Here is a 461,373-nt window from a genome sequence, read left to right on the forward strand (position 1 = left end):
GGGCATGGCACACGGCACCTCGGCGGGAAAAAGCCCGGCCAAGGTGTAACCCATGTCCTGGCACACCTGTTACCTATGTCCTGGGTCCATACACGTACGCCGGAATGACGGTGAGGGGGGATTTGAAGGTGCGGTAATTACCTCGCCTTCAACCGCGCCACCAACGCCTTCAACGTCGTCTGCGTTTCCTCGGCGAAGAAGTCGTTGACGAAATCGTCAATGGGCAGGCTGGCCGGGTCCGCATAAGCCGCGGCCAGATCCGCACGCGCCAGCGCACGCGTACGCAGCATGGCATGGCGCGGCAGCGCCAACAGCTCGCGCAGCCAGACCATCGAGCGCGTGACGACCTGCTCCAGTCCGACCAGTTCGTCGACCAGGCCGAGGGCCAGCGCCTGCTCGGCATCGACCATGGTGCCCGACGTCAGGAGGCGTTCCGCGCGATACGCGCCGACGGTGCGGCGCATGATCAGCTGGATCGGCTCCGGTACCGAAAGACCGACCTGTACCTCGTTCAGACCGATCTTGTACGGCCCGTGCGCCATGACGCGATAGTCCGCGAACAGCGCGATAACCGCACCGCCCGCCGGACTATGGCCCGTTACCGCCGCCACGATGGGAACCGGCGAATTCGCCAGTGCGCCGCACATCAGGAAGAACTCGCGCCAGTATTCGCGTACGCCCTCGCGGTCCTTTGCGATCAGCGAGGGTACGTCGACGCCAGCGGAGAACATGCCCTGCGCGCCGGAGATCACGATCCCCTGCGCACCGTTGGCCGGTGCGTTGGCGACGGCTTCGCGCAGCGCGCGGACCAGGGTGACATCCAGTGCATTGACCGGCGCGCGCGCCAGGCGGATTTCGTGGATGCCGTCGTCTTGCGGAAGTATGTCGAGCATGAGGGTTCCGGTCGTGTCGGGTTAGCGTGCGCCGCGCGGCATGTCGTCGGCGGCCCACTGGTAGCGCACAGCGTAATCGAGCGTGGCGCTGCCGTTGGCGGGTACGTCGACCTTGAACTCTAGCGTATCGGGCGTCTGCTTCGACGCCTTGGTCGTCGAGGAAACGAGTTTCCAGCCACGCCAGCGATTCGGATGCTCGCGTACCGTGACCACGCGCGCCGTATCGCTGGCGTTGGTGAGCTTGATGCGGAACGCTTCGTCGAGGCGATGGCCGGGATTGTCCAGCGTGAACGCCGTCTGTTCGCGCGTGGCTTTCAGATCGAACGCGGTGCCGAGCACGATCGTGGCATCGCTGCCTTTCGCGGTGTCCTCGATGCGACCCTCGCCGAGCAGTTCAGCGTTCCCGTCGCGATCGGCGGTCAGTACGCGCGCGTAACCGCCGGGCAGGCTGTCGAATGCCTTCAGGCGCACGGTCGTGACGATCGGCGACTCCTGCTGGCCGTTGCCATTGCGCGAGGTGTTTGGCGACTGCGGAAACCACACACCGCCGTTCTCGTAGAGCGCCGTCCGTTCGCAGTCGATCTCGCGAGTCGTATACAGCGGCGTCTGCGTAACGCTGCCGTCGGGCAGGTCGATCGGTGTGGGGAGCGTGAAGGTGCGCAGGTCGGCGAGCGTCGCCTGCTCGGGCATGCCGGCGCTGTCGGCCATGGGAGCCGCCGCCATCGCAACCTTGTTGTAACGGGCCTGAACCGGCGGAGCCTTCGCGCGGTTCGCGTCGCCGGCCACGAGCTTCAGCGTCGTGTCGTTCCAGTCGCGACCGCTGCGGTTGGCGATGCTTGCCCAGGAATCGAACGTCATGCGGCAGGTAGCGCCCGGAGCAAGCATGGCTGTATACGCCGCGCGCCAGCCGAGACCGGACGTGGGATAGCTCAGCGTGGCGGTGGACGAGCCGCCGCTGGCAGCATCGACGCGAACCTGCAGCGTGGAGCCGCGGGAGAAGTTGCTGTTGTCCGCGGCACGTAAGGCGGCGTATTCGCGGATGAGCGTCGACTGCCCGTTCGCTTCCTTCACCACCAGCGTATCGCCGCCACGCAGCAAGGTGCCGCTGGCGATCGGCTGTCCCGAGGTTCCGATGACGACGATGTTCTTTCCGACAAGACCGGCGACCGCGCCGCCGAAGCCCTGCCCGAGCAGCAGGCGCTGCGAGACCACGCTGGTGCCCTTGCCGGGGAAGCGAAGCGAAAGCGCTTCGCTGTCGAGTGCGGCGGGCAGGCCGCCGATGGAGATGTCCTGCGTGCCGCTGCGCAGATCGAACGTGCGACGCTCGTGCACGACCGCGTAACCGTCGCTGGAGAACGTTTCCCCATTCGTCTGGAACAGGGAGTCGCCGTCCGCCCGGTAAAGTGTGAGGCTCGCGGGCGATTCCGTGGCAACGGCGGGCAGGGCGATGGCGCAGGCAACGCCAAGGGCGATCAGACGACGGGACATGGCACTCTCCATGGGGATGTGCCCGGGATCATACGCAAGTTCGTACGGGTGAAATGTGCGATCTCACCCGAGATAACGCTGCCCGTTCAGGATCGCCGCGCCCCTGTGGGAGCGCGCCTGCGCGCGATGTGTACTGGTGCTAGCCGGTTCGCCGGGCGCTCAGGCGGGCTGGGTTATCGCCTCGCGCACCGTATCCGGCAACGGCACGGGGCGTCCCGTTTTCGGATTGACCCATACCACCGTGACGTTGCCGTCGCAGTGAATGCGTGTCGCGTCGTCGTGGGCGACCATGCGGTGGCCGATCGTCATGGAGCTGGTGCCCACGCGTTCGCAGAAAAGCTCCACGTCGATCTCGGCCGGCCATTCGATCGGCAGGCGGTAATTGAGCTGGCTGGCTGCCATGACCGGCGCGCTTTCGGGTGTGTACCACTTGCCCGGAATCGTCAGCAGCCATTGCAACCGGGCTTCTTCGAGATACGTGAGGTAGTTCGAATTGTTGACGTGGTTGTACGTGTCCAGGTCGCGCCAGCGCACGGTGATCGGTGCGATGAGCAGCGGTGTCGGCGAGGGCGTCTTGCTTGCTTCGGTCGTCATGCAGTTTTCTTTTTCTTTGCGGCCACCGGCTTCGCGGCGGCCTTGGATTTTGTCTGGGGTGCTTTTGTCGTCACCGCTTTCGCGGCGGACTTCGTCGCCACGGTTTTCGTGACGGCCTTGGCCGGTGCTTTCACGGACTTCAGATGGGGGGCGAGGAACCGGCCGGTATGCGAGTCTTTCGTCGCGGCGATCTTCTCCGGCGTGCCGCTGACCAGGATGCGACCGCCGCCTGCGCCGCCTTCGGGGCCCAGGTCGACGAGCCAGTCGGCCGTCTTGATCACATCGAGGTTGTGCTCGATGACGACGACCGTATTGCCGTGCTCGACCAGTCGATGCAGCACGTCCAGCAATTGCTCGATATCGTGGAAGTGCAGGCCGGTGGTCGGCTCGTCCAGAATGTAGAGCGTGCTGCCGGTGTCGCGCTTGGAGAGTTCCTTCGACAGCTTCACGCGCTGCGCTTCGCCGCCCGAAAGCGTCGTGGCGCTCTGGCCGAGCTTGACGTAGTCGAGGCCGACCGCGCGCAACGTTTCCAGTTTGCGGGCGATGACCGGCACCGGCTCGAACAACCGGTACGCATCTTCCACCGTCATGTTGAGAACGTCGGCAATGGTGTGGCCCTTGTACAGGACTTCCAGCGTCTCGCGGTTGTAGCGCTTGCCGTGGCAGACGTCGCAGGGCACATACACGTCGGGGAGGAAGTGCATCTCCACCTTGATCATGCCGTCGCCTTCGCAGGCTTCGCAGCGGCCACCGCGTACGTTGAAACTGAAACGGCCCGGCGTATAGCCGCGCTGCCGCGCTTCTGGCACCTGCGAGAACAACTCGCGCAGCGGCGTGAACAGGCCCGTATACGTGGCCGGGTTCGAGCGCGGCGTGCGACCGATCGGCGACTGGTCGATGTCCACGACCTTGTCGAACAGCTCCAGGCCTTCGACCGATTCATAGGCCGCCGGCTGCTCGCTGGAACCATTGAGTTCGGCGGCGGCCAGACGATAAAGCGTGTCGTTGATCAGCGTCGACTTGCCCGAGCCGGACACGCCCGTGACACACGTGAACACGCCGACCGGAACCGACAGGTCGACGTCTTTCAGGTTATTGCCCGACGCGCCCTTCAGTTCGATCCACTGGCCGTCCTTCGCTTCGCGCCGCTTCGTCGGCACGGCGATGCCACGTTCGCCGGTAAGGTATTTCGCGGTGATCGAGCGCGGCGATTTCAGCACCTGTTCCAGCGTGCCCGCGCCGACGATCTCGCCGCCATGCACGCCCGCACCCGGACCGATGTCCAGCACGTAGTCGGCGGCACGAATCGCGTCTTCGTCGTGTTCGACGACGATCACGGTGTTGCCCAGATCGCGCAGGCGCGTGAGCGTGCCGAGCAGTCGTTCGTTGTCGCGCTGATGCAGGCCGATCGACGGTTCGTCGAGCACGTACATCACGCCCACGAGGCCGGCACCGATCTGGCTGGCCAGACGGATGCGCTGGGCTTCGCCGCCGGAAAGCGAATCGGCCTGGCGATCCAGTGTCAGATAGTTGAGGCCGACGTCGTTGAGGAAGGTCAGGCGCTCGCGGATTTCCTTCACGATCTTCACGGCGATCTCGCCGCGCCAGCCGGGCAGGCTGAGCGAGTCGAAGAAGCCGAGTGCGTCGTCGATCGCCAGCGATGTCAGCGACGGGATCGCGCGATCCGCCACGAACACGTTGCGGGCGGACGGGTTCAGGCGCTGGCCGTTGCAGTCGGGGCAGGGATGGTCGGCGATGTACTTCGACAGTTCCTCGCGCACGGCCGCCGATTCGGTTTCGCGATAACGACGTTCCAGATTCGGCAGGATGCCTTCGAAACGATGTTCGCGGGTGACCTTGCCACCGCGCTCGGTGATATAGCGGAACGGAATGACGTCCTTGCCGGAGCCGCGCAATACCGCGTTCTGCACCGACTTCGGCAGTTCGCGCCAGGCCGTGTCGGCGTCGAAGCCGTAATGCTTCGCCAGCGACATGATCATCTGGAAGTAATAGGCGTTGCGGCGATCCCAGCCACGGATGGCGCCACCGGCGAGGCTGAGCTCGGGATGGCCGACCACGCGCGCGGGATCGAACACCTGGGTCACGCCCAGGCCGTCGCAGGTCGGGCATGCGCCGACGGGCGAGTTGAACGAGAACAGACGCGGTTCCAGTTCCGGCAGCGAGTAGTCGCACATCGGGCAGGAATAGCGCGAGGAGAACAGTTGCTCGGGTGCCTTCGCGTTGTCCATGTCGACCAGCACGACGATACCTTCGCCCAGCCGCAGTGCGGTCTCGAACGATTCGGCGAGGCGCTGCTTGATGTCGTCGCGCGGACGGAAACGGTCGATGACCGCTTCGATGGTGTGCTTCTGGCGCAGCGTCAGCGGCGGCACGGCATCGAGGTCGTAGACGACGCCGTCGACGCGCGCACGCACGAAGCCCTGTGCGCGCAGCTGGTCGAAAATCTGCACGTGCTCGCCCTTGCGCTCGCGCACGACCGGCGCCAGCAGCATCCAGCGCTTTTCGGCATCCAGCGCCAGCGCGTGATCCACCATCTGGCTGATCGTCTGCGCTTCGAGCGGAATGGCGTGGGTCGGGCAGCGCGGCGTACCGACGCGTGCGTAAAGCAGGCGCAGGTAGTCGTACACCTCGGTAATCGTGCCCACGGTGGAGCGCGGATTGTGCGAGGTCGATTTCTGCTCGATCGAGATGGCCGGCGACAGACCCTCGATGTGATCGACGTCGGGTTTTTCCATGATCGACAGGAACTGTCGCGCATACGCCGAGAGCGACTCGACATAGCGACGCTGGCCTTCGGCGTAGATCGTGTCGAAAGCCAGCGAGGATTTACCCGAGCCGGACAGTCCCGTAATCACGATCAGACGATCGCGGGGCAGGTCCAGGTCGATATTCTTGAGGTTGTGCGTGCGAGCGCCGCGGATGCGAATAGTGTCCATGTACGCAGCGAAATGGGGGAAGTCACCGACTATAGCAAGAGGTCGTGGATGGCTTGTGGATGCCTCGAATCTCTGCTGTCACTTCATGTCAGGAGCGATGCCTTTCAGCGGCGAACTCAGCGTTACCTGTGCCGTTGCCCAGTCCGGGTTCCACGGCACGATGGCAATGCCCTGATGGTCCGCGGCGAAGGTTTTCGGGCCGCCCGGGGTATCGACGGTCGCCGTTTGTCCGGCGGCGGGGAAAATCAGGCGGATGCCGCGGACCTTCGGCGCGAAGAACCGGAAGACCCCCGCCTGGAGGCGGATGGCCTCCTGCATCACGGGCACCGATTCGGCCAGCTTGGCGTAGGACATCTGCGTCCCCGGCGGTACGCGGGCGGGGAACACCATGCCGAAGTTCACCCGGGCCTTTGGGTAATTTATCCGCACGACGGACTCGGGCCGGCCGGGTACGTCGCAGCGGGGGTCGAAGCTGTGATTGGTGTCCAGGGCGACCGGTTCGGTGCGACCGGATGGTTCGCGCAGCTCGAGCTTCAGGTCGGCGGGCAGGGTCCCCGCCCTGGGTTTGGCCACCAGCATCACCTGAATGATGCCCTCCGGGTCGGCGGGCCTGGACTTGGCGATGCCGGCGCAGATGGGGGCCATGGCCATATCGCGGGATTCGGCGGCTATGGCCGGGGCGACGGCCAGGGAGCACGCAAGGGGCAGGAAGCGGACGGGCGTCATAAGCGGTTTCCGTGGAGTCCTGCGAGGGATGGAGCCTGATGGCCTCTGCCGATGCCCGGACGGGCCGGGTTTCCTGAGGCTGCGCATTCGTGGCTAATATGCAGCGCCACCCCGTCAGGGGTGCGTCAATCATCGAAGAGGAGCTATGCGATGCGTAAGTGGACAGGGATTGCCGCCGGCCTGGTGCTGGCGGGATGTACGGGCCAGGCGCTGGCGGCGCAGCCCAGCGAGCAGCAGGTGCGGCAGTTGATGGAAGCCGTGGGCATGGGTCGCATGCTGAGCACCATGAACAGCCAGATGGCTGGCGTGATGCAGAGCGCGCTCCCTTGCGTACCGGCCAGTTATTGGCAGGGCTTCGTCGATGCCAATGCCACCAGCCAGTTGATCGGCCGTATGGTCCCGGTATACCAGAAGCATTTCACGGCCGAGGATATCGACGGCCTGCTCAAGTTCTACAAATCGCCGCTGGGCCAGAAGGTCATCACCCAGATGCCCGCTACCATGGCCGAAGGCATGCAGGTCGGCAAGCAGTGGGGTAACGAGCGCGGCCAGCAGATGATCGCCCAGTTGCAGACCCAGGGCACGCTGAACGCCCAGGGCCAGTGCCCGGCAACGGCGGCAGGCACCCAGCCCGCCAAGCCCGCTCCGGCCGCCCAACCCGCGCCTGCGAAGAAAAAATAGTCGGAGTGCCCGGCGCACTCCCACGCAGCGAACCTGTGGGAGTGCGCCAGTACGCGAAAAGCCTACGAGGCGGCGTGGTCTAACTTATTGACGAGTCAGCTTTTTGACCCGCTGCGGCCCCCATTGCGGCTACGGCCAGCCCATCCGCCCCGCCGAGACCTCTTTCGCGCCCCAACCCCCTGTTTGACCTGGGCTTTCCCGGGTCGCTATAATTCGCGATTCGCAGTACCCCCAAGAAGAACTACAGAAGGGATAATCCCATGAGTTACGCAGTCATCAAGACTGGCGGTAAGCAGTACCGCGTCATGCAGGGCGAAGTCCTGCGCGTCGAACTGCTGAACGCCGAAGTCGATTCCACTTTCCAGTTCGACCAGGTCCTCCTGGTTGGCTCCGGCGAGTCGATCACCGTCGGCGCCCCGCTGGTCGAAGGTGCTACCGTCAGTGCGAAGATTCGCGCCCACGGTCGCGCGGATAAGATCCGCATCATCAAGTTCCGCCGCCGCAAGCACCACAAGAAGCAGCAGGGACATCGTCAGCACTACACCGAAATCGAGATCACGGGCATCACTGCCTGATCTGCTGGAGAATGAGTCATGGCACATAAAAAAGGCGTAGGTTCCAGCCGCAACGGTCGCGATTCGAACCCGAAGTATCTCGGTGTGAAGATCTACGGTGGCCAGGCTGTCGAAGCCGGTAACATCATCGTGCGTCAGCGCGGTACCAAGTTCCATGCGGGCGTTGGCGTCGGTCTCGGCCGCGACCACACCCTGTTCGCGCTCGTTGACGGCACGGTTGCCTTCAAGGTCCGCGGCGAAAAGGGTCGCAAGTTCGTCGACGTCGTTACGGCCTAAGGGTCTTTCGCGACGCGACAACAAAGGCCCCGCTCAGGCGGGGCTTTTTGTTTATATGCGGCAATGGTTTTGGGCATCGGCTTACAATGTAGGCCGGGCCCCTTCAAGGTCAGGCAATACCAATGAAATTCGTTGACGAAGCTACCATCAGAGTCATGGCCGGAGACGGCGGCAGCGGCTGTGTCAGTTTCCGTCGCGAGAAATTCATCCCGTTCGGTGGCCCCGATGGCGGCGACGGCGGCAATGGCGGCTCGGTCTGGCTCGTCGCCGACGAGGGCCTGAATACGCTGATCGACTTCCGTCACCAGCGCGCCTTCAAGGCGCCGCGGGGGCAGGGCGGCATGGGTAGCCAGATGTACGGCAAGGGCGGCGACGATATCGAAGTGCGCGTCCCGGTCGGCACCATGGTGACCAACGTCGACACCGATGAGGTTATCGGCGATCTCACGGCCAACGGCATGCGCATGAAGGTCGCGCAGGGTGGCCGTGGCGGCCTGGGCAATATCCATTTCAAGAGCTCGGTCAATCGCGCTCCGCGCAAGATGACGCCGGGTACGCCGGGCGAAGTGCGCGAGCTGAAGCTCGAGCTACGCTTGCTGGCCGATGTCGGTCTGTTGGGTTTCCCGAACGCGGGCAAGTCCACCTTTATCCGTGCGGTGTCGGCGGCTACGCCGCGCGTGGCGGATTATCCGTTCACGACGCTGCATCCAAATCTGGGCGTCGTGCGCATCGGTATCGACCAGAGCTTCGTGATTGCCGACATTCCGGGAATCATCGAAGGCGCCGCCGAGGGCGCGGGTCTGGGTATCCAGTTCCTGCGTCATGTCTCGCGCACCAGCCTGTTGCTGCACATGGTGGATATCGCGCCGATGGACGGGTCCGATCCGGTCGAGCAGGTGCGTGCCATCGAGCAGGAGCTTGAGAAGTTCGACGAAGAATTGATGTCGCGTCCTCGTTGGCTCGTCATCAACAAGTCCGACGTTTACTCGGATCAGGATGAGCTGCACGAAGTCGCCAACAGTATCGTCGCGCGACTGGGCTGGACGCAGCCATGGTTCCTGGTATCCGCCGCGGGCGGCGAGGGTACGCGCGAAGTTTGCATACAGATCCAGCAGTTCTTCGATGTCGAAAAGGCTGAAGCGCGCGAGCGTGCGGAAGCGATGGACGACGTGCGGATGCGCGGCGAGTAAGTCTTTTTGGTTGCTCTTTGCGCCATGGTTTAACCGGTTTTCGCCGGAAGAACGTCGCGGTGTGTTGTGGTGTTGGGGGAACCAGCCGGCCCCCTCCGGACGGTGGGGAATCGTGGTGGCGAGCGAAGCGCAACGCCTGTATTCCCTTGCATCATCTCCCCCTCATCGTCATTCCTGCGCAGGCAGGAATCTAGTGCGGTGCGCGGAATTATCGCGACCGCGCCAGTTCAGCTCTTCCTGCGTCCGGGTGTCTATTGCGCCTTGTCGGCCAGCCCCAGTTCGCTGGCAAAGAACGTCATGCTCAAGACCGTGTCTCCGACGCGCTGACTGAATGGCGCACCCGCACCGTGCCCGGCGTTCATGCGCGTCAACAGCAGAGTCGGTCGACGCGACGCGGGCGGCAGGGTCAGGGCCGCGGCTTGTAGCGCGGCGGCAAATTTGCGCGATTGCCATGGTCCGACATGACTGTCATTGGCTCCGGTGCTGAGCAGCACCGCGGGATACGCGACGTTGGGTTTTACGTGTTGTAGCGGCGAATAGGCCAGTGTGGCCCGGGCCTGGGCAGGGTCGCTCATGCTGCCGTATTCGTTGCGGTTGTAGCGGCCGTTGGCCGTCAATACTTCATGCCGCGGTATGTCGTAAAGGCCCACTCGCGCCACCACGGCACGATAGTCCTGCGGGTGTTGCACCAGGGATGCTCCCATCAGCAATCCGCCGTCGCTGATACCGAAAATGCCCAGATGCGCACGATCGGTCCACCCGCTGTCGAGCAGGGCGAGCGATGCGGCGTGAAAGTCGTCTATCACGTTCTGCTTGTGCAGCTTCTGTCCTTGCGCGTGCCACGTCTCGCCGAATTCATTGCCGCCACGTGTGTTCGCATAGGCCAGTACGCCGCCACGTTCCAGCCACGCCAGTTCGGCGCCGACAAACCCGGGTCGCACCGGTGAGCCGAAGCCGCCGTAGCCTTCCAGAATCGTCGGGTTGGAACCAGTGGGCCGCACGCCTTTCATGGCCAGGATGGTCACCGGAATTTTGGTGCCGTCCTTCGATACGCCGTCGATACGATGCACCTCGATGGCCGAGTAATCGGCCGTCGGCTTCACTTCGAATACGGTCTTGATGTCGCCCGTTGCGCCGTCGTATTCCACCCATCGGCGTGGCGTTACCCATCCCCGGTAGCTGATCAGTGCCTTGTCCTGGCCGGACCCGGCGGCGATGGCATCGATCGCGATGCCCTGCTCGGGCAGTGGCAGGCGGCGCACCAGGGATGCTTTGGCATCGTAGTGTTCCATCCACCAGTCGGGACCCCAGCTGCGTACCACCAGGAATCCCTTGCCTAGCGGAGCGACCTGCTGGATCGCACCTTCGCGCTGTTCGAGTACGGTGGTCGCGCGCCCCTTTCCGTCGATCGCCACGACTTTTCCGCGTGGAGCGTCCTTGAATGCAGTGACATAGAGGCGGTCGGACACCCATACGGCTTTGCGTACGTCGGCGTCTCGACCGAGTACTCGACGGAATGTCCCGCCCTGGCGCACGAATACCTCCGCCGGTCCGCCGTCCCCCTCGTAGGCAAGGATCGCGGTCTGCGGCTGGACGTCGTTCGAGCTGATCAGCTCGTACTCGGCAACCGGCGAGTAGTGCTCGCCAAACACGATGCGATCCGCTGTGGCGGGTGCCCCCAGTGCGTGGTGGACTACCGAGGCATTGAAGAGCTGGACGCTCGCGCCGGGCTGCGGCGGCACGTAGCGCACGTAAAGAAAGCCTTTGCCGTCGGCATCCCAGGCCAGTCCCGGCGGAGTGGGGCCGCCGCCTGCCCACGGCAGGGTGTCGGTCAGGGCTTTTCCGCTCTTTACATCGAGCACGTGGAGGGTGGTGAGCTCGTCGCCCCCTTCCTCGGTTCCGTAGGCGAGGTAGCGGCCATCCGGCGAAGGCCAGTAGCCGGCCATGGATGCGTTGTCGTTGGCATTCGGATCGAGCACGGGCTGGGCGGCTCCCGCCGGCCATGTCTGGCCGATCAGTACCGGCTGCGATTGCGGTGGTACTTGTTGCAGGTAAAACAGCGTGCCACCCACCAGCATGGGCGTGGATCGGGTGGTCGCACTGATGGCCAGCTGTTTGATACGCGCGGTAAGCGCGTCGCCGGCGGAGATCGCGCCCAATACCGCTTCGGTGTGCGCATTCTGTTCGACGATCCATCGCTGGACCGCTGGATCGTCGGCGCGCTCCAGCCATTGATGGGGATCGGCGGCATCGCCTCCCTGTGGGTTGCCTTGCGTGCCGGGTGGCGGTACGGAGGGGTGACCGGCATCGTGGGCGTGGGCGCTAACGGCAATAGTCAGCGCAAGGGCGAGGAGGCGGCGGGCGTGCGGATGCATAAGAACTCCCGGTAGAGGGGGCATACGATCTGTCGCGCGAAACTAGCCTGCCCGGCTGCGGGGTCGCAATAGGCCTTTCAGCTATCAATGAGGCCGTGGGGCGGTATGAAGCAAAAAGATCTTCACACCTTTTCGAGGGGCGGCTCGGCTTTGCCATCGCTTTCGCGCTGTGACGTTTCGGGAGAGCCGTCGGCCACCACCCTCGACGCTCCGGCTTCACCGTCGCTCGGGGAAGGAGAGCCGCTGCGCGGCTTTTGTTCTATGGCTGGCGCCCCGTCGCGCCCGCGCTGCGGGCGGGGGTTTTTGATTCGGCATCCCTGCCTCAGCAAAAACGGCGGACCATCCAGGTCCGCCCCCTGCGGGCCTTTTCCGCCCGCAGCGCTCGGTTGCGCAAGTCGCGTCGAGGGTGGTGGCCGACGGCTCTTCCGGATGTTGCGGTCACGTGGGGGAAAGCATGGCGTCGACGCATGGGTATAGCTGACCCCATGCCTGCGCACGCCTGCCCATGTGCTCGGCTCGTGCTCTGCCCACAGCCAACCGCAGTCGACGGTGCCGTGGCCGGGTTGGCCCTTGGGGCCGCCTTAGCCGAGGGCCGCGATGCCTAGTGACGGAGCGAAGCGGCGCTACGGCCCGCTCCCGAAGGGACGGCGCCGAAGGCCCCAAGGGCCAACCCGGTCGCGGCTTCCCCGAGGCACGAGCGTGAGCCGACGAAGCCGCTGCCAACACGAGCCGCCCAGCGGCTGTCCTAACCCAAACAGCAACCAGAAGCGCGAGATCGCCTCCGTAGTGCGTGAAGAGCCAAAAAAAAGCCGGCTTTCGCCGGCTTCTTCGTGAACGCAGTCGCGCAGGCTTATGCCAGGTCGCGGATCTTGGCGTTCAGGCGGCTCTTGTGACGGGCAGCCTTGTTCTTGTGGATCAGGCCGCGAGCGGCGTAACGATCCATGACAGGCACGGCAACGGCGTAAGCGGACGTTGCGCCAGCCTTATCCTTGGCGTCGATCGCCTTGACGACCTTCTTAAGTGCGGAACGCACCATGGAACGCGCGCTGACGTTGCGCAGACGGCGCTGCTCCGACTGACGCGCACGCTTCTTCGCGGACTTGATGTTGGCCAAGGGAAAACTCCAGAGTTCGGTTGGACTTGAAAAAGACGCCCAGTATGCGGTCAATGCGCCGCTACGTCAACAGCTTAGGCCGTTCACGGGCGTGTCGTGGGGGTGTCGGGGCACGGTGCCCGTAAAAGCGCCGAATAGCTACTGTCTTCCTGCCGGCCGCCGCTGTCAAACTACCGCGCTTCCCTATCGCGGCCAAGGCACCTGTTCCAAGGATGAAAACCCCCAGTCTTCTGCGCGGCATGCTGTCTTTCAGCGGCATGACCATGGTGTCCCGTGTGCTCGGTCTGGTGCGCGACATGGCGATCAACGCCTCGTTCGGCGCGAACGCCGCTACCGACGCCTTCTGGGTCGCGTTCCGCATTCCCAACTTCATGCGTCGGCTGTTCGCGGAGGGTTCGTTCTCCACTGCCTTCGTTCCGGTGTTCACCGAGGTCAAGGAGACCCGGCCGCATGCGGAGCTGAAGTCCCTGATGGCGCGTACGTCGGGCACGCTCGGCGGGGTATTGCTGGTCGTGACGGCGGTGGGAATTATTTTCGCGCCGCAGGTGACCGCGCTGTTTTCGCCCGGTGCCGTGGACACGCCGGAGAAATTCGAACTGACCGTCAACCTGCTGCGTCTGACGTTTCCGTTCCTGCTTTTTGTTTCGTTGACGGCTCTGTCGGGCGGGGCGCTCAACAGCTTCCATCGCTTCGGACTGCCGGCGCTGACACCGGTGATCCTCAATCTGTGCATGATCGCCGGTGCCCTGTGGCTGGCGCCCCGGCTGCATACGCCGATCATGGCGATGGGTTGGGCGATCCTTGTCGCGGGCATTCTGCAACTGGCTTTCCAGCTACCCGCCCTGAAGGGCCTCGACCTGCTGGCGCTGCCGCGCTGGGGTTGGAGTTCGCCGGATGTGCGCCGGATCATGAAGCTGATGGTGCCGACGTTGTTTGGCTCGTCGGTGGCGCAGATCAATTTGCTGCTCGATACCGTGATTGCTTCGTTGCTGATTGCCGGTTCGCAGAGCTGGCTTTCGCAGGCGGATCGTTTTCTCGAATTGCCGCTGGGTGTCTTCGGCGTGGCGCTGGGTACCGTGATCCTGCCGTCGCTGTCGCGCCATCATGTGGCGACCGATCGCGAGGGCTTTTCGCGTGCCCTGGACTGGGGTCTGCGCACGACGCTGCTGATTGCCGTGCCGGCGATGTTCGCGCTGATGCTGCTCTCCGAGCCGCTGGTGGCGACGATTTTCCAGCATGGACGCTTCACGCCGTTCGACACGCACATGGCGTCGCTGTCGATCTCCGCGCTCAGCTTCGGCCTGCCGGCGTTCGCGCTCGTGAAGGTGCTGCTGCCGGCTTTTTATGCTCGCAAGGACACTCGCACGCCCGTGCGCGCCGGCGTCGCGTCGCTGGTCGCGAACATGGTTTTCAACGTGCTGTTCCTGACGCTGCTGTTCTCGCTGTGGGCGTCCCCGGCGCAGAAGGCGGGCTCGTGGATGGAGTCCCTGTCGCAGATCCCCGGGCTGCATATGGCCCTGGGAATGGCCAGTGCCCTGGCCAGCTATCTCAACCTCGCGCTGCTGTGGCACTGGCTGAAGAAGTCGGGTGTCTATCAGCTCCAGCCGGGCTGGGGTCGCCATCTCGCACGACTGGCCCTGGCCTGCGGCGCCATGATCGTTGTGCTGCTCGGCGGCCTGTGGCTGTGGCCGGACTGGACGGACGCGGAGAAATGGACCCGCGTCATCCGGCTTGCCGTGCTGGTATGCGCGGGTGGCGGCGCCTATCTGGTGGCCCTGTTCGGCGCCGGTTTCCGCCTGAGCGAGCTTCGCGGCCGATGACCCCGGCGGCGTCGCATTGTGCAGCGCAATGCTGCGGCTATACTGGCCCGATGGCTTTTATTCCGCTTCGCCCACGCTGCCTCGCTTGCGCCCCGATGGGGAGCGTTCGTCCATGACGCTCAACCTTCATCGCGACGTCGACGGGCCGTGCCTCGTCCCCGAGGGAAGCGTGCTGGCTATCGGCGCGTTCGATGGCCTGCATCGCGGCCACCAGGCGCTGCTGGCCGAAGTGCGCCAGCGTGCCGCCGCGCGTGGGCTGGTGCCCGCCGTGGTGACATTCGAGCCGCTGCCGCGTGCTTTCTTTTCCCCGACGCCGGTGCCGCGCCTGACGAGTCTTCGCGAGAAGGTCGAGGGCATGACGGCGGCCGGTATCCGCGATCTGCTTTCCCTGCGCTTCGACACCGCGCTGACCCAGATGTCCGCCGAGGACTTCGTTCGTCGCGTGCTGGTCGAGCGCATGTCGGCACGGGAAGTCTGGGTCGGGTCGGATTTCCGCTTCGGTCACCGGCGTACCGGCGATTTCGCGTTGCTGGAATCGATGGGCGCGGAACTCGGTTTCACGGCGCATGCCGTCGAGCCGGTGCTGATCGACGGCGAGCGTGTTTCGGCGTCGCGCGTGCGCACGTTGCTGGCCGAAGGCCGTTTCGCCGAAGCCACGCCGTTGCTGGGGCGGCCGTTCGTCATCGACGGTCACGTCGAGTACGGCAATCAGTTGGGCCGCACACTTGGTTATCCCACCGCCAACATCCATCTTGGAGATCGCATCAGTCCGATCCAGGGCATTTTCGCGGTGCGGATCGGCGTGGGCGAGGGACCGTGCAGCTGGCCGGGCGTGGCGAGCCTCGGCACGCGACCCACGGTGAACGAAGTGCGCGAGCCTTTGCTCGAGGCGCACCTGTTCGATTTCAGCGGCGATCTCTACGGCCGCCGCATCGCCGTGGAATTCGTCGCGAAGTTGCGCGACGAAGAAAAATTCGATGACCTCGACGCCCTGACCGTACAGATGCGCCAGGACGAAAAGGCCGCCCGGCAAGCCCTTGGAATGAACCCCATACTTGTCGATGCATGAACGACGGACGCCATGAGGCGCCCCGAACAGATAACCAGCGGTTGCGAGCAATGACCCAGGATTACAAGAGCACGATCAATCTGCCGCAGACGGATTTCCCGATGCGCGGCGACCTTCCCAAGCGCGAGCCGACCTGGCTCGAGACGTGGGAGCGTGTCGGCCGCTATGCGCAGATTCAGGAAAAAGCCGCGAATCGCGACAAGGTTTTCGTGCTGCACGATGGCCCGCCTTACGCCAATGGCGTCATTCACCTGGGCCACTCGGTCAATAAGGTGCTGAAGGACGTCACGGTCAAGTCGAAGCTGCTGGCCGGTTACCGCGCGCCGTACGTACCTGGCTGGGACTGCCACGGACTGCCGATCGAAATCGCCATCGAGAAGAAATTCGGCAAGGCGGGCGACAAGCTCACCGCCGCCGAATTCCGCCAGAAGTGCCGCGAATACGCGATGGCGCAGATCGATCTGCAGCGCGTCGACTTCAAGCGCCTGGGCATCCTCGGCGACTGGGAACGTCCGTACCGCACGCTCGATTTCACCTACGAAGCCGACATGATCCGCGCGCTTGCGCGTATCGTCGAGAACGGCCACGTCGTGCGCGGCGCCAAGCCGGTCTACTGGTGCTTCGACTGCGGTTCGGCGCTTGCCGAAGCCGAGATCGAATACGCCGACAAGGTTTCGCCGGCCGTCGACGTGGCCTACGACGCGGTCGATCCGGTGTCGTTCGGCGCGCTGTTCGGCGTCGCCTCGGGTGACGCGATCATTGCCGTGCCCATCTGGACGACGACGCCCTGGACCCTCCCGTCCAGCCAGGCGGTATCGCTGGGTGGCGAACTCGAATACGTGCTGGTCGAAGGTCCCGCGCGCGACGGCCGTCGCCTGCTGCTGGTGATCGCCGAACCGCTGGCGGAAAAGGCCCTCGCGCGCTACGGCGTGGATACCGTGACCATCCTCGGTCGCGTGCAGGGCGCGGTGCTGGAAAACCAGTCGCTGCACCATCCGTTCTACAGCCGTCACGTTCCGCTCGTCCTCGGCGACCACGTGTCGTCCGAAGACGGTACCGGTGCGGTGCATACCGCGCCCGACCATGGCGCGGACGACTTCGTCGTCGGCCGGAACTACGGCATCGGCACGCTGAACCTCGTCGACGGTCGCGGCGTTTATCGCAGCGACACGCCGCTGGCGGGCGATGTGGAACTGGGCGGCCAGCACATCTGGAAGGCCAACGACATCATCGTCGAGCTGCTGCGTTCGCGTGGCGTGCTGCTTGCCGCGTCGAAGCTTTCGCACAGCTATCCGCATTGCTGGCGCCACAAGACGCCGGTCATCTTCCGCGCCACGCCGCAGTGGTTCATCAGCATGGAGCAGGCCGACCTGCGCCGCACCGCGCTGTCGTCGGTCAAGAACGTGCGCTGGGTGCCGGGCTGGGGCGAGGAGCGCATCGCGGGCATGGTTGAAGGCCGTCCCGACTGGTGTATCTCGCGTCAGCGCACCTGGGGCGTGCCTATCGCCCTGTTCGTGGACAAGGCGACGCACGAGCCGCACCCGGATAGCGTCCAGCTGCTGGAAAAAGTGGCGGACCGCGTGGCCAAAGAAGGCATCGATACCTGGTTCACGCTCGACGCGCGCGATTTCCTGGGAGACGACGCCGACCAGTACGAAAAAGTCACCGACGTCCTCGACGTCTGGTTCGATTCCGGCGTCAGCCATTACGCGGTCATCGGCGCGCGTCCCGAGCTGCAGGCGGGCGATGCCACCGAATACAAAGTCATGTATCTCGAAGGCTCCGACCAGCATCGCGGCTGGTTCCAGTCGTCGCTGCTGACTTCCGCGGCCATCAATGGCCGTGCACCTTACGACCACGTGCTGACCCACGGCTTCACCGTGGACGCGCAGGGACGCAAGATGTCGAAGTCGCTGGGCAACGGTATCGAGCCGCAGGACATCATGAAGGCCCTTGGTGCGGACATCCTGCGCCTGTGGATATGCTCCACCGACTACCGCAACGAGATGTCGCTGTCGGACGAGATCCTGAAGCGCGTGGCGGATACATATCGCCGCGTGCGCAACACCGCGCGCTTCCTGCTCGGCAACCTCGACGGCTTCGATCCGGACAAGCACCTGCTGAGCGTGGATGCATGCGTCGATCTCGATCGCTGGGCCGTGCAGCAGGCGCACGAAACGCAGACGGCGATCATTGCGGCGTACGAGCGTTACGACTTTCCCGAAATCGTCCAGCGCGTGCAGAATTTCTGCACGAACGAACTGGGTGCGCTCTACCTCGACATCACGAAGGATCGCCTCTACACGATGCCGACCGACAGTCGCGGCCGTCGCAGTGCGCAGAGTGCGATGTACCGCATCCTCGAGGCGTTGGTGCGCTGGCTGGCGCCGATGACGACGTTCACGGCCGAGGAAGTCTGGGCGCACATGCCCGGTTCGCGCGGTGAATCGGTGTTGTTCGAAACCTGGTACGACGGTCTGGATGGCAAGCGTTTCGATGCGGATGCCCGCGCGTCGTGGTCTCAGCTTCTCGCGATCCGCGACACTGCCTCGCGCGTGCTGGAAGGCATGCGCAGGGACGGGTTGATCGGCGCATCGCTGGACGCGACGCTGACCGTTTATGCGGATGGCGCGCTGCGCAATCGCCTTGCGGAATCGGGCGATGAGCTGCGCTTCTTCTTCATCACGTCCGACGTGTCGCTGGCGGCGCCGGAAGACCGCCCGGCGGATGCCGTGCGCGTCGATATCGAAGGTGTCGAGGCATGGGTTTCGGCCGGCGTCAGCGACGCGGCGAAGTGCATCCGCTGCTGGCACCATCGCAAGGACGTCGGCGTCGACCCCGCGCATCCGGAAATCTGCGGACGTTGCGTCGAGAACATCACGGGGCAGGGCGAAGACCGTCGCTGGTTCTGATCGTCCACTGTTCCGACGCCGCGCCGCACGTTAAGTGCGGCGCGGTCGCCCTCCACGTAAAACGGCGCCTTCCATGACGACTCGCATCAAACCGAACGCCCTGACCTGGCTCTGGCTCGCCGCCGCCGTGATCGTGCTCGACCAGCTGACCAAGTGGTGGGCTCTCACCGCGTTGCAGCCGGCCGAAACGCCGCATCCGGTGATTCCCGGCGTCCTCAATTGGATGCTGACCTTCAATACCGGCGCCGCGTTCAGTTTTCTCGCGGACAGCGCCGGCTGGCAGCGCTGGTTCTTCGTCCTGCTGGCGCTGGGCATCAGCGGGACGTTGAGCGTCTGGCTGAGTCGCACACCCCGGCGCGACTGGCGCACGGCTTTGCCGCTGGCCCTGATCGTCGGCGGTGCGGTGGGTAATGTCATAGATCGCTTCCACGCGGCCAAAGTCACCGATTTCATCCAGGTTTTCATTGGCGACTACCCGTTTCCGGTCTTCAACGTCGCCGATTCGGCAATCAGCGTGGGGGCCGTCGCCCTGATCGTATTCGGCCTGTTTTCAGCGAAGCCCGCAGCCGACGTGCGATAATTCCGGGGTCGGCGCTACCCTTTCGGGCATCGCCATTCCCCTCGTCGAGGTTCGCTTGGATATCCTTCTCGCCAATCCCCGTGGTTTCTGCGCCGGCGTGGACCGCGCCATCGCCATCGTCGAGCGCGCGCTGGAATCCTACGGCGCGCCCATCTACGTGCGCCACGAAGTCGTCCACAACCGCTTCGTCGTCGAGCGTCTGCGCGCCGATGGCGCGGTGTTCGTGGAAGAGCTGGACGACGTGCCGGACGGCGCCACGGTGATCTTCAGCGCTCATGGCGTACCGAAGGCCGTGCGCGAAGAAGCCGACCGTCGCCGCCTGAACGTCTTCGACGCCACGTGCCCGCTGGTCACCAAGGTCCATATGGAGGTCGCGCGCCTCGGCCGCGCGGGCCACGACGTCGTGCTGATCGGCCATGCCGGTCATCCGGAGGTCGAGGGCACCATGGGGCAGTGGAATCCGAACAACGCGGGCAGCATCTACCTCATCGAATCCGTCGACGACGTGCAGATGCTGGTACCCGCCCAGCCCGACACGCTGGCCTTCGTCACGCAGACCACGCTCTCGGTGGACGACACCATCGCGATCATCGCCGCGCTGCGCGCCCGTTTCCCGGGCATCGAAGGTCCGCGCAAGGATGACATCTGCTACGCCACACAGAACCGCCAGGACGCCGTGCGCCGCCTCGCCGACGCCGTCGACCTCGTGCTGGTGGTGGGCTCGGTCAACAGCTCCAACTCCAACCGCCTGAAGGAACTGGCCGAAAAGCAGGGCGTCCCGTCGTATCTCATCGACGGCGCCGAGCACATCGACCGCGCCTGGCTGGACGGGAAAACTCGCATCGGCGTGACCGCAGGCGCTTCGGCCCCGGAAAAGCTGGTCCGGGAAGTCATCGCCCGCCTGCAATCCTGGGGCGCCGGTACGGTCCGTGAACTCGACGGCGAGGCCGAGAACATCACGTTCGCGCTGCCCAAGGAGCTTCGTCTCGCAAGCTGACGCTTGCGCACGAAGGCAAGGATCTTTAGAATTCCGCGTCTCGCCGGAATAGCTCAGTTGGTAGAGCGCGTCATTCGTAATGATGAGGTCGTAGGTTCGATTCCTATTTCCGGCACCAGCAAAATGAGAAGCCCGCGAAAGCGGGCTTTTTTGTGTGCGGCGATCTGGCTACTCCTCCCGGACAATCTGCGTACACTTTCCCTATGTCCGCGAAGCATCCCATGGTTACCGATCGGTATATCGCCCCGAAGCGTCGCACGCGCTGGCCGGGCAGTATCCTTGCGCGGAAATTCTTCCATCGCGATCCGCGCGAAGTCGCTCCCGAACTTCTGAACAAAGTGCTCGCCTGCGCGGACGGCCGCGCGGGTCGCATCGTCGAAGTGGAAGCGTATTGCGGTGCCATCGATCCGGCGGCGCATAGTTATCGCGGCAAGACCGCGCGCAACGCCGTCATGTTCGGTCCGCCCGGTCACATGTATGTCTACTTCACCTATGGCATGCACTGGTGCTGCAATACCGTTTGCGGCGACGAGGGGGAGGGCGCCGGTGTGCTTATCCGTGCGCTGGAACCGATCGCCGGCATCGAGTCGATGCGTGCCGTGCGACCGCATGCCGCGCGCGATCGCGACCTCTGCAGCGGTCCGGCCAGACTGACCCAGGCCATGGGCATTACCGGCGAGCAGAATGGTATCGACCTGGTAAAGGCGCGTCAGGGTTACACGGTGCTGGACGATGGCATGCCCGCGCCGGAGAACGTGCCGGGTTCCGCCCGTATCGGTATTCGCGAGGGCACGGATCTTCTATGGCGCTGGTATGTGGCGGGCAATCCGAATGTCTCGAAACCCTGATGCCGATCCGCTTCCCGATACCGGACCGTGCTCTGTCTGCGGAGGCTCCGGCGAGGTGACCTGTATCGACGAAGATGTGGGTTGCCACATCGTCGTTCCGTGCTGGCGTTGCCAGCCCTTGCCCCCACCCGTAGTCGACGAGACCGGCTGATCCGCGACCTGCCGCACACGGCCGCTTAATGCGACAGGTGCAGAATAGGCGCCGGGGGAATACGGGATGCGCCGTCGACGGAGGTTCGATTGAGCACACCGATGCCTGTACATCTGCGGATCTACGTCATGCATCCACCCGAGCCGGGTGCGGAGTGGGCTGTCCGCGTGGCCGACCACCGGCCTGTTCGTTTTCGTCACGAGCGCGATGCGCTTACTTATGCGCTGAGCCAGGCACGCATCAACGATGCTGCCGGGATGGAAGTGGAGTTGCGTGTCGAAGACGACCACGGCCACTGGCGCGCGGTCGCTTTGTAGAGGCGCCGGTTCGCTCAGGCGGCGGCGAGTCTTGCCATTGCGGCCGAGGTCGGAGGGCCCAGATGCCCGAGCGGTGCATCCGGCAGGAATCGCCAGCGATCGATACGCGCGGGTACGCGCGCTTCGGAATACATATCGCGTATGGCGCCGGCCGCGTGCACCGGTTCGTCGAACCGGCCAACCTCGACTTCGTCGAGCAGGGCGCGCCAGCGATGGCCATGGCGGATGATGCGGAACAGTCCTGATGTCGACTGGTAAACGTATTGTGCCAGCACGGTCGAACTCCTTCTGATTACCCGTGCAACTGTAACGGTCCGCCCGTGACCATCCTGTTATCGAAATGCGGCAATTCGAGGGCATACCGCCCGCTGCGTTCAGTCGGCGATGCCCTGGTCCGGCGTTTTCGCAGAAATAAACGGCGATATCGAGTCGTTTGCGGGATGGGGCGCGGGGAACAAGCAGGGCCGTTCGTCGGATATTGCTGACCGCCGGTCGGCATATGCGCTTCCTCTTCGTTTGTTTAGCCTACAGTTAGGTTGTCGGTATTGGTTTAGGGGAGCCAACGTGGCCCAGGGTCTGTCGCTTCGCGTCCAGCGGGGCGTATCGCTTATCGAAGTCTTGATGGCCGTGCTGATTTTCTGCATCGGTCTCATTGGTCTTGCCGGTCTTCTGGTCATGGCGACCAAGTCGAACCATTCGGCGTATATCCGCACGCAGGTCACGTTCCTTGCGAACAGCATGGCCGATCGCATGCGGGCCAACCCGGTGGGACTGTGGACACTTGCCTACAACGACACCGCTTATCCGGTCAGCGGCACGCCGGACGCCTGCGATGCCACGACGGGCTGCAATCCTGCAAAGGTAGCGCTGCGCGACAAGATCATCTGGAGCCAGCAGCTCACCCAGTCCCTTCCCGGCGTGGGTCCCACGTCCATTAAATGCGTGAGTCCCACCACAGGTTCCGTTCCGGCCGCCCCCTATGCGACGCGGCCTCCTTACGGTGGCAGCTGCACCATGACGATCCAATGGGCCGAACGTGGCATCACCGGCGCCGACGACAAGATCGCCACGGGCAGCCTGCAGTCCTTCACCTGGGTGTTCCAGCCATGAGCCTTACCCACGTATTTTCGCGCGGCCAGCGCGGTGTAACGCTCGTCGAACTGATGATCGCGATGGTCCTCGGTCTTCTCGTCGCTGGCGGCATCGTCAGCGTCTTCCTTTCGACGTCGTCCAGCAACCGCGTCCAGACCCAGATGGCGCGCTTGCAGGAAGAAGGTAGATTCGCCGTGGACCGTATCAGCGGCGATCTGAAGATGGCCGGCTCGCAGTACTGCAGCAGCACGGGCGGCATCGCCAATACGATGGGTGCCGGCGTGGCCCTCGACGCTTTGCGCACACCGAAGATACTGTCGTCGACGATTACGTTTCCGCAGAACACCACGGCATGGGGCACTCCTTATCCGGTGAAACCGACCGTGGCCTATCCCATGCCGTCGTTCCTTTTCATGCGCGGCTACGACTGCACGAAAACCAAGTGCGGTCCGGCCGATCCTTCCGCACCGACGGACGGCGTGCCAAAGATGGGAACGGCGCTCGACCAGCGGGTCGTCGGAGCGTCCGTACTGACCTTGCGTTACGTCGATTCGTCGCGTGGCTGGGCCATTGGTGGTTCCAGCGTGGTGGTCGCCAAGAACAACGGCGACCTCGATCACGTCACCATCGTGCCGAAGACCGGCGAACCGTCCCTAGCCGGCTTCGCGGACGGCGAACAGGCCATGCTCGCGGATTGCTCGACGGCGCAGATTTTCTCCGTCAACGGCAGTCCCGATTTCAAGCCGGATACCACCAATTTTTCTCAGCCACGTGCGCTGCAACCTCAGTCCGCTCCGCGCTTTTTCCGGTTGAAGACCGATCTGCGCACGGTGACTTATTACCTGCAGGTCAAAACGGACGACGGTACGGCGACCGGTAACAAAACCGGTGCGCTGATGCGCTGCGATAGCGGGACCACGGGACCCTGTGCCGAGCTCGTGCGCGGCGTCGAACGTCTGGACTTCCGTTACGGCGTCGAAGATTCCGACGGACTCACGCATTTCCTGAGCGCGGCGGAAGTCGATTCGAACAACACGGGTAAGATCGCCTGTCCGCCGAATGCCCCCGATGCGCTCACGCCGGACACGGGTTGCCTGTGGCGTGCGGTCAAGAGCATCGAGATGCACCTGTTGATGGACGGACAAGTTCCGCTGTTCTCGCTGACGGCACCTGAAATCGCCTTTACCTATCAGCCCGATGCCATCACGACGCCCGCGGCCCCGAACGCGCGTGGCACCAATGGCATCGCTCCCTCCGACCAGGGTTTCGACGATCACATGATCCGTCGCGAATTCTCCACCCTGGTGATGATGCGCAACTACAACCCATGAACACCGCTTCCAAGGATCGCGCCATGAACGTCGACGCCCGCATGCGTCAGCCAGCCGCTCCGCGCAGGGAGCGCGGCGTCGTGCTGGTGGTCGCACTGATCTTCCTTCTGCTGATCACGCTATTGGCGATCAGCTCGTCCGGTTCGTCGCTTTTGCAGGAAAAACTGGTCGGCGGCCTGCGTAACTCGCAACTGGCGGAGTGGAGTGCGGAGACCGCCCTGCGCGGCGCCGAATGGCGTCTGTGGACAGCCAGCGGCGACCCTTCCACGCGCATGAAATGCGGTGCGTTTGCGCTGACCGACTGTTACGAATACAGCCCGGATCCCGTCACCAACGTAACGACGTTCCGTACATCGGATGGCTGGGTGACGACCGGCGCTACGAAGTACGACGCGGTGGATTTCACGGCAGCCAGCAAGGACGCGACGTTCCATCTCTACAGCGATCCGTACTACATCATCGAAGATCTTGGCATGGAGCTCCCGCCCAACGCGGGCTTGCAGCACGAATCAGGTTCCACGGGCACGGGCGGCACGGGCTATACGAGTACGAATCGCCATATCTATCGGATCACGGCGCGCGGCGTCGGCAACAACCAGAACGCGATCCGCGTCCTGGAAACCACGTTCGCAGCGAAGAGCGACTGACGCCATGACCTCCCTGTCCAGCAAATTCCATCTGTTGCGCAACGTGGCCCTGGGTCTGGGCCTGTGCGTATTCGGCGGTTATTCGGGTGTGTCGGTCTCGCAGACCACGACCACCTACTACACCACCGACCTCAGCACGACGCCGCCCGATCTGACGGTGGGTGTCGCGCCGAATATCGCGGTGACCTTCGACGATTCGGGCTCGATGGGTTCGACGAATTTGCCCGATACGTTGGATGGTACCCAGAGCAAGAAGTACTACTACTCATCGAAGACGAATTCGCAGTACTACAACCCCGCCATTACCTATTCGGCGCCGCTCACGGCGGATGGCGTGACGCCATTTGCTTTAGCCGTCTACGGGGACAAAAAAGGAGGCGGGGCATGGCGCGACGGCATCTGTGCGAATACGACGAAATTTGCTGTAACAAGCAATGGCACCATAGATACCAATACACCTTGCACGGCGACGGTCAATCTGAGCAACAACTTCAGGAGTGGTTTCGGTAACAACACCACTTCGGGCAGACAGGCCTACCAGAGTGGCGTCAGCGACATCGACAGGACGTTGGCCGGTGGGCAGGATGGCGGCTTTTATTACACCTGCCCTACGGTATTGTCGGAGGCGGGCTGCGTCATCACTACGCTGAGCAGTGGAACGGATGCGGACAGGCAGAATTTTGCCAATTGGTATTCCTACTACCGCACTCGTAATTTGATGACGCGCAGCGCGATATCGGACGTTTTCGCGGGTCTTGGTAGCACCATTCGCGTTGTTTTCCAGAATCTCAACAACAGCAACTACGTTCTTACCGGAGGCACGACTACGTTCGATGCTTTCGCGGACACGTCGACAGGCGTCGGTCCACGCACCACCTTTTTCAAGTGGTTGTATGCCGTAAACGCCAGCGGCGGCACACCGACCCGCATAGCGATCAAGAAAGCCGGCGACATTTTCATGACCGGCAACAACAATACGATCAGAAAAACGAACAAGAATCCTTACTTCGAACCGAATATCGGCACGGACGGCACGGGTCTGGAGCTGTCCTGCCGCCTCAACTACAGCCTGCTGGTAACCGATGGTTACTGGAACGGCGGCGATCCTGGCATTCCCGCGAATACGGTGCAGGCCAGCACGATCACCCTGCCGGACGGAAACGTTTACCAGGGGGGCAGTTCGGGTAACGCCGAGGCGAAGATATTCTGGAACGTGCCTGCTACTACAACTTATTCGACACTTTCGGATATCGCGTTCAATTATTGGGTGACCAATCTGCGGCCGGACTTCAAGAACGCCGATGGCACGCCGAAGCTGGGTGTTCCGCCATCTTTTACGGATTACTCCGATGCGAGCGGCAACGCCGTCGCATGGAACGGTACGGGTACCGTGCCTGCTGCGATCTACTTCAACCCGAAGAACGATCCGGCGACCTGGCCGCATCTCGTTCAGTTCATGATTACGCTGGGTATCGACGGCACGCTGGCATACGACGGCGACTATGCGGCACTTCGTAAAGGCACGAAGAGCTGGCCGACCCCGACGGGTACGGGCAACGGCGACGCTACCGACATCGACGACACATGGCATGCAGCGGTCAACAGTCGAGGTCAGTACTTTAGCGCGCGCGATCCGGCTGCGTTGACAAAGGCACTGTCTCAATTGCTCGCCCGCATTATTGCCCGCACATCGTCGTCGGTTGCCGGTGTACTCAATACCGCCGTGCTGAGCACGTCGAGCGTCACGTATACGACCGGCTACGACAGCGCGAGCTGGGTCGGATCGCTTCTTGCCAAGTCGGTCGACTCGACTGGCGCGATAGGGTCGACGTTATGGGACGGCTCTGCTCTGCTTACCACGCGTAACAAGGCGGGCGATTCGCGCGTCATCCTGACGAGTACGGCTTCGGGAAGCGGCAATGGTGCCGCGTTCCAGTGGGCGTCGGTCCAGGCGGCCCTGACCGCCGTCGATTCTACGTTCAATACGGGTAGCACGGGTTCGGACAGGCTCAAGTACCTGCGTGGCGACACGACGAAGGAAGGCACCAGCTTCCGCACCCGCGTATCGGCACTCGGGGCGATCATCAACTCCCAGCCTGTCTATGTGGCCTATCCTGCCAGCGGGTATCGCGACAGCTTCCCCAATGTCGGCAAAAATACGGCGCCCGAAATGGCCGTCGACACCTCGGGTGCGTTGAAATACAGCTACGAGCAGTTCGTCGCCGATCATCAGAAGCGGGCGCCCACGCTGTACGTCGGCGCCAACGACGGCATGCTTCATGCGTTCGACGCGACGACGAGCAGCACCAAAGCAGCCGATGTCGACGTCACGCCGGACCCCGGCAAGGAGCGCTGGGCATATGTTCCGTTTACGGTGTATGGCAGTCTGAACAGCCTTACGCCCAAGTCGGGCTTCAACTTCGTGCCTACCGTCGATGCGACGCCTGTCGCACGGGATGTTTTCTTCAGCGGTACCGGAAAGGTGGGCTGGCATACCATCCTCATCGGCGGTCTGCGCCTCGGTGGTCGCGGCATCTACGCGCTGGATATCACGAATGCCAGTGCTTCGGAGTCCTCGCCGAACAGCACGGTACTCTGGGAATTCAATAGCGACAGCGTCGATTCCACCGGAACCAACGTTGGCGCGAATCTCGGCTATACGTTCGGTAAACCGAACGTAGGTCGCCTGGCCAATGGCAAGTGGGTCGTCCTTGTTCCGAGCGGCTATTTCCCAACCGGTAGCAAGGTTGCCGCAGCTTCCAATACAACCAGTTCGCTCTTTGTCCTCGATGCAGAGACCGGCGCGGTGATCAAGGAACTGAAGACACCGACCTCGATAGGCGGCATCAGCAACATCGTGAGCTACGGTCTTTCGTCGGCCGTCCTCGGGGATTACAACAACGATCAGGTCGACGACGTGGCATTTGCCGGCGACCTGCAGGGCAACCTGTGGCGCTTCGATCTCGCCGATCCGTCGCCAGACAAGTGGGCCGTCACGCTGGCTTTCCGGCCGAAGACTCCGGGCGATAGACCGATCACGGTCATGCCGCGTCTGTTCTCCGATCCCACGTCTTCTTATTTTATGGTGGTCTTTGGTACGGGCAAATACCTCGGCGCCACCGACAACACGGTGTCCGACGCGAACAGCAAGGTCCAGGGCATATACGGCATCCGCGATCGCGGTCCGTCCAACACGGCTCCCGTCGTCGAGGGTACGAGTACGCTCGTCGAACAGAAGATGGCCGAGGTAAGCAATGTTCGCGGTCTCACGACCAATGCCGTTCCCGCGACCCTGTCCGATGGCACGGTAGTCTACGGCTGGTTCATCAACCTCACCGTGGGCACTCCCCAGACGAACAAGGGCGAGCGCGTGGTCGTCGATGCCACGGCGCTGTTCGACAGCGGTCGCGCGATTATCACCACGCTCATTCCGGGCAGTACCGATCCCTGCGACCCGGTTCGCCTGGGTGCTGTCCTGGTGATCGACGCGGCAACCGGCGGTGCATCCAGCGGCGTGAGCGCGGGTAGCGTGTCGATGACCACCGGCTATACAGTCGCCGGTGCTCGCGTGAAGAACGTCCCGGCGGGCGGCGGATTACCCGCAGCGACGGTTATCGGCGGCGGTAAGATCGTCCTGCCAGGTATTTCGCTGCTGTCCGATGGCACACCGCTCGGCATTGGCGATGCGATCTGGCGTCGTCGCTCGTGGCGGGCGTTGAACAATGGCAACTGAGTCCGGGGGAAGGTCGATGAAGCGTATGCAGGAACCGCTGCGAGTGGGTGGTTTTACTTTGATGGAGCTGATGATCGTCGTCATCATCATCAGCATCCTGGCGGTGATCGCGGTGCCCTCGTATAACCGGTACGCCTACCGGGCACGGCGCGCGGAAGGGCAGGGCATGCTGATGAAGGTCGCGGTGGCGCAGGAGCGTTACTACGCGACCTACAATAACTACGCTGGATCCGTGACGACGGACCTGAAGTTCGCAACGGACACGACGGATAACGGGTACTACAAGATAAGCATCGGGAAAGTCGGCACCTCCGACTACACGACGGCCTATATAGCAACGGCAACGGTGCAGTTGGGGCAGACGAAAGATGCCTGCGGAAATCTGACAATCGATTCGCGCGGCACGAAGTCGCAGACCGGGCAGACCAACGTCAACGGCACGTGCTGGTAAGCCGGCAGGGGACAGGGGAATGATCGTGGTGAACATCCGTACGAAGAACGCCGGCTTCTCGATCGTCGAACTGATGATCACCATCATGGTGCTGGCGATTCTCCTTGCCATCGCCGTCCCCAGCTTCCGCAGCACCATGCGGCGCTCCAATGTCAGCAACGTCGCCAACAACCTGATGGGCGACCTGCAATACGCGCGCGGCGAAGCCGCCACGCGACACAAGTTCGTTTCGATCTGTCGCAGTCTCGATGGCGCCACGTGCACGACGGACAACAAGGATTACGACCTTGGCTGGCTGGTATACACGTATGACGCAGGTACCAAGGGTGCGAACCAGACCTATGATTCGTCCAATGCCAGTCATCAGCTCCTGCGCGTCGGCACACCGCAGACGCGCGTCTCGATTCAGGCAACCGATGGCGCTGTCCTGACCTTCGGTCTGAGCGGTCCCGTCGTCGCGAATAGCACGCGGACCACGGACACGTTTCTACTGTGCTCGCGAAAGAATGGCGTGGACACGGGCGTGGGTGAGAACAACAGCGAAGTGGCCGGCTCGCAGATCGTGGTTTCGATCTCAGGTTCCGTGGCATCGAGCAAGCTGGCAGCCGGGGCCGCCTGTACGCCGTGATCGTTCACGTCACGCATGGCACATCGGCAGCCGGGAGGTTGGGCTTCGGACACAAAGTGTGCAGCTTTGCCGCTCCGTAGGCTTTCGCGCGCAGGCGCGCTCCCACAGAAAGCGACGTTCGCCGGAATCGAGATGGTGGGCGGTACAAGGATCGAACTTGTGACACCTGCCGTGTGACGGTTCGTTGCTACACGCACGCTCGCAGAAGCGCCTGGCTAAACGAAGAAATCCCGGCGCAAGGCCGGGATTTCGGTATTCGGATGGTGGGCGGTACAAGGATCGAACTTGTGACACCTGCCGTGTGAAGGCAGTGCTCTACCGCTGAGCTAACCGCCCATCGCGAGGGCGGAATTCTACGGGGCGGCGGGTCCGGGGTCAATCGCCTGAACGAAAGCACCTGCTTCGACGGGTTCTCAGCATCGCGTAAGACCGGTGGCGACGCCTGAACGGTACAATGCGCTCGATTTTCGACCGCCCCGGACACGACATCATGCATGAAGCCCTCGCCGACCTCCACCTCCTGACCCTGACGCCATGGAAGATCATCGGCCTGCTGGGCACGCTGCTGTTCACGGCCCGCTGGTTCGTGCAGTTCTACGCGACCAAGAAGCAGAAGAAGGTCGTGGTACCGATGTCCTTCTGGTACCTGTCCGTCGTCGGCAGCGTGCTGACGCTGGCTTACTTCATCTGGGGCAAGAACGACTCCGTGGGCATCATCCAGACGGCCTTCCCGATGCTGGTGTCGTTCTACAACGTGTTCGCCCACCTGCGCTCCCGCAACCACGAGGAAACGGTGCGCCCGGGCGGCCCCGAAGAGACTTAATCGGGGTCGTAGTCGAGATAGGGGGCCAGCCAGCGCTCGGCTTCCGTCCGGTCCCAGCCCTTGCGCTTCGCATAGTCGTCGACCTGCTCGCGGGTCAGGCGACCCACGACGAAGTACTGGCTCTCGGGATGGGAGAAGTACCACCCGGAAACCGCCGCGGTGGGATACATCGCGTAGCCTTCGGTCAGTTCGATCGTCGTGTTCGCGGGAGCATCCAGCAGTTCGAACAGCGTGCCTTTCTCGGTATGCTCGGGGCAGGCGGGATAGCCGGGGGCGGGGCGGATGCCGCGGTATTTCTCGGCGATAAGGCTGTCGTTATCCAGCGACTCTTCCGGCTCGTAGCCCCAGAATTCCTTGCGCACCCGTTCGTGCAGGCGTTCGGCGAACGCCTCGGCGAGGCGATCGGCCAGGGCCTTGAGCATGATGGACGAGTAGTCGTCGTGTTCCGCTTCGAAACGCGCGACATGCTCGTCGATGCCGATACCGGCGGTGACCGCGAAGCCGCCAACCCAGTCCTGCACGCCACTGTCCTTCGGCGCCACGAAATCGGCGAGGCAGAAGTCGGGGCGTTCTACCGGCTTGTCGACCTGCTGCCGGAGATGACGCAACGTGGCGATGGGCTTGCGCTTGCCCGTGCCCGTGCCCGTGCCCGGCTCGGCATAAACCTCGATATCGTCGCCGTGATGCGCAGCGGGCCAGAAGCCGATGACGCCCTTCGCGGTCAGCCACTTTTCGGCAATCAACTTGTCGAGCATGCGCTGGGCGTCGTTGTATAGCTCGGTCGCCTGTACGCCGACGACTTCGTCGGTGAGGATGGCCGGAAACTTGCCCGCCAGTTCCCATGCGTTGAAGAACGGCAGCCAGTCGATATACCGGCGAAGTTCCGCCAGATCGTAGTCGGCGAAAACCGTGATTCCCGGCGCTTTTGGCGTGGGTGGTTCATACGCTGCCCAATCGCACGTCCAACGCTGGGCGCGGGCCTTGGACAGCGGAACGAGGCTCTTGCCCGGCCCACGATTGCGGTGACGCTCGCGTACCTCGGCGTAGTCGGCGCGGACCTTGGCAATGAAGTCTTCCACCAGGTCCTTGCTGACCAGCGACTGCGCCACGCCCACGGCGCGAGAGGCGTCTTTCACCCAGACCGTCGGCGCCTTGTAATGCGGCTCGATGCGCAGCGCGGTATGCGCGCGCGAGGTCGTTGCGCCACCGATCATCAGTGGCACGTGGAAGTCCTGGCGCTGCATTTCCCGCGCGACCTGGCTCATTTCTTCCAGCGACGGCGTAATCAGGCCGGAGAGGCCGATGATGTCCGCATTCTCGGCACGCGCGATATCGAGAATCTTCTGCGTGGGCACCATTACACCGAGATCGATCACTTCGAAGTTATTGCATCGAAGCACCACGCCGACGATGTTCTTGCCGATGTCGTGCACGTCGCCCTTGACGGTGGCGAGCACGATCTTGCCGTTGTTCTTGCCGGCATCGCCCGTGCGCAGCTTCTCTTCCTCGATGAAGGGAATGAGATGGGCCACGGCCTTCTTCATGACGCGCGCGGACTTGACCACCTGCGGCAGGAACATCTTGCCGGCGCCGAACAGGTCGCCGACATGGTTCATGCCCGTCATCAGCGGACCTTCGATCACGTCGAGCGGGCGCGACGAAAGCTGGCGCGCTTCTTCGGTGTCTTCCACGACGTACTGATCGATGCCGTGCACCAGCGCGTGACTGAGTCGCTCGCGCACCGGCTTCTCTCGCCATGCCTGGGTTTCGACAACGACCGTTTCCTTGCCGCCGCGATATTTGTCGGCGATTTCGAGAAGTCGCTCGGTGCCATCGGGACGACGATTGAGGACGACGTCCTCGACGCGTTCGCGAAGTTCTTCGGGCAGGTCGTCGTAGATGGCCAGCGCGCCGGCGTTGACGATGCCCATATCCATACCGGCGCCGATGGCGTGATACAGGAAAACCGAATGGATCGCTTCGCGAACGGGATTGTTACCGCGGAACGAAAAGGACACATTGGAAACGCCGCCGGAAATATGCGATGCGGGAAAACGCTTCTTCAGTTCGCGCGTGGCTTCGATGAAGTCGACAGCGTAGTTATTGTGTTCCTCGATGCCCGTCGCCACGGCGAAGATGTTCGGGTCGAAGATGATGTCTTCGGGCGGGAAATCGAGTTCGCCGGTCAGCAGCTCGTACGCACGCGAGCAGATTTCCACCTTGCGTTCGCAGGTGTCGGCCTGGCCGGCCTCGTCGAAGGCCATCACGACCACGGCCGCGCCGTACTGACGAACCTTGCGGGCGTATTCGAGGAACAGCGCTTCGCCTTCCTTCATCGAAATGGAATTGACGATGCCCTTGCCCTGCATACAGCGCAGGCCGGCCTCGATCACGCTCCATTTCGACGAGTCGACCATGATCGGCACGCGCGCGATGTCGGGCTCGGAGGAGATCAGGTTCACGTAGCGCGTCATCGCCGCTTCGGAATCGATCAAGCCTTCGTCCATGTTGACGTCGATGATTTGCGCGCCGCTTTCGACCTGCTGGCGTGCGACGTCGACCGCTTCTTCGTAGCGGCCTTCCTTGATGAGTTTGCGGAACTGCGCCGAGCCGGTGACGTTCGTGCGTTCGCCGACGTTGATGAAGTTCAGGTCCGGCGTAAGGATCAGGGGTTCCAGACCGGAAAGGCGCGTATAGCGGATCGTGTTCATGCGGCTGATGCGGTGTCCTTCGACCATGCACGCGGTGCATATGGCTGCACGGCGTTGGCGATGGCTTCGATATGGGCGGGCGTGGTGCCACAACAACCGCCGACGATATTCAGCAGGCCGTCGCGTGCGAACCCGGCGATGACGTCGGCCATCTGTTCGGGTGTCTCGTCGTATTCGCCGAAGGCGTTCGGCAGGCCGGCGTTCGGGTGCGTGCTGACGAAACTGTCGGCGACGTTTGCCAGGGTCTGCACGTGGGGGCGCAGGTCTGCAGCGCCGAGGGCGCAATTCAGTCCTACGGACAGCGGGCGGATATGCGAAACCGAGTAATAGAACGCCTCGGCCGTCTGTCCCGAAAGCGTGCGGCCCGAGCGGTCGGTAATCGTGCCGGAGATCATCACCGGCACGCGCCCGCCCAGCACGAAGAAGAGCTGGTCCAGCGCGAAGAGTGCGGCCTTGGCGTTCAGTGTGTCGAAGATCGTTTCCACCATGATCGTGTCGGCGCCGCCTTCGATCAGCGCACGTGCCGCCTCGGTGTAATTGGCGGCGAGTTCTTCGAAGCTGACATTGCGGAAGCCCGGGTCGTTCACGTCGGGCGAGATGGACGCCGTGCGACTGGTCGGGCCGAGTACGCCGATCACGAAGCGCGGGCGGTCCGGCGTCAGCGCCGTCATGGCGTCACAGGCTTCGCGCGCGATACGTGCGCCTTCGCGATTCAGTTCGGGTACCAGGTGTTCCAGGTGGTAATCCGCCTGGCTGACGCGCGTGGCGTTGAACGTATTCGTTTCGATGAAGTCGGCGCCCGCGCGCAGATAGGCTTCGTGCACGCCGCGAATAATCTCCGGCTGCGACAGCAGCAGCAGGTCGTTATTGCCTTTCAGGTCGCACTCGCCCGGATGGTCGTGCTCGTGATGGCTGTCGTGACCGGCGGAGAAACGATCGCCGCGGTAGCCGGACTCGTCCAGCTGGTGGCCCTGCAGCATCGTGCCCATGCCGCCGTCCAGAATCATGATGCGCTCGCGCAGGCCCTTTTCGAGCAGGGCGACACGATCGGGGTGGAGCCAGGGCAGGGTACTCATGCGTTCGACCTCGCGGGGCGGCGGGCAAGCAGGCTGATGACTTCGAAATGCGGTGCGCGACGCTCGCGGCTGAGGCGCTCGCAACTGATGACCTCCAGGCCGGCATCGACCGCCATCGCCCGGAGGCCCGTACAGCTGAAGCCGAGATTGCGATGGTCGAAGGGCTCGACGACCGCGCGGTGATCGTGTTCGCCAAGGGTCGCGGCAAGGACGCGGCCACCGGGTTTCAGCACGTGCGCGACCTGCTCGAAGACCTTCGCCGGCTGTTCGGAATAAGTGAGGGCGTGCAGCAGCAGGACAAGGTCGAAGCGGTCGGCGCCCAGGTCCAGCGCATGCATATCGCCCTGGCGAACTTCGACGTTCTTGTACGACGAGAGGCGGGTGCGCGCGGCTTCCACCACGCGGTCGCTGCTGTCGATGCAGACGATCGAGCGCGCGTGCGGCGCCAGCAGTTCGGCGGTCACGCCGTCGCCGGAAGCGATGTCCAGCACGTCGCCGGTCTCCAGCAACTGGAGCAGCGAGCGGGCGACGGTCTCCCAGGTACGTCCCGGGGAATAGTGACGTTCCATATCGCCGGCGACCGTATCGGCCCAGCCTTCGGCGCGCGCGCGCTGGGCCAGGACGGAGGGCAGGCGTTCGGCGTCCTCGCGGATCAGGGCGTCGTTGATCGTGTCGCGCAGCGAAGTGACCAGCGTGTGCAGGGTCGGATCGGCCTCGCCGTTGAAACGGTAATAGGCGGACACGCCGGCCCGGCGATCGCGGACCAGCTCGGCTTCCTTGAGTTTTGCCAGGTGCGTGGACACCCGGGGTTGGGCCAGGTGCAGTACCGCGGCCAGTTCGGCCACGGTCAGTTCCTCGCGCTCAAGCAGCGCCAGCAGGCGCACGCGGGTCGGATCGGCCAGCAGGCGCAGCACCGTGGACGCTGTCGACAAGTCCATGCCGCATCCTTTTATCGCGATAAAGAGATGCATAAGGCTAGGCCCCGTCGACCGGCCCGTCAAGCGCTCGTGTTGCAGCGCACAGGGGATCGGGCTCGAACGCCCGTTAGAATAGCGGGCTTTCCAGTCCCATTACTTAGCCGCCCGCGTGTACGGCACGGAGTTGTTCCATGGATTTCCGCTTTACCGACGACCAGCTGTCGATTCAATCCATCGCGCGCGATTTCGCGCAGAAACGCATTGTGCCGGTCGCCGCCGAATTCGATGCCAGGGGCGAATTCCCGCTCGATAACATCCGCGAGATGGGCCAGCTCGGCCTGATGGGCATCGAAGTGCCCGAAGAATACGGCGGCGCGGGCATGGACCCGGTGGCCTACGTGCTGGCCATGGTCGAGATCGCCGCGGCCGACGCCGCGACGTCCACCATCATGTCGGTGAACAATTCGCTGTTCTGCAACGGCATCCTGAAGAACGGCAACGAAGAACAGAAGCAGACCTACGTCCGCGCGATCGCCTCGGGCGAAGCCATCGGCGCCTACGCGCTGACCGAGCCGCAGTCGGGCTCCGACGCCTCGAACATGCACACTCGCGCCGTGAAGAACGAGAACGGCGACTGGGTCATCAACGGCAAGAAGAGCTGGATCACCTCCGGCCCCGTCGCCGGTTACATCGTGCTGTTCGCCGTCACCACGCCGGGCATCGGCGCGCGTGGCGTCTCGGCCTTCATCATCGACACCAAGCTGCCGGGCTTCCATGCAGGCAAGACCGAGCCGAAGCTCGGCATCCGCGCCTCCGCCACGTGCGAAATCGAATTCAACGAATACGTCTGCCCGAAAGCAAACCTGCTGGGCGAAGAGGGCAAGGGCTTCTCCATCGCCATGGGCGTGTTGGACGCCGGCCGCATCGGTATCGCATCGCAGGCCGTCGGCATTGCACGCGCGGCGTACGAAGCGACGCTGACCTGGTCGCGCGATCGCAAAGCCTTCGGTCATCCCATCGGCACGTTCCAGATGACCCAGTCCAAAATCGCCGACATGAAGTGCAAGCTCGACTCGGCTCTGCTGCTGACCCTGCGCGCCGCGTGGACGAAGGCCCAGACGGACAAGAACGGCGGTCGCTTCGGCACCGAGGCATCGATGGCCAAGCTCGTCGCTTCCGAAGCGGCCATGTGGATCACCCACCAGGCCGTGCAGATCCACGGCGGCATGGGCTATTCGAAGGAAATGCCGCTGGAGCGTTACTTCCGCGATGCGAAGATCACGGAAATCTACGAAGGCACCAGCGAGATCCAGCGTCTGGTCATTGCGCGTGCGGAGACGGGGCTGCGCTAAGCAGGGCCGTTCCGAAAAAAAGCCCGGCGAAAGCCGGGCTTTTTTATGCGCACGACACGCGAAGGGATACCGGCAGAAGATGCCTGCCTCCCAGCGAATCGCCTAAGCACTAGTCCGTGTTGCGAGAAGCGCATTGCCAACAATGGCTCGCACGATGGCTTCGTATAACGCGGGCGGCAGATCGTGCCCCATCCCTTCGAAAACCAGCAATGTCGCATCGCCGATATTGGCCGCGGTGTCCTCGCCTGCTTCCACGGGCATCAACGGATCGCTCGCTCCGTGTATGACAAGGGTGGGGATAGCGATGCTGTTAAGCCGTGATCGACGGTCGCCAGCCACAGCGATGGCGGCGATCTGCCGGCCGAATCCGGCGGGGTTGTACGCTCGTTTTACTTCAGCCAGGGACTGAGCGCGCTGGGCGGCTTCGTCGAACGGATAGCCAGGACCAGCGATCACTCGGGAGAACGCGACGCTGTGTGCCAGGAAACCTTCTTCATCTTCCGATGGATCCGGCGCGCGCCGGGTCAGCACCGCCATCGCTTCGGGCGTAGCTGGCGGCAAGCCAGGATTACCGGTGCCGGACATGATGGAGGTCAGTGACAGCGCGCGATGAGGATGCTCACTGGCAATCACTTGGGCAATCATTCCACCCATCGATCTACCAACGATGTGCGCCCGCTCGATCTCGAGCGCGTCGAGGAGCCCGATCGCATCATCGGCCATGTCATAGAGGGTATAGGGCACATCCGGTTGCTCGCCACGCCCCAGGGCGAGCGCCACGGTCGTGAAGTCGGGCACCGGGGAGTCGTTGAAGTGAGTCGAAAGACCGACATCGCGATTGTCGAAACGAATCACCCGGTAACCATGCGATGCCAGGAGTTCGCAGAATGCGACAGTCCATCGAATCATCTGCACGCCAAGGCCCGAGACCAGCAGAATGGGCTCGGCATCGCTCGCGCCGAAGCTTTCGTATTCGATAGCGATACCGTTGGCTTCGAGCTTGGGCATGGTGCGTTTTTCCTTTTGGGAAGGCGTTCGATCGCGGCGGGAATGCAGAATGACGAGGGGCTATTTATATCCGGGTAAAAGTTAGCTTGTCAATATTACCCGTATAATATTTTAAGCGGGTAAGTGCCCCGGCCGTCAGGTTTCAGGCAATCCCAGGGTTCGGCGAGCGACTTGATGCGAGGAATCGAAGCGTGGGCTTCCCCTCACGGCGTCATCTCCCTCGCCGTCACCCCGGCGTCTGCAGCGACCACACCGGGCAAGACCGAACGCTGAGGTTTCAGCTTGAAAACGACCATTGCCGTCGCGACAACCGGTCGCCTCGCCGCGGGTTCCGGCGTGCGCCGGAACGACGGTGAGGGCGCGTGGATGCTTTCGACCTACTCCGAAAAACGCGTGCAATTTATTGAGAGCACGAAACTGCGGCTCTTCGCCACAACACGCCCCACTATCCGGCAGGCTCTGTGCCGTGCGTACCGATGTACGACGCTGCGGCGAAGAGCTGATCGAGCGTGATCGCGACAACCGCATGCACCGCACTGGGTCCCTGCCTGCGCAGGGACGACGGTGAGGGGTATGTGTGGTGGTTGAGGGTGGCGGCTGGCTTCGGGTTTTGCCAGCGCCCACAAAAAAAAGCCCGGCTTTCGCCGGGCTCTTTCATTACGTCCGATTCTGTCCCCGTCTAGGGTCGGAATCGAAGGCGGTCATGTCGCCTACGTTGGTGGCGTGCGGCTGGTTCGGGCCGCCGGGGCCGTTACCGTTCGGACCGCTACCTTGCGGGCCATGGCCGGTCGGGCCGCCGTCGTGGTCGTCGCCGCCGTGATGCGGCATCTTCTTCGACACCTCATCCAGCTTGTCGCCAAGCAGGCGACGTACACTGACGTAGAACACCGGAATCAGCAGCAGGCCAAGGAACGTGGCGAACAGCATGCCGCCGATGACGCCGGTACCGATGGCGTGACGCGAATTCGCGCCGGCGCCGGTCGAGATGGCGAGTGGGAACACGCCGAGGATAAAGGCCAGCGACGTCATCAGGATGGGACGAAGACGCAGACGAGCCGCCTCGATCACACCTTCGCGCAGCGTCTTGCCTCCTGCCTGCTGCTCCACCGCGAACTCCACGATCAGAATCGCGTTCTTCGCCGCCAGACCGATAACGGTGATCATGCCGATCTTGAAGTAGATATCGTTCGGCAGGCCACGCAGCATCGAGAATACGACCGTACCCAGAATGCCCAGCGGCACGACCAGCAGCACGGACACCGGAATCGACCAGCTCTCGTAAAGCGCCGCCAGACAGAGGAAGACGATCACGATCGACAAGGCCATCAGCATCGTCGACGAATTGCCCGACAGGATTTCCTGGTAGGACTGACCCGTCCAGTCATAACCGAAACCCTTCGGCAGACCGTTGTTGACGATGCCTTCCACGACCGCCATCGCCTGACCGGTGGAATAACCCGGTGCTTCGTTACCGACGATTTCCACGGCCGAGTAACCGTTGTAGCGGTTCAGCGTCGGCGCGGCCATCGTCCACTGCGAATTGACCACGGTCGACAGCGGAATCATGTTGCTGTTGGTCGACGACGTCGTGGTGGACGACGCGATCGTGCTTGGCGTGAAGATGTGCTGGAACGCATCGTTGCCCATGCGGTACGGCGCATCCGCCTGCAGCATGACGCGCTTCACGCGGCCTTCGTACGAGAAGTCGTTGATGTATACCGGCGCCAGCGTCAGCTGGATGGCGGTATAGATATCGCTGACCGAAAGGCCCATCGTCTGCGCCTGCGTGCGATCCACATGCAACTGCAGCAACGGCGCGTCTTCCAGCGTGTTGGGACGAACGCCCATCAGCGCCTTGTTCTGTGCCGCCTGACCGAGAAGCATGTTGCGCGCCTGGGTCAGCTCGTCACGCGTCTGGCCGGCACGGGCCTGCAGATACATGTCGATACCGCCGAACTGGCTCAGGCCGCGGATGGTCGGCAGGTTGACCACGAAGATCGTGGCATCCCTGACCGCCTGCATCTTGCCGTTCGCCTGCTGGATGAACTGGGTAGCCGTCAGGTCGCGCTCGCCCCAGTCCTTCAGGCGGATGAACGCCATGCCCACGTTTTCGCCCTGGCCCACGAAGCTGAAGCCGGAGATCTGGAACACACCGTCGACCGCCGGATCCTTCTTCAGGATACCCAGGATGTCACCCATGGCCTTTTCGGTACGGGTGATGCTGGAACCCGGCGGCAACTGCACGATCGCCAGTGCGTAGCCCTGGTCCTCGTCGGGCACGAAGCTCGTCGGCAGGCGGGTGAACAGGAAGCCGCAAAGCACGGCCACCAGCACGAACACGATCATCCAGCGCGGAGCGTGACGCACGGCGCCGCCGATGTGGCCGGCATACATGTGCGTGACGCGGTCGAACACCTTATTGAAGCCGCGATAGATGAAGTTCTTCTTCTCGTTGTGTTCGGCGCGAAGAATGGTCGCGCAGAGTGCGGGCGTGAAGGACAGGGCGAGGAAGGCCGAGAAGCCCATCGACACGGCGATGGTCAGCGCGAACTGCTTGTAGATGATGCCCGAGGCGCCCGGCTGCAGCGCGGACGGAATGAACACCGCCGCCAGCACCACGGTGATCGCCACGACGGCGCCGGTGATCTGACCCATCGCCTTGCGCGTCGCTTCCTTCGGAGACAGACCCTCCTCGGACATGATGCGTTCGACGTTCTCGATCACGACGATCGCGTCATCGACCACGATACCGATGGCCAGCACCATGCCGAACAGGGTGAGCTGGTTGACGGTGAAGCCGAGCGGCGAAAGACCGAGGAACGTACCGAGCAGCGCGACCGGGATAACCAGGGTCGGGATGATCGTGGCGCGGAAGTTCTGCAGGAACAGCAGCATCACCAGGAAGACGAGGATGATCGCTTCGATGAGGGTGTGAACCACTTCCTCGATGGAGATCGTCACGAACTTCGTGGTGTCGTACGGGGCGAACCAGGTCACGCCGTCCGGAAAGCTCCTGGACAGTTCGTCCATCTTCGCGCGCACGGCGTTCGCAACGTCCAGCGCGTTCGCGCCGGGCAGCAGCTGCACACCGAACGAGCCGGTCGAAATGCCGTTCCACGTCGCGTTGAAGCCGTAGTTCTGCGGCCCCAGTTCGACGCGTGCGACGTCCTTCAGATGAACGATCGTACCGTCGTTGTTCGCGCGCAGGATGATGTCGCCGAACTGCTCGGGGTTGGTGAAGCGACCCTCGGCGGACACGGTGGCGCTGAAGCCCTGACCGTCGACGGCCGGATCGGTGCCGAGCGAGCCGGCGGCGAACTGGACGTTCTGCGTGCTGAGCGCGGTACGCAGGTCGGTGGCCGAGAGGCCGTAACCCTGCAGCTTGTCCGGGTTGAGCCAGACGCGCATCGCGTATTCGGCACCGAGCTGACGCGTGCTGCCCACGCCCGGGATACGGGCGATCTGGTCCAGCACCTGCGACGACACGATGTCGGTGAGGCGGTTGCCGTCGATCGCGGGGTTGTTGGAGGTCAGCGCGACGAACATCAGGAAGTCGGGATTGGCCTTCGCCACCACGACGCCCTGCTGGGTCACTTCACTCGGCAGTCGCGGTGTCGCCAGCGATACCTTGTTCTGCACCTGCACCTGGGCGATGTCCGGATCGGTACCCGTTTCGAACGTCAGGGTAACCGTCGCCGTACCGCTGGAGCTGGAAGCGGAGCTGAAGTACAGCAGGTGATCGATACCGGTCAGCTGCTGCTCGATGACCTGGGTGACGGTCTTTTCGGTCGTGTCCGCGCTCGCACCCGGATAGGTCGCCGAAACGGTGACCTGCGGAGGCGCGATATTCGGATACGACTCGATACCCATGTTCAGCAGTGCGATGGTTCCGCACAGGCTGATCAGGATCGCCACCACCCAGGCAAAGATGGGGCGGTCGATAAAGAAACTCGGCATGGTGGTGCTCCCTTACTGCTTGCCGGCAGCGGCAGCCGAGGACGAAGCCTTGGCCGGTTCGTTGCCGTTATGCGGTTCGCCACCGGCGGCCGGCGCGTTCTGCGCAGGCGCTACCGACATGGGCGAAGGCTTCACCGGAGCGTTTTCCCTGGCCTTGGGCAGACCCTGCACGATGATCTGATCGCCGGCCTTGAGGCCACCGGTAATCAGCCAGTTCGTGCCGCTGATCCGGTTGGCATCGACGTCGCGGCGTACCGCGGCGGTCGGGATCGTCGTTTCCTGGCCCGTCTTCGGGTCTTTCATCTTGCCCTGGCCCACGACCATGACATACGCATGCTTCGGATCGCGCAGCACGGCGGCCTGCGGTACGAGGAACACGTTATGCAGTTCGCCCAGCGTGGCCTTGACGGTCACGAACTGACCGGGCAGCAGGCGGAGCTGTTCGTTGGGCAGCTTGGCGCGCAGGTTCACCGTGCCGGTCGTCGGATTGACGGTGGCGGACGAGAAGTCGAGCAGGCCCTGATCGGTGTAATCCGAGCCATCCGGCAGCGTAATGCGCACGGCGGACTGGTCCGTGGCGGACAGCGTGGCGCTGCCCGAGGCCGCGGCGCGGCGCATCTGGTCGAGATCGGTGACCGACATGCTGAAGTTGACGTACAGCTTGTCGATCTCGTCGACCGTGGTCAGCAGGGTTGTATCGCTCTGACCCACCAGGGCACCTTCGGTGACCTGCTGCTGGCCGGCGCGACCGGCGATCGGCGCGGTGACGTCGGTGAAACCGAGGTTGATGCGTGCGGTCTGCACGGTCGCCTCGGCCTGTTTCACGGCTGCGGCGGACGTGCGTTCGGCGGCTTCGGCACTGTCGAGGTCGGCGCGCGACACGTAGTTCTTGCCGATCAGGCCGCGGGCGCGGTCAGCGGCCACTTTGTTGTTGGCTGCCGTTGCGCGGGCCGAGGCCAGCAGCGCCAGCTGCGCGTCGAGTTCGGCCTTCAGCGGAGCAGGGTCGATCTTGAAGAGGGTCTGGCCGGCTTTGACGTCGGTGCCTTCGTCGTAGACGCGCTTGAGCAGGATGCCGGGAACGCGGGCGCGTACGTCGGCGCTGCGAAGCGCGGACAGGCGGCCGACCTGGTCCTGGACCAGCGGTACCGTCTGCGGCTGGACGGTCAATACGCCCACTTCCGGCGGCGGTGGTTGCTGTTGTTGTTGATCTTTGCCCTTGCCGCAGCCGGATACGGCAGCAACGAGGCCAAGGCACAGCAGGGATGTGCGCAGGGGAAGGGGCTTCATGAGAACTCCGTTCTTTTTCCAGGTTTCGTGTTCTTTCGCGGCCGCTCATCGGGTTCGATGTCGTACGCGTGCATAAATACAGTTACCGCATGCCGGGCCCAGTCATTCTGTGCCTTCAGGCCTCTGCCACGCATGCCAAAGAGACGACGGTCTCCTTCCAGCCCGTGCAGCATCGACATGAACAACTCCGCGGCCACGTCGGGATCGTCCTGCCGCATCTGATCGCGTTCCATCGCTTCTTTCATTCGCAGAGCGAGCCGTTCTGTCAGGCTATCGACGGCTGTACGGAAAAAAGTCTTTGCAGCAGCCGGGAAACGCGGCGCTTCTGAAATCAGCATCCTGGCCAGCGCAACGGTCGTGCGGTCCATGACATGCTGCTGATGAGCCACCGCAAGGGCTTCGAGCGTGGCTGCCAGGGTACGGCGCTCGGGCTCGAGACTCGCATGCAGGGGCAAAACCAGCTGTTCGATGGCAGCGTAGAACAAACTGTCCTTATTTTCGTAGTGCGCGTAGACCGTTTGCTTCGATACCCCCGCCTCGCGAGCCACCGCGCCCATACTGACCCGGTAACCGTCGCGCAAGAATAGTGAACAGGCCGCCTGGAGTACCCGCTGCTGATGATCGGACGCGGGTCTTGGATCCGGGCGTGACATGAGGATACCAGCTGGACTATACCGTCCAGTTTAGAATCTCCGGATAAGGAACGTCAACGTCTTTCGAAACCATGCGCACGCGAATTGTTGCGATGCGGCGGCATGCTTTATGCATCGGGAGGCGATCCGTTCGCAGTTACGCATATAAGCATCGCGGGAAATGCCGCGATGCGGTGTACGGCACATTACCGAAACGCATTTCACGGGTGGATACGCGCATGAGGGGGAGCTATGCTTTTGCGGATTTCTTACCTTCCCCACATCGATATCCGCCATGAATGCTATTCGTGCTGCCGAAGACGGCCAGTTCACCGCTGTCGTGTTCGAAGAAATGAAGAAAAGCAACTTTCCCGCGGAGCGTCTCAATGAGGCGCGCTTTTTTATCGGCGCATTCTTCGAGCGCATGGCGCCCGGCGATTACGCCCTGCATGCCCCCGACCGCTGGGCTGCCCTGATCGCCGATCTGCTCGACTTCGCGCGTGAGCGCACGCCGGGCAACGCAAAGGTTCGCGTCTTCAATCCGGGTGTGTCCGGGACGCGCGCCGTCATTGAAATCGTCACCGACGACATGCCCTTCCTCGTCGACACCGTTTCGATGGTCGCCGCCGCGCATGCCGAAATCCACGCCATCATCCATCCGGTCATGCACGTGCGCCGTTCGGCCGTGGGCGTCCTCGAGGCACTCGGCGAGGGCGACGGTTCCGAGTCGATGATGCGTTTCGAGATCGACCGCATCGACGATACGGAACTCGAGGTTCTGAAGGCGAATGTCGAACTCGCGCTGGTCGACGTGCGCGAAACGGTCGCCGACTGGCCGCAGATGCGCGACAAAATGCTCGCGATCGCCGATTCGCTGGGGCAGCGTGCCATGCCGCTGTCCGCCGACGAAGTGCGCGAAGCTTCCGAGTTCCTGCGCTGGACGACGCAGGATCATTTCACCTTCATGGGTTATCGCGAGTACGAAGTCGCGCCGGTCGACGGCGACGAAGTACTGCGCGCCGTGGACCATTCCGGCCTCGGCATCCTGCGCGGCGGCGAACGCTCCGTGGCACCGCGCTCCCTGCGCAGCCTCGTCGCCAGCGAACTGCCGCAGTCCGGTTCCACCGACGCGATCATCCTCACCAAGACCAACGCGCGTTCGCCCATTCACCGGGCGGGCTACATGGATTACATCGGCGTGCTGAAGTTCGACGCCAGTGGCCGTCCGGTCGCGGAAGAGCGCTTCCTCGGCCTGTTCTCGTCGAACGCGTACATGGCCCGTCCGCAGCACGTTCCGCTGGTGCGCGAAAAGTGCGATGCCGTCATGGATCGTTCGGGCCTGAAGCGCGATTCGTATTCGGGCAAGTCGCTTCGCCACATCCTCGATACGTTGCCGCGCGAAGAACTGTTCCAGTGCAATGCCGACGAACTGTACGCGCTGTCCTCGGGCATCCTCGAACTGCAGCAGCGTACTCGTACGCGCCTGTTCATCCGCCGCGACAGCTACGGCCGCTTCTTCTCGTGCCTGGTATTCGTGCCGCGCGACCGCTTCAATACGACGGTGCGCGAGCGCATCGAGAACCTGCTGCGCGATGCTTTCCACGGCGAACATGTGGATTCGTCGGTGCTGATGGGCGAATCGGCGCTGGTGCGCCTGCACGTCGTCGTTCGTCCGCGTATCGGCGACCGTCCCGCCTATGACGCCGCATCGCTCGAATCGTCCATCGCGTCCATCGCGCGCAACTGGTACGACGACCTGCGCGAAGGCCTGATCGCCGCCAAGGGCGAACAGCAGGGCATCATCCTCGCCAACCGTTACGGCAAGGCATTGCCGGCCGGTTACGTCGACGAAGTGTCGCCGAAGATCGCCGCCGCCGACGTCGCCGCGCTGGCGGGCCTCGCCGGTCCCGACGCCATCAGCATGTCGTTCTACCACCCGCCGCACCGGCCGGAAGAACTGCGCTTCAAGGTTTACCGCAGCGGCTCGGACATCGCGCTTTCCGAAGTGCTGCCGCAGCTGGAAAACCTCGGTCTGCGCGTGCTTACCGAGCACATGTACGAGGTGAAGCTGGGTGACGGCGCGCTCTTCATCCAGGACTTCGAAGTGCAGCCCGTCGGCCGTCTGGCGTTCGACGTCGAGCAAGTCGGCAACATCTTCGAAGACGCGTTCGAGCAGATCTGGCGCGGCAACGCCGAGAACGACGGCTTCAACCGTCTCGTGCTCGGCGCCAAGCTGGGCTGGCGTCAGGTCGCCGTGCTGCGCAGCTACTGCAAGTACCTGCTGCAGACCGGCGTCGCGTTCTCCCAGGCCTATATGGAAGACGCGCTCAACCGTTACCCGGCCATCGCCGGCCTGCTGGTCGAGCTGTTCAACGCCCGGTTCGATCCACGTCGCGAAAATCTCGACGCCGCCGAACGTCAGCGCGCCGAGCAACTGCTGGCGAGTGAAATGCGTGCGCTGATGGACCCCGAGGTTCTTTCCGCGCAGCCGACGCTGGTCGGCAATCTGATCGCGTCGCTGGCGCTGCCGCGTGCGGAACAGACGAAGGCGATCGAGGAAGCGATCAACGCGTTGCTGGAAAATGTCACCAGCCTCGACGAAGACCGCATCCTGCGCAGCTTCATCTCGCTGGTGCATGCCACGCTGCGCACGAGCTTCTTCCAGGAATGGGATGGTGCGGCGCGTCCGTACATCAGCTTCAAGTTCGATTCGCACAGCGTGCCGGACCTGGCCAAGCCAGTACCGTTCCGCGAAATCTTCGTCTACGCGCCGCGTGTGGAAGGCATCCACCTGCGCTTCGGTTCGGTCGCGCGTGGCGGTCTGCGCTGGTCCGATCGCCGCGAAGACTTCCGCACGGAAGTGCTGGGTCTGGTGAAGGCGCAGATGGTGAAGAACACCGTCATCGTGCCGGTCGGTTCGAAGGGAGGCTTCTTCGTGAAGCGTCCGCCCGCCGGTGCCGATCGCGATGCGCAGCTGGCCGAGGGCATTGCGTGCTACCGCATGTTCATCAACGGTCTGCTCGATATCACCGACAACCTTGTCGAAGGCAAGATCGTCGCGCCGCATTCGGTGGTCCGCCACGATAACGACGATCCGTATCTGGTCGTCGCCGCCGACAAGGGCACCGCGACGTTCTCCGATATCGCCAATGCGATCTCGGCCGAGCACGGTTTCTGGCTCGACGATGCGTTCGCTTCGGGCGGCTCGAACGGTTACGACCACAAGGGCATGGGCATCACGGCCAAGGGTGCGTGGGAGTCGGTACGCCGGCATTTCCGTGCGCTGGGGCGCGACTGCCAGACGGAAGATTTCACCGTAACGGGCGTGGGCGACATGTCCGGCGACGTCTTCGGCAACGGCATGCTGTTGTCCGAACACATCTGCCTGCTGGCCGCGTTCGACCATCGTCACATCTTCCTCGATCCGAACCCGGACGCGGCACGCTCCTTCAAGGAACGCGAGCGCTTGTTCGCGCTGCCGCGTTCGTCGTGGGACGACTACGACAAATCGCTCATCTCGGCCGGTGGCGGCGTGTATCCGCGTACCGCGAAGTCGGTGCCCGTCTCTCCCGAAGTGCGCGCCGCGCTCGGCATCCGTGCCGAAGTGACGCACATGGCGCCATCCGACCTGCTCAGCGCCATTCTTAAGGCGCCGGTCGACCTGCTGTGGAACGGCGGCATCGGTACCTACGTGAAAGCCACGTCCGAGACGCATGCCGAAGTCGGCGATCGCGCCAACAACGCGTTGCGCGTCAACGGCAACGAACTGCGCTGCAAGGTGGTGGGCGAGGGTGGCAACCTGGGCATGACCCAGAAGGGCCGCATCGAAGCCGCGACCGCCGGCGTGCTGCTCAATACCGACTTCATCGACAACTCGGCCGGCGTGGACACCTCCGATCACGAGGTGAACATCAAGATCCTGTTGAACGATGCCGTGCAGCGCGGCGAACTGACGTTTGAGGCGCGCAACCGCCAGCTGGCGGAGATGACCGACGAAGTCGGCCGTCTGGTGCTGTGGGACAACTATCGCCAGAACCAGGCCATTACGGTCATGGAGCACCAGTCGGTGCGTCGCCTGGGTTCGATGGCTCACTTCATCCGCATCCTTGAAAGCGAGGGTTTGCTGGATCGCCAGGTCGAATCGCTGCCCAGCGAAACCGAACTTGCCGAGCGCAAGGCGCGTGGCCTTGGCCTGACGCGTCCGGAACTGTCGGTGCTGCTGTCCTACGACAAGATCCGCCTGTTCCAGCAGTTGCTGGAATCGGACGTGCCGGAAGATCCGTACCTGTCGCGCGAGCTGGTTCGCTATTTCCCGGTACCGCTCCACGAGAAGTATGCCGAGCACATGCAGCGTCACCGTCTGAAGCGCGAAATCATTGCCACGGCCGTGACCAATTCGACGATCAACCGCATGGGCGCCACCTTCATGATGCGCATGCAGGAGGATACGGGGCAGGGTCCGGCCGCGATCGCCAAGGCGTATACGGCGGCTCGCGAGATTCTCGGCGCTCGCGAACTCTGGGCGGAAATCGAAGAGCTGGACGGCAAGGCGGCGGAGAACACGCAGATCGATGCGATCCTCCAGATATGGTCGTTGCTGCGTCATCTCACCCGCTGGTTGCTCAACCGTCCGGGCGGCACGCTCGATATCGCCGCCAACGTCGAGCGCTACAGTGCGGAAGTCACCGCACTGCGCAAGGCGCTTCCGGATGCACTGACCAACACGGGCCGCGGCGATTTCTCGTCCAGCCAGGAAAAGTGGGAAGGTCTCGGCTGCCCCGAAACGCTGGCGGTCCGTCTTGCACGCGTGCCGGTACTGCGCGCGGCGCTGGACATGGTCGAAGTGTCCAAGCAAAGCGGTTACGCCATCGAGAAGGTCGCGGCCGTGTTCTACGAACTGGGTGAAGCCCTCGACCTCGAGTGGCTGCGCGACCAGATCGAGGCGTTGCCTGTCGAAGGCGCATGGCATGCGCAGGCACGCGGTTCGCTGCTGGACGAACTCAACGCCCAGCAGCGTGCGCTGGCCTTGCAGGTGCTGAGCGTGGCGGGCGACCGCACCGACATCAGCCCCGTGCAGGCATGGTTGGAACGCGACGACCCGACGCTGAAGTACACGCGCGCCATGCTTGCGGAGATCCTCACGCAGAACGCGGACTACCCGATCGCTTCGGTCGCGGTTCGCCGACTGGCCCAGCTGGCGCAGATTCCGCTCGGTTGATCGGTATGACGTGCCTCCGTCCGATGGCGGGCGGAGGCATGGTGTTCCTTCACGCTATGAAACGCACCCATTAAGGCTCTAAGCTCGGCCCTGGTTCCTCCTTCGGCGTCCATCCATGCGTCTAGCTTTCGTCGCCAGCGAAACCGATGTCGCCCAGCAGGCTCGCGACGCGCTCGTGAAGCACTACGGGAACGTCGATCCATCCGAGGCGGAAATCGTCGTCTCGCTGGGTGGCGACGGTTTCATGCTACGTACGCTGCATACCTATCGATCGCTCGGCTTGCCGTTCTATGGCATGAAGCTTGGACGCCTTGGCTTCCTGATGAACCAGCATGCGGTCGAGGGTCTCGTCGAACGTATCGAGCGGGCGCATCCGGCGGTGCTGCATCCGCTGGAAATGCATGTCACCTGCCACGACGGCAGCGAGCAGCGCGCGCTGGCCTTCAACGAAGTCGCGCTACTTCGACAGAGCAACCAGGCAGCTCATCTTCGGGTACGCCTGAACGATGCCGTGAAGCTGGAGGAGCTGGTTTGCGATGGCATCCTCGTGTCCACGCCCGCCGGTTCGACCGCGTATAACCTTTCCGCGCACGGCCCTATCCTGCCACTGGACGCCAACGTGCTGGCGCTGACACCGATCAGCCCCTTTCGTCCGCGACGCTGGCGTGGCGCCATCCTGCCGCACGCGACCCGTGTCGGTTTCGAGACGAAAGACCCCAACAAGCGCCCGATCAGCGCCACGGCGGACTTTCATGAAGTGCGCGACGTCCGGTCGGTGGAAATCCGCCAGGCGAGGCGCCATGCCGTTCGTCTGCTGTTCGATCCGGAACATAACCTGCAGCAACGCATCCTGGACGAGCAGTTCGCGCTCTCCTGACGGGCTTGCATTACGATGGCGCTATCGAATGCAAGGTCGGATGCCAGCATGAACGCTCCCATTGAAACCAATGCGCACGACGATCGGTCGGCTGGCGACAACCGTCTGGTCGTCGCCATTTCCTCGCGCGCCCTGTTCGATATGGGCGACAGCCACGATCTGTTCGAGCGCGACGGGCTCGACGCCTATCGGCAGTTCCAGATCGAACACGAGAACGATCTGCTGCAACCGGGCGTGGCGTTTCCGCTGGTGCAGAAGCTGCTGGGGCTCAATTCGCTTTCGGCCGATCTTCCGCCTGTCGAAGTGATCCTGCTGTCGCGCAATTCGGGCGATACGGGCCTGCGGATTTTCAACGCCATCCAGCATTACGGACTCAATATCTCGCGTGCCGCGTTCACCAGCGGTGCGCCCACGTCCGATTACATCGCACCGTTCCGCGCCGATCTGTTCCTGTCGGCGAACGCGGAAGATGTGGGTCGCGCGCTGCGTGCAGGCGTCGCTGCGGCGACCATCCTGCCATCGACGGCGCCGCATCGTTCCAGCGAACAGCTGCGCATCGCGTTCGACGGAGACGCCGTGATCTTCGGCGACGAAGGCGAGCGGGTGTCGAAAGAGCAGGGCCTCGACGCGTTCCATCGGAGCGAAAGCGAGCTATGGGCCGAACCGTTGTCGGGTGGACCGTTCCGCGGTTTTCTGGCGGCGTTGCATCGCCTTCAGGCGGCGTTCCCCGCGGAAACCTCGCCTATCCGCACGGCACTGGTCACGGCGCGTTCGGCGCCGGCGCACAAACGCGTCATCCTGACGCTGCGCCGCTGGGGAGTGCGTATCGACGAAGCGCTGTTCCTGGGTGGTCGCGACAAGGGGCCTTTCCTCGATGCCTTCGGCGCGGACATTTTCTTCGACGATTCCCCGGCCAATGTGGAATCGGCCCGCCGCCACGTGGCAACGGGCCATGTTCCGCACGGCGTAAGCAACCCCTGAATCGCATCGCTTAACTTTCTTCGACAGGTGGCTCGTCGTCGACAAACGTTTCGATGTATAGCCGCATGATGGGTGTGGGACTCAGGAACAGGTTGTTGCTTCCGGACAGATTGGGATCGAAGGCAAGCGAAGCCGAGTTGGTGCGGCCTTGTGCCCGGTACATATGGCCGCCGACGATCGTCCATGTCTGCTCCGCTTTACCGCTGGCGCAGACTTCGAAACGAACATTCTGATAAGTGTCGTTGGACGTCAGGCACCGCCCGAGAGTGTCGACGACGGGGCCGGTTTCCCGGTCGCCGGGAATGGTGACGAAAATGGTGTTGCGCAGGTTGCCAGCTGCCGGAAAGCGGCCGCCGTCGAACGGCCAGTCGTATTCTTCCGCCCCCGTTTTGTCCGGATTGCGCATCGGGGCGATCCAGCGCACGGAGCTCCTTTCGAAGGCGTAGTAGATGCTCTTGCCCGCTCTCTGGTCGACCAGAAGCAACGGACCGTACATGCGGTTGGCTGCCGTGGCAGTGGAAGCCGCCATGCAAAGGCCGGCGAGGGTGGCTAGCGCGTACGCGCCGCGACGGGTGTAGTTCATCGTTGACTCCTGTCGTCCGGCCGGGATGGCCGGTGAGACATGTTGAGTCGGGGGCCTGCGTCGCGAAGTCGGGCATGTACTGCCGTTGGGGCATGATCGTTGCCCCTCGCTTCGTCGGTATCGCGCTCAGGCCCGCTCCTGCGGGAGACGGCTCTTTGTAGGAGCGCGCTTGAGCGCGATGTCCTAAGGGTCAGGCCGACCCGGCGCCGCCGACCACCTTCGTCCGCCGCCACCAGTTCGTCTTTTTCTCTTCGCGAACGAAGGTGAAAAGACCCGCGCCAAGAATCAACGCGATGCCTATCAACATCGGCCAGTCCAGCGTGTCGTTGAAAAGGAAATACCCGAACACGATCGCCCACAGCATCTGGCTGTATTGCGTGGGCGCGATGCGGTTCGCCGGTGCATTCTGCGTGGCGAGCATCAACAACACGGCGCCCGCGGCGGCCAGCAGGCCGTAACCCAGCAGCAGGAACCACTGGTGAGCGTCCGGCCAGACGAATGCGGGAAGCATCAGGACGGCGCCCGCGATCATCGGGCCGATGACGCCGGCACCGTAGAGGGTGATGCGCTTCTCGTGCGGCCCGGCCATGCGCAGGGCGATGATGGAAAGCGCTCCGGCGATGCCGCAGACGATCGCCGCCGCATGCCCCGGACCCAGCTGACGGAAGCCGGGCCGAAGCACGACCAGCACGCCGAGGAATCCGACGATAACGGCCGACCAGCGACGCCACCCCACGTGTTCCTTGAGGAAAATGACCGAGAGAATCGTGACGAAGATCGGCAGCAGGAAGATCAGCGCGAAGGCTTCGGCCATGGGCAGTGCCGTGAACGCCATCACGGCGGATACGTTGCCGATGGCCCCGGCGAGTGCACGCAGCAGCCAGAGACCCGGTCGTTTCGATACGACGACTTCGCGCCAGCGATCGCCGGACTTCTTGAGGAACGGCAGGGCGGCCAGGGCCAGCACGGCGCCGAAGAAGACCGCCTCGTACGCAGGCAGCGAGCCTTCCAGGAGCTTCACGAAGGCGTCGCTGCACGCGTAGGCCGCATAGCAGGCGAAGCCCAGCAGGACACCTTTGATCACGTGCGCATTCCCGGGGGTCAAGGCAGCCCGATTATGGCAGCTTGCCGCGTACGAAGCGCCGTAACGCGGCTGACCGGTTCGTTTTGTAGGAGCCCACCTGTGGGCGAAAGCCAACGGAGCGGCGATGCCATGCGTGACATCCGCAGCCCGTAGATCGAGCTCGCGGATGCGAGCATCCGTCTTTCTCGCCCTGTTGGCTTTCGCCCGCAAGCGGGCTCCTGCCAAGGGCGGGCACTACGGCTGCAGCAGCTCGACAGCTATCCGCACGATCGGCGAGTGAAAGACCGAAGCCCCGGGCTCGTCCGTTGTTTCGGGTGCATAGCCGAGTGTGGCGGGCAAACCCGCGGTACTCAGCAGGTAGCCGTCCTTCAGCATCGTCCAGGCCTGGGTCGCCCTGCCGTTGCAAGCCGTCCATTTCACCTGCATGCCTCCGCGTTCGAGGCAATAGCCCGCGCCATCGGAAACCGTGCCGGAATGGCCTTCGGCCGGGGTTTCGACGTATTGCACGCCGGGCTGCTCCAGCAGGCGGGCGATGTCCTGCCTGCGCCAGGCGAAGGCTTCCGCGCCGGTTCTGTCGGGGTCCGCGACGGGCAGGACGGCCGAACCTCCGTCGGTACGGAAGGCGTAAATGGTGTCGACCCTGTCGCTACGCTCGTCGACGAGAACGAGTGGCCCGGTCAGGCGATCGGCGAATGCGGGGGATGCCGCGGGACAAAACCCGGCGAAAATGGCAGCGACGCCGCTGGCATGGCGGAGGTATTTCATTTGCATTCCTTGCATGGGGGACCCGGCGCTGCCGGGCCGCACATGCTCGTGGAATCGCCCGGGCGGGGCTATCGCCCGATTCCCGAAGAATGCGTACGGTCCGGGAGGGGCGGCGCGTAGCGAATCATGTTGCGCTCCGGCATGACCGCCGCCCGGACGCTGGCTACAATCGGATGTTTCTTCCTTAAGCTTTCCGGGAATGCGCATGGCTCACCGTCTCGACCCGCTCGACCTCTACGACGTCCGCTCGCTCCTCACCGACGAAGAGCGCATGGTGCAGGACACCGTCGGCCGGTTCGTCGACGAAAAGGTGCTGCCGATCATTGGCGACTGCTTCGACCAGGCCCGTTTTCCCGCCGAGCTGATTCCCGAGATCGCGTCGCTGGGCCTGTTGGGCGCGACGATCCCCGAAGAGTACGGCGGCGCCGGCATGAATGCCGTCAGCTACGGTCTGATCTGCCAGGAGCTGGAGCGAGGCGACTCGGGCCTGCGCAGCTTCGCTTCCGTGCAGAGTTCGCTGTGCATGTATCCCATTTACGCGTACGGCAACGAAGAACAGAAGCACGCCTACCTTCCGCGCATGGCCGCGGGCGAAGTCATCGGCTGCTTTGGCCTGACCGAACCGCACGGCGGTTCCGACCCGGCCAATATGAAGACCGTCGCGCGCCGCGATGGCGGCGACTGGGTCATCAACGGCGCGAAGATGTGGATCACCAACGGCAACCTCGCGCACATCGCCATCGTATGGGCGCAGACCGACGACGGCATCCAGGGCTTTATCGTTCCCACCGAAACGACGGGTTTCGCGGCGCAGGTCGTGCACAAGAAGATGAGCCTGCGCGCGTCGGTTACCTCGGCGCTGTTTTTCGACGGCGTGCGCGTGCCCGATAGCGCGCGGTTGCCGAACGTGGTGGGCCTGAAGGGACCGCTGGGTTGTCTCAACCAGGCCCGTTACGGCATAACGTGGGGACCGATCGGCGCGGCGCAGGCCTGTCTGCGCGAAGTACTCGATTACACGGCCGAGCGCGTGCTGTTCGGACGCCCGCTGGCGGCCAATCAGACGGTGCAGGTAAAAATGGCCGACATGGCCCGCCGCATCACGAGTGCGCAACTGCTTTCGTTGCAGTTGGGGCGTCTGAAGGATGCGGGCAAACTGCATCCGACGCAGGTGTCGCTCGCCAAATGGAACAACGTGCGTATGGCGATCGATATCGCGCGCGAATGCCGCGACATCCTCGGCGGCGCGGGCATCACCACCGAACACGGTGCGATCCGCCATGCGCTGAACCTCGAATCGGTGATTACCTACGAGGGTACCGAGACCGTGCATCAGTTGGTCGTCGGTCGCGAACTGACTGGCATCAACGCATTCTGAAGGACGGATCATGAGCACGGTACGCATCGAAACAGACCGGCTCATCCTTCGTCCCACGGCGGCGGAGGATTTCGACGCGTGGGCCGCCTTCATGGCGGACGATGTCGCGGCGCGCTTCCTTGGGGGCGCGCAACCGCGGTCGATCGCGTGGCGATACTTCCTGATGATGGCGGGCGCCTGGCAGATCCAGGGATACGGCATGTTCTCCGTGATCGAACGATCCAGCGGTCGCTGGGTCGGACGGCTTGGCCCCTGGTTCCCCGATGGCTGGCCTGGCCCGGAAGTGGGTTGGGGTATTGCACGCGAGGCCTGGGGCCGGGGCTATGCGACCGAAGGCGCGGCCGCGGCCATCGACTGGGCATTCGATCAACTCGGCTGGACCGACGTGATCCATTCCATTGCGCCCGAGAACGAAGCGTCGCGCGCGGTGGCCGTCAAGCTGGGCGCGACCGATCGCGGTCCGGGGCAGCTGCCTCCGCCTCTCGACAATGAACCCGTGAATCTCTGGGGTCAGACGCGCGAGCAGTGGTTCGCCCGCCGTGGCAGGTAGCCGGTCGTGATCGACGATACGCGACAGCGTGTGTTGGCTTCGCTGCGTCTCGTGGATGAGGCGCTGGCGTCGACGGACGTCGTCGCGGTGATCGTCATCGGAAGCGCGGCCGCCTGCGTTGCCGGTGCCGATGTCGATGTGGCGGATATCGACCTGCTGACGTCGTCCGATGTCGCCGGCGAGCTGGAACATCGGTGGACCGATCGGCGCGTCGCGTCCTATGCACCGGCCGACGGGCACCTGTTTCGCTCGCGTTTCGCGCGCTATGCGTTTTCAGACATGCCGGTCGAAGTGATGGGTGGCCTTGAAGTCGCTATCGACGGGCAATGGCGCGCCGTCGATGTGCGCGACACGCTGCCCGTGAGCGGATTGCGGCGCGTGCGCGTGGCATCCGTCGACGACCAGCAGCGACTGCTCGCGTTGTTCGGCCGGCCCAAGGACGTGCTTCGCGCGCAAGCATTACGTATGACCGGAGCCGGTCGTTTGGCCGGCCATTCCTGATTCTCATTGTTAGGTCTTTCGAGTCCATCATGTCCATTCCGCACGTCATCGCAGCCCGTCATAAGGGCTTTAACCGCGCCGAGATCGTCGATCAGAACTTCCTGGAGTTCGTGCAGTTGTGGGAAGGCGACGTGCGCACCGCGCCGCGCGACGGCGAGCCTGTCCTTCCCGGCAGCGCGCTCGATGCGCGCGGCTTTCGCGAACTGCTCGAATCGCAGCTGATCAGTCGCCATCTCGATCTGATGGCGCGCGTCCTGCGCGTACAGAACAAGGTGTTCTACACCATCGGTTCGTCGGGCCACGAAGGCAATGCCATGGTGGCGCGTATCGCTCGGCATACCGACCCCGCTTTCCTGCATTACCGCAGTGGTGCGTTCATGGCCGAGCGTTTCCGCAAGCTGCCGGATATGGATCCGATCATGGACTCCGCATTGTCCTTCGCGGCCAGCAAGGACGATCCCGCGTCGGGTGGCCGGCATAAGGTGTGGGGTAGCAAGCCGTTGTGGGTGCTGCCGCAGACCTCGACGATCGCCTCGCACCTGCCCAAGGCGCTGGGTACCGCCATCGCTATCGAACAGGCGGCACGCATCGGCCATACGCTGCCCATTCCGCAGGACTCCATCGCGATCTGTTCGTTCGGCGATGCGTCGTCGAACCATGCCACGGCGCAGACGGCGTTCAATACCGCGGCATGGACGGCATACCAGAAGCTGCCGGCACCGGTGCTTTTTGTCTGCGAAGACAATGGCATCGGCATCTCGGTCAAGACGCCGAGCGGCTGGGTCGCGAGCAATTTCCAGCAGCGCGCCAATCTCGATTATTTCTATGCCGACGGTCTCGACCTCGCCGGCGGCTACGGCGCGGTGGAACGCGCGGTAGCGCATTGCCGGAACACCCGGCGTCCGACGTTCCTGCATCTGAATACCGCGCGGATGATGGGGCACGCGGGTACCGATTTCGAAATCGAGTGGCGGTCGGTGGAGGAACTGGTCGCGCTTGAAGCGACCGATCCGTTGTTGCGTTCGGCGACGATCGCGCTGGCCTCCGGTTTGTACGACAAGCAGACATTGCTTGGGTTGTACGAAAGCACCCGTCGCCGCTGTTTCGAAGCCGCCGAAGAGGCGGATCGTCGTCCTCGCCTGTCTTCGCTGGCCGACGTGATGGCGCCACTCGCGCCATACACGCCCGATGCCGTGCGCACGGAAGCAGAGCGTTGCGACTATGCCGACGCGCGCATACGCGCATTCGGCGGTGCGGAGAAGCTGCCCGAATCGCAACCGCCGCGTCATCTGGCGATCCAGATCAATCAGGCGCTGCACGACCTGATGGCGAAGTATCCGGAAACGCTGCTGTTCGGCGAGGACGTCGCGCAGAAGGGCGGCGTCTATACCGTGACGAAGGGGCTGCACAAGGCGTTCCGCAATGCACGCGTCTTCAATACGTTGCTCGACGAGACCATGATTCTCGGTCTGGCGCAGGGCTACGCGAACATGGGTATGCTGCCCATTCCCGAAATTCAATACCTCGCGTACTTCCATAACGCCTGCGACCAGATTCGCGGCGAAGCGGCGTCGTTGCAGTTCTTCTCCAACGATCAGTATCGCAATCCCATGCTCGTGCGCATTGCGTCGCTGGGATATCAGCGTGGATTCGGCGGCCATTTCCATAACGACAACTCGATTACCGCGCTTCGCGATATTCCCGGGCTGGTCGTAGGCTGTCCCAGCCGTGGCGACGACGCCGCGGCGATGTTGCGTACGCTGGCCGCACTGGCGAAGATCGATGGACGGGTCTGTGCGTTTCTCGAACCTATCGCGCTGTACATGACGAAGGATCTGTACGAACCTGGCGATGGTGCGTGGCAGTTCGGCTATCCGGCACCGGGTGAAGCGCTGACGCTTGGCGAAGGCCGTGTTTATGGCGACGACGCCGACGATCTCGTCGTATTCACCTTTGGCAATGGCGTACCGATGAGCTTGCGTGCGGCACGGCGTATCGAAGCCGCGCACGGCTGGAAAGTGCGCGTGATCGATCTGCGCTGGCTGGTACCGTTGAACGACGCTTTCATTGCTGCGCAGGCAAAGTCCGCGAAACGTATCCTCGTGGTGGACGAGGGACGCAAGAGCGCGGGTGTGGGCGAGGGCGTCATCACCGCGATCGTCGAAGCTGGATTGGGCGCGACGCCGCTGCGTCGCGTAGTCGGCGCCGATACGTTCACGCCACTTGCGGGGGCTGCGTTCCTCGTATTGCCCGGCGACGACGATATCGTGGCGGCGGCGGGGGAGTTGGCCTGAGTCGCGAAAGAGTGCTTGCGGTAGGGCGTCATGCCCCCTCACGCCGTCCCTGCGCAGGCAGGGGCCCAGAGCGATAGCGTCCGGACGTGCCCAGGCGCGCACGACTCCGCTTTCAGAGCATGAGTGTGCGTTGTCGCAAAAACCGTTCGCATCGCACTGGGTTCCTGCCTGCGCAGAAACGACGGACATGGCGGGGGCTTCACACCGACGGATTCGCCTTCGCCTCATTCTTTCGCACTAACACCGGCGTCGGCGGTGCCGCGCTCATCACGCGATTGCGTCCGGCGAGCTTGGCGGCGTACATCGCCGTATCGGCGCGTTCGACAAGCGAATCCACCGTGTCGTTCGCATGGCGCATCGCCATGCCGATAGACACGGTAAGCAGTGCGCCGTTCGGGCCAACCTCCAGATCGAGCCGATGCACTCGCCGGCACAGGCGCGTCGCGACCTGCATCGCGTTCTCGCGATCGACGCCTTGCAACAGGGCGACGAATTCCTCTCCGCCGTAACGAGCCAGCAGATCGCTGGGGCGCAGTTCCATCCGCAAGGCGGCGGCTACGGCTACCAACGCGCGGTCGCCCGCGGCATGTCCCTGGCAGTCGTTCAGTTCCTTGAAACGATCCAGGTCGAAGAACAGCAGCGCCGCCGGGCGAGACGTGCCCGAGCCAAGTATCTCCGTCGCCACTTCGGTGAAAGCGCGGCGATTGAGTACACCGGTCAGCGCGTCGCTATCGGCCAGTACCCGCGCCCGATCGCGGTCGCGACGAATCGTCAGTGCGCGATCGGCCAGACCGATGGACAACACAATCGCCTCGAAGGCGCCGGCTGCCAGCGCCGCATCGGGCAGCCACGATACATCGGTCAGCACGCCATTCATCTGCGCGCTGCACAGGGCGGTCAGGATCAACAACGGTGTCCAGCCGGCGAGGAAGAACCATGCGTGGCGCGAACCGCGTACGGCCGCGATCGCCGATGCCACCAGGAGCAATAGCGCGCCGAGTATGAGCAGAGGATTGATCAGCGTCTGCGCCACCTGCACGAGCGCGTCGATACCGCTTACGCGCAACAGCACGACCACCGGCATGCCGATGGCAAAACCCAGGACGGGCATGCGCAAGAGCGGTGCGAACTCGGACAGCACGGCGAAGCGGGTCATGAACAGCGCCGCAAAAGATACCGACATCGCGACGGCCGCTACGCCCAGCGTGGCGCTGGTTCCCGCCAGCGCCTTCAGTTCCAGCGGATGAAAAAGAAAGCCGGTCTGGTAACCCTGGATCAGCGAGTAGCAAAGCAGATAGCCCGCGTACCACGCGAACGTCATGTCGCGCAGCATCAGCGCGAAACACAGCGCCATGGCAGCCATCGCCAACATCACGGCGAAGCACGCCGCCGCGAATGCCAGCCATTGCGCGTCCGAGCGCAGATAGTCGGGCCACGTGTCGATGCGGAACGTCACGGGCGCGGAAAGCGTCGACGAAGGTTCGAATTTCACCAATAGCGGAGAGGATGCGGGTAGGGAGGCGGGAATATCGAATACCAGCCGGCCATGCCCGTGAACCGCGGGACCGAAATCGTCGAGCGCCATACCGATGGTGCCGCCACGCCCGTCGTACAACGTGACGCGCCCCATGCCGGGAGACCGGATGCTGAGCACGCGCTCACCCGAGACCCACGGCGGCAGCGGACGAAGGACGACCCAGGCACCTTCGCCGTGCGTGGGAAACACCTGCATCCGCCCGGGATCGAATACCGGAAGACGTCCGTTGCGCGCTTCGTCCAGCACCTGCTCGGGCCGGTCGCCTTTGCGCGCTTCGCGCCATTGTCCCGTCATGTCGTCGGCATGCACGTGCATCGCGGCGATAAGGCACAAGGATGCCGTCGCCTGCAGGAGGCGTCGAATGAAGCGTCGCTGCGCGTTCTGCCAAACCATTTCGTCGGCCTTGCCGCTGATCGACGACTGGATACGGATGCCCCTTGGCACGCCACCCGTCTCCCCCGGAACTGCGCTGGCATTGTGACGCAGAACCAGCGGTCCGAATGTAGGCCTGGTTTGCCCCGGGTAAAATGAAGGGGGTTGTGCGATCCAGGGAATCACCCGCGCGGAAACCTTCCCGTAGGAGCGCGCTCCTACACAAAAGCCGCTGTCAGACTGGAATCAAGCGACGACGCCAAGCAAGCTCTTCGGTTCGAGATATGCCTCCAGGCCAAACACGCCGAACTCGCGACCGATACCCGATTGCTTGAATCCGCCGAACGGCGCATTCGGTTCGTGCAGGATGCCGTTGACCAGAACGCGGCCGGCATCGAGGCGTTCGGCGACGGCACGCGCGCGTTTCTTATCCTTCCCGATGACGATGGCTTGCAGGCCGTACACCGTGTCGTTCGCGATGGCGATCGCGTCTTCCTCGTTGTCGTACCCGATCAGGCACAGCACCGGCCCGAAGATTTCTTCCTGCGCGATGCGCATGTCGTTACGGACGTTCGCAAAGACGGTGGGACGAACGAAGAAGCCCGCATCCAGGTGCGCGGGAAGACCTTCGCCGCCGACGATGACACTGGCGCCTTCTTCCCGGCCGAGGCGGATATAGTCCTGCACGCGCTGCCATTGCTTGCGGCTGACCATCGGGCCGATCTGCGTCGCGACATCGTTCGGGTTGCCGACTTTCACGCCGGCGACAATCGACTTCGCCAGTTCGATCGCTTCGTCCATGCGCTGTTTCGGGATGAGGATGCGCGTGCCCGCAAGACAGGCCTGTCCGCTGTTGACGAAGCCCGCGTTCACGGCAATCGCCATGGCTGAGGGAAGATCCGCATCGTCGAGAATGACGGTCGGGGATTTTCCGCCGAGTTCGAGCGTCACGCGTTTCAGCGTATCGGTGCCGGTGCGCAGGATCGATTTGCCGACCGCCGTCGATCCGGTGAAGGATATTTTCGAGACATCGCGATGGGCGCTGAACTCGGCGCCTACGGTATCGCCACGGCCGTTCACCAGGTTGAACACGCCGGGCGGGATGCCGGCTTCATGCAATGCTTCCAGCACGACCTGCGTCTGGAGCGCACTCATTTCACTGGGCTTGATCACCGCCGTGCAGCCCGCTGCGATGGCGGTGGCGAGCTTGCCGCAGATAAAGCCGACGTTGCTGTTCCACGGCGTAATCATCGCGGCGACGCCAACGGGCGTCATGACGACTTCCGCCGTGCCGATACGGCGGCTGAAATCGTAGCCTTCCAGCGTGTCGGCCATGCGCCCGAACGATTCGGCGGAATACCGCATCGCCCAGCCGGCCCACGTCACGGGCGCACCGTATTCTTCGACCATGGCCGCTTCGAGCTCGTCGACGCGCGCGGCGACGGCGACCTCGATGCGGCGGAGCAGGGCGATACGCTCCGCCTTGCTGGTTCGCGAGAAAGCGGGGAAGGCGGCCTTGGCGGCGGCAACGGCGCGTCGTGCGTCCTCCGCATCGCCCAGGGTGACCTGGCCGATGACGGCTTCTGTCGCGGGGTTGATCAGGTCGAATCGTTCCTGACCGTGCGACGCGACGAAGGCGCCGCCGATGTAGTGCTGTTCGATGCTACGCATGGTGATCGCTCCGAATGGGCCGGATTGTCCCGGTTCAAAGATCAGTGTGGGCGCCGTCTATTGTTTTGATAAGCTGGCCCAACCTGCATGGGTCATTTCGGAAATCGGGACAATGCATCGCTCTGGACTGATCGAACTGGAAGCCGTCCTGGCCGTCGCCCGCCGGGGCAGCTTTCGCGCCGCGGCGGCGGAACTGGGTATGTCGACCTCGGCGATAAGCAATGCCATCGCCGCGCTCGAAACGCGGCTGCGCACGCGCCTGTTCAATCGGACGACGCGCAGCGTTGCGCTGACGGAGGCCGGTCAGCAATTCGTTGTGCGGATATCGCCGGCGCTGGGTGAAATCAACGGCGCGATGGACGAAGTCAACAGCCAGCGACAAACGCCGACGGGAACACTGCGGATCAATTCCTCGGTGGGCGCGGCGCGGATGATCTTCGCGCCCCTCGTGCTCGAGTTCCTGCGGCGTCATTCCGATATGAAAGTCGACATCGTCACCGAAGCCCGGCTGGTCGATATCGTGGCGGACGGTTTCGATGCCGGCATCCGCCTCGAGGAATCGGTGCCGCGCGACATGATCGCGGTGCCCATCGGCCCCGACCTGCGCATGGTGGCGGTGGCCTCACCCGGCTATTTCGCGCAACATGCGAAGCCGCTCGTTCCCGGCGACCTGATGGCGCACGACTGCATCCGCATGCGGCTTTCGCATGGCGGCATTTATCGCTGGGAACTGGAGCGTCACGGCGAAGCGCTGGAACTGGACGTCCAGGGGCCGCTGATTCTCGACGAAGCCACGATGATGGTGGACGCCGCACGGGAAGGATTCGGTATCGCCTTTGTATCGGAGTGGAACGCGGCGGACGACCTCGCCACGGGACGTCTCATCCGCGTGCTGGAAGACTGGTCGCCTTATTTCCCGGGACTGCGGCTGTACTACCCGGGGCATCGTCACGTGCCACCCGGCTTGCGCGCCTTCGTCGACCTGATTCGCGAGGTCAACGAAGCGCGCGTGTCGAAAGGTCAGGACGGAAGCGCTATCGGCCCGCAGAACTTTTCGAGCAACTGAGCCTGTACGTCGCGCGAAGGCTGACCGGACGACGGTTGGGTGAGCACATAGCTTCCGTCCGAATGCATGTTCCAGGCTGACACGTTGTCGGTGAGATACAGATCCAGCTCTTTCTTCACACGCTGCTGGAGCTTCTTGCCCTCGATCGGGAAGCAGGTTTCCACGCGGCGTTCCAGGTTGCGCTCCATCAGGTCCGCGCTGGCCAGGAACAGTTTTGGCTCATCGTCGTTCTGGAACCAATAAGCGCGGCTATGTTCCAGGAAGCGACCGACGATGGAGCGTACGCGGATATTGTGCGACACCCCCGGCACGCCGGGCCGCAGGCAGCACATGCCGCGCACGATCAGATCGATTTTCACGCCGGCCTGGCTGGCGCGGTAAAGCGCGCGGATGATTTTCGGATCGGTGATCGCATTGACCTTGCAGATGATCTGCGCGGGTTTTCCCGCCGCCGCGTTGGTCGCTTCGCGCGCGATGAATTCGAGGAAGGTTTTTTTCAGCGTGAAGGGCGCATGCAACATGCGCTTCATCTTCAGCACCTTACCCATGCCGGTCAGCAGACGGAAGAGGCGATGCACGTCGTCGCACAGCGCTTCGTCCGAGGTGAGCAGGCTGTAATCGGTATAAAGACGCGCATTGCCGGAATGGTAATTGCCCGTGCCCAGATGCGCGTAGCTTACGAGCTTGCCGTTCTCGCGACGCTGCACGAGCATCAGCTTGGCGTGTGTTTTGACGCCGACCACGCCGTAGATCACTACCGCACCGGCCTGTTGCAGGCGCGAGGCAAGGGTCAGGTTCGACTCTTCGTCGAAACGCGCGCGCAGTTCGACCACCGCGGTCACTTCCTTGCCCGCGCGCGCGGCTTCCACCAGCGCGTCGACGATTTCGGAATTGGCGCCGCTACGGTAAAGCGTCTGTTTGATCGTCAGGACCTGCGGATCTTTCGCCGCCTGGCGAAGCAGGTCGACGACCGGCGAGAACGACTCGTAGGGATGCAGCAGAAGGATGTCCTGCTTGCCGATGACCTGGAACATATCGTCGGCATCGCCGAGCGCCTTGGGCAACGATGGCACGAACGGCGGGTATTGCAGGTGTGCGTAGTCGGGCTTCAGCGTGATCGCGAACAGACGCGCCAGATTGACCGGTCCATTCACTTCGTACAGCGAATCCACTTCCAGCGAGTACTGCTTCAGCAGGTAATCGACCAGCGGTTTGGGGCAGTTGTCCGCGACCTCCAGACGCACGGCATCGCCGTAACGTCGCGAGAACAGTTCGCCGCGCAACGTGCGCGCCAGGTCTTCGACGTCTTCCGGATCGATCGTCAGATCGGCGTTGCGGGTAAGGCGGAACTGATACGAACCAAGCACGCGCATGCCCGGAAAGAGATCGTCGGCGTGCGCGTGAATAATGGAAGAGAGCAGCACATAGTTATCGCCGCCATCGCACACTTCGTCCGGAATACGCATGATGCGCGGCAGGACGCGCGGCGCGGGCACGATTGCCAGGCCGGAGTCGCGGCCGAACGCATCGGTGCCTTCCAGTTGCACGATGAAGTTCAGGCTCTTGTTCACCAGACGCGGGAAGGGATGCGTGGGATCGAGTCCGATCGGCGTCATCAGGGGCGCGACTTCCTGGCGGAAGTAGCGACGCACCCAGAGCTTCTGTTTGTGCGTCCACTGGTTGCGGCGCACGATACGGATGCCGTGGGTTTCGAGCTCGGGCAGGATCTTTTCGTTGAGGATCGCGTACTGGCGTTCGATCTGCCGGTGCGCGATCTCGCCGATCTCGGCCAGTGCGCGCTTCGGCGACACGCCATCGGCGCCAATGACTTCGTGGTCGAACGCGATCTGCTGTTTCAGGCCCGCGACGCGGATCTCGAAGAACTCGTCGAGGTTGTTCGAGAAGATCAGCAGGAACTTCAGCCGCTCGATCAGCGGCTTGGATTCGTCGAGCGCCTGGTCCAGTACGCGGATGTTGAACTGCAACTGCGACAGTTCGCGATTGACGTAGAGGCTGGCGTCCGAAAGATCGATCGGAGAGGCGTCGACGCCAGCGGCGCTTGCCTTGGCGGCAACCGAATGACGTGTGGCGCTCGGGGCGTCGGTAGAAGTGGTCATCGTGTCCAGGATCGGCGCTCCGGTAGGTGGCATGCGGCGCGTGCCAGGTACAGGTGCTTGGACCATGGTACGCCGGTACGGCGTCGACATGCCGTTAGCGTTCGTAAGGTATGACGAGGTTCTTGCAATGCTGTGACACACGCCGTGGCATCTGTCCTGTAGGAGCCCGCTTGCGGGCGAAAGCCAACAGGGCGAGGAAGACGGATGCTCACCTTCGCGAGCCCGGTCTATGGGCTGCGGATGTAACGCACATCGTCTCCGCTACGTTGTCTTTCGCCCGCAAGCGGGCTCCTACAGAAAATAGCGGCTTGGGGGTGCGCCCAGGATTTTCTTGAATGCCGCGGTGAACGCGCTCGAGCTGGCGTAGCCCAGATCGGCCGCGACGCGAGTGACCGACTCGCCCTGGCCCAGCCGCGTCAGCGCGGTCATCAGGCTGGCCTGCTGGCGCCATGCGGTGAAGCTCATGCCGGTTTCGCTGCGGAACAGGCGGGTGAAATGTCGCCGGCTCATGCCGATGCGCGAGGCCATCGTATCCAGGTCGTCTTCGCGCTGCGGATGTTCGAGCAGGGTGCGACACAGGCGCGCAAGTCGCGCATCCACGGGCAGCGGTGCATTGAGTGGAAGCGCAGGCATGGTCGCGACTTCCGAAAGCAGCAGGCGCATGATCTGGCCGCCACGTCCGTCGAGGTCGTAGCAGGCTGGCAGGTCCACCGCTTCCGTCAGCAAGGCATGCAGCAGGGGCGAGACGGCGATGACCCGGCAATGTGCCGGCAGACCCGCCGCGGTCGCCGCGTCGTCGCGCACATAGGCGCTACGGGTCGAGACATCGCCGTTCATCCGCACTTCGTGCTGTACGCCCGCGGGAATCCACAGGGCGCGGCGAGGAGGCACCAGCCAGCTACCCTGCTGCGTGAAGACCGCGACCACGCCGTTCGATGCGTACAGTAACTGGCCGCGCCGATGGCTGTGCGGGGGAAGGGAGCCACCGTCGGGATACTCGTTTCCAGTCGCCACCACGTCGCGCGGGGTGTCTTCGTATAAATCGACCCGCGTATTGCGCATGGGATGGCCCGAATTCGACAAAAATTGACCCGAAAGCGAATGCGGGCCGTCTCAGGCCACTTTATGGTGTCGATACCCGGCGTACAACCCCCTCGCTGCGCCGGTATCCCTTGTCGAGGAAGCCCATGTCCGCGCGTATCGAAGCCATCCCTGTCGATGTCGATTCCAGCAGTCCGGCGATAGTTTCCGCTGTCGAAAGTCCGGCGTTCGGCATCATCGGGGCGATCAGCCTTTCGCATTTCCTCAACGACATGATCCAGTCGTTGATCCTTGCGATCTATCCGATTCTGAAGAGCGGGTTCCATCTGAGCTTCGGGCAGGTCGGCCTGATTACGTTGACCTATCAGGTCACGGCATCGCTGCTGCAACCCGTGGTCGGCATGTTTGCCGATCGCCGTCCGATGCCTTACTCGTTACCCGTGGGTATGGGTTTTACCTTGTTCGGTCTGTTGCTGCTGTCCCGGGCGCAGACCTTCGACATGTTGCTGGTGGCCGCCGCGCTGGTCGGCACCGGATCGTCGATATTCCATCCCGAATCGTCGCGCGTCGCGCGCATGGCGTCGGGTGGACGTCACGGCCTGGCGCAGTCGTTGTTCCAGTTGGGCGGTAACGCGGGATCGTCCCTGGGGCCGCTGCTCGCAGCGTGGGTGATCGTGCCCCACGGGCAGGGAAGCATCGCGTGGTTCTCGCTGGCGGCGCTGCTGGCGATCGCGGTATTACTGCAAGTCAGCCGCTGGTATGCGCTGAATCATGCGGCGCATAGCGTGTCGCGTCGGCAGCATGTGCCGGGTGTACGGCTGTCGAAGTCCACGGTCGGCTTTTCGCTTGCCGTACTCGGCGTGCTGGTTTTTTCGAAGTATTTCTATCTCGCCAGCCTGAGCAGCTATTACACGTTCTATCTGATCCACCGTTTCGGCGTATCCGTGCAGAACGCGCAGACCCATCTTTTCGTTTTTCTTTTCGCGGTCGCGGCGGGCTCGGTCATCGGCGGTCCGGTCGGCGACCGGATCGGACGCAAGTACGTCATCTGGGCGTCCATTCTCGGCGTCGCGCCGTTCACCCTGCTGCTGCCCTACGCGAATCTTTTCTGGACCGGCGCGTTGAGCGTGATCATCGGCGTGGTGCTGGCCTCCGCGTTCTCGGCCATCCTGGTTTATGCGCAGGAACTGGTACCGGGTCGCGTCGGTATGGTGTCGGGCATGTTCTTCGGCTTCGCGTTCGGCATGGGCGGTATCGGTGCGGCGGTGCTCGGTCGTCTGGCGGATAGCCATGGCATCGAATACGTCTACCACCTGTGCGCGTATCTGCCGTTGATCGGCGCGCTGGCGCTGTTCCTTCCTAATGTCGAGCGTGTGCGGTCGCGCTAGCGTGGCATTTCGAAATTAATATGCGCGCTTCGATTGACGATCTGGGGGGGGGGCGGCTCGGCTTCGCCATCGCTTTCGCGCTCGGACGTTTCGGGGAGAGCCGTCGGCCACCACCCTCGACGCTCCGGCTTCACCGTCGCTCGGGAAGGGAGAGCCGCTTTGCGGCTTTTGTCTGATGGCTGCGCCCCGTCGCGCCCGCGCTGCGGGCGGGGGTTTTCGATTCGGCATCCCTGCCTCAGCGAAAACGGCGGACCGTCCAGGTCCGCCCCCTGCGGGCCTTTTCCGCCCGCCGCGCTCGGTTGCGCAAGTCGCGTCGAGGGTGGTGGCCGACGGCTCTTCCGGATGTTGCGGTCACGTAGGGGAAGGCATTGCGTCGACGCACGAGCGTGAGGCGGCTGTCCTTAAAGATCAGACGACCAGCGGCTCCGGTTCCAGACGCACACCAAAGCGGGCTTCCACGCCCGCCATGACCTTGCGAGCGAACGCCAGCAATTCCGGTCCGGTGGCCTTGCCGTAATTGACCAGCACCAGCGCGTGACGGTTCGAGATGCCGGCGTCGCCGTCGCGCTGGCCTTTGAAGCCCGCGCTTTCGATGAGCCATGCGGCCGACAGCTTCGCCGTACCGCCGACGTGCGGCCAGACGGGCAGGCCGGGGTGTGCCAGCGCGAGGGCGTCGGCTTGTGTGGCGCCGACGATCGGGTTCTTGAAGAAACTGCCCGCGTTGCCGATGACGGCGGGGTCGGGCAGTTTGCGGCTGCGCAGACGTACCACGGCTTCGGCGACATGGAACGGCGCGGCTTTCGTCACGCCCATTTTTTCGAGTTCGTCGCCGATGCCCGCATAGTCGAGACTGAGCGGACGTTCGCGCGGCAGGGCGAAGGTGACGGCGGTGATGATCCAGCGGCCGGCCTGTTGCTTGAAGCTCGAATGGCGGTACGAGAACGCGCAGGCGGCGCGATCCAGTATGACGAATGCATTCGCATGCGTGTCCCACGCCTCGACGCTGTCGACGAATTCGGCGACTTCCACGCCGTAGGCACCGATGTTCTGGATGGGAGCGGCGCCCACGGTGCCGGGAATCAGGATGAGGTTTTCGAGTCCCGCGAAACCCTGGCCGAGCGACCAGCGGACGAAGTCGTCCCACCGCTCGCCGGCGGCGACGCGCAGCAAGACGCGATCCTCGCGTTCGATGGTTTCCACGCCGCGCGTGGCCATGACGATGACCGTGCCGTCGAAGTCGCCGGCCATCAGCACGTTGCTGCCTTCGCCGAGAACGAGGACCTTGCCGCCCTGTACCGCCGGATAGGCGAGCAGTTCGGGCAGCTTGGTCGGATCGTTTACTTCGGCGAGCAGTTTCGCGCGCGCATTGACGCGCAAGGTGTTGCGCGCGCCGAGGGGCGCGTCGCTGGAGAGCGAAAAGCCGCCCATGTCGACCGTCTGGTTCATGCGTCCGCCTGCTGCTGGCGACGGATTTCCTCGACCGCTTCGGCGATCAGTTTCGGTCCGCGATACACCAGTCCGGAATACAGCTGGACGAGCGAAGCGCCCGCCGCGATCTTCGTGGCGGCGCCATCGCCATCGAGAATGCCGCCCACGCCGACGATGCCGATCTTGCCGGCGAGACGACGCGACATGCCGCGCAGGACGTCCGTCGATCGTTCGAACAGCGGACGTCCGGACAGGCCACCGGTTTCGCCCGCATACGGATCGCCGGCGACGGCGTCGCGCGCGATGGTCGTATTGGTGCAGATGACGCCATCCACGCCAGCCGAAAGAAGCACTTCGGCGATGGCATCGAGTTCGGTTTCGGAGAGATCGGGCGCGATCTTCAGCAGCATGGGCTTGCGCGCGCCGTGCTGGCTGGCGAGCCGTTCCTGCGCATCGCGCAGCGTACCGATGAAGCGGCGCAGCGTTTCCTCTTCCTGCAGATCGCGCAGGCCCTGCGTGTTCGGCGAGGAAATATTCACCGTGACGTAGCTGGCCAGCGGATACACGCGTTCCAGGCAATGCAGATAATCGTCGACGGCACGTTCGTTGGGCGTGTCTTTGTTCTTGCCGATATTGATGCCGAGTACACCGCCGAACGACGCGCGCTGCACGTTGCGCACCAGTGCGTCGACACCGGCGTTGTTGAAGCCGAGGCGATTGATGACGGCTTCGTGCGCGGGCAGGCGGAACATGCGTGGCTTGTCGTTGCCGGTCTGTGGACGCGGCGTGACGGTGCCTACCTCCACGAAACCGAAACCGAGCGCGGCCAGTCCATCGAGATGATCGGCGTTCTTGTCCAGACCGGCGGCCAGTCCGACCGGATTCGGGAAGTCGATGCCGAAGACGTGCACGGGCAGCGCGGCGGGCGGTTTCGCGATCAGGCCGGACAGGCCGCTGCGTTGCGCGACATCGCTGGCATAGAGCGTGAGGCCATGCGCCGTTTCGGCGTCCAGCGCGAACAGCAGCGGTCGGATCAGTTCATACATCGTGGAGGCAATCCGTCAGGACGTGGCAGGGTGCACGGAGCCCGCGAAGATGCGGGTGTCGTAGTCGAAGTCGACACGGCCATCGCTGGCGCAGGCGTCGTACAGGGCGCGCAGTTCGTACAGCATCGGTTCGTAATTGATGTGCCCGGGCTTCGGCGCGTAGGAGGACGATAACAGACGTCCCTTCAGTGCATCGAAGTCGAGCTTCTGTGTATGCGGGAACGAGGCCATGCCGCGATATCCGTCGCCGAAATAGCGGGCCATGTCGTCGTCCGTGGCATAGCGTTCGGCGACACCCACATAATCGTTGCCGTACTCGTGCAGCAGACGCTCGTAGCCTTCCAGGAACGGTGTGCCGACGAGGCGCCGCGAATTCCAGAACACCGCGACCAGACCGCCCGGCCGGAGAATGCGCGCGAACTCGCGACGCGTCGCTTCCTCGTCGAACCAGTGGAAAGCCTGGCCCGCGGCAACGAGGTCGACGCTGTCCTCCGAGAGTCCCGTGGCTTCCGCCGTGCCGTCGATCGTACGAAAGCGCCGGTCGCCGCCCAGCCAGTGGTCGGACGCTTCGCGCATCGCGGCATTTGGCTCCACGCCGATCACGTCATGGCCGACATCCAGAAACATCCGGCTGGAAATGCCCGTGCCCGAACCGATGTCGGCGACGACCCAGTCCTCGCCGACTCCCAGATCGCGCAGCCACTCGATCAGCGCGGGAGGATAGTCCGGGCGATAGCGGACATAGTCCTCGACGCGGTCGGAGAATCGTTCGGTGGAGCGCAGGTCGTTCATGGCACAACCCTCTCAGGTAAGGATCTGACCGCCGTCGACCGACAATGTCTGCCCGGTTACCCAGGCGGCCAGGGGAGAGCACAGGAACAGCGCGGCGTTGGCGATGTCTTCCGGCCGGCCGAAACGACCGAAGGGAATCGTTGCCAGCGTCCGCTGGTAGAGCTCCGGGTCTTCCGTCCGGCGACGGTCCCACAGACCGTCCTCGAAGTCGACCGAACCCGGCGCGATGGCGTTGACGCGAATACCTTCGGGCGCCAGTTCCAGCGCCTGCGACATCGCGTAATGCGATACGGCCGCCTTGATCGCGGCATAGGGTGCACTGCGCGGACTGGCATAGAACGCGGAAATCGACACCGTATGCAGGATGCACGCGCCCGTACCCTTGCGCAGCCATGGCAAGGCGGCACGCGATGTGCGCACCGCACCCATCAGATCGACGCCGATGCTTTTCGCCCAGCCGTCCTCGTCGTTGGTCATGCCGTAGCCGGTGGCGTTGTTCACCAGCACGTCGATACCGCCGAGCGCTTCCGCGGCCGATGCGACATAGGCATCGATGGCCGTGGCATCGCCGAGGTCGCAGCTGCCCGAGTGCGCGCGGACGCCGAGCGCGGCGATCCGTTCGCGAACGTCGGCCAGCGCCGCTTCGCCACGCGCGCAAATCGACACGTCCGCGCCGGCCGCCGCGAAGGCGAGGGCCATGGCACGCCCGATGCCCTTGCTGCCGCCGGCGACGACGACGCGCTTGCCTGCGAGGCCGAGCGTCGGTGTGTCGACGCCCGGCGTTGCCGTTACGGTCATGCTCAGAACTCGAACTTGATGCCCTGCGCCAGCGGCAGTGCGTCGGAGTAGTTGATGGTGTTGGTCTGGCGGCGCATGTAGACCTTCCATGCGTCCGATCCGGACTCGCGACCGCCGCCGGTTTCCTTCTCCCCACCGAACGCGCCGCCGATCTCGGCGCCCGACGTGCCGATGTTGACGTTGGCGATGCCGCAATCCGAACCGGCTGCCGACAGATAGGCTTCGGCGGCTTTCAGGTCCTGCGTGAAGATCGACGACGAGAGGCCCTGCGGTACCGCGTTCTGCATGTCGATGGCATCGTCGAGCGTCTTGAACGGCATGACGTAGAGGATCGGTGCGAAGGTTTCCGTCTGCACGACGTCGCTGGCGTTATCCAGACCCGTGACGATCGTCGGCAGGACGAAGTTGCCCTTGCGATCGTCGAGTGCCTTGCCGCCGGTGCGTACCGTGCCGCCCGCGGCTTTCGCCTTTTCGATGGCGGTCAGGAATGCCTGCACGGCTTCGGGACTGTTGAGCGGACCCATCAGCGTGCTCGCCTGCGTGGGATCGCCGATCTTCTTCTCTACCTGGCCGTAAGCCTTCACCAGCGTATCGACGACGTTGTCGTAGATCGATTCGTGGACGAGCAGACGGCGCGTGGACGTGCAGCGCTGGCCGCAGGTGCCGACGGCGCCGAAGACGATCGCGGGAATGGCCAGCTTCATATCGGCCGTGCGGTCGAGGACGATGGCGTTGTTGCCGCCCAGTTCCAGCAGGCTGCGACCCATGCGCTTCGCGACGCGCTCGCCGACCATGCGGCCGACCTTGGTGGAACCGGTGAAGCTGATGAGCGGAATGCGTTTGTCGTCGACGAACGTCTGGGCCAGTTCGGTACCGGCATCGTTGAACAGGAAGAACAGGTCCGGGAAGCCGGCTTCGGCCAGCGCCGCGTTGCAGATTTTCATCGTCGCGATGGCGGACAGCGGCGTCTTCGGCGACGGCTTCCAGATGCAGATGTCGCCACAGATGGCGGCAAGGAACGCATTCCAGGCCCATACGGCCACCGGGAAGTTGAAGGCGCTGACGATGCCGACCAGACCGACCGGATGCCACTGCTCGTACATGCGATGGCCGGGACGCTCCGAATGCATGGTGTAGCCGTAGAGCATGCGGCTCTGACCGACCGCGAAGTCCGCGATGTCGATCATCTCCTGCACTTCGCCGTCGCCTTCGGGCTTGATCTTGCCCATTTCCAGGGCGACCAGGGAGCCGAGGGCGTCTTTGTGCTTGCGTAGCGCATCGCCGCACAGACGCACGGCCTCGCCACGGCGGGGCGCCGGGGTGGTGCGCCATACCGCGAAGGCTTCCTGCGCGCGCCGGACGATGGTCTCGTAATCGGCCGGGCTGGTGGCATGCACGGTCGCAATCGTCTCGCCCGTGGCCGGGTTGACCGGGCCGATCGTGCCGGCATCGCGGGTGGACGACCATTCGCCCCGGCCGAGGTACGTACCGGATTCGGTAGCGGAAAGGCCGAGCGACTCGAGAATCTTTGCGGACATGACGGCTCCTGTAGGGGCACGGAAGGAGGCCTCCGCGCCTTGGTAAAACGCCGATTCTAGCAAACGGGCGGTAAGAGGCCGTTGTGCGCCGCGGTGTGCACGAATGTCGTCGTGACGTCGTAACCCGCCCGCCGTGGCGTTACCGGCCCATGACAGTCGCAGGTTCATGCTGGACCCTGACTCTGTGAACAGGGATAACCATGCAGACGGTCGTTTTCGAAGTTCCTTACCGCCCCAATGAGAACCTGGCCTGGGATGTCCGGCGGGACGATCGCCTCGTGGGCCAGTTTCCTTCGCGCGTGGATGCGCTGCGATACGCCGTGCACGAGGCTGTCCACGCCGGGAACGAGGCGCTTACGGCGTTGGTGACGGTCGAAGGCGCGGACGGTGTGCGGCGCTTGTTTGGCGGCGACGTGAAGCGGCCGCTCGAGGAGCTGCCGTTCGGTGCAAGGCCTCACTGATAGCGGTGGTGCGCCCGTTCCACGAATAAGGGCGCCGAAGCGCCCTTATCCTTATCGGTCGGCGGTTTCGCGGGGCATCAACTGCCTGAAGCCACCTTCGCCATCTTCGCGAGTGCGTCGTCTAGTGTGAACGTGGCCTCTTTCTGCCACCGCGAAACTATGGATGACGCCACGCGGGCCGAACGTTTTCTTGAAGTTCGGCGAATCCGGATAGTCGATGTCTTCGGGATCTTTCTCGGCGTTCAGGTGATAAAGGTTGCCGAAGAACTCGTCGAATCCGTGCGCGGTAGGCAGGTATTTATTAAGGTCGCCAAGATGGTTCTTGCCGAACTGTCCGGTCGCGTAACCCAATGGTTTGAGCAGTTCCGCGATCGTCGGATCTTCTGCCTGCAAACCGACCTCCGAGCCGGGAATGCCCACCTTGGTCAAGCCGGTGCGGTAGCCCTTTGCCTGGTAATGAACGAAGCGCGTCCGGTGGTGCACGACTGCTCGACGCCAGAACTATTGCGCGCGGGCATAGTTCTTCGGTAGCGCATATTTACTTGGGCGATACGCGTGAATTTGCTAGGTACATCCCGGTCGGGCAGGGAGCGTGTCGCGGCTTATTCCGGGCAAACCGGCATGCCCGCGATGTTTCGGCTGGCGGAAGCGGCGGCCGATCCTGCGTAAGTAAATTCCCGGAACCCGGCCCCGTGGTTTCGTCCCGGGCCCGTCCCCGCTATCCTTCGCACCTTGGCCCCGTAGCTCAGCTGGATAGAGCGACGCCCTCCTAAGGCGTAGGTCGCCCGTTCGAATCGGGCCGGGGTCACCATTCGTCGGGCTTTATGGCCTTCTGGCTCCTGGCTTTTTGTGGGAGCGCGCCTGCGCGCGAAAGCCAACGGAGCGAGGAAGCTGGGTGCTCACATTCGCGAGCCCGATCTCCTGGCTGCGGATGTCGCGTACGGCATCTACGCTCCGTTGGCTTTCGCGCGCAGGCGCGCTCCCACAGGTCCACAGGTCCACAGGTCCACAGGTTATATGTCGGCGCCGTCGACTGGGTTCTGGAAACTTTCCGGCGTCAGGTTCGACGTGAAGCGGAACACGCCTTCCTTCACGCGGCGCGCCAGTACGACATCGACTACCGTCGTTTCGTGCGGACCGATCGCATCGAACAGATCGGTCGTTGTAGCCGTTGCGGCCACCAGATGATGAACCAGTCCGTCGATATCCTTCGGCTCCGCGCGTGCGCCATAGGGGCGATGGGCCCCTATCGCCTTCCGCAGAACCTTTCGCTGATCGCGCGGATCCATCACCGGACCGTCGCCAGCAAGAACGCCGTGATTGAGAAACAACGTCACCACGCCCGTACTGCGCGAATTGGCCTGCCGGTCGATCATGAAACCCTGTGGCAGTTCGTTGCTGCTGCCATCCGACCCGGCGGTCAGCTGGAATTGCGTATCGGATAACGACTCGCCGCGATCGTCGGCCAGACGCACGATGAGCATGCTGCGCGGATCGTGGATATGGACGCGCGGAGAAAAGAGGCCGGCCGGTTCGAGTTCGACCTTGTCGGCGTCGCGCTGCGCGTTCTCGATGGAGAACGCGGCGCAAAGGGCGGCATAGGAGGCCGGCGAGGAGACGGCGAGGCAGCGCATCACTGTGTCGACGGTAAGCGGTGGGGTCGGATCGCCGGCCATGATGCCGCGATCGCCCGTATGCGCCAGGCCGGCCAGCAGTTTGAACGCCGTGCGCGGTGCGCGCGTGATAGTTGCGATAAGACGGTTCGTCAGCGGGTCCTGCGAAAGCACCGCATGGGTCGCGTTGAGATTGGCGGCGGCCAGTCGCACGACGCCGTCCGATCCATCCTCGCCGGTATAGGAGTTGATGTAATCGTAGAGTTTGCGGTCGGGCCGGTCGCCGATCAGCACGAACAGATACGTGCCCGACGCGGCGAAGTCCGCGCTGTGGATGAGGTCGACATTCTGCGCAAGCGATTCGGGACTGCCCAGTTCCAGCCAGTCCAGTATCCGTTGCCCCGGCTCCACGCCGCCGAACCATGCTTTCAGACGTCCGAGGGTACCTTTGCCCAGCTGGGCAAGGGCGGACCCGAAGTTCGCCGGCGCAAGCATCACCAGATGACGCAGCGCCAGCGGCGCGTAGCCGGCCGGGCGGTCGCGTTGCGCACGCAGCCAGGCATGGACGATCGGGCCGCCGGTCGAATGCGCGATGCAGTCGAACTGGCCGTCCGGTAGTGCCAGTCCGCGCAGGGCGCGATCGAACGCACGGACGATATCGTCCAGCGTGACCGTGTCGACGAAGGTGACGTATTCGGACAGATGGATGTCGACGACGGTCAGCGAACCGCCGGCCTGCGCTACGCGATCGCGTAGCGCGGCCGGCAACTGGCCGTAACTCGATGTGTCGGTGACGCTCCAGCCGTGCAGGAAAACGAGCGTAGCCATGATCGGTTCCGAATGCTTTTACGGACCCAAGCGTAACGTCCGTCGGTCTCAGGTTCTGCGTCAGACGTCCCGAATCACCATCAGCCGGATGTCGCTCATGTCGTCGATCGCGTAACGCACGCCTTCGCGCCCGAGTCCCGAGGATTTCGACCCGCCGTAAGGCATGTTGTCCACGCGGAAGCTCGGTACGTCGTTGACGATGACGCCACCCTGATCCAGTTCGTCCCAGGCGCGCATCGCATGCCGCAGGTCGTTGGTGAATACGCCCGCCTGCAGGCCGAAGTCCGAGTCGTTGGCAACGGCCAGTGCTTCGTCGAAGCTGCGCACGCGCTGGAGGAGGGCGACGGGACCGAATACTTCCTGTCGCTGCACCTTCGCATCGTGCGGCACGTTCTCGAGTACGGTGGCTTCCAGCATCGCGCCCTTGCGACCGCCGCCGCAAAGAATGGTCGCACCGCTGTCACGCGCTTCCGCGACCCACGCTTCCAGCCGCATCGCGGCTTTCTCGTCGATCATCGGGCCGAGGAAGGTGTCCTTGTCTTTCGGGTCGCCGGCTTTCAATGTCTTGACCGCTGCGACGAAGCGTTGTTTCAGTTCGTCGTAGATATCGTCGTGGGCAAGGATGCGCTGCACGCTGATGCAGCTCTGGCCGGATTGATAGAACGCACCGAAGACCAGTCGCTCCACGACTTTGTCGAGGCGGTCGCGCTGGTCGGCGTCCACGATGCATGCCGCGTTGCCGCCCAGCTCCAGCGTCACTTTCTTGTGTCCTGCCTGCGCCCTCAGGTCCCAGCCGATCAGTCCGCCCGTGAACGAAAGCATTTTCAGGCGAGGATCGGTGACCAGCGGCGAAGCCGATTTGCCTTCCAGTGGCAGAATAGAAAACGCGCCTTCGGGAAGGTCGGTCTCGGCGAGAATCTGTCCGATGATCAGCGCGCCAAGCGGCGTGCGTTCGGCAGGTTTCAGCACGAAGGGGCAGCCCGCGGCGATGGCTGGCGCGACCTTGTGCGCGACGAGGTTCAACGGAAAATTGAAAGGTGTGATGAAGGCGACGGGGCCGAGCGGGACGCGTCGCGTATAGCCGTGATAGCCGGCCGTACGCGCGGAAATTTCCAGGTTCAGCGTCTCGCCGTTGATACGGACGGCTTCTTCCGCAGCGATCTTGAACGTCTCGATCAGGCGGGTGACTTCGCCGATGGAATCGTTGATCGGCTTGCCCGCTTCGACGCATAGCGCATAGGCCAGTTCGTCCTTGCGTTCGCGGAAGCGCTGCACGCAGTGTTCGAGTACGGCCTGTCGCTGGTAGGGTTTGAACGCCTTCATCGGAGCCGCGGCAGCCTGCGCCGCGGCGATAGCTTTTTCGATGGCCGCGGCGTCGGGCATGGCTACGTACGTCGCGATGTCGCCCGAATACTTGTCGGTGACCGCGAGATCGGTATTGGGAGCGTATGGCTTGTTAGCCACGTAATAGGGATAGCTTTTGTCGAGCATGTCTGCCTCGCGGGAACGGGACTCGGGATGCGCGAATGATCGGGGAGCGATCGTTCAGCCAGTGTGACAGGCTAATCCTTGCGGACCACCTTGATCTGCCCTTCGCCCAGCATGACCCGCAGCGATTCGCCCGGGGCGACATCCGCCTCGCGGCGAACCACGCGTTCGTTTTCGTCGAGCACGATGGCGTAACCGCGCTCCAGCGTAGCCAGCGGGCTCACCGCATGGAGCGTGCGTGCCTGCTGCGCCAGACGCAGCCGATCGCGTTCGAGCCGGCGCTCGATGGCGGATTGCATGCGCTGGCGCAGTTCGACGATGCGGCGTTGCCAGGGCGTGAGTTTCTGCCGGGGATGCTGTGCGATCAGGCGACCGTGCAGCCGGTCCAGTCGCGCGGAGCGCAGCGCGTTGGCCTGGCGCAAGGATATGAGCAGACGCTGCCGCAATGCTTCCAGTCGCTGACCGTCGCGAGCCAGACGCGCCTGCGGACGTTGTGCGTTCAGTCGTGCCCGCAGGTGATCGGCGCGTTGCGCCTGCGCCTGCAACCGGCGCGATATGAGTGTGGCCATGCGCTGGCGCAGCCGATCCAGTCGACGGAACAGATCGTCCGCGTCGGGCACCAGGAGTTCGGCGGCGGCGGACGGCGTGGCGGCGCGCAGGTCGGCGACGAAGTCGGCGATGGTGAAGTCGACTTCGTGTCCTACGGCGGATACGACAGGCACGGCGCTGGCATGGATGGCGCGCGCCACCGCTTCGTCGTTGAACGCCCAGAGATCTTCCAGCGAGCCGCCGCCACGGGTGAGCAGCAATACGTCGTAGCGGCCGCTGGCCGATGCGCGTCGCAGCATCGTGGCAATAGCGGGCGGCGCTTCGCGACCCTGTACCGGCACGGGCAGCACATCGACTTCGGCGATGGGAAGACGACGTCCGAGAACACTGAGGACATCGCGAACGGCGGCACCGGAGGCCGAGGTGATCACGCCGATACGTCGGGGAAAGGCGGGCAGGGGGCGTTTGCGTTCGGGATCGAACAGGCCTTCGGCACCAAGGCGCGCTTTGAGCTGTTCGAATTCGCGTTGCAGGGCACCTTCGCCGGCCGGCTCCATATGCTCCGCGACCAGCTGGAATTCGCCGCGAGCTTCGTACAGTCCGACCTTCGCGCGGATCAGTACGTGCATGCCATCCGTCGGCCGAAAACGCAGACGAGATGCGGCCGTGCGGAACATCGCGCAACGGACCTGCGCACTGGCATCTTTCAGTGTGAAGTAGACATGTCCGGAGGCGGGACGCGCCACGTTGGACAGCTCGCCTTCGATCCACACCATCGGCAGCGCGTCTTCCAGCAGATCGCGCACCAGCCGGTTCAGACCGGACGGTGTGAGGATGGGCGGGGCCGTGCGGTCGTCGTACTCGGACATGGGTCGCCGAGGTTAGCACGGCGACAAGGAATGTCGATGGGGCAGTGACTTAGCGGTCGCACCTAATGCGATGTCTCGCCTGTTTTCGTGCGCCTACATACGAAACACGCCGAACCTGCCCTGTTCGATCGGGGCATTCAGGGACGCCGAAATCGCCAGGCCCAGTACGCGGCGGGTGTCGGCCGGGTCGATGATGCCGTCGTCCCACAGGCGTGCGCTGGCGTAGTACGGGTGGCCCTGGTGTTCGTACTGTTCGCGGATGGGGGCCTTGAACGCTTCTTCGTCTTCGGCGCTCCACTGGCCGCCGCCGGCTTCGATGCCGTCGCGGCGGACGGTGGCCAGCACGGAAGCGGCCTGTTCGCCGCCCATGACGCTGATGCGGGCGTTGGGCCACATCCACAGGAACCGAGCGCCATACGCGCGACCGCACATGGCATAGTTGCCCGCGCCGAAGCTGCCGCCGATGACGACGGTGAACTTGGGCACGTGCGAACAGGCGACGGCGGTGACCATCTTCGCGCCGTCCTTCGCGATGCCGCCGTTCTCGTACTTGCGGCCCACCATGAAACCCGTGATGTTCTGCAGGAAAACGAGGGGCACATTGCGCTGGTTGCACAGTTCGATGAAGTGCGCGCCTTTCTGTGCGGACTCGCCGAACAGAATGCCGTTGTTGGCGACGATACCCACCGGATAGCCGTGGATGTGCGCGAATCCGGTCACCAGCGTCTTGCCGTAGCGGGCCTTGAATTCGTGGAATTCGGAGTCGTCGACGATGCGGGCGATGATCTCGCGGATATCGAACGGACGGCGGGTGTCTTCGGGAATCACGCCGTAAAGCTCGTCGGCCGCGTAACGCGGCGCGATGACCGGACGGACGGCAAGCGGTACATGTTTGACGCGATTCAGACTGCCGACGATGTCGCGCGCGATGGACAGCGCGTGCGTGTCGTTCTCGGCGAAATGATCGGCCACACCCGATATGGAGGTATGCACATCCGCGCCACCCAGTGCTTCGGCATCGACGATTTCGCCGGTAGCGGCTTTCACCAGCGGCGGACCGCCCAGGAAGATCGTGCCCTGCTCGCGGACGATGATGGTTTCGTCGCTCATGGCGGGCACATAGGCGCCGCCGGCGGTGCAGGAACCCATGACGACGGCGATCTGCGCGATGCCCTGCGCACTCATGCGCGCCTGGTTATAGAAGATGCGGCCGAAGTGCTCGCGGTCGGGGAATACTTCGTCCTGCAGCGGCAGGAACGCGCCGCCCGAATCGACCAGATACACGCAGGGCAGACGGTTTTCCATCGCCACTTCCTGCGCGCGCAGGTGTTTTTTCACCGTCATCGGGAAGTACGTGCCGCCCTTGACCGTGGCGTCGTTCGCAAGCACCACCACTTCCTGTCCCATGACCCGGCCGATCCCCGCGATGAGACCGGCGGCCGGCGCGGCACCGTCGTACATGCCGTGCGCGGCGAGCGGTGCGATTTCAAGGAACGGCGAGCCCGGGTCGAGCAGGGCTCGGATACGTTCGCGCGGAAGCAATTTCCCGCGGGCCTCGTGCTTTTCGCGAGCTTTTGCTCCACCTCCCTCCGCGGTCTTTCGCAGCGTTTCGCGAAGATCGTCGGTCAGCGAGCGCAGGCGCAGGCTGGCGGACTGGAAATCGGGCGAACGGGGATCGAGCGCTGACGTAAGGATAGGCATGGTCGGTCGCGATGGGGCTAAACGGCCATGATAGCGGGGTGGGGGAACGGACTAACGCTGCGGTTGCACAACCCGATGCGGCGATGGCTCTCTGTGGGAGCGAGCCTGCTCGCGAAAGCAATCTTGCGTGGAGCATCGGCTGTGCGATGTCGCGATCGGGTTTTCGCGAGCAGGCTCGCTCCTACAGAAAGCAGACGGCACAAAAAAACCGGCCGCCCAAGGGCGGCCGGTTTCAATACAGCAAGAACGGAGGCGGAAGCCTTAGTTCTTCTTGGCGTCGTCCGCAGCCTTCTTGGCGGCGTCGGCAGCGTTCGAAGCAGCGTCCTTCGCCTGATCCGCAGCCTTACCGGCGGCGTCTGCAGCGTTGGAAGCGGCGTCCTTCGCCTGGTCGACGGCAGCGCCGGCCGTGGAAGCGGCACCGGCAGCAGCGGCCTGAGCCTGGCCAGCAGCGTCCTTGGCCTGGTCGGCAGCGCCCTGGGCCTGCGAAGCAGCCTGGGTCGTTGCCTGGTTCGTTGCCGAGTCAGCCGCCTGCTGAGCCTTGTCAGCCTGCTGCTGAGCATCAGCAGCCTGCTTCTGGGCGTCCTGCGCGGAATCCTGCGCGCCGTTGCTGCAAGCTGCCAGAAGCGCGACGAGCGCAGAGGCGAGAAGGGTACGCGTCAAATTCATTTTTATTTCTCCTTAGCCGTGGAATGCCATTAGGCGGGCGTATTAATAGCGCAGTCGTTCATACTTCGCCACTTATTTACCGTGGTCGCTTCAGGGGGCATTAAAGCCCGCTACCCAACGCGCTTTGTTTAAACTCTGGCGTGCACTATTTATCGCAAAGCCGAACTTAATCGGCCCCCTGTTTACAGACGCTCGATAGCGATGGCTGTCGCCTCGCCACCGCCTATGCAAAGGGCTGCGACGCCCCTTTTTGCCCCACGGGCTGTCAACGCATTGAGAAGGGTCACCACGATACGGGCGCCACTGGCACCGATCGGATGGCCAAGCGCGCATGCACCGCCGTTGACGTTGATCTTCTCGTGGGGGATGCCGATTTCGCGCATAACCGCCATCGGAACCACGGCAAAAGCCTCGTTGATCTCGAAAAGATCCACGTCGTCGGCGGTCCAGCCTGCCTTGGCCAGCAGCTTCTGGATCGCACCGACAGGCGCCGTGGTGAACCATTCCGGTTCCTGCGAATGGGTGGCATGGGCGACGATGCGGGCCAGCGGTTCGATACCGCGTGCCTTCGCATCGCCGGCTTCGAGCAGCACCAGCGCGGCCGCGCCATCGGAAATGCTGGAGGAGCTGGCAGCGGTGATCGTGCCGTTTTCCTTGCGGAAGGCAGCTTTCAGCGTGGAGATTTTTGCGATATCGGAACGGCTGGGCTGTTCGTCTTCCACGAAATCCTGGCTACCTTTGCGACCCTGCACGGTGACCGGGACGATTTCGGAAGCGAACGCGCCCGACTGCTGAGCGGCCTGTGCGCGCCTTACGGATTCGATGGCGTAGGCATCCTGCTCTTCGCGGGTGAAGTGGTACTTGTCCGCGCAACCTTCGCCGAACACGCCCATGGCTTTGCCATCGTACGGATTGGTGAGGCCGTCCCATGCCATGTGGTCCACGAGCTGACCGTCGCCGTAGCGGATGCCGGTGCGTGCATTGACCATGTGCGGGGCGTTGGTCATCGACTCCATGCCGCCCGCGACCACCACCGTGGCGGAGCCCGCCTTGATCAGATCGTGACCGAGCATCAGGGCCTTCATGCCCGAACCGCATACCTTATTAATGGTGGTGCAGCCGGCGGCGGTCGGCAGGCCTGCTTCCAGGGACGCCTGACGGGCAGGCGCCTGGCCAAGGTTGGCGGGCAGCACGCAGCCCATGATGACTTCGCTGACGTCCTTGCCGTCGATACCGGACTGTTCCAGCGCGGCGCGAATGGCAATGGCGCCGAGCTTCGGCGTGGGAACGCCGGTGAACTGGCCGAGGAAGGAACCGATGGCGGTGCGCTTGGCACCCGCGATGACAACGCTGGCGTCGGACATGGGGACTCCGTGGGACTCGGGTGGCCGCGCTTTTTCACGCGGGTAACTTTGCGAGTATCGCAGCGGGGGAAGGGTCCGGGCAAACGGTGGAAGGAAGTCCGGACGTCAGGCTGCCGATTCTTCGACATTTCTCCCCCTCGCCCTGTGGCAACATCCGAGCAGGGGCGCGGGCGCGGAGGTGATGCCAGCGCAGGACATTGATGTCGAACTGGGGAAACACTAGTGAACGTAGTGATTGCACCGCGCCGCCGCGAATTGACGCTGGCGATCTGTGTCGCTTTCGGTGTAACGGCGTGCGGCGGAGGTGGTAGCGGCGCTACCAGGCCGGTCGGGCTGCCTTCGACACCCTCCACGCCCGCGCCGCCGACCAACCCGACGCCGCCTCCCGTCCAGCCGCCCCTGGATGCGCAACTCCGGCTGACCAACACCACCGCGGCTCACGCCGCTGGCTTTACGGGTCAGGGCGTGACCATCGGTATCGTGGACAGCGGCGTGACGCGGACGCATCCCTCGCTGGTGGGACGGGTTATTTCCAACCTCAACTACGTCGACCCGTCGACCAATAACCTCGGTGTCGACGATGTGGTCGGTCATGGTACCGCCGTCGCGCAGATCGCGGCAGGCCGGCCGTTCGGTCAGTTTCCCGGCGGCATCGCCCCGGACGCGCAGATCATTTCCGCGCGCATCGTCAGCGACAAAGCGCCGACGGACGACGGTTCGGGTCAGGGCACCAAGGTGACGTCCGCCGACCCGTTGCAGACGGTGAACGTCAATCTGTACAACGCCGGCGTGCGGGCCATGAATAACTCGTGGGGTGGGCTCTACTGGGATGCCACGGATGCGGCGACGACGAAAAGTTTCCACGACGCGTATGCGCTCTTCGTAAGCAAGGGGCTTGTCGTGTTCGCCGCCGGAAACGACGGCAAGCCCAATCCTTCGGATGTCGCCGCGCTTCCTTCGCGCGCGCCGGACCTGGCGACCGGCTGGCTTACCGTCGTCGCCCTCGACAGCAACAATCCGACCCAACTGGCGTCGTACTCGAATCGCTGCGGGATCGCGATGAGTTATTGCCTCGCCGCTCCCGGCTCGGTCATCACGACAGGCACCAAAGACACCTCCGCTAACCCGTCGTATGCGATCTGGACAGGGACCTCCCTGGCCGCGCCGCAGGTGACGGGCGCCGTCGCCGTGGTCTGGAGCGCGTTCCCGTCCTTTTCCAATGACGCGGTCAGGCAGATCATCCTCGGTACGGCCGACGATCTGGGTGCCGCGGGTCCCGATGCCGTGTTCGGCTATGGCTCGTTGGATGTGGGACGCGCCGTCCGCGGCCCCGCGAAACTGGACTGGGGCACGTTCAACGCCGACATGGGTGGCCGCAATGCCGAGTTTGCCAACGATATTTCCGGTGCAGGCAAGCTCAGCGTCAATGGTCCCGGCACGCTGACGCTCTCGGGGCAGAACACCTATCTGGGCGGCACGGCAGTCACGGGCGGTGCCATCCTCGATGCCCGCAAGGCGCTGCCCGGCGTCCTCGGCATTCTGGGATCGACGGCGATCGCCCGTGGCGATATCGGTGGCAGCGTGACGAATTCGGGCACGCTGCAAACCGACAATGTCGCCGTGCATGTCGGTGGCGATTACACGCAGGGTGCCGCCGGTCGGTTATCGCAGAAACTGGGTGCGCCGCTTCTGGTCGGCGGTGCCGCGACGCTCAACGGCGACTTTCAGGTGGCCGGTGCGGTACCCGGATACGTCGTGACGTCGCACCAGTCCGTGCTTACCGCAGGCAAGGGCGTGCAGGGGAAATTCGCTTCGACGAGCCTTGCGCAAGGCGTTTTCCTGAGCAGTACGCTCAATTATCTGCCGACCGAAGTCTGGGTCGACACGACGTCGCTCAGCGTGACGCAAGTGGCGACGCAGAGCATGTCCGCCTCGCCGGTCGCGCTCGCATCCGCGCAGCGTCTGGACGGCGCGTTCCAGCAGATCAACCAGAACCTCGCCGGTTCGTCCGCCAGCACGGCGTCGCTGGACCAGAAACTGTTGCTCGCCGCTGGCAGCATCCAGCAGTCGCCGACGACGCGGGTAGCGCAGGCCTCGCTGGAATCGTTGTCCGGGCAGCTCCATGCCGCGAGTACCGCGGTGACGTTCGCGGGCATCGACGCCAGCAACGATGCGTTGATGGCGCATTTCGACCAGATGTCCGGTGGCGGCGCGTGGATGCAGTCGCTCGGTCATCAGGGCAGCCTGAGCCGCGGCGGTTTCGGAAACGTGGGTTTTGCCCTCGACGGCGGACTCGTAGGCAGCGACATCCGCCTTGGCAATTCCGGTTTCGCGGGCATGGCCATCGGGCAGAGCAGCAGCATCGGTCAGCTTGCCGATAGTGCCGATCGCAGCCGCAGCCGCGGTACCGAAGGCATGTTCTACGCGGGTACGCGTGGCAGTCATTGGTATGGCGTTGGCCGCGTCGGTTTCGGCAGCTACCGGGAAAACATGCAACGCATGCTGCAACTCGGCGAGCAGGCCGCGTTCGTGGGCAGCGATGCGACCGGTCGCTACAACGTCGCCTATGGCGAATTCGGTTATCGCGCCGACACGAATGCATTCGCGTTCATGCCGTTCATGAATCTGCAGTACGCCAGCATCCGTCGCTCGGCGTTTCAGGAATCGGGCGGCGACGGCTTCGGTCTGAGCGCCAACGCGCAGACGACGTCGCGCTGGCAAGCCGGCATCGGCGTTCGCGGTGGGCGTTCGTGGCTGACGTCGTGGGGCACGATTCGTCTGGATGCGCGACTGGGGTGGCAGAACGCATTCGCGACGCGCGGGGAAGTGTTCTCGGCGCGTTATACGGGTATCGCCCAATGGGCACCCGTCGAAGGCATCGGCCTGTCGCGCCGCGCGGGAACGGCGGGCGTCACGTTGGGTTGGCAGATGAGCCCGCGCACGCAATTCGGTTTCAACGTCGATCAGCGACTGGCCGATCGGGATAATTCGCGTTCGGCCAGTGCTACGTTCCGGATGGTTTGGTAGCGACATTGGCGTTGCGCTCCGCACGGAGCGCAACGCCAACGATCACGATTTCCCGTGAAACAACTCGCGCCCGATCAGCATGCGGCGAATCTCGTTCGTACCGGCGCCGATTTCATAGAGCTTGGCATCGCGCAAGATGCGTCCCGCCGGAAACTCATTGATGTACCCATTCCCACCCAGCGCCTGAATGGCTTCGAGAGCCACCTTGACCGCATTGGTCGAGGCATTGAGCAGACATGCCGCAGGATCGATACGCGACTTGATGCCCGTGTCGAACTGCTGCGCGACCATATAAGCGAAACCGCGCGAGGACTGCAGCGCCGTATACATATCGGCGACCTTCGCCTGCATCATGCCGAACGTTCCGATCGGCGCGTTGAACTGCTTGCGCTCGCGTATATACGGAAGCGTGAGATCCAGGGCCGCCTGCATCAGTCCGATGGGACCGCCGGAAAGCACCAGCCGCTCGGTGTCCAGACCGCCCATGAGAACGCGCACGCCTTCGTTGACCTCGCCGACGATGTTCTCCGCCGGAATCTCGCAGTTTTCGAACACCAGTTCGCAGGTGTTGGAACCGCGCATGCCGAGTTTGTCGAGTTTCTGCGCCGTCGAGAAACCCTTCATGCCCTTTTCGACGATGAAGGCCGTCATGCAGCGGCTGCCCGCGGCGCGCGGCGCGGTGCGCATATAGACGAGGAGTACGTTCGCATCGGGACCATTCGTGATCCACATCTTGGAACCGTTGGCCACCCATACGTCGCCGACGAGTTCCGCACGGCAGCTCATGGAACCGACTACGTCGGAACCGGCGCCCGGCTCGCTCATCGCCAGCGCGCCGATCCATTCGCCGCTGGACAGTTTCGGCAGGTACTTCCGGCGCTGGGCGTCGTTGCCATTGTGATAAATGTTCTGCACACACAGATTCGAATGCGCGCCATAGGAAAGACCTACCGAGCCCGAGGCGCGCGAGATCTCTTCCATCGCGACCATGTGTGCGAGAAAACCGAGGTCGCTGCCGCCGTATTCGCCGGGAATGGTGATGCCAAGGAGGCCCATGTCGCCGAACTTGGCCCAGAGGTCTTCGGGGAAGAGGTTGTCGCGGTCGATCCGGTCCGCGCGCGGCGCGATTTCTTTTTCGGCGAAGGCATGGACGCTTTCACGCAGGGTGTCGAGGTCGTCGCCGAGGGGGAACGGACGCATGGAAGAACTCCGGAAGGAAGAAAAAAGCTACCCATCGTAACGCGGCGGCGGTGGCAATCCTTGGCGCAACGCACAACGCATTCAGGCTACATCTCGGCCAGAAGGGCCGCGAAACGGTCGCCGTCCCGCGCCAGCAGCAGGCATTGCTGGGTAATCAGGCGTTCCGTCCCCGACCGGCGTTCCGCGCGCAATTCGAGTTCCGCCATCCATGCCGACTGGGTCAGTGGCTGTGGCGGCGTGCGCGTCCGTGCCGACATGGCCAGCGTACCGAACGCGGCCGCGAGCCGTTCCGCGTCGGCGAGCGTCGACTCTGCCTCAGCCCCCGGGGTCAACGCCTCGCGATGCGCGCCCAGCGTCGACAGATGCGCGAGCGTGGTTTGCGACTCCGTTACCAGCCGCAGGACGACCTCGCTCCGCTCGCGCGAATGCACCGGCTCGGCGAGCATTTCGGTCACCGACCCCGCAAGCGCGGCATGGGCGTTATGGGCATCGCGACGGGCGACACGGTAGGGCAGGTCGTCGACCTTGCCGCCGACGTACTGGTTGGCGATATGGCGCAGGTAGGCCCCGTCCGCATCGATCACATCGGCCAGCAGGTCTTCGAGCTGGCGTGCGCGCCAGTCGGGCAGCACGAAATGAAGCGCCGCCGCGGCAATGACCGAGCCGAGCACGGTGTCGAGGAGGCGTGGGCCGATGGCGTCGTATCCCGCGCCGATCTGGTCGAAACACAGCACGACGAAAAGAGTGATCGTGGCGGTGGCGACGGTATAGCGCTTGTGACGGAAGGCAAAAAACGCAGCGCCGGAAACGATCGTGACGGGAAGCCGCCAGTCGCCTCCCGGTAACAGGCGAAGAAATGCCCAGCCGGCGATCAGCCCGAGCATCGTTCCGCCAATGCGCTGGCCCAGCCGGCGCCGCGTGGCGCCGTAGCCAGGCTGGCATACGAAAAGCGTCGTCAGCAGGATCCAGTAGCCGTGCCTGGGATGCACGGCCAGCAGCAGCGCATAGCCTGCAAGCATGCCTGCGGCGAGGCGCACCGCATGCCGGAAACGCATCGACCGGCGCGTGGTCTGTACGCGGATGCGCGCGACCGCCTCGCGCCATGTCGGCGGGTCGTAATTGCGCAGGCCGAAATCGGTATCCCGCAGACCTTCGCTCTCGGTTTCGAGCGACGACTGAAGCCGTTCGACATTGCGTAGCAGACCGGCAAGGGCTTCGTCGATGCGCGGTTCGCGAGGCTGGCCGTGAGCGAGCGCGGCACGGACATCGTCCAGCGCGCCATGCGGCAGTGCCAGCGAGCCGGGCGGCAAGGTGCGGCGTACTTCGTCCGCGCGGGTATGGCAGGCCTGCGCCTGCAACCTCAATAGCCGGCCGAAGCGGAACATGATGTCGCTGTGAAAAAGCGCATCCACCAGCGCTTCGTAGGGATAGTGGGTGGAGCTGATGCGCTCGTGTATATCCTGCGCGGTGAAGTAAAGACGCAACCGCTGCGCCGTCCGGCCGCGCGGCTGGCGTCGGCCCATGCGATCGAGCAGGGCGCCGTGCGCTTCGTTCATGGCGTCGACCGTGCGGCCGTTGCGATGGGCGAGCTCGATTTCCAGCGCGTGACGGTCCAGGTCGTGAACAGGCTCGAACAGAGCGGCCTTCGTTTCCATCTGCGCGGCCAGCGCCTCGAATACGCGGGCGAGGGCCAGCCGTACGGCGCGTTGCGGCGCGAATACGCTCCACAGGAGCGACAGCGCGCCATACCACGCGGCGCCGGCGAGAATATGGACCGTGCCGACCCAGTTGCCACCCGTGGGGCCGGCGGCGTCCGCATCGATCATCGTATAAACCGAGAGGATGAGCGTCGCGGCCACGATGGTGGCGTAACGGCCGCTGGCGGCTCCGAGCATGACCAGCGCGAACGTTCCGACCGGCAACGCCAGCGCGAAAAGCCACGGCCATGCGATCAGCCAGCGCACGGTGGCCGCGGCGATCGCGAAACAACAGAGTGTCACGACGAGTCCGCGAAGGCGCCCGCGCCAGGCATCGTCCGTTTCGGCCAGCGCGCAGGCGATGACGCCGAGCAGCGCGGGAATCGCGGCCGAGCGGGGACCATGCAGCACGCACCACGCCAGCACGCCGGACAGCGCCAGCAATACGCGCACGACATCCGCGAGCCGATCGGATTCGGCGATCGAAGAAATCCGCTGTCGCAACTTGAATGGCATGCCCCAGCTTACCGTGTAGGAGCGCTCTGGAGCGCTCCTGCAAACGAAGCGAAAGTTTCAGCACAGTCCGCCGTTGACCGCCAGGACCTGCCGGGTGACGTACCCCGCATCCGGACCGACGAGAAACTGCACCGCCGCGGCGACTTCTTCCGGCGTACCCATGCGTTGCATCGGGATCATCGCCAGGATTTCCTCCAGCGGAAGTTCGCCGTCGACCATGTCGGTGTCGATCAGTCCCGGGGCGACGCAGTTCACGGTGATCTTCCGCTTGGCGAGTTCGACGGCGAGTGCTTTCGCCGCGCCGATGACACCGGCTTTCGACGCGCTGTAATTCACCTGGCCGCGATTGCCGATGATGCCGGACACCGATGTGATGCATACGATGCGACCCGGTGCGCGGCGACGGATCATCGGCATGATCAGCGGGTGCAGCACATTGTAGAAACCGTCCAGGTTGGTCCGCAGTACCTGGTCCCAGTCGTCGCCGGTCAGCGCGGGGAACGCGCCGTCACGGGTCAGGCCGGCGTTGCAGACCACGCCGTAATAAGCGCCATGCTCCGCGACATCGGCCTCCAGCGCGGCCGCGCATGCCGCGCGGTCGGAAATGTCGAACTGGAGGATGCGAGCCTGGCGACCCAGCGCGACGATGTCCGCCAGTACGGTTTCGGCTTCGTCGCGACGCGAGCGGCAGTGCAGGACGATGTCGTATCCGGCGGTGGCCAGTCGCAAAGCGATAGCGCGTCCGATACCGCGGCTCGAACCGGTGACGAGGATGGTATCTGCCATGGCGGGATTCCTGTGTGGCGGGAAGTGTAAAGCAGAAGGGCCGCCGGATCGCTCCGACGGCCCTTCGTCAGCTACTTTACTTTCCGCTTACTGACCGCGCATGCGGCCCTGGAAGCGCGGCGCACCGTTGCCCATGTGCGGCAGACGGATCTTGCCGATGGCGGAGATACGTTCTTCGGCCATGCGGTCCGCGGCCTTGTAGGTCGGGATGTTGTCGCGGGCCGAGATTTCGAAGATGCGACCGACGTTGTAGTAGATCGTGCGCATCATGCGCATCGCGCGCTCGCGGTTGTAGCCGTCGATTTCCAGCGAGACGTTCATCACGCCGCCGGCGTTGACGGCGTAGTCCGGAGCGTAAATCACGCCACGGCGGGCCAGTTCGTCGCCGATGGCGTCCGTGGCCAGCTGGTTGTTCGCCGCGCCGCAGACGATCTTCGCCTTGATGCGGTCGATGGTCTGCTCGTTGAGCGTGCCGCCCAGTGCACACGGGCTGTAGACGTCGGCGTCGACGTCGTAGATTTCGTCCAGGCCCACGGCTTCGCAGCCCAGTTCGTCGACGCAACGCTGCACGGCATCCTTGTTGATGTCCGTGACGAATACCTTCGCGCCCTGTTCGCGCAGCAGCTTGATGAACTCGCTGCCGACGTGGCCGCAACCCTGCACGGCGTAGCTGTACTTGCCGACGTCTTCGTTGCCGTGCTTGAACTGCAGCGCGGCCATCAGGCCCTGCAGCGTGCCGAACGCGGTGAACGGCGACGGATCGCCCGAGCCGCCGTGGACCTGGTGCACGCCAGTGACGTACTCGGTTTCACGGAACACGTATTCCATGTCGTTGACGTCGATGCCGACGTCTTCGGCCGTGATGTAGCGACCGTTGAGCGAGTTGACGAAGCGGCCGAACGCGCGGAACAGCGCTTCGGACTTGTCCTTCGAGGGATCGCCGATGATGACGGCCTTGCCACCGCCGAGATTCAGGCCGGCCACGGCGTTCTTGTAGGTCATGCCGCGGGACAGACGCAGCACGTCGTTGACCGCGTCCTGCTCGGTCTTGTACGGCCACATGCGCAGACCGCCCAGCGAGGGGCCGAGCACCGTATTGTGGATCGCGATGATGGCCTTCAGGCCCGCGTCTTTGTTATGGCAAAAGACGACTTCTTCGTGACCCGTATTGGCGATGGTTTCGAAAATCATCGAACGCAGACTCCAGTAAACATTCGGCGGCGTTGCATAAGGCCGCTGGCAGGTGAAAACCGGTGGTGGGGACCGCCGGCAAAGATGGACCGCTCAAAAAAACTCGCCCCAGCAAGGGCCGGGGCGAGGTGTTCAGCTGCGTAGTTTAGTACCTGAAGGCGCGTCGTGTAGGTGCGCCGCAACAACCCGGGGTTAGCGGCGCCCGCGCCACTGCGGATCGCGGTCCCAGCGCTCGCGCTCGTAACGCCATGCGTGGCCGTACGGACGATACACGGGCGGGCGATAGATATAGCCCGGACGCGAGCCGTACCACCGTCCGCCGATCCAGATATAGCGCCCGCCCGCCCAGTTCCAGTATCCGGGTGCCCAGACATAACCCGAACGCGGGGGCGGCCTGCGTTCATAACGCGGCGGCGGTGGACGGGTGCCGACAGTCACCGACACATAACCTTGCGCCGCGGCGGGCGGCACATAGGCGGTCGCGCCGACCGCGAGGCCAAGGCCCGCCAGAAGGGCCAGTTTCCGGGTCAACGTGGTCATTGCGAATCGCTCCTCGTTACGTCCGCGAATGCGGAGTCAGGATCGAAAACGGCGGCGGCCGCTACCCGTTGACGATACGCCCGGCGCTTCGTTCATGTTTGTGACGGTCGTGCGGCACCGCTGTATCGCACCACGTCCTGCCCCCACAATGCTTGGCATATGACTCCGATCCCGTCCCCGAAAACGAAACCCGCACCGCGCTTCCGGCTTCGCGACATCGCGACCCTGCTCGGGCTGCGAGCCGCCTACCGTATCGGCAGTGTTGTCGCGCCCGAACGCACGGTCGCGCATGCGGCACGGTTGTTCCAGACGCCGTTGCCCAGCAGCAGGGCCCGCGCCGCCGCCGCGCCCGACGTGCCCGATATGCGTCGCGAGACGATCGCGGTGAACGGCGAATCGATCGCGACCTACGTCTGGGGCGATCCCGCGACACAGCCCTATGCCTTGCTGGTGCACGGCTGGTCCAGTTTCGGACTTCGCTTCGAAAAATGGGCCGCGCTGCTGTCCGCCATGGGCTGGGCCGTCGTGGCGTTCGACCAGCCCGCCCATGGACACAGCGGCGGTTCGCTGTGCACGTTGCCGGACTTTGCCCGCACCGTGCGCGAGGTGGGACGCCACTATGGCGATGCCGCGGCCGTGATCGGCCATTCCCTGGGCGGAGCGGCCGTCACGCTGGCGCTGGACGATGGCTGGACCGCGGAAAAGGTCGTGTTGATCGCTCCCGCCGCCGATCCCCAGGCCGCGACGCGCCGGTTCTCGCGTTTCGTGCGCCTTGCCGAACGGCTGCGACCCGCGCTGCACAAGGCTTTGTCGGACCGGACACAGGTTCCCATCGAAGCGCTGCATATCGAACGCCACGCGCCGCATCGCCGGCAGAAAGTGCTGATATTCCACGATGCGAAGGATCGCGACGTCCCGGTGGCCGAAGGCGAGCTGTACGCGAAGCTGTGGCCGGGCGCGCGGCTGATCCGGACCGATGGTCTGGGGCATCGAAAAATTGTCGACGATGTCGATGTCGTCAACGTCGCGATGCCGTTCCTGTTCGGGACCGCGTAACGATTACGCTGCACTGCGCAAAAGCGCGGGGAAACCCGCGCGGTACAATCAGCCGGTTCCCCGCATCGGTAGTCCCGGAGTCGCCATGAGTTCGCAGCCCAAGCACGTCCCCGCCAGCAGCACGCAGACGGAGGCGACACCATTGCGCTTCGTAACCGCGGCGAGTCTGTTCGACGGCCACGACGCCGCCATCAACATCATGCGACGCATCATCCAGAGCCAGGGTGCCGAGGTGATCCACCTCGGGCATAACCGCTCGGTGGAAGACGTCGTGCGCGCGGCGTTGCAGGAAGACGCCGATGCGATCGCGCTGTCGTCGTATCAGGGCGGCCACGTCGAGTACTTCAAGTACATGGTCGACATGCTGAAAGAGCGCGGAGCGGGTCATGTCCGCGTGTTCGGCGGCGGTGGCGGCACGATTACGCCGGAAGAAATCCGCGAACTGCAGGCCTATGGCGTCGAGCGCATCTATCATCCGAACGACGGCATGAAGCTCGGCCTCGTCGAAATGATCGAAGACGTGATGTCGCGCACCCGCGCCGCCGTGGATCGCCGCGCGCAGAACGCGCCGCCCGCGCCCGTCACGGCGAACATCGACGACGAGATTTCCGTGGGCGCGATGCTTTCGGCTATCGAAGAAGACGCGTTGCCGGAAGCCGAGCTTGCGCGCTTGCGCAAGGAATGGGCGCTTGCCGGCGGCAAAACGCCGGTGCTCGGCCTGACCGGTACGGGCGGCGCGGGCAAGTCCAGCGTTGTCGACGAACTGCTGCTGCGCTTCCTGCACGCTTTCCCGAACATCCGTATCGCCGTACTCGCCGTCGATCCGACGCGCCGCCGCAGCGGCGGCGCATTGCTCGGCGACCGCATCCGCATGAACTCGCTGCGCAGCCCGCGCGTCTACATGCGTTCTATGGCGACGCGTCGCCAGCACGCCGCGACCAGCATCGTGCTGCACGACTGCATCGATTTCCTGAAGAGCCAGGCCTATGACCTGGTTATCGTCGAGACGGCCGGCATCGGCCAGAGCGATTCCGAAATCGTCGACCTCGTCGATTTCCCGGTCTATGTCATGACCAGCGAATACGGCGCTGCGAGTCAGCTCGAGAAGATCGACATGCTCGACTTCGCCGAACTCGTGGTGCTCAACAAATTCGACAAGCGCGGCGCGGAAGATGCGCTGCGCGACGTGCGCAAGCAGTGGAAGCGCAACCGCACCGCCTTCCAGATGGCCGACGAAAACGTGCCGGTCTATCCCACGATCGCCAGTCAGTTCAACGACCCGGGCGTGACCTGGATGTTCGCCAACCTCTGCCGCCTGATGCGCGACAAGCTGCACCTGCCGGTCGAAAACTGGTCGCCCGATGTCGACACAACGCTGCGCGAGCCCCGCGCGACCGTGCTTATTCCGGGTAACCGCGTGCGCTACCTCGCGGAAATCGCCGAGCAGGGTAGGGGCGTCAACGGCGGTATCGCGAAGCAGGCCGAAGCGGCCAGCAAGGCGCAGCATTATTACGAATCGCTGAAGGACATCGGGGACGAAGGCGTTCCGCGCGCACTGGATCTTTACGACCACGCATCGCTGAACGTCGAAGGCGACCGTTCGTTGTCGACGCTGCGCCAGCGCTACAACGAAGCGGTTCGCGAACTTACCAGCGAAGCGATTTCGCTGCTGCGCGAATGGCCGGCTCGCTTCGAGGCCGTCACCGCCGAGTTCAACGAATACCAGGTGCGCGACAAGGTCATCCGCGTCGAAAACTATCGCACGTCGCTCAGCCACCAGAAAATCGCGAAGGTCTCGCCGCCGAAGACGAAGGACTGGGGCGAACTGCTCTCGTTCCTGATGCGCGAGAACCTGCCGGGCCACTACCCATATACGGGCGGCGTATTCCCGTATCGCCGCGCCGGTGAAGATCCGACCCGCATGTTCGCGGGCGAAGGCACGCCGGAACGTACGAACCGCCGGTTCCATTACCTGTCGCTGGGCGGCGCCGCGGCGCGTCTGTCCACGGCATTCGATTCGGTCACGCTGTACGGCGAAGACCCGGCGCCGCGTCCTGACATTTACGGCAAGATCGGCAACTCCGGTGTTTCCATCGCTACGCTGGACGACATGAAGAAGCTGTACTCCGGCTTCGACCTGTCCGCGCCGTCGACCTCGGTGTCCATGACCATCAATGGTCCCGCGCCGATCATCCTCGCGATGTTCATGAACACCGCGATCGACCAGAACGTCGAGAAATACCTCAACGAAGAGCCCGCGCGCTGGGAAGCCGCGAACGCGCACATCGCTGCACTTTATCCGGATGGCGACCGCCCGCGTTATCACGGCGGTCTGCCGGAAGGTAACAACGGTCTGGGCCTCGGCCTGCTGGGTGTTTCCGGCGAAGAAGTCGTCGACGCCGAAACCTATGCCCGCATCAAGACCTATACACTGGCCACGGTACGCGGCACGGTGCAGGCGGACATCCTGAAAGAAGACCAGGCGCAGAACACGTGCATCTTCAGCACCGAGTTCGCGCTGCGCATGATGGGCGACATCCAGCAGTACTTCGTCGACCACAAAGTACGCAACTTCTATTCGGTATCGATCTCCGGTTACCACATCGCCGAAGCCGGTGCGAACCCGATCAGCCAGCTGGCCTTCACGCTGTCGAACGGTTTCACCATCGTCGAGTACTACCTCGCACGCGGTATGAAGATCGACGACTTCGCGCCCAACCTGTCGTTCTTCTTCTCCAATGGCATGGACCCGGAATACACGGTCATCGGTCGCGTCGCGCGACGCATCTGGGCCCGCGCCATGCGCGAACGCTATGGTGCCAGCGCGCGCAGCCAGATGCTGAAGTACCACATCCAGACATCCGGCCGTTCGCTGCACGCGCAGGAAATCCAGTTCAACGACATTCGTACGACGTTGCAGGCGCTATATGCGTTGTTCGACAACTGCAACAGTCTGCATACGAATGCCTATGACGAAGCCATCACCACGCCGACGGAAGAGAGCGTGCGCCGCGCGGTCGCAATTCAGCTGATTATCAATCGTGAACTGGGCCTCAACTTCAACGAGAACCCGTGGCAGGGCAGCTACGTTGTCGACGAGCTGACCGATCTGGTCGAAGAAGCTGTCTATAAGGAATTCGAAGCCATCAGTGAGCGCGGCGGTGTGCTGGGCGCCATGGATACGATGTATCAGCGCGGAAAGATTCAGGAAGAATCGATGTATTACGAGCATAAGAAACACGATGGCTCGTTGCCGCTTATTGGTGTGAACACCTTCCTGCCGAAGGATCATGGTGGCGAAATTTCCACGGAGATCGAGTTGATTCGTTCTACCGAGGAAGAGAAGGGACAGCAGATCGATAACGTGTTGCTTTATGGTCGTGCCCGTAACTCGCTTGCCCCGGAGAGCCTGAAGCGGTTGCAGAGTACTGCGCGCGATCGGCGGAATGTGTTCGAGCAGTTGATGGATGCCGTTAAGAACAACTCGCTTGGGCAGATTAGTCATGCTTTGTATGACGTGGGTGGGGAGTATCGGCGCAACATGTAAGCCGCGTGCGCTTTTGCGCCGTGTTTGACCAGTTATTCGCTTGAAGAGCGTCGTCATTCTGGGCGTCGTCGCATGGAACCAGCCGTCCCCCTCGCCGGGCCCACGTCGGGCGGTCGCTGCGCGACGCGGGTGGACTGGCGGGGCTTCGTGAGCGGGCTTCCTGCCCGCACACGAAGGAAGGGGCGTCCTGCCCCTTCCCCCCTTCGGGGCCTACCCGCCCGACCAGCCTCGCCCTCCTACCGGGCCCGGCGAGGGGGCGGCTGGTTCCGCCGGGCGCTGAGGCGATGGGCATGCAGAGCTAACGAGCAAAGCGAACCGCTGACAATGCCTCGCGCCACCTCACCCCTCACCGTCATTCCGGCGCACGCCGGAATCCGCGGCGAGGTGGTCGGTGGTCGCGAGGGCGATGGCCGCTTTTAAGCGAAAACCTCAGCGTTGGATCTTGCCCCACGTGGTCGCTGCGGACCTCGGCGTACGCCGGGGTGACGGTGAGGAAGACGACGTCGTGAGGTGGTCGTCGGCATCACGCGCGCAAACGGCTCATAACCCCAGGATTTTCCCACCGATCGGAAGGAAGCCGGGGCCGCGACATGGGTGGCCACGGCTTCCTTTGCCTCATCGCCGCACGTTGCGATGCTTTCCCTCACGACAGAAGCGCCGAAATCCACGCCCCGTAGAGACCGCGCCCGAGAGCGCTCCTACAAGGACAGTGAGGCGCGGGACTAATCGCACAGTGAAGCGCGTGGCTAATCGCGGCCTATAAAGTCGATCTTCCCCATACCGTGCGCCTTCGCATCGGTAAGTACGCGGGCAACGGTCTCGTACGCGACGCTGTCGGTGGCGTCGATCTGCAATGCAGGTTGTTCCGCTTGTGCCGCGGCGATGGTGAGCTGCGTGTCCAGTTGGGCCTCGCTGATAGGCGTGTCGTTCCAGTAGAGAACGCCGTCGCCTTCGATTGCCAGATGGATGGGTTCGACGGTCGGTAGCTTCGCCTGCTGCGATGCTTGCGGCAGGTCGACCGTCGCCTTGTGGGCGATGACCGGTGCGGAAATCATGAAGATGATCAGCAGCACGAGCAGCACGTCGACGAGCGGCGTGACGTTGATGCCTGAGATAGGAGCGTTGTCGACACGAGCAGAGAAAGCCATGGTTCTTCCTCCTGGACGAGCTTGCGATGTGGGATTGCCGGACCGGTGGGGACGGTCGGCGAGTTCAGACTAATACGATTTCAGGACGGAATGCGAGGGGGCATGAGGGTGGTGTTACATGCCCTTGGCCGCTATGGTTGGCGTTCTTGTGCGTTTGACGTTGCGGAACCATTGGCGTTACGCCCAGTCAGAGCAAGGTTGCTAGTCGCAAAGCAGGTTAAGTGGAATGAATAAGCAGTCGTCAGGTGTTGCGCGTGTTCTTTGGGTTGTCGTCGTGCTGGCCGCCATCGGCGCCGGGTTCGTGGTCTGGCAGAAAGAGAAAGCGGCTAAGCCTCAGGAAGCCGCCGTTGCATTGCCTTCCGCCGCTTCGACGTCGATACCTTCTTCCGCATCCGCGGTCCAGCATCCGCTGGGCGCGGCTCCCGCAGGCGCATCGACCGCGGCGCTGCCTGCGCTCGGCGACAGCGATAGCGCCGTGATTCAGTCGCTGATGGCGCTGGGCGGCGATGGTGCGTTGAAGGCGCTGCTTGTTCCCGAGCACGTCATTCCCCGGATCGTTGCCACGATCGATGCCTTACCGAAACAGAGCGTGGGTCTGAACGTGTTGCCGTTGCGCACGCCGACCGGCTCGTTTGTCGTAGGGCACGACGGAAACGGACAGATGGTGACATCGGGCAAGAATGCCGATCGTTACGCGACGTATATGTATGTCGCGGAGAAGATCGATACCGGTGCGCTGGTCGGGTGGTACAAGCGGTATTACCCGCTGTTTCAGCAGTCGTATCGCGATCTCGGTTATCCGGATGGCTATTTCAACGACCGGCTCGTTGCGGTGATCGATCATCTGCTGGCGGCGCCCGAGCCGAAGGGGCCCGTCGTCCTGGTGCAGCCGAAGCTGCGCTACGAGTTCGCCGATCCGTCGTTGCAGGCGTTGTCGGCCGGGCAGAAGTTCATGCTTCGCCTGGGGCCGGATGACGAGGCACGGTTGAAGGCCAAGCTACGCGCGATCCGGGCAGGTGTGGTGGAATCCGGAAAGTAACGGATACGACGGTTCCTGCCGCCGCCGGTTGAAGCGCGGCATGCAAAGTCGCGCCCGTACACATTCCTGAAGTAAGCTCGCCCGGAACAGGGGAGGGGCAGGGATGATTGACGTCGTCGAGGCTTCGGCGCGAGACGGATGGTGGCGGTTGCCGGTCTGGATCGATAGATCCGGCCGTGTATTTCGTTGGCTGCTGGTGGTCGCGACGCTCGTCGGCGGTGGCACGCTCTGCTTCTTTGCGCTCGGCATACCGGCCCTGGGGCCATTCGGTGCCACCGTTCTGCTGGCGATCGTGTGGCAGCTGTCGCGCGTCATCTATCTTGCCGGTACTTATATGGCGGCGCGCCGCGCAGGCATGGTCGTAACGTTCGTGCGCGCGGGATCGGTCGATCTGCTGCCGCAGAAAGGTTTCTGGAAGATCCGCTGGAAGCGCTATGCAAAGCGCATACCCGCCGTCGTGAACGCGGTGTACGACCCGGCCAGGCCGGTCGCGCCGCAAATGATCCGGCAGATACTCGGTGGGCCGCTGACGCTCCTCACCGCGGCACTCGTATGCGCGGTTCTTGCATCGATATTTCTCCCAGGCCGCGCGGGCTTCCTCTTTTGCGCGATGGCGGTGGTCAATGGCGGCATCGGAGTCATCAGCCTGCTTCCTGTTGCGGGGGCCGTGGAAAGCGCCGGCACCGCTGCGTACCGATGGCGCTGGAAAACGCCGGATATTTCGGCGCCGCGATTTGTTTATGCGCGCTTCCTGGCCCATTCCGTTTTTGGCCGGGCGACTGACGAATGGTCCCTCGCCGATCTGGACCTATTGTCCCGGCAGCCGATGCCGATGCCGTTCATCGCCCTGTGGTGTCGACTGAAGTCTTTACAGCATGCGGGACAGTGGGCCGATGCGGCTCATCGTGTCGATGAACTGAGTGCGCTGCTGGACACGGAAGATGCGAAGAACGCGTGGTGGAGCGATCTCGTAGCACAGCTTGTGGCGGAAATTGCCTTCTCGACTGCGATGGCGACCGGAGATGCATCGGGCCTGACAGATGATTTGCTTACACGCGGTGCGGGATGGTCTTTCCCGGCGTTGTGGCCGCGTTGCCTGGCGTTGCGGGCGGCGCTGATCGGCGATGTCGAGCAGTGTCGCCATTGGCTGGATGTTGCACGACGACGCGCTGAGGTTTCCGTGAGCAGGTCGATGCCGGAAAGCGAAGCTATCCTTGCCCGTAGTGTGCTGAGTGTTCTGAAACTGAAGTCGACAGAGGAAAGTTGATGTCCGAAGAAGCTGCAATCTGGTACTACGCGGATCGCAATGGCAGTCAGGCCGGGCCGGTGACGGTCGAGCAGATGTTCTCGCTGCATGATTCGGGCGAGATCGGCGACGAGACGCTCGTATGGTCCGCTGGCATGGCCGACTGGTCGCCTTACCGCACGATGCTGAACGCATCGCGGACCGGAGTTTCCCTGGTCGATACGCCGGATGAGGAATCCGTCTTCTCGCGTCCGTTGCCTACTGGGGCACTTTCGCATCCATGGCGCCGGTACTTTGCCAAGAGCCTCGACATTTCCACGTCCGGGTTCCTTGGCGTTTTTGTAATTTTCATCGTGATCGCCATCGTGGCGCCCGATTCGGTCGATATGGCGGTCAAGGCGACAAGCACGCCCCTGGTCGGCTCGATTCTGGTGCTGCTGGTGTGGTTTCCGATCGAGGCGTTTTGCCTGGCGGCCTTCGGCTCGACGCCCGCTCGCTGGCTATTCAAGATCAGGGTGCGAACCGTCGATGGCCGCCGACTCGATTTCCGGCAAGCATTCGGGCGAACCATCCGGATGAGCCTGCAAGGTCTTGGCGCCGGCATTCCGCTGATTTCGCTCGTCTGCTCGATCGTGTCGTACCAGCGGCTGACGAGAACAGGTACGACGGCATGGGACGAATCCCAGGGCCTTGTGGTCACGCACGGCGAGTGGAGCGGCGCACGCGCGGCCGTGGCGACGATCGTGACGATCGTCGCGTTAATCGTGATGTCCGTGCTTGCTTTGGTGGGCGAGTAACGAAGCCTCGTGTCGAGTCGTCGCCCGGTTCTCGCCGGGCGACGACTCCACGATTAGGGCGCTTTTTTCGTCGGGTCGCGCACCGGGATCGAGATATTGCAGATATCGATCTTTCCGGCCGGTAGCGTGTAGAAGTCGTCCTTGCGATTGCGCTTGGCGTCGATCACAGCGGTGAACGTCTTGCTGTCGGTGCGCAGGACCTGGATCGGCGTGCGTTCGGCTTCCGGAACATCGGCCGCGAGACGGACGGTTTTGATCGTGACGCGCTGTTCGGGTTTGTCGTAGAAGCCCATCGGCTCGCCGCCGCGCGGATAGGCGGACAGGATGGGCATACCCTGAATCACGCGGCCGGCGACGGCCAGATTGCGATCCAGGTTGCGCGGCGCCTGGCCGATGATGGCGTACAGCGAACTGCCGTTGCCGGTTTCCGCGCCTACGTCGCGTGCGACGCCAACCGCTCCGTAGCAATGCGTCAGCCACGCCTGCCCGTGCGCGGTGTCGCGCGCGGCGGGGAAGCCATCGGAGAACCCGACTTCGGGCGCGTATACGTCGCCGTCCGGCAGCTTCGCGAACGGAATGGACTTGTCGAGCTTGCGTGTGAATTCCGGCGGAAGCGTCTGCTTTGCCGTACCCAGGCTTTTCGCCTTGGCCTTGTCGTCGCCATCGGGATCGCCCCACTGCGTGACGAAATTGTCCTGCACGCGGATGACGGCCGTGCCGTCGAAATAATGCTCGCGGATCAGCGTGCGTATATTCGCCGCGTGTTCGGGCGACCAGTCCTGTGCCAGTTCGATGATGACCCGGCCCTGCGGCAGGTCCATGTAGACCAGGTTCTGCGGATCGGGCGTGCGCCATTCGACGGGGCTGGCCTTCGCGAGCAGTTCTTTCGCGGTCGGCGTATGGGCTTTCTTTGCCTCGTCGGCGAGCGTGGGCAGGGCGAGCGTGGCGAGTGCGATGGCGAGGCAGGTGCGGTGCAGCATGGTATCCCCTGAGCGATTGGCGGCTGCAAGAAAGTAGCAGAGTCGAGGGCATTCGCGCGGTATAGGCCACCAGTCATGCGTAACCTTTTACGGATGCGCCGCATCCTTCTACGGATTCCATCGACGGCGCATCCATGTTTCGCTTCGCTTTTGCCCTTGCACTCTGTTTTCTCGCTACTGTCGCGAACGCCGTCGAAATCGATGGAAAGATCGACCCCGGCGAATGGGCGGGGGCGCGGCACATCACGGATTTCCGCGATACGCAGCCGCTGACCGGCAAACCCGGGAGCATGCCGACCGAGGCGTGGGTGATGTCCACGCCCAAGGGGCTGGCCATCGCCATTCGCGTCACCCAGCCGGCCTCGATGCCCCGCACGCGGCAGAAGACCCGGCGTGACGAATCCGCACTGGTGGACCGGATCAACGTCATGGTCGATTTCGATGCGGACGGACGCACAGGCTACGACTTCGAAGTGACGTCGATGGGCGGTGTCGCGGACGAGGTGATCACCAGCGAATCGAATTTCAGTTACGACTGGGACGGCCACTGGGAGCATGCGGTTTCCGAGGACGCCGACGGATGGTCGGTGGAAGTGCTGATCCCGTGGTACATCGCGCCCATGCGCGCCGCTACGGGCGATACGCGCACCATTGGCCTGTACATCGACCGCGTCGTCGGCACCACGGGCGAGCGCATGTCCTGGCCTGCGGCGAGCTTCAATCGTCCGCGCTTCCTGTCCGATTTCGAACATGTGGAATTGCCGGCCTATTCGCAAGCTTTGCTGGCCGTGACGCCGTACGTGGTGGCGCGAGCCGACCGGGCCCATGGCGGCACGAGCTTTCAGGAGGGCGCGGACATTGTCTGGAAGCCGAATGGACAAACCCAGCTGACGGCGACCATCAATCCCGACTTCGGTCAGGTGGAAAGCGACGACCTGGTAATCAACTTCACTCCCGAGGAAACCTTCTTCACCGACAAGCGGCCGTTCTTCACGGAAAACCAGGGCATCTTCGATTTCAGCCTGCTCGAAGACTATACGCAGCTGGTCTATACACGGCGCGTGGGCGGCGCGGCGGACGACAGCAACGATGCGGCGGATATCGCGGGCGCCATGAAGCTCAACGGCAGCGTGGGCGACATGAGCTACGGCGTGCTCGCGGCGCAGGAGAAAGGCGACGCCGGTCGCACGTTCGGGGCGTTGCGCCTGAGCGAGAATTTCGGAACGCAGAGCCTGGGTATGCTTGCCACGCATGTCAGTCACCCGTATCTCGATCGCGATGCGAACGTGCTGGGCATCGATCATCGCTGGAAGCCGAATGCGAAGTTCACCATTACCAGCAACATCGTCGGTAGCAAGATCGACCAGCCGAACAATCGCTCGACCGGTTTCGGCGCGACGACGATAGCCGAATACGAAATGACGCCGGTATGGAGCCAGCAATGGCTGGGCATGCATTTCGGCGACACACTGCAGGTCAACGATTTTGGCTATCTGCCGCGCAACGATTTCGACTACGCCCATTGGGAAGTCCGCCAGCGTCTGACCGCGCTTCCCGATGATTCCGCGTATTCGTCGCATCTGTGGCGATATCGGATCATTGGCGTCAACAATACCGAAGGGCTGCGGCTGGAGCGGCAGTTCCGCATCATCCGCGACAGTCAGCGTCGCGACGGCGGCGAGGAATTCTGGAAGATCAATGTCGATAGCGCGGCATACGACGACTTGCTGACCCGCGGAGGCAATCCGCTGCACACGCCACCGAACCTGACATTGATCTACGAGCGCGTGCGGCCGCGCATCGGGCATTGGTCGTGGAAGGCGGATGCCGAGATCAAGGGCAATCAGCTGACGGGTCTTCATCGCGTCGGTTATATGGTCAAGTTCGTTCCCACGTATTTCTTCAGCGACGAGTTGAGTATTTTCACCGGAGCCAGTTACGAGACAACGCCGAACTGGATGATCTGGCAGCACGATAACCTGGTGGGAGCGTTCGACGGTCGTACGATCGGTATCGACATGGGCATGAACTGGAACATTGGCAACCGGCAGGAAGTGCGCGTGAAAGTGCAGGCGCTGGGTGTCGGCGCGCGGCTGCGTCAGGCCTATGTGATCGATCGCGACGGGCGTGCAGTGGAAAGCAATGAACCTGTCAAGGATTTCGGTGTAGCGAATCTGGGCTTCCAGATTCGCTATCGCTATGAGATCGCGCCGTTGTCCAATCTGTATATCGTTTATAACCGTGGCGGGTATGAGACCGAGGACGGTGTAAGTGACGCTAACGAGCAGTTTCGGCACAGCCTTGGTTTGCGTGACACCAATGAGGCGCTGGTAAAGGTGGCTTACCGGTTGGAGTTTTGAGGTGGGGTTGTCGGCGGTGGGGTAAGTCTCACTGCATCGCTGCGGATTCCGGCGTGCGCCGGAATGACGGTGAGGGGGTAGCGTGTCTGCAAGTCACATCGTGGCCCCATGGAGCGCATCAGGATGATGGACGCGTATCTGCAACCCTCTTCGTCATCCCGGCGCACGCCGGGATCCGCAGCGACCACGTATGGCCAGCGACATCCCGTCTTTCAGCCTTCCCACGTACGCGCAGCTTCGATCGCAAAATCGCGATACGAACGCGGCGCATGACCCAGCAAGGCAGTCATCTTTGCCACCGCCTCCTTCGTCGCCACCATGCCGTCCAACTGAAAGCGGCTGGTCATGAGTCGTATGTCGCGTGCCGTCCAGGACGGAAAGCCGAATGAGACCAGCTTCGCTTCAAATGCATCCGCATCGGGCTTCGGCGCGACGATGGGCTTACCCAGGATGTCGGACCATATCTTCGCCACACCGGTAGCGGTAACCGGTTCGGGCCCGACGAGTTCGATGACCTGTCGCGGCAAGCGTGCCGGGGCGTTCTCGCGGCGAAGCAGCTCGGCGATGGCGACCTCCGCGATGTCCCTGACGTCCACCATCGAAAGACCGATTTCGCCGATGGGCATCGGATACAGCGCGTTGCCGAGCAGCATGTCTTTCTGGCTCAGGTCGTTCTGCATGAAATAGTTCGGCCGGAGAATCGTTGCCGGCAAGTCGAGCTGTTCGATCATGCGTTCGGCTGTGTACTTGCCAGTGAAATGCGGCACATCGACGTAGGTGTCCGCATGGAAGACAGAGAAGTACACGATGCGTTCGATGCCAGCGTCGCGCGCGAGGCTGAGGGCGATGATGGCCTGGGTGACTTCGTCGGCCGTGACGGCGTTCAGCAGGAAGAGTGTGTCGACGCCTTCCATGGCGGCACGTAACGAGGAAACGTCGGTCATATCGCCTTTCACGGTCGAGACGCCGGCGGGGAAGGTGGCCTTCGCCGGATCGCGTGCAAGAGCGCGAACGCGGGCTCCCTTCGCGGCCAGGCCGTTGACGACGAGAGAGCCGATGGTTCCGGTGCTGCCTGTGACGAGGATGGTCATGTCGTGTCTCCATGGATTAGGTGTATCCATGGTGCGCGTTCCAATATCGGTACGATAGACGTAGTATTGAGACAACTCGTCCCGTATATGGAACACATGTCATGGACCTTCACGCGCTGGCCGACTTCAACGCAGTGGTCGCCCATGGCGGCTTCGGGAAGGCCAGCCGCGCGACGGGGCGTCCCAAGGCGAGTCTCTCCCGGCGGATCATGCAACTGGAGCAGGAGCTCGGCGTTCGCCTGTTCGAGCGCGGTTCGCGAATACTGGTGCTTACCGAAGAAGGCATGGCGCTGCGCGAGACCACCATGCGGCAGCTCGATGAACTCGAAGCCGCGACGCATGCGATCAGTACACGGTCGCAGCGGCCGACCGGCAGGCTGCGGGTCAGTGCTCCCTCTGCGGTGGCCTATGAAGCATTGGGCGAACTGGCCGCGACATACATCGCGCGATATCCCGAAGTCCGCCTTGAGGTGATTGCCGAAGATCGCTTCGTCGATCTGATCGCCGAGGACTTCGACATCGTTATCCGCGCCAACCCGGCACCCGATACCGATCTGGCAGGGCGCTGCTTCTTTCGCGATACATTCGTGGTGGTGGCCGCGCCGGCTGTGGGGATGCTTTATCCCGAACCTGCGCGTCGGGAAGGGCATCCCGTTCCCGCCGTCATGCTGCCCGGTGGCGGGAACAGCGCGTGGCGTCTTGCGAACGATCGCATCGTGAACGTCACGCCGGTCGTTCGCCTGTCGTCCATCTCGATGATCCACGACGCGGCGCTGGCGGGCGCGGGCGCCGCGGTGTTGCCTTACTCGCGCGCCCAGGCGGACATTGCCGCCGGGCGCCTCGAAAACTGGGGCGCGCTGGAGGGCCGGGGTGTCGAAGCCTGGGCGTTATACGCCACGCGCCGCTTGCTGAGTCGCAAGATCAGCGCGTTTATCGATCTTCTGGTCGAATCGTACGAAGGGAAAACGAGCGATTACCAATCCGTCGGACGGTAGTCCTTGAGGAACTGGCCCCAGACGTGTTCGCCGGAATTGATGCCATGGATGATGGGATCGACGATGCGCGCCGCGCCGTCGACGATATCCAGCGGTGGATGGAAACGTTCCTCCAGCACCTTCTTCGCCGCGAGTTCCGCCGGATCTTCATCGGTTACCCAGCCGGTGTCCACGCTGTTCATGTGGATACCGTCGTTCTGGTAATCGGTGGCGGACGTGCGCGTCATCATGTTGAGCGCGGCTTTCGCCATATTGGTATGCGGATGACGCGTGGTCTTGAAGCTGCGGTAGAACTGGCCTTCCATCGCCGATACGTTGACGATGTGCTTGTCGCGTTCCGGCGTACGCAGCATCAACGGTTTGAGGCGGGCATTGATGAGGAACGGCGCGATGGCATTGACCAGCTGCACTTCCAGCAGCTCCACGGACGGCACCTCGGCCATCAGCAGGCGCCACGAATTGCGCTCGCGCAGATCGATCTGCTGCAGGTCCTGATCCAGCCGGCCCTCGGGGAACAGGTGTTGTTGCGCGAGAAGCTCCTCGGGAAGCAGGGGCACCTGCGACAGTTCGGCGGCGCGTGTCAGACCGGGTACGGCCGAACCGTGACCGGCAAGCGCAACCGGCGAAGCTTTCGTGTCGGACAGGATGTTGGAACCACGCATGCCTTCGTAGTCGCCGACCAGCGCACGCACATGCTCCGGCAGGTCATGCAATGCGGCGGTCTCGCCTTCCATCATGTGCGCGTAGAAATCGGGCGGACGGCGTACCGTCTGGCACGCGTTGTTGATGATGAAATCCAGTCGCGGACGGGTTGCGATGAGTTCCTGACAGAACGCTTCCACGCTCGGCGTATGACGCAGGTCCAGACCGTAGATCTGCAGACGGTCTTTCCAGTCGGCGAAGTCGGGTTCTTCCGCGTAGCGTGCCGCCGAGTCGCGCGGGAAGCGCGTGGTAACGATCAGCTCCGCACCGGCGCGCAATAACTTCAGGCCCGCCTGATAGCCGATCTTCACGCGGCCGCCGGTCAGCAGCGCTACGCGTCCGCGCAGATCGGTAGTCTCCGTGCGCTTCGTATAGTTGAAGGCCGCGCACGTGGGGCACAGCTGGTCGTAGAAGAAGTGAATGGTCGTGTATCGCGTCTTGCACACGTAGCAGTGCTGCGGCAGCGTGGATTCGCGCGGCTTGCTGGCATCCACATCGGGATGCACGTCAAGCGGCTCGAAACCTTCCGGTGCGAAGACGTTCGGCGTACTGAATACCGGTTTGCGGCGCAATGCACGAATACCCGTGTTATCCAGAACCGCATCGTCGGCCTGAATTTTCGACGCGTAGTGCGCTTTCTCCGCCGCCTTCAACTTCACCCGGCGTGCGACGGGATCGGGATGGTAAACGCTGGCTACCGCCTGATGCAGGCGTCCACGTTCCTGGCCGGATACCGCTTCCAGCAACTGCGGATCGACAGCGATCGACTCGAGCAGCTCGGTCGCGGCGCGCAGGCGAGCAAGGAGGGAAAGGTCCCCGTCATCCTGCACGGGCAGGGCGGTGGTGTCGGTATTCACTGGGTTCGATCCGTATCGGCGTGTAGGGAGAGCGGGGCCAGTAGGGGGTCATGGCCGCTGCAAGCCCGCTATTTTGCCTGAATTTTACAAGGGGTGAGGCCGGGCGCGCTGACCCGTATGACGTTCGCACTAGATTACCGCCGGGATTATGGGGTTCCGAAAGGCTGCAACAAGTGATAGTTAGGCACCGTAGTCATCCAGGAGACTTATGACCACAACCCCTATAACTAAAATGAAAAGACCAGAAGATGCGCCAGGTGCATTCCAGGCCGCCTGGAACGCTCACGACATGACTGCTCTCGGCGGCCTGTTCGATGAAGACGCGACGTTCGTAAATCGCTTTGGGCACTATGTCCAGGGCATCGATGAGATCGTGGCGCTCCACGCTCCCATTCACGAAACAATCTATCGCGACTCTACGCTGGAAAATGAGCTGATCGATGTCGTTCACATTGCCGACGGAGCGGTGGTCATCCATTTCTGGAGCCGCCTGGCGGCCGGTGCCGCTCACCCGGCCGGGCCACATGAGGTGGATACGCTGATCCTCGCGGTACTGACGAGGCAGAACGATATCTGGCGCATTCGGGCGCTCGAGAATGTAACCCTTGCAAACCCGCGGACCGGGGAGCCAATCTTGCGCGGTTAGTGCAGCGTTGCGACGTAGATACATGCATGCGAGAGGAAAATCATGAGCAAAGTATTCGTCAACATTGGACTTAGCCTCGATGGCTACATGGCACCGGAAGGAATGACCATGGGCAAGCCCGAGTACAAGAACTGGGGCGCCAAGTGGGGTGCGATGATGGCCTGGATCCTCAATCAACAGTACTTCCGCGAGAACATGCTCAAGCTCGGACCGGGGGGAGAGACCGGCCCGGTCAATGACCTGCTTCGCAGCACTACCGAACGCATCGGCGCCAACATTATGGGCAAGCGAATGTTCGACCAGGGCGAGAGCACGTGGCCAGATGAGGCTCCGTTTCACACACCGGTATACGTTCTTACCCATGAGAAGCGCGAACCCTGGGTGCGCCCCGGTGGGACGACGTTTTACTTCGTCAATGAGGGGCCCGAGCGTGCCCTTGAGCTGGCCCGGGAATCCGCGGGCAGTCGCGATATTCGTATCTCGGGCGGAGCGGATGCGATCCAGCAGTACCTGAACCTGGGTGTCGTCGACGAGCTGGAAATCGCCTTGGCACCCGTGTTGTTCGGCGGCGGGCGGCGTCTCTTCGAGAACCTACGCGAGCCCGGACCGCAGTTTCGCATTGACAGGGTTCTCGATGGTCCAACTGCCACACACTTGCGCTATGTGCGTCAGTGAGGGCGGACTGACCACCGGTCAGCCAGCCGAGGGCGCCGTTACCGCAACAGGGGCGTGGCTGGCGGCGAGCGTCGTCGCCACGGTTGCGTGCGACGTGAGCATGGCACCCAGGGTCAGGAAGCAGACCAGCAGGCCGGCGGCGAAAAAGCTCTGCAGCATCAGGGTTTCGAATTTCATGGTGGTTCTCCGCGAGTGATTGGATGAGGTCTTCGAGAGGTATATGGCAAGGGCCGTGCCAACGGTCCAAATCTTCGCCAGGCCGCATTCCTTCGCCATTTCGCTGGAAGCCTCGCAGCGAGGGAGACTGTCCGCGGACGATGTCGGGGCTGTCCGGACAGCCCATGACTTCAAGCACACGCAGTAGTGTTAACTTCGTACTAGATTGATCTCCAACCTAGCGGTCCGGGGAGGGGATATGGACGACATCGCTGCCTATCTGAAGAAATTCCAGAAGGAGCTTTCGGCCGGCACCGTTTCCCTGGTGCTGCTGGCGGTGCTGGGGCAGGCCTCCGAGCCGATGTACGGCTATCAGATCGCCAAGCGGCTGGAAGGGGCCGGCGAAAGCGTGCTGGCCGGAAAGCAGAGTGCGCTCTATCCCGTGCTGCGCAATCTCGAAGGCAACGGATTGCTCGCCAGCGAGATGGAGCCGTCCATCAGCGGACCGCCCCGTCGTTATTACCAGATCACCTCTCTGGGCCGCGCCGTTCTCGCCGAATGGACTTCGGCCTGGCACGCCACGCGCGCTTCCGTCGACACCGTTTTGCAAGGAGGTATCTCATGAACACGCCGCGCACCATCGCCGAATATCTCGAACAGCTGCGCGACGCATTGCGTGGCCAGGACCGGGCGCTGATCCAGGACGCGTTGTACGACGCCGAGGAGCATCTGCGCGCCGAACTTGCAGAGCAACCGGATCGCAGCGAAGCGGACATGCTGGCGCATGTGGTCAACAGCTATGGCAATCCGGAAGAGGTCGCCGAGATCTACCGTGGCCGGGAGATTACGGTGCAACGCGCGCTACGCCCGCCGCCGCCACCCGCCAAAAAGTCGGTCCTCGGTGGCTTCTTCGGCGTGGCGCTCGACTCGCGTACGTACGGCAGCCTTTTCTACATGCTGCTGGCGCAAGCGACGGGCACCCTCTACTTCACCTGGGTGGTGGTGGGCATCAGCCTGTCGCTGGGCCTTTCGATTCTGATTATCGGCATTCCGTTCGCCATTCTGTTCATCGGCACCGTACGCGCCTTGTCGTTGTTCGAAGGGCGGATCGTCGAGTCGATGCTCGGTGTGCGCATGCCGCGCCGTCCGCCGTATCCGGAGCGCGAAGGCGGCATGATGGCGCGCATCGGCGCGATGTTCACGGATGCGCGGACCTGGGGCACGCTGTTTTACATGCTGGCGATGTTGCCGTTGGGTATCGTGTATTTCACCGTGACGGTGACGTTGCTGGCGGTGTCGCTGGCGTTTGCGCTTGCGCCCTTCGCACGTGCCATCGTCGGTGCGGGCTGGTTCGGCCTGGACATAAACGATATCCACGTGGGCGCGAACTGGTGGGAATGCATCCTGCTCGGCATCCTCGGGGTCATCCTACTGTTCGCCACGCTGCATCTGGTCCGCGGCATAGGCTACGTCCACGGCCAGATCGCGAAGCACTTCCTGGTGAAAATCTGAACGAGGCCGGGTACGAAACAGGTCGTCATTCATAGCTTCTCGTAAGCCCCGGCCCTGTTGCGAGAATAGCGAGTGCCGCATGGGTCACCATACGAGTTCCGACAATCCTTCGGAATGCTGATCGACGAAGGTTTCGCGTTCTCCCATGCGTCGCCCAGGGTTTCAATGGACCCACTGCGTGCTATACGAACAAGGACATAGAGGATTTTTGTCTGACGATCCCGGAGTTCATGTATTCGGTATTTATTCGTATATTGATAGCGTGCGGCGGGCTGCTTTTCACCCTTGACCACGGGGAGGTCAACCGTCGAATTGTCGAGGATCGTACTACCCAAAGTGCTATAGGCAGGGTCGGCCTCGTTGATGCAATGGGTAAAGGCGGCGGAGAATTTCGCATCACCTACATTGAACACGGTGTAGCCGGTAGGCGATGGCGGCGGCATATGGTTCATGCCGAGAGCTCTTGCCGCGTCGCTTGTTGCTGGCGACTCAGGGTAGGATTTCCCTACGGGTTCTTCGCGAAGAATCTGAATGCACGATTCGATAGCGGCGGTAACCGCATCCTGTGCCGAAGGAACACAGCTTTGCTGCGCATGGGTCTGCGCGCCGAGGCACACCGCGACGATGGCTGCCGAGGCGAATGTCGTTAGTGGGAGGCGCGATATTTTTCCGACGCTGACCATTGCCATATCTCCTGTGCGCACATGACCGATGAAGACGCTGCTGGCGAGTCGCCGTGAGTGACGCCAACAGAGTGTTCTCGCGGTGGATTGTGTGCTTCGGATACGGAGTGCGAAATATGGCGTTGGTTGTAGTCCTGCTCTTGTCTTCGGAGCCGATGGGAAGACCTAGACGAGGCCGAGGTCGCGTGGCGAGGAACCCGGAAATACCTTCTGCAGATCGCCGCTGGATAGTCCCCAGCCACGCTTCAGCATGCCGCCGATCACGTCGCGGTAATTGTTGAGCACGGGATAGTCGCGATTCTGCAGGAGGTTGGCGGCGTTGATAGCCACTTGCTGGCCGGCGATGCGACCGCCGTTGACCTTGCCGCCAAGCACCCAGTACGTCGTGCCGTGACCGTGGTCGGTGCCTTTGTTTCCGTTTTCGCGGAACGTGCGGCCGAACTCCGATACCACGACCACGACGGTGTTGTTCCATTCGTCGCCGAGCGCATCGGCGTATGCCGCCAGGCCCTGGCTCAGGTTGTCGAGATTGTTTGCCAGCTGGCCGGTTGCGCCGCCCTGGTTGACGTGGGTGTCCCAGCCGCCGACATCGACGAAGCCGAGGCGGAAACGATCGCGCATCAGTGTGGCGATGCGCTGTGTCTGCAAGGCGAAGTTTTTCGCGCTGACCGCGCCGCGGCTGGCGGCCGCCATTTCGGTCTCGAGGTCCTTGGCCACCTGCTGGCGAAGTTCCAGTCCGTCGCTGGCGGCCGCATGCAGCGACGTGCCTGCATACATGCCGCTGAGGATGGCCGATTGCCGGTCGTCGAATACGGCTTTGCCGACACCCTTCAGAGAGATATTCGGCACATCGCCCGCGCCACGGAAACTGAGCGGAAGCGCGTCGGTGAATGCGATGGGAGGCGCGCCGCGCAATACGGTGGAAAGGCGCGCCATGAAGCCCGAGCTGTAATCGCTGCGTGCCGCGGCGGACTGACCGGACTCGATGCTGTCCTGCGTTTCGAAGTGGCTGCGCGACATATCGTCGGTGCCGGCGAAAGGTACGAAGGCCAGCTGGCGCTTGTCCCATAACGGCCCCATGGACGTCGCAACGACGGGCGCCATGCCCCAGTGGGCATCGAGCATGCGCGCGCTATTGGGATTGCCGGCGTCGGGTTTCGCCAGCGCGATGGTCGGCCGCGATTCGTAATAGAAGTCGCTGGAGTAGGGCACGAGAAGATTATTGGCGTCGTAGCCACCGCGCAGGAAAACCAGCAGGAAACGCGGCGTGGAAGCGGGCGCGGCGAACACCTGGCCGGCGAACGTCAGAGCAGGCACCGTGGCTGCGGCGGCGAGAAGGAACTGGCGACGATTCATCATGATGCGCCCCGGGGTCAGTGGTAGTTGAAGTCGGGCGAGGACAGCAGGAACGTATTCCATTCCTGTTGCGACGTGGCTTGCGCCAGCGCGTCTCTCGTCTTCTGGGAAAGGAACGGATCGATCGTGTCGTAGTACGTACGCGTCGTCAGTTGCGGAAAGCCGCCCGTGTGGCGCTTGCCTTCGTCGTCCAGGTCGAACAGCCGGTTGGTGCCGCTGCCGATGGATCGCGCGATTTCGAAACGACGGGCGAGCTGGCCCGAGCTTGACCACTCCGAATCCGCCGAAGGCCAGCCGTCGGGCGTGATGCGGCCGAACGGGGCCTGTCCAAGCGCGTTGATCCAGTTCACCAGCGGCTTCGGATTGGGCACCGCGATGCCGTCGTAAGCCAGGCGCATGGTCGATGCAAGGAATTGCGTCGGGTCTTTGTAACGTTTTCCGAGCGACGCGGTGAATTCCTTCGAGGTCAGCATGGTCCGGACCACTTCGGCGATGTCGCCGTCGGTATGCCGGAACGTTTTCGCCATGCGTTCGATCAGCGCGGGCGGCGGTGTATCCGACACGAAATACTTCGCGAGCTTCGTCGATACGAAGGTGGCGCACGCCGGTTGCTTCACGATGAGATCGACGGCTTTCTGCACTTCGTCGAAGCCGCCGCCGTGGATGGTCTGACCAAGAAAGGTTTTGTCGCCGAAGTCGTGCCGGGCCGGATTGAATTCGAACACGCCCTCGTGCACGTACAGCCGCTGCCATTCAGGGCGGAACTTGCGCGGCGTGCTGTCGAAATTGACTCCTACGCCGGTAAGAATGCGCGCGAGCTGCTGCACGTCTTCCTGCGTGTAGCCGCTGCCGACACCCAGCGTATGCAGTTCCATCAGTTCGCGTGCGTAGTTCTCGTTGATCTTGTCGTGGGCATTCTGCGCGTTGTCGAGGTATTCGAGCATGGCGGGACTTTTCAGCGTGGCCATGACCAGGTCGCGGAACTTGCCGAGGGCATGCGGCCGTATGGTGTTCTGTGCGTAGTCGGCGACCAGCCAGCGCACGCGGCCCTTCTGCTGGAAGACGCTGAAATGATTCAGCCAGAACCACACCAGCTGTTCGCGTAGCTGGTGTTCGTCGTAAACGACTTGCAGCATTTCGGCGGACTGGGCTTGCTGGGCATAATCGTTGCCCTGCTTTTGCAGGGCTTTCTTCGCCTGCTCCTGCGCGTCGCCTTCGGGCAGGTCCTTGATCTGCTTGTACTGGCCGCGCACGCTGTCCATCAAGGTGGTAACGGGCTGGCGAACCGCATCGAAGCCGTCGATCTGCGCGCGCACGTCTTTCGGCAGGCCATCGCCGCGAGGGTCCAGCTGTTCGTCCAGGAAGCGTCGTCTGCCGATGTCGCGATAGCGCGCCACCGTGGCCGTGTCGGCTCCGAAGGTGACCCGGTTGAGCCAGGCGACGTCTTCCCGGGTCAGGGCCTCGTCGCGAGCCATGACCGGGGTGGTCGCCAGCAGGAGCAGTGCAGAGACGACGACGGCGTTACGCATGCGGACTCCGTGTAGGGCGTCCCATGCGGACGCGGCTCAAACCCTAAACGATTCCGCGATGCGAACGTTTACGTTATACGTTAAGGCCAGTAACCGCGTTTATCCTGCAGCCATGCGCAGATTCTTGCGGTTCATGCGTCCTCGTCTTCCCGGCCGAACATTTCGTCGTCGTCGGGTCCGAGGAATTCGAGAGCGGCTTCCATGTTCATCGCGGTGGCTTCCGCGGTAATGCGTACCTGTTCGAGCCTGTTTTTCGGCGCCTGTATTTCAGCGACGTAAGTCGTCGATCCGGCGGTGTCGTCGGACATCTCGCTGGAGCTGGAATCGTCCCTCATTTCGTTCATCAGGTCGTCGATCTCCTCGACCCGATCGACCTGGTCGACTCCCTCGATGGCGCTCAGGACGGTGTCGAATGCGTCGCGGGTTCCGGTGACGCGCAGGTGGATGGTGGGCATGGGGGCTCCTTAGGCCTCGAAAGGATGATCCGATGCTGCGATGTGCCATGTATGCCCGAGGTGTATGGCGTTTACCGTTAACATCGCGTCATGGCAAAGACATATGACCAGGCTTATTTCGACAAGTGGTACCGGCATCCGGATCACTCCGTTCGTTCCCCGGCCGAACTCAGGCGCAAGGTCTCCATGGTATTGGGACAGGCCGAGTTCTATCTGGGACGATCCGTGCGCAACGTCCTCGATATCGGTTGCGGCGAGGCGCCATGGCGCAGCGTGCTCCGGGCGCTGCGTCCGGGTATCGACTACCGCGGCCTGGATGCCAGCGAGTACGTGGTGTCGCGTTACGGACGTTCGCGCCATATCGGCCTGGCAAGCTTCGGCCAGCTGGCGGAATTGCGCTTCGACACCCGCTTCGACCTGATCGTCTGCACCGACGTCCTGCATTACCTTAAGCCGGCGGAGATTCGCGCCGGGCTGACCGGCGTCGGCGAGATGCTGGAAGGACTAGCCTTCCTGGAGGCCTATACCCGCGACGACGACGTGGGCGGCGATCGCGACGGTTTTATTTCCCGCGCCCCCGATTGGTACCTGCGGGAATTCTCCGCGGCCGGTTTGTTGCCCTGCGGTTCGCAGTGCTATCTCGGGCCCCGTCTGGAGCGTCACGTCGCAGCGCTGGAGCGGGCTCGCCTGCCGGTCAGTTAGCCGCAACGAACCAGGCGACCGACGCGAGCGCGTTGTTCATGGCGTGCGCGGCGAAGGACGGCCAGATCGATCCGGTGCGCACGCGCAGCCATGCGCACGCCACGCCGATCAGCGTGAGGTTGGGTACGGCATACCATGCCCAGTCCAGGTCGGGCAGGTGGACGGCACCGAAGACCAGCGCACTGGCGGCGATCGACGTCGCCACGCTGAAGCGCCCACGCAGCGAGGAAAGCAGGGCGCCCCGGAACAGCGCCTCTTCGACCAGTGGCCCCACCATGACCACGATGGGCAGCAGCAAGACGCGCATGCCGACGGATGCGCCGTCTGCCAGCTCGCTGACCGCCTGCGTGACCTCGTGCTTGCCCGCGAGGAACTGGGTGAGTGCGCCGCCGACGAAGGGGAGCACGATGCCGGCGAGCAGACCCATCGCGAGAAAACGCAATTCGGGCCGGTTGAAGCCGAGGCCCGCGGATGCTCCCGACGTCAGCCATGGACGCCACCGCCACACGATCAGCCCCAGGGTGACGGCGCTGGCCGCCAGCAACGTGCAGACGACCATGCCGAGAAGGATGTCCGGCGCCCGGACGGCCTGCCCGACGGCATGGGCGTCGTCCAGGTTCAGGCCAAGGAGCATCCGGGCGACCGCCGCGAATATCTGGCCGAACACCAGTTGCATCAGGAAATAGAAGACGATGACCGCCGCGGCACCGAGCAGGCCGGTCGCGGGACGCAGGGGTGGCGGGGCCAGGGGCGACGAAGCGGTTGCGGGAAGAATCAGGGGCGTGGAATCGTGAGTCATGGACCACCCTAGCCGACGGCCGGACACCCCCGCAATGGTGTCTTCCGGCACAGCCCATCGACACGACACCTGTATAGTGTCGCGTCTTATCTGGAGGAACCCTGGCGCTTAAGGCGTCGACCCATGTTCGCTTTCGACTGGCTTGCCGATCCTTCCGCCTGGGCGGGTCTCCTTACGTTGATCGTGCTGGAGATCGTGCTCGGTATCGACAACCTCGTGTTTGTCGCGATCCTCGCCGACAAGCTGCCCGCCCGTCAGCGCGATCACGCGCGGTTGCTGGGCCTGGGGCTGGCACTCGTCATGCGGCTGTGCCTGCTGGCGGCGATGACCTGGCTGGTCACGCTGACCACGCCGTTGTTCAACTGGAACGGTTTCGGGCTCTCATGGCGCGACCTGATCCTCGTCATCGGCGGCGCATTCCTCCTGTTCAAGGCCACGCTCGAACTGCACGAGCGGCTGGAAGCCCCCGACGACCACGACGGCAAGGGCGCGCGTCGCGCGAGCTTCTGGCTGGTGGTCGCGCAGATCGTCATCCTGGATGCGGTGTTCTCGCTGGACTCGGTCATCACAGCCGTGGGCATGGTCGATCATCTCAGCATCATGATGATCGGCGTGGTCGTCGCGATGGCGTTGATGATCGGCGCCAGCAAGCCGCTGACGACCTTCGTGAATGCGCGGCCGACGATCGTCATCCTGTGCCTGAGCTTCCTGTTGATGATCGGTTTCAGCCTGATCGCGGAAGGCTTCGGCTTCCATATTCCGAAGGGCTACCTGTACGCCGCGATCGGCTTCTCGATCATGATCGAAGCCTTCAACCAGACCATGCGCCGGAATCGCCGGCGTTCGTTGCTGGTCGGCGGCCGCATCATGCGCGACCGGACCGCGAAAGCCGTATTGCGCCTGCTTGGCGGTACCGCCGAGGACGAACCGGAAAACGGCAAGCACACAGCAACGACGGAAACGGCGGAGATGGCCGTCTTCGGCAAGGACGAACTGGAAATGGTGCAGGGCGTTCTCGATCTGTCGCAGCGTCCGGTGCGTTCGATCATGACGCCGCGTACGGAAATCTTCTGGATCGATCCGGACGACTCGCCCGAAACGCTGTTGCGCGAATCGCGCGAATCGACCCACCACTGGATGCCGCTGGCCCGTGGGGATCTCGACCAGTTGATCGGCGTGGCGTCCTCGCGCGATCTTCTCGCCAGCCTCAACGATCACGGCCGCATCGACGTCAAGGCGATCGTCCGCAAGCCGATCACCGTGCTCGAATCCTTAAGCGTGCTTCGTCTGATCGACGAGTTCCGCCGGGCCTCGTTGCAGATGGCGCTGGTGGTCGACGAATACGGCAGCATCCTGGGTCTGGTCACCCCGGCCGACGTGCTGGAAGTCATCGCCGGCGAGTTCCCGGACGACGACCGCGAGGGCGACCCCTCGGCCGTCAGCGAGGGGGACGGCGCCTGGCTGCTGGACGCCAGCCTCGACGTGCGCCGTGTCGAACACCTGCTGGGCCATCGCCTGCCGGGCGACGGCAATTTCTCGACGCTGGCGGGCTTCGTCCTGCAGCGCCTCGGGCGGCTTCCGGTTCCGGGCGATCGCTTCGAAAGCGACGGTATGGAGTTCGAGGTCACCGCCATGGACGGAGCGCGCATCCAGCGGGTGCGCGTGCTCGCGACGGCGAGCGACGAGGACTGACGCGCCGCTCAGGGTGCGTTGTTTTCCATGATGGCCAGGCCGATACCGCCGGCCGCCATCAGCATCAGCGCCGCCCAGGCCGCCAGCGAAAGCAGGAAGGCCGGACCGCGACGCGCGGCGTCGCGCGAATAGGCCAGGGCGTACCAGATGCGGGCCGCAAGCCAGATCAGGCCAGCGATGCCGGCCCAGAGCGGATCGGCGTATTGTGCAGCGAGCCAGAGCGCCGGAATGAACATGACGGCGCTTTCCAGCGTATTCATCTGCACGCGCCAGACGCGTTCGAAGGCGGGATCGCCGCTGATGGCGGGAGCCTTGATACCGTAACGCGAGCGGGCGCGGCCTACCATCGTCAGGGTGGCGAAAAGCAGGAGCAGCGTCAGCACGGTGACGAGCGCGGGTAACTGACTGGTCATGGAACGTCCTGTACGGGGAAGGGGACAGCCGCGTACTTTAACGGGAAAGGTCCCGTACCATCAGCCGGCCCGGCCCAGAACGGTGCCCCGGATCACCAAAGGAGAGGCCCATGCTTTGGCAGAAAGGTCGTAGAAGCGACAACGTGGTCGATGGCGGAACCGGTTCCGATTCCGGCGGCGGCGGTGGAGGCGGTGGCTTCGGCGGGCGGGGGCTGGGTCTGGGTGGCATGGTGATCCTGGCCATCCTCGGACTGGTGTTCTTCAAGGACCCCACGGCATTGCTGGGGCAGGGCGAGCCGGGTGCGCCATCGGCGCAGGTGCAGCAGCAACAGCAGCCGAGCAAGCCGCTCGATACCAGTGATCCGCAGGTGGATTTCGTGCGTGCGATCCTCGGCGAGACCGAGGACACGTGGACCGCCATCTTCGCCGAGCGCGGCCAGACGTACGAAAAGCCGAAGTTGAGCCTTTTCCGTAACGGCGTACGCACGGCGTGCGGGTCCGCATCGTCAGCCGTCGGACCGTTCTATTGCCCTGCCGACCACAAGGTCTATCTCGACCTCGGCTTCTTCCAGCAAATGCAGTCGCAATTCCATGAATCGGGCGATTTCGCGCGCGCCTATGTCATCGCGCACGAAGTGGGTCATCACGTACAGAACCTGATCGGCGTCTTCGACAAGGTGGGCGAGGCGCGCAAACGCGGTGCGTCGCTGGAAGGTGCGACGGGCCTGTCCGTGCGTCAGGAGCTGCAAGCCGACTGCTTCGCCGGCGTATGGGCCAATAAATCGCAGCAACGCAAGCAGTGGATGCAGCCGGGCGACGTGGAGTCGGCGATCAACGCCGCCACGGCCATCGGCGACGATTCGCTGCAGGAGCAGTCGCGCGGGCGCGTGGTGCCAGACTCGTTCACTCATGGCACGTCGGCGCAGCGTGTCAAATGGTTCAAGGCGGGCCTGGAAAGCGGCGACATGGGCAAGTGCAACACTTTCGCAGGTAACCTCTGACGTTTAGCAGGAGCGCGTTCAAGCGCGCTCCTGTGTTGCCGCAAACGCCGTAATATCCGCGCATGACCCATCCCTGCCTGTCCTGCGGTGCCTGCTGCGCGCATTTTCGTGTCGCCTTCCACTGGATGGAGTCCGATACCGATGCGGGCGGCATCGTGCCGCCCGAGTTCACCGTGAAGCTCGATAAACATCGGGTCGCCATGCACGGCACGGATCAGGCGAAACCGCGTTGCCTGTCGCTGGTGGGCGAGGTCGGTCGTGCCGCGCACTGCGGCATCTACGCGCAACGCCCGTCGCCATGCCACGACCTGCAACCGGCGTGGGAAAACGGCGAGGCCAGCCCGCAATGCGATCGCGCGCGCATCGCGCATGGCATGGAGCCGCTCACACCCGCAAGCTTTGGCTTGTTGTAAGAGAGCATAAAAAAGGGTCTTCACGCATTGTCGGGGAGGGCTCGGCTTTGCCATCGCGTTCGCGCTCGGGCGCTTCGGGGAGAGCCGTCGGCCACCACCCTCGACGCTCCGGCTTCACCGTCGCTCGGGGAAGGAGAGCCGCTGCGCGGCTTGTGTCTGATGGCTGCGCCCCGTCGCGCCCGCGCTGCGGGCGGGGGTTTTTGATTCGGCATCCTTGCCTCAGCAAAAACGGCGGACCGTCCAGGTCCGCCCCCTGCGGGCCTGATCCGCCCGCCGCGCTCGGTTGCGCAAGTCGCGTCGAGGGTGGTGGCCGACGGCTCTGCCGAACGCTGCGGTCACGTGGGGGGAAAGCATGGCGTCGACGCATGGGTATAGCTGATCCCATTACGTGCGCAGGCTCGTGCTCTCCCCACAGCCAACCGCAACCGACGGTGCCGTGGCCGGGTTGGCCCTTGGGGCCGCCTTAGCCGAGGGCCGCGATACCCAGTTGGAGCGAAAGCGGGACTACGGCCCGCTCCCGAAGGGACGGCGCCGAAGGCTCCAAGGGCCAACCCGGTCGCGGCTTCCACGACGCACGAGCGTGAGCGGCCAGGCCGCTGATAACACGAGGCGCGCCAGTGCGCAAAGAACCAAAAAAAGCCCCGGCGTTAAGCCGGGGCTGCGGTCCACTCCGGACCCACGGGATTTTACGGCGCTGTAAAGCTGGCCGAGATCGTGAGCTTGGTGAAGTCCTTCACGCCGAACACGCGTATGTACCAGATGCCGGCAGCGGGTGACGTCTGCACGACCGACTCGCTATTGCCCGGCTTGACCGAACGGAACTGCGCATCCGAACCGTCGGCTGCCGGGACCGTGTCGCGCTTCACGTATAGCGAGACGTCTCCGGTGCCGCCGTACGTGCGCAGGTTCAATCCCTTCGCGCCCGCCGGTACCTCGATGGCGAACAGAAGCGAGTCGCCCACGTAGCCCGAAATACCGCTGACAGCGACCCCGTTGGACAGCTGGGTGGCGGTGGGGTCGGGTGAGCCGGTATTCGGGTCGATGGCTTTCGTTACGGCCGCATAGGCGTCCAGAATGCCGCCGCCGATGCTCTGATCGGGCTTGGACGGGAAGACACGGGCCGAGCCGATAAGCACGCTGCGCATCTGCGCCGGCGTCAGCGCGGGAAGCCCGGCTGTGCGGCGTGCCTGCACGATCAGCGCGACGGTGCCTGCCACATGCGGCGTCGCCTGCGAGGTGCCGGCCATGCCGATGTAGTTCTCGGTGGTGGGTTCGTGTTCGCCTGCGTTACCGGTCGACCAGATGAAACCGGCATCCACCACGCTGCCACTGCTCGCATCGTTCGGGTAAACGCCGCCGCCCGGCGCGGAAAGGCTGACGTTCGGCCCGAAGTTGGAATAGAACGCACGCTTGCCGGCGATGCCGTTGGCCGCCACCGTGATGGCGCCCGGGCAACTGGCGGGCGAGAAGTTCGCCGCGTTCGAATTGCTGTTGCCCGCAGCGACCACGACGGTCACGCCACGCGAAATCGCACCCGCGATGGCCGCACCGGTGACGTCGTCGGCCGTGCATGCGCCGCTGCCCCCGAGACTCATGCTGACGACATCGACGGGCGTCGTGTTGTCGGGCACGCCGTCGACATGGCCGCCCGATGCCCAGACGATGCCGTCGGCGATGTCGGAGGTGTAACCGCCGCAATGGCCGAGTACACGAACGGGAAGCACGCGGGCTTTGTTGGCGACGCCGGCCATGCCGACGCCATTGTTGGTCAGCTCCGCGATCGTGCCGGACACATGCGTGCCGTGCCAGCTGCTTGCTTCGGCCTGCGAGGGGTCGACGCATCCGGTAACGGGATCGGTATAGGTCGGGTCGTTCGTCCAGTCGCCGGTGTCCCAGCCACCGGAAATGCGGCCTGCGGTCGCGCGACCGGAGACGAGCGGGTCGCTGGTGAAATCGTAGCCCGCGTCGGCGAGGCTGAGGTCGATATCCGAATGATGGGTAATGCCGGTGTCGAGTACCGCGACGGTCACGCCGGCGCCGTCCGCGATGTTCCATGCGCGTGCGACATTGGCGCCGCCGAGGTTCGCGAACGAGGTTGTGTCGCGGCCGATCGTTTCATAGGTGCCGTCGCCGCCACGCATGTGCCACTGGTATTTGACGTAGTTCGGATCGTTGGGCACGAACGGTGCGTCCGCGACGGGATGCATCAGCACATCGGGCTGTACGTGCAGCACGGCGGGGTCCGCCGCGATCTGGGTCATCAGTGCATTGGCTTCGGTTTGCGAGAGACGGCGGCTGGTGCGAACCAGCGTGGCACCCGTGCCGAGCTTTCGCTGGTAGCTGACGGCCGGTGCGATCGAGCGGCCGTTCGTTGCGGTCGTGACGCCACTGCGCGTCATGGCGGCGGACACGCTTTGCACGGCGGCGGACGGATTCGCGCGCTGCGTGCTTCCGTCGCGGTATGTGACGATAAAACGGTCGGTGCGCGCGTTCGCGGAAAGCGCGGTGAGATTCGCCCGTGTAGCGGCCGAAACGACCGCATCGGCGGCGTGAGCCGCCGGCAGCGCCAGGATCAGCGCGGCGGCCAGCGAGAGGCGCCGGGTAAGGCAAGCGTGAGACATGGTCGATCCCCGTAGTAAGAAAGTTTGAAGAAAAACTCTGAAGAACAGGAAGCGGCGAATGCGCATCTGGCGCATCCGCCGCGATGGGTCGCTACCAGCCGAAGCTGACGCCGACCGTGCCGCTGGACTCACCGCCCCCCGCGATGCTTCCACCGACCAACACACTGCCGGTCTCCGACACGCGGCTCGAATAGCCCACGGCAAGAGCACCCTGTCCGCGATAGCCGCCGACCGCCGCGCTGACGCGGTGATCGGTACCCGGCGCGCTGGCTATCGCGCCCGCCATGCCTGCCATGGCCGTGCCCATCGCACCCACGCGATCGAGGCGGGTATTCACGGTATGGAACTGATCGCTGACCTGGTTTCGGTACGAGTTGAAGTCCGTGCTGGAAACGCTGCTGGAGATCTTCGTATCGGTGTAAGCCTTCGCGTCGCTGAGCGTCTTCTGGTCGCCGGCATCCGCATAGGATTTGGCGGTGGTCAACGCCTGGTCGACCTGGGCGACATTGGCGGCATCGGTGGGCGCCGTGCCGGCCGCGACATTGACGATCTGCCGTTCGCCGCCCACCTTGCCGACCGAGACGGTGTTGGCTCGATCCGCGACGGAATTCGCGCCCAGTGCGACGCTGTTGGCGGCGGATGCCTGCGCGCCCTGACCGATGGCCGACGCGGAGGCCGCCGTGACCGTCGTGTCGGCACCGATAGCGACGGCGTTGGTTGCCGCCGCGCTGATGTTGGCGTTGTTGCCATAGGCCGTGCTGCCATCCGCGCCGACAAAAGCGTTGTGGCCCACGGCGGTATCGCGACCGTCGGTGGCTACGCTGCCCGTTCCGAGGGCCAACCCGTTACCGGTGCCCGGGCCCGCTTGCGCACTTCCCTGGCTGACGTTGTTTCCGACCTGGGTCTTCAGGCTCGACAGGTCGGTCAGCGCGCCGGTGAGGGCTCCGTCCAGTGCGCCGAAGGCATCGCTCATGTTCGTGTAATGCGTGCCCTGCACCGCGAACGTGGGCCCGACCAGACCGCCGCTGCCGAGCGACATGCCACCGCCCAGTGCCTGCGACACGGCATGGCCCATGTCGTAAAGCTGGCTCCCGTTCACCACTTCGCTGCTGTCCGCCGCAATGCGGCCGGCGGCTACGCCGGCGAGCGTGGTTCCGCCCTGACCCGAGAACGTGACGCGTCCCTGATCCAGGTTGTCGTAGCCGACCGCGTTGACCGCCTGTCCTGTGCTGACGAGATTGTGCACCGTGGCGTCGAGCTGCCCCTTGTTCACCGCGTCGGTGCTTTCGGTGCCTGCGCCGACGTTCGTGATCTGGCGCGTCTGCGCGGCATGGACGTTGCCGGCGGCGTCGGTCCATTCGGCGGAGGCGCCGACGGAGACGCTGTTCGCACGGTCCGCGAGCGATTCCGCGCCGAGGGCGACGCTGTTGGTTGCACTCTTCGTAGTCCACGCGTTGGAGCCGAGCACGCTGGAGTTGGTCGCCTGTGCATAGCTGTTGTAGCCAACGACGGTCGCGCCGTCTTCGGTCGCCCAGGCTTCGCTACCGAGGGCGGTCGTGTTGTCCGCGTGGGTGAGGCTCGACGTGTCGGCACCGGCCAGTGCGTTCGTGCCGAGCGACGTGGCGGACATGCCCGTGGCTGCCGAGCCGGCACCGATCGCCGTGCTGTAGTCGCCCGATGCATTCGCGCCGCCACCGAAGAATCCGCCCACACTACCGATCGCGGTGCTCGCTGCGCCGGACGCGCTGGATTCGGCGCCTAGTGCGGTCGAATAGCCTCCTCCTGCGTAGGCCGCCGTACCGATGGCGGTGCTCTCCCATGCGGCGGCATAAGAGCCCATACCGAACGCGCTGGACTGCCAGGCGTCGGCAAGCGAGAAACTGCCTACCGCCGTGGAGAACGGCCCGTTCGTCTGCGCGCCCGCACCGATCGCCACACTGAGTGCGCCGTTGGCCTGTGCGCTGTTGCCCATGGCGACACCGCTCGCGGCATTGCTTACGGCGCCGTAGCCGACCGCCGTGCTGTTGCCTCCGAGCGCCTGACTGTTCGAGCCCACGGCAGTCGTGCCGTCCTGATCGGCCACGCTGTTGCTACCCACGGATGTACTTTCATTGCCGATGGCCTGCGCGTTTTCGCCATAGGCCGATGTGTGATCGCCTTGCGCCAGCGCGGCATAACCGCTGGCCGTGGCGAACTGGCCGACCGAGACCGCGCCCGTGCCGATGGCGGTGCCGCCCGTGCCATAACTCGCCGCACCCGATCCGACGGCCATCGCGAGTTTTCCTTCGGCGATCGCATCGTCGCCGCTGTCGCCCGTGCCGTTGACCTTGAGGTAATGGCTGGATGCGCCCGCCATCTGGTTCAGTTGCGACACGTTCACCGCATCGTTGGCTTCCGTGCCGGCGGCGACGTTGGCGATCTGTCGTGTCTGTGCCGGATGGACGGTGCCAGCGGCATCGGTCCAGTCGGCGCCCGCACCGACCGATACCGTGTTCGCGCGATCGGCAAGGGAACCCGCTCCGAGCGATACGCTATTCGTGGCGTCTTTCGTGGTCCACGCGTTCGAGCCAAGCACGGTGGCATTCGTGGCCTGCGCGTAGCTGTTGTAACCGAGCACGCTGGCGCCATCCTCGGTCGCCCAGGCTTCGCTGCCGATGGCGGTCGTGTTGTCGGCGTGGCTGAGGCTGCCCGCGTCGGCACCGGCCAGCGCGTTCGTGCCGAGCGATGTGCCCGACGTGCCCGAAGCGCCGGCACCCGCACCGACGGCAACACCATAGTCGCCCGATGCGTTCGCGCCGCCGCCGAAGAAACCGCCGATGCCGCCGACGGCCGTACTGGAATTTCCCGTCGCCGATGCTTCGGTACCGATCGCGGTAGCGTATCCGCCGCCCGCATGAGCCGATGCGCCCAAGGCCGTACTGCCCCAGGCTTCGGCATAGGAACCGGTACCGTAGGCGGTCGCCTGCCACGCGCTCGCTGTCGAGAACGCGCCCACGGCGGTGGAGAAGGGACCGTCCGTGATGGCTTGCGCGCCAATCGCGGTACTCATGGCGCCGTTGGCCTGCGAGGCGAAGCCGATGGCCACGCCGCTCGCCGCATTGCTCACGCTGCCATAGCCGATCGCCGTGCTGGCGCCACCGAGCGCCTGGCTGCCCGAGCCGACGGCAGTCGTCCCGTCCAGATCGGCCACGCTGTTGCTGCCGAGCGCCGTGCTTTCGATGCCGTTGGCCTGTGCGTTTTCGCCATAGGCTGCGCTGTGGTCGCCCTGGGCCAGGGCCCCGTAACCGTTCGCCGTGGCGAACTGACCGACCGACACCGCGCCCGTACCGATGGCGGTGCCACCCGTGCCGTAACTGGCGGCGCCCGAACCGGCCGCCATCGAAAGATCGCCCTCGGCGATGGCGTCGTCTCCGCCGTCGCCCGTGCCGTTGACCTTGAGGTAGTGGCTGGACGTGCCGGCGGCCTGATTCAGCTGCGCGACGTTCACCGCGTCGGTGCCTTCCGTTCCGGCGGCGACATTGGTGATCTGTCGCGTTACCGGATCGTGCGTATTGCCGAGTCCATCGGTCCACGACTGATTGCTGCCGACCGACACCGTGCCGGCACGATCCGCGAGCGAGCCGTGGCCGATCGCTACCGCGTTGTCGGCACCTTTGAGTACGCGGCTGTACGAGCCGAGCGCCGTACCGTTATCGGCCAGCGACCATGCGTTCGAACCGAACGATGCCGTGGATGCGTTCTGTGCGTATGCGTTGTAACCCACGGCGGTGCCGTCGTTTCCCGCGCCGGATTCGCCACCGACCGCGACGCCGCTCACGGCCAGTCCGCCGTTTTCGCCGGTCCAGTCCAGCACCTTCGCATTGAGACCGACGGCGACCGACACCGGCGCGGCAATCGTGCCGACACCGGCGGCGACGCCACCGAAAGCTGCCTGGGCGCCAGCGCCATATGCGGTTCCCCAGAACTCGCTTGCATAGGCGCCTGCGCCGATGGCGGTGGTTTGCCATCCCGTTGCGGTAGCGCCCATGCCCATGGCGATAGCGAAACCGCCGCTGGCCAGCGATAGCGAACCTACCGAGACGCTGAAGGCCGATTGGGCTACCGCGCCGTTGCCCGCGGCAATCGAAGACGAACCCTGCGCGAGACTGCCGCTACCCAGCGCCACGGCGCCGCCGCCGTGAGCTTCTGCATTTGCGCCAAGGGCGAGGCCGCGACTATCGGTGGCGAGCGCGTTTTCGCCAAAGGCCGTAGCGCCCGCTTTAAGCGCCTGGGCGTTATGCCCGTTAGCGGTCGACCCGTCGCCTTGCGCGAGCGCGCCATATCCGGTGGCCGTAGCGAAGCTGCCGACGGCACCCGCCGCGTTGCCCAGCGCTGTCGCGCCTTCGGCCGTGGCGAAGCTGCCGCCGCCGACCGCCGTGGCGAAGTCGCCTTGCGCGGCACTCTGGCCGCCGACTGCCGTGGCCTGTGTTCCGGTCGCCAGTCCGTTCTGGCCGATGGCGACGCTCTGATCGCCTTCGGCGTCGCTGCTGCCGCCCAGCGCCACCGTACCGGCACCCTTTGCGATGGCGTACTGACCGAGCGCTTGCGCCTGGTCGCCGTTTGCTTGCGCCAGGGAGCCCAGCGCGACCGCTCCGTCGCCATTGGCGTAGGTGGCTTCGCCGGGGTCCGGCTGCCCGTTGCCGTTCAGATCGGTCCAGTTGCTCCCGCCGATGGCGATCGAGGTATTGCCTAAGGCGGCGGCATAGCTTCCGACCGCGATGCTGTGATCGCCGAGCGCCGCGCTATACGGTCCGAGACTGCTGCTGCGCGAGCCGATAGCCGCCGCATACGCTCCTGCGGCAAGCGACTCGCTGCCCAACGCATAGGCATAGCTGCCAAGGGCCGTGCCGAAGGCGACCGCGCCACTGCGCGCACCCAGCGCCACGCTGGCCTCGCCGACCGAGGTCGCCTGCCGGCCGATGGACGTGCCGCCCGGTCCGGAAGCGGAGGCTTCGGCGCCCACGGCCGTCGTGCCGTCGCCGTTGGCGGAGCTCAAGGTTCCCACGGCGGTCGATGCGCCACCGTCGCTGACCGCATTGGCGATGCTGCCGATGGCGATGTTGCCCAGTCCCGCGGCGACCGCGTCGGCACCGATCGACGTCGTGGAGTCGCCGGCGGCAATGGCCCGCGCGCCCACCGCGGTCGCGGACAGGCCGTCGGCCTGGCTTCCGTCGCCAAGGGCGGTCGCATATCTCGTCCATGCATGGCTGTCGGCACCCACAGCGGTGCCGCCGAGTTTGTCCGCTGCGCTACGGGCGCCTATGGCGACGCTGTCCTTGCCGGCGGCGAGGCTGTCCGCCCCCGCTGCCGTGGCGAAACGGCCCGTCGCCCGCGCGCGATCCCTGCCGTTGGCCTTGCCCGTGGCCGAGAAGTAGACGTTGTTGAAGATCGACATCGGTGCCTGGGATGTCTCCAGCACGCGTACGTCTTCCACCCAGGGAACGGGCGCGAACATCCAGGGCGCGGCCTGGGCCGCGGTAAGACCCTCGTCGAATCGCGTTTCGGCATCGGTGGCCAGGGCGGCGGCCAGTGGCGTAGCGGCGATGGCGATGGCCACGACGGCCGCACGCATGCGGCGGTTCGCGCCGCCCTTGCCGCAGGCTTTTGCCAGTTCGGAGGCAACAATCAGCCGCTGGAGCGACTTGCTCCAGATCTTGCTGTGAATCTTGTTCACGTCTTGGCTCCCCAGTGATGATGGCGCCCTCACCGCACATCCCCCAACGGGCGGAGAGAGTTTTATGGACGTCTAGACGTCTTGCGTCATGCGATCGTCTTTACCGAGCATCGGCCAGGCTGGGACCCAGGTCACGCACAGGTTCTTGCGGTTCTTCGCCGAACTTGCGTAACCTAACGGAACATCACACCCGTCGATGGTTGCCGGCGGGGGTGTCCCAGGGGTCGACCGCACGTCGGGGGATGGGGAGACAGGTGATAAATAAGCTGTGGGGAGCCATGCGCGCGTGGCTGGAACGCGTGCCCGTGACGGACCCGGTGGAAAGGCGCAATGCGCCTTTCGTTCAGGTGCTGCTGATCGCCATGGGCGTTCTGATGCCCCTGAACAAGGTCATCCACCTGTATTTCGTGTCGTTTCGCGACAGCATGACCACGCCCGGACTGGCGATGGACATGGTGACGGATGTCCTGATGATGGTTGCCGCATGGGGCTGTCTTTATCTCGTACGGCGCGGTCATTTTCGTCGCGCGGTGACCACCTACCTCGGCGTGATGCTGTTTTCGGCCACGCTGGCTTACGCAGCCATCGGTCTGGACCGGCTTTCGAACGATCCCTTTCCATTACTGCTGCTGGGCCTGGGTGGCCTGGTGCTTGGCCGGCGCACGCTCTGGACGGTTTACGTCGTGCTGATGTTCGTGTTCTGCGTCGGCACGCTGTCTGATGTGTTCCAACAGTTGCCGCACGGGTCCATCGACTGGCAGCCGGGCAGGAAAGTGTCGATGGCGCTGAGCTATCTCGTCGTCGCGATCGTGCTCGATCGTACGATTGCCGCGTTACGCGACAGCCTTGCCGAATCCAACGCGCGTGGCCGCGATCTTGAGCGCGAAATGGCGGAGAGGGAGCGTGCGCAGGGACAACTTGTCCATGCGCAGAAGATGGAGGCGACCGGTCGCATCGCGAGCGGCGTGGCGCACGATTTCGACAACGTTCTGAATGTGGTCCTTGGCTATGCGCGACGTCGCGAGCGACTGGCCGATGAGGGGACCGGCGCGCTTGTCGCGTCGCTCGAAGGTGTCGAGCTGGCGGCGCGGCGCGCACTTTCCATAAGCCGGAAACTGCTTAATTTCAGCGGTCAGCAGCGTCTTTCGCCGGAGGTCTTCGACATCTCGCGTGCGATCCGCGACATCCATCCGATGCTCCGGCAAATGTTCGACGGCGACATCAGCGTCAAGATGGATGTGGAGGATACCTATGCTCCCGTTCTGCTCGATCGCGGTCAGCTCGAACTGATGCTGCTGAACATCGCGGCCAACGCGCGCGATGCGATGCCCGAAGGCGGACGCTTCGTCGTCACGCTGCGAATCGTCCCCGGTGCGGTGGCGCTCATGCTCGCGGACAACGGCTGCGGGATGCCCGACGATGTCGCCAGACGCGTCTTCGAACCGTTTTATACGACGAAGCCCGTGGGCTGTGGGACGGGTCTCGGACTTGCCGCGGTCTACGACACGGTCACTTCGGCAGGAGGCGAGATCGAAGTGGAAAGCACGCCGGGCAAAGGCACGACATTCCGCATCCGTCTACCGCTGGCTGGTGCGGGTCTGGCCCCGGTTGTCGCGGAGCGCGTTGCGTGAAGTGATGCAACGTCGCGCTCCTACACAGAGCGCAGTGCCTATCCTGCGACGAACAGATAGCCCGAGCCGCGCGATGTCAGCAAGGGAAGCGTGCCGGCACCCGCTTCGGTCGCTTTGCGCCGGAGCCGGTAGACAAGCATTTCCAGCCGATGCGGATCGAAGGCGTACACGTCGTTGCAGAGCGTCGCGATCAATGTTTCGCGCGCGACGGGCTGCCCGTTGGCGGTCATGAGTGCCTGCAATAAACCTCGTTCGGGAGCCGTCAGGGCAAGAACGCCTCCCGTGGGTCCGATGAGGCACCAGCCATCCGAATCCAGACGCCAGGGTGTCGTGCCGGGAGTGGAGGAGGCCGCGCCATCGCTGCGCGCGGTCGCCATGCGTCGCGACAGGCTGTGCAAGGTCGCCGCAAGGACCTCGACGTCCACGGGTTTGGGCAGGTAGCTGTCCGCGCCGATCTGCAGCGCGCGCACGTGGTTGTTCTTTCCGCGACTCCCCGTAAGCATCACGATGCCCATATCGGACAGCTGGCGAAGATGACGGGCGACGGTGAGTCCGTCTTCATCGGGCAGTCCGATGTCGAGCACGACCATATCGAAGCTATGGCTGATCATCTGCCGGTACAGATCCGCGGCCGTCCCCGCGCCGCTTACCGTAAAGCCGAAATCGCGCAACCCCGGGAGCAGGATGCCTTCTCGCAGGTCGGGATCGTCCTCGAGCACCGCGACGCGTCGCGAGCGAGGTGTGTCGCAAACCTGATCCCCCCGGATCGTCTGCATGGGGCGCCCCTTTCGATAGAACCGCATCGACTATAACAAGCTGGCAAGCGCATAAAAGTGCAGGCGCCACGAAAAGAAGAAACCCGTACGGCACTTGCGCGCCGCACGGGTTTCGGTTTTCGCTTCCGGGACTTCAGTTTCCGCTTAGAAGTCTTTCTTGCGGCGCGGCGGCTTGCCGCCACTGGGGCGCGAACCGCCGGGCGGATGCGGAGCGCCGCCGGGACGGAAGTTGCCACGCGGCGGACGCGGAGCCGACGACGGCGCGGACGACGAAGAGGGCGATTCGGTGCCGTCCCATTCGCTGATGCGCAGTTGCTGGCCGGATACCCACACCTTTTTCAGGTGCGTGAACACGTCGGTCGGCATGCCATCGGGAAGATCGATCAGGCTGTGCTCGTCGCGGATGCTCAGACGGCCGATGAACTGGGCTTCGATGCCGCCTTCGTTGGCGATGGCACCGATGATGTTGCCCGGCTTCACGCCGTGCTCGTGACCGACTTCCACGCGGTAGGTTTTTTTACCGTGCTCGGTGACGTGCGCGCGCGGCTGGCGCATGCCTTCACGCGGCGGACGACGGTCGTCGTTGTCGCGCTGCGGGCGTTGCGGGCGCTCGCCACGCGTGTCGCGCGTATCGTTGTCGCGGGTCGGCCGCTCGGTGTACTCGCGGCGCGCCGGCGTCGGATCGAGCAGCAGCGGCGAATCGCCCTGTGCGATACGCGCGAGCGCGGCGGCGATCTCGATCGCGGGAATGTTGTGTTCCTGCTCGTACTTCTCGACCAGCTGCTGGAAGATGTTCAGGTCGCCCTTTGCCAGCGTGTCGGTGATCTTCTGCGTGAACTTGTTCATGCGGTGATCGTTGACGGCTTCGACGGTCGGCAGCTGCATCTGTTCGATGGGCTGGCGCGTCGCGCGCTCGATGGCGCGCAGCAGGTTACGCTCGCGCGGCGTGACGAACAGGATGGCCTCGCCACTGCGACCCGCGCGGCCGGTGCGACCGATGCGGTGCACGTACGACTCGGTGTCGTGCGGGATATCGTAGTTCAGCACGTGGCTGATGCGTTCGACGTCGAGACCGCGCGCCGCCACGTCCGTGGCGATGAGGATGTCGAGCTTGCCTTCCTTCAGCTGCTGGATGACGCGTTCGCGCTGGGCCTGGGCGATGTCGCCATTGATGGCCGCTGCCGCGAAGCCGCGCGCCTGCAACTTGCCGGCGAGCTCTTCGGTGGCCTGCTTGGTGCGTGCGAACACGATCATCGCGTCGAAGCTTTCGGCTTCGAGGATGCGGGTGAGCGCGTCCAGCTTGTGGATGCCGCTGACCAGCCAGTAGCGCTGGCGGATGTTCGCCGCGGTGGTGGTCTTGTTCTTGATCGTGACTTCGATCGGGTCTTTCAGGTAGGTCTGCGCGATGCGGCGGATAGGCGCCGGCATGGTCGCGGAGAACAGGGCTACCTGACGGCCTGCCGGCGTCGCCTGCAGCAGCTTCTCGACGTCGTCGATGAAGCCCATGCGGAGCATTTCGTCGGCTTCGTCGAGCACGACGAAACGCAGCGCCGAAAGATCGAGCGTGCCCTTGTCGAGATGGTCGATGACGCGGCCGGGGGTGCCGACGATGACCTGCGCGCCACGCTTGAGACCCTGCAACTGCGGGCCGTAGCTCTGGCCGCCGTAGATCGGCAGGACCTGGAAGCCGGGCATGAACGCCGCGTATTTCTGGAATGCTTCGGCCACCTGGATGGCCAGTTCGCGCGTCGGCGCGAGTACCAGCGCCTGCGGCTTGCCCGGGCGTACGTCGATGCGCGACAGCACCGGCAGGGCGAAAGCGGCGGTTTTGCCGGTACCGGTCTGCGCCTGACCGATAACGTCGCGGCCCTCGAGCAGCGGCGGGATGGTGGCGGCCTGGATCGGCGAAGGAACTTCATAGCCGACGGCGATCAACGCGCGCATGACTTTTTCGTCGAGCGCGAGCGCGCTGAAACCGGGCTGTGCCGGAGCGTTATCTGAATCAGGGGATGACATGGCGACCTCGAAGCGGGGCACACCGGCGTCTTGTACGCCAGGCGGTGAGAATATTCTACCAGCGATAGCTGTCGAACGCTTTGTTTTTGTGACGGAATGTGGTGTGTTCAGGGTTAAACTCAGATGTTGGGTTCGGATAAGAAGGGAAGTCGGGATGCCTATGATCCAAACGACGTCGGAACAGCGCTGCTTCGGCGGTACGCAAGGCTTCTACAGCCATGAGTCGCGCGAATGCGGCGGCACGATGCGCTTTGCCGTTTTCGTGCCTCCGGCCGCCGCGCAGGGCCGGGTTCCCGTGGTGTATTGCCTCGCTGGCCTGACCTGTACCCACGAAACCTTCACCATCAAGGCGGGCGCCCAGCGCGTGGCCGCCGAGCTTGGTATCGCGTTGGTGATGCCCGATACGAGCCCGCGCGACACGGGTTACGAAGGCGCGACAGGCGACTGGGAAGTCGGTGAGGGCGCCGGTTTTTACGTGGATGCGACCGAAGTGCCCTGGGCCGACCGTTTCCGCATGTACAGCTACGTTGCGAACGAGTTGCCCGCGCTTATCGCCGGGAACTTCCCGGTGGACCCGCTGCGTCAGGGCATCCTCGGCCATTCGATGGGCGGCCATGGCGCACTGGGCATCGCGTTGAAAAATCCGGATCGATACCGTTCCGTGTCCGCGTTCTCGCCCATCGTCGCACCCGCGCAGGTGCCCTGGGGCGAGAAGGCCTTCGGCCGCTATCTTGGGAAGGATCGCGCGCACTGGGCCGGATACGACGCGACGGAACTGCTCGCGCGGGGCACCTTTCCCGGCACGATCCTGATCGATCAGGGCGGAGCCGATGCCTTCATCGACAACCAGCTGAAACCCGAGCTGTTCGAAACCGCATGCCTGCGCACTGGCCAGGCGCTCGACCTGCGTATGCATCGTGGCTACGACCACTCGTACTACTTCATCCAGACTTTTGTCGAAGACCACCTGCGTCATCATGCCGCGGCGCTTGCCTGACATGACCGAGCCAGTACGGATGCGCACCGCGCGCACCATCATTCGTCTGCTCGAACCGGACGAGGCGCCACTGTTGCTTCGCTATCGCACGGAAAACTGCCAGCACCTCGAACCGTGGGAACCGCTGCGCACGACGGCGCATTACACGCTGGAAGGATGCCGTCAGACGATCGAAGCCGGTCTTGAAGCCGCCCGCGCCGACCGCGCCTATCCGTTCGTCGTGTTGACGCCCGACAGCGACGAGATGATCGCGGGTTTTACGATGGCCAATGTCGTGCGTGGCGTGTTCCAGGCCTGCCATCTTGGCTATGGCGTGGCGGCGCGTCACGAAGGAAAAGGGCTGATGTTCGAAGCTCTGGATGCTGCCATCCGCTATGCGTTCGGTCCGCTCGATTTCCATCGCGTCATGGCCAATTACATGCCTCGAAACGAACGTAGCGGGCGACTGCTTGAGCGGCTTGGCTTCGAGCGCGAAGGCTATGCGAAGCGTTACCTGAAAATCGACGGACTGTGGGAAGACCACGTCCTTACCGCGAAAGTCAGGGCGGAAGGTTAGATATGAAAAACCGCATGGCGACATGATCGCCATGCGGTTTCCGTGCCGGCGGGCGCCTGCGTGGGCAGGCGCGCTGGATCAGGCCTTGCTGCTGGCCGAACCACCCGGACGACGCTGACGGCGACGCTTGTGGTTGCCGTTGCCTTCGCCGGTGCTGGCGCCGGAATGGCCGTGCGGACGATGCGATGCCGGACGCGGAGCGCCACTGTTCGCACGAGCCTGACCAGCCGGACGTGCCTGACGCTGCTGCTGCTGTTTCGGGCGGGGCGCACCGGCGTCGAGACGCAGCGGATGGCTCGGCTCGAAACCGGCAACGTTGGTGATGGCGATATCGGTATTCAGCAGGCGACGGATGTCGCGCAGCAGACCGGACTCGTCATGGCTGACCAGCGAGATAGCCTGGCCTTCGGAACCGGCACGACCGGTGCGGCCGATGCGGTGCACATAGTCTTCCGCGACCATGGGCAGGTCGAAGTTGATGACGATCGGCAACTGGTCGATGTCGATACCGCGCGCGGCGATATCCGTCGCGACAAGGACGGTCACGCGACCGGTCTTGAAGTCGGACAGCGCTTTCGTGCGCGCGTTCTGGCTCTTGTTGCCGTGGATGGCGGCGGAGCGCAGACCGGCGCCTTCGAGGAAGCGGACGAGCTTGTCGGCGCCGTGCTTCGTGCGGCTGAAGACCAGCGTCTGGCGACGGCTGTCGGCCGAGAGCAGGTGCAGCAGCAGGTCGCGCTTGGCGGTGGCGTCGACCGGATGCACATGATGCGTGACGGTGTTGGCGACCGTGTTGGCCGGCGAGACCGAGATTTCCTTCGGCTCGCGCATGAACTGCTGGGCAAGCGCCTTGATCTCCGGCGCGAACGTGGCCGAGAACAGCAGCGTCTGGCGCTGGCGCGGCACGGCGGCGAGGATGCGCTTCAACGCGGGCAGGAAGCCCATGTCGAGCATGCGGTCGGCTTCGTCCAGGATAAGCACTTCGACCTTCGACAGGTCGATCGAACGCTGCTGCATATGGTCGATGAGGCGACCCGGCGTGGCGACGACGACGTCGACGCCGCGACGCAGGGCGTTCAGCTGGTTACCCATGCCGACGCCACCGAAGATCACGGTGCTGGAAAGGCGTACGTACTTACCGTAGTCACGCAGGTTTTCCTGCACCTGGGCGGCGAGTTCGCGCGTCGGGGTGAGGACGAGCGCACGGATCGGACGACGGCCTTCGCCGCGATCGTCGCCGGCGAGCTTCTGCAACAACGGCAGGGCGAAAGCGGCGGTTTTGCCGGTACCCGTCTGGGCAGCGGCCATGATGTCCTGACCGGCCAGCACCACGGGGATGGCGGCGGCCTGGATGGGAGTGGGCGTTTCGTATCCGGCTTCGGACAAGGCACGCAGCAACGCGGGCGCAAGGCCCAGCGATTCGAAAGACATGGAGAAGCTCCTGCTTGTACCCGGAGCGTTCCCTGAAACCGCGCTGCGAGTTATGAATTGGCGACCGCGCACCGGAGGGGTGGCTGGTCGGTGTCTTGCGCGCTGCCGAGGGCGGGGGAACGGGCGGGGAAGAATCCACGCCGGAGGTTCGCAAGGGAGTCGGAGCGACGGCAAGACGGAGGCGAGTATACCTTGTCGCAGTGCACAAGTCATTCCCTGCCTGAACGGCGCCTCGTAAGTTATTGATGACTAACGGTGGGCGACCATCAGGTAGCTGTTATAGGGGGTGCGGCCGAACAAGGGCGTGAAGTTCACGCGGATCGATCGTTCCTCCAGAACCCCGCGGATATCGTCCTCGGTAGGGAAATACTGGGCGCCCTCCGGAATCCAGCGCACCGTCTTGATGAACCATTCCTCCCAGACTGTCGCGCGATAGCGCCAGGACCCGTCCCGGATGACATTGCGCAGGATCAGCACGCCATCGTCGGCGAGATGGTCGATGGCGAAACGCAGCAGGTCGCCCTGCCTTTCCGCCGGGAGGTAGTGCAGGACGTCGAGCATGGCGACGTGGCCGCGTACGGGCTGGGGCGTCGTGGCGTCGGCGTTGTGAAAGGCGAACGAGTTTCCGAGGCCCGCGCGCTTGGCGGCTTCTATACCGTTAGCAATCTTGCGGGCGTCATGATCGAGCCCGACGTAACCGTCGAGTACGTTGCAGGCATGCAGGTAATGCCCTAACAGCCCGAGTCCGCATCCGATGTCCAGCATGGGGTGCCGCCGCCCGGCGATAGCGGCGGCGGCAGCGGCATATACCGGGTCGGTGGCAAGCTTGCCGTGGATATAAAACCGATCGCCCCGGTTGCTGAAGCGTGAGGCTATGCGTCGCCTCGTGGGGCTATCGAGAACCATGTAGGAGATGTTTCCCTTCGGCGATAATTGCCGTCATTACGAGCTGGTTCACGGACGTTGACTAGCGACGGGGGCGCTTCTGCGGTGTTCGCGGCGGGCCAGATACCGGTAGTAATCTTTCGCGGTGATCTTGTCCAACACCGGCCATGCTTCGTCGAAATGCGCGCGCAACTCCGCGAGACGAGGCTCGTCCTTCGGGATATCCGCTCTGCGTATATAGCCATCGTGATCCTTATCGAGCGACTCGAAAGACGGCACGATTTTCGGATGAGCGGGCACGGGACCGTCGGTGGCTGCCGATAAGTCGACGTCGTGGGTGCCCGGTGTCGCAGCTTGTGCCTGGGCCGCGAAGGCAAGCGTGGTGGCGAGTAGCGCAATCATGAACGAGTACTGGCGTTTCATCGTGAATCACCTCTCGATTGACGGCGAAAGCCGACGGGCGCTCGCCTTGCTGGATCACTGTGTTCGGCAGGCCGTTTCGCGCGATGGAAACGGCCTGCCTCGTACGACGGTACAACTTGTGTGGCTTTATGGCTTGTGTTGTGTCGACGACTTGTTGATGTATGCGTTGTATTCCGCGCTCGTCACCTTGCCGTCGTGGTCCGCGTCGGCCTCGTTGAAGTGCGCGCGCAGTTCCTTGAGGGCAGAGACATCCTTGGGAACGTCCTTGCGGACGATATAACCCTTGTTGTCTTTGTCGAGCTCGGAGAAAGAGGGCGCGCCGCTATCGGAACTTCCGGTCGGGGCGGGCGCGTTCTGCGCCATGGCCACATTGGCACACAGTGCGGCTGCGAGAGTGAGCGAGACGAGCGAGAGCGAATTCTTCATGAGTCCTCCGTTCTGTCGTAAATGGCGTGAATCAGTTTAGTGTCGCGGTGTTATATCGCCGTGAGAGATGCGTCGCATCTCTTGGCCTCGGGAGCCGTCCGCGCATGTGCTAGCCTCGGCGCGGCCCGCCGCCGAGGAGTATGTCAGATGCTGTTGCCCGCCGCCCTGCGTGACCTCGACAGCACGCAGAGACATACGGTTCTCGCCAGTTTCCTCGGCTGGACCCTGGATGCCTTCGATTATTTTCTGCTGACCTTCGTCATCGTCGCGGTCGCGCACGAATTCAACGTGCCGAAGAGCGAGGTGACCTACGGGTTGTTCCTGACGCTGGCGGCACGGCCGCTGGGCGCGCTGATTTTCGGGCGGCTCGCGGATCGTTACGGGCGCCGGCCTGTCCTGATGTTCGACATCGTGCTGTTCTCCATCCTGGAGGTGGCCTGCGCTTTTGCGCCCACGCTGGGCGTCCTGCTTGGATTGCGCTTCCTGTTCGGCATCGCGATGGGCGGCGAGTGGGGCCTTGGCGCGGCGCTCGCCATGGAGTCGATTCCCGCCAAATCGCGCGGGCTCGTCTCCGGCCTGCTGCAAAGTGGCTACCCCTGCGGGTTCTTCCTCGCGGCCCTGGCGAATTGGCTGCTCGTGGACCACATCGGCTGGCGAGGGCTCTTCATTGTCGGCGCATTGCCTGCCTTGCTGGTCGTCTACATTCGCCGGAAAGTGCCGGAGTCCCCCGTCTGGGAAGGGCGTCGCCATGAAGCGCGTCAGAGCGTGATGGTATCGATGCGCGGACACTGGATGCGCTTCGTCTACCTGATGCTGCTGATGGCGGCGTTCAATATGTTCAGCCACGGCTCGCAGGACATGTATCCGACCTTCGTGCAGGAAAACCTGCATGTCGAGGCAGGATCGGGGACGGCGTTCATGCTCACCGCGCTGCTCAATATCGGTGCGCTGGTCGGCGGGCTGTCGTTTGGCGCCTGGTCGGAACGCATCGGCCGCCGCCGCGCCATGATGATCGCCGCGCTGCTCGCTATACCCGTTATCCCTTTGTGGATGTACGGCGGCTCGCTGCTTCTGCTGGGTCTTGGCGCGTTCCTTATCCAGGTGATGGTGCAGGGTGCCTGGGGCGTGGTGCCTACCCACCTGAACGAGCTTTCCCCCGACTCGGTTCGCGGCACGTTGCCGGGTTTTGCCTACCAGATGGGCAACCTGCTCGCGGCCATCACGGCGACCGCGCAAACCTGGATGGCGGAGCGCCGTGGCGGGGATTTCGCCTTCTCGATGTCGATATGGATCGCGGGCGTGGCGATCCTGCTGACGCTGCTGCTGTGGTTGGGGCCCGAGGCCCGGGGTGTCCGTTTCGGCAGGCGGGGGAGCGATCCGGCGTGACGCCGGGGCGCCTGCCCGCTAACATCCGCGGTTTGAATATGGTCGGGAAACACCCATGCAGGCTGGCAAGGACAAGGTCATCACGTTCCATTACACGCTGGGCGTGAATGGCGAGCAGGTCGAAAGCTCCAAAGAGACGGGCGAGCCGTTGTGGATCCTTCTGGGGCACGGCCAGCTGATTCCGGGGCTGGAAGCGGGTCTGGAAGGCAAGTCGGCGGGCGACACGCTCGACATCGAAATCGCGCCCGAGGACGGCTACGGTCCGCGCCAGGACGGCATGACCCAGCGTGTGCCGAAGAAGTTCTTCCAGAATGGCGCGAAGCTGAAGGTGGGCGATTCCACCATTCTGTCGCTGAAGGAAGGCGGCCAGCGCGTCGTTGTGGTGAAGAAGGTCGGCATGTCGGTCATCGACGTCGATCTCAACCATCCGATGGCTGGCAAGACGCTGAACTTCCATGTCGATGTGGTCGGCGTGCGCGACGCTTCGGAAGAAGAAATCAAGCACGGTCACGCCCACCCGGGCGAGGACGGCAAGGCGGCTCATTGACGCGATAGCGTTTGGGGTTGAAGCGAAAACGGCGCCTCAAGGGCGCCGTTTTCGTTTCAGTCGAACCTCGATCAGACCAGCTTGATCGTCACGTCCACATTGCCGCGCGTGGCGTGCGAATACGGGCAGATGTCGTTATGCGCGGTGTCGACGATTTCCTGTGCGACAGCAGGATCGACGCCCGGCAGGCTGACGTCCAGCTCGACCTTGATGCCGAAGCCGGTCGGCTCGCGCGGGCCGATGCCCACTTTGGCGTGGACCGACGGGTCCTTAAGGGCGACCTTGCGCTGGCCGGCCACGAAGCGGACGGCGCCTTCGAAGCAAGCGGCATAGCCCGCGGCAAACAGCTGTTCCGGGTTGCTGCCGCCACCGTTGCCGCCCATTTCCTTCGGCAGGCGCAGGTCGAGTTTGATCAGGCCGTCGTTGCTTTCGACGTGACCTTCGCGACCACCGTGGACCGTGGCTTCGGCGGTGTAGATGACATTAACTTTGGCAATCGTCATGGCGTGTTTCCTTCGTTTGAAGTGTCGGTAACGAGACGCGCGGTGAGCGTTTTCAGTTCCTCGCGCAACTGGATGACGTCCTCCGGTGCCATGCCGGTCTGGCATAGCAACTGATCGGGGATGGGATTGGCCTTGTCGCGCAGGGCGCGGCCGGCATCGGTAAGGGTGATAAGCACACTGCGCTCGTCTTCTGGGCGGCGAACCCGGGAAACGAGCCCGGCGGATTCCAGGCGCTTGAGCAGCGGTGTGAGCGTGCCCGAATCGAGCAACAGCTGTTCGCCGAGTTCACCCACGGTAAGGCTGTCGCGCTCCCACAGCACCAGCATGGCCAGGTATTGCGGGTAGGTGAGGCCAAGCTCCTCCAGCAAGCGTCGATACGTCGCGGTCATGGCGCGCGAGGCGGCATAGAGCGCGAAGCAGAGCTGGTCGTCGAGGCGGAGGGTGGCTTTCATGGGGTGGCATGAAAGCACGCAATTAAATTGTGCACAATATATATTTTGTGAAGATGCCTGTTTCGTTGCCCGCCATTCAGTTCAGGACACGCTTCCCATAGACGAAGTTGTCGCGCCAGTAGCTGCCGTCCAGATTGTCCAGCCTTACCGTACCGCCGGAGTTGGGCGCGTGGACGAAGCGGCCTTTGCCAACATAGACGCCTACATGCGTCACGCCGCGCTTGCCGAAGAAGACGAGGTCGCCGCTGGCGAGTTCGCCTTCGTCCAGCCGTGGCCGGTCGAGTGCGGCCATCTGCTGTGAGGTCCGGGGCAGCTTGAGGCCGGTCGACGTCATGTAGATGTAGTTGACCAGCCCACTGCAGTCGAAACCGCCCGAGGGCGTATTGCCGCCCCAGCGGTAAGGCGTGCCCACGAGGCCGATAGCGCGGAACAGGACATCGTTGGCCGCATCCGGCGGTATCGCATCGGCGGGCTTCGTCGACCACCCGAGGTTCATGGGGCGGGACGGTTTCGAGGTTTTATGCGGGGCGCTGCCGCAGGCGGCAAGCAGGGCGCAGAGGGCCAGCGCCGCGGACAGGCGCAGCCATCGGGTGGCCTGACGGAGGCTGTCGTGGGTGGCGAGTTCGGACATCGGACGTTCCCTGCATCGAGCGCGACGAGGGAAGGTTAGCAAATCAATTAGTTGCGTGGAATAGTTCAGAGAAGACGCGAGTTAGGGCTCTCTGCGTCTTCACGCGGACGTACGAGCGTTTAAACTGGCGTAATGGATGCATCCCGAAGCGACGTATTGATCCTGGGCGGGGGCGTGATCGGCCTCGCCTGCGCCCTGTATCTGCTCCGGTCGGGCGTCTCGGTTCGCGTATTGGAACAGGGTTTTCCCGGATCGGGCAGTTCCCATGGCAACTGCGGCACGATCACGCCAAGTCACGCCGCGCCGCTGACGATGCCCGGTATGGTCGGCACCGCTTTGCGTTCGCTGCTGCACCGCGACGCGCCCCTTTATGTGAATCCGCGGCCGGATCTCGATCGGCTGCGCTGGCTGTTTTCCTTCGCCAGGCACTGCACCTGGCGCGATTTCAATCGGGCGGGGGAGGCGCGCGGTGCGATTCTCGCCCGCTCCCGTGCGCTGATGGGCGAGCTGATCGCGCAGGAAGGACTCGACTGCGAGTTCGACGAGGTCGGCGAGCTTTACGTCTACCGAAGCGCGCGTGTACTGGATCAGGATCGTCACCACGTCGAACTGCTCGATCGTCTTGGCATGGCCGTGCAATCCATGACCGGCGACGAGGTGCTGGCCATGGAGCCCGCACTTCGCGAGGGTGTCGTTGGCGGCTTATATCACGCGGGAGACGCGCGTCTTCGCCCCGATCGCTACGTCGCGGAGCTGGCGCGACGGGTGCGGGAGCTTGGCGGCAAGATCGAAACCGGCGCGCGTGTCGATCACTTTGGCGTAACGGATAACCGCATTACTTACGTACGCACGACGGGTGGCATCTTTACCGGCGACCGTGTCGTCATGGCCCTGGGCGCTTGGTCGCCGCCGATCGGCCGCATGCTTGGCCTGCGCCTGCCAATGCAGCCCGGCAAGGGTTATTCGCTGACTTACGACGCGGCACCCGTACGCGCGCCGCGACACTCGCTGGTTCTGCGCGAAGCGGCCGTATGCGTGACCACATGGGCATCGGGCTACCGGCTTGGCAGCACGATGGAGTTCTCCGGTTACGAGGAGGGCCTCAACGACGTGCGCCTGGATGCGTTGCGCCGTGGCGCGGCGACCTTCCTGCACGAACCGGAGGGGCGCGGCGAAGTGGTGCCCTGGTGGGGCTGGCGTCCCATGAGCGTCGACGAGGTGCCGATCATCGGGCCGAGTTCGCGCTGGTCGAACCTGGTATTCGCGACGGGGCACGGGATGCTGGGTATCAGCATGTCGGCGGCGACCGGGGAGCTGGTGGCGGGGCTGCTCGCCGGGCCTGCGCCGGTGCTCGATCCGGCGCCGTTTTCGCCGGCGCGGTTTGGGTTGTGATTTTCAGAGCGCGATCACCCCACATCCAACAGTGTTTGCTACCGTGAGGCTCGCCGCCACCGGAGCCCCCACCCATGCAGGAAACCTTCGACCTCATCGTCCTCGGCGGTGGCTCCGGCGGACTCGCCGCCGCCATACGGGCGGCAAAGCACGGCGCGCATGTCGCGCTGCTGGAACCGAAGAAACTGGGCGGCACCTGCGTCAACGTCGGCTGCATACCCAAGAAAGCGATGTGGTACGCGGCGCAGATGGCCGAAGCGCAGCAGATCGCCGTCGACTATGGCTTTCATGAAAAACCCGGCTCGCTCGACTGGCCGCGTTTCATCGCCTATCGCGAAAAATACATCGAGAACATCCGCGCCGCCTATGCCCGCACGCTCGATCAGTCGAAGATCACGGTCGTACGGGAAACCGGACGTTTTGTCTCGCCGACTCGCATCCTTGCCGGCGAGCGCGAACTGACCGCGTCACATATCGTCATCGCGACGGGCTCGACGCCGAACCGTCTCGATACGCCAGGCTTCGACATCGGTACGGTATCCGATGGTTTTTTCGCACTGCGCTCCTGTCCGCGACGGACGGCGATCGTCGGTGGCGGATACATCGCGGTGGAGCTGGCCGGTGTGCTCCGCGCGCTGGGTAGCGACGTCGACATGTACGTACGCGACCGTCTGATGGGCGGTTTCGACGAGGAGATGGCTTACCTGCTCGGCGACGAAATGCGCCAGCACGGTATTCGCGTCCATTACGGGTGCCAGATCACGGCCGCGCACGAGAAGGACGGCGCGATCCTGCTGGACTGCGACAAAGGCAACCAACCGGGGCCATACGAAGCCCTGATCTGGGCAATCGGCCGGCACCCGAACACGCGCACGCTGGATATCGAGGTCATCGACCTGGCCGTCGACCGACACGGTCATGTGCTGGTCGACGCATGGCAGGAAACGAATGTCCCCGGCGTATACGCCGTGGGCGACGTTACGCCGAACAAAGCGCTGACGCCGGTTGCGGTGGCCGCGGGCCGGAAGCTCGCCGACCGCCTGTTCGGCGGCATGCCGGATGCCCGGCTCGACTACGACAACATTCCCAGTGTCGTCTTTTCGCATCCGCCGCTGGCCACGGTGGGCTTGTCCGAACAGGAAGCGCGCGACAAGTACGGTGCGGACGTGCACGTATACAAGCAGTCCTTCGTGCCAATGCAACTAGCGCTGGCGGGCCGCCTCATGAAAAGTGTCTACAAACTGGTCTGCACCGGCGAGGATTCCCGCATCGTGGGCATCCAGATGCTGGGGCCGGCCTCCGACGAGTTGCTCCAGGGTTTCGCCGTGGCCCTGAAGATGGGCGCGCGCAAGTCGGATTTCGACGCCACCGTGGCCATCCACCCCACATCCGCCGAGGAAATGGTGCTGATGGGAGCACGCGTGCCGGGCTGAACGCGCGGGCGTACACTCCACCCATGATTCCCTATACCCTGCATCGCGGCACCGCGCCGCTCCTGGTCAGCCTGCCGCACAATGGCAGCGTTATTCCCGACGACATCGCGGCACGCATGACGCCGCGTGCGACGCGCTCGGTCGATACCGACTGGCACGTGGCCGAGCTTTACGACTTTGCCCGCGAGATGGGGGCAAGCGTGCTCCGGCCCTTCGCGTCGCGATACGTCGTCGACGTCAATCGTCCCGCCGACGGACATGCGTTGTATCCGGGCAGGAAAGAAACCGGCCTCGTGCCGACGATGATGTTCAACGGGGACGATATTTACCTCGAAGGCAAAGAGCCCGATGCCGCCGAAATCGCCGCACGCGTGGATCGCTGGTGGCGTCCCTATCACGACGCGATCGGTGTCGAGCTGGATCGGCTGAAGGCGTTGCACGGCCATGTCGTTCTGTGGGAAGGGCATTCCATTCGCAGTCATGTGCCGATGCTGTTCGATGGGAAGTTGCCCGACTTCAATCTCGGCACGGCCGACAGCACCAGTTGCGTGCCGGAACTTCAGTCGCGTCTCGAGCAGGTGTTGGCGAGGCAGAGCGATTACTCGTACGCCGTCAACGGACGCTTCAAGGGTGGCTACATCACTCGCGAATATGGACGTCCAGACGATGGCGTAAGCACCGTGCAGCTGGAGCTGGCGCAGGTGAATTACATGGACGAAGACAGCTTCGCTTACCTACCGGAAAAGGCTGCCGGCGTGCAGATGCTGATCGGCGATATGCTCAAGCTATGCCTGGAACATTCGCAAGTTATCGCGTCCTGATTCCGCATGAACTTACGTGATTTCCGTTCAGTTTGCATATGCCTGCGATGGCGCAATTTAAGGCCGTCGCGCCGCCCGGAGCGGAAGAGTTCCCTACGGGTCCGCGGCCTCACATCGAGGTGTATTCCCATGCGTAAACTTGCTATCGCTTCGCTTCTTGCCGCCAGCATCGCCCTCTCCGGTGCCGCGTTCGCACAGGACGCCGCACCGGCCGCGAGCCCGGCTGCGAAGTCGGCGAGTGCTGCTCCCAAGCATCACAAGGCCGCCAAGCATCACAAGGCCCCCAAGGCGACCGGTACGAAGGCCAGCGCGAAGACCGCTACGCCCGCCGCCGGCAGCGAGACCACTGGCGAGTGAGTGACGAGCGGCGGGTCCTACGGGGCCCGCCGCTTGCTTATACCTTTCCCGTCGCATATTCCTTTCGCCACATCGAAGGAACAATAGGTTCGCGCCGCAGGAATCGCGCTCCTACAACAGCGGTGCTGTCAGCGACGCGACACACTTGAGTTCTATCGCGATGGGTGTCGGCAGGGCAGTGATGCCGACGGTCGTGCGACAGGCGTCCACGCCTGCGAAATATTCCGCGTAGAGTTTGTTGTATGCGGCGAAGTCCGCCTGCATGTCCGTGAGGTATACCGTCACGTCGACAAGATCCTCCCAGCGCGCATCGCTGGCTTCCAGTACGGCACGTACGTTGGCGAATACCTGCCGGCATTGCGCTTCTATGTCGTAACCGACGAGCCGGCCCTGCGCATCGACGCGGTTGCCGGGGACGTCGTTGCTGCCGGGAACACGCGGCCCGACGCCCGAAAGAAACAGCAGATTGCCGACGCGTCGTGCGTGCGGATAGGCACCCACGGGCTGCGGGGCGCGATCGGTATGGATGATCGTCACGGCGCGGTCTCCGCGCGGTTCGTCATGCGCGCGACCGCCGCTTCGTAGACCGATTGCACCGACCCGCGATCGCTGACTTCCATTTTCATGTCGCGGATGCGTCCGTCGAAAAGGCTGTAGCACCAGGCGTGAACGGACAGCGGTTGACCGCGATCCCATGCGTCCTGCACCGCGGTCGTCTGACACACGTTCAGTGCCTGTTCGATGGCGTTCAGCTCGCAGAGGTATTCGCTGCGCACTTCGGGCCGGACGAGCGTCGAGATCACCGGCGCATGCTTCACCGCGACATCGTTGACGTGCCGTAGCCAGTTGTCCACCAGGCCTAGGCGGCGCTGATCGAGAACGGCCTGGACGCCGCCGCATCCGTAATGGCCAACGACCAGGATATGTTCGACCTTGAGTACGTCCACCGCGAACTGGATGGTGCTGAGGCAGTTGAGATCGGTATGCGAGACGACGTTCGCCACATTGCGCTGGACGAAAATTTCGCCGGGCGGCAGGTCGACGATCTGCGTGGCGGGCACGCGCGAATCGGAGCAGCCGATCCACAGATATTTCGGGGCCTGCTGTTGCGACAGTCGCTGGAAGAATCCGGGATCGTTGTTGCGAACGGATTCGGACCAGATGCGGTTGCTTTCCAGCAGTTGTTCGAGGGGCATGTCGTCAGATCCGGTAGTCGATGCAGATGTTCTTGGCTTCGCTGAAAAAGCGCAGGGCTTCGGTGCCGCCTTCGCGTCCCACACCGGACTGTTTCACGCCGCCGAACGGCGTGCGCAGGTCGCGCAGCATCCAGCAGTTGATCCAGACGATGCCGAACTGGAGGCGCGCGGCGAAGCGGTGGGCGCGGCCAAGATCGCGTGTCCACACGGAGGCGGCGAGTCCATACGGCGTTCCGTTGGCGATACGCAAGGCGTCTTCCTCGTCGTCGAACGGAATCAGCGTAACGACGGGGCCGAAAATTTCTTCCTGATTGGTGACGCTTTCCGGCGCGAGGCCGTCGATGACGGTCGGTTCGACGAACCAGCCATCGGCGCAGCGTCCTTCCAGGGTTATCCGGTTGCCACCGCAGAGCACGTTGCCGCCTTCGGCGCGCGCGCGTTCGATGGCGCCCGTGACTTTGTCGAAGTGCGGATGCGACACGAGGGCACCGATATCCGTTGCGGCATCTTTTGGATCGCCTACGCGCAGCGCGCGGACGCGCTCCAGATACAGGTCGCGGAAGCGCGCATAGATCGATCGCTGCACGAGCAACCGCGAGCCGCACAGGCAGATTTCGCCCTGATTGGCGAAGCCCGAACGCACGATAGTCGCCATGGCTTCATCGGAAAAATCGAAGTCGTCGAAGACGACGGCGGGATTTTTTCCGCCGAGTTCGAGCGACACTTTCTTGAACTCCGGCGCCGCGGCGCTTGCGATAGCCGCACCCGTGCGCGTGCTACCGGTGAACGAGACGGCTTTGACCGACGGATGCCCGACGATCGCGGCACCCACATCGGGTCCCGTGCCATGCACGATATTCAGCACGCCGGGCGGCAGGCCGGCTTCGTCGGCGAGCGTGCCGAGCAACCACGCGGTAAATGGCGTGACTTCCGAAGGCTTCGCGACGACAGCGTTGCCGGCCGCGAGCGCGGGTGCGATTTTCCAGGTGAAGAGATAAAGCGGCAGGTTCCACGGACTGATGCAGCCGACGACACCGATGGGCTGGCGCAGGGTGTAGTTGATCGCGCCTTGTTCCATGGCGTGCGCTTCGGTTTGCCATTGCGTGATTGCGGAGGCGAAGAAACGCAGGTTGGCGACGGCGCGGGGAATATCGAGTCGGCGGGCGAGGGCGACGGGTTTGCCGCTGTCCTGCGATTCCGCTTCGGCGAAGATATCGAGTCGTGCTTCGACGAGATCGGCCAGGCGCATCAGGATGCGGGCGCGCTCGTCGGCGGGGGTTTGTCCCCAGGCGGGGGCGGCGCGCACGGCAGCTTCGACGGCGGCGGCGACATCGGTGGCGCCGGACGCGGGGCAGCGGGCAAAAACGCCGCCGCTGGCCGGTTCGACGACGTCGAGGTAGCGGCCCGAGCGGGAAGCCGCTGCGTGGCCGTTAATCAGATTCGCGAGGATGATCATCGGGTCAGTCTAATCCGTCGACCGACCGGCGGCATCAGCTGAGCGAGCGCGTCCGTCCACCGTCGACGGGAATGCTCACGCCGTTGACGTAAGCGGCGGCCGGGGTGCACAGGAAGGCCGCCACCGCCGCTACTTCGGCCGCATCGGCGAAGCGCCCCGCGGGAACGTGCGCGAGCATGCCCCGCTCGACGTCGGCCTGGCTGTTGCCGGACGAGCGCATGCCGTTGGCCACGATGGCATCGAGGCGCGCCGTACGCGTATAGCCGGGCAGGACGTTGTTGACCGTAATGCCGTCCGCGGCGAGTTCGACGGACAGCGTCTTGGCCCAGCTGGCCACGGCGGCGCGTACGGTGTTGGATACGCCGAGGTTGGGGAGAGGTTCCTTCACCGACGTACTGATGATGTTGACGATCCGCCCGTAGCCCGCCTCGCGCATGCCGGGAAGAACGGCCTGGACGAGCGTCTGTCCGGCGATGAGGTGCTGCCGGAACGCCGTGAGATATGCGTCGGGTTCGGCGGTGTGAGCGGGACCTGCCGGCGGTCCGCCGCTGTTGTTCACCAGGATGTGTACCGGCGAACGTTTGGCTACGTCGATGGCGACGCTTGCCAGTCGGGCGGTATCGAGAGTGTCCGCTACTACGTAGCGATGGACCTGGCCTGCGCTGGTCGGCAGGGTCGCCGCGACGGCGGCTAGTGCGTCGGCCGAGCGCGCCAGCAGCGTGATGCTGGCGCCTAGTTCGGCCAGTTCCAGTGCGATAGCGCGACCGATGCCCTGCGAGGCACCGCAAACGAGCGCGTGGCGCCCCGTCAGATCCAACTGCATGGCGTGTTCCTCAGTGGGCGGCAAACCAGCGGATGGCGATGGCCGCGAACCAGCAGATCCAGCCAATCCGCGGTGCGATGCGCCAGCGGCGCTGCCACGCGGACAACTGGGCGTCTTCGAAAAGGTGCGGCGCTTCGGAGCGCAATACGTGCTGCAGGCGCATCCATGTGCGGACACCGCTGGGTTTTCCCTCATCGGGCACCGCGATGATCTTCCACTGGTCCGGGTAGCGCTGCCGCAGGATGGACGCGAAGCGGTACTGCGCGACGAAGCTCAGCAGGAAGGCGCCGATGCCGGCGAACAGAAGCAGGATGTAGAGAATGAGCACTTAGTGTCCCGGGCCTCAGGTGCCCTTGTCCTTCGGGTTGTCCATTTTGCGGCGGAGCAGGTCGTTGTCCACGACCGAACGAATGGTCGAGATGACGCCCTTGCCGCCTGGCGACTTGCCGCATACCGCGTTCTGGACGGCTTTGCGGTAAGTGTCGTTTTCGATGCCGACGTACACCACGCCATCGGGGCCGTGCGGAATCTTGAAGCTGCCCGCCGAATTCATCTTGACCGGCGCTTCGGCCGAGAACGTGGTGGGCGATTGCTCCCAATACGTCTGTGCTGCCTGTTGCTTGGCGGACGAATAGATCACCAGATAGCGGGCTTTGTCGTCCATGACCTTGATGTTGCCGAACGCGCCGGTCGTCTCGCTGGTCCAGCCCATGTACTCGCAGAGCTGCACGTCTTCGGAGTGGATCGGCTGGAAGGCATCGTCCAGCAGCACCGCGGTCGGGGCGAACAGGTAGCTGGAACTCAGCCAGCGACCGTTGAGTTCGGACTTCATCGAGATCGTATACGGCAGCTTCGCCGCACCGGGCAGACGGAACGCAAGGAAATAGCTGCGATCGCCGTTGAGGTTGGCGACCGGGCTATTGGCGCCCAGTTCGAAGCGTTTCGGCTGCCAGGGCAGCATGTCCTGATACGACAGGTCGGCAAAACTGCCGCAGCAGGGCGCGGCGCCCTGGAGCTGCTTGCGCGCCAGGTCGATCGTGCCCGTGGGATTTTCCGGTCGACGGAAGTTCGGCGGCACGATGCTGCTGCACGCAGCGAGTGCGAGCAGCATCAGGGCAGTGATGGCGATACGAAGTGGGGTCGGGGACATGATCGGTCTTTAGAACTCGGCACTCCCTGCCGCACGGGGATACGGGATGGCATCGCGGATGTTCGCGAGGCCGCAGACGTAAACGAGCAGACGTTCGAAGCCCAGGCCGAAACCGGCGTGCGGCACCGTGCCGTAACGGCGCAGGTCGCGATACCAGCTGTAGATGTCCTTATCGAGACCGAACTGGTCCATGCGCCGGTCGAGATAATCCAGGCGTTCCTCGCGCTGGGCGCCGCCGATGATTTCGCCGATGCCCGGCGCGAGTACGTCCATCGCCGCCACGGTCTTTCCATCGTCGTTGAGGCGCATATAGAAAGCCTTGATGGCTTCCGGGTAGTTCATAACGACCACGGGGCGGCCGATATGTTCCTCGGCGAGGAAGCGCTCGTGCTCCGTCTGCAGGTCGATGCCCCACGCGACGGGGTGCTCGAACTTCTTGCCGGACTTCTGCAGGATCGTCACGGCGTCCGTGTAATCGATGCGCTCGAACGGCTTCGCGATGAAGGCTTCGAGACGGCTGATCGCGTCCGGCTGCACGCGTTCGGCGAAGAAGGTCATGTCGTCCGCGCGTTCTTCCAGCACCGCCTTGAAGATGCCCTTGAGGAAGGTTTCCGCCAGGTCGGCGATGTCGGACAGGTCGGCGAACGCGACTTCGGGCTCCACCATCCAGAACTCGGCAAGGTGGCGCGTGGTGTTGGAGTTCTCGGCGCGGAAGGTCGGGCCGAACGTGTACACCTTGCTCATCGCCATGGCATAGCCTTCGACGTTGAGCTGGCCGGACACGGTTAGGAACGCCTCGCGGCCGAAGAAATCCTTGCGGAAATCGATGGCACCCTTGTCGTCGCGCGGCAGGTTGGCCAGGTCGAGCGTCGACAGGCGGAACATATCGCCCGCGCCCTCGGCGTCCGAGGTTGTGATGATCGGCGTATTGATCCAGAAGAAACCCTGTTCGGTCAGGATGCGATGGATGGCCATCATCATCGTGTGGCGCACGCGGGTCACGGCACCGAACATATTGGTGCGCGGGCGCAGGTGGGCGACTTCGCGCAGGAACTCCATGGAGTGCTGCTTGGGCTGGATCGGATAGGTTTCCGGGTCGTCGACGAAACCCGTGACCTCGATGCGCGTGGCCTGGATCTCGTACGCCTGGCCCTTGCCCTGCGAGGGCACAAGCTTGCCGGTCGCGATCAGGCCGGCGCCGGCGGTGAGGTGCTTCACCTCGGTTTCGTAATTGGGCAGGTCGGCGGTAGCGACCACCTGGATCGGGTCGAAGCAGGAGCCGTCGCTCACGTTCACAAAGGACAGTCCGGCCTTGGAATCGCGCCGGGTACGAACCCAGCCGCGAACCGTGACTTCCTGCTCGGCCGGGGAGGTGCCTCCGGCCAGGGCCTGCTTGACGCTTACCACCGTCATCGATTGAAACTCCGTCAGGAGCGCCGCATATCGGCGCATGTAGATCGACCCATGATGATAATGTAGGCGTCAGGTGAACGGCGACCCGTTCGCACGTTAAATGAGATAACTGGCCTTTTTATGACGATTCAGATCACTCCCGCGGCCAACGACCGTATGCGCGGCTTCCTCGCCGCGGCTCCCGGCGCCGCCGGCGTGCGTTTCGGCGTGAAGCGCACGGGGTGTTCCGGGTTCGGTTATGTGGTCGATCTGGCCAGCGCGGTGGCCGAGGGCGATTCGGTCCTCGATATCGACGGCATCAAGGTCATCGTCGATCCGAAGAGCCTCCCCCTCGTGGACGGCACCCTGATCGACTTCCAGAAGCAGGGTCTCAACGCGTCGTTCGTTTTCCACAACCCCAATGCGACTGGGGAATGTGGCTGCGGCGAGAGTTTCACGACCGGCTGAGACACGACCGGCTGAGGTCTGCCGGCACCCTGGTTTTTCACGGGATTGCCCCGTATCCCCATTCGCCGCTACAATGCGCGGCTGGCTGTCCGTCCGGACGGCCTTCTTGCCTCACCGCCATGCGGGAGGCTGCCATCCCCGGAAGGGGTGCATCCACAAGGAGACACCATGCGTCATTATGAAGTCGTTTTCCTGGTCCACCCGGATCAGAGCGAGCAGGTGCCCGCGATGATCGAGCGCTACAAGGCGCTGATCGAGGGCGATAGCGGCAAAATCCACCGTCTTGAAGACTGGGGCCGCCGCCAGCTTGCGTACCCGATCGAGAACCTCGCCAAGGCTCACTACGTGATGCTGAACATCGAGGTCAGCCAGAACGCGCTGAACGAACTCGAGACGGGCTTCCGTTTCAACGACGCCGTCCTGCGCCACCTCGTGGTTCGCCGCGACGAAGCCGACCTCGAGCCGTCCTTCATCCTTAAGAGCAAGGAAAAGGACGAGCAGAAGGGTTCGCGTCGCCGTGACGACGACGACAGCGGCGACGACCGCCGTGGCAGCCGCGATAACGATCGCGACAACGATCGCGACAGCGACGACTAATCGGGGAGCACGACATGTCCAAGTTTTTCCGCCGCCGCAAGTTCTGCCGTTTCACCGCCGAAGGCGTCAAAGAGATCGATTACAAGGATCTCAACACCCTTCGTCAGTACGTGACCGAGAACGGCAAGATCGTTCCGAGCCGCATCACCGGCACCAAGGCTCGTTACCAGCGTCAGCTGGCCACGGCCATCAAGCGCGCCCGTTTCCTGGCGCTGCTGCCGTACACCGACAACCACGACGTCTGATCGACTGCCCCCTCGGTAACGAGGGGGCATTCCTCAAGACATCTTTCGGACAACCGTCCTGGCTGCATGGGGCCCAATCCGTGCTAACGAAAAGAAAGGAATACCCATGGAACTCATCCTTCTCGAGAAAGTGAAGAACCTCGGCAACCTCGGCGACAAGGTCAACGTCAAGCCGGGTTACGGTCGTAACTTCCTCCTCCCGACCGGTAAGGCCGCTCGTGCCAACGCCGAAAACATCGCTGCGTTCGAAGCGCGTCGCGCCGAATACGAAGCGAAGGCACAGGGTCAGCTGACCGGCGCCGAAGCCCGCAAGGCCAAGCTGGAAGGCGCCGAAGTCACGATTGCCGTCCACGCCAGCCCGGAAGGCAAACTCTACGGTTCGGTCAGCCCGCGCGATATCGCCGAGGCTTTCACGGCCAAGGGCTTCGAAATCGACAAGAGCGAAGTGATCCAGAGCGAAGGTCCGTTCCGCAACACTGGCGAATTCGAAGTCGCCGTGACGCTGCACGCGGACATCCAGACCACCGTCAAGGTGATCGTGGTTGCCGACAAGTAAGTCGGTAGCTTCGCCAGCTTCAAAGTGAGCGGGCGCCTCAGGGCGCCCGTTTTCTTTTTGGGGATGGCGAGACTGTTTTCTGTGGGAGCGCGCCTGCGCGCGAAAGCCCGGTTGCGATATCGCCTGGCCTGGCCGTGACGAGAGCTGGTTTTCGCGCGCAGGCGCGCTCCCACAGAATGCTCGGATGCCTGGGTTATCCACAGCCATCCACAAGTTATCCACAGAGTTATGCTCTCAACGCGTGCGACGCGCCCGCGTATGATGGCTTCCCAGGCACGCCGCCGTCGTCGGCGGCCCGACCGCGAGGTAGTCCATGTCCTTTGTTCCTGAGCGTAAGAGCGGTAATCCCGCCATCGACGCGCTTCGCATCCCGCCGCATTCCATCGAAGCCGAGCAGGCTGTGCTGGGCGGTCTGATGCTCGCTCCCGATGCCCTGGATAAAGTTGCCGACAAACTCTCGGACGACGACTTCTATCGCAAGGACCACCGGATGATCTGGCGGGCGATCAACGAGCTCGCCAACAAAGGCATGCCGTGCGACGCCATTACGCTCGGCGACTGGTTCATCGCCAACGACATGGGCGAGATGATCGGTGGAGCAAGCTACCTCATGGAGCTGGCCAACTCCACGCCCAGCGCCGCCAACATCGCCGCCTACGGCGACATCGTTCGCGAAAAGTCGGTGCTGCGGCAGCTGATCGATGCGGGCACCTCCATTACCGAGGACGGCTATCGCCCCGAGGGCAAGAGCGTCCAGGAAGTGATGGAGCTTGCCGAGCAGCGCGTGTTCCACATCGCCGAGTCGGGCGCGCGCGGCAAGAAAGACATCGTGTCCATGCGCACGGCCGTCAGCGAAGCGTTCCGCATGTTGACCGAGCGCTATGAAAAGCGCGGTCAGCTGACCGGTCTGTCCACGGGCTTCACCGATCTCGACGAACTCACTTCGGGCTTACAGCCGTCCGATCTGATCATCGTCGCGGCGCGTCCCTCGATGGGTAAGACCGCCTTCGCGCTGAACATCGCCGAAGCCGCCGCTATGCGCGGCAAGAAGTCCGTTGCCGTGTTCTCCATGGAAATGTCGGCCTCGCAGCTGGCGTTCCGTCTGATTTCGTCGCTCGGCCGCATCCATCAGCAGCATCTGCGCAATGGCGATCTGGCCGAGGAAGACTGGCCGCGCGTCACGTCGGCGATCACGATGCTGTCCGATGCAAAGATCTTCATCGACGACACGCCCGCGATGTCGCCCGTCGAAATGCGCTCGCGTGCCCGACGCCTGCAGCGCGAGCACGGACTCGGTCTTATCGTGATCGACTACCTGCAGCTGATGCAGGTGCCGGGTAACAAAGAAAACCGTGCTACGGAAATTTCAGAAATTTCCCGCGGACTGAAGGCTCTGGCAAAAGAGCTGAATGTGCCGGTGGTCGCATTGTCGCAGCTGAACCGCTCACTGGAGCAGCGCGCCGACAAACGTCCGATGATGTCCGATCTTCGAGAGTCGGGCGCTATCGAGCAGGACGCGGACGTCATCATGTTCATCTACCGCGACGAGTACTACAACAAAGAGTCGCCCGACAAAGGGCTTGCCGAAATCATCATCGGCAAGCAGCGAAACGGTCCGACCGACACGGTGAAGCTGGCCTTCCTCGGCCACTACACCAAGTTCGAGAATTTCGCGCCCGATTCGTACGTTGGCAGCTTCGATTAATGGTGTGTTGTAGCTTCCGCCCGCAGTGTCTGTAGGCGGAGAACTTCACTAGCTATCGTTCCGTGCCTGCTGGTACTGAAAGATTCCGCTGGGTATCATCATGAAATGCGCGTCATGTCCGTCATGGAGATGCGCGCCGATTCACACCGATTTTCTTTGAGTAATACCGCACTCATCGTCAGCGATAAGCGCACCGCCGGGCAGGAGCCCGGGGCTCTCCACAGGGACGTTCTTCGATGCAATCGTTTATCGATTTATCGGCTGGTGCAACGCCAGCCGGAAGCATAACCAGCCTCCCTGCGTTCTTCCCCGCGCGCATGTCCGTTTCTGCTAGCGCATCGTTTGGCGGGCCGAGGTTGCGTGTCCGCAGGTACGGCCTCCCTATCGTCTTGTTGCTTCGCACCTCGTTTAACAGGCGTGCGCAGTGCCGTGCGCCGCGATCGTGTGGAAGAGCATTTCCGTTGGGTCCGGTGTTTGTCCGGGCGGGCCCGATGCGCGGAAATACCCGGACTTATATTGGACAGGAACTCAAAAATGGATAGCAGCAGGAAGCGCATTTTCATGGGCGCAGTGCTCCTGACCTCAGTCGTGGGCCTGGCGGGATGCCAGGTGAATGCTCAGGTCAGGAATGCGCAGAAAGAGCACGAAAAGAAGGTGGCCGAGATTCCCCGTTGTACGAAGAAGCTTGGCACGATTTCAGTGGAGGAGCCCGATGCCGCAAGGAACTGGTGGACAGGGCAGCAACTGCCTTCGCCCTCGAAATTGATCAAGGTGTTCGTGAGCAAGTCCGGATGTTTCACGTTGCTCGATCGAGGTGCGGGCATGAATGCCGCTATGCGCGAACGCGCACTTGCTTCCGGTGGCGAGCTCCTCGGCAGCTCGAACATGGGCAAAGGGCAGGTCAAGGCGGCGGACTACGTACTTCTGCCTGACCTCATCTCCAGCAATCAGGATGCTGGCGGAAGTGCGGTTACCGGCTTGCTTGGCGGACTGATCGGCGGCACGGCAGGCAACTTGGTGGGCGGGGTGAGCATGCAGTCGAAAACGGCCGACGTCGTACTGACCGTAACCGACGTGCGTTCGTCCGAGCAGGTTGCCATGGTCGAGGGGCACGCCGAAAAAACCGACTTCGGCTTCGGCGCGAATGGGCGATTGTGGGGCGCCACCGGTTTGGGCGGTGCTGGCGTCGGCGGATACGCGAATACCAAGGCGGGTCAGGTCATCACCATGGCCTATCTCGAGGCGTATACCAAGCTGGTGACGGAGCTGGGCGGCCTGCCTTCCAGCGCTTCCGCCGATAACGCGCGGCAAGCGGCCACGGTAGCGAAGCCCGCCCGTCTGCTGTCCACACCCTCCGGAGCGGGCAAGCCCGTGCGCTCCCTAGATCCGGGGATGATGCTTTATCCGACCGGAAACAAGCAGGGTGCCATGTGGGAAGTCGAGGACGAGATGGGCAACCGGGGTTGGGTATCGTCGACCTTGTTGCAGCTATCCAGGTAGGTAAGGGCGGCAACGAGCCAGTTGCCCCGCAAATGCCCCGGGTCTGACACGCCCGGGGCTTTCTCCCGGTGCACGCTTCGGTGGTGCGAAAGGCGGTCCCATCAGTGTGGGCTGCTAACATTCCTGCGACGCGTTCAGCGGAGCGCGCCGTTCTCCGTTCACCCCACTTCGTAGCGCTGCCGTTCCGCGCTGGAGACGCATGAGTCGTACAACTGTCGCCACTATTCACCTGGGTGCGCTGCGCCACAATCTCGCCCGCGTGAAAGCGCTGGCCGGAACCGCGCGCGTCATGGCCGTCGTCAAGGCCGATGCCTACGGACACGGTCTCGAGCGAGTCGCCCGTGCCCTTGCTGGCGATGCGGAAGCCTTTGCGGTCGCGGCCATCGGCGATGGCCTTCGGCTGCGTGCGGCAGGGCATCGGCAGCGGATCGTTGTGTTGTCCGGACCAGATAGTCCCAGCGATATTCTCGAAATGCAGCGCCTTCGCCTGGAGGCGCTGATCCATAGCGATGCCCAGTTGCCGTGGCTCGCCCGGGCCGATCCCGCGCGTGGGCTTTTGCGGGTCTGGGTAAAGGCCGACACCGGCATGCATCGCCTGGGTTTTGCCGCCGAGCGCGTTCGCGAAGTGCATGGCCTGCTATCCGCCATGCCCGCAGTCGACAACGACGTCGGCCTGATGACGCACTTCGCGTCATCGGAGGAATTCGAAGGACCGGAAACCGCCGTGCAGATAGCGCGCTTTGTCGAGGCGACCGAGGGACTTCAGGGTTCGCGTGCCCTGTCCAACTCGGCGGCGGTCCTCGGCTGGCCCGATGCCCGCGGCGACTGGGTGCGCACCGGTGGCCTGCTTTATGGCCTTTCGGTCGTCGACGGTCAGTCCGGCGGCGATTTTGGGTTCCGTCCGGCCATGACGTTGTCGACACGCCTTATCGCCGTCAACCGGCTCGCCAGCGGCGAGCGTGTCGGCTACAACGGAACCTATGTCTGTCCGGAAGATATGGCGATTGGCGTCGCCGCCATCGGGTACGGCGACGGCTATCCGCGCAGTGCCGTCACGGGTACGCCCGTGCTGGTCAATGGTCGCCGCGCCGCGTTGGTGGGGCGCGTGTCCATGGACCTCATCACCATCGATCTTCGCGATGCGCCCGATGCGCGCGTCGGCGATCGTGTGGAGCTTTGGGGCGCGGGTCTGCCGGTGGAGACGGTGGCAGGATGCGCGGGAACGATCTCTTACGACCTGACCTGCGGCATGACGAAGCGCGTACTGTTCGTCGAGGACGAGGTCTGATCCTCGCGCGTATCGGTCCGTGCGACGCTCGTACGTTATAAGTCATCCCTTGCATCGGACACGGCAGATATCATGGCGAAGGCCAAAACCGCATATGTATGCACCGAATGCGGTGCCGAACACAGCAAGTGGCAGGGACAATGCGCCGAATGCGGCGTATGGAACGTGCTCAGTGCGATCGTTCTTCAGCCTTCGAGTCCGGCCGCCGTGTCGGTCGGTGCGCGTCGCGGGGGCTACGCGGGCGATGCCGCCGGTGCTCCGCGCATCACGCCTCTGACGGAAGTCCTGCTGACCGCCGAAGCGCGAACGCATACGGGTATCGGCGAACTCGACCGCGTACTGGGTGGCGGTCTCGTCGAGGGCTCGGTGGTACTGATCGGCGGCGATCCCGGCATCGGCAAGTCGACGTTGCTATTGCAGATGCTCGGTACGCTGGGTGCGGTGTTGCCGAGTCTGTACGTCACGGGTGAGGAATCGCTGGCGCAGGTAGCCGGGCGCGCACAGCGCCTCGACCTTCCGCTGGCGCCGCTGCATGCGTTGGCGGAAACCTGCATCGAACGCATTCTCGAACAGGCCGTGACGGCGCGGCCGAGAGTGCTGGTCATCGACTCCATCCAGACGATCTGGACCGAGCAGCTCACCGCCGCACCTGGCTCGGTGAGTCAGGTGCGGGAATCGGCGGCAAAACTCACGCGTTTTGCGAAGGAAACCGGCACGTCGGTTTTCCTCGTCGGACATGTCACGAAAGAGGGCGGCATCGCGGGGCCTCGCGTCCTCGAGCACATGGTCGATGCCGTGCTTTATTTCGAGGGCGAATCCGGCAGTCGTTTCCGCATATTGCGCGCTTTTAAGAATCGCTTCGGTGCGGTGAACGAGCTTGGCGTGTTCGCCATGTCCGAAAAGGGATTGCGCGAAGTGCCCAATCCTTCGGCGATCTTCCTTTCCGCGCATTCCGGTCCGACGTCGGGCAGTGCGGTGATGGTCACGCGCGAAGGCACCCGTCCGCTGCTGGTGGAAGTGCAGGCGCTGGTCGATCAGTCGTCGCTGGGAAATCCGCGCCGGGTGGTGCTCGGTCTCGAGCAGAATCGCCTCGCGATGCTGCTGGCGGTTTTGCATCGTCACGGCGGTATTGCAGCTTACGATCAGGACGTTTTCGTCAATGTGGTCGGCGGCATTCGCGTGCAGGAAACGGCGGCCGATTTGCCGGTGTTGATGGCCGTGCTTTCGAGCCTGCGCGACCGGCCGTTGCCGGAGAAAACCATCGCATTCGGCGAAGTCGGTCTTTCGGGTGAAATTCGTCCGGTACCGAATGGCGAGGAGCGTTTGAAGGAAGCCGCGACGCATGGCTTCCGTCGTGCCGTCGTGCCGCAGGCGAACGCGCCGAAACGCGGCAAGGTCGGCGATATGGAAGTCATCGGGGTAGAGCGCCTGTCGCAGGCGATCGATGCTTGCCGGGAATAAATGGCAACGCTGTGCGCTCCCACAGAAAGCTGAGGCACCGCTGTGTCGGGTCAGGCCGTGCGATGAAGAATCAATTCCAGCACCGCTTTAGTGCCAAAGAACGCCAGCAGCAGCACGCCCATGCCGATCAGCGTGAGGTTTACGGCGCGACTGCCACGCCAGCCGTAACGCCAGCGGCCCCAAACCAGGGTGCCGAAGACGATCCACGCGACGATGGACAGCACGGTCTTGTGGATCAGGTGCTGGCTGAAGAGATCGCCGACGAAGAGCGCCCCCGTCAGTAGCGTCAGCGTCAGCAGCACGAAGCCGGCGGCGATCAGCCGGAACAGCAGCACTTCCGTGAGGGTGAGCGGCGGGAGCGCGCGCAACCAGTGACCGAATTTGCTGCGGCGTAGTGCGCGCTCCTGGATCGCGAGCAGGATCGCCAGCACGGCGGCGATGGAGAGCACGCCGAAGGCGAGCAGGGCCACGGTGACATGCAGTTTGATATGCCAGTCCATCGGCTGCGGCGCGGTGCGGGGCGCCATGAAGACGTCCACTGCCAGCAGCAGCGCGGCCAGCGGAAAGATGAAGATGCCCAGGCCGGCGACGGGGCGGTTCAGATTGACGAGCAGGGTCAGGGCCGACACGACCCAGGCAACGAGGGACAGCGCGGCAAAGAAATGCAGGTCGAGTGCGCCGCGATGGGCGCTGAGCAGTACCACCGCGTGTGCGATCGCGGCGATCGCGGCCATGCTCATCGCCACCCGGCTCAGCGGCGTACCCCCGTTGAACAGCGGCCGCGCGAGCGCCGTGGCGGCAGCCAGATATAAGACGATGGCGACGAAGGCGAGCGCGAAGATGGTCATGACGGGGAAGTGTGGCATAGCGGCCGGTTATCGTGAATGCGACACAGTGGCATTGGCGAGGACGGGGTGTTTCGATGTTGCGCACCGACGATTGCGCGGGCGGGCATGGTCGTGACGCCCGCATGACCGAGTTCAGGGCGCTCCCGGACGCGCGGGGTCGGGTAAGGCTATAATCCGCCGTTTACACAAGACTACCGACTCGCCATGTTCGAATCGCTGAGCCAACGCCTATCCGAGACCGTCAAACGCCTGAGCGGACGCGGCCGGCTGACCGAGGAAAATATCCGCGAGAGCCTGCGCGAAGTCCGCATCGCGCTGCTCGAGGCCGACGTTGCGTTGCCGGTGGTCAAAGCCCTGATCGAGCGCGTGAAGGTCCGCGCCGTGGGTCAGGAAGTGTTGCGTAGCCTTTCCCCGGGCCAGGCCCTGGTCAAGGTCGTCAGCGACGAGCTGACCGCCGTCATGGGTACGGCCAATACCGAACTGAACCTCGCCGCCCAGCCCCCGGCCGTCGTGCTGATGGCCGGCCTGCAGGGTGCGGGTAAGACGACGACGGTCGGCAAGCTCGCCCGCTTCCTCAAAGAGCGCAAGAAGAAAAAGGTCATGGTGGTCAGCTGCGACGTCTATCGTCCGGCCGCCATCGAGCAGTTGCGCACGCTGGCCGAGCAGGTCGAGGTGTCGTTCTTCCCGTCCGAAGCGGGGCAGGACCCAGTCGCCATCGCCCGTGCCGCCGTTGCCGCCGCGCGTCGCGAAGTGATCGACGTGCTTATCGTCGATACCGCGGGCCGTCTGCATATCGATGAAGCGATGATGGACGAGATCAAGGCGCTGCACGGCGCGCTCGATCCGATCGAAACGCTGTTCGTCGTCGACTCCATGACGGGTCAGGACGCCGCCAATACGGCCAAGGCCTTCGCTGATGCGCTGCCGCTCACGGGCGTGGTGCTGACGAAAACCGACGGCGATGCCCGTGGCGGTGCCGCTCTCTCGGTCCGTTATGTGACCGGTCGTCCCATCAAGTTCCTGGGTGCCGGCGAGAAGACCGACGCCCTCGAGCCGTTCCATCCGGATCGTGTGGCCCAGCGCATCCTCGGCATGGGCGACGTGCTGTCGCTGGTCGAGGAAGTCGAGCGCAAGGTCGACCAGGAAAAAGCCCACAAGCTGGCCGAAAAGGTCATGAAGGGTAAGCGCTTCGATCTCAACGACATGCGCGACCAGCTCGAGCAGATGAACAACATGGGCGGCCTTGCCGGTCTCATGGACAAGCTGCCGGGCATGTCGAACATTCCCGATAGCGTGAAATCGAAGGTCAACGACGGCGAACTGAAGCGCATGGTGGCCATTATCGGCTCCATGACGAAGAAGGAGCGTCGCCACCCGGATCTGCTGAATGGCTCCCGCAAGGCCCGTGTGGCCCGCGGTTCGGGCACGCAGCCGGCCGACGTCAACCGTCTGCTGAAGCAGTTCATGCAGATGGAAAAGATGATGTCCAAGCTCTCCAAGGGCGGCAGCAAGGGTCTGCTCCGGCAGATGCGTGGCGCCATGAAGGGCATGGGAGGCATGGGCGGCATGCCCCCCATGCGCTGATTCGACCCGAAAACAGGGGGTGATTGCCATGCAATCGCTCCCAACTGGCCGAAAGGCCTTCCATTTTTCCCAACATCCGCTAAAATGCCGCGTTTACCGCGCCCGCTTCGCGTGCGCCTGCCGGTACCCGGCAACTCTGGAGCTCGTAACTATGGTTAAGATTCGTCTTTCGCGCGGTGGCGCCAAGGGCCGTCCGTTTTATCACGTCGTCGTGACCGACCAGCGCAACAAGCGCGACGGTCGCAACATCGAACGTGTCGGCTATTACAACCCGGTCGCATCGGGCGCTGATAAGCGTCTCGAGCTCGACGTGACCAAGGTCCAGGCCTGGATCGCGAAGGGTGCGCAGATGACCGATAAGGTCCGCGCCCTCGTGAAAGAAGCCGGCAAGCTGGCTGCTTAATGACGACGGAGTCCGGTAAGCGCGTCCGTCTGGGACGCATTGTCGGACTCTATGGCGTGCAGGGCTGGGTCAAGCTTGAATCCTGGACCGAGCCCCGCATCCAGATTTTCCGATACCAACCCTGGCTGCTCAGCGCGCCGGGTGTGGAGAAGGAAATCGGCGGGATCAACGGACGTGCGCAGGGTAAGGGTCTCGTGGCCTACCTGCCGGGTATCGAAGATCGCGAGCAGGCCGCTGCATTGATCGGGTGCGAAATTACCGTCGCCCGTGATCAGCTGCCGGCACCCGCCGGCGACGAGTTTTACTGGACCGATCTCGAAGGTCTCGAGGTCGTCACCCTGGAAAACGAAGTACTCGGTCGCATCAGTCATCTGTTCGCGACCGGTGCCAACGACGTCATGGTGGTCCGGAACGACGAGCGTGAGCGGCTGATCCCTTATGTCAGGGGGCCGTACGTGCATTCGATCGACCTGTCCGCCGGCCGTGTGGTGGTGGACTGGGATCCTGAATTCTGAAGCGGTTCGTGCCGCAGGTGGGTTGAGGATCATGCGCTTCGACGTCGTTACGCTTTTTCCCGATTTCGTCCGCCAGTCGGCCGATGTCGGGGTGGTTGGCCGGGCGCAGCAGCGCGGGCTTCTTCAGGTGGAAACCTGGAATCCTCGCGATTATGCAACCGACAACTACCGCACCGTGGACGGTCGCCCCTTCGGCGGCGGGCCGGGCATGGTGATGCTGATCGATCCTTTGCGCGCGACCCTCGCGGCCGTGCGGGAGGCGGCACCGGAACCGGTGCATGTGATTTATCTCAGTCCGCAAGGTGCGAGGCTGACGCAGGCTAGGGTAGAGGCGCTGGCGAAAACGCCGCGAGTCGCCCTGATCTGTGGACGTTACGAGGGCGTGGACGAACGCCTGCTGCAGCATGAGGTCGACGAGGAGCTCTCTATCGGCGATTATGTGCTGTCTGGCGGGGAGCTTGGCGCAGCGGTGATCATCGATGCGGTAGGTCGTCTTCAGGACGGTGCGTTGAACGACGCGCAGTCCGCCCAGCAGGATTCGTTCTCGGACGGTCTTCTGGATTGCCCGCATTACACCCGGCCCGTACATCACGATGTATGGGGCGGCGTGCCGGAGGTGCTGCTTTCCGGCGACCACGCGGCCATTCGCCGCTGGCGTCACAAGCAGTCGCTAGGTAGAACCTGGCTGCGCCGGCCGGACTTGCTCACGCAGCGTGCGCTCGATGATGAATCGCGTGCATTGCTGGATGAATTTCGCCGTGAATATACGCGGCTAAACGGTGCGGCCGACAACGGCCGCCGTAACAAAAATTGACAGGTGTGCCATGAACAAACTTCTCCAACAGTTCGAAGCCGAGCAGATCATCCGCCAGCTGCCGGATTTCGGTCCTGGCGACACAGTGATCGTCAATGTGAAGGTTAAGGAAGGTACCCGCGAGCGCGTTCAGGCGTTCGAGGGTGTCGTCATCGCCAAGCGCAGCCGTGGCCTGCACTCCGCTTTCACCGTGCGCAAGATCTCGCACGGCACGGGCGTCGAGCGCGTGTTCCAGTCGCACAGCCACGCTATCGACTCGGTCGAAGTGAAGCGTAAGGGTAAGGTTCGCGGCGCGAAGCTGTACTACCTGCGCGGTCTGGAAGGCAAGGCTGCCCGCATCAAGGAAGACATCGCTGCCGCCGCTGCCGCCAAGGTTGCGAAGCAGGCCGCTGCCGCCGCCGCGAAGCAGTAATAGCGCGCGGTACGCAGTACGAAGGGCCCGCGAACTTCGGTTCGCGGGCTTTTTCATGCCTGCGATTTGCGGCGACAGCCTTCGTGTAGGAGCCCGCTCGCGGGCGAAAGCCAACGGAGCGGCGATGCCATACGTGACATCCGCAGCCGGAATACCGGGCTTGCGGATGTGAGCACCCGTCTTCCTCGCCCCGTTGGCTTTCGCCCGCGAGCGGGCTCCTACAGGAGTTGCATAGCGAGGGGAGGCATTCCGGTCAGACCGTCGAATATTCCTCGGCCAGCACTTTCGCGGGCTCCTGCAGGAAGTTGCCTTGCACGAAGTCGACGCCGCAGGCGAAAAGCAGCGATGTACTCGCCGCGTCTTCGACCCATTCGGCCACCGTCTGTTTGCCGGAGGCGTGACCTTCCTTGCAGATCTCGGCGATCTTTTTCTGATTCTCAGGGTGCTGCGGCAGTTCGGTCATGAAGCTGCGATCGATTTTGAGGAAGTCCGCCTCGACGTGATTCAGCAACTGGAACGAGTTGAGGCCCGAGCCGAACTGTTCCAGGGCGAACTTGCCACCTACCTTGCGCCAGCCGGAAACGAATTCCTGCACGGGACGAAGGCTGGTGAGCACCTTTGTTTCCGGCATTTCGATAACCAGCGTGCTCCGGCGGAGTTTTGCGGTTTCCAGGCGGCGCTGCAGCCAGGCCAGGAGATCCGGTTCCTGCATCGACTGCAGGGTGATCTTCACGAAGTACGTGGTCGTCAGGCCGTCTTTCTCGCGATGGGCGAGCGCGTCGATCGCGTGACCGAGTACCCAACGATCGATGGCCGGGAGCAGGCCGTTGCGTTCGGCGACGGGCAGGAAGTACGAAGGCAATACGTCGCCCTTCGGACCGCGCATGCGCACCAGGATTTCGTAGAACTCGCCGGATGCGTCCTGCAGACTGATGATCTGCTGGTGGTAGAGGCGCAAGCCGTCGCTGTCCAGTGCTTCGCGGACGAGATCGAGCCAGTACTGCTCGCGTTCGGCATCCGCCTTCTCGCGCGCGCTGGGATCGTGGATTTCGACGCGGTTGCCGCCCTGGTTCTGCGCGTTGCGTAGCGCCGTGCCCGCCTGTCCGAGTACCGTTTCGGTATTCGCGTTCTTCTCGGCCAGCAGCGTGCCGCCGACGGTGAGCGTGATCGTAAGGGAGAGCACTCCGGCATCGAAGATGCTTTCGGCCACCGCGGCGCGCAGGCGCTCGGTCAGTGCCGCGTGCTCGAGATCGTTACGGTGGGCCAGGATCAGACCCAAGGTGTGGTCGCCGAGCACACCGGCGATGTCTTCCTCGCCGATGGCATCGCTGACCTTCCTCGCAATGGCGGCAAACAGACTGTCGGCCTGACCGATGCCGATGTTGCCGACGATGTCCTTCCAGTTGTCCGGCTCGACGAGCAGCACGGCCTGGCCGTCCTGACCGCCGGCCGCGGCGGCGATGGCCTCGTCGATGTGCGCGAGCGTGCGTGCGCGATTGAACAGGCCCGTGACGGGATCGCGCTGCAACTGGGCCACCAGCGCAGGGTCGACCGTCTGCTGGCGGAATACGATCTGCAGGCAGGGTTCGTTTTCGAATGTGGCATGCGCGAATTCGACGCTGGCCTTGAATGTGCCGCCTTCGGCGCGGCGGGCCTGGAGGTCGATGGGCGAGGGTGGCTTGTCGCCGCGCGACAGGCCACGTAGCAGCGCCTTGAATTCGTCGGCCTGCGCGACGGAGATGAGATCGAGAATGGGCAGGCCGAGAATGTCGTCGAAATCGTCGAACCCGAAGGTTTCGAGATAGGCCTGATTGACCCTGACGTGCATGCCTTCGTGTACGTATGCGATAGCGTCGCGCGACGAATCGAGCAGCGCGTCGCAACGGCGCTCGGATTCGCGCAGCGAGGTTTCCAGCTTGCGCACTTGCCGGCGGGTGGTCAGCGCTTCGAATTCGCGCTGGACGACGGCCAGCACCTGAGCGGGGCGAGTACGTAGCGCCACGCCGCGCGTACCGCTGGCGAACAGGTCGCTGACGAGCTGGTCGGTCAGGCTGGGGATGACGCCAAGCAGCGCAAGGTCGCGGCCGCTCGCATCGAGCTGGCGGGCGACATCGGCCGCGTTTATGCCGGCGACATCCGGATTGAGCATGACCAGGTCGGGTGCGAACTCGTCGAGACTGGATTGCAGTTCGGCGAGCGTGGTAACACGGGCGGGTCTTACCGCGATACCGCCGTTGCGGAGAATGTTGATCAGTTGCTCGGCATCTTCCACCGAGTCTTCGATGAAAAGGATCTTGATCACGTTGTCGTGTTTCATGTGTTCACTTGCCAGAGCCTTGCCCCCACGACCCTTGTCGGGCCGCCCCCCTGCGGTCGATCTGATCCAGATCCATCCACCGAATTTACATACTAGCGCGCCCGGGCGACGACAGGGCGCTTCGATGGCTCGCCGGGAAGTTCCCGTACGAGACGCGGGACCAGATAGCCGGGCAGGATGCTGCGCATCCCGTCCATCAGCGCCAGGGCATCCTCGTCGGAGACTTCGAAATGCGCCGCGCCCGCCACACGGTCCAGCTGGTGCAGGTAATACGGAAGCACGCCCGCCGCGAACGAGCGCTCGGCAAGCGCGGCCTGGGTTGTCACGTCGTCGTTGATGCCGCGCAGAAGTACTGCCTGGTTAAGGAGGGTAACGCCGGCCGCGCGCAGGCGGGCGCAGGCGTCGTCGACACTGGCGTCGAATTCCCGTGCGTGATTGGCGTGCAGGACCACCACTTTCTGCAGTGGGAGGCCGCTCAGCCAGTCGATGAATGCGTCGTCGATCCGTTCGGGCAGCACCATGGGCAGGCGTGTGTGAATGCGCAGTCGTGCGACGTGGGGAATGCCGGCCAGTCCGTCGGTCAGCTCCGTGAGCTTATGCGTCGCCAGGGCCAGCGGGTCGCCACCGGAGAGAATCAGCTCGCGGATCGAGCTGTCGTCCCGGACGTGCGCCAGGGCGTCCCGCCACTGGCCGGCAGCGGCGATCTCGTCGCCGTACGGGAAATGCCGGCGGAAGCAGTACCTGCAATTGATGGCGCAGCTGCCGCTGGCGATGAGCAGGGCGCGGCCCTCGTATTTGTGAAGCATGCCGTGGGCCGCTTTCGCATCCAGGTCGCCCACCGCATCGCGCACGAAGCCTTCCACGACGTCCAGCTCGGCCAGCTGCGGCAGTACCTGAAGCAGCAGCGGATCGCGGGCGTCGCCCTGGCGCATGCGGGCCACGAAACCGCGGGGGACGCGCAGGGCGAATCCGGCGTTGTCCTCCGGCAGGCGGGCAGCCAGTTCCGGCAGGCCGACCAGGGCCAGCAGTTCGGCCGGATCGGTAACGGAGGCGCGCCAGGCCTCGCGCCAGTCGGTGCAAGCCGGGCGAGATAGGCGAGGGCTGGGGCTTACGGTTATCATGAGCGGCCTTGAGCGGGCGATCGGACCCGCGACAGCCCCCATTTTAACCGCCGAACGCGGCGGATTTACCTCTGGAGCAGATAGCGCATGGCGACCCTTGGCCTCAATGATGTCAAAACGGGCAAGAAGATCCTTCACAACGGCGATCCTTGGCTCATCACCGAAGCCGAATTCGTCAAGCCGGGCAAGGGCCAGGCGTTCACCCGCATCCGCATCCGCAATCTTAAGGATGGCCGCACCACCGAGCAGACGCTGAAGTCCAGCGACTCCTACGAGGAAGCCGATGCCGTCGATACCGATGCGTCGTTCTCGTACATCGAAGGTATCGGTAACGAGCGCGAATGGATCTTCATGCACACCGAGACGTTCGAGCAGTACCGGGCAGCCCTCGGCGCCATGGGCGACGCTTGGAAGTGGCTCAAGGGCGACGAGGAATGCGTGATCACGCTGTTCAACGGCACCCAGATCATCGCCGTGCAGCCGCCTAAGTTCGTCGAGCTGAAGATCACCGAGACCGATCCGGGCGTCCGTGGCGACACCTCGGGCGGTGGCGGCAAGCCGGCTACCCTCGAAACCGGTGCCGTGGTCCGCGTCCCGCTGTTCGTGAACCAGGACGAGATCATCAAGGTCGATACCCGCACCGGCGAGTACGACAGCCGCGTCAAGTAAGTAAGGCGCAGGCGTTCGATACATCGATCGGCACGGTTGCCCCCTGGGCACCGTGCCGATTCTTTATAGGGGTTTTCCGGGCCCCGGTACTTTTCTCCACTTTTCCGAGGCGCCCATGAATTCGAGTCCCACCGTTATCGACCTGCTTATCGAAGCACGCTGGGTCGTCCCGGTCGAACCGCATGCCGTCGTACTCGACGATCACGCCGTTGCCATCGATGGCGGCGAAATCAAGGCGATCCTGCCCATCGCCGATGCGCGCGCCACGTATGCGCCGCGCGAACGCGTAGAGCTTTCCGAGCATGCGCTGATCCCCGGTCTCATCAATGCGCATACGCATAACCCGATGACGCTGATGCGCGGTCTGGCGGACGATCTGCCGCTGATGACCTGGCTTACCAAGCACATCTGGCCGGCCGAAGGCCGCGTCATGGGTCCGGACTTCATTCGCGACGGCGTGGAACTGGCGGTCGCCGAAATGATTCGTGGCGGCACGACCTGTGCCAACGAAAACTACTTCTTTCCCGACGTGATCGCGGCGACGTACCGGCGCATGGGTTTCCGCGCCGTGGTCGGTCTGCCGGTCATCGAATTTCCCAGCCCTTGGGCGAAGACGCGCGACGAATACTTCGCACGCGCCGAGCAGGTGCACGATGATCTGATCGGCGAAGCACTGCTGACGACGTCGTTCGTGCCGCATGCGCCATATACCGTTGCCGATGAAAGTTTCGAGCGCATCCGCATGCTCTCCGACCAGCTCGATATCCCGGTGCACCTGCATACGCACGAGACCGCGCAGGAAGTCGAAGAGAGCATCCGCGATCACGGCATCCGTCCGTTCCAGCGCCTGCAGCAGTTGGGCATCGTCAACGAACGGCTGATCGCCGTACACATGACGCAGCTGACCGACGGCGAGATCGCCGCTTGCGCAGCCGCGGGTGTCTCGGTCGTGCATTGCCCCGAGTCGAACCTCAAGCTGGCATCGGGTTTCTGCCCGGCCGAAAAGCTGCGTGTCGCGGGCGTCAACGTCGCCATCGGCACCGATGGCTGCGCATCGAATAACGATCTGGACATGTTCGGCGAGATGCGCACCGCGGCTCTGCTCGCGAAAGCCGTCGCCGGCGACGCCGCGGCATTCGACGCCGCGTATGCGCTGCGCGCCGCCACGCTCAATGGTGCGAAGGCCATGGGCCTGGGCGACCGCGTCGGTTCCATCGAAGTGGGTAAACGTGCCGACCTTGCGGCCATCCGTCTGGACGATCTCGAAACCCAGCCGCTGTATCACGTGGCTTCGCAGCTGGTATATGCCGCGGGCCGCCATCAGGTCAGCGACGTATGGATCGACGGCACGCGCAAGCTCGCCGACCGGAAGCTCGTCGGTATCGATACGGACGCCATCCGCGCGAAAGCGCGGGGCTGGCGCGAGATCATCGCCGCGGGAGATGTCGCATGAGCGATACCGGCCTGAAGCGTTTTTTGGTGCTCGCCATGCGCAAGCCGACCTTCGATCCGGCGGCGGCGGAAGCCCATCTGGTTTTCCTGGCCGATCTGAAAGAACAGCGGCTGATCGAAATGACTGGCCCTTTCGCGGACCGTTCGGGTGGCGCATACCTGTTGCTCGCCCCGGATATGGCCACGGCTACCCGGGTGGTCGAATCCGATCCGCTGCACATCACCGGTTCGTCGGTGATGACGATTCACGAATGGCAGGCGCGCTGAAAGCGCCCCTTCCTTGCCGCACGAGGTGGTTCCCATGCAAGCCAACGCCAATGTCAGCGCCGAAGAAATCGCGCGCTTCGAGAAACTCGCCGCACGCTGGTGGGATCCCGACGGCGAGTCGCGCCCGTTACACGATCTGAATCCGGTGCGTTCGGCCTATGTCGCCGGTCGCGCCTCGCTGCGCGGCGCACGTGTCGTCGACGTCGGTTGCGGCGGCGGCCTGCTTAGCGAGGCGCTGGCACGCGCCGGCGCGAACGTCACGGCCATCGATCTCGGCGACAAGCTGATCGAGATCGCGAAGCTGCACCTGTTCGAGTCGGAGCTTTCCGTCGACTACCGCGTGCAGTCCTCGTCGGACCTGGCCGAAGCCGAACCCGCATCGTTCGATGTCGTCTGCTGCATGGAACTGATCGAGCACGTGCCCGATCCGGCCGCGCTGGTGCACGATCTGTCGGCGATGCTGAAGCCCGGTGGCCAGCTGTTCCTGTCGACGCTGAATCGCACGCCCGCGGCATTCGGCGCGGCCATCGTCGGCGCGGAGTATCTGATGCGCCTGCTGCCCCGCGGTACGCACCATTACGCCCAGTTCCTCAAGCCGTCCGAAGTGGCCGGCATGCTGCGCCGGTTCGATCTGGAACTCGAAGACATCCAGGGGCTGGCTTATAACCCGCTCACACGCAATGCGCGACTGACTGGCAATACCTCGGTCAACTACGTGCTCAGCGCACGGAAGGTCGCATGAACCGGCCCGCGTTCGCGCCGGCCGGCGTCTTCTTCGACTTGGACGGCACGCTGCTGGACAGTGCGCCGGATCTCTACGCCTCGCTGGTGATCCAGTGCGCGGAAGAAGGCGTTGCGCCGCCGCCGTACGAGCCGGTGCGCGCGGTGGTGTCGCGCGGTTCGCGTGCCGTGTTGTCGTGCGCTTTCCCCGAGGCCGACGACGCGGCGCTGCTCGCCCGCGTTCCGCGTTACCTGGAAATCTACGAAGCGTCGATGGCCTCGCATACCGTCGCGTTCGATGGCATCGAGCCGATGCTGGAAGCGCTCGACGCGCGCGGTATCGTCTGGGGCGTCGTCACGAACAAGCCGGGCTTCCTTACCGACGCGCTGCTGCCGCGACTCGTTCCGCACTGGAACACCGCGGCGGTCGTTTCCGGCGATACGTTGCCGGTAAAGAAACCCGATCCCGCTCCTGTGCTTTACGCCTGCGAACAGGCTGGCGTCGATCCGGCGCGTTGCGTGTTCGTCGGCGACGACCGGCGTGACATCCTCGCCGGTCGCGCCGCTGGCCTGTACACCGTGGCGGTTCGCTGGGGCTATCTCGACGGCGGCGATCCGGATGGCTGGGGCGCCGATGCCGTGGTCGATACACCAGCCGAACTGGCCGCCTTGCTCGGTCTGGGAGAAGTGGTCGCGTGAGCGAGGGTCCGATCTCGAGCTACGTGGACAAATGGCTGGCCGTCCAGCCGCAGCAGCGCATCGCGCTGCCGTTCGTCGACGCGTCCGAGCGCGACGTCCACGTGGCGCTCGCGGCGTTGGAACAGGAAATGATCGCCTCCGCATATGGCATTCGCGAGCCGCAGGTCGCGGCTGCCAAACTCAACTGGTGGGCCGAGGAGCTTTCCGGCGCGCCCGCCAGCGGCGGGCGACATCCGTTGACCAAGCTGCTGTGGTCCAGCGACCGCGCGCGACGTGTGCCGGCGGAACGCTGGGTCGCGCCCGTGCTGGCTGCGATGGGGCAGATCGATCAGGGAACGGCCTCGGACTTCGCTGCCCAGATCGCAGCGGCCCGCGGCATGCACGGCGCGCTGGCGGAGCTGGAAACGGCCTGGTGGTACGGTTCCGATGCGTCCGCCGAAAAAGCCGCCCGGGTGGCCACGTTGTCGCATCTGCTGTTTTCGCTGTCGCGTCTGGAGCTGGATGCCGACCACGAGCGCCTGCCGTTGCCGATGTCGCGCCTGGCCCGGCATGGTCTCAGCCGGCAGCAGATGAAGTCGGACACGCCTGAGCGGCGCGAGGCGATGCGTGCGCAGTTGGCGGATATCGCCGCAGCCCTACGCGAGGCGATGGCGCTGGATGGCCCTCTGAGCGTGTTTCGCGGCCTCGAGGGCCGTACGGCGCTGACCATTGCTTGCGGGGCCGCTCGTGCCGCGGAGCCCATGGGGGCGCTACACCGCGGCCAGTCGCGGACGGGGCCGGCCACGGCGTTCCGCGCGTGGCGCGCCGCCCGCGACAGTCGCCGTCGCGAATGAAACGAAACGCAGCGTTTCCCGCACTCAACCATTGACCCGTCGGGGGCTGGCCCCATAACGGTGACGCAGGCCGGCCCGAAGGCCCGGCAGGACTCATCAGGAACAAGCATGTACATCCACGACTCCATTCCCCGTCTCATGCCCGATGTCGCCTCGCAGGAACATGCGCTGGCCATCGGCACGCTCGACTGGGTCGGTATGGACGGCATGGAAATGCCCGTCGCTTTCGACGCCGGAGACGGCGACGTGCGCGGCACCAGCGCCCGCGTCGGCGCATGGGTCAATCTGATCCGTCCCGAAGCGCGCGGCATCCATATGTCGCGGCTGTACCTTCTTGTCGAGCAGTATCTGTCCGCGGAAACCGTCACCTCGGCCGGTCTCAAGACCCTTCTTCAGGCTTTCCTTACGTCGCACGCGGATCTGTCCGACCATGCGCGCATCACCCTCCGCTTCGAGCACCTGGTACGTCGCCGCGCCCTGCGCAGCGACAACAGCGGTTGGCGCGCATATCCGATCACCCTGGACGCCACGCTTTCCGGCGACCGTTTCGCGCTGGAAATCACGACCGACGTTGTGTATTCCTCGACTTGTCCCGCTTCGGCGGCGCTGTCGCGCCAGTTGATCCAGGAGCGCTTCGCTCAGAATTTCCCCGCGGACCGCGAGCTGGATCGCGACACGATCCTCAAGTGGCTTGGCAGCGAGCAAGGCATCGTCGCTACACCGCACGCCCAGCGCAGCACCGCAACGCTGCGTGTGCGGCCGGTTTCGGACGAGGGCTTCCCGCTGATCGACATGATCGATCGCGTGGAATCCGCGCTGGGTACGCCAGTGCAAACGGCGGTGAAGCGTGAGGACGAGCAGGCGTTCGCGCTGGCGAATGGCGGCAATCTGATGTTCTGCGAGGATGCGGCGCGCCGGATTCAGAAGACGCTGGAAGCCGATGCGCGTATCGCGGATTTCCATGTGCGCATTGCGCACCATGAGAGTCTGCATCCGCACGATGCAGTGGCATTTGCGAGCAAGGCGCGCTAAACGCGCTTTTGCCGTCGAGGGAACGTGTTCGACCCTTCGACGCATCTGTCCCTCACCGTCGCCCCTGCGCAGGCAGGGGCCCAGGGCGATAACGCTATAGGTAGGCGATATCGCTGACGGCTGCGCTCTTAAGGGCGTGAATGAGCGTTGTCGCGATGTCCCCGCACACCTGTGCGCTATGTCCCCGGTCCATACACCCGCGCAGGAGCGACGATGCGGGTTGAGGGGGACATTGGGTGGCCTAACGCCCGATTCCCGGCAACAGCAGCGGATCCAGCCGCGTCCCGAACCAGTTGAACCCCCAGTGCACATGCGGCCCCGTCGCGCGGCCGGTCATGCCCGCCGCCCCGATGATCTGCCCCTGCGTCACACGCTGTCCTACCTTCACGTCCAGGCGCGACAGGTGCAGGAAGTTCGAGGTCAGGCCAAACCCGTGGTCGAGCAGGATGGTGCCGCCGGTCAGATACAGGTCGGGCGCCGCGAACGTCACGATGCCCGGGGCCGGTGCCTTCACCGGCGTGCCCTGCGGCACGGCGATATCCATGCCCGAGTGCGGCGCCTTGGGATCGCCGTTATAGATGCGCTGATTGCCGAAGCGGCCGCTGATGCGCCCCTGCACCGGCCAGACGAACCCTTTCGCGAAATCTTCCCGATCGTCGTCGCGGTTGCGCGCGGCGGTGACGAGAGCCTGTTCGCGCTGGATGCGCGCGGCGATTTCGGGTGGCGGGTTCACGGTCTTCGGCGGCACGCCTTCGACGCGCTCGATAGGCCAGTCGCGGGGCGTGACCGTTAGCCGCTGACGCTGTGTCGACCCGCCGGGCGCCGTTATGGCGACGTCGATGGGACCGCCCTCATCGCGGCCGGCGCCAAAGACGAATGTGCCGTCCTCGCCCACGCGCACCGCTTTGCCAGCCACGCTGACGCGCGAGCCCGGTGCGGCGTGTCCCATGACAAGACCGCCCTGGGACACGGACGAGGGCAGGTCCGCGGCCACGACCGTCGCGCTGAACGCCAGTGCGAGCAGCGCAATCAGATGTCGATGCATCAACGATCGAACGCCAGACGCTGGCCACGCACGCTATCGTCGACTTTCTTGCCGTCCCAGACCCGCTGTCCGTTGACGAAGGTCGACGCGATGCTGGTACGGAACGTCGTGCCTTCGAACGGCGACCAGCCGCACTTGGACAGCACCTCCGCGCGGGTAACCGTGTGCGGGGTTGCCGGATCGACCAGCACCAGGTCGGCCGCGTAGCCTTCACGGAGAAAGCCGCGCTTGTCGACATCGAACAGCTTGGCCGGCGCGTGGCAGACCGCTTCCACGATGCGCTCCAGCGTCAGCTTGCCCTCGAAAACGCGCTCCAGCGCCGCCTGCAGGGCGAACTGCACCAGCGGCAGGCCGGACGGCGCCTTGTCGTACTTCTGCTCCTTTTCCTCGAGCAGGTGCGGCGCGTGATCCGTCGCCAGCACGTCGATGCGGCCTTCGGCCAGCGCTTTGGTGATGGCTTCGCGGTCGTTCGCCGTCTTGATCGCAGGATTGCACTTGATCAGGAAGCCGAGCTTCTCGTAGTCGGCATCGCTGAAATGCAGGAAGTGCACGCAGGTTTCGGCCGTGATCTTCTTCCCTTCGATCGGGCCCGGTTCGAACAGGGCGAGTTCGTCGGCGGTCGAGATGTGCAGCACGTGCAGACGCGTGCCGTGCTTCTTCGCCAGCGCGATCGCCAGGCGCGTGGACTTGATGCAGGCCTCGCGTGAGCGGATCAACGGATGCTCGCGGGCGGGGATATCCTCGCCGTATACCTCGTGCGCCTTCGCGAGATTCGCGTCGATCATCGGGGTGTCTTCGCAATGCGTGATGATCGGCGTGGGCACGTCGCGGAAGATGGCGTCCAGCGTTTCGGGGTTGTCGACCAGCATGTTGCCGGTCGACGCGCCCATGAATACCTTCACGCCCGGCGCGGATTTCGGGTCGAGCGTGCGGATGGCTTCGAGGTTGTCGTTGCTGGCGCCGAGGTAGAAAGCGTAGTTTACGGCCGAGGTTTCGGCGGCGCGCGTGTACTTCGCTTCGAGCGAGTCGCGGTCAAGCGCCGGCGGCTTCGTATTCGGCATTTCCATGTAGCTGGTGATACCGCCGGCGGCACAGGCGCGAGATTCGCTGTAGATGTCCGCCTTGGCCGTAAGGCCGGGTTCGCGGAAATGCACCTGGTCGTCGATCATCCCCGGCAGCAGCCACAGGCCGTTGGCGTCGATCACCTGTTCGTCACCGATCCTTGTCAGTCCCTCGCCGATAGTCTCGATTTTTCCGTTCCGGACGCGGAGATCGCCTATCCATCGGCGGCCTTCGTTAATCATCTCGGCGTTCTTGAACAGCCAGGCATCAGTCATGCGAATGTGCTCCTTGGGCGCCACAGCGGCGCAGGACAAATTGTTCGGGTACGGGATCGTCTCCGCCCTCGCACAGCGGTTGGCATCGGAGGATGCGCCAGATGGCGAGGACCATGCCACGCATCGGACCGAAGCGTGCAATGGCAACACGTGCATAATCGGAACAGGATGGATGGAACCGGCAACGTTGTCCAAGCAGCGGACTCAGCCAGCGTTTATAGAGGGAGAGCAGGGAGATGAGGAGGCGGGCCACGGTATCCGGCATCGGCCGGGCAGGGTGCCGGCAACCTTTAAGGTTTATAAGTATTCCAGAAGATGGGTTGCTGGGGTAACACATCTGGGCTATAACACCCCGCCGCCACGGCCACTAAGGTGAAGGATATGGCGAAAACCGCTCGTAGTTCCGTAGTAGCCAAAGCAACCGCCGGGAAAGGTGGTGCCAAGGCCGGTGACGCGAAAAAGGGCCATGCGGCCGCTTCCGGGGGGAAGAGCGTCAAACCCGCGTCGAAGACGTCGGCTCGACCCGTAGCGAAGGCTGCGAAAAAGGCGGTCAAGACCGTCAAGCCCGTAGCCGGCAAAGCGCCTGCGAAGCCCGTCAAGGCAGCGAAGGCTGTGGTAAAGAAAGTCGTGGCCAAGCAGGCCCCGGCGAAGAAGGCCGTTCCGGTGGCCCGTCCCAAGCCTGCGGCGAAACCCGTGGCGAAGGTCGCAAAGCCAGCCGCACCGGCAAAGAAGGCCGCCACGAAGGCGGTGGTAAAGAAAGTCGCCACAAAGGCACCGGCCAAGGCCGTCAAGCCGGCACCCAAGAAAGCCGCAGCACCCGTCACCAGGACGGCCGCTCCAAAGCAGGCATCCGCCTCGCCCAAAGCGGCCCCCGCACCGGCAGTGAAAAAAACCGCTGTCGCGCAAGATGTCGTCAGACCCACACCGGGCCGTATGGCGTCCGCCGTTGCCGTTGCGCCACCCCGGACAGCGTCCGCGGTGTCCAGCCGCTCTTCTTCCAAGAACGAAAAGTCCACGCAATCACGAATGAATAGTCTTGCCTCAAAATCCGCCGACAACGGCGTGACCCGCGAAGACGGGCGTTACGCACTGCCCGCCACGACGCAGATCGAGTTGCCCAAGGGCTATCGCCCGAAGGCGGACGAGGAATACATGAATCCTCGTCACCTCGCCTATTTCCGCAACAAGCTGCGCGACTGGCGCGATCAGCTGGTCGAAGAGTCGCGTCAGACGATGGACAACCTCCGTGAGGAAGTCCGTGACGTTGGCGATGAAGCCGAACGTGCTACGCGCGAAACCGAAAACTCGCTCGAACTGCGTACGCGCGACCGTTACCGTAAGCTGATTTCCAAGATCGACAAGGCCTTGCGCCGGATCGAGGAAGGACGCTACGGTTTCTGCGAAGAGACAGACGAAGAGATCGGTGTAGACCGCCTCGACGCCCGTCCCATCGCTACGCTGTCGCTCGATGCGCAGGAACGTCGCGAACATCTGCAGAAGCAGATGGGCGACTGATTCGCTGAGTCGATACGTACGAAGAAAAGCCCCGCTCTGGCGGGGCTTTTTTTGTGGTTCTTCACGCCTTTTCGGGGGACGGCTCGGCTTTGCCATCGCTTTCGCGCTGTGACGTTTCGGGGGAGCCGTCGGCCACCACCCTCGACGCTCCGGCTTCACCGTCGCTCGGGGAAGGAGAGCCGCTGCGCGGCTTTTGTTCTATGGCTGCGCCCCGTCGCGCCCGCGCTGCGGGCGGGGGTTTTTGATTCGGCCTCCCTGCCTCAGCAAAAACGGCGGACCGTCCAGGTCCGCCCCCTGCGGGCCTGATCCGCCCTTCGCGCTCGGTTGCGCAAGTCGCGTCGAGGGTGGTGGCCGACGGCTCTCCCGAACGCTGCGGTCACGTGGAGGAGAGCGTCGCATCGACGCATGGATAGGCGACCGCATGCCGGTCCGCGCCATCCACGTGCTCCGCTCACGCTCTCCCACAACAAACCGCAGTCGACGGTGCCGTGGCCGGGTTGGCCCTTGGGGCCGCCTTAGCCGAGGGCCGCGATGCCTAGTGACGGAGCGAAGCGGCGCTACGGCCCGCTCCCGCAGGGACGGCGCCGAAGGCCCCAAGGGCCAACCCGGTCGCGGCTTCCCCGAGGCACGAGCGTGAGCCGACGAAACCGCTGAGATAACACGAGCCGCTTTTGTTGCGACGACGTGCCCGCTCCCGAGCAATCGGGCGAAACGATCGGTAAGATGCCCGAAACCCGAAGGATGGACTCATGAGCACAAATACCCCTGCCGACGTGAATCACACCAACGGCGGCACCGCGGAGGTCACGGATTCGACAACGGGCATGCATCGCCCGGGGCATAGCGTATTGGACACCGAAGAGACGGCGGGCCTGGACGAGGTTCTGCGCGAGTCCGCCCTGCGCGATTCCGCGGTACGCATGCCTCGATAGTTCGCGGGACGCGGACCGGTTCGGGTCCGCGGATCGAATGAGCCCGATCAGACCAGCGCCGAGGCCGCCTGCGCCTTCAGTTTGGCCAGCATTGCCGCCAGGCCGTTCGAGCGCGTCGGCGACAGATGCTTTGCGAGGCCGATGGTCTCGATGAAGGTCGGTTCGGTGTCCACGATCTCGCGGGCGGAACGATTCGAGTAGACCCGCAGTACGAGGGCGATCAGGCCCGACACGATGGCCGAATCGCTGGCCGCGTCGAAATGCATGTGCCCCGGATCGCCGCTGGGAATCAGCCACACCATCGACTGGCAGCCGTGGACGCGGTTGTCCTCGTTCTTCCATTCCTGGGGGAAGGGCGGCAGCTGGCGGCCCAGATCGATCAGGTACTGGTAGCGCTCGGTCCAGTCGCTGAAGAACGCGAATTCCTCGGCGATGGCCGCCTGCGCTTCGGCTGCGGTTTTTTCGACGGGCTGGTTCATGCCTTCACCACGCTCCAGCGCGTGCCCTGAGCGCCGTCCTCGATAGCGATGCCCAACGCTTTCAGCTCGTCGCGGATAGCGTCGGAGCGGGCGAAATCGCGGGCGGCTCGTGCAGCCTGGCGTTCCTCCAGCAGCGCGTCGATCGCGGTGGCGTCCACGGCTTCGCCATCGTTGCCTTGCTTGAACCACGTCTCGGGCTCCTGCTGCAGCAAGCCGAGCAGTGCCGCGCCGCCAAGCAGGGCGGCTTTCGCGGCGCGGCGCGCGGCCGGTTCGCTGGCCTGGCGCGCGGTGTCCGCAAGTTGGGAGATTTCGGCCAGCGCCTGCGGCGTATTCAGGTCGTCGCACAACGCGGCTTCCACGGCGGCGGGAATCTGCCCGTCCGCTTCGACGTCGGCCATGTCCCGCAGGACGCCGTACCAGCCGTCCAGCGTACGTACGGCCTGGGTCATGGCGTTGTCCGACCAGTCGAGCGGCTGGCGGTAATGTCCGCGCAGCAACATCAGGCGCAGGGCCTCGGCCGGGTGCTGGCGCAGCAGTTCATGCAGCTGGAGCACGTTGCCCAGTGACTTGGACATCTTGCGGCCTTCGAAGGTCAGCATGCCGTTGTGCAGCCAGTAACGCGCGAATACCTTGCCGCCATGCGCGCAGGTGCTCTGCGCGATTTCGTTTTCGTGGTGCGGGAAGGTGAGGTCGACGCCACCGGCGTGGATGTCGATGGTTTCGCCCAGGTGCGCCTCGGTCATGGCCGAGCACTCGATGTGCCACCCCGGACGGCCACGGCCCCACGGGCTGTCCCAGCCGGGCAGGTCGGCGCTGGAGGGTTTCCACAGCACGAAGTCGCCGGGATTCTTCTTGTACGGCGCCACTTCGACGCGTGCGCCGGCCAGAAGCTCGTCCGGGTCGCGGCCCGACAGCTCGCCGTAGCGAGCGTACGAGGCGACGTCGAACAGGACGTGTCCCTCCGCTGCGTAGGCGTGGCCGCCTTCGAGCAGGCGTTCGATCATGGCGATGATCTGGGGGATGTGGTCGGTGGCGTGCGGCTCGATATCCGGCGGGGCGACGCCCAGTCCGGCCATGTCGTCGCGATACGCCTGCGCGTAGCGGTCGGTGATGACCGAGATGTCGACGTCCAGCTCGCGTGCGGCCGCATTGATCTTGTCGTCGACGTCCGTGATGTTCCGGGCGTAGACCACATGGGGGTAGTGCCGGCGCAGCAGGCGCGCCAGTACGTCGAAAACGACCGGTGGGCGGGCGTTTCCGATATGGATGTAGTTGTAGACCGTGGGGCCACAGACATACATCGTCACCCGGTCCGGATCCTGGGGAACGAACGCCTCGGTACGGCGTGTCAGGGTGTTGTAGAGCGAAATCGCCATCGGAAATCCGTCGTCGGCCAGTCCCCGATATTACCAAGCCAGTCAAGCGGCGCGCGCCCGCGGGAACTGAACTTACGCACATCCGGGTGATTGGTTGACAGGACTGTCAGGCCGGCTGCCGCGTTCTCTAAGCGTGGATTCAGCGTGAATTTGCCTAAATAGCAGTTATAGCGCTGCAAGAAATGCGCCTTCGGAGGTCGTACTTACATGTCCCGCCTGCTCATCCCCGTGTTCCTGCTCGCATTTATCGCCACCGGCGTCAGTGCGCAGGACGCCCGTTATCCGTCGTCCCCTCAGGACGACAACACCCATTACGGCTGGGCGGACGTCCTGCGCGTCGATCCGGTCTACGGCGTCGCCCGCGTGGAAACTCCCCGTCAGGAATGCTACGACCAGCCCGTGGTCCATCGCGAGCAGAGCAGCGGCAGCACGGCGGGCACCATCCTTGGCGCCGTGGTCGGTGGCGTGCTCGGTAACACCGTCGGCAAGGGCAACGGCCGCACGGCGGCCACCGTCGTGGGTGCCGTGGCCGGTGGCGCCGTCGGCAATAACGTCAGCCGTGGCGACGACCGCGTCTATCAGGGCACGGAAACCCGTTGCCGCGACGTCAGCTCGGTCTCCGAGCAGCGCCGGATCGCCGGTTACGACGTCGAATACCGTTATCGGGGCGAGGTCTACGTGTCCCGGCTGAATTACGATCCGGGCGAGCGCCTCCGGGTCCGGGTCAGCGTCGCTCCCGCCGACTGACCGTTCCATAACACCGCCGCCCCATGGGCGGCGGTTTCATGTTGCGCGACGCAACAAATATCGGCATGATGCCGGTTCTCGATTCCAAGGCCCATCCTTGTGACCACCGCCGTCTACACCGCGAATGTTCTGACCAGCGCCCGCATGGCCGCAGGAATGACGTCGCGTGCTCGTCGACCGTACATGGGATACATGGCCGGGTAGGCTGTCGCGCGCGTTTCATCCGTATCGACTAAAAACCCGGCCTAGTGCCGGGTTTTTTCGTTTCTGGCTCCTTAACTCTTTTCTCTCACCGACCCGAACTGGATTGCCATGACCGTTCGCCACTTCCTTTCCACCCAGGATTACAGCCGCGCCGAGATCGACGCCCTGCTTGAGCAGGCCGCCGAGTTCAAGCGCTCGCCCGCAGGTCAGCAACTGGCCGGCAAATCCATCGCGCTGATGTTCTTCAATCCCTCGATGCGCACCCGTACCAGTTTCGAGCTGGGCGCGTTCCAACTGGGCGGTCATGCCGTGGTGCTTTCGCCGGGCAAGGATGCGTGGCCGATCGAGTTCGAAGTGGGCAGCGTCATGGACGGGGACACCGAGGAACACATCGCGGAAGTGGCGCGGGTGCTGTCGCGCTATGTGGATCTGATCGCCGTGCGTGCTTTCCCGAAGTTCGTCGACTGGTCGGTCGATCGCGAGGACAAGGTGCTGAAGTCCTTCGCCCGGTACGCCACGGTGCCGGTCATCAATCTCGAAACCATCACCCATCCCTGCCAGGAGCTGGCGCACGCGCTGGCCCTGAAGGAGCATCTGGGCAACCTGCAGAACCGCAAGTACGTGCTGACCTGGACCTACCATCCGAAGCCGCTGAACACGGCCGTGGCGAACTCGGCGCTGCTGATCGCGACGAAGATGGGCATGGACGTCACGCTGCTGTGTCCGACGCCCGAATACATCCTCGACGAACGCTATATGGAGTTCGCGAAGGCCAACGCCCGGGAGAACGGCGGTTCGTTGCAGGTCTCGCACGACATCGAAGCGTCCTACCGCGACGCCGACGTGATCTATGCGAAGAGCTGGGGTGCGATTCCGTACTTCGGCCGCTGGGACGAAGAAAAGGCCATTCGCGAGGCCAATCGTCACTTCATCGTGGACGAAGCCAAGATGGCGCTCACGAACAATGGGCTCTTCAGTCATTGCCTGCCGCTTCGCCGCAACATCAAAGCGACCGATGCGGTCATGGATTCCCCTGCATGCATCGCCATCGACGAAGCAGAGAACCGCCTGCACGTGCAGAAGGCGGTGATGGCTTCGCTTATTTCGCAGTCGTCGGGCGGGAAGTCCGGCCTCGGCTTCTGATCGTCGCGCAGATTTTTCTTTTCGACTTACTTTTTTTCCGGAGCATCCATGTCCAGCAAAGATATCGTCCTCGCGTTTTCCGGCGGCCTCGACACCAGCTTCTGCGTGCCTTACCTCATGGAGCAGGGTTATAGCGTCCATACCGTTTTCGTCGACACCGGTGGCGTGTCGGCCGAGGAGCGCGAGTACATCGAGCAGCGCGCCATCGAACTGGGCGCCGCCTCGCATCGCACGGCCGATGCCGCGCAGGCGATCTGGGACACCTTCGTTACGCCGCTGATCTGGGCTGGCGAGTTCTATCAGGGCCAGTACCCGCTGCTGGTGTCGGATCGTTACCTCATCGTGCAGGAGTCGCTGAAGCGCTGCGACGAACTCGGCACGAAGTACTTCGCGCACGGCTGCACGGGCATGGGCAACGACCAGGTCCGTTTCGACCTGACCGTGAAGGCCCTGGGCGACTACACCATCGTTGCGCCGATCCGCGAAATCCAGCGCGAACACACCCAGGTCCGCGCGTACGAACAGAAGTACCTCGAAGACAAGGGCTTCGAAGTCCGCGCCAAGACCAAGCACTACACGATCAACGAGAACGTGCTCGGGGTGACCATATCCGGCGGCGAAATCGACGCATGGGAAATTCCGGGCGAGGGCGCCATCGGCTGGTGTGCGCCGCGTAGCGAATGGCCGCTGGAACCGCTGCAGATTACGCTCGGCTTCGAGAAGGGCAACGCGGTATCGCTGAACGGCAAGGCGGCCAGCGGCCCGGAGATCCTGCAGTTCCTGAATCGCGAGCTGGCCCGCTACGGCGTGGGCCGCAGCATGTATACCGGCGATACGAACATCGGCCTCAAGGGTCGCATCGTGTTCGAGGCGCCCGCGCTGACGGGCCTGCTCACGGCGCATCGTGCGCTTGAGGAAACCGTGCTCAGCAAGCAGCAGAATCGTTTCAAGCCGGAAATCGGCCGCAAGTGGACCGAAGTCGCCTACGAAGGATTCTTCAACGATCCGATCAAGACCGATCTGGAAGCCTATCTCGTGTCGACGCAGCGCAAGGTCGACGGCACGGTGATCATCGAAACGCGCGGCGGTTCGGTGTACGCGGTGAAGGTCGAGTCGAAGAACATCCTGCAGACGTCGAAGGCGACGTACGCGCAGGCGGCCGACTGGGGCGTGGCCGAGGCCGAGGGCTTCATCAAGCTCTACGGCATGAGCTCCACGGTTTGGGCCGAAGTCGATCGTCAGGCCCGCAAATGAGCGAACTTCGCATCAGCGCGGATAAACACGAGCTCGACGTCGGGCTCGTGCATGCATTCCTGTCGACCCAGTCCACCTGGGCCAAAGGCATCCCGCGCGAAACCGTGGAACGTTCCATCGAGCATTCGATCTGTTTCGGCGGCTATGTCGGTGCGGAACAGGTCGCGTTCGCGCGGGTCATCACCGATCAAGCGACATTCGCCTATCTGGTCGACGTATTCGTGTTGCCCGAGCATCGCGGAAGCGGCTATGCAAAAGCGCTGATGGCCGAGGTGATGGCATGGCCTTCGTTGCAGGGGCTGCGCCGTTTCATGCTGGCGACCTGGAATGCCCATGCGCTGTATGCGCCGCTCGGTTTTGCGGCGCCAGGCCGACCCGAAACGCTGATGGAACGCTATCATCCGGACGTCTATACGGACGCGGCCAGGCTGGCCGCCCAAAACGGAACCTCATGAACAAGCTACTGGAAGACACGCTGACCCACCTGCGCGCGCTGGTCGGGTTCGATACGCGCAACCCGCCCCGAACCATCGGTACCGGCGGGATCTTCGATTACCTGCGTTCGGCCCTGCCGGGGTTCGATGTGCAGGTGACGGATTTCGGCGCCGGTGCCGTGAATCTGTACGCCGTGCGCGGCAAACCGAAGTATCTGTTCAACGTACACATGGACACCGTGCCCGACTCCCCGCACTGGACGGCCAGCCCGTTCGAGCTGCGCGTGGACGGCGAGCGCGCAGTGGGCCTCGGTGCCTGCGATATCAAGGGCGCGGCGGCCGCGTTGGTCGCCGTGGCCCATGCCACCAGCGGCGACATGGCGCTGCTGCTTTCCACGGATGAAGAAGCCAACGACGCGCGTTGCATCGACGGCTTCCTGAAGACGCCGCGTGACTACGCCGCCATCATCGTCGCCGAACCGACGAAGGGCGAAGCGGTGCTGGCACATCGCGGCATCCATTCGGTGCAGATGAGCTTCAGCGGCCGCGCGGGTCACGCGTCGGGCGAACAGAAGCCTTCGGACAGCGCGCTTCACCAGGCCATTCGCTGGGGTGCCGCGGCGCTGGACTTCGTGCAGGATCAGTCGCACGAACGCTTTGGCGGCCTCACCGGTCTGCGCTTCAACATCGGCAAGGTCGAAGGCGGGATCAAGGCGAACGTCATCGCGCCTACCGCCGACGTGCGCTTCGGTTTCCGTCCGCTGCCGTCGATGGACGCGGATCGCATGCTGGAAACCTTCCGCACGCTGGTCGAGCCGTATCCGGTCACGTTCGGCGAAACCTTCCGCGGCGATTCGCTGCCCGCGGGCGACACGGCCACGGCCGAATCCCGTCGTCTGGCCGCGCGCGATATCGCGGACGAACTCGAGATTCCCGTCGGCAACGCGGTCGACTTCTGGACCGAATCGGCGCTGTTCTCGGCAGCGGGCTTCACGTCCTTCGTTTATGGCCCCGGGGACATTGCCCAGGCCCATAGTGCCGACGAATGGGTCGCCCTCGACCAGCTTCAGCAATACGCGCAAACCATCTACCGGATCGTCGAAAGTGGAAACGCATAAGCACACGCGCAAGACCATCGTCCGCCTGCTGTCCAGCATGGGCAGCGCGCGGGAGATCCAGCAGTATCTGAAGCGCTTCTCGCAGCTGGATGCGAAGCGGTTCGCCGTGGTCAAGGTCGGCGGCGCCGTGCTGCGCGACGACCTGCCGGCGCTGACGTCGTCGCTCGCATTCCTGCAGCAGGTCGGCCTGACGCCGATCGTGCTGCATGGCGCGGGTCCGCAGCTGGACGAAGAACTGTCGGCGGCCGGCATCGAGAAGCATACGGTCAATGGCCTGCGCGTCACGACGCCTGAAGCGCTGGCCATCGTTCGCCGCGTATTCCAGTCGCAGAACCTGCGGCTGGTCGAAGCGCTGCAGCAGGCCGATACGCGCGCGACATCGGTACCGTCGGGTGTATTCACGGCCGACTATCTCGATCCGGAAACCTACGGACTGGTCGGCAAGGTGCGGGAAATCAATCTCGCCCCGATCGAAGCGAGCCTACGCGCCGGGTCGATTCCGGTCATCGCCAGCCTTGGCGAAACGGATGCGGGCCAGATACTTAACATCAATGCGGACTTTGCCGCGAACGAACTGGTACGTGTATTGCAGCCGTACAAGATCGTTTTTCTCACCGGCACGGGCGGATTGCTGGACGGCGATGGCGAGATCATCGACTCGATCAACCTGTCCACCGAATACGACCAGTTGCTCGCGCAGCCCTGGTTGCATTCGGGCATGCGCCTGAAAATCGAACAGATCAAGGACCTGCTGGACGATCTGCCGCTGACCTCGTCGGTGTCGATCACGCGCCCGTCGGAACTGGCCAAGGAGCTCTTCACGCACAAGGGTTCCGGTACGCTGGTTCGCCGCGGCGAGCGCGTGCTGCGCTTCGAATCGTGGGATGGTGTCGACCTGGAGCGCATGCGCGGCCTGATCGAGTCCAGCTTCGGCCGTACGCTGGTTTCCGATTACTTCGATCGCACGGATATCTACCGTCTTTACGTCAGCGAAAACTATCGCGCCGCGATGATCCTGACGAAGGAGGATGGGTTCGCTTATCTGGATAAGTTCGCCGTACTCGACGATGCGCAGGGCGAAGGCCTGGGACGTGCCGTGTGGCAGGTGATGCGCGACGAAAATCCGAAACTGTTCTGGCGTTCGCGCCATGGCAATACCATCAATCACTTCTACTACGCCGAATCCGACGGCTGCTTCAAGCAGGATCGCTGGAAGGTGTTCTGGTACGGTCTCGATAACTTCGCCGATATCGAACGCTGCGTGGCTCATTGCGCCACGCGCGAGCCGACCCTTACGGACTGAATCATCATGTCGAAGAAGACTATCGGTATCGTCGGCGCGCGCGGTCATACGGGCGCCGAACTCATTCGCCTCATCGCGAACCACCCGGCACTCGAACTCGCCTTCGTCTCGTCGCGCGAGCTCGATGGCCAGCGCCTTGCCGACCATAACGACACCTACAAGGGCGAGCTTCGTTTCACGAATCTCGATGCCGAAGCCGTCGCCGCGCAGGGGATGGATGTCGTCATTCTCGCGTTACCGAACGGCAAGGCGGCACCGTACGTCGAGGCCATCGACAAAGCGGACAAAGGCACGGTAGTGGTCGACCTATCGGCCGACTATCGTTTCGACGAGCGCTGGTTTTACGGCCTTCCGGAGCTTTATCGCGAGCGCTGGCGCGGCGAAAAGCGGATCAGCAATCCCGGCTGCTATGCCACGGCGGTGCAGCTGTCGATCGCGCCAGTGAAAGATCTGCTGGCCGCGCCGCCGGTATCGTTCGGTGTCTCGGGCTATTCGGGTGCGGGCACCACGCCTTCGGATCGTAACGATCCGGAGAAGTTGCGCGACAACCTGATGCCGTACTCGCTCACCGGTCATATGCACGAGCGCGAAGCCAGCCGGCACCTGGGTGTGCCCGTGGAATTCATGCCGCATGTCGCGCCGCATTTCCGCGGTCTTACCGTCACCACCAATCTCTATCTGGCGCGGCCCATGAAGCGCGACGAGGTCGTGGCGCGTTTCCGTGGCGCTTACGAGAACGAGAAGCTGGTGCGGGTGCTGGACGACGCACCGTGGGTCAGCCGTATCGCGAACAAACACCATGCGGAAGTCGGTGCGTTCGAGATGTCGGCGGACGGTCGCCGCGTCGTCGTGGTAGCCACGCTGGATAATCTCCTGAAGGGCGCCGCGACGCAGGCGATGCAGAACGTGAATCGCGCGCTCGGCTTCGACGAATACACCTCCATTCCGGTTTAAAAAGGCAACGCTAAGATGACCCAGCCGCTCTGGCAGAAATCCGATAGCAAGGTCGATGCGCGCATCATGCGTTTCCTTGCCGGAAACGACGTGATCCTCGATCGCGAGTTCTTCCTGCACGACATCGAAGCGAGCAAGGCGCATGTCGAGGGGCTGGCCAATATCGGCGTGGTTTCGGGCGACGAATGTGCCGGCTTGCTGCGCGAGCTCGATGCGCTGGCGGTCGACTTTTCGTCCGGAAGCTTTGTGCTGGACGATCGTTTCGAGGATGGGCACTCCGCTATCGAGGCACGGTTGACGGAGCGCCTTGGCGATGCCGGACGACGCGTGCACACCGGTCGTAGCCGCAACGACCAGATCCTGGTCGCCACGCGTCTCTGGCTGAAGGAAAAGCTCGGCACGCTCGAAACCCTGTGCCGCGAGATCGCCGGGGTCTGCATCGAACGCGCTGCCGGCGATTCGGTACCCATGCCGGGCTATACGCATATCCAGCGCGCGGTGGTGTCGTCGACCGGGATGTGGTTCGCGGCATTCGCGGAAGCCTTTGTGGACAACGCGCTGCGCGCGCGTCAGGCGTTCGACTGGATCGATGCCAATCCGCTCGGCACGGCCGCCGGTTACGGCGTCAACGTCGCGCTGGACCGCGAGCACACCACGTCGCGGCTCGGCTTCGCCCGTATGCAGGTGTCGCCGATCTATGCGCAGCTTTCGCGCGGTAAGTTCGAAATGGCAGCGCTGGATGCCGTAGGCACCGCGCTGCTCGATACGCGTCGTCTGGCGTGGGATCTGTCGCTGTTCACCACGGCCGAGTTCGATTTCGTCAGCCTGCCGGGCGAGTACACCACCGGCTCGTCGATCATGCCGAACAAGCGCAATCCGGACGTCGTCGAACTGCTGCGCGCCAGCTATGCGGCCGTCGCCGCCGCGCGGACGGAAATCGAACAGCTGCTGTCGCTGCCGTCGGGTTATCAGCGCGACCTGCAGTTTTCGAAGGGTTCGCTGTATCACGGCTTCACGAATGGGCTCGCCGCGCTGGAACTCCTGCCCGATCTGCTGGCGCGGATGGAATGGAAGGCCGAGCGCATGCGGGCGGCCATCGAGCCGGCGATGTACGCCACCGACGTCGCCATCGAGCAGGCCGTCGCGGGCGTTCCGTTCCGCGATGCTTATCGTGCCGCCGCGGAAACGGCGGCTTCGGCGGGCGACGGGCGTACGCCCGAGTCCAGCCTCGCGGCACGCGTGTCGCCGGGTGCCGGATACGATCTTCGGCTGGATGCGCTGCGCGCGCGTCTGACGCGGAGTTGACGATTACCTGAAGGGGAGCGGGATGGGGAGCGGGTTCGTGGAACAGGCGCTGCCATCCTGGCGGCGTGCGGTACTCAAAGTCGGCAGCAGCCTGCTCGCCGCCGACGAGGGTGGGCTGAGTCCGCGGTACGCCGCCGCACTGGCGGCCTTCGTCGAGCGCAGCCGCGCGAACGGGCGCGATGTCGTGATCGTTTCCTCGGGCGCCGTGGCGGCGGGCCGCGCGCTGGCGACGCCAGGGCAGGCGATGGGATTGCCGGCGCGGCAGGCACTCGCCGCGCTGGGTCAGACGCGGCTGATCGCTCTTTGGCAGGGATTCTTCGACGCACCGGTCGCCCAGGTCCTGCTTACCCACGACGACCTTCGTCACCGCCGTCGCTACCTCAACGCTCGTTCCACGCTACGTGAACTGCTCGCGCTACGGGCCATTCCCGTCATCAACGAGAACGATACCGTCGCGGTCGACGAGCTGAAACTCGGCGACAACGACAATCTCGCCGCGATCGTCGCGGCGCTGGTCGACGCGGATATTCTGCTTATCGCGACGGATATCGGCGGCCTGTACAGCGCCAATCCCCGCATAGCGCCGGATGCGGCCCCGATCGACGATGTGGCGGCCGTGACGCCGGAGCTTTACGCGATAGCCGGTGGCAGCGGATCGAGGTCCGGTACGGGCGGCATGCGCACCAAACTGGAAGCCGCCGAAAAAGCCGCGGCGGCCGGAATAGAAACGATTCTGTTCGACGGCACCGATGCGACAGTCGTGGGACGGCTGGCCGACGGCATGCTCTCGGGTACCCGTATCCGCGCGCCGCGTACACGGCTGGCGGCACGCAAGTACTGGCTGCGTCACGCGCCTTCGGCGGGAAGCATCACGATCGATCCGGGTGCGGCGCGCGCCGTGCGCGAACGCGGCGCGTCGTTGCTGCCGGGCGGCGTACTCGGTGCGACCGGCGACTTCGCACGCGGCGATGTCGTGGAAATCGCCTGCGAGGAAGACGGTTTGCCGGTCGGTCGCGGCATCAGTCAGTACGCGGCGGTGGATATCCGCCGCATCGCGCGGAAACACACACGCGACATCGATGCCGTGCTGGGTTATAGCTATGGCGAGAATGTCATCCATCGCGACGATCTGGTCGCGCTGTGAATCGGGAGGCAAGCATGAGTACGTCGATACGCGAACAGGCACTGGCCTGCCGGGAGGCGTCGATCCATGTCGCGGGGCTGTCGACGGAGCGCAAGCGCGCGTTGCTGCACGACATGGCGGTGGCACTGGCGGCGGACGCTGCAACCGTCCTTGCCGCGAACGCGCGCGATATGGAAGCCGCACGCGCGAACGGTATCGGCGCGGCGATGCTCGACCGGCTGCGTCTGGACGAGGGCCGTCTCGATGGCATCGTCCGCGCGATCGGGGCGGTCGCGGCGTTACCCGATCCGGTCGGGCGGGTTACGCGTTCCGAAGTGCGGCCGAACGGGCTTGTCGTGGAGCGCGTTCGCGTTCCGCTTGGTGTCATTGCGATGATTTACGAAGCGCGCCCGAACGTTACCGCCGATGCCGCCGCGCTGTGTCTTATGGCAGGGAATGGCGTGATTCTCCGCGGCGGTTCGGATGCGATGCATTCGAATCTTGCCATCGCCACCGCCATGCGTAGCGCATTGCCCGCGCATGGCGTACCGGTCGATGCGCTTACGCTGGTCGGCGATCCGTCGCGCGAAACGATGGTCGAACTGCTGCAGCTGGTCGATATCGTCGACCTCGCGATTCCTCGTGGCGGGGAAGGGCTGATCGGCTTCGTCACCGAGCATGCGCGCGTGCCGGTCATCAAACACTACAAGGGCGTATGCCACCTTTACGTCGACAGCGCGGCCGATCCGGCGCTGGCGTTGCGACTGCTGGTGAACGGCAAAACGAGCCGGCCCGGCGTATGCAATGCGCTGGAGACGCTGCTGGTCCATGCGGACATCGCGGATACGTTCGTTCCCGCCGCCGTCGCCGCGTTGCGCGAGCGAGGCGTCGAGGTCCGGGCGTGCGAACGATCGCGAGCCATTGTCGCGGATCTGGCCGCCGCCGATAACACCGACTACGGCGCGGAGTTCCTGGACCTGGTGATCGCCATGCGCGTCGTCGACGATCTCGATGCCGCTATCGCGCATATCCGCCGCTTCGGTTCCGATCACACGGAAGTCATCGCCACGCGCGACGAGATCGCTGCGGAGCGTTTCGTGCGCGAGCTGCGTTCGGCGGTGGTGATGGTGAATGCGTCGTCGCGATTCAGCGATGGCGGGGAGTTGGGACTGGGGACGGAAATCGGCATTTCCACGACGCGGCTGCATGCGTATGGGCCGATGGGGGCGGAGTCGCTGACGGTAGAGCGTTTTGTGGTGCGTGGTAACGGGCAGGTTCGGGAGTAGTGTGGTTACCCACGGCCGAAGCAGTTTCTCTGTGGGAGCGCGCCTGCGCGCGAAAGCCAACGGAGCGATGATGCCGAACGTTCATTCGCGACTCATAAGCCCGGGCTTGCGATGCCACCCATTCGTTTCATCGCTTCGTTGGCTTTCGCGCGCAGGCGCGCTCCCACAGAGAGCCTCCCACAGAGAGCCTCCCACAGAGAGCCTCCCACAGAGAGCCTCCCACAGAGAGCCTCCCACAGAGAGCCTCCCACAGAGAGCCTTGTCAGAGAACCGCAGCCAGCGCCGCGCGAAGACGATCGGCTTCGTCCTGCATCGTGTTGAACGCACGCTCCATGGCATCGGCGAACCTGTCCCGGTCCAGCGCCACGGTTTCGGGGCGGCCTGTTTCGTCCGATGCGTATTCGATCAGCACGCGCTGTCCGTCGATCCACGATTGCGTGCCGAAAATGAAGTCCGGCTCGTCATATCGGGACGAACCCTCTTCCGGCGCGCTGGCGAGTGCGGTGCGTCCGTCGCGTGGTGCATCGCGCAGCAGGTCGATCGCTCCGCGGAATTCCTCCGGTTCGCCGAGGAAGGCATCGATGCGATCCATCCGCGGACCGACGAAGATTTCCACGTCGCCCGATGTCGCGAGATGACGCGCATAGCCATCAAGGCGCGCGAGACGATTCGTCAATACCGGTTTCACCGCCGCGACATAACTATCCGTGGCGCGTGGATTCTCGCGCAGCCATGCACTGCTGACATCGTCGCTGGCGACGACGTAACCGTTCGTCGATGCTTCGATGCCGCGATGGGAAAGACCGGCAGGCCGTGTGGGCAGCTCGACGGGAAGTCCACCGGCAAGCAGGCCCAGCGCGCGCCGCCCCGGTACCTTGCGCAACCAGTGCGTCACCGCCTGTATGGCGAAACCGTCACCGCGCTCGCTATAGGGAAGCGGATAGACATCCGTTGTCGCCATCAGCGCGAACGCCAGGCGACGACGGCTTCGGCGAAACCGAGGCAGTCGCTGAAACGGTTGTACAGCGGCGTCGGCGAGATGCGGATGACGTCCGGTTCGCGCCAGTCGCCAATGATGCCGTTGGCCATCAGATAATCGAAAAGCGAGCGGCCGGCGTCGCGACCCGCGCGTACGCGAATCGACAGCTGGGCACCGCGCTGCGAGGGATCGGCGGGCGTCACCACTTCGAGCGTTTCGGCCAGACGTTCGCGCACCAGCCACTCAAGATATCCGGTGAGCTGTCGCGACTTGGCGACCAGCCGGTCCATGCCCGCGCGATGGAAGACGTCCAGCGAGACGCGCAACGGCGCGAGCGCGAGGATCGGGGGGTTGGAAAGCTGCCAGCCGTCCGCACCGGGGATGGGAACGAACTCGGGTCCCATCCTGAAGCGGGTCGACTTGTCGTGCCCCCACCAGCCCGCGAAGCGCGGCAGGTCGGCCTTGCCGTGACGCTCGTGGACGAAGGCGCCACCCACGGCGCCCGGGCCGCCGTTGAGGTATTTGTAGCTGCACCAGATCGCGAAATCGGCGCCGGAGTCATGCAGTTTCAGCGGCAGGTTGCCGACCGCATGGGCAAGGTCGAAACCGACCAGGCAACCACGCGCATGCGCGGCGCGCACGATGGCGGCGAGGTCGAACGACTGGCCGGTGCGGTACTGGATGCCCGGCAGCAGGACCAGTGCGATGCGCGAGCCATGCTCGGCCAGTACGCGCTCGATGGCTGCCTGCGACAGCGTGCCGTTCGGACCGTCGGCTTCCACTTCGATCAGCGCGGTGGCCGGGTCGAAACCATGGAAGCGGACCTGCGATTCGACGGCGTAGCGATCGGTCGGAAACGAGCCGGCTTCGATGAGAACGGCGGGACGTTGCGCGGTGGGCCGGTAGAAACTGACCATCATCAGGTGCAGATTCACGCCGAGCGTGTTCATGGCGACCACTTCGTCGGGTCGCGCGCCGACGATTTCGGCCAGGTTGTCGCGCACGTACTCGTGATAATCCAGCCACGGCAGGCGACCGCGGAAGTGACCTTCGACGGCCAGCTCGCCCCAGTAGTCCAGTTCGTCGTTCAGCGCGGCGCGCACGGCGCGAGGTTGCAGTCCGAGCGAATTGCCGCAGAAGTACAGGCTGTCGTGGCCTTCATGCGGAGGGATATGAAATTCGTCGCGGAAGGTGCGCAGCGGATCGGCGGCATCCTGGGCATCGGCCCAGGCGCGTGTGGCTTCGTAGGACGTCATGGGGACTCGGGAATATTAGGTGGACATGTGCGAGGCGATATCGTCGCACCCACGATCGAAGGCGGCGTTCCACGCGGCGGCGCCGGTCGGGCGCACGCAACGCAACTGGATGGCCCGGTCGCCGACGAACCAGTAACGCTCGCGGTAGTTGAGTTTCACGCCGCTTTCCTGCGCCGTGTAAATGTATTCGTTCGCTGCCGTCGAGGGAGTGGCCGCATAGCCGGTCATGCCCTTCGCGCGGATCGTGAAACCGTCGATGTATTGTTTGAACGCCGCTACGCTGGCTACCTGCTTCACTGTCACGGTGACGCGCGCCAGCGCATTCGTTGCCGTCGACGGATCGGGCACCTGGAACACCTGGACTTCCGGATCGCCATCGGTCTGCATGATGCTGAGCCACGTGTCGGGCGTGCTGAAGCGGACCGAGCCGTTGGCCATCAGGACGTCGGCGGAGAAAGCTGCCGGGCTGGCGAGCAGCAGGGCGGCTATGAGCGGCTTGAACGTGCGGGTCATGCGCGTTTCCTGTCAGGACGTCGTTGTCTGGAATCGGGACGCGGGGAGGCCCAGCCATTCCAGCGCGGTGCCGTGAAACAGGCGCGCGCGGGACGTATCGTCGAGCCCCAGTGCCTCGATCCCGCTCCCGGGCACCTGTTCCCCCAACGGGAAAGGATAGTCGGTTCCGAGCATCACGCGCTCGACTCCCGTCACATCCAGCAGATACCGCAGGGCGAGGGGATCGTGCACACAGGAGTCGAAGAAAAGACGCGACAGATATTCGCGTGGATTGCGGGCGTTGTCCGTGGCGACGATGTCGGGGCGCATGCGGAATCCGTGTTCGATGCGGCCGATCGTGTACGGGAAACTGCCGCCCCCGTGGGCGAGCATGATTTTCAGGCCGGGCAGGCGTTCCAGCACACCGCCGAAGACCAGCGAACACGCCGCGCGCGACTGCTCCGCCGGCATGCCTACCAGCCAGGGCAGCCAGTACTTCGGCATGTCGGCACCGCCCATCATGTCCCAGGGGTGCACGAGGATGGCGGCGCCCATGTCCGCAGCGGCTTCGAAGAACGGAAACAGCTCGGGCGCGTCGAGATTCCAGTCGTTGCAGTGCGACCCGATCTGTACGCCTTGCAGGCCCAGTTCGTCGAGGCAGCGTTCCATTTCCTGGATCGCCAGCGTCGGCGACTGCAGCGGGACGGTACCGATGCCCGCGTAGTGACGCGGATGGGTTTCGCATACCGCGGCCATCGAGTCGTTCAGATGGCGATGCAGTTCCAGCGCCTGATGGCCTTTGGCCCAGTACGAGAACATCACCGGTACGGTGGAAATTACCTGCACGTCGACGCCGTAACGGGCGTAATCGGCGATCCGGTGTTCGGCGTCGAACGCCGATTCCCACACTTCGCGGAAGAACTTGCCGTCCTTGTAAATCCGGTGATGGCCGCCGGTGCGCGTCATGACCGGAAAACGCTCGTCGGCGTACTTGCCGGCCAGGTCGGGCCAGTCGCGCGGGAGGATATGGGCGTGCGTGTCGATTTTCAGCATGTGATCGAGTGTAGCCGCATCCCCGTTAGCCTACGTTTCGCGTTGCAGCAAGGGCTCAGGTTTCGGCGTTGCGCCTGGCGATGACGTGCTGGGTCGTGTCGACGTTATCGGTCAGCCGGTCGGTCACGCGGACGATGGAGTCAGCCAGTTCCCGGTCCCGCATCCGTGTCAGTTGCTCGGTCAGCTGGCGCTGCATCGCGCGCAGGTCGGCGGGAGGGGCGGGGTCGCGGCTTTCGCTCAATGCCGCCGCCTGCTCGTGCAGGACGTCGGCCGAAGCGGTGACGAAGGGGCCGACCAGTTCCCATTCCGGGGGTACCGCTTCGCCGTCGATAAGGGCTTCCAGCGTCATCGCGGTCCGGGCCAGGCGGTTGCCGTTCGCATACAGCGTTTCGGCCAGTTCCTGCAGGTGCCTTGGGGTTCCGGGTTCGGCACGCATACGATCGACCGAGGCCAGCGCATTGGTGCGCGCCGTACGTGCGGCGGTTCGGGCGTCGTGACGTTTCGCGCGGCTTTCCGGAGACGCCAGCACGCGGACATACGTGGCGTATGCGTCGAGCATGTCCGCCAGCGCCACGCGTGCGCGGTTGCGCTCCCAGGTAGGCCACAGAACGTAAGCAAGCAGCGCCATGCCGCTGCCCAGGGCCGTATTGAGCACGCGGTCGGACATCGCGGCGGACGAATCCACGCCCTCGAACGAGAGCAGCACGACGACCGTCCCCGTGAGTGCCGCGACCGCGACGCCGTAATGCGCCGTGGCCAGATAGCGGAAGGCGACGCAGAGCACGCCCATGACCGCGATATGCGCCCAGATCACGTTTGGCGTGATGCCGAGCAGGAACGAGGTAAGGACCAGCCCGAGAATCGTGCCCACGACACGCAGCAGCCCGAAATTGAGCGTGGCGGCGAAGTCGGGGCGCAGCACGATGGCGGCCGTCATTGGCATCCAGTAGCCATGCGGCAGATTGGCGTAGCGCGACACGGCAAACGCCAGCGTGAGGACCACCGCGCAGCGGACCGCGTGCCGGAACGCGACGGAGTGGGGGGTGATGTTGGCGCGTAGCGTGGCCAGTACGGAAGCGCTGCGCAGCGTTTCGGGCAGGGCGACTTCGGCCTCCTGTGCGCGCAATTCGCCGCGGCTGCCGGCCCAGTTGGTATTGCGGACCGCAGCCGCAAGCTGGCCGGATAGCGCGCGGATATGCGCCGTCATGCCGGCTCCCGCCGAACCGCCGAGCAGGGCACGTTCGCTGGCTTGCAGGGTCTTCAGCGCGCGGTCCGCGCGTTCGGGCGGTTCGGCCGCTTCCAGTGCGTCGGCCGTGGCGGAAAGCACGCGCGCGGCGTCGGCCCGGAACATGTCCTGCATGCCGTCGCGGCGGCGATCGAGTTCGCCCATGGCGACCAGTTCGAGACGGATGCGCTCGGCCAGTTCCAGCAATACGCGAAAGGCTTCCATGGCACGACCGCGCGCGCGATGGCGGCCCAGCAGCGTGTTCTGCAACACCGTCATGCTGTCGGTGAGGCCTGGCGCGTCGCTATCGTCCTGGCGTTGGCGGGCAAGTTCGGCGAGGCCGCGATAGACATCCGCCAGTGCCTGACGCTCGGGGCGATAGCGCTGCAAGGGCCACGCGGCGATGGAAAACAGCGCCAGCAGCATGCCGCCGGAAAAGATGAGCGCCCCGCCGATCAGTGCGTCGCCCAGAGGTTTGGGCGTGGCCGCGGTAATCACGAGCAGCAGCATGCTGGTCATGCCAACGCGCGCGATGTCCGGCCCGAACACGACGAGCAGGCCGCCGAAAAAACCGCATAGCGCTGTCGCGATCGACATGGGCAGCACCCACGCACCGAGCAGGAATCCGGCCAGCGATGCGACGCCGGCGGCCAGTGCGGCGAGGAAGAGTCTGCTCAGTCGTTGCTGGTAAGGGCCCGGCTGGTCCGAGAACATCGTATCGAGCGCGCCGGCCGCGATACCGATACCGACCTGCGGATAATCGAAATAGATACCCAGCGCCAGCGGAAGGACAACCGCCGCCGTATTGCGCAACGCGACGCGCATGGGCACGTCGGGCCGCTTGGTCTTGATCAGGCTGTCCAGCACGCTTGCGCGGAGCGAATACCCGCCCGTGGTCATGGCTTCTCGATGCTCGTCCTTTGAGGCGTCGATTGTGCCGGATTGTTGCTGACTGGGGGTGTTACGCCCGACCCGCGAACTCGCCCGTTACCGTATTCACCGTGACCTTCTCGCCCGTCGTGATGTATTCGGGGACCTGGATCTCGACGCCGGTTTGCAGGGTGGCCGGCTTGGTGCGCTTCGTCGCGCTGGCGCCCTTCATTTCCGGAGCCGTGTCGGTCACGGTCAGCACGACGCTGGTCGGTACCTGCAAGGCGACCGGCGCGTCGTCGATGATCTGGACGTAATAGCCCTCGACGCCTTCGACGACGTAGCCCTCGTTGTCGCCGACGATCTCGGGACCAAGCAGGTACTGCGTAAAGTCTTCCTTGTCCATGAAGACGAACGCTTCGCCGTCCATGTACGAAAAGTCCGCTTCGCGGCGCGTGAGTTCCATTTCCTTCAGTTCGTCGTCCGCGCGCAGGCTGAGGTCGAATTTTCGGTTGGCCGGAATCGAGTAGAGCGTGAAGCGGTAGGTGACGTTGCCGCCGCGCGCGCTGGGCGAGCTGCGCTCGATGTCGCGGACCTGATAGACGGTACCCTCGTTCTCGACGACGTTACCTTTCTTGACTTCGGATGCTTTCATGGAATGAGCCGATGGGTTGGTTCGGGATAGGAAGATGGATTACTTGGCGGCCAGACGCACGGCGCCATCGAGACGGATCGTCTCGCCGTTGATGTAGATATTGGTCAGGATGAACGCGACGGTATCGGCGAATTCTTCCGGCTTGCCCAGACGCGAAGGGAAGGGGATAGACGCGCTCAGCGATTCCTGCACCAACGGCGGCATGTTGTCGACCATGGGCGTCCAGAAGATGCCCGGAGCGATAGTGGCGACACGGATGCCGAAGCGCGCGAGTTCGCGCGCCATCGGAAGCGTCATGCCGACGATGCCGCCTTTCGATGCGGAGTAGGCGGCCTGGCCGATCTGGCCTTCGTAAGCCGCGACCGAGGCGGTGTTCACGATGACGCCGCGCTCGCCGTCCTCGCCCGTGGCATTGCCCTGCATCAGGGACGCGGCGGCCTTGGCGACGTTGAAGCTGCCGACGAGGTTGACCATCACCGTGCTGGCGAACGTCGACAGCGGCATCGGGCCTTCCTTGCCCAGCACGCGACCGGCGCCAAGGATGCCCGCGCAATTGACGACGACATTCAGGCCACCCATGGCGTCGCGGGCGGCCGCGACGTTGGCGGCGACGCCTTCCTCGGACGTGACGTCGGTCCGCTGGAAGCTGGCCTTCGTTCCGAGCGCTGCCGCGGCGGCATGGCCTTTTTCTTCGTTGACATCGAAGAGGGCGACCTGCGCGCCGCTGGCGATCAGCTTCTGGGCGACGGCGTGGCCGAGACCTGAGGCACCGCCGGTGATGATCGCTTTGACCTGGTCGAGCTGCATAAAAGTCTCACGTGCATGGGCTAGAGGCGGAATGGTAGCCGAGGCGCCGCTACGGCGCGCGGGTGGCTGCCGAGCCTATCGCCAGCAAATCCGCCAGTTCCGGACTGCCGGCCAGCTCGGGGAAGCGGATCAGCGGGGCGGGGACGGCAGGCGGCGTATGCAGGGTTTTCTGCCATACGCCCACGTCCCACCAGCGATCGAGCTTGTAGCCCGCGTCCCGCCAGATGCCGGCGGGCGTGAAGCCCATGGATTCGTGCAATGCCACGCTGGTCTCGCCGGGTAGCGTGATGACGCCTACGGCCTGGTTGATCCGCTGCATGTTCATGACGTCGAGCAAGGTCGCGTACAGGCGCCGCGCGATGCCACGGCGACGCGCGTTGCCGTGGACGTAAATCGAGGTTTCGGCGATCCAGTCGTAGGCCGCGCGCTCACGGAATCTGCCGCAGTACGCATAGGCGAGCACGGTGCCGTTTTCTTCCCAGACCAGCCACGGATAACTCTGCATGCGCGCGACGATGCGTTCGCGCATGGCGTCGTCGCCCGGCAGTCCCGTTTCGAAGGTGATCGCGCTGTCTTCGACGATGGGCGCGTAAATCGCGTGACAGGCGGCGGCGTCATGCGGCGTGGCAATGCGGATCACAGGTTCTTTTCCATGAAGATGCTGGCGGGGTTCGCATAGTGATTGCCAAATGGCGGGCAACGGCGATAACCGGCCCGTTCGTAGAGTTCCAGCGATTCGGTCTGCGCGGTGCCCGTTTCCAGGCGCACGATACGACCGCCCGCTTTGCGCACCTGGCCTTCCAGCGCTTCGAGCATCTGCTTGCCCAGGCCCATGCCCCGGCAGGCGGGCAGTACGTACATGTGTTTCAGTTCGACGTAGTCGTCGTGGTCCACGCAGGCACCGCACGCGAGCGGCGTGCCGTCCACGCGCGCTGTCATGAAGCTGACGTTCGGCTGGCGCAATGCTTCCAGGCCGATCGACTCGCGACTGGTCGTCGTGTACAGGTCGGACAGGTAGCCATCGAACTGTTCGATCAGCGGGAGTATGTCGGCCTTGCCCGGATCGTCGGTGGCGAAGATGAGTTGCGGCGGCTGGGGCATTGCGCGTTATTCCTGGAGATCGCGAATGAAGAACTTATCGCAACTGAAGTGGCCCGTGCCGCCCATGGGCGCGTCGAGCGTGCGAAAGCCGTGGCGCCGGTAGAGCGTTTGTGCGGCATCCATGCCGGACAGGGTCTCCAGATAACACTGGCGGAATCCCAGGTCCCGGGCGGTCGCGAGACAGCGCTCCATCATCGCGCCGCCCGCGCCGATGCCGCGGGCTTCGGGCAGGAAGTACATTTTGCGAAGTTCGCAGACGCTGGAGTCGCCGCCTTCCAGCGGAGCGACGCCAGCGCCGCCGATGACAACGCCTTCGCGCTCCACGACGAAATACGCGCGGCGCCCGCCCGCATAGGCATGGCTCATCCCGCCGACTTCCGCATCGTGGATGGCGAAGCCGGGACCGTCGGCGCCGAATTCCGGCATGACGGTACGGATGATGGCGGCGATAACGCCATCGTCGCGGGATTCGATGGAGCGGATGGCGAAAGGCGTGGTCATGGGAGGATTCGTGGCCTGGCGTGGCAATTCGTTCCGATTCTAGCCAAATCCGTCGCCGCCGATTTCTGAGTTGCGTCACGGCCGGGGTGGACCCTCGTACGGGGATGTATTCGTGTCCGATCAGCTTGCCGGGCGTGGCGGCCAATGGCCTGTGGGGCCGACGGTGGGTTTGAGCCTGAGCTTCAGTGCGCTGAACACGGCGAACGCGGGGTTCGGTCGCGGCTGGTCGCTGTCGACGACGCGCTACGACGGCCGGCGGCACGTGTTGCAGTTATCGACCGGCGAGTCGTTCAGGGCGGATGGCCGGTCGTCGGGACGATGACCTTCAAGGACCGCAAGCTGCGCTCGATCGCATAGGTGCGATAAGCGGCGCAGACGGCATACGTTATCGGTACTACGAGGCCGGAAAGCTTGCGCACGAGGCGGGTGAGGACGAATCGTCGTCGTTCCATGCCTTCGCCGGTCAGACATTGGCCGACCATGGGCGAATGGTGAGTGGCGCTATGACGAAGAAGTCGTACGCGCCCGTGTCACCCGGCTGGCGGTTTCCTTGCCAAGTTGCGCGGCAAGCCATGCACCCGTAGCCACGAGTGCGTCCAGATCGACACCCGTGTGCATGCCCATGCCGCTCAGCATGTACACCACGTCCTCGCTCGCGACATTTCCGGTAGCGCCTTTCGCATACGGGCAGCCGCCCGTGCCCGACACGGCGCTGTCTACGACGCGGACGCCTTCTTCAAGGCAGGACAGGATGTTCGCCAATGCCTGGCCGTAAGTGTCGTGGAAATGTACCGCGAGGGCGTGCATCGGCACGTCGACGGCAACGGCATGCAGCATCGCGCGCGCCTTCGCTGGCGTGCCGATGCCGATGGTGTCGCCAAGCGAAATTTCGTAGCAACCCAGCTCGTGCAGGCGGCGAGCGACGCGTACCACGTCGGCGACGGGTACCTCGCCTTGATAGGGGCAGCCGAGTACCGTGGAAACATAGCCGCGAACTTTCACGCCATCGGCCTTGGCGCGCTCCAGTACGGGGAGGAAGCGTTCGATGGATTCGTCGATCGTGGCGTTGATATTCGCTCGGTTGAACGCTTCGGACGCGGCGGTGAACACGGCCACTTCCGTCGCGCCGACGTCGCGTGCGCGCTCGTAGCCGGTCAGGTTGGGGACGAGTACGGGATAGGAAACGCCGGGCAATTTGCGAATGCCGTGAAATACGTCGGTGGCATCGGCAAGTTGCGGCACCCATTTCGGACTGACGAAGCTGGTGGCTTCGATCGTCGTCAGACCGGTGGCCGACAGGCGATCGATCAGTTCGATCTTGGTCGACGTGGGCAGCAGGGTCTTTTCGTTCTGCAGGCCATCGCGCGCGCCGACTTCGACGATGCGTACGTGATTGGAACCGGTCATGGGTCTGTCCTTCAGGTCGCGTCGACGAAGCGTACGAGCACGCTGTCCGCGTCCACGAAATCGCCTTGCGCCGCCATGATGGACTGGATGGTGCCGGCACGCGGCGCCTTCAAGGCCAGTTCCATTTTCATCGCTTCCATGACCATCAGTTCCTGGCCTTCCTCGACGGCATCGCCGACGGCCGTTTTCACTAGCACGATACGGCCGGGCATCGGCGCGGTGACGTGTTTCGCGCCTTGTGCTTCCGTGCTGATCCAGGCGAAAGCGGGCGCCTGCTCGAAGATCCAGCGCTGCGCGTTCGTGTCGTGCACGCGGATGCGGCCGTGGCCGATCGACAGCGGCACGCGACGGGCATGCTCGTCGAAACGTGCGCTGAGCGTGTCACCCGAGAGGCGGGCACCCGAGACAGTGCACGCCGCGTCGGCATGGCGCAGTACGTAGTGGCCATCGTGTCCGTGCGCGTCGATTTCATGGCGAACGTTGCCTTCCATCAGCGCCACGACGCGCTTGCCAGGATGACCCAGCCGCCATGCGTCGGCGACGGCCCAGGGCGAGCCGGGATCGCCGTCCGGTGCTTTCTGGCGGGCCTCTTCGGTGAGGAGCGCCGCCGTTGCCGCAGCGAAGACCGTATCGGAACATGCTGTCGTGGTGCCGGTCAGGAATTGGTCGAGATGCCGGTCGAGGTAACCGGTGTCGATGCTGCCTCCGACGATGGCCGGATGGCGCACCAGTCGTTCGAGGAAGGCGATATTGGATTTCGGTCCGACGATGTCGCTGGCGGCCAGCGCTTCGCTCAGGCGTTCGAGCGCGGCTTCGCGCGTGGCGTCGTGAACGATGAGTTTGGCGATCATCGGGTCGTAGAAAATCGTGACCGTGTCGCCTTCGACAACGCCGCCATCCAGACGCACGTGCGCCGAAGGCTGGGGCAGGGTCAGGCGGCGCAACTTGCCGGAGCCTGGCAGGAAGTTCTGTTCCGGATCTTCGGCGTAAAGCCGCACTTCGATGGCGTGGCCGTGCGCACGAACGTCGTCCTGCGCGAGCGGCAGCGGCTCGCCCGAAGCGATGCGCAGCTGCCATTCGACCAGATCCAGTCCGAGCGTTTCCTCGGTCACCGGATGTTCGACCTGAAGACGGGTATTCATCTCCATGAAGAAGAACTCGCCATCCTGCGCGACGATGAATTCGACGGTGCCCGCGCCCACGTAGTTCACGGCTTTCGCGGCAGCGACCGCCGCGGCGCCCATGCGCGTGCGGCGTTCGGCATCGAGGAAGGGGGAGGGCGTTTCTTCCAGCACTTTCTGATAGCGCCGCTGCGCCGAGCATTCGCGCTCGTTCAGATGGATGACGTTGCCCTGCGTGTCGCCGAACACCTGGAATTCGATGTGACGCGGATGCTCGACATAGCGTTCGAGAATGACGCGTGTGTCGCCGAACGCATTGGCGGCTTCGCGCTGCGCGGAGGCCAGCGCCTCCGCGAAGTCGCCGGCCGTGCGCACGATACGCATGCCTTTGCCGCCGCCGCCCGACGCGGCCTTGATCATCAGCGGGAAACCCGTGCGGGCAGCCTCGTCGGCCAGCCGGACCGGGTCCTGATCGGCGCCGTGGTAGCCCGGCACTAGCGGGACATCGTGGGTTTCCATCAACGCCTTGGCGGCGGCCTTGGAACCCATTGCGTCGATGCTTTCCGGGCGCGGGCCGATGAACACGATGCCGGCTTCGGCGCAGGCGCGTGCGAACGCGGTGTTTTCCGACAGGAAACCGTAGCCTGGGTGGATGGCCTGGGCACCGGCGCGTTTTGCTACCTCGATGATGGCGTCGGCACGCAGATAGGACTCGGCCGGGCGCGGGCCACCGATAGGCCAGGCCTCGTCGGCAAGACGGACGTGCTGGGCATCGGCGTCGGCGGTGGAATAGACCGCGACGGTGCGGATGCCGAGCCGCCGGCAGGTCCGGATCACACGGCAGGCGATTTCGCCTCGGTTGGCGATCAAAATACAGTCGAACATGCTGGCCCGCAGTGTCGGTAACAAACGGCGAACGCTAACAGATTCGCCGTTTTCGGCGGGTTGCGGCGCAGCAATTCCGGGTGCGTGAAGTCGTTGCGATTTGCAGTGAATCGGCCTCTCCCCTAGCCTTATACCCCAGGCTGGGGCTTCCGGCCGTTGTCATCCCCCCCTCTAGCGAGATGTCCATGCAGATTGCAAACCGCCACGCCGTTTCCTTCCATTACACGCTGACCGACGATCAGGGCAACGTCATCGACAGCTCCGACGGTCGTGAGCCGCTGGCATACATCCATGGCGAAGGCCATATCGTTCCGGGTCTGGAAAAGGCGCTGGAAGGCCGTTCGGAAGGCGACCAGTTCAAGGTCGATGTGATTCCCGAAGAGGGTTACGGCGTTCGCCATCCCGAACTGGTGCAAATCGTGCCGCGCGAGGCCTTCCAGGGTGTGGAAGACCTGCAGCCGGGCATGCAGTTCCAGGGTCGCAACGACCAGGGCAGCATCAACGTAACCATCGCCTCCATCGACGGCGACAACGTCACGGTCGACGGCAATCACCCGCTCGCTGGACAGACGCTGCATTTCGCAGTGGAAATCGCGAATGTGCGCGAAGCGTCCGCAGAAGAACTCCAGCACGGTCACGTGCATGGCGAAGGTGGTCATCACCACTAAGTAGAAGGGCGGCCTCAGGGTCGCCTTTTTTCTTCACGCCTTTTCGGGGACGGCTCGGCTTTGCCATCGCTTTCGCGCTGTGACGTTTCGGGGAGAGCCGTCGGCCACCACCCTCGACGCTCCGGCTTCACCGTCGCTCGGGGAAGGAGAGCCGCTTTGCGGCTTTTGTCTGATGGCTGCGCCCCGTCGCGCCCGCGCTGCGGGCGGGGGTTTTTGATTCGGCCTCCCTGCCTCAGCAAAAACGGCGGACCGTCCAGGTCCGCCCCCTGCGGGCCTTGTCCGCCCGCCGCGCTCGGTTGCGCAAGTCGCGTCGAGGGTGGTGGCCGACGGCTCTTCCGAACGTTGCGGTTACGTGGAGGAGAGCATTGCGTCGATGCATTGGTATAGCTGACCCCATCCGATGCACGCCTCCCCAAGGCACGAGCGTGAGGCGGCGAAGAACGCTCAGTACCAATCGAGCAACGACACGCCCAAGCCCAGATAGGTCGCCTTGTGGTTGTAGTCGATCATGCTCTCGCCATATCCGTTGAATACTTCCAGATAGCCGCGGAAGTTGTTCACTATCGGGAAGCTCCAGGTAAAGCGCAGCGAGCCGTGCGATTCGTCGCCGCCGCGGAAGGAGTGACGCGCGGCGAGGGCGAATTCGTTCGAGCGCCATTCGCGCACGACCTGGATTTCTCCGCGGCCCATGTAGTTCGAGATGTCCGGGTTGTCGTCGGTTTTCCGGTCTTCCGGAATGCGCCACCACGGGCGCAGCATGACGGTCCAGCCTTCACGTTCCAGGCCAATGTTGGCGATGACGCGGTTCCAGCTCCGGGAGAGCGGGTCGCCCCGTCCGTTGGACTGGTGGGCTACGCCGATGCCCGCGAGCTTGCCGGTCCAGCCGAGAATTTCGTAGTTCGTATTGAATACGAGCATCGCCTCGGGCTCATAGTTCGTTTCGCGGAACGGGCGCGAGAGATCCTTGTTGTAGACCTGCCAGCGGGACGACTGGGTATAGCCGACCCACAGGTCGCCGGCATCGCCGAAGACGCCTTGCCAGACCTTGGTCTTCAGGCTCAGCTGGAACTTCATTTCGGCGTTCTGAAGGCCCTGTGGCGTGTCGACCGTATGATTCGGCGAAGGACTGTGCGGCGTCTGGTTCTGGTCACTGCTGATGAAATACGGCAGCACGTAAGTGGGCCTGTAGCCGCGCAGATTCATCGTGCCGAGCTTGCTTTCCGGCGACAGTTCCCAGCGACTGTCCAGCAACGAAAGCGGCTTCGCGACATTGCCGCTGTCCCGCGTGGCCGCGTCGACCACGGGCGAATTGCGCGCGGCGGTATCGTCTTTCCTGGCGGAGGTTTCCATCCGCGGCCGCCCGACCGCCTTGTCGTAACAGGCGAGGCGCTGTGCATCGGTTTCGATGGCGGAGCAGGCGCGTATGTCCATCGGACTGGGATTCTGTGCCCACGCGCTTCCCATGTTCAGGCACGCCAAAGCGCCTACGGCCGTTGCCGTCGTCAATCGTTTCATCCGCTAAAGCTCCCTTGATGCCCGCTGGCAACAGGGAGTGTATCCGGCGCGAACGTGTGAATTCCGTGCAGTACGCCAATGCGGGAAATGCGGGAGGCCGGCTGGCCTCCCGCGTGCGATCGCTTATTTATGTTTCAGCCATGCCTCGTACTCGCTCTTCGATATTTTTCCATCGCGGTTCTTGTCCGCGTACTGGAAGTCGTTGGCGAGTAGCGGATAGGCCGACGCCTGACTTTCGGAAATGGACTGCCCGCCATTGGCGAGCGTGGCGAAGTCCGGCGCCGGGCCCGCTTTGGGCATCGGGTTTGGCGCGGTGTCGACCGTCACCTGGCCCTGCGGCGTCGACATGGTGGTGCCACCACGGGCGCCGGCTTCCGGCGATGACGGCATAGCCGTCGCGGAGTCGCCAGGCGGCGGTGGCGGTGGGGGCAGGGGAGGATTGGGCGGAGGTACGTGGCCCGGCGGCGGGGGAGGCGGCATGGGCGGCGCAGGCGGAACATTCTGGGCGAACAGCGCGCCGGCGACGAGCAGCGACGTACCCGCAAGCATCACTCGAATCTGTTTGTTCATCTGGTTTAGCCTCCGTATGAAGACCTGGTGCGTGAACCTCCACCGCGTCCCATGCAATGGAATCATTGCCGACGCTAGCAAGCGACGATTTAATGGGGGCCCAATCCGAATAGCGCCTGCACTGGCGCGTCACGGGTTTCAGACGGCGTCTCCACAGTGAATGTGATCCGGCTTTCGCAACGTTCGGCCCAGCTCGTCCACCTGGCGGCACAAGGCATGCTCAGGGACCCCTCGCGGAAGGCGCGGCCATCCGATATACCCGCCGCCATCGCGCGTATGGGCATGTTGCAGATCGACACGATCAATGTCGTCGCGCGCAGTCCTTATTTCGTGCTGTTTTCCCGCCTCGGCGCTTATCGCCTGGAATGGCTGGAGGACGCGCTTGCGACAGGTCTTCTTGCCGAATGCTGGGCGCACGAGGCATGTTTCGTCGCCGCTGCGGATTACCGGTATCACCGCGACTTTCGCCAGAGTCGCGCCGGACACTGGGCCCATCGCAGCGCGTCGAAAACGTATGCCCAGGCCCGGGGCGACATGGACGCGCTACTGCTACGCGTCCGCGAGAACGGACCCATGCGCGCCAGCGACTTCGAACGCGATATGCCTGCAACGAAGGGCTGGTGGGGCTGGAAGCCCGAGAAGCGTTGGCTGGAAGCCTGGTTCGCCATGGGCGGTCTGATGGTGTCCCGGCGCGACCGGTTCCAGCGTGTCTACGATCTGGCCGAACGGGTGCTGGCGGGCTGGCCCGTGCCGCCGCCCACGAGCGTGCTGAGCGATGAAGCGATCCGCAGCCACTTCATCGGAGACAGCGTTCGTGCGCTGGGTGTGACCCGCGCTCGCTGGATAGCCGATTATTGCCGGCTGACGCCGCGTGTCACCGACGATGAGCTTGCACCGATGGTCGCGCGCGGCGAGCTGCTCCAGGTTGCGGTCGACGGATGGGACGGTCCGGGCTACGCGCATCCGTCGCAGGTGGACTTGCTGGCCGATGGTGCCCGCTCCGCCTTGCGGGCCACGAAGACGGCCCTGCTGTCGCCTTTCGATCCTATCGTGTGGGATCGCGCCCGCGCGCTGGACCTGTTCGACTTCGAGTACACGCTGGAGTGTTACACCCCGGAGCCGAAGCGGCGATTCGGCTATTTCGTCCTGCCGATCCTGCATCGAGGCCGCCTGGTCGGCCGGCTGGATGCCAAGGCCCATCGCCAGGAAGGGCGATTTCAGGTGAAGGGGATATGGCTGGAAGACGGCGTCGAGGCGGACGATGCCCTGATGGTCGGCCTTGTCAGGACGCTGCGTGCGTGCGCGGCATGGCATGGCGCGCCGCGCGTCGTCGTGGATCGCAGCGAGCCCCGCGGCCTGGCCACGGGGCTCAATCGGATGCTGGCCAGAGAGACCTAGCGGGTCGAGGCCGGAGCGGGGGCGTCGGTGCAGGACTTTCCGTGCAGTGCTTGCTTCAGCTGGGAGGCCAGCGAGGTGCAACGGGCACTCAGCTGATCGCGCATGTCCGGGTCCTGCGACTGGCGAAGCAGGCTGGTGCGCATATCTTCGTAGCGGGTCTCGATATCCCCCGATTTATAGATGCCGGCGGCCAGGTGGCAGCTCTTGTAGCTGGCCAGATACTCGTCGCAGGCCGCGATGCCGGTGTTTTCCGGCAGGGGCGCGTTGTTGGCGGAGGCTTGCCTGGACGTGCGGGGAGTGGTGGAGGTCGTCTTCGTGCCGCCGGACGTCGTGTGGGTGGACGTCGCCGGTGCGGCGGGGACGACCGTTGTCGACGTCGTGGTGACCGTCTTCGTGGCTGGCTTGGCCTTGTGGTCGGCGCAGGCCGCCAGGGCAAGGGCACAGAAGGCCAGCGGAACGAGGCGTGCGATCGGGTTGTTCATGGGGCTCCCCCTTCGTGGGTGGTGGATGGATACCGTGGCGCGGGCCACTCGAGGATACGGCGGCGCCAAGCATGCGACCTTTCGGGGTGAACGCAATGTCAGGGTGCGACGAGACAGTCTTTATACCCGTTCAGGCACGAAAAGGTCGGTGCCATCGCTATTTACACATTCTGCGCGTATGATCCTTCCACTGTGTTTGCCGGGGTCACAGAGTTCCGTTGACCCGATGCCGCTGATTTTGTGTCCGCAACATCGCTTCGCTCCTCGCGTTTCCTAGCACACCAGTTCAGTCCGCCCGCGAATTCCGGGGGTTGGTCTTGAAGTAACAGGCCGTCATAGGGCGGCGTATCTAAAGCAAAGTTAAGTATTGGAGTGTTTCTATGTCGGATCGTGAGATCGGCACCGTAAAGTGGTTCAACGACGCCAAGGGCTTCGGCTTCATCAGCCGCGATAGCGGTCCTGACGTCTTCGTGCACTTCCGCGCCATCACCGGCAACGGCTTCAAGTCGCTGCAGGAAGGCCAGAAGGTCAGCTTCAAGGTCGTCAATGGCCAGAAGGGTCTTCAGGCCGAGGAAGTCCAGGCCGCTTGATCGGTTCCGGCATCTGGCAGTAAGTAAAGACGAAGTCGGGCGATGACGTCCGGCTTCTTTGTGTTTTTTTGGTTTCGACTTGCCGAATTCACTAAGAATTCACGAAAAATAATGAGAAAAGGGCACATTTGTAGGCATTCACCTACATAAGTTCGCTCAAAACTCGTTATGATCGACATGCTGTGTTTGCGCGGTCACGCGAGCGGCCCGATGTAAGCGAGAGTACCCGCTGCATCGCCTCACCCGTTCCTGCATGCTCAGTAAGTCGTCGGCTGGCAAGCCGATTTTTAAATGTGTGGATCGAGGTGTGTGTAATGGCTGACAACAAGACGGGTACGGTTAAGTGGTTTAACGATGCGAAGGGCTTCGGCTTCATTTCGCCGGACGACGGCAGCGCCGACGTGTTCGTGCACTTCCGTGCCATCACGGGCAATGGCTTCAAGTCGCTGGCGGAAGGCCAGAAGGTTAGCTTCAACGTCGTGAACGGCCAGAAGGGCCTTCAGGCTGAGGAAGTCAAGGCGAACTAATCGCTTAGACCTCTGGTACGTAAAAAAGCCGGGCGGCGACGCCCGGCTTTTTTTATGGCTGCTCAGGGCCTTAGGCTCGTGCCTGGCCGGTATTACCGCCCGAAATCGCGACGCAGGTGTCAAAAACACGACGTTTGTAGGCATTTTCCTACAGCACTTTGGGTGAATCTGAGTATTATCGAAGCCGCTGTGTTTGCGCGGTCACGCGAGTGGCCCGATGTAAGCGAGAGTACCCGCTCCATCGCCTCACCCGGTCCTGCATGCTCAGTAAGTCGTCGGCTGGCAAGCCGATTTTCCAGTGTCTGGATTGAGGTGTGTGTTATGGCGGAACAAGTAACAGGTACGGTTAAGTGGTTCAACGACGCGAAGGGCTTTGGCTTCATCACGCCCGACGCGGGCGGCGCGGACTTGTTTGTTCACTTTAAGTCCATCAAGGGCAACGGCTTCAAGTCGTTGGCGGAAGGTCAGAAGGTCAAGTACGTTCCTGCTCAGGGACAGAAAGGTCCTCAGGCCGAAGACGTCGAGCCGATCTGACATTTCCGGATCATGTTTCGATGGGCCGGGCGGCGACGCCCGGCCTTTTTTTTACGCGGGGGAGCATCCGGGGTATGACCGAAGAAGGTGCATTCGGCAGCATCGCGCAAAACGTACGGATCGCGCGCAGTTCCAACGGCGCTCAGGCAGGACTGCTGGTCTACGAGCCGAAATTGCCGCGAACCGCCCTGATGTGGGTGCCCGCCATGGGAGTTCCCGCCCGCCACTATGAAGCGTTGGCCATGGCGCTTGCATGCCGTGGTGTCGCGGTGGGGGTGCACGAATGGCGAGGCATCGGTTCCAGCAACCGACGAGCAGGCAGAGGTTCGGACTGGGGTTATCGCGAACTGCTGAAAGACGATCTTCCGGCGAGTCACGAGGCTCTTCAGGCGGCACTGCCGGATGTCCCGTTATGGCTGGGTGGTCACAGCCTCGGCGGCCAGCTGGCCAGTTTGTTCGCGGCTATCTCGACGGAGGCTCCGAAGGGCATCGCGCTGGTTGCCAGTGGGTCGCCGTACTGGCGCAACTTCGGCCTTGCCGTGGGCATGGCCTACGTGGGCGCCCCGTTGCTCGCCGCTCTGGTCGGCTATCTGCCCGGTCGGCGTATCGGGTTCGGCGGCAACGAGGCTCGGGGCGTCATTGCCGACTGGTCGCGTAGCGGTCGCACGGGGCGCTACAGTGCCCGTGGCCTGGATGTCGATCTCGACGCTGTGCTGCGAAAGCAGCCGTCGCCGATCCTTGGTCTGCGCCTGCGGGACGACTGGCTGGGTCCGGCGGCGTCCCTTCAGTACCTCATGGACAAGATGCCCGCGGCAGCGCGCACGCTGGACGTTGTCGGGCCGGACCAGTTCGATGGCCAGCCCGCCGATCATTTTGCGTGGATGAAACGGCCGGATGCCATCGCCCGCCGGATCGCCGACTGGATGGGCCAGACCGCTTGAATCGACGCGGGCTCGCCGGAAGGTAAGGTTTCTTCTTCTTTCCTCGCGGGACGGATATGACTCTCTTCGAATCCTTGCAGCAGCGCGATGTGATTTTCCGCAACCGTATCGTTGTCGCGCCGATGTGCCAGTACTCGGCTATCGATGGCATGCCCGACGAATGGCATCTCGTCCACCTCGGTAGCCGGGCGGTGGGAGGCGCGGGCGCCGTCGTTTCCGAAGCGACGGCGGTGTCTCCGGAAGGCAGGATTTCCGCAGGCGATGTCGGTATCTGGAACGACGCGCAGGTAGCTTCCTGGCGGCGTATCGCGGACTTCGTGCGCCGACAGGGCGCCGTTCCCGGTGTGCAGTTGGCTCATGCGGGGCGCAAGGCCAGCGTCCATGCGCCCTGGCTTGGCGGCGGCCCCTTGTCTGAAGCCGAAGGCGCGTGGGCAACGGTCGCGCCGTCCGCCGTGCCGTTCGATGGCGACTGGCACGTCCCCGTAGCGATGGACGACGCGGCTATCGCCAAAGTGGTCGCGGATTTTCGCGCGGCGGCGGTGCGTGCGCGCGACGCCGGGTTCGATCTGGTGGAATTGCATGCGGCGCACGGTTATCTGCTGCACCAGTTCCTTTCGCCGCTCAGCAATCGCCGCGACGACGCATTCGGTGGCGATTTTGCAGGACGCACGCGCCTGTTGCTCGACGTCGTTCGCGCAGTGCGCGAAGTCTGGCCTTCGCATTTACCTCTGTGGGTGCGTATCTCCGCCACGGATTGGGCGGACGGTGGCTGGACACCCGACGAAAGCGTCGAGCTGGCGCGCCGCCTGAAGCCGCTGGGTGTCGATCTTGTCGACACGTCGTCCGGTGGACTGGTGCCTCGCGTGAAGATCCCGCTCGCTCCCGGGTATCAGGTGCCGTTCGCTACCCGCATTCGAACCGAGGCGGATATCGCCGTGGGCGCGGTGGGACTTATCACGAGTCCGGAGCACGCCGAAGCGATCGTTCGCGAAGGCCATGCGGACATGGTGCTGATCGCGCGGGAAAACCTTCGCGATCCGTATTTCCCGCGCACCGCGGCGGCTGCACTGGGTGTGTCGGTCGACGCGCCAAAGCAGTACGCTCGTGCCTGGTAACGCAGAGGTAGTCCACACATGTCCGTGACGGCAATTTCGGTGGAAGGACGCGAACGCGACCTAGGCGATGGCTTTGTCGTTCGCCGTCTGCTGCCCCATCTACAGGCACGGCACGTCGGTCCGTTCGTATTCTTCGATCAGATGGGGCCGGCCGATTTTGCCGAGGATTCCGGCATGGATGTACGGCCGCATCCGCATATCGGTCTGGCCACCGTTACCTGGCTTTTCCAGGGTGCGATCCGTCATCGGGACAGTCTGGGCAGCAACGTCGATATCCATCCGGGCGATGTGAACTGGATGACGGCAGGGCGCGGCATCGTCCATTCGGAACGCACGCCGCCGGACGAACGTCACCATGGACAGAACCTGCATGGCATCCAGGTGTGGGTCGCCCTGCCCAAAGCGTTCGAGGAAATCGAGCCCGAGTTTCATCATCACTCCGCCTCGGAACTGCCAAGGGTCGAACTCGACGGCGCACGTCTCACGGTCATTGCCGGCGAAGCCTTTGGCCGGGAGTCGCCGGTGAAGGTGTTCGCGCCGATGTTCTTCGTCGAGGCGCGCCTCGAGGCTGGCGCATCGATCGTCCTTCCGGACATCCATTCGGAGTGGGGCGCGTATGTCGTGGAAGGTCATGCGACGTTTGGCGGGCTCGATCTGCCCGCGCTCGGCATGGGAGTGCAATACGGTGGCGAACCGCCGGTACTCAAGGCGACGGAATCGTCGTTGATCATGCTTTTCGGCGGCGCGCCGCTCGATGGAGAACGTCACCTCTGGTGGAACTTCGTATCCAGTTCGAAGGAGCGGATCGAACAGGCGAAAGACGACTGGCAGGCACAACGGTTCGGAACAGTGCCGGGTGACGACGGCGAATTCATTCCACTGCCGACGTACTGACGAGACGAGATCCGCCATGAGCGAGTTCGCATCCTTCAAGGATTTTTATCCTTACTACCTCGGCGAACACCGCGACGTGCGCTGCCGCCGCATGCATTTCGCCGGCAGCTGGGTCGTTATTCTTGCGTTGGTGTTGTTGGTATCGACGGGCCAGCTGCGTTGGCTGCTGCTGGCCCTGGTCGGTGGTTATGGATTCGCATGGATCGGGCACTTCGTATTCGAAAAGAACCGGCCGGCGACGTTCCGGCATCCGCTCTGGAGCCTGATGGGCGACTGGGTGATGTTCTGGCAAATACTGCGCGGGCGCGTGTCGCTCTGACGAGCGGCACGCCCCGCGTTTGTTCGTCAGGCCACGTATTCCAGCGATCGTTGCGCACCGCGCTTCGCGCGGCGACTGGCGCTCCATGCGGGAAGATCGAGTTCGTCGCGTGCCTTCGTGCACACGTCGACGAGGCGTTCCACGTCGCTATCGCTCATGCCCGCATTCAGCGTGAGTCGAAGTAGCGAACGATTGACCGTTGTAGCGGGCGCACTGAAAACCGAACCGAAGATGCCGTAGCGTTCGAGCACGTCGCGTACCTTGCCAGTCAGAATCTCGACGCCTGCCTCGAATGCAACGATTTGCTCGGTGCCGTCGGCGATGGGATAGCCTAGCCGGGTCAGTTCGCAGCGCACGTGCCGGGTAACCTGACGCAGTCGCGTACGTCGCCAGCCCTCTGTCTGGATAACCCGGTGCGACGCCGACATGCCTGCCAGTTCGGAGGGCAGTAGCGACGAGCTGAAGATCGCGGGCAAAGCCTCGCAGCCGAAATAATCCTTGAAACGATCGGTGCAGGCGATGAATCCGGCGCGCGAGCAATAGGCCTTCGCCAGACTGGCGGTGATGAAATGGACCCGGTCCTGAAGCCCAAGACTGGCCACCAGACCTTCGCCACGCGTGCCGTGCGTGCCGAGAGAATGGGATTCGTCCACGATCAGGACGCAGCCCGATGCCTGGGCGACCGCGGCGATCTCGACGAGCGGCGCCAGACTGCCATTCGTGCTGTAGACCGCGTCGACGACGATGACTCCCGGTCCGTTGCGCAAGACCTGTCGTTCCAGGTGGGCTGTGTCGTTGTGCAGCACCGACACCGCTCGCGCTCCGGCGCTGCGAATGCCCTCCCAGAGAGACGCGTGCGCCAGCATGTCGATGTAGACCGGCGTGCGATCGTCCGCGATCGACTGGATAAGGCCCACGTTCGCTGCGTAACCCGATTGCGCCAATATGCCGTTCTCCGTGCCGACAGCACGGGCGAGTTCGTACTCCACGCGATGCAATGGATCGTCCGCATCCTGCATGAACAGCGCGGACATCATCATCCCAAGGCCACCCTTTGCGAGCGACGAGCGCTGCGCCTCGACAATGTCGGGGTGGCCGGCAATCGACAGATAGTCGTTGCTTTGTAGCAAGAGATCGTTCGTCGTAGGCTTACGGCCGCGCAAAATGTGACGGCCACCCCAGTCGATGGCCACCCGTTCGTTGTGAAATTTATCCACGCGGCGATTGACGAACTCCGGAAGGGCGGGAGCTTTCAGGACGCGGTGCAGGACGGATACGTTCTCCATGGTGATTTCCTCTCTCTCTTAGTGGTTATGTCTGGGCGACATCACACACGCCGCGGATCGCAGCGCGCGCACGCCGACCTCGCCCTGGTCGGCGCATATAAGAGAGACAGAGGCGGCACGTTTTGAGACGCCCCTAGCCGTTAGGTGTAGGTAACGAGAGAAGGCGTGCGCGGGCCTACGCTTAGGCAACGCGCACACGAACCCCGGCTCGCACCGGAGCGACACCTGTGGGAAATACCTTACTGGATAGGCGTTGGGGGGCTAGAGGAACCGGCCGCGGCTGTCCGCGGCAAGGCTGAGATCCTGTTCACGCAGCCAGCTGCGGTAGGACTTGACGTGCTGGAGCCGGAACCGCTCCACATCGTCGATCAGCGCGTAGTAGTACCACTGCTCGCCGGATATCGCCGTGGCCGGGTACATATGGGCTTCGGGCTGGGAAATGCTCTTGTGGTAGAAGCCGTCGCGCGAGGCGAACCAGGGCAGGGCTTCGCAAGAACGCATCGATTCGAGCACCGAATCGGGTGCGCCCAGATCGGATGCGATCTCGAAGTGCGTACGCAGGTCCTCGTCCGTCTGCACCAGCAGGAACCGGCCGATGCCCCACGCATCGAGCAGCAGCAAACCGGTCGGATTGCAGTGCACGTAGCACTCCACCGGCTGGAACGTGGCCGTTACGCCTTGCAGTACCTCGCGGAAAGCGGGGTCTCGAAGGAACCGGAAATTGCCAAGGGCCAGGGTTTCGGCGACGAAAGCGCTGGCGCGTTCGAAATAGCGACGCTGGAGCTCGACGATCGCCGTTTGCAGCTTTTCGATCGCCAGCGGGTCGTTTTTGCGGATGAAACGGTCGATGACGCCTGAATTGAAGGCGTCGATGGCCGTGGCGTCGTCGGCCCGGCCGGTCAGCAGGATCTTGCCGATATGAGGGTTCGGCAAGCGTTTGCAGAAGGTAATGCCATCCATGTCCGGCATCGCCTGATCGACGACGACGACCGAGATTTCGGCGAAACGCTCGGGGTCGTACACCACGCGATGGATCGAATCGATATCCAGCGCGACCAGTTCCTGGGTTTCCGACGGCCGGTCTTTCCAGCGATATAGCCAGCCGCCGCCCGGAACGGGCCGGCTGCCGGTATTGCCCAGCGTGGACAGCGCGGCGCGCGGCGAACTGAACGTGCGCACGCGCATCATCGGATCGAGCAGCAACGGGACGACGTCGAGGTATTCCTCGTGGTCGTCCACCAGCACGGTGGTGGTGGGAAAGTGGAAGGGCTGGATATCGCCCTGCGCATTCAACGTCATCACTGCGTGTCGCCGGTATCCGGAAGAGGAAAGTCGAGGGTGAACTCGGTGAACTCACCCCAGTTGGAATGGCAGACGATGCCTCCGCCCATATGCTCCATCGCCGCGAGGGAAAAAGCGAGCCCTATTCCGAGGCCGGTGACGCCGCCTTCGTGGCCTTCGCTGGAATAAGAGTAGAAACGGTTAAATATCCGTGGCAGGACATCGGGTGGAATGCCGGGACCCGAATCGTAAACCCGGATGCGGTTGGAGGTCTCGCCGGGCTCGATATAAATGCCGATTTCGCCCTTACCGGCACGTCCCGTATGGAACAAGGCGTTGCGAAGAAGATTGAACAGAACATGCACGAACAGGCTTTCCGCCCCCATCAGCGTGAAATCGCCCGTCGGGGACAGCATGATCCGGTCGCGCTCGGCACGCGAGCCATACGGATACCGGCGTAGCGCCTGCTCGACGCACTCCCTTGCCGACAGCGGGTGGAGAGGTACCTCTCCGATGGGGCGGGCCGCAAGCAACAGCATGTCGATGATCGTGTTGGCGTAGGTGACCTCGCGCTCCATGACGCCGACGCTGCGTTCCAGCGCATGCAGATTCTGCTCTCGCAGTTCCGGCACGGGCAGACCTTCGCTTTCGGCCAGCCGGTGACTGCGGATGAGGTCAGGCATGAACCGGCCGACGGCCTTCGCGGCGATCCGCAACGATCCGAGCGGTGTACGCAACTCATGGGCGATGTTGTTCGACGCGGCGGTCAGGGCGTCGAGGCGCGATTGTTCGGCCATCGACGACGACACGCTACACACCGCGCCGCCGACCATCGCGAACAGGAGCAGGGGAATGTATTCGAGCATCGGCGCCACGTGCAGATGCGCGGCCGGCGACAGAAGGAACGCGATGGTCGCGAAGATGCTGCCCACCGTGAACACCAGCAGGAAGCTGGCGACATCGAAGAGCATCATGAGCAGCATGACGGCCGCCATGTGCGTCATCAGCCATGCGGGGGTGGCATTGCGCAGCGTCATGTAGCCCACGAAGAAGGGCAGCGCGATCGTCATCGCCAGATACCAGTACGACGGTAGCCAGGCCCTGAACCGTCGCGGCCACCAGGGAAGCAGCGCCAGGGGCAGGAAGGTCGCGCTGCATGCCAGCCGCAGCGGCAGGTTCTCGTAGGGCTGGGGAAACAGGAAGGCCCATACCGGGTAATAGATGGCGAGCGAGAAGCAGCCGACCACGCCGATCGCCACCATCTTGGGCTGCGAATAGCGCGTGCGCGCGAACATCGTCGACTCGAAGCGCCCCATTGCCCGCAGGAACAGCCAGGCCTGCATCCGCACGAAGCGAACTGGGTTGGCGAACTTATGCCCGGCTGGAGACATGGCGTGGACGCTGGGAAGCGCCCCCTCCGGATGCGTGCATGGCTAGGGCGAGGGAGGGCGGCATGTTCAGCGGAAATTCTGGTGACAGGACTGGCACGCGTCGCTCACTGGCTTCAGCGCGACGGTCAGTGCCGCGCACGTCGCGGGCGCGGCCTTTGTTGCCCCGGCCAACGCGGTGTCGAGTTGGCGGGCGGCGTCGTAGAAGCCCTTGTCCATGCTGGGGAAGGCTTCTTCGATGTCGGCGGCGGCACTGGTCAGACGCGCCAGCCGTGCCGCAGTCGCGGGGCCATCGCATTGCTGGCTGCGCAGGCTGTTCCTGAGGACCCCGACATGATGCTGCATGACCGCCATCACCCCCCGATGATAGGGCGTGCCCTGGCGCAGGGCACTAAAGGCGAAGGTAGCACCCATGGCACCCACGGCGAGGCCCAGGACGATCAGGAGCAGGGCGCGCATGGGCAGTCCATTGATTCGGGCCGTCAGCATAGCGAACGGGTCGATTCTTTCAATATGGGATAATCCGCGCAGAGTCGGCGACGACGCCCGTTCCCGTTAGCGGCCGACACTCGCATTCCCAGAGCTTCCCTCGCATGAATCCTAACCAGGCCGAGCGTTTCGCCGGCATCGAACGTCTGTACGGTACGGGTACCCTCGACCGCCTTGCCCAGGCTCACGTGTGCGTTATCGGCGTGGGTGGCGTGGGGTCCTGGGCCGCCGAGGCCCTGGCACGCAGCGGGGTCGGGCGGCTGACCCTGATCGATGGCGACGATGTCTGTCTGTCGAACACCAACCGCCAGATGCATGCCCTCGAGGGCCAGTACGGCAAGCCCAAGGTCGGGGTCGTCGCCGAGCGCGCCCACGCCATCAATCCGGCCATCCGCCTGGAGGCCATGGAGCGTTTCCTTACCTCGTCGTCCCTCGACGAACTGCTGGACCGGAAGTACGACGTCGTCCTCGACGCGTGCGACGCGCTGAAGGTCAAGCTGGAAACCATCGTCTGGTGTCGCCGGCGGAAGCTGCCGCTGGTGACGGTCGGGGCGGCTGGCGGACGTACCGACCCGACCCTGGTCCGGGTGCGCGATCTTTCGCGTACCGAGCACGACGCGATGCTCAGCATGATCCGCAAGAAGCTCCGTCAGGAGCACGGCTTTCCGCGCAATCCCGATCGCTTCTTCGGCGTATCGGCGGTGTACTCGCTGGAGAATGTCCGCTACCCGCAGCCGGATGGCTCGGTGTGCGGCGTGCGCCCACCGGGTGGGGACGCGCTGAAACTGGACTGCGGCGGCGGTCTGGGTGCCGCCGCCCACGTCACCGGTGCGTTCGCGTTCGCGGCGGTGGGCAAGGTGATGAGCCTTCTGACGAAGGCCTGAAGCAACCGCCGGTCGCGATTACCAACCCATGTAATGCCCGCCGTTGATCGCCAGGTTCGACCCGGTGATCCAGCTCGATTCTTCCGCGGTAAGGAAGGCCACCGCGTGCGCGATTTCCTCGGGACGGCCAAGGCGGCCGACCGGGATCTGGGCGATGATTTTCTCGCGGATATCGTCGGGTACGGCCATGACCAGGTCCGTACCCACGTAGCCCGGGGACACCGTATTGACGGTAATGCCGAAGCGGGCGTTTTCCTGGGCCAGCGAGATCGTGAATCCGTGCACGCCGGCCTTGGCGGCGGCGTAGTTCGCCTGACCGTACTGACCCTTCTGGCCGTTGATCGAACTGATCTGCACGATGCGGCCCCAGCGCCGGGCGCGCATGCCCTCGATGACGGGGCGGGTCACGTTGAAGCAGGCGTTGAGGTTGGTGTTCACCACCTCGGTCCACTGCTGGTAGTCCATCTTGTGGAAGGTGGTATCGCGAGTGATGCCCGCATTGTTTATCAGGACTTCGACCGGGCCGGCCAGATCCTCGACTCCGCGGATCATGGCCTCGGCCGAGACCGGATCGGAGACGTCGCCCGCCACCATCACGACCTCGATGCCGTCACGGATCATGTCCTCGCGCCAGGCGGCGGCGCGGGCCTCGTCGCGATAGTTGGTGGCGACGCGATGACCCTGTCGCGCCAGATAGCGCACGATCGCGGTACCGATTCCTCCGGTGCCACCCGTGACCAATGCCGTGCGCTGCGTCATGCCTACCTCGTCGGGAAAGAAGATGTCCGGGCGGCGGGACGTGCCGGGGACAAGCGAGTCTTATAGCGTCTCAGCCGTATGGATGGCTACTGCGACGTAGCGTCGCAGGGTCGAAATCCCGCAATGCGTGACGCAGGAGGTCTTCCGGCGAGCCGGCCATGCCGGAAACGGGCATGCCCAGCTGTGCGATGGCGAGACGAAGGGCGGGAAGGGGATCCCGCGCGTCGACCGGCAGATCGGCCGCGGATTTGGACAGCTTTCTGCCTTGCGCATCCGTCACCAGCGGCAAATGCATATAGCGCGGCGTGGCGACGCCCAGCAGGGTCTGGAGCCATATCTGCCGGGGAGTGGAGTCGAGCAGGTCGGCACCTCGTACGACTTCGGTGATGCCCTGCGCGGCATCGTCCACGACGCAGGCCAACTGGTAGGCCCAATAGCCTTCGACACGCCGGAGGACAAAATCGCCGACGTCGTCGCGAAGGCTCTGCGACTGTCGACCCTGCAATGCATCGTCGAAGGTCACCACGGTATCGGGCACCCGAATGCGCCACGCGGGTGGGCGGGCCGGATCGGGCGCGGCTACGCAGTGGCCGTCCCGGTGCAGTCCGCCGGCAGGCACGAGGTCCATCCGGCTGCACCAGCAGGGAAAGACATGGTCTTGCGCCCGGAGCCGGTCGAGGGTTTCTTCGTAAGCGGCATGCCGCGTCGACTGGAAGACGGGCGGGGCGTCCGGATGCAGGCCGAAGGCCGTTAGCGTGCGCAGTATCGTGCGGGCGGACCCGGGCACCTCCCGGGGAGGATCGACGTCCTCGACCCGAACCAGCCACTCGCCTCCCGCATGCCGGGCGCAAAGCCAGCTGCCGACGGCAGCGACGAGCGAGCCGAAATGCAGCGAACCGGTGGGCGAGGGGGCGAATCGACCGCGATATGTCATGGAAGAGGGAAATGGGTGGAACGACCGGATATGAGAAACTTCTCATGCAGGGTCGGGGAGGTCGGGTTTGAGTGTAGGCGATGCGGATGGCGCAAGTGCGCGTCGCGCCTCGGGTTAGCTGTCGTGGCCCTTGAATCGTTCAGGTCGGACCCCGAAAACTACGTGACAGGGCAGCGCGCGGTCCCCTTCATGACTGCCCCCAAGAGACAGCCATGCTACGAATTCTGCTTTTCCTCGGTACCAATATCGCCGTCCTCATCCTGCTCAGCATCGTCTGCCGGCTTTTCGGCATCGACGCATGGGCCGCCCAGCGTGGCGTAGGGATGGGCGGATTGCTGGTGTACGCCGCCGTCTTCGGCATGGGCGGCGCCTTTATTTCGCTGGCCATCTCCAAGTGGATGGCAAAAATGTCGACGGGCGCGAAGGTCATTAAGGAGCCCGCCAACGAGAACGAGCGCTGGCTGCTCGACACGGTTCGCCGTCACGCCGAGAAGGCGGGTATCGGCATGCCCGAGGTCGCGATCTACGACGGCCCGGAAATGAACGCCTTCGCCACGGGCATGAGCAGGAACAATGCGCTCGTTGCCGTCAGCTCCGGTCTGCTCCAGCAAATGGATCGCGAGCAGGTGTCGGCCGTACTCGGCCACGAAATCGGCCACGTCGCCAACGGCGACATGGTGACGCTGACGCTGATCCAGGGCGTACTCAATACCCTGGTGATCGTGGCGGCGCGTATCGTGGGCCGACTCGTCGACAGCTGGTTGAACGGCGGTCGCGAACGCGATGGCGGCGGCATGGGCTACTTCGTGGTCGTGCTGGTATTGCAGATCGTGTTCGGCCTGTTCGCTTCGATGATCGCGATGGCGTTCTCGCGCTGGCGCGAATTCCGGGCGGATGCCGCGGGTGCGAATCTGGCCGGTCGCGGCGCGATGATTTCGGCCCTGCAACGCCTGTCGGCCAATCACGGCGAAAGCACGCTGCCGCAGACGATTCAGGCTTTCGGCATTTCGGGTCATCTGGCCACGGGCCTCAAGCGCCTGTTCATGAGCCATCCGCCGCTGGAAGAGCGCATTGCCGCCCTGCAGTCGGCCCGTTAAGTACGACACTTACGTCGAACGGCCGGTGCTCGTGGGCACCGGCCGTTTTCTTGTGCAGGGCCGGTCGGTCCATCGCATAATTGCTCCTATGTTCCACTATCCGGCGAACCATCCGTGACCCAGGAAACCCGCAAGTTCGAAGCCGAAGTCTCCCAGGTACTGCACCTGGTGACCCATTCGCTGTACTCGCACAAGGAAATCTTCCTTCGCGAGCTTATTTCCAACGCCTCCGACGCCTGCGACAAGCTGCGTTTCGAATCGCAATCCCATCCCGAACTGCTGGACGGCGATGCCGAGCTGCGCATCCAGGTCAGCTGGGATCCGGAGGCCCGCACCATCAGCGTCCGCGACAACGGCGTCGGCATGAGCCGCGACGAAGTCGTGGCGAACATCGGCACGGTTGCCAGTTCGGGCACGCGCCGCTACCTCGAGGCGCTGTCGGGCGAGCAGAAGGCCGATGCGCGACTTATCGGTCAGTTCGGCGTGGGCTTCTATTCCGCGTTCGTCGTGGCCGACCGCGTGACGGTGCTGACGCGGCGCGCCGGTAGCGCGGCCAGCGAAGGCGTGCGCTGGGAAAGCGACGGCAAGGGCGAATACAGCCTCGACGACGTCGAATTGCCCGCTCGCGGCACGACGGTCATCCTGCACCTGAAGGCGGACGAGGACGAGTTCCTGCAGCCGTGGACGTTACGCTCGACGATTGCGAAATATTCCGACCACGTTGCCTTTCCCATCCGCATGCCGAAGGATAGCGACGGCAAGCCGGATACGGACGAGTGGGAAACGATCAACTCCGCTTCGGCGTTGTGGGCGCGTCCCAAGTCGGATATTTCCGACGAGGACTACCAGAGCTTCTACAAGGCACTGGGTCACGACTTCAACGACGCGCTGGCGTGGACGCATAACCGCGTCGAAGGCAGCCAGAGCTTCACGACGCTGCTCTATATTCCGTCGCAACCGCCGTTCGATCTGATGATGGGCGGCAGCGACGAGCGCAAGGGTCTGAAGCTGTATATCAAGCGCGTCTTCATCATGGATGCCGCCGAAGAACTGCTGCCGAAATATCTGCGATTCGTCCGTGGCGTGGTCGATGCAGACGATCTGCCGCTGAACGTCAGTCGCGAAATTCTGCAGAAGAACCGCCAGCTCGATCGCATTCGCGGCGCCTGCGTAAAGCGCGTACTGGATCTTCTCGAAAAACTGTCGCGCGACGAACCGGCGAAGTTCACGACCTTCCTGGATGCCTTCGGCAACACGCTCAAGGAAGGTATCGTCGAAGATGCCGGCAATCGCGAACGCATCGCGAAGCTGCTGCGCTTTGCATCCACGAAGGGCGAGGGCGCCGGCAAGACGGTGTCGCTCGACGATTACATCGGGCGCATGCAGATTGGCCAGGACATCATCTGGTACGTCACGGCCGATAGCTACGCCGCGGCCGCAGGCAGCCCGCAACTGGAAGCCCTGAAGGCCAAGGGCGTCGAAGTGCTGCTGATGTTCGATCGCATCGACGAATGGATGCTCGGTTATCTGAACGAGTACGAGGGCAAGCGCCTGCAGAACGTGGCAAAGGGCGAGTTGCCGCTGGACGAAGCCGACAAGCGGAAGCAGGAAGCCGCCACGCAGGCTGCCGAGCCGCTGCTGGCACGCATCAAGACGTTGCTTAGCGATCGTGTGAGCGACGTCCGCGTATCGGCTCGCCTGACCGATTCGCCGTCTTGCCTTGCACTGGCTGATTACGACATGGCGCCGCATCTCGCCCGTCTTCTTCGCGAGGCCGGTCAGGACGTGCCCGATGCGAAACCCGCGCTGGAAGTGAATCCGGAACATCAACTGCTGAAGCGCCTGGCCACCGAAACCGACGACGCGAAGGCCGCCGATCTGGCGGGTCTTCTGCTGGAGCAGGCGGAGATCACGGCCGGCGCGCAGCTGGCCGATCCGGCGGCGTTCGTGCAGCGGATGAATCGGGTGTTGCTGGGGTAAAGCCCTCGAAAGCGAAAGGGATGGCGCTTGCCATCCCTTTCGCGGGTGAGCTCCCATCGTCTCTCAGGCGCACGCCCCCAGATGTCCCGAACAATCGAACACGCAGGTCGGAAGTAAGAACGTGAGGTTCGGTGCCCTCATCGTCGTTCCGGCGCACGCCGGAACCCGCAGCGAGACGATGAGTTGTCGCGGTCGCCTTCAGGCCGGATCGTCGGCGTTGGGGCTCGCCCCACGTGGTCGCTGCGGACCCCGGCGTACGCCGGGGTGACGGTGAGGGAACACCGTGAGGCGAAGGTTCGCGTGTTGCTTACAATGGCCCCATGTCCGCACTCCTCATCCTCTTCGTCTGCCTGGCCCTCGGCATCCTCTGTCGCCGCTACGCGAAGCTTCCCGACGGCATCGTCCCCGGTATCAACTGGTTCGTACTCAACATCGCGCTACCCGCGCTGGTGCTGGCGCTGGTGCCGCGGGTCCGCATCGACGCGCACCTGTGGTTTCCGGTGTTCGCGATGTTCCTTACGTTCTTCGGTGCCTGGGCATTGTTCACGACGCTCGGGCGGACCCTCGGCTGGTCGCGGGCGCGCATCGGCTGCCTGACCCTGGTCTGCGGTCTCGGCAATACCTCGTTCATGGGCTATCCGATGATGGAAGCCCTGCACGGAAAGGAAGGACTCGCGATTGCCGTCATCGCCGACCAGCTCGGCTGTTTTCCGTTGCTGGCGGCTGGCGGCATTGTCGTGGCGTCGTTGTACTCGGGGCGTTCCGCCAGCCCGGCGCTCGTGGCGCGCAGGCTACTGACCTTTCCCGCCTTCCTTTCCCTGATCGCGGGTGTCGTTGTCGGGGCAGCGGGTGGCTGGCCGGAATCCGTCGATCGCGTTCTGATGCAACTGGGCTCGACACTGACGCCGCTGGCGCTGTTTTCCGTGGGCCTGCAGTTCAAGTTACATCTGCATCGCGATCAGCTCGGCGCGCTGGTCGCCGGTCTTGGGTGGAAATTGCTGCTCGCGCCGGTCATTGGCCTCGCCGTCGGTATGGCGGCGGGCGTCACGGGTCTCACGTTGATCGTCGGCGTGCTGCAAGCAGCCATGGCGCCGATGATCTCGGCGGCGATTCTGGCCGACCAGTACGATCTGGAACCCCGGCTCGCCAACACCGTGCTCGGTGCGGGGATATTGCTGTCGCTGGCGACCATTCCCCTTGGGAATCTGCTGTTGACCCACATCCTCTGATTCGTGATGACCGATCCGTCGAAAACTTCCGAAGTACGCGCCGATGTGTGGCTATGGGCCGCCCGTTTCTTCAAGACGCGCAGTCTGGCCAAACAGGCAATCGACGGTGGGAAGGTCGAACTAAATGGCGCGGCCTGCAAACCCGCCAGACCGATAACCGTCGGCGACCGGCTGCGTGTATCGCGCGGCGAGGAAAAGCTGGAATGCGAGGTGATCGCGCTATCGGTAAAACGTGGTCCGGCATCCGAGGCGCAGAAGCTCTATAGCGAAACGGAAGAGAGCGCGGCCGGGCGCGAACGCCAGCGCGAAGATCGACGGATGACCGGCGGGGCGCTGCTGCGTCCTGCCTCGCGTCCGGACAAAAAAGCGCGACGCCTGATCCAGGCCGTCAAGGATTCGCTGTAGACACCCGCTAGCCCCGACTTAGCCCTCCCTTCGACATCTGCTCCGGAGTGAATCGTGGCAAGCTCGCCACACCATGGACGCAAGGGGCGGGACGATGGCGAGCAGTGGGCAGGATCTGGAACTATTCGTACGGGATGCGCTGATCGGTGGACACTCCCGTAGCGAGATCGACAAGGCATTGACGGATGCCGGCTGGGCGCCGGAGCAGGCACACGCCGCATTGGCGGCTTACGCCGATACGACGTTCGCTGTTCCGGTGCCGCGACCCCGTCCCTACCTTTCCGCACGCGAGGCGTTTCTCTACCTCGTTCTGTTCACCACGCTCTATATCAGTGCATACCATCTCGGCGCACTGTGCTTCGAACTGATCGATCGAGCATTCCCTGACCCGGTAACGAATTACTTCACGCTTTTCGGCAATCGCATCCGCTGGTCGGCTGCGTCGATCATCATCGCTTTTCCGGTGTACCTCTTTCTTTCGCGGAAAATCGGGCGCGAACTTGCGGAGCAACCGGTGAAGCGGCAATCGTCGGTGCGTCGATGGCTGACTTACCTGACGCTTTTCGTGGCGGCGGTCATTCTGATCTGCGATCTGATCACGCTGGTGGATAACGTGCTTGGCGGTGAGCTGACGCTTCGCTTCATTCTCAAGGTCGTTGTCGCGGCCGCGATCGCGACGACGGTATTCGCCTATTACCTGTGGGATCTTCGACGCGACGAGCACATGCCATGATGCGCGGCAATGGCGTTCGCCTTTTGGCCGTCGTGGTATCGATCGTGATGGTTGTCGCCGTTGTTGCCGCGATCTGTGTCGAAGGAACCCCGCAGCATCAGCGAGAGCTTCGTACGGACAAAATTCGCATCGCAGATCTGGATCGTCTGTCCGTCGCCATCCGGGCTTACGAAGGAACGAAGGGAGTGCTACCCGAAACGCTTGCCGCCTCGGGTGCTGTCATGGCGATAGTCGACCCCGTGACGGGGGCACCCTACGAATACGGGATCACCGGCAAGAGCACCTGGCGACTGTGCGCGACATTCGCCGAGCCATCGGAACCGGAGGCGCGCGATACATTCGTCGTCGAGGGGGCGTTTCACTTGCCGAGGCAACACGTCGCGGGAAGGCAATGTTTCGATCAGAAGATCGGTGTGCGCCGCTGAGCGATGGGTATCTTGCGAAAAAGCGCCCCACACGTGCCACAAAGCTGCTGGCGTCGTGACACGTGTGGGCAACGCCCACGGGAGTTTCGAGGAGAGTCGGTCGTCCCGTGAAACTTGCCGGGATGGCCATGGCGGCCATCCCGGGAATCAATCAGACCACTTCGATCAAACTACTTCCTCGACCGTACGGCCTTCCGGTGCCGATGGGGGTGTCGAGGCAAGGGCCTTGCGCACGCCTTCGGCGTAGGCGGGATCGGCCTTGGTGAAGTGACCCATCTGACGTTCGACGATGGCGGCCGGCACGCCCTGCATCGCGGCGGCGATGTTGTTGAACAGCGCCTGCTTCTGCGAGGCATTCATCAGGCGGAAGAGGTTACCGGCCTGCGTGTAGTCGTCGTTGCCCGCGCGGTGATCGTAACGATCGGCGTCGCCGGAAATCTTCAGCGGCGGCTCCTTCACCGAAGGCTTCTCGACCGGACCACCGAATGAATTCGGCTCGTAGTTCACGCTACCGCCGCCGTTCGTGTCGAAGCGCATCTGGCCATCGCGATAATAGTTGTGCACCGGGCACTTCGGCGCGTTGACCGGCAGCGACTCGTGATTCACGCCCAGGCGATAGCGCGCGGCGTCGGCGTAAGAGAACAGCCGGAACTGCAGCATCTTGTCCGGGCTGTAGCCGATACCGGGCACCACATTGGCCGGCGAGAAACTCGATTGCTCGACCTGCGCGTGATAGTTGTCCGGATTGCGGTTCAGTTCGAATTCGCCGACTTCGATCAGCGGATAGTCGGCATGCGGCCAGATCTTCGTCAGGTCGAACGGGTTGTACGACGTGGTTTCGGCTTCGGCCTCCGGCATGATCTGCACGAACATCTTCCAGCGCGGGAACTCGCCACGCTCGATAGCTTCGAACAGGTCGCGCTGATGCGATTCGCGGTCGTTGCCGACCAGCGCCGCAGCGTCGGCGTTCGTGATGTTGGCAATGCCCTGCTGGGTCTTGAAGTGGAACTTCACCCAGAAGCGTTCGTTGGCGGCGTTGATGAAGCTATAGGTGTGGCTGCCGAATCCGTCGACGTGACGGTAAGACTTCGGCAGGCCGCGATCGCTCATCAGGATCGTTACCTGATGCAGCGATTCGGGCGACAACGACCAGAAATCCCACGCGGCGGTGTTGCTGCGCATGTTCGTGCGCGGATCGCGCTTCTGCGTGTGGATGAAATCGGGGAATTTGTAGGGATCGCGCACGAAGAAGACCGGGGTGTTGTTACCCACCAGGTCCCAGTTGCCTTCGCCCGTGTAGAACTTCAGCGCGAAGCCGCGCACATCGCGTTCGGCATCCGCCGCGCCGCGCTCGCCGGCCACGGTGGAGAAGCGCAGCAGCATGTCGGTCTTCTTGCCGACCGCCGAGAACACATCGGCCTTGCTGTATGCCGTGATGTCCTTCGTGATCGTCAGCGTGCCGAAGGCGGCCGAACCCTTGGCGTGGACGACACGCTCAGGAATGCGTTCGCGGTTGAAGTGTGCATGCTTTTCGAACAGCTCCCGATCCTGGATCAGGACCGGACCGCGCGGGCCGGCGGTCAGGCTGTTCTGGTTGTCGGCTACGGGCGAACCACCGGCTGTCGTGAGCGTTTTGCGGTCGGTCGTCATGGCTGTATTTCTCCTGCTCGGGTCGTTGATGCCCGAGTATCCCCCGAGCCGTATGACCGACTATAGGCAGATTCAGCCATTATAAGAATTCGATTGTTCTCATCGATCCGATAGGCAGGATCAATCGTCGCTCAGAGCATGCGGCGAAGGCGATAGAGCGCATCCAGCGCGTCGCGGGGGCTCAGCGCATCGGGGTCCAGGGCACGCACTGCTTCTTCCACGGGCGAGGGAAGCGGTGGAGCGAACAGGCCCATCTGCGGAGTGGCGGAGGACATGGGGGCCGCTACAGCCGCCGTGACCTCGTGCCCCTGTTCCAGCGCCGACAGATAACGCCGGGCGTCGGCGATCACCGCCTTGGGCAGACCCGCCAGCGCGGCCACCTGCAGGCCGAAGCTGCGATTGGCCGGACCTTCCTTCACGGTATGCATGAAGACCAGTTGCTCGCCGTATTCCACGGCATCCAGATGTACGTTGGCGATGGCCGGAAACTCGCCCGCCAGTTCGGTCAGCTCGAAGTAGTGCGTCGCGAACAGCGTGAACGCGCGGCTGGTCGCCGCCAGATGAACCGCGGCGGCCCTGGCCAGCGAAAGGCCGTCGTACGTGCTGGTACCGCGCCCCACCTCGTCCATCAGCACGAGGCTGCATTCGGTGGCGTTGTGGAGGATGTTCGCCGTCTCGCTCATTTCCACCATGAAGGTGGACTGGCCTCGCGACAGGTCGTCGCCCGCTCCGATGCGGGTGAATATCCGGTCGATCGGTCCGATCGTCGCGGCAGCGGCCGGTACATAGCTGCCCACGTGCGCCAGCAGGACGATCAGTGCGTTCTGCCGCATGTAAGTCGACTTACCGCCCATGTTCGGGCCGGTGATGACCAGCATGCGCCGCGCGTCGTCCAGGTTCAGGTCGTTCGGTTCGAACGGCTCGTCGCGGACTTTTTCGACGACCGGATGACGACCGCGCGAAATGTGGATGCCCGCTTCGTCGGTGAGCGAAGGCGCGGCCCAGTCGAGCGCTTCGGCGCGTTCGGCCAGATTGGCCAGTACGTCCAGCTCCGCCATGGCCGCCGCCGCGATCTTGAGTTCGGGCAGGTGCTCCGTGAGCTTGTCCAGCAACAGTTCGTACAGTGCGCGTTCGCGCATCAGCGAACGTTCCTTGGCGGACAGCACCTTGTCCTCGAAGATTTTCAGTTCTTCGGTGATGTAGCGCTCGGCGTTCTTGGTCGTCTGCCGGCGCGTGTAGTGCGTCGGAGCCTTTTCGGCGTTGGCCTTGGTGATTTCGATGTAATAACCGTGGACGCGGTTGTAACCGACCTTCAGCGTGGAGATGCCGCTGGCGGCTTTTTCGCGTTCTTCCATGTCGACCAGGAACTGATCGGCGTTGGTGGACAGCTGGCGCAGTTCGTCCAGTTCCTCGTCATAGCCCTCGGCCAGCACGCCGCCGTCGCGAAGCAGTACGGGCGGTTGCTCGATGACGGCGCGCGCCAGAAGCTCGGCGGTGTCGCGGTGATCGCCGATGCGTTCGACAAGGCTGTGCAGCAACGGGCTGTCCAGTCCCTCGATGTCCTCGCGCAGGCGCGGCGCCGCGGCGAGGCCATCGCGCAGCGTCGACAGGTCGCGCGGGCGGGCGGAACGGAGCGCCACGCGCGCGAGAATGCGCTCCAGGTCGCCGATGCCGCGTAGACGTTCGCGCAGGGCTTGCTGGCGGCGTGAGTCGAGCAGGCTGCCGATGGCCTGATGGCGCTGACGCAGCACGTCGCGACTGCGCAACGGGCGGTTCAGCCAGCGGCGCAGCAGACGCGCGCCCATTGGGGTGACCGTCTCGTCCAGTACACCGAGCAGCGTGTTCTCGACACGGCCGCTCTGGTGCGTGTCGATTTCGAGATTGCGTCGCGTGGCGGCATCCATCGCGATCGTTTCGCGCGCGCTTTCCACGGCCATGCCGGTCAGATGGGGCAGGGCGCTCTTCTGGGTTTCTTCCACGTAACCGAGCAGGCAACCGGCCGCGGCCACGCCGAGCGGCATGCCGTCCACGCCAAAGCCCAGCAGGTCGCGCGTGCGGAAGAAGCGACACAGCTCGCGCCGCGCGCTGTCGAATTCGAAATGCCACGGCTGACGTTTGCGCAGACCCGGCAGGGCCGATACCAGCTTGGGCCACGCGACGTCGTCGCTGACCAGCGTCTCGGCCGGCTGAAGCCGTGCGAGCTCGGCGGCGAGCCCCTCGGCGTTGGGTACTTCGTTGACGAGGAAACGGCCGGTGGACAGGTCGACCCAGGCCAGGCCATAGCCGCTCGGGCCGGCCGCGATCGACAACAGCAGGTTGTCGCGCCGCTCTTCCATCAACGCGGCATCGGTCACCGTGCCCGGCGTAACGATACGCACGACTTCGCGCTTGACCGGCCCCTTCGACGTGGCCGGATCGCCGATCTGCTCGCATAGCGCGACGGATTCGCCGAGCCTGACCAGACGCGCGAGGTAATTCTCTACCGCGTGATACGGCACGCCCGCCATCGGAATGGGCGCGCCCGCCGACTGGCCGCGCTGCGTGAGGGTGATATCGAGCAGTCGCGCCGCCTTGCGGGCGTCGTCGTAGAACAGCTCGTAGAAATCGCCCATGCGGAAGAACAGGAGGATGTCCGGGTATTCCGCTTTCGTGCCCAGGTACTGGCGCATGAAGGGCGTGTGTCCGCCGGTCGAACGATCTTCTTCTGTGGTTGCCATGATTCCACTGCATGCGATGGTGATGGCGCAGCACCCATTGCCGGCCAGCCCTACATGATAAGCGACGGGGGACGCCGGAACGCGGTCTGACGCAATCCCCGACCATGCTCACGTTTTCCTTGGAAGTCCCGATGATATGCTCCACGCACGGGGGTTCCAGGATATTGGTTTCCAAGGAGTTGTCATGTTCGACATTCGAAGTCGTACGCGGCTGCGTCTGCCTCGGGGAGTTTTCGTCCTCGGCGTTCTGGCGACAGCACAGGTTTTTTGTATCGCAAGCGCAACCGATGCCGGCGCCACGAAGCCATTCGGCGGCAACTGGGGCTATAAGCAGACCTGCGGGCAGGGCCATTCGGCTACCGTAACGCTGACCCAGACCGGCAATGACGTGGCCGGAGACTGGACCGACGGCACCCGCGTCAGCGGGACGGACGGTTCCCTCAAGGGCAGTATCCGCGACGGCAAGCTCTTCGTGCGCTATTGCGGCGGGGACGAGCAGGCCGGCTACGCGGTATGCCCCAAATACGAGGCTAACGAGAGCGATTACTTCGTCCGCCAGGGTTCCGATCTGGTCTGGTATCAGATGATCGGCAAGAAGGGCGAAAACGCGTTCCGCAAGTACGTCGTGATGCATCCCGTCGTGAAGGGCAAGCCTCTTCCTGTCGACACGCACTGCGCCGCGGATGCGAACTGACCACCGACCCCTGAGTACGAAGGAAGAATCCCATGCCAGGTTTAACGGATAACGAAGCAAAGGCCGTCGCGTATTTCGCCATCGGCGTGAGTTCCGAAGGTGCGGATCAGGCGTATCGCCTGAGCTTCGCCGGAAACACGACGCGCGACGCGCACGGAAATGTCCAGCTTCACCCGGTCGCCGCCAGCGGCTATTCGATCGGCACATTGCAGAGCGATCTCGGCCAGAGCGGCGGTGCGGTCGCCACCCAGCTCGTCGACTCGTACCAGACCTGGGCGCATACCGCGCATCCGGACTGGGCGCTGAGCGCCGCGCAGCGGACGCAGACCATCGCCGACTTCAGCCGCAACGGTCATCAGATCAATGCCGATCACGGCCGCGACATCGACCCGTCGGTCAAGTCGCATATGAACGAATTCCTCGCCAGCAACGACGGTGTGACGTTCGTGCATAACCGCGACGTCCAGCAGGTGGACAAGCTGATGACCGATGTCGTCACGCCCTTGCGTGGCAGCCAGCTCTATCAGAACGCTTCCGCGGACGACCAGGCGCGTCTGATCGCCATCAGCGCGAAGGCATACAACCAGAGCGAGCGCTGGGGACAGCGGATCGTCAATAACGTCGGTAACGGGACTTACCACAGTGTCGCCGACGTGAGCGGCGCCATCGACCAGTTCCCGGGCTATATGCAGAGCGGCCGCGATGCCGCGCTGCGTGGTGCCGACCTGTTCAACACGATGCAGCACTCCACCGCGAACAGCTCGATGCACGCACCGTGGCAGAACGTGGTGGCCAACCCGCTGGTCAACCCGACCCAGTTGAGTGCCGATACCGCGCATCCGCATCTGGGGCAGGAATATCACGTGGTGAAAGATGCCTTCGTCGATCCGGCACATGGCAAGCAGATGGTGAACGCTCTCGAAGCCGGCGGTTCCTATGCGAAGACGGCCAACGGGCGAGGCTTCTATGCCGAAGGCCGCGATTTCGTCGAGTGGGACAAGGCCGGGCACGGCCGCGCCTTCGTCGGCGGACAGTGGAGCGACGTTTCCCGCAGCGATATTTCGACCGTCGCCAATCGCGACCATACGCTCGACCTGAACATCCGGCGCAACGGTGCCGATGAGCGTTTGCTGCATGTCACTCATCCGGGTGCGGTCACGCGTAACCCTCCTGCCGCGGCGAGTCATAGTCATGCCTCGACGGATCACGTGCAGCGTCCGGGTTCCCTGCGCGAACACGATCACGGGCCCGAGGTACACGCTTTGCAGACTCAAATGGCTCAGCTCGGCTTACAGGGTGCCAATGGTCGCCCCATTACGCCGGACAGCGATTTCGGCGGGAATACGAAGTCGGCGGTGGAAGCATTCCAGCGCAGCCAGAATCTGCACGTCGACGGTATTGCCGGAGCGCAGACGCTCGAAGCCCTGAATCGCGCCACGCAACAGCAGGCCGCCGCGCAAACGCCGGCTACCCTCACCGATGCGGCGCATCCCGGCAACGCGATGTATCAACAGGCGCTGGGCGCAGTGCATCGCGTGGACGCGGAGCAGGGGCGTACGCCGGATCAGCGCAGCCATAACCTCGCCGCGGCGTTGGCTGTCGCCGGTCACGGTCAGGGTCTGAACCGGATCGATCATGTCGTGCTCAGCGACGATGCGACCCGCGCATTCGCCGTGCAGGGCGATATGAACTCGCCGTTCAAGCGATACACAGAGGTCAACGTGGGACAGGCTGTGGGCACGCCCATCGCGCAAAGCAGTGCCGAATGGCAACGCAATCCGCAGCAGCCGCAACCGGTCCAGACCGTGCAGCAACCGCAACAAGCCCCGCAGGCCGATCAGCCCTCGATGCACCGCTGACGCGGCAGCCGGACCTTCGGACAATCGTCCGAAGGTCCGGCCCGTTCCCTCAAACGGCCAAACGCGGAATATCCACCTTAGGCATAAGACGCGAAGTGAAATACCGATCCTGGTAATAACGAATCTTGTCGCACTTCACCGGGTGCGGAATACCTTCGTACAGGAACACTTCCTTGTCGGTCCCCATGGCCTTCAGCTCCTGCGGCAACATCAGGGCGCGTTTCTCTTCCGATTCACTACGGGAAACATCGCCACGGTTGCGTCCGCGCGTGACGTTTTCCTTGCGCACGGTGGTGTAGCCGAGCATGTCCGAATAATCGTTCGCATCCTGCTGCTCGCGCGGCGCGAAGACAATCTGCAAAGCATGGTTGGTAATCACCGTGCGCGAGACATCCTTGCCATAGGTCGCATCGAGCTGGGCCATGCTCTGGATGATCGGCAGCAGACGGATGTTGTAGCCGGCCATGTACGACACCGCGGAAGCGATGATCTCCACCTTGCCGATCGACGTGAACTCGTCCATCAGCAGCAGGCATTGATGCTTAAGCGCCGGGTTGTTCTGCGGCAGCTCCTTGGTATTCAGATTGATCAGCTGACTGAAGAACAGATTGACGATCAGGCGGCTCTCGGCCAGCTTGTTTGGCTGGATACCGATATAGATGGTCATCCGCTTGCGCCGCACGTCGGTGAGCAGGAAGTCGTCGTCGCTGGTCGCCGCATCCAGCACCGGATTGATCCACGCGTTCAGCGGTTCCTTGAACGTGCCGAGAATCGACGCGAAGGTTTCGTTCGCCTGCGACAGCAGGTTGGCGAAAGCCGATTGCGCGTTGCTGCTGAGGAAGGTCTGCTGGGCTAGCCACTGATAAAGCTGACGAAGGTCGGTACCGTCGCCGGAGGACAGGCGATAGATCGTGCCGAGCGTCGGTTTGTTCCGAAGCTGCAGCGGCACGCCGCGTTTCTCGTCGTCGTCCCACTTTTCGAACAGATACAGCGCAAACGCCATGAATGCATTACGTGCCTGGCTGACCCAGAATTTCTGGTCGTCGGCGCCATCCGGATAAAGCATCGACGCGATGCTCATCAGATCCGATACGCGGAAAGCGGGATCGCTGGACACGTAGCTCAACGGATTCCAGCGATGACTGCGGCGATCCTCGGCGAACGGGTTGAACAGGTAAATCTCCTGTCCCTGACTGGCTCGCCAGCCGCTGGTCAGCTCGAAGTTCTCCTGCTTGATATCCAGCACCACGATCGATTCCTGGTAATCGAGAAGGTTCGGAATCACCACGCCAACACCCTTGCCCGAGCGAGTCGGCGCGGCAAGGATCACGAACTGCTGCCCACTCAGCCGCACCAGGTCGCCTTTGAACTTGCCGACCAGAATGCCGTTCTTCGACGACTTGAGCATGCCTAGCTTTCTCAGGTCGCCCGCCCGCGCGAAGCGGGCATCGCCATGCATGGACTGTTTCTTCGTCCGGTACATGAAGTACAGCACGACTACCCATGCCAGCAGCGGCACGGTAAAGCCGACGATACCGGCAACGTGAATGCGCATCGCATACCGCTGCACCTGCGGCAGGTCCAGCGAGCGCACGTACTGCCAGTAGGTTTCCCACGTCAGCGGCACGTTGCTGAGTTTGAGGAACAGCTGTATCAGATAGCCGGACAGGTACTCGCCCGCTACCAGGGCGACCAACGCGAGTCCGGCCGCCCAATATCCCCTGGTCTTGCTCATGCAATCTATCCTGGTACTTGTGTTGTTACAGGGCCTGCACCCTGAGTGGCTCTGGAGGTCATATAAGCAACGTTATCGCGCCGGGCGCGGCAACGTGATTCCATTGGTGCTGCTCAGTGTTCGTGCGGAGATGCTTCCGGGCGTCCACCGCCCTTCCAGCCGCCGCTGGTTATGGCCTGGGGACAAATCGATACATATTCTCTGAGCGCCTTTCTGTCGTCGCCCGTCCAAGGTCTTCCATATTTATTAGGCTCGTTACATGCCCCTGTATACATCCACTGTCCTGTGTGGGGAGGAATAGGTATCCAGCACGGAGCGAATATCTTCTGACCTTTCGTGCAGAACAAAAAAGGATCGTCATCGCGAAAGCTAAAGTGTTGTTGGGCGCTGACCGCTCCGGTAACGAACAAGGCAGCCAATATGATCCAGCCTTTCATATGAATTCCTTCGCATTTCAGTCAAAGGGGAAACGGTTGTCTGGAAGCAGGATGTCGGCCATAACCACCTGCCAGATTTTCGGGCTACATCCCGGGAGATGGACCTGCTTTCTGCACTGACTGTTGTTGCAATTCTTGCTGCTGCGCCTGGGCTAGTTGTTTCTGCGCCGCAAGTTGCTCCCAGTTAACACTGCTGCGTTCGATCGATGTCGCCATCGCCTCTTGCGTCGGCACATCCACGATGCGCTTCAGCGGCGAGTTCAGTTCGCCCTGCACGGCATAGGTACGAGCGGCATCGTCGCTAAGCTCGGCATGGTCGATCCGGGTCAGGCCGTCGCGTCGCGCGGCAACCGTTAGCGAAGCAGCCAGATTGTCGCTGCGCTGATCGGGAGTGCGTTGGTGCGCCGCGTCCAGTTCATGCACTGCCCCGCGAGCCTGCTGGTAAAGCGGGTGATCGGGGTGTCCGGTCTGATCCAGACGAACGGGAGCTGGCGTGGCAGGCTTGTCGTCGAACCACGAGCCCGGATGACTCAGCGTATCCCACGCTTGCGAGGCTTTCTCGCTGATCGCGTGCCCGGCGGAATGAAGACCCTCCGAGATATCCTTGCCCACGTGGCTGATGGTGTCTCCGATCTCATGAGCAACATGCAGCGCCGCATTTCCGACGGCTTGCGCGTCCTCGACGACTTCCTTGCGAACGTGATCGATCGTCTGTCCGACCTCCTGGGCGACATGTTGGGCTGCGTGGCCCACGGCATGAACGCCTTCTTCCAGCTTTTCGACCGCGGCATGACCCACGCCATAAGCGGTCTCGCCGATAGCCTTCGGTATTTCCCAGCCTGCGGAAAGACCCTTGCGGATGTCCTGCACGTCGTTCCGGTAACGGTCGACCATACCTTCATGTGCGAGGTATCGAGCCTGACTTTCCGGATTGATGATGCTTTGACCGAGCAATTTGCTCTCGGGCACGAAGTTGTCGATGGCATGCGCGCCGAAGTCGATCGCCTTGACCGGGTTACGCAGGCTCAGCACGCCGCTGTCGTCGCGATAGCCGGCCTTGGATAAGGTGTCGATATCCTGCTGCGCCGCGTAGATGCGTACTTCGCCGAAATGCGGGCTGGCCGCGCTGACTACGTCGCCCGCACGAACATGATCGATCACCTGATGACCACCCTCCGGTACGCCGTGCAGCAAACCTGCCGCGCCGTAGGCGTTGAAGGTCTCGCCCTTCAGTCCGAATTTGGCGGCGCTGATTTCGGCCAGCGTGCCGCCGAGAGAATGGCCGGTGACGGTGATATTCGGCGAACGATCGTTGAGCTCGGCTTCCTGCTTTGCCTTGTCGATCACGCGCTGTGTGAAGGCGACGGCATCAGGCGCCTGGGCATTTATTCCAGTGAGTACCATGCCTGCGTCGACGCCACCGTCGTGCACCGGTTCGCGGTCGAACTCCGTGCCGCGATAGGCAATGATTACTTCATTGGTGTCGAGCCGGAGATAGGCGGTGGCCTGAAATCCCGTGTGCGGATTGTTCGCGTTGTCTATGGCTTTATAGGCCACGCCACCAAGCTCGATGCGCTTGTCGAGCACCGGGTCGTGGTACGAGTCCTGTGCAAGCAACGCGTAGTCAGTTGAGCTGAGAGTCATTTAAGTTTCTCCTCAGCCTTCATCGAGATCGAAAACGTATCGTCCGGATTCTTGAAGTCGGTGCGTTTCGCGTTCCCGGAATTGATCAGGTCCATATCGGTGGCGAAATAGGAACGCTTCGAGAAGTAGCGGGTATCTGTCTTCCCGGCCAACAGGTTGTCATGGAACAGAGAGCCGCTGAAACCCATCTTCTGGACGTAGACATCCACGCCGGCGGCTACGACGGACCAATGGCATACGCCCATGCCGAAATAGTCCTCGTCCTGCAGCAGGTCCACAAAGACGGTGCCTTTGTAGACATGGTCGCTCGTGCGGGTCAGTTCGAGGGGGACGCGTTTTTCCGGCGCGACGGTAGCACCGGTGATCGGTGTCAGCGGTACGCAGCGATCGTTGCTCACCTTGTAGTCGACGGATCCTTCGATGCGGTCGAATGGACCCGGTGCGTCATCGATCGTCACAGTGATCTCGTAACGCATCTTCGGGTTCGGGTTCTGCTTGATGTCGGGCTTTTTCATGGTTGCGCCATATGCGGAAGGGGTCAGGGCCAAAAGCACGGCCAGCAAGGACGTCAAGCGTCGGGGCGTGACGGCTGGCCCCGTGCTGACTTCTCGTGCGCGCACTGAATAGTGATTGGTCATTGCTTCTCCTACATGCCCGGCGTGGGAGTGGCGGGCCGTTGGAGCGGCGGCTGCAATTCCTGACCTTGCGCGGCCTGGCCTTGCTTGGACATCATCTGTTGCCAGGCTTCGCTGCTCTTTTCGATAGGGGTGGCGACCGCTTGCTGGGTTTCGACTTCGGCAACCCGCTTGAGCGGGGAGTTGAAGTCGCCCTGCACGGCGAACGTCCGGCTGGCGTCCGGATTGAGCACGGCGTGGTCGACCCGGTTCATGCCTTCGCGGCGAGCCGCTACAGTAAGTGCCGCAGCGAGATTGTCGCTGTGTTGATCCGGGGCGCGCTGGTGTTCCGAATCCAGCCGATGCACGGCATGGCGGGCTTGCTGATATAGCGCGTGATCGGGATGGGTATCGGTGTCCAGGCGAGGGGGCGCGGCCGTCTGGCGATGCATCGCTTCCAGCGTTTTCGGGCCGGCGATGCCGTCTACTGGCAGCCCGCGATCGTGCTGGAACTTTTCCACCGCCGCCATGGTGTGTTGGCCATAGCTGCCATCGGTCTTCAGCGCGTGGCCTTTTTCATCGCCATAGCCGAGCCGATTGAGCGAATGCTGCAGATCGCTGACATCCCGTCCATGTGCGCCCTTGCGGAGCGTGCCATCGGTGTGAGCAGAGGGCGCTGTTTCCGGGTGGGCATGCGCTGCGGGCGCTGGCTTCGGCTGCCGATGCTCGGGTTTGACGATGACCGGCTGCTCGGCGACCTTCGTGCTGTCCTGTCCATGCACGGGCGCGTTGACGCGAAACTCGGGCTTCGCGCGCAAGGCACCGACAATTTCGAAGCGCTTACCGTCCCAGTAGCCGTCGGGAGAAACAGTTACCTCGGCAGGGCCGGTGCTGACCTGCGAACCGATGAACTGGAGGTGGCCGTCTTTGTCATAGCCTTTGACGATGCCGACGTGCTGGCCTGAGCCATGCTTGTCCCGGAATAGCAGTACATCCCCGGGCTGCAGGGAGCCGTGTTGCTTATGCGCCTCGGCGGCTGGCACCACGTCGAAATGTTGCTTCGCGTACGGTTTGACGGTGCTGCCTTCGAAGAGGTCGTGCGTTCCGAAGGGCGCGTTGCCGACGTTGTAGCCGGCGTTCTTCAGGCCGCGCCAGACGAACGACGAGCAATCCACGCCATAGCGTCCGTCGTGGTCGTTGTCCTGCTCGGTCCGGCTGCTGTCCGTGTGTAGATTTCCGCCCTTGTTGCTGAGCGTCATGTCGGGGCGACCGTATTCATACTTACGGTTGCTGTTGAGGAAGTGTTCGTAAGCTTCGGTGTAGATATCGCGACTCATCAATTAGTCCTCCGATCCGGCCAGACCCATCGAAAATTCTTCGAGCGTGTCCTTGTCGACCCAGCCGGCCGCGCAGTCGCCGGTATAGGCGACTGCGTTGCCATTGCGTCGGCACGCGGAGCCCGTGGCGGGACGTATCCATTGCACCGGCTGGTTGCCCTGCGTGCACAGGTCATTGCCCTTGCAACGGGCAACGCTTTCGACAGGGACCGCTTTGACGAAGTAACGCTCCTGCTTATCTTTGGTAGCGGTCGCTTCGATGCAGACGAACTGTTTGTTGGCGAGCCGGGCGACCGGATGGCCGCTGTTGACCGCGTCGGTAAGTGTCACGCCGTTCTTGGCGACTACGGCGCCATAGAGCATGTCGTCGCCGCACTCGCTGAGGTCGACCTGGTAGCCATCGACCGTACAGGCCGGATTGCCATAGGCATCCTGCTTGCACTGGACCGGTACTCCCGGAGCCATGGCGGACAATCGGGCACGCTGTGCGTCGACGACGGCGTCTTTGTTGTGAGGCGCCTGTGCTGCTGCACTGTGGTCAAGACCCACGGCGTGACCTGACGAGGCCAACGAACACAGCACGAGCAGGCAAGCAATCTGAACACTTTTCATGTGAACTCCCATCGCGGCGCTGACTGGAGCGAACCGCGTTTCATGCGATACATGGATTTCTCCATGGCTTGATCGACCAGAAGTGATTCGGTGACGACCGGCGGGGAGGGCCTCGCCGGTCGTCGTCCGAACTACATACTGTGCGCGGGGTTTGTCGGCTGCTGCACCTGTCGCTGCTGCTCCCGTTCGTGAGAAGGCTGCGCGGCGGGTTCCGTCTGGGCCAGCGCGGCGCTGCTCTTCTCGACCGGTGTGGTGACCGCCTGTTGAGTCTGCACATCCGCTACGCGCTTCAACGGCGAGTTCAGGTCTCCCTGCACCGCATAGGCGCGACTCGCGTCGTCGCTGAGCGACACATGGTCGATCTTGCTCATTCCCTCGCGGCGCGCGGCTACGGTAAGCGCCGCGGCCAGATTGTCGCTTTGCTGATCGGGTGCGCGATGGTGCTGGGCATCGAGACGATGCACGGCGTTGCGGGCCTGCTCGTAGAGCGTGTGATCCGGGTGGGCGACGTTGTCCAGGCGCAAGGGGGCGTGAGCTTGCGGGGCAGGGGTGTGTTCGCGGTTGGCAGTGGCGAGCTGCTGCTGGTGCGCGACCGCTTCCAGTGTCTTCGGCCCGGCCACGCCATCGACCTTCAGATGGTGGTCGCGCTGGAACGCCTCCAGGGCGGATTTGGTCGCGGGACCGAAATCGCCATCGGCGTGCAAGGTTTTCTTGCTGGCGTCGGTATAACCGAGCTGACCGAGGTCCGACTGCAGCTTGCGCACGGCTTCGCCATCCGCGCCCTGCTTGAGCGACGTGCCCGGCGACGCATGCTGCGGGGCATCGTGGGAGCGCTGCGGATGCGTCTGCGCGGGAAGTTCGGCGACGCCCTTGGACAGGCGCTCCATCACTTCGGGCGTGAGCTTCTTCTCCCAGTCGGCGAAGCGCTCGCGACGATCTTCCAGACCGTTGTACTTGCCGTTGACGGCCTTGGTCGCCGCCTTCACGTCTTCGCGCGCGGCTTCCGGGACGCGGTTCTCCCAGTACCACACGGCGATCTTCGACGCGGTTTTCGGCTCGGCGGCGAGTTCCGGGTGCTTGACCAGATCGACACCGAGCGCTTCGCCCGCGGCGCGGTAATTGTCTTTGCCCGTCAGCTGGATATAGCCGCGGCCGTGATACTTGTAACCATCGCCGGGCTGATCGTTGCCATTGCGGCCGCCGTACATCAGTTCGGCCAAATGCTCGGGCTTGCCCTGTAAGGCATCCTTGCGCGCGGCTTCCAGCTTTTCCGGACCCTGGCGCCATGCGGATTCGACCGGGATCTGCGAGATCCCCTTGGTATAACGGAAACCCTCTTCGAGACGGTTCAGTCCATTCGATTCGTGGGTGACCTGGGCCATGAAATTGGCCAGTTCCCTGGGTGATTTGATGCCGGCTGCCGCAGCTTCCGACAACACTTGCGCTTCACGATCAATCGCCATGTGTAACTCCTGTTTGACTTTCCACTACATGTCGGCGTCGCTCCGTGCTCGCCATGTTGCCCCGCCAGTCCTGGCGGGAATCGGATATCAGGGGAGTTCGACTTCAGGCAGGTGAGAAGGGTCGAAGTCCTTGAAGGTCACCGTACCCAGTTCCTTTGCCGTCAGCTCCAACTGCTTCTTCTTGCCCGTCTCGCGGTCTTCCACCCGGCGCACGACTTTCGCGACGAGCCAATCTTTCTTCTCGGCGGAATATTTGAAGGTGTATTCGTCCGCCCAGTGCTCGCGCCCGCCACCGCCATTGACGACGGTGAACTGGCCCGGCTCCAGCCGCGTATAGCCGAACGGATCGCCCGCGACGCCGCCACAGCTGGCGCAGGGAACGATGCGGTTGTTGTGCGCGAACTTCTGCAACTGGCCGGATGCGTCGCGTACGAGCAGGACCACATCGCGCGCGGGACCTTCGCCCAGCTTTTCGTTGCCGTTGTCCGGCGGGTCCAGCACCAGCACGGCGTCGGCTCGTCCGTCGCCATTGAGATCGCCCGTCTGGGAATCGAGAATCTTTGCACCGCCTGTCGCGAACGCTTTCAGGTCATCCATCTTGCTTCCTTTTTCCTGTGCGGCGACTGGCGATACGGCGGCGCCAGTCGCTCCCGCAGCGGCTGGCTGACGGGCATATGGATTGTTCGATGCGGAAGCCGAGCCAGACAGCATCGCTTCAAGTTCATCGGCCCTGGCCGCAGTCTTCGTTAACGTACATACATTCGTGTTGGCGTTCTGCGGCGTGCTTCCCACCGCGGCCTGAGCGCCACAGGCTTTTTCCTTGGCCACCACCCATGCTCTTTCCTCGTCGCGCAGAGCCGTTCTCTTCGCCGGTGCGAGCTGCGACTGCAACTTGCGGTAGGCGGCATTCAGGCGCCCGTCCTGATAGGTGAATTCGGTACTCGCACAGGCCTGCGTATCGGCGGAACTATGTGCCGCGGCGGTGCACTGGAGATACGAGTCGCGCAAATGGGGCGCTTGAGCGGATGTCGTTCCCGCGATCGCAGGCACGATGGATGCCATGCTGCAAAGGGACAACGCAATGATGTATGGGGAGTACTTCATGGGAGGACTATTTCCTTATGAGCAGCTTGTTCGTGCCAGTGACTTCGGGGACAACGGCGTGGTCGCGCATCACCTCTGCATTCCGGATGCTTGCTGCTCTGGCATGAGGCCTGGCGACTGCGCATGGAACTGATGTTGTTGTTGCGTCTGTGCCGGAGCCTGCGTCTGTTGGTTCCAGATCGCGCTGCTCTGCACAAGAGGCGTATCCATGCCCTGGACGGTACCCACATCGGCGTATTGCTTGAATGGGGACTGCATGTCGCCCTGCACGGCAAATGTCTTGCTGGCGTCGTCGCTCAGCAGGACATGGTCGACGCGATGCATGCCCGCGCCCCGCGCGGCGACCGTCAGTGCGCCAGCGAGATTGTCGCTGTGCTGATTCGGGGCGCGGCAATGTTCCGCGTCCAGCCGATGAACGCCGTCCCGCGCTTGCTGGAATAAGGGGTAGTCGGGGTGCGTCGGATGGTCGAGACGGGGCGCGGCGACGGTCGCGTCACGCTGCTGCTGCATCTCGTGAAGCGCGTTGAGTGTCGTCGGGCCGGCGATGCCATCGGCCGCCAGGTGATGGCCGTTGGCATCCTTATGACCCAGTTCGCTCAGTCGGTTCTGCAATTCGTGGACAGCGGCGCCATGGGCGCCTTGCTTGAGCACGTTGTCGGCGATCGTGACGTGGACTGACTGCTGATCGGTTTGCTGGTGCGTCGCATCTTGAGCGGCATGCTGTTCTGCTAATTGGGAGGAAATCGGAGCAATGTCTCCTTTCTTCCAACCTTCGGCCTGGCTGACGCCGTCGGCGAGGGCCGACTTCTCTTCGTCGGACATGTTCTTGATTACGATGTCACGAAGGTTTACGCCCTGCCGGTCACCCTCGGCATAAATGGTCCTCAGCTGGGCGTCATGATGAGCGCTGCCGCTGTAATCAGCCGTCGAATACGATTTGACCATTTCGGCAACTGTTTTGCCTCCCATGCCATCGACCAATAGCTTCAATTGGGCATTGCGTCCGGCCTCGTGGCTTTCGAATACGGCATTACCCCATTGGTCGAGGTCTACTATCCCTTGATATCTTGATTGCGCCTCTTCCAAGGCGCGTTCTCTTGATCGGGAGCTGTGGATCGTTGTGTCTGCACTATTTGCATGTTCAAACTTCAGGTTCCCAGGGTTGTTGTTTCGCCATGCCACCGTGCCGTTGGTTGCCTGCAAGTGAGAGCCATCGTCCATTTCGTAAATACGCGTCTTGCCTTCGGCTTTGACCAGTCGAGTGATTTTCTTGTCGGATAGAACGTCATCCATCGTCATTCTCCTTTTCCATGTCTGAATAGTCCTGATTTACCAGCCCCAGCTACAATCGTGCCGTATCACTTTGCAAGAACCTTTGCCGCCTTCGTTGCACTCATTCAAGGCTTCTGAGGCGACTTCCTTCAGAGCTTTCTTCTTTTGTGACGAGGCTGCGTAGAACACCCCCGAGCTATCTTTCGCCAGCGCAAGACATCCATTTGCCTGTTTAAAAAGGACGCGACAGTTGCCACTGGATTGACAACTTTCCTGCATGCTCTTTTCAAGACTGACCGGGTCTCGTTCGCCAATAATCATCGAGAACGTTTGGGCTTGATCGTTCACCACGAGAGCATTCCAAAATACCGGTGCTCGCCACCGAGGGTCGAAATCCGCGAGTAGACCAGATGTTGGTAGTGGAACCTTGTCAACGTGTTTAGCACCTTCGCCCAGGTTGTCGAACCAGGTACTTACGGCATCCGTAACACGCCATTGCTTCGTCGCCGCGTTGTACGAAAAGTTGTAGATGAAGGACGATACCTGCCGCCCACCATAATTGTGTTCGATGTGTATGTGGCCAGGCGTTAACGTTGTCAGTTCACGGTCGAAAGGGTCCTCGAACGTCGCCCCGCATACCGAACATGCAATGACGCGATCGTTACGAGCCACTTCCTTGAAAACTCCGTCTATCTTGCGCAGCACCAGCAAGGGCCGCTGCCCTGATGTGATATCCGGATCGGATGCGTTCTTCTTCTGCCGCTCCATGACTGCCACGGCGTCCGAGCCATCGGTACTACCAGTCGCTTTGTAAAAGATCAGCTTGCTGTCGGCGGGCACGAGTTCCCGTACTTCGGCAGGGGCGTCCTGCGGTACAGCCGACTTCGAGGCATGAGACTCATCTCCATGCGTTGTCGTCGCTTCTTGCGCGTGGGCTGGAGCCAAAGCGAAGAGCGCCAAGGACAGGGCGCACAGAGAGGGGATTGCGATCCGTTGCATATTCACCATTACGTACTTCGATCCATTCGTTTTAGTTCGGGAGTCATTGAACTCGTTCTGCAAAGCTGCATTGGCTGTAGACGATTTGGCAAGCCTTGCTTCCTGTGCATCTGTTGAGCGCGCGCTCCTCTGCTTCTTTCTGAGTCGCAGCACCTGCTGCATGTACAGGCCCACCGTCTGTGCTTTGCGAAACGGCAGCACACTGGTTGTAGAAAGAAAGCAATATTGCGCAGTTCCTGCCACCGTTCTTTGAGCAGAGGTCGAGCGCAACCCGATTAGCGTCTGATTTGCTTTCTTGTCCCTCAACCGTACCAGCTCGACCTGTATCCGAATCCATGGCGATGGCTCCCCACCGGTCTGCCCATACGGCCTGTGGCTGCGCAGGCTGCTGCTGAGCCGGATTTTCTTGGTAGTAAGGCGAGTTCTGTTGGTCGGGTGGAATACAGCCGGGATTGCCTGCCGATGGCACACCTGGAGCGCACTGCGACCAAGCCGCAGGTACGCAGAGACAAAATCCTAGTGCTGCTAAGAGCTTCGTCATTTCGTGCCTTATTCCATGGCTTTGAGCTATTGAACTCGTTCTGGGTAACTGCATTGGCTATATACAACCTTGCATTCCTTGCGTCCGCCGCAATCATCAAGGGCGCTTCGTTCAGCCTCATCTTTGCCCGCAGCGCTAGCAGCAAAGATCGTGCCTCCCCCTAGATTTTGCGTGGCGGCCGCACATTGGTTGTGGAAGGCAAGCAGTATTTTGCAGTCTTGACCGCCGTCTCTTTCACATAAATCCAGTGCAACCTGGTTGGCCTCTGATTTGCTCGTTCGGCCAGTGATTGTGCCGGCTCGTCCCGAGTTTGCATCCAATGCAATGGCACCCCAACGATCCGCCCACACAGCTCGGGGCTGTGGGGCTTGTTGTTGCGTAGAGTTTCCATTGTTATACGGAGAGTTTGGCTGATCGGGTGGGATGCATCCGGGATTGCCTGCCGACGGAATACCCGGTGCGCATTGCGACCATGCGATAGGAGCGTAGAGAAGGCCTATGACGACAATCGAGTAGATGATTTTCATTGTTATCCTTCGCCGGGCCTGCCGTATTCTTTCGATCTCATAGTGTCAGAAGCGACGGCTGTGTTACCGCCCATGCCAAGCGAGCCAACCATCGGCGTTCGGGTGGCTCCTGTATTCGCATGAGCAATTGAAGAGCTGATGGGTGGCGCTTCGCCCTGCGGTGCCCTACCTTGCGCCAACGCCTGCTGATCGCGAGCACCAGCGCCACGTGACCCGATGCTACCGAATGACGAATACGAAGCGAATTGCCCCAACGTACCCTGGAAGAACGCGGCGGCCATTGGCGGCGCCATGACGATCAGGGTCGATAGCAGGAGGCCGAGGCCGCCTTGCTGCAATGCCATGCTGTTGATGCCGTCGGTCGATCCGATCCCGATGTTTGGCAACGTAAGAAGGTACTTCACGGCGAATGCCGCGGTTACAGCAGCCATCATCTTCATGGCGATGCTTACCATCACGCTCAGTACGGCCAGCGAGAACACTGTGCCTATACCGTAGTAAAGCCATTTGCTGAATAGTTGTTTGGTCTGGTCGAACAGCAGGCACATGATGAAGATCGGGCCGAAGCCGACAAACAGGGCCAGCGCGATTTTGTTGAGCAGAAGCATCGAGCCGGCGATGACGCTGGGGCCCGCGATGCCGATGCCGGTGAACCAACGGTCGCGATCCTTGGCATCCTGGGCCACCGAGTTGCCACCGACGTCGATGGAGTCGATAGTAGCCATGGCCGCTTCCATGCCGGCCAGGTTGGTGTCGATGGATTGAAAGGGGCTGGCATCCCCGCCGGTGACGTAGCTGGCGATGGCACTCGACATCCCGTCGCTTAATGTCCAGTAGACCGACGACGACGAGTAGGCGGCTGTGGTCGCGACGAAGACAATCAGCGTGGCACGGAGCGAATCGCCTACCAGCACCATCATGGGCTGACGAGATTGCCCGGTGACGATACGAAAACCCTGGAACATGATCCAGACGGTAAGCACCACCACGGCTACTATGCCGATGATCGTCGCCGACCCCGAGAGCAGCTTCCACTGAAGGATGTCGATCTCGTTGCGCAGGAAGTTGTTGATCGTCTGGAAGAAGATGAACTGGGTCGCGCCGTCGAGCGGACCGCTGGCCATCGCCAGTACCGACTTGCCCAAGAGACTTCCCATCAGGTCGACCATGACACTGTTTTCCTTATCGAATGAAACGACGCGCTATTGCCATGAGTAATAGGCGGAAAGGATATCGCTGGTGTATTCACGCGCACGATTGCGACGTCACCAGCCATTGGAATCCCCGATGCCGAGCGTCTTCATGCCTGAGGGCGTTGAGCTCTGAACACCTTTAAGCGCAGTCGCAAGTGCAGCGCCCGTAGTCAGTCCACTGATCGCCGAGCCAATATCCACGCCACCTATGCCCGGAATATTAATGCTGCCCAGGGAACTGGTGGTCTTGCCCGTCGCGGCGGCGTTGGCGGCGAGGGTCTGGGTGGCTCGCAGATAGCGCAGATTGGCCTCGTACGCATAGTTCACCGCCTGCATCTGCTGCTGGTCGAGGGCGATGAGGTTGTACAGGGCGGTGAGCTTGTTGGTGTTGTTCTCCAGCTTGCCGTACTGGTTGGGGTCGCCGCTGTTGATCTGCTCGCGCTCTTTCAGCAACGCACGCAGCATGTCGTCGCGGGTCTTGCTGGTGGCGTACACGGTCAGCATGTACTGGTACTGGGCATTTTCGATGTCGACGATTTTCTGGCAGGTTGCTTGTTGAGGCTGGGCGACGCTCTGGCAATGCACGCCGTCATCGAGTTTTGCGGTGCTGGTCGGGGTAGGGAGAGCCTGGGTTGGATCGCCCATTCGTACGCCCGGCTGATCCGCGCTGTAGTTATCGCCGATGATCAGCTTCTTGTTGATGCTGTCCAGATTGGCGTTCATCGTCTGGTTGCCGCCATTCGCAGTCGTGCCGAGGACATTGTTCAGGTCGTCGGTGCGGGTGCTGATGTGCGACGTATCGCTTTTGATCTCTCCAAGCGTGTCGTGGGTCGTTTGGTCCGTTACCTCCCATTGCGCATGTGCAGCCGGTGTGGCGGCGCAAAGCAGCAATAGCGTGGCGATGGCTCCGAACAGACGGCGCATGGGAGTGTGTGTGGCGGTGCGGGTGTTCGATAACTTTGTCATAGGGTTCTCCATCCTTCAGGGCTGATGGGTCAGACCGCTGCCGAGCGGTTTGGCAGCGTGGAGTGGGTCGGTTTGGTGGGTTTGGTCTTGCCACTGCCCTTGCGGTTTTCGTAGAACGTGTTCAACCACTGGTCCGGGCGCAGGTCGTCGGCGGAAACGCCTTCGGCTGCTGCGCGTTCGCGCAGTATGTCGTGCATGATTTCGATGTTGTCCGTCGAGGCGGAAATGACCGCCAGCGCATCGTCCATCCCGCGCAGATTCAACTGGCAGACCGACGAGGCATGACCCTGCTTGACTAGGAAGCAGCGCGAGCGCTCGTCCAGACTGACAACGACCTGGTATTCCGCGTCTGTCAGCTTCAGGCCGTCGATATAGTCTTCGCGGCTCGCATTCGGATTGGGCAGCAGGATCATGGTTGCGGTCTGTTCGATCAGTGCGGCCGAAATGTCGCTGGCCAGCGCGTCCTCGGGACTCTGCGTGGCGAAGATGCCCATGCCGTTCTGTTTACGAATGGTCTTCTGCTTGTTCTTCGCGAACTCCTTGAGCCCGCCCTTGCCGTCGAGGATCTTCCAGAATTCGTCCATCACATAGATCAATGGCCGGCCATCGATCAGGGCTTCAAGACGGTGCAGCAGGTAGTTGATGACCGGCGCGCGCACTTCGGCATTGTCGATGATGTCGGTGTAGTCGAAGCCGATGATATTGGCGCGGGTCAGGTCGACGGTATCTTTGGGATTGTCGAAGACCCAGCCCAGCGAATTGCCGGCCGTCCATTTGCGCATGCGGATGAAGAGACCGTCGTCGCCGACGTTGGGCAGGCTCTTCTGGAAGTTGGTCATGTTGCGCAGGTGTATCGGCGTATCGAGGATATTCTCCACGGCGCGGAAGATATCCTCTTCTTCGCGCGAGCTGTACACCGTCTTGCCCACCAGGACCTTGATCAGGTCGGCCAGGAACTGAACGTTGGCTTCGCTACGCTCGCACTGGAACGGATTGAAACCGGTCGGCTGGCCGTTCTCGAGCGCGAGATAATTTCCGCCACAGGCACGCACGAAGATCTCGGCGCCGCGATCCTTGTCGAAGAAGAAAATCGTCGGCGACGGGTTCAGCTTCTGCACCTGGCTGAGCAGGAAGTTGATCAGCGCGGTCTTACCCGTACCGGACTTACCGATCACCATGGTGTTGGCGATGGCCTTTTCGCCCAGCGAATTTTCGGCGGGGTGGGTGGCGTGGAAGTTGAAGTAGTACGGCTGGCCGTTGGTCGTCTGCAACGTGGTGACGCAGTCGCCCCAGGGATTGTTTTCTTTCTTGCCGGTAGCGAAATTGTGCAGCGGCGACAGGCCCAGGAAGTTGAGCGAGCTGACGTTCGCCATGCGGGTGCGGTACTTCCAGTTCGCCGGGAACTGCGAATAGAACGCCGAGGTGACCGCCAGATCTTCCTTGACCGAAATGAAGCCAGCGTTGGAGAGTTCCGCGCGCGTCGCGGCGATATGCTGGGGAAGAAGTTCCTGGCTGGACGAGTAAATCGCTATGCAGAAGTGATATTCGCCCAGCACGAAGTTGCCCGAAGCGAGCTGATCCATGGCCAGATCCATCTCGACGATCTGGCTCACCGCCTTGTCGCCGGAGGAGATCATCATGCCCTTGGTGCGCTCAAGCGCCTTGAGCGCGTCCTGGCGTCCCATGGGACTAAAAGAGTGGGTTATGACGTACTCGAAGTCGAGATATTTCAGACCATTGAGGATGCCCGGGTAGGTGCCATCCGTGTATTCCTTGATGTTCAGGATCGCGCCGAAGTGGTTCACACCAGTAGGCGTCGTCAACACGAAATCGCCGGTTTTGGAGGAAAAACGCTGACGGCTGACGGGCAGATAGGCATGGACCGCCGCCGGCAGCACCGGCACGGGCTCATCGATGCGATTGAGCAGGTAGCCGAAGAATTCCAGGGCTTCGGAAAAGACGACGCCGTTGGATGCTTCGTACATGCCCAGCCGATACGGCGCATAGTCCTTGAGCACCGCTTCGACGTTGCCGGCCAGTTCCAGAATCGTGGCGATGGCCTGAGTCTGCTCCGCTTCCAGCTGGCTGACGTCGGACGATTTTTCGGCGAAACGCTTACCGCTGACGACCGGGCGGTAGATCATCGTCAGATAAAGTTCGTTCTGCATCAGCTTCTGAGTCGACAACGCCTCGTAGTACGCGTCGGACATGGTCTGATTGAACGCCTGCTTGAAGTGACTTTTGTTCTTGATGCGTCGGCGGCGGCGCACGTCATGGACCCAGAACGCGACGTTGACGAAATCCGGTGCGCGCAGGGTCTGCAGCATACGGTTGAAGGTATTGTGCCGGTGCTCGATGTCCCATTCTTCGCGGCCCACGAAGGGCAATCCCGCCAGTCGCCACACCAGCAGAAAATCGCCGCCGGTCGTTTTCAGGACGGTCGGCGAGACATGGGTGGATAGCGGGACGAACTCGGCAATGGACGCGTCTGGTGTGAACATGATTCTCGATACCGTATGAAACTCAAGAAAGGCCCTGGCAGGTACTGCCAGGGCATCTAGCGAATTTACTGTTTCTTCTTCTTCGGATCGCGATAACTGTTGGGCGTGAATACCCACATGCCGTCGTGCTCCTGCACGTTCCGCACACGAGTGCGGAACTGCAGGCGCAGGCCAAGCAGACGGAAGATCATCTCGTCGCGACGCGCCATCTGGCGCATCACGAAGATCACCGTCGGGATCAGCAACAGAAACCACATGTTGAAGTACATCGCCATCAGCAAGCCGCCGCCGGCACCCATGAAGAAGGGTATGTAAGGCACCCCCATGAACATGGGTGGACGGGTGCAGCCGCGGAACAGCGCGTTCTTATGCATAGTTCTGCAGAACGTGGAGCACGCTGTGCATCGAATCCATCAGCATGGCGGTGGTGTTGCCGCTGCTGGACGTGCATGCCTGGGCGCCGCCGCCGGTGCCGTTGCCGCCGACGACCATGTTCGCCACCTGGGCTGCGGCACCGATCAGTACGCCACCGATCATGACCGGTGCCACGTCGGCAATGCGCTTGTGCGCGAAAGCTATCTGATAGCCGGAGAAAATGACCGCGACGGTCACGACGACGATGGATGCGGCGTTCAGCAGGCTGTTGATGTTCTGGAAAAAGCCGCAGACCTTGGTGCCGGTCTGTTCGATCTGGGCAAACGCGATCTCGGGAATGAGCAGCGAAGCGATCACGGCGAAAACCACCAGCGCGCTAAGCGACGGAGACTTGGACTGAGCGACAGTGTTCGAGAGAGAGGGCAGGGCCATCGCAATACTTCCTTATGGACAAATGCAAACGTTGTGCGGCTGTCGGCTGACGTCCGCGCGGAGAATGGCTGCGCGAAACGCAGCCAGGTTCACTACGGCACGTCCCGGTACAGGCCGGGACGGTGTTGCGGCCCGAGGGCCATCTCGACAGGCGTCGGAGCGCGCTGCCAAAGAGAGTGAGCGGGACAGGCGCGGCAACCGGACTTCGTCCGGCCGCCATGCAGGTACACCGCAAGAAAAATCAGAAAACGAAAGCGTCATCGCGCACTCCCGTACGAAGGTCGGCCTGATCGCCCATCGGCACAGACGGTGCGGGCACCGCAGCGGACTGTGCCGTGGGTGAGGGGGGCGTGGCGTCGGCTCCGGTGGGAGGCGATTCCGGTTCGCCCGGACCCCGGACCTGGGGTACGAAAATGTCGGCGCCCGGCGCGCCAGCCACGATGGGCTGGTTGGCCGCGAGTTTGGGCGCGGCGGCGATGGCCTGGGCGATCTGCGTCACGGCCTGTCCCGCTACCGCGGTGACGGCTGCGGCATTCATCGGGACCACGGGTTGTTGCGCCACGGGAATACCGGTTTGCTGCGTGGGTATCAGGCTTTGTGCGCCGTGCATGCCATCGACTGGCATTCCCGTAGCGGGATTGATCTGGTTCGGAACGTTCGACCCGATGGCGGTGGCCAGCGCCGGCGCGATCGCTGCCGACGCGGCGGCGTCGAGCACGCTGCGTATGGCAACGCGATACGCGGGACCGTCGGTCGTTACCGTAGTGACGCCCTTGACGCGGCCGCCGGGGTTGGCCGTCGCATTGACCACTTGCAGTGGAATAGCCGAAGTGGAGTCCGGGGCCTGTTGTCCGATCGAGGCGTAAACCTTCTGGACATAGCCGTCCTGGAAACCGGTCGTGAAGTTGCCCGAGTAGTAGCAGCTGAACGACTTGCCCCAGTCGCCACCCGCACTGGCATAGCAGGCGGCGAGGATCTGAGATCCCGCGACGAGATTCGGGCACACCTGGAAAGCTTTCTCGTAGGAGTCGAGACCGAACTTGCCGAGGTTGGCGCGGTTTACCTGTGCTATGCCCAGCGAATAGTTGTAGCCCTTCTCGTCGAGCATGCGCACCGTCGCCATCGCCTCGCCGAGGTTCTGCGGCTGACGTACCAGCTGCGCGCCAACGACGCCGATCGCAAACGGGTTGCGGCCGGATTCGACTTCGACGATGTGCTGCATCACCTCAGCCGGGACGGCAAGGTTCTGGCACGCTAGCATTTCCAATCCTGGTATCACCTTTACAACTCCTGCTTCCTGACCGACTCAGTCGATCGTTACCCTGCACTCGCCGCAAACGCTCGATTCGGGTTGAAATCAATGCCGGTGATGTAGCGGCGCCCGGCATGCGCCTTGATATGCACGACGATGTCGATGGTCATCATCAGCAATCGTTTGATCGTGGAAAACTCCAGCCCGGAGCCTTCCGTGGAAGCCTTTACCATCAGCGCGAGCTGATCCCAGGTCTGTTCGGTGCTGCCGGCGTGGCAGCTGGTGATCGAACCGGGATGACCCGACGCGCAGTTACGGATGAAGTAGAACGATTCGTCGCCGCGCAGCTCGGCCAGAATGATCCGGTCGGGCTTCATGCGCAGGCATGCCTCCATGCAGCTCTTCGCGGTGACGTTGCTGGTGCTCTGGCCACCTTTCGAATAGAGCAGGTGCACCACGTTCGGCTGATCGATGAATAGTTCGCGTGCGTCTTCGATGGTGACCAGCCGTTCCTCGTCGGGAATGTGGTGCACCAGCGATTTCATGAACGTGGTTTTGCCGCTGCCGGTGGCACCGGCGACGACGATGTTTTTCTTGCTCAGTACGGCTTTGCGGAAAAAGTCGGCGTAGCGTCGCTCCGCACGCAGTTCGAGCAGCTCGCGATCGTGATCGCTGATGGCGTTCACGTCCTCCAGGATCTGATCGAAAAAGCCATCGTCCTGATACTGGGCGAGGGTCTTGGTGTGTTTCGACGGCAGGCGGATGGTGATCGAGACATGACCCGCCTCGCATGCGGGCGGTACCACGAACTGCGCGCGCTGGCCGGTGGGGAAGGTCAGCGACACCACCGGATCCATATCCGTGATGCGCTGGCCGGTATTGCTCTCGTTGACCACGGCCGTGCAGAACTGGCGTGCACGTTCGAAGGTCAGCGAAGGCACTTCCACCCGGCGCCAGCACCCCTGGCTTTCCAGATATAGCTCGCCCGGCTTGTTGATGCATATTTCGGTAACGTCGGGCGACGCCATGAAGTCCCGGACACCCAGTACTTCGTACTGGTAGTCCAGGAATTCATTCGGGACCGCGGCTACGGTGGCGTCGCTCATCGTCTATGGCGTCCGCATCAGTAGCGCGCGACCACGGCGCTGAAATCCACGTCTTTGGCGACATAGACAGCCAGCACGGTGCCCTGGTTGATCGTTACCGTTGCCGGCCGGTTCGCGGCGCGCTGCACGGCCTGGTTTGCGAGCATCTGCATGGTCTGGGCCGTGTTGCTCTCGAACGGGCTCTGCGTGACCACGCCGTTGCTGATAGTTGTGCTCTTCGGTCCGTGTTCGGCGGCCTCGTACTTGAAGGCGTCGCTGAGCATGCTGATCAGCAGGGCGGCGCCGATACGGCTACCCCAGTGCGCGTTGTAGTAGCCCGGATGACCGGCACCGCCGAGCGTGTCCACGCCGGGACTGGACATGTTCACGTCGATGCCGGTGGGCGTGACGATACGGTCCCAGATCACCGCTACGCGGGGGCCGTTCGGTTCCGATTCGTACTTGCCCAGTATTTCCGAGCCCTTGGGCAGCAGCAGCCGCTTGCCGGTGAACGAGTACACGGGTTCGGTGACGACGCAGGACGTGAAACCCGGGATGTCGGTGATGATGCGGGTTTTCAGTACGCAGCGGATGAACGTGCCGCGCAGCATCAGGGTGTCCGGATGCGTGAGTGGTTCGGCGCTGGATACGTCGGGCAATGGTTTTTGCGAATAGGCGCTATTGGGCGGCAGGCCGCCCATCGCACCAGGCATGCCGTTCATGCCCGGCATACCTGCGAGCATCTGCCCATAACCCTGCGGTGCGCCTGTGGTGGCGTACTGGCCACCACCGACGGCCTGCGCCGCGGCCTCGCCGGTCATCATGCGACGCTCGACCAGGGACGGGCCGCGTGGTTCCTGCGGGACGTACTGTCTTGTCTGCGCGGCAGTGGGCAACGGCGGGGGAGGCGCAAGCGGAATCGCCTGAGGCAACTGTGGCATCTGACGGGCCGTTGGCGGCGGGAGGGCGGTGGGAGCGTCTGGAATCGTCACCGTCTCCTCGCGCGGCTTCTGCGGTGCTTCCGTTCGCGCGCCGGTACCTTTCAGCATCCAGAAGGCGGCCAGAAGGAGCAGCACGACAATGCCGGCCAGGAAACCGAGCGCCCGCCGGTTCATGCGACGCAGGTCGTTCGACGAGGCCAGTTGCGGCGCCCCAGCGTCGAGGTCTGGCGCGGGGGCCTGACGCTGCTGCGCGGAATAGGGATTGCCGGCCAGCGGATCGTGATGATCGGCTTGACCTTCGTTTGGCGGGATCTGGCCGTTTACGGCGTCGTCGTCCGGATGATGAGGCGTGTTCGGGCTCACTTTTTTGTATTCCTTCGCAGACCCACGACGTTCTTGTCGTGCCGGATGACGAGGTAGGGATACGTGCCGTGGACAACGATCGTGTTGCCCTCGACCGTCGTATTCACTACCGAATCCTCTCCATGCTCGCGCTCGCGCATGTACACCGTCGGGAAGTTTCCGGTCGGGAACTGCTTGAGGTCACTCATCTTGATATAGGTGAACTGCCCGTCGTCGTACACATTGACCGGCACGAGCCATGGCGCGGTCTTGCGGCGCATGGCGTAGTCGTAATTGAAGTTGTAGTCGCGGCCTTTCACCAGAGAGGTGTTGAGCTCCGGCACCTGCGACACCTTCTTGGATTCGCTGACGAAGCTGGTGTCGGCGGGGTAGGTGAAGGCGATCTTGTATTGCACGCCCGCACGCCGCGCCTGCTCCAGTGTCTTCCAGTCGGTGGCGACCACCTTCAGTTCGAAGATGTAGGAGTGGGTCGCCGTGCGAATCATCATGTTCGTATCGACGTCGACGTTCTTGGGCTTCACGTAGAACACGTTGTCGCGTCGCGTGAGGTCCCAGCCGCTGCTGAAGCCGGTGCTGTAGTCGAGGATTTTCTCGTTAGGGCTGAGTTCGATCTGCGTGGTGATGCCCAGGCCGGCGCGCACCTGATAGATGCGGTCGGGCTGGTATTCGTAAGGCTGCACGGCTTGTGCGCTGGCGGTGTGCGCTACGCCTGTCGCGGCAAGGCACAGGGCGCAGAGCAGGGTGAGTTTGCTCGAGCGGTTCATCAACGGCGCCCTCCATTGGCGGTGCTTCTCGGAGCGGGAGCGGGTGCTGCGGCAGGGAGTTGAGCGGCAGCATTTGCCGGGACGGCAACTGCCGGGTAGGAGCCTTCGGCGGGAACCGGCGACGGCGGAATGCCGATCGCCTGCGGTGCTTCGGGCGCGACGGGATTCGCTGCGGGAGCGTTGGCGGACGGCGCGGTACCATCGGCCGAATCCGCGGCGGCGGCAGGAACTTCTTCCGGCGGCGACTCGCCGTAGTCGCTGTCTACGCGATAATCGGTCACCTGGAAGCCGAGCGGATTCTCGATGCGGTACTGGTCGTCCATTTTCAGATTCGGCTTGTACGCGAATTCCATCGTCGCGATCTTGCTGTCCAGCGGCGTACTCAGGCCGGTCACCTTGTTGTACACCGTGCGCTGGAAGCGCACCGTCGCGCCCTTCGGCGTGACGCCCTGACCGCCGCCGATCAGCACGATGCTCAGAATCTTCACGCGGATAGCCCTGTCCCTGCCGTAGGTCTTGAAAGGACTGGCTGGATTGGCCGGGGCATGCAGGCTGGTGTAGCCGGAGGCGACGTTGGGCGAAGCCATGGTCAGCACGGTTGCCCAGTCGCGCAGATTGATCATCGCAACGTCGTACGACTCGCGAGCCAGCACGAAGTGGGCGATATTGCTGCGGTTGATGGCATCGCTGGCGGTGATTCGACGGTTCATTACGTCGTCGGTCAGGCGCGCAACCGAACTGACGCCGTTATAGGCATCGGCCATGACGATATACGGCACCTTTTCCTTCAGCGGCAACATATAGAAGTAGCCACCGGCAAGGATCAGCGACATCACGATCGCGCCAAACGCGACCATCCATGCGCGGCGTTCGCTGCGCCTGGCAAGATCGGCAACGGTCAATTCGAAATTGACCGATTTGTTGACCGCACCGTCGATATTCGGGGTCGATTTCTTCTTGAGCATCAGCGAATGCCCGCCTCGATCGTCACAGCGCTATTCCTTGTACTGTTCATTTGGTGTCCGGAGTGGCGGCGGTTTTCACGTCGTCGGACGCCCGCTTGCTGGTGGTCGCGACGGGTACGATCGCGCTTGCCTGTTCCACGCGGATTTCGCGGCCGACGGCCGTGACGGAAACGCCCTGGGTCGCATAAATCGAACTCAGTTCGGTCGCTGCATCCTGGATATCCGTTGTGTGAATTTCCGACGCGCGCTTATAAAGCGTGAAGTCCGACTGGAGTCGATATGACAACGTCATTCCCGAGTCGCTAGCCCAGCGCGTCAGCATGGTTTTCAGGGTGCCGTCCATGGGTGACGCATAGAACGAATAAGCCACGGACAACGGGATTTCGGACGGTGTGTCCTGGAAGCGGTTGACCGGCTTCCACGAGCCGCCGTAATCCTTGGCCGGCGGCGTACCGCAGCCGGTCAATGCGAGTGTCGTCAACAGCGAAGTGCCCATCAGGGCCCGGTTTATGAAGGATCTTTTCACGTCATACTCATAAGTCGATGAATGCGATGAAGAAGCTTGATTATTCTGGACAGCCGGACTTATCGGGCAGGCACGTTGAAACGGTCTGCCGGTGTACTCGGTTTAGTCAATGCGCACGGAAATACGCCGCTGTCCTGGAGGGCAGCGATTTGGCGGTGGCGTAACACAAGGGAATCGGCGTATTGCCGTTTGTAGCGCCCTTTCTCGCCGCGCATGCAGTGGACCGACACGGCCACGCAAAGTGCAAGCTTTCCATTCCATTCAGACTTCCTGTCCGGGCAAGTGCGTTGCCCGTAAGATCTACACGTCATAAAGACAGCCCCATGGAAACTGAAAGCCGGTGTCATCGACACCGTTCTTTCGGATAGTTCTCAATAGGTCGCCCTTATCCCCTGTTCCCCCGGCCCAATTCGCTGATCTTCAGCTTAGGCCCTCGTCTTACGTAGTCTTGCGTGCGAAAAGTAACGCATCAATTTCGAATTGCCTAGTGCACAGGGCAAATCACTTTGTGAGTCGCGTCACAGAATAAAGATGTGAAGTGTGTAACTCGGCTGTCTCATTAATGTGTGTTAGCGATTACGTTAATTCCTAGGAATTATTTTCACGAAATAGGTACGTGAATTATGTAAGCGGTTTCTATTAAAGCATTAAGGCGGTGACCTGTTCGATCGATGACTTCGGTCGCAAACAACATCTATATATATATGTATATGTATAGCGTCCTTCAGCGGCCTGTTTCACGAGGAGCGTCGCGACCGGACTTGAAGGGAACGTTGCTGGGCAAAAGCTTCTCGGATCATCCGGTCAAGTCTTGGCGTACCGGGTGCGAGGGAGTAGAACGTGACGCTTTCGTCCGTTCCTTTCCCCTCAATGAAACGCGGAGATCCGCATGGAGCATGCATCCATTCCCACCGATGCCGAACTTGTCGCCCTGGCGGCGGAGGTTGCGGCCGCGGCGCAGCGGCAGCGCGTGATGGTGGCAACGGCAGAATCCTGTACCGGGGGCTGGATCGCCAAGACGCTTACCGACCTTGCCGGTAGTTCCGCATGGTTCGAGGCGGGCGTCGTCACCTATAGCTATAGTGCGAAAGAGGCGCTGCTGGGCGTCAATCCGCGCACGCTGGAAAGTACGGGTGCGGTCAGCGAGCAGACGGTGCTCGAAATGGTTTCCGGTGCGCTGGCCCGTTACGGTGCCGGTATCGCGGTGGCCGTCACTGGCATCGCCGGGCCGTCCGGCGGTACGCCGGACAAACCGGTGGGTACCGTGTGGATTGGCTGGAAGCGGCGCGGGGGCTACGCTCACGCCCGCCTTTATCACTTCGACGGTGATCGCGAAGCGGTGCGCCGACAGACCGTGGCCGCGGCTCTGGCTGGAATGAGCAGGGAACTCGGCGACTGATCCGGTTGGCCTTGACGCCTGTGGCAAACTGATCGCCTGGCGGATCGCAGTCCCTGAGACGGTGGCCGGGCAAGATACCTACCTACACTACGAAATCGGAAGAACCACGATGGACGACAATAAGCGCAAGGCGCTCGCAAGTGCTCTCGGCCAGATCGAAAAGCAGTTCGGCAAGGGCGCCGTCATGCGTCTTGGCGACCGCGTCGACGATACGATCGATACCGTCTCCACGGGCTCGCTCGGTCTCGACATCGCTCTCGGCATCGGTGGTCTTCCGCGCGGTCGCGTGGTCGAAATCTACGGTCCGGAGTCCTCGGGTAAGACGACCCTCACCCTGCAGGTCATCGCTTCGTGCCAGCGCGCCGGTGGCACCGCCGCGTTCGTCGACGCCGAGCACGCGCTCGATCCTTCCTATGCCGAAAAGCTGGGCGTCAATGTGGCCGATCTCCTCGTCAGCCAGCCGGACACCGGCGAGCAGGCGCTCGAAATCGCCGACATGCTCGTGCGTTCGGGTGCCGTCGACGTCGTGGTGGTCGACTCGGTGGCCGCGCTGACGCCGAAGGCTGAAATCGAGGGCGAGATGGGCGACTCCCACGTCGGCCTGCATGCCCGCCTGATGAGCCAGGCCCTGCGCAAGCTCACGGCCAACATCAAGAAGTCGAACTGTCTGGTGATCTTCATCAACCAGATCCGCATGAAGATCGGCGTGATGTTCGGCAGCCCCGAAACCACCACGGGCGGTAACGCGCTGAAGTTCTACGCCTCGGTGCGTCTGGATATCCGCCGCATCGGCGCGGTGAAGAGGGGGGACGAGGTCATTGGTTCGGAAACCCGCGTCAAAGTGGTCAAGAACAAGGTGGCGCCGCCGTTCCGTCAGGCCGAGTTCGAAATCCTCTACGGCGAAGGCACCTCCCGCGAGGGCGAGATCATCGAGCTTGGCGTGCGCGAGAACCTGATCGACAAGTCGGGTGCCTGGTATAGCTACAAGGGCGATCGCATTGGCCAGGGCAAGGAAAACGTCCGTCAGTTCCTGCGCGAAAATCCGCACATCACCAACGAAGTCGATGCCGAGCTGCGCGCGCGTCTGCTGGTCAAGGCCGGCCCCAAGACGGCCGAGACCGAGGCGGACGAACTGGAAGAAGTCTGAGTCATATGCGCGGCGCTGAACGCGACATCGTCATGGCCGCCTCGCAACGAGGCGGCGCATGAGGCGCCGTAGCGATTCGGGCAAGGAAGGCGAGGTTCCGAAGGCCGATAAGAAGCCCAAGGCACCTCGCAGTGCTTTCGACAAGGCCCTGGGCCTTCTCGCACGACGCGAACACTCGCAGCGCGAGCTTCGCCAGAAGCTCAATCGCGGTGGCTTTGCCCGCGACGAATCGACGGCCGCCGTCGAGCGGCTGGGCGATCTGGGATATCAGGACGACAGCCGTTTCGCCGAGGTGCTGGTTCGCAGCCGGATCGGGCAGGGTTATGGCCCGGCACGCATTCGGGCCGAGCTGAAAAGCCAGGGCATCTCGGATGCCGCTATCCGGGAGCTGCTGGAAGCGGCGGACGTCGACTGGCGCGTGCTGGCCTCCTCGCAACTGCGCCGTCGTTACGGTGGAACGTCGGCCGACCCGGCCGAGCGCGCCCGCAGGGCGCAATTCCTCTTGCGCCGAGGCTTCGCCGCCGCCACAGTACGAGGTCTTACCCACGCCGATGTGGACGATACCGACGACGATTGAAGGCCTTGTGCCCTCGTCAAGGGCTGTGGTGTCGTTCCAGGGGTGGCTGACTTTCGCAGCTTTGACGCCACGATCCCATGAAAACCGCCGAAATCCGTTCGACCTTCCTCGATTACTTCCGCTCCAAGGACCACACCATCGTGCCGTCGGCATCGCTGGTGCCCTCGAACGATCCGACGCTGCTGTTCACGAACTCGGGCATGGTCCCGTTCAAGAACGTATTCCTCGGTAGCGAAAAGCCGGGCTACGTCCGTGCGGCCGACGTGCAGCGTTGCCTGCGTGCCGGCGGCAAGCACAACGACCTGGACGCCGTCGGTTACACCGCGCGTCACCACACGTTTTTCGAAATGCTGGGCAACTGGTCGTTCGGCGACTACTTCAAGCGCGACGCCATCCGTTATGCGTGGCAGTTGCTCACCGAGGTTTACAAACTCCCGGCCGAGCGTCTGTGGGTCACCGTGTACCACACTGACGACGAGGCGTACGACATCTGGAACAAGGAAGTCGGCGTGAGCGCCGATCGCATCGTGCGCATCGGCGACAACAAGGGTGCGCCTTTCGCGTCGGACAACTTCTGGCAGATGGCCGATACCGGTCCCTGCGGTCCCTGTACCGAGATTTTCTACGACCATGGCGCGGACGTCGCGGGTGGTCCTCCGGGTTCGCCCGACGAGGACGGTGACCGCTACATCGAAATCTGGAACCTCGTGTTCATGCAGTTCGACCGTGCTCCGGACGGCACGCTGACGCCGCTGCCGGCGCCGTGCGTCGACACGGGCATGGGTCTGGAGCGTCTGGCGGCCGTGCTTCAGCACGTGCATTCCAATTACGAAATCGACCTGTTCGCGCATCTGATCGCGGAGGCCTCGAAGCTCACGGGCACGACGGATATCGCGAACAAGTCGCTGCGCGTCATCGCCGACCATGTGCGTGCTTGCTCGTTCCTGATCGTCGATGGCGTGTTGCCGTCCAACGAAGGTCGCGGCTATGTACTTCGCCGCATCATCCGTCGCGCGCTTCGCCACGGCTGGATGCTTGGCGTCCGTGGCGATTTCTTCTGGAAAATGGTCGCTCCGCTGGTCGAGGAAATGGGCGACGCCTATCCCGATCTGGCGAAGAAGCAGAGCTTCGTCGAGCAGGCGCTGAAGGCCGAGGAAGAGCGCTTTGGCGAGACGCTGGAAAATGGCATGCGCGTGTTCGACGACGTGGCCGCCAAGGCGGGGCAGATCATTCCGGGCGCTGACGCTTTCCGCCTGTACGACACTTATGGCTTCCCGGTCGATCTCACCGCCGACATCGCACGCGAACGCGGCATGACGGTCGATATGGAAGGCTTCGAGCGCGCCATGGGCGAGCAGCGCGCCCGTGCGCGCGCCGCGAGCAACTTCGAGACAAAGGGGCAGTTGCCCGCCGAAGTCGCCAGCGCCCTTGCGCCGACGAAGTTCACCGGCTACGACGCACTGGATCTGGCGGATGCCGAAGTCGTCGCGATCGTTCGCGCCGGCAAGCAGATCGATACGCTGGCCGATGGCGAGGATGCCATCGTCCTGCTGGACCGTACGCCGTTCTACGCCGAGTCCGGCGGCCAGGTGGGCGACACCGGCCTGTTGCGCAATACGAATGGCGCCTTTGCGGTGGAAGACACGCATAAGCTGGGTGGCGTGTTCTTCGGCCACTTTGGCCGCTGGCAGGGTTCGGCTCCATTGCGCAAAGGCGACCGGATCGCCGCGTCCGTCGATGCGTTGCAGCGTCAGGCAACCGTGCTCAACCATTCCGCGACTCATCTGCTGCACGCCGCGTTGCGCAAACTGCTGGGCGAGCATGTCTCGCAGAAAGGTTCGCTGGTCGCTCCCGAGCGCCTGCGTTTCGACTTCTCGCACTTCAAGGCAGTGACGCACGAAGAACTGCGTCAGGTCGAGCGCATGGTGAACGACGAGGTCCGTCGCAACGCCGCTGCCGAAGTGCACAACATGGGCTACGACGAGGCGATCGACTTTGGTGCCATCGCACTCTTCGGCGAGAAGTACGGTGCCGAGGTGCGCGTACTTCGCATGGGCGATTTTTCCACGGAGCTATGTGGTGGCACGCACGTTTCGCGCACGGGCGACATCGGTCTGTTCAAGATCGTCGGCGAATCGGGCGTAGCGGCCGGTGTGCGCCGTATCGAGGCCGTCACGGGCTCTGGCGCCATGGACTATGTCGCGGACGAAGAGCGCCGCCTTGGCGAGCTGTCGGGGCTGCTCTCGTCGTCTGGCGACGATGCGGTCGAGAAGCTGCGCCAGGTTTTCGATCGTCAGAAAAAGCTGGAGCGCGAACTGGAGTCGTTCAAGGCCCGGGCCGCCAGTTCCGCATCGGCCGATCTTGCCGCGGGTGCGGCCGACGTCGGCGGCGTCCGGGTGGTCGCCGCACGTCTGGAGGGTATGGATGCGAAGTCGCTGCGCGACAGCGTGGACGTCCTCAAGCAGCAGTTGGGCGACTGCGTCGTGATCCTGGCCGGTGCTGCCGAAGGGCGCGTGTCGCTCGTGGCCGGTGTCAACGGATCGGCCCTCGGTCGCGTTAAGGCGGGCGACCTGGTCGCCCACGTCGCCGCGCAGATCGACGGCAAGGGCGGCGGTCGTCCGGACATGGCCCAGGGTGGCGGCAACGATACCCCGGTTCTGGCCTCGATCCTCGCCTCGATCCCCGACTGGGTGAAGGCGCGTCTTTCGTAACCGAATCGGGCGATAGCAAGGCGTAGCGCTCGTCGGTCGTGCCGGGAACCTTTCCTTTTGCGTACTGACGCGTTGCGCCATCTGCTTTCGCTCGGCTAGTATCAGCCGAATGTCGGACGTTTCCTTAAGATCGATTAGATCGGCAGGTCGCTGGTAAGTAGTTCAAAAATGAGCCGGGGAAGGCACTCGGCCTTCGATGGACGAGATGTCGATCCACCAACGTCCGCACTCGGGGTGACGTCCGTTGGGTGGGAAGCCAATACCTGATTTATGGAGTATCAATCATGCTGATTCTGACCCGCCGGGTCGGTGAAACCCTGATGATCGGCGACGAGGTGACCGTCACGGTGCTGGGCGTCAAGGGTAATCAGGTGCGCATCGGTATCAACGCGCCTAAGAACGTTGCCGTGCATCGCGAAGAAATCTACCAGCGCATCAAGAACGAGAACGATCCGTCCGAGCCGCCGGGCGACCATCACGAAGATCAATAAGGCTTTACGATCGGAGCCTGTGCAAGTATCCTTGCCGGCTCATCGCGGTTGATTGCGAAAAAAAATACGGAGAGATGCCCGAGAGGCCGAAGGGGCTCCCCTGCTAAGGGAGTATAGGGTCAAAAGCCTTATCGAGGGTTCGAATCCCTCTCTCTCCGCCAGTTTACGAAGACGCCCCTTTATGGGGCGTTTTCGTTTGTGCGCGAAGCACGTTTCGAGTCGCGAATTTTCGACATGGATTTTATGGATGGGACAGCCAGCGTCGCGGCCCATCGCCTTCCGTTGCGAGCACGTCGCCCGGATTCGCCAGTCGGCAACGTTGCAGCGACAGGCACCCGCAGCCGATGCATTCGGTCAGTTGATGGCGCAGCAGGTTCAGCTGTTCGATGCGAAGGTCTAGTTCCTCGCGCCATGCGGCGGACATGCGTGCCCATTCGGCGCGCGTCGGAGTGCGCTCGTCCGGCAGTGTCGCGAAAGCGCGTTTTACGGCTTCCAATGGAATGCCGACGCGCTGTGCGACGCGGATAACCGCCAGTCGGCGCAGAACGTCGCGCGCATACCGCCGTTGATTGCCGGCGGTGCGCAGGCTGCGGATCAATCCTTTCTTTTCGTAGAAATGCAGTGCCGACACCGCGACACCGCTGCGGCTCGCCGCTTCGCCCACGCTCAGTTCCTGCATGGCTTGACCTGAAGTTTGGTTGAGGTTGCATCCTGCATGCCTCGACCCGTCGCTGCAACCCGCCGTGGCGCTGTCGCCGATTCCAAGGGACAATGCATGAACGTGAGTACTTCAGATTCCATACTTTCCCCGCTGCAGGATGCCGCGCCGACCGATTCCGTGCTTTCGCCGCGCTATCGCGCCGCCACGCTGGGCATGGTCGCGCTGATCTCGCTGATCGCGTTCGAGGCATTGGCCGTCACCACCGCGATGCCGACCGTGGCGCGCGAGCTGGACGGCCTGAAACTGTACGCGCTGGCCTTCGGCGGCACGCTGGCGACGAGCGTCATCGGTATGACGCTGGCCGGGCGCTGGGCGGACACGCATGGTCCGTCGCTTCCGTTATGGAGCGGACTTTCCTGCTTCGTCGCCGGCCTGTTGCTGGCGGGGCTGGCACAGAACATGTCGACCCTTCTTCTCGGCCGCCTGGTGCAGGGCCTGGGGGCTGGCGGTATGTCGGTGGCGTTGTACGTCATCGTCGGGCGGCTTTACCCCGAATCGCTGCGCCCCCGGATTTTTGCCGCCTTCTCGGCGGGCTGGGTGGTGCCGTCGATGATCGGGCCGGCCCTCAGCGGTTTGATTGTCGAGCACGTGGGCTGGCGCTGGGTATTCCTCGCCGTGCCGCTGCTGGCTGTGCCAGCCGCCGCCATCTTGCGCCCCGCCATGCGGGCCATGCCGGCGGTACAGGCGGCGCGCCAGTCGTCCCTTCGCCCCGTTCTGCTGGCGTTCGGCGCGGCGGTGGGGGTTTGCCTTGTCTTCGTTGCCGGACAGCAGCACGGACTGGTGGCGGCGGCCGTCCTCGTGCCGGCCGTGGCGCTGCTCGGTTTCTGTGCGAAGGGGATGCTCCCCGCCGGTACGCTGCGTGCCGCGCGCGGGCTGCCCAGCGTCATTGTGCTGCGCGGGCTGGCCGCGTCGGCGTTCTTTGGCTGCGAGGCCTTCCTGCCGCTGCTGCTCTCCCGCGAGCATGGCCTGTCGCCGCTCTGGTCGGGTATGGCCCTGAGTGCCGGTGCGCTGGGTTGGTTCTCCGGGTCGTGGTACCAGGGGCATTACGCGAAGATGTCGCGCCAGAGTCTGTTGAACCTCGGCACCGCGGCGCTCGCCATCGGTATCGCCACGACAGCGACGGCGGCCTGGCCGTCGGCTCCCGTCTTCGTTTCGGTCGCCGGCTGGGGTTTGACGGGGCTCGGCATGGGGCTGCTATATGCCAGTCTTTCGGTCCTGATGCTGTCGCTGTCGCCGCCGGAAGAGCAGGGCGTGAACAGTTCCGCGCTGCAGCTTTGCGAATCCCTGACCGTAGCCACGACGCTGGCCGTCGGCGGTTCGCTGTTTGCCGCGTTCCTCGCGTGGTCGCCGACGGTGGCCTTCCTGTCGAACTTCATGCTGGCCGGTGCACTGGCATTGCTGGGTAACGTGGTGGCGCGGCGCACGCACGCGCCGTGAGATCGATCGGGCGGGGTGGCGTTTTCAGGTAACGCACAAACAAGAACGCCGGCTCAAGGCCGGCGTTTTCGTAACGAATTGAAGCATTCGTTGGTCGGGGAGACAGGATTCGAACCTGCGACTTCTACGTCCCGAACGTAGCGCTCTACCAGGCTGAGCTACACCCCGACAGCGAGCCGTGTATATTAGTGACCCGGCGCCGGATTGGCAACAGGTCGGGCGCCTCTTTTTACATCGGTGGGCGCAAGGCCATGGGGCGCCTATCTGTTAGGCTATACGGCTGCCGCGTTCGCGGCATTCCGACGCCAGTCCAGAGGATTCCATGGCACTCACCCCGGCCCGCACCATGCCCGGTGTACTCGAGCTTCTTCCGCTCGATCAGATCGCTTTCCAGCGCATGCTCGACACCATCCGTCGCAACTACGAGCGTTTCGGCTTCCTGCCGATCGAAACGCCGGTGATCGAATACAGCGACGTCCTGCTGACCAAGACCGGCGGCGAAACCGAGCGTCAGGTGTATTTCGTCCAGTCGACGGGCGCGCTTGGCGCCGCGGACAAGGGCGACAAGCCGGAGCTGGCACTGCGTTTCGATCTGACGGTACCGCTGGCGCGTTATGTCGCCGAGCACGAACACGATCTCAGCTTCCCGTTCCGCCGCTACCAGATGCAGCGCGTGTATCGCGGCGAGCGCGCACAGCGCGGCCGCTTCCGCGAGTTCTATCAGTGCGACATCGACGTTATCGGCAAGGATTCGCTCTCGGTACGCTACGACGCCGAAATTCCGGCGGTGATCTACAGCGTCTTCCGCGAACTCGACGTCGGCGCGTTCACCATCCAGCTCAATAACCGCAAGCTGATGCGCGGCTATTTCGAAAGCCTGGGCGTGGCCGATTCGGAGCAGCAAACGCTGGTACTGCGCGAAGTCGACAAGCTCGACAAGCGTGGTCCTGGCTACGTACGCGAAACGCTGACCGGCGAAAACTTCGGTCTCTCCGGCGACGTTGCCGATCGTATTCTCGCTTTCGTGCAGGTGCGTTCGGCCACGGTCGCCGACGCGTTCGAAAAGCTCGATGCCCTCGGCGCCGGTTCGGAACAGTTCGAGCAGGGGCGTGCGGAACTGAAGGAAGTGCTTGGCCTGATCCGCGATTTCGGCGTACCCGAAACGCATTTCGCGCTGAACCTTTCGATCGCGCGCGGCCTCGATTACTACACGGGCACCGTGTACGAAACCACGCTGAACGATCACCAGGGCATTGGCTCGGTGTGTTCGGGCGGCCGCTACGAAAACCTTGCCGGTCAGTACACCAAGTCGCATCTCCCGGGCGTGGGCATCTCGATTGGCCTGACGCGTCTTTACTGGCAGCTGCGCGACGCCGGCCTCATCGATACCGCGCAAAGCACGGTCGACGTGCTGGTGACGCAGATGGATGCCGCGCAGATCCCGACGTATCTCGCTGTCGCTACCGAACTGCGTAACGCGGGCATCGCCACGGAAGTGGTGATGGACGGCGGCAAGCTCGGCAAGCAGTTCAAATATGCCGATCGTGCGGGTATCCGTTTCGCCATCGTCATTGGCGAAGACGAAATCGCGAAGGGTGTCGTGACGGTCAAGGATCTTCGTCGCGAGGATCAGTTCGAAGTCGCCCGCGACGCGCTGGTGAAAACCCTGCGCGTGGAACTGGCGCAGGCCGAAGTGGGGCGCTGACGCGCCCCGGCTTCACCGTCTTCCATCCCTCCACCGTCTTCCCCGGCATCCCCATGACCCAAGAAAGCATTCTTCTCGATGGCCGCAGCCTGACCCGCGCGCAAGTCGTTACCATCGCGCGCCACGGTGCATCCATCCGCCTGGACGAAACGCAGCTCCTGAAAGTGAAGCGCGCCGCCGACTTCCTGGCCGAGAAGGTCAGCTGCGGCGAGCCGATCTATGGCGTCACCACCGGTTTCGGCAGCAACGCCGACAAGCTTCTCGGCGCGCATCGCGTGCGCGACGAGCTGCCGGGCGGCAATCCGGAGAAGCGCGAGGGTACGTTGCTGGAAGAACTCCAGCACAACCTGATCATCACGCATGCCGTTTGCGTCGGTAAGCCGTTCTCCGTCGATGTCGTGCGTGCCATGCTGGCCATTCGCGTCAACACGCTGATGCGCGGACATTCGGGCATCCGTGTCGAAACGCTGCGTTCGCTCGCCGAACTGCTCAATCGCGACGTCATTCCGGTCATTCCCGAAAAGGGTTCCGTCGGTGCCAGCGGCGATCTCGCGCCGCTGTCGCATCTGGCCATCGTGCTGCTGGGCGGCGGCGAAGCCTTCTATGCCGGCGAACGCATCTCCGGCGCCGAAGCGCTGCGCAGGGCGGGGCTCGAGCCCGTGCGTCTGTCCTTCAAGGAAGGCCTTGCGCTCAACAACGGCACCACGCAGATGCTTGCCACCGGCGTGCTCGCGCTCGCCACGCTGGAAACGCTGATCAAGACCGCCGACCTGGCCGCCGCCATGACGCTGGATGCATTCGCGGGACGCACGCGCGCTTACGCGCCGGAAGTCCACGCGCTGCGTCCGCATCCGGGGCAGGTCGACACGGCCGCGCGTCTGCTCGCTCTTCTGAACGGTTCGACGCTCGCGGATATCGCCTACCATCTGGTGCCGCGTTTCCGTCCGTGGCTGGCCGATTCGTGGGCCGATCCCGCCGATCAGGCCAATCGCTTCGACATCGGCTGGGACTACGTGCCCGCTACCCAGCGCCACGGCAAGGAGGCGTTCTATGCGCGTTTCCTTCCGTTCAAGGGTGGCAAGAAACACCAGCCGCAGGATGCTTATTGCCTTCGCTGCGCGCCGCAGGTGCATGGTGCCGTGCGCGATGCGTGGATGCAGGCCTGTCGCGTGTTCGACATCGAACTGAATGCCGTCACGGACAATCCGCTCGTATTCCCCGATGCGGAGAACGCACAGGTCATCGAGGACCAGGTGATTTCCGCCGGCCACTTCCACGGTATGCCGCTGGCGCTGGCCATGAGCTACGTGAAGGCAGCCATTCCGGTACTGGCGTCGATCTCCGAGCGGCGTACGGCCAAGCTCGTCGATCCGGCGAATAACGACGGTCTGCCGGCGTTCCTCATCGGTAACGAAGACGCTACCGACTCCGGTTTCATGATCGTGCAGTACACGGCCGCCGCGCTCGTCAACGACCTCGCCACGCGTGCGCATCCGGCATCGGTGTATTCGGTGCCGACCAGCGCCAACGCGGAAGATCACGTGTCGATGGGCGCGAACGAGGCGCGTCACGTGCTGGAAATGACCGAAGACCTCGGCCATGTGCTGGCGATGGAAATCTATACGGCCGCGCAGGCGCTCGAATACCGTCAGGACATGCTCAACGCGGCACGTTCGCTCGCCGCACGTGGCGACTGGCAGGCGATCGCCGGCAAAATCTCCGGCGCACCACGGCAGGATTCGCCGCATTACCCTCAGTTCGAAACGGAAGTGAAGGCGCTGATGGCCGCGCTTGCCGAGGCCGGCGATTTCCACGCCGGTCAGCCGGTTCGCGAGGCACTCGCCGCGCTGCGTGCCCATATCTCGTTCATGCAGCGCGATCGTGCGATGGACGGCGATGTGCGGCTTGTCTGCGAGCTGGTGGCATCGGGGCAGCTGGTGGCCGGTCAGTCGCTCTGACTGGCGGCCTTCGTTCCCTTCTCGCCCAGGGGCGAGTAGGGATCCTCGAGTGCCAGCGCACTCATATTGCCAAGGTAGTGATATAGCTGGGCGTCGTTGACGAGGCCCAGTTTCACCATGGCCATGCGCTTCTGCCGGCTGATGGTCTTGAAGCTGCGCCGCATCGTGGCGGCAATCTCATTGAGCGACATGCCCGTGGCAAAGACGCGCATGACCTCGACCTCCCGGCGCGATAGCCGGTCGAACAGGTTTCCGCTGGCATCCGCGCAATCCGCTTCCTGAAACAGGCGGCGCACGCTCGGGCTGAGATAGGTTCGTCCCACGCTGGCCGAATGAATGGCCACGGGCAGGTCGCGCATGCTGGCGCGCTTGTCGAAGACCGCGCCCACGCCCAGATCCAGCAGGGTTCTCAGTACCGCGGGGTTGGTCAGCATCGTCAGCACGACGACACCCATGGCCGGCCAGTCCCTGCGTAGCCGCCGGATCATGGCCAGGCCGTCGTTTTCGACACCGCCGGGCATCGACAGGTCGGTCACCACAACCGAGCAGGGTGTCGTCGCCAGCAAGGCGAACAGCGAATCCGGATCGTGGGCGTTGCCCAGGACCTCGAACGCATGCGCGGCAAGGGCGGCTTCTATGCCAGCGACCACGATCGGGTGGTCGTCGGCGACGATGACGGTGGTCGACATGAGACGTATCTCAGGAAACGGGAGGACGCCATGCTGGCGTGCCGTCTCGCCCCGAACCATCGAATAAATCGTAAACGCCGGAACGGCCGGACTTGCCGGGGCAGGAGCGTCGGGGTTATGATTGTCTTACTGTGTTAATGCGTTAGTACATTATGAAGCGTCGATCCCTGGATCCCGAAACCTCGCCCGACTCCACCGAACTCAGCCTGTGCGAGGCCCTGCTGGGCCTCAAGACGGTGGGGGAGATGCGAGCCTTCCTGCATGACCTGTGCACCCCGGCGGAGATCGAAGTCATGGTCGACCGCTGGAGCGTGGTGCCCTATCTGCTGGAGGGGCGCTCCTACCGGGAAATCCACGAGCGCACCGCGGTCAGCATCACCACGATCGGGCGGGTGGCCCGTTACCTCAACCAGGGCAATGGCGGCTACATGGCCGCCGCCGCGCGCCGGGCAAGCGAACTGCCGGACCCGGCCGCCAGGAGTACCGACGTATGAAATCACGCGACCGCCTGCGTATCGCGATGCAGAAGTCAGGCCGTCTCACCGAGCCTGCGCAGGACCTTCTCGCCCGTTGCGGCCTGAAGTTTCGCCAGAGCCGCGACAAGCTCTTCTGCTTCGGCGAAGGCGAGCCCGTCGACCTGCTGCTGGTGCGCGACGACGATATTCCCGGTCTGATCGCCGAAGGTGTCTGCGACCTGGGCATTGTTGGCCGCAACGTGCTGCGCGAATTCCAGCTGACCAACGGAACGGGGAGCGAACTCAGCGAACTGCGCCCGCTCGGATTCGGCCACTGCCGCCTGTCGATCGCGTTGCCGCAGGAAGATGCCTATTCGGAACCGTCGCAGTTGCACGGTCAACGGATCGCCACGTCGTATCCGGGGCTGCTCGGCGAGTGGTTGCGCGCGCACGGCGTGGACGCGCGTGTCGTCATGCTTGCCGGTTCGGTGGAAATTGCGCCGCGCCTGGGTACGGCGGACGCGATCTGCGATCTGGTTTCCAGCGGTGCGACGCTGGTAGCGAATCAGCTGCGCGAAGCGGCGGTTGTCGTGGAAAGCGAAGCGGTGCTGGCGGGACGCGCCGAATTGCCGCTGGACGAGCGTGGCGAAATCGCCGAATTGCTGCTGCGCCGGCTGGATGGCGTGATCCAGGTGCGCGACTCGCGGCTCATCCTGATGCAGGCGCCGCGCGCCGCGCTGGACGCGATTACGCGACTCCTCCCCGGCGCACCCGTGCCGACGCTGACGCAGGTCGACGGCGCGCCCGACCAGGTCGTGCTGCAGGCGCTGTGCGCCGGTTCGGTCAGCTGGCGCCAGCTGGAAGACATGAAGCGGGCGGGCGCGCGCGACATGCTCGTACTGCCCGTGGAGAAAATGCTGGCATGAAGCGTTACGCCTGGAACGAACTGAACGAAGCGGCGCGTGGCGACGCGCTGGCCCGGCCAGCGCAGTCGCGCTCGGCGACGTTGCGCGAGGGTGTCGAAACCATCGTCGCCGACGTGCGTACGCGTGGCGACGATGCGCTGCGCGAACTCACCGCGCGCTACGACGGCGCTGAGATCGATGCGCTGGAAGTCGGCGACGCCGAATTCGTTGCCGCCGAAGGCCGGTTGAGCGCGGAACTCAAAGCCGCCATCGTCGAGGCGGCCGGACGCATCGAACTTTTTCATCGCGCGGCGGCCCCGACGCCGGTCGCTGTCGACACCGCGCCCGGCGTGCGTGTCGAGCGCGTGCTGCGCGCCATCGAGCGCGTCGGCCTGTACGTGCCTGCCGGTGGCGCACCGTTGCCGTCCACGGCGCTGATGCTCGGCGTGCCGGCGGCCATCGCCGGATGCCGCGAAGTCGTTCTGTGTACGCCCGTGCAGGCCGACGGTCGCTGCGACGACGCCGTGCTGTTTGCCGCGCGTGCGACCGGCGTGCACCGCGTATTCAAGCTCGGCGGCGCGCAGGCCGTCGCCGCGCTGGCCTATGGCACCGACACGGTGCCACGCTGCGACAAAATTTTCGGACCGGGCAACGCCTGGGTGACCGAAGCCAAACTACAGGTAGCGGCGGACCCGCAAGGCGCGGCGATCGACATGCCCGCCGGTCCTTCCGAAGTACTGGTCATTGCGGACGCCGACGCCAACCCGATCTTCGTCGCCGCCGATCTGCTGTCGCAGGCGGAACACGGCCCCGATTCGCAGGTGCTGCTGGTCAGTCCATCGGCATCGATGCTCGATCGCGTGGCGACCGAGGTCGAGCGTCAGCGCCGCGAACTGCCGCGTGCCGACATCGCCGCCGCCGCGCTTGGCGAGAGCCGCCTGATCGAAGTCGCCGACCTCGCCGAAGCGATGGAAGTCAGCAACAGATATGCGCCGGAGCACCTGATTCTGCAGGTCGCGCAACCGCGTGCCCTGCTGGACGCCGTGATGTCGGCGGGCTCGGTGTTTCTCGGGGCCTGGACGCCGGAATCCGTGGGCGACTATTGCAGCGGCAGCAACCATGTACTGCCGACCTACGGTTACGCGCGCAGCTTCAGCGGCGTGTCCGTCGCCAGCTATCAGAAGCAGATCACCGTGCAGGAACTGACCGAGGATGGTCTTCGCGCGATCGGGCCATGCGCGGCGACGCTTGCCGCCGCCGAACGGCTGGAAGCGCATCGCCGTGCGGTGACATTGCGCCTCGCCGTACTGGAGGCAAGCACATGAGCGTCCTCGACCTGGCCCGGCCCGATATCCTTGCCATTACGCCTTATGCCAGCGCGCGCATGGAGGCGAGCGGCGGTTCGGTATTCCTCAATGCCAACGAAAGCGCGTGGGCGCCGCCCGGCGGCGACGGACTGAATCGTTATCCCGATCCTCAGCCTCCCGCACTCGTGGCGCGATTGGCGGAGTTGTACGGAGTCGACGCCGATCGCGTACTGGTCGGGCGTGGCAGCGACGAGGCGATCGACCTGCTGGTGAGGGCGTTCTGTCGTGCCGGCACCGATGCCGTACTTATTTCGCCGCCGACATTCGGCATGTATGCCGTATGCGCCCGCATTCAGGGCGCGCAGGTGATCGAGTCGCCGCTGGAGGCCGATTTCAGCCTCGACGCCGACCGCTTGCTCGCCGTCGTCACACCGAACACGAAGCTCGTCTTCGTCTGTTCGCCGAACAATCCGACGGGCAACCTCGTCGATGCCGCGACCATCGAACGGATCGCTGCCGCACTCGAAGGACGGGCGGTACTCGTCGTCGATGAAGCCTATGCCGAGTTCACGCATGCATCGAGCGCCGTGTCCCTTATCGACCGGTTCGACCATGTCGCCGTACTGCGCACGCTGTCGAAGGCCTGGGCCCTCGCCGGCGCGCGCGTGGGCGCACTGGTCGCCCGGCCCGGGGTGGTTGCTTTGCTAAGGCACATCATGGCGCCGTACCCGCTGCCGCGGCCCTGTGTCGACGCAGCACTGTTCGCGCTTTCCGACGAGGGTGCCGTGAAGTCCGATTCCCATGTAGTGGTCGTGCGTCAGGAGCGCGAGCGTATGCAGCGCGAACTCGGGGCTCTGGCGTGCGTTCGCACCGTGCTGCCGTCGCAGGCGAATTTCCTCGCCGTGCGTTTCGCCGATGCGTCGCAAACATACGCGCGGCTTCTGGCCGCGGGCGTGCTGGTGCGCGATCTCACGCGCTATCCGGGGTTGGGCGACGCACTGCGCATCACCATCGGCACGGCGGGCGAGAACGACCGCGTACTGGCGATACTCAACCCGGAGGCGACCGACGCATGAGCCGGAAAATTCTATTCGTCGATCGCGACGGTTGTCTGATCGAAGAGCCCGCGGACGAGCAGATCGACAGTTACGACAAGCTCGCCCTGCTGCCCGGTGTCGTGGCGGCGTTGCAGCGTTGCGTCGCGGCGGGCTACGAACTGGTACTGGTGACCAACCAGGACGGTCTGGGGACGCCGGCTTTTCCGCAGGCGTCGTTCGATGGTCCGCACGCGTTGCTGCTGCGCATCCTCGCGTCGCAAGGCATCGCGTTTCGCGAACAGCTGGTCGATCGTAGTTTCCCCCATGAAGGTCTGGATACGCGCAAACCCGGCGTCGGTCTTGCCCGGCACTATCTTGCCGACGACAGCTGGAGCCGTGCGCAATCCGCGATGGTCGGCGACCGCGAAAGCGATCTGGTTTTCGCGGCGAACCTCGGCGTGCGCGGTCTGCGCGTGGGGCCGCTGGGTACGAGTTGGACGGATGTCGCGCACGCGTTGCTCGATGCGCCGCGTATCGCCGAAGTCGTGCGCCGCACGCGCGAGACGTCGATTCGCGTGACGGTCGATCTGGATCGCGTCGCCGATCCGGTCGCCCACACGGAGCTGGGCTTCTTCGATCACATGCTGGAACAGATCGGCAAGCATGGCGGGTTCGCGCTCGACATCTCCTGCGATGGCGACACCGGCGTCGACGAACACCACACCATCGAAGACTGCGCGCTCGCGCTCGGTCAGGCGCTTTGTCTCGCCCTTGGGGATAAGCGTGGCATCGGTCGCTACGGCTTTTCGTTACCGATGGACGAGTCGGCGGCAAGCGCGCTGCTCGATCTTTCCGGGCGTCCTTACTTCGTATTCGAAGGCCGCTTTCCGCGCGAACGCGTCGGCGATATTCCCACCGAACTGGTGCCGCATTTCTTTCGCTCGCTTTGCGAAACGCTAGGGGCGAACCTGCACCTGACGGTACATGGCGATAACGCGCACCACATGGTGGAAGCCTGTTTCAAGGTCGTCGCCCGCACCTTGCGCCAGGCCATCAGGCGCGAGGGGGAAGAGTTACCCAGCACGAAGGGGACGCTCTGATGACGGTCGTGCTCGTCGATGCGGGCGGCACGAATATCGGTTCGGTGCGTTATGCGCTCCAGCGCCTTGGCGTGGATGCGCAACTGACGTCCGATCCCGCGCGTATCCGTGCCGCGTCGCATGTCATTCTTCCCGGGGTGGGAGCCGCCGCGCCGGGCATGCGTCGTCTCGACGAGGCCGGCCTTGGCGACGTTCTGCGCGGTCTGACGCAGCCGGTACTCGGCGTATGCCTGGGCATGCAATTGCTTTGCGAGCGTTCCGAGGAAAGCGATACGGTTTGCCTCGGCCTCATCCCGGCTACGGTACGGCACTTTGTGTCGAAGCCGGGACTGCGCGTGCCGCACATGGGCTGGAATACGCTGGAACGAACCAGGGGTCATCCGTTGACCGCCTCGCTGGTCGATGGCGACTGTGCTTACTTCGTCCATAGCTATGCCGTTCCGACCGGCGATTACACGCTGGTTTCGTGCGATTACGGCGACCCGTTCTCCGCCGTGGTCGCACGCGATAACTTCATGGGCATGCAATTCCATCCGGAGCGTTCGTCCTCGGTCGGCGCCCGGCTTCTCGCTGGATTCCTTGCCCTATGACGACGCTTCCGATTCCCGCCATCGATCTTCGCGACGGTCGCGTCGTGCGACTTCGCCAGGGCGATTACGCCCAGCAAACCACGTACGCATTCGATGCGGTCGAGCTGGCGGCGCGCTACGCGGACGAAGGCGCGTCGTGGCTGCATGTCGTCGATCTGGACGGCGCGCGTTCCGGCAAGTTCGAGAACCTTCCCGTGATTGCCGCCATCGCCGAAGCGGGGCGACTTCAGGTGCAGGCCGGTGGCGGCGTACGCGACGAAGAGGGTGTCCGTCGGCTTCGGGACGCAGGCGTGAGCCGCGTCGTGGTCGGCAGCGTCGCCATTCGCGATCCGGACAGCGTGGCCGGTTGGATAGCGCGGTATGGCGCCGAACACATTACGCTCGCGCTCGATGCGCGCTGGCGGCGGGATGGTTGGCGTTTGCCCAGCGCGGGCTGGACGGAAGACGAGGCGCGCACGCTGGACGAACTGGCGCCGTGGTACGCCGAGGCAGGCGCGCGGCATCTGCTGTGCACCGACATCGATCGCGACGGCATGCTCGCGGGGCCGAACGTGGCGTTGTACGACCATCTGCGGACCATCGTGCCGGCACTGGCTATCCAGGCATCGGGCGGCGTGCGATTGATCGCCGACATCGTCGAGCTGGCGGCGCACGGTATCCCGGGAGTGATTCTCGGCCGGGCCTTGCTGCAAGGCGACTTCACGTTGCCCGATGCATTCGCCGCCGTAAGCGCACAGCCGGAGGTGCGCGCATGTTGAGCCGGCGCATCATTCCCTGTCTGGACGTACGCGATGGGCAGGTCGTCAAAGGCGTGCGCTTTCGCGATCATCTCGTCGTTGGCGAAATCGTCGATCTTGCGCTGCGTTATCGCGACGAGGGCGCGGACGAGCTCGTTTTCTACGACATCACGGCCAGTCCGGAAGGCCGGCGCGTGGATCGCGACTGGGTCGAGCGCGTGGCCCGCGCGATCGACATACCGTTCTGCGTTGCCGGTGGTATTCGCAGCGTCGACGACGCACGCGAGGTATTGCACGCGGGCGCGGACAAGATTTCCATCAACTCTCCGGCACTCGAACGTCCGGACCTGATCGGCGAAATCGCCGAGGCATTCGGCGTGCAGTGCGTTGTCGTGGGTATCGACAGCCTTCGCGACGAAGACGGTCAGTGGCGCGTGCGCCAGTACACCGGCGATCCATCGCGTACACGTGCATTGTCGCGTCGCACGCTGGACTGGATGATCGAGGCACAGGAGCGTGGCGCCGGCGAGATCGTACTCAACTGCATGGGAACGGACGGCGTTCGTGCCGGTTACGACCTCGAACAGCTGATGGTCGCGCGCGAGCTGTGTACCGTACCGCTTGTCGCCTCCGGTGGCGCCGGCAAGCCGGAGCATTTCGTGGATGTTTTCCGCGATGCCGATGTGGACGCGGCACTGGCCGCAAGCGTCTTCCACAGCGGCGACATCGCCATTCCCGTATTGAAACGCGCGCTACGCGCCGAAGGCATCGAGGTCAGGTTATGACTCCCAGCACACCGGATTTCGCCAAGGGCGACGGATTGCTTCCGGCGATCGTGCAGCATGCGGGTACGGGCGAAGTGCTCATGCTTGGCTATATGAATGAGGCGGCGCTTGCGACAACCCGCGAGACGGGGCTGGTGACTTTTTTCAGCCGCAGCAAGGCGCGCCTGTGGACGAAGGGCGAAAGTTCGGGCGACGTGCTGAAGCTGGTGGATCTTCGTCTCGACTGCGATGCCGATACGTTTCTCGTGACGGCATGGCCGGCGGGTCCGACGTGTCATATGGGCACGACGAGTTGCTTCGGCAATGACGTGACGCCGCCGCTGGGGTTTCTCGCGGAACTCGATGCGCTGGTCGAACGACGTCACGTCGAACGTCCCGAAGGCAGCTATACGACGTCGCTGTTCGAGGGTGGTATCCGGCGCATGGCGCAGAAGGTAGGCGAAGAGGGCGTGGAGACCGCGCTTGCAGCCGTTACGGAGGATGACGACGCGCTGGTGGGCGAAGCCGCCGACCTCGTGTTTCATTTGATGGTGGTGTTGCGGGCGCGGGGTTTGGGGATGGCTGATGTTGCGCGGCGGCTGATGGAACGCCACGCTGCCAGACCGGTTCGCTGAGATCGCTCCGTAGGTTTTCGCGCGCAGGCGCGCTCCCACAGAGATCAAGAGCCGCTCCATGCTTTCTGTGGGAGCGCGCCTGCGCGCGAAAACCTACGGAGCAGTGAAGCGGCGAGCTACAAAATCGCCAACACAGCCTCAGGCGGCCGACCGACAGCAGCACGATCGCCATTGACGACGATCGGCCGCTGAATCAGCTTCGGATGCGCGACCATGGCCGCGATCAGTTCGGCGCGACCATGTTTCGGCTCGTCGAGCCCAAGCGCCGCATACTCCGTTTCGTCGCGACGCATAAGTTCGCGCGGTTCGATCCCGAGCATTCGCAGTAAGCCGTCGAGCTCATCCACGCCCGGTGGCGTTTTCAGATACTCGACGACATCCGGCGCAAGGCCCCGCTCGGTGAGCAGGGCCAGCGTCTCGCGCGACTTGGAGCAGCGCGGGTTGTGGTAAATCCGCAGCATCGCGACTTAGCGATTGCCGCTGCGGTTGCCGCCACCGCCACGGTTTCCACCGCCACCGCCGGTACGATTGCCACCACCACCGCCGCCAGGACGCGGACCACGGTTGCCGCCCGCCGGACGCGGACCGCCGCCCGTGCGATTGCCGCCACCACCCGGACCGCCGGTGCGGTTACCGCCACCGCCGCCCGGTCCGGCCGTGCGATTGCCGCCACCGCCACCCGGGCCACGCGAACGATTGCCGCCGCCGGGATTGCCTTCGTAACGGTTGCCGCCACCGGTACCCGGACCCGCGGCGCGATTGCCACCGCCGCCCGGACCCGCGGCACGGTTGCCATCGGTACGACCCGGACCACCCGCCGAGCGATTGCCCGGACCGGCATTCGGCCCACGCGCACCGCCGGGACGGGGACCGCCACGACCTGCCGGACGGCCCGCGCCGCCTGCATTGCCGCCAGCCGCGCCGGCGGCGTTACCGCCCTTGCGCGTGTCGCCGGCGAACCAGGTACGGATCGAGGGCAGTTCCTGGCCGGGGGCAACGCGGCGACCGCGCTGTCCACCGCCACCGCCCGCGCCACGTTCCGGACGGGCCACGTTGCCGTTGACCTCGCGACCGGGCGCGCCACCGGGGCGACGACCGCCGCGCGGACCGCGCGACGGTTCGTCGCGAAGACGATCGAACGCCGTCAGTTCGCGCGCTTCGTCGCGGTTGCCCGAGCTCCACGCATTGGTCGCGCCGCTGCGGTTGTCGGGCTTGTATTCGGTGACATGGCGCGGTGCGCGGCGCTGATGCACCACGGCACTGAGCGTCAGCACGGGAGCCGGAGCGCCCAGGTTGGCGCTGCGGCGCAGTTCCTTGATGGCTTCTTCGTCCAGCGACTCGCAGTCGCCGCGACGCAGTGCGCGCGGAAGCTCGGTGGTGCCGTAACGGATGCGCTTCAGGCGGCTGACCAGGAAGCCCTGCGAATCCCACAGGCGGCGGACTTCGCGATTGCGGCCTTCGCGGATGACGACGCGGAACCAGCTATGGCTGCCGCCGCGGCTGATGACGGCGATTTCGTCGAAACGGGCGGGGCCGTCCTCGAGTTCGACACCGGCCTTCAGGCGCTCGATCATTTCATCGGGCACTTCGCCGTGGACGCGGCAGAGGTATTCGCGCTCGAGACCGCTCTTCGGGTGCATGAGTGCGTTGGCCAGCTCGCCGTCGGTGGTGAGCAGCAGCAGGCCGGTGGTGTTGATGTCGAGGCGACCGACCGCGACCCAGCGCGCGCCCTTCAGGCGTGGCAGCTGTTCGAACACGGTGGGGCGGCCTTCGGGATCTTCGCGCGTGGTAACCACGCCTTCGGGCTTGTGGTAGACGAGCACTTCGGCATCGTCGCGCGAGTCGGTCGCGACGACGAACTGTTTGCCGTCGAGTACGACGCGGTCGCCGGCATGGACGCTGGCGCCAATGGTGGCGACGGTGCCGTTGACTTCGACTTCACCGGCCTGGATGCGCTGTTCGAGCATGCGGCGCGAGCCGAGACCGGCGTTGGCGAGGACCTTGTGCAGGCGTTCTTCGAGCTGTGCGCCGTCTTCGGCACGCGGCTCGCGTTTCAGGGTAAGCAGGGATCGTTGGGGCGCATTCATGCGCGGAACTCCTCGGTGTCTTGCGTGGCGGCGCCGTCATCGGCGTCCGCGGGATTCTCTGCCTCGTCGGCAGTGTGGGAAGCCGCGACGTCATTGGCGTCGGCAGGCAGGTCGTGTGTAGCGTCGGTCTCGTCCGTCGATGCTTCGACGTGAGCCGGTGTTTCTTCCGATGCCTCGTTCGCGGGTGCGTCGGGCATCGTCGGTTCGATGTCGTCCATGGAGACCTGAACGTGGGCGGGCATGGGAGCTTCGCCCTCGAAGCGCATCTGCGGATTCAGTTCCTCGAGATCGCGGATTTCCGAAAGTGGCGGCAGCGCGTCGAGCGATTTCAGGTTGAAGTAATCCAGGAAGCCGCGGGTGGTACCGAAAAGCGCGGGCTTACCCGGCACGTCCCGATAGCCCACGATGCGGATCCATTCGCGTTCCTCGAGCGTCTTGACGATGTTCGAGGACACCACCACGCCACGGATCTGTTCGATCTCCGGACGGGTGATCGGCTGGCGGTAGGCAATCAGTGCCAGCGTTTCGAGCAGGGCGCGCGAGTAGCGGCTGGGTTTTTCCGTCCACAGGCGCGCTACCCAGGAATGGACCTGCCGACGCACCTGGTAGCGAAAGCCGGAGGCGACTTCGATCAGCTCGACGCCACGGCCTTCGCAATCCTCGGCCAGCGCTTTCAGCGCCGTTTCGAGGTCGTCGGTGCCTACCTCGTCTTCATCGACGAAGATGGCTTTCAGCTGCGTGATCGTCATCGGCTGGGTTGACGCAAGCAGCGTCGCCTCGACGATGGGTTTCAGTTGCTCGGGTTGCATAGGCCTCGTCAATACCGCGCGGTCGCGCGGACCGGTTCTTTCGGCAAACCGCCGGATGGCCGGCGGACTGTCCTCGTCGCAATGGAAGCGGGAGCTTTCAGGCGACGTCCTGTTGGGATTCGACGTCGGCGTCGGTCAATACCTTCGCCTTGACGTAAATGGGTCCAAGTATTTCTTCCTGGACGATCTCCACCAGCATTTCCTTGGCCAGTTCCAGCATGGCCAGGAAGGTGACCACGACACCCAGACGTCCTTCCGTCGCGTCGAACAGCGTCTCGAAGCGATGGAACGAACCCGTGCCCAGCGCCTGGAGCAGGTCGCCCATTCTCTGACGGACGCTGAGCGGTTCGCGCTGGATCGCGTGATGCGTAAACAGATCGGCGCGGTTGAGCACGTCCTTCAGCGCCAGCAGCAGTTCCTTCAGGTCGAGCGGCGGTGGCACGCGCACCACGTTGTGCTCGCCGATAAACGCATGGACCGGCACCGTATCGCGTTCCAGCCGGGGCAGTTCGTCGATATCCGCCGCGGCTTTCTTGAAACGTTCGTATTCCTGCAGCCGACGGACCAGCTCGGCGCGGGGATCTTCCTCGATACCTTCTTCCGAAGGTGGCCGGGGCAGGAGCAGCCTCGACTTGATCTCGGCGAGGATGGCTGCCATCAGCAGGTATTCCGCCGCCAGCTCCAGCCGCATGACCTCGCGCATCATGTCGATATAGTCCATGTACTGCCGGGTGATCTCGGCCACGGGGATATCGAGGATGTCCAGGTTCTGCCGGCGGATCAGATAGAGCAGCAGGTCCAGCGGCCCTTCGAACGATTCGAGAATGACCTCGAGCGCGTCCGGCGGGATGTACAGGTCCTGGGGCATTTGCAGCACGGGTTGCCCGCGCACAAGCGCGAGAGGCATTTCCTGCTGCTGCGGAATGCCCGCGAAGGCTCCCTGCGTTTTTTCGACCACCTGTGCTTCGGCTGGTTCGTTGCTCATCGGCACACGTCAGATTGGCCGCTTGCCGCGACCGGGGAGTGCAAAGCCAACACCGCGCGCGCATCGGAGTGCGCGCCGGTTTCCGAATACAACGCCGGCTATGCCGGCCATCCCTGGTTTGTCGTGCCACGCCACGTCGCCGACGGGGCAACGGACACGAATCAAGGGGTGCCCAAGAGGGCAGCTCGTTTCCAAAGGTTTGTCGGGAGGGGCTGGTACGCACGACGTCGGTGTCGGACCGACAGGAGCGCGCGGCCTTACTGAAATCCACCCGATGTTGCACAGGGTATCGCCTGAGGGGCGCCAAGTCCAGCGGCAGCGAATGCGCGTTAGAGAGGACTTCAGGGCGGCCCCGGCGCACAATATCGGCCATGCCCACGGCCCCGCGAGCCATTATCCATGTCGATATGGACGCTTTTTATGCGTCCGTCGAGCAATTAGACGACCCGTCGTTGCGGGGGCGTCCGGTTATCGTGGCCGGACTGGGGCGCCGAGGCGTGGTATCCACGGCGAGCTACGAAGCCCGGCGCTACGGCGTCCGTTCGGCCATGCCGACAGCCGAAGCCCGGCGCCTGTGTCCGGACGGCGCATACGTCGTTCCCCGTCACACCCGCTACCAGGAAGTGTCGGCGGTGGTCTTCGATGTGTTCGGGGAGGTCACGCCGCAGATCGAGGGCCTGTCGCTGGACGAGGCCTTTCTGGATGTCACCGCCAGTCTGAAACTGTTCGCTTCCGTCGAAGCGATCGGGCGGCGGGTGAAGGAGGCGATCCGCGAGCGCACCGGCCTGAATGCATCGGTGGGCATGGCCACCAATAAGCTGTTGGCCAAACTGGCCAGCGAGCTGTCCAAGCCCGACGGCTTCCTGCGCATCGATCGCCACGAGATCCGCGGCTATCTGGACCCGCTTCCGGTCGGAAAGATGTGGACGATCGGCAAAGTGGCCGAAGAGGCCCTGCATCGCGTTGGCATACGCACGATCGGCGAGCTTGTGCGGGCGGACAACTGGCGGCTGGAAAAAGCGCTGGGAGAACGGCACGCACGACAGATTCTTGCGCTGGCGCGCGGCGACGACGAGCGTCCGGTCGTGACGGACGCGGCGGAAATGTCCATCGGCTCCGAATGGACATTCGATATCGACTTGCTCGAACTGCCTATCGCCGAAGCGTGGATGCTGCGGCAGTGCGAACGCGTCGGTGCCCGCGCCCGCGCTCGCGGACTCGATGCGCGCACCGTATCGGTGAAGCTGCGCGAGCCGCCTTTCGTTACCCATAGCCGGCAGGCGAAGCTTCCCGTGGCGGGTAACGGCACGCCGGAAATCTACGCCGTGGCACGTCGCTTGCTTCGTACCTGGTGGGAGCAGCATCCCAGGCCGCGACTTCGCCTGCTGGGTGTCAGTCTGTCGGGCTTCGATACCGTCGAGATGCCCCAGCAGGATATGTTCGCCGCCCCCGTGGAGAAGAAAAAGACGGATGGTGTGCAGGACAGGATCAACGAAAAGTTCGGCGCCGGTGCCCTGACCCGGGCGGGTGTGCTGAAAACCCGCAGTTCGGAATGAGAACATGTTGCGCTAATGTGTCGCTTTATGACGCGAACGGATGACAGGACGCCCGCGCGCGGCAACCCAAGCCCATCAAAGCCGTAGACGAGGAGAGAGGCGAAGAACATGACGACCGACGACAAGGATGGTCTGAGACAGCGCATGCGATTCCGCCATGCGCGCATGAAAGTGGAGACCGCGGTTCTGATGAGCCGGGGAGGGGAGGCGCACCCCACGGAACTGGTCGACATCTCCGCCACGGGCGCACTGATGCGCCGTCCGCTGGGCTGGCGCGGTGCGCCGGGCGAGACCTGGGTACTGGATATGATTTTCGGTCACGATCTGCACATCCACATGGAAGCGTGCGTCGCACGCGTGTCCGCGCGGCAGATCGGCATGGAATACACGCATATTCCCGACGACAAGCAGGCGCCGCTCTGGGAGCTGTTGGGTGGTTATGCCGATACGCTGGAGGCCTGGAACGAGGAGTGACTCCTCGTTCGCAGGCTCCGCATGAAGGCCGCCGTCAGGCGGCCTTTGCTTTTTCTTCGTTGCGCAGTTCGCGGCGAAGGATCTTGCCGACGTTGGTCTTCGGCAGGCTGTCGCGGAACTCGATGTACTTCGGACGCTTGTAACCGGTGAAGTTCTCGCGGCAGAAGGCTTTCAGCACTTCTTCGGTCAGCGCCGGGTCCTTGCGGACGACGAAGATCTTCACTACTTCGCCCGAATGTTCGTCGGCGACGCCCACGGCTGCCACTTCGGCGACGCCCGGGTGCTGCATGACGACATCTTCGATTTCATTCGGATAGACGTTGAAGCCGGACACGAGAATCATGTCCTTCTTGCGGTCGACGATATAGACGTAACCGTTTTCGTCCATGCGGGCGATATCGCCCGTGCGCAGCCAGCCGTTCTCGTCGAGCACCTTGGCCGTCTCGTCCGGACGGTTCCAGTAACCTTTCATGACCTGCGGACCGTGGACGCACAGTTCGCCCACTTCGCCGATGGGAAGCGGCGTGCCCTCCTCGGACCAGATGGCGACATCGGTCGACGGGATCGGCAGGCCGATCGAGCCGTTGTATTCGATGAGGGTCAGCGGGTTGATGCATACGGCGGGCGAAGTTTCGGTAAGACCGTAAGCTTCGGACAGCGTGACGCCGGTGACTTTCTTCCAGCGTTCCGCCACGGCGCGCTGCACGGCCATGCCGCCGCCCAGGCTGAGATGCAGTTTCGAGAAGTCGAGCTTGTCGAAGCCGGGCGTGTTGAGCAGGCCGTTGAACAGCGTATTGACGCCGGTCAGCGCGGTGAACTTCACCTTGCTGAGTTCCTTCACGAATCCGGGCATGTCGCGCGGATTGGTGATGAGGTAGTTCAGTCCGCCAAGACGGGTGAACACCAGTCCGTTCGCCGTCAGCGAGAAGATGTGATACAGCGGCAGGGCGGTGATGATGATCTCTTCGCCAACCGTCGTCGATGCACCGATCCAGGCGTCGGCCTGGAGCATGTTGGCGACCATGTTGCGATGGGTGAGCATCGCGCCCTTCGCCACGCCCGTCGTGCCGCCCGTGTACTGCAGGAAGGCGACATCGTCGTGGGTGACGTCGACTGTCGGCAGCGGGTGCGATTTGCCTCGCGACAGCGCATCGCCGAAGCGCACCGCTTTCGGAAGGGAGAATGCGGGGACGACCTTCTTAACGTGCTTGAGCACGAAGTTGATGATCGCGCCTTTCGGGAAACCGATCAGGTCGCCGATGCCCGTGGTGATCACGTGTTCGACGTGCGTACCGGACAGGCTCTGCTGCAGCGTGGCGGCGAAGTTGTCCAGGACCACGATGGCTTTCGCGCCGGAATCCTCGAGCTGATGCTTCAACTCGCGCACCGTATACATCGGGTTCGTGTTGACGATGGTCAGACCGAGACGAAGCGCGCCGAACAAGGCGATGGGGTACTGCAGCACGTTGGGCAGCATGATCGCTATGCGATCGCCCTTGACGAGCTTCAGTTCGCCGCTGAGATAACCGGCGAACGCGGCCGACATCTCGTCGATCTGTCCATAGGTCAGTGTGCGGCCGAAGTTGGAAAATGCGGGACGATCACGGAATCGCTTGAAGGCTTCGTCGAGCACCGCCGCAACCGATCGGTAACTGTTGACGTCGATCTCGGCGGGGATGCCGTCCGGATAGTGGTCTAGCCACGGACGCTCTTTGCTCATGAATCGGTCAAGCTCCTGAAAGAGGGTAGGCGGACGGCGTTGCGTCGTACCATCGAGGCATTGGAGCATACGCTCGCGTATAGCGGCAAGCCGCATTGCAGCGAGAAACTTCCGGGGAGCGATATGAGAAAAATCTTGGTGCTCGCGGCATTCATGCTGATGGCCGTCGCCGGTTGCCGGCACAAACCGGACGAGGACCGTGTGCGCGAGGCAGTAGCTGCCTCGGCCAGGGCGGCGGAAGCCGGGAGCCCGGGCGGCACCGTCGCCGCGCTTACCGGCGATTTCGACGGCAACCAGGGTGTACTGGACAAGCGTGGACTGGAAAACCTTCTGCGCGTCATTCGTCTGCGCGGACAGTCGGTGCATGCGCTCGTCGGCCCGATCGACACCGAGCGGCGTGGCGACCGGATGGTCGCGACGTTTACCGTGACGCTGACGGCAGGCACGGGCGTGTTGCCGGAGCAGGCGGGCGCCTGGCGGGTAGAGACAGGCTGGCGGCAGGAAGGCGGGGAATGGCGTTGTTATACGGCGAGCTGGACGAAGGCGATTTAGCCGAACCGTCCACGCTGCTTTTTGTAGGAGCCCGCTTGCGGGCGAAAGCCAACGGGGCGGTGACGATGTGGATTGCATCCGCAGCCAGGAGATCGGGCTCGCGGAGGGGAGCATCCGTCTTCCTCGCCCTGTTGGCTTTCGCCCGCAAGCGGGCTCCTACAAAAATACGGGCACAAAAAAGCCGCCCCGGTTTCCCGGGGCGGCTCTCATCTTGCGCTAACGATCCTGGCTTACGCCGCTTTCGCCAGCTGACGCAGCACATACTGCAGGATGCCGCCGTGGCGGAAGAACTCGCGTTCCTTCGGCGTCAGCAGCAGGGCCTTCACGGTGAAGGTCTTGACGCTGCCATCGGCGCGCTTCGCGGTGACGGTTGCGGTCTTCGACTCGCCGCCGTTCAGGCCGGTGATGTCGAACACTTCGTCGCCGGTCAGGCCGAGCGTCTGTGCGTTCTCGCCGTCCTGGAACTGACAGGGCAATACGCCCATGCCGACCAGGTTCGAGCGGTGGATGCGCTCGAAGCTTTCGGTGATGACGGCCTTGACGCCCAGCAGCAGCGTGCCCTTGGCCGCCCAGTCGCGCGACGAACCGGTGCCGTATTCCTTACCGGCCAGAACGACCAGCGGCGTGCCTTCGGCCTTGTACTTCATGGCCGCGTCGTAGATCGCCATCTGTTCGCCGGTCGGCACGTACTTCGTGTAGCCGCCTTCGACACCGTCCAGCATCAGGTTCTTGATGCGGATGTTGGCGAACGTACCGCGCACCATCACGTCGTCGTTGCCGCGACGCGAACCGTAGGAGTTGAAGTCCTTCGGCTCGACGCCCTTCGAGATCAGGAAGCGGCCCGCGGGCGAGTCCTTCTTGATCGAGCCGGCCGGCGAGATGTGGTCGGTGGTGATCGAGTCGCCGAAGATGCCCATGGCGCGCGCACCGTGGATGTCTTCGATGGTGCCTGGTTCGGCGGTCATGCCGTCGAAGTACGGCGGGTTCTTGATGTAGGTCGAATCGTCCCAGACGTAGAGATCGCCATCGGGCGACGCGATCTGGTTCCAGCGGCTGTCGCCCTTGAACACGTCGGCGTAGCTGTCCTTGAACATCTGCGGATTGATCGCACCGGCGATCGTGTCCGAGATTTCCTGGTTCGACGGCCAGATGTCCTTGAGGAACACCGGCTTGCCATCGCTGCCTTCGCCGATCGGTTCCTTCGTCAGGTCGATATCGAGCGTACCGGCCAGCGCGTAGGCGACGACCAGCGGCGGCGAGGCCAGGTAATTCATCTTCACTTCCGGATGCACGCGACCTTCGAAGTTGCGGTTACCCGAGAGGACGGAGGCAACGGCCAGGTCGCCATCGGCGATGCCCTTGCTGATTTCGACCGGCAGCGGACCGGAGTTGCCGATGCAGGTGGTGCAGCCGTAGCCGACGACGTAGAAGCCGACCTTCTCGAGTTCCGTGAGCAGCCCGGTCTTCTTCAGGTATTCGGTGACGACCAGCGAGCCCGGTCCGAGCGAGGGCTTCACCCAGGGCTTGGAGGTCAGGCCGCGGGCGGCGGCTTTCTTCGCGACGAGACCGGCCGCGAGCATGACCGCCGGGTTCGACGTATTCGTGCACGAGGTGATGGCCGCGATCACGACGGAACCGTCGTTGATATGGAAGCTCTTGCCGTCCTTCTCGATGCGTACGCCATCGGCGCTGCTGACCGCGTTCGCTTCGTTGCCGACAGCGGTACCGCCGCCTTCGTTATTGAAGTTGGCGACGTCGCCGTTCTTCGGCTTGCGGCTTGCGGTGAGCGGACCCACGGCGTCGAGGAAGCTCTGCTGGACGCCTTCGAGCAGCACGCGATCCTGCGGACGCTTCGGGCCGGCGAGCGACGGGCGCACATCGGCCAGGTTCAGTTCGAGCGTGGTGGTGAACTCGGCGTGCGGCGTGTTCGCGTCGTGCCACAGGCCCTGGGCTTTGGCATAGGTTTCGACCAGATCGATCTGGTCTTCCGTGCGGCCGGAAAGACGCATGTAGTTCAGCGCTTCCTGATCGATCGGGAAGATGCCGCAGGTGGCACCGTATTCCGGCGCCATGTTGGCGATCGTCGCGCGGTCGGCCAGCGGCAGGGCGGCGAGGCCTTCGCCGAAGAACTCGACGAACTTGCCCACGACGCCGAGCTTGCGCAGCATCTGGGTGACGGTAAGCACGAGGTCGGTGGCGGTGACGCCTTCGCCGAGCTTGCCTGTCAGCTTGAAGCCGACGACCTGGGGAATCAGCATGGACGACGGCTGGCCGAGCATCGCGGCCTCGGCCTCGATACCGCCCACACCCCAGCCCAGCACGCCGATGCCGTTGATCATCGTGGTGTGCGAGTCGGTACCGAAGACGGTGTCGGGATAGGCCCAGGACTGGCCGTCCTTGTCCGCCGTGAACACGACGCGGGCGAGATGCTCCAGGTTCACCTGGTGCACAATGCCGGTGCGCGGCGGCACGACCTTGAAGTTGTTGAACGCCTTCTGGCCCCAGCGCAGGAACGAGTAACGCTCCTGGTTACGCTGGAACTCGATCTCGACGTTGGTTTCCAGCGCGCTCTGCGAGCCGAATGCGTCGACCTGGACCGAGTGGTCGATGACCAGTTCGGCAGGCGCCAGCGGGTTGATCTTGTCGGGGTTGCCACCGAGCTTGGTGACGGCGTCGCGCATGGCGGCGAGGTCGACGATGCAGGGAACGCCCGTGAAATCCTGCAGCACGACGCGCGCCGGCATGAAGGAGATTTCGGTATCCGGCTCGGCCTTGGCGTTCCAGTTGGCGACCGCCTCGATTTCCTTCGCCGTGACGTTCACACCGTCTTCGTGGCGCAGGAGGTTCTCCAGCAGGATCTTCATGGAATAGGGAAGGCGCTTCAGGTCGAAACGCTCGCCGAACTTGGCCAGGCTGGCGATGGTGTGGCGTTTGCCGTTGACTTCGATACTGTCTCGGACCGAGAACGAGTCTTTCATGCTGTACTCCTGGCGTGAACGATCTTTGCTGGGGAGGCATCCGGCGCTTCGTGTGGCGCGCCGTCAAAGCCGGGATTATCGCGCAAAACGGCGGCCCACGGCGAACGCGGGGGCCGGATCGACGGGGTAGAATGGGGGATTGACGTATCGTCGCCCGATTCTTCGGCGCCGAAAGGATGGAATGGCGAGGCGATGGGTGCAAACGCTTTTGACGGCATGCAGCGTTCGATGATTTCGATGGCCCTCTCGGCCGTGTCGCTGCGCGATCTGGCGCTGGTGCAGGCGGTGGCCCGTCAGGGCAGTTTCAACAGTGCCGCGCGCGCCATGCACATCAGCCCGTCGGGCCTGTCGCATCAGGTACAGAAGGTCGAACAGGCGCTCGGCGTACCCCTCTTCGAGCGCGGTGGCCGGCGCGTGGTGCCGACCGCCAGCGGTCAGCGCTTGCTTGCGCATATCGACGAGGTGCTGGCCGCCGCCGGACAACTGGAGCAGGGCGCCCGTGCCGGCGCGCTGGCCTTCGGCGGCGAATTGCGCTTGGGCGTGCCTTCGACCCTGGGCCCGTATCTGCTGCCGCATTTCATCGAGCCCTTTCCGCAGCGCTTCCCCGGCGCCCGTCTGACCATTTCCGAGGGCAAGCCGCGCGGCCTGCTTCGCCGGTTGCACGAGGGCGAGCTGGATGCCGTGCTCGCGCCGCCCACGACATCGGTCAACGGTATCGAGTCGACGGCACTGTTTTTCGAGCCGTACGAGCTGATGCTGCACGTGGATCATCCGCTGGCGTCGCGCGCCAGCGTTTCCATGGACGAACTCGATCCCGCCGATGCCACGCTGATGGCGGAGAGCCACGGTCAGGGGGCCGCCGATCTCGGCGCCGAGGGCATGGCGAATCCGGCCCGCATTCAGGATCTCAGTCTGGAAAGCCTCGCCACGCTGGTGGCCTTGCGCGGCGGTTATACGCTCGTGCCGATTCTCGCGCGCGAACGCCTCGCGTCGATTCCGAACGTGGTGCTTGCCGCTGTCGAGGGTGCACGGCCGGGGCGGCACATCGCGCTTTACTGGCGTAGCGCGTCGCCGTGGCAGGACGATATGCAGGCGTTCGCTGCGTTGTTGAGGGATCTGGCGAGTCGGATTCCGGGGTTGTCGGCGTAAAGCGCCGGCGGGATGTTTGAGTGCGCGTCGCTATCCGCGCGAACATTATCTGGCTGTCGACGCAGGAGTTCCTCGTCGCAACCTATCCCTTACCGTCATTCCGGCGCACGCCGGAATCCGCAGCAGCCACGTATGGCTGGCGATGCGCTGACAAGGTCGTTGCTTCTACAGCTTCCAGCGAAGAGCGAAAACGTTCGCGGCGGGGCGATAACCCGTCGCCCCGCCGCGGATTCCGGCGTGCGCCGGAATGACGGTGAAGGGATGTGAAGGGCGGGGATGGACCGACCCCTCAGCCCCCATCGTCCAGCGACGCCCCGGTCAACAACCCGCGCGCCAGCATGCTGCACTGCTTGCGATAGATCAGCAGATGCCACTGGCGGCCGCCGAGCTGGTGCCACAGCACCGCGGAGCGCACCGATGCGAGCAGCGCCGCGCGTACCCGGTCGACCACCGGCTTCTGCTGCAACTGCGCGGGCGTACCCGTGACCATGATCCGCGGCTTCAGGGTGGAGAGGGTCGACGAATAGAGTTCCGCCAGTCGCGCGCTGACATTCGGATGGGTCAGGCCAAAGTGTTCGACCTGGCGTTGCGCGCCGACGATGCCTTCCTGCAGTTTGTCGAGTAGCCCGCGGTGACGCGACAGATTGCGCTCCAGCCGGAGTACCGTGATCGCCATGCGCATCACGGCGACGTCGCGGGTCTGGTCTTCGAACTGGGCCACGAGGGTTCGCAGACCCCGGCGCACGCCGGTCACATTGCCGTAAACGCCCGCTACCGAGTCGGCATCGATGCGAAAGACGCTCGCAAGGCTCGCCTCCATGGCCACTTCGTCGCAGCGACCGTCGGTAGCCAGCTGTTGGGCAAGTGCGGCGCCCTGAAAGACCCCCGCGAGTGCGAGGACGCGTTCTTCGTTCATCGATACAGCCCGTAAAGCGAAAGGGGAAGGGGAATCACGGTGTGGTCAGGCCGCCGTAGGGTGCATCGGTGGCGGCGATAACGCCACCGCCCAGGCATTCCTCGCCGTCATAAAGCACGACCGACTGCCCCGGAGTGACGGCTCGCTGCGTTTCGTCGAACACGATATCGAGCATGTCGCCGCGCACGGTGACCGTGCAGGTCTGGTCGGCCTGCCGGTAACGGGTCTTCGCCGTGCAGCGGAACGTGATGCCGGGTGCCTGCCCCGATATCCAGTGGGCGTCCGTGGCGTGCAGGCGCGTGGAATGCAGCCAGGCATTCTCTCCGCCCTGCGCCACGTACAGGACATTCGCGGCGACGTCCTTGCCCACGACATACCACGGCTCGCTGCCCATGTCGCGACGCCCGCCGATACCGAGACCGTTGCGCTGACCCAGGGTGTAATACATCGCGCCCTGGTGCTCGCCGATGAGGTCGCCATCGGGAGACAGCATGCGTCCGGGTTTCGCGGGCAGGTATTGCGCGAGAAAGCTGCGGAAGTCGCGTTCGCCGATAAAGCAGATGCCGGTGGAGTCTTTCTTCGCATGCGTCGGCAGATCGGCCTGCCGGGCCATTTCGCGGACCAGCGGCTTTTCGATCTCGCCGATCGGGAACAGTGTGGCGGCAAGCTGGGTCTGTCCCAGCGCATGCAGGAAATAGCTCTGGTCCTTGGCGGCGTCGACCGCGCGAAGCAACCGATAGCGGTTGTCCTTCATGTCCACGCGTGCGTAATGGCCCGTCGCGATTTTTTCCGCGCCGAGTGCCTGGGCGTGTTCCAGGAAGGTCTTGAACTTGATTTCGCGATTGCAGAGCACGTCGGGGTTGGGCGTCCGCCCGGCTGCGTATTCGGCAAGGAAGTACTCGAACACCCCGTCCCAGTACTCGCTGGCGAAGTTGCGTGCATGGAAGGGGATGCCCAGCCGGCCGCAGACGGCGACGGCGTCCTTGCGGTCGGCGTCGGCCGTGCAGGGTCCGTTGCGATCGTCTTCCTCCCAGTTCTGCATGAACATGCCTTCCACGTCGTGGCCGGCCTGCTGGAGCAGGATGGCCGCGACGGAGGAGTCCACGCCGCCGGAGATGCCGAGGATGACCTTCACCCGTGGACTCCGGGCAGCAGGCTATCGACGGTATCCAGTGGCAGGCGCCGGCCTTCGAGCCAGCTATCGATGGTGCCGAGGATCAACGGGCTGCGCAGACGGTCGCCGAGTGCGGCGATCTCGTCGCGGCGCAGCCATACGGCGCGGCGGATACCTTCGTCCAGGGGGCGGGAAGCATCGTGGTGCAGGGCGCGGGCGGAGAAGCCGAAGCGCAGCACCTGCTCGCCATGTTCGGGGCTAAGCCATTGCCAGACGCCGAGAAAATGCTCCAGTCGGACGGTCCAGCCGGTTTCTTCCAGCGTCTCGCGAACGGCGGCCGCCTGCAGCGTTTCGCCCGGATCGAGATGACCCGCCGGCTGGTTATAGGCCACACGGCCGAGGACCTCCTCCTCGACTATCAGATAGCGGTCGCCCTGCGTTACGACGCAAGCTACGGTCACGCGCGGACACCAGACACTTGTGTCCTCGTTGTTTGCGATGGGCATGGGGCGAAGACCGGGCCAAGACTGGAAAAGCGGTTATTGTGCCATCACCTAGGCGATTCAACGCTCCAAGCCCCGTGGAAGCGGGTGTATATAATCGAATCGCGTATCCAGGTTGCCTATTGATGTCCCACGAACACGAAAACGAGCACGAGCACAGCCACGAACACGGACTCGCCGTGGAAACCGCCCGTCCCGAGGTGGCCCGGCCCCCGTTGTTCCAGGTTGTACTGTTGAACGACGATTTCACGCCCATGGACTTTGTGATCGAGGTTCTGCGCGGTTTTTTCGGCATGGACCAGGAGCGGGCGGTCCAGGTCATGTTGCATGTCCATACCCGGGGTAAGGGGGTTTGTGGCGTTTTTACCCGCGAAGTAGCCGAAACTAAGGTGACTCAGGTAAACGAATACTCACGTTCTCATCAGCACCCGTTGTTGTGCACTATGGAAAAGATGTAGGTGGCGCCCCATCTGAACGTCATGCGGCACTAGAAGGGGTTACTCCCCGCCGCCCAACGCTAAACGGAGACGGTCCGTATGTTCAGCAAGGATCTCGAAGTCACCATCGGGCACTGCTACAAGCAGGCCCGCGAACAGCGCCACGAATTCATGACCGTGGAGCATCTTCTGCTTGCCTTGACCGAGAACAGCTCGGCCCTGGCGGCTCTGCGCGCCTGCGGCGTCGACCTTCCGCGATTGTCGGCCGACCTCCAGCGAATCATCGCCGAAACCGTGCCGGTCCTTCCGGTGGGTGACGAGCGCGATACGCAGCCCACGCTTGGATTCCAGCGAGTCCTGCAGCGTGCGGTCTACCACGTCCAGTCCTCGGGTCGTAAGGAAGTCACCGGCGCCAACGTGCTCGTGGCCATTTTCGGCGAGAAGGACTCCCACGCCGTGTATTTCCTGCACCAGCAGGAAATTACGCGTCTGGACGTCGTCAACTACATTTCCCACGGTATCGCCAAGATCGGCGACGAGAGTGCCGCCGCCGCGCCCAGTGCCGAGCGCGACAGCGAGGAAGGTGGCGAAGGCAAGGGCGGTAACCCGCTCAGCGAGTACGCCAGCAACCTCAACGAACTGGCTCTTCAGGGCAAGATCGACCCGCTTATCGGTCGTGAGGACGAGGTGGAGCGCACGATCCAGGTGCTCTGCCGTCGCCGGAAGAACAATCCGCTCTATGTCGGCGAAGCCGGCGTGGGCAAGACGGCGCTGGCCGAGGGTCTGGCCAAGCGTATTGTCGAAGGGCAGGTGCCCGAGGTGCTGGAAGACTGCACGATCTGGTCGCTGGATCTTGGCGCGCTGGTCGCGGGCACCAAGTACCGCGGCGATTTCGAGAAGCGCCTCAAGGCCGTGATCGGCCAGTTGAAGAAGCAGCCCAACTCGATCCTGTTCATCGATGAAATCCACACGATCATCGGCGCCGGTTCGGCGTCCGGCGGCACGATGGACGCGTCCAACCTGATCAAGCCGATGCTGGCATCGGGCGAACTGCGCTGCATCGGTTCGACCACGTTCCAGGAATTCCGCGGCGTGTTCGAAAAGGACCGTGCCCTGGCCCGTCGTTTCCAGAAGATCGACGTCGTCGAGCCCACCGTGGCCGACAGCATCGAGATCCTGCGTGGCCTGAAGTCCCGCTTCGAAGACCATCACTCGGTGGAATACACCGCCGAGGCGTTGCGCGCGGCCGTGGATCTGTCGGTCAAGCACATTCCCGACCGTCTGCTGCCGGACAAGGCCATCGACGTTATCGACGAGGCCGGTGCCCGCCAGCGCCTGCTGCCGGAAGAAGAGCGTACCGGCAAGGTCGACGTTCCCGAGATCGAATACATCGTCGCCAAGATGGCCCGTATCCCGGCCAAGCAGGTGTCGGCATCCGATCGCGACGTGCTGCGCAACCTGGAACGCAACCTCAAGATGGTCGTGTTCGGTCAGGACGCGGCGATCGAGGCCCTGGCCTCGTCGATCAAGATGGCCCGTTCGGGTCTTGGCGATCCGGCCAAGCCGATCGGTAGCTTCCTGTTGGCCGGTCCCACCGGCGTCGGCAAGACGGAAGTCACCCGTCAGCTGGCGATGCAGTTGGGTATCGAGATGGTCCGCTTCGACATGTCCGAGTACATGGAGGCGCATTCGGTCTCGCGTCTGGTCGGCGCGCCTCCGGGTTACGTCGGCTTCGACCAGGGCGGCCTGCTCACCGAGCAGGTGACCAAGCACCCGCACTGCGTGTTGTTGCTGGACGAAATCGAGAAGGCGCATCCGGATGTGTTCAACATCCTGCTTCAGGTCATGGATCGCGGCGTGCTCACGGATACGAACGGTCGCGAGGCCAATTTCAAGAACGTGATCGTCGTGATGACCACGAACGCGGGTGCGCAGCTTGCGTCGCGTCGCGGTATCGGCTTCATCAAGCAGAACCATGCGCCGGATGCCATGGAAACCATCCGCCGGATGTTCACGCCGGAGTTCCGCAACAGGCTGGATGCGATCATCCAGTTCAATGCGCTCGACTTCGACCACATCCTGCGCGTGGTGGACAAGTTCCTGATCGAACTGGAAGCCCAGTTGACCGAGAAGAAGGTCAGCGTGGACGTGACCGCCGAAGCCCGCCGCTGGCTGGCCGAACATGGTTTCGATCCGCAGATGGGTGCCCGCCCGATGGCTCGCGTGATCCAGGACAAGGTGAAGCGCGCGCTGGCCGACGAGCTCCTGTTCGGCAAGCTGTCCGAAGGCGGCAAGGTCACGCTCAGCGTGGTCGAAGGCGAGCTCCATGTGGAAACGGAGTCCGCCGAAAAGCAGCCTGCGGTGGTTTGATCCGGAGGTAAGTCAAGAAAAAGGGCCGCGCGAAAGCGCGGCCCTTTTTTCGTGCCGGTTGTTACCTCGATCGACGCCCACGCAAAAAGGCCGCGCACTGCGCGGCCTTTTCATCAGGCCGGAAGACCGGCCGTCGGACTTCGGGGTCGCGCGCAGCGAACTGCGCAGGCGGGGACCCGTGCCGGTATTACTTCATGCGGTAGGTGATCCGGCCCTTCGTCAGGTCGTAAGGAGTCATTTCGACCTTGACCTTGTCGCCCGTAAGGATGCGGATGTAATGCTTGCGCATGCGGCCGGAGATATGGGCGGTGATGACGTGCCCGTTCTCGAGCTGCACGCGGAACATGGTGTTGGGCAAGGTCTCCTGGACCGTGCCTTCCATTTCGATGACGTCGTCTTTTGCCATGTGTTCCGGGTCGGATGCACGGCCGGAATGGCCGTATAAGCCGGCTATTGTGCCACGGAACGCTTCCGGGTTAAACCCACGCCGGATCAGGCGAAATGTTCGTCCAGCTTGCGGCCGATCTCGTCCTCGATAGTGCCCTTCAGGGGCGAGAGCAGCATGCCGAGTTCGGCCGTCACATGGACCTCGCCGGGAACGACCGCGATAGCGCCTTTGACGCCCGAGCGCTGGAACGTAAGCGTGTCGCCCGACCACTGGCTGTCCGTGCCGAACTTCTCGCGCATGCGCTCCGCCACACGATCCACGATGGAACGCGCATCGGCAACGCTCAGGGAATGCGGGCGGCGGATGTCGATCTTTGCCATGGTGTCTTCCTTCGGCTGGCGGGTGGACCGGACAGTCTAACGTGGGCCCACTTAATCCCCAACCTGACCACACCCTTGTAGGAGCCCGCTTGCGGGCTTGTGCCAAGCAAAAGATCAATGACGGTGCGAAAGCCAACAGGGCGAGCAAGACGGATGCTCACATCCGCGAGCTCGTTATCCGGCCTTGCCGATGTCACGCACAGCATCTCCGCTCCGTTGGCTTTCACCCGCAAGCGGGCTCCTGCAAAAGCAACTGGCGACGTGTGCCCCAACTGGTCGCGACGCTCTGCTAGAGTCCAACCGTTATCGTAACGGTCCACCCATGCGTATTGAATTCGTCAGCTCGGCCCGCGGTGATTTCCACTGGTCGCAGCCCGTGCTCCGGGTCGGCCGCGCGGAAAGCAACGACCTCGTGGTCGCCGAGCCGCAGGTCGCCGCCCATCACGTCAGCATTCACCAGGATCGCCGCGGCATCGTGCTCGAAGTGGCGCCTGCGGTCGGCCGCGTCTATGTGAACGCACGTCCCGTTCGCGAACGCGCCTTACTACGTTCCGGCGACAGTCTCAGTGTCGGTGATTGCCGCATGCTGCTTCGGGACGACGCGGACCTCGAACAGCGCGATCCCATCGTTGCCACGGATCATCGCTGCACGGTCGCCTTGCGTCCGGTCGCCGGGCCGCTGTCGGGCCGCACGATCCCCATTGGCGAACGGCTCGAACTCGGTGCGCCTCACAGCGCATGGCCGCTGGAACTGCCGCAGGGCGACGCGGCCATTCTGTCCATTCACTGGCAAGACGGCGCGCTGCTACTCGATGGCTCGCGCGTGCCCGCCCGCCACACGCTTCGCGTCAATGGCGTGCGCGCCGTGCACGCGATCCTGCAGCCAGGCGACCAGATCGGCGTGGGCGCCCATCGTTTCGTGCTGGACGCGCCGGGCTGGTCCGCCGAACCGGCCATCGTCACTCCGCCGCCGCCCGCGCCCGAACCGTTGCCCGAGGATGCGGCCGGTCCGCGCGGCGAGGTCTGGTGGCTGATCCTGACGGCGGCGCTGCTGGCGCTGGGTATCGCGATCGTGCTGTTCGTACATTTTTGACACGCCACGCGCCGCTATGATGCTGCGCTGCGGCACAATGGTTGACCATCTGGAGACCGAACCTTTGAGCAGGGCCTGGAATTTCAGCGCCGGACCGGCGGCAATCCCCGAAGCGGTGCTGAAGCGCGCGCAGAGCGAGCTTCTGGACTGGAACGGCAGCGGCGCCTCGGTCATGGAACTCTCCCATCGCGGCAAGCCGTTCATGGAACTGGCGGCACGCGCGGAAGCCGATCTTCGCGACCTGATGAGCATCCCCGACGGCTATCGCGTGCTGTTCCTGCAAGGTGGCGCCACCCAGCATTTCGCGCAGATTCCCATGAATCTGACGCCGGAAGGCGGTAGCGCCGACTACATCGTCACGGGTCACTGGGGCGAGAAAGCCGTCCGCGAAGCGGCACCCTATGTGACGGCGCGCGTGGCGGGCAGCTCGGTCGATGCGAATTACCTGCAACTGCCGGCACGCGAAAGCTGGGATCTCGATCCGGGTGCCTCGTACGTCCACATCACCACCAACGAAACGATTCACGGCGTCGAGATGCGCGATATCCCCGACGTCGGCGATGTGCCGCTGGTGGCCGATATGTCGTCGGATATCCTCTCCGCACCTGTCGACGTCTCGCGTTTCGGGCTGATATACGCCGGCGCGCAGAAAAATATCGGACCTTCGGGTCTGGTTGTCATGATCGTGCGCGACGATCTGCTGAAGCGTCCGGGTCGGCCGATGGCGAAGATTTTCCGCTATGCCGAACATGCCGCGAACGATTCGATGCTCAACACGCCCAATACCTGGGGCTGGTATCTCGCCGGCCTGACGTTCCAGTGGCTGAAGGAGCAGGGCGGTCTTGCGGCGATGGGCGAGCGCAACCGCATCAAGGCCGACACGCTCTACGCGGCCATCGACGGTTCGGACGGCTATTACCGGGCGCCGATCGCCCACGCAGCACGCTCGCGGATGAATGTACCTTTCACCATCCACGAGCCCGCGCTCGATGCCGTTTTCGTCAAGGAATCCGGCGACGCGGGCCTGCTCGCGCTGAAAGGACACAAGGCGCTCGGCGGATTGCGCGCATCGCTTTACAACGCGGTACCGCTCGAAGCCGTCGAGGCACTGACGGCTTTCATGCGAGATTTCGCGAATCGTCACTGCTGAAACTATTCATTCCTGTCACCCTATCGGGCCACGTTCACCCTCCACGACTTCAAAGACGTCCATGAGCAAACCCACCACGGATAAGCAAGCCACGCTGGCCGAAGCGCGTACGCGTATCGACAGCATCGACCAGCAACTGCAGCAGCTCATCAGCGAGCGCGCCCAATGGGCACAGCAGGTCGGCCGGGCCAAGGGCCCGTTGAAGGCGGCGGTGGAGTATTACCGACCCGAACGGGAAGCTCAGGTACTGCGCGGAGTGATCGACCGCAATGATGGTCCGCTGCCCGACGGCGAACTCGTCCGTCTGTTCCGCGAAATCATGTCCTCGTGTCTTTCGCAGCAGCAGCCGCTGAAAATCGGCTTCCTCGGACCCGAAGGCACGTTCAGCGAACAGGCCGTGCGCAAGCATTTCGGTCATGCCGCCTACGGTCTGCCGTTGGGCAGCATCGAGGAAGTATTCCAGGAAGTGGCCGCCGGCAACGCCGATTTCGGTGTGGTTCCCGTGGAAAATTCGGGGCAGGGCATGATCCAGATGACGCTGGATATGTTCCTGGTATCCAAAGCGACAATCTGCGGCGAAGTCGAACTGCGCGTCCACCAGAACCTGCTGTCGCTGTCCGGCAAGCTGGAAGACGTGAAGCGCATTTACTCGCATCCGCAGTCGTTGCAGCAGTGCCAGGCGTGGCTGCGCATGCATGCGCCGAATGCGGAACGTATTCCGGTGTCCAGTAACGCGGAAGCCGCGCGCATGGCGCGGACAGCGGACGATTCGGCGGCGATCGCCGGCGAAACGGCGGGGCGCGTCTATGGCCTGAAGACCGTGGCCGGTCCCATCGAGGATCGCGCGGACAACACCACGCGCTTCCTCGTTATCGGCCGCTCGCTGTTTCCGCGTTCGGGTAACGACCGCACGTCGCTGCTGGTCACGGTGCGCGACAAGCCCGGTGCGCTGTACGACGTACTGAGCCCGCTGGCACGCCACGACGTCAGCATGAATCGCATCGAATCCCGCCCCGCGCATACGGGCAAATGGCAGTACGCGTTCTTCATCGACATATCCGGCCATGTGGAAGACGAGGCGGTGCAGGCCGCGCTCGAGGAAATGAAACCCGCCGCCGCCGACGTGCGCGTGCTGGGTTCCTACCCCGTCGCCCTGCCATGACCGCGGCTTTCGATGCGGCCGCGCTCGCCAATCGCGCGACGTCGGCCCTGCGTGCCTACGATCCGGGCCACGATCTGCCGGCGCTGCGCCAGCGTTTCGGTGGCGTGCTCTCCGAGCTGGGTTCGAATGAGAATCCGCTGGGACCCAGCCCCCTTGCGATGGAAGCGGCCACGGCCGTTCTCAACGATGTCTGGCGTTATCCCGATCCGCTGGGTGCGTCGCTCAAGCATGCGTTGTCGGCGGAACTGGGTATATCGGTCGATCGCATAACGCTTGGCAACGGCTCGCACGAACTGCTGATGTTGCTGGCGCAGTGCTTTGCCGATGCCGACCATCCCGTGGTCCATTCGCAATACGGTTTCGCGGTGTTTCCCATCGCGGCCGCCGCCGCCGGCGCGCCTGCCGTGCGCGTGCCTGCGTTGCCGGCCGATCATCCCGATGCGCCGTATGGGCACGATCTCGATGCCATCGCCGATGCCGTGGATGCCTCGACGCGTCTGGTCTATCTGGCCAATCCGAACAATCCCACCGGCACGTGGTTTACGGATGCCGCACTGGAAGACTTCCTCGCGCGCGTGCCGACCGACACGCTGGTCGTCGTCGACGAGGCGTATCACGAATACGTCGACGCGGCGGGCCTCAGTACCGGGCTGCACCTGCTCGATCGTTATCCCAATCTGATCGTGACGCGTACGTTCTCCAAGGCATACGCCCTGGCCGGATTGCGCATCGGTTACATGCTCAGTCATCCGTCGGTCGCCGCCGTGTGCGAGCGGCTGCGCGAATCGTTCAACGTCAACGCGGTAGCGCTGGCCGCCGCGGAAGCGGCGCTTGGCGATCACGAACACCGGGCGCGCGTGCGCGAGGTCAACCAGCGCGATCGTGCGTGGCTGGCGGAGGCGCTCACCGGGCGCGGCCTGCGCGTTCTGCCTTCGCAGACAAACTTCCTGCTGGTCGATCTCGGTCGCGACGCCGCGGATTTCGAGCGGCATCTGTTCGAACATGCCGTGATCGTGCGGCCCATGGGCGGTTATGGATTGCCGCATACCGTGCGTATCAGTATCGGCAGCCGCGACGAGCTGCAACGTCTTCTGGAGAATCTGTCATGAGCCGCGTGGACTGGCTGAGCAAACAAGGCACGCCGCTGCAGGGCAACGTGACCGTGCCGGGCGACAAGTCCGTTTCCCATCGCGCACTGATGTTCGGCGCACTGGCGGATGGCGTCACGCACATCCGCGGATTCCTCGAAGGCGAGGACACGCGCGCCACGGCGACGATCCTCGGTCAACTCGGCGTTCGCTTCGAGACGCCGGCTCCCGGCGAACGCGTGGTGCATGGCGTGGGCTTGCATGGTCTGCGTGCTTCCACGACACCTCTGGACTGCGGCAACGCGGGTACGGGCATGCGTCTGCTGGCTGGCTTGCTGGCGGGGCAGGCGTTCGATTCGACCCTGATCGGCGACGAGTCGTTGTCGAAGCGCCCGATGCGTCGCGTCACCGACCCGCTGGCCAGCATGGGAGCGACCATCGACACGAACGACGGTCTGCCACCGCTGCGTATTCGCGGCGGTGCACCGTTGCGTGGCATCAGCTATACGTTGCCGGTTGCCAGCGCGCAGGTGAAGTCGGCGCTGCTGCTGGCGGGGTTGTATGCCGAAGGCACGACCGATGTGGTCGAGCCTCATCCCACACGCGACTACACCGAACGCATGCTGTCCGCGTTCGGCTGGCCGATCGAATTTTCCCCGGGCAAGGCGCGTCTCGAGGGCGGCCATTCGCTGCGCGCGACCGACGTGGACGTGCCGGCGGATTTTTCGTCGGCGGCGTTCTTCATCGTTGCCGCATGCATTGTGCCCGGGTCGGCGCTTCGCCTTCGTTCGGTCGGACTCAATCCGCGACGGACGGGTCTGCTTGCCGCGCTGGAGCTGATGGGTGCCGACATCGGCGTCGAGAACGAGCGGGAAAGCGGCGGAGAGCCCGTGGGCGACCTGATCGTGCGGTACGCGCCGCTGCATGGCGTCGCGCTTCCGCTGGACATCGTTCCGGACATGATCGACGAGTTCCCGGTGCTGTTCGTTGCCGCTGCCGCGGCAACGGGCATGACCACGATTCGCGGCGCGGCGGAACTGCGCGTCAAGGAATCCGATCGTATCGCGAGCATGGCGAACGGACTGAAAGCCTGTGGCGTCAATATCCAGGAGCTGCCTGATGGCGCGATGATCGTCGGTGGCCGTATCGGGGGCGGCAGCATCGATAGTCACGGCGATCATCGTATCGCGATGGCTTTCGCGGTAGCCGGCCTCGTGGCCGACGCACCGATCGCCATTGGCGATTGCGCGAATGTGGCGACATCGTTCCCGGGATTCATGGAGCTGGCGAACGGGGTGGGTTTCGCGCTGTCGCAGGCAGATTGACGACGCCCACTTGTAGGAGCCCGCTTGCGGGCGAAAGCCAACAGGGCGAGGAAGACGGATGCTCACCTCCGCGAGCCCGATCTGTGGGCTGCGGTTGTGACGCATGGCATCTCCGCTACGTTGGCTTTCGCCCGCAAGCGGGCTCCTACAGAAAGCCGTTGACTCCGGATATCCCCGCAACCCCGATAGCGCTACGCTTCACCTCCCCGCAGCGAGGTGCGCATGTCCGAGAAAATCCCTCCCTTCGTCGTCGTGATTCCGGCACGCTACGCTTCCACGCGTCTGCCGGGTAAGCCGCTCGCATCGATCGCCGGCGAGTCGATGATTCGCCGCGTTGCGCGCCGTGCGGCGCAAGCGGGCGCGGCGCAGGTCGTCGTTGCCGTCGACGACATCCGCGTAGCGGACGAACTCCGGGGTTGCGGGGGCGACGTTCTGGTCTGCATGACCGGCGAACATCACGCGTCGGGTAGCGACCGGATCGCCGAATCGGCCGATCATTTCGGCTGGCCCGACGATACGATCGTCGTCAACCTGCAAGGCGACGAACCATTCGCGCCGGTGGCAGGCATCCGTGCCGTCGTCAGTGCACTGGCCGCCTCCGATGCGCCCATGGCGACGCTCGCGACATCCATCGATTCGGTCGAGGAACTGTTCGATCCCAACGTCGTCAAGGTCGTGCAGGCGGAAGACGGTCGCGCCCTCTACTTCAGCCGTGCCCCCGTGCCCTGGCCTCGCGATGCCTTCGCGGCGACGCGCGATCGCCTGCCCGAGGATGTCGGTTTTCTTCGCCATATCGGCATCTATGCGTATCGCGCGGGTTTCCTGCGCCGCTTCGCGGCTCTTCCGCGCACGCCGCTGGAGCGGATCGAGGCTCTCGAGCAGCTGCGAGCGCTGGAACACGGCTACGCCATCGCCGTGCGGGTATCGCCCGAGCCGTTCCCGCCGGGGATCGACACGGCCGCCGACCTTGCCCGCGCCGAAGCCTGGGTCGCTGCCAACCCCTCTGCCTGACGTCGGCCGCGAGATCAGCCGGCGCCTGGCCGAATGTCGGAAAAGCCCGACATACGCCGCGGGTAGTGCACCGTAACCTTGTTTCCGTCGCCGTTGCTTCAAGGGACGGGCGGCTCTCCAGGGATGGTGACCGGTGTGGATGTATCCACACCGGTCTTTGGCCGTTCACGGATCGCGGCATTCATCCCGCACGCGCTAAAATGGCGGCATGGAGCCCACCCAGCCGCAGCCGTCCGACTCGCACCTGTTCGACGGTAAATCCTTCGTTCGCAACCTCACCACGTCGCCGGGCGTGTATCGCTATTTCGACGCCGAGGGCGAGCTGCTCTACGTCGGCAAGGCGGCGAATCTCAAGAAGCGGGTAGGCAGCTACTTCCTCAAGCCGCGTATGGAACCGCGCATCGCAGCCATGGTGTCGCAGATCGCGCAGGCGGAGGTCACGCTGACGCGTACGGCGGGCGAGGCGCTGCTGCTCGAATCGCAGCTCATCAAGACGCTGAAGCCGCGATACAACATCGTTCTGCGCGACGACAAGAGTTATCCGTATATCTATCTGTCGGGTAACGAGGACTATCCGCGGCTTGCCTTCCATCGTGGCGCGAAATCGGGCCCGGGACGTTACTTCGGTCCGTACCCGAGCACGTTCGCCGTGCGTGAGAGCCTTGGACTGATGCAGAAATTGTTCAAGGTGCGTCAGTGCGAGGACAGCTACTTCCGCAACCGGTCGCGTCCGTGTCTTCAGCATCAGATCGGTCGTTGCAGCGCGCCCTGCGTCAAGCTGATCGACGTCGACGATTATCGCAACGACGTGCGACACGCGGAGATGTTCCTGGAAGGGCGCAGCAGTGCGGTCATCGACGAACTGGCCACGTCAATGGAGAAGGCCAGCGCCGCGCTCAACTTCGAGCGCGCCGCCACGCTGCGCGATCAGGTGGCGGCATTGCGCAGGCTGCAGGCCCAGCACTTCGTGCAGGGTGCCAGCGCGGATATGGACGTCATCGCCTGCTGTATGGAAGCGGGTATAGCCTGTGTCAGCGTTCTGTTTTTTCGCAACGGCGTCAGCCTCGGGTCGCGCGATTTTTTCCCGCGCCTGCCGATGGACTCGACGATCGGCGACGTGCTCGCGCAATTCATCGCCCAGTACTACCTCGACCGTCAGGTGCCGCGCGAACTTATCCTCAGCGATCCGGTGGAGGACGCCGACATACTGGCCGGTGTGTTGTCCGAGCACGCGGGCTATGGGGTAACGCTGAAGCCCAGCGTTCGCGGCGAACGGGCACGTTTCCTGGAAATGGCTCAGCGCAATGCCTCCGCCGCGCTGACGTCGCGACTGGCCAGCCGGCACACGTTGCTCGCGCGCTTCGACGATCTGAAGCGAGTGCTCGATATGCCGGAGTCGCCACGGCGCCTCGAATGTTTCGACATCAGTCATACGCGCGGCGAAGCCACCGTGGCGTCCTGTGTGGTATTCGGTCCGGAAGGCCCCGAGAAGTCGCATTACCGTCGCTTCAATATCGCAGGCATTACTCCGGGCGACGATTACGCCGCCATGCATCAGGCGCTGACGCGACGCTTCCGTAAAGTAGTAGAGGGCGGTGCGCGTCCGGATGTCCTGCTGATCGACGGCGGCACCGGGCAAGTCGCGCAGGCACTGGACGTGCTACGGGAGCTGGGGGTCGAAGGTATCCGCGTCGTCGGTGTGGCCAAAGGCCCCGGGCGTCGTGCGGGCGAAGAGACGCTGGTCCTGGCGGACAGTGGCGAAACCCTGCATCCGGGCTCGTCGTCCCCGGCGCTGCATCTTGTCGCCGCGGTACGCGACGAAGCCCACCGTTTCGCTATCAGCGGACATCGCCGCCGGCGCGAAGCCGCACGCGAACGAAGTACGCTCGAGGATGTTGCGGGCATCGGCGCGCGTCGACGCGTCGCGCTGCTCAAGGCGTTCGGTGGCTTGCCCGGTGTCGAAGCGGCGGGCGTCGAGGAATTGATGACGGTCAAGGGTATTGATCGCGGCCTCGCCGAACGCATCTATGCAATGCTGCACCCCTAATCCGGAATCACCCGACCATGCGTATCAACCTGCCGACCTGGCTAACCATCTTCCGCGTACTGCTGTTACCGGTCATGGTCGTTGTGTTCTACCTGCCGTTCAAAGGCCATAACCTCACCGCCGCCCTGGTATTCGTCCTTGCGGGCGTGACCGACTGGCTCGACGGATTTCTCGCGCGGCGTCTCAATCAGACGTCTCCCTTCGGTGCATTCCTCGATCCGGTGGCGGACAAGCTCATGGTCGCGGTCACGCTGTTCCTGCTGGTGCAGTCGCATCCGGGCGGCTGGCAGAGCGTGCTGATGGCGGTCACCGCGTCGATTATCGTGGGTCGCGAGATCAGCGTGTCCGCACTGCGCGAGTGGATGGCGCAGATCGGCGCGCGGTCCACGGTCCAGGTCGCATTCGTCGGCAAGCTGAAAACGGTGATGCAAATGGTCGCGCTCGTCGTACTGCTGTTACAGCACGACGCGGAGACGTTGCGCCTGTACCACATCGGCGAAGCCCTGCTGGTCGTCGCGGGTATTCTGACCATCTGGTCGGGCCTGGGCTATCTGCGCGCTGCGTGGCCGAGCCTGAGCGCCGATTCAGTTATGTTGGACGAAAGTGAAAAAAAATCGCAGTAAGGTGCTTGACACAATCTCGTCCTGATCTAAAATAGCTGGACAACGACGCGGGAATAGCTCAGTTGGTAGAGCACGACCTTGCCAAGGTCGGGGTCGCGAGTTCGAGTCTCGTTTCCCGCTCCAAGTAATTCCACAAAACCTCGGACAACCGAGGTTTTGTTTTTTAAGCGTAGCGAGGTACTCTCGCGCTGCGCGCGATGGCCTGGTGGCAGAGTGGTCATGCAGCGGCCTGCAAAGCCGCGTACGCCGGTTCGATTCCGACCCAGGCCTCCATCGCATCCAAGGCGCGCCTGCGGCAAGCGGGGGCGCCTTTTCTTTATGCCCGGATGGCGAAATCGGTAGACGCAAGGGACTTAAAATCCCTCATCCGCAAGGGTATGTCGGTTCGAGTCCGACTCCGGGCACCAGGGTGGATAGTCTTTCGGACGTCCAAATCAATGGCGCCGACGCTGTCGTGCGCACACCGCATCTCATGGCTGGCGCATACCGTCGAGGCGGCGCATTGCTGCCTTCGCTCGTTTCAAAGACGCACCATGATTGCCGCGCGCCCTATGGAGCCGTGCGCGCGATGCGACCGTGATGTCTTCAGTGCGGAGAGCGGGATCGGGGCGAGGGGCGGCGAACGGGCAGGGGGCGCTCGGGTGGATCGAGATAGCTGTCGCGCAGTGCCTGATCCGTCAATAGCGGGGTAACGATGGCCATCCAGCCCTCGGCGAACGAGCGGATATCGACTGGGTCACTGTCTGGTGTGTAGGCCGTCATTGCCAGTGAAACCGCTTCGATGAGGGCTTCGGGCTCGGGGTGGGTCGCCATGGCTGCTTTGAGCGCCGCTTCGAGCGCAGCGACTTTACCGAGCAGGTAGGTCCGATCTTCCATGGATAAAACATTCCTTGTAGTGAGTCCAGGACCCGCATGGCAGCTGCGAGACCTCTGGTGTCGCCGTCCTGAAACGAGCGGGCCAGATGATGGGATGGCGCATTCCCGCGCATGTCTGTGGGCGAGAAGATGACACGATCCTCAGGCCATGTCACGTTGTCGGCATGGGCGTCGGCCGCTAGATAGTTACGGCTGCAACGTCCATTATATGTCCACGCTGGCTGTAGGGCCTAAACATCTGTCATTGTATGTCATATCAGATTTTTTCCGGTCAACCGGGCGTAACCGAGATACCGTCGGCCCAGGGAGGGCACTCACATGATTAACGTGGTACTTGTCGATGACCACGAGCTGGTACGCACCGGCTTCAGGATGATTTTGCAGCAACACGCCGACGTTCGAATCCGCGGGGAGGCGGGAACGGCCGAAGAGGGGCTTCGCCTCATCCGTTCTCTGGCACCGGATATCGCTCTGGTCGACGTCCATATGCCAGGTATGAGTGGCGTGGAACTGACCGAGCGCGTCGTGCGCGCCAAGTTACGCACCAATATCGTCATTCTTACGGTGGTCGACGATGCCCGGTTTCCCAAGCGCCTTCTCGATGCCGGCGCGTTGGGCTATCTCACGAAGGGTTGTACCGCGGACGAGTTGAGCAGTGCCGTTCGCCAGGTCGCCTCGGGGCGTCGTTATCTTGCACCCGCGGTTGCCCAGCAGCTGGCGCTCGCGACACTCGACGGATCCGATTCGCCGTTCGATACGTTGTCCAGCCGTGAGATGGAAGTCGCCATGATGCTTGTGCGCGGCATGCCTCTCACTTCGATCGGAGAGCGCCTCAACCTCAGTCCCAAGACGGTTTCGACGTATAAGCAGCGACTGATGGAGAAGCTGCACGTGGATCACATCGTCGGACTTGCGCACCTGATGACGGTGCACGGGCTGCTCGATACGCACAATCATCAGGTTGGGGCCTGAGCATTTAGCTCACGCCCGATGACTGAAAAACGCCGGACTTGTCCGGCGTTTTTTTTGCCTGCAGGACAGTCGCATCCGCGACGTTGCAGGTACGTCGTGGTGAGGTCGTGCGGGGTGCGTTGTAGGAGCGTGCTTGCGCGCGATCCCTGCGCAGCCAAGCGCCAACGATAGCCCCAGTCCAATGGGCAGACCGCCCGCGTTATCGAAGGAGCAAGCTTTCCGTTCCGCTTCGGATCGCCTTCAAGCGCGCTCCTGCAAGAGACCGTCAGAGTCGAAGGGGCGTCAGGATCGAAGGAGTGCCGAGCGAGGCCATCCAAAACGACGGCCCATCGGCAGGCCGAAAACGAAGAGGCCGGGCAATGCCCGGCCTCTTCGTCATTCCGGTACTGACTGGACGCGTTACTCGTCCCGTGCCGCGTTGCTGGAAGCCTCGGACGGAGCCGGTGCAGCGGGCTCCTGGCGCGGACGCGTCAGGAGATCGCCCTGCGCGGGCGGTGCCCAGGCGGGAGTGACGGGAGCAGCGGGAGGAGCTTTCGGCTCATTCGCGGCGTTCTCGCGTGGTGCGGCCGTGTCGTGACTCGCGGGCGGCACGCTGGATGCTTCGGGAGCTTTCGGCGTGACGGGGACAGGCTTCGGCGTCGACTCTTCGGCAGGAGCTGCCGGCGCCGAAACAGCCTTCGGTGCGTTCTCGATGGCGGAGGTCTTCTCCGCGACCTCGTCGGCGTCGGGCAGGATGCCGCGCGCAGGCGCATCCAGAACCGAAACCGTAGCGGCAGGCGTCGACGAGATGGGAGCCGTCGCGGCAGCCGGGATAGCGGGTTCCGGTGTCGGAGCCGGCGTGGCCGGAACCTTGTCTTCTTCAGTCGAAGTCGACGCAACAACCGGGGTCTTGGCTTCGGATGAAACGATCGTCGCCGACGGTGCCTCGGTTACCGGGGCAGGGGTTGCCATGGTCGTGGGCGCGACGGGCGCCGTCGGAGTCGTTGCCGGCTCGACATGCGTCGCCACGGGCGTCGGCTTCGCCGGTTCGGCGAGCGGTGCTGTGGATTCGGTCTGATCGCGTTCGGTCGTGCGAGCGTCCGCCGAATCGGCGGGCGTGGTCGTGGCCACGACGGCGGCGACAGCAGCCGGCTTATCGAACGTCGTCTGCGCGGGTTTCGTCGCGGCGCCGGGGATCGGCGGCAGCGGCGGCAGTGCGGGCAGGCTCAGTGCCGGAACGGGCGCGGCCGGCTTCGTTTCCGCGTCATGGCGGGAGGAGGGCGTTGTGGTGTCGTCGACCGCGGTCTCGACAGCAAATGCATTCCTCGAAGCCTCGGCGGTGTCGAGTACGGGCGGTACGCTGGCGCTGGGACGTTCGGTGGTGCGCGGTGCGGCGTCGTTGTCGTCGCCGTCCTCGTCGTCGAAATCGTTACCGTCCGCCTGATCGTTTGCGTTCAGCTGACCCGGCTCGTCCTGGCGGCGACGGCGACGGCCACCACGACGGCCGCGACGGCGGCGCTGACCGCCCTCGGCATCCTTCGTGGCGTCGGCCTGCGTCGGCGCATCGGCTGCGACAGCGCCCCGCACTTCGTCGGTCGCCGGTGCATCGTCGACCGTGGTCAACGCTGCGATCTTTTCTTTCTCGATAGTCGCGTCGGTAACGGCGGCTGGCGTCTTTTCGCCGGACTGGCGCTGCTGTGCCGGACGCTCGCCCTTGGTCTGCTGCTTGCGCGGCTCACCGGCCTGCGTCTGCTGCTGAGCCTGCTCCGGACGACCGCCCTGGCGGCCACCGGCCTGTGCCTGCGCGTTGCGTGGCTGGTTGTCGCGTTCCTGACGTTCCGGACGCTCGCCACGTTCGCCGCGCTCGCTACGCTCTCCGCGCGGCTGCTTCGATTTCGGGGACTGACCCTGGCCACGCGGAGCTTGGTCCTTGCCGCCACGCTGCGACTGACGCTGCTGCGTGTTCTGTCGACCGGAACCTTGCGCGTTGCCGCGCTCCTCGCGTCTCGGACCGCGCTGACCCTGCTGTCCATCCTTGCGCTTCGGTGCGTTTTCTTCGGCAGGCTGCGCGGCGGCGCTGCGGAACCAGCTGACGATGCGGGCCAGTACGCCGCCACCCTGGGCCGGCGCTTTCGCGGAGCGTGCGGCGACAGCCGGCGCCGCGTCGGATTCGTCGGTTTCTTCGCGAACGGGCGCGGGCGTGGACGGCACCACGCCGGTGACCAGCGGCTGCTCGCCGCTGCCCAGGGCCTGGCCCATCTTCGGCAGGGCGGTGGCCGTCACGGGAGTGACGCGCTCATAACTCGGCTTGCTGTGCTCGCCCATGTCCGCTTCGCGGATGCGGGTGATTTCGAGATGCGGCGTATCCAGCTTGTCGTCCGCGACCACGACGACGTGGACGCTGTGACGCAGTTCGATTTCGACGACGCTGGCGCGCTTCTCGTTGAGCAGGAAGTTGGCGACGGTGGGCGGTGCCTGAACCAGGACCTGCCCGGTGTTTTCCTTCATCGCGTGTTCTTCGATGAGGCGCAGGGTCGACAGGGCCAGCGACTCGACGCTGCGGATGTGGCCGTGGCCTTCGCAGCGCGGACACACGATCTGCGTGGCTTCGCCCAGGCTCGGGCGCAGGCGCTGACGCGACATCTCGAGCAGGCCGAAGCGCGAAATGCGGCCGATCTGGACACGGGCGCGGTCCGCCTTGAGGGCTTCCTTGAGCTTCTCTTCGACTTCGCGCTGATGGCGCGGGCTATCCATGTCGATGAAGTCGATGACGATCAGGCCACCGGCATCGCGGATGCGCAGCTGACGGGCGATTTCGACCGCCGCTTCGCAGTTGGTGTTGAACGCCGTTTCTTCGATGTCGCTGCCCTTGGTGGCTTTCGACGAGTTGATGTCGATAGCGGTCAGGGCTTCGGTCTGGTCGATGACGATCGAGCCGCCCGACGGCAGGCGCACGCTGCGCTCGAAGATGCTCTCGATCTGAGTTTCGATCTGATAGCGCGAGAAGAGCGGGGTCGGGTCCTGGTACAGCTTGAGCTTACGCAGGTTGTTGGGCATGACCTGCTGAACGAAATCGCGTGCGTCGTTGAACAGCGACTCCTCGTCCACGAGGATTTCGCCGATATCGTTACGCAGGTAGTCGCGCAGGGCGCGGATGAACAGTTTCGATTCCTGATAGATCAGGAACGGTGCTTTCTGCGAGCTGGCGGCGGACGAAACCGACTTCCACAGCTGCAGCAGGTAATCGAGATCCCACTGGAGTTCCTCGGCGTCGCGGCCCATGCCGGCGGTACGCACGATGAGACCCATTTCGTCGGGGACGTTCAGGTGCTCCATGGCTTCCTTGAGCGCCTGACGATCCTCGCCTTCGATGCGGCGCGAGACGCCGCCGGCGCGGGGATTGTTGGGCATCAGCACCATGTAACGGCCGGCGAGGCTGATGAACGTGGTCAGGGCGGCGCCCTTGTTGCCCCGTTCTTCCTTCTCGACCTGAACGATGATTTCCTGACCTTCCTTGAGGAGGTCGCGGATGTTGTTGCCCTTACTTCCTTCGAGGAAGTAGTCGCGGGAGATTTCCTTGAGCGGCAGGAAACCGTGGCGCTCGGCGCCGTAGTCGACGAAGCAGGCTTCGAGCGAGGGCTCGACGCGGGTGATGCGGCCTTTGTAAATATTGGCCTTTTTCTGTTCGCGGGACGGTATTTCGATGTCGAGATCGTAAAGATTCTGGCCATCGACGATGGCCACGCGCAACTCTTCGCGCTGAGTCGCGTTGATCAACATGCGTTTCATTGTAATTCCTCGGCCTTGCCGCGCGGCCGCGGGCCGCGGTGGCGCCTTATGGCGGCCTGCCGGGGATCGCGCCGCAGCGGTGAAGCGTGAAGCGGCATAAGGTCCCGGGACCGATGCCTGGTCCCGGCGTGATTCTTGGCATTGCGCTTCGCAACCGGGCCCGCATCCCTGTGGAAGAACCGGACAACAGCGACCCGAACCGTTACGATGAAAGGGAGCTGCGACCGGCCGCCTTCAGGGCGGGTACGGCGCAATCCTCGCCGACGCGACGGACGGGCGCCCCACGAGGGATGTACTCCGCAGGCGAGGCTTGGCGCTCGCCGAGTATCCTATCAATTTCGAGTTTTATCAATGCAGACGGCAACTTCCCTCGACGGCGCCCAAGGTGTGCGGCAGCTGGAAATCGGTCCCGAGCGCGACGGGCAGAGGGTAGACAATGCCCTGCTCACGTTGCTGAAGGGCGTTCCCCGCAGCCTGATTTACCGGATTCTCCGGACCGGCCAGGTGCGTATCAACGGCAAACGGGCCAAGCCCGACACACGGCTGGCGCTGGGCGACATCCTGCGAATTCCACCCGTACGAATTGCCGAAAAGGAATCCACGGGAGCGGCTCCCTCGGGCATGGTCCGTGCGGTGACCGACTCGATTATCTTCGAGGACAAGCACTTCCTCGTGATCGACAAGCCGGTCGGCATTGCCGCCCACGGCGGTAGCGGCGTGAGCCATGGCGCGATCGAGCTCCTGCGCGCCGCGCGCCCGAACGAACACCTGGAATTGGTCCATCGCCTCGATCGCGATACCAGCGGGGTACTCGTGTTCGCCCGGACGCGCGCCGGCCTGACCGGGCTCCAGGCACTGATCCGTGCGAACGAGGTGACCAAGCAGTACATGTGCCTGATGGTCGGTCACCCGCGCAAGGCCAAATTCGATGTGAACCAGCCCCTGCTCAAGTCGGTCCTCCACGGCGGCGAGCGGATCGTGCGGGTGGACGACGCCGGTAAGCCGTCGCTGACCTTCTTCCGGGAGCTGGAACAGTACTCGGGCGCCCGCCTGATGGAGGCGATCCTGGGTACCGGCCGTACCCACCAGATCCGTGTGCACGCCCAGTCGATCGGTCATCCCCTCGCGGGCGACCCGAAATATGGCGATGAAGAAGCCAACAAGAAATTTCGCGCCAAGGGGCTGAAACGCATGTTCCTGCACGCGTCGCGGATGAGCTTCGAGCTGGATGGCCGGTCGTACGATTTTTCCTCGCCGTTGCCCGACGAACTGAAAGCGTTCCTCGACAAGCTTTAATTGTTCCTCGACAAGCTTTAATTGAGGAATCGTGCGCTCACTTCCAGTGAGCGCAACACGCCACCCGCCAGCCCGGCCTGCAACAGCACCGCGCTGGCCGCGTGGGCCAGGGCGACAGGCAGAAGTGCGCGATATCTCAGGAAGCACCAGGCCCAGCCGAGTTCGGCGATAAAACAGAGCTGCATCAGCGAGCCGTTCGGCGTGTGCAGCAGCGCGAATGTCAACGCCGTGACCAGGAGGGTCAGCGGGCGTGGCAGCAGGCGATCCAACAGGGCGGCGGTCACGGCAAGCATCAGCCACTGCTGAAGCAGGGCCCACCCGACATAAAGAAATATGCGTCCCGCCGGCGGCCACACGGGGGCGTGCCCGAGCAATGCCACCAGCAAGGTAGCAGCGGGTATGGCCAATAAGGGAAGGGCTATGGCGATCGGCGAGCCCAGCCATGTCCATGGGGGAAGCCGTCGCCGCCCGGCCAGAGCGCCCGCGAACACGATTCCCGCGGCAAAGCAGACCGCCGCAGGCACGGACGGATGGGCATCGAGCCGCATGCCCGCGATCAGCCACAAGGGCCCGAGTACGCCAGCGACGGCTTCGAGCGTCTTGCCGGGCCTGGACACCGGTGGCCGCCAGGACAGCCAGAGGAGTCCGGCGAGGTACAAAGCCAGCGCGATCCAGTCCCGATAGCCGGCGTTGACCGCTGTTACCGGCAGACGAGTCGTCGCCGGGCCGAACATCGTTGTCGGTTGTCCCTCCCATAGCGTGTCGCGCCAGCGCAGCAACGTTTCGGCGTCGCTTGCCGGCGGCAGCGCGACGGTTCGGGTCAGTTCGGGGGCGGGAGGCGAGCCGGGCTGGAACGTGGCGGTTCGCAGGGTGATCGCGGCCCCTGGCGCCATCGGCAGCACCAGCCGGAACATGGCGGCTCGTGTTGGCGCGGCGGTGTCGTGGCCTTGCTCGTCTTTCCACGATAGTCCGGAGAGCGGTACGACGAGCGGCGCCGTGTCCGGGCCGAAGGTCGCGGCGTCGGTCGTGACCTTCGGGCCATCCAGTCGTTCGCGCACAGCGAACCTTAGCGACGTGCCCGGCGGCGCCGACATGTCGAGACGAAGCCGGGGAAGTTGCGTCAGGTCGACAGCGCGGATCAGGGGCAGGCCCAGCTCGACCGGCGAGCCGTCGCCGCCGGTGAGGGCGAGTCCCTCCGTCCCGCCGGCGACGCTCGCATGCCCGAATACGCGTCCGGCGACGAGATCGTCCGCGGATCGGAAGGTCCACTCCCAGGGAGAGCGGCCGTGCTCGTACGCGGATCGCTCGCGTTCGCTTTGGGCGACCACGTCGCGACCGACGACCCACGCCGCCAGCCGGGGCAGGAGGGCAAGTGTCCCCGCCGCGAACAGCAGGGCGACGATCAGCGCGGTCGCGCGGCCGATGCGCATGTCAGCGGGCGAGCAGGGCCTCGACGCGGGCGGCGCAGATGAAATCGTTCAGCGACAGGCCGCCGACGTCGTGGGTGGACCACAGCAGGTGGCAATGGCCATAGCCCGCTTCGATGTCGGGATGATGGTCTTCGCGATTGGCCATGAAGCCCACGGCGTTGATGAAACCGAGCGTGCGATGAAAATCGTCGAAACGGAAATCCTTCACGATCGCCTTGCCGTCCGGCGAGACGGTCCAGCCGGGGAGGCTGGCCAGAAGTTCGTCGATACGGGCGCGGTCCAGCGCGTGTTCGGCGCCCTTGCGCGGCTGGCAGTGCTGGGAAGCGAGGTCGTGGGCGCTCATGGTCGGTCCGTGGCATCGAAGGGGATGCGAAGCGTCGAAGGTTGCCGTTGAAATGTCAAAGCGGCGCATCCAGATTGAATCCGTACTAAACTGGTGCTGTTTCTCCGGCTGCGTGCCGGAGCGTTGTTCTGGAGCAACCATGATCGATATTTCCGAACGGGCACAAGCTCATTTCCTGCGTCTGCTATCGCAGCAGGGCAGCGATGGACTGGGTATCCGCCTGCGCGTCGTGTCGGCCGGCACGCCTGCCGCGCAATGCGAACTGGAGTTCTGCGAGCCGGGCGAACTGACCGGCGACGAATGGACCGTCGAATGCAACGGTTTCAATCTTTATGTCGACGGTGACAGCGTGCGCTGGCTCGATCCGGCCAACATCGATTACGAAACCAATGCCACGGGCGGTCAGCTCAATATCCGCGCTCCGCGCATCAAGGGCGAGGAACCCGGTGAGGGCGCCAGCCTCGTCGAGCGCGTGCGTTATGTGCTGGAAGCCGAGATCGCGCCGCGCGTCGCATCGCATGGCGGGCGTATCTCGTTGCTGGAAGTCGACGCCGATGGCGTCGTGGTCCTGCAGTTCGGCGGCGGTTGCCACGGCTGCGGCATGGTCGACGTCACGCTGAAGCAGGGTGTCGAGAAGACGCTGCGCGAACGCATTCCGGAGATTACCGAGGTTCGGGACGCCACGGATCACAAGACCGGCAAGACGCCATTCTACGAGAAAGCCGAAGGCGTCTCGGCAGTCCGGTAGCACTCCTACAACAGCTGGGAGCGTTACGGCACAGGTTCTGGTGGCGGCGTCGGATATGAAAAAAGCCCGCTTGCGCGGGCTTTTTTATTCGGCGGCACGATGAATCAATTGCCCTGAATATGATGCTCCAACCCGTCCAGCTTGGTCGGCAGGCTCGAGAAGTAGGCGGACACGTCATCGATGTCCTGGTCGGACAGCGCGGCGGCGAAGCCCTTCATGATGGCGTTGTCGCGGCCGCCATCCCTGTATTCGTGCAGCGCACGGGACAGGTAGCTGGCGTACTGCCCGGCAAGGCGCGGGTACTGCGGGTCGATAGCGTTACCGTCCTGACCGTGGCACGCCACGCAGGTGGCGACCTTCGTCTTGCCGCGCTCGACGTCGCCGGCAGCGAAAACCTGAGAAGTGGACAGCGCCAGGAAGGCGCCGAACGTGAACAACGTGATCGCACGTTTCATGCGTAATCCTCGGCGACTTACTTGGCGAGACTGGAAAGATAGGCGGCGATGTCTTCGATTTCCTTATCGGACATGCTCTGGGCCTGTGCACCCATGGTCGGGTGCTTGCGCTCCCCGGTCTTGTATTCGTGCAGGGCATTGATGATGTACTGCTCGTTCTGACCCGCGATGTGCGGCACGTTGTACGACGGGTAGACGTTCTGGTAGCCGTCGACGCCATGGCAGCCGGCGCACGTATAGACCAGCTCACGGCCGTGGGCTTTGTCGCCTTCGGCATGGGCGCCAGCCGCGACGCACAGGGCGACGGTAGCCAGGCCAAGCAGTTGCAATCGCTTCATTGGTGATCCCTGCGGTTCCGGTCGCGACCGGGTTAAAAACCCGCGAAGTATAGAGGTCGCGGTGGACCAGCGACAACTCAGATGAGACTCCGCAGGATATGGATGCCGGCAATGTACTCGCCGGCGATGGTCCCGATGCTGACCAGGAAGAAGTTGAGCAGCGTCCGCGCCACGCGGTTTTTCCACCAGCCGCTCCAGTGGGTGATCTGGTCGCGCAGGTTCTCGAAGTCCACCACGCGCGGTTTGCGCACCCATGCCTCGGCCATGGCGCTGATGCCGCCCGCGGGGATGCCCGGGCGGAACGGCTTCAGCGGTGCCGCTATAAAGGCGGCGACGATGCTCAGTGGGTGCCCGCCCGCGGCGAGCGCGCCGAGCGCGGCGAGACCGCCGGTGAACAACACCCAGTTCTTCAGCGCGTCGGCGCCCAGGCTTGCGTCGCGATGGAAGGCGAAGCCGATGGCGACGAAAATGGCGAGAACCAGCCCGAATGCGATCCATTTCGGCCAGGGCGAGGCCGCCGGCGTCTGCGCGAGGACGTCGGCGGTGGATGCCGGATCGGCCTGCTGCGTGCGCAACTGTTCGGTCATGCCTTTCAGGTGGCCGGCGCCGATCACCACGAGTACGCGCTTGCCTTCGCCCACATCCATCCGTGCGGCATGCTCGCGCAGCCGCGCGGCCATGTATTCGTCGCGCTCGGCGATCAGGGCGCGGTAAAGCGGTGCGGACCCGGTGGCGAATTCGCTGAAAGCGCTTTCGAGCAGATCGCTCTGTTTCAGTTTCTCGATGTCCGCTTCGGCGATGTCCTCACGCTCGAATACGCTGCCGAGCATGCCGGCCAGCAAGCCGAAGCGCTGGAAAAAACCGACGCTGCGCCAGGCGCGCTTAAGAGTGGTGCCTACTTCGCGATCGACCAGCCAGATAGGCGTACCGCGTTGGTCCGCGCCGTCCATCGCCGCTTTCATCTCGGCGCCTGGCTCGATGCCGTACTGGGCGGCGAGACGCTTCTGGAACGACGACAGCACCAGGCTGGCGGCAACCATGCCGGCCTTGCCCTGGCGAATGACCTCGAACAGATCCATTTGCTTGAACGCTTCGGGATCGCGGATGCCGTGGGCGCGGCTGGCGCAAAGTTCCACAGCAACTGCGTCGAAGTGCTCGCGTTCGAGCAATGCCTGGACGGCTTCGACGCTGGCGCGCGATACGTGGGCCGTGCCGAGCACCACGTACTCGATGCCGTCACGCGTCATGCGTTCGATGGGTTGGCCTTCCAGGGCAGGGGGCAGGGCTACGTCGGTCTCGTGGGCATTCATGCGCGCGGGTCGTCCTGTTTATATGTAGGTGTCAGTCGCGAAAACGTTTGACTAGGTCGCCATAAGCATCGATGCGGCGATCGCGCAGGAACGGCCAGATGCGCCGTACATGTTCGCTGCGTTCCATGTCCACGTCGACGATGAGCAGTTCGCGTCCGTCCGTTCCCGCCTGCGCAATGAACTCGCCCTGTGGCCCCGCCACAAAGCTGGAGCCCCAGAACTGGATGCCGTTGCCCACGCCGGAGGGATCGGCTTCGAAACCCGTGCGATTGCAGGCCAGCAGCGGCAGGCCATTGGCGACCGCGTGGCCGCGCTGCACGGTAATCCATGCGTCGCGCTGACGTGCTTTTTCCGCGTCGTCGTCGGTCGGGTCCCAACCGATCGCGGTGGGATAGAACAGCAGATCGGCGCCGGCCAGCGCCATCAGGCGCGCGGCTTCCGGATACCACTGGTCCCAGCACACCAGCACGCCGAGCTTGCCGACGGAGGTCTGGATCGGATCGAAGCCCAGGTCGCCAGGGGTGAAATAGAACTTTTCGTAGAACGCCGGATCGTCGGGAATGTGCATCTTGCGATAGCGGCCCGCGATCTCGCGCGAACGATCGAAGACCACCGCGGTGTTGTGATACAGGCCCGTGGCGCGCTTCTCGAACAGCGATGCGACGACGACGAGCTTCAGTTCTTCGGCCAGCTTGCCCAGACGTTCGGTGCTGGGGCCGGGAATGGTTTCGGCCAGATCGAAGGTATCGACGGTTTCGCGCTGGCAGAAATACGGGCAGTTGTGCAGTTCCTGTAGCAATACCAGTTCCACGCCGGCTTTCGCGGCGTCGCGCAGGCCGGCTTCGATGGCATCCAGATTGGCATCCCGGCTGCCGCGGTCGGTTTCCTGCAGCAGTGCGACCTTCAGTGTCTTGCGGGTCATTCTCTTGGTCTCCTAGCGTCGCGGCTTACGCGGTCGGGGAAAGGGCGGCGGGCAACTGCATGGTGATGCAGTGCAGGCTACCGTTCTGCCAGATCAGCGGGCGGCAGGGTACCTGTACGACTTCGCGACCCGGATGCGCCGTGCCGATGATGCGCGCGGCCTCGTCGTCGACCGCATCGCCGTACGCGGGCACCAGTACCGCGCCGTTGACGATCAGATAGTTGGCGTAGGACGCGGCCAGACGACGACCTTCGTCGACGATCGGCTGGGCCCAGGGCAGGGGATACAGCGTATACGGCTTGCCATCGACGGTGCGCAGTGCTGCCAGTTCTCCGGCCATGCGCGTCAGTTCGTCGCTATGCGGATCGGACGCATCGTCGCATGCCTGGAAAACAATGCCGTTGCCGGGTGCGAAGCGCGCCAGGGTATCGATATGCGCGTCGGTATCGTCGCCTTCGAGATAGCCGTAATCCAGCCACAGAACGCGGCGCGCATGCAGGCCATCGACGAGCGTGCCGGTCATCGACTCGCGCGATTCGTCCGGGTGACGCTGGACCAGGCAGCGCCAGGTGGTCAGCACGGTGCCTTCGCCGTCGCTCTCGATACCGCCGCCTTCCAGCGCCCAGTCGATGCGCTTATGGCCCGCGTTACCGAAGACGCCGGCATCGACGAGCCCGGCGATCAGCGCATCGTCCTGCTCGGCGCCGAACTTGCCGCCCCAGCCGGTGAAACGGAAATCGTTGAGCCGCACCTTGCCGTCGTTGTCGACCAGCGTGATGGGGCCCGAATCGCGCAGCCAGGTATCGTCGTAAGGAAGCCGCACGAAGCGGATGCGCGACAGATCGGCCCCCGCCGCCCGCATCGCGGTTTCGGCATGCACGCCGAGCGTCTCATCCGCCACGACGACAATCAGGTCCTCGAAACGCGTCACCGCCGTCGCCAGCGCCACATAAGTGGTTTCGACCTCGGCGAGGCGCTCGGCCCAGTCGGTATCCGCGTGCGGCCATGCGATCAGCACGGCGGACTGGCGTTCCCATTCTGCGGGCAATCGAAAGGTGTCTTGGCTCATGGGCGATGTCATTCGTCGTGATATGGGGACGGCACGGCACGCGGCAATGCCCGGGGCCGGGCATTGTAAAGCCTTGGAGTGGGCGATGCCCGGAGCGGCGGGTGCACCGAATTTCTGTAGGAGCCCGCTTGCGGGCGAAAGCCAACGGAGAGAAGAAGACGGATGCTCACCTCCGCGAGCCCGGTCTACGGGCTGCGGATGTCACGCATGGCATCTCCGCTCCGTTGGCTTTCGCCCGGAAGCGGGCTCCTGCAAGGGCGCTTTAGCGCGTCTGGCCCGGATTCGTATTGTTCCCCGCCGGCGTATTCAGCACCGTGTGAACCACGTGGCTACGCTCGAAATACACGATATAGCCGGGATATTCCCAGCGATTGATGACTGGCTGCTGCTTGCTGCCGCCGCCGCGCGGGTCGAGCTTGCTGACCGGCGCGCCGTAACGGCGTTCGACGTCGGCCATGCTCATGCCCTTCTTCGGAAGGTCCATGCCCTGTTCCTGCTGGACACGCTTCATCAGCAGGCTATCCGCATGCGCGGTCTGGAACGCGGCCGCGCTGGCCAGAGCCGCCGCGATGGCGATCGTCGAAACAAAAGGCTTGAACTTCAACATGTCCGCTCTCCGCGCTCCCCACGCAGCGCTGCCGCAGCGTTGTATCAGATGTAGGGTGCATGCGCCATGGGCGCCGCGTAGCGGTTCTCGCGGTTGTGGCGCCCGTCGCGTTTTCTGCCGCAAACCGGGAAAAATCCGGCCGGTGGCACGGGCGGGGTATCATGGGCGTTGTTCTCGCCCATTCCGACCCCTGATGATCTCCTTCCGCCAATTCGCCTTGCGGCGTGGCAGCCGCACGCTGCTTTCCAACGTCGACGTCACCCTGCAGAGCGGGTGGAGCCTCGGCGTCGTCGGCCGTAACGGCTGCGGCAAATCGAGCCTTTTCGCCGCGCTGAAGGGCGAACTCGAGCCGGAGCTTGGCGATCTGGACATGCCGTCGCGTATCCGCCTGGCCGCCGTCGATCAGGAAACGCCCGCGCTGCCGGACCCGGCGATCGAGTATGTCCTGGGTGGCGACGTCGAAGTGGCGACGGTGCTGCGCGCGGAAGCGGCAGCCGAAGCGGCCGGCGATCACGAAGCCGTGGCCGCGGCCCATATCCGTATAGAAGAGCTCAACGGTTACGACGCGCGCGCCCGCGCCGGCCGTCTGCTGCATGGCCTGGGCTTCCCCGCCGAGACCCACGAACGGCCTGTCGCCTCGTTCTCGGGCGGCTGGCGCGTGCGTCTGAACCTGGCGCGCGCTCTGATGGCGCCGTCCGACCTGCTGCTGCTCGACGAGCCGACGAACCATCTCGATCTCGATGCCGTGCTCTGGCTGGAGGAATGGCTGCGTCGCTATCCGGGGACGCTGCTGGTCATTTCGCATGACCGCGAATTCATGGATGGCGTGATTTCGCACACGCTGCACCTGCACGACGGCACGGCGAAGCTATACACCGGCGACTACACCGCATTCGAACGCCAGCGCGCCGAACATCTGCGCCAGCAGCAGGTCGCGCACGAGCGCGAACAGGCCGAACGTGCCCATCTGCAGTCGTTCATCGACCGCTTCAAGGCGAAAGCCAGCAAGGCCAAGCAGGCGCAGTCGCGCGTGAAGCGGCTCGAAAAACTCGCCGGCACCGAAGCCGTGCGTGCGGAGCGCGGTTTCAGCTTCTCGTTCGCCAAGCCCGAAAAGCTGCCGACCTCGATGCTTCGCCTCGATCATGTCGATGCCGGCTATGGCGATCACCTCGTACTGCGGGATGTCGGTTTCGGACTGGAAGCGGGCGACCGCATCGGTCTGCTCGGTCCGAATGGCGCGGGTAAGTCGACGCTGGTGAAGTCGCTGGTCGGCGATCTCGATCCGCTGTCGGGCGAGCGCGCCATCCATCGCGATCTGCGGATCGGCTACTTTGCCCAGCACACCGTCGAAAGCCTGCGCGAAGGCGCGAGTCCTTTCGATCACCTGCAGGAAAAGGCCCCCGGCGTCGGCGCCCAGGCGCTGCGCGATTTCCTCGGTACCTGGAATTTCCCGGCCGACCGTGCCTTCGAGCCGGTGGACGATTTCTCCGGCGGCGAACGCGCGCGACTGGCGCTGGCACTCATCGCCTGGGACAAGCCGAACCTGCTGCTGCTCGACGAACCGACCAACCATCTCGATCTCGACATGCGCGAAGCGCTGGCCGATGCGCTGGCCGAATTCGATGGTGCACTCGTGCTGGTCTCGCACGATCGTCATTTGTTGGGCATGGTCTGCGACGAATTCTGGCGTGTGGCCGACGGTACGGTCGAGCCGTTCGACGGCGATCTGGACGACTACGCAAAATGGCTGCGCAGCCGCGCCACCACGCGCACGACGGCGGCCACGTCGTCCACGCCGCCCGGTGCGTCGTATCGCGATCGGCGCAAGGCCAGTGCGGGACAACGCGAGAAAGAAAAGCCGCTGCGTGCGCGCATAAAGAAAATCGAAGCGCTCGTCGAAACGCTCGACAAGGAACTGAATACCATTCAGACCAAGCTCGCCGACCCGGCCGTTTATGAAGGACCGACCGGCGAACTGATGAAGCTCGGACAGCGGCAGGGCGACCTGCGTCGCGAAAAGGAAGAACTGGAAGCCGAGTGGATGGGTCTCCTCGAGCAGATCGAGGCATGACGCCGTGAGTGCGTTGCACGTCCTGCTGCCGCCGCGCGATCGTTACGCGTCGGCGACGGACTTGCGCGAATGGCTGGCTCGCGGCACCCGTCTGCGCGACGCCGAGCCCGGCTATGTCGCGGCATTGCGCGAGCATTTCAGCTGGCCGGATGGCCCGCTACCCGTCGCAGCCCTGATCCGGCAACTGGTGGCGGGCGACGCGGGCGATGCGCTCTGGCTGTGCGCCGATCCGGCATGGGTGCAACCCGAACTCAACGGCGCGCGCCTGCTTGCCTGCGGCAATCTCGGATTGCGCCCGGACGACGCAGCGACGCTGGTCGCCGCACTTGCCGAGACCTTCAGTGCGGAAGGAATGGAACTGCGTGTCGGCGATGCGGAGCACTGGCAGCTGAAAGTGCCGCGCTACGTCGACCTGCCGCATTTTCCCGAACCGGAAGAAGCGCTCGGCGCGGATCTCTTCGAACAGTTGCCGCAAGGCACCGATGGCCGTCGCTGGCGCGCCCTGATCAACGAAGCCCAGGTCGTCCTGCACAACGAGCCGTGGAATGCGACGCGTCGTGCGCAAGGCGTCGCGCCGGTCAACAGCGTGTGGCTATGGGGTGGCGGAACATTGCCCGACTGGGTGGAAAGCGGACTCGGTCGCGTCGTGAGCGACGATCTTCTCGTCTGGGCGCTTGCGGCTCGTGCGGGCGTCGATGTCGTCGGGCGCGATCCCAGGTCGGCTGCAACGGACGATGCCGCTTTTACGCTGCTCGATCTTCAGGACACCCAGCTATCGTCCTTCGAACGCGACTGGTGGCCGGTGATTGCCACGCGCCTTCAGGCTGGCGGTAGCGAAGTACGTCTGTCGTTCGCCAGCGGCGAACGCTACATCCTGCGCGCCGCGCATCGTCTGCGCTTCTGGCGCAGGACGCCGAAGGCATGACCGCGAAGCAGTGGCGCCAGCGTCCGCTGGCGGCCGAGCCCCGCGACTGGCCGCTCCATGTGCATCCGGTGATCCAGCGCGTATATGCCGCGCGGGGTGTCGTAACTCCCGACGGTGCCGAGCATCGTCTCGCGCGTCTGCTCGCGCCGTCGCTGCTGGGCGGCATGGACAAAGCGGTATCGTTGCTGATCGAAGCGATCCGTGCCGACCGCCACATCGTTATCGCGGGCGACTACGACTGCGACGGTGCGACCGGGACGGCCGTCGCCGTGCGCGGCCTGCGCATGCTGGGCGCACGTCATGTGGCGCACGTCGTACCCAATCGTTTTGTGCACGGATATGGGCTGAGCGAAGCGCTGGTCGCATCGCTGGACCCCACGCCCGACGTCATCGTGACCGTCGATAACGGCATTGCCAGCGTCGCCGGCGTCGCCGCGGCAAAGGCGCGCGGCATCGCCGTCGTGATTACGGATCATCATCTTCCGGGCGATACGTTGCCCGATGCCGATGCGATCGTGAATCCCAATCTCGCCGGCGACGGTTTTCCGAGCAAGGCGCTCGCGGGCGTCGGCGTCATGTTCTATCTGCTGCTGGCGCTGCGTGCCGCCTTGCGCGACGCGGGCGCATTCGGTGAAAGCGAACCCGATCTGCAATCGCTGCTGGATCTGGTAGCGCTGGGTACGGTGGCCGATCTGGTCACGCTGGATTTCAACAATCGCGTGCTGGTCGATGCGGGCCTGAAGCGCATGCGCGCGGGGCGCGCGTGCGCCGGCATCGTCGCGCTGATCGAGTCCAGCGGACGTTCGTTGTCCACGATCGGCGCGACGGATCTCGCTTTCGCGGTCGGTCCCCGGTTGAATGCCGCGGGCAGGCTCGAGGACATGTCGCTTGGCGTCGCTTGCCTGCTGACGGACGATGCGGCGATAGCCCGTCGTTACGGCGAGCAGCTGTCCGCGATCAATCAGGAACGTCGCGAACTGCAGGCTGGCATGGTGGACGAGGCCGAGACGATGGTCGCCCGCGCCGCGCACATCGATGCGATAGGCGTCGCTCTGTTCGATCCGGGCTGGCACGCCGGTATCGTGGGTCTGGTGGCATCGAAGCTGAAGGAAAAACTGCATCGTCCGGTGCTTGCTTTCGCTCCCGCGGGCGACGACACCGACGAACTGCGCGGGTCCGCACGATCGATCCCCGGTTTCCATATCCGCGATGCGCTGGCCGAGATCGACGCACGTCATCCCGGACTGATCCTGCGTTTCGGCGGCCATGCGATGGCCGCCGGGCTGAGTCTGCGCATGGCGGATTTCGACACGTTCGCACAGGCGTTCGACACGCTGGCCCGCGCGCAGCTCGACGACGAGCGGCTTCAGGCCATCGTCTATACCGATGGCGAGCTGGACGTGGACGACCATACGCTGGACCTGGCCCGCCAGCTGCGCCAGGCGGGGCCCTGGGGGCAGGGCTTTCCGCAACCGGTATTCGAGAACAGCTTCGACTGCGCATCGTGGAAAGTGATGGGGCAGCGCCATTTGCGCCTGCAACTGCGCGATCCGCGTTCGGGATTCGTGCACGACGCCGTGATGTTCAACGCCTATCACGGCACGCCGCCGCCGATGCGGATGCGTGCGGCCTACGAACTGTCGATCAACGACTGGCAGGGTAGGGAGTCAGTGCGGCTGTTGCTGCAACATATGGAACCGCAAGCCTGATAGAGCCGTGAGCTTTCCGTAGGAGCGCGGCCGCTTCGATTTAATTCCCTCGAGTTTTTCAGACTGGTCTGAGAGTCCGCTTCCGGCTGTCCCGTTAGATTCTTCCGAACGTCGTTTCATGCGACGACTTTCAGCGGAATACTCGAATGGAAGACAGCTTCGATACGGAGTTGCCGGACGCGCTCCCCGGTGCACCGGATGCCAGATCGCTCATCGAGCGAATGAGAACGCGCGACGATGGATGCGACCTCGAATCGGATGCCGACTTCGTGCGTCTGTCCATTCGCATCGAGGGTGGTGTCGAAGTGCAATACGGCGATCGTGTGTTCGCCGCGCCCACCGTGGACTGGTTCCTGGTCGAAACCTCCTGCCTGGAACTGCTGGAACGCTCCAACGACTTGCGCGTCGCGGTCTGGCTGGCGCGGGCATGGCTGGAACGCCACGGTCTCGGCGGATTCGCGGCGGGTGTTCAGATCGTTGCCTTCCTGCTCAGGGAGCGCTGGCCGGGCATGTATCCGCGTCTGTGCGAAGAAGACGGCGACGACCCCATCGCCCGCCTCAACGCACTTGCCGCGCTGGCGACGACCGACGTACTGGCTTCGCTGGGGCGTCAGCGGCTACCGGCACATCCCCTGTCCACGCCACTGCGTTTAAGAGACGCGCTGTCCGGGCGTACAACCCCGGAGATGCATGCCACGCTAAAACTGTGGGGCGCATCGATCGATGTCGGACAATTCCATGCATTCGCCATGCTGCTCGATGGCCTGATCGACGATGTCGTTGTCGCTGCCCACGTTCTGGAACATCGGGCAGGCGGCAGCGCCTTGCTCGAACCATTGCACCATTTTCTGCGTGCCGTCTCCCATAGCACGGCCTCCGTGGCCGGCGCATCGGGCCCGGCGAAAGAAGATCCCGATGCTCGCGACATTCCCGATGCGGCTCCCGGGACCAAGGCGATGCCCCGTGGCGTGATGTGCGCGTCGCGCGTGGATGTCCGGCAGGCCATGGATGCCATTACCGGGTACTACGAGCGATGCGAGCCATCCAGCCCGGTTCCCCTGTTGATCGAGCGTGCACGTCGTCTGGCCAGTCAGGATTTTCTTGGCATCGTCGCGGAACTCGCTCCCGGCAACTCCGCCGAATTTCGCCACGCGCTTGGCGTTGCGGAAACCCCCTGACGATCGCGTCGTCGACCGAACCACGGAAGCCCAGCTATGTCCCGTACGGAAAGCAGTCAGAAATTCATCGCCCGCAATCGCCCGCCTCGCGTCCAGATCGAATACGACGTCGAACTGAATGGTGCGGAAGCCGTCGTAGAGCTTCCCTTCGTGACCGGCGTGATCGGCGATCTTGCCGGCGCACCGCGCGGCGACGCACTGCCGTTGGCCGAACGCAAATTTCTCGACATCGACATGGACAACTTCGATGAGCGGCTGCGTTCCATCCATCCTGCGGTGAACCTGCGAGTGCCCAACGAACTGGCGGGCGAGGGCGAGCTGGCGGTGTCGTTCGATATCCAGTGCATGGACGATTTTTCGCCCGGTGCCATCGCCCGGCACGTAGAGCCGCTTCGGCAGCTCCTGGAAGCGCGGGAGCAACTGGCGAACCTGCTCGCCTACATGGACGGCAAAGCCGGAGCGGAAGAGCTCGTCGCGACGTTGCTCGGACGTCCCGAACTCATGAAGTCGCTGCTGCCGTGACGTCCGCTCCCGATTCCCATGCTTCCGAAGGAGCGGCGCCCCGCATGACCGACACTGTAGAAACGTCCCACGATATGGCCGCTCTGGACGCGGCGACCTTTACGTCGTTGTTGCATCGCGAGTTGCGCCCCCGTTCGGCGGAAGCGCTCGCGGCCATGGAGCTCGCGGTGAGAACGCTGGCCGAGCAGGCGCTGGCGGCGGCACCGGTGTTGCACGACGACGCGGTCGACACCATCCAGAGTCTTATCGCCGCGATCGACCGGAGACTATCCGCCCAGGTCAACCGCATCCTTCATCACCCGACTTTTCAGGCACTCGAATCGGCGTGGCGCGGTCTGCACTATCTCGTTTCCAACACGGAGACCGGCGAGCGGCAGAAGATTCGTTTTCTGGACATCGGCAAAGCCGAACTTGCACGGGAGCTCAGGAAGTACAGCGGCATTACCTGGGACCAGAGTCCGCTCTTCAAGAAGATCTACGAACACGAGTACGGCCAGTTTGGCGGCGAGCCCTATGGCGCGCTGATTGTCGATATGGCATTCGGCCACGGACCGCAGGACATCGAACTGTTGCGTTCGATGGCTCGCATTGCCGCCGCGGCGCATGTCCCGCTGATCGCCGCAGCCGATCCTTCCGTGATGCTGATGGATTCGTGGCAGGAGCTGGCGAATCCGCGCGATATCGCCAAGCTGTTCCAGACGCCGGAACACGCAGCATGGCGCGATTTCCGGAACTCGGACGATGCACGTTATGTCGGACTGACGATGCCGCGTTTTCTCGCGCGAATCCCTTACGGTGCACGTACCCAGCCGGTGGAGGACTTCGACTTCGAGGAAGAGACCGAAGGCGATGCACGCAACTACGCCTGGGCAAACGCGGCCTATGCGATGGCGGTGAATATCAATCGGTCCTTCAGCCTTTACGGTTGGTGTTCGCAGATACGGGGCATCGAATCGGGCGGTTCCGTCGACGGTTTGCCCGTGCATACGTTCCCCACCGGCGACGGCGGCATCGACATGACGTGTCCCACGGAAATCGCCATCAGCGACCGGCGGGAGATCGAGCTTGCGAAGAACGGCTTCATGCCGCTGGTCCATCGCAAGCATTCGGCATCCGCTGCGTTCATCGGTGCGCAATCGCTGCATTGCCCTCAGGTATACGACGATCCGGTCGCGACCGCGAATGCGAATCTGGCTGCCCGCCTGCCTTACCTCTTCGCGACGTGCCGTTTCGCGCATTACCTGAAATGCATCGTGCGGGACAAGATCGGTACGTTCAGGGAACGCGCCGATATGGAAACGTGGCTGAACAACTGGATCGGCCGTTACGTCGAGCACAACCCCGCCACGGCGACCGACCGGGACAAGGCACGCAAGCCGCTTGCGGGCGCGGATGTCCATGTCGAAGAAGACGAAAGCAACCCCGGCGTCTATCGCGCGAAATTCTTCCTGCGACCGCACTACCAACTGGAAGGTCTGACCGTTTCACTTCGACTCGTGTCCAGGCTTCCGTCCATACGGTCGTGAGGCGACCGTTTATCTGAAATACCCTACAGAAAGGTCATGTCATGAGTTCCGATACGCACAACATCGTTCTGAAGTTCGGTAAGGAAATCAAAGGATCTTCCAGCATCAAAGGTTACGAGGACTGGATTCTCGTCGACAGTTATTCGATGTCGAGCGGCCGGGCGCTGACGATGGTGAAAGGCACCCAGAATCGCACAATCGGTACGGGACAGATGTCGGAGCTCTTGCTCAGCAAAGGGTCGGACAAGGCATCGGCGGACATCTTCATGCAGTCGCTATGTGGAGATTCGCTGGGCGAAGCCACGCTGCGTGTTCTCGATGGCAGCATCAAGGATAAGCAGCGGGTCGTGATGGAGTTGAAGATGCATGACGTGATGGTCAGTCATTTCAGTTCCACGGCAAGCCTGGGCAGGCCCGTCGAATCGTTCCAGCTTAGTTTCATGCTTTTTTCGATCCAGACCAACCAGAGCAATGGCGAAAAGGAAATCGTCGGTACGCCGAAGGTGTGGGATCTTCGCAATAGTGTCCAGGGCTGATGGATGTCAGGCGGATGCCGCCCGATGACGATCCGGTCGTACTCGCGCGCACTCCTTACGGTCGCGGCGAGTTGTTGTTCGACCGTCTCAGGGGTGGTGTCGCCGGAGACGAAAGGGATGCCGGATGGCGATCCCAGCTGATCGTACTGCAACGCGATCTGTCGGCACTTTTCAATGCATCCGGGCTAGGCGCCGGTTTCGATGGCATGCATCTGCCGCGCGTGACCCACTCGGTGCTCAACTACGGACTGGGAAGCATGGCTGGCGTTGTTGTTTCCAGCATCAGTCTGGAGGCGATCGCGCGACGCATACGACGTGCGATTCATGACTTCGAGCCGCGCATCCTGCGGGATGGCCTGCGGGTCTATCCCCTGGCGCCGCAGGATGCGGCGACGGGAAGGTTGGTATTTGTTATCGAGGGGCTTTGTCGATGCCTCGCCGGAACTGTGCCGTTCCGTGTTCGTTCCATATGGGATACCGAGAGCGGTGCCGTCAGTGTCGCGGTCACGCGCGGGGCCGCGACGGATGGATGATGGTCTGCTTCGTCACTACGAGGAGGAACTTCGTTTTCTGCGCGATAGTGGTGTCGAATTTGCTCGTGCCTACCCGGCCGTGGCCAGCCGGCTTGGCCTGGACGACGAACGGACAGCGGATCCGGGTGTGGAGCGGCTCCTTGAGGGTCTCGCCTTCCTTACCGCTCGCATCCAGCGACAGATGGATGCGGGATTCCCCCAGTTCACCGAAAATCTGTTGTCGCTGATCGATCCCTCGGCACTGGCGATGGTGCCGTCGATGGCGGTGCTGCGTTTCGAGCCCGATATCGCCGAGCGCTCGCTTGCCGCGGGCTATCGGGTTCCCATGGGCACGCCGGTGCGGGCGACAGCGGAAGCGATGCGCGATTGCGAGTTCCGGACGAGTCGGGATGTGACGCTCTGGCCGCTGGCCATCGACGGTATCGATTTGCTGCATGGGTCGGTATTGCGACTTCGGCTGCGCTGTGCTGCCGGATGTCGGTTCTCGGATCTTTCGCTCGATGAATTGCCCCTGTTCATTCCCGGAAACGGTGCGGTGGCAAACTTCTTATATGAAGCGTTGATCTGTCCTGCCGGCGTCTTCTACGCGATGGCTGCCGACGAACCGATGTCCGGTGAGAACAGGCACGCCGCGATTCACACGTTTTCCATATCGCCGCCCGCCGACGAGGACGACATTTATCCCGATCGGGGCAATACGGCGTTACGGACGCTCAGACATTTTCTTGCTTTCCCGCAGGGTGGGCGATTCGTCCGTCTTGCCGGTCTGGCACCCGCGGTGCGGTCCTGTCATGGCGACAGGCTCGATCTTCATATACCTGTCGGCAGTCGCGCGAGTACGTTGCTGAAAACTCTGGACGATCAATGTCTCGCGTTGTTCTGCACGCCCGTTCTCAATCTGTTTCGCAAGCGCACCGAGCGTATTCTGGTCGACGGAAAAACCGACGATATTCGCGTGGTTGTCGATCGCTCGCGACCGCGCGACTACGATGTGTACGGCATCGAATCGGTGCATATGCGGCACAACGGCAGGTCCGGCGCGCATCCACTGCATCCCGCGTATTCGGCAACGGATACTCATAACGACGCGGGTTATTACCGTATACGTCGTTCGCCACGCATGGCGGCAGGCGGCGATATGGATCAGGCGGGGTATCGTCACAGCGACACATTCATAAGCATCGTCGAATCCGGTGTTCAGGCAGAGCCTGCGGGCATGGGCGAACTGAGTATCGTTGCGTGGTGTACCAACGGTGCATTGCCCTATGCCATGGCGCACCGTGGCGGCGCGACGTTCGTCCTCGATGCGGGCGGACCGGTACGCGGTGTCCGGTGCATGGCGGGCCCATCGCGCGCGATGGGCCCCCCGCCGCCCGACCGCCAGTTGTGGCATGCGCTCGCCTACGTATCGCGAAGCTATCTGCAACTGGCGTGCGACGATGCGGAAGCCGGCGCGGCGGCATTGCGCGATCTGCTGCGTTCGCAGGTCGATGGGGCGAACGCGCCAGCCGGCCGCCTGATCGACGGTATCCGCGGTCTGCGTTCCGAGCCGGCGTTCAGACGGGCGCCCGGGCCCGGGCCGGTCAGTTTTGCCAGAGGGCTGCGACTGCTCCTGACGCTGGATGACGATGCCTGTGAAAGCGTGGGCGCTTGCCTCGCCGCAGCGGCACTCGAAGTATTTTTCGCGCGCTATGCCGCATTGAATACGTTCACCGAGACGGTTCTGGAAACCACGCGTCGCGGACGCGTGGCAGAGTGGCCAGCAAGGGCAGGGCGATGCGTCCTGTTGTAAAGCCCACCATGGCGGGCGTGCTCGATGCGCTTGAGCGTACGCCGTGGCGTTACGACTTCTTCGCTGCGCTCCGATGGCTGGAAGCGGCGCATCCATCGGCCCCCTCCATTGGAACGTCGCGTCGCCTCGACGACGACCCCGTGCGTTTCACGCAGGCTGTCTCCGTCGCATTCGAAGCGAACGCCATACGCGGACTTCGCCGTCGCGCCCATGCAGCACCTCGACTTGAAGTCGTTTTCTTCGGTCTCACGGGCGCGAACGGGCCGATGCCACTGCATCTCAGCGAGGAAGTTCTCCTTCGCGGCATCGCCCACGACGACGCCATGGCGGCGTTTCTGGACATCTTTCACCATCGCCTGCTGTCGCTGCTCTATCGCGCATGGTCCGAGGTGCGGCCCTATCCCGGGGCGCGCGGAAGGGTGTCGCGGGACAGGTTCGCGGGCTATGTCGCCGCCCTTGCCGGCGATCCGTCGAATGTCGCGCGCGCCGACCCGCTGCAATGCTGCGACCAGCGGCGGAGTGGCGACGACCTCGAACGTCGGTTGCGCGACCGGTTGCAAGTCGACGCGTCCATCGAGCCCTTGTCCGGATGCTGGACGCTGCTTGCGACCGGCGACCGTGTGTTCGCAGGAGGCAGCAGACCGGCATCCCTCGGTGTGACGTCGATACTTGGACGACGCGGCTGGAATACCCAGCACGGATTCCGGGTGCGTCTGGGGCCGATGGCTTGGTCGGCATATCGCGATCTTCTGCCGGGTGGCGACGATGGACGGATGTTGTTCCGTACCGTGAACCGCTATGTCGATGGCGGCATGCAATGGCAAGCCGTCCTGTTGATCGACGACGCATCGTGTCCGCGCATCCGCCTGGGCGATCCGGTTCCCCTCGGGCGCGCGTCGTGGCTGTGGTCGCGGCGCGAAGGCAGTCGCCGTGGCGTCTTCGTCGTCGACTCCGTCCGGCACGCCGCCGCGATGCGCGGCACTGACGCCGCCAACGATGCCGCTGTCGAATCGATCGACGAAGAACCCGTCGGTCTGTCCCCTTATCGATCTTCTTCTTTTGTCACGTACGCAGGAAAATCATGGTTGCCCAAGTCGTCTCCGGTGCCACGTTGAGCTGCTCGTTCGGGATGTCGCCCGGCGTGCTGACCGTGTCGCCCATCAGTCGCGTACAGGTGGAAGGCCAACCCGCCGCCAACATCCGCGACCATATTCCACTCGCCAACATTTCCTCATTCGGTCTGTGTCGCTGTCCCGCCAATCCAGTCGTCGTCGCAGCGACGGTGGCGGCCATGGGCGTTCCGACGCCCGGAGGGTGCGTGCCGTCGACGTCCACACCGTGGATGCCGGGTGCGCTGGGCGCGACGACAGCGGGGAGTCCTTCGCTCGACGCCACATCGACCTGTCTGTGCACCTGGGGCGGCAGCATCCGTATTGTTTCACCCGGCACGGTGCGATCGCATGTCGCGTGACCGCCGGATACGGAAGACTCTGGCCGGGGCGGGGTGACCGATGGAATGCTGGTTGGCGCTGGACGGCATGCCGTCGCCGCTACGCGTATGCGAACTCGAGGCCACCGAGGGCCTGAGCGAACCGTCGGAATGTCACGCGGTCGTGCTGGGCAACGGCGGCGATGTCGTATTCGGACAGATGCTGGGAACGTCCGCCAGGGTGGAGCTGCGCGGAGACGAACGACCGCATCGCGACTTTCAAGGCGTCGTCGCGGCGATCGTGCATATGGGGTGGCAGGGCGAGCATGCGCTTTACCGGTTCACGCTGCGCTCGTGGCTCTGGCTGCTGGGCCTTTCCAGCGACTGCCGGATATTCCAGCGGAAGACGCTGGTGCAGATCGTCGACGAGGTTTTTTCGGCCTATCCCGCGACATTCGCATGGGAGTGCGTTCCCGACGACACCCCCATGGACTACTGCGTGCAGTACGGCGAGAGCGACTTCGATTTCGTAAGCCGCCTCCTCGCCGCCGCCGGTATCTACTATTTCTTCAGGCAAACACCGTCTCGCGACCAATTGGTTCTCGTCGATTCGCCCGTGGCGCATCCCGCGCTCGCGGGAGGCGAGTCGCGTCGCTGGGCGGCGGACGGGGGCCCGGCCGACGACACGATCCACGCATGGCGGTCGCATGGCGAGGTGACGACCACCTCGATGGCGCTGGTCGATTTCTCCTTCGATCATGCGACGAGTCGCGAAACCGCCGTCGTTGTTACCGGTGCGGATGCGCTGCCGGAGGAAGCCCACGGCACGTACGAGCGCTACGAGCATCCCGGCGATTTTCGGACCAGGACGGACGGCGAAGCGCAGGCACGTCGGCGTCTGGATGCCTTGAACGTCGCGGCTCGGCGGGCCGTCGGTGTGACGCAGGCGACGGACTTTGTCGCCGGTGGACTTTTCGCGTTGACGGGCCATCCCTTCGACGAGGAGAACGGACGCTACGTACTGACACGCACGCGTTACCGGATCGAATGCCCGCCTCCGGCCAGTGGGTCGGTAGCGATGGCGCGCATCGTTTGTTCCTTCGACGCACTTCGCGCGACACGGCCATTTCGCGCGCCTGCCGGCAGAAAGTCCGTCATTGCCGGCGCGCAGACCGCCATGGTGGTGGGAGGGCCGGAGGGAAGCCTGGTGGTCGACAGCAAGGGGCGGGTCAAGGTCCGGTTCCATTGGGACCGTGCCGGCGAGGCCTCGGGCGATTGTTCGTGCTGGATTCGCGTCGCGCAGCCCATGGCGGGTGCGCGCTGGGGCGCCATGTTCCTGCCCCGCGTGGGGCAGGAGGTTGTCGTAACGTTCCTCGATGGCGATCCGGACCGCCCCCTGATTTCGGGTGGCGTATACAACGCGGGGCAACAGCCGCCGTACACATTGCCCGACGAGGCATCCCGCAGTGGCTTTCGATCCCGCTCGCTCAGTGGCGACGAGGTCTATAACGAACTGCGTTTCGACGATCGCGCGAAAGCCGAGCGGCTGCTGATCCATGCGGGCCGCGACAAAGCGACCATTGTTCGCAACGACACATTGTCTTACGTCGGCAACGAACGGCATTGCACCGTGGAAGGCCATCGCTTCACGCGCACGTGTGGCGATGCGCATCGCGAAACGCTGGGAGCCCGTCTGGACAAGGTCGACGGCGATGCGCACATCGATATCGGCGGTCAGCAGGTCGGCCGCGTCGGAAAGGGCATGGCGCTGGATGTATCGGGCGAGGGCCAGATCAGCTTCGGCGCCAGTCTCGCGGTTGCCAGCGGCGCGGATATCGATGGCAAGTCGGGTGGATCGATCACGCTGGATGCCGGAACGAAGCTGACCCTTCGCGTGGGTACGAGTTCGCTGGTTCTGGACGCCTCGGGTGTGGCGATCAACGGCACGAAGGTAAGTATCGACGGATCGGCCGGCGTCGCCATCAACGGCGGAGGTGCGTCCACAGCCGCCAGCGCGCGTTCTCCCAAGACGGTGGCGCCACGCGCTCCGGTATCGCCGAGGCGGCCCGACGACGAAAGCGATGGCAACGCCTCGCATCCCTCCTGATTAATGAGCAAAGGTATGACGATGATCGATCGCGCCGACAAGGTCGTCTGGTCGGAAGGTATGTTTCTCCAGCCGCACCACCTGCAGCAGCAGGACCGCCATGTGGCGGGACAACTGGCCGCCGCGCTGCGTGCCGTGCGCACTCACGCGTGGGGATTCACGGAACTGGAAATCGACAATGGCGAACTCGCCGCGGGACACGTGCGTCTGGCTCGCTGCGCTGGCATCTTGCGTGACGGCACGCCCTTTGTCGTCAAGGGCGATGCGGATGCGATGCCCTCTTGCGTGCTGCCCGAAGGCGCGCGCGATATCGACATCGTGCTCGCGATGCCGCTGGCGCGACCCGATGCGGTCGAAAGCGAGGTGCGGCCGGGCCTGTCCAGTCTGGCGCGCTTTCACATCGTGGAGTTGCAGGTCGCCGACAGTCATCAGCACGGCGGCGATATCGCCACCCTGCAACTGGCCCGGCCTCATCTGCGCCTGATGACCGAGAGCGACGCGCAGGCGGCGCATACCTATCTGGGTGTCGCGCGTGTCGTCGAGCGCGGGGATTCCGGCGTCGTCACGCTGGATGCGCACTACATTCCACCCGTACTCGGCTGGCGTGTGTCGGCCCGGCTCGCCACGCTGCTGCATTCGTTCCTGACGCAGCTGCGTCAGCGCGTCCACGATCTGATGTCCGCGCTACGCGCACCGGGCTTTGGCGGTGTCGTCGAAGTACAGCAGTTCCTGCTGGCGCAAACACTAGGGCGTGCGGAGGCGACGCTTGGACACATCGCGGGACAGGCGGATATGCACCCGGAACGTCTGTACGTCGTCCTGCTGGCGTTGCGGGGCGAGCTAGCCGTCTTCGAATCCCCATACGGAAGCGCGCCGCTGCGTCCGCCGTACCGCCACGACCGGCTCGCTTCGTGCTTCGCTCCGCTGGTTGCGGAACTCCGTCGGGCGATTGCGGTAGCGGTCGCCGAGAACGTCGTCGCGTTGCCGGTCGAAGAGCACGCGTTCGGCATGCATCATGCACGCGTCGGCGATGCGTCGCTTTATGCCGATGCGCGTTTCATCCTGGGAGTAAGCACGCGCTTGCCCGTAGAGCGTCTGCTGCAAACGCTTCCCGAGTCACTAAAAATCGGACCGGCCGAAAACATGCGGGATCTCGTCGATCTTCAATTGCCCGGCCTGCCGTTGCGTGCGATACCGGGCGCGCCGCGCGAGCTTCCCGCATACCCTGGCTTCAGCTACTTCGAACTCGATCGCCAGCATCCGCAATGGATCGGCTTCGCGGGCTCCAGCGGGATAGGTCTACATGTTGCCGGCGATTTCCCCGAGCTTCGCTTCGCGTTGTGGGCCATACGGAAAGAGCGATGAAACGATTGTCGATACGCGCTCCCGTCGAACGGGTCGAATGGCGCAGTTTGTGCGATCTGGCGGCGGACGCTCTGCATTTCGCAACGCACCTGCGCGAGACCGAACACGAACCCGACCCGGGAATATTGCGCAAAGGAATGATTGCCGCATTGAACCGTTTTCGTTCCGAAGCCGCACGTCGCGGTGTGCCCTGCAACGCCGTGGAGCAAGCCAGTTATGCGCTCTGCACGTTGCTCGACGAGACGGTTGCCGGTACATCCTGGGGTGCCGGCCGCTGGGCGGCAACCAGTCTCCTTATGCATTTCCATGGCGAGCGTTCCGGCGGCGAGCGCGTATTCGCGATGCTCGATGCCATCCAGCGCACGCCGCTTCGCGACGCCGAACTCGCCGAACTGTTCTACGTGTGTCTTGCGCTGGGTCTGCAGGGACGCTATCGCATTCACCCGGAAGGTGCCGGCAAACTCGACCGTCGAAGGGACCATCTGTATCGCCTGCTCGGCGATATCGCACCGTCGTCCGCGCAGGCCTCCGGGTCGGCGAAGGCATGGCGCCGGATCGCGTCAGCCGTCGTGGTTATCGGTGTCACGGCGTTTCTCGCGACGCTGTATGTCGTGCTGAGTCTTCGTCTTGGCGCGCGGCTGGATGCCCTGAAGATGAGAGTCGCCGCGATAGGGGCACCCAGGGCGTCCGAGGCATCGGCATTCGTGCACGACATCGGCATTCGAACGCGAAGCATTGAGCACGCGCTGGCCGATGACGTAGCGGCGGGCATGCTCACGCTGGATCGTCTGGAGAACGGATGGCGCATCCGCATCGCCGTTCGCGATCTTTTCGCACCGGGTTCCGCAAGCGTGGCGCTACGGCACGAGGTCATGCTGCGACGCACGGGCCGTGCGCTGGCGGACTGGCCCGGCACCGTCCGTATCGTCGGTCACAGCGATACGTCGCCCCTTGCCGGGGGAGCCGCTGCGAACCGGCGACTTTCACTGCGCCGGGCCGAGTCCGTCCGCGCCTTGCTTGCCGCGGCACCGCTGGTCCCTGCCAGCATGCGAGCGGAGGGGCGAGGAGCGGACGACCCGCTGTATCCGAATGACAGCGCCGATCGCCGTGCGGCCAACCGGCGTGTGGACATCTTCCTCACCGCCGATCCTGTGCCGGATAGCGCACCATGAAGCGACACAAAGACGACGATCCGCGTCGAAGGGCAATGCGCGAGAACGTAAAAGCCTGGCGCCGGCAGTGTCGCGAACGGCCGGGTATCGTCCATCTGGGCGATCCTGCGCACATCATGTTTCGCAACGACATCGCGAACGACGCCGACACGCGTATCGTGCGTACGGGTGGCCATACCGTTCTGATCGTTGCGCCCCATCTTTCGAGTCCCCGCGATGCCAAAGACGCGGCGTGCTGGCATGCGCTCGTGGATGCGTTGCGTCGCGGACGACGGCCGCGCGCGGTTGTCTTTGCCACGCACGCCAGGTCGCTGCGCGGCGGCGGTACCGGCGAACGCGTGGCGATGGCGCAGCGAGTGCGCTGCGCCGTCGGCGATCTGGTCGCGGTGATGGGAGGTGGCGTGCCTTTGCATATCGTCGTTGCCGGATGCGACATGCTTCCCGGCTACGTGGAATGGCGGAGCAGCGGCGACGCCGACAGCATGACGGCGTTACCCATCGCGTGGAGCAACGGCGGCACGAGGGCCGATCTGGCTATTCGCCTTGCTCATATCGTCGACAACGGCCGCCGGCCGTCGATCGGCCGTCTGCACCGGATGACGGATGTCGCCAGCCGTGCGCGGCTCTATGCCTTTCCGCGGACATGGATGGCGTTCGCGTCGATCGTGGCGGCATTCGCGGTCGACGGTTTCGAAGGCGACGACGGTTATCGCTTCATGCGCCGGGAAACCATCCATTTCACGGAGTCGCCGGGTCGGTCGGGCAGCGATTCGCTCGTCCGCGTCCTGCGCGTGGCACGCGACGAGCGTCGCCACCGCATAGGGCTGTGGTGGCGACGCATCGCGATATCCGCTGCGGCGCTGACCGCCGTTGCCGTGTGCATGTTCGGACTGTCCGCCTATCGAGACGAACAGGCCCGGCTGGATCGTTTTACCGCGGTCATCCAGCAAGTGGAGGGCGACGGCGCGCGGTCTTCCCACCCGGACGTGATCGACACGCGCTACCTCGATGTCTTGCGCGACGCATCGATTGCGATGACCGGAAACGAGTCGTATGTCTTCGCTTCCGGTCATACGGCTGCCCTGATCGAGACCATCGATGCAACTTACCGACAGACGCTCCGCGACACGCTGCTGCCGCGAATCGTCGGGCGCCTCGACGCCGTGCTTCGGGCGCCGGCGACAAGCGATCCATCCCTGCTATTCGCCGCGTTACGCAGTTATCTCGCGATGGCCGGTTCCGGCGTGCCCGATGCGAAGGACATGGAATCATGGCTGCGCCCCGGCCTTCATCGTCATGTGAAGCATCTGCTGAAAGGGTGGGGCGCGGCCGATCGCATTGCGCCCGATACACAACTCGTACGACGCACCAGGGACGTATTGCAACGAACGCCGCCCGTGATGCGGATCTATGCGGATCTGTCGCAGCAGGTAGACCGGCACCGCCTGCCTCCGGTGTCGGTCGCGCGTATGACGAACGGCGCCGCGGCCGGATGGTTGAGCATGCGGAGCAATGCATCCATCAACGACACGATGCCCGGTCGATTCACACGGGAAGGCCATCGTCTGCTGTTGGCGCGAATCGACAGCGTTGTCGCAACCGGTGTCGCCAACGATGCGCTGGTCATGGGCTCGAATCTGTCGCGCGACCAGACCAGGGAAGACGTACTCGACCTCTACGGGCGCGACTACATCGCTGCATGGGAGCATCTGCTTCGCGACGTTCGTGTCGTCGCCGCGGATTCGGCCGACGATCTGGCCCGAAGGCTTCACGCGCTCGCTCGCGACGACTCCGCGCTGTTCGCGTTGATGCGCGCCGCCTCCGTCGAAACGACGGTCGATGACGAAGCGGGCGCGATATCGCGCCAGTTCGCCGGGCTTCGCCATGCCATGGGATCCGTAAACGACGCGTGGTCGAACGCATTACGTACCGCGCTGATCGATGCGGCGCTGGAGATCGACGCGGGGCGACAGGCGACACGGGCGGGACTCGCAATGCCGGCGTCGGACGCACTGACGCGATTGCCGCACGTGCTGGCGCAGGGGCCGCCCGTGCTGTCCTCCCTGCTGGACGATGTGTTGCCGGTCGCGCGCCGCGCCGCGCGACGACAGGCGGCCGATGCACTGGCGAAGGCGTGGCCGGCGTCGCTCCGTTCGTTCTGCACCCTCGTCGTCGCCGGCCGCTATCCCGTCGATACGACAAGCACTTCCGAGTCGACCCTGGTGGACTTCGAGCGACTGTTCGCTCCGGGGGGACTATTGGACACGTGGTTCCGCCAGCATCTTGAAGCCCATGTCGACACGCTGGCCGTGCCGTGGACCCCGCGTGACGATGACGACGGTACGCTCATCGCGCCGGACGATCTGGCTGCATTCCAACACGCGGAGCAGATCCGCCGGCACTACTTCGCGGACGGTACGAAACGCGCAGGCGCCGACTTCGAATTGCGCGCCGTTTCGATGGATACCAGGATCAGTGAATTTTCGTTGGTAGCGGACGACGGTGAACTGCATTTCTTCGGCGAACCCATACGCCCCGTTACATTCCACTGGCCGGCCCGGCGTCTGGGCGGCCGGCTGATGGCGTCCCTGTTGCTGGCGGATGGGCGACGTATCGAGCGCAGCATACGGGGCGACTGGGCATGGCTACGCTGGCTGGACGAGGCGGAAAGCGCGCCTTCCGCGGAGCCGAACGAGCGCAGCCTGGTTTTCGATTTCGAAGGCTACGAAGTCGTTCTGGCTTTACGCACGGCAAGCGCCGATCACCCTTTCGGAGCACGGGATGGCGAACGCTTCCATTGCCCCGAATTTGCCGCGACGCGATCGTGATGTCGTCGCGATGAATGTTGCCGGCCCAGCGAGGCCATCCAGGGACATGATTGGGATCGCGTCGTTCCGGTGGGAAACATAATGTGACGACGACGTGTATGGCATGCGTTTGCATTCCGGATGTGTCCGAAGGCCCGCGAAGGTGCAGAATGGCGAGGCCAAGGCCACCATCAGGAGAACGACCATGATCGAACAAATCACGGGTCTGCCCGCGGGTACGCTGGGCTTTCGCGCGCATGGACGCGTTACCGCGTCGGATTACGAAACGATCATCGTGCCGGATATCGAGGCGGCGTTCGCCCTCAACCGCAAGCTTCGTATCCTGTATCACCTGGGCGAGGATTTCGCCGGCTTCGAGGCAGGCGCCGTCTGGGACGACGCCAAACTGGGCTTCAGGCACTTCAGCGGATGGGACCGCGTCGCGCTGGTCACCGATGTGGCGTGGATACGGACCATGGCGCGCACGCTGGGTTTCGCCGTGCCAGCGCAGGTGCGCCTGTTCCACAACGGGGAACTCGAAGAAGCGAAAACCTGGATCAGTGAACCTTTCGCCGATGGTTAGACGATTCCCTGCGCTATCGGGACATGCCCGCGTTGTCGGTTGCGCTGCGCGCCATGTCTGACCCAGCTATCGCCGGGAAAATCCCATCCCCTCACCGTCATTCCTGCGCAGGCAGGAGCCCAGTGCGGTGCAGTGGGCTATCGCGATAACGGTGATTCTGCACTTCGTGCGGCCCTGAGGACATCGCGCTCAAGAGCGCTCCTACACAAGACCTGCTGTGTCTCGAGTGAGAACCGCTGCCGCCCCGCTCACCGTCACGCCGGGGTCCGCAGCGGCCACATGGGGCAGGCCCTGTGCCGTGCGCTAACGAGTACGCCGCTACGGCGAAGAGCTGATCGAGCGTGATCGCGACAACCCATGCACCGCACTGGGCTCCTGCCTGCGCAGGAGCGACGGTGAGGGGGGAGGGGAGGCGCCGCGTGTTCGAAAATCGCTTGCACTGGTCTTTGAGTCGTGGTGTAGTCGGGATGTGATGACTCTCTTCCGCCCCTTCGCAGCCGCCAACGCTTCGCTTCCCGCGAACGCGTCCGCATGCGCGAATAACAATAACGCCAATAATAATGCCCGGAACATCGGGAGGGCCGGCGTTTAGGCGGATAGACATCCACCATCCATACGCGAAAGGCCCGCCCACGAAGCGGGCCTTTTTCGTTTCTGATCTTCATGAACGAGGAGCTGTGCCATGTGTTCGATTTTCGGGATGTTCGGATTGCAGCCGGGCGACGATACCGCCGCACTGCGGATGCAGGCGATGGAACTGTCGCAGCGGCAGCGCCACCGCGGTCCGGACTGGAGTGGCGTCTACGTCGACGACGGGGCGATCCTCGTGCATGAACGACTGGCCATCGTCGATCCGGCCAGTGGCGCGCAACCGCTGCGTTCGCCGGACGGCGAGCTTGCGCTGGCCGTCAACGGCGAAATCTACAACCATCGCGACCTTCGCCGCGACAGCGACTACCCGTTCACCACGGCGTCCGATTGCGAAGTCATCAACGCGCTTTATCGCGAACACGACGTGGACTTCCTCGACCGGCTCAACGGCATCTTCGCCTTCGCGCTTTGGGACAAGGCTCGCCAGCGCTTTCTCATTGCCCGCGACCCGGTCGGCGTCATACCGCTCTACTGGGGACACGACCGGGCCGGTCGGCTGTGCGTGGCGTCCGAGCTGAAGTCGCTGGTAGGCGTATGTGCCGACGCCACGGCGTTCCCGCCTGGCCACTACTACGACAGCCAGCGTGGCGAACTGGTGCGCTACTGGCATCGCGAATGGCGCGACTACGATGCGACCGCCGGGCGTGAAATCGATCCCCAGACGCTACGTGTCGCCTTCGAAGAAGCAGTACACCGCCAGATGATGACCGACGTTCCCTATGGCGTGCTGCTGTCCGGTGGACTGGACTCGTCGCTGGTCGCGGCTATCGCGGCGCGATTCGCACGCCGGCGCATCGAGGAAGACGACCGGGGCGAGGCGTGGTGGCCGCGGCTGCATTCCTTCGCCATCGGCCTGGAAGGCTCGCCCGACCTGGCGGCGGCCGCCATTGCCGCCGAGGCACTGGGCACCGTGCACCACGGTTTCCGCTATACGTTCGACGAAGGTCTGGATGCCCTGCCCGAGGTCATCCGGCATATCGAGACCTACGACGTCACGACCATCCGCGCGTCGACGCCGATGTTCCTGCTGGCCCGGCGCATCAAGGCCATGGGCGTGAAAATGGTGCTGTCGGGCGAGGGTTCGGACGAAATCTTCGGCGGCTATCTTTATTTCCACAAGGCGCCGTCGGCCCGCGCCTTCCATGAAGAGACGGTGCGCAAGCTCGACGCTCTGCACAGCTACGACTGCCTGCGCGCGAACAAGTCGATGGCGGCCTGGGGCGTCGAGGCGCGCGTCCCCTTCCTGGATACGCAGTTCCTCGATGTGGCGATGTCCTTCGACGCGCAGGCCAAGATGGTCGGGCGGCGGGGTATCGAGAAAGGCATCCTGCGTGAGGCCTTCGAGGGCATGCTTCCGGAGGAAATCCTCTGGCGTCAGAAGGAGCAGTTCAGCGATGGCGTCGGCTACGGCTGGATCGACGGTCTGAAAGCCCACGCCGAACGTGTGGTGGGGGACCGCGAGTTCGCGGCCGCGGCCAGTCGCTTCCCGCACAACACGCCGGCCAGCAAGGAGGCGTATCTGTACCGGACGCTGTTCGAAAAGCATTTCCCGGGCGAGGCCTGCGCCGCCACGGTGCCGGGCGGCAAGTCGATTGCATGCTCGTCCCCGGCCGCGCTGGCCTGGGACCCGGCTTTCGCGGCCGCGGCCGACCCCTCCGGCCGGGCCGTGCGCGGGGTTCATCAGGAGGCCCTGGCCGATTAAGAGATGCGGCGGTGCGGCAAGGGAGGCCTTTTGCTAAGCTTTCGGTCTTTGCCGGCGCCTTCCGCGCCGCTCCATCGGGTAGCACTACATGATCGAGATCAATCCGATCCTGGCGCAGATCACGGACCTTCGGGGCCGGGTCGAGTCGCTTAGGGGGTATCTTTGACCACGCCGTCAAGAAAGAGCGGCTGGAAGAAGTAAGTCGCGAGCTGGAAAGTCCCACCGTCTGGGACAATCCGGCGCGCGCGCAGGAACTGGGCCGCGAACGCGCCCGCCTTGAGCAGATCGTGGTCGGCATCGACACGATGACCGCCGGACTGGACGACGCCGGCGAATTACTGGACATGGCCGCCGCCGACGGCGACGAGGACACCATCGCGTCGATCGTCACGGACCTTGGCCGCATCGAAGCCCAGGTAAGCAAGCTGGAATTCCAGCGCATGTTCTCCGGCGAACTCGACTCGGCCTCGGCCTTCGTCGACGTGCAGGCCGGCGCTGGCGGTACGGAAGCCCAGGACTGGGCCGAAATGCTGCTGCGCATGTATCTGCGCTGGGCGGAATCGCGCGGCTGGAAGGTCGAGATGATGGAAGTCAGCGCCGGCGAAGTGGCGGGCATCAAGTCCGCGACGTTCCGCGTCGAGGGCGACTACGCCTATGGCTGGCTGAAAACGGAAATCGGCGTCCACCGCCTGGTCCGCAAGAGCCCGTTCGACTCGGACAACCGCCGCCATACGAGCTTTACCTCGGTCTTCGTTTCGCCCGAAGTCGACGACGACATCGAAATCGACATCAATCCCGCCGACCTCCGGACCGACGTTTACCGGTCGTCCGGCGCGGGCGGTCAGCACGTGAACAAAACCGAATCGGCCGTGCGTATCACGCATATTCCGACCAATACGGTCGTGGCCTGCCAGACCGAACGCAGCCAGCATGCCAACCGCGACCGCGCGATGAAGATGCTGAAGGCGAAACTGTACGAGCTGGAAGTCCAGAAGCGCAACGCTGAAAAAGACGCGCTGGAAGCCACCAAGTCCGATATCGGCTGGGGCAGCCAGATCCGCAACTACGTCCTCGACCAGTCGCGCATCAAAGACCTGCGCACGGGCATCGAGCGCACGGACACGCAGAAGGTCCTCGACGGCGATCTCGACGAATTCGTCGAAGCCAGCCTGAAGTCGGGCCTCGAAGCGGGTTCGAAACGTCTCGACGCGTAACCGCCCGAAAGCCGCCCCGTCCACACGGGGCGGCGTCTCCCCCCCCATTCCCAGACGCCTCCCATGACCGACAACGCCGAACCCATCTCCGCAACGCCTCCCGTCGACGAAAACAAGCTCATCGCCGAACGTCGCGAGAAACTCAAGGCGCTGAGGGCGCAGGGCATCGCGTTCCCGAACGACTTCCGGGTCGACAGCTTCGCGGGCGACCTGCAGAAAGAGTTCGAGGATAAGGAAGCCTTCACCGCCGAAGTCATCGAGGGCACGCCGCGTCGCGTGGCCGTCGCCGGCCGCATCATCCTTATGCGCGGGCAGGGCAAGGTCAGCTTCGTGCAGATGCAGGACGGCACCGGCCGCATCCAGCTGTTCGTCCATCAGGGCACGCTGGGCGAAGAGGCGTACGACACGTTCAAACGCTGGGACCTCGGCGACATCGTTGGCGCCACCGGCGTGCTGATGCGCACGAAGACCGGCGAACTGTCGATCAAGGTCGACAGCCTGCGCCTGCTGACGAAGTCGCTGCGTCCGCTGCCGGACAAGCACCATGGTCTTGCCGACGTCGAGCAGCGTTATCGCCAGCGCTACGTCGACCTGATCGTGACCGAGGAAGCGCGCCGTACGTTCATGCTGCGCTCGCGCATCATCGGATACATGCGCAAGTGGCTGGAAGAAGAGCCGCGTCGTTTCATGGAAGTCGAAACGCCGATGATGCACGTCATTCCCGGCGGTGCGACAGCGCGTCCGTTCGTCACGCATCACAACGCGCTGGATATGAAGCTTTTCCTGCGCGTGGCGCCGGAGCTTTATCTGAAGCGTCTGGTCGTCGGCGGCTTCGACCGCGTCTACGAAATCAATCGCAATTTCCGTAACGAGGGCGTGTCCACCCGGCACAACCCCGAGTTCACGATGCTCGAGCTTTACCAGGCGTACGGCACGTACCACGACATCATGAACATCACGGAAGAGATGATTCGCGCCGTCGCGGCCAACGTCATCGGCAGCACGGAAATCGAGTGGGATGGCGCCGCCATCGACGTAGGCCCGGCCTTCCGCCGCTGGCGCATGGAAGATGCCGTGCTGGAACTCAATCCCGAAATCCATGCCGACGACATTCGCAGCCGCGAGAAAATGGCCGCGCACGCCGCGCGCCTGGGCATCCACGTCAAGGCGGGTTACGGTTGGGGCAAACTGCTTCTGGAGATATTCGAAGCCACGGTCGAGCACACGCTGATCCAGCCGACCTTCATTACGCAGCATCCCGTGGAAGTTTCGCCGCTGGCCCGCGAGAACGACACCGATCCGGGTATCACCGACCGCTTCGAGCTTTTCATCAACGGCAAGGAGCTCGCCAACGGCTTCTCCGAGCTGAACGATTCCGAAGACCAGGCCGCGCGCTTCCAGGCGCAGGTCGATGCGAAGGATGCCGGTGACGACGAAGCCATGCATTTCGATGCCGACTACATCCGTGCGCTGGAAGTGGGCCTGCCGCCCACCGGCGGTCTGGGCGTCGGTATCGATCGCCTGGTGATGTTGCTGACCGGCTCGTCGTCGATTCGCGACGTGCTGCTCTTCCCGTACATGCGTCCCGAGGCATGAGTCCGATGTCGAGTTCTTTCGTAAAGTTGTTCGCGCTCGCGTTGCTGGTGGCGAGCGGCGTTGCCTGTTCGCGCGACGAAAGCGGCAAGGATGCGGATGCCGCCGCGAACGTGCCACCGTCCGGCAGCAGCGTCGGTCAGCCGCCGAAGCCCGTGGTGCCGGACGAAAACGCGGCGGTTCAGCGCGTGGAAGCTTCCATCGCGAAGAACAAGCTGTCGGCGCTGAAACCCGAGTGCCTGAGCTACATCCCGTACGCCAGCGACGCGCAGGGCTTCATCGTGGATGTGCATGAACTGCATAACGAGGCCTGCGGCGGCGATCCCTCCGTGGCGCCGCGCCTGTTTTCGTTCAACGTCGACAAGGTCAGCGGCCGTATGACGACCGACGCCAGCGATCCGGCCGAAGGTCTGTTCCACGCCATCGATTGATTCGAGGCGACGCTTCCCAAGTGGCGCCGCCCAACAGGAGAACTTTCATGTTGTACGTCATCAATGCGCTCGATCACCCGAATTCGCTGGAAGGCCGCAAGGCCCACCGGCCGGCCCATCTCGCGCGCCTCACGGCACTGCAGGACGCCGGGCGTCTGGTCCTCGCCGGTCCGTTCCCCGCCATCGATTCGGAAGATCCGGGCGAAGCCGGTTTCTCGGGTAGCCTGATCGTCGCCGAATTCGTCGATCTGGCCGCCGCGCAGGCCTGGGCCGAGGCCGATCCGTTCAGGATCAACGGCATCTATAAGGAAGTGTCGGTCCGCCCGTTCCGTCAGACCCTGCCATGAGCGTGGAAAAAGTCGAGCGCATCCGCGCCCTGCTGACCGGGGCGCTGGCCCCGGAATCGCTGGAAGTCATCGACGAAGGCCATAAGCACGTCGGCCATGGCGGGGAGGGGAAAGGACATTTCCTCGTGAAGATCGTCAGTGCGGCCTTCGCCGGCCAGTCGCCCATCGGCCGCCATCGGCTGGTCTATGGCGCGCTGGCGTCGATGATGCCGGACGAAATCCACGCCCTGGCCATCGAGGCCAAAGTGCCGGGCGAGTAAAAAGATTGAAAATCCAATGGGATGCGTCGGATTGCTCGCCTCCTGTCGCGTATACTCGCCGCATTGCGCCCCGTCGGTCCCTTTGGCAGAGTGACCGATCAGCCGGCCCCAAGGGGATGCCGGTCGCGTCCCAACGGAATATTTCATGCGTCTGACCACGATCAAGCTGGCGGGTTTCAAGTCGTTCGTCGATCCCACTACGCTGCATCTGCCTACCAATATGACCGGCGTCGTCGGTCCGAACGGCTGCGGCAAGTCGAACATCATCGATGCCATTCGCTGGGTGATGGGCGAAAGCGCCGCCAGCCGTCTGCGCGGCGATTCGCTTACCGACGTCATCTTCTCCGGGTCCAGCGCGCGCAAGCCGGTGGGTCAGGCGACGGTCGAGCTCATCTTCGACAACAGCGACGGGACCATCCAGGGCGAGTACGCGACGTACGCCGAGATTTCGGTCAAACGCCTGGTCAGTCGCGACGGTCAGTCGTCGTACTACCTCAATGGCGCGCGCTGCCGTCGTCGCGACATTACCGATCTGTTCCTGGGCACGGGTCTTGGCCCGCGCAGCTACTCGATCATCGAGCAGGGCATGATCAGCCAGATCATCGAGGCGGCGCCCGAAGAGCTGCGCATGCATCTGGAAGAAGCGGCTGGCATCTCGAAGTACAAAGAGCGCCGCAAGGAAACCGAAAGCCGGATCAAGGCCACGCGCGAAAACCTCGACCGCGTGCGCGACGTGCGCGACGAAGTCGACAAGCAACTGGATCATCTGAATCGTCAGGCCCGTGCGGCCGAGCGCTGGAAAGCGCTGAAAGAAGAGCAGACCCGCCGCGAAGCCGAACTGCGCGCGCTGGAATACCGCACGCTGCACCGCAAGCACGAAGGCGAGGGCGACGGTCTCCGCCAGGCGGAACTCGAGATCGAAAAGCGTATCGCCGAGCAGCGTCAGGTCGAGGCGCAACTGGAAAGCGTGCGCGATCGACACCAGGGCGCCAGCGAACATCTGAACGTCGTGCAAGCCGACGTATACAAGGTTGGCTCGGAAATCGCGCGCGTCGAACAGCAGGTACGGCATAACCGCGACCTGTCCGAACGCCTCACCCGCGCACGCGGCGAAGCCGAGCGCGAGCACGACGAATTGCATGGCCACATCAGCGCGGATCGCGAGCAGATCGAAGCGCTGCGCCTGGCGCTGGCCGAAGGCGAGCCGCGCCTCGAAGCGCTGCAGCAGATTCAGGACGAAACCGGCGATACGCAGCGGGTAACGGAAACGCGTCTCGCCGACTGGCAGTCGCGCTGGGACACGCATACCCGCTCGGCGGGCGAAGCCGCCCGCGCGGCGGAAGTCGAACGTACCAAGCTGGCTTATCTCGATCGTCAGGCCATCGATCTTTCGAAGCGCCGCGAAGGGCTCGAAGCCGAGCAGAAAGCGACCGACATCACGGCGCTGGAAGCCGGTGCCGAAAGCCTGGACATCGAACACGACACCCAGCGCGAGCGCGTCGAATCGCTCGGCTCGCTGCTGGACCAGCACAAAGTCGCTCACGAGCGCGTGCTGGACGAGGAACGCCAGGTGCAGTCCTCGTTGAACGAAGCGCGTCAGCAGTTGCAGACGGCGCGTGGCCGGCAGGCCTCGCTCGAAGCCTTGCAGCATGCCGCGCTCGGCCAGGAAGAAACCGCAGCCAGCGGCTGGCTCGCCCGGCTCGGGCTGGATAAGTCGCGTCGTCTCGGCGAAGCGTTGCAGGTCGATGGCGGTTACGAATCGGCCGTCGAAACCGTGCTTGCCGGTGTACTCGATGGCGTACTCGTCGATTCGCCGATGGCGCTTTCCGGCGAATTCGCCGAACTGGGTCAGGCCGACGTCGCGCTGTTCGCGCGCGAACAGGGCGGTCCCGGTCCCGCCGGTACGCTGGCCGCCCATGTGCGCGGTCCGGTCGCCGCGGTGGCACTGCTCTCGCAGGTTTATGTCGCCGACTCCGTCGAAGACGCGCGTGCGCGCATCGACACGCTGGCGCCGCACCAGTCCGTCATCACCCGCGATGGCGCATGGATGGGCCCGAACTGGGCACGCATCCTGCGCGCGCAGGGCAACCAGGTCGGCGTGCTCGCCCGCGAACGCGATATCCGTCAGCTGGCGGACCAGATCGAATCGCTCGAAGGCAGTACGGAAGAGTGGACCGAGCAGTTGGAAACGCTGCGCACGCGCAAGTTCGAAACCGAACGGCAGCGCGACGACGCCCAGCGCGAGCTGTATGCCGCGCATCGGCGCCTGTCGGAACTGGCCGGTCAGCTGCAAAGCCATCGCGGCAAAATGGAAACGGCGCGTGCGCGTTCCGAGAAGGTCGCGGGCGAAATCTCCGTACTCGTGGAACAGCTCGACGAACTCGAAGGCACGACGCGCGAATCGCGCGCGCGCCTCGACGAATCGGTCGGCAACATGGGCGACATGGAAGACGAGCGCCGCGCGCTGGAGAACGAACGCCGCGAATTGCTGGAAGCCCGCGAGGAAGCGCGTATCAATGCGCGCGAAGCCGCCGAGCAATCGCATCAGCTGGCGTTGGGCATGGAGTCGAAGCGCTCCGCGTTGTCGTCGCTGGAACAGGCGCTGGCGCGCATGGACACCCAGTTGCGCCAGATCGTCGCTCGCCGTACCGAAATCGAGGAACAGCTTGCCGCGGGCAGCGATCCGATCGCCGAGCTCGAAGCCGAGCGGCAGACGTATCTCGACCAGCGCCTGCTGGTCGACAAGCAACTGGTCGAAGCACGCCGTGCGCTGGAAGACTGCGACGCCGAGTTCCGCCGTCTGGAACAGGAACGCCAGCGCATCGAGCATGTGTTGAACCAGGTGCGCGAAAGCGTGGGCGAGAAGCGCCTCGCCGCGCAGGCCCTGCATTTGCGCGCGCAGCAGCTTGCCGATGCGATCGTGGCCTCCGGTCTCGAACTCGACGCGCTGCTCACGGAACTTGCCGAGGACGCCGAACCCGATCGCTGGCAGCAGCAGCTGGTCGATCTGGCGCAGAAGATCCAGCGCCTGGAGCCGGTCAACCTCGCGGCGATCCAGGAGCACGCGGAACAGTCTCAGCGAAAGGAATACCTCGACGCGCAGCTGGCCGATCTCGGCAGCGCGCTCGAAACGCTGGAAGGCGCCATCAAGAAGATCGACCGCGAGACGCGTCAGCGTTTCAAGGAAACCTTCGACCGCGTCAACGCTGGCGTGCAGGAACTCTTCCCACGCCTGTTCGGCGGCGGTCACGCTTATCTGGAACTGACCGGCGAAGACCTGCTGGACACCGGCGTCGCCATCATGGCGCGGCCGCCGGGCAAGCGCGTCAGCAACATCACGCTGCTCTCCGGCGGCGAGAAGGCGCTGACCGCGGTGTCCCTGGTATTCGCGATCTTCGGCCTGAATCCGGCGCCGTTCTGCCTGCTCGACGAGGTCGACGCACCGCTGGACGAGGCCAACGTGGGCCGTTTCTCGGCCATGGTGCGCGAGATGAGCGAAAAGGTGCAGTTCATCTTTGTCAGCCATAACAAGGCGACGATGGAAGCCGCACAGCAGCTGTGTGGCGTTACGATGCGCGAACCGGGCGTCTCCCGTCTCGTCCAGGTCGATCTGGCCGAGGCGTCCAAGCTCGTTGGCGCGGCGTAGGCTAATAAAGGAATGACTATGAATCCCATACTGGCGCTTGCCTGGAACCCTGCGGTCGGCATCCCCTTGCTGGTCGTCGGCATCATCGCGCTCGTGCTGCTCTGGCTGTTCGGTCAGCCGCGCAAGGAGCAGGGGCGGCGCAAGATCCTGCCGCAGCAGCCCACCGAGCGCCGCGAGCCGGTCATGGGCGACGAAGGGGCCGACGATTTCATCGACGATTCCCGCGACCCGCTGTTCACCGCATCCCCGACGCAGGGCGAACTCGACGTCGACCTGCGTGCCGAGCTGGAACGGCTTGGCGCCTCGCTGGCGGGTGAACGTGCCGGCCGCGGCGAGCGTGCGGAACGCATCGAGCCGGGTTTCTCGCCCGATTACTCCGCCGACGCCGTGGAGCCGCATGCCACGCGGCATGACATCGACGACCTGACCATTCATGCACCGAGCACGGCCCCCGCGCCGGCACCTGCGCCCGCCCCGGTTGCGCCGCCGCCCCGGGTCCCGCCGCGCTCGGATCTCGGGCGCCGTCCGCCGACCGCACCGGTCGAACGGATCGTCAGCCTGTACGTCGTGGCGCGCGAAGGCACCCGCTTCAATGGGTCCGATCTCGTGGTCGCCGCCGAAAAAGCCGGTCTCGAATTCGGCGATATGGGTATTTATCACCGTCTGGTCGATGGCCGTCCCGAGCTGGGGCCGATTTTCAGCGTCGCCAATATGGTTAAGCCGGGCAATTTCGACATGACGCGCGTCACGACCATGCTGACCCCCGGCCTGAGCTTCTTCATGGCGTTGCCGGGTCCGGCTCCGGCGCTGGACGCGTGGGACGCCATGCTGCCCACCGCGCAGCGACTGGCCGAACTGCTGGACGGCCTGGTCCTGGACGAAGAGCGCAACGCGCTCGGTCGCCAGCGCATTGCGCACATCCGCGACGAACTGCGCGGCTGGGATCGCGGTCACGAAGGCGAAGAGATCAAGTTCGGACAGTAACCCGGCCTTGTCCACGCGGCAACACATGCTCGTGTAGGAGCCCGCTTGCGGGCGAAAGCCAACAGGGCGAGGGAGACGGATGCTCACCTTCGCGAGCCCGATCTGCGGGCTGCGGATGTCACGCAGGGCATCTCCGCTACGTTGGCTTTCGCCCGCAAGCGGGCTCCTACACACACGCGGTCCGTACGCCTCGAGAACGCTACAATCGGCGTCATGTATACCCCCACCGCCTTCGCCGAAACCCGCCTGTCCGTCCTCCACGACACCATGGAGTCGATCGGCTTCGCGGCCTTTGTCACCCACGGTCCCGAAGGCATCGTGGCGACCCACCTGCCGCTGATCCTTGCCCGCGACGAAGGTCCGTTCGGCACGCTCTATGGTCACGTGGCCCGGCCGAATACCCATGCGACGCCCCCGGACGGCGAAGCGCTGGCGATGTTCGCCGGTCCACACGCCTATATCTCGCCCAATGGTTACCCGGGCAAGGCGACGCACGGCCGCGAAGTTCCGACCTGGAACTACATCGCCGTCCACGCGTACGGCGTGCCGGAACGCTTCGACGATCCCACGCGACTGCGCGATCTGCTGGTTCGTCTGACGACGCGTCACGAAGCGGCCACCCAGTCCCGCCCCTGGAGCGTGGACGACGCGCCGTCCGACTACGTCGAACGCCTGCTCGGCGCCATCGTCGGGCTGCGCATTCCCATCGCCCGCATCGAAGGGAAATGGAAGCTCAGCCAGAACCGCACGGCGGACGATCGCCTCGGTGCGGCGAGTCTGCTCGCGAATCGCGATGGCGACGACGAGCAGTCCATTGCACGGCAAATGCGCGATATCTAGCGATTCGCGCATAAGACCAGCACACGTTCACACTACGGCAACACGGGCCTGCGTCACTGTGGGGGCCGTAAGCGTGCGTGACCTTCGTGCCTCCTTTGGCGCGATGCATACATCCGACTCGGCATGCTTGCTTCCTACTCTTGGGAGATCCCATGTCGGCCAGTACCGAACGTCCGCCGTTTCGCATTTATTACCTCCACCCGCTGCTGGTGGGTGGACTGGCGAACTGGACGGCATGGCTGGATCACGCGGCAGCGCTCGGCTTTCGCCAACTGCTGATCGCGCCGCCTTTCGATGCGTCGACCAGCGGCGATGTCTTCGTCACCCGCGATTTCGACCGCCTGCATCCGACGCTCACCGTCGAAGGGCATGCCGCACAGCGACTCGACCAGTTGGCCAAAGCGTGCCGGGCCCGCGATATGGCGCTGTGGCTGGACCTGCCGCTGGACGAACTGGCCTCCGACTCGCCCGTGCGGAACGAACACCCCGAATGGTTCCGCGCGGTGGCCGCCGAACACGGCACGCCCGATCCACGCTGGACGCCCGCGGAAAGCGACAGCGCGCGCTGGCGCCTCAATGATCCCGCCGTCGCCGATGCCGCCATCGCGTGGTGGGTCGAGCGGTTGAAGGCCTGGAGCGATGTGGGCATTCGCGGTTACCGGGTCATACATCCGCACCGGCTTTCCGCCACACGGTGGAAAACGCTTTTCGACGCGGTTCGGACGGACGCGCCGGATACCGTATTCGTCGCCTGGACGCCCGGAAGCACGCCGGACGAACTTGCCGCGTTGGCCGGTGCGGGATTCGATGCCACGGTTTCGTCGTCCAGTTGGTGGGATTTCCGTGCGCCGTGGTTCGCTCAGGAGGCGGCGCGTCTGGATGTCGTCGCTCCCGCGTTGGCGTGTCCCGAAGTGCCGTTCGCCACGCGGCTTGGCGATGCCATCGGCGAAGAAAATCAACGCGAGAGGGCGTATCACCGCGCTATCGATTTTTCCGTCGCGTCGCCGGCGGGCTGGATGATGCCCATGGGGTTCGAGTACGCGGTTCACGACGCACTGGACCCGCGTCGCGGCGAACCGACCACGCCCGCGTCGATGGCCGCGAATGGCTCGGTCGACCTATCCGGCGTCGTGCGCAAGGCGAACGCCGTTCTGGATGCGAACGCGATGCGCATGCCGTACCGGAATATAGGTTCGGAGGGCCATGTTGCCGTTCTGCTGTCGACCAGCGAACTGGATCCCCGGCGCGCGGAGCAGGCGAGGCTGGTTCTGGTGAACGCGTCGCTGGATCGCGATGCGATCGTCCGTGCCGCGCACGCGCTGACGGGTGCGGCTTCGCACTTCGGACCGTATGCGACCGCCGATGGCCGCAAAGTATTCGATGGGGGTGAAGACATCGTTCTGGCGCCCGGCGAGGTGGTCGCGCTGTCCGCCGGTCGCGCCACGCCCATCCAGCGCAAACTCAGTGCAGCTCAGGCTAAAGAGTCGATCAAGGCGGCGACCGGCGCGTCGCGTCTGTGCATCGAAGCCGTCAGTCCCAGTGTGGACGATGGCCGCTTTCCCGCGAAACGCATTGCCGGTCAGCGCATCGACGTAAGCGCGGACGTTTTCATGGACGGACACGACGTGCTGGCCGTGCGCCTGCAGTGGCGAGCGCAGGACGATAAGAGCTGGCACGAAGAAGTCATGACGGCGCAGGGAAACGACGTCTACACCGCCAGTTTCACGCCGACGCGTACCGGGCGTTTCGAATATCGCATCGAAGCCTGGCGCGACGCTTTCGCGAGTTATCGCTACGAACTGGATACGAAACAGCGTGCCGGTGTGCCGGTGAGTCTCGAACTGGAGGAAGGTCGGCTGCTGGTGGAGGCGCGCGCGGCCAGCACGAACGGCGCGCGTGCCAGGGCCGTACGTTCGTTGCTCGCCAGTCTGAACAAGGCTGGGGAAAGCGAGCGTCTCGAGCTGTTGTTGTCCGAAGAAACGCTAGCCGATATGTCGGCATCCGATCCGCGCCCATTTGCCATTGCCTCCGCTCCGACATTGATCGTGGACGTGGATCGCCGCGAAGCGGAGTTCGCGAGCTGGTACGAACTGTTTCCGCGGTCGCAGACGAGCGACGCGTCGCGCCACGGCACGTTCAACGACGTCATCGGCCGTTTGCCCGCGATCCGCGACATGGGTTTCGACGTGCTGTACTTCCCGCCGATCCATCCGATCGGCATGGCTTTCCGCAAGGGAAAGAACAATACGCTCACGCCGGGGCCGGACGATCCCGGCAGTCCGTACGCGATCGGCTCGCCGGAAGGCGGGCATACGGCGATCCATGCGCAGCTGGGCAGTATCGAGGACTTCCGCCGTCTTCGCGACGCGGCATACGAGCACGGGCTGGAACTCGCGCTCGACTTCGCCATCCAGTGTTCGCCGGATCATCCCTGGCTGAAGGAACACCCGGAATGGTTCGACTGGCGTCCCGACGGAAGCATCCGTTATGCGGAGAATCCGCCGAAGAAATACCAGGACATCGTCAATGTCGATTTCTACGCGGACGGTGCGGTGCCGTCGCTGTGGAACGCGCTGTGCGACGTGGTGCTGTACTGGGCGGGCGAGGGCGTGCGGACATTCCGCGTCGACAATCCGCATACCAAGCCGTTTCCGTTCTGGGAATGGATGATCGCGCGTGTGCGCTCGAAGTATCCCGACACGCTGTTCCTGTCCGAGGCCTTTACGCGTCCGAAGCCGATGTACCGTCTGGCCAAGGTCGGTTTCAGCCAGTCGTATACCTATTTCACCTGGCGCAATACGAAGCAGGAATTCATCGACTACCTGACGGAACTCACGCAGACGGCACCGAAGGATTTCTTCCGGCCGAATTTCTTCGTCAATACGCCGGACATCGATCCGTACTTCCTGCAGACCTCCGGCCGCCCGGGGTTCCTGATACGCGCCGCGCTGGCCACGACGCTCTCGGGTCTGTGGGGCGTCTACTCCGGTTTCGAACTGTGCGAAGGCACGCCGATACCCGGAAAAGAAGAGTATCTGGACTCGGAAAAGTATGAGATCAAGCCGCGCGACTGGACGATGCCCGGCAATATCATCGCCGAGATCACCCAGCTCAATCTCATCCGTCGCGCGCATCCGGCGTTGCAGAGTCATCTCGGCATCCGTTTTCTCACGGCGCATAACGACCGGGTGCTGTTCTTCGAGAAGCGCGCACGCGACAGCGACGATATCGTGCTGGTCGCGATCAGCCTCGATCCGCATAACGCGCAGGGCGCCGACATCGAACTTCCGCTGGCCGACTGGGGTCTCGGAAGCGACGCTGTCGTCACCGTTCAGGACCTTCTGCACGACCATCCCATTACCTGGCGCGGCGCGTATCAAAACGTATGGCTCGGCCTCGGCCAGCCATACGCCCTTTGGCATGTCCGGCTACCCGGAGTCTGATCCATGGCACGACGAGTCAAAGCGCATAACGAAGCGGCCGCACCCGGATTCTCCGTCGATCCGCTCTGGTACAAGGATGCGATCATCTATCAGGTGCACCTGAAGTCGTTCTTCGACGCCAACGACGATGGCGTGGGCGATTTCCAGGGTCTGATCGACAAGCTCGACTACATCGCGGACCTTGGCGTGAATACGCTGTGGCTGCTGCCGTTCTATCCCAGTCCCCGGCGCGACGACGGCTACGACATCGCCGAATACAAGGCGGTGCATCCCGACTACGGCAAGCTGTCGGATGCGCGGCGCTTCATCGCCGAAGCGCACGATCGCGGACTGCGTGTCATTACCGAGCTGGTCATCAATCATACGTCCGACCAGCATTCGTGGTTCCAGCGCGCACGTCACGCGAAGAAAGGTTCCGCCGCGCGCAACTTCTATGTCTGGTCGGACACCGATCAGGCTTACGACGGGACGCGCATCATTTTTCTGGACACCGAAAAATCGAACTGGACCTGGGACCCGGTCGCGGGCCAGTACTTCTGGCATCGCTTCTTCTCGCACCAGCCCGATCTGAATTTCGACAATCCCGCCGTACTGAAGGCCGTGCTGGACGTGATGCGTTTCTGGCTCGACATGGGTGTGGATGGCCTGCGCCTGGACGCCGTGCCGTATCTGATCGAGCGCGAAGGCACCAATAACGAGAACCTCCCCGAAACGCACGCCATCCTGAAGGTGATGCGCAAGGAGATCGACGAGCACTATCCCGACCGCATGCTGCTGGCGGAAGCCAACCAGTGGCCGGAAGACACGCAGGACTATTTCGGACAGGGCGACGAATGCCATATGGCGTTCCACTTCCCACTGATGCCGCGCATGTACATGGCGATCGCTCGAGAGGACCGCTTTCCCATCACAGACATCATGCGGCAGACGCCCGCGATTCCCGACGCCTGCCAATGGGCGATTTTCCTGCGCAACCACGACGAACTCACGCTGGAAATGGTGACGGATTCGGAACGCGACTATTTGTGGGAAACCTATGCCGCCGATCGTCGTGCGCGCATCAACCTGGGTATTCGTCGTCGCCTTGCTCCCTTGCTGGAGCGCGACCGTCGACGCATCGAACTGATGAATGCGCTGCTGCTGACGATGCCGGGCACGCCGGTGCTCTATTACGGCGACGAGATCGGCATGGGCGACAACATCCATCTCGGCGACCGCGACGGCGTACGCACGCCGATGCAATGGTCCATCGACCGCAATGGCGGATTCTCCCGCGCCGATCCGGCCAGTCTGGTGCTGCCGCCGATCATGGACCCGCTGTACGGCTATCAGGCGATCAACGTCGAAGCGCAGGCGCGCGATCCCCATTCGATGCTGAACTGGACGCGACGCATGCTGGCGGTGCGTAAGCGTTATAAGGCGTTCGGCCGTGGCACGCTGAAATTCCTTTATCCCGGCAATCGCAAAGTGCTGGCTTACCTTCGCGAGTTCGACGGCGATCAGGTGCTTTGCGTCGCGAACATGTCGCGCTCGCTGCAGGCCGTCGAGCTGGACCTGGCCGCTTTCGACGGCCAGGTTCCCATCGAAATCATGGGTGGATCGTCCTTCCCGCCGATCGGCCGTTTGCCTTATCTGCTTACGCTGCCGCCGTACGGTTTCTATGCGTTCCAGATATGCGCCAACGCGCAGATGCCCGACTGGCATGTGGAGCCAGCCGAGCCGATGCCCGATTACGAAACGCTGGTCGTGCGCGGTCCGCTGATCGAAGGCCCGGTCATGGCCCATCACCGGGGGGTGATCGAGCGCGAAGTGCTGCCGAAATATCTGGCGGTGCGGCGCTGGTTCAATGCCAAGGATCGCGGTATCGAAAGCGTCCATATCGTCTATGCGGCGGCATGGCCCGATCGTGGCGACGACCTCATCATCTGCGAGATTGAGGCCACGTTGAGCGATGGCGGCAAGCAGCGTTACAGCTTACCGGTGGGCATCGTGTGGGAGGACGAGAATCCGTCGTCCCGCGCGCAGCAGCTGGCATTGGCGCGCGTGCGTCGCGGCCGTCGCATCGGTTTGCTTACCGACGGTTTCTCGCTGGAAGCGTTCGCATCGGGCCTGCTCATCGGGCTGCGCGACAATCTCCAGTTGCAGGTGCATGCCGGCGGCTCCATTCATTTCGAAACGACCGACGCGTTCGCGAAGCTGACCTTCCCACCGGAGATCGAGAATCGCTGGATGCTCACCGAGCAGTCGAACAGCTCGATGATCCTGCACGACACCGGCGTGCTGAAGCTGTTCCGTCTGACCTCCGGCGGCATCAATCCCGAAGTGGAAATGTCCCGCTATCTCACCGAACACGGCTATGCGAATACGGCGCCACTGCTGGGCGAAGTGGTGCGAATCGACGATGCGGGCGAGCGTACGACGCTGGCGGTATTGCAGGGGTTCCTGCGCAATCAGGGCGATGCGTGGCGTTGGACGCTGGACTATCTGAGCCGCAGTTACGACGAATACAGCCATTCGGACGATCCGGACCGGCGCGAGGAAATCGCCCGGGGTTACGACAGCTTCGCGCGCGCGGTGGGTACGCGTCTGGGCGAGCTGCATGCCGTACTCGCTGCGCCGAGCGATGTCGATGCTTTCGCGCCACGCAAGGCAACGACGGCGGACGTGACAGCGTTGCGCGACTCGGTTCGCAAGCAGGTCGCTCGTGCGCTGGAGGCCACCGATGTGGCGGGAGCATCGCGAACGGATATGGATGAGGACGTCGCCGCCTTGCACGGTTTGGCCGATACGCTCGATCGTCGCATCGACGCGCTGGCCCGGGCGGGCGAGGGCGCGCTGCTGACGCGCGCGCACGGCGATTTCCATCTGGGCCAGATCCTTGTGGTGCAGGACGATGCATACATCATCGACTTCGAAGGCGAGCCCGCGCGCACGCTGGCGGAGCGGCGTGCGAAGGTGATGTCGCTGCGCGATGTCGCCGGGTTCCTGCGCTCGCTGGACTATGCGGCCGCCATGGCGATGCGCGGCGAGGACGGCCTTGCCCCGGTCGAGGATGCGGGCTTCGGAGAATATCTCGCGCAGTTCCGCGAGCGGGCGGTCTCCGTCTTCCTGGCCGCTTATCGCACCGTGCTGGATACGGCCGCGGTGCGTTGGGTGGAAGCCGATGCGTTCGCACCGTTGCTCGAACTGTTCGTAATCGAGAAGGCGGCTTACGAAGTGAACTATGAAGCGGCGAACCGGCCGGGCTGGCTGGACGTTCCCGTGCGCGGGCTGCTGCACGCCGCCCGTGGCGATACCGCCAACGAGCTGGAGAACGACGCGTGATCGACAGGAACGCCCTCGGTCTTACCGATGCCGTCGCGATTGCCGCGTTGGTGGAAGGGCGGCATGGAGATCCGTTCGCGATGCTCGGTCCTCACCGGATCGATGGACGACGCACGATTCGCACGTTGCAGCCGGGTGCTCTGGCGGTGGATGTTATCGATGCCGCCGGCACATCGCTCGGCGCGCTCGCCCGTGTGGACCCGGTGGGATTCTTCGCCGGAGTCGTCGATGGCGATGGCGCCTATCGCCTGCGGGTTCGCTGGCCGGCGGGCGTGCAGGAAACCCACGATCCCTACGAGTTCGGAATGTTGCTCGGCGACGACGATCTGCGCCGCCTTTCCGACGGCACGCATATCGAGCTGTTTCGTTGTCTGGGTGCGCATCCGGTAACCGTCGACGGCGTGCACGGCGTACGTTTCGCCGTGTGGGCACCCAATGCCCGGCGCGTGAGCGTGGTCGGCGATTTCGACAGCTGGGATGGGAGGCGTCATCCGATGCGTCTGCGCATGCCAGCCGGTGTATGGGAGCTGTTCGTGCCGGGACTGCTTCCCGGGGCCCGCTATAAATACGAGATATGGGGCGCCGACGGGTCCCTGACCCAGCGTGCGGACCCGGTCGCCCTTGCCGCCGAACTTCCGCCCGCGACGGCCTCGGTCGTAGCCGATCCCGAAGCGTTTCGCTGGACGGATCAGGCATGGATGAAGCGGCGTGGCGAACTTCATCACGCCGGCTCGCCGCTTTCGATCTACGAACTGCACGCCGGTTCATGGTTGCGGGCACCCGACGGCGGCACGCTGGACTGGGACACGCTGGGCGAGCGGCTGATTCCCTACGTCTCGGGTATGGGCTTTTCGCATATCGAACTGTTGCCGATATCCGAATACCCGTTCGGCGGTTCCTGGGGCTACCAGCCGCTGGGGCAGTTCGCGCCGACGTCGCGTTTTGGCACGCCCGAGGCATTCGCGCGCTTCGTCGATCGCTGCCATGAGGCGGGTGTCGGCGTTATCGTCGATTGGGTGCCCGCGCATTTTCCGACGGATATCCATGGTCTGGCGCATTTCGACGGCACGCCGCTATACGAGCATGCGGACCCGCGCGAAGGATTCCATCAGGACTGGAACACGATGATCTTCAACCTCGGCCGCAACGAGGTTTCCGCATTTCTCATCGCCAGCGCGCTGGCGTGGCTGGAACGCTTTCATGTCGACGGTCTGCGCGTGGATGCGGTGGCCTCCATGCTCTATCGCGACTACAGCCGCAAGCATGGCGAGTGGGTACCGAATATTTATGGCGGCCGCGAGAATCTGGAATCGATCGCCTTCCTGCGCCGGGTTAACCAGCTGATCGCCGAGGGGCATCCGGATGCGATGACCATTGCCGAGGAATCCACGGCATGGCCGGGTGTAACGCAACCGGTCGCCGATGGTGGTCTCGGTTTCACGTTCAAGTGGAACATGGGCTGGATGCACGACACGCTGGAATACATGTCGCGCGATCCGATCCATCGGCGCTGGCATTATCACGAGATGACGTTCGGCATGGTCTACGCCTGGTCGGAGCGTTTCGTGCTGCCGTTGTCGCACGACGAGGTCGTCCACGGAAAACGTTCGCTGCTCGGACGGATGCCGGGCGACGACTGGCAGCGTTTCGCGAATCTGCGCGCGTACTTCGGTTTCATGTGGGCGCATCCGGGCAAGAAGCTGCTGTTCAACGGTGGCGAGATCGCGCAGCCGCACGAGTGGAATCACGATGCGCAGATCGCGTGGGATCTGCTCGACGATCCGAAACATCTCGGTGTGCAGACGCTGGTCCGCGACCTGAATCGCCTGTATGCCGCCGAGCCGGCCCTGCACGCGTGGGATACCGACCCGCGCGGCTTCCGCTGGGTCATCGGTGACGATGCGGTACAGAGCGTCTTTGCGTGGCTCCGGTTCGCGGCCGACGGAAAACCCGCGCTGGTGGTCTGCAACATGACACCGAGCCCGCGTCGCGATTTCCGTATCGGCGTGCCCCTGCGTGGTCGCTGGCGCGAAGCGATCAATACCGACGCGTCCGTCTACGGTGGCTCGGGCCTGGGTAACGACGGGGGCCGCCATGCGGACGACGTCGGCAGCCATGGATTCGAGGCCTCGCTGTCCCTCACGTTGCCGCCGCTGGCTACCGTCATCCTTATCGCCGACTGACGAGACTATCGATGCCCGCACTTCCCGAACGCATGCAATCCGGCTCACCCTATCCACTGGGCGCGTCGTGCGATGGTATGGGCACGAATTTCGCGGTGTTCTCTGCGCATGCCGAACGCATCGAGCTATGCCTTTTCGATCCGTCCGGTCGCCGGGAGATCGCCCGTTACGATCTGCCCGAATGTACCGACGAGATCTGGCATGGCTACCTTCCGCGCGTTCGTGGCGGCACGCTCTACGGTTTCCGTGCTCACGGACCGTACGAGCCGGAGGAAGGGCACCGCTTCAATCCGAACAAGTTGTTGCTCGATCCGTATGCGCGGCTACTGCACGGTCAGGTTCGATGGTCCGATGCGCTGCATGGCTACCGTGTTTCGTCGTCCCGCGCCGATCTTTCTTTCGACCGTCGCGATAGCGCGATGGCGATGCCCAAGGCGGTCGTCGTCGACGAGCCCATGCACTGGACGGTCAATAACCGTCCGCACACGCCGTGGAACGAAACGGTCGTTTACGAGACCCACGTACGCGGACTGACGCGTACGCTCAAACGCATCCGCCCGCATGAACGCGGAACGTTTCTCGCGCTGGCCGATCCCTACGTCATCGACTATCTGGTGAAGCTGGGCATTACCGCTGTCGAGCTGCTGCCCGTGCACGCGTTCGTGCAGGACCGCCGCCTGACCGAGATGAAGCTGCGCAACTACTGGGGCTACAACACGCTGGCCTTCTTCGCGCCCGAGCCGAGTTATCTGTCCGAAGGCACACTCAACGAGATACGGGCGGCCGTGCAGGCGCTGCATGCGGCGGGGATCGAGGTGATCCTCGATGTGGTTTACAACCATACCTGCGAGGGCAGCGAACTCGGGACGACGATGTCTTTCCGTGGTCTGGACAACAAGAGCTACTACCGGCTTCTGGCCGACAATCCCCGTTATTGCATCAACGACACCGGCACGGGAAACACGGTCAATACGGCGCATCCCCGCGTGATCCAGCTGGTCATGGACTCGCTCCGCTACTGGGTGACGACGTTCCATATCGATGGCTTCCGCTTCGACCTCGGCGTGAGCCTGGGCCGGGAGGAACACGGCTTCGATCCTTGCTGCGGCCTGTTCGACGCGATGCGTCAGGATCCGGTCCTTGCGGGGGTGAAGCTGATTTCCGAGCCCTGGGACATCGGCCCGGGGGGATACCAGTTAGGCAATCATCCGCCGGGATTCGCCGAGTGGAACGGCAAGTTCCGCGACGACGTGCGCCGCTTCTGGAAGGGCGATGCGGGCATGCGCGGGGTGCTGGCCGGCCGGTTGCAGGCGTCGGGAGACCTGTTCGATCACCAGCGCCGCAAGCCCTGGGCCTCCGTGAACTTCGTCACTGCGCACGATGGCTTCACGCTGGAAGATCTGGTCAGCTACAACGACAAGCACAACGAAGCCAACGGCGAGGACAACCGCGACGGCGGTAACGATAACGAGAGTTACAACCAGGGCGTCGAGGGACCGACCGACGATCCGGCCATCCAGACGGCGCGCGACCGTACGAAGCGCTCGATGCTGGCCACGATGTTCTTCTCGCATGGCACGCCCATGCTGCTGGGCGGCGACGAGTTCGGTCGCACGCAGAACGGCAATAACAATGCGTACTGCCAGGATAACGAGATTTCCTGGTACGACTGGAAGACGGCGACCTCCGACCGTGGACGCGAACTTACCGACTTCGTCGCGCGGCTTATCCGCCTGCGCGAACAGCATCCCACGCTGCGCGCTGCGCACTTCCTCCGAGGCGATAAGGAAGTCGCGCCCGGTATCAAGGAGGTGGCCTGGTTCGACGAAAGCGGCGCGGAGATGACGCAGGCCACCTGGGACTATACGGAAGGGCGTCTGCTGGGATTGCGCCGGGCACAGGCGTATGGCGAACGCCGCGTCGACGTCACGCTGGTATTGATCAACGCGACGCCCGAAGCGCATGCGTTCAATCTTCCGCAGCCTTCGTTGCCGTGGAGGCTGCGCTGCAACAGTGCCGAACCCACCGCTTCGGAAACCGCATATACCGAGCCGTCGATCGAGGTGCAGGGGCGCAGCGTGGTTCTGCTCGCAGCGGCGGTGCGCACGGAAAACACATGACGACACGGTTCGCCCATGCGATGCCTTATGGAGTGCGCCCGCTCGGACGCGGACGCGCACGATTCAGGCTGTGGGCGCCGGATGTGGATACCGTCTTCGTGGAAACCGATGCGGGTGCGGCTTCGGCCATGCATGCGCTGACCGATGGATGGTTCGAAGGCGTGCTGGATGCGCCGGTGGGCACGGGCTACCGCTTTCGTGTGAAAGACGGTTTGACGGTTCCCGATCCTGCCTCGCGTCTGCAGAAAGACGGCGACGTGCACGGCTATAGCGTGATTACCGAGCCGACCGAGTACGCGTGGCGGCATGGCGACTGGAAGGGCAGGCCATGGCGCGAAGCGGTGATCTACGAAGTCCACGCCGGACTGATGGGCGGTTTCGACGGCGTACGCGCGGCTTTGCCGCGCCTGGCCGAACTCGGGTTTACCGCCATCGAACTGATGCCCATCGCGGAGTTCCCGGGAGAGCGCAACTGGGGGTACGACGGCGTCCTTCCCTTCGCACCGGCGACGGCTTACGGTAGCCCGGACGATCTGAAACGGCTTGTCGACGATGCGCACGGCTTCGGACTGATGGTGTTTCTCGACGTCGTCTACAACCATTTCGGGCCGGAAGGAAATTACCTCGGCGCGTATGCATCGCCATTCTTCCAGGACAAGCCGCATACGCCGTGGGGCCCCGCGATTGCCGTGTCGGTGCCGCAAGTGGGCGACTATTTCGTTCATAACGCGCTGTACTGGGTACAGGAGTTTCGTATCGACGGCCTGCGTCTGGATGCTGTGCACGCCATCGGCAATCCCGGCTGGCTGGCGTCGCTGGCCAGCCGCGTACGTGCGGTGACCGGGCCCGGCCGCCATATCCATCTGGTGCTGGAGAACGAGTCCAATCAGGCTCACCTGCTTGGACGCGAGCGTTTCGATGCGCAGTGGAACGACGATTTCCACAATGCGCTGCATGTGTTGATCACCGGCGAATCGGAAGGCTACTACGCGCACTATCAGGACCCCTTGCCAAAGCTCGAACGCGTGCTTACCGAAGGCTTCGCCTGGCAGGGCGAAATCATGGGCGGCAAGCATCGGGGCGAATACAGCGCGGACAAGATGCCGGCGCGTTTCGTGAGTTTCCTGCAGAACCACGATCAGATCGGCAATCGCGCATTGGGCGACCGGCTGACGACGCTGGTCGACGAGGCGGTACTTGTCGCTGCCACAGCGCTCCTGTTGCTTGCGCCCTTTGTCCCGCTGATGTTCATGGGCGAGGAATGGGGCAGTCGCACGCCGTTCCTGTTCTTCGCCGACTTTGGCGATCCGGCGCTTCGCGACGCGGTGCGCGAGGGACGTCGCAAGGAATTCGCGGCATTCGCGAGTTTTTCCGGTGCGGGGATGCCCGATCCGGCTGCCCCATCGACATTCGATGCGTCACGTCCCGACATGGTCGAGGCCAGCGATCCGGTCTGTCAGCGGCGACTCGCGCTGGTGCGCGAACTGCTTGCTCTGCGGGCGCGACATATTGCGCCATGGATAGACGATGCGCGTTCGACGGGTGCGCGCACGCTTGGAGACCACGCATTCCGCGCAAGCTGGAAACTGGGAACGAAGGTGTTGACGATCTTCGCGAACCTCGGCGACGTGGACGTCACTCTGAAAGCGCCACCATCGGCATCGGCTGCGTGGATTCATGGCGACGCGGCCTCTATCGCGGCGGTATCGCGCGGTCTTCTGCCTTCCCGTCACACTCTTGCCTGTGTGGAGTCTTAAGTTGTGAATGCGTCTATCGATGATCGTCTCGCCCGGCTCGCGGAACTCGCGGGCGTCGACGTACGCTGGCGGGACGCGCACGACCAGGCGCAGGTTGTTCGCCCCGACACGTTGCGCGCCGTGCTGCGGGCACTGGATCTCCCTGCCGATTCCAGCGGCGACATCGACGCGAGCCTCGATCGCGTCGAGCGTGAACGCGAAGGCAAGCAGATGCCCGCGTTGATTACGGCAGAGGCGGGTAAACCGCTGAATGTGCCTGCCGCCGGACGCGGTCGCCGTTATCGTGTGACTACCGACATCGGCACGACCCTGATCGAGGGGGAACTGCCGACAGGCGCGACATCGATCGACGCGCTCCTGGTACCGGGTTATTACCGGCTGCAACTGGGCGACGAGGACGTTGCGCTTGCCGTTGCGCCGAGCCGTGCATTCGGTGTCGAGGACGTTCGCGGTGCGGATCGTCCCTGGGGCGTGGCCGTGCAGATGGCGGCGCTGCGTCGTCCGGGCGACGGCGGCATCGGCGACTTTTCGGCACTGGAACAATGCGCGCGGGCGGCGGCGGAGAAGGGAGCGGATGCGCTGGCGATCAGTCCGCTGCACGCGATGTTCGCCGCCGCTCCCGAACGCTATAGCCCATATTCGCCATCGAGCCGTCTGTTCCTCAACGCGTTGTATGTCGATGCGTCGACGGTCAACGGCGAACAGATGATGCGTGCCGTGATCGATACGCATAACCTCAGGCAGGAACTGGCCGAACTGGAATGGCTGGAACTGATCGACTGGCCGCGTGCGGCCAGGGCGCGCATGACGATCCTGCGCTCGCTGTTCGAAGGGGTGTCGGTGGATTTCGCGCATGCGGAGCGTTTCATGGCGTTTCGCCGCGAGAAAGGCGAATCGCTGGAACGTCACGCTCGCTTCGAAGCGTTGCATTCGCACTTCAGCGCGCATGGCCGTCCGGGCGGCTGGCAGGGATGGCCCAGCGAATTCCACGATCCGACATCGCCGGACGTCGCGGCGTTTGCGCGCGAACATTCCCGCGAGGTCGCGTTTCACGCCTATCTGCAGTGGCTCGCCGCGCAGGGGCTCGACTCCGTGCAACAAGCAGCGCGCGATGCGGGCATGGCCATCGGCCTGGTCGCGGACCTGGCCGTCGGTGCGGACAGTGGTGGCAGTCACGCCTGGAGTCATCAGCGCGAAGTACTCAAAGGTCTTTCGGTCGGCGCTCCTCCCGACGCGCTCAATCGCCTGGGACAGGACTGGGGACTGACGACGTTCTCGCCGCGCGGCTTGCTCGCGACAGGCTTCGCTGGCTTCATCGGCATGTTGCGTGCGGCGCTGGCCCATGCGGGCGGTGTGCGTATCGATCACGTGCTGGGACTGAAGCGCCTGTGGATGGTGCCGCATGGCGCCGGTGCGACCGAAGGTGCGTATGTGCGCTATCCGCTGACCGACATGCTGCGGCTGATTGCGCTGGAATCGCATCTGCATCGGGCCATCGTCATCGGCGAGGATCTCGGTACGGTGCCTTCGGATTTTCGTCAGACCATCGGCGACGCGGGTGTGCTTGGCATTCGCGTGCTCTGGTTCGAGCGCGCGGCGGACGGCGGATTCATCGCTCCGTCGGAATGGTCGCCAAAGGCCATGGCGACCACCAGTACGCACGACGTTCCCACCGTCGCGGGCTGGTGGAGTGGCAAGGACGTGGCGTGGCGCAAGCTGACGGGGCTGGACAATCCCGCCATCGACGAGATGGCGGAACGCGCGCGCGATCGCGATCTGTTGTGGCGAGCGCTATGTGCGTCGGGCGCCGCATGGGATGAAAATGCGCCGCCGGCGCCCGACGATATCTCTCCCGTAGTGGTGGCCGCGGCGAAGCATGTCGCGGGTACGCCGTCGCCCCTGACGATCTTTCCGATCGAGGATGTGCTGGGTCTGCACGAGCAACCGAACCTGCCGGGTCCGACCGACGCCGTCCATCCGAACTGGCGCAGGCGTATGCCCGATTCGTCGTCGCGCCTCTTCGATGGACCGATCGCGCACGCCACGTGCGTTGCCATCGCGGCGGCGCGGACGCGTTCGTGAGTCCGCCGCGCGCGTTGGCGCGCTTACAGTTCCATTCCGGATTCACGTTCGAGGATGCGCTGGGTACGGTCGATTACTACGCCGATCTCGGCATCAGTCATCTCTACGCATCGCCGATCCTGCGTGCGCGCGCCGGATCGACGCATGGCTACGATGTCGTCGATTGCCACCAGATCAATCCCGAACTGGGCGGTGAATCCGGGCTGCGCGCGCTGGTCGCGAAACTGCGTGGGCGTGGTATGGGACTCATCGTCGACATCGTGCCGAACCACATGGGTATCGGTGCCGGGAACGCATGGTGGATGGACGTGCTGGCCCATGGCCGGGAGAGCCGCTACGCCAGCTACTTCGACATCGACTGGCAGGCTGCCGATCCCCTTGTGCGCGGACGTGTACTGCTACCCATCCTCGGCGCGCCCTACCACGAGGCGCTTGCGGCCGCCGACCTGGCGCTGGTGCGCGAGGATACGCAGTTCATGCTGCGCGTTTACGATCAACGGCTGCCGTTGTCGCCCGAGTCGTGCACAGGGCTCGAAGGTCATGCGCTCGGCGATTACGACGCGGCGACGTCCGGGGGCAGGGCGCGCTTGCATCGGTTGATCGAGAGCCAGCACTACCGGCTCGCCTTCTGGAAGCTCGCCAGCGACATCGTCAACTACCGGCGTTTTTTCGATATCAATGAACTGGCGGGTCTGCGCGTCGAGCGAACGGCTGTGTTCGAAGACACGCATTCGCTGATTTTTCGTCTTTACGCGCAAGGACTGATCGATGGCGTGCGCTGCGATCATGTCGACGGCCTCGCCGATCCCAGAAGGTATTGCAGGCAGCTACGGCACCGGCTGGAACGTTTGCGCGACCAGCGTCCCGAAGGCGCACCGCGCGATGCGGCGTATCTCGTCGTCGAAAAAATTCTTGCGGACGACGAACCGCTGCGGGTGGATTGGCGCACGGATGGCACGACCGGCTACGAATTCATGGATCAGGTGTCGGCCGTGCTGCACGACGAATCGGGCGAAGCACCGCTGACGGAACTCTGGCGAAACACGACCGGGGATCGCGCCGACTTCGCGACGCAGGCCGTGAGTGCGCGTCGACAGATTCTGGTGGACAGTTTCGAATCCGAACTGGATCGGACGGCACGCGCGCTGTTCGCATCGGCGCGCGCGGACGTTGCCACGCGGGACGTGTCATTGCCGGCCATTCGCCGGGTGCTTATCGAATTGCTGGTTCATTTCCCCGTCTATCGCACGTATGCGGGCGGCGCGGGCAGGGACGATTTCGACGAAGCCGTTTTCGGTCGTGCCATCGAGGGCGCCGCGCGGACGCTTCGTCTGGAGGATGCGGAACTGCTCCATCAGGTGGGTGTGTGGCTGGGCGGACAGGCGCCGCGTTCGATGCCACCCGGTGCGGCCAGGCGTGCGCGCGAGCGGGCCATCGCGGTCTTTCAGCAAGCGACGTCACCGGTCGCCGCGAAGGCGGTAGAGGACACGGCCGGGTATCGCTATGGACGGTTGCTGTCGCGCAACGAAGTCGGCGCGGACGCGGCACGTCTGGCGATCTCCGTGGACGACTTCCATGCGCATGCCCGTGCGCGGGCACGCCACCACCCGGACAATCTACTCGCCACGGCAACGCACGACCACAAGCGTGGCGAGGACCTGCGGGCCCGGCTGGCCGTGCTGTCCGAAATTCCCGACCTGTGGATCGCTACGGTCGAGCGATGGCGCACGCACCACTCGGAGCTGCGCCGCAAGGCCGAGGGGCGCATGGCGCCAGCCGCACCCGACGAACTGATGCTCTATCAGATGCTGGTCGGCGCATGGCCGCTCGATCTGCGTCCTGACGATGCCGCCGGGATGGCGGCGTTTGCCGACCGGATCGCCGGCTGGCAGCGCAAGGCACTGCGGGAGGCGAAACGCTGGACGCGCTGGACGTCGCCGAACGAACCCTACGAGGACGCCTGCGAGGCGTTCATGCGCGATCTGCTGACCGGAGGCGACGGCTTTGGCCGGGACATCGCCGCGTTCGTGGACTTCGTCGCATGCGCCGGCGCGGCCAATGGCCTTTCGCAGATGGTGCTGAGACTGACTACACCAGGCGTGCCCGACCTGTATCAGGGCACCGACTACTGGGATTTCAGTCTGGTCGACCCCGATAACCGGCGCCCGGTGGATTTTGCCGCCCGGCGCGCCTCGCTGGTCGCCGCCCGGCCCGTGAACGAGGAATTGGCGTCCTGGCGTGCCGGCCCGCTGAAACAATCGATCCTGCACCGGCTGCTGCAATTGCGTGCCGGGCATCCGGTCCTGTTCGCCCGAGGGGGCTACCGGCCGCTGGCGGTGGACGGAGCGGCCGCCGACCGGCTGGTGGCCTTCGAGCGGCACCACGGCAGCCATCGCATCGTGGTGCTGGTGGCGCGGCATACGGCTGTCTGGCTCGGCGGAGCGGCTACGCCCGCGATTCCGGCGGAGCGCTGGAGCGGGACGCGCCTCGGACTGGCCGATGGCGAGTACAGGAGCCTGCTCGGAGGCGGTTCGACCACGATACGGGAAGGGGTCGCCAGCGTGGCGGACCTCCTCGATGGGCTGCCCGTAGCGGTCTGGGAAGCGGGTAAACCGGGAAAACGCCGTCAGTCGAGCAGCGAACGGACCAGTGCGACATAGCGGTTCATGGCGTCGTCGCGAGGTGTGCCCTTGAGCTTGCCCCAGGCTTCGTACTTGGCGGTGCCGACGAAATCGAAGAATCCCGGCTGTTTACCTTTGAGGTCGCCCTCCGAGCCCTGTTTGAAGAGGGCGTAGAGCTGGAGCATGGTGTCGTTGTCCGGCCGCTTCCGCAGCCCGGATGCATCCCGGGCGGCCTGTTCGAACTGGCTCTGGAGATCGGCCATGTGAGGAGGGCGCTCGGATGGGTCTACGGGATGGGGCTTGTAGCATGCGCCCGACATCGACGTCCAATGGGCAGGGCCGTGCTGCAACGCGATATCATGGCGGTTTCAGGCGCGAGGAAATCCCATGGCCCATCCGGCAATCGTTCCGGTCTTAACTATCGACGGACCGTCGGGCTCGGGCAAGGGAACCATCAGCCGCCTCGTCGCCGACAAGCTGGGGTGGCGCCTGCTCGATTCGGGTGCGCTTTACCGGGCCGTGGGCTATGCCGCCGGCGCCGAGGGCATCGATCTCTCGGACGTCGACGCCGTCACCCGCTGCGCCCAGACGACGAAAATTCGCTTCGTCGCCAGCCCGGACGGGGGCGAAACCCACGTTCTGGTCAACGGTCACGACGCCACGGACGAGCTGCGTACCGAGACGGCCGGCGCCGCGGCTTCGGCCATCGCCGCGATCCCGTCGGTGCGCCAGGCCCTGGTGGACCTGCAGCACGGGTTCCGGAAGGCCCCGGGTCTGGTGGCGGACGGGCGGGACATGGGGACGGTGATTTTCCCCGATGCCGCCCATAAGGTATTCCTGACGGCCAGCGCGTCCGAACGTGCGAAAAGGCGCTATAAGCAGTTGAAGGATAAGGGTCTGAGCGTTACACTTGCAGGCCTGCTGCGAGAGATCGAGGCACGCGACGAGCGAGACGCGTCGCGCCCGGTCGCCCCGCTGAAGCCTGCCGAGGGGGCTGTCCTGATCGATACGACGGGCATGCCGATCGAGGCTGTAGTAGAGAAAGTATTCGCCGTGCTGCACCCGTAAGGGGGCATCCGGCATTCCCGTCCGCGCTGAAGCGCGGGCATTTAGGCAACGGTGCCGAGGAAGATCCTTTCCGAGACACCCACAACCGGTGGGTCGCTTCGTACGTGCGCACAGCAATGATGTCTGGCGCCGACGGGTCCGACCTTTCATAACCCTGGAATCAACATGACTGAAAGTTTTGCCGAACTGTTTGAACAGAGCCAGCAGGCTATTTCCAAGCTGAAGCCCGGCTCCATCGTCACCGGTATCGTTGTGGAAATCCGCAACGACGTGGTGGTGATCAACGCCGGCCTGAAGAGCGAAGGCATCGTCCCCATTGAGCAGTTCAAGGACGAGTCGGGCGCCCTGGAAGTAGAAGTGGGCGATGAGGTCAAGGTTGCTCTTGACGCCCTGGAAGACGGCTTCGGCGAGACCAAGCTCTCCCGCGAGAAGGCCAAGCGTTCGATGGTGTGGGACGACCTCGAGCAGGCGTTCGACAAGGAAGAGACCATCACCGGCAAGATCTCCGGCAAGGTCAAGGGCGGTTTCACTGTCGACATCAAGGACGTCCGCGCATTCCTGCCGGGCTCGCTGGTCGACGTCCGTCCGGTCCGCGATCCGGTTTATCTGGAAGGCAAGGACCTCGAGTTCAAGATCATCAAGCTCGACCGCAAGCGTAACAACGTGGTCGTCAGCCGTCGCGCCGTTGTCGAGACCGAGTTCTCGGAAGAGCGCGAGAAGCTGCTCGAGCGTCTGACCGAAGGCGCGGTCGTCAAGGGTGTCGTCAAGAACCTGACCGATTACGGCGCGTTCGTGGACCTCGGCGGTATCGATGGTCTGCTGCACATCACCGACATGGCGTGGAAGCGCGTGCGTCACCCGTCCGAAGTCGTCAACGTCGGCGACGAGCTGGACGTCCGCGTGCTGAAGTACGACCGCGAGCGCAACCGCGTTTCGCTCGGCCTCAAGCAGCTCGGCGACGACCCGTGGGTCGCCATCGCGCGCCGCTACCCGGTCGGCAGCCGTCTGTTCGGCAAGGTCTCCAACGTCACCGATTACGGTTGCTTCGTTGAGATCGAGCCGGGCGTCGAAGGTCTGGTGCACGTTTCCGAAATGGACTGGACCAACAAGAACGTCAACCCGGCCAAGGTGGTTCAGGTCGGTGACGAGACCGAGGTCATGGTTCTGGACGTGGACGAGGAGCGTCGCCGCATCTCGCTGGGTATCAAGCAGACCCGTTCGAACCCGTGGGAAGCTTTCGCCGCCATGCACAAGAAGGGCGACAAGGTTTCCGGCCAGATCAAGTCGATCACCGATTTCGGTATCTTCATCGGTCTGGAAGGCGGCATCGACGGTCTCGTCCACCTGTCCGACATCTCGTGGCAGGTTTCGGGTGAAGACCTCGTTCGCAACTTCAAGAAGGGCGACGAAGTCGAAGCCGTGGTCCTGGCGGTCGATCCGGAGCGCGAGCGCATCTCCCTCGGCATCAAGCAGATGGAGCAGGATCCGTTCGGTCAGTTCATGGCCACGAATCCGCGCGGCACCGTTCTGAACGGCACCGTGAAGGAAGTCGACGCGAAGGGTGCGATCATCGACCTGGGCGAAGGCGTCGAAGGCTATATCCGCGCCAACGACATCGCCAAGGAACGCGTGGAAGATGCCACGCAGCACCTGAAGGTTGGCGATGCGGTCGAAGCCAAGTTCACCGGCATGGATCGCAAGGGCCGTCAGCTCCAGCTGTCGATCCGCGCGAAGGACGAGGAAGAGCTTACGGACACCATGGCCGACTACCAGTCTGCCGCCGGTGGTACCACGAAGCTCGGTGCTCTCCTGAAAGAGCAGATGAACAAGGCCGACTAAGGCAGTCGGACGAGGGGCGGCTATCCGCCCCTCGTTTCCTTTAGCGTCAGGAAGTCAGGGGACCCATGACCAAATCGGAACTGATCGAGGCGCTGGCGCGGCGCCAGACCCACCTTGCGTTCAGTGATGTGGAACTTGCGGTCAAGAGCGTGCTCGAGCAAATGAGCCACGCCCTGTCCACAGGTGAGCGCATCGAGATTCGCGGATTCGGCAGCTTCGCGCTGCACTTCCGTCCGCCACGCATGGGCCGAAACCCCAAGACCGGCGAAGCGGTTGCCTTGCCGGGCAAGCACGTGCCTCATTTCAAACCGGGCAAGGAATTACGCGAACGCGTAAACCTGGCCGAGACGAACGCTGCGGAATAACGCAGCGTTTTTTTTTGCCCGCAATCCGGAGCGCTCCTGCACCGTTTCCCGGGGCTGAACCTGTACGAATCGCTAACCAGGTCCTACAGCCTCCCGTTTGAATCGGTTAAAGTCGGCCGATGCGTCTTCTTGCCCTCATCGTCCTTCTGGTATTCATCGCCGCCGGCATCGTGTTCGGGGCGTTGAACGCCGACCTCGTGTCCTACGACCTCGGTTTTGCCCATGCTTCCGTGCCCAAGGGCGCCGCGGTACTGGCGGCCGTGCTGGTCGGCTGGCTGCTCGGCGGTCTGACCGCCTGGCTGGGGACTTCGTTCGCCCATCGGCGCCGTCGCCGTCGCGAACGCATCGAAAGCAAGGCTGCGATCGCGCCTACCGCATGAATTCCCTCTGGCTGTGGCTGCTCGCCCTGATCCCGCCCCTGGCATTCGCCAGTGGCTGGTGGGCGGCAAAACGTACCCATGTCAAACGCTCGGGTGATCGGGTCAACGAACTGTCGTCGGACTATTTCCGCGGCCTGAACTATCTGCTCAACGAAGAGCAGGACAAGGCGCTGGAAGTTTTCGTGCGTCTGGCGGAGTACAACCGCGACACGGTCGAAACCCATCTCGCGCTGGGCAACCTGTTTCGTAAGCGAGGCGAAGTCGATCGCGCGATCCGTTTGCACCAGCACCTGGTCTCCCGGCCGGGGCTTTCCGACGAGATGAAAACCGTCGCGTTGCTCGAGCTCGGCGAAGACTATATGCGCGCCGGTTTGCTCGATCGCGCCGAAACGCTCTTTTCCGACCTGGTGGCGATGGACGCGCTCGCGCCGTCGGCGCTGCGGCACCTGATCGCGATTTACCAGCACGAACGGGAATGGCACAAAGCCATCGACCACGCGCGCCGCATGGAAGCGATGACCGGCGAAGACGAGTCGGCGATGATCGCGCAGTTCTATTGCGAGCTGGCCGAGCAGTCCCGTCAGCACGGTGCACGTACCGAAGCGCGCGAGTATCTGCGCGAAGCTTTCATCTGCCAGCGCGACTGCGTACGCGCGCACATGCTCATGGGGCGGTTGTACGCGGAGGAAGGCGAAGTCGGGTTGGGCGTCGATGCATACGAAGCAGCTATCGCCGCCGACATCGCCTTCGTTCCCGAAATCCTTCCGCCGCTGCTGAATTGCTATGCACGCTCGCAGCAAATGGAACGCGCCGAGCGCTTCCTGCGCGAAATCATGGAGCGTTACCACGGCATATCGCCAGTGCTTGCGCTCACCCGTCTTTATGAAGGGCGCGATGGCGAACGGACGGCCATCGACTTCCTTACCGGTCAGTTGCGCAAACGGCCTTCCGTACGCGGCCTGATGGCATTGATCGACGCGACGATGGACAAGGTGTCCGGCGAAGCGCGCGAGAACTACCTGATCCTTCGCGACCTGACCCGCAAGCTGCTGGAAGGGCAGGCGATGTACCGGTGCAGCCGCTGCGGCTTCGGCGCCAAGGCCCATCACTGGCAGTGCCCAAGCTGCAAAGGCTGGGGAACCGTTCGTCCCATTCACGGCGTCGCGAACGAATGACGCCGGGCATCGGGGGAATGTCGCCGGGGAGTGTCATTGCCACCTGCGCCATCGTGGCGTTCGTTCTGTCGTTCGCGACCGTGCGGATGGCTATCGGCTATGCGCATCGCAAGGGCATGCTCGATGCGCCCGGTCGCCGCCGTTCGCACACGATGCCGACGCCTCGCGGCGGCGGCATCGGTATCGTGGTGGGCTCGCTGGTAGGTATGTCGGCGGCCTTGCTGTTGCTGCCTCCATTCCAGGAGGGAATGACCGTGGCGACCTTCGCCGTCGCGACGATCGCGGTCGCCGCCATTGGCTGGCTGGACGATCATGGCTCCCTACCGATCCGGCCGCGCCTCGCCATTCAGTTGGCCGCCACGCTGGCGTTTGCCCTGGTGTTGGCCGTAGGGACGTCCAGCCTGCTATGGGCGCTGCCGCTCCTGCTCGCCGGGGTCTGGTCGATCAATCTGCATAACTTCATGGACGGCATCGACGGGCTCGCCGCGCAGCAGTCCATGTTCGCCAGTGCGGGAATGGCCGTTCTGGGCTGGTTTGCCGGCGCGCCGGGTATCGCTGGCGCGGGCATCGCGCTGGCCGCCGCCGCGACGGGGTTCTGGTGGTTCAATCGTTCGCCCGCCCGGATATTCATGGGCGACGTGGGTAGCGGCACGCTGGGTTTCTTCGTATTCGTCCTGACAGGCTTGCTCTGGGCGTGGAGAACGGAACTTCTCTGGCCCGCGCTGATCCTTAGTTCAGCCTTTGTTATCGACGCAACCTTGACGCTTCTCGTGCGCATGCTTCGAGGTAGCCGCTGGTACACTCCCCATAGGGAGCATCTATACCAGTGGTTAGTCAGACAGGGCGCCTCGCATGCGAGGGTCGCCAGGGTCTATTTCGCGTGGAATGTTCTCGTTTGTGTACCTGTCGCATGGATAGCGTCCCGCTGGCCTGGGGCGGCGCCCGCACTCTGCGTGGCGACGTACCTGCTGGCAACGGTCGTCTGGCGTGGCGGCAAGCAATGGTGCTTGCATCGAAGGATTCGTCATGTTTCTCCGTAAAATCATAGGCATCATCCATCCCCGGACAGCGGTCGTAGCGCACGATCTTGCGATGGCGGCACTGGCATGGTGGATCGCCAAGGCCATGCGCTACGCGCTGATGCCGGATATCGCGCCGGTCTCCTACCTGCCCATGGAATTCCCGATCGTGCTGCTCGTGCAGGGCGCGGTGTTCAACTGGACCGGTCTGTACAAGGGGGTGTGGCGCTTCGCGAGCCTGCCCGACCTCTGGAATATTCTACGGGCCACCATCATCGGTGCCCTGATCATCGGACTGGCGATGGTCATGTACGCACGCCTCGATGGCGTGCCGCGCTCCGTGTTGCTGGTGTATCCGGTGGTGCTCGCGATATTGCTGGGCGCCCCGCGCCTCAGTTACCGGTTCTGGAAAGACAGCCGCGTCGATCTGTTCCAGTCGGCGCCGACCAAGCGAGTGTTGGTCGTCGGTGCCGACAGGGCCGGCGAAGCCCTGTCGCGCGACCTGCGGCGCGACAGCCGTTACAGCGTCATCGGTTTCGTCGACGACAATCCCGCCTTGCGCGGTGCGCAGATCAACGGTATTCCCGTACTTGGCAACATCGAGCAACTCCCCGAGCTTGCCCGCGCGGTTGCCGTGCAGATGCTGCTGATCGCCGTACCCGGCGCCACGACGGCACAGATGCGTCGGATCGTTTCGATCTGCGAAAGCACGGCCTTGCCGTTCCGCACCGTTCCCCGCCTGGAGGATGTCGTTGCCGGGCGCGCGCAGTTCAACGAGATCAAGGAAGTCGCCATCGAGGACCTCCTCGGTCGCGATGCGGTGGAACTCGACTGGACGGCCATTCGCGAAAATCTCAGCGGCCGTCGCGTCCTCGTCACGGGCGGCGGCGGCTCCATCGGTTCCGAGCTATGCCGTCAGGTGGCGCGCCTTGGCGCGCAATCGCTGACTGTCGTGGAACTGTCCGAATACAACCTCTACCGTATCGGCCAGGAACTGACCTCCGCCTATCCGGAAATGGTATTCAACGGCGTGCTTGCCGATGCGCGTGATCCCGTCGCGGTCCAGCGCGTGTTCGAGGAAGTGCAGCCTCAGATCGTGTTCCATGCATCCGCGTACAAACACGTGCCGATGCTCCAGGGCCAGTTGCGCGAAGCGTTCCGCAATAACGTGATCGGCACCCGCGTGGTGGCCGGCGCGGCGGTGCGTTATGGCGTGGAATCGTTCGTCCTCATTTCGACCGACAAGGCCGTGAATCCGACGAGCGTGATGGGCGCCTGCAAGCGCATGGCCGAAATCTGGTGCCAGAACCTCGCCGCACACACGTCCACGCGATTCATCACCGTCCGGTTCGGTAACGTGCTCGACTCGGCGGGCTCCGTCGTGCCGCTGTTCCGCGAACAGATCCGCGCCGGTGGGCCGGTCACCATTACGCATCCCGAAATTTCGCGTTACTTCATGACCATCCCGGAAGCCTGCCAGCTCATCCTGCAGGCAGCCAGTCTCGGTCGGGGCGGCGAGATATTCGCGTTGGACATGGGCGATCCGGTGAAAATCCGCGACCTCGCCGAGCAGATGATCCGTCTCGCGGGCAAGCGTCCCGGTTCGGATATCCAGATTGTCTACACGGGACTGCGTTCGGGCGAGAAGCTGTTCGAGGAACTGTTTCACCCGCTGGAAAATTACACCAGCACGACGCACGCGAAGATTTTCCAGGCCCAGCACCGTCAGGTGTCGTGGGACCTGTTGCAGGTCCAGCTGGCCCGTGCCGAAGAGGCCGCGGCCGTATTCGACGAAGACGCCCTGCGTCGCTGCGTATCCCAACTGCTGCCATCGTTCCGCTGGACGGAGGCGCAGACGGACAACGTGGTGCCGCTCCGACGAAACGAAAATGGAGATAAAGCATGACCCAACCGCTGCGCAAGGTGGTATTCCCCGTTGCCGGCCTCGGTACGCGTTTTCTTCCCGCGACTAAGGTTGTGGCCAAGGAAATGCTACCGGTGCTGGATCGCCCGCTGATTCAGTATGCGGTCGACGAAGCGGTGGATGCCGGCGCCGATACGCTGGTGTTCGTCACGAATCGTTACAAGCATGCGATCGCCGATTACTTCGACAAGGCTTACGAGCTGGAAGCGAAGTTGGCGGAGAAAAACAAGGAAGAACTCCTCGGCATTCTGAGAGGCATTCTTCCGCGTCACGTGCGCTGCGTTTTCGTCACCCAGCCGGAAGCGTTCGGCCTGGGCCATGCGGTACTTTGCGCTGCGCCGGTGGTTGGCGACGAACCGTTTGGCGTGATTCTTCCGGACGATCTGATCTGGAATAAGGGTAAGGGCGCACTGCGCCAGATGGCCGAGCTTGCCCAGGCAGAGGACGCCGGCGTGATCGCCGTAGAGGAAGTGCCACACGAAGATACCGACAAGTACGGCATCGTCGATGCGTCTCCGATTTCCGATCGCGCCGCGCGCATCAAACATATGGTGGAGAAGCCGAAGCCCGCCGATGCGCCGTCGAATCTTGCCGTGGTCGGACGGTATGTTTTACCGGGTAACATTTTTCGTTACCTGAGCGAGACGAAGGCAGGTGCCGGTGGCGAGATTCAGTTGACCGACGCTATCGAGAATTTGTTGAAGGATCAGGGCAAGGTGCTGGCGTATCGTTTCGAGGGTGAGCGGTTCGATTGCGGTAATAAGGTCGGGCTGGTTCGCGCCACGATGCATATGGCTATGCAGGATCCGAAGCTGGCTTCTGTTGTTCGGGAGTTTGCTTCTAAGCACGTTTGATTGGTTGCGCTTTTGCGCCGTGTTTGACCAGCTTTCGCTGGAAGAGCGTCGTAATTCGGGGCGTCGTTGGGTGGAACCAGCCGGCCCCCTCGCCGTGCCCACGTCGGGCGGTCGCTGCGCGACGCGGGTGGACTGGCGGGGCTCGGTGAGCGGGCTTCCTGCCCGCGCACCGAGGAAGGGGCGTCCTGCCCCTTCCCCCCCCCTGCGGGGCCTTTTCCGCCAGTCCACCCTCGCCCTCCTACCGGGCCCGGCGAGGGGGCCGGCTGGTTCCGCCGAGCGGTGAGGCAATGGGTGTGACGAGCAAAGCGAACCGCTGACGGCCCCTCAGTTCCCCTCACCCCTCACCGTCATTCCGGCGCACGCCGGAATCCGCGGCGAGGTGGTCGGTTGTCGCGAGGGCGCTGACTGCATTCAAGCGAAAACCTCAGCGAACGGGTCTTGCCCCCACGTGGTCGCTGCGGACCCCGGCGTACGCCGGGGTGACGGTGAGGAAGAGGGCGTCGTGAGGCGATCGTCGGCATCACGCACGCAGACGGCTCGTACCCCCAGGATTTTCCCACCAACCGGAAGGAAGCCGGGGCCTCACCGTCACACGTTGCGATGACTACCTCACCACGGAAACGACAAGCTCTGCTCTCCGTAGGGACCGCGCTCGAAAGCGTCCCTACAAAAGAGTAAAAAAGCTCAGACCTCGAGTGTCGCGAGGTCGCCCTTTTCTTCGAGCCACTGCTTGCGATCGCTTGCGCGCTTTTTCGCGAGCAACATATCCATGAGCTTCGTCGTGCCATCGTCGGCTTCGACGGTGAGCTGCACGAGGCGGCGCGTGTCGGGATGGATGGTGGATTCGCGTAGCTGGGCGGGATTCATTTCGCCCAGACCCTTGAAGCGGGTGACGCTGACCGCGCCCTTCATTTTTTCGCGCTCCACTTTGTCGAGCATCAGGCGCTTTTCTTCGTCGTCGAGGCAGTAGAACACCTGCTTGCCCACGTCGACGCGGAACAGCGGCGGCATGGCGACGAAGACATGGCCTTCGCGAACCAGCGACGGGAAATGACGCAGGAACAGCGCGGAGAGCAGAGTGGCGATGTGCAGGCCGTCGGAGTCGGCGTCGGCGAGGATGACGACTTTGCCGTAACGCAATCCGCTGAGATCGTCCTTGCCGGGATCGCAGCCGATGGCGACGGCGAGGTCGTGGACTTCCTGCGAGGCGAGGACCGCGCCGGACTCTACTTCCCATGTGTTGAGGATCTTGCCGCGCAGCGGAAGGATGGCCTGGAAGTCTTTGTCGCGTGCCTGTTTGGCGGAGCCGCCGGCGGAGTCGCCCTCGACGAGGAAGAGTTCGGTGCGCGCGAGGTCGGTCGATGCGCAGTCGGCCAGCTTGCCGGGCAGGGCGGGGCCTTGCGTGATTTTTTTGCGGATGACCTGCTTGGCGGCTTTCAGGCGTGCGGATGCGCGTTCGATGGCGAGCTGCGCGATGCGCTCGCCGAGTTCGACGTGGTGATTGAGCCACAGGCTGAAGGCGTCGTGCACGATGTTCTCGACCACGCCGGCGGCGTTGCGCGAGGACAGTCGTTCTTTCGTCTGGCCGGCGAACTGCGCGTCCTGCAGCTTTACGCTGAGCACGAATGCCAGCCGTTCCCACACGTCTTCCGGCGCCAGTTTCACGCCGCGGGGCAGCAGGCTGCGCAGATCGCAGAATTCGCGGATGGCATTGGTCAGGCCGGAGCGCAGGCCGTTCACGTGCGTGCCGCCCTGTGCGGTGGGAATGAGGTTGACGTAGCTTTCCTGGACGAGTTCGCCTTCGGGCAACCATGCGAGCGCGACGCTGACCGCGTCGGTTTCGCGCGCGAAGTGTTTCACGAACAAATCGGGCGGCAAGGACTCGGCACCTTCCAGCGCGCCGCGCAGGTAATCGGACAGGCCGTCTTCGTAGAGCCATTCGGTGGTCTCGCCGGTTGCTTCGTCGAGCAGGCGCACGGTGAGTCCGGCGCACAGCACGGCTTTCGCGCGCAGCAGGTGCTTGAGCTTGGAGACCAGGATCTTCGGCGTGTCGAAGTATTTCGGGTCGGGCCAGAAGCGCAGCGTCGTGCCGGTGCGGCGCTTTGGTACCGTGCCGATGACGTCCAGGTCGCTGATGCGGTCGCCGTTGGCGAACGACATGCGGTATTCCTGCGCGTCGCGACGAATGGTGACGTCGACGCGCGTCGAAAGCGCATTGACCACCGACACACCCACGCCGTGCAGGCCGCCGGAGAATGCGTAGTTGCTGTTATTGAATTTGCCGCCGGCATGCAGGCGCGTGAGGATCAGCTCGACGCCCGGCACGCCTTCTTCGGGATGGATGTCGACCGGCATGCCGCGGCCGTCGTCGATGACTTCGACCGAGCCGTCCACGAATACCGTGACTTCGATGATTTTTGCATGCCCCGCCAGGGCTTCGTCGACCGAGTTGTCGATGACTTCCTGCGCGAGATGGTTTGGCCGCGAGGTGTCGGTGTACATGCCCGGCCGGCGCTTGACGGGGTCAAGGCCCGAGAGGACTTCGATGTCGGAAGCGTTGTAACGAGTATTCATGAGGTTCGCGGTCGTTCGGAGCCGTGCAGGATGGGCGGCACGGCGGGGGAGGTCAAGTTAGCGGAGGCGGGTGTCATGCCCTGAGACTGACAGGTCTGAAGCGCGCGTCTATAGCGGCGCGCAGTGCCACTCCAGCCATTCGCGGTCGGCGCCTTCCAGAAGAGGCGACAGGGCGGCCCGCACGGTGGCGTGGTAATCGTCCATCCATGCGCGTTCCGACGGTTCCAGCAGGCGCGGTTCCAGCCCGCGACGGTCGAACGGGCAGAGGGTCAGCGTTTCGAACGCCATGAAGTCGCCGAACTCGGTACTGTCGGCTTCGGTGACCACCGCGAGATTCTCGTGACGGATGCCGTAACGCCCGGGCTTGTACAGGCCCGGTTCGATCGAGGTGATCATGCCTGGCTCCAGCGGAACCAGCGCACCGCCCGCTACGGGCGGTCGAATGCCGTGCGGACCCTCGTGCACATTAAGGAAGTAGCCGACGCCGTGGCCGGTGCCGTGGCCGAAGTCCATGCCGGCCGCCCAGAGCGGTGCGCGGGCCAGCGCATCGAGCTGCGGACCGCTGGCCCCCTTGGGGAAGCGTGTGCGGCTGAGGTGGATCATGCCTTTGAGGACCAGCGTCGAGTCGCGGCGCTGGTCGTCGGTGGTCGGCCCCAGGGCCAGCACACGGGTGATATCCGTCGTGCCGCCCAGATACTGGCCGCCCGAATCGACCAGCAGCAGGCCTTTCGCCGCCAGTGCCGTGTGATGTTCCGGCGTCGCGCGGTAGTGCGGCAGCGCGCCGTTGGCTTCGTAACCGGCGATGGTCGAAAAGCTCTCGCCGACGAAGCCGGTCTGCACGGAACGGGCTTCGCGAACGAAGGTGTCGACATCGAGTTCGGTCAGCGCTTCGCCCGCGGCCAGGCCGGTTTCGATGCGGCGGAAGGCGCGCACCAGCGCGGCGCCGTCGCGACGCATCGCATCGCGGATGTGGTCAAGTTCGTCGGGTGTCTTGCGTGCTTTCAGGGCCGTTGAGGGATGGGCGCCCTGGACGATCTTCACGGAGGCCGGAAGACCGCTCGAAATAGCCAGTACTACGCGCTGCGTATCGATAAGCAGCGTCGCGTCGTCGGGAAGCGCGGCCAGGGCGGCCGCGGCCGTGGCGTAATCGGCTACCGAGATGCCGTCGGCGGCCAGCGCTTGCTCGACGCCATGTGCCAGCCTGGCGCGGTCGGTGAACAGGGTGCCGCGTTCTTCATCCAACAGCAGATGGGCGAGGAAGACCGGGTTGTAGTCGACATCCGCGCCGCGCAGGTTGGTCAGCCAGGCGATGTCGTCCAGGCTGGAAAGAAAATGCCGGTTGGCGCCGGCGCGCTTCATGTCCTTGCGGACCCGGCGGAGTTTTTCCGCGCGCGACACGGCGGCGTAGGGCGCGACATGTTCGAAAACCGGCGCGGACGGCACGGCGGGGCGATCCGCCCATATCCGGCCGGGCAGATCCAGATCGGTCAGTAGTTCGGACCCCGCTTCCGCCAGCCGGCGTCCCAGCGCCACGGACGAGGCGATGGACACGCTGTCGCCGGCAATGGCCACTCTGGCGCCCGTTCCGACGCGCTCCAGCACCCAGTCGAGGTGCTCCGGCGTGTGCGGGACGCGCATTTTCATCAGCGGAATGCCGGACCCGTCCAGTTCGCGTGCCGCCTGGTCGAAATAGCGCGAATCGGTCCACAGCCCGGCGGCATCGGCGGTGACGACCAGCGTACCGGCCGATCCGGTGAAGCCGGAGAGCCACTCCCGCGCCTGCCAGCGCGGCGGCAGATACTCGGAGAGATGCGGGTCGGCGGTGGGAACGATGCAGGCGGCGACGCCGTGCTGCGACATGGCCTCGCGCAGTGCGGCGAGACGGGCGGGGACGGTTGGGTTGGTCATCCCCCCATGTTAAGACGGTGCGGCCGGGGGCAGAAGAGCTATGTTCTGCCGGTTTTGCACGCGATTGAAACGATTCGTTCAGTCAGGGCACTCGCCCGCGAGGTCGCGCTCCGCTAAAATGCCGATTTCCAGCATTGGCTGCTCGCATGACTCCCCTGATTTTCGTCACCGGCGGTGTGGTGTCTTCCCTCGGGAAAGGCATCGCAGCGGCGTCGCTTGCGTCCATTCTCGAGGCTCGCGGACTTTCCGTGACCATGATGAAGCTCGATCCGTATATCAATGTGGATCCGGGCACCATGAGTCCTTTCCAGCACGGCGAGGTCTACGTTACCGACGACGGTGCCGAAACCGATCTCGATCTGGGCCACTACGAGCGCTTCGTGCGCACGCGCCTGACCGGCAAGAATTCGATCACGGCCGGCAAGATCTACGAATCGGTGATCCGCAAGGAGCGCCGCGGCGACTACCTCGGCGCCACCGTGCAGGTCATTCCGCACATCACCGACGAGATCAAGCACTCGATCCATGAGGCTACGCGCGGTTACGACGTCGCGCTGGTGGAAATCGGCGGCACGGTCGGCGATATCGAATCGCTGCCCTTCCTCGAGGCGATCCGTCAGCTACGTATCGAGCACGGCCCCGAGAAGTGCATGTTCATCCATCTCACCCTGGTGCCGTACATCAAGGCCGCCGGCGAGATCAAAACCAAGCCGACCCAGCATTCGGTGAAGGAGCTGCGCTCCATCGGTATCCAGCCCGACGTGCTGCTGTGCCGCTGCGAACAGCCGCTGCCGGAAGGCGAGCGCCACAAGATCGCCCTGTTCACCAATGTGCCGAAGCAGGCTGTCATCAGCACCATCGACGTCGACGTCATCTACAAGCTGCCGATGTGGCTGCACGAGCAGGGCCTGGACGAACTGGTCGTTCGCCGCCTCGGCCTCGACGCCGCGCCCGCGCCGGACCTGTCCGGCTGGGAGCGCACGGTCGAAGCCGTCGAGCATCCGAACGACGAAGTCACCATCGCCATCGTCGGCAAGTACGTCGAACACAAGGACGCTTATAAGTCGCTCGGCGAAGCGTTGCGTCATGGCGGCATCAAGCAGTCGGCGCGCGTGAACCTGACCTGGGTCGATTCCGAAGACGTCGAGGCGCGTGGCGCGGCGGCGGTGCTGGGCGATGTCGACGCCATCCTCGTTCCGGGCGGCTTCGGCAAGCGCGGTTTCGAAGGCAAGGTGCTCGCTGCGCAGTACGCCCGCGAGAACCGCGTGCCGTACTTCGGTATCTGCTACGGCATGCATGCCGCCGTGGTCGAGTTCGCGCGCAATCTGGCGGGCCTCCCCGCCGCCGATTCCAGCGAGAACGATCGCAACACACCCGATCCGGTCATCGCGCTCATCACCGAGTGGACGACGTCCGGTGGCGATGTCGAGCAGCGCACCGAGCGTTCGGACCTTGGCGGCACCATGCGCCTTGGCGCGCAGGAATGCCGCCTGAAGGCCGGCACGCTTGCCCGCGAGCTTTATGGCGAGGACGTGGTGCGCGAGCGTCATCGTCATCGTTACGAATTCAACAACCGCTACCGCCAGACGTTCGAAGACCTGGGTCTCGTCATCTCGGGCAAGTCGATGGACGATCTGCTGGTGGAAATCGTCGAACTGCCGCAGCAGGTCCATCCGTGGTTCCTGGGTTGCCAGGCGCATCCGGAGTTCACCTCCACGCCGCGTGACGGCCATCCGCTGTTCATCGGCTTCGTGCGCGCGGCGCGCGAGTTCAAGGCGGTTCGCGACGGCGACAAGCTCGCCACCCTTTCGAAGGAGTCGGTTGCATGAAGCTTTGCGGTTTCGAAGTCGGTCTGGACCAGCCGCTGTTCCTGATCGCCGGTCCCTGCGTCATCGAGTCCATGCAATTGCAACTGGACGTTGCCGGCAAGCTGAAGGAAATCACCGATCGCCTCGGTATGAACTTCATCTTCAAGTCGAGCTTCGACAAGGCTAATCGTTCCTCCGGCGCGAGCTTCCGGGGGCCGGGTCTGGAAGAAGGCCTCAAGGTGCTGGCGGCGGTGAAGGAACAGATCGGTGTGCCGGTCATCACCGACGTGCACGAATACACGCCGATGAACGAAGTCGCCGCCGTCGTCGACGTGCTGCAGACGCCGGCGTTCCTCTGCCGCCAGACCGATTTCATCCAGAACGTCGCACGTGCCGGCAAGCCGGTGAACATCAAGAAGGGTCAGTTCCTTGCCCCGTGGGACATGAAGAACGTCGTGCAGAAGGCGTTCGACGTCGGCAATAACGACATCCTCGTCTGCGAGCGTGGCGCCAGCTTCGGTTACAACAATCTCGTTTCCGACATGCGTTCGCTCGCGGTCATGCGCGAGACGAACTGCCCGGTCGTATTCGATGCCACCCACTCGGTGCAGTTGCCGGGCGGGCAGGGCACCAGTTCGGGCGGTCAGCGCGAATTCGTGCCGGTGCTCGCACGTGCCGCGGTCGCGGTCGGTGTGTCGGGTTTGTTCGCCGAAACGCATCCGGACCCGTCCAAGGCGCTCAGCGACGGCCCGAATGCGTGGCCGCTCGATCAGATGGAAGAACTCCTCGAAACGCTGATGGAGCTCGACCAGGCTGTGAAGCGTCGCGGATTCAGGGATCACGCATGAAGCCGGGCACCCGCCTGCTGGTGCTGGGCGTCGCCGCGCTGTTGTCGGCGCAGGCATTCGCCGCGCCGCCGGCGCGCGACCCCTATGCGCCCCTCACGTCCGAGGAATGGAAGCTGCTGATGGCCGAATACCGCCAGGTTGCCGCCTGCGAAGACGGCTACATGAGCAAGCAGAACATCAACGGCGGCGAACTTGGCCGTCGTCTCGTCAAGGATGGCAAGGGTGCCGAGGTGAAGACGAAAGCGCTCGCGCTGCTCGATCCGGAATCGCCGTGGCGCAAGTCGCTCGGCGGAAACGGAACCGATGCGGCCAACGAAACCACCCAGGCTCTGATGGCGCTGATGATGGACGCCAATCAGGACGGTCGCACACGCACCGAAACCGCGGTTCGCGTGGGCTATGCGCGGTATTTCACGGCGATGGCCACGCAGGGCGCCTGCACGACCACGCCGCGATATCTCGAACTGCTCGAAAAAGGCGCGCATTGAGGGTCAGCCGGATGAGTGTCCTGAACTTATGGCGGGCATCCTTAGTATGATGATGGGGTCCGGCGCGTTCTCCCGCCGGTATCCAGACCTTACGCACGGCTTCGGGAGGAGGCGCGACATGAGCGAAGAGACCGGCTACACGCCGCCGGCCCCCGCACGGGCAGGCGTCGCGCGCGTTCCGCAGTCCGGTCACGGCATCGCCTCCTTCGTCATATCGCTGGTCGCCAGCGTCGCCATCATGTTGTGCGTCGCCGTCTCCGGCCTGATGGTCGCCACCGGCCACACGGACGAAGACACGCTGGCTTTCGGCGTCATCGGCCTGACCATGTTCGTTTTCCTTCTTCTCGCCGTCGCCGGCGTCGTGCTTGGCATCATCGGCGTGCGCCGCCGGGATCGCCGTCGCACGTTCGCGGCCATCGGCCTCTCGCTCAATATCCTTATTCTCGTCGGCACCGCGGCGCTCGTTGCGCTCGGGTCGCTGGTTAATTAGTTTCCAACTCCTACGGAATACGCATGACCACTGACATCACCCGCATTCACGCTCGCGAAATCCTCGATTCCCGCGGCAATCCCACGCTCGAAGCCGAGATCACGCTGGCCGACGGTTCGTTCGGCCGGGCGGCGGTACCCAGCGGCGCATCGACCGGCTCGCGCGAAGCGGTCGAACTGCGCGATGGCGACAAGGCCCGCTACGGCGGCAAGGGCGTGCGTAACGCGGTGAACAACGTCAACGGAACGATCGCCTCGGCCCTCAAGGGCTTCGATGCGGCCGACCAGAAGGGACTGGACAGCAAGCTGATCGCGCTGGACGGCACGCCGAACAAGGGCAAGCTGGGCGCGAACGCGCTGCTCGGCGTTTCCATGGCCGCCGCGCATGCAGTGGCCGCATCGCGCAAGCAGGCGCTGTGGCAGTACCTGTCCTTCGGCGACAACGCGCTGCCGGTGCCGATGATGAACATCATCAACGGTGGCGCGCACGCCGACAACAACGTCGACGTGCAGGAATTCATGGTGCTGCCGGTCGGCGCGCCCAGCTTCGCCGAGGCGTTGCGTTACGGCGCCGAAATCTTCCACGCGCTGAAGTCGGTGCTGAAGGGCCGCGGCCTGAATACCGCCGTGGGCGACGAAGGCGGTTTCGCGCCTAACCTGCGCTCGAACGTCGAAGCGCTGGATACGATCCTCGAAGCGGTGAACCACGCCGGCTACAAGGTCGGCAGCGATATCCTGCTCGGCCTCGACGTCGCCAGCACGGAGTTCTTCAAGGACGGCAAGTACGACCTTGAAGGCGAGGGCAAGAAGTACACCCCGCACGAGTTTGTCGACCTGCTGGCCTCGTGGGCGAAGCAGTATCCGATCGTCACCATCGAAGACGGCATGTCCGAAGGCGACTGGGACGGCTGGAAGCTGCTGACCGAGAAGACCGGCCAGAGCGTGCAGCTGGTCGGCGACGATCTGTTCGTGACCAATCCCGCGATCTTCAAGGAAGGCATCGACAAGCACATCGCCAACGCGATCCTGATCAAGGTCAACCAGATCGGCACGCTGTCCGAGACGCTGGAAGCCATCGCCATGGCCGACAAGGCGAAGTACGCCGCGATCATCTCGCACCGTTCGGGCGAAACCGAAGACACGACGATTTCGGATATCGCCGTGGCCACCACCGCGACCCAGATCAAGACCGGTTCGCTGTGCCGCACCGATCGCGTCGCCAAGTACAACCAGTTGCTGCGCATCGAGGAAGCACTGGGCGCGAAGGCTCGCTACGCGGGCCGCCATGCGTTCCCGAACCTCGCCAAGCTGCCCGGCTGAGTCTCGTTCCTTGAGCAACGCCGCCATATTGCGCTGGATCGGCCTGGTCCTGGTCATCCTGATCATCGCCCTGCAGCTGAAGCTGTGGGTCGGTGGCGGCAGCATGCACGAGGTCGAAACCCTCCGCGACAGGGTGAAAACGCAGGCCGAGGAAAACCTCGACCTGCAGAAGCGCAATCAGGCGCTGGCGGCGGATGTCGAGGATCTGAAACACGGCGAGCAGGCAACGGAAGCGCGCGCGCGTTCGGAACTTGGCCTTATCAAGCCGGGCGAGACGTTCTATCAGATCGTCGAACCGGCCCGCGCATCGACGCCACCCACACCGCCACCCATCGACGGCGGTAACTGACATGGCCGCGTTGTGGTGCGTCGTGCCGGCCGCCGGTCGCGGTGTGCGTGCGGGTGGCGATCGTCCCAAGCAGTACCAGCTTCTGGCGGGGAGGCCGTTGATCGCGCATACGCTCGATCGCCTGGCGGCCCATCCGTCCATCGCCGGCTTGATGGTGGTGCTCGGTGCGGGCGATCCGTTCTGGCAACCAGTTTCGTCGCTGGGTGGAAAGCCGGTGCTTACCACCACGGGCGGTGGCGAGCGTAGCGATTCGGTGCTGGCGGGACTGGAAGCGTTGCCGGCCGACGTGACGCATTCGGACTTCGTGCTCGTTCACGATGCCGCACGGCCTTGCGTACGGCTGGACGATATCCAGCGACTGATCGATCTGGCCGGACGTGGCGAGGGTGGACTGCTCGGTGCGCCGTTGCGCGACACTCTTAAACACGCGGACGAGGCCGGCCATAGTCTTGGCACCGAACCGCGCGACCGCCGCTGGCGTGCCTTTACGCCGCAGATGTTCCGGCGCGGCGCACTGGTCGATGCGCTGATGCTGGCGCGCGAAGACGGTATCGCGGTGAGCGACGAGGCGATGGCGATGGAGCGTCGCGGCATAGCGCCTCTTCTCGTCGAAGGGGCGGAAGACAATATCAAGGTGACGACACCAGCCGACTTCGCGCTGGCGGAATTCCTGCTCGGGAGAACGAACTGATGCGTATCGGCCAGGGCTTCGATGTCCATGCGTTCGGCGAAGGCGATCACGTGATGCTGGGCGGCATACGCGTGCCGCACACGCAGGGCGTACTCGCGCATTCGGATGGCGACGTGGTGCTGCACGCATTGTGCGACGCCTTGCTTGGCGCGTTGGCGCTGGGCGATATCGGCAAGCATTTTCCGCCGTCGGACGAGCAGTGGCGGGGTGCCAATAGCCGGACTTTCGTGCGCGCCATCGCGGGCATGCTGCTGGAACATGGCTACGAACTCGGTAACGCCGACGTCACCGTCGTCTGCGAGGCGCCGAAGGTCGGGCCGCACGCGCAGGCGATGCGCGCGATCATCGCCGACGACCTCGGTGTCGGCATCAACCGCATCAGCATCAAGGCGACGACGACCGAAACACTGGGGTTCGCGGGCCGTCGCGAGGGTATCGCGGCGCTCGCCGTCGTCCTGCTGGTGCGTGCATGACCGAAGCCGAGTCCCGCGTCGCCACGCCCAGGCTGCACGATCGTATCGAAACGATCACCGACCTGCTGCGCCGGCGCGACGATCTCGTACTGCATGCTCCCGGGTCCCCGGACGGCGACACGGCGGCGCTCGACGCGACGAATGCGGCGCTGCAGGCGCGACTCGACGAACTGCATCCGGCCGATATGGCCGACGTGCTCGAATCGTTGCCGCTGCATGACCGTATTGCGGTCTGGCAGCTGGTAAAAGCGGATCGCGACGGCGAGATCCTGCTCGAAGTCTCCGACTCGGTACGCGAATCGCTGATCGCGGACATGGACGATCGCGAGATTCTCGCCGCCGTCGAGCCGCTGGATGCGGACGAACTGGCCGATCTGGTCGACGATCTGCCGACCGAAATGCTGCCGGAACTGATGGCCAGCCTCGACGCGGAACAGCGCGAGCGCGTGCAGTCGGCCATGTCGTACGACGAGGATCGGGTTGGCGCGTTGATGGACTTCGAGATGGTCACCATCCGCGAAGACATCAGTCTCGAAGTCGTGCTGCGTTATCTGCGCCGCTTCGAGGAACTGCCCGCGCAGACCGACAAACTTTTCGTGGTCAACGCGGAGAACGTCCTGACCGGCGTATTGCCGCTGCACTGGCTGCTGGTCAATTCGCCCGACCGCATGGTTCACGATGTGATGGCGCCCGACGTGAACACGTTCCGGCCCGAGGACGACGCGTACGACGTCGCCCAGGCATTCGAACGTTACGACCTTGTCACCGCACCCGTGGTGGACGATAGAGGCCGCTTGATCGGCCGCATCGCCGTCGATGCGATGGTCGATCTCATTCGCGAGGAAGGCGAGGCCGAGGCGTTGTCGCGCGGCGGTCTGCGCGAAGAAGAAGACATCTTCGCCTCGGTCTGGAAATCGATCCGCAATCGCTGGGCCTGGCTTGCCGTCAATCTCGTTACCGCCTTCGTCGCCTCGCGCGTCATCGGTCTGTTCGAGCATTCGATCGAAAAGCTGGTGGCGCTGGCCGCGCTGATGCCGATTGTCGCGGGTATCGGCGGCAACTCAGGCAACCAGACCATCACCATGATCGTTCGCGCCATGGCGCTGGATCAGGTAAGCGTGGCCAGTATCCGGCGCCTCTGGCGCAAGGAGCTGGGTGTCGCGCTGATCAACGGTATCGTCTGGGGCAGCGTGATCGGCGTGGTCGCGTGGCTGCTTTACGACAACATCGCGCTCGGCCTGGTCATGATGTCGGCGATGACACTGAATCTCCTGCTTGCCGCTTTCATGGGCGTCGGCATTCCGATGCTGATGGTCAAGGCCGGTCGCGATCCCGCGCTGGGCTCCAGCGTGCTCATCACCGCGATGACCGATAGCGGCGGTTTTTTCATTTTCTTAGGTCTGGCAACGATCTTCCTGCTCTGACCCTTACGGAGCCGACATGGCTGACAACGAACTTCCTTTTGCCTTCGGCAATCCTCCGCTCGAAGCGCGCCTGCGTGCAACACCCGACGACTTCTTCGTCGAGGAAATCCTCGGCTACGAGGCGGACGGGGAGGGCGAACATGCCCTGCTCATCGTAGAGAAGCGCGGCGCGAACACCGACTGGGTGGCGAAGGAACTGGCGCGCTTTGCCGGCACGTCGCCGATGAATGTCAGCTATGCCGGCATGAAGGATCGTCACGCCGTCACCCGGCAGGCTTTCACGGTGCAATTGCCTGGCAAGGCCGATCCCGACTGGTCGACGTTTCCGCACGAGGACGTGAAGGTGCTTTCCAGCGCCCGGCACAAGCGCAAGATCAAGCGCGGTGCGTTGCGCGGCAATCGTTTCGTGATCGTGCTGCGCGATGTGCAGGGCGAGCGTGACGTGGCGGAAGCTCGTCTGAAGGATATTGCCGCGCGCGGTGTGCCGAATTATTTCGGCGAGCAGCGTTTCGGTTTCGGCGGCAGCAACGTCGATCAGGCGCGACAGATGTTCGGCGGTCGCCGGGTGGATCGCGACAAGCGTTCGATTCTTCTGTCGGCGGCGCGCTCGCATATCTTCAATAGCGTGCTGGCCGAGCGGGTGACGCAGGGGCGTTGGGATCAGCCGCTGGATGGCGAGATCTGGGCGCTGGACGGATCGCGTTCGTGGTTCGGTCCCGAAGACTTCGACGAGACACTTGCCGGACGTCTGGCCAGCGGCGACATCCATCCCTCGGGCCCGTTGTGGGGCAGTGGCGAGACACCGGCCACGGCGGAAGCAGGAGACCTGGAGCGTAGCGTTGCCGCGCGGGATCAGGATCTTGCCGACGGTCTCGCCGGTGCGCGTATGGATCAGGAGCGCCGGCCGCTGCGGTTGTTTCCGCGCGATCTTGCGTGGCGTTGGTTGGAAGACGGTGCGCTGGAAATGTCGTTCGGATTGCCGTCGGGCGCGTATGCGACGACAGTGATTCGCGAGGTTGCACGCACGAGCTGAGCCGCTCATTGCTTGCTTTCTGTGGGAGCGCGCCTGCGCGCGAAAGCCAACAGGGCGAGGAAGCCTGATATTCACATTCGCGAGCCCGGTCTTCTGGCTGCGGATGCCACCCAAGGCATCGCCGCTCCGTCAGGCCTTCAGCAACACCACCACCGCCCCAGTCCCGCCCTGCATCGGCCGCGCCGACGCAAATGCGACAACATCGTCGCGACGACGTAACAACCGGTCGGTCAGGCCTTTCAGCACCGGCCCCTGCGCCTTCGAGCGCAGGCCCTTGCCGTGGATGATCCGCACGCAGCGAATGCCTTCGTGCCGGCATTCGGCCAGGAAGTCGGCAATGGTCATCTGTGCGGCGGCGGCGTTCATCTGGTGCAGGTCGACATCGGCCTGGATGCTGAACTGGCCGCGCTTCAGCTGCTTCAGGATTTTCGGCGGATACCCGTCGCGCAGATAGGACAGTTCCTCGCCGACCTCCAGGTCCGCGGGATCGAAATCCATCAGCATCGAGTCGGCCGGCACGGCCGCTTCGTCGGCATCGCGCATATGCGGATAGGGCGCGGGGCGCGGTCGCTCGGGGGGTGCTTCCACCTCGCTCATCGGGCGCACGTCGCCGATTGCCTCGCGGAAAAGGCGGCTGTCGTTGTCGTCGATGGTCGGCGTGCGGCGCTTCATGGCTTCCATCCTACAATGGGGTCGCGGTCCATGAATCCGAGCCCCCGGTCCGGTAGACTCGACGGCAGGAATCACTCGCGGCAGCCGGGTACCCGGCGCCCTGCATCACGATCTGGATCACCATGCAAGTTCTGGTAAGCAACGACGACGGCGTGGACGCCCCGGGAATCCGGGTACTCGCCGAGCGTCTGGCCGAAGTAGGGAAGGTGACGGTTGTCGCCCCCGATCGCGACCGCTCAGGCGCGAGCAATTCGCTCACGCTGGACCAACCCATCCGCGCGCTGCGCATGGACAACGGTTATTACCGCGTCGCCGGCACGCCGACGGACTGCGTGCACCTGGCACTGGCCGGCCTGCTCGAGTCGGAGCCGGACATCGTGGTCTCCGGCATCAACAACGCGCCCAATCTTGGCGACGACGTCATCTATTCGGGCACGGTATCCGCGGCGATGGAAGGGCGCTTTCTGGGCTTGCCCGCGATCGCCGTTTCGCTGGCCACGCGCGATCACATCGGCGAACACTATGCGTCGGCGGCCAATGCCGTGATGCTGCTGATGCAGCGCCTGCTGGTCGATCCGCTGCCTGCCGACACGATCCTCAATGTGAACGTGCCGGACCTGCCGTGGGAGAGCATCAAGGGTTTCGAAGTCACCCGTCTCGGCAAGCGTCATCGTGCGGCGCCGTGCATTCGCGACAACGATCCGCGTGGCCGGGAAATCTGGTGGATCGGTCCGGCCGGCGAAGTGGACGATGCGGGCCCCGGTACCGACTTCAATGCGGTCAGTCGCGGATACATTTCCGTGACGCCTATTCACGTGGATCTCACCCGCTTCCAGGCGCTGGAAAAAGTCAGCAGCTGGATGCAGTCGCTTTCAGATGCGATAGACCACGGCGAGGAGGCGGCCTGACATGGTGAACCTTCATTCGCTTCCGCCTTCGGCCTTGCGCGGGGAAGGCATGACGTCCCAGCGAGCACGCGACCGCCTGGTCGCGAAGCTGCAGGAAGAGGGCATCCGCGACGATCGCGTGCTCGAAGTCATACGCAATCTGGCGCGTCACCATTTCATCGATCAGGCGCTGCATTCGCGCGCTTACGAGAACACGGCGCTGCCTATCGGTCACGGCCAGACGATTTCCCAGCCGTGGATCGTCGCGCGCATGACCGAAGCATTGATCGAGAAATATGTGCCCGAACGCGTGCTGGAGATCGGTACGGGGTCGGGTTATCAGGCGGCCGTACTCGCTGGCATCGTGCCGCAGGTCTATACCGTGGAACGCATCGAGGAACTGCTGCGCCAGGCGCGTCGCCGCTTCCGTCAGCTGGGCATCGAAAACCTGCGCTCGCGGCATGACGACGGCAAACTCGGCTGGCCCGCCGAGGCGCCGTTCGACGCCATCATTCTCACGGCTGCCGGCGATCGCATTCCGACGAAATTGCTCGAACAGCTGAAGCCGGGCGGCGTGCTCGTGGCGCCGGTCGGTTCGCCCAGCCAACAGGTGCTGGTGCGTCTGACGAAGGACGAGAGCGGCGACGTGATTCGCGAGGAACTCGGCCCGGTCAGCTTCGTGCCGCTGCTTGGTGGCATCGGTTGATGGCGACCACATTCAGGGGAAGAAAGCAGTGAAGTTGTTCGGTTCTCTCTACGAACGTGCCATCGTTTGGGCACGTCATCGGCATGCGTTGCGCTATCTGGCGGGGCTAAGCTTCGTCGAGGCGTTTATTTTTCCCGTGATGCCCGAAGTCATGCTGGCACCGATGATGCTGGCCGAACCGCGCAAAGCGTTTCGTTTCGCCAACGTCAGTCTGCTGTTCTCGATGCTGGGTTCGCTGGTGGGGTATGCGCTGGGTCACTACGCCTATCAGGCGCTGATTCCGTTACTTGAGTCGGTGCACGCCGCCGCTTCGATCCACAGGGGCGTGCTGTCGCTGCAGGATCGCATGGCATCGCACCAGTTCGGCCTGTATATCGCGCTGGCACTCGCGGCCCTGGTGCCCGTGGTGCCGATGAAGTTCGTCACCTGGGCCAGCGGTATCGTCGGCGTGCCGGTCATTCCGTTCCTTCTCTGCATGCTGATCGGCCGAGGCAAGCGGGTATGGTTGCTGGCGCTGCTGATCCGTATCTATGGCGAACGCGCCGAACGCATATTGCACAAACACATCGAACGAATAGGCTGGGCTGTTATCGTAGTCCTCGTCGTACTGATCGCCTGGTGGTTCCTGTCCAGATGAGTGCTTGCGAAAGGAAGTCAGCGATGCTCACGAATGCCCTTACCGGTGTGCCGCGCACGCTGGCTCTTTTTGCCGTGCTGACCGCGGCCGTCGTTGCGGCCGGTTGCGCCGCGACGCGCAGTTCGGTCGTCGTTACCCGGACTGGCGGCAGCTATACGCCGGCTGGTGCGCCTCACACCGCGCCGCCACCGGGCGGCAGCTACCAGGTAGTGAAGGGCGACACGCTCTACAGCATCGCGTTCCGCAATCGTGTCGATTTCCGCGAGCTGGCCAGCTGGAACGGCATCGATTCCTCGTACACCATCTGGCCCGGACAGACGCTACGGTTGTCGCCGCCGGGTGGTGATCATGCGAAGGCCGCCCCGGGCAATGCGATTGCGATCGCCGCGGCGACGCGTTCGCCCTCGCAGCCTTCGACGCCCGCGCCGCCGCCTGCCCATACGGCGCCGACACCTCCGCCAGTCCAGAACGTTGCCCAGGTGCCGCCGCCGGTATCGTCCGTGCCAGCACCCGCGACGACGACGAATACACCTGTCGTGGTGGCCGGCAAGCCCGCCGAATCCGTCGTACCGCCTCCGGCGGCGCCGAACGCACCGGCGTCGGCCCCGCCGCCGCCCGTGGTCAATCCGCCGGCCGAGACGCCGATCGTCGCCAGCGGCGCGAGTCGTTCGGCGGGCGGTATCGCCTGGCGCTGGCCGGCGGACGGCACGCTGATCAAGAAATTCTCATCGGGCGATGCCATTCCCGGCATCGAAATCGCGGGCAAGTCGGGCGATCCGGTCCGTTCCGCCGCCGACGGCGTCGTGGTCTATAGCGGCAATGGTCTGGTGGGTTATGGCGAGCTGGTCATCATCAAGCACAGCGACAGTTTCCTGTCCGCTTATGGGCACAACCGGAAGCGTCTGGTGAAGGAAGGCGAGAAGGTAAAGGCCGGCCAGAGCGTGGCGGAAATGGGCTCCAGCGGCGCGAGCCGCGACGAACTCCAGTTCCAGATCCGGCGCGACGGCAATCCGGTCGATCCGCTGCAATACCTGCCACCGCAGCGCTGAGAGATACGGGTCGCCGGGCGTCAGCCTGCGGCCAATCGTCGCGCCTCGTAGGCCTGTAGATGGGTCCAGGCGATAGCGAGCAGGGAAGCCGGCACACCGGCGGCGCGGGCGCGACGCAGCATATCGCCGACGATATGCGCGCCTTCGATGCGCTGGCCGGATTCCAGATCCCGCAACATCGACGCGGTAAGCGGCGAGCCCGGCTGGGTCGTGGCTCCGATCGCCATCTCCCGCGCCTGCGCCGGCACGGGGTGACCCGCCGCCGTCGCCACGCCGGAGCATTCGGCATACAGGTCGAGCATGAACTGACGACCGTCGTCGGTGCCGACGATCGTGCCGACGCTGGCGCGGAACAGGCACGTGGCCGCCGCGAGCGTCGTCAGGAAACTGAACTTGGTCCAGAGCGCGCCATCGATATCGGGCGTATGCGTGTGCTCCACGCCAGCCTTCGCGAAGGCGGCGGCGATGGCTTCGCAGCGCACGCGCTGCTCGCCTGCCTGTCGTTCGCCAAAGGTGACGGAGGCGGGCGTGCCAAGGTGCAGTACTTCGCCCTTCGGCCCTTTCATGGCGCTGATGATGCACATCCCACCGATGATCCGTTCCGCGCCGAAGCGCTGGTCCAGTAGCGGGTAGTGGGCCAGTCCGTTGAGGATCGGCAGCAACATCGTCGCCGGACCCATGGCGGGCGCGACGGCATCGATGGCGGTGTCCAGGTCGTAGGCCTTGCATGCGAGCAGGATCACGTCGAACGGGGCTTCCCCGGCGACGTTTTCCGCGAGGACGTGACGCACCGGGAAGGTTGCATCCCCAAGGGGACTGCGAATGACCAGGCCGTCGGCATCCAGCTCGGCGGCTCGCGCCGGCCGGACAAGGAACGTGACATCCGCACCCGCCTGGGCCAGTCGCCCACCGAAATACCCGCCGGTACCGCCAGCGCCAAGGACAAGGATACGCATCGGGCTCACTCCGGAAGGATGAAGGCGGCAAGCACGCGACGGCCTTCGCCGGCGAGCAGGCTATAAGTGCGGGCGGCCGAGCCGTTGGTCATCACTTCGATGCCGATACCGCGGCGCAGAAAGGCCGCCATGATTTCGGCGGACGGAAAGATCTGCCGTTCGCCGGTACCCAGAAGCACCACCTCCGGCTTGAGCTCGGCGATGGCGTCCACCTGGGCCAGGGTCATGGCTTTGGCGTCGGTAACGCCCCAGTCCTCGACCACGCGTTCAGGCGTCAGCAGGACGCTGGCGTGGAAATCGCGGTCGACGATGGTGACCGTATCGACACCGACACGGCGTACGAAAAGGTAGTCACCAGGGTGTTCGAACGACAGTTCCATGGGCGGATCAGCGTGGCAGGGCCAGCTTCGGGTCCTGTTCGTTCCGGCGGAACAGGACGACGACATGGCCGATCTGCTGGACGGCTTCGGCGCCCGTGCCATCGATAAGGAACCCGATCTGGGCTTCGCGTTCTTCGCGATCGCCGCCGGAAAGCTTAACTTTCACCAGTTCGTGGTGGTCGAGCGCCAGCGCCAGTTCTTTCGCGACGGCCTCCGTGGCACCCTTGTTACCCAAAAGGATGACGGGGCTCAGGTCGTGGGCAAGGCTGCGCAGGTAGCGGCGCTGGGTAGGGGAGAGCGACATTGCGTTCAGGTTCGATTCGCGGCTTCGATGCGGCAAAGGGTATCATGCGAGACTCTGTCTCCCTATCTGTGGCTCATTGAATGGCGCGCAGCAAAAGTAGTTCCCGCTGGCTCAAGGAACACTTCGACGACCCTTACGTCAAACGCGCCCAGGCGGAAGGGCTGCGTTCGCGCGCCATTTTCAAGCTCGAGGAACTGATCGAACGCGACAAGCTGATCAAGCCCGGCATGACCGTCGTCGACCTTGGCGCGGCTCCCGGTGGCTGGTCGCAGTTGGCTCGCCAGCGCATGGGCGAGTCCTCCGGCAAGGTCATCGCGTTGGACATCCTTCCCATGGTTGGCCTTTCGGGTGTCGACTTCATGCAGGGCGATTTTCGTGAAGAATCGGTCCTGCGGGAGCTCGAAGCCATGCTCGGCGGCGAGAAGGTCGATCTTGTGCTGTCCGATATGGCCCCCAATATGAGCGGTGTGGCTCTGGCCGATCAGATCCGCGCCATGGACCTTTGCGACCTGGCTCTCGACTTCAGCCGTCAGTGGCTGAAGCCGGGTGGCTCGTTCCTGGTCAAGCTGTTCCAGGGCGTCGGTTTCGACGACTATCTGAAAACCTTGCGTGCGGACTTCTCGCGCGTGACGATGCGTAAACCGAAGGCCTCACGTGCCCGTTCACCTGAGGTCTATGCGCTGGCTACGGGTTTGAAACCCGGGAGCCGGCAACAAGGCGAGAACCGCGCATGAACGAGATGGCAAAAAATCTGTTGCTCTGGCTGATTATCGCGGTCGTGCTCCTGACTGTGTTCCAGACCTTCAATCCGCATGGCAGTTCGGCGCAGGACATGTCCTACACGAACTTCACGCAGCAGGTGGACAACGGCAACGTTGCCACCAGCACAATCACTTCCACCGCGCCGCCGACCATCACCGGCAAGCTGAAGGATGGGTCGACCTATCGCACCGTGGTGCCGATGGTGGGTCTTTCCAGCAGCGAGCTCGTGAAGCAGCTGCGCGACAAGGGCGCCGATGTGCGTCAGGAGCCAGCCGATAACGGCTTCTCGCTGCTTGGTCTTCTGATCAACTGGCTGCCGATCATCATCTTCGTCGCGGTCCTGATCTGGTTCATGCGCCAGATGCAGGCGGGCTCCGGTGGCCGTGGTGCCATGAGCTTCGGTCGTTCCCGTGCCAAGTTGCAGGGCGAAGATCAGGTCAAGGTCAACTTCACCGACGTCGCGGGTTGCGACGAGGCGAAAGAAGAAGTCGGCGAGCTGGTCGAATTCCTGCGCGATCCGGGCAAGTTCCAGAAGCTGGGCGGCAAGATTCCGCGCGGCGTCCTGATGGTCGGTCCGCCGGGTACCGGTAAGACGCTGCTCGCCAAGGCAATCGCCGGCGAGGCGAAGGTGCCGTTCTTCTCGATCTCCGGTTCCGACTTCGTCGAAATGTTCGTGGGCGTCGGCGCCAGCCGCGTACGCGACATGTTCGAACAGGCGAAGAAGCACGCGCCCTGCATCATCTTCATCGACGAGATCGACGCCGTCGGTCGCCATCGCGGCGCCGGCATGGGCGGCGGTCACGACGAGCGCGAGCAGACACTGAACCAGTTGCTGGTCGAGATGGACGGCTTCGAGGGTACCGAGGGCGTGATCGTCATCGCGGCGACCAACCGTCCCGACGTGCTCGATCCGGCGCTCCTGCGTCCGGGCCGTTTCGATCGTCAGGTCGTCGTCGGCCTGCCGGATGTCAAGGGTCGCGAGCAGATCCTCAAGGTGCACATGCGCAAGGTGCCGACCGCGACCGACGTGGAGGCGATGGTCATCGCGCGCGGTACGCCCGGTTTCTCCGGCGCCGATCTGGCCAACCTCGTCAACGAGGCTGCGCTGTTCGCCGCACGCGAGAACGCACGCGAAGTGCGCATGAGCCACCTGGACCGCGCACGCGACAAGATACTCATGGGTTCGGAGCGCCGCTCGATGGCGATGAGCGAGGAAGAGAAGCGTCTCACCGCCTATCACGAAGCCGGTCACGCGATCATCGGCCGCCTCGTGCCCGAGCACGATCCCGTCTACAAGGTCACGATCATTCCGCGCGGTCGCGCGCTGGGCGTCACCATGTACCTGCCGGAAGGCGATCGCTACAGCATCAACAAGGTCGCGATCGAATCGCAGCTGTGCTCGTTGTATGGCGGTCGTGTCGCCGAGGAGATCATCTTCGGTCACGACAAGGTTACGACGGGCGCATCGAACGATATCGAGCGCGCTACGAAGATGGCACGCAACATGGCGACGAAGTGGGGTCTTTCGGACGAACTCGGTCCGGTGACCTACGGCGAAGAGGAAGACGAGGTCTTCATCGGCCGCTCCGTGACGCAGCACAAGAGCGTGTCCAACGAGACCGCGCGCAAGATCGACGAGGTGGTGCGCACGATCCTCGATCGCGCGTACGCGCGCAGCAAGGAGCTGCTGACGTCGAATATCGACAAGCTGCACAAAATGGCCGACGCGCTGCTGCTGTACGAAACCATCGATGCGCGCCAGATCGACGACATCATGAACAACCGCGAGCCGGGTCCGCCGGCCGACTGGCAGAAGCCTGGCTCGACGCCGCCACCGCCTCCGCGTGGCGATGCGGGCTCGGCACCGGACAAGGTGGGAAATCCCGCGACGCAGCTGTAGGCATCGCGTTAGGAGGGAAGAGGCGGCCACTGGCCGCCTTTTTCTTTTCCAGCAGACCATGGAGGGAATAGGTGGTCTGCGGTTGCTTGTTCGGACGTCTATTCGACGTCCTCTGGACCATCCGGTACACGAATGTGAAATATTTTTGCAGAAAAGTGTTGACGCCCACCCTCTATATCTGAATAATTCCGCTTCTCGATTCAACGCCAACGCACGAAGGTGCAGCGGCAGCGAATCAGACAGTTTAGTGTGCGCCCGTAGCTCAGTTGGATAGAGTACCAGGCTACGAACTTGGTGGTCGGGAGTTCGAATCTCTCCGGGCGCACCATTTACAAGCACGGTTCGATGCGGTTGATCGGATCGGTTTTCGAAAGACGAGAGTCTTCCCGGAAACAAGCGGTAGTTGAAAGTGTGGTGTGTTCATTACGGATTGACGGGCTTGAGCTTGACCCGTAACATTTGAAAGCTTCGGTCAGTGCTAGCGCCGATCGGGATTTTAAGGTAACGGGGTATAGCTCAGTCTGGTAGAGCGCCAGCTTTGGGAGCTGGATGTCGGGGGTTCGAATCCCTCTGCCCCGACCAGTCGGCGTTCTGCGTACAGTGCTTTGCGCCTGTAGCTCAATCGGATAGAGCATCGGCCTTCTAAGCCGACGGTTGCAGGTTCGATTCCTGTCGGGCGCGCCAGATGTCGTTTTATGGTGGGCGTAGCTCAGCTGGTTAGAGTACCGGATTGTGATTCCGGATGTCGTGGGTTCGAGTCCCATCGTCCACCCCACTTACAATGTGCTTCACGTTTCAAGGGCCGTTAGCTCAGTTGGTAGAGCAGTTGACTCTTAATCAATTGGTCGAAAGTTCGAATCTTTCACGGCCCACCAATTAGAAGGGACCCAGGTAAACCCTGGGTCCCTTTTTCTTTGCGCCGAGGTCAGGTTGCAACCGGACTGCCGCGATTCATCGTTCAAAAACGTCAGGATGGCGATCGGCCGTTTTCCGGCTTGAGCAAGTCTTGCGTGGCAACGATGGGTGGCCGCTGGCGTAATTGCCATTATCCGGCCCTTTTGGGGTGGATGTTGCGTTCGCGCCGCTTGTACAGGGCGCGCGCGACGCCTAAAATGGAGCGCTTTCGTCCAAGGGAATCATTCACTTGGACGAGGATCGAGGGGATGCGAAAGACGCCTCTCGAGCGTTGCGAGAGTGGCGGAATTGGTAGACGCACCAGATTTAGGTTCTGGCGGGGTAACCCGTGGGGGTTCGAGTCCCCCCTTTCGCACCATAAATTTTTACATTTCGGGTATTGGCGGCAATAGTCGCCTTCGCGCCACAAACTGGCGGTTCAGGAGAGGTCATGCAGGTTTCGGTTGAGAATGTCGGCAAGCTCGGACGCAAGCTCACGGTGAAAATCCCCGCCGAGCGCCTCGATGCGCAGGTCGGCGAGCGGTTTGCGGAAATGAGCCGCACAGTGCGCCTGAAGGGTTTCCGTCCGGGTAAGGTGCCGCTCAACGTCCTGAAGCAGCGCTTCGGTCAGCAGGTCCACGGCGAGGCCCTTTCGGACCTCATCGGCAGCACGCTGCGCGAAGCCGTCGAGAAGGAAAACCTTCGCCCGATCGCCAACCCGTCGGTGGAAACCACGGGCCAGGCCGAAAACGGCGAAATCGCCTATACGGCCAGCTTCGAGATCATGCCGGAGTTCCCGGAGATCGACGTCGCCGCGCTCGAGATCGCCCGCCCGAAGGCGACGGTCGAAGACGCCGACATCGACAAGATGATCGAGACCCTGCGCATGCAGCGTCGCAGCTTCGACGTCGTCGATCGCAAGTCGAAAGACGGCGATTTCGTGATGTTCGAATATGCCGCCGAAACCGACGGCTACCGCTTCCCGGCCGAAGGCCTGGAGCGCGCGGGCAGCGTCCTCGGCTCGGGTACGCTGTTCAAGGCGCTGGACGAGGCCCTGGCTGGCCGTAGCGCGGACGAAGACCTGGTTCAGGACGTCGCGTTCCCGGAAGATTTCCGTAACGCGGACCTCGCCGGCAAGACCGCCAAGGTCACGTTCAAGATCGTCAAGGTGCAGGAACCCAATCTGCCGGCTATCGATGCCGACTTCGTGAAGACCTTCGGCGTCGCCGATGGCGATTTGGAGACCTTCCGCAAGGAAGTCCGTGCCAACCTCGAGCGCGAGCTCAAGGCAACGCTCATGGCTCGCCTGAAGGCCGAAGTCGCCGAAAAGCTGGCTGACGCGCACGCGGCGCTGGACGTACCCGAATTGATGGTTCAGGCTGAAGCCCAGAGCCTTGCCGCCAGCAACATGCCGCGCGGCCAGCAGCCTCCGGCCGAATTCGTGGCCCAGGCCGAGCCGGTCGCTCGCAAGCGCGTCGCCGCCGCTCTTCTGATGGGCGAAATCGCCCGTAAGAACGAGATCCGCGTCGATCGCAAGCGCATGGCTGAAATGCTCACCGCGATTGCTTCGACCTATGAAGAACCGGAAAAGGTCATTGAACTCTATAACGGCGATCCCCAACTGATGTCGGGACTGCAGAATCGCGTCATGGAAGATCAGGTAGCGGAATGGGTGGCGGATCATGCAAAGTCCACCGACCAGAACCTGAGTTTTGACGAGGTGATGCGTCCGATCGGCGGTTGATTCCGTCGGTTCTTCCCATCACAGGGCCCCATCCCCAGGAGAGAGTGACATGTCCATGGCTCCGATCCAGAACCTCAACTTGGTGCCCATCGTTGTCGAGCAAACCTCGCGCGGCGAGCGTTCGTACGACATTTACTCACGCCTTCTCAAGGAGCGCGTGATCTTCCTGGTCGGCCCGGTCGACGACTACATGGCTAATGTGGTCGTCGCCCAGTTGCTGTTCCTCGAGTCCGAAAATCCGGACAAGGACATCAATCTGTACATCAACAGCCCCGGCGGTTCGGTAACCGCGGGTCTGGCGATCTACGACACGATGCAGTTCCTGAAGCCGGACGTCAGCACCATGTGCATTGGCCAGGCGGCCAGCATGGGTGCGCTTCTGCTTTCGGCGGGCGCGGCGGGCAAGCGTTATTCGCTTCCGCACTCCCGCATCATGATCCACCAGCCCTGGGCTGGCGGTATCTCGGGGCAGGCGACGGACATCGAAATTCATGCCCGTGAAATTCTCACGATGCGTGAGCGACTGAACGCCATTCTTGCCAACCACACCGGTAAGCCGGTCGAAGACATTGCCCGGGACACCGAGCGCGACCGTTTCATGAGCGGCGCCGAGGCCCAGGCATACGGAATTATCGACTCCGTACTCGACAAGCGTCCGGTCGACACCGTCCGTTCCGCTTGACACTTTTCGCTTTGCAATCCGGTACTTCGCCCCTGAACACCAGGGGCGGAGTGCTGTGCTATTCTCAAAGCGCGTCTAGATTGACAGTAGGGCCTACAGCATGAGCGACGAGCGGCAGGGCCGTTCCAACGACAGCGGCAAAATTCTTTACTGCTCTTTCTGCGGAAAGAGCCAGCACGAAGTGCGCAAGCTGATTGCGGGTCCCAGCGTATTCATCTGCGATGAATGCGTTGAACTGTGCAACGACATCATCCGTGAAGAGCTCGAGGAAAAGGCGGCTTCCGGCCGTACCCAGCTTCCGAAGCCGCGCGAGATCATGGAAGCCCTCGACCAGTACGTCGTGGGGCAGACCCGTGCGAAGAAAGCCTTGTCGGTGGCGGTGTACAACCACTACAAGCGTATCGAATCACGACAGAAGAGCGACGACGTCGAACTCGGCAAGTCGAACATCCTCCTGATCGGTCCGACCGGTTCGGGCAAGACGTTGCTCGCGGAAACGCTGGCACGCCTGCTCAATGTACCGTTCACCATCGCGGATGCCACGACGCTGACCGAAGCCGGCTACGTTGGCGAAGATGTCGAGAACATCATCCAGAAGCTTCTGCAGAAGTGCGATTACGACGTCGAAAAGGCGCAGAACGGTATCGTCTATATCGACGAAATCGACAAGATCTCGCGTAAGAGCGAGAACCCGTCGATCACCCGCGATGTGTCCGGCGAAGGCGTGCAGCAGGCGCTGTTGAAGCTCATCGAAGGTACGCTCGCATCGGTGCCTCCGCAGGGCGGTCGCAAGCATCCGCAGCAGGAATTCCTGCAGGTGGACACGCGCAACATCCTGTTTATCTGCGGCGGCGCATTCGCGGGTCTGGAAAAAGTCATCCAGCAGCGTTCCGAGACCACCGGTATCGGTTTCGGCGCGGAAGTGCGCAGCAAGGAACGTACGGAAAACGTCGGCAAGCTTCTTTCGGAAGTCGAGCCGGCCGATCTGGTGCGTTTCGGTCTCATCCCCGAGTTCGTGGGTCGTCTGCCCGTCGTGGCGACGCTCGACGAGCTGGACGAAGCCGCGCTGGTGCAGATCCTGACCGAGCCGAAGAACGCGGTGACAAAGCAGTTCAAGAAGCTGTTCGACATGGAAGGCGCCGAACTGGAATTCCGTCCGGAAGCCCTGGCGGCCATCGCAAAACGCGCGCTCAAGCGTAAGACCGGCGCCCGTGGACTGCGTACCATTCTCGAACAGGTGCTGCTCGACACGATGTTCGAACTGCCATCGCTGGAGCATGTCAGCAAAGTGGTCGTCGACGACGCCGTCATCGACGGTCAGGCAGAGCCCTACCTCATCTACCGCGGAAACCTGCAGCAGCAGCGTGTCGCGGGCGAAGGCGGGGACGCAGCCTGATCGATCTCCTGGCTGTCGCGTGAATGAACGGCCCCGGCGCTTCACGGCTCCGGGGCCTTTTGTTTTAAGCGCGACCCTTTGTTGGTGGCGGCGCACTTGATGCGCTTCTCGCCAGCCACCACTTGACGTCTATGCGGCCCCGGCGCAGTGTCGGGGCGAGCCCCATCATTCCCCAGGAATTAAATACACATGGCGAAGAACCGGCCTGTTACGTCGAGCGCCAACGAACTGGATCTGCTGCCCGTGCTGCCATTGCGCGACGTGGTGGTCTATCCGCACATGGTTATTCCTCTCTTCGTCGGGCGCGACAAGTCCATGCGTGCGCTCGAGCAGGCGATGGAAGGCGAACGTCAGATTCTTCTGGTGGCACAGAAGAGCCCGGATATCGACGATCCCGCCGTGGCCGACCTGCATCAGGTCGGCACGCTTGCCGGTGTTCTCCAGTTGCTGAAGTTGCCCGATGGCACCGTCAAGGTGCTTGTCGAAGGGCAGGCGCGCGTCGCGATCGATTCCTATGTCGACGAGGGCGGCATGCTCAGCGGCAAGGCGCATGTCGTCGAACCCGAGTATTCCAGCAACGAGCGCGAGCTCGACGTCGTTTCGCGTTCGCTTGTTTCGTTGTTCGAACAGCTGGTGAAGCAGAGCCGCAAGCTCCCTCCGGAAATCCTTGCGACGCTTTCGGGCATCGACGATCCGTCGCGTCTGGCCGATTCCATCGCCGCGCATCTTTCCGTGCGCATGGCCGATAAGCAGAAAGTGCTGGAAACCGCGGACGTCGGCCAGCGCCTTGAGCTTCTCATCGGGCTGGTCGACGGCGAGATGGACTTGCAGCAGGTCGAGAAGCGCATCCGCGGCCGCGTGAAGTCGCAGATGGAGAAGAGCCAGCGCGAGTACTACCTCAACGAACAGATGAAGGCCATCCAGAAGGAGCTCGGAGAGGGCGAGGACGGCACGAACGAAGTCGAAGAGCTGCAGAAGAAGATCGAAGCCGCGGGCATGCCCAAGGCGGTGCTCGCGAAGGCTCGTCAGGAATTCAACAAGCTCAAGCAGATGTCGCCGATGTCGGCGGAAGCCACGGTCGTGCGTAACTACCTCGATTGGGTGGTGGGTGTGCCGTGGAAGAAGCGCAGCAAGGTTCGCAAGGATCTCGCGCTTGCCCAGGAAGTGCTCGACGCCGATCACTTCGGTCTGGAGAAGGTCAAGGATCGCATCCTTGAATACCTCGCGGTCCAGCAACGTGTGAACACGATGAAGGGTCCGATCCTCTGCCTCGTCGGCCCGCCCGGCGTGGGTAAGACGTCGCTCGGCCAGTCCATCGCGAAAGCGACGAACCGCAAGTTCGTTCGCATGAGTCTGGGTGGCGTACGCGACGAAGCCGAGATCCGCGGACATCGCCGCACGTATATCGGTTCGATGCCCGGTCGCATCGTGCAGAACCTCACCAAGGTCGGCACCAAGAACCCGCTGTTCGTCCTGGACGAAATCGACAAGATGTCCATGGATTTCCGTGGCGATCCGTCGTCGGCGCTGCTCGAAGTCCTCGATCCGGAACAGAACAACGCATTCAACGATCACTATCTCGAAGTCGATCTCGATCTTTCCGAAGTGATGTGGATCGCGACCGCGAATTCCCTGAACATTCCGGGGCCGCTGCTCGATCGCATGGAGGTCATTCGTATCCCCGGTTACACCGAGGACGAGAAGCTCGCCATCGCGCAGAAATATCTGCTCGCCAAGCAGCTGAAAGCGAACGGTCTCAACCCGGACGAACTATCCATCGCGGCGGATGCCGTTCGCGACATCGTGCGTTACTACACGCGCGAATCGGGTGTGCGTAACCTCGAGCGCGAGATCTCGAAAATCTGCCGCAAGGTGGTGAAGGAGATCGCGCTGGGCACGGTGCCGGCGCACGCGAAAGCGAAGACCAAGGCGAAGAAGGCTGTCGCCGCGAAGGGCAAGGCGGTCGCTCCCGCCAGCGTCAAGGTCGATTCGTCGAATCTCGATCACTACCTCGGCGTGCGCCGTTTCGACTTCGGTCGTGCGGAACTGCAGAACGAAGTCGGTCTGGTGACGGGCCTTGCGTGGACCCAGGTGGGTGGCGATCTGCTCAGCATCGAAGCCTCCATCGTGCCGGGCAAGGGTCGCCTCGTGCACACCGGTCAGCTCGGCGATGTAATGAAAGAGTCGATCCAGGCCGCGCTCAGCGTGGTACGTGCCCGTGCCGACGCGCTGGGTATCGATCCGGAGTTCCATCAGAAGTTCGATATCCATATCCATGTGCCCGAAGGCGCCACGCCGAAGGACGGTCCGAGTGCGGGTATCGCCATGTGCACCGCTCTGGTGTCGGCGCTGACCAAGGTGCCGGTGCGTTCCGAAGTCGCGATGACGGGCGAGATCACGTTGCGTGGTCGCGTGCTGCCGATCGGCGGTCTGAAGGAGAAGCTGCTCGCGGCACATCGCGGTGGCATCACCACGGTCATCATTCCTGACGAGAACAGGAAAGATCTTGTCGACATTCCGGAAAACATCACCGGATCGTTGAGCATTCATCCCGTGCGCTGGATCGACGAGGTGCTCGATCTGGCCCTGGAGCGTCCCCTGAGCCCGAACGCCCCCGTCGAGGGCGGCGAGAAGGCCGAGGTGGCGCGCGAAGAGAAGGCGGGCGAAGGGAAAGGCTCACCCTCGGTGAGACACTGATCGATTCGTACGACGTTCGCAATCGGGGCGCAGTGACCTGCGTCCCGATTATTTTTTCCGTGCGTGGTGCATTGCGCCATTAACCGTTTTTCCCGTTGCCCGCAAGGGCCATTGTTCTATGCATGCGGGCTGAAAGCCTTGGTATTGCTCGTATTGCGATGGTCGGAGGGCACTGGTATAAAGACGGCACCGCAATCGCACCGTATCGCAACGGTACATATCAGATAGCGGGGTCGGGCATGTGGCAAAACGTTTGTCCGACCTGATGTCTTCTTGCCCCAGACCGAATCATGCGGGCCGAATCACTGTTTAAGGGAGTCTCACATAATGAATAAAAACGATCTCATCACTGCCATCGCCGAAGGCTCCGAACTGACCAAGGCCAACGCTGCCAAGGCTCTCGAAGCCTTCCTCGAAATAGTGAAGACCACCCTGCACAAGGGCGAAGAGGTTTCGCTCATTGGCTTCGGTACGTTCACTGTCCGCAAGCGCGCCGAGCGTACGGGCCGCAACCCGCGCACGAACGAAGAGATCAAGATCAAGGCGTCCAAGGTTCCGGCATTCAAGCCTGGTAAGGCGTTCAAGGATCACCTAAACTAATCCGCTTTCCCGTTAGCGGGTGCTTAGCTCAGCGGTAGAGCGTCGCCCTTACACGGCGCTGGTCGGGGGTTCGATCCCCTCAGCACCCACCAACGGATCGCGGAGTGGTAGTTCAGTCGGTTAGAATGCTGGCCTGTCACGCCGGAGGTCGCGGGTTCGAGTCCCGTCCACTCCGCCATAGTCTGCAAAGGCGCCCGCGTGGCGCCTTTGTTTTGTCTTCGCCGTCGTTATCCGCGATGGCATGAACTGCGAGTCGCATCATGCTGCAAGCACTGCGTAACAAGCTGTCCGGATGGCCCTCGATCCTGGTGCTCGGCGTCTGCGTATTCGCCGTCGCCTTCTTCGGCATCGAGTCCTATTTCATGAACCGGGTCGACACCTTTGTCGCGAAGGTCGGAAAGCACGAGATTTCTCAGCAGGACTTGCAGAACGCGTTGAACGACGCGCGTCAGCGCGCCGCACAGACACCCAACTCGCCTTATTCGCCGGCCGACTTCGAGAAGCCGGAAGTGAAGCGTCAGGTGCTCGACAGCCTGATCAACCAGGCGGTTCTCCGCCAGGCGGGCACCGATCTCGGCCTGGTCGTGACCGACCAGCGCGTACGCGACACCATCGCCGGCGATCCCGGCTTCCAGGTGGACGGTGCATTCAAACCTGAAATCTACCGCGCGGTGCTGGCCAACCAGGGCCTGACGCCGACGGGTTACGAGACGAAGATCCGCAATTCCCTCGAAGTGAACCTGCTGCCGGGCGTCATCTCCTCGACGACCATCGTCACCGATGCCGACCTGGATGCCTATTTCCGTATCGCCGGTCAGAAGCGCGACCTGCGTTACGTCGAACTGCCGCGTCCCGCGCTGACCGATGCCACGGTCGCCGACGCCGACCTCGACGCGTTCTACAAAGCCCATATCGCCGACTACACCACGCCGGAACAGGTGTCGGTGAAGTATCTCGAAGTGAAGGGTGCCGACCTCAAGATCGGTGAGCCCAGCGATATCCAGCTCCACGAATTCTTCGAGAAAGAAAAGCAGCGTTACGCGCAGCCCGAGCAGCGCGAGGTGTCGCACATCCTGATCAATGTGCCGAAGAACGCCACGCCGGAACAGCAGAAGATCGCGCTCGAGAAGGCGCAGAAAATCGCAGCGGAAGCCACGCCGGAAAACTTCGCGAAGCTTGCGCAGGAGAACTCCGAGGATCTGGGTTCGAAGCGTTTGGGCGGCGACCTGGGCTGGCTGGAAAAGGGCGTGGCCAATGCCGCGTTCGATACCGCGCTGTTCTCGATGCAGAAAAACGAAATCTCCAAGCCCGTGCTGTCGCCGGACGAGGGTTACCACATCATCTGGCTTCGCGATTCGCGCAGCGGTAACGCCAAGCCGTTCGAGGAAGTACGCGGTCAGCTTGCCGCCGACTGGGCGAAGAGCGAGCGCGCGCGTCTTTACAACGAACGTGCCGGTCAGCTGGCCGATTCGGCCGAACGCAATCCGGGTTCGCTCGAGCCGACCGCCAAGGAACTCGGTCTGACCATTCAAACCTCGCCGATGTTCGGGCGGACGGGGGGAGAAGGCGTTGCCGCCGACCCGAAGTTCGCCGCCGCCGCATTCGCCGACGACGTACTCGCGCAAGGCAACAACTCCTCGCTGATCCAGGTGTCGTCGGACGATGCGATCGTCCTGCATCTGGCGCAGCATGTTCCCGCCACGCCGAAGGCGCTCGCGGACGTGCGCGATGCGGTGCGTCAGCGCATCCTCGACGAGCGCGTCGACGCACAGGCGAAGAAGCACGCCGACGAACTTCTCGCCGCGCTGCAGAAGGGCGGCGACGTCACGGCGCTGGCCAAGGCACCGGTCAAGACCATCGCCGGTATCGACCGTCGCAATCGCACCAGCGCCGCCGAGCTTCCGCCGGCGGTCGTCGCCCAGGTCTTCCTCGCGCCGCGCCCGATCGACGGTAAGCCGAATTGGACGGTTGTTGCCACGGGTAACGGTGCGTATGCGCTGCTGGCCGTCGACAAAGTGGTCGATGGCGATCCGGCACAGGTTGAGAAGACCCAGCGTGACGCTGTGCGTGGCCAGATGATGGATCTGTTAGCTTATGCCGCTACGCTCGATTACATCGAAGCGTTGAAGGCCAAGGCCGACGTGAAGATCTCCGAAGACCGGATGTAAGCGGGTCCGGCAAGACAAAAAAAACCGCCCACCCGGGCGGTTTTTTTTGCTCTTTTGTAGGAGCCCGCTTGCGGGCGAAAGCCAACAGGGCGGTGAAGGTGTGGTTTGCATCCGTGGCCAGACGATCGGGCTCGCGGCCGTGAGTATCAGGCTTCCTCGCCCTGTTGGCTTTCGCTCGCAAGCGAGCTCCTACAAAAATCACGAGTCCTGCCGGGAATCAGCCTGCCGTCGCCATACCCATGATGTTGAACCCGCAATCCACGTAGGTGATCTCACCCGTGACGCCCGATGCCAGATCGGAGCAAAGGAACGCGGCAACATTGCCCACTTCTTCCTGCGTGACGTTACGGCGCAACGGCGCGAGTTCTTCGACCGTCTTCAGAATCTTGCCGAAACCGCCGACACCCGAGGCAGCCAGCGTCTTGATCGGACCGGCGGAGATCGCATTGACGCGCGTGGTTTCGCGACCGAGGTTGTACGCAAGGTAGCGAACGTTCGCCTCGAGACTGGCCTTGGCCAGGCCCATCACGTTGTAGCCGGACAGCGCGCGTTCTGCGCCGAGGTAGCTGAGCGTCAGAATGGCGCCATTGCGATTGGCCATCATCGGACGGGACGCCTTCGCCAGTGCGGCGAGGCTGTAACTGGAGACGTCGTGCGCGATAGAGAAATTCTCGCGCGTGAGGTTATCCAGGAATTCGCCCTGCAGCGCTTCGCGCGGTGAAAACCCGACGGAATGGATCAGGATGTCGAAACCGTCCCAGTGCTTGCCCAACTGGGTAAAGACGTCGGCGATCTGTGCATCGTCGGAGACGTCGCAGGGCAGCACGATATTCGAGCCGAATTCGTTGGCGGCTTCATCGACGCGGTCTTTCAGGCGATCGTTCTGGTACGTGAAGGCAAGTTGCGCGCCTTCGCGATGCATCGCCTCGGCGATGCCCCAGGCAATCGATCGCTTGCTGGCGATGCCGACAATAAGGGCACGCTTGCCGTGCAGGAATCCCATGCGTCCTCCAAGGTAATGAGTGCGCGCCTCGGGCGCGCGACGGCGCAAAGTGTAGAGCGTTACCTTGTGCCTTTCACGCAAACAATCGTTTGGTTTTTCGTGGCTTATCGCGCCGCGGCCAGACGCAGGACCTGACCTGGCTTCACGTTCTGCGAATGCAGATCGTTCCACTGCATCAGCTGCTTCACGCTGACCGAATGGCGACGAGCGATCGTCCAGAGGGACTCGCCCGAACCAACGCGATGCGTCGCGGGCGCCTTGTCGTTGTTGCCGGACTTGCTCGCTACGATTTTCTTCGCGGCCTTGGTTTCAGCTGCTTCAGCTGCCGGTTTGTCCGCAACCACCTCGTCGGGCGTGTCGTCGCCGCTGGTATCCGCCTGCCGGTACTGCTCGGCGGCGGAGCGGGGCAGCAACATCGACGAGGCAATGGTGCCGCTGGTGGTGCGATACGCCGGATTGAATCCGCGCAGGTCGTTCATCGACAGGCCCGAGCGACGAGCGGCAGTGGCGAGCGACTGCGGATTGTTGACCTGCACCACTTGCAGCGCATCGTCGGAACTCTGCGCAGGCAGGCTGACGTTGAACTTCGCCGGATCGCGCACGACGCACGCGATCGCCATCAGTTTCACCAGATGTTCCCTGGTGACCTTCTTCATAGGCATGCGTGGAATCGCCGGATCGGCCGGCGGCGTGCCGTGCGCGTCGAGCTTGTTCTTCAGCCCGAACTCGCCGGCGTTATAAGCAATGTCGACGAGACGCCAGTCGCCCAGGTCGTCGTAGTAACGCCGCATCATCGTCATGACCGCTTCGGTCGATGCCGTGATATCCAGGCGCTGGTCGTAATTCTTTTCCACACGCAGGCCGAGCGTGCGTGCCGTCTGCGGCATGATCTGCCACATGCCGGCCGGCATGTTCTTTCCGCCAGGTACATGGCGATATTGACTTTCCACCCACGGAAGCAGGGCAAATTCGCCGGCCACGCTGTGCTGCACCGCAGACTTGTGTGCGTACACGATCAGCGGCAGCACTTCGTTGACCTGCTGTTCGAAGCGGGCAGGCGAGCGTGTATAGGTATGGGCCCATTCCATCACGGCGGGATCGGCACTGCAGCCGGGCAGTGCGAAGCTGTCGCGCATGCCCGACCAGAAATCGGCGGGCTGTGCCGGACGCAGCATCTTCGGCGTGACATCGACATCCGCGACCACCGGTTCCGGCGCTTTAACCTGGAGTGCGGGTGCGGGGCGATGCGGGACGCCGGCACAGGCAGTGAGTACACAGGGAACAAGCAAGCCAAGAAGGCGGTGGCGCGGCGTCGGGATCATGATCGGAAGTGGTCCTTGGCGGCGCGCAATGCCGCGAATCGGTCGGTACGCGTGGCGGCGATGCCTTGGGCGTCGGCCCATCTGGCCAGTGCGTCGCTATCCACTCTCAGGAACGGATTGGCGGCCAGTTCGCTCGCCAGCGTGCCAGGCACACTGGGGCGACCTTTTGCCCGAAGTTCGTCGACTTCCGCGCTGCGGCGACGCAGGGCTTGGTTGTCCGGATCGACCGTGAGCGCGAAGCGTGCGTTCGCGGCCGTGTATTCGTGGGCGCAGCAGACCAGGGTTTCGGCGGGCAGGGCGGACAGCAGGCCCAGCGAATGCGCCATCTGCTCCGGGGTGCCTTCGAACAGGCGGCCGCAGCCCAGGCTGAAAAGCGTGTCGCCGCAGAACAGGAAACCTTCTCCGGCGTAAGCGATATGGCTGGAGGTGTGGCCGGGAACGGCGATCACCCGGAAGCGTGCCGAAGGTTCGCTCAGCACGACCTCCTCGCCGTCTTCGACCCGGTTCGATGCGTAGGGGATGCGGGTGTCGAACGGCGCGAAGACGTCGACATCGTGCTCGCGCACGAGATCGAAGACGCCGCCGATATGGTCGTTGTGGTGGTGCGTCAGCAGGATATGGCGAAGCGTCCAACCGCGTTCCGCCAGCGCCGCTTCCACGGGCGCCGACTCGCCGGGGTCCACGACGAGCGCATTACCTGCGTCGTCCGCGGCCAGCCAGATGTAGTTGTCGGCCAGGGCCGGTACGGGTAGCAGTTGCAATCTTGCACTCCGGTGCATCGGGTGGGCGAGGAGCATCCGCTTATCGCCAGCCTGTGAAGCCCATGGACCGGGGCGCCGGCCGTCGAGGTGGCCGGACTATATCAGCCGGGTATATCCCTATCGTTAGTGAGTTGTTAACGGTGCACGGCACCCCTTGGGGCCACTACACTGGGCCCAATGCATGCCCGGTCCGACCCATCCATGCCGCAATTCGAACAGGACATCTACGCCAGCGCGCCCCTGAAGGCCCTGCTGGCAGACGAAGCGGTGGCGCTTGCCCCCGTGCTCGCACGCTGTACGGGCGAGCATGGCCTGCATCTGGGGCCCGGCGCCCCCGCCGAGCCGCCCGCGCTGCCCTTGCTGGGACACTGGGCGTCGCTGCGCGTGCAGGGCGGGCGTCTGGACGGCGACGTGACCGGCAGCGGCCTCGAGCCCCTGCCGTTCCTGGACGATGCATTCGGCGTCGTCATGCTGCGTCACGCGCTGGAGGTCAGCGCCCGGCCGGAGGCCTTACTCGACGAGGCCATCCGGGTGCTGGAGCCGGGCGGCACCCTCGCCATCACCGGTATCCATCCCCTGGGCGCGTGGTCGCCCTGGCTGGTCTGGCAAACGCGCACGGCGCGACCGCATCTGACCTGGCCCTGGTGGTGGCGTCAGCGGCTGGCGGGCGAAGACATGGAGCTGTCGCCGCAGCGGCGCATCGGCCACGCCCTGCCGCGCGACCACGCATCGCGCGTGGGCGAATCGCCTTTCGGTGGCGGCTACGTCGTCATAGCGCGCAAGAAACGTCCGTCGACGGTACCCTTACGCCCCCGTCCGGTAGCGGTGCCTTCGCCCATGCCGGGTACTCTCGCCTCAGGCGCGCGTCGCAACGCGCGTTGATCCACAGGAAAGACACGATCCATGACCGACGCAGTAGAAGCTTTTACCGATGGCGCATGCCTGGGCAATCCCGGTCCCGGTGGATGGGCGGCGCTGTTGCGCAAGGGCGGCGTCGAAAAACTGCTATCCGGTGGCGAAGCCGATACCACCAATAACCGCATGGAAATGATGGCGGCCATTTCGGCGCTGGAGGCGCTTACCCGTCACTGCGCCGTGCACCTGCTTACCGATTCGCGCTACGTCATTCAGGGCGTGGAGGAATGGGTGCCGAAGTGGCGCAAGAACGGCTGGAAAACCGCCGACAAAAAGCCGGTGAAGAATCAGGACCTGTGGATTCGTCTGGACGCCGCCGCGGCCGCGCATACGGTTACGTGGGAATGGGTCAAGGGCCATAACGGTCACGTGGAAAACGAGCGCGTCGACGTCGCCGCGCGCGACCAGGCCATCGCTTATAAGACGACGGGCAGGGCGGCATGAGGCAGATCGTTCTCGATACGGAAACCACCGGCCTCGAAGCCCACCTGGGCCATCGCATCATCGAAATCGGCGCGGTCGAGATGGTCGGACGCCGGCCGAGCGGCCGTACGTTCCATACCTATCTCAATCCCGAGCGCGCCATTGACGAAGGCGCGCGCGCCGTCACGGGTATCGAGGATGAATTCCTCCTCGACAAGCCGTTCTTCAAGGATGTCGTCGACGACTTCATCGCCTTCATCGACGGCGCGGAACTCATCATTCACAACGCCAGCTTCGACGTCGGCTTCCTCGATGCCGAACTGAAGCGCGTTGGCGAGTCTTACGGCCGCATCCGCGACCACGCCAGCGTGCTCGATACCCTGAAGATGGCGCGCGAGCGCTTCCCGGGGCAGCGCAACAGCCTGGATGCGCTATGTAAGCGACTGGGCGTGGACAACACGCATCGCGACCTACACGGCGGCCTGCTCGATGCCCAGCTGCTGGCGGATGTCTATATCGCGATGACGACCGGCCAGGTCGCCCTCGACCTGGCTTTCGACGCGGACGCAAACGACAGCGGCGCCTCCGCGCTGGCGGATATCGAGATCAGGGCGCGTCCGCGCGTGCTTAGGGCCAGCGACGAAGAACAGGCCGCGCATCAGGCGCGACTCGACGCGCTGGACAAGGCTGCGGGCGGCACCAGTGTCTGGCGTCGTATGGAATCGGAAAATCAGGAATCCGTGCAGGCCTGATCAGTCGGCCGCGCGCACCAGGATAGCGGTGATGTTGTCCCGCGCCTGGCCGCCCAGGGCCTCCAGCAGCAGGTGATCCACGCACTCCTGCGCTGCGAGGTCCGTGCGGGCGACGATTTCGCCCAGCCGCGCGTCGCTCACTTCCTCGGTCAGCCCATCGGTGCACAGCAGTAGCCGCATACCCGGCTGCAATTCGCCGCGCGCAAGTCCGATATGCAACTGCCCCGGCGCGGTGATGCCCAACGCCTGGGTCAGCACATTGCGCTGGGGATGGGTGCGCGCCTGCGCCTCAGTCAGTTCGCCGGCTTCGACCAGCGCCTCGACCAATGAGTGATCGTGCGAAAGCTGCTCCAGCGCACCGTTCCAGCGATAAATGCGACTGTCGCCGACCCACGCGGCTTCGAACGACGTCGGTCCGATGCGGATAGCGGCGATCGTCGTGCCCATGGGGCGCATCTCGGTCAGGCCCTGCGAGCGCTCGATCAGCTGCTCGTTCACCAGCCGGATCGCGTCAGCCAGCGACTGGCCGCCGCTTACCTGTTCGACCACGCCATCGCGAGCGGTGGCGGAAGCGACCTCACCGTGCCGATGGCCACCCATGCCGTCCACGACGAGGAATAGCCCGAGCGAGGCGTCCGCATAGTACGTATCTTCGTTGCGCGTGCGCCGAAGCCCTGCATGCGTGCCGTGTCCGAACTCGATCATGAATATCTGGCAATGCCTGGGAATATAAGGAATGTTGTCGCGAAACCCCCGCTCCGCGGCCACGAGAATGCCCCATGTGCCACCTGTTGTCACGGAGCATTTCACCCCGTATCATTGCGGGCCCGGCAGGGTGCAAGCCCTGCCGTCGACCGTTCACGGAGAGGTGGCAGAGTGGTCGAATGTACCTGACTCGAAATCAGGCGTACGTGTAAGCGTACCGAGGGTTCGAATCCCTCCCTCTCCGCCAGTAAAAAGCAAAGGCCCCGCATCGCTGCGGGGCCTTTGCTTTTTCGGCAGATGTAAACATCACCGTTATTGCTGTATCAGGCGGGACGAGTGGGTCCCGCTCCGCCTGACGTTGGATTATTCCATCAGCATCTGAATGACTGCAGGACTGAGCGCGGATTTAGCGCCTGGCACGGGATCGTTCGGCGAAGCAGCCTTGACGACGAGATCGGGAGAGCTGGAGCTGTTGCTTTCCTTGTCGCCCGTGTATCGGGCGCCGAAGTGATATTCGGTCTTACCCATGGGAAGGGTATATGGATATCGTTGGATGGTCGGATCGCCCTAGCAGACGTAGAACCCGTAGGCATTGTCGTATCCACTGTCAACAATCGTCGACATCCGTGCTTCGGCGGGATGATCCGCGATCTTCGTGCCGGTGTCGTATATATGGATATTTCCGCCAATAGCGGAGTTCGCGCCGGTCACGATGTGTATGCCATCCACACGGGTAACCGGCATGACCTGGATACCCGGAACCGCATGGCCTTCAATGGTGATGGAGGTTGTCGTGGTGGTCTTGGCCCACGAGGATGTTGCAACAGCGTAAAAGACAGGCCGTCGCAAGAAGCCTGGCAGTACGCTTCATGGCCACTCTGCTATCAGGTCGTGGGTACAACGGCGAAGGCGCGAATGGCGCAGTCGTCAGCATTGAAGTCGTAGTCGAAGCTCATTTTCTGACCCGATGCCTTGGCTGCAAGCACGGATGCCCAGAGCAGCTTGTTCCGGTCGGGCGTATCGCTTGGATCGAGGGCCAGGCGGCCACTGGTACACACCGAGCCCGTGTAAAAAAGCGTCACTGTGGTGCCGCTGTATGTCTGCAAAAGAATTGACGAAGCAGGTACTTCGATGTGTACGGTTGCCATGGCACCAGTGCTGGCAGCCGCGCCTAACATGAAAACGGCGCATGCGACGGTGCTGCGAATCGATTTGTTCGAGCGCATTGAGTTTCCCCTGTTTTTGAGTTGACGGCTGCCGTTGGGTCGTCACGGTGTGTGGCGACTCTGGGAAAGTGACATGCAGTGTGAAAGTTTTCTGTAGGCTTGCACTGATTCCTTGTAAGGGTTTACCTACAATCGCCACCTTGTTCGGAGGTGCGGGTTCATGCAGTTATGTCAAAAAAGAACTGCAGGAAAATAGGTGCTTCATTGAGAGGCAACGGTTGTCGCATGGAATTCAAGCGCGCAGATCGACATCAATAGCCTCCCTGACACTTTGGGTTAAAAGTTCGGGACTGGGCGCCTGGGGAACTCAAAAGTCATAGATGGAGGAATGCTAATGGAGCATTCAATTCACGAATCCTACGTGCGCGAGAGGAAGGTCGAGCTGGTATCGACCGCGCGGGCCATGCTCGACGGAACACTGGGACTGATTGAGGGCGTTCGCCGATTGAATGACCTGCGTTTTCAGATCGACGATCCTGACAGTCCCGTATTTCATACTGTGAGAGTTGTCGAATCGGATATGGATGAAGTGCCTGTGGGTGACATTCGATCAAGGTTTGGCCAGACATTTCTTCAGCAGAAGGACGCCGAAGTGGCGGACTACCTTGGTTCTTCAGCTGACGATATCCAGCGTGCGTGTCGAGAAATCATTTCCAGATTTGAAATGAATATGGACGGCTCCCCTGCGATGGAGCTGCGCGGTGGAGAGGGGGCCGAGACGTCACGTGGAAAAAAATTGTGAGCGTGTCATCAATGGTGCTGAACAGGCAGCGACTCAAGAATGTCGTTCTTCTTTTGGCAGGCTCTGTTGCAGCCCTTTTGGTTCATTTTCTTATCTATGATTTCCGCTACATCTGGTACGCATCGGTCAATGATGGGTGGCGACTAATCTACGTCTTTGCCGGGTTTGTTGTGGTGTACCTGCTGGAAATAATTTTTGTTCCTGCAAGGTGGCTTCTGTTCGTCAGCGCCTTCTTGGTTTTGATATTGCCGTCGATTTTCCAGAGTCATCCTCAAGTCCCATTGGATGCTTTGTTTTTGTTCATCGGTGCTGTTTCATCCGGCGTGCTTGCCTGCCTGGGCTACCTCAGGATCAAGTGGTGCACTTGATCGTGCGTTGTCGAAGCGGCAGCTTCCAAAGAGCGTATGCGCTCCCGCGATAGCTACTCAGATTAGTCTGAAAATTCGGTCTCTTTTATCCAAACGGGTTGACGCTTCGCGTCATCGCCGCGATCCTCACCGCGTCGCCGCACATCGGCGACCGGGTCTCGAAGCCCGAACTTTGGCGCGAAAGGTGTCGTCTCAAGCGACTCCTTTCAGCGTTGCTTATGCTTGCGTCCCGACGTTTACGGCGGGCGTGCCGGGCGGGCTTGTCCCGACCGCTCCAAAGTGCGGCTTCGAACCTGGCACGCCCGCCACCTACATCCTGTGGGTGGCGGACATCCACGGAGAGGATGCCGCTATGAGCAGCAAGCAAGACCAATTGTCCGCGTCGTATGTCCTGAAGTCCGGCCATGACCTGTCCATTCCGTGCCCACTATGCAAAGGCAGTCGCGCCCTGAAGCTGGGTGATATCCATGAAGCGATCACCGAACGTTTGTCCGGTATGCGTGGTGTCGCCGATCTTCTTATCGACGTACCGATGATCGATGCCGAGCAAGGCTCGGTGGCGCAGGCTGCGTATGTGTTGCGTGGGTTGATCGACGAGGTGGTTGAGATTTATCGGGTGATGAATCTGGGGACTCGCGAATCTTCGAATCGGGCGGAAACGTATTCGTAATTCACGTTACGGGAACCGGGCATTCGCCCGGTTTTTTCTTTCAGAGACCTTCTTCGAATTAACTGGAATGCCGGGGTCGTAATCGAGCGGCGCTTTTGTGTGGGAGTGCGCCTGCGCGCGAAAGCCGGCAGGGCGAGGAAGCCAGAAGCTCCCATCCGCAAGCCCTGCCTCAGGGCTGCGGATGCAACCGGCATCTTCGCCGCTACGTCGGCTTTCGCGCGCAAGCGCGCTCCCACAAGGGTTGCCGAAAGTCGCTCGACAATAAAGGATCGGATTTATTGAACAGCGGTATAGACTCCGCAAGCCGCACTTAACTTAGCGTATGGACCTACCTGCATGGCAACAAAAACGCCTTTTCCCGAGGCAGGTTTCCTGCGTCGCCTTGAAGCCTTCTGCGAGGTGGCGCCTACGCTCGTTGATCCCTCGCTGCCGCCTTTGCTCGCTCGCCATGTTTCCACGACGGATGGAACTGAACAGTGGGAGCCCACCGAAGCTGGAGCATCCCTGGTGCACGTGCTCAGGGCATATGACGCGACGCTACAGGCAGCGTTCGACACCGAGCTCGTGGCTGACGAACTGCGTCGCTATCAACGGTTCGCGCGTCCGGGCCAGCCCTCGGCGAGCATTATCCAGTTGCGTCAAAAACAGGCGGTTGCCCGATTGGCTTCTAGCCGGGCCAAGCAGGCGTTGCTTCAGGCCGAGGTGGGATTCGTGCGGGCAGCGGGCATCAATGTGCCTCCCCGCAAGGGTCTTGAGGCCTTCATGCTCGAATGGATCAGTCGGCATGTGCCCAAGGATCTGGTCGCGCCGGAAACCAGTCAGGACGCTTAATCGACCGGGCTCGACGAACGCCTCAATAGACCGGACGCTCCGCGATCGCAGCCGCGAGCGAGTTCAGCGCTTTGACGATGAGCGACGACATCGCCGGATCACCGGCGATGTCGTCGGCATCCATGCCTTTCGAGAGAAGATCGATCGCGATCGAAGCGTCGTCGATTACGTCGGCGGACATCGTCGTGAGGACGAGGCGTAGCGCATTCTGAGCAGCCGACGCACGGGGCGAGGCATTGAAAAGCGCGACGGGCATGCCGGGAAAACTCGTGCTCCCGACGAGCCAGTCGAGAGCGTTCTTGAACGCGCCCGGGATGCCTCTTGCGTATTCCGGGCAGGCAATCAGAAATCCATCCACGTTTTCGATTCTGGCGTGCAGCTCCGCGACGATAGACGGAAGGGGGCTTTCCATATCGGGATTGAAATGCGGTAGATGGCTCAGGTCGCGGTATAGCTCGATGCTTGTGCCGCTCGGCGCGAGCATGCTTGCCGCCTTGAGAAGGGCCGTATTGGTAGACGCGGCGCGAAGGCTTCCGGAGATCGCGAGGAGGCGTGGCATGGACGGGATCCTGAAGCAGGGTTCCTATTTTCGCATGGGCTGTGCCGTTGGCGATCCTTGTCCGGCCTATTGACATGCGCCCGGACTACAGTTAATTATTTAGCTACTAAGCTAATTAACGAAGAGTCATGGCTGCCGACAAAGTCTTCGAAGCACTTGCCTCCCGGCCCCGCCGCGAGATCCTTGCCTACCTTTCGGCCCAGGAACTCACGGCGGGCGAGATCGCGAGCCGCTTCGCGATGAGCGCGCCGTCGATCTCGCGGCATCTGTCCGTGCTGGAGGCTTCGGGTCTCGTATCCAGCGAACGGCAGGGGCAGTTCATCGTTTACCGGCTGAACCGGGACAGCCTCGTCAACACGCTGACCGGTTTCGCTTTCGAGATATGTCCGAAGGCCGGGCCGCTGAAGCGCGAATCGCGCAAGCTGGCGGCGAAGAAGCAGGGCGCATAAGCACGACGGCCAGGCCGTCACCGGAAAGGGGAGTTCCATGTCGCATCGTTCTCGTGCCACCGCATCGTTTCCCTCCGCGCGCATTCCGTCTTCCTCGGGCGGGTTGCCGGTCGAGGTTTCGCTGATCGCACAGCTCGGCCACGGTGCCGGCAGTCAGTTGATTGCCGCGGCGCTCCTGCGCCAGAAGGCGCATGTCGACTTCGTCGACGAACTGGACGAGCCATCCGCGAAGCTGGCGGGTACGCACTTCGAACAGGGCGATGCGACATCGCTGTATACCTTCGCGGTCGGCGCCAAAGGCCATCCGTTCCATCGTCATGCCGGGCATCGGATTTTCACCGCCGTGTCGGGTAGCGCCGGTGCTCAGCTGCGCTTTTCCATGGCAACGCCCGACGAGCTGGCAGCGGATCCGGCGAACTTCCTTCGCGCGCTGCGCTACATCGATATTCCGCCCGACTCGCTGTTCACCGTGCGCTTCGGCGGCGGTACGTGGCACCAGTTCAGTCCGCTGCGTGCGCATTCGGGCCATCCCGCTTTTTTTGCCCTGTCGTGCCATACGAACGAACTGGGCGGCGATCTGCCCGAATCGCTGCGTCGTCAGGTGATGGCGAACGAGGCGACGATTCCTTCGCTGACCGAATTGTTGCCGGAAAACGTTCTCGCCCTTATCGAAGGCACGCCTGCCGATCGTTTGCATGTGCCCACCGTAGCGCTGACGCTGGAAGCCGCGCCCGGATCGATGCAGGGAACGATGTGCGATTTCGCGCGCCGTTTTTTCGGCGTGGCTCGGAGCGCGTTGGCCCGGCTTCGTCGTGCGGGTGGCTTCATGCGTGAAAGCGAAGGCCATCAGACTGTCATTGAAATGAACATCCCTGCCGCCGATTCGATGCTGCACGAGCAGTTCGCCGACCGCTTTCACCATCAGGACTCGTTTCTCCTGACGCTCGAGGACAATCAGTCGCAGGGACCAAAAGCATCGGTACTTCTCGCCTCGCTTCTGGATGGATTTCTGCACAATCCTCCAGTCGGTGTGTCGCGCATGATGACGTTGAGGAACATCCTCGTTCGTCCGCTTGGACTGCGTACTTCGCCCTTGGGTTGCCCGGTATCGTCGTTACTTGCCAAGCCGGATCGCCATGTATTCGCTGGCCGTTTCCCGGTACTCGATCAACGGGTCGACAAGGACGATACATACGCACAGGTCATCCTCGGTGCGGACGATAAACACCTGATGTTTCGTTCCTGCGTCGGCCTGCGCGTGGTCGATGGCCGGGTCGACGTGACGCTGGGTACGCGTGTGCGCTGCAAGAACCTGTTTGGCCATGTGTATATCCGTCTTATCGACCGCGTGCACCGTCGTTACGTCAGTCCGGCGATGCTGCGAAAAGCTGCCGAGCATGCGTTTGCGTCGCAGCCTGCCGCGGACATGGTGTTGCCGGGGGCGGTGCACGCATGATGCTTGCCGTCCTGTTGGCGATCGCACTTCCCGCGATGGCTGACCCACGCCCTTGCGCTGGCCAGCCGCCACTCGATTCATCCGTGCGAGCTTCCCTCATCAGGCACGTATCGCCACTCCTGGACAGCACGCCCCATCCGCCAGCGCGGGTGCATACGGAAGGGCTGTTACCCCATGAGGGTATTCGGGACGAAAGTATCGAGGTCGAGCGCGAGTTGCCGCTCATGCGGGATGCCGCACTGGCATGGCGGGCGGGGGCAGGGGATGCCTACCTGAAAATGGCCACGCGTTATCTCGATGCATGGGTGACGACGTACCACCCCGATTTCAATCCGATCGACGAGACGAATTTCGATGCCCTCATCGACACCTACACGCTGATCCAGCAGGCGATGCCGCCGGCGAACAAGGCACGTGCAACGCAGTTTCTGCGAGCGTGGGCACAGGGCTACGTCGAGCGGACGCACGATGCGCGAAAAGCGCATGACCATCGCGGGAGCTGGCAGAACAACTGGCAAAGTCATCGTGTAAAGCTGGTGACACTGATCGCCGTTGCCCTCGAGGACGCGCAGCTTTTTACCGAAGCCCGCGAACTTTACAGGGAGCAGGTAGCGCAGAACCTGCGTCCGGATGGCGAGCCCATCGATTTCGCCGAACGCGATGCCTTGCACTACGTGGTTTACGATCTGGAGCCTCTCCTGCGGGCCGCGCTCGCGGCTCGCTCCCGCGGCGAGAATTGGTATGCCGCCGACATCCATGGCGCCTCGCTGGAAACATCCGTTCGATGGCTTCGGCCCTATGCCGCCGGCGAGAAACAGCACGAGGAATTTGTCCACTCCACCGTGGCCTTCGATGCGAAGCGCGCTGCCATTGGCGCCAAGGGCTATGCCGGCCCTTTCGATCCGAAGACCGCCGCGAACGTGTACTGGATGGCCAGCGAATTCGACGCGGCATATCGGGCGCTGGCGCAGCGTCTGCGTTCGCAGCCACCGACGGACAGGTACGTATGCGCGGCGAAAGATTGAGCGGTTCGTGCCGCATTTCGCAGTTCGCACGCTGAACGGACAAATCGCAAGAAAAGACGGTCGTGAAGGCGCTGTACGACCATCTATCGCGCCATCCAACGATTTCGTTGCATCGAAAACGAAACGTCGTTAAGCGTATTTTCTTACGCGCCAAAGACATTCCTGAACGGGTTTTCACGACGAGAGGACAAACCTGTTTCCAGCAAGGATTCAGTCATTTTCGCGGGGGCAATCTTGCGTCGAAGTCGTCATCCCGGCGACCGTCTGGCTACCCTGAAAGGCGTGACGAATGAAAACTGGTCGGCAAGGCAATCGTTGGCTTCCCGGTGTTGCGTTGTGCATAGGCACACTCTCGATCGCGGCATGTCAGAAGTCGCCCGATGCGCCCGCGATACAGCCTGCCGCGGCTAGTACCGCCGCCCAGCCCGGAACGAACGCTCAGGCCTATGTCCCGCCGACGGCCGATCAGCTCTACCAGCTCGTCGCCCCCATCGCGTTATTCCCCGATAAGCTGGTCGCGCAAACACTTGCAGCGTCCGCGTATCCCGACCAGGTGACGGCGGCGGATGCATGGATGCAGCAGAATCGGGGCCTCAAGCCCGCTGCCTTGATCGATGCCGCGAATGCCCAGCCCTGGGACCCCAGCGTCAAATCGCTTACCGCGTTTCCCAGCGTCATCGATCAGCTGGCAAGGAATATCGACTGGACGACTTCGCTGGGCGATGCCTACGTCAACGATCCGAACGATGTTCTGAATGCCATCCAGGTCATGCGCCAACGCGCGCAGGCACACGGCAATCTGCGCAGCACGCCGCAGCAGAAGGTCGCGGTGGTCGATCGCACCAGCTACAGCGAGCCGGAGGTGGTCGATAGCGGCGACGCGCCGGTGGTTTATGAGGGGCCTTCCGTCGTGCAGGCGCCAGAACGCACGATTGTCATCGAGCCGGAACAGAGCGACGTCGTGTACGTCCCGGCATACGACCCGGGCGTGGTCTATGGCGACGAGGTCGAGGTGTATCGCGGCTACGACTATCGTCCGCCGCCTCGTTACAGCACCGGCGACATGGTCGCGACGGGCGTGATCTCGTTCGGTGTCGGTGTGCTTATCGGCGAGGCGTTCAGTCACCACGACGACCGCGATCGTCGCGACTGGGGCTGGCATGCGTGGAATATGAACTGGGGCGGCGGCGGTCGCGGAGACGGTCCGGGACGTCCGGAGGTGGTTTACAACAACCGTCCCTACGTGTCGCATTCCACGACAATCATCAATCGTGTGACCAATAACAACACCACCATCAATCGCAATGTGACGCAGATCGATAATCGTCATAACTTCAACAACGGCAACGTCAACAATATAAGCAACGTCAACAGCGGCAATCGCAATGTCGCCGTCGACCGGCGGCCGGAACAGGCGCCTGGCGCCGCGCCGCAGAACTTCCAGCGCCCCGCGCTTGCGGCCCAGCCGGGGCAGGGACGTCCGGCACCCGATTTTGCGCATATGCAGCGACCCAATTTCACCGAACAGATGACGCGTCCGAACCAGCCGGTGCCTGCCGCGCAACCGGGACGTCCGCAACCGTCGACGCCTCCGGCTGAGCGGAATCGCGGCAATCCCAATCCGAACGAGTTCACGCAGCGCGACAGAGTGCCTCTGCCCGTCACGCGCGAGTCGCTTCATCCGATGCCGCAAGGGCAAGCGCAGGCACAACCCGCTCGCGTACCAAACGAAGCGCAGCGTGTAAATCCGGACATGAGGCACGTGGATGTACCGCGTCAGGAACCGCGTCCGGCCGCACAGCAGCCGGCCATCGCACAACAACAACCACCGCGTCCCGTCCAGCAAGCCCGGCCCGTCGAGCAACCTCGGCAGGTGCAGGTGCCGCGCCCGGAGCAGCAGCCTCGCCAGGAGCAGCAACAGCGGGTAGAGGCGCCGCGTCAGGCATTCCAGCAACGTCAGGCGCCGCCACGTCCCGAGCCGCAGCAACGTGAAGCGCCGCCGCGTCCGCAGCCGCAACAGCAACCACGTGAAGTCATGCCACGTCCGCAGCCGCAGCAGGTTCGACAGGCGCCGCCACCTCAACAGCAGCAGCGCGAACAGCCGGCTCCGCGAGCGCAGCCTCCCCATCGCGAAGCGCCGCCGCCGAAGAAGGATGAGCACAAGGACGATAAGGGATAAGTAAAACGAGGCGATGCCCGTTCAACTACCTGTCCGGGCATACGCCTTTCCGTATCGACCGATCGGTCACGCCACCGTCAGTCCCAGGCTCGAAAGAAGCATCGACGCCTGTTCGCGCGAAATGGTCGCGCCCCTGAACGGCTTGGCATCCTGCAACGTCAGTCCGTGCAGACTTGCCTCGCGAAGGTCCGCGCCGTCGAAACGTGCGCCATGCAGGCGCGCGTTGCTCAGGCTGCCACCTGAAAAAATGGCCTCTCGAAAATCGGCATCCGTGAGATCGGCATCGGAGAAATCGAGGTTGTCGAGTTCGCATTTGCGAAACGAAAATCCGTTGAGAAACGCGCTGATCAATAACGTATCGCTGAAGGTCGCGCCCAGCGTCGATGCGCCGCTGAAATTGGCGCCGGTCAGCTTGCAGCCGGCGAACGTTGCGAATCCGAGACGGCTTCCCTGCCAGAGGCTGTTGTTGAAATCACAGGAGACGAAACTGCTTTCGTTGATCTTGGCTGACCGGAATATGGCCTTCCCGCCGCGACAGCCTTTCCAGGTCGTCGATTCGAGCAGGGCTGCCTTGAAGCTGGTTTCGACCAACAGGCATCGTTCGAAATAGCTGCCCGACAGATCCAGGCCCGAAAGATCGGCGTGCGAGAAATCCGCGCCCACGAACCACAAGGGTTTCGTCCGGTGGCGGACGGCGGCTTCCACGTCCGGGCGGGTTGGCGTCGGTGTTTCGATGAGCTGGAAATCGGTTTGGTCGGGCATGCCGGGCAGGATATCGCGGCGGACACATCTCGTCCCGTCTCAGATCGGCTGGGGATGATCCAGTCCCGCTGCCGTACCCAGTAGCAGATGTCTCATCGGTGCGATTTCGACGATCAGGGGAATGCCATAGCGACGGATCAGGCGTAGTGCGCCCGTGCCGCCACGCGCCAGCGTCGTGACCATGCGCACGCGACGTACGACATCGACATGTATGGCATGACGCTCGGTGCCATAGCGAGCGAATCGCGCGGGAAGATCGATGGACGTATCGGCCATGCGCAGTGCGAAGGCATAGCCGTCCTCGATGCCGAGATTCATGCCGCGCGCGCCGATGGGCGAATGGATGTGCGCGGCGTCGCCACCGAGTGCAACGCGACCGATGGCGCAGGTTTCCGCGATGCGATGGGCGATGTGGAACGAGGAAGACCATACGGTGTCGCCTGCGCGCGACCCGTTCGGCAGGTGATCGAGCGGGTTGGGAAAGCTGGCGATCACTCGCCATACGCGTGCGTCCAGCGCGAGCATGAAAATAAGACCTTCGGGAAGGAAGCAGACGTGCGCGCGATCGAGCGCGAGCGATGTTTCCATTTCGATGTCGAACAGAGGCCATGCTTCGGGAAACGACGTGCCCGGAAACGGAATGCCTAGGTTTTCGCGTATCGTGCTGCGCGCGCCGTCGGCGGCGAACAGGCCATCGACGTCGATCTGCTCCGTCCGCCCGTCGCCATGCGTGAGTTCGACATGGACGTGTTCGTCCTGTCCCTTGACCGACGCTGTCGTGGAGCGTTCGGCATGGATGCCATACGTCGCCAGTGCCTCGGCCAGCAACGCTTCGCTGCGCTCCTGCGAAATCACGTTGAGCTGATAGCGCGGATGAATGGCGCTGGTGTCGAACGACGCGATACGTTTCCAATGATCGTAGAAGGTCAGGCCCGAAACCGGTCGGCCCTCGGCAAGCATCCGGTCGGTGACGCCGGAGCTTTTGAGCATGTCCAGTGTGCGCGGGTTGACGACCAGGGCGCGGGAGTGCGCCGCCGGTTGCTCTGCTTTGTCGACAAGGCGTGCCGTGATACCGCGCCGTTTGAGGAAAAGGGCGGCGGCGAGGCCGGTGGGGCCGGCGCCGGCGATCAGGAATGAAGGGTCGGACACGGACGCACCTCCGGCATGGCTGGCGCACAGCCTCCACCGCGCGATGTTGCGCCGATGTGTAGGAGCCGGACCGGATCGTCGCGCAACGGCCAACCTGCTAACCTCGCGCGGCTGACCGTTCCGGAGATAAAACCATGAGTCTCATCCAGGTTCCCGTGTCCTACGGGGAACTCATCGACAAGATCACGATCCTCGAGATCAAGTCCGTCCAGATCAAGGACGAGGCGAAGCTCGCCAACGTGCGCAACGAACTCGATCTGCTGAACGCCACATGGGCGAACGACCGTGCTTCGGACACGGATATCACCGACGAATGGAAGCGCCTGCGCGAGGTCAACGAACGTCTTTGGGATATCGAGGACCGGATCCGCCTGAAGGAGCGTGCGCAGGCATTCGACAAGGAATTCATCGAGCTGGCCCGGGCGGTCTACTTCGAAAACGACGTGCGCGCCGCCGTGAAACGCGAGATCAATCTTGCGCTGGGTTCGCAACTGGTCGAAGAGAAGTCTTATCAGGACTACCGTTCGAGCGGCAGCGCGCCGAGCGTCTAACCGCTTAGCGACAGACCGAGGTGATCGGTGCAGGCTTCGAGCCGGTCGATCACCTCGTCCACGGCGATCAGGTCCATGACGCCGGGTTTCTCGATCTTCGTTCCCCAGGCGATATCCGCTGCCGGCTTACCCAGGAAGCGGCGCGAGGCTTCGTCGTATTTGTTCACGCACCAGCGCCGGTCCGAATACGGCCCCGAGCGATGCGGGTTGCTGGCCGCGTGCAGGCCCAGCACCTTCACCCCCGCGGCGTTGGCCATGTGCATCGGTCCCGAGTCGGGGGTCAGGATCATGGCGGTGCGGCCCAGCAGAGCCATGAAACGCTTCAGGGTGTCCTTGCCGGTCAGGTCCATCGGCGTCGACGTGGCTGCGGCCAGCACGGCGTCCGCCATGGCGCGTTCGCCGGAGGATGGGCCGCCGACCAGCGCCACGCGCAGACCGCGCGCCATCGCATGATCGATCACCGCCGCATAACGCTCCGGACGCCAGTTGCGCAATTCGTGGCTGGACGTGGGGCTGACGAGCAGGGTGGGCGCGTCGCCCGGCAATTGTTCGTGCGCCCAGGCGTGGGCATCGTCGGGAACGGGAATGTCCCAGGCAACGTCCGTCTGACGCATACCCAGCGGTTCGATGAAGCTGCCGAAGGCGTCCAGTACGTGTTCGCCGCTGCGTGCGGGAATCCGTTCGTTGACGAACAGGCCGTGCAGATCTTTGGAACGGGCACGATCGTAACCGATGCGACGGTCGGCGCTGACCCCCAGGCTCAGCAGGTTCGAACGCAGGGCCACCTGCATATGCAGCAAGGCGTCGAACCGGCGGCCGGCCAGTGCCTGGCGCACCGCCCGCATGCCTTCGCGTCCTTTGCCTTTGTCGAACATGACGAACTCGACGCCGGGCAGGTCGCCCACCAGCCGTTGCTCCAGCTTCCCGACGATCCACGTAATGGACACGCGGGGCGCCTTTTCCTTAAGCGTGCGTATCAGCGGCACCACATGCGTGACATCGCCGATGGCGGAGGTCCGCAGGATGCAGATGCTGGATTCGCCCGAAGGAAGCGGACGGCTTGGTAGACTGCTCACGATCTGATGGATATCCGGTGGAATGGCCGCGAAGGGCGACCGAAAGCGATGACAGACGAACGAATCCACGAGGACTCCGTCGGAACGATTCTGTTCGACGGGGCCCTCGCCCCACAAGTCGACGGCCAATGGTTCCTGGCCGATTACTGGCGCGCGCGCGGTGGATTGCGCATGCAGCCCGGCGGCCGTGGCGGCGTGGCGTTCATCGACACGCCGGCCGGCGAGGCCGCCCTGCGCCATTATCGGCGCGGCGGGCTGGTCGCGAAACTATTTGGCGACCGTTATCTGTGGACGGGCCGTGACAGAAGTCGCAGTGTCCGCGAATTCCGCCTGCTGGCCGAGCTGCAGCGTCGCGGCCTCCCTGTGTCGCCGCCGCTGGCCTCGCGGTATGTCCGGCATGGCCTGCGCTATACCGCGGACCTGATCACCCTGAAGATTCCCGCTGCGACGACGCTGGCCGAGTGCCTGGCGTCGGGCGATTTCGACGCCGCCCTGGCGTCGCGGGTGGGCGAGCTGGTGGCGCGATTCCATCGCCAGGGCGCCTGGCATGCCGATCTGAATGCCCACAATATCCTCGTCAACGAAGCAGGCCTGTACCTGATCGACTTCGATCGCGGACGGTTGAGGACGCCCGCGGAAGGCTGGCGGCGGGCGAATCTCGCGCGCCTGCATCGATCGCTGCTTAAGCTGGGCGCGGGTAAGCTGGCCTCGTTCGAGGACAAACTCTGGCCCGTCCTTGTCGATCATTACGAACAGGCATACGCGGCATGAACTGGCATCTGCATTTTCTCGGCACCGGGGCAGCGCATGCGGTCGAGCTGGGCTCGTCCGCCGCGGTCGTCGAGCGCGATGGCAAACCGTCGCTGCTGATCGACTGCGGGCCGGACACGCTGGACCGTTACATCGCCGCCTACGGCGAACCGCCCCGCGCGCTGTACATCACGCATATCCACATGGATCACGTGGCGGGTATGGAACGGCTGTTTTTCCGGCTGTGGTTCGACGAAAACCTTCGCGGGAAGACGCGCATCTACGTGCATGCCGCACTGGTGCCCTGGCTGCAGGGCAGGGTGGCCGACTATCCCGGCGTCCTGGCGGAGGGCGGTGTGAACTATTGGGAAGCCTTCCGGCTGATTCCCTGTACGCGGGGTTTCTGGCACGAGGGGGTCTGGTTCGATGTTTTCGCCACGCGCCATCACGTGCAGGGCACTTCGTACGGTCTCGCGCTCGGCGGAAGCCTCGTCTATACGGGCGATACCCGTCCGGTACCCGAGGCCCTGGCATTGCTCGGCGCCGGCAGCGAGGTCATCGCGCATGATTGCGGGCTGATCGGCAATCCGTCTCACAGCGGCGTGGACGATCTGGAGCGCGAGTACGCGCAGGCGTTCCGCGACCGCATGGTTCTTTACCACTACGGCAGCGAGGCCGATGGCCGGGATCTGGCGGCTCGTGGCTATCGCGTGGCCCATACCGGCGAACGCATCGCTTTGCCGCCGCCCGCACCCCCGCGTCCCGGCGCAGGTTGAGCCTCGCCGCTTGTCTGAATGTCGCGCTGACGTTATCCTTCCGCTTCTTTGCCGGACCAGGATGCCGGTGAAGAAGGTAGTACCGGTGTGGAGAGGTGTCCGAGTGGTTGAAGGAGCACGCCTGGAAAGTGTGTATACGGTAAAACGTATCGCGGGTTCGAATCCCGCTCTCTCCGCCAGTTTTGCAGTCCGCGACCTGTAATGTCCGCGATGCGCAGCAAAACAGCCGTTTAGAAAGAATCACGTCTTATGGTGGCCCTGTCGGTCCCCCCGCGACGATAGTCTGCAAACTCCGCCAGGTCCGGAAGGAAGCAACGGTAGTAGACGACTCGGGTGCCGGGGTGTGGCTGGCAGGGCCGCCACTTTTTCCGGGGTCCGGAACGGCGGATCACCTTGCCGCCGGAAACGCAAGCTACCGCGACCCGGCGCACCTTGGCACAATCCCCTGTCGCCCCAAGGTATCCACGCATGTCCTATCAGGTCCTCGCACGAAAGTGGCGCCCTCGCAAGTTCGCCGAACTCGTGGGCCAGGAACATGTCGTCCGCGCACTTACCAATGCGCTCGAATCCGGTCGCATGCATCACGCCTACCTGTTCACGGGTACGCGCGGTGTCGGCAAGACCACCATCGCGCGCATCTTCGCCAAGTCGCTCAATTGCGAGCGTGGCGAGTCGGCCGATCCGTGCGGCGAATGCGCGGTCTGCACGGCCGTCGACGCCGGGCGCTTCGTCGATCTGCTGGAAATCGATGCGGCGAGCAACACGGGCGTCGACGATGTGCGCGAAGTGATCGAGAACGCGCAGTACGCACCCTCGCGCGGACGCTTCAAGGTTTACCTCGTCGATGAGGTGCACATGCTGTCCAAGCCGGCGTTCAACGCGCTGCTGAAGACGCTGGAAGAACCGCCTCCGCATGTGAAGTTCCTGCTGGCGACCACCGATCCGCAGAAGCTGCCGGTCACGGTGCTGTCGCGTTGCCTGAAGTTCAACCTCAAGCGCCTGTTGCCCGAGCAGATATCCGGACAGATGCGCCACATCCTCGGTGCGGAAGGCATCGAGTTCGAAGGCGAGGCCATCGGCGAGCTTGCGCATGCGGCGGACGGTTCGCTGCGCGATGCGTTGTCGTTGCTCGACCAGGCCATCGCCTATGGCGGCGGCGCGCTTCGCGCATCGGATGTGCGCGCCATGCTCGGCAGTGTCGAGCGTGGGCAGGTCCTTGGCCTGCTCGACGCGCTGGCGTCGGGCGACGGTCCGGGCCTGATGGCCGAGTGCGATCGTATCGCTTCGTTCTCGCCGGATTTCGGTGGCGTGCTCGACGACCTGGCGACCGTGCTTCACCGCGTTCAGCTGATGCAGCTCGTCCCGGGGTATCGGGGCGAGGAAAGCGACGAAGGTCTTGCCGCGCTTGCCGAACGCATCGTGCCGGAAGATGTGCAGCTCTATTACCAGATTGCCACCAGCGGACGTCGCGAGCTGCCGCAGGCGCCGGATGCGCGCATCGGTTTCGAGATGGCCTTGCTGCGCATGCTGGCGTTTCGTCCAGCGGACGGCGGTTCGTCCGCTTCCCCGGTCCCGCCGGCGACGCGTTCGGCCACTCCTGCGCCGACGGGGCAAGCACCTTCCGCCGCCGCACCGGTTCGAAGCGCCGCTCCCGTCGCCCCGGCTCCGGTCGCCCGGCCTGCTGCGCCCGCGCCCGTGCGTGCGGCGGCTCCGGTCGAACCTCCGGCACCCGCTCCGGCCCCGCGCCCGTCCGCGCCTCTCGTCCTGGATGCCAATGGCATGCCTGACTGGGCCGAACTCGTGGAGCGCGCCGGTCTTCGCGGTCCCATCGGTCAGCTGGCGCAGAACTCGTCGTTGCGCGAACTGGACGGCGAGAGCATGACGCTGGCGCTGAAGCCGTCGCATCTGCATCTGGCGGTCGAGCCGTTGACCAGTCAGATGGAAGAAAAACTCACCGTCGCACTCGGACGTCGCGTCCGTCTGCGTTTCATCGCCGATCACGGTAATCTCGAAACCCCGGCCCATCGCATGGCGCAGGCGCGCAGCGATGCGCAGGCCGCCGCCGAGGCGGCTATCGAGAACGACCCGATCGTGCAGACCCTGGTACGCGAGCTCGATGCGCGTGTCATTCCGCAATCCATCAAACCCGTGGAGCCAAGAACGTGAAAGGTCAGATCGGTCAGCTGATGCAGCAGGCCCAGCGCATGCAGGATGAAATGAAGCGTGCGCAGGAAGAAATCGCGAAGCTCGAAGTCACCGGCAGCGCCGGCGGCGGTGCCGTTACCGTGACGATGTCCGGTGGTCACGAGGTGCGCAAGGTCAGTATCGATCGCCAGCTTTTCGCGGACGATCCGGAGATGGCCGAAGACCTCGCCGCCGCCGCGGTGAACGATGCGGTCAACAAGATTTCGGAAGTCAGCAAGAACCGGCTGGGTGGTGTGACCTCCGGTCTGAACCTGCCGCCCGGTTTCAAGATGCCGTTCTGATCAGTCCATGACGACTGGCTCCCGACTCCTCGGCGAACTCATCGACGCACTGCGCTGCCTTCCGGGCGTGGGTGCGAAGAGTGCGCAGCGCATGGCCTTCCACCTGCTCGAACGCGAGCGGGAAGGTGGCCTGCGCCTGGCCTCGGCGCTGGAATCCGCGATGCGCGATGTGGGCAACTGCACGCGCTGCCGCAATTTCAGCGAGACGCCGGTGTGTTCGTTGTGCGCCAGTCCCAGCCGCGACAAGCAGGTGCTGTGCGTGGTCGAGTCGGCATCCGATCTTGCGGCGATCGAACAGGCCACGGGATTTCGCGGCCATTACTTCGTTCTGCTGGGCCGGCTTTCGCCTCTGGACGGCCTGGGTCCCGACGAACTCGGTCTGCCGTTACTTGCCGAGCGACTGGGCGAGGGCGAGATCGAGGAAATGATCATCGCGACGAATCCGACCGTGGAAGGCGAGGCGACGGCCCACTACGTGGGGCAGCTTGCGCGCGCCGCGGGTATTCGCGCCACACGGTTGGCCCACGGCGTGCCGCTCGGTGGCGAACTCGAATTCGTCGACCGGGGCACGCTCGCCCATGCCTTTGGCAGCCGGCAATCGCTGAGCTGACCATCATCGAAGGAGTTACCCGATGAGCGACACCATCTTCGCGAAGATCGTCCGGCGCGAGATTCCAGCCGATATCGTTTACGAGGACGATGACGTCCTGGCATTCCAGGATCTCAATCCACAGGCCCCGGTGCACGTGCTTTTCATTCCGAAGCGCGCCATCGCCACACTGGACGATGCGACACCGGCGGATGCGGCACTCCTCGGCAAATTGCTGCTCGCGGCAGCGGCGTATGCGCGAAACGAAGGCCATGCGAAGGACGGCTACCGCACGGTCGTCAATTGCAACGAGTACGGCGGACAGACGGTCTTCCATCTGCACGTGCATCTTCTCGCGGGTCGCCAGATGCACTGGCCGCCGGGATGATCTCTATCGTTAGCGCAAAAAAAACGCCGGCGTGAGCCGGCGTTTTTTTATCAGCGTGGACGCGGTGGCGGAGCCACCGGACGCGGCACGACGATCACGCGCGGACGGTACCAGAACGGATCGCCCCACGGACCATAGCCGTAGCCGCCCCACGACGGACCGAAGCCCGGACCCCAGAACGGGTCGTAAAAACCTGGCGGATAGCGGGTAACCGGTACGCGCTTGGGCCACAGGTAGACGACATCGGCTTCGACGCGCGGATAGGCATAGTCGAAGTCGCCGACTTTCTGCGACACCGCGCCGTGCACCGTACCCGTGACGGTGATTTCGCGACCGCGGGTAAACACTTCCGGATCGTAGAAGCCGTCGCGGCAGGCCACGAAACGGCCCTGGCTATCGGACTTGCTGGCGGTCGGACGCGCTTCGCTGTCCAGCGGTTCGGACAGGACGAAGAAGCAGGTCTGCTGCGGACCCGGCTCGGTCTTGATGATTTCGCCACCCCAGCGCACCTTCGCACCCGGCGCGCCACCCTGCTGGGCACCCGCCGTGGAAACGTCGTTGAACTGGCCCTGCAGCGGCTGCGGCACCGTAGCGCATGCGCCAAGAGCCATGGTCGCCGCAACAATGGCCAACGGTTTGTACATCGACATGTGATTTCTCCCAGCGGAACCGCACCGGACATTACCGGCACTTCGATCTATTTGACCACGCGACGCGGTTTGAATTCCCTCACCTTACCGCCAAATTCGCGTAGCGGTTCAGGCGGCGGTTCGTCAAAGGCATAGCGTAACCGTATATACAGTCCGGCAAGCGCCTCCAGGGACGCCCGATCGCCCGGCAGAGCCCGCGCGGCCCGCGCAAAATAATGACGCGGACCTTCGCTGACCCGTCGCGCGACGCCAGCCCGGGCGAGTTTTGCCTCGAGACGACGCATCCACGCATCCAGTGCATCGCCTTCGCGTGGCCGGAACAGCGCCCAGGTCAGTGCGACGACCACCAGCAACGCGCAACCTATCACCAGTATCAGCGAGAGCTTGCCCACGTCGGCGCGCGCGATGCCAAAGGGGCGCAGCAAGCCTTGCTGGCGTAGCGCGTCGAACCCGATAACGCCACGACCCCACCACTGGTTGACGATATCCATGCGGTTGCGAAATTCGCGCAGCCATTGTCCGCTCAGGGAGTTTTCGCCGGGTTGCGCGGCGGCTGCGCCCAGCTGGCTGACGCGCTCCGGCCGTACCGCTCCCGTGGGGTCGTAGCGTACCCATCCGCGTCCGGCCAGCCAGATTTCGCTCCATGCGTGTGCGTCGGACTGACGAACGAGCAGGTAGTTGCCAAGCGTATTCCAGTAACCGCCCTGGTAACCGGTGACGACGCGCGCGGGAATGCCCGCGGCGCGCATCAGGAAGGTAAAGGCGGACGCGTAGTGCTCGCAGTAGCCCTGATGGGTATCGAACAGGAAGTCGTCGATGCGGTCGCGGCCCAGCGGAGGTGGCGCGAGCGTGTAGCTGAAACCGCCGTCCCGGAAAAGTCCGAGCGCCGCGAGGGCGATCGAACCATCGTCGTTGCCGAAACGTGCTCTCCAATCGGCCGCCAGGGCGCGTGCTTTCGGTCCTACATCATCGGGCAGTTGGAGGGCCATATGCCTTACCGACTCGTCCAGCTCGGGTTCGAAGTGGTAGCTGGTGGTCGAGGCGACGCGGTACCGGACGACCTCGTCGATGCGATTGTTCGCCGTCACCGTGCGATCCGGCAGCATGCGGGACTTTTCCGGTGGCGCGACAGGCGCGTCGAGGACGGGCATGGCGAATTCGTGCGTTGCTTCGAGCGCAATTTCATACGTGACGTTATTGCCCGGGACCAGGGTCGAAGGCGCGCGCCGGTATGCTCCGCCACCCGCGCGCCATTCCTTGCCGTCGAACATCCACAGAACGTAAGCCCTGAAATAACGTGCCGGACGATCGGGCATCTTGCCGCCATCGAAGGTCACGCGCATGGCGGGCGCGTCGTCGGTAAGCAGTTCGGTCATGTCGCCGGGGGACATGCGGCTGGACAGGCCCGTGCGAGCCTGGTTGTTCATTGGCGCGCCCCATAACGGCGACGAAAGACGAGGCACGAACAGAAAGGCGAACAGCGCCAGCGGTATGGAAAGCGCCAGCATCAGCAGCGGCGCTGAGAACTCGCCGGTCAGACGCGCCGGTTCGGGACGTGCATCCTCCAGCGAACGCAGCGTGGCCAACGCGGGCAGCAGCGCCAGCGCGACGAAGGCGGTCGCGAACATGCCCTGGTCGAACAGCAGCGCGCTCATCAGTGCGAAGCAGGCGAACGTCACACCCACGCGCGCATCGCGACGGTGTTCGCTTTCCAGCAGTTTCAGCACGAGCAGGCCGACGGCGAATGCGCTTCCCGGCTCGCGTCCGAAAATCGATCCGTACGTCGCGACGATCGAGGCGAGCAGCAGGGCGACCAGCGGAATCTTCAGCCATGCGGATACATTGCGCGCGTGTGTCCTGCGCTGGCGCCAGCGCAGCGCGAGTATCGCCAGCAACGAAACGGTCAGCCACCAGGGCAAATGCAGTGCATGGACCGCCACGACCGCTGCCATCGTCGTGCACAGAAGATCGAACGAACGTCCGCCAATGGGTGGATCGGAGGGCGAGACGCGGCGTAACGAGAATCGCGAACGCGTCATGGCTGCAACGCCAGCGCGGTCATGCAGCGATGGTAATGTTCATCGCCCTGGGCAATGTCGAAGTAACGATCCGGCAATTGCAGGCTCCAGCGACGCCCGCCCTGATGGCCTTCGTCGATCCAGCGCGCCAGCCGCGAAATGCGCGATTCGGCATCGAGCCCGTGTATGTTGTCCCAGTCCAGCCGCCAGTCTTCCTTGGGCGCGGGCTGCTCCATGTCCTTCACCAGCAGATCGTGATGCCGTGCGCTGAGTTTCCATGCGATCTGCCTGCGCGGATCGCCGGGCCGGTAGTCGCGCAGCGAGGCCAGCTCATCGCCCACGCGGGGGCGGCCCCGGTCGGCATCGCCCTGCGGTTCGAACGGTGGGGGTCCAAACGCCTCGGGACGCGGATAAACCAATACCTGACGATCGGGGTTCAGCCAGCTCCATGCGCGGAACATGCCTAACGGCCAGGTCGTATAAATGCGCATGCGTGGCAGCGGGAGCCAGCCACGCATCTCCGTAAGAAGTTCGAATTCGGCCGTTGCGGCGCCATGCGCCGGTACCTGCAGTGCGAGCTGCTGTTCGTGCACGTCCAGGTGCACGCCGGTCCTTGCCTCGTCGTTCGTGGAGATATCCAGCGACACGCGAATGGACGAACCGGCCACCGCGCTGTCCGCGCGCAATGTTCCGATGGTCAGGCCGTTGAGCACGCGAAAGGCGACGAGCATGCTTCCGGCGCTGGCGGCGCCCAGCAGGCAGGTGAGGATCAGCGCGGCGTTGTTCGCATAGTTGAGCGCACCGACCAGCATCACGCACAGCAACACGGCAAAGCCCAGACCGAACCCGGTCGGGACGATATAGATGCGCCGGCGATTGAGCAGGATGGGCAGGGGTTCGCGCTGGCGCATGCGCGTCAGCGAAGGCAGGCGCTTCTCGGCCAATGCGACAACGCGTCGCCAGTGACTGGCCAGCGTCATCAGGGCACCGGCACCTCGGCGAGGAGGGCGCGGGCAATGGCTTCGCGATGACTGCCTTTGCCGGGAACCAGACGATGCGCGGCGACGCATACGAAGACGGTCTGAATGTCTTCGGGAATGACGTAGTCGCGGCCGCTGACCAGCGCCCAGGCGCGGGCCGCCGCCAGCAAGGCAAGGCCCGCGCGCGGCGATAGCCCCACGCGTACATCGCTGTGTTTGCGGCTGGCGGTGAGCAACGCCTGCAGATAGTCGAGCAGGGTGCTGCTGGCTTTCACTGCCTGCGCGGCGACGTGCAACGCGGCGATGGACGCGATATCCAGGCGCGGCTCCAGCGTCGCCATCAGATCCCGTCGATCGGCGCCGGTCAGCAGGGCGCGTTCGGCGGCGGGATCGGGGTAGTCGAGGGACAGCCGCAACATGAAGCGATCCAGCTGCGAATCCGGCAGCGGAAACGTACCGGCAAGATCGAGAGGGTTCTGGGTGGCCACCACGAAAAACGGTCGCGGCAGATCGTGGGTCTGGCCATCCACGGTCGTCTGGCCTTCGGCCATGGCTTCGAGCAGGGCGCTCTGGGTCTTGGGCGTGGCGCGGTTGATTTCGTCGGCCAGCAGGAGACTGGTGAAGATGGGGCCGGGGTGGAAACGGAACTGTCCCGTCTCGCGCTCGTATACGCTGACCCCGATAATGTCCGACGGCAACAGATCGCTGGTGAACTGAATCCGCTGGAATTCGAGGTCGAAGGTTGCCGCGAGCGCATGCGCCAGCGTGGTCTTGCCGACACCGGGCACGTCTTCCAGCAGCAGATGGCCGCCGGCGATCAGGCAGGTGAAGGCGAGTTTGACCTGCCGCGGTTTGCCCAGAAGGACGCCATTGACCTGCGCCAGCGCGCTTTCCAGTCGGTGGTGCAATGTTTCATCGCGAAGTGGAGTCGTTGCGGACATGATCGATGCGTGCGCCCCCTGGCCATATGACAATGCGTGATCGGATCAGTGTAGCGGCGGCCGTACGAACGTGGCGAGGCATATTCCTCGTTCTGTTCGCCATCGTATCGCTCGCGAAGATCGCCATAGCGTGCCGCCTGTCGCCGTTCGGCGACGAGGCGTTTTACTGGCAGGAAAGTCTTGCCCCCGCATGGGGCTATAGCGACCTTCCGCCATTGACGGCATGGCTGATCCATATCGGGGAGATGCTTGCCGGACACAATCTTTTCGGTATGCGTTTGCCGTTTCTGCTTATCGGCGCCGCGATTCCCTGGCAGGTGCGTGCGCTTGCGCTTCGTTACGCCGGGCAGGAACAGGGATGGCAGGCGGCGCTTGGCGCGCTGCTGCTTCCGCTGGCGGGCAGCCTTGGCGTGCTGGCGCTGCCCGATGTGCCGCTGACCTTCGGCATCCTGCTCGCCATGCAGGGTCTTTGCGCGGCGATGGACCGCGATCGCGCCCGCGACTGGCTGCTGTTGGGTATCGGTCTCGCGTTGTGCTGGGCCACTCACTATCGCGCCGCGATGCCGATGCTCGCGGGATTGATCATGCTCTGCGTCACGCCGCGCGGCAGGGCGCAATGGCGCCAGCCCGGTCTGTGGGGAGCCCTTCTGGTCGCTTCGATCGGACTGCTGCCGATCGTCGTGTTCAACGCCGCTCAGCATGGTGTCGGTATCGGTTTTCAGGTGGTGGATCGTAATCCGTGGAGCTTCCAGCCGGGTGCGCTGGTGCAGCCGCTGGAACAGGCGATGGCCTGTACGCCGCTGGCTTATGTCGTGCTGCTCTGGGCGGCCTGGCAGGGCTGGCGCCGTCGCGCGCATGCCGGATGGGACGTGCTGGGTGTTGTCGGCATCACCTTCGTCGCCGCGTATTTCGTGCTGGGGCTATTCGCCGACGACGTGCGATTCCGTGCGCACTGGCCACTGCCCGGATACCTGGTGCTGATCGCCGCGCTGCCGATGCTGGCCGGGTCGATGTCGCGCACATGGCGTCGCGTCATCGCCACCGCTTTTTTTATGGCGGGCCTGGGTCTTGCGGCGGGACTCGGTTATCTCGGGCTGGCGGCGTCGACCGAAGGTCCGCGCGTATTGGCCGGTTATAAGGCGTTTCCGTCCAATTTCACGGGCTGGCGAGAGAGCGGTGTCGAAGCCGGAAAGCTGCTCGCGGCACGGCCGGATGCATTGCTGGTCGCCGACAATTTCATGCTGGGCGCCGAGCTGCGTTTCGCGCTTGGCGCGCAGCAGGCCGTTTACGTATTGGACAGTCCGTTCAACGACAAGCACGGCCGTGCGCCGCAACTTGCCATCTGGCGAAGGGACGAAGCGGCCTTGCTGGCGGATGCGCCCGGGCATCACGTTCTGTTGGCCGTGGATGAAACCTCGATGCGCGAAGGTGCGAGGCGCGACTGGTTGGGTTCGCTGTGTTCGCGCGTGGCCTCGCCGGTTCTGGTGGCGCGGCTGGATCTGTTCGAAGGGCGGCGACGCTTCGCGTTCTACGACGCGACGGTGCCATCGATGGCTCTGCCGCCCATGACCGCCGACGATTGCGTTGTGTGGATGAATGCGTGGCGGGCGGGGATGTCGGACTGAAGGTCAGGGCAGCACGACGCCCGCTTCGCGCAGCAACCTCGCCGTCGCGATAAGCGGCAATCCGATCAATGCGGTCGGATCGACGTTCTCGATACGCTCGAAAAGTGTGATGCCAAGACCTTCGCACTTGAAGCTGCCCGCACAATCCAGCGGGCGCTCGCGTTCGACATAGCGCGCGATATCGCTGTCCGACAGATGCCGGAAGACCACCCGGGTGTCGTCGACGGCGGTTCCGGCATATCCGGCGGGGCCGAGAACGCAGACCGCCGTATGGACCACGACTTCGCGTCCCGAGCTGGCCCGCAACTGTTCGACGGCCCGTTCGGCGGTGCCGGGTTTGTCCAGCACGCGTCCACCGAGATCGGCCACCTGATCCGAGCCGATGACAATGGCGTCGGGATGGATGGCGGCCGCCGCCTTCGCCTTGGCCAGTGCCAGACGCTGGGCGCGTTCGCGCGGCATTTCGTCGGGAAGCGGCGATTCGTCGGTGCCCGGCGCGGCCTGGATGAACTCGGGAAGGATGCGATGCAGCAGCTCGGCGCGATAGCGCGACGTGGATGCGAGGAGCACTCGCGGGGTAACGGTCATGCTAGAAATCCCGGTGAATGTGTTCGCGCACGGCGACGTCGAGGGCGTGCTGGGCGTCGTCCAGCGCCCGCAGGCGCGGTTCCAGTTGCTGGCGGGCGCGGGCGAGAGCGTCCACGGCATCGTCGAGTTCGCGCTGGCTGGCATCCGGGGCCTTGTCGCGAATCCACAGGCGCTGCTGGAGCAGGGCGCGCAGCCCGGAATCCAGCGCGTGCTGGGCCTCGACCTCGCCCGCGGCGGGCAGGTCGGGACTGACCGACATCACCGCATGGGCGCGTTGGAGTCGTTCTCTGCAGTCCTTGAGATCGATTTCCAGGCGGTCGGCGTGATCGAGCAGATCCTGCAGGGCCCCGTGCCGGCGTCGCGAACGGTGATGGACGGCCAGCCAGACGACCAGCCCGACTGCGAAGGTCGCGAGCACCGCAAGTGCATAAATTGCATATGAAAACACTCGGGTGACTTCCCTCGGCAGGCACGATGCCGCACACTCGCTGATAGCGTGCCAGTCTGCCCGAAAGGGATCGGTTCAGGCAAAGAGGCTTCCCGAGCCCATCGAACGGCCCTAACAAGTTGACTTCAGGGATGTTCATGCCTACCATTTCACGATTATGTCCGTGACACTGCCATCGTCCGTGGACGCTTGGCGCATGGTTTCGGCGCGGCGTTCGTTTTCCGGAATCCTTCCCGTATCGGGTTTTCCCCGTCTCGGTGAGGTCATTGCGTCTCCGGAAGGCGATGTGAAGTACGAGCTGGAATTCGGTCGCGACGAGTTCAACGTCCGTTATGTCGCCGTCCGTATCGAGGCGCCGTTGACGTTGATCTGTCAGCGCTCGCTCGAGCCGTTCGTGATGACAGTCAATGTCGACACGCGTCTCGGACTGATCGTCAATGAAAATGAAGAATCCGGCCTTCCACCCGGTTACGAGCCTCTGCTCGTCGAGGAAGACGGAAGACTCGATCCGGTTACCGTGATCGAGGATGAATTGCTGTTGGTGCTGCCCCTGGTTCCGATCAACCCGGATGCCGAGCTGCCTGACGACATTGTTGGACCCGATGAAACCGAGCAGGATTCGTCGGATACGCCCCCAAACCCGTTCGCGATTCTGCGCGAACTCAAGAATCGTTAGATTTCGCTGGAGATTGAGTCATGGCAGTTGCCAAGAGCCGCAAAACCCCGTCCACCCGCGGCATGCGTCGTTCGCACGACGCGCTGCAAACCGTGCAGCTGTCGACCGATCCGACCAGCGGTGAAGTTCATCTGCGTCACCACGTGACGAAGGATGGCTACTACCGTGGTAAGAAGGTCATCGACACCCGCGGTGCGGTTGAAGTCGAGGATTGATCGCGAGCCTGCGACGATCGGATACGCAGGCGGCGCGGTAACGCGCCGTTTTGCGTTTGAGGGATTGAAGCTTTAGGCCCTGCGTCGCCGTCCTTTGCGTCCGCGGTGCAGGCATTCCGCCCATTCAGGGGGAAACGGTTCTGAAATACGCCCGCATCATCGGCACCGGCAGTGCGCTCCCCGAGCGCGTCGTCACCAATGCCGACCTCGAAAAATTCGTCGACACGAGCGACGAGTGGATCCGTACGCGCACCGGTATCCGGGAGCGGCATATCGCCGCCGAAGGCGAAACCACCGGCGATCTGGCGTTTCTGGCCGCGCAACGCGCGCTTGAAGCCGCTGGCGTCAAGGCGTCCGAGATCGACCTGATCGTCCTTGGTACGACCACCCCCGATATCATCTTTCCGTCCACCGCCTGCCTGATCCAGCATCGCCTGGGTGCCAACGGCTGCGCGGCGTTCGACGTCAATGCCGCCTGCTCTGGCTTTGTCTACGCACTGGGTGTCGCCAACAGCTTCATCCGTAGCGGGCAGTCGAAGAAAGCGCTGGTCGTCGGCGCCGAAACGCTGACGCGCATGGTCGACTGGACCGAGCGCGAGACCTGCGTCCTGTTCGGCGATGGCGCTGGCGCGGTGGTGCTCGAAGCCTCCGACGAGCCGGGCATCCTGGCAACGCGCCTGCATGCCGATGGCGGGTTCAAGCACCTGCTGTTCAATCCGGTGGGTGTGTCGGCCGGTTTCAAGGACGAGCCGAACCATGGCGTCCGCATCAACATGAGCGGCCGCGAAGTGTTCAAGGTCGCCGTGAAGACGCTGGATTCCCTCGTGGAAGAGACGCTCGCGGCCGCGGGTATGCAGGAGTCGGAAATCGACTGGCTCATTCCGCATCAGGCCAACCTGCGCATCATCGAGGCAACGGCCAAGCGCCTGAACATGTCGATGGATCGCGTCATCGTCACTGTCGACAAGCATGCCAACACGTCCGCTGGTTCGGTGCCGCTGGCGCTGGATTACGCCGTGCGTTCGGGCAAGGTCCAGCGTGGCCAGAACCTGCTGCTGGAAGCATTCGGTGGTGGATTTACGTGGGCCTCGGCGCTTCTGCGTTACTAAATAGACACGACGAGGCGGCGTCATAACCGCCTCATGCCGCATCGCGGTGCTATCGCGAAAACTCACTGCGCCGCTCTGGGCACCTGCCTGCGCAGGGGGCGACGGTGAGGGTTGTTCGGGGTATCCGTAAACCCCCACCACACGCTCACGAATGGTGACGACGCGCCACCATGCTGGCACCATTCGCGGTTTCCGCTCTCCAGCGACTGCCCAATGACCTCATCCGTTTCCTCGCTCGCCTTCGTATTCCCCGGCCAGGGTTCGCAGTCGGTCGGCATGCTTGCCGATCTCGCCGCGGCCCACGACGTGGTTCGTGCCACGTTCGACGAGGCCTCGAAGGGTGCGGGTGTCGACCTGTGGTCGATGAGCCAGGAAGGTCCCGAGGCGTCGCTCAACAGCACCGAGAACACACAGCCGGCCTTGCTGGCGGCCAGCGTCGCCGTATGGCGCGTCTGGATGGCGACGGGCGGTCCGCGCCCAGCCCTCCTTTCCGGTCATAGCCTTGGCGAATACAGCGCGTTGGTCTGTGCCGATGCGCTCTCGCTGCACGATGCCGCCGCGCTCGTGGCAGCGCGCGGTCGTCTGATGCAGGCCGCGGTCCCGCCGGGCACGGGTGCGATGGCGGCCATTCTTGGCGGCGACGATGCCCAGATTGCCGAGGTTTGCGCGGAAGTGGCGCAGGGGCAGGTCGTGGCTCCGGCTAACTACAACTCGCCGGGCCAGCTGGTAATCGCGGGCGATGTCGCGGCCGTGGATCGCGCGCTCGCACGTCTTGCCGAGCTGGGTGTGAAGAAGGCCATCAAGCTTGCCGTCTCCGTGCCGTCGCACTGCGCATTGATGCGCGATGCGTCCGACGAGCTCGGCGAGCGCATGCGCTCCATCGCCTGGCAGCTGCCTTCGATTCCCGTCGTGCAGAATGCCGAAGCACGTATATACGACAGCGTGGACGACATTCGCTCCGCGTTGCAGCGTCAGCTCTATCTTCCGGTTCGCTGGACCGAATGCGTACAGGCGCTGGCCGCGGCTGGCATTACCCGTGCCGCCGAATGCGGTCCGGGCAAGGTCCTGTCGGGTCTAATCAAGCGCATCGACAAGTCCGTCGACGCGCGGCCGATCGGTTCGCCGTCGGAACTCGACGCCGTCCGTTCCGAATGGGCCGCCTGAGCGCGCCTTTCTCAATTAATCAGGAAGACACATGAGCTCTCTCAAGGGTGAAATCGCGCTCGTTACGGGTGCCAGTCGCGGTATCGGCGCGGCCATCGCGGAAACGCTCGCGGCGCGGGGCGCCACGGTGATCGGAACGGCGACCACCGAAAACGGTGCCGCCGCCATCGGCGAGCGTCTTGCGGCGAACGGCGGTCACGGCCGCGTGCTCGACGTCACGGACCCCGCGACGATCGAGGCACTGATCGACGGTATCGCGAAAGAGTTCGGCAGCGTGTCGATCCTGGTCAACAACGCGGGCATTACGCGCGACCAGTTGCTGATGCGCATGAAGGAAGACGACTGGAACGCGATCATCGAGACGAACCTGACCTCGGTCTTCCGTACGTCCAAGGCGGTGATGCGCGGCATGATGAAGGCGCGCAAGGGCCGGATCATCTCCATTGCGTCGGTCGTCGGCCTGATCGGCAATCCGGGGCAGGCGAACTACGCCGCCGCGAAGGCGGGCATCATTGCCTTCTCCAAATCGCTGGCCCGCGAAATCGGCTCGCGCGGCATCACCGTCAACGTGGTGGCCCCGGGCTTCATCGATACCGACATGACCCGTGCGCTGCCCGAAGAGCAGCGCGCGGCGCTGCTGGGTCAGATTGCCCTTGGCACATTGGGTGAGGCGCAGGATATTGCCGAGGCGGTGGCCTTCCTGGCATCGCCGGCGGCCAAGTACATCACGGGCGAGACAATGCACGTGAACGGCGGCATGTACATGCCGTAAAAGCCGTGGGTTGGCGCCGGGTGGGCCGGACGACAGGTTCGTTCAGGTTTGCCGGGGGTAGTCGCCAGCCGCCCGGTTTTAGGAGACAATCGTCATTTCGCGTCGACCTGATGGTCGGGGCGGTTACTTTGGATCGGTGGCGTTGGCGGCCTTTACGGTTAGCCACTACAATGCCGCCGGCTTTTTCCCTCGGGAGGTATTTGCAACATGAGCACCATCGAAGAACGCGTCAAGAAAATCGTCGTCGAGCAGCTGGGCGTCAAGGAAGAAGAGGTCACGACGAACGCATCGTTCGTGGACGATCTGGGCGCAGATTCGCTGGACACCGTCGAGCTGGTCATGGCGCTCGAGGAAGAGTTCGAATGCGAAATCCCGGATGAAGAAGCCGAGAAGATCACCACGGTCCAGCAGGCCGTCGATTACGTCAAGGCTCACGTCAAGGCCTAAGGGCTGATGCCCTCCTGGGAGTCGGACTGGCGTGGCCGGTTTCGATTCCTCAGCGACACGGAAGCTGCGCCATAAGGCGCAGTTTTCGTTTCTGCAAACTGTAACCTGCGCTCGCGTATGGTTACCGAGTTACTAGGAAGGATTTAGACGCATGAGCAAACGACGTGTGGTAGTGACCGGCATGGGTATCGTGTCGCCGGTCGGCAACGATGTCGCCACCGCCTGGAATAACGTCGTCAATGGCGTCAGTGGCATCGGCCCTGTCACCGCTTTCGACGCCAGCGCGTACGCTACCCGCATTGCGGGCGAGGTACAGGGATTCGATCCCGTTACAGCTTATTTCCAGGGTGTGAACGCTCCCGAGGATGAGCTGCGCTCGATTGGCAAAGATTTCAAGCGGATGGATCCATTCATCCACTACGGCATCGTCGCGGGCACGCATGCGTTCCGTCAGTCGGGCCTGGTGGTGACGGACGAGAACGCCGGTCGCATCGGTGTGGCCGCGGGCGCCGGTATCGGTGGCCTGCACACCATCGAAGCCACGGCGATCGAATTGGCCGAAAAGGGTCCGCGCAAGGTTTCGCCGTTCTACGTGCCGAGCTCGATCATCAACATGATCGCCGGCAACTTGTCGATTTATCACGGGATGAAGGGGCCGAACATCGCGCTCGTCTCGGCATGCACCACGGCTGCGCACAACATCGGCATGGCTATGCGCCTGATCCAGTACGGCGATGCCGATGCGATGCTCGCGGGCGGTGCCGAATTCGCGACCACGCCGACGGCCATGGCGGGCTTCTGCTCGGCCAAGGCGATGTCGACGCGCAACGACGATCCCAAGCATGCCAGCCGTCCGTGGGATACCGGCCGCGACGGCTTCCTGCTGTCCAACGGCGCCGGCATGCTCATGCTTGAAGAGTATGAGTTCGCCAAGGCGCGCGGTGCCAACATCCTTGCCGAAATCATCGGCTTTGGTATGAGCGGCGACGCATATCACATCACCGCTCCGAGCGGCGACGGTGCGGAACTGGCCATGCGTAATGCCCTGCACGATGCGCATCTCGATGCGTCTGGCGTGCAGTACGTGAACGCCCACGGTACGTCCACGCCGGTCGGCGATCGCGGCGAAGCGCGCGCGATCGCCAATGTTTTTGGTGATCACGCCAAGGCAAAAGACGGTCTCAAGGTCAGCTCGACCAAGTCGGTCACGGGGCATCTGCTCGGTGCGGCGGGTGGCGTCGAGGCGATCTTCTCGGTGATGGCTCTGCGCGACGGCGTGATTCCGCCGACGATGAATCTCGTCGACGTCGATCCCGAAGTAGCTGTGCTCGGCCTCGATCTGGTGCCCAACGAAGCGCGCCAGGCAAAGCTCGACGTCGTCGTATCGAACTCGTTCGGTTTCGGCGGCACCAACGGAACGCTCGCGTTCAAGCGCGTCTGATCGACGCTTGAGCTTCATCACGCGAGTACTGACCGGCCGGCGCGATCTCCTCGCGCCGGCCGCGTCATATCCGGAACGCTATCCCTGCCTGCTAGCCAGTGCGACGCGCGGCACGAAGCAGGCGCGCTACGACATGCTGCTTGCGCATGCCGGTGAGTCGCTGAGCGTGGCCAGCGATGGACGGTTGCGCGACGCGCATGGCGCCACGGTCGACGGCACGTTTCTCGACGCGCTGGATCGTGCGTGGCGGGACGAACGCACCGCGCCCACGGATGACGATCTGCCATTCCATGGCGGCTGGGCGATCTATCTTGCCTATGAACTTGTGGGTCAGATCGAGCCTTCGCTGAAGCTCCCCGTTGCCCGCGGCAAGTTGCCGGTGGCGCTGGCACTGCGCTGTCCCGCCGCGATCCTGGTCGACCACGTCAGCGAAACGACGATTCTGGTGGCCGAGGAAGGGCAGGAGGCGTGGCTCGACCGGATGGAAGCCGACCTCTCGGCTGCCAGCTTGCCGGCGCCGCTGGACGTTCCAAAACAGATCGACGAAGACGCGCCGGATGCTTTCCTCGACGGCGTGCTACGCATTCACGAACACCTGCGTGCGGGCGATGTTTTCCAGGTGAACCTGTCCCGGCAGTGGACGGCATCGTTCGCCGGCGATCCCTCGCCGTCGTCCCTGATGATGGCCTTGCGTGCCGCCAATCCGGCGCCGTTCGCCGGCATGCTGCAAGGTGCGGGATGGTCCGTCGTCAGTTCGTCGCCCGAACGGCTGGTCGAATCGCGACGCGGCATGCTGCAGACACGGCCCATCGCGGGAACGCGTCCCCGCGTCGACGGCGACGATCACGATGCCCGCATCCGCGAACTCACCGCGCATCCCAAAGAGCGTGCCGAGCACGTCATGCTGATCGATCTCGAGCGCAACGATCTCGGACGCGTCTGCGTGCCGGGCACCGTGGAGGTCGACGAGTTGATGGTCGTGGAAAGCTACGCGCACGTTCACCACATCGTGTCGAACGTCCGGGGCAGGGCACGCGCGGACGTCACGCCCGGGCAAGTCGTCGCGGCGACGTTCCCCGGCGGCACCATCACCGGTTGCCCCAAGGTGCGCTGCATGGAAATCATCGGCGCCATCGAGGGCGTGCCGCGCGGTGCCTATACTGGCGCGCTGGGATATCTCGACCGGAATGGCGACATGGATCTCAATATCCTGATCCGAACTTTCACGGTCGAAGGCGATCGCGTGTCCTGGCGCGCGGGCGCCGGCATCGTGACGGATTCGGTGCCGGAGCGCGAACTGGCCGAAACACGCGCCAAGGCGCGCGGTCTGCTTCGCGTGTTCGGTGGAACGGCATGAGCGACGACGCGCCGCGTCTGTCGGTCGACGGCCGTGCGGTCGACACGATATCCGTACGCGATCGCGGTTTCATGTACGGCGACGGTCTGTTTGAAACGCTGCGCATCGTCGACGGGCGTGTTCCGCTATGGGCGCGTCATGTGCATCGGCTGAGCGAGGGTTGTGCACGGTTACGCATGCCGGTGCCCGACGCCAATCATCTGCTGGGCTGGATACACCAGCTTATCGATGGCTGGGGCGATGCCACGTTGCGCCTGACGTTGAGTCGCGGCGAGGGCGCTCGCGGTTATGCCATGCCCGAATTTCAGCACCCCACTGTCGCGATGAGCGCGCAGCGGTCCGCGTTACCGTCCGCCGCGGCCTATCGCGATGGCATCGCGGTCCGGCTGTGCGAAACCCGGCTGGCCTTGCAGCCGGCACTTGCCGGCATGAAACATCTCAATCGCCTGGAACAGGTGCTTGCACGATCCGAATGGACCGGCGACACATGGGGCGAAGGTCTGATGCTCGATACGGATGGGCACGTCGTATGCGCCACGGCGGCAAACCTGTTCGCCGTTTTCGACGGCGAGCTGGTGACGCCGCCGGTCGATGCCTGCGGCGTGGCCGGCGTCGCGCGCGCGGAAATCCTCGCGCTGACGGGCGCAACCGTGTCCCGTCTGAACCCGGCTCGACTGCATGAGGCCGATGAGGTCTTCCTCACGTCGGCTGTTCGGGGCATTCTCCCCGTCCGGGTTTCAGATGCCCGCGAGTGGCGGACTGGACCCATCACGCGTCGATTGCAGGCGCACTGGTGCGATCTTGGCCTGCCGTTGCCGGGTGTAACGCAGGAATCGAACGAATGAAAGTACGCGGCATCGCCGTCTGGCGTGTCCTCATCGTGGTAGTCGTGTTGGGCATGGTGGCTGTCGGCACCTGGGTCGGTTACGACTGGCATCGCTTCGGGGGTGCGCCGCTGTCCATTGCGGCGCAGGGTCAGAGTATCGACGTGGCGCGCGGCGCTTCCTTCAAGGACATCGTCCGGCAGCTGAGGCAGCGCGACGTCTCGGATGCCTCGCCGCTGTACTGGCGTCTGCTGTCGTTCCAGATGCACGTCTCCGGCCGGTTGCATGCGGGCGAATTCGCGCTGGTGCCGGGCATGACGCCGCGCGACCTCCTGTCGAACATGGCGACGGGCAAGGTCATGCAGCGTAACGTCACGATTGTCGATGGCTGGACGTTCGCGGACATGCGTCGCATGCTCGCCACCGTGGACACGATCGCGCACGACACGGCCGGTCTCGACGACGACGCGGTCATGAAGCTGGTGGGCGCCGAAGGCGAGCAGCCGGAAGGCCGCTTCCTTCCCGAAACCTATGCGTACGTGAAAGGCGACACGGAGTCCGGCATCTTCAAGCGGGCTTATGCCGCGATGACGAAGACCCTCGACAGTGCATGGGAAAAGCGGGCGCCGGATCTGCCGCTGGCCACGTCCTACGAGGCGCTGATCATGGCGTCCATCGTCGAGAAGGAAACGGGACGGGCGGACGAGCGTCCGCGCATCGCCGGCGTATTCATGCGCAGGCTTCGCCTGCATATGATGCTGCAGACCGATCCGACGGTGATCTACGGCATGGGCGCCGCGTACGAGGGTAATGTGCGCAAACGCGACCTGACCACCGATACGCCTTACAACACCTATACGCGCTTCGGCCTTCCGCCGACGCCGATCGCTTTGCCGGGCCGGGCCGCCATCGAGGCGGCGCTGCACCCCGTCGACGGCACCGAACTTTATTTCGTCGCGCGCGGCGATGGCAGTCATGTGTTCTCATCGACGCTCGACGAGCACAATCGGGCGGTCGCCTGTTTTCAGCTGAAGCGTTGCCAGTGAGCGAATCCATGCCAATCACACGCGGTCGCCTCATCACCCTCGAAGGTGGCGAGGGTGCCGGCAAGAGCACGCTGCTCTCGGGCTTGCGCGAGTTGCTGCGCGCCCATGGCATCGATCCCCTGATGACGCGCGAGCCCGGCGGCACGCCCGTGGGCGAAGCCGTTCGCGCGGTCGTGCTGGATGCCTCGCGCAGCGAACTGTGTCCCGAGGCCGAGCTATTGCTGATGTTCGCTTCGCGAGCGCAATTGGTGCGCGAAGTCATCGCCCCAGCGCTGGCCGCCGGACGCTGGGTGCTGTGCGATCGTTTCACTGACGCCAGCTACGCCTATCAGGGTGGCGGTCGTGGGCAGCCTGTCGATCGCATTGCCGAACTCGAGAACTGGGCCGTGGCCGGTGTCGTACCCGACATCACGCTGCTGCTCGACCTGCCGGTGAGCACCGGCCGCGCGCGTGCCGCCGGTCGTGGCGAAGCCGACCGGATCGAGGTCGAAGCCGACGCATTCTTCGAGCGCATCCGGGATGCGTATCGCGCCCGTGCCGCCGCCGAGCCCGGCCGCTTCCGCCTGATCGACGCCAGTGCGACTCCCGACGCCGTGCTGGCGCAGGCCGGTGCGGCGCTTGCGCCGCTGTTCGGCGGAGTGACGTCATGACGCTGCGTCCCTGGCACGCGGAGGCATGGCAGCGCCTGCAGGCGCGTCGCGAGCGCGGCGCGCTACCTCATGCGCTGCTGCTTGCCGGCGCCGCCGGTCTGGGCAAGCGCGACTTTTTGCATACCTTCGCCCAGGGCCTGCTATGCCAGCAGCCTGCCGACGGCGTGCCTTGCGGCACTTGCCGCAGTTGCCACTTCTTTGTCGCGGGCACGCATCCGGATGTCGTGCAACTGAGCTTCGGTCTGCGCAAGGACGGCGTGCAGCGCAGTGAAATCGTGGTCGACCAGATCCGCGATCTGTCCCAGCGGTTGTCCATGTCCAGCCAGTTCGGCGGCTGGCAGGTCGCGACGATCGATCCGGCCGATGCGATGAATGCGCCGGCGGCCAATGCTTTGCTTAAAACGCTGGAAGAGCCGTCGCAGGCGACCATGCTGATTCTGGTGGCCGATGCGCCGTCGCGCCTTCCCGCTACCATTCGCAGCCGCTGCCAGCGGATCGATTTCGCCGTGCCTTCGCGCGACGAATCGTTGGCATGGCTGACCGCCGAAGGGGTGAAGGATCCCGCTGCGGCGTTACTCGCGGCGGGCGGCAATCCGGGCATGGCGCGCGACTGGGCGACCGATGGCGCCCTGAAGCAGCGCTCCGAAGTACGTGGCGACCTGCTGGCCCTGGCTACCGGGCGTGGCGACGCGGTCGAGATGGCCAAGCGCTGGCAGACCAACGACCCGTCGCGATACCTCTGGTTCGCGGCCCAGGCCGCGACCGACGAACTGCGCGCACGGGCCGAAGGCACGAAGTCGCCGCTGGAAAGTACCCTCGACGACGAGGCACTGGATGCCTGGTACGGTCAGGCCAATCGCGCACGGGACTCGCTGCGCGGTCCCCTGCGTGCCGACCTTGTCCTGCTCGAACTGCTTGCGGCCTGGCGTTGACGTTCATTTGCCGGGTCGTACCGTTCTAATCGTCCGAACGCGGCGTTGCCGCCGCATAAGGAGCCAAGCTTGACGACCGGGTTCGTCCTCGATGCCTCCACGCGCCTTCTCGTTGTCTCGCCTCATCCGGACGACGAATCGCTTGCGACGGGCGGTCTGATCCAGCGTGTGCTGGCGGCCGGTGGCCGCGTGGATGTGTTGCTGCTGACCGATGGCGACGACAATCCCTGGCCCCAGCGCTGGCTGGAACGCCGGATCGTGATCGACAACGAGGCGCGCAAGCGCTGGGGGACGCGGCGGCGGGGCGAGGTCGCGTCGGCGCTTGCGCGACTCGGCGTGGCGGCCGACCGGTTGCATGCCCTCGGCTGGCACGACATGGCGGTGACCACGGAGCTTCGCCGCCGGCACGGCAAAGCGATCGAAACCATCGGGGCGGTCCTGAATTCGGTTTCGCCCACCCTGGTAGTCATGCCCGCACTGGGCGATCGTCATCCCGATCACAGTGCCGCCCACGTCCTGTCGCGACTGGCGCTCGCGCGCAGCGGCCTTCCGGCTGAGGTTCTTACGTATCTGGTCCACGGCAAGAAGACCGAAGCGGACAAGATCGCACTCCCTGTCGATCCGGCCATACAGGCGGTCAAGCGGGAGGCCGTGCTGGCCCATGGAACTCAGGTGGCCCTGAGTCGCGGCCGTATGCTCGGGATCGCGGATCGGCCCGAATGTTTCGGAGGCATCGCGGCGGCCGGAACCGAACGGCGCCTGGCGCTGCCGTGGCGGCCCGCGCCATGGCTGCAAAAGCGTCTGCGGCTGGTTGCGGCCGACGATCGAGGTGTGATGGACATGGCCTGGAACGACGCGCCGCTGGAGCGGGAAGGGCAGGACTGGGTCCTGTTGCTTCGCGATGCGCCGGGACCGTCCTTCGTGAAGATGACCGCGGACCTGGATACGTTGTGGATTTTCGACAGGTGGGGGTGGGTGGCTGCTTGAGGGCATGGCCCCCACCTCGACCACCCTCTCCATCATTCCGGCGTGCGCCGGAATGATGGAGAGGGGGAGGGTGTGCGCCCTGTCACGTGTCGTGCCCACGGCCAAACTCAACGCTTGTAGCCACACCCACCCCATGGCTACGATGGACTCCACCCCGGGGACGCCATCGCATGACAACCACAGCTACCTCCCCACGTCAGGGCATCATGTCCCTCAAGGTCAAGGACGTGAACGCCCTCTACATCGCCTACATGCCCTTCCTGAAGGGCGGCGGCCTGTTCGCGCCCACCGCGCAGCGCTACAACCTCGGCGATGAAGTGGTATTGCTTGTGACGCTCATCGACGAGAACGAGCGGCTGTCCGTCGCCGGTCGCGTGGTCTGGATCACGCCCATCGGCGCCCAGGGCAATCGCACCGCCGGCATCGGCGTGCAGTTCAATGAAACGGGCGATGGCGAGGCGGCACGCGCCCGTATCGAGGCGTTGCTGGCCGGCACGCTCTCCTCCGAACGACCGACGCAGACGATGTGATCGTCGCCGTCACGCGGCGCGGAGTAACAGGGGTTGCTTACGATACCAGCGCCCTCTGACCGGGCGATGTGCGTCTTTGCACCAGATTGATCCGCTTTTAGCCCGTTAAAGGCTTGTCGGAATACCTGCACGGACTGGTACAATAGATCGGTTCCCAACTTTGATTGTGGATATCTGGAGCCGTCAGCGCACTCAAGGCGCGTGACCGGATCGATACGTTTTTGGATCGATTCGATCGGACGACTCTGGCGCCCCTAGCCGGACCGCTCGTCCCCCGCCGACGGTCACTGATGCGCCCGCATGGCGCGGAGGTACGCTGCATCGTGCTTGCCCAATACTGGCCCGTTCTGTTGTTCATCGCCGTTGCCGTCGGCCTGGGCATCGTCCTGCTTCTGATCGGCATGCTCGCCGGCCCGAGTCGACCCGACTCCGAAAAGCTCGCACCGTACGAGTGCGGCTTCGAAGCCTTCGAGGATGCGCGCATGAAGTTCGACGTGCGCTATTACCTCATCGCCATCCTCTTCATCATCTTCGATCTCGAAATCGCGTTCCTTTTCCCGTGGGCGGTGGTTTTCGACAAGATCGGCGCGATAGCTCTGATTGAAATGGCGCTATTCCTCGCCCTCCTGGTGGTCGGTTTCGCTTACGTCTGGAAGAAGGGAGCGCTCGAATGGGAGTGATGTCCAGCATCGACCGGGTGATGCACAACCCGGAGCCGCTCAACCTCGTCGACGATATCCTTCGTCCGGGTGGCGACAGTCCCGTTGTCCAGCGCGGTTTCGGTACGACCAGCATCGATGCCCTGATGAACTGGGCGCGTACCGGTTCCATGTGGCCGATGACCTTCGGTCTGGCCTGTTGCGCCGTCGAGATGATGCACGCGGGTGCCGCGCGCCTCGATCTGGACCGCTACGGCGTCATCTTCCGTCCCAGCCCGCGCCAGTCCGACGTGATGATCGTCGCCGGCACGCTGGTGAACAAGATGGCTCCGGCGCTGCGCAAGGTCTACGACCAGATGCCCGAGCCGAAATGGGTCATCTCCATGGGTTCGTGCGCCAACGGTGGCGGTTACTACCACTATTCCTATTCCGTGGTTCGCGGCTGCGACCGCATCGTGCCGGTGGACATCTACGTGCCGGGCTGCCCGCCCACGGCCGAAGCCCTGATCCACGGCATCCTGCAGTTGCAGAAAAAGATCCGTCGCACCCACACGATCGCGCGATAAAGGGCTGTCATGAGTGCTATTCCACAGACCTCGCTGGTCGAACGGCTTGCCGCGCGCTTCGGCGACATGCTTTCCGTGACCGTTGCCCGCAACGAAGTCACCGCTGAGCTTGCCGCGGCCGATCTCACGGCCGTCGCCACCGCGCTGCGCGACGAAGCCGATTTCCGTTTCAGCGTCATCATCGACGTGTGCGGTGTCGACTATCTCGGCTACGGCCAGACCGAATGGGAAACCGATACCTCGCAGGGCGACAGCTTCTCGCGTGGCGTCGAAGGCCAGGCCATGGGCCGCTTCACCTGGGCGGAACGTCCGCGCAACGTCGAGCAGCCGCGTCGCTTCGCCGCCGTCATCCATTTGCTGTCGCTCGAGAAAAACCAGCGCATCCGCCTGCGCGTGTTCTGCGAAGACGACGCGTTTCCCGTCGTGCCGTCGATCACTCCGATCTGGCCCGGTGCGGACTGGTTCGAGCGCGAAACGTTCGACATGTACGGCATCATCTTCGAAGGTCATCCCGATCTTCGCCGCATCCTCACCGATTACGGTTTCGTCGGTCATCCGTTCCGCAAGGACTTTCCGCTCATCGGAAACGTCGAAGTGCGTTACGACCCCGAACAGAAGCGCGTTATCTACGAACCGGTATCGATCGAGCCGCGCGTGCTTGTCCCGCGCACGATCCGCAACGACGCCGACCTCGATCAGGCCAGGGCGGAAGCCGCCGACCGCTGGCGGGAGAACTGAGCCGTGCAAGAGATCCGCAATTACACGATGAACTTCGGTCCGCAGCATCCCGCGGCCCACGGCGTACTGCGCCTGGTGCTGGAGATGGATGGCGAGACCGTGGTGCGCGCCGATCCGCATGTGGGACTCCTGCATCGCGGCACGGAAAAGCTCGCCGAATCCAAGCCGTTCAATCAGTCGATCGGCTACATGGATCGCCTCGATTACGTGTCGATGATGTGCAACGAGCACGCGTATGTCCGCGCCATCGAAGGCCTCATGGGCATCGAAGCGCCGATCCGCGCGCAGTACATCCGCACGATGTTCGACGAGATCACCCGCATCCTGAATCACCTGATGTGGGTGGGTTCGAACGCGCTCGATCTTGGCGCCATGGCCGTGTTCCTCTACGCGTTCCGCGAACGCGAAGAACTGATGGACGTCTACGAGGCGGTGTCGGGCGCGCGCATGCATGCCACGTACTACCGTCCGGGTGGCGTCTACCGCGACCTGCCGGACCAGATGTCGAAGTACCGCGAATCGCCGTGGCACAAGGGCACGGATCTCAAGCGTCTTAACGCATGGCGCGAAGGTTCGATGCTGGACTACCTCACGGAGTTCACGAACGATTTCCCGGCACGCGTCGACGAATACGAAAGCCTGCTGACCAACAACCGTATCTGGAAGCAGCGTACGGTCGGTATCGGCGTCATTCCTCCCGAGAAGGCCAAGGCCTGGGGCATGACCGGCGCCATGCTGCGCGGTTCGGGTATCGAATGGGATCTGCGCAAGAAGCAGCCGTATGCCGCTTATGCCGCAATGGATTTCGATATCCCGCTCGGCGTCAACGGCGACTGCTACGACCGTTACCTGGTCCGCATGGAAGAAATGCGCCAGTCGAACAACATCGTCAAGCAGTGCATCGCGTGGCTCAAAGCCAATCCGGGCCCGGTGATGGTGCAGAACTACAAGGTCGCGCCGCCCAGCCGCGAAGAGATGAAGAGCGACATGGAAGCGCTGATCCATCACTTCAAACTCTTCACTGAAGGGTATGGCGTGCCTGCGGGCGAAATCTACGCCGCCGTCGAAGCGCCCAAGGGCGAGTTCGGCTGCTATCTCGTCTCCGATGGTGCGAACAAGCCTTTCCGCGTGCATCTGCGCGCGCCGGGCTTCGCGCACCTGTCATCGATGGATGCCGTCGTCAGGGGCCACATGCTGGCCGACGTGGTCGCCATGATCGGTACCTACGACCTCGTCTTCGGCGAAGTCGATCGCTAAGGCGATGGAGTAAAAGACTATGAAAGCCACCGGACATTACGAGCAGGTCAAGGACGTCGATCCGTACGCCGTGCTCAACGACCACACCCGTCAGCACATCGACCACTGGGTGACCAAGTTCCCGCCGGATCGCAGGCGCTCCGCGCTGATCCAGTCGCTGATGGCGGCGCAGGAACAGAACAACGGATACCTCGACGACACGCTGATCACCGCCGTCGCGAAGTACCTCGAACTGCCCGCGATCTGGGCGTACGAGGTTGCCAGCTTCTATTCCATGTTCGAGACGAAGCCGGTCGGCCGCAACAACGTCGCCATCTGCACGAACATCTCGTGCTGGCTGAACGGTGCGGAAGGTCTGGTGCGTCATTGCGAAGGCAAACTCGGCATCAAGACGGGCGAGAGCACCGCCGACGGGCGCATCTACCTCAAGCAGGAAGAAGAATGCCTGGCGGCGTGCTGCGGCGCGCCGATGATGGTCGTCAACGGTCATTACCACGAGCGTCTCACGGCCGATAAGGTCGACGAGATCCTCGACGGTCTGAAGTGAGGTTACGGTAATGGCAACGACAACCGGCCCCGTCGGTCCCGCACCGCAGGAACACCAGGTCGTTTATACGACCCTGCATTTCGACAAGCCCTGGTCCCTCGAGAGCTATCTCAAGGTGGACGGCTATAAGGCGTGGCGCAAGATCCTCGCCGAGAAGCCCGATCCGGCCGCGCTGATCGAGGAAATCAAGAAGAGCGCGCTGCGTGGACGCGGCGGCGCTGGCTTCCCGACCGGCCTGAAATGGTCGTTCATGCCGCGCACCGCGCCGGGCCAGAAGTACATCCTCTGCAACTCGGACGAATCGGAGCCGGGCACCTGCAAGGACCGCGACATCCTGCGCTTCAACCCGCATGCGGTGATCGAAGGTCTTGCCATCGCGTGCTACTGCACGGGTTCCACGGTTGCCTACAACTACCTTCGCGGCGAGTTCCACCACGAACCGTTCGAGCACTTCGAAGAAGCGCTGAAGGAAGCCTACGAGGCGGGTCTGCTCGGCAAGGGCGTCGGCGGTACCGACATCGATGTCGACGTGTATGGCGCGCTGGGCGCGGGTGCATACATCTGCGGCGAAGAAACCGCGCTGATGGAATCGCTGGAAGGCAAGAAAGGCCAGCCGCGCTTCAAGCCGCCGTTCCCGGCCGGCTTCGGTCTGTACGGCCGTCCGACCACGATCAACAACACCGAAACCTATGCGTCGGTACCGGCCATCCTGCGCAACGGCGCGGAGTGGTTCCTCAATCTCGGCAAGCCGAACAACGGCGGCCCGAAGATCTTCTCGGTCTCCGGTCACGTCGCCAACCCGGGCAACTTCGAAATTCGCCTCGGCACGTCGTTCGCCGATCTGCTGGCTCTGGCCGGCGGACTCCGTCCGGGTCGCAAGCTGAAGGCATGCATCCCCGGCGGCTCGTCGATGAAGGTGCTCACGGCCGACGAAATCATGGCGTGCACCATGGACTACGACTCGCTGCAGAAGGCGGGTTCGGGTCTGGGTTCCGGTGCCGTGATCGTGATGGACGACAGCACCTGCATGGTTCGCGCCACGCAGCGCATCGCGCGCTTCTATAAAGCCGAGTCCTGCGGACAGTGCACCCCGTGCCGCGAAGGCACCGGCTGGATGTACCGCGTGCTGACCGGCATCGTCGAAGGTCGCGGCACGCAGGAAGACCTGCATCGCCTGAAAGCCATTGCCGGCCAGATCGAAGGCCACACCATCTGCGCATTCGGCGAAGCCGCCGCGTGGCCGGTGCAGGGCATGCTTGCCAAGTTCTGGAGCGAGTTCGAGTACTACATCGAACACGGCCACTCGATCGTGGACGCGCCCGCCGAAGTCAACCGTGGAGTCGCTGCATGAGTGCGCAGCCCGTAGCCAATACCGCGCCGGATCTGGTCAACATCGAGATCGATGGCGTTCCCGTGCAGGTCGCCAAGGGATCGATGATCATCCAGGCCGCCGACGCGGTCGGCATCGCCATTCCTCGTTTCTGCTATCACCGCAAGCTTCCGATCGCCGCCAACTGCCGCATGTGCCTGGTGGAAATCGAGAAGATGCCCAAGCCGGCGCCGGCCTGCACCACGCCGGTAGGCGAGGGCATGAAGGTCTTCACGCGTAGCGACAAGGCGCTGAAGTCCCAGCGCAACGTGATGGAATTCCTGCTCATCAACCATCCGCTCGACTGCCCGATCTGCGATCAGGGCGGCGAATGCGAACTGCAGGACGTGTCGCTCGGTTACGGCCGTTCGGTCTCCCGTTACAACGAGCGCAAGCGCTCGGTGGCGGACGAGAATCTCGGGCCGCTGATCTCCACGGAAATGACCCGCTGCATCCAGTGCACGCGCTGCGTCCGTTTCACCAGCGAGATAGCCGGTACGTACGAACTCGGCGGCATGAGCCGCGGCGAAAATCTCGAGATCGGCACGTACATCGGCAAGACGATCGAAAGCGAATTGTCGGGCAACATCATCGACGTCTGCCCGGTCGGCGCGCTGACCAACAAGCCGTTCCAGTTCCAGGCCCGTGCCTGGGAACTCATCGCACGCCCGGGCATCGGCTACCACGATGCGCTGGGTTCGAACCTGTGGATGCACACGCGCCGCGGCGAAGTGCTGCGCACGGTGCCGCGCGACAACGAAAGCATCAACGAATGCTGGCTGTCCGACCGCGACCGTTACAGCCATCAGGGTCTGTACTCGGCCGATCGCATCATGGCGCCGATGGTCAAGCGCAACGGTACGTGGTCCACGACCACGTGGGACGACGCGTTGAGCGTCGCCGCCGAAGCGCTGCGTAGCGTCGCCGGTTCCGACCTCGGCTTCCTGGTGCACGGCGCCACGTCGAACGAAGAGGGCGAACTGCTGGTTCGTCTGGCCCGCGGCCTCGGCAGTGCGCACGTCGATCATCGCCTGCGTCAGCTCGACTTCGCCGATAACGCCTTCGCGCGTCCGTTCGCGATGCCGGTGGCCCAGCTGGACAAGGTCAAGGCCGCGCTGCTGGTCGGTTCCGATCTGCGCCACGAAGTGCCGCTCCTTAACCACCGCCTGCGTCAGGCCGTGAAGAAGGGTGCGAAGGTCTTCGCGGTCAATCCGGCTCACTTCAACTTCAATTACCCGCTGGCCGGCGAATCCGTCGCCGCGCCGCATGCCCTCGTTCGTGAGCTGGTCTTGCTGGCGAAGGCTGCCGCCGAAGCCGGTAACACGGTGCCGGACGCCATCGCTCCCGCGTTCGCCGGCGTGGAAACCACCGACGATCACCGCGACGCGTTCAAGGCGCTGCAGGGCGACGGCACCGTGGTGCTGTTCGGCCATGCCGCCGCCACGCATCCGGAAGCGTCCTGGTTGCGCGCCATCGCCCGCTTCATCGCCACGGCGAGCGGCGCGGCGTTCAACGAGATTCCGGTCGGCGCCAACGCGATCGGTCTGGCTTCGGTCGGCGTGCTGCCGACCGCCGGCGGTCTCGATGCGCGTGCCATGCTGACGCAGGCTCGCAAGGGCTATGTGCTGTTCAACGTCGAGCCGCCGCACGACTTCGCCGATGGCGCGCTCGCGCTGCAGGCGATGCATTCGGCGCAGACGGTCGTGGCCTTCGCCGCTTATGCCAGCGATGCGCTGAAAGACTCCGCGGACGTCATCCTGCCCATCGGCCTCACGCCGGAAATCGACGCGACGCTGGTCAACGTGGAAGGCACGGCCCAGGTCGTTCTCGCGGGTGCGAAGGCACCGGGCGACGCGCGTCCGGGCTGGAAGGTGCTGCGCGCGCTTGGCGGCATCCTCGGCGTTGCCGGCTTCGAGTTCGAAGACCTTGCCGGTCTTCGCGACGGCTTCGTCGAGCGTCCGACCCAGGCACGTCAGGAACTGGCTTCGCGCCAGACCGCCGATGTCGCGTTCTCGCGTCTGGCCACGATGCCGATCTACCGTGCCGACGCCGTCCTGCGTCGCGCGGGCGCACTGAACTCGCATCCGCTGAACCGTGCCGTCGCAGCCCGCGTCAATGCGGACGACGCGCAGCGTCTCGGTCTGATCGAAGGCGGTCAGGCCCGCGTAGGCGACAACGTCGTTCTGCCCGTCGTCATCGATACGGCAGTGCCGGCCGGTGCGATCTGGCTGGAAAGCGCACACAACGAAACCGCGATGCTGCCCCCGTACGGTGCGGCCATCACTTTGAGCAAGGCGTAATCCATGGCCGAGCAACTCTACGACCACGTACTGATCCCGATCCTGTACATCCTGGCCATCGTCCTGCCGCTGGTTATCGGCGTGGCGATGTTCGTGTACTGGGAGCGCAAGGTCATCGGCTGGATGCACGTGCGCATGGGGCCGAACAAAATCGGTCCCCTCGGCCTTCTGCAGGCCTTCGCGGACGTCGTCAAACTGCTGATCAAGGAAGTGATCCTTCCGACCAACGCGAACAAGTTCCTGTACTACCTGGCGCCGATGCTGGCGCTGGTTCCCGCCCTCGCGGCGTGGGCCGTGATCCCGTTCAGCCCGCAGGTCGTACTGGCGAACGTGAATGCCGGCGTGCTCTACCTGCTCGCGATGACCTCGATGGGCGTGTACGGCATCATCCTGGCCGGCTGGGCATCCAACTCGCGTTACGCGCTGCTCGGCGCGATGCGCGCGACGGCGCAGGTCATCTCGTACGAACTGGCGATGGGCATGTCCATCGTCTGCGTGCTGGTGCTGACCGGTAGCCTGAATCTCACCGCCATCGTCGATGCGCAGGCCGGTTCGAAGGGTATCCTCGACTGGTTCTTCATCCCGCTGCTCCCGGTCTTCGTCATCTACTTCGTTTCCGGCGTCGCCGAAACGAACCGCGCGCCGTTCGACGTCGCGGAAGGCGAGTCGGAAATCGTCGCCGGTTTCCACGTGGAGTATTCCGGTTCGGCGTTCGCACTGTTCTTCCTGGCCGAGTACGCGAACATGATCCTGGTGAGCTTCCTCGCCGCGATCCTGTTCATGGGCGGCTGGCTCTCGCCGTTCCCGGCATCGTGGGCGTTCGTTGGCCACGGTGGGTTCCACTGGCTGTTCATCAAGGCCTTCCTCTTCGCGTTCATGTTCCTGTGGTTCCGCGCCAGCTTCCCGCGTTACCGCTACGACCAGATCATGCGTCTGGGCTGGAAGGTCTTCATTCCCATCACCATCGTCTGGGTCCTCGTCGCCGGCTGCATGAAGTATTTCGGCTGGGTCACCATCGGCACGGGAGCCTGATTAAGCCATGTCCCGCGTAACCAATTACTTTAAAAGCCTGCTGCTCATCGAGCTGTTCAAGGGCATGGGCCTGACCATGGGTTACATGTTCAAGCCCAAGTACACCGTGCGGTACCCGATGGAGCACATTCCCAAGTCGAACCGCTTCCGCGGTCTGCATGCGCTGCGTCGTTATGCCAACGGCGAAGAGCGCTGCATCGCGTGCAAGCTGTGCGAGGCCGTGTGCCCGGCCCTGGCGATCACCATCGATTCGGCCCCGCGCCCGTCGGATGGCCAGCGTCGCACCACGCGTTACGACATCGATCTGTTCAAGTGCATCTTCTGCGGCTTCTGCGAAGAAAGCTGCCCGGTGGACTCGATCGTCGAAACGCATGTGCACGAGTACCACTTCGAACACCGTGGCGAGAACGTAGTCACCAAGGCGCAGCTTCTGGCCATCGGCGATCGTTTCGAGCAGGACATCGCAGCCGCCCGCGCTCAAGACGCGGCTTACCGCTGAGCGCCGAGGATAACTGCCGATGAATTCCGACCTCCTGCAACTCCTGTGTTTCTACCTCTTCGGTGGCGTGGCCGTTATTGCCGCGCTGATGGTCATCACGCTGAAGAACTCGGTGCATGCCGTGCTCTCGCTCGTGCTGGCCTTTTTCAGCATGGCCTGTGTGTGGCTGCTGGCCGAAGCGGAGTTCCTCGCCATCGCCCTTGTCGTCGTTTACGTCGGCGCGGTGATGGTGCTGTTCCTGTTTGTGGTGATGATGCTCGACATCAAGCAGGAGGCGGTCCGCGAGGGCTTCATCCGCTACCTGCCGGTCGGCATCATCGTGGCCGTGGTCATGCTGGTCGAGATGCTGGCGATGATCGGCGTGCGTGCCATGAGCACGCACACGCTCGGCCCCAATCCGGCCGGCGAGTCGAACGTCGCATGGCTGGGTCAGGCGCTTTACACGCAGTTCCTGCTGCCCTTCGAAATCGCCGCGCTCATCCTCACCGTGGGTATCGTCGCCGCTGTCGCGCTGACGCTGCGCCAGCGGGCGGGTGTCCGTCACCAGACCGCCGCACAGCAAGTGGCCGTCAACGCCAGCGACCGTGTCCGTGTCGTGAAAATGGCCGTCGAGCATCCGGCATCCGTCTCGCCGGCCCCGGTCGTCGAACCGCCGCAGGAGAACGCACCGTGATTACGCTTTCCCATTACATCGTGCTTGGCGCGGTGCTGTTCTGCATCGCGGTGGCCGGCATCTTCATCAACCGGAAGAACGTGATCGTGCTGCTGATGGCGATCGAACTGATGCTTCTTGCGGTGAATACGAACTTCGTTGCCTTCTCGCGCTTCTTCGGCGACGTCGGCGGTCAGGTGTTCGTGTTCTTCATCCTCACCGTAGCCGCGGCGGAATCCGCTATCGGCCTGGCGATCCTGGTCCTGCTGTTCCGTAATCGCAGCACGATCAATGTCGCCGAAATCGACAGCATGAAGGGTTGAACCGATGAGTCTCTCGCTTTCGATCCTTCTGATCATCGCGCTCGCGCCGCTTGTCGGCGCCGTGCTCGCGGGCCTGCTCGGCCGGGTGATCGGCAGGGCAGGGTCACACACCGTCACCATTCTCGGTGTGGCCATTTCCTGCGGCCTGTCGATGTACGTGCTTTACCAGCTGGTCTGGGGCGGCGCCGTTAACTTCAACCAGGACGTCTACACCTGGTTCGAGATCGGCAAGCTCCACGTCAGCGTCGGCTTCATGGTCGACCGCCTGACCGCCATGATGATGGTGGTGGTCACCTTCGTGTCGCTGCTCGTACACGTGTACACGATCGGCTACATGAGCGACGACCCGGGCTACCAGCGCTTCTTCAGCTACATCTCGCTGTTCACCTTCTCGATGCTGATGCTCGTCATGAGCAACAACTTCATGCAGCTGTTCTTCGGCTGGGAAGCGGTGGGCCTCGTTTCGTACCTGCTGATCGGCTTCTGGTACAAGCGCCCGACCGCGATCTTCGCGAACATGAAGGCGTTCCTGGTCAACCGCGTGGGCGACTTCGGCTTCCTGCTGGGTATCGCCGCGATCCTGTATTTCCTGAACACGCTGGACTACCAGACCGCGTTCGACGCCGCGCCGACCCTGGTGGGCAAGACGCTGCAGATCACGCAGAACCACGCGTGGGACGCCGCCACGGTGATCGGCATCCTGCTGTTCATCGGTGCGATGGGCAAGTCGGCCCAGGTTCCGCTGCATGTGTGGCTGCCGGACTCGATGGAAGGCCCGACCCCGATCTCCGCGCTGATCCATGCGGCGACGATGGTCACGGCCGGCATCTTCATGGTGGCGCGCATGTCGCCCATCTTCGAACTGTCCGATTCCGCGCTCAGCTTCGTCATGGTCATCGGTGCCACCACCGCGCTGTTCACGGGCCTGATCGGCATCGTGCAGAACGACATCAAGCGCGTCATCGCGTACTCGACGCTGTCGCAGCTGGGCTACATGACGGTCGCGCTCGGCGTGTCCGCCTATAGCGGCGCGGTGTTCCATCTGATGACCCACGCGTTCTTCAAGGCGCTGCTGTTCCTCGGCGCCGGCTCGGTCATCATCGGCATGCACCACGAGCAGGACATGCGTTACATGGGTGGCCTGCGCAAATACATGCCGATCACCTGGATCACGATGTGGATCGGTTCGCTGGCACTCGCCGGTACACCGTTCTTCGCGGGCTTCTACTCGAAGGACGCGATCATCGAGGCCGTCGGCGAGTCGCATCGCTGGGGTGCCGGTTACGCGCACTTCTGCGTGCTGGCGGGTGTGTTCGTCACCTCGCTGTACAGCTTCCGCCTGCTGTACATGACCTTCCACGGCAAGGAGCGCTTCAAGGTCGAGCACAAGCATGCCCATGGGCATGACGCTCACCACGACGACGATCATGGCCATCACACGCCGGGTGTCCTCGAGCACGCGCCGCACGAATCGCCGTGGGTCGTTACGCTGCCGCTGATCCTGCTCGCCATCCCGTCCATCGCGATCGGCTTCCTTACCGTCGGTCCGATGCTGTTCGGCGACTGGTTCGGCAAGGCCATCCACGTGAACGAGGCGAACAACGTCCTCGCCGAAGTCGGCCACGAGTTCCACAGTGCGTTCGAGATGGGTATCCATGGCTTCACGGCATTGCCGTTCTGGCTGGCGTTCGCGGGCTTCGCGGTCGCGACGTATATCTATCTGTTCAACGTCGCGCTTGCCGGCAAGATCAAGAACGGCTTGCGGCCGGTCTACG

414 protein-coding genes, 18 tRNA genes, 1 other RNA gene and 1 pseudogene (1 of these 434 only partly in view) are annotated in these 461,373 nt (G+C 63.7%); 263 read left to right on the top strand and 171 right to left on the bottom strand.

Annotation, left to right across the window (positions count from 1 at the left end):
- Positions 1-137: 137 nt before the first annotated feature.
- The 5 genes from EC912_RS00005 to EC912_RS00025 form a co-directional block, all read right to left on the bottom strand.
- Complete coding sequence (locus EC912_RS00005) at positions 138-893, bottom strand: enoyl-CoA hydratase/isomerase family protein (protein WP_132141102.1); 756 nt, start codon at positions 891-893, stop codon at positions 138-140.
- A gap of 21 nt (positions 894-914) precedes the next feature.
- On the bottom strand, positions 915-2,381 hold the full coding sequence (locus EC912_RS00010) for a DUF4139 domain-containing protein (RefSeq protein WP_132141103.1): 1,467 nt from the start codon (positions 2,379-2,381) through the stop codon (positions 915-917).
- A 159-nt stretch (positions 2,382-2,540) separates the two neighbouring features.
- Positions 2,541-2,975: an acyl-CoA thioesterase gene (locus EC912_RS00015; RefSeq protein WP_132141104.1), complete on the bottom strand. Its 435-nt coding sequence runs from the start codon at positions 2,973-2,975 to the stop codon at positions 2,541-2,543.
- Positions 2,972-5,932 carry an excinuclease ABC subunit UvrA gene (gene uvrA, locus EC912_RS00020; RefSeq protein ID WP_132141105.1) on the bottom strand — a complete coding sequence of 987 codons (2,961 nt, stop codon included), beginning with the start codon at positions 5,930-5,932 and terminating at the stop codon, positions 2,972-2,974. Before uvrA ends, EC912_RS00015 begins: the two co-directional genes overlap by 4 nt.
- A gap of 78 nt (positions 5,933-6,010) precedes the next feature.
- Positions 6,011-6,658 carry a hypothetical protein gene (locus tag EC912_RS00025; RefSeq protein WP_132141106.1) on the bottom strand — a complete coding sequence of 216 codons (648 nt, stop codon included), beginning with the start codon at positions 6,656-6,658 and terminating at the stop codon, positions 6,011-6,013.
- A gap of 150 nt (positions 6,659-6,808) precedes the next feature.
- On the opposite strand from EC912_RS00025, the gene EC912_RS00030 reads away from it, so the two are divergent.
- From EC912_RS00030 to cgtA, 4 genes are all read left to right on the top strand, one after another.
- Positions 6,809-7,339 carry a DUF2059 domain-containing protein gene (locus EC912_RS00030; protein ID WP_132141107.1) on the top strand — a complete coding sequence of 177 codons (531 nt, stop codon included), beginning with the start codon at positions 6,809-6,811 and terminating at the stop codon, positions 7,337-7,339.
- A 260-nt stretch (positions 7,340-7,599) separates the two neighbouring features.
- Complete coding sequence (gene rplU / locus EC912_RS00035) at positions 7,600-7,914, top strand: 50S ribosomal protein L21 (RefSeq protein ID WP_132141108.1); 315 nt, start codon at positions 7,600-7,602, stop codon at positions 7,912-7,914.
- An 18-nt stretch (positions 7,915-7,932) separates the two neighbouring features.
- Positions 7,933-8,190, top strand: coding sequence for a 50S ribosomal protein L27 (gene rpmA, locus EC912_RS00040; RefSeq protein WP_132141109.1), 258 nt, complete (start codon positions 7,933-7,935; stop codon positions 8,188-8,190).
- A gap of 122 nt (positions 8,191-8,312) precedes the next feature.
- Positions 8,313-9,380 carry an Obg family GTPase CgtA gene (cgtA, locus tag EC912_RS00045; RefSeq protein WP_132141110.1) on the top strand — a complete coding sequence of 356 codons (1,068 nt, stop codon included), beginning with the start codon at positions 8,313-8,315 and terminating at the stop codon, positions 9,378-9,380.
- A 251-nt stretch (positions 9,381-9,631) separates the two neighbouring features.
- Here cgtA and EC912_RS00050 read toward each other — a convergent pair whose 3' ends face one another.
- Both EC912_RS00050 and rpsT read right to left on the bottom strand, forming a co-directional pair.
- Entirely contained in the window at positions 9,632-11,755 is a 2,124-nt protein-coding gene (locus tag EC912_RS00050) for a prolyl oligopeptidase family serine peptidase (RefSeq protein ID WP_243649089.1), read from the bottom strand.
- 850 nt (positions 11,756-12,605) lie between these two features.
- Positions 12,606-12,869: a 30S ribosomal protein S20 gene (rpsT, locus tag EC912_RS00055; RefSeq protein ID WP_132141112.1), complete on the bottom strand. Its 264-nt coding sequence runs from the start codon at positions 12,867-12,869 to the stop codon at positions 12,606-12,608.
- A gap of 212 nt (positions 12,870-13,081) precedes the next feature.
- Between rpsT and murJ the strand changes: the two genes are divergently transcribed.
- From murJ to EC912_RS00095, 8 genes are all read left to right on the top strand, one after another.
- Entirely contained in the window at positions 13,082-14,689 is a 1,608-nt protein-coding gene (murJ, locus tag EC912_RS00060; protein ID WP_132141113.1) for a murein biosynthesis integral membrane protein MurJ, read from the top strand.
- Between the two features lie 112 nt (positions 14,690-14,801).
- Entirely contained in the window at positions 14,802-15,758 is a 957-nt protein-coding gene (locus EC912_RS00065; protein WP_132141114.1) for a bifunctional riboflavin kinase/FAD synthetase, read from the top strand.
- A gap of 50 nt (positions 15,759-15,808) precedes the next feature.
- Positions 15,809-18,670 (top strand): isoleucine--tRNA ligase, encoded by a 2,862-nt coding sequence (gene ileS, locus EC912_RS00070; protein ID WP_132141115.1) that lies wholly within the window; start codon positions 15,809-15,811, stop codon positions 18,668-18,670.
- Between the two features lie 73 nt (positions 18,671-18,743).
- Entirely contained in the window at positions 18,744-19,250 is a 507-nt protein-coding gene (lspA, locus tag EC912_RS00075) for a signal peptidase II (RefSeq protein ID WP_132141116.1), read from the top strand.
- A 55-nt stretch (positions 19,251-19,305) separates the two neighbouring features.
- A complete protein-coding gene (gene ispH / locus EC912_RS00080) occupies positions 19,306-20,247 on the top strand; it encodes a 4-hydroxy-3-methylbut-2-enyl diphosphate reductase (RefSeq protein ID WP_132141117.1) in 942 nt (313 codons plus the stop codon).
- Between the two features lie 42 nt (positions 20,248-20,289).
- Positions 20,290-20,365, top strand: a tRNA-Thr gene (locus EC912_RS00085).
- Positions 20,366-20,468: 103 nt separating this feature from the next.
- Positions 20,469-21,095 (top strand): DNA-3-methyladenine glycosylase, encoded by a 627-nt coding sequence (locus EC912_RS00090; RefSeq protein ID WP_132141118.1) that lies wholly within the window; start codon positions 20,469-20,471, stop codon positions 21,093-21,095.
- Positions 21,096-21,347: 252 nt separating this feature from the next.
- Positions 21,348-21,563, top strand: coding sequence for a hypothetical protein (locus EC912_RS00095; protein WP_207906736.1), 216 nt, complete (start codon positions 21,348-21,350; stop codon positions 21,561-21,563).
- A 14-nt stretch (positions 21,564-21,577) separates the two neighbouring features.
- Here EC912_RS00095 and EC912_RS00100 read toward each other — a convergent pair whose 3' ends face one another.
- Positions 21,578-21,838 (bottom strand): hypothetical protein, encoded by a 261-nt coding sequence (locus EC912_RS00100; RefSeq protein WP_207906737.1) that lies wholly within the window; start codon positions 21,836-21,838, stop codon positions 21,578-21,580.
- Between the two features lie 289 nt (positions 21,839-22,127).
- Between EC912_RS00100 and pilV the strand changes: the two genes are divergently transcribed.
- Genes pilV through EC912_RS00130 form a run of 6 tightly spaced genes read left to right on the top strand, consistent with a single transcriptional unit; the run spans position 22,128 to position 29,445 of the window.
- On the top strand, positions 22,128-22,673 hold the full coding sequence (pilV, locus tag EC912_RS00105; protein ID WP_207906738.1) for a type IV pilus modification protein PilV: 546 nt from the start codon (positions 22,128-22,130) through the stop codon (positions 22,671-22,673).
- Positions 22,670-23,986, top strand: coding sequence for a PilW family protein (locus EC912_RS00110; protein ID WP_165973500.1), 1,317 nt, complete (start codon positions 22,670-22,672; stop codon positions 23,984-23,986). The genes pilV and EC912_RS00110 overlap by 4 nt, the downstream gene beginning before the upstream one ends.
- 23 nt (positions 23,987-24,009) lie before the next feature.
- Positions 24,010-24,633, top strand: coding sequence for a pilus assembly PilX family protein (locus EC912_RS00115; protein ID WP_165973452.1), 624 nt, complete (start codon positions 24,010-24,012; stop codon positions 24,631-24,633).
- A gap of 4 nt (positions 24,634-24,637) precedes the next feature.
- Positions 24,638-28,366 (top strand): pilus assembly protein, encoded by a 3,729-nt coding sequence (locus EC912_RS00120; RefSeq protein ID WP_132141123.1) that lies wholly within the window; start codon positions 24,638-24,640, stop codon positions 28,364-28,366.
- A gap of 16 nt (positions 28,367-28,382) precedes the next feature.
- On the top strand, positions 28,383-28,817 hold the full coding sequence (locus tag EC912_RS19720; RefSeq protein ID WP_132141124.1) for a type IV pilin protein: 435 nt from the start codon (positions 28,383-28,385) through the stop codon (positions 28,815-28,817).
- Between the two features lie 28 nt (positions 28,818-28,845).
- Positions 28,846-29,445, top strand: a complete 600-nt coding sequence (locus EC912_RS00130) for a GspH/FimT family pseudopilin (RefSeq protein WP_165973453.1) — start codon at positions 28,846-28,848, stop codon at positions 29,443-29,445.
- A gap of 261 nt (positions 29,446-29,706) precedes the next feature.
- On the opposite strand, the gene EC912_RS00135 is transcribed toward EC912_RS00130, so the two are convergent.
- Positions 29,707-29,781, bottom strand: a tRNA-Val gene (locus EC912_RS00135).
- Between the two features lie 154 nt (positions 29,782-29,935).
- Between EC912_RS00135 and EC912_RS00140 the strand changes: the two genes are divergently transcribed.
- A complete protein-coding gene (locus EC912_RS00140; RefSeq protein ID WP_132141125.1) occupies positions 29,936-30,268 on the top strand; it encodes a lipid-A-disaccharide synthase N-terminal domain-containing protein in 333 nt (110 codons plus the stop codon).
- On the opposite strand, the gene metH is transcribed toward EC912_RS00140, so the two are convergent.
- Genes metH through EC912_RS00155 form a run of 3 tightly spaced genes read right to left on the bottom strand, consistent with a single transcriptional unit; the run spans position 30,265 to position 34,993 of the window.
- Entirely contained in the window at positions 30,265-32,979 is a 2,715-nt protein-coding gene (gene metH, locus EC912_RS00145; RefSeq protein WP_132141126.1) for a methionine synthase, read from the bottom strand. The genes EC912_RS00140 and metH overlap by 4 nt on opposite strands.
- Positions 32,976-34,055 (bottom strand): homocysteine S-methyltransferase family protein, encoded by a 1,080-nt coding sequence (locus EC912_RS00150; RefSeq protein ID WP_132141127.1) that lies wholly within the window; start codon positions 34,053-34,055, stop codon positions 32,976-32,978. The genes metH and EC912_RS00150 overlap by 4 nt, the downstream gene beginning before the upstream one ends.
- Positions 34,052-34,993 (bottom strand): ArsR/SmtB family transcription factor, encoded by a 942-nt coding sequence (locus tag EC912_RS00155; protein WP_132141128.1) that lies wholly within the window; start codon positions 34,991-34,993, stop codon positions 34,052-34,054. The genes EC912_RS00150 and EC912_RS00155 overlap by 4 nt, the downstream gene beginning before the upstream one ends.
- Positions 34,994-35,163: 170 nt before the next feature.
- Between EC912_RS00155 and EC912_RS00160 the strand changes: the two genes are divergently transcribed.
- On the top strand, positions 35,164-36,324 hold the full coding sequence (locus EC912_RS00160; RefSeq protein ID WP_132141129.1) for an acyl-CoA dehydrogenase family protein: 1,161 nt from the start codon (positions 35,164-35,166) through the stop codon (positions 36,322-36,324).
- Positions 36,325-36,426: 102 nt separating this feature from the next.
- Here EC912_RS00160 and EC912_RS00165 read toward each other — a convergent pair whose 3' ends face one another.
- The 4 genes from EC912_RS00165 to EC912_RS00180 all read right to left on the bottom strand — a co-directional run bounded on the left by EC912_RS00165 (position 36,427) and on the right by EC912_RS00180 (position 43,229).
- Entirely contained in the window at positions 36,427-37,332 is a 906-nt protein-coding gene (locus EC912_RS00165) for an alpha/beta fold hydrolase (RefSeq protein ID WP_132141130.1), read from the bottom strand.
- 657 nt (positions 37,333-37,989) lie between these two features.
- A complete protein-coding gene (locus tag EC912_RS00170; RefSeq protein WP_132141131.1) occupies positions 37,990-41,289 on the bottom strand; it encodes a multidrug efflux RND transporter permease subunit in 3,300 nt (1,099 codons plus the stop codon).
- Between the two features lie 12 nt (positions 41,290-41,301).
- Positions 41,302-42,576 (bottom strand): efflux RND transporter periplasmic adaptor subunit, encoded by a 1,275-nt coding sequence (locus EC912_RS00175; RefSeq protein ID WP_132141132.1) that lies wholly within the window; start codon positions 42,574-42,576, stop codon positions 41,302-41,304.
- On the bottom strand, positions 42,573-43,229 hold the full coding sequence (locus EC912_RS00180; protein ID WP_132141133.1) for a TetR/AcrR family transcriptional regulator: 657 nt from the start codon (positions 43,227-43,229) through the stop codon (positions 42,573-42,575). Before EC912_RS00180 ends, EC912_RS00175 begins: the two co-directional genes overlap by 4 nt.
- Positions 43,230-43,503: 274 nt before the next feature.
- Between EC912_RS00180 and EC912_RS00185 the strand changes: the two genes are divergently transcribed.
- The 3 genes from EC912_RS00185 (at position 43,504) to EC912_RS00195 (ending at position 50,284) form a co-directional block, all read left to right on the top strand.
- Positions 43,504-48,426 carry an NAD-glutamate dehydrogenase gene (locus EC912_RS00185; RefSeq protein ID WP_132141134.1) on the top strand — a complete coding sequence of 1,641 codons (4,923 nt, stop codon included), beginning with the start codon at positions 43,504-43,506 and terminating at the stop codon, positions 48,424-48,426.
- Between the two features lie 115 nt (positions 48,427-48,541).
- Entirely contained in the window at positions 48,542-49,303 is a 762-nt protein-coding gene (locus EC912_RS00190; protein ID WP_132141135.1) for an NAD kinase, read from the top strand.
- A 48-nt stretch (positions 49,304-49,351) separates the two neighbouring features.
- A complete protein-coding gene (locus EC912_RS00195; protein WP_132141136.1) occupies positions 49,352-50,284 on the top strand; it encodes a 5'-nucleotidase in 933 nt (310 codons plus the stop codon).
- A gap of 10 nt (positions 50,285-50,294) precedes the next feature.
- Here the strand turns inward: EC912_RS00195 and EC912_RS00200 are convergent, their stop codons facing one another.
- The 3 genes from EC912_RS00200 to EC912_RS00210 all read right to left on the bottom strand — a co-directional run bounded on the left by EC912_RS00200 (position 50,295) and on the right by EC912_RS00210 (position 52,716).
- A complete protein-coding gene (locus EC912_RS00200) occupies positions 50,295-50,867 on the bottom strand; it encodes a hypothetical protein (protein WP_132141137.1) in 573 nt (190 codons plus the stop codon).
- A 190-nt stretch (positions 50,868-51,057) separates the two neighbouring features.
- Positions 51,058-51,951 carry a DMT family transporter gene (locus EC912_RS00205; RefSeq protein WP_132141138.1) on the bottom strand — a complete coding sequence of 298 codons (894 nt, stop codon included), beginning with the start codon at positions 51,949-51,951 and terminating at the stop codon, positions 51,058-51,060.
- A gap of 234 nt (positions 51,952-52,185) precedes the next feature.
- Positions 52,186-52,716: a hypothetical protein gene (locus EC912_RS00210; protein WP_132141139.1), complete on the bottom strand. Its 531-nt coding sequence runs from the start codon at positions 52,714-52,716 to the stop codon at positions 52,186-52,188.
- Positions 52,717-52,921: 205 nt separating this feature from the next.
- On the opposite strand from EC912_RS00210, the gene EC912_RS00215 reads away from it, so the two are divergent.
- Genes EC912_RS00215 through EC912_RS00230 form a run of 4 tightly spaced genes read left to right on the top strand, consistent with a single transcriptional unit; the run spans position 52,922 to position 57,436 of the window.
- Positions 52,922-54,091, top strand: coding sequence for an acyl-CoA dehydrogenase family protein (locus tag EC912_RS00215; protein WP_132141140.1), 1,170 nt, complete (start codon positions 52,922-52,924; stop codon positions 54,089-54,091).
- 10 nt (positions 54,092-54,101) lie between these two features.
- Positions 54,102-54,641 (top strand): GNAT family N-acetyltransferase, encoded by a 540-nt coding sequence (locus tag EC912_RS00220; RefSeq protein ID WP_132141141.1) that lies wholly within the window; start codon positions 54,102-54,104, stop codon positions 54,639-54,641.
- A gap of 6 nt (positions 54,642-54,647) precedes the next feature.
- Positions 54,648-55,142: a hypothetical protein gene (locus EC912_RS00225; RefSeq protein WP_132141142.1), complete on the top strand. Its 495-nt coding sequence runs from the start codon at positions 54,648-54,650 to the stop codon at positions 55,140-55,142.
- A gap of 29 nt (positions 55,143-55,171) precedes the next feature.
- Positions 55,172-57,436 (top strand): thiamine pyrophosphate-dependent enzyme, encoded by a 2,265-nt coding sequence (locus EC912_RS00230; RefSeq protein ID WP_132141143.1) that lies wholly within the window; start codon positions 55,172-55,174, stop codon positions 57,434-57,436.
- Between the two features lie 199 nt (positions 57,437-57,635).
- Here the strand turns inward: EC912_RS00230 and EC912_RS00235 are convergent, their stop codons facing one another.
- Complete coding sequence (locus tag EC912_RS00235; RefSeq protein WP_243649090.1) at positions 57,636-59,417, bottom strand: GGDEF domain-containing protein; 1,782 nt, start codon at positions 59,415-59,417, stop codon at positions 57,636-57,638.
- Between the two features lie 174 nt (positions 59,418-59,591).
- Entirely contained in the window at positions 59,592-61,016 is a 1,425-nt protein-coding gene (locus tag EC912_RS00240; protein ID WP_132141144.1) for an aldehyde dehydrogenase family protein, read from the bottom strand.
- 112 nt (positions 61,017-61,128) lie between these two features.
- Here EC912_RS00240 and EC912_RS00245 point away from each other — a divergent pair, with 112 nt between their 5' ends.
- Positions 61,129-62,082 carry a LysR family transcriptional regulator gene (locus tag EC912_RS00245; RefSeq protein ID WP_132141145.1) on the top strand — a complete coding sequence of 318 codons (954 nt, stop codon included), beginning with the start codon at positions 61,129-61,131 and terminating at the stop codon, positions 62,080-62,082.
- On the opposite strand, the gene ppk1 is transcribed toward EC912_RS00245, so the two are convergent.
- Together ppk1 and EC912_RS00255 are read right to left on the bottom strand one after the other, a co-directional pair.
- Complete coding sequence (gene ppk1 / locus EC912_RS00250; protein WP_243649091.1) at positions 62,037-64,232, bottom strand: polyphosphate kinase 1; 2,196 nt, start codon at positions 64,230-64,232, stop codon at positions 62,037-62,039. The two genes, EC912_RS00245 and ppk1, sit on opposite strands and share 46 nt — an antisense overlap.
- 258 nt (positions 64,233-64,490) lie before the next feature.
- Positions 64,491-65,261, bottom strand: coding sequence for an AraC family transcriptional regulator (locus EC912_RS00255; RefSeq protein ID WP_132141147.1), 771 nt, complete (start codon positions 65,259-65,261; stop codon positions 64,491-64,493).
- Between the two features lie 125 nt (positions 65,262-65,386).
- Between EC912_RS00255 and EC912_RS00260 the strand changes: the two genes are divergently transcribed.
- Entirely contained in the window at positions 65,387-66,628 is a 1,242-nt protein-coding gene (locus EC912_RS00260; protein WP_132141148.1) for an MFS transporter, read from the top strand.
- Between the two features lie 408 nt (positions 66,629-67,036).
- On the opposite strand, the gene murB is transcribed toward EC912_RS00260, so the two are convergent.
- The 5 genes from murB to amaB are packed head-to-tail and all read right to left on the bottom strand — an operon-like array spanning position 67,037 to position 72,230.
- Positions 67,037-68,056 (bottom strand): UDP-N-acetylmuramate dehydrogenase, encoded by a 1,020-nt coding sequence (gene murB / locus EC912_RS00265; protein WP_132141850.1) that lies wholly within the window; start codon positions 68,054-68,056, stop codon positions 67,037-67,039.
- Positions 68,057-68,070: 14 nt separating this feature from the next.
- Complete coding sequence (locus EC912_RS00270) at positions 68,071-69,102, bottom strand: quinone-dependent dihydroorotate dehydrogenase (RefSeq protein WP_132141149.1); 1,032 nt, start codon at positions 69,100-69,102, stop codon at positions 68,071-68,073.
- 15 nt (positions 69,103-69,117) lie between these two features.
- On the bottom strand, positions 69,118-69,894 hold the full coding sequence (locus EC912_RS00275) for a class I SAM-dependent methyltransferase (RefSeq protein WP_132141150.1): 777 nt from the start codon (positions 69,892-69,894) through the stop codon (positions 69,118-69,120).
- Between the two features lie 12 nt (positions 69,895-69,906).
- Positions 69,907-70,692, bottom strand: a complete 786-nt coding sequence (locus tag EC912_RS00280; RefSeq protein WP_132141151.1) for an SDR family NAD(P)-dependent oxidoreductase — start codon at positions 70,690-70,692, stop codon at positions 69,907-69,909.
- A gap of 2 nt (positions 70,693-70,694) precedes the next feature.
- Positions 70,695-72,230: an L-piperidine-6-carboxylate dehydrogenase gene (gene amaB, locus EC912_RS00285; protein WP_132141152.1), complete on the bottom strand. Its 1,536-nt coding sequence runs from the start codon at positions 72,228-72,230 to the stop codon at positions 70,695-70,697.
- A gap of 200 nt (positions 72,231-72,430) precedes the next feature.
- Here amaB and EC912_RS00290 point away from each other — a divergent pair, with 200 nt between their 5' ends.
- Complete coding sequence (locus EC912_RS00290; protein WP_132141153.1) at positions 72,431-72,691, top strand: hypothetical protein; 261 nt, start codon at positions 72,431-72,433, stop codon at positions 72,689-72,691.
- A gap of 51 nt (positions 72,692-72,742) precedes the next feature.
- Here the strand turns inward: EC912_RS00290 and EC912_RS00295 are convergent, their stop codons facing one another.
- On the bottom strand, positions 72,743-73,174 hold the full coding sequence (locus tag EC912_RS00295) for a sulfatase-like hydrolase/transferase (protein ID WP_243649092.1): 432 nt from the start codon (positions 73,172-73,174) through the stop codon (positions 72,743-72,745).
- A 251-nt stretch (positions 73,175-73,425) separates the two neighbouring features.
- Between EC912_RS00295 and EC912_RS00300 the strand changes: the two genes are divergently transcribed.
- Positions 73,426-73,502, top strand: a tRNA-Arg gene (locus EC912_RS00300).
- A 202-nt stretch (positions 73,503-73,704) separates the two neighbouring features.
- Here the strand turns inward: EC912_RS00300 and EC912_RS00305 are convergent.
- The 6 genes from EC912_RS00305 to EC912_RS00330 all read right to left on the bottom strand — a co-directional run bounded on the left by EC912_RS00305 (position 73,705) and on the right by EC912_RS00330 (position 81,769).
- Positions 73,705-75,132 (bottom strand): phospholipase, encoded by a 1,428-nt coding sequence (locus tag EC912_RS00305; protein WP_132141154.1) that lies wholly within the window; start codon positions 75,130-75,132, stop codon positions 73,705-73,707.
- 60 nt (positions 75,133-75,192) lie between these two features.
- A complete protein-coding gene (locus tag EC912_RS00310; protein ID WP_132141155.1) occupies positions 75,193-76,623 on the bottom strand; it encodes an aldehyde dehydrogenase family protein in 1,431 nt (476 codons plus the stop codon).
- A 71-nt stretch (positions 76,624-76,694) separates the two neighbouring features.
- Positions 76,695-78,038: an exodeoxyribonuclease VII large subunit gene (gene xseA, locus EC912_RS00315; RefSeq protein ID WP_132141156.1), complete on the bottom strand. Its 1,344-nt coding sequence runs from the start codon at positions 78,036-78,038 to the stop codon at positions 76,695-76,697.
- Positions 78,039-78,131: 93 nt separating this feature from the next.
- Entirely contained in the window at positions 78,132-79,739 is a 1,608-nt protein-coding gene (locus EC912_RS00320; RefSeq protein ID WP_132141157.1) for a carboxyl transferase domain-containing protein, read from the bottom strand.
- Positions 79,740-80,000: 261 nt separating this feature from the next.
- Complete coding sequence (locus EC912_RS00325) at positions 80,001-80,405, bottom strand: hypothetical protein (protein ID WP_132141158.1); 405 nt, start codon at positions 80,403-80,405, stop codon at positions 80,001-80,003.
- Between the two features lie 182 nt (positions 80,406-80,587).
- On the bottom strand, positions 80,588-81,769 hold the full coding sequence (locus EC912_RS00330) for a thiolase family protein (RefSeq protein WP_132141159.1): 1,182 nt from the start codon (positions 81,767-81,769) through the stop codon (positions 80,588-80,590).
- 222 nt (positions 81,770-81,991) lie between these two features.
- Here EC912_RS00330 and EC912_RS00335 point away from each other — a divergent pair, with 222 nt between their 5' ends.
- Positions 81,992-84,796, top strand: a complete 2,805-nt coding sequence (locus tag EC912_RS00335) for an autotransporter serine protease (RefSeq protein ID WP_132141160.1) — start codon at positions 81,992-81,994, stop codon at positions 84,794-84,796.
- A gap of 42 nt (positions 84,797-84,838) precedes the next feature.
- Here EC912_RS00335 and EC912_RS00340 read toward each other — a convergent pair whose 3' ends face one another.
- From EC912_RS00340 to EC912_RS00360, 5 genes are all read right to left on the bottom strand, one after another.
- On the bottom strand, positions 84,839-85,996 hold the full coding sequence (locus EC912_RS00340) for an isovaleryl-CoA dehydrogenase (RefSeq protein WP_132141161.1): 1,158 nt from the start codon (positions 85,994-85,996) through the stop codon (positions 84,839-84,841).
- A gap of 86 nt (positions 85,997-86,082) precedes the next feature.
- Positions 86,083-88,209: a YccS family putative transporter gene (gene yccS / locus EC912_RS00345; RefSeq protein WP_132141162.1), complete on the bottom strand. Its 2,127-nt coding sequence runs from the start codon at positions 88,207-88,209 to the stop codon at positions 86,083-86,085.
- A 57-nt stretch (positions 88,210-88,266) separates the two neighbouring features.
- Positions 88,267-88,995, bottom strand: coding sequence for a 3-oxoacyl-ACP reductase FabG (gene fabG, locus EC912_RS00350; protein WP_132141163.1), 729 nt, complete (start codon positions 88,993-88,995; stop codon positions 88,267-88,269).
- An 87-nt stretch (positions 88,996-89,082) separates the two neighbouring features.
- Positions 89,083-90,186 (bottom strand): Glu/Leu/Phe/Val dehydrogenase dimerization domain-containing protein, encoded by a 1,104-nt coding sequence (locus EC912_RS00355; protein WP_132141164.1) that lies wholly within the window; start codon positions 90,184-90,186, stop codon positions 89,083-89,085.
- A gap of 192 nt (positions 90,187-90,378) precedes the next feature.
- Positions 90,379-90,726 carry a YXWGXW repeat-containing protein gene (locus tag EC912_RS00360; protein ID WP_132141165.1) on the bottom strand — a complete coding sequence of 116 codons (348 nt, stop codon included), beginning with the start codon at positions 90,724-90,726 and terminating at the stop codon, positions 90,379-90,381.
- 159 nt (positions 90,727-90,885) lie between these two features.
- On the opposite strand from EC912_RS00360, the gene EC912_RS00365 reads away from it, so the two are divergent.
- Together EC912_RS00365 and EC912_RS00370 are read left to right on the top strand one after the other, a co-directional pair.
- The gene (locus EC912_RS00365) at positions 90,886-91,782 is read left to right on the top strand and encodes an alpha/beta hydrolase (RefSeq protein ID WP_132141166.1); all 897 of its coding nucleotides are present in this window, start codon (positions 90,886-90,888) and stop codon (positions 91,780-91,782) included.
- Positions 91,783-91,867: 85 nt separating this feature from the next.
- On the top strand, positions 91,868-95,329 hold the full coding sequence (locus EC912_RS00370; RefSeq protein WP_132141167.1) for a methylmalonyl-CoA mutase family protein: 3,462 nt from the start codon (positions 91,868-91,870) through the stop codon (positions 95,327-95,329).
- Positions 95,330-96,075: 746 nt separating this feature from the next.
- On the opposite strand, the gene EC912_RS00375 is transcribed toward EC912_RS00370, so the two are convergent.
- The gene (locus EC912_RS00375) at positions 96,076-96,477 is read right to left on the bottom strand and encodes an ExbD/TolR family protein (RefSeq protein ID WP_132141168.1); all 402 of its coding nucleotides are present in this window, start codon (positions 96,475-96,477) and stop codon (positions 96,076-96,078) included.
- A 226-nt stretch (positions 96,478-96,703) separates the two neighbouring features.
- Between EC912_RS00375 and EC912_RS00380 the strand changes: the two genes are divergently transcribed.
- The 3 genes from EC912_RS00380 to EC912_RS00390 all read left to right on the top strand — a co-directional run bounded on the left by EC912_RS00380 (position 96,704) and on the right by EC912_RS00390 (position 99,559).
- Complete coding sequence (locus EC912_RS00380; RefSeq protein WP_132141169.1) at positions 96,704-97,516, top strand: DUF3014 domain-containing protein; 813 nt, start codon at positions 96,704-96,706, stop codon at positions 97,514-97,516.
- A gap of 103 nt (positions 97,517-97,619) precedes the next feature.
- On the top strand, positions 97,620-98,783 hold the full coding sequence (locus EC912_RS00385) for a hypothetical protein (protein ID WP_132141170.1): 1,164 nt from the start codon (positions 97,620-97,622) through the stop codon (positions 98,781-98,783).
- The gene (locus EC912_RS00390; protein ID WP_132141171.1) at positions 98,783-99,559 is read left to right on the top strand and encodes an RDD family protein; all 777 of its coding nucleotides are present in this window, start codon (positions 98,783-98,785) and stop codon (positions 99,557-99,559) included. The genes EC912_RS00385 and EC912_RS00390 overlap by 1 nt, the downstream gene beginning before the upstream one ends.
- Before the next feature lie 53 nt (positions 99,560-99,612).
- Here the strand turns inward: EC912_RS00390 and EC912_RS00395 are convergent, their stop codons facing one another.
- The gene (locus EC912_RS00395) at positions 99,613-100,539 is read right to left on the bottom strand and encodes a peptidylprolyl isomerase (RefSeq protein ID WP_132141172.1); all 927 of its coding nucleotides are present in this window, start codon (positions 100,537-100,539) and stop codon (positions 99,613-99,615) included.
- 134 nt (positions 100,540-100,673) lie between these two features.
- On the opposite strand from EC912_RS00395, the gene EC912_RS00400 reads away from it, so the two are divergent.
- Positions 100,674-102,899 (top strand): DUF5916 domain-containing protein, encoded by a 2,226-nt coding sequence (locus tag EC912_RS00400; RefSeq protein ID WP_132141173.1) that lies wholly within the window; start codon positions 100,674-100,676, stop codon positions 102,897-102,899.
- Between the two features lie 212 nt (positions 102,900-103,111).
- Here the strand turns inward: EC912_RS00400 and EC912_RS00405 are convergent, their stop codons facing one another.
- Complete coding sequence (locus tag EC912_RS00405; protein ID WP_132141174.1) at positions 103,112-103,990, bottom strand: SDR family oxidoreductase; 879 nt, start codon at positions 103,988-103,990, stop codon at positions 103,112-103,114.
- A 101-nt stretch (positions 103,991-104,091) separates the two neighbouring features.
- On the opposite strand from EC912_RS00405, the gene EC912_RS00410 reads away from it, so the two are divergent.
- A complete protein-coding gene (locus tag EC912_RS00410) occupies positions 104,092-104,985 on the top strand; it encodes a LysR family transcriptional regulator (protein ID WP_132141175.1) in 894 nt (297 codons plus the stop codon).
- Here the strand turns inward: EC912_RS00410 and EC912_RS00415 are convergent.
- Positions 104,964-106,544 (bottom strand): SDR family NAD(P)-dependent oxidoreductase, encoded by a 1,581-nt coding sequence (locus tag EC912_RS00415; protein ID WP_132141176.1) that lies wholly within the window; start codon positions 106,542-106,544, stop codon positions 104,964-104,966. The two genes, EC912_RS00410 and EC912_RS00415, sit on opposite strands and share 22 nt — an antisense overlap.
- Before the next feature lie 208 nt (positions 106,545-106,752).
- Here EC912_RS00415 and EC912_RS00420 point away from each other — a divergent pair, with 208 nt between their 5' ends.
- Entirely contained in the window at positions 106,753-107,190 is a 438-nt protein-coding gene (locus tag EC912_RS00420; RefSeq protein ID WP_207906739.1) for a YybH family protein, read from the top strand.
- 42 nt (positions 107,191-107,232) lie between these two features.
- Positions 107,233-107,865 carry a dihydrofolate reductase family protein gene (locus EC912_RS00425; protein ID WP_132141177.1) on the top strand — a complete coding sequence of 211 codons (633 nt, stop codon included), beginning with the start codon at positions 107,233-107,235 and terminating at the stop codon, positions 107,863-107,865.
- An 18-nt stretch (positions 107,866-107,883) separates the two neighbouring features.
- On the opposite strand, the gene EC912_RS19280 is transcribed toward EC912_RS00425, so the two are convergent.
- Positions 107,884-108,042 carry a hypothetical protein gene (locus tag EC912_RS19280; protein ID WP_165973454.1) on the bottom strand — a complete coding sequence of 53 codons (159 nt, stop codon included), beginning with the start codon at positions 108,040-108,042 and terminating at the stop codon, positions 107,884-107,886.
- Between the two features lie 238 nt (positions 108,043-108,280).
- On the opposite strand from EC912_RS19280, the gene EC912_RS00430 reads away from it, so the two are divergent.
- Both EC912_RS00430 and EC912_RS00435 read left to right on the top strand, forming a co-directional pair.
- Positions 108,281-108,646, top strand: a complete 366-nt coding sequence (locus EC912_RS00430) for a PadR family transcriptional regulator (protein WP_132141178.1) — start codon at positions 108,281-108,283, stop codon at positions 108,644-108,646.
- Positions 108,643-109,533 (top strand): sensor domain-containing protein, encoded by an 891-nt coding sequence (locus EC912_RS00435; RefSeq protein ID WP_132141179.1) that lies wholly within the window; start codon positions 108,643-108,645, stop codon positions 109,531-109,533. Before EC912_RS00430 ends, EC912_RS00435 begins: the two co-directional genes overlap by 4 nt.
- A 29-nt stretch (positions 109,534-109,562) precedes the next feature.
- On the opposite strand, the gene EC912_RS00440 is transcribed toward EC912_RS00435, so the two are convergent.
- From EC912_RS00440 to EC912_RS00455, 4 genes are all read right to left on the bottom strand, one after another.
- Entirely contained in the window at positions 109,563-110,216 is a 654-nt protein-coding gene (locus EC912_RS00440) for a hypothetical protein (protein ID WP_207906740.1), read from the bottom strand.
- A gap of 165 nt (positions 110,217-110,381) precedes the next feature.
- Positions 110,382-111,572, bottom strand: a complete 1,191-nt coding sequence (locus EC912_RS00445; RefSeq protein WP_132141852.1) for a DUF1501 domain-containing protein — start codon at positions 111,570-111,572, stop codon at positions 110,382-110,384.
- 17 nt (positions 111,573-111,589) lie between these two features.
- Positions 111,590-113,101 carry a DUF1800 domain-containing protein gene (locus tag EC912_RS00450; protein ID WP_132141181.1) on the bottom strand — a complete coding sequence of 504 codons (1,512 nt, stop codon included), beginning with the start codon at positions 113,099-113,101 and terminating at the stop codon, positions 111,590-111,592.
- 131 nt (positions 113,102-113,232) lie between these two features.
- Positions 113,233-113,556, bottom strand: coding sequence for a hypothetical protein (locus EC912_RS00455; protein ID WP_132141182.1), 324 nt, complete (start codon positions 113,554-113,556; stop codon positions 113,233-113,235).
- Positions 113,557-113,646: 90 nt separating this feature from the next.
- Between EC912_RS00455 and EC912_RS00460 the strand changes: the two genes are divergently transcribed.
- Positions 113,647-114,258: a class I SAM-dependent methyltransferase gene (locus EC912_RS00460; RefSeq protein ID WP_132141183.1), complete on the top strand. Its 612-nt coding sequence runs from the start codon at positions 113,647-113,649 to the stop codon at positions 114,256-114,258.
- Here EC912_RS00460 and EC912_RS00465 read toward each other — a convergent pair.
- A complete protein-coding gene (locus tag EC912_RS00465; RefSeq protein ID WP_132141184.1) occupies positions 114,251-115,057 on the bottom strand; it encodes a CPBP family intramembrane glutamic endopeptidase in 807 nt (268 codons plus the stop codon). The two genes, EC912_RS00460 and EC912_RS00465, sit on opposite strands and share 8 nt — an antisense overlap.
- 123 nt (positions 115,058-115,180) lie before the next feature.
- Between EC912_RS00465 and EC912_RS00470 the strand changes: the two genes are divergently transcribed.
- Positions 115,181-116,749 (top strand): hemolysin family protein, encoded by a 1,569-nt coding sequence (locus tag EC912_RS00470; RefSeq protein WP_132141185.1) that lies wholly within the window; start codon positions 115,181-115,183, stop codon positions 116,747-116,749.
- A gap of 8 nt (positions 116,750-116,757) precedes the next feature.
- Here the strand turns inward: EC912_RS00470 and EC912_RS00475 are convergent, their stop codons facing one another.
- On the bottom strand, positions 116,758-117,162 hold the full coding sequence (locus tag EC912_RS00475; protein WP_132141186.1) for an MAPEG family protein: 405 nt from the start codon (positions 117,160-117,162) through the stop codon (positions 116,758-116,760).
- Positions 117,163-117,272: 110 nt separating this feature from the next.
- Between EC912_RS00475 and ypfJ the strand changes: the two genes are divergently transcribed.
- Positions 117,273-118,163, top strand: coding sequence for a KPN_02809 family neutral zinc metallopeptidase (gene ypfJ, locus EC912_RS00480; RefSeq protein ID WP_132141187.1), 891 nt, complete (start codon positions 117,273-117,275; stop codon positions 118,161-118,163).
- A 62-nt stretch (positions 118,164-118,225) separates the two neighbouring features.
- On the top strand, positions 118,226-118,576 hold the full coding sequence (locus EC912_RS00485; protein ID WP_132141188.1) for a YkgJ family cysteine cluster protein: 351 nt from the start codon (positions 118,226-118,228) through the stop codon (positions 118,574-118,576).
- Positions 118,577-119,262: 686 nt separating this feature from the next.
- On the opposite strand, the gene EC912_RS00490 is transcribed toward EC912_RS00485, so the two are convergent.
- Positions 119,263-121,197: a S8 family serine peptidase gene (locus EC912_RS00490; protein WP_132141189.1), complete on the bottom strand. Its 1,935-nt coding sequence runs from the start codon at positions 121,195-121,197 to the stop codon at positions 119,263-119,265.
- A gap of 91 nt (positions 121,198-121,288) precedes the next feature.
- Entirely contained in the window at positions 121,289-126,910 is a 5,622-nt protein-coding gene (locus tag EC912_RS00495; RefSeq protein WP_132141190.1) for an ESPR-type extended signal peptide-containing protein, read from the bottom strand.
- Positions 126,911-127,164: 254 nt separating this feature from the next.
- On the opposite strand from EC912_RS00495, the gene EC912_RS00500 reads away from it, so the two are divergent.
- Positions 127,165-128,541, top strand: coding sequence for a sensor histidine kinase (locus tag EC912_RS00500; protein ID WP_165973455.1), 1,377 nt, complete (start codon positions 127,165-127,167; stop codon positions 128,539-128,541).
- Between the two features lie 38 nt (positions 128,542-128,579).
- On the opposite strand, the gene EC912_RS00505 is transcribed toward EC912_RS00500, so the two are convergent.
- Both EC912_RS00505 and EC912_RS00510 read right to left on the bottom strand, forming a co-directional pair.
- The gene (locus EC912_RS00505) at positions 128,580-129,317 is read right to left on the bottom strand and encodes a response regulator transcription factor (RefSeq protein WP_132141192.1); all 738 of its coding nucleotides are present in this window, start codon (positions 129,315-129,317) and stop codon (positions 128,580-128,582) included.
- Positions 129,318-129,461: 144 nt separating this feature from the next.
- Positions 129,462-131,333: a DEAD/DEAH box helicase gene (locus EC912_RS00510; RefSeq protein WP_132141193.1), complete on the bottom strand. Its 1,872-nt coding sequence runs from the start codon at positions 131,331-131,333 to the stop codon at positions 129,462-129,464.
- A 154-nt stretch (positions 131,334-131,487) separates the two neighbouring features.
- Here EC912_RS00510 and fghA point away from each other — a divergent pair, with 154 nt between their 5' ends.
- Both fghA and rimJ read left to right on the top strand, forming a co-directional pair.
- Entirely contained in the window at positions 131,488-132,330 is an 843-nt protein-coding gene (fghA, locus tag EC912_RS00515; protein ID WP_132141194.1) for an S-formylglutathione hydrolase, read from the top strand.
- Position 132,331: 1 nt separating this feature from the next.
- Complete coding sequence (gene rimJ / locus EC912_RS00520; RefSeq protein ID WP_132141195.1) at positions 132,332-132,886, top strand: ribosomal protein S5-alanine N-acetyltransferase; 555 nt, start codon at positions 132,332-132,334, stop codon at positions 132,884-132,886.
- A gap of 78 nt (positions 132,887-132,964) precedes the next feature.
- Here the strand turns inward: rimJ and EC912_RS00525 are convergent, their stop codons facing one another.
- The 4 genes from EC912_RS00525 to EC912_RS00540 all read right to left on the bottom strand — a co-directional run bounded on the left by EC912_RS00525 (position 132,965) and on the right by EC912_RS00540 (position 136,048).
- Complete coding sequence (locus EC912_RS00525) at positions 132,965-134,314, bottom strand: DEAD/DEAH box helicase (protein ID WP_132141196.1); 1,350 nt, start codon at positions 134,312-134,314, stop codon at positions 132,965-132,967.
- A gap of 249 nt (positions 134,315-134,563) precedes the next feature.
- The gene (locus tag EC912_RS00530; RefSeq protein WP_132141197.1) at positions 134,564-135,220 is read right to left on the bottom strand and encodes a class I SAM-dependent methyltransferase; all 657 of its coding nucleotides are present in this window, start codon (positions 135,218-135,220) and stop codon (positions 134,564-134,566) included.
- A gap of 48 nt (positions 135,221-135,268) precedes the next feature.
- On the bottom strand, positions 135,269-135,622 hold the full coding sequence (locus EC912_RS00535; RefSeq protein ID WP_132141198.1) for an EF-hand domain-containing protein: 354 nt from the start codon (positions 135,620-135,622) through the stop codon (positions 135,269-135,271).
- A gap of 126 nt (positions 135,623-135,748) precedes the next feature.
- Positions 135,749-136,048 (bottom strand): EF-hand domain-containing protein, encoded by a 300-nt coding sequence (locus tag EC912_RS00540; protein ID WP_132141199.1) that lies wholly within the window; start codon positions 136,046-136,048, stop codon positions 135,749-135,751.
- A gap of 147 nt (positions 136,049-136,195) precedes the next feature.
- Here EC912_RS00540 and EC912_RS00545 point away from each other — a divergent pair, with 147 nt between their 5' ends.
- Complete coding sequence (locus EC912_RS00545) at positions 136,196-137,434, top strand: MFS transporter (RefSeq protein ID WP_132141200.1); 1,239 nt, start codon at positions 136,196-136,198, stop codon at positions 137,432-137,434.
- Positions 137,435-137,489: 55 nt separating this feature from the next.
- Positions 137,490-137,981, top strand: coding sequence for an FKBP-type peptidyl-prolyl cis-trans isomerase (locus tag EC912_RS00550; RefSeq protein WP_132141201.1), 492 nt, complete (start codon positions 137,490-137,492; stop codon positions 137,979-137,981).
- Positions 137,982-138,052: 71 nt separating this feature from the next.
- Here the strand turns inward: EC912_RS00550 and EC912_RS00555 are convergent, their stop codons facing one another.
- The 3 genes from EC912_RS00555 to EC912_RS00565 all read right to left on the bottom strand — a co-directional run bounded on the left by EC912_RS00555 (position 138,053) and on the right by EC912_RS00565 (position 139,567).
- Positions 138,053-138,484 (bottom strand): organic hydroperoxide resistance protein, encoded by a 432-nt coding sequence (locus tag EC912_RS00555; RefSeq protein ID WP_132141202.1) that lies wholly within the window; start codon positions 138,482-138,484, stop codon positions 138,053-138,055.
- A complete protein-coding gene (locus EC912_RS00560; RefSeq protein ID WP_132141203.1) occupies positions 138,481-138,936 on the bottom strand; it encodes a MarR family winged helix-turn-helix transcriptional regulator in 456 nt (151 codons plus the stop codon). The genes EC912_RS00555 and EC912_RS00560 overlap by 4 nt, the downstream gene beginning before the upstream one ends.
- Before the next feature lie 76 nt (positions 138,937-139,012).
- On the bottom strand, positions 139,013-139,567 hold the full coding sequence (locus EC912_RS00565) for a C40 family peptidase (protein ID WP_132141204.1): 555 nt from the start codon (positions 139,565-139,567) through the stop codon (positions 139,013-139,015).
- Between the two features lie 132 nt (positions 139,568-139,699).
- Between EC912_RS00565 and EC912_RS00570 the strand changes: the two genes are divergently transcribed.
- The 4 genes from EC912_RS00570 to EC912_RS00585 all read left to right on the top strand — a co-directional run bounded on the left by EC912_RS00570 (position 139,700) and on the right by EC912_RS00585 (position 143,570).
- Entirely contained in the window at positions 139,700-140,959 is a 1,260-nt protein-coding gene (locus tag EC912_RS00570) for an NAD(P)/FAD-dependent oxidoreductase (RefSeq protein WP_132141205.1), read from the top strand.
- A gap of 74 nt (positions 140,960-141,033) precedes the next feature.
- The gene (gene gorA / locus EC912_RS00575; protein ID WP_132141206.1) at positions 141,034-142,392 is read left to right on the top strand and encodes a glutathione-disulfide reductase; all 1,359 of its coding nucleotides are present in this window, start codon (positions 141,034-141,036) and stop codon (positions 142,390-142,392) included.
- Between the two features lie 23 nt (positions 142,393-142,415).
- On the top strand, positions 142,416-143,213 hold the full coding sequence (gene hutG, locus EC912_RS00580) for an N-formylglutamate deformylase (protein ID WP_132141207.1): 798 nt from the start codon (positions 142,416-142,418) through the stop codon (positions 143,211-143,213).
- Positions 143,214-143,342: 129 nt separating this feature from the next.
- Positions 143,343-143,570: a hypothetical protein gene (locus EC912_RS00585; RefSeq protein WP_132141208.1), complete on the top strand. Its 228-nt coding sequence runs from the start codon at positions 143,343-143,345 to the stop codon at positions 143,568-143,570.
- A gap of 111 nt (positions 143,571-143,681) precedes the next feature.
- On the opposite strand, the gene EC912_RS00590 is transcribed toward EC912_RS00585, so the two are convergent.
- From EC912_RS00590 to asnS, 7 genes are read right to left on the bottom strand one after another with little or no spacing between them, the layout of a single operon-like run.
- Positions 143,682-144,107: a RidA family protein gene (locus EC912_RS00590; RefSeq protein ID WP_132141209.1), complete on the bottom strand. Its 426-nt coding sequence runs from the start codon at positions 144,105-144,107 to the stop codon at positions 143,682-143,684.
- Positions 144,104-144,766, bottom strand: a complete 663-nt coding sequence (gene can, locus EC912_RS00595) for a carbonate dehydratase (protein ID WP_132141210.1) — start codon at positions 144,764-144,766, stop codon at positions 144,104-144,106. Before can ends, EC912_RS00590 begins: the two co-directional genes overlap by 4 nt.
- 4 nt (positions 144,767-144,770) lie before the next feature.
- Complete coding sequence (locus tag EC912_RS00600) at positions 144,771-146,222, bottom strand: aldehyde dehydrogenase (protein ID WP_132141211.1); 1,452 nt, start codon at positions 146,220-146,222, stop codon at positions 144,771-144,773.
- A gap of 34 nt (positions 146,223-146,256) precedes the next feature.
- Positions 146,257-147,045, bottom strand: coding sequence for an SDR family oxidoreductase (locus EC912_RS00605; protein ID WP_132141212.1), 789 nt, complete (start codon positions 147,043-147,045; stop codon positions 146,257-146,259).
- Positions 147,046-147,055: 10 nt separating this feature from the next.
- A complete protein-coding gene (locus tag EC912_RS00610) occupies positions 147,056-147,373 on the bottom strand; it encodes a hypothetical protein (protein WP_132141213.1) in 318 nt (105 codons plus the stop codon).
- A gap of 15 nt (positions 147,374-147,388) precedes the next feature.
- Complete coding sequence (locus EC912_RS00615; protein ID WP_132141214.1) at positions 147,389-148,195, bottom strand: MalM family protein; 807 nt, start codon at positions 148,193-148,195, stop codon at positions 147,389-147,391.
- Positions 148,196-148,204: 9 nt separating this feature from the next.
- Positions 148,205-149,608, bottom strand: a complete 1,404-nt coding sequence (gene asnS, locus EC912_RS00620) for an asparagine--tRNA ligase (RefSeq protein WP_132141215.1) — start codon at positions 149,606-149,608, stop codon at positions 148,205-148,207.
- Positions 149,609-149,728: 120 nt separating this feature from the next.
- Between asnS and EC912_RS00625 the strand changes: the two genes are divergently transcribed.
- The 8 genes from EC912_RS00625 (at position 149,729) to radA (ending at position 157,407) form a co-directional block, all read left to right on the top strand.
- A complete protein-coding gene (locus EC912_RS00625) occupies positions 149,729-150,055 on the top strand; it encodes a HesB/IscA family protein (RefSeq protein ID WP_132141216.1) in 327 nt (108 codons plus the stop codon).
- Between the two features lie 168 nt (positions 150,056-150,223).
- A complete protein-coding gene (rpsF, locus tag EC912_RS00630; RefSeq protein ID WP_132141217.1) occupies positions 150,224-150,652 on the top strand; it encodes a 30S ribosomal protein S6 in 429 nt (142 codons plus the stop codon).
- Between the two features lie 14 nt (positions 150,653-150,666).
- Positions 150,667-150,897: a 30S ribosomal protein S18 gene (gene rpsR, locus EC912_RS00635; protein ID WP_056006113.1), complete on the top strand. Its 231-nt coding sequence runs from the start codon at positions 150,667-150,669 to the stop codon at positions 150,895-150,897.
- A 106-nt stretch (positions 150,898-151,003) separates the two neighbouring features.
- Entirely contained in the window at positions 151,004-151,453 is a 450-nt protein-coding gene (gene rplI, locus EC912_RS00640) for a 50S ribosomal protein L9 (protein ID WP_132141218.1), read from the top strand.
- A 313-nt stretch (positions 151,454-151,766) separates the two neighbouring features.
- Positions 151,767-153,158, top strand: coding sequence for a replicative DNA helicase (locus EC912_RS00645; RefSeq protein ID WP_132141219.1), 1,392 nt, complete (start codon positions 151,767-151,769; stop codon positions 153,156-153,158).
- 534 nt (positions 153,159-153,692) lie between these two features.
- Positions 153,693-154,658, top strand: coding sequence for a CsgG/HfaB family protein (locus tag EC912_RS00650; protein ID WP_243649093.1), 966 nt, complete (start codon positions 153,693-153,695; stop codon positions 154,656-154,658).
- A gap of 199 nt (positions 154,659-154,857) precedes the next feature.
- Positions 154,858-155,946 (top strand): alanine racemase, encoded by a 1,089-nt coding sequence (gene alr / locus EC912_RS00655; RefSeq protein ID WP_132141220.1) that lies wholly within the window; start codon positions 154,858-154,860, stop codon positions 155,944-155,946.
- 72 nt (positions 155,947-156,018) lie between these two features.
- Entirely contained in the window at positions 156,019-157,407 is a 1,389-nt protein-coding gene (radA, locus tag EC912_RS00660) for a DNA repair protein RadA (RefSeq protein ID WP_132141221.1), read from the top strand.
- A 50-nt stretch (positions 157,408-157,457) separates the two neighbouring features.
- Here radA and EC912_RS00665 read toward each other — a convergent pair whose 3' ends face one another.
- Entirely contained in the window at positions 157,458-158,255 is a 798-nt protein-coding gene (locus tag EC912_RS00665) for a cytochrome C assembly family protein (protein WP_132141222.1), read from the bottom strand.
- 204 nt (positions 158,256-158,459) lie between these two features.
- Here EC912_RS00665 and ffh point away from each other — a divergent pair, with 204 nt between their 5' ends.
- The 5 genes from ffh (at position 158,460) to rplS (ending at position 161,983) form a co-directional block, all read left to right on the top strand.
- Entirely contained in the window at positions 158,460-159,839 is a 1,380-nt protein-coding gene (gene ffh / locus EC912_RS00670) for a signal recognition particle protein (protein ID WP_132141223.1), read from the top strand.
- Positions 159,840-159,990: 151 nt separating this feature from the next.
- Positions 159,991-160,242, top strand: a complete 252-nt coding sequence (rpsP, locus tag EC912_RS00675; RefSeq protein ID WP_132141224.1) for a 30S ribosomal protein S16 — start codon at positions 159,991-159,993, stop codon at positions 160,240-160,242.
- Complete coding sequence (rimM, locus tag EC912_RS00680) at positions 160,242-160,757, top strand: ribosome maturation factor RimM (protein ID WP_132141225.1); 516 nt, start codon at positions 160,242-160,244, stop codon at positions 160,755-160,757. The genes rpsP and rimM overlap by 1 nt, the downstream gene beginning before the upstream one ends.
- A gap of 31 nt (positions 160,758-160,788) precedes the next feature.
- The gene (trmD, locus tag EC912_RS00685) at positions 160,789-161,571 is read left to right on the top strand and encodes a tRNA (guanosine(37)-N1)-methyltransferase TrmD (RefSeq protein ID WP_132141226.1); all 783 of its coding nucleotides are present in this window, start codon (positions 160,789-160,791) and stop codon (positions 161,569-161,571) included.
- A 10-nt stretch (positions 161,572-161,581) separates the two neighbouring features.
- Positions 161,582-161,983 carry a 50S ribosomal protein L19 gene (gene rplS, locus EC912_RS00690; protein WP_132141227.1) on the top strand — a complete coding sequence of 134 codons (402 nt, stop codon included), beginning with the start codon at positions 161,582-161,584 and terminating at the stop codon, positions 161,981-161,983.
- Positions 161,984-162,236: 253 nt separating this feature from the next.
- On the opposite strand, the gene EC912_RS00695 is transcribed toward rplS, so the two are convergent.
- A complete protein-coding gene (locus EC912_RS00695) occupies positions 162,237-164,300 on the bottom strand; it encodes an EAL domain-containing response regulator (protein WP_132141228.1) in 2,064 nt (687 codons plus the stop codon).
- Positions 164,301-164,392: 92 nt separating this feature from the next.
- Positions 164,393-165,421 carry an EF-P beta-lysylation protein EpmB gene (epmB, locus tag EC912_RS00700; protein WP_132141229.1) on the bottom strand — a complete coding sequence of 343 codons (1,029 nt, stop codon included), beginning with the start codon at positions 165,419-165,421 and terminating at the stop codon, positions 164,393-164,395.
- 87 nt (positions 165,422-165,508) lie between these two features.
- Here epmB and efp point away from each other — a divergent pair, with 87 nt between their 5' ends.
- The 7 genes from efp (at position 165,509) to folE2 (ending at position 171,093) form a co-directional block, all read left to right on the top strand.
- The gene (gene efp / locus EC912_RS00705) at positions 165,509-166,090 is read left to right on the top strand and encodes an elongation factor P (RefSeq protein WP_132141230.1); all 582 of its coding nucleotides are present in this window, start codon (positions 165,509-165,511) and stop codon (positions 166,088-166,090) included.
- A gap of 115 nt (positions 166,091-166,205) precedes the next feature.
- A complete protein-coding gene (locus EC912_RS00710) occupies positions 166,206-167,543 on the top strand; it encodes a TRZ/ATZ family hydrolase (RefSeq protein ID WP_132141231.1) in 1,338 nt (445 codons plus the stop codon).
- Positions 167,540-167,809 (top strand): YciI family protein, encoded by a 270-nt coding sequence (locus EC912_RS00715; RefSeq protein WP_243649094.1) that lies wholly within the window; start codon positions 167,540-167,542, stop codon positions 167,807-167,809. The genes EC912_RS00710 and EC912_RS00715 overlap by 4 nt, the downstream gene beginning before the upstream one ends.
- A gap of 34 nt (positions 167,810-167,843) precedes the next feature.
- Complete coding sequence (gene ubiG, locus EC912_RS00720; RefSeq protein ID WP_132141232.1) at positions 167,844-168,551, top strand: bifunctional 2-polyprenyl-6-hydroxyphenol methylase/3-demethylubiquinol 3-O-methyltransferase UbiG; 708 nt, start codon at positions 167,844-167,846, stop codon at positions 168,549-168,551.
- A complete protein-coding gene (gene gph / locus EC912_RS00725; protein WP_132141233.1) occupies positions 168,548-169,228 on the top strand; it encodes a phosphoglycolate phosphatase in 681 nt (226 codons plus the stop codon). Before ubiG ends, gph begins: the two co-directional genes overlap by 4 nt.
- Complete coding sequence (locus tag EC912_RS00730) at positions 169,225-170,061, top strand: squalene/phytoene synthase family protein (RefSeq protein ID WP_132141234.1); 837 nt, start codon at positions 169,225-169,227, stop codon at positions 170,059-170,061. The genes gph and EC912_RS00730 overlap by 4 nt, the downstream gene beginning before the upstream one ends.
- A 108-nt stretch (positions 170,062-170,169) precedes the next feature.
- On the top strand, positions 170,170-171,093 hold the full coding sequence (folE2, locus tag EC912_RS00735) for a GTP cyclohydrolase FolE2 (protein WP_132141235.1): 924 nt from the start codon (positions 170,170-170,172) through the stop codon (positions 171,091-171,093).
- Positions 171,094-171,334: 241 nt separating this feature from the next.
- Here the strand turns inward: folE2 and EC912_RS00740 are convergent, their stop codons facing one another.
- Genes EC912_RS00740 through EC912_RS00755 form a run of 4 tightly spaced genes read right to left on the bottom strand, consistent with a single transcriptional unit; the run spans position 171,335 to position 174,491 of the window.
- Positions 171,335-172,138, bottom strand: coding sequence for a M23 family metallopeptidase (locus EC912_RS00740; protein WP_132141236.1), 804 nt, complete (start codon positions 172,136-172,138; stop codon positions 171,335-171,337).
- A complete protein-coding gene (locus EC912_RS00745) occupies positions 172,138-173,475 on the bottom strand; it encodes a dihydroorotase (RefSeq protein ID WP_132141237.1) in 1,338 nt (445 codons plus the stop codon). Before EC912_RS00745 ends, EC912_RS00740 begins: the two co-directional genes overlap by 1 nt.
- Positions 173,468-173,740: a membrane protein insertion efficiency factor YidD gene (gene yidD / locus EC912_RS00750; RefSeq protein WP_207906741.1), complete on the bottom strand. Its 273-nt coding sequence runs from the start codon at positions 173,738-173,740 to the stop codon at positions 173,468-173,470. Before yidD ends, EC912_RS00745 begins: the two co-directional genes overlap by 8 nt.
- A 25-nt stretch (positions 173,741-173,765) precedes the next feature.
- On the bottom strand, positions 173,766-174,491 hold the full coding sequence (locus EC912_RS00755; protein WP_132141239.1) for a hypothetical protein: 726 nt from the start codon (positions 174,489-174,491) through the stop codon (positions 173,766-173,768).
- Between the two features lie 10 nt (positions 174,492-174,501).
- Between EC912_RS00755 and dksA the strand changes: the two genes are divergently transcribed.
- Positions 174,502-174,990 carry an RNA polymerase-binding protein DksA gene (dksA, locus tag EC912_RS00760; RefSeq protein ID WP_132141240.1) on the top strand — a complete coding sequence of 163 codons (489 nt, stop codon included), beginning with the start codon at positions 174,502-174,504 and terminating at the stop codon, positions 174,988-174,990.
- Positions 174,991-175,739: 749 nt separating this feature from the next.
- Positions 175,740-175,922, top strand: coding sequence for a hypothetical protein (locus tag EC912_RS00765; RefSeq protein ID WP_132141241.1), 183 nt, complete (start codon positions 175,740-175,742; stop codon positions 175,920-175,922).
- Positions 175,923-175,969: 47 nt separating this feature from the next.
- Here the strand turns inward: EC912_RS00765 and EC912_RS00770 are convergent, their stop codons facing one another.
- Both EC912_RS00770 and cysS read right to left on the bottom strand, forming a co-directional pair.
- Positions 175,970-176,401 (bottom strand): SufE family protein, encoded by a 432-nt coding sequence (locus tag EC912_RS00770; protein ID WP_132141242.1) that lies wholly within the window; start codon positions 176,399-176,401, stop codon positions 175,970-175,972.
- Entirely contained in the window at positions 176,398-177,777 is a 1,380-nt protein-coding gene (gene cysS, locus EC912_RS00775; protein WP_132141243.1) for a cysteine--tRNA ligase, read from the bottom strand. Before cysS ends, EC912_RS00770 begins: the two co-directional genes overlap by 4 nt.
- Positions 177,778-177,984: 207 nt before the next feature.
- On the opposite strand from cysS, the gene EC912_RS00780 reads away from it, so the two are divergent.
- The 10 genes from EC912_RS00780 (at position 177,985) to EC912_RS00825 (ending at position 188,648) form a co-directional block, all read left to right on the top strand.
- Entirely contained in the window at positions 177,985-178,524 is a 540-nt protein-coding gene (locus tag EC912_RS00780) for a glycine zipper 2TM domain-containing protein (protein WP_132141244.1), read from the top strand.
- A gap of 312 nt (positions 178,525-178,836) precedes the next feature.
- Entirely contained in the window at positions 178,837-179,871 is a 1,035-nt protein-coding gene (locus EC912_RS00785; protein WP_132141245.1) for an N-acetylornithine carbamoyltransferase, read from the top strand.
- A gap of 48 nt (positions 179,872-179,919) precedes the next feature.
- Positions 179,920-181,125, top strand: a complete 1,206-nt coding sequence (locus EC912_RS00790) for an argininosuccinate synthase (protein ID WP_132141246.1) — start codon at positions 179,920-179,922, stop codon at positions 181,123-181,125.
- Positions 181,122-181,580: a GNAT family N-acetyltransferase gene (locus EC912_RS00795; protein ID WP_132141247.1), complete on the top strand. Its 459-nt coding sequence runs from the start codon at positions 181,122-181,124 to the stop codon at positions 181,578-181,580. Before EC912_RS00790 ends, EC912_RS00795 begins: the two co-directional genes overlap by 4 nt.
- Positions 181,577-182,677 carry an acetylornithine deacetylase gene (locus tag EC912_RS00800; protein ID WP_132141248.1) on the top strand — a complete coding sequence of 367 codons (1,101 nt, stop codon included), beginning with the start codon at positions 181,577-181,579 and terminating at the stop codon, positions 182,675-182,677. The genes EC912_RS00795 and EC912_RS00800 overlap by 4 nt, the downstream gene beginning before the upstream one ends.
- 37 nt (positions 182,678-182,714) lie before the next feature.
- Positions 182,715-183,980: an acetylglutamate kinase gene (locus tag EC912_RS00805; protein ID WP_243649133.1), complete on the top strand. Its 1,266-nt coding sequence runs from the start codon at positions 182,715-182,717 to the stop codon at positions 183,978-183,980.
- Positions 183,981-183,986: 6 nt separating this feature from the next.
- Positions 183,987-184,934 (top strand): N-acetyl-gamma-glutamyl-phosphate reductase, encoded by a 948-nt coding sequence (argC, locus tag EC912_RS00810; protein ID WP_207906742.1) that lies wholly within the window; start codon positions 183,987-183,989, stop codon positions 184,932-184,934.
- A gap of 15 nt (positions 184,935-184,949) precedes the next feature.
- A complete protein-coding gene (locus EC912_RS00815) occupies positions 184,950-186,239 on the top strand; it encodes an argininosuccinate lyase (RefSeq protein ID WP_132141251.1) in 1,290 nt (429 codons plus the stop codon).
- Between the two features lie 22 nt (positions 186,240-186,261).
- Positions 186,262-187,383: a glutamate 5-kinase gene (gene proB / locus EC912_RS00820; protein ID WP_132141252.1), complete on the top strand. Its 1,122-nt coding sequence runs from the start codon at positions 186,262-186,264 to the stop codon at positions 187,381-187,383.
- 14 nt (positions 187,384-187,397) lie between these two features.
- Positions 187,398-188,648: a glutamate-5-semialdehyde dehydrogenase gene (locus EC912_RS00825; RefSeq protein ID WP_132141253.1), complete on the top strand. Its 1,251-nt coding sequence runs from the start codon at positions 187,398-187,400 to the stop codon at positions 188,646-188,648.
- A gap of 262 nt (positions 188,649-188,910) precedes the next feature.
- On the opposite strand, the gene EC912_RS00830 is transcribed toward EC912_RS00825, so the two are convergent.
- The 10 genes from EC912_RS00830 to EC912_RS00875 all read right to left on the bottom strand — a co-directional run bounded on the left by EC912_RS00830 (position 188,911) and on the right by EC912_RS00875 (position 197,587).
- Positions 188,911-189,609: a hypothetical protein gene (locus tag EC912_RS00830; protein ID WP_132141254.1), complete on the bottom strand. Its 699-nt coding sequence runs from the start codon at positions 189,607-189,609 to the stop codon at positions 188,911-188,913.
- A complete protein-coding gene (gene kynU, locus EC912_RS00835; RefSeq protein WP_132141255.1) occupies positions 189,609-190,883 on the bottom strand; it encodes a kynureninase in 1,275 nt (424 codons plus the stop codon). The genes EC912_RS00830 and kynU overlap by 1 nt, the downstream gene beginning before the upstream one ends.
- A gap of 15 nt (positions 190,884-190,898) precedes the next feature.
- Complete coding sequence (locus tag EC912_RS00840) at positions 190,899-191,396, bottom strand: hypothetical protein (RefSeq protein WP_132141256.1); 498 nt, start codon at positions 191,394-191,396, stop codon at positions 190,899-190,901.
- A 12-nt stretch (positions 191,397-191,408) separates the two neighbouring features.
- A complete protein-coding gene (locus EC912_RS00845) occupies positions 191,409-192,428 on the bottom strand; it encodes an amidohydrolase family protein (RefSeq protein WP_132141257.1) in 1,020 nt (339 codons plus the stop codon).
- Between the two features lie 55 nt (positions 192,429-192,483).
- Positions 192,484-194,553: an FUSC family protein gene (locus tag EC912_RS00850; RefSeq protein ID WP_132141258.1), complete on the bottom strand. Its 2,070-nt coding sequence runs from the start codon at positions 194,551-194,553 to the stop codon at positions 192,484-192,486.
- 61 nt (positions 194,554-194,614) lie between these two features.
- Positions 194,615-195,178, bottom strand: a complete 564-nt coding sequence (efpL, locus tag EC912_RS00855) for an elongation factor P-like protein EfpL (protein WP_132141259.1) — start codon at positions 195,176-195,178, stop codon at positions 194,615-194,617.
- A gap of 39 nt (positions 195,179-195,217) precedes the next feature.
- A complete protein-coding gene (locus tag EC912_RS00860; RefSeq protein ID WP_132141260.1) occupies positions 195,218-195,985 on the bottom strand; it encodes an SDR family NAD(P)-dependent oxidoreductase in 768 nt (255 codons plus the stop codon).
- Positions 195,986-196,034: 49 nt separating this feature from the next.
- Positions 196,035-196,625 (bottom strand): GNAT family N-acetyltransferase, encoded by a 591-nt coding sequence (locus EC912_RS00865; RefSeq protein WP_132141261.1) that lies wholly within the window; start codon positions 196,623-196,625, stop codon positions 196,035-196,037.
- Positions 196,622-197,086, bottom strand: a complete 465-nt coding sequence (locus tag EC912_RS00870) for a GNAT family N-acetyltransferase (protein WP_132141262.1) — start codon at positions 197,084-197,086, stop codon at positions 196,622-196,624. The genes EC912_RS00865 and EC912_RS00870 overlap by 4 nt, the downstream gene beginning before the upstream one ends.
- 6 nt (positions 197,087-197,092) lie before the next feature.
- Positions 197,093-197,587: a GNAT family N-acetyltransferase gene (locus EC912_RS00875; protein ID WP_132141263.1), complete on the bottom strand. Its 495-nt coding sequence runs from the start codon at positions 197,585-197,587 to the stop codon at positions 197,093-197,095.
- A gap of 112 nt (positions 197,588-197,699) precedes the next feature.
- Here EC912_RS00875 and EC912_RS00880 point away from each other — a divergent pair, with 112 nt between their 5' ends.
- Positions 197,700-197,909 (top strand): hypothetical protein, encoded by a 210-nt coding sequence (locus tag EC912_RS00880; protein WP_132141264.1) that lies wholly within the window; start codon positions 197,700-197,702, stop codon positions 197,907-197,909.
- Between the two features lie 179 nt (positions 197,910-198,088).
- Here the strand turns inward: EC912_RS00880 and EC912_RS00885 are convergent, their stop codons facing one another.
- Entirely contained in the window at positions 198,089-198,994 is a 906-nt protein-coding gene (locus tag EC912_RS00885; protein ID WP_132141265.1) for a hydroxymethylglutaryl-CoA lyase, read from the bottom strand.
- A gap of 11 nt (positions 198,995-199,005) precedes the next feature.
- Entirely contained in the window at positions 199,006-201,000 is a 1,995-nt protein-coding gene (locus EC912_RS00890) for an acetyl/propionyl/methylcrotonyl-CoA carboxylase subunit alpha (RefSeq protein WP_132141266.1), read from the bottom strand.
- Between the two features lie 185 nt (positions 201,001-201,185).
- On the opposite strand from EC912_RS00890, the gene EC912_RS00895 reads away from it, so the two are divergent.
- Entirely contained in the window at positions 201,186-201,668 is a 483-nt protein-coding gene (locus tag EC912_RS00895) for an FKBP-type peptidyl-prolyl cis-trans isomerase (protein WP_132141267.1), read from the top strand.
- A gap of 444 nt (positions 201,669-202,112) precedes the next feature.
- On the opposite strand, the gene EC912_RS00900 is transcribed toward EC912_RS00895, so the two are convergent.
- Both EC912_RS00900 and EC912_RS00905 read right to left on the bottom strand, forming a co-directional pair.
- Positions 202,113-203,183, bottom strand: coding sequence for a phospholipase A (locus EC912_RS00900; RefSeq protein WP_132141268.1), 1,071 nt, complete (start codon positions 203,181-203,183; stop codon positions 202,113-202,115).
- 123 nt (positions 203,184-203,306) lie between these two features.
- On the bottom strand, positions 203,307-203,753 hold the full coding sequence (locus tag EC912_RS00905; RefSeq protein ID WP_243649095.1) for an EF-hand domain-containing protein: 447 nt from the start codon (positions 203,751-203,753) through the stop codon (positions 203,307-203,309).
- A gap of 156 nt (positions 203,754-203,909) precedes the next feature.
- Between EC912_RS00905 and EC912_RS00910 the strand changes: the two genes are divergently transcribed.
- Complete coding sequence (locus tag EC912_RS00910) at positions 203,910-205,151, top strand: DNA glycosylase AlkZ-like family protein (protein WP_132141269.1); 1,242 nt, start codon at positions 203,910-203,912, stop codon at positions 205,149-205,151.
- Here EC912_RS00910 and EC912_RS00915 read toward each other — a convergent pair.
- A complete protein-coding gene (locus EC912_RS00915; protein ID WP_132141270.1) occupies positions 205,148-205,633 on the bottom strand; it encodes a hypothetical protein in 486 nt (161 codons plus the stop codon). The two genes, EC912_RS00910 and EC912_RS00915, sit on opposite strands and share 4 nt — an antisense overlap.
- A gap of 380 nt (positions 205,634-206,013) precedes the next feature.
- Between EC912_RS00915 and EC912_RS00920 the strand changes: the two genes are divergently transcribed.
- The 7 genes from EC912_RS00920 to EC912_RS00950 all read left to right on the top strand — a co-directional run bounded on the left by EC912_RS00920 (position 206,014) and on the right by EC912_RS00950 (position 210,553).
- Positions 206,014-206,223 carry a cold-shock protein gene (locus EC912_RS00920; RefSeq protein ID WP_132141271.1) on the top strand — a complete coding sequence of 70 codons (210 nt, stop codon included), beginning with the start codon at positions 206,014-206,016 and terminating at the stop codon, positions 206,221-206,223.
- Between the two features lie 314 nt (positions 206,224-206,537).
- Positions 206,538-206,750, top strand: a complete 213-nt coding sequence (locus EC912_RS00925) for a cold-shock protein (RefSeq protein WP_132141272.1) — start codon at positions 206,538-206,540, stop codon at positions 206,748-206,750.
- 321 nt (positions 206,751-207,071) lie between these two features.
- Positions 207,072-207,284, top strand: a complete 213-nt coding sequence (locus EC912_RS00930) for a cold-shock protein (protein ID WP_132141273.1) — start codon at positions 207,072-207,074, stop codon at positions 207,282-207,284.
- Positions 207,285-207,358: 74 nt separating this feature from the next.
- The gene (locus EC912_RS00935; RefSeq protein WP_132141274.1) at positions 207,359-208,225 is read left to right on the top strand and encodes an alpha/beta hydrolase family protein; all 867 of its coding nucleotides are present in this window, start codon (positions 207,359-207,361) and stop codon (positions 208,223-208,225) included.
- A gap of 56 nt (positions 208,226-208,281) precedes the next feature.
- Entirely contained in the window at positions 208,282-209,340 is a 1,059-nt protein-coding gene (locus tag EC912_RS00940; RefSeq protein WP_132141275.1) for an NADH:flavin oxidoreductase/NADH oxidase, read from the top strand.
- Between the two features lie 18 nt (positions 209,341-209,358).
- Positions 209,359-210,234 carry a pirin family protein gene (locus EC912_RS00945; RefSeq protein ID WP_132141276.1) on the top strand — a complete coding sequence of 292 codons (876 nt, stop codon included), beginning with the start codon at positions 209,359-209,361 and terminating at the stop codon, positions 210,232-210,234.
- A gap of 16 nt (positions 210,235-210,250) precedes the next feature.
- Positions 210,251-210,553, top strand: a complete 303-nt coding sequence (locus EC912_RS00950; RefSeq protein WP_132141277.1) for a DUF962 domain-containing protein — start codon at positions 210,251-210,253, stop codon at positions 210,551-210,553.
- A 26-nt stretch (positions 210,554-210,579) separates the two neighbouring features.
- On the opposite strand, the gene cqsA is transcribed toward EC912_RS00950, so the two are convergent.
- The 4 genes from cqsA to EC912_RS00970 form a co-directional block, all read right to left on the bottom strand.
- Positions 210,580-211,839, bottom strand: a complete 1,260-nt coding sequence (cqsA, locus tag EC912_RS00955) for an alpha-hydroxyketone-type quorum-sensing autoinducer synthase (RefSeq protein WP_132141278.1) — start codon at positions 211,837-211,839, stop codon at positions 210,580-210,582.
- Between the two features lie 261 nt (positions 211,840-212,100).
- Positions 212,101-213,138, bottom strand: coding sequence for a response regulator (locus tag EC912_RS00960; RefSeq protein WP_243649136.1), 1,038 nt, complete (start codon positions 213,136-213,138; stop codon positions 212,101-212,103).
- Positions 213,138-214,511 carry a sensor histidine kinase gene (locus EC912_RS00965; protein ID WP_132141280.1) on the bottom strand — a complete coding sequence of 458 codons (1,374 nt, stop codon included), beginning with the start codon at positions 214,509-214,511 and terminating at the stop codon, positions 213,138-213,140. The genes EC912_RS00960 and EC912_RS00965 overlap by 1 nt, the downstream gene beginning before the upstream one ends.
- A gap of 66 nt (positions 214,512-214,577) precedes the next feature.
- Positions 214,578-214,967, bottom strand: coding sequence for a cytochrome c (locus EC912_RS00970; RefSeq protein WP_165973456.1), 390 nt, complete (start codon positions 214,965-214,967; stop codon positions 214,578-214,580).
- Between the two features lie 134 nt (positions 214,968-215,101).
- Here EC912_RS00970 and EC912_RS00975 point away from each other — a divergent pair, with 134 nt between their 5' ends.
- Positions 215,102-215,881, top strand: a complete 780-nt coding sequence (locus EC912_RS00975; RefSeq protein ID WP_132141282.1) for a tRNA threonylcarbamoyladenosine dehydratase — start codon at positions 215,102-215,104, stop codon at positions 215,879-215,881.
- A gap of 18 nt (positions 215,882-215,899) precedes the next feature.
- Here EC912_RS00975 and phbB read toward each other — a convergent pair whose 3' ends face one another.
- Both phbB and gluQRS read right to left on the bottom strand, forming a co-directional pair.
- The gene (phbB, locus tag EC912_RS00980; RefSeq protein WP_132141283.1) at positions 215,900-216,640 is read right to left on the bottom strand and encodes an acetoacetyl-CoA reductase; all 741 of its coding nucleotides are present in this window, start codon (positions 216,638-216,640) and stop codon (positions 215,900-215,902) included.
- 70 nt (positions 216,641-216,710) lie between these two features.
- Positions 216,711-217,574, bottom strand: a complete 864-nt coding sequence (gene gluQRS / locus EC912_RS00985) for a tRNA glutamyl-Q(34) synthetase GluQRS (protein WP_132141284.1) — start codon at positions 217,572-217,574, stop codon at positions 216,711-216,713.
- A 212-nt stretch (positions 217,575-217,786) separates the two neighbouring features.
- Between gluQRS and htpX the strand changes: the two genes are divergently transcribed.
- The 6 genes from htpX (at position 217,787) to EC912_RS01015 (ending at position 223,443) form a co-directional block, all read left to right on the top strand.
- Positions 217,787-218,671, top strand: a complete 885-nt coding sequence (gene htpX, locus EC912_RS00990) for a protease HtpX (protein ID WP_132141285.1) — start codon at positions 217,787-217,789, stop codon at positions 218,669-218,671.
- Between the two features lie 114 nt (positions 218,672-218,785).
- A complete protein-coding gene (gene htpG / locus EC912_RS00995; RefSeq protein ID WP_132141286.1) occupies positions 218,786-220,651 on the top strand; it encodes a molecular chaperone HtpG in 1,866 nt (621 codons plus the stop codon).
- Between the two features lie 320 nt (positions 220,652-220,971).
- Positions 220,972-221,880, top strand: a complete 909-nt coding sequence (locus EC912_RS01000; protein ID WP_132141287.1) for an AEC family transporter — start codon at positions 220,972-220,974, stop codon at positions 221,878-221,880.
- 6 nt (positions 221,881-221,886) lie between these two features.
- A complete protein-coding gene (locus EC912_RS01005; protein WP_132141288.1) occupies positions 221,887-222,285 on the top strand; it encodes an RNA-binding S4 domain-containing protein in 399 nt (132 codons plus the stop codon).
- Positions 222,286-222,379: 94 nt separating this feature from the next.
- On the top strand, positions 222,380-223,018 hold the full coding sequence (locus EC912_RS01010; protein ID WP_132141289.1) for a DUF5671 domain-containing protein: 639 nt from the start codon (positions 222,380-222,382) through the stop codon (positions 223,016-223,018).
- On the top strand, positions 223,015-223,443 hold the full coding sequence (locus tag EC912_RS01015) for a hypothetical protein (protein WP_132141290.1): 429 nt from the start codon (positions 223,015-223,017) through the stop codon (positions 223,441-223,443). The genes EC912_RS01010 and EC912_RS01015 overlap by 4 nt, the downstream gene beginning before the upstream one ends.
- A gap of 165 nt (positions 223,444-223,608) precedes the next feature.
- Here EC912_RS01015 and EC912_RS01020 read toward each other — a convergent pair whose 3' ends face one another.
- Both EC912_RS01020 and mutS read right to left on the bottom strand, forming a co-directional pair.
- Positions 223,609-225,093 carry a catalase gene (locus EC912_RS01020; RefSeq protein WP_132141291.1) on the bottom strand — a complete coding sequence of 495 codons (1,485 nt, stop codon included), beginning with the start codon at positions 225,091-225,093 and terminating at the stop codon, positions 223,609-223,611.
- Between the two features lie 131 nt (positions 225,094-225,224).
- Entirely contained in the window at positions 225,225-227,810 is a 2,586-nt protein-coding gene (gene mutS / locus EC912_RS01025) for a DNA mismatch repair protein MutS (protein ID WP_243649096.1), read from the bottom strand.
- Between the two features lie 184 nt (positions 227,811-227,994).
- On the opposite strand from mutS, the gene EC912_RS01030 reads away from it, so the two are divergent.
- Positions 227,995-228,504 (top strand): hypothetical protein, encoded by a 510-nt coding sequence (locus EC912_RS01030; protein ID WP_132141292.1) that lies wholly within the window; start codon positions 227,995-227,997, stop codon positions 228,502-228,504.
- A 32-nt stretch (positions 228,505-228,536) separates the two neighbouring features.
- Entirely contained in the window at positions 228,537-230,363 is a 1,827-nt protein-coding gene (locus EC912_RS01035; RefSeq protein WP_132141293.1) for a peptidoglycan-binding domain-containing protein, read from the top strand.
- Between the two features lie 49 nt (positions 230,364-230,412).
- Here EC912_RS01035 and EC912_RS01040 read toward each other — a convergent pair whose 3' ends face one another.
- The 22 genes and pseudogenes from EC912_RS01040 to EC912_RS01150 all read right to left on the bottom strand — a co-directional run bounded on the left by EC912_RS01040 (position 230,413) and on the right by EC912_RS01150 (position 254,011).
- Positions 230,413-232,098 (bottom strand): type IV secretory system conjugative DNA transfer family protein, encoded by a 1,686-nt coding sequence (locus tag EC912_RS01040; RefSeq protein ID WP_132141294.1) that lies wholly within the window; start codon positions 232,096-232,098, stop codon positions 230,413-230,415.
- A 521-nt stretch (positions 232,099-232,619) separates the two neighbouring features.
- The gene (locus tag EC912_RS01050; protein ID WP_132141296.1) at positions 232,620-234,179 is read right to left on the bottom strand and encodes an XVIPCD domain-containing protein; all 1,560 of its coding nucleotides are present in this window, start codon (positions 234,177-234,179) and stop codon (positions 232,620-232,622) included.
- Complete coding sequence (locus EC912_RS01055; protein WP_165973457.1) at positions 234,176-234,694, bottom strand: hypothetical protein; 519 nt, start codon at positions 234,692-234,694, stop codon at positions 234,176-234,178. The genes EC912_RS01050 and EC912_RS01055 overlap by 4 nt, the downstream gene beginning before the upstream one ends.
- Positions 234,695-234,825: 131 nt before the next feature.
- On the bottom strand, positions 234,826-236,130 hold the full coding sequence (locus tag EC912_RS01060) for an XVIPCD domain-containing protein (RefSeq protein ID WP_132141298.1): 1,305 nt from the start codon (positions 236,128-236,130) through the stop codon (positions 234,826-234,828).
- 3 nt (positions 236,131-236,133) lie between these two features.
- Positions 236,134-236,742 carry a hypothetical protein gene (locus tag EC912_RS01065; RefSeq protein WP_132141299.1) on the bottom strand — a complete coding sequence of 203 codons (609 nt, stop codon included), beginning with the start codon at positions 236,740-236,742 and terminating at the stop codon, positions 236,134-236,136.
- A gap of 131 nt (positions 236,743-236,873) precedes the next feature.
- Complete coding sequence (locus EC912_RS01070) at positions 236,874-238,205, bottom strand: XVIPCD domain-containing protein (protein WP_132141300.1); 1,332 nt, start codon at positions 238,203-238,205, stop codon at positions 236,874-236,876.
- Between the two features lie 87 nt (positions 238,206-238,292).
- Positions 238,293-239,309, bottom strand: coding sequence for a lysozyme inhibitor LprI family protein (locus EC912_RS19810; protein WP_132141301.1), 1,017 nt, complete (start codon positions 239,307-239,309; stop codon positions 238,293-238,295).
- 69 nt (positions 239,310-239,378) lie between these two features.
- Entirely contained in the window at positions 239,379-240,602 is a 1,224-nt protein-coding gene (locus tag EC912_RS01080; protein ID WP_132141302.1) for a peptidoglycan-binding domain-containing protein, read from the bottom strand.
- Positions 240,603-240,638: 36 nt separating this feature from the next.
- Positions 240,639-241,742, bottom strand: a complete 1,104-nt coding sequence (locus tag EC912_RS01085) for a DUF4189 domain-containing protein (protein ID WP_132141303.1) — start codon at positions 241,740-241,742, stop codon at positions 240,639-240,641.
- The gene (locus EC912_RS19815) at positions 241,624-242,175 is read right to left on the bottom strand and encodes a DUF4189 domain-containing protein (protein ID WP_132141304.1); all 552 of its coding nucleotides are present in this window, start codon (positions 242,173-242,175) and stop codon (positions 241,624-241,626) included. Before EC912_RS19815 ends, EC912_RS01085 begins: the two co-directional genes overlap by 119 nt.
- The gene (locus EC912_RS19820; protein WP_132141305.1) at positions 242,148-242,648 is read right to left on the bottom strand and encodes a DUF4189 domain-containing protein; all 501 of its coding nucleotides are present in this window, start codon (positions 242,646-242,648) and stop codon (positions 242,148-242,150) included. Before EC912_RS19820 ends, EC912_RS19815 begins: the two co-directional genes overlap by 28 nt.
- Positions 242,649-242,650: 2 nt before the next feature.
- Entirely contained in the window at positions 242,651-243,817 is a 1,167-nt protein-coding gene (locus tag EC912_RS01100; RefSeq protein WP_428993066.1) for a type IV secretion system protein, read from the bottom strand.
- A 96-nt stretch (positions 243,818-243,913) separates the two neighbouring features.
- Positions 243,914-244,807, bottom strand: a complete 894-nt coding sequence (locus EC912_RS01105; protein ID WP_132141306.1) for a hypothetical protein — start codon at positions 244,805-244,807, stop codon at positions 243,914-243,916.
- A gap of 29 nt (positions 244,808-244,836) precedes the next feature.
- Positions 244,837-247,308, bottom strand: coding sequence for a VirB4 family type IV secretion/conjugal transfer ATPase (locus EC912_RS01110; protein WP_132141307.1), 2,472 nt, complete (start codon positions 247,306-247,308; stop codon positions 244,837-244,839).
- Between the two features lie 65 nt (positions 247,309-247,373).
- Positions 247,374-247,682 (bottom strand): type IV secretion system protein VirB3, encoded by a 309-nt coding sequence (locus EC912_RS01115; RefSeq protein ID WP_132141308.1) that lies wholly within the window; start codon positions 247,680-247,682, stop codon positions 247,374-247,376.
- Positions 247,675-248,115: a TrbC/VirB2 family protein gene (locus EC912_RS01120; RefSeq protein ID WP_132141309.1), complete on the bottom strand. Its 441-nt coding sequence runs from the start codon at positions 248,113-248,115 to the stop codon at positions 247,675-247,677. The genes EC912_RS01115 and EC912_RS01120 overlap by 8 nt, the downstream gene beginning before the upstream one ends.
- An 805-nt stretch (positions 248,116-248,920) precedes the next feature.
- A pseudogene (locus EC912_RS19825) lies at positions 248,921-249,382 on the bottom strand (lytic transglycosylase domain-containing protein); the annotation flags it as partial.
- 50 nt (positions 249,383-249,432) lie between these two features.
- A complete protein-coding gene (gene virB11 / locus EC912_RS01130) occupies positions 249,433-250,473 on the bottom strand; it encodes a P-type DNA transfer ATPase VirB11 (protein ID WP_132141311.1) in 1,041 nt (346 codons plus the stop codon).
- 17 nt (positions 250,474-250,490) lie between these two features.
- Positions 250,491-251,756, bottom strand: coding sequence for a TrbI/VirB10 family protein (locus tag EC912_RS01135; protein WP_243649098.1), 1,266 nt, complete (start codon positions 251,754-251,756; stop codon positions 250,491-250,493).
- A complete protein-coding gene (locus EC912_RS01140; RefSeq protein ID WP_132141312.1) occupies positions 251,753-252,520 on the bottom strand; it encodes a TrbG/VirB9 family P-type conjugative transfer protein in 768 nt (255 codons plus the stop codon). The genes EC912_RS01135 and EC912_RS01140 overlap by 4 nt, the downstream gene beginning before the upstream one ends.
- Positions 252,520-253,485, bottom strand: a complete 966-nt coding sequence (locus EC912_RS01145; protein WP_132141313.1) for a virB8 family protein — start codon at positions 253,483-253,485, stop codon at positions 252,520-252,522. The genes EC912_RS01140 and EC912_RS01145 overlap by 1 nt, the downstream gene beginning before the upstream one ends.
- Before the next feature lie 46 nt (positions 253,486-253,531).
- On the bottom strand, positions 253,532-254,011 hold the full coding sequence (locus EC912_RS01150; RefSeq protein ID WP_343136904.1) for a hypothetical protein: 480 nt from the start codon (positions 254,009-254,011) through the stop codon (positions 253,532-253,534).
- Positions 254,012-254,900: 889 nt separating this feature from the next.
- On the opposite strand from EC912_RS01150, the gene EC912_RS01155 reads away from it, so the two are divergent.
- The 6 genes from EC912_RS01155 (at position 254,901) to EC912_RS01180 (ending at position 260,497) form a co-directional block, all read left to right on the top strand.
- Positions 254,901-255,410, top strand: coding sequence for a CinA family protein (locus tag EC912_RS01155; RefSeq protein WP_132141315.1), 510 nt, complete (start codon positions 254,901-254,903; stop codon positions 255,408-255,410).
- A 109-nt stretch (positions 255,411-255,519) separates the two neighbouring features.
- The gene (recA, locus tag EC912_RS01160) at positions 255,520-256,557 is read left to right on the top strand and encodes a recombinase RecA (RefSeq protein WP_132141316.1); all 1,038 of its coding nucleotides are present in this window, start codon (positions 255,520-255,522) and stop codon (positions 256,555-256,557) included.
- Positions 256,558-256,615: 58 nt separating this feature from the next.
- The gene (locus EC912_RS01165) at positions 256,616-257,134 is read left to right on the top strand and encodes a regulatory protein RecX (RefSeq protein ID WP_132141317.1); all 519 of its coding nucleotides are present in this window, start codon (positions 256,616-256,618) and stop codon (positions 257,132-257,134) included.
- A gap of 77 nt (positions 257,135-257,211) precedes the next feature.
- Complete coding sequence (alaS, locus tag EC912_RS01170; RefSeq protein ID WP_132141318.1) at positions 257,212-259,845, top strand: alanine--tRNA ligase; 2,634 nt, start codon at positions 257,212-257,214, stop codon at positions 259,843-259,845.
- Positions 259,846-260,129: 284 nt separating this feature from the next.
- A complete protein-coding gene (csrA, locus tag EC912_RS01175; protein WP_132141319.1) occupies positions 260,130-260,336 on the top strand; it encodes a carbon storage regulator CsrA in 207 nt (68 codons plus the stop codon).
- A gap of 68 nt (positions 260,337-260,404) precedes the next feature.
- A tRNA-Ser gene (locus EC912_RS01180) sits at positions 260,405-260,497 on the top strand.
- Between the two features lie 80 nt (positions 260,498-260,577).
- Here EC912_RS01180 and soxR read toward each other — a convergent pair.
- The gene (soxR, locus tag EC912_RS01185) at positions 260,578-261,015 is read right to left on the bottom strand and encodes a redox-sensitive transcriptional activator SoxR (protein ID WP_132141320.1); all 438 of its coding nucleotides are present in this window, start codon (positions 261,013-261,015) and stop codon (positions 260,578-260,580) included.
- A gap of 102 nt (positions 261,016-261,117) precedes the next feature.
- Between soxR and EC912_RS01190 the strand changes: the two genes are divergently transcribed.
- Positions 261,118-262,494 (top strand): MFS transporter, encoded by a 1,377-nt coding sequence (locus EC912_RS01190; protein ID WP_243649099.1) that lies wholly within the window; start codon positions 261,118-261,120, stop codon positions 262,492-262,494.
- A 91-nt stretch (positions 262,495-262,585) separates the two neighbouring features.
- Here the strand turns inward: EC912_RS01190 and EC912_RS01195 are convergent.
- Positions 262,586-262,662 (bottom strand) — tRNA-Pro (locus EC912_RS01195).
- A gap of 154 nt (positions 262,663-262,816) precedes the next feature.
- On the opposite strand from EC912_RS01195, the gene hisS reads away from it, so the two are divergent.
- Positions 262,817-264,199: a histidine--tRNA ligase gene (hisS, locus tag EC912_RS01200; protein WP_132141322.1), complete on the top strand. Its 1,383-nt coding sequence runs from the start codon at positions 262,817-262,819 to the stop codon at positions 264,197-264,199.
- Positions 264,200-264,252: 53 nt separating this feature from the next.
- Positions 264,253-266,157 carry an HAL/PAL/TAL family ammonia-lyase gene (locus tag EC912_RS01205; protein ID WP_132141323.1) on the top strand — a complete coding sequence of 635 codons (1,905 nt, stop codon included), beginning with the start codon at positions 264,253-264,255 and terminating at the stop codon, positions 266,155-266,157.
- Here the strand turns inward: EC912_RS01205 and EC912_RS01210 are convergent.
- On the bottom strand, positions 266,145-266,846 hold the full coding sequence (locus EC912_RS01210; protein ID WP_165973460.1) for a response regulator: 702 nt from the start codon (positions 266,844-266,846) through the stop codon (positions 266,145-266,147). The genes EC912_RS01205 and EC912_RS01210 overlap by 13 nt on opposite strands.
- Positions 266,847-266,998: 152 nt before the next feature.
- On the opposite strand from EC912_RS01210, the gene EC912_RS01215 reads away from it, so the two are divergent.
- From EC912_RS01215 to hisIE, 9 genes are read left to right on the top strand one after another with little or no spacing between them, the layout of a single operon-like run.
- A complete protein-coding gene (locus EC912_RS01215) occupies positions 266,999-267,340 on the top strand; it encodes a YerC/YecD family TrpR-related protein (protein WP_132141325.1) in 342 nt (113 codons plus the stop codon).
- On the top strand, positions 267,337-268,227 hold the full coding sequence (hisG, locus tag EC912_RS01220) for an ATP phosphoribosyltransferase (RefSeq protein WP_132141326.1): 891 nt from the start codon (positions 267,337-267,339) through the stop codon (positions 268,225-268,227). Before EC912_RS01215 ends, hisG begins: the two co-directional genes overlap by 4 nt.
- Complete coding sequence (gene hisD, locus EC912_RS01225) at positions 268,224-269,531, top strand: histidinol dehydrogenase (RefSeq protein ID WP_132141327.1); 1,308 nt, start codon at positions 268,224-268,226, stop codon at positions 269,529-269,531. The genes hisG and hisD overlap by 4 nt, the downstream gene beginning before the upstream one ends.
- On the top strand, positions 269,528-270,589 hold the full coding sequence (gene hisC / locus EC912_RS01230) for a histidinol-phosphate transaminase (RefSeq protein WP_132141328.1): 1,062 nt from the start codon (positions 269,528-269,530) through the stop codon (positions 270,587-270,589). The genes hisD and hisC (EC912_RS01230) overlap by 4 nt, the downstream gene beginning before the upstream one ends.
- Positions 270,586-271,650, top strand: coding sequence for a bifunctional histidinol-phosphatase/imidazoleglycerol-phosphate dehydratase HisB (gene hisB / locus EC912_RS01235; RefSeq protein WP_132141329.1), 1,065 nt, complete (start codon positions 270,586-270,588; stop codon positions 271,648-271,650). Before hisC (EC912_RS01230) ends, hisB begins: the two co-directional genes overlap by 4 nt.
- A complete protein-coding gene (gene hisH / locus EC912_RS01240) occupies positions 271,650-272,240 on the top strand; it encodes an imidazole glycerol phosphate synthase subunit HisH (RefSeq protein ID WP_132141330.1) in 591 nt (196 codons plus the stop codon). Before hisB ends, hisH begins: the two co-directional genes overlap by 1 nt.
- Entirely contained in the window at positions 272,237-272,998 is a 762-nt protein-coding gene (gene hisA, locus EC912_RS01245) for a 1-(5-phosphoribosyl)-5-[(5-phosphoribosylamino)methylideneamino]imidazole-4-carboxamide isomerase (protein WP_132141331.1), read from the top strand. Before hisH ends, hisA begins: the two co-directional genes overlap by 4 nt.
- Positions 272,992-273,762, top strand: coding sequence for an imidazole glycerol phosphate synthase subunit HisF (gene hisF / locus EC912_RS01250; protein ID WP_132141332.1), 771 nt, complete (start codon positions 272,992-272,994; stop codon positions 273,760-273,762). Before hisA ends, hisF begins: the two co-directional genes overlap by 7 nt.
- Entirely contained in the window at positions 273,759-274,376 is a 618-nt protein-coding gene (gene hisIE / locus EC912_RS01255) for a bifunctional phosphoribosyl-AMP cyclohydrolase/phosphoribosyl-ATP diphosphatase HisIE (protein WP_132141333.1), read from the top strand. Before hisF ends, hisIE begins: the two co-directional genes overlap by 4 nt.
- A gap of 116 nt (positions 274,377-274,492) precedes the next feature.
- On the opposite strand, the gene arsC is transcribed toward hisIE, so the two are convergent.
- The 4 genes from arsC to EC912_RS01275 form a co-directional block, all read right to left on the bottom strand.
- Positions 274,493-274,837 carry an arsenate reductase (glutaredoxin) gene (gene arsC, locus EC912_RS01260; protein ID WP_132141334.1) on the bottom strand — a complete coding sequence of 115 codons (345 nt, stop codon included), beginning with the start codon at positions 274,835-274,837 and terminating at the stop codon, positions 274,493-274,495.
- Positions 274,838-274,843: 6 nt separating this feature from the next.
- Entirely contained in the window at positions 274,844-276,463 is a 1,620-nt protein-coding gene (locus EC912_RS01265; protein ID WP_132141335.1) for a pseudouridine synthase, read from the bottom strand.
- The gene (gene scpB / locus EC912_RS01270) at positions 276,460-277,272 is read right to left on the bottom strand and encodes an SMC-Scp complex subunit ScpB (RefSeq protein WP_132141336.1); all 813 of its coding nucleotides are present in this window, start codon (positions 277,270-277,272) and stop codon (positions 276,460-276,462) included. The genes EC912_RS01265 and scpB overlap by 4 nt, the downstream gene beginning before the upstream one ends.
- 97 nt (positions 277,273-277,369) lie before the next feature.
- Entirely contained in the window at positions 277,370-278,257 is an 888-nt protein-coding gene (locus EC912_RS01275) for a segregation and condensation protein A (RefSeq protein WP_132141337.1), read from the bottom strand.
- 371 nt (positions 278,258-278,628) lie between these two features.
- On the opposite strand from EC912_RS01275, the gene EC912_RS01280 reads away from it, so the two are divergent.
- Positions 278,629-279,813, top strand: coding sequence for a DNA polymerase IV (locus EC912_RS01280; RefSeq protein ID WP_132141338.1), 1,185 nt, complete (start codon positions 278,629-278,631; stop codon positions 279,811-279,813).
- A 108-nt stretch (positions 279,814-279,921) separates the two neighbouring features.
- Positions 279,922-280,287 (top strand): PilZ domain-containing protein, encoded by a 366-nt coding sequence (locus EC912_RS01285; RefSeq protein WP_132141339.1) that lies wholly within the window; start codon positions 279,922-279,924, stop codon positions 280,285-280,287.
- A gap of 34 nt (positions 280,288-280,321) precedes the next feature.
- On the opposite strand, the gene EC912_RS01290 is transcribed toward EC912_RS01285, so the two are convergent.
- Positions 280,322-282,007 (bottom strand): AMP-binding protein, encoded by a 1,686-nt coding sequence (locus tag EC912_RS01290; protein ID WP_132141340.1) that lies wholly within the window; start codon positions 282,005-282,007, stop codon positions 280,322-280,324.
- A gap of 123 nt (positions 282,008-282,130) precedes the next feature.
- Here EC912_RS01290 and EC912_RS01295 point away from each other — a divergent pair, with 123 nt between their 5' ends.
- On the top strand, positions 282,131-282,559 hold the full coding sequence (locus EC912_RS01295; protein ID WP_132141341.1) for a hypothetical protein: 429 nt from the start codon (positions 282,131-282,133) through the stop codon (positions 282,557-282,559).
- A gap of 230 nt (positions 282,560-282,789) precedes the next feature.
- Here the strand turns inward: EC912_RS01295 and acnA are convergent, their stop codons facing one another.
- Complete coding sequence (acnA, locus tag EC912_RS01300; protein WP_132141342.1) at positions 282,790-285,537, bottom strand: aconitate hydratase AcnA; 2,748 nt, start codon at positions 285,535-285,537, stop codon at positions 282,790-282,792.
- Positions 285,538-285,753: 216 nt separating this feature from the next.
- Here acnA and EC912_RS01305 point away from each other — a divergent pair, with 216 nt between their 5' ends.
- Positions 285,754-286,686 (top strand): LysR family transcriptional regulator, encoded by a 933-nt coding sequence (locus EC912_RS01305; protein ID WP_132141859.1) that lies wholly within the window; start codon positions 285,754-285,756, stop codon positions 286,684-286,686.
- A gap of 289 nt (positions 286,687-286,975) precedes the next feature.
- Here EC912_RS01305 and hflD read toward each other — a convergent pair whose 3' ends face one another.
- The 3 genes from hflD to EC912_RS01320 are packed head-to-tail and all read right to left on the bottom strand — an operon-like array spanning position 286,976 to position 289,222.
- Positions 286,976-287,602, bottom strand: a complete 627-nt coding sequence (hflD, locus tag EC912_RS01310) for a high frequency lysogenization protein HflD (protein WP_132141343.1) — start codon at positions 287,600-287,602, stop codon at positions 286,976-286,978.
- Positions 287,603-287,636: 34 nt separating this feature from the next.
- Positions 287,637-288,737, bottom strand: a complete 1,101-nt coding sequence (mnmA, locus tag EC912_RS01315; RefSeq protein ID WP_132141344.1) for a tRNA 2-thiouridine(34) synthase MnmA — start codon at positions 288,735-288,737, stop codon at positions 287,637-287,639.
- On the bottom strand, positions 288,734-289,222 hold the full coding sequence (locus EC912_RS01320; protein WP_132141345.1) for an NUDIX hydrolase: 489 nt from the start codon (positions 289,220-289,222) through the stop codon (positions 288,734-288,736). The genes mnmA and EC912_RS01320 overlap by 4 nt, the downstream gene beginning before the upstream one ends.
- A 122-nt stretch (positions 289,223-289,344) precedes the next feature.
- Between EC912_RS01320 and clpS the strand changes: the two genes are divergently transcribed.
- The gene (clpS, locus tag EC912_RS01325) at positions 289,345-289,677 is read left to right on the top strand and encodes an ATP-dependent Clp protease adapter ClpS (protein ID WP_132141346.1); all 333 of its coding nucleotides are present in this window, start codon (positions 289,345-289,347) and stop codon (positions 289,675-289,677) included.
- 78 nt (positions 289,678-289,755) lie between these two features.
- The gene (gene clpA, locus EC912_RS01330) at positions 289,756-292,026 is read left to right on the top strand and encodes an ATP-dependent Clp protease ATP-binding subunit ClpA (protein WP_132141347.1); all 2,271 of its coding nucleotides are present in this window, start codon (positions 289,756-289,758) and stop codon (positions 292,024-292,026) included.
- 187 nt (positions 292,027-292,213) lie between these two features.
- Here the strand turns inward: clpA and infA are convergent, their stop codons facing one another.
- Positions 292,214-292,432 (bottom strand): translation initiation factor IF-1, encoded by a 219-nt coding sequence (gene infA / locus EC912_RS01335; RefSeq protein WP_019466733.1) that lies wholly within the window; start codon positions 292,430-292,432, stop codon positions 292,214-292,216.
- An 86-nt stretch (positions 292,433-292,518) separates the two neighbouring features.
- Entirely contained in the window at positions 292,519-292,794 is a 276-nt protein-coding gene (locus EC912_RS01340; protein WP_132141348.1) for a polyhydroxyalkanoic acid system family protein, read from the bottom strand.
- Positions 292,795-293,116: 322 nt separating this feature from the next.
- On the opposite strand from EC912_RS01340, the gene EC912_RS01345 reads away from it, so the two are divergent.
- From EC912_RS01345 to EC912_RS01395, 11 genes are all read left to right on the top strand, one after another.
- Positions 293,117-293,887 carry an FHA domain-containing protein gene (locus EC912_RS01345; protein WP_132141349.1) on the top strand — a complete coding sequence of 257 codons (771 nt, stop codon included), beginning with the start codon at positions 293,117-293,119 and terminating at the stop codon, positions 293,885-293,887.
- A 64-nt stretch (positions 293,888-293,951) separates the two neighbouring features.
- A complete protein-coding gene (gene serC / locus EC912_RS01350) occupies positions 293,952-295,037 on the top strand; it encodes a 3-phosphoserine/phosphohydroxythreonine transaminase (protein WP_132141350.1) in 1,086 nt (361 codons plus the stop codon).
- Positions 295,038-295,098: 61 nt separating this feature from the next.
- Entirely contained in the window at positions 295,099-296,199 is a 1,101-nt protein-coding gene (gene pheA / locus EC912_RS01355) for a prephenate dehydratase (protein WP_132141351.1), read from the top strand.
- Entirely contained in the window at positions 296,196-297,308 is a 1,113-nt protein-coding gene (gene hisC, locus EC912_RS01360; RefSeq protein WP_132141352.1) for a histidinol-phosphate transaminase, read from the top strand. Before pheA ends, hisC (EC912_RS01360) begins: the two co-directional genes overlap by 4 nt.
- Entirely contained in the window at positions 297,305-298,612 is a 1,308-nt protein-coding gene (gene aroA / locus EC912_RS01365; protein ID WP_132141353.1) for a 3-phosphoshikimate 1-carboxyvinyltransferase, read from the top strand. Before hisC (EC912_RS01360) ends, aroA begins: the two co-directional genes overlap by 4 nt.
- Positions 298,613-298,834: 222 nt before the next feature.
- Positions 298,835-299,623: a 3-deoxy-manno-octulosonate cytidylyltransferase gene (kdsB, locus tag EC912_RS01370; protein ID WP_132141354.1), complete on the top strand. Its 789-nt coding sequence runs from the start codon at positions 298,835-298,837 to the stop codon at positions 299,621-299,623.
- 208 nt (positions 299,624-299,831) lie between these two features.
- A complete protein-coding gene (uvrC, locus tag EC912_RS01375) occupies positions 299,832-301,670 on the top strand; it encodes an excinuclease ABC subunit UvrC (protein WP_132141355.1) in 1,839 nt (612 codons plus the stop codon).
- Between the two features lie 17 nt (positions 301,671-301,687).
- Positions 301,688-302,293: a CDP-diacylglycerol--glycerol-3-phosphate 3-phosphatidyltransferase gene (gene pgsA / locus EC912_RS01380; RefSeq protein ID WP_132141356.1), complete on the top strand. Its 606-nt coding sequence runs from the start codon at positions 301,688-301,690 to the stop codon at positions 302,291-302,293.
- A 47-nt stretch (positions 302,294-302,340) separates the two neighbouring features.
- Positions 302,341-302,416, top strand: a tRNA-Gly gene (locus tag EC912_RS01385).
- 76 nt (positions 302,417-302,492) lie between these two features.
- Positions 302,493-302,566 (top strand) — tRNA-Cys (locus EC912_RS01390).
- A 47-nt stretch (positions 302,567-302,613) separates the two neighbouring features.
- Positions 302,614-302,700, top strand: a tRNA-Leu gene (locus EC912_RS01395).
- A gap of 178 nt (positions 302,701-302,878) precedes the next feature.
- On the opposite strand, the gene EC912_RS01400 is transcribed toward EC912_RS01395, so the two are convergent.
- Positions 302,879-303,169, bottom strand: a complete 291-nt coding sequence (locus EC912_RS01400) for a hypothetical protein (RefSeq protein WP_132141357.1) — start codon at positions 303,167-303,169, stop codon at positions 302,879-302,881.
- A gap of 318 nt (positions 303,170-303,487) precedes the next feature.
- Here EC912_RS01400 and EC912_RS01405 point away from each other — a divergent pair, with 318 nt between their 5' ends.
- Positions 303,488-304,141, top strand: coding sequence for a response regulator (locus tag EC912_RS01405; RefSeq protein ID WP_132141358.1), 654 nt, complete (start codon positions 303,488-303,490; stop codon positions 304,139-304,141).
- Positions 304,142-304,540: 399 nt separating this feature from the next.
- On the opposite strand, the gene EC912_RS01410 is transcribed toward EC912_RS01405, so the two are convergent.
- Complete coding sequence (locus EC912_RS01410) at positions 304,541-307,909, bottom strand: Rne/Rng family ribonuclease (RefSeq protein ID WP_132141359.1); 3,369 nt, start codon at positions 307,907-307,909, stop codon at positions 304,541-304,543.
- Positions 307,910-308,260: 351 nt separating this feature from the next.
- Here EC912_RS01410 and EC912_RS01415 point away from each other — a divergent pair, with 351 nt between their 5' ends.
- Positions 308,261-309,205 carry an RluA family pseudouridine synthase gene (locus EC912_RS01415; protein WP_132141360.1) on the top strand — a complete coding sequence of 315 codons (945 nt, stop codon included), beginning with the start codon at positions 308,261-308,263 and terminating at the stop codon, positions 309,203-309,205.
- A gap of 17 nt (positions 309,206-309,222) precedes the next feature.
- Here the strand turns inward: EC912_RS01415 and EC912_RS01420 are convergent, their stop codons facing one another.
- Together EC912_RS01420 and EC912_RS01425 are read right to left on the bottom strand one after the other, a co-directional pair.
- The gene (locus EC912_RS01420) at positions 309,223-310,635 is read right to left on the bottom strand and encodes a CPBP family intramembrane glutamic endopeptidase (protein WP_132141361.1); all 1,413 of its coding nucleotides are present in this window, start codon (positions 310,633-310,635) and stop codon (positions 309,223-309,225) included.
- 1 nt (position 310,636) lies between these two features.
- On the bottom strand, positions 310,637-310,978 hold the full coding sequence (locus tag EC912_RS01425) for a 4a-hydroxytetrahydrobiopterin dehydratase (RefSeq protein WP_132141362.1): 342 nt from the start codon (positions 310,976-310,978) through the stop codon (positions 310,637-310,639).
- A 139-nt stretch (positions 310,979-311,117) separates the two neighbouring features.
- Here EC912_RS01425 and EC912_RS01430 point away from each other — a divergent pair, with 139 nt between their 5' ends.
- Entirely contained in the window at positions 311,118-311,726 is a 609-nt protein-coding gene (locus tag EC912_RS01430; RefSeq protein ID WP_132141363.1) for an NfuA family Fe-S biogenesis protein, read from the top strand.
- Between the two features lie 104 nt (positions 311,727-311,830).
- On the opposite strand, the gene EC912_RS01435 is transcribed toward EC912_RS01430, so the two are convergent.
- The 6 genes from EC912_RS01435 to EC912_RS01460 all read right to left on the bottom strand — a co-directional run bounded on the left by EC912_RS01435 (position 311,831) and on the right by EC912_RS01460 (position 316,427).
- Positions 311,831-312,181, bottom strand: a complete 351-nt coding sequence (locus EC912_RS01435) for a c-type cytochrome (RefSeq protein WP_132141364.1) — start codon at positions 312,179-312,181, stop codon at positions 311,831-311,833.
- A 17-nt stretch (positions 312,182-312,198) separates the two neighbouring features.
- Positions 312,199-312,519 (bottom strand): c-type cytochrome, encoded by a 321-nt coding sequence (locus tag EC912_RS01440; protein WP_132141365.1) that lies wholly within the window; start codon positions 312,517-312,519, stop codon positions 312,199-312,201.
- Positions 312,520-312,596: 77 nt separating this feature from the next.
- Positions 312,597-313,829 carry a TraB/GumN family protein gene (locus EC912_RS01445; RefSeq protein WP_132141366.1) on the bottom strand — a complete coding sequence of 411 codons (1,233 nt, stop codon included), beginning with the start codon at positions 313,827-313,829 and terminating at the stop codon, positions 312,597-312,599.
- A gap of 31 nt (positions 313,830-313,860) precedes the next feature.
- Complete coding sequence (locus EC912_RS01450) at positions 313,861-314,751, bottom strand: carbon-nitrogen hydrolase (RefSeq protein ID WP_132141367.1); 891 nt, start codon at positions 314,749-314,751, stop codon at positions 313,861-313,863.
- A 25-nt stretch (positions 314,752-314,776) separates the two neighbouring features.
- Positions 314,777-315,820, bottom strand: a complete 1,044-nt coding sequence (locus tag EC912_RS01455) for an agmatine deiminase family protein (RefSeq protein WP_132141368.1) — start codon at positions 315,818-315,820, stop codon at positions 314,777-314,779.
- Between the two features lie 262 nt (positions 315,821-316,082).
- Positions 316,083-316,427 (bottom strand): hypothetical protein, encoded by a 345-nt coding sequence (locus EC912_RS01460; protein WP_132141369.1) that lies wholly within the window; start codon positions 316,425-316,427, stop codon positions 316,083-316,085.
- Positions 316,428-316,620: 193 nt separating this feature from the next.
- Here EC912_RS01460 and EC912_RS01465 point away from each other — a divergent pair, with 193 nt between their 5' ends.
- The 32 genes from EC912_RS01465 (at position 316,621) to treY (ending at position 365,919) form a co-directional block, all read left to right on the top strand.
- Positions 316,621-318,498: an ABC-F family ATP-binding cassette domain-containing protein gene (locus EC912_RS01465; protein ID WP_132141370.1), complete on the top strand. Its 1,878-nt coding sequence runs from the start codon at positions 316,621-316,623 to the stop codon at positions 318,496-318,498.
- 4 nt (positions 318,499-318,502) lie between these two features.
- Complete coding sequence (locus tag EC912_RS01470) at positions 318,503-319,423, top strand: phosphoglycerate mutase (protein ID WP_132141371.1); 921 nt, start codon at positions 318,503-318,505, stop codon at positions 319,421-319,423.
- Positions 319,420-321,132 (top strand): single-stranded-DNA-specific exonuclease RecJ, encoded by a 1,713-nt coding sequence (recJ, locus tag EC912_RS01475; protein ID WP_132141372.1) that lies wholly within the window; start codon positions 319,420-319,422, stop codon positions 321,130-321,132. Before EC912_RS01470 ends, recJ begins: the two co-directional genes overlap by 4 nt.
- A 146-nt stretch (positions 321,133-321,278) precedes the next feature.
- Positions 321,279-322,310, top strand: a complete 1,032-nt coding sequence (locus EC912_RS01480) for an ImpA family type VI secretion system protein (protein ID WP_132141373.1) — start codon at positions 321,279-321,281, stop codon at positions 322,308-322,310.
- A 36-nt stretch (positions 322,311-322,346) separates the two neighbouring features.
- Entirely contained in the window at positions 322,347-322,832 is a 486-nt protein-coding gene (gene tssB / locus EC912_RS01485) for a type VI secretion system contractile sheath small subunit (protein ID WP_132141374.1), read from the top strand.
- A gap of 44 nt (positions 322,833-322,876) precedes the next feature.
- Positions 322,877-324,358, top strand: coding sequence for a type VI secretion system contractile sheath large subunit (gene tssC / locus EC912_RS01490; RefSeq protein ID WP_132141375.1), 1,482 nt, complete (start codon positions 322,877-322,879; stop codon positions 324,356-324,358).
- Positions 324,359-324,399: 41 nt separating this feature from the next.
- Positions 324,400-324,894: a type VI secretion system tube protein Hcp gene (locus EC912_RS01495; RefSeq protein WP_132141376.1), complete on the top strand. Its 495-nt coding sequence runs from the start codon at positions 324,400-324,402 to the stop codon at positions 324,892-324,894.
- Positions 324,895-324,908: 14 nt separating this feature from the next.
- The gene (locus EC912_RS01500) at positions 324,909-325,427 is read left to right on the top strand and encodes a GPW/gp25 family protein (RefSeq protein WP_165973461.1); all 519 of its coding nucleotides are present in this window, start codon (positions 324,909-324,911) and stop codon (positions 325,425-325,427) included.
- Entirely contained in the window at positions 325,420-327,219 is a 1,800-nt protein-coding gene (gene tssF, locus EC912_RS01505; protein WP_165973462.1) for a type VI secretion system baseplate subunit TssF, read from the top strand. The genes EC912_RS01500 and tssF overlap by 8 nt, the downstream gene beginning before the upstream one ends.
- On the top strand, positions 327,204-328,334 hold the full coding sequence (gene tssG / locus EC912_RS01510) for a type VI secretion system baseplate subunit TssG (protein WP_132141379.1): 1,131 nt from the start codon (positions 327,204-327,206) through the stop codon (positions 328,332-328,334). Before tssF ends, tssG begins: the two co-directional genes overlap by 16 nt.
- Positions 328,301-328,690, top strand: coding sequence for a DUF4280 domain-containing protein (locus EC912_RS01515; RefSeq protein WP_132141380.1), 390 nt, complete (start codon positions 328,301-328,303; stop codon positions 328,688-328,690). Before tssG ends, EC912_RS01515 begins: the two co-directional genes overlap by 34 nt.
- Positions 328,691-328,730: 40 nt before the next feature.
- Positions 328,731-330,755, top strand: coding sequence for a type VI secretion system Vgr family protein (locus EC912_RS01520; RefSeq protein WP_132141381.1), 2,025 nt, complete (start codon positions 328,731-328,733; stop codon positions 330,753-330,755).
- Between the two features lie 15 nt (positions 330,756-330,770).
- Positions 330,771-332,120, top strand: a complete 1,350-nt coding sequence (gene tssK, locus EC912_RS01525) for a type VI secretion system baseplate subunit TssK (RefSeq protein ID WP_165973463.1) — start codon at positions 330,771-330,773, stop codon at positions 332,118-332,120.
- The gene (icmH, locus tag EC912_RS01530) at positions 332,117-333,292 is read left to right on the top strand and encodes a type IVB secretion system protein IcmH/DotU (protein WP_165973464.1); all 1,176 of its coding nucleotides are present in this window, start codon (positions 332,117-332,119) and stop codon (positions 333,290-333,292) included. The genes tssK and icmH overlap by 4 nt, the downstream gene beginning before the upstream one ends.
- Positions 333,289-336,120: an ImcF-related family protein gene (locus tag EC912_RS01535; protein WP_132141384.1), complete on the top strand. Its 2,832-nt coding sequence runs from the start codon at positions 333,289-333,291 to the stop codon at positions 336,118-336,120. The genes icmH and EC912_RS01535 overlap by 4 nt, the downstream gene beginning before the upstream one ends.
- Positions 336,121-336,304: 184 nt before the next feature.
- Positions 336,305-336,682, top strand: coding sequence for an STAS/SEC14 domain-containing protein (locus EC912_RS01540; protein ID WP_132141385.1), 378 nt, complete (start codon positions 336,305-336,307; stop codon positions 336,680-336,682).
- Positions 336,683-337,364: 682 nt separating this feature from the next.
- Positions 337,365-339,035, top strand: coding sequence for an asparagine synthase B (asnB, locus tag EC912_RS01545; protein WP_132141386.1), 1,671 nt, complete (start codon positions 337,365-337,367; stop codon positions 339,033-339,035).
- Between the two features lie 88 nt (positions 339,036-339,123).
- A protein-coding gene (prfB, locus tag EC912_RS01550; protein WP_132141387.1) for a peptide chain release factor 2 occupies positions 339,124-340,249 on the top strand; the annotation gives its coding sequence in 2 pieces (ribosomal slippage) (positions 339,124-339,198 and positions 339,200-340,249; 1,125 coding nt in all).
- 63 nt (positions 340,250-340,312) lie between these two features.
- Positions 340,313-341,845, top strand: a complete 1,533-nt coding sequence (lysS, locus tag EC912_RS01555) for a lysine--tRNA ligase (RefSeq protein WP_132141388.1) — start codon at positions 340,313-340,315, stop codon at positions 341,843-341,845.
- Between the two features lie 5 nt (positions 341,846-341,850).
- A complete protein-coding gene (locus EC912_RS01560) occupies positions 341,851-342,273 on the top strand; it encodes a hypothetical protein (RefSeq protein WP_132141389.1) in 423 nt (140 codons plus the stop codon).
- Positions 342,274-342,320: 47 nt separating this feature from the next.
- Positions 342,321-342,620 carry a YciI family protein gene (locus EC912_RS01565; protein WP_132141390.1) on the top strand — a complete coding sequence of 100 codons (300 nt, stop codon included), beginning with the start codon at positions 342,321-342,323 and terminating at the stop codon, positions 342,618-342,620.
- The gene (locus EC912_RS01570) at positions 342,617-342,880 is read left to right on the top strand and encodes a BolA family protein (protein ID WP_132141391.1); all 264 of its coding nucleotides are present in this window, start codon (positions 342,617-342,619) and stop codon (positions 342,878-342,880) included. The genes EC912_RS01565 and EC912_RS01570 overlap by 4 nt, the downstream gene beginning before the upstream one ends.
- A gap of 145 nt (positions 342,881-343,025) precedes the next feature.
- The gene (gene smc, locus EC912_RS01575; RefSeq protein WP_132141392.1) at positions 343,026-346,526 is read left to right on the top strand and encodes a chromosome segregation protein SMC; all 3,501 of its coding nucleotides are present in this window, start codon (positions 343,026-343,028) and stop codon (positions 346,524-346,526) included.
- A 12-nt stretch (positions 346,527-346,538) separates the two neighbouring features.
- Positions 346,539-347,510, top strand: coding sequence for a cell division protein ZipA (gene zipA, locus EC912_RS01580; protein ID WP_132141393.1), 972 nt, complete (start codon positions 346,539-346,541; stop codon positions 347,508-347,510).
- Between the two features lie 213 nt (positions 347,511-347,723).
- Entirely contained in the window at positions 347,724-348,350 is a 627-nt protein-coding gene (locus EC912_RS01585; RefSeq protein WP_132141394.1) for an FMN-binding negative transcriptional regulator, read from the top strand.
- A 152-nt stretch (positions 348,351-348,502) separates the two neighbouring features.
- Positions 348,503-351,793 (top strand): maltotransferase domain-containing protein, encoded by a 3,291-nt coding sequence (locus tag EC912_RS01590; protein ID WP_132141395.1) that lies wholly within the window; start codon positions 348,503-348,505, stop codon positions 351,791-351,793.
- Positions 351,794-351,796: 3 nt separating this feature from the next.
- Entirely contained in the window at positions 351,797-355,117 is a 3,321-nt protein-coding gene (gene treS, locus EC912_RS01595) for a maltose alpha-D-glucosyltransferase (RefSeq protein WP_132141396.1), read from the top strand.
- Positions 355,114-357,300 carry a 1,4-alpha-glucan branching protein GlgB gene (gene glgB, locus EC912_RS01600; protein WP_428993068.1) on the top strand — a complete coding sequence of 729 codons (2,187 nt, stop codon included), beginning with the start codon at positions 355,114-355,116 and terminating at the stop codon, positions 357,298-357,300. Before treS ends, glgB begins: the two co-directional genes overlap by 4 nt.
- An 11-nt stretch (positions 357,301-357,311) precedes the next feature.
- Complete coding sequence (glgX, locus tag EC912_RS01605) at positions 357,312-359,420, top strand: glycogen debranching protein GlgX (RefSeq protein ID WP_132141397.1); 2,109 nt, start codon at positions 357,312-357,314, stop codon at positions 359,418-359,420.
- Positions 359,417-361,177 (top strand): malto-oligosyltrehalose trehalohydrolase, encoded by a 1,761-nt coding sequence (treZ, locus tag EC912_RS01610; protein ID WP_132141398.1) that lies wholly within the window; start codon positions 359,417-359,419, stop codon positions 361,175-361,177. Before glgX ends, treZ begins: the two co-directional genes overlap by 4 nt.
- A 3-nt stretch (positions 361,178-361,180) precedes the next feature.
- Complete coding sequence (malQ, locus tag EC912_RS01615) at positions 361,181-363,259, top strand: 4-alpha-glucanotransferase (protein ID WP_207906743.1); 2,079 nt, start codon at positions 361,181-361,183, stop codon at positions 363,257-363,259.
- Complete coding sequence (treY, locus tag EC912_RS01620; RefSeq protein ID WP_132141399.1) at positions 363,256-365,919, top strand: malto-oligosyltrehalose synthase; 2,664 nt, start codon at positions 363,256-363,258, stop codon at positions 365,917-365,919. The genes malQ and treY overlap by 4 nt, the downstream gene beginning before the upstream one ends.
- On the opposite strand, the gene EC912_RS01625 is transcribed toward treY, so the two are convergent.
- Positions 365,886-366,143, bottom strand: a complete 258-nt coding sequence (locus EC912_RS01625; protein ID WP_132141400.1) for an acyl-CoA-binding protein — start codon at positions 366,141-366,143, stop codon at positions 365,886-365,888. The two genes, treY and EC912_RS01625, sit on opposite strands and share 34 nt — an antisense overlap.
- 124 nt (positions 366,144-366,267) lie before the next feature.
- Here EC912_RS01625 and cmk point away from each other — a divergent pair, with 124 nt between their 5' ends.
- The 8 genes from cmk (at position 366,268) to galU (ending at position 374,504) form a co-directional block, all read left to right on the top strand.
- The gene (cmk, locus tag EC912_RS01630; protein ID WP_132141401.1) at positions 366,268-366,948 is read left to right on the top strand and encodes a (d)CMP kinase; all 681 of its coding nucleotides are present in this window, start codon (positions 366,268-366,270) and stop codon (positions 366,946-366,948) included.
- Between the two features lie 165 nt (positions 366,949-367,113).
- Positions 367,114-368,787 (top strand): 30S ribosomal protein S1, encoded by a 1,674-nt coding sequence (rpsA, locus tag EC912_RS01635; protein WP_132141402.1) that lies wholly within the window; start codon positions 367,114-367,116, stop codon positions 368,785-368,787.
- A 65-nt stretch (positions 368,788-368,852) separates the two neighbouring features.
- Positions 368,853-369,152, top strand: a complete 300-nt coding sequence (locus tag EC912_RS01640) for an integration host factor subunit beta (RefSeq protein WP_132141403.1) — start codon at positions 368,853-368,855, stop codon at positions 369,150-369,152.
- Positions 369,153-369,271: 119 nt separating this feature from the next.
- Positions 369,272-369,532: a lipopolysaccharide assembly protein LapA domain-containing protein gene (locus tag EC912_RS01645; RefSeq protein ID WP_132141404.1), complete on the top strand. Its 261-nt coding sequence runs from the start codon at positions 369,272-369,274 to the stop codon at positions 369,530-369,532.
- Positions 369,529-370,707: a lipopolysaccharide assembly protein LapB gene (gene lapB, locus EC912_RS01650; RefSeq protein WP_132141405.1), complete on the top strand. Its 1,179-nt coding sequence runs from the start codon at positions 369,529-369,531 to the stop codon at positions 370,705-370,707. Before EC912_RS01645 ends, lapB begins: the two co-directional genes overlap by 4 nt.
- Positions 370,708-370,724: 17 nt before the next feature.
- Entirely contained in the window at positions 370,725-371,747 is a 1,023-nt protein-coding gene (locus EC912_RS01655) for a glycosyl transferase family 4 (protein WP_132141406.1), read from the top strand.
- Positions 371,734-373,632: a polysaccharide biosynthesis protein gene (locus EC912_RS01660; RefSeq protein WP_132141407.1), complete on the top strand. Its 1,899-nt coding sequence runs from the start codon at positions 371,734-371,736 to the stop codon at positions 373,630-373,632. Before EC912_RS01655 ends, EC912_RS01660 begins: the two co-directional genes overlap by 14 nt.
- Positions 373,629-374,504, top strand: coding sequence for a UTP--glucose-1-phosphate uridylyltransferase GalU (gene galU, locus EC912_RS01665; RefSeq protein ID WP_132141408.1), 876 nt, complete (start codon positions 373,629-373,631; stop codon positions 374,502-374,504). The genes EC912_RS01660 and galU overlap by 4 nt, the downstream gene beginning before the upstream one ends.
- Before the next feature lie 684 nt (positions 374,505-375,188).
- Here galU and parE read toward each other — a convergent pair.
- Complete coding sequence (gene parE / locus EC912_RS01670; RefSeq protein WP_132141409.1) at positions 375,189-377,078, bottom strand: DNA topoisomerase IV subunit B; 1,890 nt, start codon at positions 377,076-377,078, stop codon at positions 375,189-375,191.
- Positions 377,079-377,186: 108 nt separating this feature from the next.
- Positions 377,187-378,986: an aminopeptidase P family protein gene (locus tag EC912_RS01675; RefSeq protein WP_132141410.1), complete on the bottom strand. Its 1,800-nt coding sequence runs from the start codon at positions 378,984-378,986 to the stop codon at positions 377,187-377,189.
- A gap of 146 nt (positions 378,987-379,132) precedes the next feature.
- Between EC912_RS01675 and EC912_RS01680 the strand changes: the two genes are divergently transcribed.
- The 10 genes from EC912_RS01680 to truD all read left to right on the top strand — a co-directional run bounded on the left by EC912_RS01680 (position 379,133) and on the right by truD (position 387,909).
- Complete coding sequence (locus EC912_RS01680) at positions 379,133-380,815, top strand: CTP synthase (protein WP_132141411.1); 1,683 nt, start codon at positions 379,133-379,135, stop codon at positions 380,813-380,815.
- Positions 380,812-381,642 (top strand): 3-deoxy-8-phosphooctulonate synthase, encoded by an 831-nt coding sequence (gene kdsA / locus EC912_RS01685; RefSeq protein WP_132141412.1) that lies wholly within the window; start codon positions 380,812-380,814, stop codon positions 381,640-381,642. The genes EC912_RS01680 and kdsA overlap by 4 nt, the downstream gene beginning before the upstream one ends.
- Entirely contained in the window at positions 381,639-382,130 is a 492-nt protein-coding gene (locus EC912_RS01690) for a hypothetical protein (RefSeq protein ID WP_132141413.1), read from the top strand. Before kdsA ends, EC912_RS01690 begins: the two co-directional genes overlap by 4 nt.
- Positions 382,131-382,248: 118 nt before the next feature.
- Entirely contained in the window at positions 382,249-382,620 is a 372-nt protein-coding gene (locus tag EC912_RS01695) for a hypothetical protein (RefSeq protein WP_132141414.1), read from the top strand.
- Between the two features lie 23 nt (positions 382,621-382,643).
- Positions 382,644-383,939 (top strand): phosphopyruvate hydratase, encoded by a 1,296-nt coding sequence (gene eno, locus EC912_RS01700; RefSeq protein ID WP_132141415.1) that lies wholly within the window; start codon positions 382,644-382,646, stop codon positions 383,937-383,939.
- A 25-nt stretch (positions 383,940-383,964) separates the two neighbouring features.
- On the top strand, positions 383,965-384,288 hold the full coding sequence (gene ftsB, locus EC912_RS01705) for a cell division protein FtsB (RefSeq protein WP_132141862.1): 324 nt from the start codon (positions 383,965-383,967) through the stop codon (positions 384,286-384,288).
- Position 384,289: 1 nt separating this feature from the next.
- Complete coding sequence (ispD, locus tag EC912_RS01710) at positions 384,290-384,979, top strand: 2-C-methyl-D-erythritol 4-phosphate cytidylyltransferase (protein WP_132141416.1); 690 nt, start codon at positions 384,290-384,292, stop codon at positions 384,977-384,979.
- The gene (gene ispF, locus EC912_RS01715) at positions 384,979-385,452 is read left to right on the top strand and encodes a 2-C-methyl-D-erythritol 2,4-cyclodiphosphate synthase (protein WP_132141417.1); all 474 of its coding nucleotides are present in this window, start codon (positions 384,979-384,981) and stop codon (positions 385,450-385,452) included. Before ispD ends, ispF begins: the two co-directional genes overlap by 1 nt.
- Positions 385,449-386,876: a magnesium transporter gene (gene mgtE, locus EC912_RS01720; RefSeq protein ID WP_132141418.1), complete on the top strand. Its 1,428-nt coding sequence runs from the start codon at positions 385,449-385,451 to the stop codon at positions 386,874-386,876. The genes ispF and mgtE overlap by 4 nt, the downstream gene beginning before the upstream one ends.
- A 16-nt stretch (positions 386,877-386,892) precedes the next feature.
- Positions 386,893-387,909, top strand: coding sequence for a tRNA pseudouridine(13) synthase TruD (truD, locus tag EC912_RS01725; protein ID WP_132141419.1), 1,017 nt, complete (start codon positions 386,893-386,895; stop codon positions 387,907-387,909).
- Positions 387,910-388,038: 129 nt separating this feature from the next.
- Here truD and EC912_RS01730 read toward each other — a convergent pair whose 3' ends face one another.
- Positions 388,039-388,581: a Smr/MutS family protein gene (locus EC912_RS01730; protein WP_132141420.1), complete on the bottom strand. Its 543-nt coding sequence runs from the start codon at positions 388,579-388,581 to the stop codon at positions 388,039-388,041.
- 122 nt (positions 388,582-388,703) lie between these two features.
- Here EC912_RS01730 and surE point away from each other — a divergent pair, with 122 nt between their 5' ends.
- Genes surE through EC912_RS01750 form a run of 4 tightly spaced genes read left to right on the top strand, consistent with a single transcriptional unit; the run spans position 388,704 to position 391,860 of the window.
- Positions 388,704-389,489 (top strand): 5'/3'-nucleotidase SurE, encoded by a 786-nt coding sequence (gene surE, locus EC912_RS01735; RefSeq protein ID WP_132141421.1) that lies wholly within the window; start codon positions 388,704-388,706, stop codon positions 389,487-389,489.
- Positions 389,490-389,538: 49 nt separating this feature from the next.
- Entirely contained in the window at positions 389,539-390,174 is a 636-nt protein-coding gene (locus EC912_RS01740; RefSeq protein WP_243649100.1) for a protein-L-isoaspartate(D-aspartate) O-methyltransferase, read from the top strand.
- Positions 390,175-390,202: 28 nt separating this feature from the next.
- Positions 390,203-390,811 (top strand): YqaA family protein, encoded by a 609-nt coding sequence (locus EC912_RS01745; RefSeq protein WP_132141423.1) that lies wholly within the window; start codon positions 390,203-390,205, stop codon positions 390,809-390,811.
- Between the two features lie 23 nt (positions 390,812-390,834).
- Positions 390,835-391,860: a peptidoglycan DD-metalloendopeptidase family protein gene (locus EC912_RS01750; RefSeq protein ID WP_132141424.1), complete on the top strand. Its 1,026-nt coding sequence runs from the start codon at positions 390,835-390,837 to the stop codon at positions 391,858-391,860.
- 20 nt (positions 391,861-391,880) lie between these two features.
- Here the strand turns inward: EC912_RS01750 and panE are convergent, their stop codons facing one another.
- From panE to yhbY, 3 genes are read right to left on the bottom strand one after another with little or no spacing between them, the layout of a single operon-like run.
- Positions 391,881-392,816 carry a 2-dehydropantoate 2-reductase gene (gene panE, locus EC912_RS01755; protein ID WP_132141425.1) on the bottom strand — a complete coding sequence of 312 codons (936 nt, stop codon included), beginning with the start codon at positions 392,814-392,816 and terminating at the stop codon, positions 391,881-391,883.
- Positions 392,817-392,821: 5 nt separating this feature from the next.
- A complete protein-coding gene (locus tag EC912_RS01760) occupies positions 392,822-393,196 on the bottom strand; it encodes an Mth938-like domain-containing protein (protein ID WP_132141426.1) in 375 nt (124 codons plus the stop codon).
- 7 nt (positions 393,197-393,203) lie between these two features.
- Entirely contained in the window at positions 393,204-393,500 is a 297-nt protein-coding gene (gene yhbY / locus EC912_RS01765) for a ribosome assembly RNA-binding protein YhbY (RefSeq protein WP_132141427.1), read from the bottom strand.
- An 80-nt stretch (positions 393,501-393,580) separates the two neighbouring features.
- On the opposite strand from yhbY, the gene rlmE reads away from it, so the two are divergent.
- From rlmE to EC912_RS01845, 16 genes are all read left to right on the top strand, one after another.
- A complete protein-coding gene (gene rlmE, locus EC912_RS01770; protein ID WP_132141428.1) occupies positions 393,581-394,234 on the top strand; it encodes a 23S rRNA (uridine(2552)-2'-O)-methyltransferase RlmE in 654 nt (217 codons plus the stop codon).
- The gene (ftsH, locus tag EC912_RS01775) at positions 394,231-396,162 is read left to right on the top strand and encodes an ATP-dependent zinc metalloprotease FtsH (protein ID WP_207906744.1); all 1,932 of its coding nucleotides are present in this window, start codon (positions 394,231-394,233) and stop codon (positions 396,160-396,162) included. The genes rlmE and ftsH overlap by 4 nt, the downstream gene beginning before the upstream one ends.
- 251 nt (positions 396,163-396,413) lie before the next feature.
- Positions 396,414-396,490, top strand: a tRNA-Arg gene (locus tag EC912_RS01780).
- 177 nt (positions 396,491-396,667) lie between these two features.
- A tRNA-Pro gene (locus EC912_RS01785) sits at positions 396,668-396,744 on the top strand.
- A gap of 25 nt (positions 396,745-396,769) precedes the next feature.
- A tRNA-Arg gene (locus EC912_RS01790) sits at positions 396,770-396,846 on the top strand.
- A 14-nt stretch (positions 396,847-396,860) separates the two neighbouring features.
- Positions 396,861-396,937 (top strand) — tRNA-His (locus EC912_RS01795).
- A gap of 24 nt (positions 396,938-396,961) precedes the next feature.
- Positions 396,962-397,037 (top strand) — tRNA-Lys (locus EC912_RS01800).
- Positions 397,038-397,350: 313 nt separating this feature from the next.
- Positions 397,351-397,435 (top strand) — tRNA-Leu (locus EC912_RS01805).
- Positions 397,436-397,507: 72 nt separating this feature from the next.
- Positions 397,508-398,800 carry a trigger factor gene (tig, locus tag EC912_RS01810; protein WP_132141429.1) on the top strand — a complete coding sequence of 431 codons (1,293 nt, stop codon included), beginning with the start codon at positions 397,508-397,510 and terminating at the stop codon, positions 398,798-398,800.
- 55 nt (positions 398,801-398,855) lie between these two features.
- Positions 398,856-399,482, top strand: a complete 627-nt coding sequence (gene clpP / locus EC912_RS01815; RefSeq protein ID WP_132141864.1) for an ATP-dependent Clp endopeptidase proteolytic subunit ClpP — start codon at positions 398,856-398,858, stop codon at positions 399,480-399,482.
- A 100-nt stretch (positions 399,483-399,582) separates the two neighbouring features.
- Complete coding sequence (gene clpX / locus EC912_RS01820; RefSeq protein ID WP_132141430.1) at positions 399,583-400,878, top strand: ATP-dependent Clp protease ATP-binding subunit ClpX; 1,296 nt, start codon at positions 399,583-399,585, stop codon at positions 400,876-400,878.
- Positions 400,879-401,067: 189 nt separating this feature from the next.
- Positions 401,068-403,575: an endopeptidase La gene (lon, locus tag EC912_RS01825; RefSeq protein WP_132141431.1), complete on the top strand. Its 2,508-nt coding sequence runs from the start codon at positions 401,068-401,070 to the stop codon at positions 403,573-403,575.
- 327 nt (positions 403,576-403,902) lie between these two features.
- Positions 403,903-404,175, top strand: coding sequence for an HU family DNA-binding protein (locus EC912_RS01830; RefSeq protein ID WP_132141432.1), 273 nt, complete (start codon positions 403,903-403,905; stop codon positions 404,173-404,175).
- A 17-nt stretch (positions 404,176-404,192) separates the two neighbouring features.
- Positions 404,193-404,267: transfer RNA gene (locus tag EC912_RS01835), tRNA-Val, on the top strand.
- Between the two features lie 9 nt (positions 404,268-404,276).
- A tRNA-Asp gene (locus EC912_RS01840) sits at positions 404,277-404,353 on the top strand.
- A gap of 82 nt (positions 404,354-404,435) precedes the next feature.
- Positions 404,436-406,343: a SurA N-terminal domain-containing protein gene (locus tag EC912_RS01845; protein ID WP_132141433.1), complete on the top strand. Its 1,908-nt coding sequence runs from the start codon at positions 404,436-404,438 to the stop codon at positions 406,341-406,343.
- A gap of 217 nt (positions 406,344-406,560) precedes the next feature.
- On the opposite strand, the gene EC912_RS01850 is transcribed toward EC912_RS01845, so the two are convergent.
- From EC912_RS01850 to gloB, 3 genes are all read right to left on the bottom strand, one after another.
- Positions 406,561-407,346: an enoyl-ACP reductase FabI gene (locus EC912_RS01850; protein ID WP_132141434.1), complete on the bottom strand. Its 786-nt coding sequence runs from the start codon at positions 407,344-407,346 to the stop codon at positions 406,561-406,563.
- A 104-nt stretch (positions 407,347-407,450) separates the two neighbouring features.
- Complete coding sequence (locus EC912_RS01855) at positions 407,451-408,668, bottom strand: transglycosylase SLT domain-containing protein (RefSeq protein ID WP_165973465.1); 1,218 nt, start codon at positions 408,666-408,668, stop codon at positions 407,451-407,453.
- Complete coding sequence (gene gloB, locus EC912_RS01860) at positions 408,665-409,429, bottom strand: hydroxyacylglutathione hydrolase (protein ID WP_132141436.1); 765 nt, start codon at positions 409,427-409,429, stop codon at positions 408,665-408,667. Before gloB ends, EC912_RS01855 begins: the two co-directional genes overlap by 4 nt.
- Before the next feature lie 201 nt (positions 409,430-409,630).
- Here gloB and EC912_RS01865 point away from each other — a divergent pair, with 201 nt between their 5' ends.
- From EC912_RS01865 to dnaQ, 3 genes are read left to right on the top strand one after another with little or no spacing between them, the layout of a single operon-like run.
- The gene (locus tag EC912_RS01865; protein ID WP_132141437.1) at positions 409,631-410,311 is read left to right on the top strand and encodes a methyltransferase domain-containing protein; all 681 of its coding nucleotides are present in this window, start codon (positions 409,631-409,633) and stop codon (positions 410,309-410,311) included.
- Positions 410,312-410,332: 21 nt separating this feature from the next.
- On the top strand, positions 410,333-410,788 hold the full coding sequence (rnhA, locus tag EC912_RS01870) for a ribonuclease HI (RefSeq protein ID WP_132141438.1): 456 nt from the start codon (positions 410,333-410,335) through the stop codon (positions 410,786-410,788).
- Positions 410,785-411,519: a DNA polymerase III subunit epsilon gene (dnaQ, locus tag EC912_RS01875; RefSeq protein ID WP_132141439.1), complete on the top strand. Its 735-nt coding sequence runs from the start codon at positions 410,785-410,787 to the stop codon at positions 411,517-411,519. The genes rnhA and dnaQ overlap by 4 nt, the downstream gene beginning before the upstream one ends.
- Here dnaQ and EC912_RS01880 read toward each other — a convergent pair whose 3' ends face one another.
- Positions 411,520-412,224, bottom strand: coding sequence for a PP2C family protein-serine/threonine phosphatase (locus tag EC912_RS01880; protein ID WP_132141865.1), 705 nt, complete (start codon positions 412,222-412,224; stop codon positions 411,520-411,522).
- Between the two features lie 157 nt (positions 412,225-412,381).
- Here EC912_RS01880 and EC912_RS01885 point away from each other — a divergent pair.
- Positions 412,382-412,471 (top strand) — tRNA-Ser (locus EC912_RS01885).
- A gap of 116 nt (positions 412,472-412,587) precedes the next feature.
- On the opposite strand, the gene EC912_RS19290 is transcribed toward EC912_RS01885, so the two are convergent.
- The 3 genes from EC912_RS19290 to EC912_RS01890 all read right to left on the bottom strand — a co-directional run bounded on the left by EC912_RS19290 (position 412,588) and on the right by EC912_RS01890 (position 413,450).
- The gene (locus EC912_RS19290; RefSeq protein WP_165973466.1) at positions 412,588-412,752 is read right to left on the bottom strand and encodes a hypothetical protein; all 165 of its coding nucleotides are present in this window, start codon (positions 412,750-412,752) and stop codon (positions 412,588-412,590) included.
- Positions 412,753-412,791: 39 nt separating this feature from the next.
- Entirely contained in the window at positions 412,792-412,968 is a 177-nt protein-coding gene (locus tag EC912_RS19295) for a hypothetical protein (RefSeq protein ID WP_165973467.1), read from the bottom strand.
- A 140-nt stretch (positions 412,969-413,108) separates the two neighbouring features.
- Positions 413,109-413,450, bottom strand: a complete 342-nt coding sequence (locus EC912_RS01890) for a hypothetical protein (protein WP_132141440.1) — start codon at positions 413,448-413,450, stop codon at positions 413,109-413,111.
- A 334-nt stretch (positions 413,451-413,784) separates the two neighbouring features.
- On the opposite strand from EC912_RS01890, the gene EC912_RS01895 reads away from it, so the two are divergent.
- From EC912_RS01895 to EC912_RS01910, 4 genes are all read left to right on the top strand, one after another.
- Complete coding sequence (locus tag EC912_RS01895; protein ID WP_132141441.1) at positions 413,785-414,192, top strand: hypothetical protein; 408 nt, start codon at positions 413,785-413,787, stop codon at positions 414,190-414,192.
- Positions 414,189-414,560 carry a hypothetical protein gene (locus tag EC912_RS01900; protein WP_132141442.1) on the top strand — a complete coding sequence of 124 codons (372 nt, stop codon included), beginning with the start codon at positions 414,189-414,191 and terminating at the stop codon, positions 414,558-414,560. Before EC912_RS01895 ends, EC912_RS01900 begins: the two co-directional genes overlap by 4 nt.
- 352 nt (positions 414,561-414,912) lie before the next feature.
- Entirely contained in the window at positions 414,913-415,230 is a 318-nt protein-coding gene (locus EC912_RS01905; protein WP_132141443.1) for a hypothetical protein, read from the top strand.
- A 336-nt stretch (positions 415,231-415,566) separates the two neighbouring features.
- Positions 415,567-416,061: a hypothetical protein gene (locus tag EC912_RS01910; protein WP_132141444.1), complete on the top strand. Its 495-nt coding sequence runs from the start codon at positions 415,567-415,569 to the stop codon at positions 416,059-416,061.
- Positions 416,062-416,083: 22 nt separating this feature from the next.
- Here the strand turns inward: EC912_RS01910 and EC912_RS01915 are convergent, their stop codons facing one another.
- Complete coding sequence (locus EC912_RS01915; protein WP_132141445.1) at positions 416,084-416,620, bottom strand: NADPH-dependent FMN reductase; 537 nt, start codon at positions 416,618-416,620, stop codon at positions 416,084-416,086.
- 128 nt (positions 416,621-416,748) lie between these two features.
- On the opposite strand from EC912_RS01915, the gene EC912_RS01920 reads away from it, so the two are divergent.
- The 4 genes from EC912_RS01920 to EC912_RS01935 all read left to right on the top strand — a co-directional run bounded on the left by EC912_RS01920 (position 416,749) and on the right by EC912_RS01935 (position 421,729).
- On the top strand, positions 416,749-417,069 hold the full coding sequence (locus EC912_RS01920; RefSeq protein ID WP_132141446.1) for a metalloregulator ArsR/SmtB family transcription factor: 321 nt from the start codon (positions 416,749-416,751) through the stop codon (positions 417,067-417,069).
- A gap of 37 nt (positions 417,070-417,106) precedes the next feature.
- Positions 417,107-418,525, top strand: coding sequence for a DUF2867 domain-containing protein (locus EC912_RS01925; RefSeq protein WP_132141447.1), 1,419 nt, complete (start codon positions 417,107-417,109; stop codon positions 418,523-418,525).
- An 83-nt stretch (positions 418,526-418,608) separates the two neighbouring features.
- Positions 418,609-419,550, top strand: a complete 942-nt coding sequence (locus EC912_RS01930) for an alginate lyase family protein (RefSeq protein ID WP_165973470.1) — start codon at positions 418,609-418,611, stop codon at positions 419,548-419,550.
- Positions 419,551-419,839: 289 nt separating this feature from the next.
- Positions 419,840-421,729, top strand: coding sequence for a DUF3300 domain-containing protein (locus EC912_RS01935; protein WP_132141449.1), 1,890 nt, complete (start codon positions 419,840-419,842; stop codon positions 421,727-421,729).
- 66 nt (positions 421,730-421,795) lie between these two features.
- Here EC912_RS01935 and EC912_RS01940 read toward each other — a convergent pair whose 3' ends face one another.
- Together EC912_RS01940 and EC912_RS01945 are read right to left on the bottom strand one after the other, a co-directional pair.
- The gene (locus EC912_RS01940) at positions 421,796-422,491 is read right to left on the bottom strand and encodes a pentapeptide repeat-containing protein (RefSeq protein ID WP_132141450.1); all 696 of its coding nucleotides are present in this window, start codon (positions 422,489-422,491) and stop codon (positions 421,796-421,798) included.
- A 39-nt stretch (positions 422,492-422,530) separates the two neighbouring features.
- Positions 422,531-423,640, bottom strand: coding sequence for an FAD-dependent oxidoreductase (locus EC912_RS01945; protein ID WP_165973471.1), 1,110 nt, complete (start codon positions 423,638-423,640; stop codon positions 422,531-422,533).
- 134 nt (positions 423,641-423,774) lie between these two features.
- Between EC912_RS01945 and EC912_RS01950 the strand changes: the two genes are divergently transcribed.
- On the top strand, positions 423,775-424,191 hold the full coding sequence (locus tag EC912_RS01950; protein ID WP_132141452.1) for a DUF6165 family protein: 417 nt from the start codon (positions 423,775-423,777) through the stop codon (positions 424,189-424,191).
- On the opposite strand, the gene EC912_RS01955 is transcribed toward EC912_RS01950, so the two are convergent.
- Positions 424,188-425,267: a glycosyltransferase family 9 protein gene (locus tag EC912_RS01955; RefSeq protein WP_243649101.1), complete on the bottom strand. Its 1,080-nt coding sequence runs from the start codon at positions 425,265-425,267 to the stop codon at positions 424,188-424,190. The genes EC912_RS01950 and EC912_RS01955 overlap by 4 nt on opposite strands.
- A gap of 48 nt (positions 425,268-425,315) precedes the next feature.
- Here EC912_RS01955 and EC912_RS01960 point away from each other — a divergent pair, with 48 nt between their 5' ends.
- From EC912_RS01960 to EC912_RS01995, 8 genes are all read left to right on the top strand, one after another.
- A complete protein-coding gene (locus tag EC912_RS01960; protein ID WP_132141453.1) occupies positions 425,316-426,038 on the top strand; it encodes a 3-deoxy-D-manno-octulosonic acid kinase in 723 nt (240 codons plus the stop codon).
- A complete protein-coding gene (locus tag EC912_RS01965) occupies positions 426,035-426,793 on the top strand; it encodes an MBL fold metallo-hydrolase (RefSeq protein ID WP_132141454.1) in 759 nt (252 codons plus the stop codon). Before EC912_RS01960 ends, EC912_RS01965 begins: the two co-directional genes overlap by 4 nt.
- 89 nt (positions 426,794-426,882) lie before the next feature.
- Positions 426,883-426,972 (top strand) — tRNA-Ser (locus EC912_RS01970).
- Between the two features lie 80 nt (positions 426,973-427,052).
- Positions 427,053-427,149, top strand: an RNA gene (gene ffs, locus EC912_RS01975) — signal recognition particle sRNA small type.
- 112 nt (positions 427,150-427,261) lie between these two features.
- The gene (dnaX, locus tag EC912_RS01980; protein WP_132141455.1) at positions 427,262-428,959 is read left to right on the top strand and encodes a DNA polymerase III subunit gamma/tau; all 1,698 of its coding nucleotides are present in this window, start codon (positions 427,262-427,264) and stop codon (positions 428,957-428,959) included.
- Positions 428,956-429,279, top strand: coding sequence for a YbaB/EbfC family nucleoid-associated protein (locus EC912_RS01985; protein WP_132141456.1), 324 nt, complete (start codon positions 428,956-428,958; stop codon positions 429,277-429,279). Before dnaX ends, EC912_RS01985 begins: the two co-directional genes overlap by 4 nt.
- Positions 429,280-429,286: 7 nt before the next feature.
- Positions 429,287-429,889: a recombination mediator RecR gene (recR, locus tag EC912_RS01990; protein WP_132141457.1), complete on the top strand. Its 603-nt coding sequence runs from the start codon at positions 429,287-429,289 to the stop codon at positions 429,887-429,889.
- Between the two features lie 22 nt (positions 429,890-429,911).
- On the top strand, positions 429,912-430,256 hold the full coding sequence (locus EC912_RS01995; RefSeq protein WP_132141458.1) for a histidine triad nucleotide-binding protein: 345 nt from the start codon (positions 429,912-429,914) through the stop codon (positions 430,254-430,256).
- Positions 430,257-430,306: 50 nt separating this feature from the next.
- Here the strand turns inward: EC912_RS01995 and EC912_RS02000 are convergent, their stop codons facing one another.
- The 4 genes from EC912_RS02000 to EC912_RS02015 are packed head-to-tail and all read right to left on the bottom strand — an operon-like array spanning position 430,307 to position 434,845.
- Complete coding sequence (locus EC912_RS02000; protein ID WP_132141459.1) at positions 430,307-430,906, bottom strand: Slp family lipoprotein; 600 nt, start codon at positions 430,904-430,906, stop codon at positions 430,307-430,309.
- Between the two features lie 47 nt (positions 430,907-430,953).
- Positions 430,954-432,945 carry a transglutaminase TgpA family protein gene (locus tag EC912_RS02005; RefSeq protein WP_132141460.1) on the bottom strand — a complete coding sequence of 664 codons (1,992 nt, stop codon included), beginning with the start codon at positions 432,943-432,945 and terminating at the stop codon, positions 430,954-430,956.
- Entirely contained in the window at positions 432,942-433,904 is a 963-nt protein-coding gene (locus tag EC912_RS02010) for a DUF58 domain-containing protein (protein ID WP_243649102.1), read from the bottom strand. The genes EC912_RS02005 and EC912_RS02010 overlap by 4 nt, the downstream gene beginning before the upstream one ends.
- Entirely contained in the window at positions 433,904-434,845 is a 942-nt protein-coding gene (locus tag EC912_RS02015) for an AAA family ATPase (RefSeq protein ID WP_132141461.1), read from the bottom strand. The genes EC912_RS02010 and EC912_RS02015 overlap by 1 nt, the downstream gene beginning before the upstream one ends.
- A gap of 32 nt (positions 434,846-434,877) precedes the next feature.
- Here EC912_RS02015 and EC912_RS02020 point away from each other — a divergent pair, with 32 nt between their 5' ends.
- The gene (locus EC912_RS02020) at positions 434,878-436,470 is read left to right on the top strand and encodes an ArnT family glycosyltransferase (protein WP_165973472.1); all 1,593 of its coding nucleotides are present in this window, start codon (positions 434,878-434,880) and stop codon (positions 436,468-436,470) included.
- A gap of 3 nt (positions 436,471-436,473) precedes the next feature.
- Here EC912_RS02020 and EC912_RS02025 read toward each other — a convergent pair whose 3' ends face one another.
- Together EC912_RS02025 and EC912_RS19485 are read right to left on the bottom strand one after the other, a co-directional pair.
- Complete coding sequence (locus EC912_RS02025) at positions 436,474-437,058, bottom strand: Maf family protein (protein ID WP_132141463.1); 585 nt, start codon at positions 437,056-437,058, stop codon at positions 436,474-436,476.
- A gap of 1 nt (position 437,059) precedes the next feature.
- Complete coding sequence (locus tag EC912_RS19485; RefSeq protein WP_132141464.1) at positions 437,060-437,506, bottom strand: hypothetical protein; 447 nt, start codon at positions 437,504-437,506, stop codon at positions 437,060-437,062.
- 286 nt (positions 437,507-437,792) lie between these two features.
- Here EC912_RS19485 and EC912_RS02035 point away from each other — a divergent pair, with 286 nt between their 5' ends.
- From EC912_RS02035 to nuoL, 26 genes are all read left to right on the top strand, one after another.
- Positions 437,793-438,182, top strand: coding sequence for a YceD family protein (locus EC912_RS02035; protein ID WP_343136907.1), 390 nt, complete (start codon positions 437,793-437,795; stop codon positions 438,180-438,182).
- A 20-nt stretch (positions 438,183-438,202) separates the two neighbouring features.
- The gene (gene rpmF, locus EC912_RS02040) at positions 438,203-438,397 is read left to right on the top strand and encodes a 50S ribosomal protein L32 (RefSeq protein ID WP_132141465.1); all 195 of its coding nucleotides are present in this window, start codon (positions 438,203-438,205) and stop codon (positions 438,395-438,397) included.
- Positions 438,398-438,537: 140 nt separating this feature from the next.
- Positions 438,538-439,506: a beta-ketoacyl-ACP synthase III gene (locus EC912_RS02045; RefSeq protein WP_132141466.1), complete on the top strand. Its 969-nt coding sequence runs from the start codon at positions 438,538-438,540 to the stop codon at positions 439,504-439,506.
- Positions 439,507-439,719: 213 nt separating this feature from the next.
- Positions 439,720-440,670 (top strand): ACP S-malonyltransferase, encoded by a 951-nt coding sequence (gene fabD, locus EC912_RS02050; protein ID WP_132141467.1) that lies wholly within the window; start codon positions 439,720-439,722, stop codon positions 440,668-440,670.
- 31 nt (positions 440,671-440,701) lie between these two features.
- Positions 440,702-441,442, top strand: a complete 741-nt coding sequence (gene fabG / locus EC912_RS02055) for a 3-oxoacyl-ACP reductase FabG (RefSeq protein ID WP_132141468.1) — start codon at positions 440,702-440,704, stop codon at positions 441,440-441,442.
- Between the two features lie 207 nt (positions 441,443-441,649).
- On the top strand, positions 441,650-441,889 hold the full coding sequence (acpP, locus tag EC912_RS02060; RefSeq protein WP_132141469.1) for an acyl carrier protein: 240 nt from the start codon (positions 441,650-441,652) through the stop codon (positions 441,887-441,889).
- A gap of 151 nt (positions 441,890-442,040) precedes the next feature.
- Positions 442,041-443,330: a beta-ketoacyl-ACP synthase II gene (gene fabF / locus EC912_RS02065; protein ID WP_132141470.1), complete on the top strand. Its 1,290-nt coding sequence runs from the start codon at positions 442,041-442,043 to the stop codon at positions 443,328-443,330.
- A gap of 7 nt (positions 443,331-443,337) precedes the next feature.
- Complete coding sequence (locus tag EC912_RS02070) at positions 443,338-444,687, top strand: aminodeoxychorismate synthase component I (protein WP_132141471.1); 1,350 nt, start codon at positions 443,338-443,340, stop codon at positions 444,685-444,687.
- Positions 444,684-445,532, top strand: a complete 849-nt coding sequence (gene pabC / locus EC912_RS02075) for an aminodeoxychorismate lyase (RefSeq protein WP_132141472.1) — start codon at positions 444,684-444,686, stop codon at positions 445,530-445,532. Before EC912_RS02070 ends, pabC begins: the two co-directional genes overlap by 4 nt.
- Positions 445,529-446,557 (top strand): endolytic transglycosylase MltG, encoded by a 1,029-nt coding sequence (mltG, locus tag EC912_RS02080; RefSeq protein WP_132141473.1) that lies wholly within the window; start codon positions 445,529-445,531, stop codon positions 446,555-446,557. The genes pabC and mltG overlap by 4 nt, the downstream gene beginning before the upstream one ends.
- Before the next feature lie 8 nt (positions 446,558-446,565).
- A complete protein-coding gene (gene tmk, locus EC912_RS02085) occupies positions 446,566-447,207 on the top strand; it encodes a dTMP kinase (protein WP_132141474.1) in 642 nt (213 codons plus the stop codon).
- Positions 447,204-448,139 (top strand): DNA polymerase III subunit delta', encoded by a 936-nt coding sequence (gene holB, locus EC912_RS02090; RefSeq protein WP_132141475.1) that lies wholly within the window; start codon positions 447,204-447,206, stop codon positions 448,137-448,139. Before tmk ends, holB begins: the two co-directional genes overlap by 4 nt.
- 69 nt (positions 448,140-448,208) lie before the next feature.
- Entirely contained in the window at positions 448,209-449,126 is a 918-nt protein-coding gene (locus tag EC912_RS02095; protein WP_132141476.1) for a PIG-L deacetylase family protein, read from the top strand.
- A gap of 170 nt (positions 449,127-449,296) precedes the next feature.
- The gene (locus tag EC912_RS02100; RefSeq protein WP_132141477.1) at positions 449,297-449,656 is read left to right on the top strand and encodes a PilZ domain-containing protein; all 360 of its coding nucleotides are present in this window, start codon (positions 449,297-449,299) and stop codon (positions 449,654-449,656) included.
- A gap of 323 nt (positions 449,657-449,979) precedes the next feature.
- Positions 449,980-450,336 (top strand): NADH-quinone oxidoreductase subunit A, encoded by a 357-nt coding sequence (locus EC912_RS02105; protein WP_132141478.1) that lies wholly within the window; start codon positions 449,980-449,982, stop codon positions 450,334-450,336.
- Positions 450,327-450,881 (top strand): NuoB/complex I 20 kDa subunit family protein, encoded by a 555-nt coding sequence (locus tag EC912_RS02110; protein WP_132141479.1) that lies wholly within the window; start codon positions 450,327-450,329, stop codon positions 450,879-450,881. Before EC912_RS02105 ends, EC912_RS02110 begins: the two co-directional genes overlap by 10 nt.
- 9 nt (positions 450,882-450,890) lie before the next feature.
- Positions 450,891-451,619 (top strand): NADH-quinone oxidoreductase subunit C, encoded by a 729-nt coding sequence (locus EC912_RS02115; RefSeq protein WP_132141480.1) that lies wholly within the window; start codon positions 450,891-450,893, stop codon positions 451,617-451,619.
- Between the two features lie 27 nt (positions 451,620-451,646).
- Positions 451,647-452,876, top strand: coding sequence for an NADH-quinone oxidoreductase subunit D (locus EC912_RS02120; RefSeq protein ID WP_243649137.1), 1,230 nt, complete (start codon positions 451,647-451,649; stop codon positions 452,874-452,876).
- 19 nt (positions 452,877-452,895) lie between these two features.
- On the top strand, positions 452,896-453,423 hold the full coding sequence (nuoE, locus tag EC912_RS02125) for an NADH-quinone oxidoreductase subunit NuoE (protein WP_132141482.1): 528 nt from the start codon (positions 452,896-452,898) through the stop codon (positions 453,421-453,423).
- 10 nt (positions 453,424-453,433) lie between these two features.
- Positions 453,434-454,774, top strand: a complete 1,341-nt coding sequence (gene nuoF, locus EC912_RS02130) for an NADH-quinone oxidoreductase subunit NuoF (RefSeq protein ID WP_132141483.1) — start codon at positions 453,434-453,436, stop codon at positions 454,772-454,774.
- Positions 454,771-457,092, top strand: coding sequence for an NADH-quinone oxidoreductase subunit NuoG (nuoG, locus tag EC912_RS02135; RefSeq protein ID WP_132141484.1), 2,322 nt, complete (start codon positions 454,771-454,773; stop codon positions 457,090-457,092). The genes nuoF and nuoG overlap by 4 nt, the downstream gene beginning before the upstream one ends.
- Positions 457,093-457,095: 3 nt before the next feature.
- On the top strand, positions 457,096-458,124 hold the full coding sequence (gene nuoH / locus EC912_RS02140) for an NADH-quinone oxidoreductase subunit NuoH (RefSeq protein ID WP_132141485.1): 1,029 nt from the start codon (positions 457,096-457,098) through the stop codon (positions 458,122-458,124).
- Between the two features lie 7 nt (positions 458,125-458,131).
- Positions 458,132-458,623, top strand: coding sequence for an NADH-quinone oxidoreductase subunit NuoI (nuoI, locus tag EC912_RS02145; RefSeq protein ID WP_132141486.1), 492 nt, complete (start codon positions 458,132-458,134; stop codon positions 458,621-458,623).
- Between the two features lie 19 nt (positions 458,624-458,642).
- On the top strand, positions 458,643-459,296 hold the full coding sequence (locus EC912_RS02150; RefSeq protein WP_132141487.1) for an NADH-quinone oxidoreductase subunit J: 654 nt from the start codon (positions 458,643-458,645) through the stop codon (positions 459,294-459,296).
- Complete coding sequence (gene nuoK, locus EC912_RS02155; protein WP_132141488.1) at positions 459,293-459,598, top strand: NADH-quinone oxidoreductase subunit NuoK; 306 nt, start codon at positions 459,293-459,295, stop codon at positions 459,596-459,598. Before EC912_RS02150 ends, nuoK begins: the two co-directional genes overlap by 4 nt.
- 4 nt (positions 459,599-459,602) lie before the next feature.
- Positions 459,603-461,373, top strand: partial view of an NADH-quinone oxidoreductase subunit L gene (gene nuoL, locus EC912_RS02160; protein ID WP_132141489.1) — the 5' portion only. The gene runs 263 nt beyond the window's last position; 1,771 of the gene's 2,034 nt are visible here — the first part of the coding sequence; its start codon is at positions 459,603-459,605; its stop codon lies off the right edge, out of view.

Source organism: Luteibacter rhizovicinus (assembly GCF_004342265.1).
Classification (GTDB): Bacteria; Pseudomonadota; Gammaproteobacteria; order Xanthomonadales; family Rhodanobacteraceae; genus Luteibacter; species Luteibacter rhizovicinus_B.

Excerpts from the sequence above, each read along its gene's own strand:
- ftsH (WP_207906744.1), top strand. The coding sequence starts at position 394,231 with ATGAACGAGATGGCAAAAAATCTGTTGCTCTGGCTGATTATCGCGGTC.
- hisH (WP_132141330.1), top strand. The coding sequence starts at position 271,650 with ATGACGGTCGTGCTCGTCGATGCGGGCGGCACGAATATCGGTTCGGTG.
- EC912_RS00770 (WP_132141242.1), bottom strand. The coding sequence starts at position 176,401 with ATGAACCAGCCCGTCGAAAAAACCGCAGCCGAAGCGCAGGCGGCCATC.
- EC912_RS01920 (WP_132141446.1), top strand. The coding sequence starts at position 416,749 with ATGGCTGCCGACAAAGTCTTCGAAGCACTTGCCTCCCGGCCCCGCCGC.
- EC912_RS01570 (WP_132141391.1), top strand. The coding sequence starts at position 342,617 with ATGAGCGTGGAAAAAGTCGAGCGCATCCGCGCCCTGCTGACCGGGGCG.
- alr (WP_132141220.1), top strand. The coding sequence starts at position 154,858 with ATGAGTCGTACAACTGTCGCCACTATTCACCTGGGTGCGCTGCGCCAC.
- EC912_RS00475 (WP_132141186.1), bottom strand. The coding sequence starts at position 117,162 with ATGACCAGTCAGTTACCCGCGCTCGTCACCGTGCTGACGCTGCTCCTG.
- EC912_RS00195 (WP_132141136.1), top strand. The coding sequence starts at position 49,352 with ATGAACGCTCCCATTGAAACCAATGCGCACGACGATCGGTCGGCTGGC.
- EC912_RS01940 (WP_132141450.1), bottom strand. The coding sequence starts at position 422,491 with ATGCCCGACCAAACCGATTTCCAGCTCATCGAAACACCGACGCCAACC.
- ubiG (WP_132141232.1), top strand. The coding sequence starts at position 167,844 with ATGCAAGCCAACGCCAATGTCAGCGCCGAAGAAATCGCGCGCTTCGAG.
- EC912_RS01865 (WP_132141437.1), top strand. The coding sequence starts at position 409,631 with ATGCCGCAATTCGAACAGGACATCTACGCCAGCGCGCCCCTGAAGGCC.
- EC912_RS00460 (WP_132141183.1), top strand. The coding sequence starts at position 113,647 with ATGGCAAAGACATATGACCAGGCTTATTTCGACAAGTGGTACCGGCAT.
- rpsP (WP_132141224.1), top strand. The coding sequence starts at position 159,991 with ATGGTTAAGATTCGTCTTTCGCGCGGTGGCGCCAAGGGCCGTCCGTTT.
- EC912_RS00410 (WP_132141175.1), top strand. The coding sequence starts at position 104,092 with ATGGACCTTCACGCGCTGGCCGACTTCAACGCAGTGGTCGCCCATGGC.
- yhbY (WP_132141427.1), bottom strand. The coding sequence starts at position 393,500 with ATGTCGCTCTCCCCTACCCAGCGCCGCTACCTGCGCAGCCTTGCCCAC.
- EC912_RS00305 (WP_132141154.1), bottom strand. The coding sequence starts at position 75,132 with ATGGCTACGCTCGTTTTCCTGCACGGCTGGAGCGTCACCGACACATCG.
- EC912_RS01845 (WP_132141433.1), top strand. The coding sequence starts at position 404,436 with ATGCTGCAAGCACTGCGTAACAAGCTGTCCGGATGGCCCTCGATCCTG.
- recA (WP_132141316.1), top strand. The coding sequence starts at position 255,520 with ATGGACGACAATAAGCGCAAGGCGCTCGCAAGTGCTCTCGGCCAGATC.
- acpP (WP_132141469.1), top strand. The coding sequence starts at position 441,650 with ATGAGCACCATCGAAGAACGCGTCAAGAAAATCGTCGTCGAGCAGCTG.
- EC912_RS00370 (WP_132141167.1), top strand. The coding sequence starts at position 91,868 with ATGAGTTCGCAGCCCAAGCACGTCCCCGCCAGCAGCACGCAGACGGAG.
- EC912_RS02015 (WP_132141461.1), bottom strand. The coding sequence starts at position 434,845 with ATGTCCGCAACGACTCCACTTCGCGATGAAACATTGCACCACCGACTG.
- EC912_RS00050 (WP_243649089.1), bottom strand. The coding sequence starts at position 11,755 with ATGCATCCGCACGCCCGCCGCCTCCTCGCCCTTGCGCTGACTATTGCC.
- hflD (WP_132141343.1), bottom strand. The coding sequence starts at position 287,602 with ATGAACGAAGAACGCGTCCTCGCACTCGCGGGGGTCTTTCAGGGCGCC.
- aroA (WP_132141353.1), top strand. The coding sequence starts at position 297,305 with ATGAGCCGCGTGGACTGGCTGAGCAAACAAGGCACGCCGCTGCAGGGC.
- EC912_RS00165 (WP_132141130.1), bottom strand. The coding sequence starts at position 37,332 with ATGCCCAAGCTCGAAGCCAACGGTATCGCTATCGAATACGAAAGCTTC.
- EC912_RS00545 (WP_132141200.1), top strand. The coding sequence starts at position 136,196 with ATGCTGTTGCCCGCCGCCCTGCGTGACCTCGACAGCACGCAGAGACAT.
- EC912_RS01205 (WP_132141323.1), top strand. The coding sequence starts at position 264,253 with ATGACCCAAGAAAGCATTCTTCTCGATGGCCGCAGCCTGACCCGCGCG.
- cqsA (WP_132141278.1), bottom strand. The coding sequence starts at position 211,839 with ATGGAGAACGTATCCGTCCTGCACCGCGTCCTGAAAGCTCCCGCCCTT.
- EC912_RS00605 (WP_132141212.1), bottom strand. The coding sequence starts at position 147,045 with ATGCAGTTGGATCTGACGGGGCGCCACGCGCTCGTTTGCGGTGCCTCG.
- EC912_RS01535 (WP_132141384.1), top strand. The coding sequence starts at position 333,289 with ATGAAGCGACACAAAGACGACGATCCGCGTCGAAGGGCAATGCGCGAG.
- EC912_RS00765 (WP_132141241.1), top strand. The coding sequence starts at position 175,740 with ATGAGCACAAATACCCCTGCCGACGTGAATCACACCAACGGCGGCACC.
- radA (WP_132141221.1), top strand. The coding sequence starts at position 156,019 with ATGGCGAAGGCCAAAACCGCATATGTATGCACCGAATGCGGTGCCGAA.
- EC912_RS01855 (WP_165973465.1), bottom strand. The coding sequence starts at position 408,668 with ATGATCCCGACGCCGCGCCACCGCCTTCTTGGCTTGCTTGTTCCCTGT.
- clpX (WP_132141430.1), top strand. The coding sequence starts at position 399,583 with ATGAGCGACGAGCGGCAGGGCCGTTCCAACGACAGCGGCAAAATTCTT.
- EC912_RS01345 (WP_132141349.1), top strand. The coding sequence starts at position 293,117 with ATGCGTATTGAATTCGTCAGCTCGGCCCGCGGTGATTTCCACTGGTCG.
- lapB (WP_132141405.1), top strand. The coding sequence starts at position 369,529 with ATGAATTCCCTCTGGCTGTGGCTGCTCGCCCTGATCCCGCCCCTGGCA.
- EC912_RS01455 (WP_132141368.1), bottom strand. The coding sequence starts at position 315,820 with ATGAGCCAAGACACCTTTCGATTGCCCGCAGAATGGGAACGCCAGTCC.
- EC912_RS00015 (WP_132141104.1), bottom strand. The coding sequence starts at position 2,975 with ATGACGACCGAAGCAAGCAAGACGCCCTCGCCGACACCGCTGCTCATC.
- EC912_RS01935 (WP_132141449.1), top strand. The coding sequence starts at position 419,840 with ATGAAAACTGGTCGGCAAGGCAATCGTTGGCTTCCCGGTGTTGCGTTG.
- hisC (WP_132141352.1), top strand. The coding sequence starts at position 296,196 with ATGACCGCGGCTTTCGATGCGGCCGCGCTCGCCAATCGCGCGACGTCG.
- EC912_RS00180 (WP_132141133.1), bottom strand. The coding sequence starts at position 43,229 with ATGTCACGCCCGGATCCAAGACCCGCGTCCGATCATCAGCAGCGGGTA.
- hutG (WP_132141207.1), top strand. The coding sequence starts at position 142,416 with ATGATTCCCTATACCCTGCATCGCGGCACCGCGCCGCTCCTGGTCAGC.
- EC912_RS01435 (WP_132141364.1), bottom strand. The coding sequence starts at position 312,181 with ATGAAACGTGCGATCACGTTGTTCACGTTCGGCGCCTTCCTGGCGCTG.
- EC912_RS01590 (WP_132141395.1), top strand. The coding sequence starts at position 348,503 with ATGTCGGCCAGTACCGAACGTCCGCCGTTTCGCATTTATTACCTCCAC.
- EC912_RS00930 (WP_132141273.1), top strand. The coding sequence starts at position 207,072 with ATGGCGGAACAAGTAACAGGTACGGTTAAGTGGTTCAACGACGCGAAG.
- EC912_RS01420 (WP_132141361.1), bottom strand. The coding sequence starts at position 310,635 with ATGCGCATCGGCCGCGCGACCGCGCTGATCGTCGCCCTGCTGTTCGCG.
- rlmE (WP_132141428.1), top strand. The coding sequence starts at position 393,581 with ATGGCGCGCAGCAAAAGTAGTTCCCGCTGGCTCAAGGAACACTTCGAC.
- hisF (WP_132141332.1), top strand. The coding sequence starts at position 272,992 with ATGTTGAGCCGGCGCATCATTCCCTGTCTGGACGTACGCGATGGGCAG.
- EC912_RS00555 (WP_132141202.1), bottom strand. The coding sequence starts at position 138,484 with ATGACGATTGCCAAAGTTAATGTCATCTACACCGCCGAAGCCACGGTC.
- EC912_RS00270 (WP_132141149.1), bottom strand. The coding sequence starts at position 69,102 with ATGTATGAACTGATCCGACCGCTGCTGTTCGCGCTGGACGCCGAAACG.
- EC912_RS01430 (WP_132141363.1), top strand. The coding sequence starts at position 311,118 with ATGATCGATATTTCCGAACGGGCACAAGCTCATTTCCTGCGTCTGCTA.
- EC912_RS00695 (WP_132141228.1), bottom strand. The coding sequence starts at position 164,300 with ATGAAACACGACAACGTGATCAAGATCCTTTTCATCGAAGACTCGGTG.
- EC912_RS01830 (WP_132141432.1), top strand. The coding sequence starts at position 403,903 with ATGAATAAAAACGATCTCATCACTGCCATCGCCGAAGGCTCCGAACTG.
- EC912_RS00275 (WP_132141150.1), bottom strand. The coding sequence starts at position 69,894 with ATGAACGACCTGCGCTCCACCGAACGATTCTCCGACCGCGTCGAGGAC.
- EC912_RS00895 (WP_132141267.1), top strand. The coding sequence starts at position 201,186 with ATGCAGATTGCAAACCGCCACGCCGTTTCCTTCCATTACACGCTGACC.
- EC912_RS02000 (WP_132141459.1), bottom strand. The coding sequence starts at position 430,906 with ATGTCGATGTACAAACCGTTGGCCATTGTTGCGGCGACCATGGCTCTT.
- tmk (WP_132141474.1), top strand. The coding sequence starts at position 446,566 with ATGCCAATCACACGCGGTCGCCTCATCACCCTCGAAGGTGGCGAGGGT.
- EC912_RS00375 (WP_132141168.1), bottom strand. The coding sequence starts at position 96,477 with ATGGCTTTCTCTGCTCGTGTCGACAACGCTCCTATCTCAGGCATCAAC.
- EC912_RS01165 (WP_132141317.1), top strand. The coding sequence starts at position 256,616 with ATGAGGCGCCGTAGCGATTCGGGCAAGGAAGGCGAGGTTCCGAAGGCC.
- EC912_RS01925 (WP_132141447.1), top strand. The coding sequence starts at position 417,107 with ATGTCGCATCGTTCTCGTGCCACCGCATCGTTTCCCTCCGCGCGCATT.
- nuoG (WP_132141484.1), top strand. The coding sequence starts at position 454,771 with ATGAGTGCGCAGCCCGTAGCCAATACCGCGCCGGATCTGGTCAACATC.
- EC912_RS19810 (WP_132141301.1), bottom strand. The coding sequence starts at position 239,309 with ATGAAGTACTCCCCATACATCATTGCGTTGTCCCTTTGCAGCATGGCA.
- dksA (WP_132141240.1), top strand. The coding sequence starts at position 174,502 with ATGAATAGTCTTGCCTCAAAATCCGCCGACAACGGCGTGACCCGCGAA.
- EC912_RS00920 (WP_132141271.1), top strand. The coding sequence starts at position 206,014 with ATGTCGGATCGTGAGATCGGCACCGTAAAGTGGTTCAACGACGCCAAG.
- argC (WP_207906742.1), top strand. The coding sequence starts at position 183,987 with ATGTCGAAGAAGACTATCGGTATCGTCGGCGCGCGCGGTCATACGGGC.
- yidD (WP_207906741.1), bottom strand. The coding sequence starts at position 173,740 with ATGCCGGATACCGTGGCCCGCCTCCTCATCTCCCTGCTCTCCCTCTAT.
- hisS (WP_132141322.1), top strand. The coding sequence starts at position 262,817 with ATGGCACTCACCCCGGCCCGCACCATGCCCGGTGTACTCGAGCTTCTT.
- hisB (WP_132141329.1), top strand. The coding sequence starts at position 270,586 with ATGAGCCGGAAAATTCTATTCGTCGATCGCGACGGTTGTCTGATCGAA.
- EC912_RS02115 (WP_132141480.1), top strand. The coding sequence starts at position 450,891 with ATGAGTGCTATTCCACAGACCTCGCTGGTCGAACGGCTTGCCGCGCGC.
- EC912_RS01275 (WP_132141337.1), bottom strand. The coding sequence starts at position 278,257 with ATGAGCAACGAACCAGCCGAAGCACAGGTGGTCGAAAAAACGCAGGGA.
- folE2 (WP_132141235.1), top strand. The coding sequence starts at position 170,170 with ATGTACATCCACGACTCCATTCCCCGTCTCATGCCCGATGTCGCCTCG.
- EC912_RS00740 (WP_132141236.1), bottom strand. The coding sequence starts at position 172,138 with ATGCATCGACATCTGATTGCGCTGCTCGCACTGGCGTTCAGCGCGACG.
- fabG (WP_132141468.1), top strand. The coding sequence starts at position 440,702 with ATGAGCTCTCTCAAGGGTGAAATCGCGCTCGTTACGGGTGCCAGTCGC.
- icmH (WP_165973464.1), top strand. The coding sequence starts at position 332,117 with ATGAAACGATTGTCGATACGCGCTCCCGTCGAACGGGTCGAATGGCGC.
- EC912_RS00650 (WP_243649093.1), top strand. The coding sequence starts at position 153,693 with ATGGATAGCAGCAGGAAGCGCATTTTCATGGGCGCAGTGCTCCTGACC.
- eno (WP_132141415.1), top strand. The coding sequence starts at position 382,644 with ATGACCACTGACATCACCCGCATTCACGCTCGCGAAATCCTCGATTCC.
- lspA (WP_132141116.1), top strand. The coding sequence starts at position 18,744 with ATGACGACTCGCATCAAACCGAACGCCCTGACCTGGCTCTGGCTCGCC.
- phbB (WP_132141283.1), bottom strand. The coding sequence starts at position 216,640 with ATGACGCAGCGCACGGCATTGGTCACGGGTGGCACCGGAGGAATCGGT.
- murB (WP_132141850.1), bottom strand. The coding sequence starts at position 68,056 with ATGGGCGGCTTTTCGCTCTCCAGCGACGCGCCCCTCGGCGCGCGCAAC.
- EC912_RS01680 (WP_132141411.1), top strand. The coding sequence starts at position 379,133 with ATGACTCCCCTGATTTTCGTCACCGGCGGTGTGGTGTCTTCCCTCGGG.
- EC912_RS01565 (WP_132141390.1), top strand. The coding sequence starts at position 342,321 with ATGTTGTACGTCATCAATGCGCTCGATCACCCGAATTCGCTGGAAGGC.
- EC912_RS01265 (WP_132141335.1), bottom strand. The coding sequence starts at position 276,463 with ATGAATGCGCCCCAACGATCCCTGCTTACCCTGAAACGCGAGCCGCGT.
- EC912_RS02010 (WP_243649102.1), bottom strand. The coding sequence starts at position 433,904 with ATGACGCTGGCCAGTCACTGGCGACGCGTTGTCGCATTGGCCGAGAAG.
- EC912_RS01000 (WP_132141287.1), top strand. The coding sequence starts at position 220,972 with ATGTCCGCACTCCTCATCCTCTTCGTCTGCCTGGCCCTCGGCATCCTC.
- tssG (WP_132141379.1), top strand. The coding sequence starts at position 327,204 with ATGCGTCCTGTTGTAAAGCCCACCATGGCGGGCGTGCTCGATGCGCTT.
- EC912_RS01905 (WP_132141443.1), top strand. The coding sequence starts at position 414,913 with ATGAGCAGCAAGCAAGACCAATTGTCCGCGTCGTATGTCCTGAAGTCC.
- EC912_RS01445 (WP_132141366.1), bottom strand. The coding sequence starts at position 313,829 with ATGAATGCCCACGAGACCGACGTAGCCCTGCCCCCTGCCCTGGAAGGC.
- EC912_RS00615 (WP_132141214.1), bottom strand. The coding sequence starts at position 148,195 with ATGTCCCCGACCCCACTTCGTATCGCCATCACTGCCCTGATGCTGCTC.
- EC912_RS00585 (WP_132141208.1), top strand. The coding sequence starts at position 143,343 with ATGCGTAAACTTGCTATCGCTTCGCTTCTTGCCGCCAGCATCGCCCTC.
- EC912_RS01080 (WP_132141302.1), bottom strand. The coding sequence starts at position 240,602 with ATGGATGACGTTCTATCCGACAAGAAAATCACTCGACTGGTCAAAGCC.
- EC912_RS00830 (WP_132141254.1), bottom strand. The coding sequence starts at position 189,609 with ATGGCGACAACGGATGTCTATCCGCTTCCCTATAGCGAGCGCGGTGAC.
- EC912_RS00805 (WP_243649133.1), top strand. The coding sequence starts at position 182,715 with ATGGGCAGCGCGCGGGAGATCCAGCAGTATCTGAAGCGCTTCTCGCAG.
- trmD (WP_132141226.1), top strand. The coding sequence starts at position 160,789 with ATGCGCTTCGACGTCGTTACGCTTTTTCCCGATTTCGTCCGCCAGTCG.
- infA (WP_019466733.1), bottom strand. The coding sequence starts at position 292,432 with ATGGCAAAAGACGACGTCATCGAAATGGAAGGCACGGTCCAGGAGACC.
- EC912_RS01465 (WP_132141370.1), top strand. The coding sequence starts at position 316,621 with ATGATCTCCTTCCGCCAATTCGCCTTGCGGCGTGGCAGCCGCACGCTG.
- EC912_RS19815 (WP_132141304.1), bottom strand. The coding sequence starts at position 242,175 with ATGCAGTTACCCAGAACGAGTTCAATAGCTCAAAGCCATGGAATAAGG.
- EC912_RS01760 (WP_132141426.1), bottom strand. The coding sequence starts at position 393,196 with ATGGAACTGTCGTTCGAACACCCTGGTGACTACCTTTTCGTACGCCGT.
- EC912_RS01895 (WP_132141441.1), top strand. The coding sequence starts at position 413,785 with ATGGAGCATTCAATTCACGAATCCTACGTGCGCGAGAGGAAGGTCGAG.
- EC912_RS00925 (WP_132141272.1), top strand. The coding sequence starts at position 206,538 with ATGGCTGACAACAAGACGGGTACGGTTAAGTGGTTTAACGATGCGAAG.
- EC912_RS01065 (WP_132141299.1), bottom strand. The coding sequence starts at position 236,742 with ATGAAAAGTGTTCAGATTGCTTGCCTGCTCGTGCTGTGTTCGTTGGCC.
- EC912_RS00175 (WP_132141132.1), bottom strand. The coding sequence starts at position 42,576 with ATGAAGCCCCTTCCCCTGCGCACATCCCTGCTGTGCCTTGGCCTCGTT.
- efpL (WP_132141259.1), bottom strand. The coding sequence starts at position 195,178 with ATGAAAGCATCCGAAGTCAAGAAAGGTAACGTCGTCGAGAACGAGGGT.
- EC912_RS00435 (WP_132141179.1), top strand. The coding sequence starts at position 108,643 with ATGAACACGCCGCGCACCATCGCCGAATATCTCGAACAGCTGCGCGAC.
- EC912_RS00330 (WP_132141159.1), bottom strand. The coding sequence starts at position 81,769 with ATGTCCGACGCCAGCGTTGTCATCGCGGGTGCCAAGCGCACCGCCATC.
- surE (WP_132141421.1), top strand. The coding sequence starts at position 388,704 with ATGCAAGTTCTGGTAAGCAACGACGACGGCGTGGACGCCCCGGGAATC.
- EC912_RS00440 (WP_207906740.1), bottom strand. The coding sequence starts at position 110,216 with ATGGTCAGCGTCGGAAAAATATCGCGCCTCCCACTAACGACATTCGCC.
- EC912_RS00470 (WP_132141185.1), top strand. The coding sequence starts at position 115,181 with ATGTTCGCTTTCGACTGGCTTGCCGATCCTTCCGCCTGGGCGGGTCTC.
- EC912_RS00445 (WP_132141852.1), bottom strand. The coding sequence starts at position 111,572 with ATGAATCGTCGCCAGTTCCTTCTCGCCGCCGCAGCCACGGTGCCTGCT.
- amaB (WP_132141152.1), bottom strand. The coding sequence starts at position 72,230 with ATGTCCGCAAAGATTCTCGAGTCGCTCGGCCTTTCCGCTACCGAATCC.
- EC912_RS01640 (WP_132141403.1), top strand. The coding sequence starts at position 368,853 with ATGACCAAATCGGAACTGATCGAGGCGCTGGCGCGGCGCCAGACCCAC.
- EC912_RS00090 (WP_132141118.1), top strand. The coding sequence starts at position 20,469 with ATGGTTACCGATCGGTATATCGCCCCGAAGCGTCGCACGCGCTGGCCG.
- EC912_RS00395 (WP_132141172.1), bottom strand. The coding sequence starts at position 100,539 with ATGCTGCACCGCACCTGCCTCGCCATCGCACTCGCCACGCTCGCCCTG.
- EC912_RS00065 (WP_132141114.1), top strand. The coding sequence starts at position 14,802 with ATGACGCTCAACCTTCATCGCGACGTCGACGGGCCGTGCCTCGTCCCC.
- EC912_RS00465 (WP_132141184.1), bottom strand. The coding sequence starts at position 115,057 with ATGACTCACGATTCCACGCCCCTGATTCTTCCCGCAACCGCTTCGTCG.
- treZ (WP_132141398.1), top strand. The coding sequence starts at position 359,417 with ATGACGACACGGTTCGCCCATGCGATGCCTTATGGAGTGCGCCCGCTC.
- EC912_RS00540 (WP_132141199.1), bottom strand. The coding sequence starts at position 136,048 with ATGAAGAATTCGCTCTCGCTCGTCTCGCTCACTCTCGCAGCCGCACTG.
- EC912_RS00850 (WP_132141258.1), bottom strand. The coding sequence starts at position 194,553 with ATGACCACGGGCGGGTATTCGCTCCGCGCAAGCGTGCTGGACAGCCTG.
- EC912_RS02005 (WP_132141460.1), bottom strand. The coding sequence starts at position 432,945 with ATGACGCGTTCGCGATTCTCGTTACGCCGCGTCTCGCCCTCCGATCCA.
- EC912_RS00385 (WP_132141170.1), top strand. The coding sequence starts at position 97,620 with ATGATTGACGTCGTCGAGGCTTCGGCGCGAGACGGATGGTGGCGGTTG.
- clpP (WP_132141864.1), top strand. The coding sequence starts at position 398,856 with ATGGCTCCGATCCAGAACCTCAACTTGGTGCCCATCGTTGTCGAGCAA.
- EC912_RS00185 (WP_132141134.1), top strand. The coding sequence starts at position 43,504 with ATGAATGCTATTCGTGCTGCCGAAGACGGCCAGTTCACCGCTGTCGTG.
- EC912_RS00405 (WP_132141174.1), bottom strand. The coding sequence starts at position 103,990 with ATGACCATCCTCGTCACAGGCAGCACCGGAACCATCGGCTCTCTCGTC.
- EC912_RS01880 (WP_132141865.1), bottom strand. The coding sequence starts at position 412,224 with ATGATCGAGTTCGGACACGGCACGCATGCAGGGCTTCGGCGCACGCGC.
- fabF (WP_132141470.1), top strand. The coding sequence starts at position 442,041 with ATGAGCAAACGACGTGTGGTAGTGACCGGCATGGGTATCGTGTCGCCG.
- EC912_RS01655 (WP_132141406.1), top strand. The coding sequence starts at position 370,725 with ATGTCGCCGGGGAGTGTCATTGCCACCTGCGCCATCGTGGCGTTCGTT.
- EC912_RS01520 (WP_132141381.1), top strand. The coding sequence starts at position 328,731 with ATGGAATGCTGGTTGGCGCTGGACGGCATGCCGTCGCCGCTACGCGTA.
- EC912_RS00420 (WP_207906739.1), top strand. The coding sequence starts at position 106,753 with ATGACCACAACCCCTATAACTAAAATGAAAAGACCAGAAGATGCGCCA.
- EC912_RS01105 (WP_132141306.1), bottom strand. The coding sequence starts at position 244,807 with ATGACAAAGTTATCGAACACCCGCACCGCCACACACACTCCCATGCGC.
- EC912_RS00320 (WP_132141157.1), bottom strand. The coding sequence starts at position 79,739 with ATGCCTATCCTTACGTCAGCGCTCGATCCCCGTTCGCCCGATTTCCAG.
- EC912_RS01965 (WP_132141454.1), top strand. The coding sequence starts at position 426,035 with ATGAACTGGCATCTGCATTTTCTCGGCACCGGGGCAGCGCATGCGGTC.
- EC912_RS01050 (WP_132141296.1), bottom strand. The coding sequence starts at position 234,179 with ATGACTCTCAGCTCAACTGACTACGCGTTGCTTGCACAGGACTCGTAC.
- pabC (WP_132141472.1), top strand. The coding sequence starts at position 444,684 with ATGAGCGACGACGCGCCGCGTCTGTCGGTCGACGGCCGTGCGGTCGAC.
- EC912_RS19280 (WP_165973454.1), bottom strand. The coding sequence starts at position 108,042 with ATGAAATTCGAAACCCTGATGCTGCAGAGCTTTTTCGCCGCCGGCCTG.
- EC912_RS00795 (WP_132141247.1), top strand. The coding sequence starts at position 181,122 with ATGAGCGAACTTCGCATCAGCGCGGATAAACACGAGCTCGACGTCGGG.
- recR (WP_132141457.1), top strand. The coding sequence starts at position 429,287 with ATGACGACTGGCTCCCGACTCCTCGGCGAACTCATCGACGCACTGCGC.
- rimM (WP_132141225.1), top strand. The coding sequence starts at position 160,242 with ATGACGACGGAGTCCGGTAAGCGCGTCCGTCTGGGACGCATTGTCGGA.
- htpX (WP_132141285.1), top strand. The coding sequence starts at position 217,787 with ATGCTACGAATTCTGCTTTTCCTCGGTACCAATATCGCCGTCCTCATC.
- pheA (WP_132141351.1), top strand. The coding sequence starts at position 295,099 with ATGAGCAAACCCACCACGGATAAGCAAGCCACGCTGGCCGAAGCGCGT.
- hisG (WP_132141326.1), top strand. The coding sequence starts at position 267,337 with ATGAAATCACGCGACCGCCTGCGTATCGCGATGCAGAAGTCAGGCCGT.
- EC912_RS01645 (WP_132141404.1), top strand. The coding sequence starts at position 369,272 with ATGCGTCTTCTTGCCCTCATCGTCCTTCTGGTATTCATCGCCGCCGGC.
- zipA (WP_132141393.1), top strand. The coding sequence starts at position 346,539 with ATGACTATGAATCCCATACTGGCGCTTGCCTGGAACCCTGCGGTCGGC.
- EC912_RS01495 (WP_132141376.1), top strand. The coding sequence starts at position 324,400 with ATGAGTTCCGATACGCACAACATCGTTCTGAAGTTCGGTAAGGAAATC.
- EC912_RS00360 (WP_132141165.1), bottom strand. The coding sequence starts at position 90,726 with ATGACCACGTTGACCCGGAAACTGGCCCTTCTGGCGGGCCTTGGCCTC.
- EC912_RS19720 (WP_132141124.1), top strand. The coding sequence starts at position 28,383 with ATGAAGCGTATGCAGGAACCGCTGCGAGTGGGTGGTTTTACTTTGATG.
- cysS (WP_132141243.1), bottom strand. The coding sequence starts at position 177,777 with ATGGCGATTTCGCTCTACAACACCCTGACACGCCGTACCGAGGCGTTC.
- dnaQ (WP_132141439.1), top strand. The coding sequence starts at position 410,785 with ATGAGGCAGATCGTTCTCGATACGGAAACCACCGGCCTCGAAGCCCAC.
- EC912_RS01500 (WP_165973461.1), top strand. The coding sequence starts at position 324,909 with ATGCCGCCCGATGACGATCCGGTCGTACTCGCGCGCACTCCTTACGGT.
- rplI (WP_132141218.1), top strand. The coding sequence starts at position 151,004 with ATGGAACTCATCCTTCTCGAGAAAGTGAAGAACCTCGGCAACCTCGGC.
- acnA (WP_132141342.1), bottom strand. The coding sequence starts at position 285,537 with ATGAAAGACTCGTTCTCGGTCCGAGACAGTATCGAAGTCAACGGCAAA.
- EC912_RS00745 (WP_132141237.1), bottom strand. The coding sequence starts at position 173,475 with ATGACTGATGCCTGGCTGTTCAAGAACGCCGAGATGATTAACGAAGGC.
- EC912_RS01695 (WP_132141414.1), top strand. The coding sequence starts at position 382,249 with ATGAGCGAAGAGACCGGCTACACGCCGCCGGCCCCCGCACGGGCAGGC.
- EC912_RS00885 (WP_132141265.1), bottom strand. The coding sequence starts at position 198,994 with ATGACCGGTTCCAATCACGTACGCATCGTCGAAGTCGGCGCGCGCGAT.
- EC912_RS01400 (WP_132141357.1), bottom strand. The coding sequence starts at position 303,169 with ATGGAAGATCGGACCTACCTGCTCGGTAAAGTCGCTGCGCTCGAAGCG.
- EC912_RS01850 (WP_132141434.1), bottom strand. The coding sequence starts at position 407,346 with ATGGGATTCCTGCACGGCAAGCGTGCCCTTATTGTCGGCATCGCCAGC.
- pgsA (WP_132141356.1), top strand. The coding sequence starts at position 301,688 with ATGCGTATCAACCTGCCGACCTGGCTAACCATCTTCCGCGTACTGCTG.
- nuoI (WP_132141486.1), top strand. The coding sequence starts at position 458,132 with ATGTCCCGCGTAACCAATTACTTTAAAAGCCTGCTGCTCATCGAGCTG.
- EC912_RS01690 (WP_132141413.1), top strand. The coding sequence starts at position 381,639 with ATGAAGCCGGGCACCCGCCTGCTGGTGCTGGGCGTCGCCGCGCTGTTG.
- EC912_RS00200 (WP_132141137.1), bottom strand. The coding sequence starts at position 50,867 with ATGAACTACACCCGTCGCGGCGCGTACGCGCTAGCCACCCTCGCCGGC.
- EC912_RS19820 (WP_132141305.1), bottom strand. The coding sequence starts at position 242,648 with ATGAAAATCATCTACTCGATTGTCGTCATAGGCCTTCTCTACGCTCCT.
- EC912_RS01425 (WP_132141362.1), bottom strand. The coding sequence starts at position 310,978 with ATGAGCGCCCACGACCTCGCTTCCCAGCACTGCCAGCCGCGCAAGGGC.
- hisA (WP_132141331.1), top strand. The coding sequence starts at position 272,237 with ATGACGACGCTTCCGATTCCCGCCATCGATCTTCGCGACGGTCGCGTC.
- proB (WP_132141252.1), top strand. The coding sequence starts at position 186,262 with ATGGGGAGCGGGTTCGTGGAACAGGCGCTGCCATCCTGGCGGCGTGCG.
- EC912_RS00210 (WP_132141139.1), bottom strand. The coding sequence starts at position 52,716 with ATGAAATACCTCCGCCATGCCAGCGGCGTCGCTGCCATTTTCGCCGGG.
- asnB (WP_132141386.1), top strand. The coding sequence starts at position 337,365 with ATGTGTTCGATTTTCGGGATGTTCGGATTGCAGCCGGGCGACGATACC.
- rnhA (WP_132141438.1), top strand. The coding sequence starts at position 410,333 with ATGACCGACGCAGTAGAAGCTTTTACCGATGGCGCATGCCTGGGCAAT.
- kynU (WP_132141255.1), bottom strand. The coding sequence starts at position 190,883 with ATGACGTCCTACGAAGCCACACGCGCCTGGGCCGATGCCCAGGATGCC.
- EC912_RS00245 (WP_132141145.1), top strand. The coding sequence starts at position 61,129 with ATGCATCGCTCTGGACTGATCGAACTGGAAGCCGTCCTGGCCGTCGCC.
- EC912_RS00935 (WP_132141274.1), top strand. The coding sequence starts at position 207,359 with ATGACCGAAGAAGGTGCATTCGGCAGCATCGCGCAAAACGTACGGATC.
- tssF (WP_165973462.1), top strand. The coding sequence starts at position 325,420 with ATGGATGATGGTCTGCTTCGTCACTACGAGGAGGAACTTCGTTTTCTG.
- EC912_RS00970 (WP_165973456.1), bottom strand. The coding sequence starts at position 214,967 with ATGCGCGCCCTGCTCCTGATCGTCCTGGGCCTCGCCGTGGGTGCCATG.
- EC912_RS00290 (WP_132141153.1), top strand. The coding sequence starts at position 72,431 with ATGCAGACGGTCGTTTTCGAAGTTCCTTACCGCCCCAATGAGAACCTG.
- EC912_RS00380 (WP_132141169.1), top strand. The coding sequence starts at position 96,704 with ATGAATAAGCAGTCGTCAGGTGTTGCGCGTGTTCTTTGGGTTGTCGTC.
- EC912_RS00780 (WP_132141244.1), top strand. The coding sequence starts at position 177,985 with ATGTCCCGCCTGCTCATCCCCGTGTTCCTGCTCGCATTTATCGCCACC.
- EC912_RS00325 (WP_132141158.1), bottom strand. The coding sequence starts at position 80,405 with ATGAATTTGACGCGTACCCTTCTCGCCTCTGCGCTCGTCGCGCTTCTG.
- EC912_RS00430 (WP_132141178.1), top strand. The coding sequence starts at position 108,281 with ATGGACGACATCGCTGCCTATCTGAAGAAATTCCAGAAGGAGCTTTCG.
- EC912_RS00310 (WP_132141155.1), bottom strand. The coding sequence starts at position 76,623 with ATGCTCGACAAAAGCTATCCCTATTACGTGGCTAACAAGCCATACGCT.
- asnS (WP_132141215.1), bottom strand. The coding sequence starts at position 149,608 with ATGACGGTGGTAAGCGTCAAGCAGGCCCTGGCCGGAGGCACCTCCCCG.
- EC912_RS00220 (WP_132141141.1), top strand. The coding sequence starts at position 54,102 with ATGAGCACGGTACGCATCGAAACAGACCGGCTCATCCTTCGTCCCACG.
- EC912_RS01410 (WP_132141359.1), bottom strand. The coding sequence starts at position 307,909 with ATGAAACGCATGTTGATCAACGCGACTCAGCGCGAAGAGTTGCGCGTG.
- ppk1 (WP_243649091.1), bottom strand. The coding sequence starts at position 64,232 with ATGCCACCTACCGGAGCGCCGATCCTGGACACGATGACCACTTCTACC.
- EC912_RS00190 (WP_132141135.1), top strand. The coding sequence starts at position 48,542 with ATGCGTCTAGCTTTCGTCGCCAGCGAAACCGATGTCGCCCAGCAGGCT.
- yccS (WP_132141162.1), bottom strand. The coding sequence starts at position 88,209 with ATGCCATTCAAGTTGCGACAGCGGATTTCTTCGATCGCCGAATCCGAT.
- EC912_RS00505 (WP_132141192.1), bottom strand. The coding sequence starts at position 129,317 with ATGCAGACGATCCGGGGGGATCAGGTTTGCGACACACCTCGCTCGCGA.
- EC912_RS01960 (WP_132141453.1), top strand. The coding sequence starts at position 425,316 with ATGACAGACGAACGAATCCACGAGGACTCCGTCGGAACGATTCTGTTC.
- EC912_RS01585 (WP_132141394.1), top strand. The coding sequence starts at position 347,724 with ATGTATACCCCCACCGCCTTCGCCGAAACCCGCCTGTCCGTCCTCCAC.
- EC912_RS02100 (WP_132141477.1), top strand. The coding sequence starts at position 449,297 with ATGACAACCACAGCTACCTCCCCACGTCAGGGCATCATGTCCCTCAAG.
- EC912_RS00535 (WP_132141198.1), bottom strand. The coding sequence starts at position 135,622 with ATGAAACGCCAGTACTCGTTCATGATTGCGCTACTCGCCACCACGCTT.
- EC912_RS01660 (WP_132141407.1), top strand. The coding sequence starts at position 371,734 with ATGTTTCTCCGTAAAATCATAGGCATCATCCATCCCCGGACAGCGGTC.
- rplU (WP_132141108.1), top strand. The coding sequence starts at position 7,600 with ATGAGTTACGCAGTCATCAAGACTGGCGGTAAGCAGTACCGCGTCATG.
- fghA (WP_132141194.1), top strand. The coding sequence starts at position 131,488 with ATGCCTATGATCCAAACGACGTCGGAACAGCGCTGCTTCGGCGGTACG.
- truD (WP_132141419.1), top strand. The coding sequence starts at position 386,893 with ATGGCTGACAACGAACTTCCTTTTGCCTTCGGCAATCCTCCGCTCGAA.
- EC912_RS01890 (WP_132141440.1), bottom strand. The coding sequence starts at position 413,450 with ATGCGCTCGAACAAATCGATTCGCAGCACCGTCGCATGCGCCGTTTTC.
- gluQRS (WP_132141284.1), bottom strand. The coding sequence starts at position 217,574 with ATGACATATCGCGGTCGATTCGCCCCCTCGCCCACCGGTTCGCTGCAT.
- EC912_RS00915 (WP_132141270.1), bottom strand. The coding sequence starts at position 205,633 with ATGAACAACCCGATCGCACGCCTCGTTCCGCTGGCCTTCTGTGCCCTT.
- EC912_RS00215 (WP_132141140.1), top strand. The coding sequence starts at position 52,922 with ATGGCTCACCGTCTCGACCCGCTCGACCTCTACGACGTCCGCTCGCTC.
- EC912_RS01005 (WP_132141288.1), top strand. The coding sequence starts at position 221,887 with ATGACCGATCCGTCGAAAACTTCCGAAGTACGCGCCGATGTGTGGCTA.
- EC912_RS00550 (WP_132141201.1), top strand. The coding sequence starts at position 137,490 with ATGCAGGCTGGCAAGGACAAGGTCATCACGTTCCATTACACGCTGGGC.
- soxR (WP_132141320.1), bottom strand. The coding sequence starts at position 261,015 with ATGCAGGAACTGAGCGTGGGCGAAGCGGCGAGCCGCAGCGGTGTCGCG.
- epmB (WP_132141229.1), bottom strand. The coding sequence starts at position 165,421 with ATGATAACCGTAAGCCCCAGCCCTCGCCTATCTCGCCCGGCTTGCACC.
- EC912_RS00510 (WP_132141193.1), bottom strand. The coding sequence starts at position 131,333 with ATGTCATCCCCTGATTCAGATAACGCTCCGGCACAGCCCGGTTTCAGC.
- ispD (WP_132141416.1), top strand. The coding sequence starts at position 384,290 with ATGGCCGCGTTGTGGTGCGTCGTGCCGGCCGCCGGTCGCGGTGTGCGT.
- EC912_RS00940 (WP_132141275.1), top strand. The coding sequence starts at position 208,282 with ATGACTCTCTTCGAATCCTTGCAGCAGCGCGATGTGATTTTCCGCAAC.
- EC912_RS02020 (WP_165973472.1), top strand. The coding sequence starts at position 434,878 with ATGCGTGATCGGATCAGTGTAGCGGCGGCCGTACGAACGTGGCGAGGC.
- csrA (WP_132141319.1), top strand. The coding sequence starts at position 260,130 with ATGCTGATTCTGACCCGCCGGGTCGGTGAAACCCTGATGATCGGCGAC.
- EC912_RS00815 (WP_132141251.1), top strand. The coding sequence starts at position 184,950 with ATGACCCAGCCGCTCTGGCAGAAATCCGATAGCAAGGTCGATGCGCGC.
- EC912_RS01730 (WP_132141420.1), bottom strand. The coding sequence starts at position 388,581 with ATGAAGCGCCGCACGCCGACCATCGACGACAACGACAGCCGCCTTTTC.
- parE (WP_132141409.1), bottom strand. The coding sequence starts at position 377,078 with ATGAATACTCGTTACAACGCTTCCGACATCGAAGTCCTCTCGGGCCTT.
- EC912_RS02150 (WP_132141487.1), top strand. The coding sequence starts at position 458,643 with ATGAATTCCGACCTCCTGCAACTCCTGTGTTTCTACCTCTTCGGTGGC.
- treS (WP_132141396.1), top strand. The coding sequence starts at position 351,797 with ATGGCACGACGAGTCAAAGCGCATAACGAAGCGGCCGCACCCGGATTC.
- EC912_RS00785 (WP_132141245.1), top strand. The coding sequence starts at position 178,837 with ATGACCGTTCGCCACTTCCTTTCCACCCAGGATTACAGCCGCGCCGAG.
- EC912_RS01995 (WP_132141458.1), top strand. The coding sequence starts at position 429,912 with ATGAGCGACACCATCTTCGCGAAGATCGTCCGGCGCGAGATTCCAGCC.
- EC912_RS00095 (WP_207906736.1), top strand. The coding sequence starts at position 21,348 with ATGCCTGTACATCTGCGGATCTACGTCATGCATCCACCCGAGCCGGGT.
- EC912_RS00975 (WP_132141282.1), top strand. The coding sequence starts at position 215,102 with ATGAATCCTAACCAGGCCGAGCGTTTCGCCGGCATCGAACGTCTGTAC.
- EC912_RS01015 (WP_132141290.1), top strand. The coding sequence starts at position 223,015 with ATGATGCGCGGCAATGGCGTTCGCCTTTTGGCCGTCGTGGTATCGATC.
- EC912_RS00170 (WP_132141131.1), bottom strand. The coding sequence starts at position 41,289 with ATGCCGAGTTTCTTTATCGACCGCCCCATCTTTGCCTGGGTGGTGGCG.
- EC912_RS00450 (WP_132141181.1), bottom strand. The coding sequence starts at position 113,101 with ATGCGTAACGCCGTCGTCGTCTCTGCACTGCTCCTGCTGGCGACCACC.
- EC912_RS00625 (WP_132141216.1), top strand. The coding sequence starts at position 149,729 with ATGACGATTCAGATCACTCCCGCGGCCAACGACCGTATGCGCGGCTTC.
- clpA (WP_132141347.1), top strand. The coding sequence starts at position 289,756 with ATGTTCAGCAAGGATCTCGAAGTCACCATCGGGCACTGCTACAAGCAG.
- EC912_RS00255 (WP_132141147.1), bottom strand. The coding sequence starts at position 65,261 with ATGCGCAATACGCGGGTCGATTTATACGAAGACACCCCGCGCGACGTG.
- EC912_RS01010 (WP_132141289.1), top strand. The coding sequence starts at position 222,380 with ATGGCGAGCAGTGGGCAGGATCTGGAACTATTCGTACGGGATGCGCTG.
- EC912_RS00665 (WP_132141222.1), bottom strand. The coding sequence starts at position 158,255 with ATGACCATCTTCGCGCTCGCCTTCGTCGCCATCGTCTTATATCTGGCT.
- EC912_RS01415 (WP_132141360.1), top strand. The coding sequence starts at position 308,261 with ATGCAGACGGCAACTTCCCTCGACGGCGCCCAAGGTGTGCGGCAGCTG.
- glgX (WP_132141397.1), top strand. The coding sequence starts at position 357,312 with ATGCCCGCACTTCCCGAACGCATGCAATCCGGCTCACCCTATCCACTG.
- EC912_RS01560 (WP_132141389.1), top strand. The coding sequence starts at position 341,851 with ATGTCGAGTTCTTTCGTAAAGTTGTTCGCGCTCGCGTTGCTGGTGGCG.
- EC912_RS01120 (WP_132141309.1), bottom strand. The coding sequence starts at position 248,115 with ATGGCCCTGCCCTCTCTCTCGAACACTGTCGCTCAGTCCAAGTCTCCG.
- EC912_RS00010 (WP_132141103.1), bottom strand. The coding sequence starts at position 2,381 with ATGTCCCGTCGTCTGATCGCCCTTGGCGTTGCCTGCGCCATCGCCCTG.
- EC912_RS00710 (WP_132141231.1), top strand. The coding sequence starts at position 166,206 with ATGAATTCGAGTCCCACCGTTATCGACCTGCTTATCGAAGCACGCTGG.
- EC912_RS00390 (WP_132141171.1), top strand. The coding sequence starts at position 98,783 with ATGTCCGAAGAAGCTGCAATCTGGTACTACGCGGATCGCAATGGCAGT.
- EC912_RS01070 (WP_132141300.1), bottom strand. The coding sequence starts at position 238,205 with ATGGCGATTGATCGTGAAGCGCAAGTGTTGTCGGAAGCTGCGGCAGCC.
- can (WP_132141210.1), bottom strand. The coding sequence starts at position 144,766 with ATGCCCCTCGAACAACTGCTGGAAAGCAACCGCATCTGGTCCGAATCC.
- fabD (WP_132141467.1), top strand. The coding sequence starts at position 439,720 with ATGACCTCATCCGTTTCCTCGCTCGCCTTCGTATTCCCCGGCCAGGGT.
- alaS (WP_132141318.1), top strand. The coding sequence starts at position 257,212 with ATGAAAACCGCCGAAATCCGTTCGACCTTCCTCGATTACTTCCGCTCC.
- EC912_RS00840 (WP_132141256.1), bottom strand. The coding sequence starts at position 191,396 with ATGACCCGCACGTTCAAGCCGCTCATAGCCGCCCTGCTGCTCGCCAGC.
- EC912_RS01285 (WP_132141339.1), top strand. The coding sequence starts at position 279,922 with ATGACGACCGACGACAAGGATGGTCTGAGACAGCGCATGCGATTCCGC.
- tssK (WP_165973463.1), top strand. The coding sequence starts at position 330,771 with ATGACGATGATCGATCGCGCCGACAAGGTCGTCTGGTCGGAAGGTATG.
- EC912_RS01340 (WP_132141348.1), bottom strand. The coding sequence starts at position 292,794 with ATGGCAAAGATCGACATCCGCCGCCCGCATTCCCTGAGCGTTGCCGAT.
- EC912_RS01740 (WP_243649100.1), top strand. The coding sequence starts at position 389,539 with ATGACGTCCCAGCGAGCACGCGACCGCCTGGTCGCGAAGCTGCAGGAA.
- rpsR (WP_056006113.1), top strand. The coding sequence starts at position 150,667 with ATGTCCAAGTTTTTCCGCCGCCGCAAGTTCTGCCGTTTCACCGCCGAA.
- EC912_RS02025 (WP_132141463.1), bottom strand. The coding sequence starts at position 437,058 with ATGACCGTTACCCCGCGAGTGCTCCTCGCATCCACGTCGCGCTATCGC.
- clpS (WP_132141346.1), top strand. The coding sequence starts at position 289,345 with ATGTCCCACGAACACGAAAACGAGCACGAGCACAGCCACGAACACGGA.
- EC912_RS01145 (WP_132141313.1), bottom strand. The coding sequence starts at position 253,485 with ATGCTCAAGAAGAAATCGACCCCGAATATCGACGGTGCGGTCAACAAA.
- EC912_RS01020 (WP_132141291.1), bottom strand. The coding sequence starts at position 225,093 with ATGACGACCGACCGCAAAACGCTCACGACAGCCGGTGGTTCGCCCGTA.
- EC912_RS01040 (WP_132141294.1), bottom strand. The coding sequence starts at position 232,098 with ATGAGCAAGACCAGGGGATATTGGGCGGCCGGACTCGCGTTGGTCGCC.
- EC912_RS02110 (WP_132141479.1), top strand. The coding sequence starts at position 450,327 with ATGGGAGTGATGTCCAGCATCGACCGGGTGATGCACAACCCGGAGCCG.
- cgtA (WP_132141110.1), top strand. The coding sequence starts at position 8,313 with ATGAAATTCGTTGACGAAGCTACCATCAGAGTCATGGCCGGAGACGGC.
- EC912_RS00030 (WP_132141107.1), top strand. The coding sequence starts at position 6,809 with ATGCGTAAGTGGACAGGGATTGCCGCCGGCCTGGTGCTGGCGGGATGT.
- EC912_RS01140 (WP_132141312.1), bottom strand. The coding sequence starts at position 252,520 with ATGAACCGCTCGAGCAAACTCACCCTGCTCTGCGCCCTGTGCCTTGCC.
- EC912_RS00530 (WP_132141197.1), bottom strand. The coding sequence starts at position 135,220 with ATGGTTCTCGATAGCCCCACGAGGCGACGCATAGCCTCACGCTTCAGC.
- dnaX (WP_132141455.1), top strand. The coding sequence starts at position 427,262 with ATGTCCTATCAGGTCCTCGCACGAAAGTGGCGCCCTCGCAAGTTCGCC.
- EC912_RS00340 (WP_132141161.1), bottom strand. The coding sequence starts at position 85,996 with ATGCGTCCGTTCCCCCTCGGCGACGACCTCGACACCCTGCGTGAAAGC.
- uvrC (WP_132141355.1), top strand. The coding sequence starts at position 299,832 with ATGGAGCCCACCCAGCCGCAGCCGTCCGACTCGCACCTGTTCGACGGT.
- EC912_RS01100 (WP_428993066.1), bottom strand. The coding sequence starts at position 243,817 with ATGGTCGACCTGATGGGAAGTCTCTTGGGCAAGTCGGTACTGGCGATG.
- rpsA (WP_132141402.1), top strand. The coding sequence starts at position 367,114 with ATGACTGAAAGTTTTGCCGAACTGTTTGAACAGAGCCAGCAGGCTATT.
- EC912_RS00825 (WP_132141253.1), top strand. The coding sequence starts at position 187,398 with ATGAGTACGTCGATACGCGAACAGGCACTGGCCTGCCGGGAGGCGTCG.
- EC912_RS19295 (WP_165973467.1), bottom strand. The coding sequence starts at position 412,968 with ATGCCGGTTACCCGTGTGGATGGCATACACATCGTGACCGGCGCGAAC.
- EC912_RS01910 (WP_132141444.1), top strand. The coding sequence starts at position 415,567 with ATGGCAACAAAAACGCCTTTTCCCGAGGCAGGTTTCCTGCGTCGCCTT.
- gph (WP_132141233.1), top strand. The coding sequence starts at position 168,548 with ATGAACCGGCCCGCGTTCGCGCCGGCCGGCGTCTTCTTCGACTTGGAC.
- mgtE (WP_132141418.1), top strand. The coding sequence starts at position 385,449 with ATGACCGAAGCCGAGTCCCGCGTCGCCACGCCCAGGCTGCACGATCGT.
- EC912_RS01030 (WP_132141292.1), top strand. The coding sequence starts at position 227,995 with ATGTTCGACATTCGAAGTCGTACGCGGCTGCGTCTGCCTCGGGGAGTT.
- EC912_RS00715 (WP_243649094.1), top strand. The coding sequence starts at position 167,540 with ATGAGCGATACCGGCCTGAAGCGTTTTTTGGTGCTCGCCATGCGCAAG.
- EC912_RS01625 (WP_132141400.1), bottom strand. The coding sequence starts at position 366,143 with ATGGCCGATCTCCAGAGCCAGTTCGAACAGGCCGCCCGGGATGCATCC.
- EC912_RS01115 (WP_132141308.1), bottom strand. The coding sequence starts at position 247,682 with ATGCATAAGAACGCGCTGTTCCGCGGCTGCACCCGTCCACCCATGTTC.
- EC912_RS00860 (WP_132141260.1), bottom strand. The coding sequence starts at position 195,985 with ATGCAGCTCGACCAGGTCAAAGCGATCATCACCGGCGGTGCCTCAGGT.
- mltG (WP_132141473.1), top strand. The coding sequence starts at position 445,529 with ATGAAAGTACGCGGCATCGCCGTCTGGCGTGTCCTCATCGTGGTAGTC.
- EC912_RS01215 (WP_132141325.1), top strand. The coding sequence starts at position 266,999 with ATGAAGCGTCGATCCCTGGATCCCGAAACCTCGCCCGACTCCACCGAA.
- murJ (WP_132141113.1), top strand. The coding sequence starts at position 13,082 with ATGAAAACCCCCAGTCTTCTGCGCGGCATGCTGTCTTTCAGCGGCATG.
- rpmA (WP_132141109.1), top strand. The coding sequence starts at position 7,933 with ATGGCACATAAAAAAGGCGTAGGTTCCAGCCGCAACGGTCGCGATTCG.
- recJ (WP_132141372.1), top strand. The coding sequence starts at position 319,420 with ATGACCGCGAAGCAGTGGCGCCAGCGTCCGCTGGCGGCCGAGCCCCGC.
- EC912_RS01320 (WP_132141345.1), bottom strand. The coding sequence starts at position 289,222 with ATGCCCATCGCAAACAACGAGGACACAAGTGTCTGGTGTCCGCGCGTG.
- EC912_RS01210 (WP_165973460.1), bottom strand. The coding sequence starts at position 266,846 with ATGTCGACCACCGTCATCGTCGCCGACGACCACCCGATCGTGGTCGCT.
- arsC (WP_132141334.1), bottom strand. The coding sequence starts at position 274,837 with ATGCTGCGGATTTACCACAACCCGCGCTGCTCCAAGTCGCGCGAGACG.
- EC912_RS01540 (WP_132141385.1), top strand. The coding sequence starts at position 336,305 with ATGATCGAACAAATCACGGGTCTGCCCGCGGGTACGCTGGGCTTTCGC.
- EC912_RS00875 (WP_132141263.1), bottom strand. The coding sequence starts at position 197,587 with ATGACCACGCCTTTCGCCATCCGCTCCATCGAATCCCGCGACGATGGC.
- EC912_RS00160 (WP_132141129.1), top strand. The coding sequence starts at position 35,164 with ATGGATTTCCGCTTTACCGACGACCAGCTGTCGATTCAATCCATCGCG.
- uvrA (WP_132141105.1), bottom strand. The coding sequence starts at position 5,932 with ATGGACACTATTCGCATCCGCGGCGCTCGCACGCACAACCTCAAGAAT.
- EC912_RS00490 (WP_132141189.1), bottom strand. The coding sequence starts at position 121,197 with ATGTCTCACGCTTGCCTTACCCGGCGCCTCTCGCTGGCCGCCGCGCTG.
- nuoH (WP_132141485.1), top strand. The coding sequence starts at position 457,096 with ATGGCCGAGCAACTCTACGACCACGTACTGATCCCGATCCTGTACATC.
- smc (WP_132141392.1), top strand. The coding sequence starts at position 343,026 with ATGCGTCTGACCACGATCAAGCTGGCGGGTTTCAAGTCGTTCGTCGAT.
- ispF (WP_132141417.1), top strand. The coding sequence starts at position 384,979 with ATGCGTATCGGCCAGGGCTTCGATGTCCATGCGTTCGGCGAAGGCGAT.
- EC912_RS01675 (WP_132141410.1), bottom strand. The coding sequence starts at position 378,986 with ATGACCAACCCAACCGTCCCCGCCCGTCTCGCCGCACTGCGCGAGGCC.
- galU (WP_132141408.1), top strand. The coding sequence starts at position 373,629 with ATGACCCAACCGCTGCGCAAGGTGGTATTCCCCGTTGCCGGCCTCGGT.
- EC912_RS02120 (WP_243649137.1), top strand. The coding sequence starts at position 451,647 with ATGAACTTCGGTCCGCAGCATCCCGCGGCCCACGGCGTACTGCGCCTG.
- ypfJ (WP_132141187.1), top strand. The coding sequence starts at position 117,273 with ATGCTTTGGCAGAAAGGTCGTAGAAGCGACAACGTGGTCGATGGCGGA.
- EC912_RS01035 (WP_132141293.1), top strand. The coding sequence starts at position 228,537 with ATGCCAGGTTTAACGGATAACGAAGCAAAGGCCGTCGCGTATTTCGCC.
- EC912_RS00280 (WP_132141151.1), bottom strand. The coding sequence starts at position 70,692 with ATGACCGTAACGGCAACGCCGGGCGTCGACACACCGACGCTCGGCCTC.
- rimJ (WP_132141195.1), top strand. The coding sequence starts at position 132,332 with ATGACCGAGCCAGTACGGATGCGCACCGCGCGCACCATCATTCGTCTG.
- EC912_RS00845 (WP_132141257.1), bottom strand. The coding sequence starts at position 192,428 with ATGCTGAAAATCGACACGCACGCCCATATCCTCCCGCGCGACTGGCCC.
- panE (WP_132141425.1), bottom strand. The coding sequence starts at position 392,816 with ATGCGTATCCTTGTCCTTGGCGCTGGCGGTACCGGCGGGTATTTCGGT.
- nuoE (WP_132141482.1), top strand. The coding sequence starts at position 452,896 with ATGAAAGCCACCGGACATTACGAGCAGGTCAAGGACGTCGATCCGTAC.
- virB11 (WP_132141311.1), bottom strand. The coding sequence starts at position 250,473 with ATGAGCGACGCCACCGTAGCCGCGGTCCCGAATGAATTCCTGGACTAC.
- EC912_RS00560 (WP_132141203.1), bottom strand. The coding sequence starts at position 138,936 with ATGAAAGCCACCCTCCGCCTCGACGACCAGCTCTGCTTCGCGCTCTAT.
- EC912_RS01055 (WP_165973457.1), bottom strand. The coding sequence starts at position 234,694 with ATGAAAAAGCCCGACATCAAGCAGAACCCGAACCCGAAGATGCGTTAC.
- hisIE (WP_132141333.1), top strand. The coding sequence starts at position 273,759 with ATGACTCCCAGCACACCGGATTTCGCCAAGGGCGACGGATTGCTTCCG.
- ileS (WP_132141115.1), top strand. The coding sequence starts at position 15,809 with ATGACCCAGGATTACAAGAGCACGATCAATCTGCCGCAGACGGATTTC.
- EC912_RS00110 (WP_165973500.1), top strand. The coding sequence starts at position 22,670 with ATGAGCCTTACCCACGTATTTTCGCGCGGCCAGCGCGGTGTAACGCTC.
- EC912_RS00140 (WP_132141125.1), top strand. The coding sequence starts at position 29,936 with ATGCATGAAGCCCTCGCCGACCTCCACCTCCTGACCCTGACGCCATGG.
- EC912_RS01280 (WP_132141338.1), top strand. The coding sequence starts at position 278,629 with ATGCCCACGGCCCCGCGAGCCATTATCCATGTCGATATGGACGCTTTT.
- nuoF (WP_132141483.1), top strand. The coding sequence starts at position 453,434 with ATGGCAACGACAACCGGCCCCGTCGGTCCCGCACCGCAGGAACACCAG.
- EC912_RS00905 (WP_243649095.1), bottom strand. The coding sequence starts at position 203,753 with ATGAACAAACAGATTCGAGTGATGCTTGCGGGTACGTCGCTGCTCGTC.
- EC912_RS00425 (WP_132141177.1), top strand. The coding sequence starts at position 107,233 with ATGAGCAAAGTATTCGTCAACATTGGACTTAGCCTCGATGGCTACATG.
- rpsF (WP_132141217.1), top strand. The coding sequence starts at position 150,224 with ATGCGTCATTATGAAGTCGTTTTCCTGGTCCACCCGGATCAGAGCGAG.
- EC912_RS00525 (WP_132141196.1), bottom strand. The coding sequence starts at position 134,314 with ATGTCTTTCGAATCGCTGGGCCTTGCGCCCGCGTTGCTGCGTGCCTTG.
- EC912_RS00485 (WP_132141188.1), top strand. The coding sequence starts at position 118,226 with ATGACCCATCCCTGCCTGTCCTGCGGTGCCTGCTGCGCGCATTTTCGT.
- EC912_RS01290 (WP_132141340.1), bottom strand. The coding sequence starts at position 282,007 with ATGAGCAAAGAGCGTCCGTGGCTAGACCACTATCCGGACGGCATCCCC.
- EC912_RS00790 (WP_132141246.1), top strand. The coding sequence starts at position 179,920 with ATGTCCAGCAAAGATATCGTCCTCGCGTTTTCCGGCGGCCTCGACACC.
- EC912_RS01460 (WP_132141369.1), bottom strand. The coding sequence starts at position 316,427 with ATGTTGAAGTTCAAGCCTTTTGTTTCGACGATCGCCATCGCGGCGGCT.
- EC912_RS01085 (WP_132141303.1), bottom strand. The coding sequence starts at position 241,742 with ATGCAGCAGGTGCTGCGACTCAGAAAGAAGCAGAGGAGCGCGCGCTCA.
- EC912_RS01060 (WP_132141298.1), bottom strand. The coding sequence starts at position 236,130 with ATGAGTCGCGATATCTACACCGAAGCTTACGAACACTTCCTCAACAGC.
- EC912_RS01750 (WP_132141424.1), top strand. The coding sequence starts at position 390,835 with ATGCTCACGAATGCCCTTACCGGTGTGCCGCGCACGCTGGCTCTTTTT.
- EC912_RS01950 (WP_132141452.1), top strand. The coding sequence starts at position 423,775 with ATGAGTCTCATCCAGGTTCCCGTGTCCTACGGGGAACTCATCGACAAG.
- EC912_RS00455 (WP_132141182.1), bottom strand. The coding sequence starts at position 113,556 with ATGCCCACCATCCACCTGCGCGTCACCGGAACCCGCGACGCATTCGAC.
- EC912_RS00025 (WP_132141106.1), bottom strand. The coding sequence starts at position 6,658 with ATGACGCCCGTCCGCTTCCTGCCCCTTGCGTGCTCCCTGGCCGTCGCC.
- EC912_RS00115 (WP_165973452.1), top strand. The coding sequence starts at position 24,010 with ATGAACGTCGACGCCCGCATGCGTCAGCCAGCCGCTCCGCGCAGGGAG.
- EC912_RS00945 (WP_132141276.1), top strand. The coding sequence starts at position 209,359 with ATGTCCGTGACGGCAATTTCGGTGGAAGGACGCGAACGCGACCTAGGC.
- scpB (WP_132141336.1), bottom strand. The coding sequence starts at position 277,272 with ATGCAACCCGAGCAACTGAAACCCATCGTCGAGGCGACGCTGCTTGCG.
- EC912_RS00565 (WP_132141204.1), bottom strand. The coding sequence starts at position 139,567 with ATGTCCGAACTCGCCACCCACGACAGCCTCCGTCAGGCCACCCGATGG.
- EC912_RS00005 (WP_132141102.1), bottom strand. The coding sequence starts at position 893 with ATGCTCGACATACTTCCGCAAGACGACGGCATCCACGAAATCCGCCTG.
- EC912_RS01440 (WP_132141365.1), bottom strand. The coding sequence starts at position 312,519 with ATGAAGCGATTGCAACTGCTTGGCCTGGCTACCGTCGCCCTGTGCGTC.
- EC912_RS01295 (WP_132141341.1), top strand. The coding sequence starts at position 282,131 with ATGAGAAAAATCTTGGTGCTCGCGGCATTCATGCTGATGGCCGTCGCC.
- EC912_RS00240 (WP_132141144.1), bottom strand. The coding sequence starts at position 61,016 with ATGCGTAGCATCGAACAGCACTACATCGGCGGCGCCTTCGTCGCGTCG.
- kdsA (WP_132141412.1), top strand. The coding sequence starts at position 380,812 with ATGAAGCTTTGCGGTTTCGAAGTCGGTCTGGACCAGCCGCTGTTCCTG.
- holB (WP_132141475.1), top strand. The coding sequence starts at position 447,204 with ATGACGCTGCGTCCCTGGCACGCGGAGGCATGGCAGCGCCTGCAGGCG.
- EC912_RS00965 (WP_132141280.1), bottom strand. The coding sequence starts at position 214,511 with ATGTCTCCAGCCGGGCATAAGTTCGCCAACCCAGTTCGCTTCGTGCGG.
- EC912_RS00600 (WP_132141211.1), bottom strand. The coding sequence starts at position 146,222 with ATGATCATCCTCGCGAATCTGATTAACGGCCACGCAGCGGCTTCCCGC.
- EC912_RS00960 (WP_243649136.1), bottom strand. The coding sequence starts at position 213,138 with ATGACGTTGAATGCGCAGGGCGATATCCAGCCCTTCCACTTTCCCACC.
- tssB (WP_132141374.1), top strand. The coding sequence starts at position 322,347 with ATGTCCCGTACGGAAAGCAGTCAGAAATTCATCGCCCGCAATCGCCCG.
- efp (WP_132141230.1), top strand. The coding sequence starts at position 165,509 with ATGGCGACCCTTGGCCTCAATGATGTCAAAACGGGCAAGAAGATCCTT.
- EC912_RS01110 (WP_132141307.1), bottom strand. The coding sequence starts at position 247,308 with ATGTTCACACCAGACGCGTCCATTGCCGAGTTCGTCCCGCTATCCACC.
- EC912_RS19290 (WP_165973466.1), bottom strand. The coding sequence starts at position 412,752 with ATGGGTAAGACCGAATATCACTTCGGCGCCCGATACACGGGCGACAAG.
- tig (WP_132141429.1), top strand. The coding sequence starts at position 397,508 with ATGCAGGTTTCGGTTGAGAATGTCGGCAAGCTCGGACGCAAGCTCACG.
- EC912_RS00120 (WP_132141123.1), top strand. The coding sequence starts at position 24,638 with ATGACCTCCCTGTCCAGCAAATTCCATCTGTTGCGCAACGTGGCCCTG.
- EC912_RS00890 (WP_132141266.1), bottom strand. The coding sequence starts at position 201,000 with ATGTTCGACTGTATTTTGATCGCCAACCGAGGCGAAATCGCCTGCCGT.
- fabG (WP_132141163.1), bottom strand. The coding sequence starts at position 88,995 with ATGGCAGATACCATCCTCGTCACCGGTTCGAGCCGCGGTATCGGACGC.
- EC912_RS00950 (WP_132141277.1), top strand. The coding sequence starts at position 210,251 with ATGAGCGAGTTCGCATCCTTCAAGGATTTTTATCCTTACTACCTCGGC.
- EC912_RS01515 (WP_132141380.1), top strand. The coding sequence starts at position 328,301 with ATGGTTGCCCAAGTCGTCTCCGGTGCCACGTTGAGCTGCTCGTTCGGG.
- mutS (WP_243649096.1), bottom strand. The coding sequence starts at position 227,810 with ATGGCAACCACAGAAGAAGATCGTTCGACCGGCGGACACACGCCCTTC.
- EC912_RS00355 (WP_132141164.1), bottom strand. The coding sequence starts at position 90,186 with ATGATTTTCGAAACCATCGCCAATACGGGTCACGAAGAAGTCGTCTTT.
- EC912_RS01450 (WP_132141367.1), bottom strand. The coding sequence starts at position 314,751 with ATGACCCGCAAGACACTGAAGGTCGCACTGCTGCAGGAAACCGACCGC.
- EC912_RS00365 (WP_132141166.1), top strand. The coding sequence starts at position 90,886 with ATGACTCCGATCCCGTCCCCGAAAACGAAACCCGCACCGCGCTTCCGG.
- EC912_RS00150 (WP_132141127.1), bottom strand. The coding sequence starts at position 34,055 with ATGAGTACCCTGCCCTGGCTCCACCCCGATCGTGTCGCCCTGCTCGAA.
- EC912_RS00260 (WP_132141148.1), top strand. The coding sequence starts at position 65,387 with ATGTCCGCGCGTATCGAAGCCATCCCTGTCGATGTCGATTCCAGCAGT.
- EC912_RS01480 (WP_132141373.1), top strand. The coding sequence starts at position 321,279 with ATGGAAGACAGCTTCGATACGGAGTTGCCGGACGCGCTCCCCGGTGCA.
- lysS (WP_132141388.1), top strand. The coding sequence starts at position 340,313 with ATGACCGACAACGCCGAACCCATCTCCGCAACGCCTCCCGTCGACGAA.
- EC912_RS00870 (WP_132141262.1), bottom strand. The coding sequence starts at position 197,086 with ATGCCCCAGCCGCCGCAACTCATCTTCGCCACCGACGATCCGGGCAAG.
- cmk (WP_132141401.1), top strand. The coding sequence starts at position 366,268 with ATGGCCCATCCGGCAATCGTTCCGGTCTTAACTATCGACGGACCGTCG.
- lon (WP_132141431.1), top strand. The coding sequence starts at position 401,068 with ATGGCGAAGAACCGGCCTGTTACGTCGAGCGCCAACGAACTGGATCTG.
- kdsB (WP_132141354.1), top strand. The coding sequence starts at position 298,835 with ATGTCCGAGAAAATCCCTCCCTTCGTCGTCGTGATTCCGGCACGCTAC.
- EC912_RS00155 (WP_132141128.1), bottom strand. The coding sequence starts at position 34,993 with ATGGACTTGTCGACAGCGTCCACGGTGCTGCGCCTGCTGGCCGATCCG.
- hisD (WP_132141327.1), top strand. The coding sequence starts at position 268,224 with ATGAAGCGTTACGCCTGGAACGAACTGAACGAAGCGGCGCGTGGCGAC.
- EC912_RS00645 (WP_132141219.1), top strand. The coding sequence starts at position 151,767 with ATGTCCTTTGTTCCTGAGCGTAAGAGCGGTAATCCCGCCATCGACGCG.
- metH (WP_132141126.1), bottom strand. The coding sequence starts at position 32,979 with ATGAACACGATCCGCTATACGCGCCTTTCCGGTCTGGAACCCCTGATC.
- xseA (WP_132141156.1), bottom strand. The coding sequence starts at position 78,038 with ATGTCCGAGTACGACGACCGCACGGCCCCGCCCATCCTCACACCGTCC.
- EC912_RS01915 (WP_132141445.1), bottom strand. The coding sequence starts at position 416,620 with ATGCCACGCCTCCTCGCGATCTCCGGAAGCCTTCGCGCCGCGTCTACC.
- EC912_RS01405 (WP_132141358.1), top strand. The coding sequence starts at position 303,488 with ATGATTAACGTGGTACTTGTCGATGACCACGAGCTGGTACGCACCGGC.
- gorA (WP_132141206.1), top strand. The coding sequence starts at position 141,034 with ATGCAGGAAACCTTCGACCTCATCGTCCTCGGCGGTGGCTCCGGCGGA.
- rpmF (WP_132141465.1), top strand. The coding sequence starts at position 438,203 with ATGGCAGTTGCCAAGAGCCGCAAAACCCCGTCCACCCGCGGCATGCGT.
- ffh (WP_132141223.1), top strand. The coding sequence starts at position 158,460 with ATGTTCGAATCGCTGAGCCAACGCCTATCCGAGACCGTCAAACGCCTG.
- EC912_RS00400 (WP_132141173.1), top strand. The coding sequence starts at position 100,674 with ATGTTTCGCTTCGCTTTTGCCCTTGCACTCTGTTTTCTCGCTACTGTC.
- tssC (WP_132141375.1), top strand. The coding sequence starts at position 322,877 with ATGACCGACACTGTAGAAACGTCCCACGATATGGCCGCTCTGGACGCG.
- EC912_RS00800 (WP_132141248.1), top strand. The coding sequence starts at position 181,577 with ATGAACAAGCTACTGGAAGACACGCTGACCCACCTGCGCGCGCTGGTC.
- EC912_RS00230 (WP_132141143.1), top strand. The coding sequence starts at position 55,172 with ATGTCCATTCCGCACGTCATCGCAGCCCGTCATAAGGGCTTTAACCGC.
- EC912_RS01155 (WP_132141315.1), top strand. The coding sequence starts at position 254,901 with ATGGAGCATGCATCCATTCCCACCGATGCCGAACTTGTCGCCCTGGCG.
- EC912_RS00570 (WP_132141205.1), top strand. The coding sequence starts at position 139,700 with ATGGATGCATCCCGAAGCGACGTATTGATCCTGGGCGGGGGCGTGATC.
- hisC (WP_132141328.1), top strand. The coding sequence starts at position 269,528 with ATGAGCGTCCTCGACCTGGCCCGGCCCGATATCCTTGCCATTACGCCT.
- rplS (WP_132141227.1), top strand. The coding sequence starts at position 161,582 with ATGAACAAACTTCTCCAACAGTTCGAAGCCGAGCAGATCATCCGCCAG.
- EC912_RS01305 (WP_132141859.1), top strand. The coding sequence starts at position 285,754 with ATGCAGCGTTCGATGATTTCGATGGCCCTCTCGGCCGTGTCGCTGCGC.
- EC912_RS00900 (WP_132141268.1), bottom strand. The coding sequence starts at position 203,183 with ATGAAACGATTGACGACGGCAACGGCCGTAGGCGCTTTGGCGTGCCTG.